Source organism: Nesterenkonia sp. AN1, assembly GCF_000582475.1.
Classification (GTDB): domain Bacteria; phylum Actinomycetota; class Actinomycetes; order Actinomycetales; family Micrococcaceae; genus Nesterenkonia; species Nesterenkonia aurantiaca.
This window is the reverse complement of the sequence record NZ_JEMO01000006.1, coordinates 1-325,127: the sequence shown is the minus strand read 5'-3', so window position 1 is coordinate 325,127 and position 325,127 is coordinate 1. Positions and strand designations below refer to the sequence as shown.

286 protein-coding genes, 5 tRNA genes, 12 pseudogenes and 5 riboswitches are annotated in these 325,127 nt (G+C 67.9%); of the genes and pseudogenes, 184 read left to right on the top strand and 119 right to left on the bottom strand.

Going from position 1 to position 325,127, the window contains the following annotated elements; genetic code table 11:
* Nucleotides 1–119: 119 nt before the first annotated feature.
* The 6 genes from panC (at nt 120) to BG28_RS05330 (ending at nt 8,271) form a co-directional block, all read left to right on the top strand.
* Entirely contained in the window at nt 120–1,061 is a 942-nt protein-coding gene (gene panC / locus BG28_RS05355) for a pantoate--beta-alanine ligase (RefSeq protein WP_084479464.1), read from the top strand.
* A 9-nt stretch (nt 1,062–1,070) separates the two neighbouring features.
* Nucleotides 1,071–3,071 carry a M13 family metallopeptidase gene (locus tag BG28_RS05350; RefSeq protein ID WP_084479463.1) on the top strand — a complete coding sequence of 667 codons (2,001 nt, stop codon included), beginning with the start codon at nt 1,071–1,073 and terminating at the stop codon, nt 3,069–3,071.
* Nucleotides 3,072–3,189: 118 nt separating this feature from the next.
* The gene (gene lysS / locus BG28_RS05345; protein ID WP_036474616.1) at nt 3,190–4,719 is read left to right on the top strand and encodes a lysine--tRNA ligase; all 1,530 of its coding nucleotides are present in this window, start codon (nt 3,190–3,192) and stop codon (nt 4,717–4,719) included.
* A 79-nt stretch (nt 4,720–4,798) separates the two neighbouring features.
* Entirely contained in the window at nt 4,799–4,987 is a 189-nt protein-coding gene (locus tag BG28_RS05340) for a hypothetical protein (RefSeq protein WP_036474615.1), read from the top strand.
* A 251-nt stretch (nt 4,988–5,238) separates the two neighbouring features.
* Entirely contained in the window at nt 5,239–5,541 is a 303-nt protein-coding gene (locus BG28_RS05335) for an Lsr2 family protein (protein WP_036474614.1), read from the top strand.
* Nucleotides 5,542–5,754: 213 nt separating this feature from the next.
* Nucleotides 5,755–8,271, top strand: a complete 2,517-nt coding sequence (locus BG28_RS05330; RefSeq protein ID WP_036474613.1) for an ATP-dependent Clp protease ATP-binding subunit — start codon at nt 5,755–5,757, stop codon at nt 8,269–8,271.
* A gap of 82 nt (nt 8,272–8,353) precedes the next feature.
* On the opposite strand, the gene BG28_RS05325 is transcribed toward BG28_RS05330, so the two are convergent.
* Nucleotides 8,354–8,812, bottom strand: a complete 459-nt coding sequence (locus tag BG28_RS05325; RefSeq protein ID WP_036474612.1) for a DUF3817 domain-containing protein — start codon at nt 8,810–8,812, stop codon at nt 8,354–8,356.
* Between the two features lie 99 nt (nt 8,813–8,911).
* On the opposite strand from BG28_RS05325, the gene radA reads away from it, so the two are divergent.
* The gene (radA, locus tag BG28_RS05320) at nt 8,912–10,336 is read left to right on the top strand and encodes a DNA repair protein RadA (RefSeq protein ID WP_036474611.1); all 1,425 of its coding nucleotides are present in this window, start codon (nt 8,912–8,914) and stop codon (nt 10,334–10,336) included.
* Here the strand turns inward: radA and BG28_RS05315 are convergent.
* The 3 genes from BG28_RS05315 to arsB form a co-directional block, all read right to left on the bottom strand.
* Nucleotides 10,286–11,389 carry an A/G-specific adenine glycosylase gene (locus BG28_RS05315; RefSeq protein WP_084479474.1) on the bottom strand — a complete coding sequence of 368 codons (1,104 nt, stop codon included), beginning with the start codon at nt 11,387–11,389 and terminating at the stop codon, nt 10,286–10,288. The genes radA and BG28_RS05315 overlap by 51 nt on opposite strands.
* A gap of 107 nt (nt 11,390–11,496) precedes the next feature.
* Nucleotides 11,497–11,907: an arsenate reductase ArsC gene (locus BG28_RS05310; protein ID WP_036474609.1), complete on the bottom strand. Its 411-nt coding sequence runs from the start codon at nt 11,905–11,907 to the stop codon at nt 11,497–11,499.
* Nucleotides 11,908–11,948: 41 nt separating this feature from the next.
* On the bottom strand, nt 11,949–13,076 hold the full coding sequence (gene arsB, locus BG28_RS05305) for an ACR3 family arsenite efflux transporter (RefSeq protein WP_036474608.1): 1,128 nt from the start codon (nt 13,074–13,076) through the stop codon (nt 11,949–11,951).
* Nucleotides 13,077–13,252: 176 nt separating this feature from the next.
* On the opposite strand from arsB, the gene BG28_RS05300 reads away from it, so the two are divergent.
* From BG28_RS05300 to BG28_RS05285, 4 genes are all read left to right on the top strand, one after another.
* The gene (locus BG28_RS05300; protein ID WP_051501019.1) at nt 13,253–13,606 is read left to right on the top strand and encodes a helix-turn-helix transcriptional regulator; all 354 of its coding nucleotides are present in this window, start codon (nt 13,253–13,255) and stop codon (nt 13,604–13,606) included.
* Nucleotides 13,606–14,154 carry a low molecular weight phosphatase family protein gene (locus BG28_RS05295; RefSeq protein WP_084479462.1) on the top strand — a complete coding sequence of 183 codons (549 nt, stop codon included), beginning with the start codon at nt 13,606–13,608 and terminating at the stop codon, nt 14,152–14,154. Before BG28_RS05300 ends, BG28_RS05295 begins: the two co-directional genes overlap by 1 nt.
* Before the next feature lie 35 nt (nt 14,155–14,189).
* Nucleotides 14,190–14,888 (top strand): hypothetical protein, encoded by a 699-nt coding sequence (locus tag BG28_RS05290; protein ID WP_036474607.1) that lies wholly within the window; start codon nt 14,190–14,192, stop codon nt 14,886–14,888.
* 66 nt (nt 14,889–14,954) lie between these two features.
* Nucleotides 14,955–15,461 carry an amino-acid N-acetyltransferase gene (locus tag BG28_RS05285; RefSeq protein WP_036474606.1) on the top strand — a complete coding sequence of 169 codons (507 nt, stop codon included), beginning with the start codon at nt 14,955–14,957 and terminating at the stop codon, nt 15,459–15,461.
* Between the two features lie 26 nt (nt 15,462–15,487).
* On the opposite strand, the gene BG28_RS05280 is transcribed toward BG28_RS05285, so the two are convergent.
* The gene (locus BG28_RS05280; protein ID WP_235180979.1) at nt 15,488–16,633 is read right to left on the bottom strand and encodes an aromatic acid exporter family protein; all 1,146 of its coding nucleotides are present in this window, start codon (nt 16,631–16,633) and stop codon (nt 15,488–15,490) included.
* 272 nt (nt 16,634–16,905) lie between these two features.
* On the opposite strand from BG28_RS05280, the gene pstS reads away from it, so the two are divergent.
* The 4 genes from pstS (at nt 16,906) to pstB (ending at nt 21,135) form a co-directional block, all read left to right on the top strand.
* Nucleotides 16,906–18,027, top strand: coding sequence for a phosphate ABC transporter substrate-binding protein PstS (pstS, locus tag BG28_RS05275; protein ID WP_036474605.1), 1,122 nt, complete (start codon nt 16,906–16,908; stop codon nt 18,025–18,027).
* A 131-nt stretch (nt 18,028–18,158) separates the two neighbouring features.
* Nucleotides 18,159–19,094: a phosphate ABC transporter permease subunit PstC gene (gene pstC, locus BG28_RS05270; protein WP_036474604.1), complete on the top strand. Its 936-nt coding sequence runs from the start codon at nt 18,159–18,161 to the stop codon at nt 19,092–19,094.
* A complete protein-coding gene (gene pstA / locus BG28_RS05265; protein WP_084479461.1) occupies nt 19,094–20,302 on the top strand; it encodes a phosphate ABC transporter permease PstA in 1,209 nt (402 codons plus the stop codon). Before pstC ends, pstA begins: the two co-directional genes overlap by 1 nt.
* A gap of 53 nt (nt 20,303–20,355) precedes the next feature.
* Nucleotides 20,356–21,135 carry a phosphate ABC transporter ATP-binding protein PstB gene (pstB, locus tag BG28_RS05260; RefSeq protein ID WP_036474603.1) on the top strand — a complete coding sequence of 260 codons (780 nt, stop codon included), beginning with the start codon at nt 20,356–20,358 and terminating at the stop codon, nt 21,133–21,135.
* 73 nt (nt 21,136–21,208) lie between these two features.
* Here the strand turns inward: pstB and BG28_RS05255 are convergent, their stop codons facing one another.
* The 3 genes from BG28_RS05255 to BG28_RS05245 all read right to left on the bottom strand — a co-directional run bounded on the left by BG28_RS05255 (nt 21,209) and on the right by BG28_RS05245 (nt 23,285).
* On the bottom strand, nt 21,209–22,219 hold the full coding sequence (locus BG28_RS05255) for an inorganic phosphate transporter (RefSeq protein ID WP_036474699.1): 1,011 nt from the start codon (nt 22,217–22,219) through the stop codon (nt 21,209–21,211).
* A gap of 15 nt (nt 22,220–22,234) precedes the next feature.
* The gene (locus BG28_RS05250) at nt 22,235–22,852 is read right to left on the bottom strand and encodes a DUF47 domain-containing protein (RefSeq protein WP_036474602.1); all 618 of its coding nucleotides are present in this window, start codon (nt 22,850–22,852) and stop codon (nt 22,235–22,237) included.
* 357 nt (nt 22,853–23,209) lie between these two features.
* Nucleotides 23,210–23,285, bottom strand: a tRNA-Lys gene (locus BG28_RS05245).
* 126 nt (nt 23,286–23,411) lie between these two features.
* Here BG28_RS05245 and BG28_RS16155 point away from each other — a divergent pair.
* From BG28_RS16155 to BG28_RS05200, 11 genes are all read left to right on the top strand, one after another.
* A complete protein-coding gene (locus BG28_RS16155) occupies nt 23,412–23,696 on the top strand; it encodes a hypothetical protein (RefSeq protein ID WP_235180978.1) in 285 nt (94 codons plus the stop codon).
* A gap of 17 nt (nt 23,697–23,713) precedes the next feature.
* Nucleotides 23,714–24,097, top strand: a complete 384-nt coding sequence (locus tag BG28_RS16150) for a hypothetical protein (protein WP_235180977.1) — start codon at nt 23,714–23,716, stop codon at nt 24,095–24,097.
* Nucleotides 24,098–24,231: 134 nt separating this feature from the next.
* Entirely contained in the window at nt 24,232–25,440 is a 1,209-nt protein-coding gene (locus BG28_RS14260) for a hypothetical protein (RefSeq protein WP_152539218.1), read from the top strand.
* Between the two features lie 144 nt (nt 25,441–25,584).
* The gene (locus tag BG28_RS05230; protein ID WP_036474697.1) at nt 25,585–26,952 is read left to right on the top strand and encodes an MFS transporter; all 1,368 of its coding nucleotides are present in this window, start codon (nt 25,585–25,587) and stop codon (nt 26,950–26,952) included.
* A 143-nt stretch (nt 26,953–27,095) separates the two neighbouring features.
* Complete coding sequence (locus BG28_RS05225) at nt 27,096–27,890, top strand: BMP family ABC transporter substrate-binding protein (protein ID WP_369797190.1); 795 nt, start codon at nt 27,096–27,098, stop codon at nt 27,888–27,890.
* Nucleotides 27,887–28,180 (top strand): BMP family protein, encoded by a 294-nt coding sequence (locus tag BG28_RS16730; protein WP_369797189.1) that lies wholly within the window; start codon nt 27,887–27,889, stop codon nt 28,178–28,180. Before BG28_RS05225 ends, BG28_RS16730 begins: the two co-directional genes overlap by 4 nt.
* Before the next feature lie 43 nt (nt 28,181–28,223).
* Complete coding sequence (locus tag BG28_RS05220) at nt 28,224–29,813, top strand: ABC transporter ATP-binding protein (RefSeq protein ID WP_036474601.1); 1,590 nt, start codon at nt 28,224–28,226, stop codon at nt 29,811–29,813.
* A gap of 23 nt (nt 29,814–29,836) precedes the next feature.
* Nucleotides 29,837–31,204, top strand: a complete 1,368-nt coding sequence (locus BG28_RS05215) for an ABC transporter permease (protein ID WP_036474600.1) — start codon at nt 29,837–29,839, stop codon at nt 31,202–31,204.
* Nucleotides 31,201–32,502, top strand: a complete 1,302-nt coding sequence (locus BG28_RS05210; protein WP_235180976.1) for an ABC transporter permease — start codon at nt 31,201–31,203, stop codon at nt 32,500–32,502. Before BG28_RS05215 ends, BG28_RS05210 begins: the two co-directional genes overlap by 4 nt.
* Before the next feature lie 99 nt (nt 32,503–32,601).
* The gene (locus tag BG28_RS05205; protein WP_036474599.1) at nt 32,602–33,096 is read left to right on the top strand and encodes a hypothetical protein; all 495 of its coding nucleotides are present in this window, start codon (nt 32,602–32,604) and stop codon (nt 33,094–33,096) included.
* A gap of 145 nt (nt 33,097–33,241) precedes the next feature.
* Nucleotides 33,242–34,099, top strand: coding sequence for an NAD(P)-dependent oxidoreductase (locus tag BG28_RS05200; protein ID WP_036474598.1), 858 nt, complete (start codon nt 33,242–33,244; stop codon nt 34,097–34,099).
* Between the two features lie 219 nt (nt 34,100–34,318).
* Here BG28_RS05200 and BG28_RS16145 read toward each other — a convergent pair whose 3' ends face one another.
* From BG28_RS16145 to BG28_RS05190, 3 genes are read right to left on the bottom strand one after another with little or no spacing between them, the layout of a single operon-like run.
* On the bottom strand, nt 34,319–34,744 hold the full coding sequence (locus BG28_RS16145) for a hypothetical protein (protein ID WP_235180975.1): 426 nt from the start codon (nt 34,742–34,744) through the stop codon (nt 34,319–34,321).
* A gap of 26 nt (nt 34,745–34,770) precedes the next feature.
* Nucleotides 34,771–35,889: a VC_2705 family sodium/solute symporter gene (locus BG28_RS05195; RefSeq protein ID WP_235180974.1), complete on the bottom strand. Its 1,119-nt coding sequence runs from the start codon at nt 35,887–35,889 to the stop codon at nt 34,771–34,773.
* Nucleotides 35,886–36,212 (bottom strand): DUF4212 domain-containing protein, encoded by a 327-nt coding sequence (locus tag BG28_RS05190; protein ID WP_036474597.1) that lies wholly within the window; start codon nt 36,210–36,212, stop codon nt 35,886–35,888. The genes BG28_RS05195 and BG28_RS05190 overlap by 4 nt, the downstream gene beginning before the upstream one ends.
* Nucleotides 36,213–36,494: 282 nt before the next feature.
* On the opposite strand from BG28_RS05190, the gene BG28_RS05185 reads away from it, so the two are divergent.
* From BG28_RS05185 to BG28_RS16140, 7 genes are read left to right on the top strand one after another with little or no spacing between them, the layout of a single operon-like run.
* A complete protein-coding gene (locus BG28_RS05185) occupies nt 36,495–36,977 on the top strand; it encodes a hypothetical protein (RefSeq protein ID WP_051501016.1) in 483 nt (160 codons plus the stop codon).
* A 16-nt stretch (nt 36,978–36,993) separates the two neighbouring features.
* Nucleotides 36,994–37,473 carry a hypothetical protein gene (locus tag BG28_RS05180; protein WP_200869295.1) on the top strand — a complete coding sequence of 160 codons (480 nt, stop codon included), beginning with the start codon at nt 36,994–36,996 and terminating at the stop codon, nt 37,471–37,473.
* Complete coding sequence (locus BG28_RS05175; RefSeq protein ID WP_036474596.1) at nt 37,470–39,155, top strand: cation acetate symporter; 1,686 nt, start codon at nt 37,470–37,472, stop codon at nt 39,153–39,155. Before BG28_RS05180 ends, BG28_RS05175 begins: the two co-directional genes overlap by 4 nt.
* Nucleotides 39,145–39,423 (top strand): hypothetical protein, encoded by a 279-nt coding sequence (locus BG28_RS05170; RefSeq protein WP_036474595.1) that lies wholly within the window; start codon nt 39,145–39,147, stop codon nt 39,421–39,423. Before BG28_RS05175 ends, BG28_RS05170 begins: the two co-directional genes overlap by 11 nt.
* Nucleotides 39,372–40,469, top strand: coding sequence for a histidine kinase (locus BG28_RS05165; RefSeq protein ID WP_051501015.1), 1,098 nt, complete (start codon nt 39,372–39,374; stop codon nt 40,467–40,469). Before BG28_RS05170 ends, BG28_RS05165 begins: the two co-directional genes overlap by 52 nt.
* 42 nt (nt 40,470–40,511) lie before the next feature.
* Complete coding sequence (locus tag BG28_RS05160; RefSeq protein ID WP_235180973.1) at nt 40,512–41,111, top strand: LytTR family DNA-binding domain-containing protein; 600 nt, start codon at nt 40,512–40,514, stop codon at nt 41,109–41,111.
* Nucleotides 41,008–41,301, top strand: coding sequence for a LytR/AlgR family response regulator transcription factor (locus BG28_RS16140; RefSeq protein ID WP_369797188.1), 294 nt, complete (start codon nt 41,008–41,010; stop codon nt 41,299–41,301). Before BG28_RS05160 ends, BG28_RS16140 begins: the two co-directional genes overlap by 104 nt.
* Nucleotides 41,302–41,310: 9 nt before the next feature.
* Here BG28_RS16140 and BG28_RS14255 read toward each other — a convergent pair whose 3' ends face one another.
* Entirely contained in the window at nt 41,311–41,943 is a 633-nt protein-coding gene (locus BG28_RS14255) for a hypothetical protein (protein WP_051501014.1), read from the bottom strand.
* A 234-nt stretch (nt 41,944–42,177) separates the two neighbouring features.
* On the opposite strand from BG28_RS14255, the gene BG28_RS05150 reads away from it, so the two are divergent.
* Nucleotides 42,178–43,008, top strand: a complete 831-nt coding sequence (locus BG28_RS05150) for an aldo/keto reductase (RefSeq protein ID WP_036474594.1) — start codon at nt 42,178–42,180, stop codon at nt 43,006–43,008.
* Nucleotides 43,009–43,168: 160 nt separating this feature from the next.
* On the opposite strand, the gene BG28_RS05145 is transcribed toward BG28_RS05150, so the two are convergent.
* On the bottom strand, nt 43,169–45,268 hold the full coding sequence (locus tag BG28_RS05145) for a BCCT family transporter (RefSeq protein ID WP_084479460.1): 2,100 nt from the start codon (nt 45,266–45,268) through the stop codon (nt 43,169–43,171).
* 1,001 nt (nt 45,269–46,269) lie between these two features.
* On the opposite strand from BG28_RS05145, the gene BG28_RS05140 reads away from it, so the two are divergent.
* The 4 genes from BG28_RS05140 to BG28_RS05125 all read left to right on the top strand — a co-directional run bounded on the left by BG28_RS05140 (nt 46,270) and on the right by BG28_RS05125 (nt 50,504).
* Entirely contained in the window at nt 46,270–47,016 is a 747-nt protein-coding gene (locus BG28_RS05140; RefSeq protein WP_369797194.1) for a hypothetical protein, read from the top strand.
* Nucleotides 47,017–47,058: 42 nt separating this feature from the next.
* Nucleotides 47,059–48,015: a hypothetical protein gene (locus BG28_RS05135; protein WP_133725650.1), complete on the top strand. Its 957-nt coding sequence runs from the start codon at nt 47,059–47,061 to the stop codon at nt 48,013–48,015.
* Nucleotides 48,016–48,202: 187 nt separating this feature from the next.
* Nucleotides 48,203–49,162 carry a glycerophosphodiester phosphodiesterase family protein gene (locus tag BG28_RS05130; protein WP_084479472.1) on the top strand — a complete coding sequence of 320 codons (960 nt, stop codon included), beginning with the start codon at nt 48,203–48,205 and terminating at the stop codon, nt 49,160–49,162.
* A 172-nt stretch (nt 49,163–49,334) separates the two neighbouring features.
* Nucleotides 49,335–50,504: a universal stress protein gene (locus tag BG28_RS05125; protein WP_084479459.1), complete on the top strand. Its 1,170-nt coding sequence runs from the start codon at nt 49,335–49,337 to the stop codon at nt 50,502–50,504.
* A gap of 141 nt (nt 50,505–50,645) precedes the next feature.
* On the opposite strand, the gene BG28_RS15610 is transcribed toward BG28_RS05125, so the two are convergent.
* Both BG28_RS15610 and BG28_RS05115 read right to left on the bottom strand, forming a co-directional pair.
* Nucleotides 50,646–52,283: a C40 family peptidase gene (locus tag BG28_RS15610; RefSeq protein WP_161634798.1), complete on the bottom strand. Its 1,638-nt coding sequence runs from the start codon at nt 52,281–52,283 to the stop codon at nt 50,646–50,648.
* A gap of 668 nt (nt 52,284–52,951) precedes the next feature.
* Nucleotides 52,952–53,317 (bottom strand): metallopeptidase family protein, encoded by a 366-nt coding sequence (locus tag BG28_RS05115; RefSeq protein ID WP_051501012.1) that lies wholly within the window; start codon nt 53,315–53,317, stop codon nt 52,952–52,954.
* A 106-nt stretch (nt 53,318–53,423) separates the two neighbouring features.
* On the opposite strand from BG28_RS05115, the gene BG28_RS05110 reads away from it, so the two are divergent.
* The 3 genes from BG28_RS05110 (at nt 53,424) to BG28_RS05100 (ending at nt 53,829) form a co-directional block, all read left to right on the top strand.
* Nucleotides 53,424–53,496, top strand: a tRNA-Glu gene (locus BG28_RS05110).
* A gap of 125 nt (nt 53,497–53,621) precedes the next feature.
* Nucleotides 53,622–53,695, top strand: a tRNA-Asp gene (locus BG28_RS05105).
* 61 nt (nt 53,696–53,756) lie between these two features.
* Nucleotides 53,757–53,829, top strand: a tRNA-Phe gene (locus BG28_RS05100).
* A gap of 603 nt (nt 53,830–54,432) precedes the next feature.
* Here BG28_RS05100 and BG28_RS05090 read toward each other — a convergent pair.
* From BG28_RS05090 to BG28_RS05080, 3 genes are all read right to left on the bottom strand, one after another.
* The gene (locus BG28_RS05090; RefSeq protein ID WP_036474590.1) at nt 54,433–54,762 is read right to left on the bottom strand and encodes a putative quinol monooxygenase; all 330 of its coding nucleotides are present in this window, start codon (nt 54,760–54,762) and stop codon (nt 54,433–54,435) included.
* Nucleotides 54,763–54,846: 84 nt separating this feature from the next.
* Entirely contained in the window at nt 54,847–55,632 is a 786-nt protein-coding gene (locus tag BG28_RS05085; RefSeq protein ID WP_036474589.1) for an acetoin reductase, read from the bottom strand.
* A gap of 85 nt (nt 55,633–55,717) precedes the next feature.
* Nucleotides 55,718–56,470 (bottom strand): IclR family transcriptional regulator, encoded by a 753-nt coding sequence (locus tag BG28_RS05080; protein WP_036474588.1) that lies wholly within the window; start codon nt 56,468–56,470, stop codon nt 55,718–55,720.
* Between the two features lie 234 nt (nt 56,471–56,704).
* On the opposite strand from BG28_RS05080, the gene BG28_RS05075 reads away from it, so the two are divergent.
* Genes BG28_RS05075 through BG28_RS05065 form a run of 3 tightly spaced genes read left to right on the top strand, consistent with a single transcriptional unit; the run spans nt 56,705 to nt 61,745 of the window.
* Nucleotides 56,705–57,244, top strand: coding sequence for a hypothetical protein (locus BG28_RS05075; protein ID WP_235180971.1), 540 nt, complete (start codon nt 56,705–56,707; stop codon nt 57,242–57,244).
* Nucleotides 57,244–58,854: a GMC family oxidoreductase gene (locus BG28_RS05070; protein ID WP_051501011.1), complete on the top strand. Its 1,611-nt coding sequence runs from the start codon at nt 57,244–57,246 to the stop codon at nt 58,852–58,854. Before BG28_RS05075 ends, BG28_RS05070 begins: the two co-directional genes overlap by 1 nt.
* 2 nt (nt 58,855–58,856) lie before the next feature.
* Complete coding sequence (locus tag BG28_RS05065; RefSeq protein WP_235180970.1) at nt 58,857–61,745, top strand: FAD-binding and (Fe-S)-binding domain-containing protein; 2,889 nt, start codon at nt 58,857–58,859, stop codon at nt 61,743–61,745.
* Nucleotides 61,746–61,996: 251 nt separating this feature from the next.
* On the opposite strand, the gene fdhA is transcribed toward BG28_RS05065, so the two are convergent.
* Entirely contained in the window at nt 61,997–63,214 is a 1,218-nt protein-coding gene (gene fdhA / locus BG28_RS05060; protein WP_036474586.1) for a formaldehyde dehydrogenase, glutathione-independent, read from the bottom strand.
* 139 nt (nt 63,215–63,353) lie between these two features.
* Here fdhA and BG28_RS05055 point away from each other — a divergent pair, with 139 nt between their 5' ends.
* Nucleotides 63,354–64,607, top strand: coding sequence for a LuxR C-terminal-related transcriptional regulator (locus BG28_RS05055; protein ID WP_051501010.1), 1,254 nt, complete (start codon nt 63,354–63,356; stop codon nt 64,605–64,607).
* Nucleotides 64,608–64,652: 45 nt separating this feature from the next.
* Here BG28_RS05055 and BG28_RS05050 read toward each other — a convergent pair whose 3' ends face one another.
* Nucleotides 64,653–65,588 carry a hypothetical protein gene (locus tag BG28_RS05050; protein ID WP_051501009.1) on the bottom strand — a complete coding sequence of 312 codons (936 nt, stop codon included), beginning with the start codon at nt 65,586–65,588 and terminating at the stop codon, nt 64,653–64,655.
* A gap of 182 nt (nt 65,589–65,770) precedes the next feature.
* Nucleotides 65,771–67,072, bottom strand: a complete 1,302-nt coding sequence (locus BG28_RS05045) for a M1 family metallopeptidase (protein WP_036474585.1) — start codon at nt 67,070–67,072, stop codon at nt 65,771–65,773.
* A 126-nt stretch (nt 67,073–67,198) separates the two neighbouring features.
* On the opposite strand from BG28_RS05045, the gene BG28_RS05040 reads away from it, so the two are divergent.
* On the top strand, nt 67,199–67,861 hold the full coding sequence (locus BG28_RS05040; RefSeq protein WP_036474584.1) for a 4'-phosphopantetheinyl transferase superfamily protein: 663 nt from the start codon (nt 67,199–67,201) through the stop codon (nt 67,859–67,861).
* Between the two features lie 35 nt (nt 67,862–67,896).
* Here BG28_RS05040 and BG28_RS05035 read toward each other — a convergent pair whose 3' ends face one another.
* From BG28_RS05035 to BG28_RS05020, 4 genes are all read right to left on the bottom strand, one after another.
* Entirely contained in the window at nt 67,897–68,100 is a 204-nt protein-coding gene (locus BG28_RS05035; protein WP_036474583.1) for a hypothetical protein, read from the bottom strand.
* Nucleotides 68,101–68,202: 102 nt separating this feature from the next.
* On the bottom strand, nt 68,203–69,429 hold the full coding sequence (locus BG28_RS05030; RefSeq protein ID WP_036474582.1) for a heparan-alpha-glucosaminide N-acetyltransferase domain-containing protein: 1,227 nt from the start codon (nt 69,427–69,429) through the stop codon (nt 68,203–68,205).
* On the bottom strand, nt 69,426–70,430 hold the full coding sequence (gene dapA / locus BG28_RS05025) for a 4-hydroxy-tetrahydrodipicolinate synthase (protein ID WP_084479454.1): 1,005 nt from the start codon (nt 70,428–70,430) through the stop codon (nt 69,426–69,428). The genes BG28_RS05030 and dapA overlap by 4 nt, the downstream gene beginning before the upstream one ends.
* 20 nt (nt 70,431–70,450) lie before the next feature.
* Complete coding sequence (locus BG28_RS05020; RefSeq protein WP_235180969.1) at nt 70,451–74,299, bottom strand: Pls/PosA family non-ribosomal peptide synthetase; 3,849 nt, start codon at nt 74,297–74,299, stop codon at nt 70,451–70,453.
* Nucleotides 74,300–75,101: 802 nt separating this feature from the next.
* Here BG28_RS05020 and BG28_RS05015 point away from each other — a divergent pair.
* From BG28_RS05015 to BG28_RS05005, 3 genes are all read left to right on the top strand, one after another.
* Nucleotides 75,102–75,503, top strand: coding sequence for a sigma-70 family RNA polymerase sigma factor (locus tag BG28_RS05015; RefSeq protein WP_051501008.1), 402 nt, complete (start codon nt 75,102–75,104; stop codon nt 75,501–75,503).
* A 108-nt stretch (nt 75,504–75,611) separates the two neighbouring features.
* The gene (locus tag BG28_RS05010; RefSeq protein ID WP_152539216.1) at nt 75,612–75,890 is read left to right on the top strand and encodes a hypothetical protein; all 279 of its coding nucleotides are present in this window, start codon (nt 75,612–75,614) and stop codon (nt 75,888–75,890) included.
* 153 nt (nt 75,891–76,043) lie between these two features.
* On the top strand, nt 76,044–76,856 hold the full coding sequence (locus BG28_RS05005) for a DUF4282 domain-containing protein (protein ID WP_036474580.1): 813 nt from the start codon (nt 76,044–76,046) through the stop codon (nt 76,854–76,856).
* Nucleotides 76,857–76,955: 99 nt separating this feature from the next.
* Here BG28_RS05005 and BG28_RS05000 read toward each other — a convergent pair whose 3' ends face one another.
* Both BG28_RS05000 and nadE read right to left on the bottom strand, forming a co-directional pair.
* Nucleotides 76,956–77,759: an exodeoxyribonuclease III gene (locus BG28_RS05000; RefSeq protein WP_036474579.1), complete on the bottom strand. Its 804-nt coding sequence runs from the start codon at nt 77,757–77,759 to the stop codon at nt 76,956–76,958.
* 77 nt (nt 77,760–77,836) lie between these two features.
* Nucleotides 77,837–78,664, bottom strand: coding sequence for an ammonia-dependent NAD(+) synthetase (gene nadE, locus BG28_RS04995; protein ID WP_036474578.1), 828 nt, complete (start codon nt 78,662–78,664; stop codon nt 77,837–77,839).
* A gap of 127 nt (nt 78,665–78,791) precedes the next feature.
* Between nadE and BG28_RS04990 the strand changes: the two genes are divergently transcribed.
* The 5 genes from BG28_RS04990 to BG28_RS14250 all read left to right on the top strand — a co-directional run bounded on the left by BG28_RS04990 (nt 78,792) and on the right by BG28_RS14250 (nt 83,492).
* Complete coding sequence (locus tag BG28_RS04990) at nt 78,792–79,499, top strand: potassium channel family protein (protein ID WP_051501006.1); 708 nt, start codon at nt 78,792–78,794, stop codon at nt 79,497–79,499.
* 172 nt (nt 79,500–79,671) lie between these two features.
* Complete coding sequence (locus BG28_RS04985) at nt 79,672–80,508, top strand: potassium channel family protein (protein ID WP_051501005.1); 837 nt, start codon at nt 79,672–79,674, stop codon at nt 80,506–80,508.
* A 5-nt stretch (nt 80,509–80,513) separates the two neighbouring features.
* Nucleotides 80,514–81,125: an orotate phosphoribosyltransferase gene (gene pyrE / locus BG28_RS04980; protein WP_084479452.1), complete on the top strand. Its 612-nt coding sequence runs from the start codon at nt 80,514–80,516 to the stop codon at nt 81,123–81,125.
* A gap of 33 nt (nt 81,126–81,158) precedes the next feature.
* Nucleotides 81,159–82,466, top strand: coding sequence for an MFS transporter (locus BG28_RS04975; protein ID WP_084479451.1), 1,308 nt, complete (start codon nt 81,159–81,161; stop codon nt 82,464–82,466).
* Nucleotides 82,467–82,931: 465 nt separating this feature from the next.
* Nucleotides 82,932–83,492, top strand: coding sequence for an endonuclease domain-containing protein (locus tag BG28_RS14250; protein WP_161634797.1), 561 nt, complete (start codon nt 82,932–82,934; stop codon nt 83,490–83,492).
* 129 nt (nt 83,493–83,621) lie between these two features.
* Here the strand turns inward: BG28_RS14250 and BG28_RS04965 are convergent, their stop codons facing one another.
* Both BG28_RS04965 and BG28_RS04960 read right to left on the bottom strand, forming a co-directional pair.
* On the bottom strand, nt 83,622–84,353 hold the full coding sequence (locus BG28_RS04965) for a response regulator transcription factor (RefSeq protein ID WP_036474576.1): 732 nt from the start codon (nt 84,351–84,353) through the stop codon (nt 83,622–83,624).
* A complete protein-coding gene (locus tag BG28_RS04960) occupies nt 84,350–85,609 on the bottom strand; it encodes a sensor histidine kinase (protein WP_161634796.1) in 1,260 nt (419 codons plus the stop codon). Before BG28_RS04960 ends, BG28_RS04965 begins: the two co-directional genes overlap by 4 nt.
* Before the next feature lie 138 nt (nt 85,610–85,747).
* On the opposite strand from BG28_RS04960, the gene BG28_RS04955 reads away from it, so the two are divergent.
* Complete coding sequence (locus BG28_RS04955) at nt 85,748–86,548, top strand: GAP family protein (protein WP_051501003.1); 801 nt, start codon at nt 85,748–85,750, stop codon at nt 86,546–86,548.
* A gap of 129 nt (nt 86,549–86,677) precedes the next feature.
* On the opposite strand, the gene BG28_RS04950 is transcribed toward BG28_RS04955, so the two are convergent.
* Nucleotides 86,678–87,217, bottom strand: coding sequence for a GNAT family N-acetyltransferase (locus BG28_RS04950; protein ID WP_036474574.1), 540 nt, complete (start codon nt 87,215–87,217; stop codon nt 86,678–86,680).
* Nucleotides 87,218–87,315: 98 nt separating this feature from the next.
* Here BG28_RS04950 and BG28_RS04945 point away from each other — a divergent pair, with 98 nt between their 5' ends.
* Both BG28_RS04945 and BG28_RS04940 read left to right on the top strand, forming a co-directional pair.
* Entirely contained in the window at nt 87,316–87,987 is a 672-nt protein-coding gene (locus BG28_RS04945; RefSeq protein WP_036474573.1) for an O-methyltransferase, read from the top strand.
* Nucleotides 87,988–88,051: 64 nt separating this feature from the next.
* Entirely contained in the window at nt 88,052–88,702 is a 651-nt protein-coding gene (locus BG28_RS04940; RefSeq protein WP_036474572.1) for an RNA methyltransferase, read from the top strand.
* A gap of 54 nt (nt 88,703–88,756) precedes the next feature.
* Here BG28_RS04940 and BG28_RS04935 read toward each other — a convergent pair whose 3' ends face one another.
* Together BG28_RS04935 and BG28_RS04930 are read right to left on the bottom strand one after the other, a co-directional pair.
* Entirely contained in the window at nt 88,757–89,326 is a 570-nt protein-coding gene (locus BG28_RS04935; protein WP_036474571.1) for a YdeI family protein, read from the bottom strand.
* A complete protein-coding gene (locus BG28_RS04930; protein WP_051501002.1) occupies nt 89,310–90,194 on the bottom strand; it encodes a hypothetical protein in 885 nt (294 codons plus the stop codon). The genes BG28_RS04935 and BG28_RS04930 overlap by 17 nt, the downstream gene beginning before the upstream one ends.
* 81 nt (nt 90,195–90,275) lie before the next feature.
* On the opposite strand from BG28_RS04930, the gene BG28_RS04925 reads away from it, so the two are divergent.
* Nucleotides 90,276–90,348 (top strand) — tRNA-Ala (locus tag BG28_RS04925).
* A 354-nt stretch (nt 90,349–90,702) separates the two neighbouring features.
* Here BG28_RS04925 and BG28_RS04920 read toward each other — a convergent pair.
* Together BG28_RS04920 and BG28_RS04915 are read right to left on the bottom strand one after the other, a co-directional pair.
* Entirely contained in the window at nt 90,703–92,238 is a 1,536-nt protein-coding gene (locus BG28_RS04920) for a PTS ascorbate transporter subunit IIC (RefSeq protein ID WP_036474570.1), read from the bottom strand.
* Nucleotides 92,239–92,247: 9 nt separating this feature from the next.
* A complete protein-coding gene (locus tag BG28_RS04915; protein ID WP_036474569.1) occupies nt 92,248–93,036 on the bottom strand; it encodes a PTS sugar transporter subunit IIA in 789 nt (262 codons plus the stop codon).
* 276 nt (nt 93,037–93,312) lie between these two features.
* Here BG28_RS04915 and BG28_RS04905 point away from each other — a divergent pair.
* The 3 genes and pseudogenes from BG28_RS04905 to BG28_RS04895 form a co-directional block, all read left to right on the top strand.
* Nucleotides 93,313–94,359: pseudogene (locus BG28_RS04905) on the top strand (DUF1538 domain-containing protein); the annotation flags it as partial.
* Nucleotides 94,360–94,423: 64 nt separating this feature from the next.
* Nucleotides 94,424–94,816 carry a DUF1538 family protein gene (locus BG28_RS16135; RefSeq protein ID WP_235180983.1) on the top strand — a complete coding sequence of 131 codons (393 nt, stop codon included), beginning with the start codon at nt 94,424–94,426 and terminating at the stop codon, nt 94,814–94,816.
* A gap of 565 nt (nt 94,817–95,381) precedes the next feature.
* A pseudogene (locus BG28_RS04895) lies at nt 95,382–98,827 on the top strand (pyruvate carboxylase).
* A gap of 26 nt (nt 98,828–98,853) precedes the next feature.
* On the opposite strand, the gene BG28_RS14245 reads toward BG28_RS04895, so the two are convergent.
* The 10 genes from BG28_RS14245 to cynS all read right to left on the bottom strand — a co-directional run bounded on the left by BG28_RS14245 (nt 98,854) and on the right by cynS (nt 116,339).
* Nucleotides 98,854–99,612, bottom strand: coding sequence for a 4'-phosphopantetheinyl transferase superfamily protein (locus BG28_RS14245; protein ID WP_051501001.1), 759 nt, complete (start codon nt 99,610–99,612; stop codon nt 98,854–98,856).
* Complete coding sequence (locus tag BG28_RS04885) at nt 99,609–100,406, bottom strand: ABC transporter permease (RefSeq protein WP_036474566.1); 798 nt, start codon at nt 100,404–100,406, stop codon at nt 99,609–99,611. The genes BG28_RS14245 and BG28_RS04885 overlap by 4 nt, the downstream gene beginning before the upstream one ends.
* Complete coding sequence (locus tag BG28_RS04880; protein ID WP_051501000.1) at nt 100,403–101,419, bottom strand: ABC transporter ATP-binding protein; 1,017 nt, start codon at nt 101,417–101,419, stop codon at nt 100,403–100,405. The genes BG28_RS04885 and BG28_RS04880 overlap by 4 nt, the downstream gene beginning before the upstream one ends.
* Complete coding sequence (locus tag BG28_RS04875; protein ID WP_036474565.1) at nt 101,416–101,625, bottom strand: MbtH family protein; 210 nt, start codon at nt 101,623–101,625, stop codon at nt 101,416–101,418. The genes BG28_RS04880 and BG28_RS04875 overlap by 4 nt, the downstream gene beginning before the upstream one ends.
* A 106-nt stretch (nt 101,626–101,731) precedes the next feature.
* Nucleotides 101,732–112,393 carry a non-ribosomal peptide synthetase gene (locus BG28_RS04870; protein ID WP_051500999.1) on the bottom strand — a complete coding sequence of 3,554 codons (10,662 nt, stop codon included), beginning with the start codon at nt 112,391–112,393 and terminating at the stop codon, nt 101,732–101,734.
* A 68-nt stretch (nt 112,394–112,461) separates the two neighbouring features.
* The gene (locus tag BG28_RS04865) at nt 112,462–112,707 is read right to left on the bottom strand and encodes a hypothetical protein (protein ID WP_036474564.1); all 246 of its coding nucleotides are present in this window, start codon (nt 112,705–112,707) and stop codon (nt 112,462–112,464) included.
* Nucleotides 112,708–112,887: 180 nt separating this feature from the next.
* Nucleotides 112,888–113,700 carry an ABC transporter ATP-binding protein gene (locus BG28_RS04860; protein ID WP_051500998.1) on the bottom strand — a complete coding sequence of 271 codons (813 nt, stop codon included), beginning with the start codon at nt 113,698–113,700 and terminating at the stop codon, nt 112,888–112,890.
* A 61-nt stretch (nt 113,701–113,761) separates the two neighbouring features.
* Complete coding sequence (locus BG28_RS04855) at nt 113,762–114,649, bottom strand: ABC transporter permease (protein WP_084479448.1); 888 nt, start codon at nt 114,647–114,649, stop codon at nt 113,762–113,764.
* The gene (locus BG28_RS04850) at nt 114,646–115,884 is read right to left on the bottom strand and encodes an ABC transporter substrate-binding protein (RefSeq protein WP_161634795.1); all 1,239 of its coding nucleotides are present in this window, start codon (nt 115,882–115,884) and stop codon (nt 114,646–114,648) included. Before BG28_RS04850 ends, BG28_RS04855 begins: the two co-directional genes overlap by 4 nt.
* A gap of 2 nt (nt 115,885–115,886) precedes the next feature.
* Entirely contained in the window at nt 115,887–116,339 is a 453-nt protein-coding gene (gene cynS / locus BG28_RS04845; protein ID WP_036474563.1) for a cyanase, read from the bottom strand.
* A 219-nt stretch (nt 116,340–116,558) separates the two neighbouring features.
* Between cynS and BG28_RS04840 the strand changes: the two genes are divergently transcribed.
* From BG28_RS04840 to fbaA, 4 genes are all read left to right on the top strand, one after another.
* The gene (locus tag BG28_RS04840) at nt 116,559–117,317 is read left to right on the top strand and encodes a helix-turn-helix domain-containing protein (RefSeq protein WP_051500996.1); all 759 of its coding nucleotides are present in this window, start codon (nt 116,559–116,561) and stop codon (nt 117,315–117,317) included.
* Nucleotides 117,318–117,550: 233 nt separating this feature from the next.
* Nucleotides 117,551–119,065 (top strand): MMPL family transporter, encoded by a 1,515-nt coding sequence (locus BG28_RS16725; RefSeq protein ID WP_369797187.1) that lies wholly within the window; start codon nt 117,551–117,553, stop codon nt 119,063–119,065.
* Nucleotides 118,984–119,832 (top strand): MMPL family transporter, encoded by an 849-nt coding sequence (locus BG28_RS16720; protein WP_369797186.1) that lies wholly within the window; start codon nt 118,984–118,986, stop codon nt 119,830–119,832. Before BG28_RS16725 ends, BG28_RS16720 begins: the two co-directional genes overlap by 82 nt.
* A gap of 61 nt (nt 119,833–119,893) precedes the next feature.
* A complete protein-coding gene (fbaA, locus tag BG28_RS04830) occupies nt 119,894–120,916 on the top strand; it encodes a class II fructose-bisphosphate aldolase (RefSeq protein ID WP_036474562.1) in 1,023 nt (340 codons plus the stop codon).
* Between the two features lie 139 nt (nt 120,917–121,055).
* On the opposite strand, the gene BG28_RS04825 is transcribed toward fbaA, so the two are convergent.
* Nucleotides 121,056–121,871, bottom strand: a complete 816-nt coding sequence (locus tag BG28_RS04825; protein ID WP_036474561.1) for an SDR family oxidoreductase — start codon at nt 121,869–121,871, stop codon at nt 121,056–121,058.
* Between the two features lie 546 nt (nt 121,872–122,417).
* On the opposite strand from BG28_RS04825, the gene BG28_RS04820 reads away from it, so the two are divergent.
* From BG28_RS04820 to BG28_RS04760, 14 genes and pseudogenes are all read left to right on the top strand, one after another.
* On the top strand, nt 122,418–122,837 hold the full coding sequence (locus BG28_RS04820) for a hypothetical protein (protein WP_036474560.1): 420 nt from the start codon (nt 122,418–122,420) through the stop codon (nt 122,835–122,837).
* 96 nt (nt 122,838–122,933) lie between these two features.
* Nucleotides 122,934–123,755: an HAD family hydrolase gene (locus BG28_RS04815; protein ID WP_036474559.1), complete on the top strand. Its 822-nt coding sequence runs from the start codon at nt 122,934–122,936 to the stop codon at nt 123,753–123,755.
* Nucleotides 123,756–124,033: 278 nt separating this feature from the next.
* A complete protein-coding gene (phnD, locus tag BG28_RS04810) occupies nt 124,034–125,065 on the top strand; it encodes a phosphate/phosphite/phosphonate ABC transporter substrate-binding protein (RefSeq protein ID WP_036474558.1) in 1,032 nt (343 codons plus the stop codon).
* 115 nt (nt 125,066–125,180) lie between these two features.
* Nucleotides 125,181–126,110, top strand: coding sequence for a phosphonate ABC transporter ATP-binding protein (gene phnC, locus BG28_RS04805; protein ID WP_152539214.1), 930 nt, complete (start codon nt 125,181–125,183; stop codon nt 126,108–126,110).
* Nucleotides 126,111–126,113: 3 nt separating this feature from the next.
* Entirely contained in the window at nt 126,114–127,145 is a 1,032-nt protein-coding gene (phnE, locus tag BG28_RS14240) for a phosphonate ABC transporter, permease protein PhnE (RefSeq protein WP_051500995.1), read from the top strand.
* Entirely contained in the window at nt 127,142–128,191 is a 1,050-nt protein-coding gene (gene phnE, locus BG28_RS04795) for a phosphonate ABC transporter, permease protein PhnE (RefSeq protein ID WP_084479446.1), read from the top strand. Before phnE (BG28_RS14240) ends, phnE (BG28_RS04795) begins: the two co-directional genes overlap by 4 nt.
* 93 nt (nt 128,192–128,284) lie before the next feature.
* On the top strand, nt 128,285–128,707 hold the full coding sequence (locus BG28_RS04790) for a DUF3151 domain-containing protein (protein ID WP_036474557.1): 423 nt from the start codon (nt 128,285–128,287) through the stop codon (nt 128,705–128,707).
* A gap of 35 nt (nt 128,708–128,742) precedes the next feature.
* A complete protein-coding gene (locus BG28_RS04785) occupies nt 128,743–129,393 on the top strand; it encodes a thymidine kinase (protein WP_036474556.1) in 651 nt (216 codons plus the stop codon).
* A gap of 107 nt (nt 129,394–129,500) precedes the next feature.
* Nucleotides 129,501–130,789, top strand: a pseudogene (locus BG28_RS04780) (adenylosuccinate synthase).
* Between the two features lie 334 nt (nt 130,790–131,123).
* Nucleotides 131,124–131,636 carry a hypothetical protein gene (locus tag BG28_RS15340; RefSeq protein WP_152539213.1) on the top strand — a complete coding sequence of 171 codons (513 nt, stop codon included), beginning with the start codon at nt 131,124–131,126 and terminating at the stop codon, nt 131,634–131,636.
* The gene (locus tag BG28_RS14235; RefSeq protein WP_152539212.1) at nt 131,605–132,255 is read left to right on the top strand and encodes a helix-turn-helix transcriptional regulator; all 651 of its coding nucleotides are present in this window, start codon (nt 131,605–131,607) and stop codon (nt 132,253–132,255) included. The genes BG28_RS15340 and BG28_RS14235 overlap by 32 nt, the downstream gene beginning before the upstream one ends.
* Nucleotides 132,256–132,516: 261 nt before the next feature.
* The gene (locus BG28_RS04770; RefSeq protein WP_051500993.1) at nt 132,517–133,884 is read left to right on the top strand and encodes a polysaccharide biosynthesis tyrosine autokinase; all 1,368 of its coding nucleotides are present in this window, start codon (nt 132,517–132,519) and stop codon (nt 133,882–133,884) included.
* Nucleotides 133,881–134,534: a low molecular weight phosphatase family protein gene (locus BG28_RS04765; RefSeq protein ID WP_036474555.1), complete on the top strand. Its 654-nt coding sequence runs from the start codon at nt 133,881–133,883 to the stop codon at nt 134,532–134,534. The genes BG28_RS04770 and BG28_RS04765 overlap by 4 nt, the downstream gene beginning before the upstream one ends.
* Nucleotides 134,531–135,826 (top strand): O-antigen ligase, encoded by a 1,296-nt coding sequence (locus BG28_RS04760; RefSeq protein ID WP_036474554.1) that lies wholly within the window; start codon nt 134,531–134,533, stop codon nt 135,824–135,826. Before BG28_RS04765 ends, BG28_RS04760 begins: the two co-directional genes overlap by 4 nt.
* Here BG28_RS04760 and BG28_RS04755 read toward each other — a convergent pair.
* The 4 genes from BG28_RS04755 to BG28_RS04740 are packed head-to-tail and all read right to left on the bottom strand — an operon-like array spanning nt 135,792 to nt 140,250.
* Complete coding sequence (locus BG28_RS04755; RefSeq protein ID WP_084479445.1) at nt 135,792–136,328, bottom strand: CoA-binding protein; 537 nt, start codon at nt 136,326–136,328, stop codon at nt 135,792–135,794. The genes BG28_RS04760 and BG28_RS04755 overlap by 35 nt on opposite strands.
* Nucleotides 136,328–137,623, bottom strand: a complete 1,296-nt coding sequence (locus tag BG28_RS04750) for an O-acetylhomoserine aminocarboxypropyltransferase/cysteine synthase family protein (protein WP_036474553.1) — start codon at nt 137,621–137,623, stop codon at nt 136,328–136,330. Before BG28_RS04750 ends, BG28_RS04755 begins: the two co-directional genes overlap by 1 nt.
* Nucleotides 137,620–139,704 (bottom strand): acetate--CoA ligase, encoded by a 2,085-nt coding sequence (acs, locus tag BG28_RS04745; protein WP_084479444.1) that lies wholly within the window; start codon nt 139,702–139,704, stop codon nt 137,620–137,622. Before acs ends, BG28_RS04750 begins: the two co-directional genes overlap by 4 nt.
* Before the next feature lie 15 nt (nt 139,705–139,719).
* A complete protein-coding gene (locus BG28_RS04740) occupies nt 139,720–140,250 on the bottom strand; it encodes a flavin reductase family protein (protein ID WP_051500992.1) in 531 nt (176 codons plus the stop codon).
* A gap of 8 nt (nt 140,251–140,258) precedes the next feature.
* A riboswitch (SAM riboswitch) is annotated at nt 140,259–140,345 on the bottom strand.
* 176 nt (nt 140,346–140,521) lie between these two features.
* Nucleotides 140,522–140,608: riboswitch (SAM riboswitch) on the top strand.
* A gap of 5 nt (nt 140,609–140,613) precedes the next feature.
* On the opposite strand from BG28_RS04740, the gene BG28_RS15790 reads away from it, so the two are divergent.
* Genes BG28_RS15790 through BG28_RS04730 form a run of 3 tightly spaced genes read left to right on the top strand, consistent with a single transcriptional unit; the run spans nt 140,614 to nt 143,305 of the window.
* Entirely contained in the window at nt 140,614–141,282 is a 669-nt protein-coding gene (locus tag BG28_RS15790; protein ID WP_200869294.1) for an acyl-CoA dehydrogenase family protein, read from the top strand.
* Nucleotides 141,252–141,890: a hypothetical protein gene (locus BG28_RS15785; protein ID WP_200869293.1), complete on the top strand. Its 639-nt coding sequence runs from the start codon at nt 141,252–141,254 to the stop codon at nt 141,888–141,890. Before BG28_RS15790 ends, BG28_RS15785 begins: the two co-directional genes overlap by 31 nt.
* A gap of 11 nt (nt 141,891–141,901) precedes the next feature.
* Entirely contained in the window at nt 141,902–143,305 is a 1,404-nt protein-coding gene (locus BG28_RS04730) for an LLM class flavin-dependent oxidoreductase (RefSeq protein ID WP_036474552.1), read from the top strand.
* 119 nt (nt 143,306–143,424) lie between these two features.
* On the opposite strand, the gene BG28_RS04725 is transcribed toward BG28_RS04730, so the two are convergent.
* The 3 genes from BG28_RS04725 to BG28_RS04715 form a co-directional block, all read right to left on the bottom strand.
* Nucleotides 143,425–144,261, bottom strand: a complete 837-nt coding sequence (locus tag BG28_RS04725) for an ABC transporter permease (protein ID WP_051500991.1) — start codon at nt 144,259–144,261, stop codon at nt 143,425–143,427.
* Nucleotides 144,258–145,334, bottom strand: a complete 1,077-nt coding sequence (locus BG28_RS04720) for an aliphatic sulfonate ABC transporter substrate-binding protein (RefSeq protein WP_051500990.1) — start codon at nt 145,332–145,334, stop codon at nt 144,258–144,260. The genes BG28_RS04725 and BG28_RS04720 overlap by 4 nt, the downstream gene beginning before the upstream one ends.
* Nucleotides 145,335–145,542: 208 nt before the next feature.
* Nucleotides 145,543–146,415: an ABC transporter ATP-binding protein gene (locus BG28_RS04715; protein WP_152539211.1), complete on the bottom strand. Its 873-nt coding sequence runs from the start codon at nt 146,413–146,415 to the stop codon at nt 145,543–145,545.
* 9 nt (nt 146,416–146,424) lie between these two features.
* Nucleotides 146,425–146,537, bottom strand: a riboswitch (SAM riboswitch).
* 121 nt (nt 146,538–146,658) lie between these two features.
* Nucleotides 146,659–146,758: riboswitch (SAM riboswitch) on the top strand.
* Nucleotides 146,759–146,765: 7 nt separating this feature from the next.
* Here BG28_RS04715 and BG28_RS04710 point away from each other — a divergent pair.
* From BG28_RS04710 to BG28_RS04685, 6 genes are all read left to right on the top strand, one after another.
* Nucleotides 146,766–147,662, top strand: coding sequence for a methionine ABC transporter ATP-binding protein (locus BG28_RS04710; RefSeq protein ID WP_084479443.1), 897 nt, complete (start codon nt 146,766–146,768; stop codon nt 147,660–147,662).
* A complete protein-coding gene (locus tag BG28_RS04705; protein WP_084479442.1) occupies nt 147,662–148,330 on the top strand; it encodes a methionine ABC transporter permease in 669 nt (222 codons plus the stop codon). The genes BG28_RS04710 and BG28_RS04705 overlap by 1 nt, the downstream gene beginning before the upstream one ends.
* Before the next feature lie 131 nt (nt 148,331–148,461).
* Complete coding sequence (locus BG28_RS04700) at nt 148,462–149,334, top strand: MetQ/NlpA family ABC transporter substrate-binding protein (RefSeq protein ID WP_051500989.1); 873 nt, start codon at nt 148,462–148,464, stop codon at nt 149,332–149,334.
* The gene (locus tag BG28_RS04695) at nt 149,331–150,221 is read left to right on the top strand and encodes a MetQ/NlpA family ABC transporter substrate-binding protein (RefSeq protein ID WP_084479441.1); all 891 of its coding nucleotides are present in this window, start codon (nt 149,331–149,333) and stop codon (nt 150,219–150,221) included. Before BG28_RS04700 ends, BG28_RS04695 begins: the two co-directional genes overlap by 4 nt.
* 7 nt (nt 150,222–150,228) lie before the next feature.
* Complete coding sequence (locus tag BG28_RS04690; RefSeq protein ID WP_051500988.1) at nt 150,229–151,449, top strand: acyl-CoA dehydrogenase family protein; 1,221 nt, start codon at nt 150,229–150,231, stop codon at nt 151,447–151,449.
* The gene (locus BG28_RS04685; RefSeq protein ID WP_051500987.1) at nt 151,446–152,861 is read left to right on the top strand and encodes an LLM class flavin-dependent oxidoreductase; all 1,416 of its coding nucleotides are present in this window, start codon (nt 151,446–151,448) and stop codon (nt 152,859–152,861) included. Before BG28_RS04690 ends, BG28_RS04685 begins: the two co-directional genes overlap by 4 nt.
* Here BG28_RS04685 and BG28_RS04680 read toward each other — a convergent pair.
* The 7 genes from BG28_RS04680 to BG28_RS04650 form a co-directional block, all read right to left on the bottom strand.
* Nucleotides 152,795–153,688 carry a hypothetical protein gene (locus BG28_RS04680; protein ID WP_036474549.1) on the bottom strand — a complete coding sequence of 298 codons (894 nt, stop codon included), beginning with the start codon at nt 153,686–153,688 and terminating at the stop codon, nt 152,795–152,797. The genes BG28_RS04685 and BG28_RS04680 overlap by 67 nt on opposite strands.
* Nucleotides 153,689–153,775: 87 nt before the next feature.
* A complete protein-coding gene (locus BG28_RS14230; RefSeq protein ID WP_051500986.1) occupies nt 153,776–154,213 on the bottom strand; it encodes a hypothetical protein in 438 nt (145 codons plus the stop codon).
* A 122-nt stretch (nt 154,214–154,335) separates the two neighbouring features.
* Complete coding sequence (gene panD / locus BG28_RS04670) at nt 154,336–154,758, bottom strand: aspartate 1-decarboxylase (protein WP_036474548.1); 423 nt, start codon at nt 154,756–154,758, stop codon at nt 154,336–154,338.
* 46 nt (nt 154,759–154,804) lie between these two features.
* Complete coding sequence (locus BG28_RS04665) at nt 154,805–157,372, bottom strand: HAD-IC family P-type ATPase (protein WP_051500985.1); 2,568 nt, start codon at nt 157,370–157,372, stop codon at nt 154,805–154,807.
* Between the two features lie 23 nt (nt 157,373–157,395).
* Nucleotides 157,396–158,478, bottom strand: a complete 1,083-nt coding sequence (locus tag BG28_RS04660) for a hypothetical protein (protein ID WP_036474547.1) — start codon at nt 158,476–158,478, stop codon at nt 157,396–157,398.
* 41 nt (nt 158,479–158,519) lie between these two features.
* Nucleotides 158,520–159,482 carry an AEC family transporter gene (locus BG28_RS04655; RefSeq protein WP_036474546.1) on the bottom strand — a complete coding sequence of 321 codons (963 nt, stop codon included), beginning with the start codon at nt 159,480–159,482 and terminating at the stop codon, nt 158,520–158,522.
* A gap of 194 nt (nt 159,483–159,676) precedes the next feature.
* The gene (locus BG28_RS04650) at nt 159,677–160,039 is read right to left on the bottom strand and encodes an SseB family protein (RefSeq protein WP_036474544.1); all 363 of its coding nucleotides are present in this window, start codon (nt 160,037–160,039) and stop codon (nt 159,677–159,679) included.
* 99 nt (nt 160,040–160,138) lie between these two features.
* Between BG28_RS04650 and dcd the strand changes: the two genes are divergently transcribed.
* The gene (gene dcd / locus BG28_RS04645) at nt 160,139–160,717 is read left to right on the top strand and encodes a dCTP deaminase (protein ID WP_036474542.1); all 579 of its coding nucleotides are present in this window, start codon (nt 160,139–160,141) and stop codon (nt 160,715–160,717) included.
* A gap of 65 nt (nt 160,718–160,782) precedes the next feature.
* On the opposite strand, the gene BG28_RS04640 is transcribed toward dcd, so the two are convergent.
* Nucleotides 160,783–162,156 carry an MFS transporter gene (locus BG28_RS04640; RefSeq protein WP_051500984.1) on the bottom strand — a complete coding sequence of 458 codons (1,374 nt, stop codon included), beginning with the start codon at nt 162,154–162,156 and terminating at the stop codon, nt 160,783–160,785.
* 115 nt (nt 162,157–162,271) lie between these two features.
* Between BG28_RS04640 and BG28_RS04635 the strand changes: the two are divergent.
* The 6 genes and pseudogenes from BG28_RS04635 to mnhG all read left to right on the top strand — a co-directional run bounded on the left by BG28_RS04635 (nt 162,272) and on the right by mnhG (nt 169,376).
* Nucleotides 162,272–165,345: pseudogene (locus BG28_RS04635) on the top strand (Na+/H+ antiporter subunit A).
* Complete coding sequence (locus tag BG28_RS04630) at nt 165,342–165,977, top strand: Na(+)/H(+) antiporter subunit C (protein WP_036474541.1); 636 nt, start codon at nt 165,342–165,344, stop codon at nt 165,975–165,977. The pseudogene BG28_RS04635 and the gene BG28_RS04630 overlap by 4 nt, the downstream one beginning before the upstream one ends.
* Nucleotides 165,974–167,584, top strand: coding sequence for a Na+/H+ antiporter subunit D (locus BG28_RS04625; protein WP_051500983.1), 1,611 nt, complete (start codon nt 165,974–165,976; stop codon nt 167,582–167,584). Before BG28_RS04630 ends, BG28_RS04625 begins: the two co-directional genes overlap by 4 nt.
* A gap of 115 nt (nt 167,585–167,699) precedes the next feature.
* Nucleotides 167,700–168,416 (top strand): Na+/H+ antiporter subunit E, encoded by a 717-nt coding sequence (locus BG28_RS04620; RefSeq protein ID WP_235180966.1) that lies wholly within the window; start codon nt 167,700–167,702, stop codon nt 168,414–168,416.
* Complete coding sequence (locus BG28_RS15780; protein WP_084479438.1) at nt 168,416–168,997, top strand: monovalent cation/H+ antiporter complex subunit F; 582 nt, start codon at nt 168,416–168,418, stop codon at nt 168,995–168,997. The genes BG28_RS04620 and BG28_RS15780 overlap by 1 nt, the downstream gene beginning before the upstream one ends.
* A complete protein-coding gene (gene mnhG, locus BG28_RS04610; RefSeq protein ID WP_036474540.1) occupies nt 168,990–169,376 on the top strand; it encodes a monovalent cation/H(+) antiporter subunit G in 387 nt (128 codons plus the stop codon). The genes BG28_RS15780 and mnhG overlap by 8 nt, the downstream gene beginning before the upstream one ends.
* Before the next feature lie 160 nt (nt 169,377–169,536).
* On the opposite strand, the gene BG28_RS04605 is transcribed toward mnhG, so the two are convergent.
* Nucleotides 169,537–171,912 (bottom strand): ATP-binding cassette domain-containing protein, encoded by a 2,376-nt coding sequence (locus BG28_RS04605; protein ID WP_235180965.1) that lies wholly within the window; start codon nt 171,910–171,912, stop codon nt 169,537–169,539.
* 105 nt (nt 171,913–172,017) lie between these two features.
* Nucleotides 172,018–172,683: an ECF transporter S component gene (locus tag BG28_RS04600; RefSeq protein ID WP_036474539.1), complete on the bottom strand. Its 666-nt coding sequence runs from the start codon at nt 172,681–172,683 to the stop codon at nt 172,018–172,020.
* A gap of 75 nt (nt 172,684–172,758) precedes the next feature.
* A riboswitch (TPP riboswitch) is annotated at nt 172,759–172,904 on the bottom strand.
* A gap of 66 nt (nt 172,905–172,970) precedes the next feature.
* On the opposite strand from BG28_RS04600, the gene BG28_RS14225 reads away from it, so the two are divergent.
* From BG28_RS14225 to BG28_RS16710, 3 genes are read left to right on the top strand one after another with little or no spacing between them, the layout of a single operon-like run.
* A complete protein-coding gene (locus tag BG28_RS14225; protein ID WP_051500980.1) occupies nt 172,971–173,303 on the top strand; it encodes a DUF4235 domain-containing protein in 333 nt (110 codons plus the stop codon).
* A complete protein-coding gene (locus tag BG28_RS16715) occupies nt 173,243–173,611 on the top strand; it encodes a nitrilase-related carbon-nitrogen hydrolase (protein ID WP_369797185.1) in 369 nt (122 codons plus the stop codon). Before BG28_RS14225 ends, BG28_RS16715 begins: the two co-directional genes overlap by 61 nt.
* Complete coding sequence (locus tag BG28_RS16710) at nt 173,577–174,074, top strand: nitrilase-related carbon-nitrogen hydrolase (protein ID WP_369797193.1); 498 nt, start codon at nt 173,577–173,579, stop codon at nt 174,072–174,074. Before BG28_RS16715 ends, BG28_RS16710 begins: the two co-directional genes overlap by 35 nt.
* A gap of 17 nt (nt 174,075–174,091) precedes the next feature.
* On the opposite strand, the gene BG28_RS04585 is transcribed toward BG28_RS16710, so the two are convergent.
* The gene (locus BG28_RS04585) at nt 174,092–175,048 is read right to left on the bottom strand and encodes an aminodeoxychorismate lyase (RefSeq protein ID WP_036474538.1); all 957 of its coding nucleotides are present in this window, start codon (nt 175,046–175,048) and stop codon (nt 174,092–174,094) included.
* Between the two features lie 90 nt (nt 175,049–175,138).
* On the opposite strand from BG28_RS04585, the gene cls reads away from it, so the two are divergent.
* Together cls and BG28_RS04575 are read left to right on the top strand one after the other, a co-directional pair.
* Complete coding sequence (gene cls / locus BG28_RS04580; RefSeq protein ID WP_133725599.1) at nt 175,139–176,629, top strand: cardiolipin synthase; 1,491 nt, start codon at nt 175,139–175,141, stop codon at nt 176,627–176,629.
* 94 nt (nt 176,630–176,723) lie between these two features.
* Nucleotides 176,724–177,488, top strand: coding sequence for a hypothetical protein (locus BG28_RS04575; protein WP_152539210.1), 765 nt, complete (start codon nt 176,724–176,726; stop codon nt 177,486–177,488).
* Nucleotides 177,489–177,575: 87 nt separating this feature from the next.
* On the opposite strand, the gene BG28_RS04570 is transcribed toward BG28_RS04575, so the two are convergent.
* Complete coding sequence (locus BG28_RS04570) at nt 177,576–179,165, bottom strand: anthranilate synthase component I family protein (protein WP_051500979.1); 1,590 nt, start codon at nt 179,163–179,165, stop codon at nt 177,576–177,578.
* 76 nt (nt 179,166–179,241) lie between these two features.
* Here BG28_RS04570 and BG28_RS15330 point away from each other — a divergent pair, with 76 nt between their 5' ends.
* Together BG28_RS15330 and BG28_RS04560 are read left to right on the top strand one after the other, a co-directional pair.
* Nucleotides 179,242–179,877, top strand: coding sequence for a TetR/AcrR family transcriptional regulator (locus tag BG28_RS15330; RefSeq protein WP_036474536.1), 636 nt, complete (start codon nt 179,242–179,244; stop codon nt 179,875–179,877).
* An 81-nt stretch (nt 179,878–179,958) separates the two neighbouring features.
* Nucleotides 179,959–182,562 carry an MMPL family transporter gene (locus BG28_RS04560; protein WP_036474535.1) on the top strand — a complete coding sequence of 868 codons (2,604 nt, stop codon included), beginning with the start codon at nt 179,959–179,961 and terminating at the stop codon, nt 182,560–182,562.
* A gap of 80 nt (nt 182,563–182,642) precedes the next feature.
* On the opposite strand, the gene BG28_RS04555 is transcribed toward BG28_RS04560, so the two are convergent.
* The 4 genes from BG28_RS04555 to BG28_RS04535 all read right to left on the bottom strand — a co-directional run bounded on the left by BG28_RS04555 (nt 182,643) and on the right by BG28_RS04535 (nt 185,852).
* Entirely contained in the window at nt 182,643–183,458 is an 816-nt protein-coding gene (locus BG28_RS04555; protein ID WP_036474534.1) for an HAD-IIA family hydrolase, read from the bottom strand.
* 885 nt (nt 183,459–184,343) lie between these two features.
* A complete protein-coding gene (locus tag BG28_RS04545) occupies nt 184,344–184,715 on the bottom strand; it encodes a non-heme iron oxygenase ferredoxin subunit (RefSeq protein WP_036474532.1) in 372 nt (123 codons plus the stop codon).
* A gap of 54 nt (nt 184,716–184,769) precedes the next feature.
* Entirely contained in the window at nt 184,770–185,165 is a 396-nt protein-coding gene (locus tag BG28_RS04540; RefSeq protein WP_051500978.1) for an RNA-binding S4 domain-containing protein, read from the bottom strand.
* Between the two features lie 207 nt (nt 185,166–185,372).
* Complete coding sequence (locus BG28_RS04535; protein WP_133725593.1) at nt 185,373–185,852, bottom strand: hypothetical protein; 480 nt, start codon at nt 185,850–185,852, stop codon at nt 185,373–185,375.
* A gap of 775 nt (nt 185,853–186,627) precedes the next feature.
* Between BG28_RS04535 and BG28_RS15605 the strand changes: the two genes are divergently transcribed.
* A complete protein-coding gene (locus tag BG28_RS15605; RefSeq protein ID WP_036474530.1) occupies nt 186,628–190,341 on the top strand; it encodes an SH3 domain-containing protein in 3,714 nt (1,237 codons plus the stop codon).
* Between the two features lie 164 nt (nt 190,342–190,505).
* Here BG28_RS15605 and hisD read toward each other — a convergent pair.
* Nucleotides 190,506–191,812: pseudogene (hisD, locus tag BG28_RS04525) on the bottom strand (histidinol dehydrogenase).
* A gap of 174 nt (nt 191,813–191,986) precedes the next feature.
* On the opposite strand from hisD, the gene BG28_RS04520 reads away from it, so the two are divergent.
* Entirely contained in the window at nt 191,987–193,546 is a 1,560-nt protein-coding gene (locus BG28_RS04520; protein ID WP_161634794.1) for a mechanosensitive ion channel family protein, read from the top strand.
* Nucleotides 193,547–193,633: 87 nt separating this feature from the next.
* On the opposite strand, the gene BG28_RS04515 is transcribed toward BG28_RS04520, so the two are convergent.
* Nucleotides 193,634–194,611: an SDR family oxidoreductase gene (locus BG28_RS04515; protein WP_084479436.1), complete on the bottom strand. Its 978-nt coding sequence runs from the start codon at nt 194,609–194,611 to the stop codon at nt 193,634–193,636.
* Between the two features lie 93 nt (nt 194,612–194,704).
* Here BG28_RS04515 and BG28_RS04510 point away from each other — a divergent pair, with 93 nt between their 5' ends.
* Nucleotides 194,705–195,112: a hypothetical protein gene (locus tag BG28_RS04510; protein WP_133725591.1), complete on the top strand. Its 408-nt coding sequence runs from the start codon at nt 194,705–194,707 to the stop codon at nt 195,110–195,112.
* A 3-nt stretch (nt 195,113–195,115) separates the two neighbouring features.
* Here the strand turns inward: BG28_RS04510 and BG28_RS04505 are convergent, their stop codons facing one another.
* Nucleotides 195,116–195,925, bottom strand: coding sequence for an MBL fold metallo-hydrolase (locus BG28_RS04505; RefSeq protein WP_036474528.1), 810 nt, complete (start codon nt 195,923–195,925; stop codon nt 195,116–195,118).
* Nucleotides 195,926–195,963: 38 nt separating this feature from the next.
* Between BG28_RS04505 and BG28_RS04500 the strand changes: the two genes are divergently transcribed.
* Nucleotides 195,964–197,112, top strand: a complete 1,149-nt coding sequence (locus BG28_RS04500; protein ID WP_036474527.1) for a glutathione S-transferase family protein — start codon at nt 195,964–195,966, stop codon at nt 197,110–197,112.
* Here the strand turns inward: BG28_RS04500 and BG28_RS04495 are convergent.
* Nucleotides 197,103–197,426: an NAD-binding protein gene (locus tag BG28_RS04495; RefSeq protein ID WP_036474525.1), complete on the bottom strand. Its 324-nt coding sequence runs from the start codon at nt 197,424–197,426 to the stop codon at nt 197,103–197,105. The two genes, BG28_RS04500 and BG28_RS04495, sit on opposite strands and share 10 nt — an antisense overlap.
* On the opposite strand from BG28_RS04495, the gene BG28_RS14835 reads away from it, so the two are divergent.
* Both BG28_RS14835 and BG28_RS04485 read left to right on the top strand, forming a co-directional pair.
* Entirely contained in the window at nt 197,425–198,396 is a 972-nt protein-coding gene (locus BG28_RS14835) for an aldolase (protein ID WP_235180964.1), read from the top strand. The two genes, BG28_RS04495 and BG28_RS14835, sit on opposite strands and share 2 nt — an antisense overlap.
* Before the next feature lie 97 nt (nt 198,397–198,493).
* A complete protein-coding gene (locus BG28_RS04485; RefSeq protein ID WP_051500976.1) occupies nt 198,494–199,285 on the top strand; it encodes an SGNH/GDSL hydrolase family protein in 792 nt (263 codons plus the stop codon).
* Between the two features lie 49 nt (nt 199,286–199,334).
* Here BG28_RS04485 and BG28_RS04480 read toward each other — a convergent pair whose 3' ends face one another.
* On the bottom strand, nt 199,335–200,630 hold the full coding sequence (locus BG28_RS04480; protein ID WP_036474523.1) for an aspartate aminotransferase family protein: 1,296 nt from the start codon (nt 200,628–200,630) through the stop codon (nt 199,335–199,337).
* A gap of 181 nt (nt 200,631–200,811) precedes the next feature.
* Between BG28_RS04480 and BG28_RS04475 the strand changes: the two genes are divergently transcribed.
* The 9 genes and pseudogenes from BG28_RS04475 (at nt 200,812) to BG28_RS16485 (ending at nt 211,726) form a co-directional block, all read left to right on the top strand.
* Complete coding sequence (locus BG28_RS04475; protein ID WP_152539207.1) at nt 200,812–202,290, top strand: NAD-dependent succinate-semialdehyde dehydrogenase; 1,479 nt, start codon at nt 200,812–200,814, stop codon at nt 202,288–202,290.
* 179 nt (nt 202,291–202,469) lie between these two features.
* Nucleotides 202,470–204,326 (top strand): molecular chaperone DnaK, encoded by a 1,857-nt coding sequence (dnaK, locus tag BG28_RS04470; RefSeq protein WP_036474522.1) that lies wholly within the window; start codon nt 202,470–202,472, stop codon nt 204,324–204,326.
* A gap of 13 nt (nt 204,327–204,339) precedes the next feature.
* Nucleotides 204,340–205,128, top strand: a complete 789-nt coding sequence (locus tag BG28_RS16115; RefSeq protein WP_036474521.1) for a nucleotide exchange factor GrpE — start codon at nt 204,340–204,342, stop codon at nt 205,126–205,128.
* Between the two features lie 32 nt (nt 205,129–205,160).
* Nucleotides 205,161–206,153 (top strand): DnaJ C-terminal domain-containing protein, encoded by a 993-nt coding sequence (locus tag BG28_RS04460; protein ID WP_036474520.1) that lies wholly within the window; start codon nt 205,161–205,163, stop codon nt 206,151–206,153.
* 44 nt (nt 206,154–206,197) lie between these two features.
* Complete coding sequence (locus BG28_RS04455; protein WP_036474638.1) at nt 206,198–206,632, top strand: heat shock protein transcriptional repressor HspR; 435 nt, start codon at nt 206,198–206,200, stop codon at nt 206,630–206,632.
* 70 nt (nt 206,633–206,702) lie between these two features.
* Nucleotides 206,703–208,646, top strand: coding sequence for a penicillin-binding transpeptidase domain-containing protein (locus BG28_RS04450; protein ID WP_036474519.1), 1,944 nt, complete (start codon nt 206,703–206,705; stop codon nt 208,644–208,646).
* Between the two features lie 2 nt (nt 208,647–208,648).
* Nucleotides 208,649–209,614, top strand: a complete 966-nt coding sequence (trmB, locus tag BG28_RS04445) for a tRNA (guanosine(46)-N7)-methyltransferase TrmB (protein ID WP_235180963.1) — start codon at nt 208,649–208,651, stop codon at nt 209,612–209,614.
* 115 nt (nt 209,615–209,729) lie between these two features.
* A pseudogene (locus tag BG28_RS16490) lies at nt 209,730–210,767 on the top strand (BCCT family transporter); the annotation flags it as partial.
* Between the two features lie 47 nt (nt 210,768–210,814).
* Nucleotides 210,815–211,726, top strand: a complete 912-nt coding sequence (locus BG28_RS16485; protein ID WP_369797192.1) for a BCCT family transporter — start codon at nt 210,815–210,817, stop codon at nt 211,724–211,726.
* On the opposite strand, the gene BG28_RS04435 is transcribed toward BG28_RS16485, so the two are convergent.
* From BG28_RS04435 to BG28_RS04425, 3 genes are all read right to left on the bottom strand, one after another.
* A complete protein-coding gene (locus BG28_RS04435; protein WP_036474518.1) occupies nt 211,708–212,037 on the bottom strand; it encodes a winged helix-turn-helix domain-containing protein in 330 nt (109 codons plus the stop codon). The two genes, BG28_RS16485 and BG28_RS04435, sit on opposite strands and share 19 nt — an antisense overlap.
* Nucleotides 212,038–212,155: 118 nt before the next feature.
* Nucleotides 212,156–213,250 (bottom strand): CPBP family intramembrane glutamic endopeptidase, encoded by a 1,095-nt coding sequence (locus BG28_RS14215; protein WP_051500973.1) that lies wholly within the window; start codon nt 213,248–213,250, stop codon nt 212,156–212,158.
* Between the two features lie 45 nt (nt 213,251–213,295).
* Complete coding sequence (locus BG28_RS04425; protein ID WP_036474516.1) at nt 213,296–214,087, bottom strand: methyltransferase domain-containing protein; 792 nt, start codon at nt 214,085–214,087, stop codon at nt 213,296–213,298.
* Between the two features lie 164 nt (nt 214,088–214,251).
* On the opposite strand from BG28_RS04425, the gene BG28_RS04420 reads away from it, so the two are divergent.
* Complete coding sequence (locus BG28_RS04420) at nt 214,252–215,745, top strand: hypothetical protein (protein ID WP_200869291.1); 1,494 nt, start codon at nt 214,252–214,254, stop codon at nt 215,743–215,745.
* A gap of 19 nt (nt 215,746–215,764) precedes the next feature.
* Here the strand turns inward: BG28_RS04420 and BG28_RS04415 are convergent, their stop codons facing one another.
* Together BG28_RS04415 and BG28_RS04410 are read right to left on the bottom strand one after the other, a co-directional pair.
* Complete coding sequence (locus BG28_RS04415) at nt 215,765–216,727, bottom strand: DMT family transporter (RefSeq protein ID WP_036474515.1); 963 nt, start codon at nt 216,725–216,727, stop codon at nt 215,765–215,767.
* Between the two features lie 8 nt (nt 216,728–216,735).
* Nucleotides 216,736–217,005, bottom strand: coding sequence for a metal-sensitive transcriptional regulator (locus BG28_RS04410; protein WP_200869298.1), 270 nt, complete (start codon nt 217,003–217,005; stop codon nt 216,736–216,738).
* 204 nt (nt 217,006–217,209) lie between these two features.
* Here BG28_RS04410 and BG28_RS04405 point away from each other — a divergent pair, with 204 nt between their 5' ends.
* The 7 genes from BG28_RS04405 to BG28_RS04375 all read left to right on the top strand — a co-directional run bounded on the left by BG28_RS04405 (nt 217,210) and on the right by BG28_RS04375 (nt 224,547).
* Nucleotides 217,210–217,431 carry a heavy-metal-associated domain-containing protein gene (locus BG28_RS04405; RefSeq protein ID WP_036474512.1) on the top strand — a complete coding sequence of 74 codons (222 nt, stop codon included), beginning with the start codon at nt 217,210–217,212 and terminating at the stop codon, nt 217,429–217,431.
* A complete protein-coding gene (locus BG28_RS04400; RefSeq protein WP_036474511.1) occupies nt 217,428–219,821 on the top strand; it encodes a cation-translocating P-type ATPase in 2,394 nt (797 codons plus the stop codon). The genes BG28_RS04405 and BG28_RS04400 overlap by 4 nt, the downstream gene beginning before the upstream one ends.
* A 68-nt stretch (nt 219,822–219,889) precedes the next feature.
* A complete protein-coding gene (locus BG28_RS04395; protein ID WP_036474510.1) occupies nt 219,890–220,759 on the top strand; it encodes a PhzF family phenazine biosynthesis protein in 870 nt (289 codons plus the stop codon).
* A complete protein-coding gene (locus BG28_RS04390; protein ID WP_235180962.1) occupies nt 220,756–221,343 on the top strand; it encodes a GNAT family N-acetyltransferase in 588 nt (195 codons plus the stop codon). Before BG28_RS04395 ends, BG28_RS04390 begins: the two co-directional genes overlap by 4 nt.
* A 98-nt stretch (nt 221,344–221,441) precedes the next feature.
* Nucleotides 221,442–222,983: an HNH endonuclease signature motif containing protein gene (locus BG28_RS04385; RefSeq protein WP_036474509.1), complete on the top strand. Its 1,542-nt coding sequence runs from the start codon at nt 221,442–221,444 to the stop codon at nt 222,981–222,983.
* Between the two features lie 106 nt (nt 222,984–223,089).
* Nucleotides 223,090–223,881: an ABC transporter ATP-binding protein gene (locus BG28_RS04380; RefSeq protein ID WP_036474508.1), complete on the top strand. Its 792-nt coding sequence runs from the start codon at nt 223,090–223,092 to the stop codon at nt 223,879–223,881.
* Nucleotides 223,882–223,989: 108 nt separating this feature from the next.
* Entirely contained in the window at nt 223,990–224,547 is a 558-nt protein-coding gene (locus tag BG28_RS04375) for a dihydrofolate reductase family protein (RefSeq protein WP_036474507.1), read from the top strand.
* A gap of 13 nt (nt 224,548–224,560) precedes the next feature.
* On the opposite strand, the gene BG28_RS16540 is transcribed toward BG28_RS04375, so the two are convergent.
* Complete coding sequence (locus BG28_RS16540; protein WP_051500971.1) at nt 224,561–226,048, bottom strand: GntR family transcriptional regulator; 1,488 nt, start codon at nt 226,046–226,048, stop codon at nt 224,561–224,563.
* Nucleotides 226,049–226,206: 158 nt separating this feature from the next.
* Between BG28_RS16540 and BG28_RS16705 the strand changes: the two are divergent.
* Together BG28_RS16705 and BG28_RS04365 are read left to right on the top strand one after the other, a co-directional pair.
* Nucleotides 226,207–227,046 (top strand): annotated as a pseudogene (locus BG28_RS16705) (proline dehydrogenase family protein); the annotation flags it as partial.
* Between the two features lie 110 nt (nt 227,047–227,156).
* On the top strand, nt 227,157–229,850 hold the full coding sequence (locus BG28_RS04365) for a proline dehydrogenase family protein (RefSeq protein WP_369797184.1): 2,694 nt from the start codon (nt 227,157–227,159) through the stop codon (nt 229,848–229,850).
* Here the strand turns inward: BG28_RS04365 and BG28_RS04360 are convergent.
* On the bottom strand, nt 229,831–231,282 hold the full coding sequence (locus tag BG28_RS04360; RefSeq protein WP_084479431.1) for a M14 family zinc carboxypeptidase: 1,452 nt from the start codon (nt 231,280–231,282) through the stop codon (nt 229,831–229,833). The two genes, BG28_RS04365 and BG28_RS04360, sit on opposite strands and share 20 nt — an antisense overlap.
* A gap of 120 nt (nt 231,283–231,402) precedes the next feature.
* Here BG28_RS04360 and BG28_RS04355 point away from each other — a divergent pair, with 120 nt between their 5' ends.
* The gene (locus BG28_RS04355) at nt 231,403–232,029 is read left to right on the top strand and encodes an FMN-binding negative transcriptional regulator (RefSeq protein WP_235180961.1); all 627 of its coding nucleotides are present in this window, start codon (nt 231,403–231,405) and stop codon (nt 232,027–232,029) included.
* Nucleotides 232,030–232,040: 11 nt separating this feature from the next.
* Entirely contained in the window at nt 232,041–233,693 is a 1,653-nt protein-coding gene (locus BG28_RS04350; protein WP_036474506.1) for an amidohydrolase, read from the top strand.
* Nucleotides 233,694–233,701: 8 nt separating this feature from the next.
* On the opposite strand, the gene BG28_RS04345 is transcribed toward BG28_RS04350, so the two are convergent.
* Together BG28_RS04345 and BG28_RS04340 are read right to left on the bottom strand one after the other, a co-directional pair.
* Complete coding sequence (locus BG28_RS04345; protein WP_036474505.1) at nt 233,702–234,673, bottom strand: iron chelate uptake ABC transporter family permease subunit; 972 nt, start codon at nt 234,671–234,673, stop codon at nt 233,702–233,704.
* Between the two features lie 101 nt (nt 234,674–234,774).
* Nucleotides 234,775–235,800, bottom strand: coding sequence for an iron ABC transporter permease (locus BG28_RS04340; RefSeq protein ID WP_036474504.1), 1,026 nt, complete (start codon nt 235,798–235,800; stop codon nt 234,775–234,777).
* 153 nt (nt 235,801–235,953) lie between these two features.
* On the opposite strand from BG28_RS04340, the gene BG28_RS04335 reads away from it, so the two are divergent.
* The 4 genes from BG28_RS04335 to BG28_RS04320 all read left to right on the top strand — a co-directional run bounded on the left by BG28_RS04335 (nt 235,954) and on the right by BG28_RS04320 (nt 241,979).
* A complete protein-coding gene (locus BG28_RS04335; protein WP_235180960.1) occupies nt 235,954–236,997 on the top strand; it encodes an iron-siderophore ABC transporter substrate-binding protein in 1,044 nt (347 codons plus the stop codon).
* Nucleotides 236,994–237,995, top strand: coding sequence for a siderophore-interacting protein (locus BG28_RS04330; RefSeq protein WP_084479428.1), 1,002 nt, complete (start codon nt 236,994–236,996; stop codon nt 237,993–237,995). The genes BG28_RS04335 and BG28_RS04330 overlap by 4 nt, the downstream gene beginning before the upstream one ends.
* Nucleotides 237,996–238,194: 199 nt before the next feature.
* The gene (gene rlmN / locus BG28_RS04325; protein WP_051501026.1) at nt 238,195–239,466 is read left to right on the top strand and encodes a 23S rRNA (adenine(2503)-C(2))-methyltransferase RlmN; all 1,272 of its coding nucleotides are present in this window, start codon (nt 238,195–238,197) and stop codon (nt 239,464–239,466) included.
* A gap of 71 nt (nt 239,467–239,537) precedes the next feature.
* Nucleotides 239,538–241,979 carry an excinuclease ABC subunit UvrA gene (locus tag BG28_RS04320; RefSeq protein WP_036474502.1) on the top strand — a complete coding sequence of 814 codons (2,442 nt, stop codon included), beginning with the start codon at nt 239,538–239,540 and terminating at the stop codon, nt 241,977–241,979.
* Here BG28_RS04320 and BG28_RS04315 read toward each other — a convergent pair.
* On the bottom strand, nt 241,942–242,745 hold the full coding sequence (locus tag BG28_RS04315) for an ABC transporter permease (RefSeq protein WP_036474501.1): 804 nt from the start codon (nt 242,743–242,745) through the stop codon (nt 241,942–241,944). The two genes, BG28_RS04320 and BG28_RS04315, sit on opposite strands and share 38 nt — an antisense overlap.
* On the bottom strand, nt 242,742–243,563 hold the full coding sequence (gene modA, locus BG28_RS04310; RefSeq protein WP_036474500.1) for a molybdate ABC transporter substrate-binding protein: 822 nt from the start codon (nt 243,561–243,563) through the stop codon (nt 242,742–242,744). Before modA ends, BG28_RS04315 begins: the two co-directional genes overlap by 4 nt.
* A gap of 26 nt (nt 243,564–243,589) precedes the next feature.
* Between modA and BG28_RS04305 the strand changes: the two genes are divergently transcribed.
* Complete coding sequence (locus BG28_RS04305) at nt 243,590–244,798, top strand: pyridoxal phosphate-dependent aminotransferase (protein WP_036474499.1); 1,209 nt, start codon at nt 243,590–243,592, stop codon at nt 244,796–244,798.
* On the opposite strand, the gene BG28_RS04300 is transcribed toward BG28_RS04305, so the two are convergent.
* From BG28_RS04300 to BG28_RS04280, 5 genes are all read right to left on the bottom strand, one after another.
* On the bottom strand, nt 244,785–246,470 hold the full coding sequence (locus BG28_RS04300) for a molybdopterin-dependent oxidoreductase (protein WP_084479426.1): 1,686 nt from the start codon (nt 246,468–246,470) through the stop codon (nt 244,785–244,787). The two genes, BG28_RS04305 and BG28_RS04300, sit on opposite strands and share 14 nt — an antisense overlap.
* A 48-nt stretch (nt 246,471–246,518) precedes the next feature.
* Nucleotides 246,519–247,400, bottom strand: a complete 882-nt coding sequence (locus tag BG28_RS04295; RefSeq protein WP_036474498.1) for an anti-sigma factor — start codon at nt 247,398–247,400, stop codon at nt 246,519–246,521.
* Nucleotides 247,397–248,005: a sigma-70 family RNA polymerase sigma factor gene (locus BG28_RS04290; protein ID WP_036474496.1), complete on the bottom strand. Its 609-nt coding sequence runs from the start codon at nt 248,003–248,005 to the stop codon at nt 247,397–247,399. The genes BG28_RS04295 and BG28_RS04290 overlap by 4 nt, the downstream gene beginning before the upstream one ends.
* Nucleotides 248,006–248,182: 177 nt before the next feature.
* Nucleotides 248,183–248,917, bottom strand: a complete 735-nt coding sequence (locus tag BG28_RS04285) for a fasciclin domain-containing protein (protein ID WP_036474495.1) — start codon at nt 248,915–248,917, stop codon at nt 248,183–248,185.
* Between the two features lie 150 nt (nt 248,918–249,067).
* Complete coding sequence (locus BG28_RS04280) at nt 249,068–250,537, bottom strand: SDR family oxidoreductase (protein WP_036474493.1); 1,470 nt, start codon at nt 250,535–250,537, stop codon at nt 249,068–249,070.
* Between the two features lie 207 nt (nt 250,538–250,744).
* Between BG28_RS04280 and idi the strand changes: the two genes are divergently transcribed.
* Genes idi through BG28_RS04250 form a run of 6 tightly spaced genes read left to right on the top strand, consistent with a single transcriptional unit; the run spans nt 250,745 to nt 255,403 of the window.
* Nucleotides 250,745–251,317, top strand: coding sequence for an isopentenyl-diphosphate Delta-isomerase (gene idi, locus BG28_RS04275; RefSeq protein ID WP_036474492.1), 573 nt, complete (start codon nt 250,745–250,747; stop codon nt 251,315–251,317).
* On the top strand, nt 251,314–252,189 hold the full coding sequence (locus tag BG28_RS04270) for a squalene/phytoene synthase family protein (RefSeq protein ID WP_036474491.1): 876 nt from the start codon (nt 251,314–251,316) through the stop codon (nt 252,187–252,189). Before idi ends, BG28_RS04270 begins: the two co-directional genes overlap by 4 nt.
* Complete coding sequence (gene crtI, locus BG28_RS04265) at nt 252,189–253,838, top strand: phytoene desaturase family protein (protein WP_036474489.1); 1,650 nt, start codon at nt 252,189–252,191, stop codon at nt 253,836–253,838. Before BG28_RS04270 ends, crtI begins: the two co-directional genes overlap by 1 nt.
* Before the next feature lie 6 nt (nt 253,839–253,844).
* Entirely contained in the window at nt 253,845–254,201 is a 357-nt protein-coding gene (locus BG28_RS04260; RefSeq protein WP_036474487.1) for a lycopene cyclase domain-containing protein, read from the top strand.
* Complete coding sequence (locus BG28_RS04255; protein WP_036474486.1) at nt 254,202–254,540, top strand: lycopene cyclase domain-containing protein; 339 nt, start codon at nt 254,202–254,204, stop codon at nt 254,538–254,540.
* Nucleotides 254,537–255,403 (top strand): prenyltransferase, encoded by an 867-nt coding sequence (locus BG28_RS04250; protein WP_036474484.1) that lies wholly within the window; start codon nt 254,537–254,539, stop codon nt 255,401–255,403. Before BG28_RS04255 ends, BG28_RS04250 begins: the two co-directional genes overlap by 4 nt.
* A gap of 65 nt (nt 255,404–255,468) precedes the next feature.
* Here BG28_RS04250 and BG28_RS04245 read toward each other — a convergent pair whose 3' ends face one another.
* The 3 genes from BG28_RS04245 to purB all read right to left on the bottom strand — a co-directional run bounded on the left by BG28_RS04245 (nt 255,469) and on the right by purB (nt 258,086).
* Nucleotides 255,469–255,879 carry a VOC family protein gene (locus BG28_RS04245; protein WP_036474483.1) on the bottom strand — a complete coding sequence of 137 codons (411 nt, stop codon included), beginning with the start codon at nt 255,877–255,879 and terminating at the stop codon, nt 255,469–255,471.
* A 121-nt stretch (nt 255,880–256,000) separates the two neighbouring features.
* Nucleotides 256,001–256,633, bottom strand: coding sequence for a sugar O-acetyltransferase (locus BG28_RS04240; protein ID WP_084479425.1), 633 nt, complete (start codon nt 256,631–256,633; stop codon nt 256,001–256,003).
* Between the two features lie 7 nt (nt 256,634–256,640).
* Entirely contained in the window at nt 256,641–258,086 is a 1,446-nt protein-coding gene (gene purB / locus BG28_RS04235) for an adenylosuccinate lyase (protein WP_051500970.1), read from the bottom strand.
* 194 nt (nt 258,087–258,280) lie between these two features.
* Between purB and BG28_RS15300 the strand changes: the two genes are divergently transcribed.
* The 3 genes from BG28_RS15300 to BG28_RS04220 all read left to right on the top strand — a co-directional run bounded on the left by BG28_RS15300 (nt 258,281) and on the right by BG28_RS04220 (nt 260,322).
* On the top strand, nt 258,281–258,811 hold the full coding sequence (locus BG28_RS15300; RefSeq protein ID WP_036474482.1) for a hypothetical protein: 531 nt from the start codon (nt 258,281–258,283) through the stop codon (nt 258,809–258,811).
* A gap of 3 nt (nt 258,812–258,814) precedes the next feature.
* The gene (locus tag BG28_RS04225; protein WP_161634793.1) at nt 258,815–259,654 is read left to right on the top strand and encodes a hypothetical protein; all 840 of its coding nucleotides are present in this window, start codon (nt 258,815–258,817) and stop codon (nt 259,652–259,654) included.
* Nucleotides 259,655–259,719: 65 nt separating this feature from the next.
* Nucleotides 259,720–260,322 (top strand): hypothetical protein, encoded by a 603-nt coding sequence (locus tag BG28_RS04220; RefSeq protein ID WP_036474480.1) that lies wholly within the window; start codon nt 259,720–259,722, stop codon nt 260,320–260,322.
* Here the strand turns inward: BG28_RS04220 and BG28_RS04215 are convergent.
* Nucleotides 260,278–260,667: a phage holin family protein gene (locus BG28_RS04215; protein WP_036474479.1), complete on the bottom strand. Its 390-nt coding sequence runs from the start codon at nt 260,665–260,667 to the stop codon at nt 260,278–260,280. The genes BG28_RS04220 and BG28_RS04215 overlap by 45 nt on opposite strands.
* A 1-nt stretch (nt 260,668) precedes the next feature.
* Between BG28_RS04215 and hisC the strand changes: the two genes are divergently transcribed.
* From hisC to BG28_RS16695, 5 genes and pseudogenes are all read left to right on the top strand, one after another.
* A complete protein-coding gene (hisC, locus tag BG28_RS04210) occupies nt 260,669–261,775 on the top strand; it encodes a histidinol-phosphate transaminase (protein ID WP_036474478.1) in 1,107 nt (368 codons plus the stop codon).
* Between the two features lie 77 nt (nt 261,776–261,852).
* Nucleotides 261,853–262,989, top strand: a complete 1,137-nt coding sequence (locus BG28_RS04205) for a thiamine pyrophosphate-dependent dehydrogenase E1 component subunit alpha (protein ID WP_235180959.1) — start codon at nt 261,853–261,855, stop codon at nt 262,987–262,989.
* Nucleotides 262,986–263,981 carry an alpha-ketoacid dehydrogenase subunit beta gene (locus tag BG28_RS04200; RefSeq protein ID WP_036474477.1) on the top strand — a complete coding sequence of 332 codons (996 nt, stop codon included), beginning with the start codon at nt 262,986–262,988 and terminating at the stop codon, nt 263,979–263,981. Before BG28_RS04205 ends, BG28_RS04200 begins: the two co-directional genes overlap by 4 nt.
* Nucleotides 263,982–263,983: 2 nt before the next feature.
* Nucleotides 263,984–264,151 (top strand): annotated as a pseudogene (locus BG28_RS16700) (biotin/lipoyl-containing protein); the annotation flags it as partial.
* A 443-nt stretch (nt 264,152–264,594) separates the two neighbouring features.
* The gene (locus BG28_RS16695) at nt 264,595–265,491 is read left to right on the top strand and encodes a dihydrolipoamide acetyltransferase family protein (RefSeq protein WP_051500968.1); all 897 of its coding nucleotides are present in this window, start codon (nt 264,595–264,597) and stop codon (nt 265,489–265,491) included.
* Here the strand turns inward: BG28_RS16695 and BG28_RS14210 are convergent.
* Complete coding sequence (locus tag BG28_RS14210; protein WP_051500967.1) at nt 265,488–266,198, bottom strand: GerMN domain-containing protein; 711 nt, start codon at nt 266,196–266,198, stop codon at nt 265,488–265,490. The genes BG28_RS16695 and BG28_RS14210 overlap by 4 nt on opposite strands.
* 486 nt (nt 266,199–266,684) lie before the next feature.
* Here BG28_RS14210 and BG28_RS04175 point away from each other — a divergent pair, with 486 nt between their 5' ends.
* Nucleotides 266,685–267,530 carry a CoA ester lyase gene (locus BG28_RS04175; RefSeq protein ID WP_036474473.1) on the top strand — a complete coding sequence of 282 codons (846 nt, stop codon included), beginning with the start codon at nt 266,685–266,687 and terminating at the stop codon, nt 267,528–267,530.
* A gap of 90 nt (nt 267,531–267,620) precedes the next feature.
* The gene (locus BG28_RS04170) at nt 267,621–268,736 is read left to right on the top strand and encodes an enoyl-CoA hydratase/isomerase family protein (protein WP_036474472.1); all 1,116 of its coding nucleotides are present in this window, start codon (nt 267,621–267,623) and stop codon (nt 268,734–268,736) included.
* A 32-nt stretch (nt 268,737–268,768) separates the two neighbouring features.
* Here BG28_RS04170 and ald read toward each other — a convergent pair whose 3' ends face one another.
* Nucleotides 268,769–269,881 (bottom strand): alanine dehydrogenase, encoded by a 1,113-nt coding sequence (gene ald, locus BG28_RS04165; protein ID WP_036474471.1) that lies wholly within the window; start codon nt 269,879–269,881, stop codon nt 268,769–268,771.
* Nucleotides 269,882–270,126: 245 nt separating this feature from the next.
* On the opposite strand from ald, the gene BG28_RS04160 reads away from it, so the two are divergent.
* Complete coding sequence (locus BG28_RS04160) at nt 270,127–270,936, top strand: response regulator transcription factor (protein WP_051500966.1); 810 nt, start codon at nt 270,127–270,129, stop codon at nt 270,934–270,936.
* Between the two features lie 55 nt (nt 270,937–270,991).
* Nucleotides 270,992–271,576, top strand: coding sequence for a thioesterase family protein (locus BG28_RS04155; RefSeq protein ID WP_036474470.1), 585 nt, complete (start codon nt 270,992–270,994; stop codon nt 271,574–271,576).
* A gap of 9 nt (nt 271,577–271,585) precedes the next feature.
* Here the strand turns inward: BG28_RS04155 and BG28_RS04150 are convergent, their stop codons facing one another.
* The 3 genes from BG28_RS04150 to BG28_RS04140 form a co-directional block, all read right to left on the bottom strand.
* Nucleotides 271,586–272,785 carry a hypothetical protein gene (locus BG28_RS04150; protein WP_036474469.1) on the bottom strand — a complete coding sequence of 400 codons (1,200 nt, stop codon included), beginning with the start codon at nt 272,783–272,785 and terminating at the stop codon, nt 271,586–271,588.
* A gap of 303 nt (nt 272,786–273,088) precedes the next feature.
* Nucleotides 273,089–274,090, bottom strand: a complete 1,002-nt coding sequence (locus BG28_RS04145; RefSeq protein WP_036474468.1) for an aldo/keto reductase family protein — start codon at nt 274,088–274,090, stop codon at nt 273,089–273,091.
* A 51-nt stretch (nt 274,091–274,141) separates the two neighbouring features.
* Nucleotides 274,142–274,810: a GntR family transcriptional regulator gene (locus BG28_RS04140; RefSeq protein WP_036474467.1), complete on the bottom strand. Its 669-nt coding sequence runs from the start codon at nt 274,808–274,810 to the stop codon at nt 274,142–274,144.
* Nucleotides 274,811–274,951: 141 nt separating this feature from the next.
* On the opposite strand from BG28_RS04140, the gene BG28_RS04135 reads away from it, so the two are divergent.
* Nucleotides 274,952–275,956 (top strand): D-2-hydroxyacid dehydrogenase, encoded by a 1,005-nt coding sequence (locus tag BG28_RS04135; RefSeq protein WP_036474466.1) that lies wholly within the window; start codon nt 274,952–274,954, stop codon nt 275,954–275,956.
* Nucleotides 275,957–276,038: 82 nt separating this feature from the next.
* Nucleotides 276,039–277,493, top strand: coding sequence for an amidase (locus tag BG28_RS04130; protein WP_036474465.1), 1,455 nt, complete (start codon nt 276,039–276,041; stop codon nt 277,491–277,493).
* Here the strand turns inward: BG28_RS04130 and BG28_RS04125 are convergent.
* Nucleotides 277,447–278,394, bottom strand: coding sequence for a DMT family transporter (locus BG28_RS04125; RefSeq protein WP_161634792.1), 948 nt, complete (start codon nt 278,392–278,394; stop codon nt 277,447–277,449). The genes BG28_RS04130 and BG28_RS04125 overlap by 47 nt on opposite strands.
* Before the next feature lie 363 nt (nt 278,395–278,757).
* Between BG28_RS04125 and rpmB the strand changes: the two genes are divergently transcribed.
* From rpmB to BG28_RS04040, 17 genes and pseudogenes are all read left to right on the top strand, one after another.
* On the top strand, nt 278,758–278,994 hold the full coding sequence (rpmB, locus tag BG28_RS04120; protein WP_036474464.1) for a 50S ribosomal protein L28: 237 nt from the start codon (nt 278,758–278,760) through the stop codon (nt 278,992–278,994).
* Nucleotides 278,994–279,161, top strand: coding sequence for a 50S ribosomal protein L33 (gene rpmG / locus BG28_RS04115; protein ID WP_022872124.1), 168 nt, complete (start codon nt 278,994–278,996; stop codon nt 279,159–279,161). Before rpmB ends, rpmG begins: the two co-directional genes overlap by 1 nt.
* A 2-nt stretch (nt 279,162–279,163) precedes the next feature.
* On the top strand, nt 279,164–279,469 hold the full coding sequence (gene rpsN, locus BG28_RS04110; protein ID WP_036474463.1) for a 30S ribosomal protein S14: 306 nt from the start codon (nt 279,164–279,166) through the stop codon (nt 279,467–279,469).
* A 465-nt stretch (nt 279,470–279,934) separates the two neighbouring features.
* Nucleotides 279,935–280,219 (top strand): HU family DNA-binding protein, encoded by a 285-nt coding sequence (locus tag BG28_RS04105; RefSeq protein ID WP_036474622.1) that lies wholly within the window; start codon nt 279,935–279,937, stop codon nt 280,217–280,219.
* A 172-nt stretch (nt 280,220–280,391) separates the two neighbouring features.
* Entirely contained in the window at nt 280,392–280,655 is a 264-nt protein-coding gene (locus tag BG28_RS04100) for a hypothetical protein (protein WP_036474462.1), read from the top strand.
* Nucleotides 280,652–282,796, top strand: coding sequence for a cytochrome c oxidase assembly protein (locus tag BG28_RS04095; protein WP_051500964.1), 2,145 nt, complete (start codon nt 280,652–280,654; stop codon nt 282,794–282,796). Before BG28_RS04100 ends, BG28_RS04095 begins: the two co-directional genes overlap by 4 nt.
* A 23-nt stretch (nt 282,797–282,819) precedes the next feature.
* Nucleotides 282,820–283,662 (top strand): hypothetical protein, encoded by an 843-nt coding sequence (locus BG28_RS04090; protein WP_036474461.1) that lies wholly within the window; start codon nt 282,820–282,822, stop codon nt 283,660–283,662.
* Between the two features lie 27 nt (nt 283,663–283,689).
* A complete protein-coding gene (locus BG28_RS04085) occupies nt 283,690–285,684 on the top strand; it encodes an NHL domain-containing thioredoxin family protein (RefSeq protein WP_036474460.1) in 1,995 nt (664 codons plus the stop codon).
* A 108-nt stretch (nt 285,685–285,792) separates the two neighbouring features.
* The gene (locus tag BG28_RS04080) at nt 285,793–286,263 is read left to right on the top strand and encodes a flavodoxin domain-containing protein (protein ID WP_051500963.1); all 471 of its coding nucleotides are present in this window, start codon (nt 285,793–285,795) and stop codon (nt 286,261–286,263) included.
* A 36-nt stretch (nt 286,264–286,299) separates the two neighbouring features.
* On the top strand, nt 286,300–287,112 hold the full coding sequence (locus BG28_RS04075; RefSeq protein WP_036474459.1) for a methionine ABC transporter ATP-binding protein: 813 nt from the start codon (nt 286,300–286,302) through the stop codon (nt 287,110–287,112).
* The gene (locus tag BG28_RS04070; protein ID WP_036474458.1) at nt 287,109–287,786 is read left to right on the top strand and encodes a methionine ABC transporter permease; all 678 of its coding nucleotides are present in this window, start codon (nt 287,109–287,111) and stop codon (nt 287,784–287,786) included. The genes BG28_RS04075 and BG28_RS04070 overlap by 4 nt, the downstream gene beginning before the upstream one ends.
* 317 nt (nt 287,787–288,103) lie before the next feature.
* Nucleotides 288,104–288,783 (top strand): annotated as a pseudogene (locus BG28_RS04065) (MetQ/NlpA family ABC transporter substrate-binding protein).
* Between the two features lie 134 nt (nt 288,784–288,917).
* Entirely contained in the window at nt 288,918–289,745 is an 828-nt protein-coding gene (locus BG28_RS04060; protein ID WP_036474457.1) for an amino acid ABC transporter substrate-binding protein, read from the top strand.
* Nucleotides 289,746–289,827: 82 nt separating this feature from the next.
* Entirely contained in the window at nt 289,828–290,502 is a 675-nt protein-coding gene (locus BG28_RS04055; protein WP_200869290.1) for an amino acid ABC transporter permease, read from the top strand.
* Nucleotides 290,489–291,280, top strand: coding sequence for an amino acid ABC transporter ATP-binding protein (locus BG28_RS04050; RefSeq protein WP_036474456.1), 792 nt, complete (start codon nt 290,489–290,491; stop codon nt 291,278–291,280). The genes BG28_RS04055 and BG28_RS04050 overlap by 14 nt, the downstream gene beginning before the upstream one ends.
* A 75-nt stretch (nt 291,281–291,355) precedes the next feature.
* On the top strand, nt 291,356–291,709 hold the full coding sequence (locus BG28_RS04045; RefSeq protein ID WP_036474455.1) for a VOC family protein: 354 nt from the start codon (nt 291,356–291,358) through the stop codon (nt 291,707–291,709).
* Between the two features lie 127 nt (nt 291,710–291,836).
* On the top strand, nt 291,837–292,790 hold the full coding sequence (locus BG28_RS04040) for an L-lactate dehydrogenase (RefSeq protein ID WP_036474454.1): 954 nt from the start codon (nt 291,837–291,839) through the stop codon (nt 292,788–292,790).
* A gap of 112 nt (nt 292,791–292,902) precedes the next feature.
* Here BG28_RS04040 and purL read toward each other — a convergent pair whose 3' ends face one another.
* The 3 genes from purL to purS are packed head-to-tail and all read right to left on the bottom strand — an operon-like array spanning nt 292,903 to nt 296,311.
* A complete protein-coding gene (gene purL / locus BG28_RS04035) occupies nt 292,903–295,263 on the bottom strand; it encodes a phosphoribosylformylglycinamidine synthase subunit PurL (RefSeq protein ID WP_152539202.1) in 2,361 nt (786 codons plus the stop codon).
* Nucleotides 295,264–295,274: 11 nt separating this feature from the next.
* On the bottom strand, nt 295,275–296,054 hold the full coding sequence (gene purQ / locus BG28_RS04030) for a phosphoribosylformylglycinamidine synthase subunit PurQ (protein WP_036474453.1): 780 nt from the start codon (nt 296,052–296,054) through the stop codon (nt 295,275–295,277).
* On the bottom strand, nt 296,051–296,311 hold the full coding sequence (purS, locus tag BG28_RS04025) for a phosphoribosylformylglycinamidine synthase subunit PurS (protein WP_036474452.1): 261 nt from the start codon (nt 296,309–296,311) through the stop codon (nt 296,051–296,053). Before purS ends, purQ begins: the two co-directional genes overlap by 4 nt.
* A gap of 358 nt (nt 296,312–296,669) precedes the next feature.
* On the opposite strand from purS, the gene BG28_RS04020 reads away from it, so the two are divergent.
* From BG28_RS04020 to BG28_RS16480, 3 genes and pseudogenes are all read left to right on the top strand, one after another.
* The gene (locus BG28_RS04020; protein WP_051500961.1) at nt 296,670–297,122 is read left to right on the top strand and encodes a YchJ family protein; all 453 of its coding nucleotides are present in this window, start codon (nt 296,670–296,672) and stop codon (nt 297,120–297,122) included.
* A 251-nt stretch (nt 297,123–297,373) separates the two neighbouring features.
* Nucleotides 297,374–297,604: pseudogene (locus BG28_RS16100) on the top strand (NAD(P)-binding domain-containing protein); the annotation flags it as partial.
* Between the two features lie 302 nt (nt 297,605–297,906).
* Nucleotides 297,907–298,035, top strand: a complete 129-nt coding sequence (locus tag BG28_RS16480) for a hypothetical protein (protein ID WP_255342472.1) — start codon at nt 297,907–297,909, stop codon at nt 298,033–298,035.
* A gap of 68 nt (nt 298,036–298,103) precedes the next feature.
* On the opposite strand, the pseudogene BG28_RS04010 reads toward BG28_RS16480, so the two are convergent.
* From BG28_RS04010 to BG28_RS03965, 12 genes and pseudogenes are all read right to left on the bottom strand, one after another.
* A pseudogene (locus tag BG28_RS04010) lies at nt 298,104–299,014 on the bottom strand (3-methyladenine DNA glycosylase).
* Nucleotides 299,015–299,094: 80 nt separating this feature from the next.
* Nucleotides 299,095–299,682 carry a GNAT family N-acetyltransferase gene (locus BG28_RS04005; RefSeq protein ID WP_036474450.1) on the bottom strand — a complete coding sequence of 196 codons (588 nt, stop codon included), beginning with the start codon at nt 299,680–299,682 and terminating at the stop codon, nt 299,095–299,097.
* An 8-nt stretch (nt 299,683–299,690) separates the two neighbouring features.
* Nucleotides 299,691–300,974: an aspartate kinase gene (locus BG28_RS04000; protein ID WP_036474449.1), complete on the bottom strand. Its 1,284-nt coding sequence runs from the start codon at nt 300,972–300,974 to the stop codon at nt 299,691–299,693.
* 61 nt (nt 300,975–301,035) lie between these two features.
* On the bottom strand, nt 301,036–301,830 hold the full coding sequence (ehuA, locus tag BG28_RS03995; RefSeq protein WP_036474448.1) for an ectoine/hydroxyectoine ABC transporter ATP-binding protein EhuA: 795 nt from the start codon (nt 301,828–301,830) through the stop codon (nt 301,036–301,038).
* Entirely contained in the window at nt 301,814–302,512 is a 699-nt protein-coding gene (ehuD, locus tag BG28_RS03990; RefSeq protein WP_051500960.1) for an ectoine/hydroxyectoine ABC transporter permease subunit EhuD, read from the bottom strand. The genes ehuA and ehuD overlap by 17 nt, the downstream gene beginning before the upstream one ends.
* Nucleotides 302,509–303,051: an amino acid ABC transporter permease gene (locus BG28_RS03985; RefSeq protein WP_235180980.1), complete on the bottom strand. Its 543-nt coding sequence runs from the start codon at nt 303,049–303,051 to the stop codon at nt 302,509–302,511. Before BG28_RS03985 ends, ehuD begins: the two co-directional genes overlap by 4 nt.
* Before the next feature lie 313 nt (nt 303,052–303,364).
* Nucleotides 303,365–303,697: a hypothetical protein gene (locus tag BG28_RS16475; protein ID WP_255342468.1), complete on the bottom strand. Its 333-nt coding sequence runs from the start codon at nt 303,695–303,697 to the stop codon at nt 303,365–303,367.
* Nucleotides 303,661–304,248 (bottom strand): transporter substrate-binding domain-containing protein, encoded by a 588-nt coding sequence (locus BG28_RS03980; protein ID WP_255342467.1) that lies wholly within the window; start codon nt 304,246–304,248, stop codon nt 303,661–303,663. The genes BG28_RS16475 and BG28_RS03980 overlap by 37 nt, the downstream gene beginning before the upstream one ends.
* A gap of 349 nt (nt 304,249–304,597) precedes the next feature.
* On the bottom strand, nt 304,598–305,194 hold the full coding sequence (recR, locus tag BG28_RS03975; RefSeq protein WP_036474447.1) for a recombination mediator RecR: 597 nt from the start codon (nt 305,192–305,194) through the stop codon (nt 304,598–304,600).
* A gap of 48 nt (nt 305,195–305,242) precedes the next feature.
* Nucleotides 305,243–305,911 carry a hypothetical protein gene (locus BG28_RS16095; RefSeq protein ID WP_152539201.1) on the bottom strand — a complete coding sequence of 223 codons (669 nt, stop codon included), beginning with the start codon at nt 305,909–305,911 and terminating at the stop codon, nt 305,243–305,245.
* Nucleotides 305,793–308,156, bottom strand: coding sequence for a DNA polymerase III subunit gamma and tau (locus BG28_RS03970; RefSeq protein WP_084479420.1), 2,364 nt, complete (start codon nt 308,154–308,156; stop codon nt 305,793–305,795). Before BG28_RS03970 ends, BG28_RS16095 begins: the two co-directional genes overlap by 119 nt.
* 22 nt (nt 308,157–308,178) lie before the next feature.
* Nucleotides 308,179–309,219 (bottom strand): acyltransferase, encoded by a 1,041-nt coding sequence (locus BG28_RS03965; protein ID WP_036474446.1) that lies wholly within the window; start codon nt 309,217–309,219, stop codon nt 308,179–308,181.
* A gap of 220 nt (nt 309,220–309,439) precedes the next feature.
* Between BG28_RS03965 and BG28_RS03960 the strand changes: the two genes are divergently transcribed.
* The 4 genes from BG28_RS03960 to BG28_RS03945 all read left to right on the top strand — a co-directional run bounded on the left by BG28_RS03960 (nt 309,440) and on the right by BG28_RS03945 (nt 314,006).
* Nucleotides 309,440–310,804 (top strand): MFS transporter, encoded by a 1,365-nt coding sequence (locus BG28_RS03960; protein WP_036474445.1) that lies wholly within the window; start codon nt 309,440–309,442, stop codon nt 310,802–310,804.
* A gap of 178 nt (nt 310,805–310,982) precedes the next feature.
* Entirely contained in the window at nt 310,983–312,041 is a 1,059-nt protein-coding gene (locus BG28_RS03955) for an ABC transporter substrate-binding protein (RefSeq protein ID WP_036474444.1), read from the top strand.
* Nucleotides 312,042–312,262: 221 nt separating this feature from the next.
* Nucleotides 312,263–313,213 (top strand): ABC transporter permease, encoded by a 951-nt coding sequence (locus BG28_RS03950; protein ID WP_036474443.1) that lies wholly within the window; start codon nt 312,263–312,265, stop codon nt 313,211–313,213.
* A 1-nt stretch (nt 313,214) separates the two neighbouring features.
* Nucleotides 313,215–314,006 (top strand): ABC transporter ATP-binding protein, encoded by a 792-nt coding sequence (locus BG28_RS03945; protein WP_036474442.1) that lies wholly within the window; start codon nt 313,215–313,217, stop codon nt 314,004–314,006.
* Between the two features lie 366 nt (nt 314,007–314,372).
* Here BG28_RS03945 and BG28_RS16090 read toward each other — a convergent pair.
* A pseudogene (locus BG28_RS16090) lies at nt 314,373–314,678 on the bottom strand (HD domain-containing protein); the annotation flags it as partial.
* A 128-nt stretch (nt 314,679–314,806) separates the two neighbouring features.
* Between BG28_RS16090 and BG28_RS03935 the strand changes: the two are divergent.
* Genes BG28_RS03935 through BG28_RS03925 form a run of 3 tightly spaced genes read left to right on the top strand, consistent with a single transcriptional unit; the run spans nt 314,807 to nt 317,716 of the window.
* Nucleotides 314,807–316,006 (top strand): acetyl-CoA C-acyltransferase, encoded by a 1,200-nt coding sequence (locus tag BG28_RS03935; RefSeq protein ID WP_200869296.1) that lies wholly within the window; start codon nt 314,807–314,809, stop codon nt 316,004–316,006.
* A 4-nt stretch (nt 316,007–316,010) separates the two neighbouring features.
* The gene (locus tag BG28_RS03930) at nt 316,011–316,838 is read left to right on the top strand and encodes an enoyl-CoA hydratase/isomerase family protein (protein ID WP_036474437.1); all 828 of its coding nucleotides are present in this window, start codon (nt 316,011–316,013) and stop codon (nt 316,836–316,838) included.
* The gene (locus BG28_RS03925) at nt 316,835–317,716 is read left to right on the top strand and encodes a 3-hydroxyacyl-CoA dehydrogenase family protein (protein ID WP_036474435.1); all 882 of its coding nucleotides are present in this window, start codon (nt 316,835–316,837) and stop codon (nt 317,714–317,716) included. The genes BG28_RS03930 and BG28_RS03925 overlap by 4 nt, the downstream gene beginning before the upstream one ends.
* Nucleotides 317,717–317,739: 23 nt before the next feature.
* Here BG28_RS03925 and BG28_RS03920 read toward each other — a convergent pair whose 3' ends face one another.
* On the bottom strand, nt 317,740–318,657 hold the full coding sequence (locus tag BG28_RS03920; RefSeq protein WP_051501020.1) for a sugar-binding transcriptional regulator: 918 nt from the start codon (nt 318,655–318,657) through the stop codon (nt 317,740–317,742).
* Nucleotides 318,658–318,886: 229 nt separating this feature from the next.
* On the opposite strand from BG28_RS03920, the gene BG28_RS03915 reads away from it, so the two are divergent.
* The 3 genes from BG28_RS03915 (at nt 318,887) to glpK (ending at nt 323,106) form a co-directional block, all read left to right on the top strand.
* On the top strand, nt 318,887–320,635 hold the full coding sequence (locus tag BG28_RS03915) for a glycerol-3-phosphate dehydrogenase/oxidase (protein ID WP_133725514.1): 1,749 nt from the start codon (nt 318,887–318,889) through the stop codon (nt 320,633–320,635).
* A 131-nt stretch (nt 320,636–320,766) separates the two neighbouring features.
* Nucleotides 320,767–321,513 carry an MIP/aquaporin family protein gene (locus BG28_RS03910; RefSeq protein WP_036474431.1) on the top strand — a complete coding sequence of 249 codons (747 nt, stop codon included), beginning with the start codon at nt 320,767–320,769 and terminating at the stop codon, nt 321,511–321,513.
* Nucleotides 321,514–321,591: 78 nt separating this feature from the next.
* Nucleotides 321,592–323,106, top strand: coding sequence for a glycerol kinase GlpK (glpK, locus tag BG28_RS03905; protein ID WP_036474429.1), 1,515 nt, complete (start codon nt 321,592–321,594; stop codon nt 323,104–323,106).
* 114 nt (nt 323,107–323,220) lie between these two features.
* Here the strand turns inward: glpK and BG28_RS16470 are convergent, their stop codons facing one another.
* The 3 genes from BG28_RS16470 to BG28_RS03895 form a co-directional block, all read right to left on the bottom strand.
* Complete coding sequence (locus tag BG28_RS16470) at nt 323,221–323,664, bottom strand: DUF1989 domain-containing protein (RefSeq protein ID WP_255342469.1); 444 nt, start codon at nt 323,662–323,664, stop codon at nt 323,221–323,223.
* Nucleotides 323,665–323,669: 5 nt separating this feature from the next.
* Entirely contained in the window at nt 323,670–324,146 is a 477-nt protein-coding gene (locus tag BG28_RS16465) for an urea carboxylase-associated family protein (RefSeq protein ID WP_255342466.1), read from the bottom strand.
* A 176-nt stretch (nt 324,147–324,322) separates the two neighbouring features.
* Nucleotides 324,323–325,127 (bottom strand): dihydrolipoamide acetyltransferase family protein (locus BG28_RS03895; RefSeq protein WP_036474617.1); only part of this gene is annotated, 805 nt, incomplete at its 5' end.

The following is a 325,127-nucleotide window of genomic DNA, read 5'->3' as shown; positions in this document are numbered from 1 at the left end:
TATGGATGGAAATAGCGATGGGACATGGCATAGGGATGCGACAAACGGCCTGAGCCCCGCAAGCGGGGCCAGCGTCCGTCAGGAGATGCGCACTCGGCGCGCGGACCTAGACTGTCCCGGTGACTCCACCGCAGGTCCTGACCACCGTTGCCAGCTTCCGCGCCGCGCTCGCCGAGGCCGTCGCCGCCCACGTCCGTGAACATTCAGGCGCACCCACCGTGGGGCTGATCCCGACCATGGGCGCGCTGCACTCCGGGCATGCCGTCCTCATCGACGCCGCCCGAGAGGCCTCGGACATCGTGATCGCCTCGATCTTCGTGAACCCGCTCCAGTTCGACGACGAGTCCGACTACCTGCACTATCCGCGCACGCCGGAGCTCGACGTCGCGCTGCTCGGTGCCCACGGGGCCGACCTGGTCTTCGTCCCCGACATCGCCGCGATGTACCCCGGTGAGTCCGGCGCCCCCCTGGTGCGGGTCAGTGCCGGGGAGCTGGGAAGGCGCTGGGAGGGGGCCGCGCGGCCCGGACACTTCGACGGGGTGGTCACCGTCGTGGCCAAGCTCTTCAACATCATGGGCCCCCCGGCGCCGGCCAGGCTGCAGGCCTGGTTCGGTGCGAAGGACGCCGAACAGGTCGCCATCATCACCCGGATGACCGAGGACCTGAACCTTCCCGTGGACATCCGCACCGTAGCCACGGTGCGCGATGAGCTCGGACTCGCCCGCTCCAGCCGGAATCAGCGTCTGGACGCTACCGAATACGCCGCCGCGCTCGCCCTGCCCGCCGCGCTCTTCGCGCTGCGCGAGGACGCCGCCTCTGGACGGGCGCTGGGGCTGGCAGATCAGGTCGCGGAGCTCAGCTCGGCGGAGGGCGTGGAGCTGGACTACCTGGTCGTCGTCGACCCCGGCTCGCTTCAGGAGCTTCAGCCCGGCGGCGCGCTGTTGGATCGGCTTGGCATCCTGCGGGGGCCGGCGCTGGCGCTGATCGCCGCCCGGGTCGGCCCGGTGCGGCTGATCGACAACGTCATGCTGACTCCGGGCAGGTCACAGCCCCGGGAGTAGGCTTGAGCCATGACCGACACCGCGAGCAGCAGCCCGAACGCACACGCCTCCTTCCCGTACATCGACCACGACGTGCGCCCGCAGGATGACCTGCAGCGCCATGTCAATGGCGAATGGCTGAAGACCGCCGAGATCCCCGCCGACATGGACGCCTACGGGTCCTTCCATGAGCTGCGCGACAGGGCCGAGGCAGATGTGCGCCAGATCTTGGCGCAGGCCGCAGCCGGGAACCTCGAGGCCGCGGAGCTCGAGGGCGCCGGTGAGGGCATCGCCGCCCGGATCGGGGCCTTCTATACCTCGTTCATGGACGCAGACGCCGCCCAGCGGCGCGGACTGACCCCGATCCAGACGATGCTGGAGAAGCTTGAGGCGGTCAGCACCGTGGAGGATCTCGTCCGGCTCTCCGCCGCCTGGCAGCGCCAGGGGGTGGACGGGATCTTCGTCGCCGGATCCATGCGCGACGCCGGGGACCCCACGCGGATGCTCTGGCACGTGATGCAGTCCGGCCTCGGCCTGCCCGACGAGTCGTACTACCGCGAGGAGAAGCTCTCCGAGATCCTCGCGGCTTACCAGGACCATCTGGCGCGGGTGCTCGAGCTCAGCGGAGTCGACGAGGCCGACGAGGCCGCCGCCGCCGTCGTCGCCCTCGAAGGTGTCATCGCCGCCGAGCACTGGGACAAGGTGACGCTGCGTGATGCGCAGAAGCGCTACAACCTGGTCACCGACGAGGAGGCCGAGACGCTCATGCCGCTGCTGCGCGAGGCGTTCGCCGGCTGGGGCCTGCAGCCGCAGCACACCGAACAGCTCGTGCTTGCTCAGCCCGAGGTGCTCCCCGGGATGCAGGCGGCGCTGACCACCCAGCCGCTGCAGACCTGGAAGCTCTGGCTGCGGGTGCAGCTGCTGCGCTGGGCAGCCCCGCTGCTGCACGAGGAGCTGGTGAACGAGAACTTCGACTTCTACTCCAAGCGGCTCTCCGGGGCCCAGCAGCTCAAGGAGCGCTGGAAGCGCGGGGTCGCGCTGACCAACGCCCACCTGGGCGAGGACGTGGCTCAGATCTATGTGGCCCGGCACTACCCGCCCCAGGCACGCGCCGCGATGGATGAGCTGATCGATGCGCTGATCCAGGCCTACCGCGAGTCGATCAGCGCGCTGAGCTGGATGGGGGAGGAGACCAAGGGTCGCGCGCTGGAGAAGCTCGACGCGTTCAAGCCGATGGTCGGCTTCCCCGAGCGCTGGATCGACTACTCCAGCGTCGAGGTGGACCCCGAGGACGTGGTGGCCAATGTCCGCCGGGCCGCGGCGTTCGAATGGGAGCGTGACATCGCCAAGCTTGACGAGGGACCGGACCCTGACGAGTGGCACATGAATCCTCAGACGGTCAACGCCTATTACTCGCCGCTGGAGAACGTCATCTGCTTCCCGGCCGCGATCCTGCAGCCGCCGTTCTTCTCCGCCGAGCGGGACATGGCGCAGAACTTCGGCGCCATCGGCGCCGTGATCGGACATGAGCTTGGTCATGGCTTCGACGACCAGGGGTCGCGCTACGGCGCCGACGGCTCGCTGAGCAACTGGTGGACCGAGGCTGATCGCAGTGCCTTCGAGGAGCGCACCACGAAGCTCGTCGAGCAGTACAGTGTGCTCACCCCCTCGCAGGCGCCGGAGCACACCGTCAACGGCGAACTCACGCTGGGGGAGAACATCGGTGACCTCGGTGGTCTGGGCATCGCGCATAAGGCCTACCGGGTGTGGCTGCAGGCGCAGGGTGCGCAAGCCACCGAGGTCGAGGGCCTCAGCGCCGACCAGAGGTTCTTCTTCGCCTGGGCACAGGCCTGGCGAAACCTCACCCGTCCCGAGCGAGCGGTCACCTTGATCAGCATCGATCCGCACGCGCCGGCGGAGTTCCGCGCCACCCAGGTGGTCAAGAACCTCGACGCCTTCCACGCCGCGTTCCAGACCCAGCCCGGGGACGGGATGCACCTGCCCCCGCAGGAGCGCGTCACAATCTGGTGACGCGGCGACCTGGTGGCCCGGTGACGCGGCGACCCGGTGACCCGGTGACCCGGCGACCTGGTGGCCCGGCGACGCGGGGCGATCCGGTCGGTGCGCACGGCACGTAGAATGGCGGACTGTGACTGCCCAGAACTCCGCCGCCTCCGGCGCCAATGACCTTGACACCAACGACCAGCGCGCCGTGCGCCTGGACAAGCGCGAGCGCCTGCTCGCCGCCGGGGTCCAGCCGTATCCGGTGACCGTGGAGCGCTCGGCTTCGCTGGCCGAGGTCCGCAAGCGCTTCCCGGACCTGGAGCCCGGGGCTTCCACCGGGGAGACCGTGGCGGTGACCGGACGCGTGATGTTCGTGCGCAACACCGGCAAGCTGTGCTTCGCCACGCTGCAGGAGGGTGGACCCGATGGCAGCGGGGTCCGGCTGCAGGCGATGATCTCCCTGGCAGAGGTGGGGGAGGCTGCGCTCGCGGACTGGAAGGCGCTGGTGGACCTTGGTGACCACGTCCGGGTCAGCGGCGAGGTCATCGCCTCGCGCCGCGGCGAGCTCTCCATCATGGCGAGCTCCTTCGAGATCGCCTCCAAGGCGGTGCGACCGCTTCCGGTGCTGCACGCGGAGCTCAACGAGGAGACCCGGGTGCGTCAGCGCTATGCGGATCTCATCGTCCGGGACGAGGCGCGGCAGATGGTGTTCCGTCGGGCCGCGATCACCCGCTCCATCCGCGACACGCTGCATGATCGCGGCTACGTGGAGGTCGAGACCCCCATGCTGCAGCTGATCCACGGCGGCGCCCAGGCGCGGCCGTTCCAGACGTATCTGAACGCCTTTGACCAGGACATGACGCTGCGTATCGCCACTGAGCTCTACCTCAAGCGCGCCGTGGTCGGCGGCATCGACCGGGTCTTCGAGATCGGCCGGGTCTTCCGGAATGAGGGGGTGGACTCCACGCATTCCCCGGAGTTCACCACGCTGGAGTCCTATGAGGCCTGGGCGGATATGTATGTGATGGCCGAGCGGATGCGCGAGATGATTCTCAATGCCGCAGACGCCGCCGGATCCAGTCGTCAGATCCAGACGGATCAGGGCGTCATCGACCTCGACGGCGAGTGGGCCTGGGTCTCGGTCTACCCCGGTCTCTCCGCGGCGGTGGGAGAAGAGATCACCCCTGCGACCTCCGCCGAGAGGCTGCGCGCCGTCGCCGCGGCACACGAGGTCTCCGTGGACCCGGCCTGGGATGCGCAGAAGCTGGTGATCGAGCTCTTCGGCGAGATCGTCGAGCCCACGCTGATCCAGCCGACCTTCGTCTGCGACTACCCGCCCGCGGCGCAGCCACTGGCCCGCGCCCACCGCGAGAAGCCCGGCGTCATCGAAGCCTGGGACCTGATCATCGGGGGCATGGAGCGCGGAACCGCGTTCTCCGAGCTGGTGGACCCGGTCCTGCAGCGAGAGCGCCTGATGGAGCAGGCCCGAATGGCCGCCGCCGGTGACGACGAGGCCATGCAGCACGACGAGGACTTCCTGCGAGCCCTGGAATATGGTGCGCCGCCCATGGGCGGAATCGGTCTGGGCATCGATCGTCTAGTGATGCTCTTCACGGGAACCGGCATCCGCGAGACGATTCTCTTCCCGCTGCTGAAACCTGAAGCACAGGCTTGAACGTTTTGCCGTCGAAAGACGTAGCATGATTAGCACCGCGAACGACATTTTTTCAACCTGAGTACAAGCAAGGAATGTAATGGAAAACTTCTGGACGTACTTCGAAGTTCTCGCCCCTTCCATCGGCGTCGGGCTGGTCTTCTGGCTTGCCATCCGCGCCATATTCCGGGCCGATCGAAATGAGCGTGCGGCCGAGACTCAGGCCCGCGAAGAGGCCTCTGATCAAGGGTTTAAGCGCGACGAACCGCCTGCTGCGCCACGCAGGTGAACTCCTGGCTCACCGCCGAATTCGTGGCGTGAAGCACAAGGTCATGACTGTCTTCGGTTGAGAAACTGGTTCCCAACGAGAATCATCTTCCGGGTCCATGGAAGCCAAAAACTATCCGGCTTGACCGCCAATTGTATTTCTTGAAATACTTAGCTTCACATAGATCGTTCTTGATCTATCGCAGCGAAAAGCGTCGCAAGAGATGAAGCCCATTGAGTCTCGACGTGTGAGTGAGCAGTGAGGTATATGAGATGGCCCAGAAGGTAGAAGTAGTTCTCGTCGATGATCTTGACGGCAGTGAGGCAAAGGAGACGGTCACGTTCGGACTGGACTCCCGCTTCTATGAGATTGACCTCAGTGAAGAGCATGCGAAAGAGCTGCGCGAGACGCTGAAGAAGTACATCCGCAAGGGCCGGGCCATTGCCCCGCCCTCCCCGCAGAATGAAGCCCGTCAGATTCGTGACTGGGCCGTGAAGAACGGTTATCAGGTCTCCAGCCGAGGTCGCTTGCACCGCGACATCGTGGAGGCCTACCGAAACGCCAAGAAGCGCTGATCCTGCGCACCGCTCGCGGTGCCGCGGAGACGATCGGCCGAGGTCGTCGAGAAGCCCGGACGCAGCATCACGCTGCGTCCGGGCTTCTCTGCTGTCAGACTCGGCGCCGCTGTCGAGGGGCAGAACTTTTCCCTACGGCGAACAGCGGCGACGAGACCGCTCGATGCCCGTAGCCTTGGGAGCAGAGCACCAACGCTAGGAGTGTCTGTGGCTATGTTCGAGAGATTTACTGATCGCGCCAGGCGCGTGGTTGTGCTTGCCCAAGAAGAGGCACGCATGCTGAACCACAACTACATCGGAACCGAGCACATTCTGCTCGGCCTGATCCATGAAGGTGAGGGTGTCGCGGCCAAGGCCCTTGAGTCGCTGGACATCTCCCTCACCGGAGTGCGCGAAAAAGTGCAGGAGAAGATCGGGCCCGGGCAGAATGCGCCGAGCGGCCACATCCCCTTCACCCCGCGCGCGAAAAAGGTCCTGGAGCTCTCGCTGCGCGAGGCGCTGCAGCTGGGCCACAACTACATCGGCACCGAGCACATTCTGCTGGGCCTGATCCGCGAGGGCGAGGGTGTCGCAGCTCAGGTGCTCGTGGAGCTCAACGCTGACCTGAACAAGGTCCGCCAGCAGGTCATCCAGCTGCTCTCCGGCTATTCCGGAGGCGGCCAGGAGAAGGCAGGCGCCGGAGTCGGCCAGGGCGGTGCGAATGAAGGCACCCCGGCCGGATCCGTCGTGCTCGATCAGTTCGGTCGCAACCTCACAGCCGCAGCCCGAGAGGCGCAGCTGGACCCGGTGGTCGGCCGTGACTACGAGCGTGAGCGCGTGATGCAGGTGCTCTCCCGACGCACCAAGAACAACCCGGTGCTGATCGGTGAGCCCGGTGTCGGCAAGACCGCCGTCGTCGAGGGTCTGGCCCAGGCGATCGTCAACGGCGATGTGCCGGAGCTGTTGAAGGACAAGCAGCTCTACACCCTGGACCTCGGGTCCCTGGTGGCCGGTTCCCGCTACCGCGGTGACTTCGAGGAGCGCCTGAAGAAGGTGCTCAAGGAGATCCGCACCCGCGGAGACATCATCCTCTTCATCGACGAGATCCACACCCTGGTCGGCGCAGGTGCGGCCGAGGGTGCGATCGACGCCGCGAACATCCTGAAGCCGCTGCTGGCCCGCGGTGAGCTGCAGACCATCGGTGCGACCACGCTGGATGAGTACCGCAAGCACATCGAGAAGGACGCTGCGCTGGAGCGCCGCTTCCAGCCGATCCAGGTCGCGGAGCCCTCCGTGGAGGTCACCGTGCAGATCCTGCGCGGACTGCGTGACCGCTACGAGGCCCACCACAAGGTCTCCATCACCGAGGAGGCCCTGGAAGCCGCCGCCTCACTGGCCAACCGGTACATCAACGACCGATTCCTCCCGGATAAGGCCATCGACCTGATCGATGAGGCCGGCGCCCGGCTGCGGATCCAGAAGATGACCGCGCCGCCGGAGCTCAAGGAGTTCGACGCCAAGATCGAAGACGTCCGGCGGGAGAAGGAATCCGCCATCGACGCCCAGGACTTCGAGGGCGCCGCCAGCCTGCGCGACAAGGAGCAGAAGCTCGTCGAAGAGCGCCAGGCCAAGGAAGACGCCTGGAAGTCCGGACAGATCGACGAGATCGCCGAGGTCGATGCCGATCTGATCGCGGAAGTCCTCGCGTTCTCCACCGGCATCCCGGTCTTCAAGCTCACCGAGCAGGAGTCGGACCGCCTCCGCCGCATGGAGGAGGAGCTGCACAAGCGGGTCATCGGTCAGGACGAGGCCGTGAAGTCGCTCTCCCGGGCGATCCGCCGCACTCGCGCCGGCCTCAAGGACCCCAACCGGCCCTCCGGTTCGTTCATCTTCGCCGGGCCCACCGGCGTCGGCAAGACCGAGCTGGCCAAGTCTCTGGCCGAGTTCCTCTTCGGCGACGAAGACGCGCTCATCACCTTGGACATGTCGGAGTTCTCCGAGAAGCACACGGTCTCCCGGCTCTTCGGAGCCCCTCCAGGCTATGTGGGCTACGAGGAGGGCGGTCAGCTCACCGAGAAGGTGCGTCGCCGTCCGTTCTCGGTGGTGCTCTTCGACGAGGTCGAGAAGGCCCACTCGGATCTGTTCAACTCGCTGCTGCAGATCCTGGAGGACGGTCGCCTGACCGACTCCCAGGGGCGCGTCGTGGATTTCAAGAACACCGTGATCATCATGACCACCAACCTCGGCACCCGGGACATCTCCAAGGGTGTGATGACCGGCTTCACCTCCAGTGAAGACACCACGACGAACTACGAGCGGATGAAGGCCACGGTCAGCCAGGAGCTGCGCCAGCACTTCCGGCCGGAGTTCCTCAACCGAGTCGATGACACGATCGTGTTCCCGCAGCTGAAGCAGGAGGAGATCGTTCAGATCGTGGATCTGTTCGTGAACCGACTCCGCTCCCGGCTCGCCGAGCAGGCCATGACCCTCGAGGTCACCCAGCCGGCTCGAGTGTTCCTGGCCGAGACCGGCTACGATCCGGCGATGGGTGCCCGGCCGCTGCGCCGCACCATCCAGACCCTGATCGAGGACGAGCTCTCCGAGCGGATCCTCTACGGCGAGATCCCCCACGGTGCCGGCATCTCGATCGGCGTCGAGGGCGAGGGCAAGGAGCGCAAGCTCACCTTCGAGTGGCACGATCCGCAGGATCAGATCGAGGCCGCCGAAACACCCGCCGCCATCGAGGGCTGAGTCCCAGGGTCGGCCAGCGCTGACCCAGATATGAGTGAAGCGCCGTCGGAATCATCCGGCGGCGCTTCACTCATATCTGCCTCTAGCCCCCGGGTGGACCGATGATCAGCAGCACCACGAAGACCAGGACGACGCCGACCGCCAGCCCTCCGCCGAGAAGTTTGGGCCGGTTCAGCAGCACCCGCAGGGCGCGGTCATGCCAGCTCTGATCTCGTGGATGCTCGGTGGCCACGGTGCGCCAGGGCCCGTCGAGCCGTCCGGTGCGCTTGAGCCAGAGATCCACCGGAATCGTGGCATACGGAATCACCGCACTGATCACTGCGATCGAGGTGGGACCGGCACTCCAGCGCTGATTCTTCGCCACGATCACCGCGGTGGCCGCGTAGGCCAGGAACACGAAGCCGTGGATGCCGCCGCCGATGCTCACGGCGATGTCCAGGTCGTTGGTCGCGCGCAGGATCATCCCGCCGATCAGCAGGGTCCAGGAGACCGCCTCGGCGAAGGCCAGCACGCGAAAGAAGGTCTTGGGGGAGCGGAACACGGATCTCCAGAGTCATCGGGGCAGGGGGCTCCGAGCATCGTACGGGTTCATGCTGGGGTGCGCCGGAATATGTCAGGCCCCGGCGGTAACGTAGGGGCTATGGCAACTCGCACCGCGTCACGGAGCACGGGGAAGTCCCGGTCCAAAGGGTCCCCGTCCTTCGAATGCACTGAATGTGGCTGGCAGACGGTCAAGTGGGTCGGCCGCTGTCCGGAGTGCCAGGCCTGGGGCTCTGTGGAGGAGAAGGGCCAGGTCACCGCCAGGACGACGGCGGCCAGTCAGCTCGCTCAGCCCGCCCGGGTGATCCATGAGGTCGACGCCTCCGAGGCGGAGTTCAGACCCACCTCCATCGGCGAGCTCGACCGGGTGCTCGGTGGAGGGCTGGTGCCCGGCGCGGTGATCCTGATGGCCGGCGAGCCCGGTGTCGGGAAGTCCACGCTGCTGCTGCAGGTGGCCTCGGCGGTGGCCCGGGCCCACCCAGACTCCCCGGTGCTGTATCTGACCGGCGAGGAGTCCGCCGCGCAGGTGAAGAAGCGCGCCGAGCGCATCGACGCGATCTCCGAGGGGCTCTATCTCGCCGCCGAATCCGACCTGGGCCAGGCGTTGGGCCAGGTGGAGAAGCTCTCGCCCCAGCTCACGATCATGGACTCGGTGCAGACGTTCTCCTCGGCCGAGATCGACGGTGCCCCCGGAGGGGTCACCCAGATCCGCGAGGTCACCGCCTCGATGATCGAGTCCGCCAAGCGCAAGAACATGACCACCATCCTGGTGGGGCACGTGACCAAGGACGGCAGCATCGCCGGACCCAGGATGCTTGAACACCTGGTGGACGTGGTCTGTCAGTTCGAAGGGGACCGGCACTCCCGGCTGCGGCTGCTGCGCGCGGTGAAGAACCGCTACGGGCCCACCGATGACGTGGGCTGCTTCGATCTCAACGAGGACGGTCTGACCTCGCTCGCAGATCCCAGCGGGCTCTTCGTCTCGGCGATGACCGAACGTGTCCCCGGGACCTGCATCACCATCACCCTCGAGGGTCGAAGGCCACTCACCGCCGAGGTCCAGGCGCTGGTGGCCGAATCACAGGCGTCCCAGCCCCGCCGGGCGGTCTCCGGTCTGGACTCACCCCGGGTCTCGATGCTGCTTGCGGTGCTGCAGCGCCGCGCCAAGCTCACGGCGCTGATGAAGTCCGAGGCCTATGTGGCCACCGTGGGCGGGGTCAAGATCACCGAACCGGCGGCAGATCTCTCCATCGCCCTGGCCGTGGCCTCCGCTGCGCTGGAGAAGCCGCTGCCGAACCGGTTCGTGGCCTTCGGCGAGGTGGGCCTCGCCGGTGAGGTCCGCCCGGTTCCGGGTCTGCGCCAGCGCCTCGAAGAGGCCCAGCGGCTGGGCTTCACCCATGCCATCGTCCCGCGGAAGTCCACCGGCACGGAGAAGGAGGCCACCCCGCAGGGAATGCGGGTCCGCGAGGTCGGTTCACTCACCGAGGCGCTGAGCCTGGTGCTCGACGGCGGCCAGTCCGGCTGACCCGGTACCTGCCGTCTGCCCGGCGGCGGGCCCGCCGGGCCCCTGAGAGGCCGAACCCTGCGCTCCGGGGAGGCTGATCTGCCCGGCATCATCGGCGGCCAGGCCGTCGCGCAGCAGCGAGTCCAGGCAGCGGCTCCGCTGCTCCTGGGAGGCGTCGGGAAGCGGGAGCTCGTCGAGCAGCTCGGTGCGCCCCACGGTTTCTCCGGTGCGCAGCACCGCCATGATCGCCCCACGCACCTGACGGTCCGTGCCCGCCCATCCCTGGCCTCGGGTCTGCTGCTCCTGCGTGGCCGGAGGTGACCCGGCGGCCCGCCATGCGCAGAGGTCCGCCACGGGGCAGGCCTGGCACTGTGGGGCGCGAGCCGTGCAGATCAGCGCCCCCAGCTCCATGGCCGAGGCGTTCCAGGCGCAGGCGGTGGCGCCGTCGTCGGGCTCAGCGGCGGGCATCAGTTCGTGGGCGAGCCGACGCTGCGCCGAAGTGTAGGTCTTGCCTGGCAGCGCGTGCCCGGTGAAGGCACGCGCGTGGACCCGGCGGATATTGGTGTCCACCACCACCTCGGGCTCCAGAAACGCGAAGCAGGCCACCGCGGCGGCGGTGTACTCACCCACGCCCGGCAGTGCGCGCAGCTCGGCGGCGGTGCGGGGCACCTCGCCCTGATGGCGCTCCACCATGGCCTGCGCGGCGGCCTGCAGGCGCAGCGCGCGACGTGGATACCCCAGCCGGTCCCATGCGGTGAGGACCTCTGAGGTCGGTGCCGCGGCGAGATCAGCCGGCTTCGGCCAGCGCTGCATCCAGAGCTCCCAGCGCGGAAGCACCCGCACCACCGGGGTCTGCTGCAGCATGATCTCGCTGACCATGACCCCCCACGGGGTGCAGTCGGGCTCCCGCCAGGGCAGCGGGCGGGCGTTGCCCTCGAACCACTCGATCACTCGCTCGTGGACCAGCGTGGGCTCCGGGGTGAAGCCGATCTCCGGGCAGAGGGATCCCTCGCGAGCGGAGTTCATCGGGCTGGCGAGGGTTGTCCTGGCGGCAGGCTCGGCGGTGGGTCTCATCGCCATGAGTCTAGAGACTCCCGGCAACCGCTGCTCCGGCGATGATGCCGTGCTCTGGCGATCGCTGCGCTGGGGTGCCGTGGCGAACCTGCTGCGACGGCGCCGGTTCAGGCCTGCACGTTCAGGCTGCCGATCAGCTCCTGCACACGGGTGCGGATGTCATCGCGGATCACACGGACGGTCTCGATTCCCTGCCCTGCCGGGTCATCGAGCTGCCAGTCCTCATACCGCTTGCCGGGGTAGAACGGGCAGTCGTCCCCGCAGCCCATGGTGATCACCACGTCCGAGTCTTGGACGGTGACCGGAGACAGCTTGTCCGGAATGTTCTTGGAGATGTCGATGCTGACCTCGGCCATGGCCTCCACCGCCACGGGGTTCACCGAATCCGCGGGCTGAGTGCCCCCGGAGTAGACCTGCACGGTGTCCCCGGCGAGTTCACGCAGGAAACCGGCGGCCATCTGGGAGCGCCCTGCGTTGTGGACGCAGACGAAGAGGACTGTGGGCTTGGAGGTGCTCATGGTGTTCCTTCCGAGGGCTTGCCGAATAGAGGGGGCGAAGGTCAGAGACTGTGAGGGGCGGCTGCGGCGATCGGGCTCTCCTGCTTGGTCGCGATGTTCGAACCGGTGAAGAACCGGCGGGCCCACAGGGCCACGTAGACCAGCGCGACCAGGACCGGAACCTCGATCAGTGGGCCGACCACTCCGGCCAGCGCCTGCCCGCTGGTGGCGCCGAAGGTGGCGATCGAGACGGCGATGGCAAGTTCGAAGTTGTTCCCGGCCGCGGTGAAGGACAGCGTTGTGGTGCGCTCGTAGCCCATCCGCAGCATCCAGCCGATGACCATGGAGGCGGCGAAGATGACCACGAAGTAGACCAGCAGCGGCACCGCGATCCGGACCACGTCCATCGGGCTGCTGAGCACCTGTTCGCCCTGCAACGCGAAGAGCACCACGATGGTGAAGAGCAGGCCATAGAGCGCCCAGGGGCCGATCTTCGGCAGCACCTTGGCCTCGTACCATTCGCGACCGCGGGCTCGTTCGCCCAGGGTCCGGGTGAGGTAGCCCGCCAGCAGCGGGATGCCCAGGAAGACCAGCACCGAGACGGTGATCGCGACGATGGAGAACTCGGCCGAGGTGGTCTCAAGCCCGAGCCAGCTCGGCAGGACCTGCAGGTAGAACCAGCCCAGCACGCCGAACATGAAGACCTGGAACACCGAGTTGATCGCCACAAGCACCGCTGCCGCCTCACGATCACCGCAGGCCAGATCGTTCCAGATCAGCACCATGGCGATGCATCGGGCAAGCCCCACGATGATCAGGCCGGTCCGGTACTCCGGCAGATCGGCCAGGAAGACCCAGGCCAGGACGAACATGAACGCCGGGGCCAAGACCCAGTTGATCAGCAGCGAGGTGATGACCAGCTTCTTGTCCTTCAGCACCCGACCGGTCTCGTTGTACCGCACCTTCGCGAGCACCGGGTACATCATGATCAGCAGACCCACAGCGATGGGCAGTGAGACTCCGGCAACCTCCATGGACTCCATGGCCACACCCACCTGGGGGACGACGGCGCCCAGCGCAAGTCCCAGCCCCATGGCGGCGATGATCCAGACCGGGAGGAAACGATCCAGCACCGAGAGCTTGGCCACCACGGCCGAAGCGTCGGGGACGGATGGGGCAGACTGGCTCACAAGCACTCCTGGGAAGATCGACAAACTTCGATGCCCCGAGTATCGTCAGGAATATCGACGGATGTCAATCCATGAGATGTGCGGGGGAGGATATGCGCAGAAGCCGCCCCTGGACGGAGAATGGATCTCGAGCAGACCAGCTCGAGCAGACCAGGCCGAACCTTGGAGGAGAAGCGATGACCGCCCAGATCGACTGCAAGGTGCCGCAGGATCCGCAGTCGCCGGAAGATCGTGTCGCACTGGACTCCGAGGGCGCCGCCGAGCTCGCCGTGGGATTCAAGGCGCTCGCAGATCCGAATCGCCTCACCCTGCTCACCCTGATCGCCGCCGATGCGGCCGGGGAGGCCTGCGTCTGTGACCTCACCGAGCCGCTCGGCCTGGGTCAGCCCACTGTCTCCCACCACCTGAAGGTGCTGGTCGACGCCGGGTTCCTCACGCGTGAGAAGCGCGGGACCTGGTCCTACTACTCGGTGGTGCCAGGGGCTCTGCAAGACCTCTTCAACTCCCTGACCGATTGGACCACACCCTGATGCCCGAGACCACGACGAACCACTCAGCACCCGAGACCACCCCGGAGAACTCCACCAGCCCCTCCGATCAACCGGTCCGCGGCGCCGAGGAAGAGGTCGCTCCGGTGTCAGAGCCCACCGAGCGTTCCCAGAATCCAGCGGTGCTCTTCGTCTGCGTGAAGAACGGCGGAAAATCGCAGATGGCCGCCGGGCTGATGCGCCAGGACCTTGCAGCGGCAGGACTCGGGGGCGCCGTCGTCGTCTCCTCGGCCGGCACGCAGCCAGGCTCGAAGGTCAATGCGCTCGCTGCAGAGGTGCTCGCGGAGGTCGGTGCCGACATCGCTGGTGAGGCCCCCACGCAGCTGACGCCGGAGGCGATGCGTGAGGCTGGGCACGTCGTCATCCTCGGCGCCGAGGCCGAGGTCGACGCGCTCGAAGGCGTGAAGATCGAGCGCTGGGAGCTCGACGAGCCCAGTGCGCGCGGCATCGAAGGCCGCGAACGGATGGAGCTGGTCCGCGATGACATCCACCTGCGGGTGCGTGAGCTCCGGGAGCGCCTGCTCGGCTGAGAAACAGCGCCAGTCTCCTCCGCTAACCTGGGGCCATGGGTTCCCAGCGAAGGCGGCAGTCTGCCGAGGTCTACAGGCGTCGTCGCATCCTCGTCGGGGTGCTCGCAGTGGTGCTTCTGGTGCTTGCAGGATGGCTCGTCGGCCTTGCGATGGGCGGCGGGCAGGAGTCGCAGGAAGCCGAATCGGGGCCGGACTCCGCAGGTCAAGACGCTGACGCGGGTCCCGACTCGACCGGCTCCGAGCCAGCGGACGAGGATGGCTCGGAGTCCGGCTCCGAAGACTCTGAGGAGGCCGAGGATCCGGACTCCGAGCCCGAACCGTCCCAGGACCAGCCCCCCGAGGACGGGAGCTGCCGCACCGGCGATCTAGAGGTCCGCGCCTCCACGGGCTCGGAGTCCTACGGGCCCGGCTACGCCCCGATGCTGGTGATGGAGGTGGAGAATGCCGCCGACTACGCCTGCGAAGCTGACCTGGGCACCGAAGAGCAGGAGTTCCTGATCGAACATGGCGGGGCCGTCATCTTCTCCACCGCAGAATGCTCCGTCTCCCGCGAGTCGCTTCCCGTGCAGCTCGAGCCCGGTCAGGTGGAACAGGCGCATTTCACCTGGCCCCGCTCGGACTCGGCCGAGGACTGCGCCGAGCCGACCGAGCTGAATCCTGGCAGCTATGAGCTGACGGTGAGCCTCAGCGGCGTCCGCTCGGAGCCGCATGACTTCAGGCTGAACGAAGGCTGATCCCACCAGGTCTGGCGCTTGGCCGGAACCGCACGCCGATGCCGGGTCCGCGCCTAGACTGTCTCGATGGGTTCTTTCATCATCAGACCGGCGCGCACTGCCGACGTCGCCGCAATCATGGGCATGGCTGAACCTCTGGTGGACCAGCGCGTGCTGGTGCCCAAAGAGGCCGTCGCCTATTACGAGGCGATCCAGGAATTCGTCGTGGCCGAGGCCCAGGACGGCAGCCTGATCGGGTTCGGCGCCCTGCACGTGATGTGGAAGGACCTCGCCGAGGTGCGCACCCTGGCCACCGATTCCCGTTGGCGCGGACACGGCGTGGGATCCGGACTGCTCAAGGAGCTCACCACGCGAGCCCACACCCTCGGCGTCAGCCGAGTGTTCTGTCTGACCTTCGAGGTGGAGTTCTTCACCCGGCATGGCTTCGGGATCATGGATGACCAGGCCGCGGTGGACCCGGAGGTGTACACCGAGCTGCTGCGCTCACCCGATGAGGGTGTCGCGGAGTTCCTCGACCTCGCCCGGGTCAAGCCCAACACCTTGGGCAACACCCGGATGATCCTGCAGCTCTGATCTCTGGGGCCTCACAGCCCGGGGCTTCACAGCTCGGGGAGCTGCTCGCGGGCGTCTTCATGGCTGGATCCTGCGGCCTGCAGCATGTCCACCACGAGCGTGCGCAGCAGCAGCACCACGGTCTCGCCCTCCAGCGTCCCGATCCCCAGGGACTTCGGGTGCAGTCGCTGAGCCAGTGCCGAGAGTCCCTCCTGTGCGGTGTTCATCCGGTGGGTGTAGGCCGAGCCGGGCTCCGAGACCGCTTGGGAGAGCAGCAGCGAGCAGTCGGCGAACTCGTCCAGCACCGCCGAGAGGTTCTCCACCGCCTCGTCGCTGAGCGTGGCGTGGTCCACGGTGCTGATGATCCGGCGCGCCACCACCCGCATGCTGCGCACCGAGAGGTCCACCTGGTCCGCGACCTCGGCCATATGCCGGACATAGTGGCGGTGCTTGCGGTAGGCCGGTGAGAAGACGGTCAGCTCCTTGGCTGAGCGCACCGCGTTGCGCAGCTCATCGATCTGTGGCTGCAGGCCGCGGCAACGGATCAGCGAATGCCAGGCCTGGCGTGAATCCGAGTTCCGCACCGCCTCGGCGACGTCGCGCAGCGAGGCGGTCATCGCGTCCACCACGCTCTTGAGCTCAGCTATCGGCTCGCGGCGAGGATCCTTCGGGGTCAGCAGCGTGATCACCATCGCCACCGCGCCGCCGATGATCGCGTCCAGGCTGCGTGTGAACGGGCCGAGCGCGGCAGCCTCCGGGGGTGGGATCAGCACCACCAGCAGGGCCTGAAGCCCCATCTGCATGGCCAACACCGGCCCGGAGTCCAAGAAGCGGGCCAACATGATGGACAGGAACAACACCAGCGTGGCGGTGCCCAGGTTGGAGCCGAGCTGATGCAGCAACAGGTCGCCGATCAGGATGCCCAGCGTGCAGCCCACGCTGACCTCGAGCACCTTGCGCATTCGTGGTTCTTTGGTGAAGCCCAGGGCGATCAGCGCGGCGATGGCGGCGAAGAGCGGATCATCGTGGCCCAGCACCCGCTCTGCGATCGTGTAGGCACCCACTCCGGCCACGGTCATCTGCAGAGCAGGAATCACCGAGCGTCGCATCCTGCGGACCCCGACCCGGAATCGGCGTCGGGTGAAGCGGCGCGCCCGGTCCAGCGGGCGGGGAATGGAGCGCTCGGTCGTCACCCCATGAGTGTAGGCGGCGCACACCCATGGGGATACGAGGTGCCTCACACCTGGCCGTTCTTGGCCATGTCATAGGACACACCGGCACGGCGCGCCAGTTCACCAAGCGTTCACCTTAAGTGAGCGCCACGGTCACCTGTTCAGCGGTCCAGGGTCACCTGTGGTGCCTAGTGTGATGCGAGGTTCGCAGGACGCACCCCTGGTGAACCGCACAGACTCCTTCAAACGGCGCATATCGGCGCCTGATGAAACCTCAGAGAGGCACAGACAACGTGAAGATGAAGAGCTTCGGTCGCGCGGCGGCCATCCTGTCCGTATCAACCCTGGCCCTGGTGGGCTGCGGCGAGTCCAACAACCCGGATGCCGGGGGCAGCGACGCAGAGGGCGGCGAGAACGGCGCGAGCAGCGAGGTCGCGGGCACCCTTGTGGGCGGCGGCGCCTCATCCCAGGAAGCAGCTATGACTGCCTGGACCGACGGCTTCACCTCCGTGGCCCCTGATGCTCAGGTCAACTACGCATCCGTGGGCTCCGGTGGCGGCCGCGACGGCTTCCTCGGCGGTGAGTACGACTTCGCGGGCTCCGACGCTGCGATGAGTGATGAGGAGTGGGAGTCCTCCCAGGAGGTCTGCGGCCCAGAGGGCGCGTTCCACATCCCCTCCTACATCTCCCCGGTGGCGGTGGCATTCAACGTCGAGGGCATCGAGGACACGCTGAACCTCGATGCCGACACGATCGCCGCCATCTTCGCCGGTGAGGTCACCAGCTGGGACGACGAAGCCATCGCCGAGCACAACCCGGACATCGAGCTGCCCGCCACCCCGATCTCGGTGGTGCACCGCGCAGACGACTCCGGAACCACCGAGAACTTCGTGGACTACCTCGCGAACGCCTCGGAGAACTGGGACTACGAGGTCTCCGGCGAATGGCCCAGCGAGATCGCCGCAGAGTCAGCCCAGCAGACCTCCGGCGTCGTCGGCCTGACCTCCGAGACCGACGGGGCGATCACCTACGCCGATGCCTCCCAGATCGGTGACCTCACCACCGTCGCCGTGCAGGTCGGCGAGGAATACGTCGAGTACTCACCCGAGGCCGCCTCCCAGGCCGTGGCCTCCTCCACCCCGGTCGAGGGCCAGGCGTCGAACAACATGGCCTACGAGCTGGACCGCAACACCGAGGAGTCCGGCGCCTACCCGGTGGTCCTGGTGAGCTACCACATCTTCTGCAACGAGTACCCCGACCAGGAGACCGCCGACCTGGCTACCGCCTTCGGTGAGTACGTCATCTCCGAGGACGGCCAGGCCACCGCCGAAGGTGCCGCAGGCAACGCCCCGATCTCCGATGAGCTGCGCGACGGCGCCATGGAGTCGCTCTCGGCGATCACGGTCTCCGAGTGAGCTTGAGCAGTCGCTGCACAACGTGAGTCCCACGGACGTCGGGTGGTCGGGTCGGAGTTCAGACTCTGGCCGCCCGGCGTCCGTGCACGTGTCATCAAGCATCAACCACACAGATCTGAGAGGCAGACCAGGTGACCAGCTCACTGACTCAGTCCGATAAGCGGGGAGTCGCCGGAGACCGCGTCTTCTCCGCGCTGACGCTCTCCGCCGGCGTCCTCATCCTGCTCACCCTGGCCTTCGTGGCACTGTTCCTGACGGTGAACTCACGGGATGCGGTCTACCAGGAGGACCAGGGCGGCTGGATCCTCACGGCGTTCCTCGACTACGCCTATCCGCTGGTGATCGGCACGCTCATCGCCTCCTTCATCGCGCTGATCCTGGCCGCGCCGATTGCTGTCGGTGTTGCGCTCTACATCTCGCACTACGCGCCGCCGCGATTCTCCAAGAGCATCGGGTATGTGATCGATCTGCTCGCCGCGATCCCCTCGGTGGTCTATGGCGCCTGGGGCATGAGCTTCCTCGGCCCGGCGCTGATCCCGGTCTATGGGTGGCTGCACGAGAACCTTGGATTCATTCCGCTCTTCGCCGGCGACCCGTCCCAGACCGGACGCACGATCTTCACCGCCGGCGTCGTGCTGGGTGTCATGATTCTGCCGATCATCACCTCGGTCTGCCGCGAGATCTTCATCCAGACCCCGAAGCTGCATGAAGAGGCGGCGCTCGCGCTGGGCGCGACCCGCTGGGAGATGATCAAGATGTCGGTCTTCCCGTTTGCGCGCGCCGGCATCATCTCCGGCATCATGCTGGGCCTCGGTCGGGCTCTGGGCGAGACCATGGCGGTGGCCCTCGTACTGTCCCCAGGCATGCTCACCGCTTCTCTGATCTCCAGCGGGAACAGCACGATTCCGGCAGAGATCGCTCTGGGCTTCCCCGAAGCTCCGCCGGGCTCGGAACGTCAGGCCCAGCTCATCGCCATCGGCCTCGTCCTGTTCCTGATCACGCTGCTGGTCAATATGACAGCCCGTTGGATCGTCAGCCGCCACAAGGAATTCTCGGGAGCCAACTGATGACACAGACCCCAACTCCGACGCCGGCCTCGGTCCAGGGCCCCTCCGGTGCGCCAGGCCTCAGCGAGCCCACCAGCAACGGGGTGCCGCGGCGCAGCTCCCTGACGCAGAACACGTTGCCGTCCTGGCTGTGGATCGTCATGCTCGGCGGATCCGTCATTCTGGGCGCGGCGCTCTCGGCCCTGCTGGGATTCAATCTGGCCACATTCTTCATCTTCACCGCGGTGATCTACGTGATCAGCAGCTACATCGTCACCCGCACCCGGGTGAACCGCAGACGCGCCACCGACGGCCTCTGGACCAACCTGGTCTACCTCGCCTTCCTCATTGCCCTGATGCCGCTGGTCTCGGTGATCTGGTCGGTGGCCTCGGTCGGCATCCCGGGTCTGATGACGCCGGGCTTCATGGTCTCCGACATGCAGGGAATCACCGGGCTGGTGGACCAGGCGTCCCAGACCGAAGGCGCGCCGGTCCTCGGTGGCATCGCCCATGCCCTGATCGGATCGCTGCTGATCACCTTGGCCGCCACCGCGATCTCGGTGCCGATCGGTCTGCTCACCTCGATCTACCTGGTGGAATACGCCAAGGGTGGGCCGCTGTCCCGGGCTATCACGTTCTTCGTCGACGTGATGACCGGCATCCCCTCCATCGTGGCCGGGCTCTTCGCCGGTGCGGCCATGGCCTGGTTCCTCTCGGTCTTCAGCGGGGTCACGGGCCTGCTCACCACCCAGCGCTCCACCCTCGGGATCACCGCGGCCATCGCGCTCTCGGTGCTGATGGTTCCGGTGGTGGTCCGGACCACCGAGGAGATGCTCCGAGTGGTGCCCAATGAGCTGCGCGAAGCCTCCTACGCCCTGGGCGTGCGCAAATGGCGGACCATCTTGAAGGTGGTCCTGCCCACCGCCATCTCAGGCATCGCCTCAGGGGTCACCCTGGCCATCGCCCGGGTGATCGGCGAGACGGCCCCGATCCTGGTCACCGCCGGGTTCGTGGTCAACACCAACTGGAACCTGTTCCAGGGTTGGATGACCGCGCTGCCGGTCTACATCTTCCGGCAGTTCCAGAACCCGACCTCGCCGAACTTCTCGGACCCCTCGGAGCAGCGCGCCTGGGCGGCGGCACTGGTGCTGATCCTGATCGTGATGGGGTTGAACCTCTTCGCGCGGCTCATCGCCAAGCTCTTTGCCCCCAAGCAGGCCGGACGCTGACCACAGCCTCCGCGGCCCCATCGTCCTTTCCAGAGAAAGTGTGAATATCAGACATGTCTAAGCGAGTAGATGCCATTGATCTCAACGTTTATTACGGTGATTTCCTGGCGGTGGAGGGCATTAACATGAGCATCGATGCCCAAGCGGTGACAGCCTTCATCGGTCCCTCCGGCTGCGGCAAGACCACCTTCCTGCGCTCGCTGAACCGGATGCATGAGGTCCTTCCCGGCGCCCGGGTGAAGGGTCAGCTGCTGCTTGACGGGGAGGACATCTACGATCCCGGGGTGGATCCGGTGACCGTGCGCACCCAGGTAGGCATGGTGTTCCAGCGTCCGAACCCGTTCCCGACCATGACCATCCGAGAGAACGTGCTGGCCGGCTATAAGCTCAACGGCGCCCGGCTCTCGAAGTCGGAGTCCGAGGAGATCGTCGAGACCTCGCTGCGCAGCGCGAATCTGTGGAACGAGGTCAAGGATCGGCTGGACCGCCCGGGCTCAGGCCTCTCCGGCGGCCAGCAGCAGCGGCTGTGCATCGCGAGGACCATCGCGGTGAAGCCCGACGTCATCCTCATGGACGAACCGTGCTCCGCGCTGGACCCGATCTCCACGCTCGCCATCGAGGACCTGATCGGTGAGCTGCAGCAGGACTACACGGTGATCATCGTGACACACAACATGCAGCAGGCGGCACGGGTCTCGCAGAAGACCGCGTTCTTCAACATCGCCGGCACCGGCAAGCCGGGGAAGCTCATCGAATACAGCGACACCACCGCGATCTTCAACACCCCGCAGGAGAAGTCCACCGAGGACTACGTCTCCGGACGCTTCGGCTGAGCACCGGGGAGCCGGCCAGTGGAGGCTGACCCCCGGTCGTGGGCCCGCCCTCGGCTGGGGTTCCTGTCTCGGCTCAGCGCAGCAGCGGACTGAGCGCAAGCGTGAAGACCGCCGTGGCAGTGCCGGCGGCGATCGGGGTCAGCACCCAGTAGCGGCAGATGCGGCGGAACTGCCGCCAGTGCACGGTGGTGAAGCGCTGGTTCGAACCGGCCCCGATCACCGTCGAGGCCGCGGTCAGCGATGTGGACAGCGGGAGCGCGAAGCCGAGCGATCCGATGAACAGCAGCGCCGAGGTGGACGTGGTCGCCACCATTCCGCGCAGCGGATCTATCTCCACCAGGCGGTGACCCAGCGTGTGCCCGATCCGCCAGCCGCCGCTGAGGCAGCCGGCGCCGATCATCAGGGCGAATCCGACGTAGGCGTAGGGCAGCCACATCTGCGCATCATCGACCTCTGCCGCGACCAGGGCGGTGAGCAGCACGAAGGAGAACCGCTGTCCCTGCTGCAGCCCGGTGCCCAGGGAGGTGACGCCCACGCTCACCGCCTGGGTCATCCGTGATGTCGTGTTGACCGCATCCGGATCCTCGCCGCGGGCGAAGCGAACGGCCACGAAGACCAGCAGATATGCGAGCCCGAAGGCGGCCAGCGGAGACAGCAGAAGCGTCAGCGCCGCTCCGGCCCAGGGCATCGCAAGAACTTGTTCGAAGTCGAGATCCGCGACGACGGCGGCGGCCAGCGTGCCGCCGAGGAAGCCAGCCAGCAGGGCGTGAGTGGTCGACGTCGGCATCCCGCGCAGGTAGGTGAAGAGGTTCCAGCCGAACAGCGCCAGGGCGGCGGAGAAGACGACGGCGAGCAGCAGTCGCGGCTCCATCTGCGGGAACTCAAACCAGGTGTAGAGGTAGATTCCCAGCGGCAGGGCCAGCAGCACGCCGAGGGTGTTGAATCCCGCCGCGAGTCTCGTAGCCGCCGGAGGTGTCAGCGCTCTGGTGCGCACCGGGATGGCGATCGCGTTGGGTACGTCGTGGAGTCCAGCGATGAATGCATTGGGAATCAGCGTCAGGCAGATGAGCCCGAGCAGAATCATCTCCACGCGGGTGCCTCAGGACTCGCGCACGATGATGGAACCGGCGGTGACCGCCACAGCTCGCTGGTCGTCGATAGCGGCGAGCAGCGCATCCGCGATCTGCGCCTGCTGCAGCGCGATGTTCGGCTGAAACGCGTTGTCCGTGCTGGTCATCCACGCCCGGTGGGTTCGGTTCGCCTGCTTGGTCAGACGCTGCATCTGGATCCAGTAGTCCTCAAGCAGGTCGAAGTCCTCCAGCCGGGACATCGCGGCCACCGTGAGGTCCAGCTGGCGGCTCAGCGTCTCCAGCTGTTCGGCGCTCTGGCTGGGCAGGCTCAGATGCGGGCGGGCAAGGATCAGGTCCCCGGCGGCGACCACATGCTCCATGGTCCGGTTCAGCTGCTGGGAGAGCGCGTAGATGTCGTGCCGGGGCAGCGGAGTCAGGAAGACGCTGCGTATATGAGTCATCAGGTTGAAGTGCAGGTCCACTGCCCGGCCCTCCAGGCCGAGCAGCTGTTCGCGCAGCACGGCACGTTCCTCGTTCGGGCTGCCCAGCAGCTGTGAGATCAGCTGCACCCCGGCACGCACCTCACGGGCGATGCTCGCCAGAAGGTCTGTGGCCTCAGGCTTGCGCTGGCCTCTGCGTGCGATCATGCGGTGTATTTCCCCAGGTGAACGAGTGTCGAGGTGTCGGCCACGAGTGTATAGCGCCAAGATGAATTCGGCTGAGCGGCCTGGAAAGGTCCGCCGTGAGGGGGATGTCTCCAATGAGCGGGCTCAAGAGCGTTGAGGTGTGCCGGGCCGGGAACGCCTCACGGCGCGGGGCCGCTCGAAGCGGCTCAATAATGGAGCCCGGGGGTTACCGCGGCCCGGCACACCTCCAGTGTGCTCCCTGTCCCTGCATGCGGTCAACTGGGCGGCAGGACCAGCTCTGAATCGGGGCCCTCAAGAGATATACCCAGGTCTGCGCTGAGCGCTGACCTGGGTATATCTGTCTCCAACGGAGGACTATGGTGGGCCCTGCGGGACTCGAACCCGCGACCAGCGGATTAAAAGTCCGATGCTCTACCAACTGAGCTAAAGGCCCCTGTGGAGCCGCTGAAGACCTCCCCTATGGTATCGCCGCCGGGGCCTGCGGCATAATGACGGACACGATGTGGGCTGGCAGTTCAGCGGCTCACAGACCGAAGCGAATCTCTCCAAGGAGGACGCGATGACCAGCCAGCCCCGCCACCGCCGGCCGCGCTACACCGAGCCGGCAACCTTCGATCAGCGAGAAGGCGGCGCGGATCCTGCCATCATCTCCCAGGCGGCCCACGACACCGCCCATGCGCTGGTCTTTCACGGTCGCGATTCCGACGATCCCGAGGTCACCGAGCGTTCATCCGGCTGGCCGAGACCGAAGGCATCGAAGCGATCGCCGAGCTCTGGTCAGATTCCCCGGCGCACTCCTTGGCCGGTGGCCTCTGGAGGATCTACGCGATCCGAGCCGCGGTGAACAAGGACCCGCAGCGGATGAGTGAGTATTACCAGCTGGGCAAGACCGACTCGGCGCCGCACGCGATCGCAGGAGTGGCCGAGCCGCCCACTGCGCAGGAGATGAACCGTCTGGCTGATCTGGTGCTGGCAGGCATGTACCGCGGCGATATCGATTCGGCCTTCGACCGGGCCGGGGCGTTCTGCCGAGTGATCGCCCGCGGCCAGGCGCTCTGGGCGGGGGGGCTCAGAGCGGCACAGTCCCGAATCCGCTCAGCGCCTCACCGAGCGGGCCGACCAGCTGCTGCGCACCGCGGAGGAGCTGGAGAGCGCTGCCAGAGGCTGTCGCGCCGGAACCCTCGACTGATCGGGATTTTTCTCGCGAAAAATGTAAATCTACTGGTGCAGAAACCTGGTTTCTGACTTTTCTAAAGGTATTGTGGAAGTCGCGACGCGCGGGTCCAGCAGATGCAGTGTGTCGCCGACCGGGCCCGGGGGGCTTTGGCGTACGGAACCAGTCACGACCAGCTCTCGCTGGCCGCACCAAGGGGCGCACCATGACAGATCAGCAGCCGAACTCTGGCCGGGAACCAGAGTGGGATCGCTTCACTCCGCCAGGCGGGCATCAGTCGGCCGACGGCCATCCGGGCTACGGCCAGGGCAGCTTCGGCGAATCGGGCTACCCGCAGCCTCCCGGCGGGCACGGATATCCCCAGGGGCCGCAGGGTCCTGGCGGGCCCAGTTACCCCGAGGGCCCCGGGGGCCCGATGTACCCGCAGGGTCCCGGTGGGCCCAGTGGCGGAGGCAAGGGACCCGGCAAGGGCCTGCTGATCGGGCTCATCGTGTCCGGCGTCGTCGTGGTGGGCGTGATCATCGCCCTGGTCATGATGCTCACCGGCGGCGGGTCTGCCGAGGCTGAGGATCAGACCGGTGACGCCGAAGCGGCCAGTGACACCGAAGCCGCCGAGGAGTCCGAGAACTCCGGGAGCGTCGAGACCGACGCCGAGACCCCCTACTCTGCGGTCGAGTCCTACTTCACCGCGCTCGCCGAGGGCGACGCGGAAGCCGCGCGCTCCCTGGTCTATGACGCCGGAGACACCACCTACCTCACCGAGGAGGTGCTCGCTGCCTCACTGGAGCTGGCCCCGATCACCGAGGTGGAGGTGGCCGAGGAGGAGACCACCGAAGACCTCGCGTTCTCTCACCAGGTCCAGGTCAGCTACACCCTCGGCGACGCCGCTGTGACCAAGCGGATCTACACCTACCAGAACAACGACACCGACTCCTGGGAGATCGACGGCGCTGCGACGCTGATGCAGCCAGATCTGGGTGACCTGGAGACCACGGTCAACGGCGAACCCGTGTCCGGCTCCGAGGTCACCGTCTTCCTCGGGCTGATCTACGAGATCGCCATCGATGACGAGAACTTCACCATCGACGGCGACGGCCTGGTCGAGGTGACGGAGAGCTACACCAGTGCCAGCACGCTCGATGTCGGACTCACCGAGGAGGCCACCGAGACCTGGCGCGAGCTGATCCTCAGCGAGGTCGAGGAATGCGTGGCCTCCACAGACCTGGAAGCCGGCTGCGGCCTCGACATGCCCGAAGACGCCTCCGGAGCCACCGTGATCGAAGGCAGCATCTCGCGTGCACTGCCGGCCGAGACCGACCAGGAGCTTCAGCGACTGACCCCGGAGCCCAGCTACTCCACGCCGACCCTGGTCGGTGCCGAGTACTTCAGCGGCCGCGTCGATGTGGAATATTAAGCCGAAGAGGACGGTGTGACCAGCCTCTACGAACTGTACTTCGGGGATCCGGGCACACTCGGGCGCCCCATGGTCGACATGACCGCCGATGAGCTGGAGGTCATCTGGGAGTAATGCTCCCCGGTGCGGGCTTACACTCTCCTCGTGCACCAGAACACTGCGAATCCCTCCACGGCGCTGCCCACCGGTGAATCGGTCCTGCAGGGCCTGCCCTGGCGATGGAACACCCAGGGCCGAATCTTCCTCATCGGTGGGCTGGGATTCATGTTCGATGCCTGGGACGTCTCGCTCAACGGAATCCTGATTCCGCTGCTCTCCGAGGAGTGGGACCTGACCCCCTCGGATGCTGCCTGGATCGGCACCGCCAACCTGATCGGCATGGCGGTGGGTGCCGTCATGTGGGGCACGATCGCTGACCGGATCGGGCGCAAGAAGGCGTTCGCCTGGACGCTGCTGATCTTCTCGCTGTTCACCGTGGCCGGCGCCATGACCGGGAGCCTGGAGTGGTTCGTGCTCTTCCGCTTCCTGGCAGGCGTTGGCCTCGGCGGCTGCATCCCGGTCGATTACGCCCTGGTGGGCGAGTTCACCCCGGCCAAACAACGCGGACGGGTGCTCACCGCCATGGACGGCTGGTGGCCCATCGGTGCGGCCCTGGCCGGCTTCGTCTCGGCCTGGTTGGTGGGGACCTGGGGGGATTGGCGGCTGCCGCTGCTGGCCATGATCCTGCCCGCGCTGCTGGTCTTCGCGGTGCGGCTCTTCGTGCCTGAATCCCCGATGTATCTCATGCGCCAGGGGCAGATGGAAGAGGCGCGCAAGGTCATCGACTCCATGGTGGCCCGCACCGGGGCTCCGGTCCGGGCGTACACCCTGGAGACCACCCAGGCCCCGGCGAAGCTGAGCTTCCGTGCGGTGGGCGAGCAGCTGAGGCTCGTCTGGGCGCATGGCTGGCGGGTCACCACCGTCTCCTGGGTGCTCTTCTTAGCGATCATGACCGTCTATTACATCGCGATCCAGTGGATGCCCACGCTTCTCATCGAGGCGGGGTATGAGCAGGATCAGGCGTTCATCCGCACCGCAGGAATGGCCGCCGTCGGACTCATCGGGGTCGTCATCTCCACGGTGCTGGTGGAGATCACCGGACGCCGGGTGCTGCTGGCGATCTCCGCGCCGCTGGCCACCGCGATGCTGGTGATTCTTGGACTCACCATGCACCTGCCCACGGCGGTGCTGATCCTGCTGCTGGGCTTTGGGATGGTGATCCAGATCGCGATCCCGGTGCTCTACACCTACGTCTCGGAGCTCTACCCCACGGAGCTGCGCGGATCCGGCTTCGGCTGGGCCTCGACCATCTCGCGGATCGGTGCCGGACTGGGCCCGCTGCTCTTCATCGCCTGGATGGAGCCGACCTTCGGTCTGGCCGGAGCCTTCGGGATCTGCCTGATCGGCGTGGTGCTGGCGGTGCTGCTGATGCTCAGGCTCGCTCCCGACACCACCGCCAGACAGCTCGACTGAGCGCGGCTCTTCCGGCTCGAGCCGGTGAACATCACGGAAACTTCCGGGCAATGTTTGAGGTGAAAATGTGACGTACTATTGCCTGCATCACTCGTTTCTCGGCACCCGTAGAGGTGCCGTTCTTGCACCATGAGGAGAGCCCCATGAAGAGGTCCTTCAAGACCCGCGGCACCATCGCCGCGACGGCCGCCGCAGCACTGCTCCTGTCCTCTTGTGGAGAGGCTCCCGAGGAGGACGGCGAGGGCGCCGCCGCCGAAGAGGTCGACTACAAGGCCTGCCTGGTCTCCGATGAGGGTGGCTGGGACGACCGTTCCTTCAACCAGTCCGCCTTCGAAGGCCTGGAGATGGCCATCGACGAGCTCGGCGTCGACTCCGCCGACGCGCAGTCCACCGCCGAGTCCGAATACGGCCCGAACGTGGACACCATGGTCCAGCAGAACTGCGACGTCGTCTTCGGCGTCGGCTTCCTGCTCGAGGAGGGACTGCGGGAGGCTGCCGAGGCGAACCCGGAGACAGACTTCGCGCTGATCGACTCCTACTTCAACTTCGAAGAGGGCGAAGAGCTCGAGAACGCCAAGCCGCTGGTCTTCAACACCGGTGAGGCCGCCTACCTGGCCGGCTACGTGGCGGCCGCGATGAGCGAGACCGGCGTCGTCGGCACCTGGGGCGGCATCCAGATCCCCTCGGTGACGGTCTTCATGGACGGCTACGCCGACGGTGTGGAGCGCTACAACGAGGACAACGACGGCGACGTCGAGCTGGTCGGCTGGGACAAGGAAGGCCAGACCGGGTCCTTCTCCGGTGACTTCAGCGACCAGACCCAGGGCCGCGAGGTCACTGAGCAGCTGCTGAGCCAGGACGCTGACATCATCATGCCTGTTGCCGGCAACGCCGCGTCGGCGCAGGACCCGCCCTGGAGGCGGCCGAGGCCAAGATGATCTGGGTCGACTCCGACGGCTACGAGTCCACCGACTACGGCGACATCGTGCTGACCTCGGTGCTCAAGGAGATCGGTCAGTCGGTCTACGCCACCATCGAGGAGGGCACTCAGGACGGCTTCAGCAACGAGTCCTACGTGGGCACCCTGGAGAACGAGGGTGTCGGCCTGGCACCGTTCCACGACTTCGAGGACGAGGTGCCCTCCGAGGTGACAGAGGCCATCGAGCAGCTGCGCCAGGAGATCATCGATGGCGACACCGCCATCGAGTCCGAGAACGCCCCGTCCTGACCCGATCCTCACCGACGAATAACTGATTGGCGACACCGCAGCGATGAAGCTTGAGCTCAGAGGGGTCACTAAGCGGTTTGGCTCCTTCACTGCCAACGACCGGATCTCCCTCACCGTCGCACCGGGCGAGATCCATGCCCTGCTCGGCGAGAACGGGGCCGGCAAGTCCACGCTGATGAACACCATCTACGGGCTCTACAGCCCCGACGAGGGTGAGATTCTGCTGGATGACAGGGAGGTCAGCTTCAACGGGCCCGGTGACGCAGTGGCCGCCGGGATCGGCATGGTGCACCAGCACTTCATGCTGATCCCGGTGTTCACCGTGACCGAGTCCGTCGCGCTGGGCTACGAGCCCACCCGCGCGGCGGGCATCATGGACATGGCCGTGGCCCGGGCGAAGGTGCTGGAGATCTCCGCGCGCTTCGGCTTCGACGTGGACCCCGATGCGCGCATCGAGGACCTCCCCGTCGGTGCTCAGCAGCGCGTGGAGATCATCAAGGCGCTCTCCCGCGACGCGAAGGTGCTCATCCTCGATGAGCCCACCGCAGTGCTGACTCCGCAGGAGACCGACGAGCTCATCACCATCATGGGCCAGCTGCGCGACTCCGGCACCTCCATCGTCTTCATCACTCACAAGCTGCGCGAGGTCCGCGCGGTGGCAGACCGCATCACCGTGATCCGGCGCGGCGCCGTGGTGGGGGAGACCTCGCCACAGTCCACCGAGACCGAGCTGGCCGGGCTGATGGTCGGCCGTGAGGTCAACCTGACCACCGCGAAGGAGCCGGCCGATCCCGGTGAGGTCAGCTTCGAGGTGCGCGGGCTGACCGTGCTCAGCAGTGCAGACAAGGTCGTCGTGGACGACGTCGATCTCTCCCTGCGGCGCGGCGAGATCCTGGTGATCGCCGGGGTCGACGGCAACGGCCAGAGCGAGCTGGCCCAGACCATCCTCGGGCTCCGAACCCCGGTGGCGGGCAGCATCCTGCTCGACGACCAGGATCTCGCCCCGCTCAGCGTCAAGCAACGCCTGGCCTCAGGACTGGGCTTCGTGCCCGAGGACCGCAGCACCGACGGCGTCATCGGCGCCTTCACCATCACCGAGAACTACGTGCTGGATATGTATGACCGGCCGCCGTACTCCGGGGGCCCCGGCAATGCGGCGCTGCGTCTTCCGGTCATGCGCGAGGCCGCGCAGACCCAGGCCGAACGTTTTGACGTGCGCATGGGCACCGTGGACGACCCGATCTCCACCCTCTCCGGAGGCAACCAGCAGAAGGTCGTGCTGGCCCGTGAGATGAGCCGCGACCTGCGGCTCTTCGTGGCGAGCCAGCCCACCCGCGGCCTCGACGTCGGCTCGATCGAGTTCGTGCACCGTACGATCATCGAGGAGCGTGACAAGGGCACGCCGTGCCTGATCGTCTCCACCGAGCTTGACGAGGCGCTGAACCTTGCCGACCGGATCGCGGTCATGTACCGCGGCAAGGTCGTAGGCATCGTGCCGGCCAGCACCAGCCGCGACGTGCTCGGCCTGATGATGGCCGGGGTGCCTGCCGATGAGGCGCAGGCCCAGGCCGCCACCCACCACACCGTGCTGGCCGAGGCCGATGAGCAGGCCGAAGCAGAGGAGAACCAGTGAGCGCATCAGGGTCCCAGCAGGGGATGACCCCTGCCCCGAAGCCCGAGCAGCAGAGCCCGTGGGCCGAGGCTGAGGGCCGGCTCTCGCGTGCCCTGCGCGAGCTGGGCCAGACCTCCTGGGTGGTCACCGTCCTCGCCGTCGTCGTCGCCCTGGTGGTCGGCGCGGTGCTGATCCTCGCCGCCAACCGCGATGTCCAGGCCAGCCTGAGCTACTTCTTCGCCCAGCCCACTGCCTTCCTGGAGACCTCCTTCCAGGTGCTGCGCGAGGCCTACTCCGCGCTGTTCCGCGGGGCAGTCTTCGACTGGCAGGCCCCCTCGGCGGCTCGGTCGATCCGGCCCCTGACTGAGACCATGGTCTACTCGGTGCCGCTGATCCTCGCGGGGCTCGGCATCGCCATCGGCTTCCGCTCCGGCATGCTGAACATCGGCGGGCAGGGCCAGATCATCCTGGGCGCCACCTCCGCCGGGTTCCTCGGCTACGCGCTGTCGCTGCCCACGGGGCTGCACGTGCTGCTCGCCCTCGCCGGCGGCATCCTCGGCGGTGCCATCTGGGGTGGGATCGCCGGTGTGCTGAAGGCTCGCACCGGGGCCAATGAGGTGATCGTGACGATCATGCTCAACAACATCGCCATCTACCTGCTCGCCTGGCTGCTGCAGCAGCAGTGGTACAAGCAGACCGGCTCCAACCAGCCGCTCTCGAGCTCAGTGGATGAATCCGCCCAGCTCTTCTCGCTGCTGGGCTCGGGCTTCCGGCTCCACGCCGGGTTCCTCATCGCGATCCTGGCCACCATCGGGGTCTGGTGGCTGCTGGAACGCTCCACGCTGGGCTTCGAGTTCCGCGCCATCGGGGAGAACCCCGAGGCGGCGCGCACCGCCGGGATCAACGTGCCCAAGGCCACCGCGCTGGTGCTGGTGATCGCAGGTGGCCTCGCCGGTCTCGGCGGCGCCGCCCACGTGCTGGGCACCGAATATCGACTCGCCGGCGGTGTGGCGGGCACCCTGGGCTTCGATGCCATCACCGTGGCGCTGCTCGGCCGCTCCAAGCCCCTGGGCACCTTCCTGGCCGGTCTGCTGCTGGGCGGGCTGCGCGCCGGCGGCGTGCTGATGCAGGCGCAGACCGGCACCCCGATCGACATCGTGCTGGTCCTGCAGGCAGTGATCGTGCTGATGATCGCCGCACCGCCGCTGGTGCGGGCCATCTTCTTCCTGCCCCACGCCGATGGACGCCCCCGGATCCGCCGACGCAGCGCACGACGCAAGACCGAAGCTTCGGCCGCCACATCCTCGGCCAGGCAGCCCGAGCTGCAGACCGCTTCCACCTCGAAGGCATCGAGCGCCGAACCTCCGAGCGCCGAGTCCCCGAGCACCTCGACACAGGAGCCTGGCAAGTGAGCGAACAGACCGTGAGCACCGCTGCCGTCCAGGCCGACCCGCTCAAGCAGTCGGCTACCGGAGTCCGTCCGATCTCCTGGAAGTACCCGATCACCTACGCGGTGCTGGCCGCGCTCGCGGTGCTCTTCGCGCTGACCATTCCGGCGGGTGCACGGACTCACTTCCGCCTCTCCTCGGGCGGAGACTTCTTCGAGATCCCGCTGGTGGAGCTGCCTTCACGTCCAGCCGGCTGGATCCTCGCGGTGATCCTGGTGGCGCTGGCCGGCCTCGCGATCTGGCAGGCGTCACGTCGCGTGCAGACCCGCCTGTGGCTGCCGCTGCTCTTCGGCGTACTCTTCGTGCTCGCGTTCCTGGTCTGGGCCGGCGCCGACCGAGGTGCCGTCATCCCGCTGGTCACCATGCTCACCGGGGCGCTGGCGCTCTCGGTGCCGCTGATCTTCGGCGCCATGTGCGGACTCGTCGGCGAGCGTTCCGGCGTGATCAACATCGCGATCGAGGCCCAGCTGCTGGCCGGCGCCTTCCTGGCCGCCGTCGCCGCCTCGGTGTTCACCAGCGCCTACATGGGACTGGTCTTCGCCCCGATCGCCGGCGCGCTGGTCGGCGCGCTGCTTGTGTTCTTCTCGGTGAAGTACCAGGTGAACCAGATCATCGTCGGCGTGGTGCTCAACGTGCTGATCATCGGACTGACCGGGTTCCTCTTCTCCACCGCGCTGACCCAGAACCCCGAGCTGTGGAATGCCCGGCAGCAGCTGCCGCGACTGCCGATCCCAGGACTCTCGCAGATCCCGGTCATCGGCCCGGTGCTGTTCAACCAGACCATCCTGGTCTACCTGATGTACCTCATCGTGGGACTGCTCAACTTCTTCCTGTTCCGCTCGCGCTGGGGGCTGCGCACCCGTGCGGTGGGCGAGCACCCCAAGGCCGCGGACACCGTGGGCATCAAGGTCAACCGGATGCGGGTCTACAACGTGATCCTGGGTGGGGCGATCGCCGGTCTCGGCGGCGCGTTCTTCACCATCGGGCAGGGACTCGCCTTCGGCAAGGAGATGTCGGCAGGCGCGGGCTTCATCGCCCTGGCCGCGATGATCCTGGGCCGCTGGCACCCCATCGGAGCCTTGCTGGCCGCGCTGCTGTTCGGCTTCTCCACCTCGCTGGGCAACACGCTGGCCACCATCGGGACACCCGTGCCCTCGGAGGCGCTGCTGATGCTGCCCTATCTGATCACCATCCTCGCGGTGGCAGGCTTCGTGGGGCGGGTCCGGCCCCCTGCGGCCAACGGCACCCCGTATGTGAAATAGCGCAGGTGGTGATCGCTCGTCTTTACCGCAGCCGAGCTTCCGTATAGGCTCTGACCAGCTCAAGCAACGGGCTCTTGATCCACTACTCAAGGGTTGCTTATGGAGCATTTTTCAGATCCGATCGCCCGGCCCTCCGGCGGGCACACCGCGGTTCCCCCGCAGGATTCCCGCATCATGCGCGTCATGGATCTCATGTCGCGCGTCGAGTCAGTCGTCTCCATGACCGCACCGCTGCGCGATGCCGCAGCTCTGGTGCGGGGAATGGATGCGGCCGTGCTGGTCGTGGGGCTCTCGCACCAGCCGATGGGGCTGATCACCGAGGCCGCCCTGAGCGAGGTGGCCGGGAAGCACCCCGAGCAGTGGGAGAAGAAGCGGTGCGCCGCGCTGGTCGGCGCCTCACCCCAGCCGCTGGGCCTGGAGGATCCGATCGAGGCAGTGCTGGCCCGCTACCGCGTCTCCGGAGCGCAGCCGCTGCTGGTGCTCGATCGAGACGAAGCGGTGGGCATCATCTACCCTGACCCGGTCTTCAGCTGGTGCCTGACCCAGCCCTCCGCGGTGTTCGACGCGCTCGGCCTCGGCCGCGACCCCCGCTGATCCACGTTTCATGCTGATCCGCGGCCCCCGCCCTCGCTCCGCCTGACGCCCTCCTGACCTCCCCTCATGTCCTGACCAGCTGCCGCGGTGAATTACTGTGGGCACTGGATTGCATGAGACCCACGACACACCAGAATGAGGCGCCATGAGAATCGCAGTCACAGGATCCACCGGCAAGCTCGGCACAGTCGTGGCGCGGGAGCTCCGATCGGCAGGCCATGAAGTCATCGGCCTCGACGTCGAAGGCGCCCGCGGCCCCGGTTTCGTGAAGCTTGACCTCACCGACTACGGCCAGGTCATCGATGCGCTCGGGGGAGTCGGGGATCAGCACGAGGGCGTGGAGGCGGTCGTGCACCTGGCGGCCGTCCCGGCTCCCGGGATCCGCACCGACGTGGCCACCTTCCACAACAACATCAACGCCACCTTCAACGTCTTCTGGGCCGCAGCCCGGCTCGGGATCGAGCGGATCGTCTACGCCTCTTCCGAGACGGTGCTGGGGCTTCCCTTCGACACCCCGCCGCCGTACATCCCGGTGGACGAGGCGTACCCGGCCCGGCCCGAATCCACCTACTCGCTGGTCAAGCACCTCGAGGAGCAGATGGCCATCGAGCTGGTCCGCTGGAACCCGCAGCTGGCCATCACCGCGCTGCGCTTCTCCAATGTGATGAACCCCGAGGATTACGCAGATTTCCCCGGCTTCGACTCAGACGCGACGCTGCGCAAGTGGAATCTCTGGGGCTACATCGACGCGCGCGACGGCGCTCACGCGATCGAGCGTGCGCTCGAGGTCGCCGGCCCCGGATTCCAGCGCTACATCATCGCCGCCGCAGACACCGTGATGTCCCGACCGAACGCCGAACTCGTCGCCGAGGTCTTCCCCGAGGTTGAGCTGCGCGGGGAGCTCGGCGTCCATGACACGCTGCTCTCCATCGAGAAGGCCCGCCGGGAGCTCGGCTACGCGCCGAAGCACTCCTGGCGCGACGCCTCGGGCACCGCCTCGTAGTCTCAGCAGGCAGGCAGGCAGGCAGGCAGGCTCAGGCGCACAGACAGGCGGCCCTGCGCTCCAGTGATGGAGCGCAGGGCCGCCTGTCTTGTGTGGTCTGCCGCAGCAGGCCGAGTCAAGAACGCACATCCACCTTTCGGGTCTGCGGATACCGGATCTCTTCGACCATCTCCTGCACGTATTCGCTCGGGGGCGCAGTGAGCTTGGAGACCACCACGATCACGATGAAGTTGAGCGCAGCACCGATCGCACCGATGCCTCCGGGGAGACGTTGAAGATATGATCGTTCGCGCCGGTGCCGAAGACCTCCAGCGTGTAGATCATGTAGGTGCCGGTGAACGCGAGACCGGTCAGCATGCCTGCAGTGGCACCCGGTCCGTTGGCCTTCTTCCAGAAGATCCCGAGGATCAGGATCGGGAAGAAGGTCGCCGCAGCGAGTCCGAAGGCGAACGCGACCACCTGGGCCACGAATGCCGGCGGGTTGATGCCGGCCCAGATGGCGAACAGGATCGCAACGCCCATGGCGATGCGTCCGACCATCATCTGCTCCTTCTCCGAAGCGCCGGTCTTCTTGATGACCCGGAAGTACAGGTCGTGGGAAGCGGCCGAGGAGATGACCAGCAGCAGGCCAGCCGCGGTGGACATGGCAGCTGCCATGCCGCCGGCGGCCATCAGCCGACGATCGGAGCGGGAAGCCCGCCGATCTCCGGCGATGCCAGGACCAGGATGTCGTTGTTGACGATCAGGTCAGCCCCGGAGGTGGCGATGTTGGAGACCGTACCGATCGTCTCGACGTCGTCGTTGACGGTCACCAGCCCGGTCGGAGCCCAGGTGTTGATCCAGTCAGGCAGGTTGTCTGGTGCCTGGCCCTGCACGCCCTGGAGCAGGTTCAGCTTGGTGAAGGCGCCCACGGCAGGAGCCGTGAGGTAGAGCAGCGAGATGAAGAACAGCGCCCAGAAGGCCGAGTAGCGCGCACCGCGGACCGTCTTGGTCGTGTAGAAGCGGATGATCACGTGCGGAAGGCCGGCGGTGCCCAGCATCAGCGAGAGCGTCACCAGGAATACGTCGATCTGGCCGCCTGCGCGGCCCGAGAACGCCTCGGTGAACTCGTTGAGTCCGAACTCCACGCTGAGCGAGTCCAGTTCTGCCAGGATCTGCCCGTAGGAGATCTGCGGAACCGGAATACCCGTGGTCTGGTAGGCCACGGCGAAGGCCGGGATCAGGTAGGCGATGATCAGCACGGTGTACTGCGCCACCTGGGTGTAGGTGATGCCCTTCATGCCGCCGAGGACTGCGTAGATGAAGATGACGACGGCGACCAGCACCACGCCCCATTCGATGCTCAGTCCCAGGAAGCGGCTGAAGACGATGCCGCCGCCGGCCATCTGGCCGACCACGTAGGTGAAGGAGACCACGATCGCGGCGACGGCCGCGACGATGCGCACCGACTCCGAATAGCGGTCGCCCACGAACTCGGGCACCGTGAACTTGCCCCATTTGCGGAGGTAGGGAGCCAGCAGCAGTGCAAGCAGCACATAGCCGCCGGTCCAGCCCATCAGGTAGACCGAGCCGTCGGAGCCCAGGAAGGCGATCAGGCCCGCCATGCCGATGAAGCTGGCGGCGCTCATCCAGTCTGCCGCGACCGCGGCGCCGTTGGCGAGGGTCGGCACACCCTGAGAGGCGACGTAGAACTCCTTGGTCTCCTTCACCCGGGAGCGCCACGCGATGATGATGTAGATGCCGAAGGTCAGGATGATGAAGAAGAAGGTCCAGAACTGAGTCTCGTTCACTTGTAACCACCTTCTTCGTTGCGCTCGGAGACGCCGAACTCATCATCGATCTTGTCCATCCAGAGGGCGTAGACCAGGATCAGGACCACGAAGACGTAGATCGATCCCTGCTGGGCGAACCAGAGGCCGAGCGGGAAGCCGAGAATCACGATGTTGTTGAGCGGCTCGATCAGCAGGATGCCGAAGCCGAATGAGACGGTGAACCAGATGACCAGCAGCGTGATCATCAGTCGGAGGTTCTTCTTCCAGTAGCGCTTGCGCCAACTGGTGTCCTCCGTCTCTGGCGGACCGCCGGAGGTTCCCTCATGTGCCACATCGGACATGGGAGGCTCCCTTCCTAGTGCGAGTAGTGCGGGGCGATTCACCCGCGCGGATGCGCAGGGACTGGTCTAAGACAGTCAAAATGTGGCGCGGATCACAAGTCCGGGGACCTCCAGCGGTGTATCTGTGTTTGCCAGCGGCATGAATTCCGCGCTGAACGGAGAATCCGGCGAGAATGACCGCTCGCGGACCAGAATCTGCCGTTCAGCGCGGGAATGCCGCCGCTGGTCAGGTTCTCCGGAGCAGGCTTCGCCTGTGGCGCTGATCACATCTAGGATGGCGACATGACCACCACAGCGGACAAGGGCATCTACGGCGGGATCACTGCGCGCTTGAAGGCTGGCAGCGCCACCGGCTGGGGCGTCTTTCATCCCGGCAGCAAGGCGATGATCCTCGGCGGACTCATGATGATCGTCTCCGCGTTCCTGCCCTGGGTCTACCTTCCCTTCATGGAGCAGGTCACCGGAGAGACTTATGTGCTGCGAGGCACCGACGGTCCCGGCGTGATCACCCTGGCGGTGGGCTTCCTGGCTTTCGCCGGCGCATTCGTGCCGCGCCGGAAGCTGGCGATCGCGCACGCCGCGATCCCCGGGCTCATCGTGGCAGGCATTGTGCTGCTGCAGGCCTGGAACCTCCTGGCCTTCTCGGCGAGCTCCGGCGCCTGGGGCGGACTGCTTCCCGGCATGGGGCTCGTCCTCGCCGGCGGCGGTGCCGTGGTGCTGCTGAAGTCGGCGTGGAGCATGTACCGGACGTGGCTCCCCGCCTGAGGGGATATGGCCAGCGGTGGTGAAACCCTCTTCCGCGGGTTCGACGCCGGAATCATCCCAGCCACAGCCTCGACCGGCCAGCGCACATCTTCCTCACGGCGAGCTCTCTGATCCGGTCTTCCCGGATGACGCCGCCTTCGTCTTTGACAAGGATGTCCGCGACACCCCCGCCGAGGTCGATGCCGCCTTCCGCGCCCAGCGCGGGGTGGCACTGGCCTACTTCCTGGTCTTCCTGGTGCTGGTGGCGGCGTTCCCGGTGTTGACCATGACGCTGCAGTGGTGGACCGAGGCGCGGGTCTTCGGGGAGCTCAGCCCCGGCTTCGTCGCCGCGGCCGGAGGGCTCTACCTGGCGTTCGCCGTCATCGGCATTGCTGCGGCCCGACTCAGCGCCTCGGTGGAGTCACGCATGCTGGGGGGCCAGCAGGGACTCCACGACGAGGACGATGCGTCCGGTCCGGCGCCCGGCGCCACGCTCGGCACGGAGGATCCTCGATGACCTCGACTGCGGTGGTGACGCTTGCCGCAGTGCTGATCGTCGTGCTCGGCGTCTCCTTCATCAGCCGACCTCGGGGCCCCTCCACCGTGGACTTCTACCTCGCGGGCCAGCGGGTCGGGGTCATGACCAATTCCTGGGCGATCTGCGGGGACTACCTCTCGGCCGCCTCCTTCCTCGGGGTGGCAGCAGCCGTCTACGTCTCGGGACTGGACGGCGCCTGGTACGCCGTAGGCTTCGCCGCCGGCTTCGTGCCGGTGCTGCTGCTCATCGCCGCGCCGCTGCGCCGCTTCGGAGAGTTCTCGCTGGCCGACTTTCTCGGCCGCCGGATGGATTCGGGCCCGGTTCGGCTGGCCTCGGTGGGCGTGGTCCAGCTCGTGATCCTCTGCTATCTGGTGCCGCAGTCGGTGGGCGGCGGCATCACCTGGGAGCTGCTGGTCGGGCAGGGCCTGCTGGGACTCTCGCCCTATGCGACCGGGGTGCTGCTCTCCACGGCTGTGGTCGCCGTCGTCGTCGCCTTCGGCGGGATGCGCGGGACCACCTGGAACCAGGCGGTGCAGTTTCTGCTGCTCTTCGCCGCCCTGGTCTGGCTCGCCGTGGTGGTCACCGCGGACGGCTTCCGCTATGGGGAGGCGGTGCAGAGTCTGAGTGAGGCCCCGTTGGCGAATCCCACCCTCGGCGGCGCAGAGGGGCAGGAGTGGACGCTCACCGAGGAGACCAATCACATGCACCCGGGGGAGCCGGCGCTCTTCGGTGAGCCCGGGGCCCGCTACGGGCCGCTGGGTCAGGTGGCGCTGGTGGTCACCCTGGGGCTGGGCACCGCCGGGCTGCCGCATGTGATGAACCGGTACTTCACCTCACCGACCGGCAAGGCCGCGCGCACCACCACCGTCTGGGTGCTGGCGCTGATCGGCGCGTTCTACGCGATGGCGATCATGCTGGGCACCGCCGCCCGGGACATCATCCCCGACGCCGTCGCGGGCCGGCCCTGGCTTCAGGAGCTCACCGTGAACGGGGTGCTGCATACTCCGGAGCACGCGCTGCCGGTGCTCGGTAGGATCTACGGCGAGCAGACCGGGTTGGGTCTGATCGCCGCTGCCGCGCTGATCGCCGCGATGTCCACGGTGGCCGGACTGCTGCTGGCCTCGGCGGCGACCTGGGGCCATGACGTCTACGAGCGCCACATCAACCCGCGCGCCACGCAGCGCCAGGCGGTCTGGGCCGGGAGGATCACCACGCTGCTGGGGGCCGCGCTCGCGGCGGGCCTGGCCATCGCACTGCGTCCCGAGGCCTTCGCCCCGGCGATGCCCTCGCTGGTCGCCACCATGGTGACCTGGGCCTTCGCCGTGGCCGGATCAGCATTGACCCCGGTGCTGGTGCTCGCGATCTGGTGGCACCGCACGACGGCGGCCGGGTCCCTGGCCGGCCTGCTCACCGGGGCGGTCCTCTCGGTGTCCATGTTCATGACCGCCGGGCTGATCGAGACCGACTGGCTGCGCGAGCTGCTCGCCGCCCCGACCCTGGTGGTCGCACCGATCACGGTGGTGGTGGTGGTGCTGGTCTCGCTGCGCACCAGGGCACCCGACGGGGTGCAGGCGCACTGGGTGCGGATGCATGGAACTGCCGCGGACCGCCGCGCGGAGCGCATGGCCCGACTGACCCGAGGAGGCGTGGATGCGCGGTAGCGCGATGTTGGCGGCCGGAGTGACCCTGATCTGGGTGCTGGTCTATCTCGGCACCCAGGTGTTCGCGGACCCGGCTCTGCCGATGCTGCCCACCCTCGGACTCGGACTCGGGCTCACGGTCGCAGCGGTGCTGGGTTATCCCTCGGCGCTGCGCGGGCCACCGGCCGGCGTCGTCAGCGTCCGGTCTCCCCCCGGGAGGTCGAGGTCAGCCGCGGGGTGCGCAACCTCGCCGCGGCGGGGCGCTCCATGCCGCTGCGCGCCGGACTGACCCCGGAGGCCGCCCGGCGGACCTGCGAGCTGCTGCGCCCGATGCTCTCCGGCGACGCGGTCTCGATCACCGACCGGGAGCAGATCCTGGCCTATGTGGGACCTGGTGCCGATCACCATCGTGAGGGGGCCCAGATGCAGACCTCCGCGGCGCCGCGCACCATCGCCAAGGGCAAGACCCAGGTGGTCCGCGACCGCGCCGGGGTGGGCTGCAAGAAGCCCGACTGCGAGGTCACCTCGGCGGTGATCGTGCCGCTGCGCGTGGGTGCCCGGGTGATCGGAACCCTCGGGGTCTACCAGGCAGAGACCGAGATCCCGCCGCGTCAGCTGGTCGAGGACATGGCCTCCATGCTCTCGCTGCACCTGGAGCTCGCCGAGCTCGACCGCGAGAAGCAGCTGGCCACCGACGCGCGGCTCAACGCGCTGCGCGCCCAGATCAACCCGCACTTCCTGTTCAACATCCTCAACACCATCGCCTCGAAGGCCCGCACCCGGCCCGATGAGGCCCGCGAGCTGCTGCTGCGACTCTCCGAGTTCTTCCGCTACGCGGTGCGCCAGGAGGGGCACTATGCGGAGTTCACTCAGGAGTACTACTTCGTGCGCACCTACGTGTCGTTGGAGCAGGCGCGCTTCGGGGACCGGCTCAAGGTCCGCTACGACATCGACCCTCAGGTGCTCACCACCCGGGTGCCGGTGCTGATGATCCAACCTCTGGTGGAGAACGCGGTCAAGCACGGCATCTCGGGCAAGCCTGCTGGCGGGACCGTGCATCTGCGCGCCAGAGTGGATCCGTTGGCCCGCACCACGAGCATCCGGGTCAGCGACGACGGGGTGGGGATGGCTTCTGATGTGCTGGCGCAGATGGCCGACGGTGCCGGTCGCCTCGGGGGAGGGGAGACGGTGCCCGATGATCCCAACCACGCCGGCGTCGGTCTGCAGAACATCACGGAACGGCTGAACTCGCTGTTCGGGGACCGCTACGACCTCTCGATCTCGACGCCGCGCTCCGGGGGCACCGTGGTGGAGCTCCAGATTCCACTGCGGTGATGACGATCACAATGGTCTGGATGTTCCCCCTATACTGAGTGGATGCATCCACGCGCTCTGATCGTGGACGACGAGGCTCCTGCCCGCGAGGAACTCCGGTTCCTGCTCGAGGAGATCGGCGGCGTCCAGGTGGTGGGAGAAGCCACCAATGGTGAAGAGGCGCTCCTGCTGCTGAACTCCCTGGCCTATGACCTGGTCTTCCTCGACATCCGCATGCCCGGGCTCAGCGGGCTTGAGGTCGCGCAGCGGCTGCGCGGCGCCAGCGCTCCCGAAGGGGTGCGGCGGCCTCAGGTCATCTTCACCACCGCCTACCCGGATCATGCCGTGGAGGCCTTCGACCTCGCGGCCGCGGACTACCTGGTCAAGCCGTTCTCCGCCGACCGACTCCAGCGATCCGTGCAGCGGGCGCTCGCCGGCGCCGAGGCCGCATCCTCACCCGTGACCGCCCCCGGCGCCCGCCGTGCCAGGGCCCGCCGCGCCGGCCACGCGCCCGGCGCAGCAGCTGGTGCGGATCCCTGTGCAGAAGGACGGCAGGACGGTGCTCGTGGACGGCGAGGCGATCGTCTATGCGGTGGCGGCGCGCGGCTATGCCTCGCTGAAGCTCACCGACGATCGCGTGCTGGTCTCCTTCTCGCTCAATGAGCTCGAACGTCGACTCCAAGGTCACTTCTTCCGGGTGCACCGCTCGTATCTGGTCAATCTGCGCTACGTCCGGGAACTGGTGCCAGACTTCCGCGGCGCGCTGGTCCTGGTGCTCAATGACCGTCAGCGCAGCCGAGTGGAGGTCTCCCGCCGGCACGCGCCCGAGCTGCGCCGTCGCCTCGGGGTATGAGCGCTGCGGCTAGCTGCGCGGGTGATCCTCGGGGAACGCCTGCGGCATCGGCCTGGTCGGCGCGGTGCCGGACCGCCCACCGGGAGCCGTGCCCGGCTGCGCCGTGGGCGCAGGAGCCTGGTCCAGTCCTCGGGGGCCGCTCTCCGGCGCCTTGCCTCGGTCCTGCTGCCCCTTCGCCGGGGAGCTTCCGGCGGTCGCGGAAGCTCGCGCGACCTCGGGGCGCTTCGCGGATGCCGGGGCAGGCTGCTGCGCCGCCGGCTGACGCCCCCAGGCCTTGATGCAGCCAAGGACCACATAGGCGATGAGCAGGGCCAGGGCAAGCAGTCCATGCAGGATCATGGTCGCGGTCGCGCCGGCCGCCTCCTGGTTGGTCAGCGCCAGCACGAACATCCCGATGCTGTGCACGATGGTCAGTTCCATCAGGCCGGGGTAGGCCCGGGGGCGCCAGGCGACGAGGGCGAAGAGCCCCGCGAAGACGATCAGCCCGAACGCGTGCCAGGCCTCCGCGAGGAACGTCTCGGAGGTGGTGAGCTGGAGCTGAGCCAGTGACCAGCCGGCGAAACCCGCGGCGCCGAGCGCTGAGACGATCAGCAGGGTGCGCCCGGTGGCTCGTCGTCGTGATGCGGTGATCTCTGCGGCCATGATGAATCCTCTGATCTGCACTTGGGGGAACTGCCCCGGGGGCGGTGTGCTCCCATGGTCTCAGCTTAGGCCCGCGCTCAGCGGCTGACCAGTGAGGAGAGCCCTTCGAGAGGCATCTGGTGCAGTGCTCCCGCTGGGATCAATCGCATGGAATGATCCTGACTGTTGCGTGGTTCACACAACACGAGGGCACGGTTGCCCTCAGACACAGACGCAGGATGAGAGAGGTTGCCGATGGCTACTGTTCCCACGATCACACTCAATGATGGAACCGCGATCCCCCAGCTCGGCTTCGGGGTCTGGCAGGTCCCGGCCGACGACGCCGAGAAGGTGGTCGCTGAAGCGCTGAAGGTCGGATACCGGCATATCGACAACGCTGCCGTCTACGGCAACGAAGAAGGCGTGGGACGCGCCATCGCCGCCTCCGGAATCCCCCGCGAGGAGCTCTTCATCACCACCAAGGTCTGGGTGAACGACTTCAAGGCCGGAAACACCAAGCAGGCGCTTCGCACCTCGCTGGAGAAGCTGGGCCTGGACTACGTGGATCTGTACCTGATCCATTGGCCCGCGCCGGCCGACGAGGCCTACCTCGATGCCTGGAAGGCGATGGAGGAGCTGCAGGCCGAAGGGCTGACCCGCAGCATCGGCGTCTCGAACTTCCTGCCCGAGCACCTCGAGCGCGTGGCCGAGGCGGGCACTGTGATTCCAGCGATCAACCAGGTGGAGATCCACCCGGCGCTGCAGCAGCGCGACATCCAGGAGGCCAACGAGCAGCACGGCATCAAGACGCAGGCCTGGAGCCCGCTGGCCCAGGGTGCGGTCTTCGAGGATCAGCCCGTGGTCTCCGCGGCCCAGGCGCACCAGGTGTCCCCCGCGCAGGTCGTGATTCGCTGGCACCTGCAGCGCGGACGCATCCTGTTCCCCAAATCGGTGACTCCGGAGCGTATCGCGTCGAACTTCGACGTCTTCGGCTTCGAGCTCACCGAGGAGGAGCTCACCGCCATCGACGGACTCGAGCGCGACGGTCGGACCGGCCCCAACCCGGGAGAGTTCAACCCCTCCTGAATCGTTGCCGCCGAGCCCTGGGCGAGCGCAGATCCTGGGCCGTGTTGCAGACCCTCGGTGGTGGCACAGAGAAGAGCAGGGCCCCAGTTCAGATCGAACTGGGGCCCTGCTCTGTCTCAGCCCAGCGCCTGCGGGGAGGCGCTCGACCGGCACCCGCAGATCAGCGCCGGGTGTTCTCCTCGGTCCTATCCGGCTTCGGCTCGGTCTCGGCGTTGCCGACGGCCTCCTCGTAGATCTGCTCGGATTCCCACTGCTGACCGGTGGCGGACTGGGTGAACTCCGGGGTCTCGAAGACCTGATCGCCGATCGGGTCCGTGAAGGCGACGTCCTCATCCCAGCCGATGGTCCCCGTCTCGGGGTTGACCACGGTGGAGTGGGACGGGACGTCCTGGATCGCGAACACCATGTCATCGGCGGCGAACGGGGTCGAGATCGCCGACTCCTTGGACGTGTGCTTGTCCAGTCCCGCCAGCGTGGCGGAGGTGCCTCCCAGGAAGCCCTTGAAGGCGGCGCGCTGGCCGGTGAGGATCGAACGCAGGTTCCGGTGCACACCGGGGGTCGAGTCCCCGCCGCCGGAGGCGCTGCGCGCGGTGTCCACCAGGGCAGCCTTGCTCGCCGTGGGCCGGATCCGGACGTAGCGGGGCATCGTGGCGGTCTCGTAGTTGAACATCTTGACCTGTGCGATCACCGCGAGCACCATCACGATCGACATGGGAGCCGCCGCGCTGATGGCAGCAACCTGCAGCACCCGTAGTGACGCATCCGCCGCTTCTCCGCCGCCGGCGGCCAGCAGCACGATGGCGGTGATCGCGATGAAGACGGTCCAGAAGACCCGAGTCAGCTTGGGGGTTTCGGTGCGCCCGCCGTAGGCGAGCACATCGGTGACCAGCGAGCCGGAGTCTCCGGAGGTGACGAAGAAGATCGCGATCACCAGAATGGCCACCACCGCAGTGATCGACGCCAGAGGGAGCTGCTCCAGCAGGGTGAAGGTGGAGCCGACAGTGTCGATCTCGCCGTCTTCGCCCACCATGGCGCCCTCGGTCATCTGGAACCAGATGCCGGAGGAGCCGAAGATGGTGAACCAGATCAGACCCACCAGGGTGGGTGCCAGCAGCACTCCCATCACGAACTGGCGGATGGTCCGGCCTCGGGAGATCCGCGCGATGAACATGCCCACGAAGGGTGCCCAGCTCATCCACCAGCCCCAGTAGTAGATGGTCCAGTCGGCGGACCAGCCGCCATCCTCGCCACCGGCGTAGCTTGCGCCGGTCTCGAACAATAGCTGTGGGAAGGCCATCAGGTATTCACCCAGGTTGCCCACCATCGACTGCAGCAGGAACAGGGTTGGGCCCGCGATCAGGATGAACAGCGCGAGAAGCGCGGCGAGCACCATGTTGAAGTTTGAGAGCCACTTCAGGCCCTTGTTCACTCCGGTGACCACCGAGAAGGTGGCGATCGCCATGATGACCACGACAATCATGGTCAGCAAGATGTTGCTCGTCGGGTCCTCGACCCACCCCATGAAACCGAGTCCTGCCGCGATCTGCTGAGTGCCGATGCCCAGGGAGGTCACGATGCCGAAGACGGTGCCGACGATGGCGATGACGTCGATGACGTGACCGACCCAGGATTCGATGAGCTTGCGTCCGAAGACCGGCTCCAGGAGCCAGCGCACGGAGAGCGGGCGTCCACGGCGGAAGGTCATATAGGCAAGTCCGAGGCCGAAGACGACATAGATCGCCCACGCATGCAGGCCCCAGTGGAACATCGACTGCCCCATGGCGGACCCCATATTGGCAGCCTCTCCGGCCTCGATCATCACACCGTCGGCGTCCACGCCGACAGCTCCGGTGACATCCGGCGGTGCGATGAAGTGCCAGAGCGGCTCGGCCACACCCCAGAAGACGAGTCCGATGCCCATGCCTGCGGCGAAGAGCATGGTGAACCAGGAGCCGAGCGAGAACTCAGGCTTCTCGTCGTCGCGGCCCAGGCGGATGTTGCCGGCCTTGGAGGCTCCGGCCCAGAGGGCGAAGACCACGAAGCCGGTGGCGGTCAGGACGTACCACCAGCCGACGGTCTCCACGATGCCGGAGTTCAGCGTCTCGAAAGCCTCGGCGCCGTTTGACGCTCCCCAGAGGGTGGCGAAGATCAGGCCGGCGACGATGATGAGCACGGCGGGGATGAATACGGGCTTGTTCAGGCCGCGCCAGGCATCAGCCGGCGACCAGTCCCGTAGTCGAGCTTCGGGTTGCGAAGCCATGAAGTCCTCCTCAGTCAGGTGAGAGTGTTCTCTAGTTGTGTGCGAGATGATTCAGCGAGCAGCTTGTCCTTCGTTCCAGACACAGAAAACGACGACGTCGGCTCCGTGGTCGCAGCGGCGGGGTGATTCCCCTGGTCCCGGTGCGGCAGTCAGCAGAGCTCTGCGTCGTCGTCAGAAGTGTCGTGCACTCACAAAGGTGTAGCGTTCGTCTACTATTTACACACTCTATGGTCTTGTAATGCAACTGCTGCGGCCCCAGGAGACCTCCGTCACCGTACGGTTCAGCTCCGCAGTGCGAGCTCATGCATCTCGCCGCTCGACTATTACGCCTTGATAACTGTTTGCCTCAGCAGCGTCCTGGGGTTGGCACGGCCGGGGTGCCCCACTACGGTGTAACCCATGCCCAATGGCCAGCAACGATCTGAGCTGCGGGCCAGAGGATCCTTGCGCAGCGGCCTCGCCGGCTGCCTTGTGACCGGCCTGATGGTGGCAGGATCTTCCGGCGCGCACGCCGCAACTCCCACAGGCGGCCCCAGCAGCAGTGACCCCACCAGCAGCAATGTCGAGAGTGGTGGGAGTGCGAGCAGCGCCCCCTTCTATCCGACCCCGGGACAACCCCTGGCGAGGGCTGAGTCCCTGGAGCCCGCCACGACCGTGGAGAAGACCTCTGGCGATATCCGGGTCGCCACCCTGCATGCCCAGATTCGCGGCGGCTCCTCCGCGGAGGTGCTGGAGGAGCTCGACGGCGGCATGCACCCGCAGGCCCGGGTCTTGGCCGAGACGGTTCAGGTCAACGCTCCCGACGTGCTGGTGCTGACCGGACTCAGCTATGACGAGCAGCAGCAGATCGCGGCGACCGTCAACGAGGAGTACCTCTCTCGCGGTCAGAACGGCCAGTCCGGCATCACGTACCCCCATGTCTACACCGCACCGACCAACTCCGGCATCGAGTCTGGCGCGGATCTCGACGGCGACGGACGGATCGGCGGGCCCGCGACGCGCTGGGCTATGGCCGCTATGCGGGGGAGCGCGGCATGGCTGTGTTTTCCACCCACCCGATCGTCGAGGATGAGGTCCGTACGTTCCAGGACTTCCTCTGGCAGGACATGCCGGAGAACTCGATCCCGGAGGACGAGTTCTCGAAGCTGGAACAGTCGGTGCTTGCGCTGCCCAGCACCAGCCTGTGGGACATTCCGCTCGAGGTTCCCGGCGAGACCGGGCACGTGCATGTCGTGGCCACCGATCTCACCAGCCCCCCAGGCCCCACCAGCCCCGACGTGGCCCGCAGCGAGGACCAGCGTCGAATGGTCGCTGAGTTCATCTCCGGAGCCTCCTGGTACCTCTATGACGACAAGGGCACCTACGGCGGTCTCGAGCCCGGCACCCCGTTCGTGCTCGCCGGAAGCCTCGCCGACGCGAAGGAGCTGCAGACCTGGCCGGGCGATCAGGTTCCGGCGCTCGCCTCGCTGCTCGAGGGAGGCGCCATCCAGGACCCCGGGCCTGAGGCGGTCACGGAAGAGCCCCTGTCGCAGCGCCGCGACGCCGCAGTTGATCCCCAAGCAACCCACGGCCTGGCCGGCGGCGATGCGGTGCGGTCCTCCTATGTGCTGCCCGCGACCGACCTCGATATCGACAGCTCCGGCGTCTTCTGGCCCGCAGAGGGAGAGTTCGGCTTCAATCTGGTGGATCCGGCAGACCCAGACGCTCCGGTCGGCCGGCTCGTCTGGCTGGACATCGCCGGGAGCTGAATTGCTTCCCGACTCCTCGGGGTCACACCTTAGACTGAGGCCATGAAGAAGTCCTCAGCGAATGGGAAACTCATGGGCACTGCGGCTTCCGGCTTCTTCGCCCAGCAGACGGCATCAATGGTCAAGGGTCACGCCTTTGACGATTCCGGCAAGCTGACGCCGCGGGCGGAGACCTGGTTGACCCGGGCCGTGACCGTGCAGCGCCCGCTGGTGCTGGCGAATCTGCGCAGGCTGCGCAAAGCTCACCCCGGCCTCTCCAACCGCCAGCTGGCCGCTGCGCTGGACAAAGACTTCACCCGCGCGATGACCGGCGGTGGTGCCCTGATCGGGGCCACCGCAGCGGTCCCGGCCGTCGGCACGGTCACCTCGCTGGGGCTCTCAGCGGCGGCCACGGGCAGCTTCCTCGAAGCCTGCGCGCTCTACGCCCAGTCGATCGCCGAGCTCTCAGGGATCAGCACCGCAGACCCTGAAAGGGCGAAGTTGCTGGTGATGGGTGTGATGCTCGGCGATCAGGGCCGCAAGCTCCTGGGGGAGCTTTCCCAACAGGCCGGCGGCAAGGGGGCCGGCCCGTTCTCCTCCCTGGTCCCGATGAACATCTCCTCCGGCTCTACTGGAGTCTCGGGACTGGTGGTCAATCAGATCAAGCGCCAGTTCATGCGCCGATTCTTCATCCGTTCCGGCACCTCGATGTTGGCCCGCGCCATACCCTTCGGCATCGGGATGGTCGTCGGCGGCGCCGCGAACCACCGGCTGGCCAGCCAGATCGTGAAGTCCGCCCACAAGACGTTCGGCGAGCTGCCGGAGCAGACACCAGCGGCCCTGACGGCCGATATGGAGCGCGCGCTGGAGCGTGAGCGGCTGCGGACCGAGCGCAAGGCTCGGCGCGGGCGCAAGCGTGAGATCCTCGCCGAGCGCCGGTCCAAGAGCGGCTCGCAGGGCGAGACCTCGGCCGAGGCACTGGAAACCAGCCAACCCACCTCCGACGCGACGCGTCGCTGAGCAGACTCCACCCCCGGGACCGCTTCATGCCATGTTCACTCAGGATTCTCCGGATGTTCCCCCCGATCGTCGCGGCCCGTTGTCCTTCTGGGTCCAGTCTGGAGCCGTGATGACAGACCTCGCGCAGAACCGAGATCCCGCAGGCCCGCTTCGACCGGCTCCTCCGGTCAGCCTGGACGCAGCGCTGATGAGCGCTCCGTCCCCGGCAGACCCGTTCGATGCGCGTGAGCCAGCGGCACTGCGCCGCCGGCGGGCCAAGATCTTCGCGCACCGGGGGGCCTCCGGGCTGTTCCCGGAGCACACCCGAGCGGCGTATCGCCGGGCCATCGAGGAGGGTGCAGACGGCCTGGAGATCGACCTGCACCTGACCGCGGACGGTGAACCGGTCTGCTTCCACGACGCCACGGTGGACCGCACCAGCAACGGCACCGGCTCGGTGGCGGAGCTCAGCCTGGCTCATATGCGCACCCTGGACTTCACCAGCTGGAAGACCCCGAGGCTTCCCGGTGACTATGGCGGGCGCCACCAGCAGCTGATGACACTCGCCGACGTCCTGGAGCTGATGATCGACGCCGGACGCGACCTCGACCTGGCCGTGGAGCTCAAGCACCCGTCTCCTTATGGGGACCGGCTGGAGAACAAGGCGCTGCGCACCTTGCTGCGCTTCGGATGGGACCCAGAGACCTCCGTGATTCCGGCGGGTGAATTCGGCCAGCACGCGGTGACCGTGTCCTTCATGAGCTTCTACCCCGGATCCCTGGTCTACCTCGCGGACATGGTGGCCCCGGACAAGCTCTGCGCCCTGCTCAGCTCGGTCACCGAGGCGCACGTGCAGAAGCGGCTGGAGAAGATGCCCCTGGCGATGGCGGTCCGGCCCGTGGTGGCCGCCGTGATGCGCGGGACCCTCCGCGACTCCGAGGCGTTGGTCTGGAACGGGCGAGCAGGGATCGCCGGGCCCGGTCTCGCCTACGTCAAGGATCACCGCGCCGAGGTCAAGGCCTGGGTGGCTCGTGGCTCTCGACTTCGAGTGTGGACGGTCGATGACTCGCAGGACGCCGGCCAGCTCCTGGAGCTCGGGGTTCAGGAGATCACCACGAACTACCCCGCACGCATGCTGCAGGCGGTCACCCCCGCCGGTCGGGGCTGACCAGCCGCTGCACGAGGCCGTTGCATTGGCCACTGCATTGACCACTGCAGGGGGCTGCTGCCGGAGCTCTGGATGAGCTGAGCCCACACGACGCGGTCCCCCGCGGATGTGCCTGTGGACATGGAGCGATATCATGGGCGCAAGCTGACCACCACGGCCTTCAGGAGCTCCCATGAACCCCGCACCGCACCGTGAAGCCCCCGACAGCGCCTCGCTGGGAAGTGGTCGCGCTGTACCCCCGCCCGCACCAGAATCATCGCCGAGCCCCGCCGGTTCGGCACGGGGAAGGACCCGCGGCGTCGTCGTCGGCGTGGACGGCTCTGAGCAGTCGCTGCGCGCGGCGCACTGGGCCGCGGCAGAGGCGCACCGCCGCCAGCTTCCGCTGACCGTGGTCACTGCCTATTCGATCCCGGCATTCGCCGCCTCCTCGATGGACGGCGGCTACGCGCTGATGGACGACTCTGCGCTGCGCCAGGGCTCAGAGAAGGTCATCGAACAGGCCGCGGAGTTCCTGCGTGACTACCCCGGGGAGGTCCGCTACGAGGTCGAGTCCGGGGACCCAGCCGGAGTGCTGCTGGACTATTCCCACGACGCCGTGGTCCTGGTGGTCGGCAGTCGGGGCAGGGGAGGGTTCCTGGGGCGGCTGCTCGGCTCGGTCTCCTCGGCGCTTCCGGCACACGCGAAGTGCCCCACCGTGTTGGTCCCGCTGAAGTTCTCCTCCAAGGAGTCCAACGCGGTGACCACTGCCACCGGAGCGATCCCGGTTGTGGGCGCATCGCCGCAGCTGGGGAGCGCCGCGTCCCAGCCGGGCGGTGCCGCGCCGGCCTCGATGATCGCCGAGGGTGCCCAACCGATCCGGGCCAAGGATCCTCGTCCGGTGTCCGCCGGGGTGGACGGCTCGGACTTCGGCCGAGTTGCGGCCCTGGTGGCCGCGCGTGAGGCCAGTGAGCGGGGCACCAGCCTGCGGATCGTGTGTGCGCTGCCCCCGGTGGGTGCGACGCTGGTCTGGATCCCGACCAGCATCGACAACGACGCCGCGCTCCAAGAGCTGCGCGAGAAGCTTGATGCGGGTCGAGACTGGCTGCACAGCCACTACCCGGATCTTCAGATCGACACCCAGGTGATCGACGGCACCGCCGTGGACGTGCTGGTCCAGGAGACCCGCGGCGCGCAGCTCACCGTCATCGGGACGCGCGGCCGTGGAGGATTCGCGGGGATGCTGTTGGGATCCACCTCGCAGGGCGTCCTGCACCATGCTGAGGGTCCACTGATGGTGGTGCCGCAGAACGAGGACACGCGGCTTCAGAACCGTCCCGAGTTCGGACCGGTGCTCGGCGACTGACGCCATGCGCGCGAGGCAGACATGAGGAAAGAGGGCTCCCGGTGTCCGACGCCGGGAGCCCTCTTCATCTTCAATCCATCTCTCCGCCCTACCGCGAGCGGGAGATCCAGTGAGAGGTTATTCGGTGGTGCGTGTGCTGGTTCAGATCACTCGACGCACAGTTGACGGTGTCTGGTAGACCGACCGCACGGTGATGCCGCGGGTCGGGTTGGAGGCATCGACCATCTGACCGTTGCCCAGGTAGATGCCCACGTGGCCCGGTGCGCTGGCGCTGCCGAAGAACACCAGGTCTCCGCGGCGCATGTCGCCCGCAGATACTGCCTGTCCCTCGTTGACCTGGCTGAACGTGGTGCGGCTCAGGCTGACGCCGGCCTGGCCGAAGGCCTGCTGGATCAGCGAGGAGCAGTCGAAGGCGTTGGGGCCGTTGGCGCCCAACACGTAGCTGACATCGCCGCGGTTGGCCTGGGCCACGGCCCAGTTGATCGCGATCTCAACGCCGTTGGAGTTGCTGCTGGCCGGGACCACGTTCGAGGACTGCTGCTGGGCCGGTGCCTGGCTCTGCGACTGAGTCTGCGCCGGAGCCTGTGTGCGCTCTGGAGCGGGTGCCGGAGCAGGAGCGGGTGCCGGAGCAGGAGCGGGGGTCGGCGCCCGCGTGGGCTCCGGTTCTGGCGTCGGCTCAGGCTCGGGCTCTGGTTCGACCTGCGCTGCGAGGTAGTCGACGTGCCAGCTCATTTTGTTCCAGGAGGCGTTGCCGTCGGCGTTGGTCAGTGCTCCGTTGCTCAGCACCGCCCGGTAGTAGTCCTGAGCGCCTCCGCTGAAGGAGGACTCCAGCTCAGCTCCCTGGCGCATGAGCGTCTGCATGCCGGTGCTCAGATCGCTGAATGACGCGATCGTGGGCTCCGGAGCAGGCGCCGGCTGTGGCTCCTCGGAAGGTGCGGCTTCCCCGTCCGCACCTTCCGAGGAAGTCTCTTCCGCGGTTGCTTCGGCAGCTGCTGCCTCAGCCGCTGCCTGCTCGGCGGCTGCTTGCTCGGCGGCTGCTTGCTCGGCGGCGGCTGCTTCCGCTGCTTCGGCTGCTGCTGCCTCTTCGACGGCCTCTGCCTCTGCCTCGGCGGCTTCAGCGGCGGCGGCCTCCTCAGCCTCGGCTGCAGCCTCGGCGGCCTCATCAGTGATGCGAGCCTGCTCGGCATCTGCACGAAGCGCGGTGATCCGGTAGCTCAGCTGCTCGTGATCGACCTCGCCGTTTTCGTCGATGAACTCGCTGTTGCCCAGGATCTGCTCGAAGAAGCTCTGCAGATCGCCTTCCCAGCCCTCGAGCTCCATCAGGTTCTCGAGGAGCCCCTGGAGCGTCTCGCCGACCTGTTCGACATCGGTGCGGGTGGTCTCGGTGGCGCGTTCAGCATTCTCGCTTGCTTCGGCAGCGCTGGTGGAGTTCTGGCGAGCCTGTTGGGCCAGGCTCTCGGCCTCAGCGGCCTCCTGCTCTGCGTCGATGGCGTTCTGTTCGGCCTGTTCCTGGAGCCGGGTGTCCGTCGCGGCATCGGCGAGGCTGTCCTCTTCAGTGAGCAGGACCTCCGCGACAGAGGTCTCGGGCTCCTGGTGCTGCTCCACGGCAGCCGCCTGAGTCTCCTCGGCGGCGGCGCGGGCCTCGTCGGCTGCAGCCGAAGCCTCATCGGCGTCGACCTGAGCCTGAACGGCGGCCTGGTGTTCCTCCTGCATGGCGGATTCCAGCTCCAGTGCACGCTGGCTGGCCTGGGAGATGCGGTCCGAGATCTCATCGATCATCTGTTCTGTCGCCTGGGATGAGTCCCGGGCCGTAGAGATCTCTTTGGCAGAAGGGACCGCAGGAAGTTCAGTCAGAGTGACTGAGTCTGCGGAATTCTTATCATTCTGTTCGACGGCATTGGCGGCACGATCGGCCACCAGATCGGGAAGCGTTGTCCCGACCAGCGCTGTCGTCACGACGGCGGCAGTAACTGCGGCCACCGCAAGATTGCGACGGTATTTCACGGTAGATCCTCACTTAGTCCTCACTGGGGAAGCGCCGCAGCCCGTCTCATGGGGCAAGGTTCGAATCGCGGTGCCTCAGCTCTTGGACTCACGTGGCCAGGCGGACCTGAGGAAAGGCGGTTTTAATACCGTCAATCAAAAAGAAGATCGCCCTGCAGTGATAGCCGTGTGATCCAGAGGCCGAAGCGAAACGATGGGAAACGCGATTCGAGCCTTTTGGCGCTACGCCGGTAACGATAGTTGTGGATTTGTCATCTTGGCAACAGGTCGTGTCGTTCCTGTGATCAAGCTGTGAGGGCTACTTCCCTGTCATTCCGGGGCTGCAAAGGCATAAAGGCTTAGGCTCAACCTTCAAGTAGGTTGAAGGTTGAGCCTCCCGGACATTGCAATGAGACTGTGCTAATGGGTTATCGGCATCAGTAAATCCTGCGAATCAGCAGTTTTCATCCCCAGCCGAGGCGATGCAGGGTTTCGTCATCGATGCCAAAGAAGTGCGCCACTTCGTGGACCACCGTGATGGTCACCTGGGTGATCACGTCCTCGCGGGACTCGCACATCGCCAGGATCGACTCCTTATATAGGGTGATGTGATCCGGCATGGACCAACCCTCTCCGCCGCGCTCGGTGAGCGGGACGCCCTCGTAGAGCCCTAGCAGCACCGTGGAAGGGTCCTCCCAGGGCTGGGGCTCGTACCGGTCCTCTACGAAGACCGCCACATTCTCGAGCTGACCGGACAGATCCGCGGGAATGCTGTCCAGCGCCTCTATGGTGGCGGCGTCGAACTCCTCGTCGCTCATGGGAAAGGGCATGGTCCCATCCTAAGGAGACTCACTCCTGGTGCCGGGAGCGCCGCCGGCGGATTTGCTCTGTGAGGTCGCTGGACCTAAACTTTTAGAGGTTCCCATCAGGGATCGGGCCCCCATCGTCTAGCGGCCTAGGACACCGCCCTTTCACGGCGGCGGCACGGGTTCGAATCCCGTTGGGGGTACTCCGGTGAAACGGAGTCTGCGGTGACACGCCGCAGATCGTTGTTCGAAGCTCGCGGAAGCGGGATTTTGTGCAACAGGGGTGAGACTGGTAAAGTTTATCCCTGTGCCAAGCGGCACAAAGCAAGGCCCTGTAGCGCAGTTGGTTAGCGCGCCGCCCTGTCACGGCGGAGGTCGCGGGTTCAAGTCCCGTCAGGGTCGCTTCACTCTCTGTACAGAGAATCTGGTCGGAGAGCGAGTCGTCGCTCAGTTTGGCGATCATGGCTCTGTAGCTCAGTTGGTAGAGCGTTCGACTGAAAATCGAAAGGTCACCGGATCGACGCCGGTCGGAGCCACCTTTACCCGCTAGCGGGAGAGAAAACCCCTGGATTTCCGGGGGTTTTCTTGTGTCTGGAATCAGGTCCGGAAGTGTTTCCAGTCGGGCGTTCCGTATATATTCCGATCAGTCCATCGAGCTGTTCCTCCATGACTCTGGCTGCATCCGTCGCAGCCTTCACCGTGTTGATGAAAGCGTACTGGGGCATGGAAGGGTTCTCGTGGTCCAGATAGTCGGCGATATCGGCGGCGCGGAGAGCCATGCCTTGTCGAGTATCGTCGCGAAGGTACTCCGGGACGTGTGGGTGGAGAGTTTGGGATGGCCCAGAAGGTCACGCTTCCACGATAAGAACGGTGAGGCGTGTGCGGCCCAGGGGGGTCGGCGGTGCATTAGCGTGGGACTCCAGGATCTCCGTGGTCAGGATGCTCAGTGTGGTCACCCACATCCTGTGGTCACCCACATCCTGCCCGGAGGTCTTCGCTGTCTCATGTCTCCACAACGTGTCGAGGAGCTGCATCTGGGCCTCATCGGGCGCGCTCCGCCGCCTATGTGCCCCGCCGCTGGTGCAGCGCCAGAGGCGGGGCGGCACCAGCGGTGAGGTGCGGTGGACCTGGACCGCTGCTCAGCTGACCTGCATCTCGCCCATCTCGTCCCACCCCTCGCCCTCGACCTGCCGGGAGATGATCTTCGGCGTGGAGACCAGGGCCTGGTGCATCGGTGAGCCCGGGGCGGTGACCGCCTGGAAATGTGCAGACTTCACGTGCGGCTCGGCGCCGTCGTCGTCGAACGCTTCGATCAGCACGTACTCGTTGGGGCTCTCCAGGCTGCGGGACCAGTCAAACCACTTGTTCCCCGGTTCAGCGCGGGTGGCCTGGGTGAACTCACGGGTGATCTCGGGCCACTGCTCTGCGTACTCCGGCAGCACGTCAAACTTCACGACGATGAGGATCATGCGTCTCGTCCCTTCTCGTAGGTCGTGTCTCGTGGGTCTTGCCGCCCGGGGTCTGGGTGAGCCCGGGCGGTCGAGCATCAGGTGTCAGGAGAACTGCATCCCGCCGTCCACCAGCATCGTCTGCCCCGTGACGTAGTCGGAATCCTCCGAGGCGAGGAAGGACACCAGGCTGGCTACGTCGTCGGGGACCGAGACCCGCCCCAGCAGGATGTCTCCGGCGTACTTCTTGATCGCCTCGCCCTTCTGCAGTCCCTCCTCCTCCGCCAGCTTCTCGTCGATCAGGTCCCACATCGCGGTGCCCACGATCCCGGGGCCGTAGGCGTTGACCGTGATGCCGTATTTAGCCCATTCCATGGCGGCGGCCTGGGTCATCCCGCGCACCGCCCATTTGCTCGCGGAGTAAGGGGATAGCAGCGCGAAGGGGCGGAACGCCACGATCGAGGCGGCTCCGATGATCTTCCCGCCCGAGCTCTGCTCCTTCATCTGCCGCGCCGCCGCGCGGTAGGAGAGGAACACCCCGGTGACGTTGACGTCCATGACCTTCTGGAAGTCCTCCACGGAGTAGTCGAGCAGCGACTGGACCTGCGCGATGCCGGCATTGGCGACGAACACGTCCAACGAGCCTCCGGCCTCGACCGCCGAGCGGACCAGCGCCTCGGTGGAGGCCTCGTCGGTCACATCGACCTCGGCGGCGCTGGCCTGACCGCCCGCCTGGCGAATGGTCTCGGCGGTCTCCACGGCCCCCTCCTGCATCCCCGGCAGATCAGCGACGACGACGTGGAGCCCGTCCCGTCCGAGTCTCTCCGCGATGCCGCGGCCGATGCCGCGCCCTGCTCCGGTGACGACGGCGACCCTCTGATGTGTGCTCATGAGTGGTTCTCCTCCTGGTTGATGGTGAGCACAGTCTGTGACGCACGGCACAGCCGGAACCAGGTGGCTTCTCGTCCAGTGAGAATCAGCCGGAGCGCATGTACCTGCTGCATCGGCCGGCGTACTCCCGCAGCGCGGACTCTATCTGCGACTCCTTCCCGGCGGCGCTGCGGCTGGGCATGCTGATCGCGATGGCGCCGACGTTGAGGCCGCTGCTGTTGCGCACGGGCACTGCTGCACAGGTGGTCCGGGGCAGAAACTCCTCGTGCTCCCAGGCGATTCCCCGGGTGGAGACGGCTTCCAGGTGTTCGTCGAGCAGGTCCTCGCGGGCGATCGTGTGCGAGGTGAGCACCGGCATCCCGCGCGCCCGGATGTAGGAGCTTCGCTGCTCCTGGGTCATCCCGGAGAGCAGGATCTTCCCGAAGGCGGTGGCGTGGGCTGCCTCGTGGAAGCCGAACCGGAGCGGACGCAGCCGCGGGTGCTTCTCGCAGTCCGAGAGGTAGGTGAGCAGGATGTCCGAGCCTCGGTAGACGGCGAAGTAGGACGCCGTCTGCAGGGTTCGGTGCAGATCGTCGGTGGCCCGCCTGATCGCCGCGGGGGCGACCAGGCGCTGGCGGAAGGAGAGTCCCAGGTCAAAGCACTTCGGACCCAGCTCGAAGCGGCCCTCCTCTTTCAGGTGCACCAGGTACTGCGTGGCCACCAATTCGTGGAGCAGCCGGTACACGCTGGGCAGCGGGATCTCGAGCCGCTCGGCGACGTCGCGGGCAGTGGCGCTTCCGGAGCCGGCGACGGCCTCCAGCACGGCGAAGGTGCGGTGGATGACGGCGATGGCGGGCATGGGCGCTCTTTTCCGGCAGCAGAGGGACCTCGGAGGACGTTCTCGTGGGGTGATAATCCACCTGTCACTCAGTGTTCCAGATCACATAGCGTGGGTGGGCAATCACATCATGACCATGCCCGTCCCGCAGCGTCCGGAGCAAGAGATCCCCGCCGGACCGGGGACAGCTGGCGCAGCCCAAGGAGCGTCCCGATGGTTTTCCCCGCGAAATATCCCTCGCTCAATGCGACAGAGATGACTGAGGAGGCACGGCAGACCCTGATCCGGGTGCTTCGAGTCGCCTTCCCGCATGAGCGCGTGCCCGACGGCCCCTACGAGCGCACCGCGGACACCATCCTCACCGAGGCGCAGAATGAGACCTGGTTCCGGGTGGCGCTCACCCAGGGGCTGCTCTCACTGAACCAGCTGGCCGACGGCGACTTCCGCAGTCTTGACGACGCCGCGGCGCTGCGGGTGCTCCGCCGAGTCGAGGGGACCGAGTTCTTCGGCTTTGTTCGCCGCACCGCCGTGCTGAACCTCTACGACGATGCCGAGGTGTGGACGGAGCTCGGCTACGAGGGGGCCTCCTACGACCAGGGCGGCTATCTCAGCCGCGGGTTCAACGACCTCGACTGGCTGCCGGACCCCCGGGTCGAGTTCCCCGAGGGGGAGACGATGCCGGAGATGGCCCCGGGCGCGGCGAGGACCCCGCGGCCTGCGGCCGCCGGGCCGCGAAGCGACAGCACCAATCAGCCCGGCTCCACCAGCTCAGACATGGAAGAGGTGAAGAAGTGATGCCCACCGTTCCTGAGAACCACACGCCAGGCAGAAGCGTCACGGCACACGAGATCGACCAGGACGAGGAGGCCGTGGTCATCATCGGCTCCGGCGCCGGAGGAGGCACCCTCGCCTACGAGCTCACGGCGCAGGGCATCCCGGTGGTGGTCCTGGAGGCAGGGCCGTATCTGACCCACGACGACTATGTGAATAACGAATGGGAGTCCTTCAACCAGATGGCCTGGCTGGATCCGCGCACCACCTCAGGATCCTGGCGTGTGGCGCGCGACTTCCCCAACCTCCCGGCCTGGATCGTCAAGGCTGTCGGCGGAACCACCACGCACTGGTCCGGGGCGACGCCCCGCTTCAAGGAGCACGAGTTCCGGACCCGCAGCGTGTACGGCAGGGTCGAGGGTGCCAACCTGCTGGACTGGCCGATCGGTCTGGCGGACCTCGCCCCCTACTACGACCGTGCCGAGAAGGCGATGGGGTCCACCCACATGCACGGGCGCCCGCCGCTGCCGGGGAACAACAACTACAAGGTGTTCGCCAACGGCGCCGAGCGCGTGGGCTATAAGTACTACGCCACCGGCCCCTACGCCACCAACGCGGAGGAGTACGACGGCCGTCCGGCGTCGATCCAGGACGGGTTCAACTTCCAGGGCGACAAGAACCGCTCCAAGTGGTCCACCCTGGTGCGCGAGATCCCGCGGGCCGAGAAGACCGGCCTGTTGGACCTGCGCCCGGAGTCTCAGGCCGTGCAGATCACCCACGACGCCCAAGGGCGGGCCGATGCGGTGCTCTACCTGGACAAGGAGGGTAACCTGCACCGCCAGGCGGCGAAGGCGGTGTGCCTGGCGGCGAACTCGATCGAGACCCCCCGGCTGCTGCTGCTCTCCGCCACGCCGACTTTCCCCGAGGGCCTCGCCAACTCCTCCGGGCAGGTGGGTCGGAACTACATGCGCCACCTCACCGGCACGGTCTGGGGCCACTTCGAGCAACCGGTGCGGATGTACCGCGGCGAGACCATGGCCGGAATGATCGGCGACGAGTCGCTCTATGATCCGGATCGTGGCTTCGCCGGCGGCTACTACCTGGAGACGATCTCGCTCGGGCCGGCCTTCATGGCCGCGTTCGTCGAGCCCGGCTCCTGGGGGCCTGACTTCGCGAGGCTGCTCGATGCCTACACGAACTCTGCGGGGATGTGGATCGTCGGAGAGGACATGCCGCAGGAGACCAACCGGGTCACGCTGAACACCACGCTGAAGGATGAGAGCGGCCTCCCGGTGCCCAACGTGCACTACGACGACCACCCCAATGACATCGCCATGCGCGAGCACGGCTATGCCTCCGGGGAGAAGATCTACAACGCGGTGGGCGCGACGTCCACGCACCGGACACCGCCGTACCCCTCCACGCACAACCTCGGCACGGCGCGGATGAGCGCGCGCCCGGAGGACGGTGTGGTCGACGGCTGGGGGCGCTCCCATGACGTGCCGAACCTGTTCATCTCCGACGGCTCGGTGTTCACCAGCGGCGCCGCGGCGAACCCCACGCTGACCATCGTGGCGCTGGCCATCAGGCAGGCGGAGCACATCGCCGCAGAGCTCAAGGCGCAGCGGCTCTGACCGTGGCGGCTGCGATCAGCCCGACGGCGCAGCCCGGCGCCTCCACGCTGGCAGAGACCCCGGCTGGCCTCGTCGAGGCGTTGCGTGGCGTCGTCGGCGAGGTCGGCGTGCGGGCCACCGACCGTCTCGGCTCCGCCCACGACGCCTCGCACTACCTGCTGACGCCGCAGGCCGTGCTCCGGCCGAACTCCGTGCAGGAGATCGTCGGCCTCTTCCGGGAGGCTCAACGGGCCGGCACCCCGGTGACGTTCCGCTCGGGAGGCACCAGCCTCTCCGGACAGGCCGTCACCGAGCACCTGCTGGTCGATGTGCGCCGGCACTTCGGTTCCATCGAGGTGCTCGACGGCGGGGACCGGGTGCGCTGCGGGCCGGGGGCGGTGCTGCGGCAGGTCAACGCGCGGTTGCAGCGTCACGGTCGCAAGCTGGGCCCAGACCCGGCGAGCGAGATCGCCTGCACCATCGGCGGCGTGGTGGCCAACAACTCCTCCGGGATGGCCTGCGGCATCGAGGCGAACACCTACCGGACGCTGGACTCCTCGGTGTTCGTGCTGCCCAGCGGCACCGTGGTGGACACCTCCCGCCCGGAGGCCGACTCGGAGCTGGCCGAGGCCGAACCCGAGCTCCACCGGGGACTCCAGACGCTGCGCGAGGAGCTGCGAGCGGACGAGGAGTCGGTGCAGCGGATCACCCGGCTGTACTCGATCAAGAACACCATGGGCTACGGACTCAATTCGTTCCTGGACCACACAGAGCCGGTGCGCATCCTGGAGCATCTGGTCATCGGCAGCGAGGGGACGCTGGCCTTCCTGGCCGAGGCCACGCTGCGCACCCTGCCGATCCGGCCCCATGTGGCTACCGGGTTGCTGATCTACCCTGACCTGCGCTCGGCCACGGCTAGCCTCCCCGAGCTGGTGGCCGCGAAGCTGGCCACGGTGGAGCTGATGGACGCCACCAGCCTGCGGGTCTCCCAGCGAGATCCGAAGTCGCCCGAGGAGATCCGGGCGCTCGCCGTCGAGGACCACTGCGCGCTGCTGGTGGAGTTCCAGGAGGCCGACGAGCAGGCGCTGCAGGGGCGGCTGCACAGCGCGGCGGCGCTGTGGGAACGGCTCCCGCTGGTAGTCCCGGCGCAGCTGACCACGAACGCCGCGCGCCGCGCCGCGTTCTGGCACACCCGCAAGGGCCTGTTCACCGCCGTGGCCGGCAACCGGCCGCAGGGGACGACGGCGCTGCTCGAGGACATCGCGGTCCCGGTGGAGCGGCTGGGCGAGACCTGCGAGGCGCTGAACCAGCTCTTCGACACCCACGGCTACGCCGATACGGTCATCTTCGGCCACGCCAAGGACGGCAACATCCATTTCATGGTCACCGAGTCCTTCGGGGACGGCTCCATCACCGGGGTGGACCGCTACGCCGCGTTCACCGAGGACATGGTGGAGTGCGTGCTGGCGCGCGGGGGCACCTTGAAGGCGGAGCACGGAACCGGCCGGATCATGGCGCCGTTCGTGCGTCGCCAGGTGGGGGGCCAGCTCTACTCGGTGATGCACCGAGTCAAGGCGCTGGTGGACCCGCACCAGATGCTGAACCCGGGGGTGCTGCTGAGCGAGGATCCGCAGGCGCACCTGAAACACCTCAAGATATCCCCCGAGGTCGAGGAGGAGGTCGATCGGTGCGTGGAATGTGGCTACTGCGAGCCGGTGTGTCCCAGCCGACGGCTGACCACGACCCCGCGGGAGCGGATCGTGCTCAGGAGGGAGATCGCGCGTGCCGAGCAGGCCGGGGATTCCGCGCTGGCGCAGACGCTGCGCGAGGAGTACGAATACGACGCGGTCCAGACCTGCGCCGCGGACGGGATGTGTGAGACCGCCTGCCCGGTGTTCATCAACACCGGGGACCTGGTGCGCCGGCTTCGGGCGGAGACCAGCTCCGCCGCGCAGCAAAAGCTGTGGAAGACGGCGGCCACGCACTGGGGCTTCTCGACCCAGGCCGGCGCGATCGCCCTGACGGCCGCCAGTCTGAGCCCTGCCCTGCTGCCCCGGGCCGGCTCGAACGCCGCGCGGAGCCTCCTCGGCGAGGAGAACGTCCCAGGCTGGACCGTGGACCTGCCGCGCGGGGGTCGACGTCGGCCGGTCCGCCGTGACCCGCAGGCCGAGGTCGTCTGGTTCGCCAGCTGTACCCAGACCATGTTCGGCGCGGCACAGGAGCCGGGTGAGCGGGAGCTCGGCGGCGTGGGGCAGGCGTTCCAGCGGCTCTGCGCGGCCGCCGGGGTGCGTGTGCGCACGCCGGAGACGCTGCCCTCGCTGTGCTGCGGCACGCCATGGAAGTCCAAGGGGATGATGCAGGGCTATGAGCAGATGCGACGCACCGTTGCCGAGGCGCTGTGGGAGGCGACCGAGGGAGGCAGGCTGCCCGTGGTCAGCGATGCCAGCTCCTGCACGGAAGGCCTCGAGGTGCTGATGGCCGATTCTGGGCGGACGGAGCGCCCGATCGAGGTACTGGACGCCATCACTTTCACCTCGGAGAGGATCCTGCCGGCTCTGCGCGAGCAGGGGGCGCTGTTCTCGCCTCCGCTGAGCTCGGTGGCGTTGCACCCGACCTGCTCCTCCACCCGGCTCGGCCTCGACCCCGCGCTGGAGAAGCTGGCTTCCGCCGTGGCGAGGGAGGTTCATGTGCCACAGGCTTGGGACTGCTGCGCCTTCGCCGGAGACCGCGGGATGTTGCACCCGGAGCTGACCGACTCCGCCACGGCGCTCGAGGCGGCCGAGGTGCGGGAATTGCGGGCGGCGGCTCATGCCTCCACGAATCGCACCTGCGAGATCGGGATGACCCGGGCCACGGGTCGGCCCTACCGGCACATCCTTGAGCTGCTGGCTTCTGCGCTCCCGACCCGATGAGGGCCGAGGGGCACCGAGACCCCGACCGGCGGCCGAGGGGTGAGACGAGGTGGGGCGTCCTCAGTTCGTGGGATATGGATCGTGAGGCGGAGTATTCGCGAGGGCTGATTCCCGGGTGAGGCTGACGAAGACGACGGCTTGACAGGCGGTGTCGGGGCCCACCTCCTGATGAAGGCGAGCCCCGTCCTGCTTCGCTGAATCGCAGCTGCCCTGCACCTCGATCATCGAGCGCGGTGGGCCGTGAAGCCGATTCAGTTCTTGATGTAGCCGTTGGGATTGAGCACGAACTTCTTCGCCGCGCCCTTATCGAATTCTGCATAGGCAGCCGGCGCGTCTTCAAGCGCAATCGCCGTGGCGCTGACGGCCTTGGCGATCTGTACCTTGTCCTGCAGAATCGCCTGCATGAGGTGGCGGTTGTACTTCATGACCGGGCACTGTCCGGTGGCGAAGGACAAGGACTTGGCCCAGCCCAGTCCCAGACGGATCGAGAGGGACCCTACCTGGGCGGCCTCATCGATCCCACCCGGGTCTCCGGTGACATAGAGGCCAGGAATGCCGAGTGCGCCACCGGCTTCGGTGAGGTCCATCAGCGAGTTGAGAACGGTTGCCGGGGCCTCCTGCGCTGAATCAGCGCCGTGCCCACGTGCCTCGAAGCCGACCGCATCCACGCCACACTCCACCTCAGGCACCCCGAGGATCTGCTCGATCTGGTCTCGGGGATCGCCCTTGGAGACATCGACGGTTTCGCAGCCGAAGGAACGGGCTTGGGCCAGTCGCTCCTCGTTGAGGTCGCCGACGATCACCGCGCCCGCACCGAGAAGCTGTGCTCCGACCGCGGCGGCGAGTCCGACGGGACCTGCGCCGGCGATGTATACCGTGGATCCTGGTCCGACGCCGGCAGAGTAGGCGCCGTGGAATCCGGTCGGAAAGATGTCCGAGAGCATGGTCAGATCCAGGATCTTCTCGAGCGCCTGATCCCGGTCCGGGAACTTCAGCAGGTTCCAGTCGGCGTAGGGCGTCAGCACGTACTCCGCCTGTCCGCCGACCCAGCCTCCCATGTCCACGTATCCGTAGGCGCTGCCCGGGCGGTCCGGGTTCACGTTGAGACAGATTCCGGTCTTGCGCTCCTTGCAGTTGCGGCATCGCCCGCAGGAGATGTTGAACGGCACCGAGACGATATCGCCGACCTTGATGAACTCAACATCGGAGCCTACTTCGATCACCTCACCGGTGATCTCGTGTCCGAGCACGAGGCCTGCAGGGGCGGTGGTCCGGCCGCGCACCATGTGCTGGTCGGAGCCGCAGATATTCGTGGCGACGGTCCGGAGAATGGCGCCGTGCGGCACCTTGCGGCCGATGTTGGCGGGATTGACGCCTGGTCCATCCCTGAGCTCGAACTCGGGGTAGGGGGTATCCACGACCTCGACCACACCCGGACTCTTATACGCGATTGCACTGTTTGTAGACATTGCTATCCTCTCCTTGGGCCGCGACGGCAAGATTCCGCCACATGTTTAAAGTCTCTATTTGGGTGTGATTCTTCTCAATGACCCTTGTGGCTGGCCGCAGCTCTACCTTCGGGTAGGTCGCGTCAGTAGGATGAGAAATATGGAACGCGTCACACTGCCCGACGGCCAGCTCCACCCGCTCTTCGAGGTTCTCGCTTCACCGCTCGGCCTGATCGTTCGTGGGCTCTCCGATCTGCTGAGCCCACTGGTGGCCCACTCGGCGTTGATCATGCTCACCGCCGATCCCAGCGGCGGGCGCATCCAGTGCTGCGGCGATCCGACCGTCCAGCGCGGGGTTCGAGGACTGGATCTCGATCAGCTCAGGAGCAAGATCGGCGGCGTCGAGGGCGTGCACGGAACCACACTGCGCGTCGGCGATGCCCGGCGCCCCGCGATCCAGGTGGTGGCCCGCAACGGTGCGCTCCTGGTGCTCACCGATCCCGGCCCGGTGGCGGATCTCGACCCGCTGCTGGACATCTGGAACATCGTCGCTCTGCACGTGCAGGAGCGCGCAGATGAAGCCGCCCCCGACTATCTGCGACATGCACGCTCCACCGCAGGGCTGCGCCTGCAGGTGCTGAGCGAGATCAAGGACGAGTACTCCGCGACCCTGGACAGCATCCTCGTTCCGCTCAGGTCGGGGCAGCTGTCCGATGCCTCCGCGCGAGACGCCGCCATCGCGAGGTCCGCCGCGGGCTTGAAGCGACTTCGTGGGATGACCGAGCAGGCACACACCGTGGCGGCAGAGTCGGTGACGCTGGCCTTCGCGCGGCTGAAGGAAGAACTCTGGTCCGCCGCGCGGTCCTGGCACGTTGAACTGGAGTTCATAGAACCTCCTGAGGGTGACCATCTGATCCCTGACGATGTGGCCCGTGGCGCCAGAGCCGTGGTCCACCGGTTCATTCTCAGCCGGATGCAGCGCTCCGAGATCAGCCGTGTGCGCGTGCAGTGGTCCTGCGACGGGACCGACCTGATCGTCAAGGTTCGGGATGATGGTGATGGTGGGACCGCAGATGACGAGACTCTGCTGCAGAGCGTTCAGCAGCGCATCCATGCCCTCCGAGGCCAGCTGGCGGTCAACTCCACGTCGGGATGGGGTGCCGAGCTCTCAGCGGTCCTGCCCCTGGAGCCTCCCTTGGTTCGACCCTCCACGGCCGCCATAGCGGGTCTGCGGCCACGGGAGATGCAGGTGGCGAACCTGCTTGCTTCAGGCAGCCGGAATCGCGCCATCGCTGAAGAGCTGGGTATCAGCGAGAACACGGTGAAGTTCCACATCTCACGGATCCTGCACAAGCTGCAGGCCGGGTCCCGGGCGGAGGCCATCGCCACGCTCCTCACGGAGCAACAGACCTGAGAGTCCCGGAACCGGTTCACCATCTCCGAGCCCCGACCCGGTGGGCTACTGTGTCAGCGCCTCATCCAGGATCCGAGCCTGTTGCAGTGAGAAGTGATCCTCGCCCTCCGGATACTCGGCCATGACCTGCTTGAATCCCTGTTGGCGGTACCAGGCCGAGCCCTCTCGGGTGGCTGTGACTGCGTCGAACGGGGCGTAGGGGACCGAGCCGTCATCCAATGTTCCGGTCACCCAGATCAGGTCCAGGGACAGTCGCTGCTCCGCGCTAGGTTCTTCCACGGCTATCTGTGGAGCTCCTCCGCCCCCGATCATCACGGCGCCACCTGTGACCACCTCAGGAGTCCGGGGAAGCACGCCATAGGTGATCATCTCGGCTCCTCCCGAGTACCCCATCCACCAGACCCGCTCAGGATCGACGGGAAAGGACTGCGTCACGCGTTCGGTCAACAGGTCGTTCAGCCACGGAAGGTTCGTGGAGATGTCCTGCCACCAGGTGACCTCGCCCTGCACATCCGGCGTCAGCGGAGCCAACAACACCATGTTCTGGGACGCGGCGACCGCGGCGAGACAGTTCAACAGACCATCGGGGTTCTCGAACTCAGCGCCGCCGTCCCCGTGGAGCCTCACCACGACCCCGACTGGCTCATCGAAGTCCACGCCCCTGGTGAACAGGTGGTAGCTGCTGGTCGTGTCGCCCGAGGTGAACTCCTGATCAAGCTGGATCGCCTCCGCGGCGCCATCAGGCCCACCGGACTCACCAGGCTCACCGGACTCGTCGGCAACGCCGATGCCGGTCACGCGGTCGGGCTGAGCGCGCGGGTCTGGCGGCAGGATTCCGTGGGCCTCACACCGGGCCGGGGAATTCTCCTCCGTCTCGGTGGCCTCGTCCTCGCCCAGGAGCAGGCTCATGACGAAGAGCCCGAGGACTCCGGCGAGCACGGCCGCCAGCAGTCCGCACAGCAGCACCCAACGCGTGGTCATAGTGGTCATCCTTGCGCCTGCGCCGTGCGTCGGCCCCGATGCTTCTTCGGAGACTCCTGTCGACGGATCTGATCGGGGTCATGCACCGCCCCGGGTGGCCTCTGCCATGAGTCTAGGAGATGCTCGGTCGCGGGGGAGCGAAAAGGCGCCAGGGTCAGCGTGATCAAGGATGGATCTTCCACTCAGCGCAGATCGGGCAGCATCGGCTCGAACAGCCAGCCATGCAGCAGCGACCGCGCGGGCTGCCCGGTGACTCGCTCGGCATGGTCGAGGAAGTCCGCGGTGGTCACGGAGCCATATCGATTCTCCGCCGTCCATGAGCGCAGCACCCGGAAGAACATCTCCTCACCGGAGAACATGCGCAGTGCGTGCAGCGTGAGCGCCCCGCGCAGGTAGATCCGGTCGTCGAACATGTCGGGTCCGCTGGGATCGGCGAGCACGATGTTCTGAGGCAGCGAGGCCAGCCGGTCGTGCGCCGCGCGAGCGTGTGCATCGGCGCCGAGCTGGCCGGAGGCTTCCGACCACAGCCACTCCGCGTAGCTGGCAAAACCTTCATTGAGCCAGATGTCGGTCCAGAGTCGCGGAGTCACGGAGTTGCCGAACCATTGGTGGGCGAGTTCATGGGCGATCAGGCGCTCGGAGTCCCAGCCCGGGCTCAGGTGGTTCGCCCCCAGGATCGACAGCGGTTGAGATTCAAGCGGAATCTCCAGTTCGTCGTCGGTCACCACGACCGTGTAGGCGCTGAAGGGATACTCGCCGAAGTCTCGTTCGAAGACCGTCAACATCGCATGTTGCTTCGCCAGGGCGTCCTGCGCCCGCTGCCACTGGTGCTCCCCGCAGGCCAGCCCCAGGGGCACTCGGGCCGGAGGGTGCGCAGCAGCTGCGATCGGACCGCGCCGGTATGCTCCGATCTGGACCGTCGCGAGGTAGGTCGCCAGCGGTCGGTCGGACTCCCAGGTCCAGGCCGTGCGGCTGCCCTCAGCGGTCACCTGACGCAGCTCTCCGTTGCTGATCGCGGTGTAGTCCGAGTCGAGCACAACCTTGCAGCGGTAGGTGGACTTGTCACTGGGGTGGTCGTTGCAGGGGAACCAGGTGGCTGCCCCATTGGGCTGCCCGGCCACCAGCGCGCCGTCGCTGAGTTCCTCCCAGCCGACGGCGCCCCACGGGCCCTTCCTCGGTCGGGGCTTTCCTCGATAGTCCACGTCGATGATGAGCGCCTGGTCCGTGGCGAAGCGACCCGGGAGCACGAGCTTCGTGCGGGTCTGTTTGTACCGGGTCTGGGTACCGTCGAGGAGCACCTGGCTGACCTTCAGGCCGCACAGATCAAGCTCGATGCTGGAGGTCTCGGTGAGTACGCGCACGTGGAGCCTTGCGTGGCCGGTGAGGCGGTTCGGCCGGACCTCATAGTCGAGATCCAGGTCGTAGTGCTCGACCTTCAGCTCCGCTGAACCTGAGGTCGGAGTGTAGGGGTCTGGCTGGCTCATGGTGAAACACGCGTCCTTCTACAAGATCGAATTTCCAGGCTGCGGCCCCGCCCGCCGCGAAGCGGTGTGAGAATGAGCTGACTCGATGACATGCAGCGCTCAACACGGGTTTCGGGAGGTGGGTCGGTGGAATGGACGTTCGGGGCTGACCGCGATGCGGACTCGGTCGTCCGCGCCCTGGTGGCGCGGACCTACGGCGTGGACCCGCTCCGGGTGGAGCTGCCGCGCCGAGGCGGAGTGCCCGAGGCCAGGATCGACGGACACCGGGTTGAACTCTCCAGGTCCCGCTCGAACGGATACCTCGCAGCGGCCTGTGCCGGCCCCGGGGAAGAGTCTTCCCTGGGGATCGACATCGAGCTGGTCCGACCGTTCCTGGAGTCGGTCACTGAGCCCGTCGAGTTCGCCGAGGTGGTTCTGGCACCCGAGGAGCTGAAGTGGTTCCGTGAGACGAGGGGTGCGGCCAGGGCCCGGCGGCTGGCCTGGCTGCTGCGCGCCTGGGTGCGCAAGGAGGCGGTGCTCAAGTCGCTGCACACCGGGTTCGACACCGGCCGCGGCGGCCTGTCGCCCATTGCGGTGGTGCTGAACGCGCCCTGGGAAGCGCCGGTCTGTCTCAGCCACGACCAGATCACGGTGACCGACCTGCGCACCCTGACCGGAAACGCCGCCCTGACCGGGACCGAAGGTCAGGTCAGGACCGAGGGCCCGGTCGGGGAGAACGCCCGGGACAGCGGTCTGGTGATGCTGGCTCTTGCAGAGAACCCGGGCCCGATCAGTCGTCCTGATCGATGACCCAGCGGGTCGAGGCAGAGTCCGTCCTGGAACGACTAGCCCCGTCGACCCTGCGACCAGGGCCCGGAATCTCCGCGGTTCTCGGAGGTGCCGGAGCCCTCGGTCTTGCCCCGCCAGCGTTCCTTCACATCCTCGGGCAGGTCGTCCCATGGCTCCGCTTCAGACATCATCAGGCCGGCGAGCAGCTTTCTGCGTTCTTCGTACAAGGCTTTGGCCGCGTCGTCGCGATTGCTGCGCACGTACCCCTCCAGCACCTTGGAAGACAAAGGACAGAATGCGCGCACACGTGGCTGCGCCTGGTTCTCGAACGTCAGTCTAGTGGACCGAGAATCACAGGACGCTCAGTGTCTTGATAGCGGTGTCCTCTCTTCCAGGCGGTTGCTGACCCGGTCCCGCACGGTCTTGGTGGCCACGGAGATGCCGTGTTCCAGCGGGCCTGGGCCTTGGAAGTGTCTCCAGACCAGTGCGAACCCGGTGGCCGCCAGCATCTGAATGATGAAGGACACCCATGGCGCATAGGCGAGGATGCCGGTGGCCAACATCAGCAGATGCGCACAGTACAGCGTCAACGTCATGCTGCCGATCGCCGCCAAGGGCTGCACCACGCGTGCGGCCCAGCGCCCCAGCAGCAGCATCGCTCCCAGCACGGCCGTCGCGATGCCCAGCGAATGCAGGACCTCGAACGGCGTCGAGGTATAGGGGGCCAAGACGGTGAGCCACCACCAGGTGGTGCTCGGGAGGTCCGGTGGCGGACCCCAGGTGAGGAATTCCTCGATCTCTACCGCTGACCACGGGGTCGCCGCGAACAGCTGACCGCGGCCGCCCAGCGGGCCCTGCAGCAGCGCCGAGCTCAACCAGACGACGACGGCGACAACGGCACCGGTGATGAACAGTCGGATGGCCGTGGATTTCGCCTGCAGATCGAGGCGTCCGATCGCCATGCCGGCACACACGTAGGCCAGCCACGGGATGACGGGGAAGCTGCCGGTGAACAACACCACGCTGAGGAACGCGATCGGGTCCGTGACCAGTGTGGTGAGGGTCGGATCGTAGCCGTCGAGGGTCGGCAGCGAGTTCTGCGTCAGATGGACCAGCACCGGGCCCAGCACCGCGATCCCGACGGCGACCGCCACCAGCGCCCGGAATGAGAGCCGGAGCAGTGGGATGGCCAGCAGGAACATGGCGCCGTAGTAGACCAGGATGATGGCGGCCGGCGGGTCGGCGTAGGCCAGGAGCAGCCCCAGGACGGCGATCAGCACCGCCCGCACGGCGAGCGCCGCCTTCGCGGCGGTCATCGCGTGGCCCCGCAGCGGGCGTCGCCCGCCCGTCAGGAACGCCAGCGTCACGCCTGCCAGCAGTGCGAAGAGCGTTGCCCCGACCCCGGAGAAGGCAGACCAGATGAAGGTTGGGCCGCCGTTCTGCGTCCAGGACGGAAGAACATGGATGGCCACCATGAAGACCAGCGCGAGACCTCGAGTCGCATCGACCGCGATCAGGCGGCGCTTGGGCTTCTGCCCGGCCGAGGCGGCCGAGGCGAGGGCTGGGGCACCCCGGGTTGTCCCCTTCATGGCAGTCTCAGGCTGAGCACCGGCCGTGCGCCGCCGGACTGGTACACCGTGGCCTCCGCAGAGACCATGGCTCGAGCCGGCATGACTCGGTCCGGGATCCCGGACTCCGCCAGGTCCAGCGAGAGCTGCCGGCTCTCGGCGTCGTCGAGATCCAGCAGCGGCAGGCGCACAGGCCCGCCGGGCAGGCCCTGCATCGCCAACGCAGCCTTGACCGAGGCGGCTGCGGGCGCGCGGAACATGCCCTCATAGATGGCGAGCAGCTGACGGTGGATGCCGGCGGCCTGAACGGTTCTTCCCTGCTGGTGACAGCGTTGCAGGTGGCGCAGCAGGTCGGCGGCGACGTGGCCGACCACAGACACGAACCCGGTTGCTCCGATCGAGAGCAGCGGCAGGTTCAGCATGTCGTCCCCCGAGTAGTAGGTCAGGTCCGTGTGCCGCATGACCCAGGAGCTCGATGCCAGATCGCCCTTGGCGTCCTTGACCGCAACGATCTGCGGGTGCTGCGCGGCCGCAGCGAAGGTCTCCCGGCTGATCGCGACCCCGGTGCGTTTCGGGATGTCGTAGAGCATCACGGGCAATGATGTGCTCTCTGCGACTGCGGTGAAGTGCCGCAGCAGCCCGGCCTGGCTGGGACGGCAGTAATATGGCGCGACCACCAGCAGGCCATCGGCGCCGGCCTCCGCAGCAGCCTGCGCCAGGTCGATGCTGTGCTGGGTGTCGGCCACCCCCACTCCGGCGATCACCGTGGCCCGTCCACCGACCGCGGCGGCCACCGTGCTGACCATCGCCGTCTTCTCCGCGTCGGTGGTGGTGATCGACTCCCCAGTCGTGCCGTTGACGACCAGGCCGTCGTTCCAACCGTCACGGGTGAGCCAGCCGGCAAGGTCCCTGGCGCCATCGAGGTCCAGCTGACCAGACGGGTCGAAGGGCGTCACCATGGCTGTCACCACGGTGCCGAAGGGGGGAGCGAGCCGAAACCTGAAATCGGGTGTCGAATCCATCGGGTCTCCTTCTTCCGTTCTCAACGAAGCGTCCCGGCGGGCGCCAGGGACTCTCGAGTCCCGGCGCTGACCTGAGTCCGCCGGATCGGGTTCCCGTTCCATGTGGTGGACTCCGGGATGGACTCCGAGCGCATCACCAGAGACCCTGCGCCCACACTTGCGTGGGCACCCAGGGAGCTTCCGGGGAGCACGATGCTGTTCGGCCCGAGCGAGGAACCCTCCTCGAAATGGACGCGGTCCAGTCGCATGATGCGGTCGTGGAACAGGTGGGTCTGCAGCACCGTGCCGCGGTTGACCGTGGCCGCCTTGTCGAGCTGGATCAGATCGAACTCGGGCAGCCACCAGGTCTCACACCAGACGCCGCGGCCGATGCGAGCACCCATTCCGCGCAGCCACAGGTTCAACAGCGGGGTGCCCAGGCTCATCCGAATCAGTCCGGGAACAGCAAGCGCCTCGGAGAAGCAGTCGGCGAGCTCGTTGCGCCAGACGAAGGAGCTCCACAGCGGCTTCTGGGTCGCCTTGAACCGACCGATGAGCAGCCACTTGGCCGCCATCGGGATGAGAGCGGCAACTATTCCGCTGGCCAGCAGCACCGGTCCGGAGAACAGCACCGCGACCAGGAGGCCATAGGCGTCGAATATCGTGGAGAGCACGAAGACCGTGATCAGGGCCAGCCAGGCCGTGATGAACATCGGCACGATCCGGCACAGCTCGACGGTGGCGCGGGCGACCTTGAGCCGGCGGCTGGGCTCGTAGGTCAGCGAGGCATCGACGGGTTCAGGGGCCCGCGGCAGCTCGATCGGCGGGTTGCCGAGCCACAGGGAGTTTGACGGCATGCTCTTCGGTGCGCTGGAGAGCACGGCGACCAGCGAGTTCGAAGGCATCCTCTGATCTGGACCGAGGATCGCCGAATTGCCGAGGAACGCCTTCTGCCCGACGCTGCCGCTCTCGAGCCGCAGCCAGCCGTGACGCACATACTTGGAGGAGACCAGCGAATGGTCGGCCAGGAACGCCTTGTCACCGACGCTGGTCAGATGTGGAACTGTTTCAACCGTGGCAGCTTCCACGTCCTTGCCCACATGTGCGCCCAGCAGGCGCAGCCAGAACGGGGTCGCCATGCTGCTGTAGAGCGGGTACATGTTGATCAGAGACTTCGACATCAGCTGCCCGGACATCCAGGCGGCCCAGGCGGGAACGCTGTGCACCGAGTGGGTGCCTCGAGGCATGAGTCGACCCATCAGACGGACGGATCCGGCGAGCAGGCCGAGGTATGTCACCACGGTGATGATCACGAACACGGGTGTCCATGCGGCCAACGTCCACAGCGCAGGCGCCAGGGCCTCGAAGTCGGAGATCAGGTAGAACATGAGGGCTGCGCCGGGCAGCGGTGCCGCCAGCGCCAGGAGTCCCAGCAGGGCGAGCCCGATCGGGTACAGCAGGTCGGTGCCGCGGGAGTGCGGGCTTTCCTGCTGCGTCGATTCCGGCCAGTCTTGTCCTGAGGTGCCGACCCGCTCCAGCGGCGAGCCTGCCCAGTATTCGTTCTTCGGGACCATGCCGGTGACCACGCTGGCGGGGGCGATCTCTGCGTCGTCGCCGATCACGGCGCCGCCCTGCAAGGTCGTCCTGGTGCCCACGCGGGCGTTCTGCCCGATGCGTACGATGCCGATGTGCAAGGTGTCGCCCTCGAGCCAATGCCCGGCGAGGTCCACGTCGCGCTCGATGGACGCCCCCGACTCGATCGCGGCCAGGCCGGTGACCGGCGGAAGCGCGTCCAGGTGCACGTCCTTGCCGACTCCGGCACCCAGGGCGCGCGCGAATGCTGGTGCCATGGGGGTGCCCATGAGCCCGTCCAGCTGGCAGAAGGTCATGATCCGCTCTGCGGCCCAGAGCCGGATGTGTACCAGCCCGCCGCGTGGATAGATGCCTGGCCTGACCTGGAACAGCAGGAGTCGGGAGGAGGCGATCGCTGCCAGTGCTCGCGCTGGCAGGCTGAACAGGACCGCCCAGGCGATGATGGTCGGAACCAGCGGCGGGTTCGGAACCCACGGGGTCTCCCCGATCTGGAACAGCACCAGGCAGACGATGGCGATTCCGGTGACGTAGCGCAGGCCGATGATCCCGTAGAGGCTCGCGATCAGCGGCAGCTGCAGGAAGCCGGTCCATCGCGGCGTGGGACGGGTCGTTCGTTCTACCGCGGATGTCGGATCCAGCTGCCGCAGGTGTGAGGACATCGCCGAAAGCGTGGGGTGGGCGTAGAGGTCAGCGATCGAGACATCCGGGTAGCGCTTGCGCAGCATCGAGACCAGCTGGGCGGCGCTCAGGCTGGAGCCGCCCAAGGTGAAGAAGTCACTCTCTGCGCTCATGGGCACCGGTCCGAGCAGGCTGGTCCACTTCTCGGCCAGCCAGACGAAGTCGGTATGCAGCGTGGCCGCAGCGGCCGCCGCGCTCGGGTCTGCTGGCAGCGGCCAGGGCAGAGCCTTGCGGTCGACCTTGCCGGAGGTCTTCACCGGCAGTTCATCGATCACCGCAAGTGCGGGGACGAGCCGTCCCGGCAGCTGCTCACTGAGTCGGGCGCGGGCCTCGGCCAGGTCGATGACCTGCCCAGCAGCGGGCACCAGGTATCCGGCGAGGATTCCGTTGCCGTCCGGGCTCGTCTGCACGGCACTCGCGCCAGCGGCGACATTCGGCAGGTGGCTCAATGCATCATCGACCTCACCCAGCTCGATTCGCTGGCCGGCAAGCTTGACCTGATCATCCGCTCTGCCCACGAAAACCAGTCCCTCGATCTCGGCCCGCACCAGATCCCCGCTGCGATAGGCGCGCGGCCAACCGAGCGTGGTCATCGGCGCGTACTTCTCGGCGTCCTTCTCCGGGTCCAGATATCGGCCCAGTCCGGCTCCGCCGATCACAAGCTGTCCAACCTCGCCCCAGGGCACCGGCTGATCCTCGGCGTCCACCACTGCCAGCTGCCACCCGCGCAGCGGAAGCCCGATGCGCACCGGAGTAACGCCGTCGACCAGTGCCGCGGTGGAGACGACGGTGGCCTCGGTGGGTCCGTAGGTGTTCCACACCTCCCGGCCGTCGGTGGCCAGGCGTGCCGCGAGCTCGGGTGGGCAGGCCTCTCCACCGAAGATGAGCAGCCGGATGTTGTCCAGGGACTCCGCGGGCCACATCGCGGCCAGCGTCGGCACGGTGGAGATGGCGGTGATTCCGCGCGCAGCCATCCAGGGTCCGAGGTCTTCGCCGGCTCGGACAACGTCGCGGGGCGCAGGCACCAGGCAGGCGCCGTAGCGCCAGGCCAGCCACATCTCTTCGCAGGACGCGTCGAAGCCCACCGACAGTCCGGCAAGCACTCGATCACCTGGCCCAAGCGGTGCATCTACGCAGTAGACCGAGGCCTCGGCGTCCACGAACGCCGCTGCGGACCGGTGCGAGATCGCGACTCCCTTGGGCTTCCCGGTGGAGCCGGAGGTGAAGATGATCCAGGCGTCGTCGTCTCCGGTGGGGCGATGATATTCCCCGTGCGGGGGAGACTCTGGTCGGAGGTGCACGTTCAGACCGGATCCGATCACGGCGCTCACGCTGGCCTCTTCCCAGACCAGGTTGGCGCGCTCTTCCGGTTCGTCGTGATCCACCGGAACGTAGGCCGCACCACGGTTCATCGCTGCCAGGACGGCGATGTAGAGATCATTCGTCCCGGATGGCACGCGGATGCCCACCCGGTCTCCGGTGCCGACGCCGGACTCACGCAGGATCTGCGCCACCGATTCGATGCGGCCCAGCAGGTCCATGTAGGTCAGCGCGACGACGCCGTCGTCGAGCGCGATCGCGTCGGGATAGGTGTCCACCGTGGTGAAGAAGATGTCCAAAAGGGTGCGAGGGGCCGCAACAGCCCCGCCGGAGTAGACAGCGGTCGAAGGAGCGAGGTGTCTCCGATGGTCACTGAGCTTCGGAGTTCCGGCGGGCGCGGTCAGTGCAATGACCTCGTCCGATTTCTCTCCGCGTCGGACTGGGACAGAAGAAGCCTTCGATACAAGCTCCGGGGTCACCGAGGGGAGGGCCTTCGGCGAGCCTTCATATAGAACCATGAATCACCTTTTCGGCGGATAGCGTCAACGCCCCTATCGTTTCCAGGCGCGACCAATGGGTCCCGGTCCGCATGGCGGATCGGTTGTAACAGGGGATACGCGGGGATCTGGAGCGGCGTTCAACGCAGGGCCAAAGAATCTGCGGCACCTGACTCGGGGAGGTCTCTGTCAGAAGACGCGCAGGCGTCCTGCCGAGGAGTTCAGGCCATGGGATGCGTCGACGCGAGAGCGCGCGCATGCCCGGGTGAATACTCAGTTTCAAATGTGATTTTAATCACATCTTGTGGAAGCAAAGTGAGCGGGGCTACTCTACTAGTGGCTCAGCACTTAAGGACCGTCCCCGGTTGAAATCCTTGCACCGGAAGCGATAGGGGACTAGGAAGGTGAGTTCTTATGCCTGTTTCTTCCTCCGTTCAGCACCACACCCCCGTGAAGCTGCTCGCTGGTCACACCCGCCCGCCCAGTCGTTCCGATCTGCGCCGGCCCGTCGTCTGGCGCCGGCCTGCGACGGAGTACTCGGTGAGGTCCACGGCGGAGGAGAAACCTTGCTCACGCCCCACCGGGTCGGGCAGAGGTGTCCCCCATGCGCGCCGATGATGACTCGCCCTTCGAGGTGCAGGGAGCGTTCGCCGAGCATGGTGCTGCGCTCTATTCGTTCGCGCTCAACGCCCTCGGGGACCGCGCCGAGGCCGAGGACTGCGTCCAGGAAGCCTTCATCCGGGCCTGGCGGAGCAGAGATCGGTACAGCACATCACGTGGATCCGTGCGCACCTGGCTGTTCGCCATCACCCGGAATCTGGTCATCGATGCGCTGCGCGCCCGCGCCCGGCGCCCGGCACCCTCGGATCCGGAGAAGATCGCGTGGGCGAGCGAGCCGGTGACAGAGGACCTGCTCATCGTGGAGCGCCTGGTCCTCTACGAGTCCCTGGCGACCCTCACCTACGAGCACCGAGAGGTGATTGCCGCAGTTCAGCTGGACGCGTAGGGTATCAAGAGCTTTCGGAGCGGACCGGGATTCCGGTCGCGACCTTGCGGACGCGAATGTACTACGGGATGAGGTCCCTTCGGACTGCAATGGGAGGTGATGCTCACGATGACGGAAATGCCTTCGCGGCGCGCGGAGCTCATCGCCGGGGCGCTGACGGGCGACCTCAGTGACCACGAGCGGCTCGAGCTTGACCAGGCCCGAGCCGCAGACCCGTCGATCGACGTGGAGCTCGCAGAGCTTCGCTCGGCTGCCGCACGCCTGGACGCGGCGGACATCACCTGGCGCGAGGAGCCGCCGCCTGCGTCTCTTGCAGAGCGCATCCGGGCCGCCACCTCCGAGGCTGCCCCTGACTCCGAGGATGAGGATAGGCGCTCGGCATCCTGACCTCACTGGACCGCCCCTATCCGGATCAACGGCGAGGGTGAGGCCTGGAGATCCGTGCCTGCGCCTGACCTGCGGTCGGAATGCTCGACTGTTCAAGATCGCCTCGTATAGGTTGAGAACGAGGCGGAGCGACCGCACAGCATAGGAGGCGCCATGACTCAGCACCCAGGCCAGAACGAACCTTCTGAGGGCGAGGACCAGAACCCGGGCCAGCGCCCGGGAGAGACCCCTGAAGACGCCGACTCACAGGGTCACCAGCCCACCAGGCCACTGGGCGCCACGCCGAACGAGCCCCGCGTCCCCGGGCGTCCCCCCGGCCAGTCGCCGAACCAGCCGAACAAGCCTGGAACGGGCCCCGGCCAGCCCGACGCGGGCCGCTATGGTCAACCAGCGCCGCCGCAGCAGGCGCCAGGCGCCGGCCCCTCCGGCTACGATCCCTCGGGCTATGGGTATGCACAGCAGCAGGGCGGCTACCCCGGTCCGAACCAACCAGGCCAGCCGAACCAGCCCGGGCAGGGCCCCGGTCGACCCGGTCAGGGTCAGCCCGGCCCGGCCGCTCAGCAGTACCCTGGCCAGTACTCCGGTCAGCCGTACCAGCAGCCATACCCGCAGCCTCAGGGAGCCCCGACGAAGCACCGGTCGCCGGAGGGCAAGAACTTCTTTGCGGCGCTCTTCGACTTCTCGTTCCAGAGCTTCGTGACCGTCAAGTTCGCCAAGTTCATCTACGCGATCCTGATCGCGTTCATCGCACTGGGGTACCTGCTGGTCGTCATCACCGCCTTCACCGACAGCGCCGCCGCGGGCTTGCTCGTGCTTCTGCTGGGCTGGATCCCTGCGGTGATCTATCTGATCCTGATCCGGATCTCGCTGGAGTTCATGATCGCGCTGGTCCGCACCTCGCAGAACACCGCCGGGACCCGGACCGAGATCGAAGCGCTGCGGTCTGAGCTGAAGAACAGCCGCTGAGCCTCCGCGCCTCCTCCGGGCATGACGACGACGGCGCCTGATCCTCCACGTGGAGGACCAGGCGCGTCGTCGTTCAGTGGTTGTTCTGGATCTGCTGAGTCAGCCCAGATCCACCAGCACGGGGGCGTGGTCGGAGGCGCCCTTGCCCTTGCGCTCCTCACGGTCGATCGACGCGGAGCTCACGCGTTCGGTCAGTGCGGGCGAGCCCAGCACGAAGTCGATCCGCATGCCTTCCTTCTTCGGGAAGCGCAGCTTGGTGTAGTCCCAGTAGGTGTAGACCCCGGGGCCGGGGGTGTGGGGCCGGACGACCTCGGTGTAGCCGCTGTCCAGGAAGCCCTGGAACGCCTCGCGCTCGGGCGCTGAGACGTGGGTCAGGCCCTGCTCGCGGAAGAAGTCGATGTCCCAGACGTCCTCGTCCTGCGGGGCGATGTTGAAGTCGCCCATCAGCGCGATCTGAGCCTTGGGGTCCTCGTTCAGCCAGGACTGCGCGTGCTCATTGAGCTGCCGCAGCCAGGCGAGCTTATAGCTCATGTGCTCGTCCTCGAGGGAGCGCCCGTTGGGGACGTAGAGGCTCCAGATGCGCACTCCGCCGCAGGTCGCGGCGATGGCGCGGGCCTCCTGGATGGGGTCCTTGCCACCCTTGCCGAACACCGGCTGGTCTTCGAAGGTCCGTTCCACGTCCTTCATGCCGACTCGGGAGGCTATGGCCACCCCGTTCCACTGGCTCAGCCCGAAGTGCGCGACGTCGTAGCCGTTGGCCTCGAAGAGCTCCCAGGGGAAGTTCTCGTCCTTGCACTTGGTCTCCTGGATCGCCAGGACGTCCACGTCCGATCGATCCAGCCAGGCCTCGACCCGGTCGGCCCGGGCCCGCATCGAGTTCACATTCCATGTCGCAATCCGCATGGGTTCAAAACTACCAGCGGCCTTCGACGACGGCGCGGCGCAGCGTCACCGGCGGCGGTCACCACCGAGGCTGATGTTCAGCCGTGGCGCCACCAGTCGTCCTGGATGGTCACCGGGACGGTTCGCTTGTGTCGGGTGCGCAGGTAGTGCTCTTCCAGGACAGCTGCCTCGCTGTCCGGGATCTCGCGGCCCTCGAGGTAGTCATCGATGTGGTCGTAGCTGATCCCGAGCTCGGTCTCATCGAGCTGGCCGGGCTTGTCATCGAGGAGATCCGCGGTCGGGGCCTTGGACCAGAGCGTCTCGGAGGCGCCGAGGTGGCGCAGCAGCTGCCGGACCTGGCGCTTGTTCAACGTGAACAGCGGCAGCACATCGGCGCCGCCGTCGCCGTACTTGGTGAAGAATCCCGTGATGGATTCGGACCCGTGGTCGGTCCCGATCACCAGCGCGTCGTTCTCCCCGCCGATGGCGTACTGCACGGTCATCCGCAGCCGGGCCTTGACATTGCCGCGGTGGTAATCACGCATCGGCCGGCCCAGAGCCTCGTCGAAGGCGGCGTTGACCCCGGTCACGGCCTTCTCGATATTGAAGGTATGTGTCTGATCGGGGGCGATGAACGCCAGGGCGGCGTCGGCATCGTCGGCGTCGTGCTGGACGCCGTGGGGCAGCCGCACCGCGTGGAACTGGGCCTCGTGGCCCTGCTCGCGCAGCCTCTCCACCGCGAGCTGGCAGAGCCTGCCTGCCAGCGAGGAGTCCACGCCGCCGGAGATGCCCAGCACGAAGCCCTTGGCCCGGGCGGTCTTGGCGTACTCCACCAGGAAATCGACCCGCCGATCGACCTCCGCCGCAGGGTCGATCTCGGGCTTGACGCCCATCTCTTCCACGATGTCTGTCTGAAGATCACGCATGCCCTGATTCTACTCAGGGGCAGATTTCGCTCAGATGACTGAGCGCTATGTGTCCAACTGATCTGACTGCGGCGCCGCTGGATAGGCTGACCGAACACGAGCACCGCCTGCCTGAGGGGCATGGCCTGTGCGAGACGATCCACTTGCCCGCTATGCGCGGTGGGACCGCGCCACCGAACGGCCGATGGCAATCATCGCGCTGCTCTTCCTCGGCGTCTACGCCTATGTGGTGATCGGCAATCTGCGTCTCTCCGGGGTCGACTGGCCGCGGGCCTTCATGACCGGAGTCTGGGTGATCTTCGCCCTGCACTACGTGATCAGTCTGGTGCTGGTGCGAGATCGGGTGCGCTGGTTCTTCACCCACCTGCACGAACTGGCGATGGCGCTGCTGCCGTTTCTGCGACCGCTGCAGCTGCTGCGGCTGGTGAAGCTGCTCTCGGTGCTGCACAAGACCGCCGGCACTGCGCTGCGCGGACAGGTCACGGTATATGTGGCAGGCACCTCCGCGATCCTGGTCCTCATCGCAGCTCTCGGTGTCCTCGATGCCGAACAGAACGCTCAGGGCGCGAACATCACCAGCTTCGGCGACGCCATGTGGTGGGCCTTCGTCACGATCACCACCGTGGGCTACGGGGACTACTACCCGGTCACGGACCTGGGACGCATGATCGCGGTCGGGCTGATGATCGCCGGCATCGCCCTGATCGGCTCCGTCACGGCGACGCTGGCCTCGTGGTTCGTGGAGAAGGTCGCGCAGACCCAGCAGGAGACGCAGGCGGAGGCGGATGCGGGCGGTGCCCAGCCGGATCAGGCGACGCAACCCGCGACCGGCTGAGCGGAGTCCCGGTGGGGCTCGCCTCGGCCCCCGGGTCCACACCACTAGAGGCCAAGACCATTGGCCCGCAACCCTGGAGGTGCAGCTTCTGGTGTGCCAGGCATGGCCCTCGGAATGAGCCGCTGGGTACGCTGGGGCGACACCACCCCGCAGGACCGAGGGGGACGCTCTGATGGCACCAGACGAGGCATCCGCACCGGGGTCCCGCGGAACCCGGACCCGTTCCGAGGTCGACTTCGGGGACCGCTATCGCCGCTGGGAGAAGGCCTCAGAGCTTCCGCTGACGATCGTGGCGCTGGTCTTCCTAGCGGTGTACGCGTATCTCGTGCTGGCCAACACCCGGGCCGCCGAGGTCTCCTGGCCGCGGATCTTCCTGTTCGGGGTCTGGGCGATCTTTGCTCTGCACTACCTGATCAGTCTGATGCTGGTGCGGAATCGAGGGCGGTGGTTCCTGACCCACCTGCACGAGCTGGCGATGGCGGTGCTGCCGTTCCTGCGACCGCTCCTGCTGCTTCGTCTGGTCAAGGTGGTCGCAGTGCTGCACCGCACGGTGGGCTCTGCGCTGCGCGAGCAGGTGTCGATCTACGTGGCTGGCGTCTCGGTGATGCTGGTGCTGGTGGCCTCGTTGGCGGTCCTGGATGCGGAGCAGAACGCCGAGGGGGCGAACATCACCAGCTTCGGGGACGCGATCTGGTGGACCTGTGTCACCATCAGTTCGGTGGGCTACGGCGACTACTATCCGGTCACCGGGCTGGGTCGTCTGCTCGCGATCGGGCTGATGATTGCCGGCATCGCGCTGCTCGGCTCCGTCACCGCGACGATCGCCTCGTGGTTCGTGGAGCGGATCGTTCAGGCGCAGCACCAGGTCGTGGCGCCTCCGGCACCCCCGGCGAGTGGCCGAGGCGGCGGGGCGGGATCTCAGCCTGAGGACGCCGACCCGGATTCGGAGACCGGGCCGGATTCGGGCGTCGACCTGGATTCGGGGACCGACTCGCGGCCGGGTCGATAGCTAGGATGGGAGTCATGACTGAGACTGCCGGAACCCCCCAGCCCACCGCCCCCGCCGCTGAGCATGCCGCTGATCGCCAGCGGCTGCAGGAGCTGATCAGTGAGCTCGCCGTGGTGCGCGGGAAGGTCACGCTGTCCTCGGGCAAGGAGGCCGACTACTACATCGACCTGCGCCGGATCACCTTGCAGCATGAGGCTGCCCCGCTCGTCGGCCGGGTCATCCGGCAGCTCCTGGCGGAGGCCGGCATCGACTACGTCGCCGCCGGCGGGCTGACCATGGGGGCGGACCCGGTCGGGACCGCCGTGATGCATGCTGCGGCGCGGGACGGAGCCGCCACGGATTCCTTCGTGGTGCGCAAGGCACAGAAGTCCCACGGCATGAACCGCCAGGTCGAGGGTCCCAGTGTGGAGGGCCGGAAGGTGGTCGTCCTGGAGGACACCTCGACCACGGGCGGCTCCGCGCTGACAGCTGTAGAGGCCGTGCGGGCTGCCGGCGGGATCGTGCAGGCGGTGGCCGTGATCGTGGACCGCGACACCGGTGCCAAGGAACACATCGAGGCTACGGCCGGGGTGCCCTATCTCTTCGCCTACTCCAAGAACGACCTCGGGCTGGACTGACGCGGGCTGATCCAGGCTGAGGCGGGTTGATTCGTGGTGAGCGAGACCCAGCAGGCTCACCCCTCCAAGCGGATAGTCCTGGTCGGTCTCTGCCTCACCCAGATCATCTCCTGGGGTGTGCTCTTCTATGCGTTCCCGGTGTTGCTTCCGCGCATCGCCGCGGACACCGGCTGGTCGGCCACCGCGTTGACTGCTGCGTTCTCTGCGGCGCTGGTGGTCTCAGGACTGCTCGGGGTGCCGTTGGGACGGGTGTTGGACCGACGCGGACCCCGGCAGATCATGACCATCGGGGCGGCGCTCGCAGTCCTGGGGCTGTTGGGCGTTTCCTTCACACCGTCGTACTGGGTGTTCCTGCTGAGCTGGCTGGTCATCGGTGTGGCGATGTCAGGGACGCTGTACCCGCCGGCCTTCGCGGCGCTGACCCGGTGGTACGGGTCGCGGCGGATCTTCGCTCTGACCATGGTGACCTTGGCCGGGGGCCTGGCAAGCACGGTCTTCGCGCCGGCCACCGAGGCGCTGGCCACGCAGCTGAGCTGGCGCGAGACCTATCTGGTGTTGGCGCTGGTGCTCGGTGTGCTGGTGGTCCCGGTGCACGCGCTGGTGCTTCGCAGGCCATGGCCTGCGCAGCATGCGGGTGAGACGGCCGACCTCATCCTCGGCGCCGAGGCGACCGGCACCGAGGCGACCGGCGCCGCCGTCGACCCGGCCTCCCCGGAGCCTCCGATCCAACCACCCAGGCGGGACTATGCCGCCACGATCATGCACAGCCGGGCCTACATCCTTCTGGTGGTCGGGATGTCGCTGGGCGCGGTGACGATGTACGCCGGGCTGATCAACCTGGTGCCGATGCTTGTTGAGCGCGGGGTGTCCCCGATGGTGGCGGCCTGGGTGCTCGGCCTGGGCGGGCTGGGTCAGGTCATCGGCCGCGTCTTCTACGCGCGGCTGGATCGCGGCACCACCGTGCGGCAGCGCAGCGCGTTGATCTACGCGCTGCTGGCCCTGACCACTGCGGCGCTGGCCTGGAACATCACCGCGGCGGTGCTGCTGGTCGTGATCTCTATGGCGGCCGGCGTCGCCCGTGGGATCGTCACGCTGCTGCAGGCCACCGCGGTCACCGACCGGTGGGGGACCCGTGAGTACGGCCGGCTCTCGGGGGTGCTCAACGGCCCCATGATGCTCGCGGTGGCGGTCGCTCCGTTCTTGGGTGCCATCCTCGCCGAATGGCTGGGCAGCTATGAGGCGATGTTCGGCGTCCTGGCGGGACTGGCAGTGCTTGGACTGGGGTCGATCGTGGCCAGCATCCCTGCGTGTCATCCAGTGGGCGATATGAGGGAAGAATAGGGCCGAAATCGCGGAAGAAGTCCCTCAAATCGCCCACTAGATGATGGCGTGTGGATAACCACAGGTTCATTCGGGGACCTTGGGCACACTGGCCCCGTGCACACACTGCCGAAGGAGCTCACCGGACGGGCCTTCACTGCTGCTGAGGCTCTTCGCGGGGGAGTGCCCCGGGAGCGCCTCCGACGCAAAGACATCGTCGCACTGGGGGCGGGTGTCTACGCGGTCCAGGTGTTAATAGCTCAATGCACTCCACGGGAGACGCTTCAGCTCAAAGCTGCGGCACTCCTTCGGGAGCGCCCAGACTCATGGCTCTCCCACTCGAGTGCGGCCCAGATCCACGGCCTATGGCTCCCGGACCGCCTTCTGACGGATCACCGACTGCACCTTTCCCATGCGCCGGAGCCCGGCCTGTGGACCCGCCGGCAAGGGGTCTGTGGGCACCGCGTCGCGCTTCGTCCGCAGGACGTGACGACGCGCGGGGGCCTCCGGCTCAGTACTCCCGGGAGGACCTGGCTCGACGTCGCCCCACTCTGCAACGTGCGCGAGCTGATCATCCTGGGGGACCAGCTGGTGCGTCCTCCCTATCAACGCTTCGAGGGCCGGAGGGAACCGCACGCAGCCCGCGAGGAGCTCGCGGCCCTCCTTGACCGCTCCCGCGGCGTTCCGGGTCGACGACGCTGCCTCGCCGCCCTGACCTGGGTCCGGGTGGGCGCCGATTCCATTCAAGAGACGCTGCTCCGGCTCGCCCTGATCCGGGCGGGGCTGCCGGAGCCAGAGCTCCAGGTCCCCGCGCAGCCGGGATACCGCTGGTCCCCGCGTGCGGATCTGGGCTACCCGGCCCGGAAGATCGCGATCCAATATGAGGGCGACACCCACTTCACCCCGCAGCAGCAGCGCGCCGACCAGCGACGTGACAACATCTTCCTCGCGGAGGGGTGGCGGGTGCTGCGCTTCAACTCGGAGGACTCCCGGGAGGGATTTCAACGTGCCGTGGCCCAGGTTCGCGCGGCACTCGGTCTCGAGTGACCGCACCCCCTCCCCACCCGCATCCATTGTGCAGTTCGACTGCCGTTTCGGACCCGAACGACGAGAAGACCTGCACAGATTGCACACTCGATGAAGCGGGGCGATCCAGGAGCAAGCGCCACCGGCCTGCTACGCCAGCCCAACCTCGCGCGCCAGAATCGCCGCCTGCATCCGCGAGTTCAGCTGCTGCTTCGAGAGAATATTCGAGACGTGGGTCTTCACGGTGGCCAGGCTGACGAAGAGCTCCTGAGCGATCGCCGCGTTGGAGAGCCCGCGGCCCAACGCGGCCAACACGTCGAGCTCTCGCGGGGTCAGCTGTTCGGAGAGCTCCCCCGAACCGCCGGCAGCCGACGACGGCGCCCCCACCTGCCGGCGCGAAGTGCCCGGCCCGGTGGGGCAGCCCCCCGCACCCGCCTCCGCCAGCACAGCGCCGCCACCCGCGAACTCGCGCAGCAGCTTCCGGGTCACCTCGGGGGCGAGGACCCCGTCACCGGCGGCCACCCGCCGGATCGCATCAATCAGCTGAGCGGGCTCCACGGACTTCAGCAAGAACCCGGCCGCTCCAGCACGGAGCGACCCGAACACCACCTCATCCAGGTCGAAGGTGGTCAACATCAGCACCTGCGTCGAAAATCCTGCCACGATCTTCCGCGTGGCGGCGATCCCGTCGATGCCCGGCATCCGCGCGTCCATGAGCACCACATCGGGCCGCAGCGTGGAGACCTGATTCACAGCACCGGCTCCGTCGGCGGCCTCTCCGATGACCTCGATTCCCTCGGCGGTCTCCAAGAGCAGACGCAGGCCCGCCCGGATGCTGGAATGGTCGTCGGCAAGGAGCACCGTGATGAGGTCCTGGTTCATCTCGACACCTCCTTCATCGGCAACTCGGCCTCGACCACCCACAGCTGCGGACCGCCGGATCGCGCCGAAGACTTCCCGCCCGTCGGGCCAGCGCGCAGCGACCCGCCAATCAGCTGGACCCGTTCACGCATCACCGCCAGACCCACACCGGCCCCAAGGCGCGACGCGCCGTCGTCGTCCTGGTCTGACGCGGGTGCGGCGTCGGAAGGGTGATCCGCCACCGGAGAGGTGACGGTGAGCCGGAGCCGCGCTCGCCCCTGGCGCAGGTTCACCGCGGCCTGGGCGAGGCCGTGCTTCTGCGCATTGGTCAGCGATTCCTGTAGCACCCGTAGCAGCACATGGCGCTGACCTGGAGGTAAGTCTTCGGGTGGGTGGCCCTCCACCCGGAGTTCCATCCCGCGCTCCTGCGCCCGGGTCAGCACGTCACTCCAACTGGTCCCATCGAGCAGCTCCGGTTGGTCCTTCGCCTCGGCGTCCACGGAGGGGCCTTCGCCGCGCAGCAGCAGCACCATCTCTCGCAGCTGCTCCAGCGCCTCCACGCTGATCCGCCGGATGCTGCCCAGCGCACGACGATCCCGCTCGGCGTCAGCCTCAGCATTGAGCACCGCCCCTGAGGTCAGCGCGATCGCCGAGACCTGTGAGGAGACCACGTCGTGAAGCTCGCGCGCCATCCGCTGCCGCTCGGCCTCTACTGCCTCGCGGCGTTTGCTCGCTTGCCGGCGCAGCACGCTTGCGTGCCGCTCAGCCTCCAACTGCGGACGGACGTCAGGCTCCTGCCACAGCGGGTAGCCGCGCCTGACCTCCGAGGCCCACCACAGCGGCATCAGCAGCACCGCCAGTCCGATCAGCGCGATGCTCAACGCGCCCTCCCAGTCGCTCCAGAGTGCCAGGCCGAGCGCCGAAGCGGCAAGGGTGCCCCCGGTCAACGCGTACGCGCAGCCCAGCACCGCGCGCCGGGATCCTCGGATGCCCAGGTTGTACACCAGGTCGGAGAGGCACAGCAGGATCCCGACGTTGATCCCGATGCTCAGATCCAGGAGGGTGATTCCGCCGCCCAATGCCAGCGCCAAGACCGGCCGACGGATCCGGATCAAGAGGGCAAAGGCCATCAGCCCGAGCGGGATGAGGTGCCACCAGGGCTGGGGCGTGACCCCCAGGGCGCTCCACCAAGGCGTCTCGGCCACTCCGGCCCAGCCCACGGCGAGGATCAGCGCCGCGACGCCGAGCGTCAGCAACGACTGCAGGTGTGACCTCACACTCGGCCTCATGCCCATATTCGACCACAGTGCGGCGCGCGCCGCCTCCGACCAAAGATGGAGAACGACGATGCCGCCGCACCGGCCTCGATCCTTTGACCGATGTGCGCGCCGCGCTTCCCAGGAGAGGCTGAGCCCATGATCGAGGAATTCCTGGGAAATGTGGACACCATCGGGGCGCTGCTGGGTGCGCTGGCGGTGTTGGCGCTGCTGGATTCCACGAGCTTCGGGACTCTGCTCATTCCGGTGTGGCTGCTCATGGCCTCGGGCCGGCTGCGGGCGGGACGCGTATTGGTCTATCTTGCGGTGGTGGCCGGGGCTTATGCGGTTGTTGGGTTGATTCTCCTGACCAGCCTGCTGCTCTTCGGGGAGCAGCTCATCGACGGCCTGGTGGCTCTGCAGCAGAGCCCCGTGGTGCTTCTGGGACAGGCTGCGCTGGGTGCCGGTTTGATCGCCTACAGCTTCCGGCTGGATCCGCTCTCCGATGCGGGGAGGGAGCGCAAGCGCCGGCGTGAGGAGGCCCGAGGAACATCGGGGAGGGTGCAACGGTTCCGCGAGCGTGTGGTGGGGGAGGGCACCCAGGGCGGGCTTGCCCCACTGATGGGACTCGGCCTGGCGGCGGTGGGTCTGGAGATCGCGACCCTGCTGCCGTATCTGGCCGGGATCGTTTTGGTCGCCGCCGCGGACCCGGGTGTTCCGGTGGCCCCGGCGATGATCCTGTTCTACTGCGCGGTGATGATCCTGCCGGCGCTGGTGCTGCTCATCGCGCGGGTGTTCGCCCACCGAGCGCTGGAGCGCCCGCTGCGCCGGCTCCAGGGATTCCTCAGCCGGCACGTGAGTGGCACCGTCGCGCTGATCCTGTTCCTGGTGGGGCTGTGGCTCGGGCTCAACGCGCTGGGCGGGCTGGAAAACGCGGGGTGGAACGTGCCGCTGGTGTGAATCGCGGGTTCAGTGACCGTACCCCCTCCCCACCTGCATCCATTGTGCAGTTCGACCGCCGTTTCAGGCTGAACGGCGAAAAGACCTGTACAGATTGCACACTCGATGCGCGGCGGCGTCGGCCCGAGGTCAGCTCCCCAGTGAGCGCTGCATCAGCACCGTGCTCAGCGTCTGCCCGCGTTTGATCCCCACATCCGCCAGGCGCCCCGCCTCGGTGAACCCGAGCTTCACGTGAAGCGCGTAGGACGCGGCAGTGGAGGCGTCGTCGGTGAGCACCGCGATCACTTGGCGGTGCCCGGCGGCCTCGCACTGGGCGAGCAGCTCGGTCAACAGCGCACGCCCGACGCCGCGTCCCTCTGCGCCGGGACGCAGATAGATCGTGTCCTCCACGGTGTGCCGGTAGGCGGACTTCCGCCGCCAGTGTCCGGCATAGGCGAATCCCAGAATGAGCCCATCCTGCTCCGCGAGCAGGAACGGATGCGCCGCCGACCGCTTCTCCTGCAGACTCTGCGCCCATTCCGCCACGCTCATCGGCTCCTCGCTGAACGTGGTCACCGTGTGGTGCGCATAGTGCGCCTGGATCTCGACCACCGCGTCAAGATCGGGCAGCTCGGCGTCGCGGATGCGCACGGAGCGGGCGGGGGAAGCGGGGACGGCAGCGTCAGGCATAGCTGGAGCATAATCCCCGCATCCGCCCCACCCGCATCCGCTCTACCGCGGACACGCCGCCCTGGTCCGCGCCGCCTCCGAGGACCTAGGGTGCTCCCATGGGCACAGCACAGGAAGATTTCGCCGCCGTCGACACCTACCTGATCGACCACCTGGTGCACGAGGACCAGGCGCTCGCGGACACCCGGCGCAGCTCCGCAGAGACCGCGACCCCGGGGATCGACGTCACCCAGAGCATGGGAGCCTTCCTCGGTCTGCTGGTGCAGATCACCGGTGCCAGGAGGGTCCTGGAGTTCGGCACCCTTGCCGGGTATTCCAGCATCTGGATGGCACGAGCCATGGACGACGACGGCGCCGTGGTCACTCTGGACATCGACCCGGCGGCGGCGCAGGTGGCCCGGCGGAACTTCCACGCCGCCGGGGTCGCCGAGCGGGTCCAGGTCCGGGTCGGCCCGGCACTTGAATCGGCGGAGGCGCTGATCCAGGAGCAGGCGGAACCCTTCGACCTGGTGTTCATCGACGCGGACAAGGTCAAGACCCCGCACTACCTCGAGGCCTCCCTGGAGCTGTCACATCCGGGAACCGTGATCGTCATCGACAACGTGGTGCGCTCCGGCGCGGTGCTCGAGCAGGACAGCACCGACCCGGACATCCAAGGCATTCGGGCACTGATGGAGCTGATCCAGGCCGATGAGCGGCTCAGCGCCACCGCGCTGCAGACCGTGGGGCTCAAGGGCTGGGACGGATTCCTGCTGGCGCGGGTGAACTGACTCCGAAGTTCTGGCCAGGGATCACCGAATTTCAGGGTCCAGCCGGTGGGATAGCCTCGAATCCATGGATGAACAGGGGCATGCCGAGGGCGCGGGACGGGCGCCCACCGAACGCGAGATCGGCGTGGGCCCGTGGGAAGGACCCTGGCCGGAAGGCGAGCACTACGACCCGGAGCTGCTGCGCGAGGGTGACCGCCGCAACGTCGTCGACGAGTACCGCTATTGGTCTCATGACGCGATCGTCGCGGACCTCGATTCGCGCCGGCATGACTTCCACGTGGCCATCGAGAACTGGCAGCACGACTTCAACATCGGCACCGTGGTGCGCACCGCCAACGCGTTCCTGGCCAAAGAGGTCCACATCATCGGGCGCCGACGCTGGAACCGCCGCGGCGCCATGGTCACCGACCGCTATCAGCATGTCCGCCACCACCCGACGGTGGATGACTTCGTGGCCTGGGCCGAGTCCGAGGGTCTGCCGGTGCTCGGCGTCGACCTGTTTCCGGACTCCATGCCGATCGAGACCTATGCGCTGCCTGAGCGCTGCGTGCTGGTCTTCGGTCAGGAGGGTCCCGGACTCAGCGAAGAGGTGCGCGAGGCCGCCCAGGACACGCTGTCCATCGCGCAGTTCGGCTCCACCCGGTCCATCAACGCCGGCACCGCAGCGGGGATCGCGATGCACGCGTGGATCCGGCAGCACCGGTTCGCCGGCTGAGCGGCACCTACCGCTGGTCGGCCCAGGCCGCTGAGTGGGCGCAGAGTCGCAGACCTACGGCGTCTCCCCGCGGCTCAGCTGCTCCATGAACTTCTCGATCCGCCGCGCCCGGGTCGCCGGATTCGCAGCGATCATCAGCTGGTGCAGCACGTGATACCTGCCCTGACTGCTCAGCGCCTCGAAGGTCGCCTTCGCGGCGGGGGAGACCTCCAGGGCTGCCGCGAGATCCCCTGGCACCTCGGCTCCGGCCTGACCGGAGTAGGCCCGATCCCAGCGGCCATCGGCCTGGGCCCGCTCGATCTCCGCGAAGCCACGCTCCCGCATCCGACCCGCAGCGATCAGCGCCTCCACGTAGCCGACGTTTCGCTGCGACCAGATCGAGGCCTTCCGCCGCGGGGTGAACCGCTGCAGGAACGTGGACTCGTCGCGCGCCCGGCGCTGCCCGTCGATCCACCCGCTGCACAGCGCCTCCTGCAGTGCCTCGGCGTAGCTCAGCGAGGTCGGTGAGGTAACGCCCTTCTTGGCCATCACCAGCCAGACCCCCTCGGAGCTGTCCTCCTGCTGATCCAGCCAAGCGCGCCAGGCAACGACGTCGGGCAGAGTCAGCTCAGGCGTCCCAGTCACCGCGGCCGGCCCTGGTGCTCTCCGGGGCTGCGGCCCAGCGGCTGAGGAACTCGGCCCCGGCCTCGTCATGGATCGCGCCGGTGGATGAGGTGAGCACCTCGTACTCGGTCTCCGGGATGCCGTCCTCGGGGCGGACGTCCACGTGGCTGACCGGCAGCCCGCGCTCGTGCAGCCAGGTGGCCATGGCGTAGTCGGTGCGGGAGTCTCCCATGGTGAACCAAGTCCTGGCGGTGATCCCGCGGGCCTCGAGCAGGGTCAGCGAGCGCTGCGCGCCGATGTCCTTGCCCACGCCCTCGTGCTCCACATCGGTGGAGATGATGGTCGGGTCGATCCGGACATGCTCCAGCTGGTGCTTGCTCAAAAGGTCAGGGATCGCGGCGTCGAATTCCTTCTGCGCCTCGAGGTAGTCCTTGTTCTCGACCTCGGTGGACTGCTCCACGGAGACCATCGAGCGCTTGGTCTCGTCGAAGAACATGTGCTCGCTGAACCGTTCGGCCACCAGGTCCCGGACGTCATCGAAGAGTGCGGTGGGAAGCGTGAGCTCCTCGTCGATGTGGATCTCGCCGAGGCCCTCGGGGGTGATCTCGGCCCAGACCGCGCCCTTCTCGCTGATCGTGAAGACCGGGGCGTCAGGCAGCAGGCCGGCGGCGCGCATCGGTGGGATCACCTGCTGGGCGATGAAGTCGTCCGAGCGTCCGGTGTTGAAGATGACCGGGATGCCCTGGTTGGCCATGGCGGCGAGGTCCCGGGCGATGGACTCGATGGCGACGGTGCGGCTGACCGGAGAGGCGATGGGCCCATCCACATCCAGCAGCAGTCCGAAGGGCGGGTTGGAGTTGAAGGAGGCGGTCTCAGCAGAAGAAGTCACCTGTCCATTATCCTGTAAGGGCCGACGCCGTGGGTCCGGCTGGCCGGAGAAGTCCGCTCTCCAGGGCGAGCGGCACCCCACGGGGCTATAGCTCAGCTGGTAGAGCGCGTCGTTCGCATCGACGAGGTCAGGGGTTCGACTCCCCTTAGCTCCACCGCGACGGATTCCTCCGCTGCTTGACCGCACCCATGGAGAGTCCGCGCACCAGCTGCTTCTGCGCGAGCCGACCGGCCAGGACCACTGGCAGTGAAGCCAGGACCGAGGCGGCCGAGAGCCGGGTGCGACGTGACGGCCTCGGCGGCGATTGTGGCTTCCTGGGCGCGCTCCGCCGAGAGCGTCGGTGAGAACGGTGAGCAGTGGGACGTGGCGCAGCCAGCCTTCAGCGGGCGCTGCGCCGATGCCCTGGAGACCCTGCGGGCAGAGGGTGCACGGCGTTGTTGCAGCGGATCCTGGCCTAGGTCTGCGGGTGCAGATGATCTGGACCGCGCCGAACCAGCTGCGCGTCGGCTCAGCCCCGCGCAGGTGGGGCTGGGGCTCCCTGGGGCGGTTGGATCTTCGGATACTGACCCTGGGTGTCGGCCACGGGGGCCTCGGTCGAAGACCGTTCGGCCTGCTCGGGTCGATGCGGCGAGGCATCCCAGTTCCGGTCGACGACGCGACGCTGGACCAGGATCGCTGCACCGAGGATCAGCAGTCCCAGAGCCGCGACGACCACTACGCCACCGATCGAACCGACTCCTGCTCCATAGCCGACGAGGATGCCGAACCAGCCGAAGTCGGTGTCTCCGAACGTGGTGTTGGCGCTTCCAAAGTCGCCAAGGACCAGGAGCAGAAGTGCCGGCAGGAACGTGATGAGGAGCCCGTTGACGAAACCGCCTGCTACTGCGCCGCGCCGACCACCGGTGGCGTTGCCGTAGACACCGGCTGCGCCTCCGGTGAAGAAGTGCGGCACCAGCCCCGGCAGGATGAGGGCCAGTCCGAGCGCCGGGTTGAGCCAGAGGGTCAGCGCTGCGAGCCCCACCAGTCCTCCGGTGAAGCTGGAGAGGAACCCGATCAGCACGGCGTTCTGCGCGTAGGGGAAGACGATCGGTGCGTCCAGGGCGGGGATGGCGCCTGGAACGATCTTGGCTGCGATGCCCTGGAACGCGGGGACGATCTCTCCGAGGATGGTGCGGACGCCGAAGAGTATGACTGCTACTGCGATGCCGAACTGCAGTCCCTGGGTCACCGAGAGCATGATGAAGTTGCCGAAGTTCTCGGCCCCACCGTCGAATGCCTCATACGCCGCTTCACCCTCGCGGGCGAAGAAGATCATGGCGACCACCACGTACATGATCACCATGGACAGCGCGGTCGCGACCATGGAGTCTCGCAGGAAGCGCAGGCCTTCGGGCAGTTTCAGGTCTTCCGTGGATCGGCTGGACTTGCCACCGACCAGGCGTCCCACGGTTCCTGCCGCGACGTAGCCGGCGGTGCCGAAATGACCCATGGCAATGCTGTCATCGCCGGTGATCTTGCGGGTGAAGGGCTGTGAAAAGGCAGGAAGCGAGACCATCAGGATGCCCAGCAGCGCGCCACCCAGCCCAACTGTGAGTGGCCCCGAGTAGCCTGCAGTGGCCAGCACGATGGTCAGCAGCGTCGCCATGAACAGGATGTGGTGGCCGGTGAGGAAGACGTAGCTCAGCGGAGTGAAACGCGCCAAGACCAGGCTGATGGCGAATCCAGCGATCATCAGCCATGCCACCTGCGCGCCGTAGGTCTCCTGAGCGATGCCGACGATGGCTTCGTTGGTGGGGATGACGCCCTGGGCGCCGGTCGCTCCCTGGATCATGATCCCCAGCGGATCCAAGGACGCCACGACAAGCCCGGCCCCTGCGCCGATCAGCAGGAAGCCAAGTATCGCCTTCATGGCACCACCGATGATCTGTCCGGTGGATTTCTTGAGCGCGATCAGCCCGACGGCGACGATGATGCCGATCAGGAACGCTGGAACGGAGAGAATCTCGTTGACGAGGAACTCTGGGATTGCGATGAGCCAGTCCATGTCTGCTCCTTAAACGTTGTAGAGCTCACGCAGCGCGCGGTCGAGCTCGTCCTTGCTTGTGAAGTTTTCGATGACTTTGATCGGGATGCCGACGTCGCCCAGGGACTTTGCGATCTCGCCGGAGGTGAGAATGGCCTTCGCCTCCGAGGCCCGCCCGCGAGCGGAGATGGTGTCGGTGGCTTCTACGTTCAGGTGCCGCCCCCATCCCCACGTGTCGAGAACTCCTTCGAGGGTGTTTTTCAGGAACAACGAGGTCCCGAGGCCGTTGCCGCAGACCGTGAGGATCAGGTGCTGTTCATTCCCACCCGAGGACCGGTTCTTGGTGTCTGCGACCGTGGTGGGTGCGCCTTCTCCGCTGAGGATGGCGGAGATGGCGGCGGGGGAAGGAGCGGCGTCCAGTGCGGCACGGGTGTCGTCATCGCCCAGGACGCCACTGAGCTCGGCGAGGGCATTCGTGTGGTCTTTGGAATCTACGGCGGCAAGGGCCACGATCAAGGAGACCGGGTCGTTCTCGCCGCTTCCGAAGTCCACCGGTTCCTTCAGCCGGACCCATGACATGCCGGTGTGGTGCACGGCCTCCGAGGGGCGGGCATGCGCGAAAGCAAAGCCAGGGGCGATCACGATATAGGGGCCGTTCTCGACGACGTTGTCGATCATGGCCTGGGTGTACTCGGCAGAGGCGATGCCTGACTTCTCCAAGAGGCCACCCGCGAGGCGGATCGCGGACTGCCAGTCGGGCGCCTCGGCCTCCAGCACGATCGAGTCCTGGTGGATGAGTTCAGGGAGTGATGAGGTCATGATGATCCGTTCTACTCAGCCCTGCTCGTGGGTCGCAGGGTGCGGGCTTGAAGGCCGTATCCTCGGTGATGAAGGTCACATGCTCATTATTCTACAAAGAGCCGACGCCGCGGGTCCGGTGCACCGCAGAGGTCCGGTTTTGACGGCAAACGGCAGGTCACGGGCGATAGCTCAGCTGGTAGAGCGCCTCGTTCGCATCGACGAGATCAGGGTTCGACTCCATTCAGCCCCACTCTTCGATGTCGAGGTGCAGCTGCTGCACGGGAGGGATCAGATGTGAAGCTGCTGGACGCACTGCGACGGCGATTCGTTCACGCGCTCAGGGCGCTACTGCCGATCCTGCTCGTCGTCGTGCTCTTCCAGGCGGCGGTCTTTCGTCAAGTCCCTGAAGGCGCCGGCTCCATCCTTCTTGGGCTGGTGATCGTCGCGGCGGGGATCGCGCTCTTCCTCGAGGGCCTGGAGCGCAGCGTCTTCCCGGTCGGGAAGTCGATCACCAACAAGCTGGTGAAGACGGCGTCGTTCTGGAAGCTTCTTCCCTTCTGCTTCTTCATCGGGTTCGCGGCGGTCATTGCTGAGCCGGCGTTGATCTCGGTCGCGGACCAGGCGGAGCTGGTCAGCGAGGGTCGGATCAACAGCATGACCCTTCGATTCGTGATCGCGCTGAGCGTGGGGGTGGTGATGGTCCTCGGTGCGCTGCGGGTGTTCCTGGGCTGGGCCCTGCACCGGGTCCTGCTCATCGGCTATTCCGTGGTCATCGCGCTCACGCTGATCTCGCCGGAGGAGGTCGCCAGCCTGGCCTATGACTCGGGCGGGGTGACCACGAACATCGTGACGGTCCCACTCATCGCTGCCATCGGAATCGGCATGGCCGCCTCGATCCGTGGTCGGAGCCGCCTTGGGGACGGCTTCGGTCTGGTGGCGCTGTGCGTCATGGTCCCGATGATCAGTGTCCAGCTCTACGGGATCGCGGTGTATCGGTTCAGTGATGCCGGGTCAGTGGCCGCCACCGATTCAACAGACGAAGCGCTCTGGTGGCTGGAGCTGTTTGTGGGACTGATGACCGTGGTTCGCGACGTGCTTCCGGTGATCGCCGTGGTGCTGTTCTTCCAGTTCGTGGTGCTGCGCAGGCGCCTGGGCAACCCCATCAGGGTCACGGTCGGCTTCGCGATGGTCATCCTCGGGCTCTATGGGTTCATCGTGGGGCTGGAGATCGGACTCCTGCCGATGGGCAGCCAGATGGCGGCGCAGCTCATCGAGACGGACCAGACCCTGCTCATCATCGCCTTCGGTGTCCTGATCGGATTCGCCACAACCATGGCAGAGCCTGCCCTGATGGCCATCAGCGAGGAGGCGCAGGAGATCTCGGAGAAGGCGGCTGAACGCGAACATGCTCAGGATCCTGGTGGCCTGCGGCGTAGCGGTGGGGATCGGAGTCGGCGTGCTGCGGATCCTTACCGGGGGATCCTTCGTGGCGATCATCATCGGGCTGTACCTGCTCGCCCTGTTCCTGCTTCTGCTGGCACCCAAGGACCTGGTTCCGCTGTCCTTCGACCTCGGTGGGGTCACCACCAGCGAGATCACCGTCCCGCTGATCACCGCCCTGGGAATCGGCCTGGCAACTGCCACTCCGGGCAGGGACATGCTTATGGACGGTTTCGGGCTCATCGCGTTCGCCTCGGTCGGTCCGGTGATCGCGGTCCTCGCCTATGCTTGCGTCGTGAGATTCGCCGCCACGGCGCGAGCTCGAGAACCCTCATCGACGTCCCCCAAGGAGACATGATGTCGCACAGAGTCGTCTTTGTCGTGATCCCCGACGATCAGGAGGAGAGGGCGATCTCGCTGGTCGAGGACGCTGGAGCCACCGGGGTCACGGCGCTCTCGGCGCGCGGTGTGGGGGCTCATCCACATAAGACGTTCTTCGGGGTCCGCTTCACGGGCGCGCAGTCGGTGCTCATGATGGTCGTGCCCGAGGAAAAGGTCCAACCCATCACAGACTCCCTGCACGAGGTCCTGTTCAAGCGCGGCGAGTCCCACGGCATCTGCTTCTCGGTCCCGGTGGACCAGGTCTCGATGCCTGTGTCCGACCACGGGCCGTGAGCCGGATGCACCCAAGCAGCCGTTCCATGTCAGATTCCGGGCCTGCCGACCGGTGCGCTCGGTCGCTTCAGGGTTTCCACACCGGGCCGAGGTGGGCGAGGCAAGGTTCCTCGGAGAGGGGCTTGGGGCTTCGAGTCTGGCATCCGTGGGTCACCGTCCCCCTCCTACCCAGACCCACCACCCGGTAGGATCGCTCCAACGCCGCCACAATGAGGTGGCGGCGCCATGAGTTGAGGGAGATTGCACCTATGTTCTCGAAGATCCTGGTCGCCAACCGCGGGGAGATCGCCATCCGGGCGTTCCGCGCCGGCGTCGAACTCGGGGCGCGCACCGTCGCCGTGTACCCCCATGAGGACCGCAACTCCTTCCACCGCCAGAAGGCTGACGAGGCCTACCGGATCGGCGAGGAGGGCCACGCGGTCCGCGCCTACCTGAACATCGAGGAGATCATCCGCGTCGCCAAGGACGCCGGCGTCGACGCCATCTACCCCGGCTACGGATTCCTCTCCGAGAACCCCGATCTGGCCCGCGCCGCCGAGGCGGCCGGGATCACCTTCATCGGCCCGCCCGCTGATGTCCTGGAATCCACCGGTGACAAGGTCAAGGCCCTGCGCGCCGCCAAGAAGGCCGGCGTTCCCGTCCTGCAGAGCTCCGAGCCCTCCAAGGACACCGAGGAGCTGACTCGCGCCGCCGAGGAGATAGGCTTCCCGATCTTCGTCAAGGCCGTCGCCGGCGGCGGCGGTCGCGGGATGCGCCGGGTGGACAAGCGCGAAGACCTCGCCGAATCCCTGCGCTCGGCCATGCACGAGGCCGAGACCGCCTTCGGCAACCCCACGGTGTTCCTGGAACAGGCCGTGCTGCGCCCCCGGCACATCGAGGTCCAGATCCTCGCCGACGGCGAGGGCAACGTGGTCCACCTCTTCGAGCGTGACTGCTCGCTGCAGCGGCGCTACCAGAAGGTCGTGGAGATTGCACCGGCCCCGCATCTGGACGAGGACATCCGCCAGGCGCTGCACCGCGACGCCGTGGCCTTCGCCAAGGCCATGAACTACCGCAACGCCGGCACCGTGGAGTTCCTGGTGGACACTGTCGGTGAGCGTGCTGGCCAGCACGTGTTCATCGAGATGAACCCGCGCATTCAGGTGGAGCATACGGTCACCGAAGAGATCACCGACATCGACCTGGTCTCCGCGCAGATGCGCATCGCTGCAGGCGAGACCCTCGAGGACCTCGACATCAGGCAGGAAGACCTCCGGGTCCGGGGTTCCGCCATGCAGTGCCGGATCACCACCGAGGATCCGGCCAACGAGTTCCGCCCCGACATCGGCACCGTCACCGTCTACCGCTCCGCCGGCGGCTCGGGCATCCGGCTCGACGGCGGCACGGTCTACGCCGGAGCCGAGATCAGCCCGCACTTCGACTCGATGCTGGTCAAGCTCACCGCCCGTGGTCGCAACCACCAGACCGCCATCGCCCGTGCCCGCCGCGCGCTCTCGGAGTTTCGGATCCGCGGGGTCGCCACCAACATCCCGTTCCTGCTCAACGTGCTGGACTCCAAGGAATTCCTCGCCGGAGACGTGGCCACCGACTTCATCGACGCCCACCCGGAGCTGGCCAAGATCAACCGCTCCCAGGACCGAGGCTCGAAGGCGCTGCAGTACCTGGCTGACATCACGGTGAACCAGCCGCACGGTCCCCGCGTGGAGGGCATCGACCCGCGCGACAAGCTCCCGCACTTCCCCGGGGACAAGCGCGACGAGCCCGACCGCAGCCCCTTCGACGGCCCCTCGGACCACCCGAAGCCCGAGGCTGGCGCCAGGTGCTCATCAAAGAGGGCCCCGAAGGCTTCGCCAAGAAGCTCCGGGCACAGACAGCGCTGGCGGTCACCGACACCACCTTCCGCGACGCCCACCAGTCGCTGCTCGCCACCCGGGTGCGCACCCGCGACCTGCTGGCCGCCGCGCCCGCCGTGGCCCATGTGACTCCGGGGCTGTTCTCAGTGGAGGCCTGGGGCGGGGCCACCTACGACGTCGCGCTGCGCTTCCTCACCGAGGACCCCTGGGACCGGCTGCGCCTGCTGCGCGCGGAGCTGCCGAACATTCCGATCCAGATGCTGCTGCGCGGGCGCAACACCGTGGGCTACACCCCCTACCCTTTGGAGGTCACCGACGCCTTCGTGGCTGAGGCCGCCGCCACGGGGGTGGACATCTTCCGGATCTTCGACGCGCTCAATGACGTGAACCAGATCGTCCCGGCCATCGAGGCGGTCCGCAAGACCGGCACCGCCGTGGCCGAGGCTGCCATCTGTTACACCGGGAACCTCTCGGACCCGGACGAGGACCTCTACACCCTGGACTACTACCTCGGTCTGGCCGAGCAGATGGTCGACGCCGGCGCGCACATCCTCGCGATCAAGGACATGGCCGGACTCCTGCGTCCCTCGGCGGCGAAGACGCTGGTCACGGCGCTGCGGGAACGCTTCGACCTGCCGGTGCACCTGCACACCCACGACACCGCCGGGGGCCAGCTGGGGACCCTGCTGGCCGCCGCCGAAGCCGGGGTCGACGCCGTGGACGTCGCCGTGGCCTCGATGGCCGCGACCACCTCCCAGCCGCCGGCCTCCGCCCTGGTCGCGGCACTGGAGCACACCGAACGGGACACCGGCCTGGGGTTGGCGGCCGTGGCCTCCATGGAGCCCTACTGGGAGGCCGTGCGCTCGATCTACCGACCCTTTGAATCCGGGCTGACCAGCCCCACCGGCCGGGTCTACCGGCATGAGATCCCGGGTGGTCAGCTCTCGAACCTGCGCCAGCAGGCCATCGCGCTGGGCCTGGGGGAGCGGTTCGAGAACATCGAGGACATGTACCACGCGGCCGACACCATGCTGGGTCGGCTGGTGAAGGTCACCCCCTCCTCCAAGGTGGTCGGGGACCTCGCGCTGCAGCTGGTCGGCATGGACGTGGACCCGCAGGAGTTCGAGGCCAATCCGCAGAGCTTCGACCTGCCCGATTCGGTGATCCAGTTCCTCGCCGGTCAGCTCGGGGACCCGCCAGGCGGTTGGCCCGAGCCGTTCCGCTCCAAGGCGCTGGAAGGCCGCACGATCAAGCCCCTGGACCAGGAGCTCAGCGAAGAAGACTCCAAAGCCCTGCGATCAGCCGACGCCGCCGAGCGGCGCCGCACGCTGAACCGGCTGCTCTTCCCGGGTCCCACCAAGGACTTCGAGGCGGCCCGGGAGAAGTACGGCGACGTTCAGGTGCTGCATACCCGGGACTTCCTCTACGGGATGCGCACCGGGTACGAACACGTCATCTCTCTGGGCAAGGGCGTGCGGCTGCTGGTCACGCTGCAGACCGTCTCAGACCCTGACCCCAAGGGTGTGCGGACCGTGATGTGCACGCTCAACGGTCAGGCTCGCCAGGTGGGCGCTCGTGATGACTCGGTGGAGGCGACCGTGGCATTGGCGGAGAAGGCCGACACCTCCAAGCCTGGCCACGTCGCCGCGCCCTTCGCCGGAGCGGTCTCGCTCACCGTCGAAGAGGGCGACACCGTGGAAGCCGGGCAGAACGTGGCCACCATCGAGGCGATGAAGATGGAGGCCGGGATCACCAGCCACGTCGCGGGCACCGTGACCCGCGCGGTGATCAGCGGCGTGCGGCAGGTCGACGGCGGAGATCTGATCCTCGTCGTCGAGTAGCCGCCCCACCAGAGGGGTCGCCGACCTCACGCGCCCCAGGAGGTCGTGATGTCGGTGATCCCCTCGGGGGTGCGCACCGCGACCGCCGCGGCGTAGCCGGGCGGCGCGGGAATCAGGCAGCCCCAGAGACCCTTGACCCGAGCGTCCGTGGTCTCGGTGACGGGGGCCCAGCGCAGCCTCGCCGGGCCTGCGTGGCCGTGCCAACGCGTCGTGGCATCCGGGGCGCCGAGCAGCAGCTCCGCCGGGGGATGCACAAGCCCGACACCTGCGGCCTTGAGCACGGCCTCCTTCAGCACCCAGCTCTCGATCAACGATCGAGTTCTCAAACCTGGGCCCAGCCGGTGCAGGGCCTCCCGTTCGGCGCGGTGCAGCGCGTACTCCTCGAACCCGAGGAACAGCCGTTCTGGAATCGCTTCCAGATCCACCCCCACCTGCTGCTCGGGCTTCGCGGCCCCGGCCAGGACGTGACGAGCAGAACTTGAGCTGCTCAGACTCACTCCGCGAAGCTCCGGGCGCCCATGCGGTCCACCGCACTGCTGGCACCGGCGCCGAAGCCCCAGCCGCGCCGACTCCTGCAGAGGGTCCCCGCGGTGGGCGGCGGCGGTCAGCCGCAGCGCCGCCCGAGCGGTGAGTGCCCGCCGCTGGTCCCCCGGATCGTGCTTGGCCGCGGCCGCGGCATGATCCTCCAGCGCTGCGGCCTCACCCAGGTCACCGAGCGCCCCGCCGGTCAGGCAGGGAAGCTGCGCCTCGAGCTCGGCACTGGAGGTCAGCAGGACCGAGATCATCGCCGGCTGATGCGCCGGTACTGGGTCACCGCGATCGGGGCGAAGATGGCGATGATCGTCAGGCAGCACAGCGTGGCGTAGAGCGCGGCGTTCTCCGCCGGCCAGCCTCCGGCCACCTCAAACTGCGCCGGGGCGGTGTTGCCGAATCCCTGCCGGGCAGCGGTGGCGATCGCGGTGACCGGATTCCACTCCGCGATCCCACGCAGCGGACCGGGCAGCGAGTCCGCTGAGACGAAGGCACCGGAGATGAAGCAGACCGGGAACAGCCAGAGCAGCCCGAGGCTCTGCGCCACCTCCACGCTGCGCGCGGTCAGCGCGACGACGGCGCCCACCCAGGCGATGGCGAAGGCGTAGAGCAGCAGCAGCAGGAAGGTCAGGGTGATCGTGAGCGGATCGGTGGTGGCCCGCCACCCGATCGCCAGTCCGCAGAGCACCAGCACCACCGTAGAGATCACACTGGTGATCAGGTCAGACCAGGTGCGGCCCAGCACCACGCCGACCCGCGACATCGGCAGCACCCGGAATCGGTCCACGATCCCCTGGTGCAGATCCTTGGCCAGGTAGACCGCGGTGAAGGAGGAGTTGAACGTGAGCGTCTGTGCGAGCAGCCCGCCGATCAGGAACTCCCGGTAGTCAGCCCCGCCCAGAGCCCCGCCGAAGACGAAGGCCATGATCAGCACGAAGATGATCGGCTGCGCCACACCGGTGACCAGAGCTCCCGGGGTCCGTCGAACATTCGTGAAGTTCCTGCGCGCGATGATTCCGCCATCGCGCACTGCGGTGATCACACTCATGAGCGGACCTCCTCTCGGGTGGCAGCGTTCTCGGGGACCGGGTCCTCGGCCGTCGCCTCAGCAAGGTCCTGCTCAGAGCGGACTCCCGCGGGCTTCTGGGTGATCTGCAGGAAGACGTCGTCGAGCGTGGGCTGCCGCAGCGAGGCTTCGATGACCTCGATTTCGGCCTCGCACAGAGCGGCCAGCGCCGCCCGCAGGCTCTCCTGCCGCCCCGGAGCGGTCGCGCTGAGCCGCAGGGCGGAATCATCGGCGGTGACCTCCAGGCCGACCGAGCTCAGTGCGGCTCGCGCCGCCGGAACGGTGCCGGGGTGTTCGAAGCTCATGTCGAGTCGAGCACCGCCAGCCTGGGCCTTCAGCGTCGCCGGGGTGCCTTCGGCCACGATGCGGCCGCCGTCGATCACTGCGATGGAGTCCGCAAGCTCGTCGGCCTCCTCGAGGTACTGGGTGGTCAGCAGCACGGCGGTGCCGTCGTCGGCGAGCGCCGAGATGGCGTCCCAGGTGTCCCGGCGGCCGCGGGGATCGAGTCCTGTGGTGGGCTCATCGAGGATCACCACCGGGGGGCGGGCGACCAGCGCGCCGGCGAGATCGAGACGACGCCGCATCCCGCCGGAGTACGAGCCGGCACGCTGTCCCTTGGGCACGCCGTCGAGCCGAAAATGCTCCAGCAGCTCATGCGCCCGGGCCTTCGCGGTCTTGCGGCGCATGCCATAGAGCTGACCCACCAGGGTGAGGTTCTCGAGCCCGGTGAGCTTGTCGTCCACGGCGGCGTACTGTCCGGAGACCCCGAGGTTCCTGCGCGCGGCGTCACCCTCGGTGCGCACGCTGTGCCCGGCGATGTACGCGTCACCGCCGTCAGGCTCCAGCAGCGTGGTCAGCACGCGCACCGTCGTCGTCTTGCCGGCACCATTGGGTCCGAGCAGTCCTTGGACGGTGCCCGCCGGGACCTCGAGATCCACTCCGGCCAGGGCTTGGAACTTGCCGAAGCTCTTGGTGATCGACTGCAGTGAGATCAAGACACGGCCAGGTCGCGCTCGAACACGGGGGTGATGTCCTGCCAGTGCTCTTCGACGTAGTCGAGGCAGTCCTGTCGGGCGGCGGCCCCGAAGACCGCCACCCAGCCGCTGGGGACATCGGCGAACTCGGGCCAGAGCGAATGCTGGCCAAGCTCGTTGATGACTACCCGGAACTGCACATCATCTCGGTCAAAAGGGTTGGTCATCGCTGCACTCCTGGGTCGGTTTCTCGTCGCTCGCCGCAGTGGTTCTTGCGGCGTCCTGAGCAGTTCGTAACCGGCCCGTGATCAGATGGTCGTCTTCTGCAATTTTTCACGACCCGCCGGCGACATCGCTCCCGGTGAGCTGCGCAGGCAGCACCGCGGCAAGCGCGCGGACTCCGGCAGGCTCCAGCATGCGCGCGTGCGGAAGGTCCGCACGTTCGACGATGACCTTTCCGGCGACATGCGGCGCCCAGGCGCTGGGCGCAGGGCGGTCCGCCGGGACATCCACCGTGGCCTCCACCAGGTGCAGGTCGCCGCGGTAGACCGGCACTGGGCTGCGATCGAAGAGACCCCCGATGGTGCGGAAGCGTGTGGCGCTACGCCGCATCGTCTCCTCAGGCACCGAGGCCAGCGGACTCCCGGCCTCACCCAGCAGCGCCCGGGCGCGACCCGCGGAGAGCCGATCATCGGCCGGGGCCTGCACGCCTTGGGCGCTGAGGAACGCGCGCCAGAGACTCTGGTCATCGGTGATCCCCGCCGTAGATTCCGCAGCGGGGTAGGCATCGAGCACCGCGAGCGTGCCCACCTCGTGCCCGCGCTCCTGCAGCGCCGCCGCGATGGCATGGGCCAGCCGACCGCCGAAGGACCAGCCCACCAGATGGAACGGGCCCTCGGGCTGTTCGCTGAGGATAACCTCCAGATACTGGCTGATCAGCTCGTGCATCGTGGCCGGCTCGGCGGGGGTCGGTTCATCCGCGGCGATGCCTGGCATCTGCAGACCAAGGATGGGCCGCCGGGTGTCCAGGTGCGTCACCAGCGAGGAGAACGACCAGCTCAGACCGCTGCCCGGATGCACGGCGAAGAGCGGACTGCCTGTTCCGTTCCGGCGCAGCGGAAGCACCGCGCGCAGGCTCTCGGCCACATCGGCCTCGCCGGACTGCACCAGGGCGGCCAGACCTTCCACGGTAGGAGCCTGGAAGATCGCTTGGACCGGGAGGTCCGAGCCCAGAGCGGAGTTGATCGCCGAGATGACGGGCTGGGCGAGGAACGAGTGGCCGCCCAGATCGAAGAACGAGTCCTCGGCCGTCACCTCCGCCGTGCCCAGGACATCCGAGAAGGCGGTCGCCACGGCCTGCTCCGCAGGGTTCTGGGGTGCTCGGCCGGTGCGATCTGCCCCCGATGCCTCAGGCATCGGCAGCGCACGGTCATCGACCTTGCCGTTGGGGGTCAGCGGGATCGCTTCGAGACAGCTGATCGCCGCCGGGACCATGTACCCCGGCAGCGCGGCTCGGAGCCGGCCCATCAGCTCGGCCTGCAGCTCTGAGGTCGGTGCTGCATCGGCCTCGGCATCCGGACCGGAGTCCAGGGTCACCCAGGCCAGCAGCTCGGTGCCGCGCTCCAGGGCACGTGGGCGCACCACGGCCTGGGAGACTTCGGACATTTCGCGCAGCACAGACTCCACCTCGGCGGGCTCCACGCGGTAGCCGCGGATCTTCACCTGGCTGTCCGCCCGTCCCAGGGACCGGATTCGCGGACGCATCCCTTCCCGGCCGCCTTCGACGACGACGAGGTCGCCGGTGCGATACATCCGAGCGCCGGTGGTGGAGAACGGATCGGCGACGAAGCGGCCGGCGGTCTCCGCGGACCTGCCGCGGTAGCCGTCAGCCAGCTGCGCGCCGGCCAGCCAGAGCTCGCCCACCGAACCGTCAGAGACCGGGCGAAGCCGCTCATCGAGCACGTAGGCGATCGAGCCGCAGGTGGGAGCGCCCAGTTCGGGGAGCGGGTCACCTGTGAGGTCCGCGATCAGGGAATCCACTCCCACCTCGGTGGGGCCGTAGAGGTTCCAGGAGGTGGCGGCACTGCGCTCACGCAGCCAGTCCCACAGATCGGGGTCCACCGGTTCACCGCCGAGCAGCAGCACGAAGGGATCCTCGGGACTGCCCGCGTCGAGGTGCTCTGCCAGGTCAGCATGGGCCGTGAGGGCAGTGACGTAGCTCGGCGTGGTCTCCCAGGCGGTGATGCGGTGATCCTGGAAGTACGCCACCAGAGCCTGCGGGTCACGCCGCGTCGTGTCATCGACCAGGTGGACCTCGTGACCCGCGACGAGCCAGAGGACCGGATCCATGGCGGCGTCGAAGCCGACCCCGCTGGTGTGTGCCAGCCGCTTCGGCTGCAGCTGAGCCTGCGGCATCAGCGTCGCGCGGTGGGACACCAGCAGGTGGCCCAGCGCGCGGTGCGGCACCTGTACGCCCTTGGGCACACCGGTGGTTCCTGAGGTGAAGATGAGATACGCCGGCTCCCGGAGCTTCACCGGGGCCGGGAGACAGCCCTGCACAGCAGTGGGGCTCCCGAGTGCGGAGGAGGCTGCCAGGATCGACCCCATTCCATGCAGCGGCTTCAGGCCCAGATCAGCCTGCTCGGCCGCAGCCCGAGCCAGCTGCGCTGAGGTCCGCGTGGGGTCCCCGGCGTCCTCCTCGTCTGCGTGCAGCACCACAGCAGGCGCCGCCGCCGCGAACATTGCGGCCACCCGCGCCTCCGGCAGCGTGGTGTCGATCGGCATCACGACGGCGCCGGCCCGCCAGCTGCCCAGCAGCCCGGCCACAGTGTCCGCCGAACGCGGCAGGCAGAGCGCGACCACGTCTCCCGGTCCGACGCCATGGGCGGCGAGGCCCGCCGCGATCGCTTGGGCCCGCTCGTCGAGCTCGCTGAAGGACAGGGTCGCACCTGTCGCGACCAGGGCCGGCTGGGCCGGCTGGCGGCGCACGGCATCGGCGAAGGCTTCGAGCACCGTGGCCGGTTCTCGTCCCTCCGCACCGGCCTCAGCCGGCCAGGGGGTCAGCGCAGTGGCGGCCCCCGCGAGCTCAGCATCCATGAGCGGCCGCTCTGGCGCCTGTCCGGCCTCTTCGAGGAACCGCATCCACCCTTGGACCAGGGCGTCGGCAGCACGGTGGGAGAACAGCGAGGCGTTGAATTCCAGCACCGCATCCACCGCCGCGTCCTGCCCGCGCCGAGGGCGCAGCGTGAACGAGAGGTCCACCTTGGCGCTGCCTGTGGTGCCGGGGTCCAGCGGGGTCGCCGTCACATTGGGCAGCTCCAGGCTGAGGTCCGTGGGCTGCTCCACCGAGAGCATGGTCTGGAACAGCGGATGGCGTCCGAGCTGGCGCTCCGGGCGGACCTGTTCCACGATCTGCTCGAAGGGCACGTGTTCATCCTCGAGGGCGGTCAGCGTCTGCTGTCGTGCCATCCGCACCGCGGCGGCGAAGCTCAGCGATTCATCGGAGAGGTCCAGGCGCAGCGGCAGCGTGTTCACGAAGAAGCCGATCAGGTTTTCGACATCCGGGTCGGTGCGACCCGCCGAGGGGGACCCGATGACAACGTCCTCACCGGCGCCGATCCGGCGCAGGTAACCGCCGAGACCGGCGAGCCAGCCGTGGAAGCTGCTGGCGGACTGGGCGACGGAGAGGGTGTTGAGCCTTGCGGCGAGTTCCGCCGGGATGGTGAAGCTGAGCATGCCGGCCGGCTGGCTCGCACTCGGTGCACGCTGTCCATCCGTGGGCAGCGCCAGTTCGGTGGGTGCTGCGTCCAGTCGCTGAACCCAGCGCCGCAGTGCAGGGTCTTCCCCGCCGCGACTCCGGATCTGCTCCTGCAGGTCTGCTTCACGGCGGGCCACATCACCGAACTGCACCGCAAGCGGGCGGCGCAGGGCCGTGCCTCCGCAGGCCCGTGCGGTGTAGGAGGCGGCGAGATCGCGCACCAGCGGCGCCAGTGAGGCCCCGTCGGTGGCGATATGGTGCAGGACCAGTTCCAGGCGCCAGGCCCGGGAGTCCTCACCCGCCTCGTGATCACCGATCGCCACCAGGGCGGCGCGCAGCGGCTGTTCCTTGCGCAGGTCGAACCCGGCGGAGGTGTCCATCGGCTGGCTGCCGAGCACCCCCGATCTCGGTTCATGCACCAGCTGCACCGGACGTGACTCGGTGCCCGGTGTGCCCGGCGCAGACTCTGGTGCCGAGCCCTGTGCCGGGAAGCTGGTGCGCAGCACCTCATGCCGGGCCACCAGATCGTCGATCGCCCCGCTCATCGCGGTGGCGTCCAGGTCTCCACGCAGCTCGACGTGAAGCACGACGTTGTACTCGGCAGAGGAGGGATCCAGCTGGTTGAGGAACCACAGCCGGGACTGACCAGCGGTCAGCGGCAGTTCGGCATCGGCGCCCCGGGGATGATTCTTGACCCAGGTCTTCAACGGGGTGTTCAGCGGTGTTGCCGAGGTCGAGGTGGTCGTGCATTCCCGCGGCGGCTCGAGGGCAGGCTCAGCCGTGCGCGCCGCGGCGCGCAGCAGTTTGGCGGGAGTCCCGGCCTCGAAGACCGTCCGCAGCGGAATCGAGATGCCGAGCTGCTGTTCGAGCCTTCCGGCCAGCGAGACCGCGAGCAGCGAGTGCCCGCCGAGCGCGAAGAAGTCGTCGTCGAGCCCGACGTTCAAGGCTCCGAGCACCTCGCCCATGACCTGGCAGACGGCCTGCTCCTGTTCCGTCTCGGGCTGCCTGGCTCCACCGGTGACCTGGGGCTCCGGGAGCGCCGCGACGTCGACCTTGCCGTGGGAGGTCAACGGGATCTCACCGACCCCGATGATCCGGGTAGGGACCATGTACTCCGGCAACAGCCGGGAGGCGGCTGACCGGATGTCCTCGGCGCCCCGCGAGGTGACGAGCCAGGCCGCGAGCTGCGCGGTATCGGCGGCGCCGGGGGTCACGACCCGCACGACGGCGGACCCGACGCCCTCGAGCGCTCCGAGGACCGACTCCACCTCTGCCACCTCGATCCGGTGACCCCGGATCTTCACCTGGTCATCGTCCCGGCGCAGGAACTGCAGGGTGCCGTCCTGCCGGCGGCGCACCACGTCTCCGGTGCGGTACATCCGTCCACCGGCGGTCCAGGGGTCAGCCACGAACGCTGATGCCGTCTCCGCGGGGCGTCCGCGATACCCATGTGCCTCCGAGATGCCGGAGAGGTACAGGTCGCCTTCCACCCCAGGGGGGACCAGGGCCAGCGAGGAGTCCAGCACCCGGGCGGTGAGGTTGGGGATCGGTCGGCCGATATGCGGTTCCAGCCCCGTGATGGGGGTCAGCACCGAGTCCACGGTGAACTCGCTGGGACCATAGAGGTTCCAGCCCTCGAGCCTGGGCGATTCGGCCACGGCTCGCCAGAGCGCCGCGGAGACGGCCTCACCGCCGAGCGCCAGGGTCAGCTTCCGATCCTGCGCCTCGAGAGACTCCAGAAGGCCCAGGGCGAGAAGCTGCTGGGCGTAGGACGGCGTGGTCTCGACCACGTCGATCCCTTCCGAGCTCAAGCCGCTCGGCTCGTGATCTTCGGAGGCGGCGGGAGCCTCTGCTCCGGCGAGCAGCGCGACGACCATCTCCGCGTCCACTCGCTGCTGCTCATCCGGGATCAACAGGGTGGTTCCCGAGACCAGCCAGAGGATCGGGTCCCAGGCCGCGTCGAAGCCCAGCCCGCTCAGGTGCAACATCCTCGGCATCGCCGGCGCACACCTCTCCTGACATGGGCCGATCAGTCGTTCCTGATGGTGGTCCAGGACATTGCGCAACGCCGAATGCGGGACCTGCACGCCCTTCGGGGTGCCGGTGGTCCCCGAGGTGTGCACCAGGTACGCCGCAGCCTCAGGCCCGGGCGCCGATGGCACCTCGGCCCCGGAAAAACGGGAGAGCTCCTCGGGCCGCAGGCGCAGGATCTCCGGGTTGTGCTGGAGCAGAGCCTGGTCCAGCTCAGCGAAATCTGGGCTGTCGAGCAGGATCACGGCTCGGGGTGCCGCACTGGCAGCGATCTGCGCGATCCTGCCGACCGGGTAGCTCACGTCCACCGGAACCGTGATGGCTCCGGCGCGGATGACACCCAGCAGGGCGCTCACCGCCTCGACGCTGCGCGGCAGAGCGAGCAGCACCGGGTCACCGTGTCGAACCCCAGCACGGTGCAGGTTCGCCGCGATGGTCTCCACGCCCTCCAGCAGCTCCGCAAAGGTCATGGCCTGGGTGGAGTCCTGCAGGGCAGCTGAGCCGGTGTGGCGCCGTGAGGTCTGCTCGAGCGCGTCCAGAATCGTGCCGGTGCTCGGAAGCGCCGGCGCGCTGCTGTGCCGCTCGAGCCATTCGCGGGTGTCCTCGTCGACGGCGGTGAGGCCCGAGATGCGCGTCTCCGGGGCCTCGACCATCGTGTGCAGTCCGCGCAGCATCGTGTCCAGGACGCGTTGGGCGCTCGCGGCAGAGAACAGCGCAGCGTCGTAGGCCAGGGCGAGGTGCAGCGGTCCAGCATCACCCTCAGGTGCACTGACATCGAGCATCAGGTCCGTCTTGACCCCGGCGCTGGTCATCTGAGCGGGGACCGTGATCTCCACGCCGTCGAGCTCCACCTTGGCCGGCTCGGTGTTCTGCAGGGTGAGCATCACCTGGAAGATCGGGTGCATCGCGGCGGTGCGGGGAGGGTTCACCGCATCGACCACGGCGTCGAAGGGCAGTTCCTGATGGGCGTAGGCCCGAGTGTTCGACTCCCGCACCCGGTCCAGCACCTCGCCCAGCTCCGGGTCCTGCTGCAGTCGCGTGCGCAGCACGAGCGTGTTGACGAAGAACCCGACCAGCTCATCGAGCGCAGGGTCGCTGCGACCGGCCACCGGAGTGCCCACCACGATGTCCTCGCCGGCGCCGTGCTGCTTCAGCGTCACGGCGAGAGCCGACTGCAGCACCATGAACAGGCTCGCGCTGTGGCCCGCGGCGAGCTGCCGCAGCCGGGTGTGCAGGGCAGGATCGATCGCCGCGTCGAGCTGCCGGACACCGGCGGCGGCGTTCGCCTCCGGCGCGAAGCCTCGTGCTCGGTCCCGGGGCAGGGCGATCTCGGCGGGGGCGCCGTCGAGCTCGCGTCGCCAGAACTCCGCCTGACGGTGCGCCTCACTGCCGGCGTCTGCGGGATCACCAAGGTGTTCGCGCTGCCACAGGCTGAAGTCGCTGTATTCGATCGCGAGCTCACCCAGGTCGGGGCGCTCACCCCTGGCCCGGTCGGCGTAGGCGCGAGAGAGGTCATGGGCGAAGGGCCGCAGCGACCAGCCGTCGGAGGCGATGTGATGCATCACGGCCACCAGGGTGTGCTCCGTGGCGGAGGTGCTCAGCAGCAGGCCGCGCAGCGGGGTTTCCAACGTGATGTCGAACGGGCGCCGGGCTTCCTGGGCCACCACGTGATCGACGCGCTCCGCCGGGACCGAGACCGCGAGAAAACTGGGCCGTGCAGCCTCACCGTCGAGCACGTCCTGCACCGGTTCCCCGTCGCGCAGCGGAAACACCGTGCGCAGCGGCTCATGCTTGGCGGCGACGTCGTAGAACGCGTCACGCAGGGCTTCGGTGTCGACCAGGCCCTTCAGACGCAGGACTACCGGGATGTTGTAGGCGGCGGAGGCGGGTTCCAGCTGGTTGAGGAACCAGAGCCGGCGCTGGGTCAGGGAGACCGGCAGCGTCTCGGGGTGTGCCATCCGGTGCAGCGGGGCGGGCCCGCCCGCCGATTCGCCCTGCTGGAGCCGTTCGGCGAGGCCGGCCACGGTGGGACGCTCGAACACATCCCTTACCGTGACGTGAGACTCGGCCGGGGTGGACAGCACCGAGGCCAGCTGGGTGGCCAGCAGAGAGTGGCCCCCCGCGGCGAAGAAGTCCTCGTCCATTCCGATGCCTTCGACCTCGAGCTGCAGCACCTCTGCGAACGCCTCTGCCACGCGCCGCTGCATGGCGGTGCGGGGACGCTGTGAACTCGCGGCGGCCGTGGCCTGCGGGCTGGGCAGCGCCTTGCGATCGAGTTTTCCGTTCGGGGTCAGCGGGAAGCCGTCCAGGACCATGATGACGCTGGGCACCATATAGTCAGGCAGCGTCGCTCGAAGCTGATCCCGCAGGGCGTGACCGTCCGGAGCGGCGTCGCCGGCGACGTATCCTGCGAGTCGGGCGGCTGGCCCCTGCCCGTGGATCAGTGCCGCCGCCTGGGCGACCCCCGGCTGGCTCCGCAGGGCGGCTTCGATCTCGCTGAGCTCGACCCGGTAGCCGCGGATCTTCACCTGATCGTCCATCCGGCCCAGGAAGCGCAGCGAACCATCGCTGCGACGCCGGACCACGTCCCCGGTGCGGTACATCCGGGATCCATCGGCGGCGAAGGGATCCGCGACGAAGCGGGCGGAGCTCATCCCAGGCTGTCCCACATAGCCGCGGGCCACGTTCGCGCCCGCGAGGTAGAGCTCTCCCACGGCGCGGTGCGGGACGGGCTGGAGCGCGCTGTCCAGGATGTAATGGCGACTGTTGCGCACAGATCCACCGATGTGCGGCTGGGCGTCTGCGGTGATCGGAGCTACCAGGCTGTCCACCGTGGTCTCGGTGGGTCCGTAGAGGTTCACGGCGAGGACTCCGTCCAGCGCGGCCAGACGGTCCCACAGGTCGGGGCCCACTTCTTCACCGCCGACGGCGATCACACTCGGGTGACGCCCTGCGGAGAAGGTGCCGCTGCCGTCGAAGAGTCCGGTGCCCAGCAGCGCCTCGGCGAAGGAGGGCGTGGTCTCGATGGAGTCGATCTCGCGCTCGCTGAGCAGCTGCGCCAAGCGCTGAGGGTCACGGCGGTCCTCGTCGCCGACCATGTGCAGCTCGTGGCCGGCGAAGAGCCACAGCAACGGATCCCATGCCGCGTCGAAGGACAGGCCGGCCGTATGGGCGACCCGGGCCCGCCGACCGAGACGCTGCTCGGTGGGGTCGAAGAGCTCATCCCGGTGCTCCTGGAACAGGTTGCGCAGCGCGAGCCGCTCCACACCCACTCCCTTGGGGCGGCCGGTGCTGCCCGAGGTGAACACCACGTAGGCGAGATCATGCTGGGACACCAGCGGAAGCGTGCTGGGGTCCTCCGTCGCCCGGCGCCAGGACTGTTCGGTATCGGCGTCCACCGCCATGGTGGGCACCTCCCAGTCGGCGCCGGCCGATCTATCCGACTCCGCCTGGGCGCGGCTGGTGAGCAGCAGCGCAGGGGCAGAATCGATGATCATTCCCTTGACCCGGTCGATCGGGTACTCCGGGTCCAGCGGCACGTAGGCGGCCCCCGACTTGAGCACGGCGAGCACCAGCAGCGGGAGGTTGACGCTGCGCTCGATCCGCACGGCCACCAGCTGTCCCGGTCCGGCTCCCCGGTGACGCAGGTGGTGGGCGAGACGTGTGGAATCCGCGTGGAGCGCTCGGAAGTCCAGCGAGCCGTCGTCGGCGACGACGGCGAGCGCCTCGGGGTGTGCTGCGGCCGCGGCGGCGAAGGCCTGCAGCGCGGTCTCCGCGGTGATCGAGCGATCCGGGCCCTGGCCGTGGTTCAGCAGGGTGGCCGTCTCCTGGCCCGCGGTGAGCGGGAGCTGCCCGACGGTGGTGCCCGGCTCCGCGGTCAGCGCCGAGGTGATCAGCGAACGCAGGCGCTCACCGTGCTCGTGCAGGGTCTGAACGGAGTGCAGCGCCGCGTCACCCTCCAGCTGGAGGGTCGGGGTGGCGGCTTGGCTGTCGATCCCGGAGATCACGAAGGAGAGATCGTGCACCGGCCCGGTGGAGAGGATATGCACCTTGCCCGTGGTGCTGCCGAACTTCAGGTCCGCGACCACGGGCAGCAGGTTCACCGATGGCCCCGCCATGCCCGAGGCGCCGGGCAGCGTCTCGACCCGGAAGCGCTGGTGTCGCACCGCGGAGCGGACGGTGTCACCGGCGGATCCGATGACCTCGGCGATCTCGGCATCCGGGGTGATCTCCATCTGCAGCGGGAGGATGTTGGAGAGCATCGACGGCGTCGACTTTGCCACCCGTCCGCGGCGAGCGGTCACGGGCAGTCCCACCGAGACCTGGTCCTGGCCGGTGACTCGGGCGAGATACATGCTGATGATGCCCACGAGGGTCTTCGGAACATCCCGGCCGAGTCCGCGGAGCAGATCCGACTGCGACGGGTCCAGGGGAAGGGTCACCCGGACAACCTGGCGGGCTGGGCCGCTGGGGGTGCCTTCCAGGCCCTCGACCGAGGATTCCCGCTGCATCTGGGCCTGCCAGAACGCCTGGTCCTCGGTGTGCTGATCGGACCTGGTGTAGTCGTGCAGGTCGGTGAGCAGGTCCTGGTGACTGGGGAAGGGGGAGTCCTTCCGGGCCGCGACCTTCGCGAGCACCTTCGCCACGGGCCCGCGCACCAGGCCCTGCGGGATCCGGGCGGTGAGCGCGGAGTAGACGCGCGCGAGGTAGTGCAGCGCGATCACCGCGGAGTAGCCGTCGAGCATGATGTGGTGGACTCGCTGGAACAGCCAGCTGCGGCTCTCGGGAAGCCTGAAGAGCACCGCGGCGCAGAGATCGGGGGAGTCGAGCGTCCGTGCCGTCTCCATCTCCTGGTCGATGCGTCGACGTGCCTCTGCCCGGGCCTGCTCGGGGTCCGAGATTCCGGAGAGGTCCACGACCGTGAGCAGGTCCGCTTCAGGGGCGGGCTTCTCGAGCGTGGCGTAGGGCCCCTTCGCGTCCTCTGAGAAGCGCATGGAGAGTGAATCGATGTCCCGAATCACCTTCGTCCAGGCCAGGCTCATCACCTTGATATCCACAACCCCGTCCAGCTCGAGGTACTGGCCGATCTGATACGTCGCGTTCTCCTGGTCGAGCTGCTGGGCGTACCAGATGCCGCGCTGCGCCGGCGTCAGCTCGAGAGGTGAAGCAGGCGAGGAATCCGATTTCGGCAGCGCGGGGTCGACCATGGGTGATGCTCCTTGAAGACTGGGTGATAGAGGTCTGGCTCTGCGGGTTCGCGGGGCGCGCAGACCGCTTACTGCTGGAACTGGCCGATCTGCAGATCGGTGAGCGTGTCGCCCAGGTTCAGCAGCGGGCCCTCGATCAGCGGGCCGTTGATCAGGGTGAGTCCAGCCGTGGCGTAGTCCAGGAGGGCGCCGTTGCCGGCCATCACAACCAGGGCGGCGAGCGCCAGCAGTCCTGCGGCTGCGAGGGCCTGGAATGAGGTGCGCTGATGGACCGGGACTTCAGCGGCGGCAGCGTGGGCGGTGATGGTGGTCATGACGGGCTCCTCTGAGTTGCGGACTCTGACGGTGGGCCCACTTCACTCGGGAGGGGCTCCGGTCCATGTTCGGAGCGACTCGTACTATGGATGGGATTCTCAAGGCGAGCGAGGACCAAGCCGTCTGGCTTGGAGCTGAGAAGGCGGTGTCCTCGGGGCGGGGCCCCCGTCACATGAGCATCAGTGCCCGGTGAGCGAGTTCAGCAGGAAGCTGCGCAGCTCGTGATATTTCGGGTCCTGCTCCAGGTTCTCCACATCACGCGGCCGGGTAAACGGGACCTTCATGTCGTGGACGATCTGCGCATTCGGTCCGGCCCCCATCACCAGAATCCGGTCGGAGAGCAGCAGCGCCTCGTCCACGTCGTGGGTGACCATGATGCAGGTGCGTTTCTGCTGTTCGCACAGCTCCAACAGCTGAAGCTGCAGTTCGTGCCGGGTGAGCGCATCCAGCGCCCCGAGGGGCTCGTCGAGCAGCATCACCTTGGGCTCCAGCGCGAAGGCCCGGGCGATTCCCACACGTTGCTGCATGCCGCCGGAGAGCTGGGTGGGCCGCCGGTCTGCTGCGTGGGAGAGGTTCACCAGCTGAAGATACTCATCGGCCAGCGACTCGAGCTCCTGCTTGCTGCGCTTCTGGTGCGGATCGGTCTCCAGCGCGAAGAGCACGTTCTGTCGGGCGGACATCCAAGGCAGCAGCACGTGCTGCTGGAAGACGATGCCCAGCTCCCGGCTCGGTGCGGTGATCGGCTGCCCGGCCAGCGAGATCGTGCCTTCATCGACCGACTCCAGGCCGGCGATCATCTTCAGGATGGTGGACTTGCCGCAGCCCGAGGGGCCGATGATCGTGATGAACTCACCCTCCTCGATGTCGACGTCGGTGGTGCCGACGATCCGCTGGAAGCCCTTCTTCCGATCAGGGAATCCCTTGGTGATGCCCTCGAGCTTCACCACCGGTTCGGTGCTGGTGTGCGCTGCAGGAAGAGTCTCGGCGGTCATGTCTGGGTCTCCTGATGGTTCGGGCTTCGTCTCGGGCGTGGGTGTCTCGGGCGTGGGTGTCTCAGGACTTGGGGACCAGGCGCTGCAGCTGGGCGATCGAGCGGTCGAGCAGGAAGCCGACGCCGCCGATGATCACGATGGCCACCACGATGCTGGGAGTGTTCAGCGCGTTCCATTCGTTCCAGACGAAGTGGCCCATCCCGCGGCCGCCGACGATCATCTCGGCGGCGACGATCACCAGCCAGGCCGTGGAGAGCGCGGTGCGCAGACCCGTCACGATGGCGGGCAGCGTGGCCGGAAGCAGGACCTTGAAGACCCGGGTCCTGGTGTCGGTCTCCAGGGATTTCGCCAGATCCAGGAACAGCGGGTTGACCCGGCGGACCCCGTCGATGGTCGAGACCAGGATCGGCCAGAGTGCGGCCATGAAGATCACGAAGATCGCGGTCATCTGGGAATCGCGCAGCAGCGCCAGGCCCAGCGGCAGCCACGCCAGGGGTGAGACCGGGCGCAGGATCTGGATGAACGGGTCCATGCCGTCGTGGATCACCCGGGAGGTTCCCAGCAGCAGGCCCAGCGGGACGGCGATGATCGCGGCCAGGCCGAAGCCCAGGAGCACCCGCTGGATGGAGGCGAGCAGGTGGTAGAAGATGCCCACGTTGTTGGGCCCGTCCAGCAGGAAGGCCGTGCCGAGCATCTCCAACAGCCGGTCCCAGGTGGCCCCGGGGGTGGGGGCGAGGCCGCCGTCGTCGAGACCCACGGTGGCCAGGTGCCAGATCCCGATGAACCCGAGGAAGAAGATCACGAAGAGTCCGGTGGTCTGGATCCGGTCCCGGGTGCGCTGGGCCCTCGCCCGCTGCTGCAGCGCCTCTGGGGCGGTGTTGGTGTGCGGCTGCTGCGCCGCACCGGTGGTGTCGGGGGCTTCTGTGGTCTCAGTGGTCTGGGTGCTCATAGGTTCACCTGTTTCTCGGTCCAGGGCAGCGGATCCGCCGGGTCGAATCTGCGTCCGATGATGGTCTCGGTCTCCCGCGGGGTGGTGTCTGCGCCGAGCGCCTCGAGGATCGGGGTTGCCGCGTCGGGGTCGAGCACCTGGCGGACCGCGGACTGGTAGTCCGCCGCTGTTTCGTAGCCGGCGGTGGGCGCGAGGTCCCAGCGCTGGAGCTGGGTCAGCGCCCAGATCGCATAGGACTCGTGGGGGTAGGGGCGGAAGCCGATGCGGTCTTCAACAGACCGGGTGGTCCCGGTGCCGTCCTCGAACTCGCCGGTGAGCACCGCGGCGATGACCGCGGGGTCCTGGCTGAGGAACGCGCGCCCCGCCATGGTCTCTGCCGCAGTGGCGCGGTTCTCTTCCCTGTCGGTCCAGAGCGCTGAATCTCCGATGGCCCGCAGCAGCGTGGTGTAGGTGTTCGGATACGCGGAGGCGAACTCATCGGCCACGGTGAAGCTGCAGCAGGGGTGCCCGTCCCAGAGGTCCTTGGAGAGCATGTGCAGGTAGCCGGCTCCCAGGGCGACGGCGCGCTGGTTGAACGGGTCCGGGGCGAGGAAGCCATCGATGTCGCCGACGTTGAGCGAGGCGACCATGTCCGAGGGGCGCATCACCTGGATGCCGACGTCGTAGTCCGGGTCCAGCCCACCCAGTGTGAGGTAGTCCCGCAGCAGCAGGTTATGCCCGGAGTAGTCGAAGGGCACCGCGATTCTCAGGCCGCGGAAGTCCTCCGCGCCGCGCACCCGATTCATGTGTTCGGTGCCCAGCGTGATGGCCTGCCCGTTGACATTGGTGATGTAGGGCATCCGAGAATCCCGCTGGCCGGCGGCGAAGTTGTGATGGATGCCCAGCGGCATCGGGCTGAGCATCTGGGTGGCGTCGAGCTCTCCGGCGACATAGGCGATCCACAGCTCACCCCAGCCGGTGTAGCGCTGCAGCGTCACGTTGAGCCCATACTGCTCGAAGATTCCCATGGCGGCGGCGTTGATGATCGGGGAGGAGCAGGTGATCGGCACGAAGCCCAGCGTGACGTCGCGGACTTCGAGGTCCCCGGCAGGCTCCAGGGCCGCGCTGAAATCGATCCCCAGCGGGTTGGTGTTCGGGGCGCCTCCGGTGGGGGTGCACCCGGCGAGCAGGCTCGCTCCGAGCGCCCCGCCGCCGAGGCTGAGCAGGTTGCGCCGGGAGAGGTGACGGTGTCCCACGGTCACCACCGGTAATCGAGGAACTTGCCGTCCAAGGTCACGACGACGCGGTCCCCATCGGGGTGGGCGCGACGCGCGACGTCGAGCTGGAAGTTGATCGCGCTCATGATGCCGTCGCCGAACTCCTCATGGATCAGTTCCTTGATCGTGGGGCCGTAGACCATGAGGGCCTCCTGAAAGCGGTAGATGGTCGGATCCGCCAGCACGTCCTCACTCAGCGGTCCGCGGTAGGGCTGCATCTGCAGGGCCTCCGTGACGGCGTCGTCCAGGCTCAGCAGCTCCTGCACCACGGTGGCCTGGGCTGCGGTCATGGGGTGGCTGCCGAGCAGGGCGGCGGTGCTCCATTCCTTCGCCACCCCCAGCTGTTCGGCGATCTGCGCCCAGGTGATTCCTGCCCGATGGCGGGCCACCCGGATGTGCTCGGCGGCTTCTCTCTTGCTGATGAACGGCTCCACGTGTCTCGTCCTCCTCTTTTCGACGGCGCCGGCCCGGAGTGGCCCCGGCGCGATTCCGAACCTAGGTCGGTGCGGAACCGGCCAACAAGGCGATCTGCGCGGATCATCCGACGATTCGCGCAAACGGCAATGGTTTAACCCGGCTGAAATATTCGGGCCTCTTGAGGGAAACAGTGCGGTCCTAAAATTGTGGAACAACGGTCCTGGCGCCGGAAGGAGATGCTCTTCAAGATGACCTTCGACGGCGAGGGAGTCCTGCGCTCCCTCATTGACGCAGCACCCACTCCGCTCTGGCTGATCGAGCCCGACGGGTCGGTCGCGCTGGTGAATGAGGCCGCGGCCACCGTGCTCGGCTATAGCCAGGGCAGCGAGCTCGTGGGTCGCTGCAGCCACGAGGCGCTGCACCCGCGCCATGCCGACGGGTCTCCCTACCCGCGGGAGGCCTGCCCGATCGTGACCGCCCCTGGAACGGTGAGCCACAGCCACGCCGAGGAGTTCATCGACCGTCGCGGCCGCTCGCTGCGGGTGCGCTGGAGGCTCAGGGCGCTCGGGGATTCCGACCATAGGCTGCTCACCTTCACCCCGCGCCAGTCCTCGGGTTCCGCCGGGGCGCCAGGGTCGCCGGGGGCTCGGCTGGACGCCGAGTCCAGCCGCAGCTTCGCCGAGATCAGGACCTACATCGAGTCTCACTGCCAGGATCCGACGCTGTCCCCAGACCGCCTGGCCGGGCGGGCCGGTGTCTCGCTGCGCACTCTGCAGACCATGTTCGCGCAGGCGAACACCTCACCGGCTCAGGAGATCCGCCGGGCCCGGCTCGAGCGGGGCCACCTGCTTCTGACCCAGGGGACCGGAGTGGCCGAGTCGGCCTTCTCCAGCGGGTTCAACGACGTCGGGACCTTCAGCCGCGCCTACCGCCGCACCTACGGCAGGGCGCCCGCGCAGACCAAGACCATGCCCGGGACTCTGGCGCTCGACTGAGGCCTGGCCTGGAGGCACGCGTCCCTTCAAGGGCTGGACACCCTCACTCGACCGGGTGAGACATCGCGTTTGGTGTCGGCCCGGGCAGTAGAGTTGTCCGGTAAGAAGCCCTCGTTCCCTCAGCACCTTGCATTTGAGGAAGCGGCGGCTCTGATTCAGGCTCAGACCCAGGCTGTTCGCGCAATGGCGCGCGGCGGATCACGCGGTCCGGCGGTAGCGATAGCGAGAATGACGTGACGACGAAGACCGCGACGACGAAGACCCCGGGGCGCAGTCGTCCCCAACCCGGTTGGATCAGGATCCTGATCCCCGCCATTCTGGTGCTGGTGTGGCTCGGGGTGACCGCCGTGGGCGGTCAGACCTTCGGCAAGGTCGGCGAGGTCACCACCAACGACCAGACCACCTTCCTGCCCGCCGACGCAGAGTCCACACGGGCGCTGGAGCTCGGCGAGGGCTTCTCCGACGACGACTCCATCCCCGCCACCTTGATCGGAGAGCCCGCCAGCGGCGAGGTCGATGAACAGGCTCTCGGTGAGCTGGAGGCCCTCGTGGGGCAGATCAACGAGCTCGACGGCGTCGACCGCTCCCTGCCGCCGCAGATCTCCGAAGACGGCGAGGCCTTCCAGGTGCTGGTGCTGATGGAAGAGGCTGCGGTGGAGGACGGCGCGGTCGCAGAGCTGCGCGGTCTGGTGGATGCCGAGCTCTCCGCGCAGGAGTGGACCACTCACGTCACGGGTCCGGCGGCGCTCTCCGATGACTTCGCCAACGCCTTCGCCGGCATCGACGGACTGCTCCTGCTGGTCGCGGTGATCACCGTCTTCGTCATCCTCGTGGTGGTCTACCGCTCGGTGCTGCTGCCCTTCCTGGTGCTGCTCTCCTCCATCGCCGCGCTCTCCAGCGCCATCACCGTGATCTTCCAGCTGGCCAAGATGGAATGGATCACGCTCAACGGCCAGGCTCAGGGGATCCTCTCGATCCTGGTCATCGGCGCCGCCACCGACTACTCGCTGCTCTTGGTGGCCCGCTACCGCGAGGAGCTGCTCGCCCGGGAGAACCGCTTCGACGCGCTCTGGATCGCCTGGCGCCGCTCCACCCCGGCGATCCTGGCCTCCGGCGGCACCGTGGCCGCCGCGCTGCTCTGCCTGCTCTTCTCCGACCTGAACTCCAACCGGGCGCTGGGCCCGGTGGCCAGCACCGGCATCGTCTTCGCGATGCTCGCCACGCTGACCTTCCTGCCCGCGATGCTCGCGCTCTTCGGCCGCCCGGTCTTCTGGCCCAAGGTCCCGCACGCGCCCCGGCCCGCGGTGGAACAGGCTCAGGCCCTGAACCCGGACCTTCAGACCCGTCGCACCAAACACACCTCGCGGCGTCGGACCCTGTGGGCCGTGGTGGCCGAAAAGGTCCGCGCCCGCCCCCGAGTCATCTGGCTGGTGGTGACCGGCCTGCTCCTGGTCGCGTCGGTCGGCGTGCTCGACCTGAAGGCCGAAGGCGTCCCGCAGTCCGAACAGGTGCTGGGCCAGACCGACGCCAAGGACGGCCAGTCGATGCTGCAGGAGCATTTCGACGCCGGCACCGGGGCTCCCGCCAACGTCTTCGTCCCTGCCGAGGAGCTCGCCGAGCGCTCGAGATCGTCGAGGCCAGCGACGGCGTCGGCGAGGTCTACGCGGTGGCCGAGACCGGCGCTCCGGCCCAGGGTCAGCAGGACGCCAACGAGGTGGACGGCTACAACCAGCTCTCGGTCACGCTGACCGACTCCGGAGACTCCCTCGAGGCCGAACGCACCATCAGCGAGCTGCGCGGGGAGCTGGGTGCGCTCGAAGGCGAGGCGCTGGTCGGCGGCACCACCGCCACCCAGCTGGACACCAATGAGACCGCTCAGCGGGACCTGATCACGATCATCCCGATCGTGCTGCTGGTCATCCTGGCGTTCCTGATCGTGCTGCTGCGCTCGGTCACCGCACCGGTGGTCCTGCTGCTCACCACGGTGCTCTCCTACACCGCGGCACTTGGCATCTCTGCCCTGGTGTTCAACTACATCCTCGGATTCCCCGGCGCCGATCCGACGGTGCCGCTGTTCGGCTTCGTCTTCCTCACCGCCCTGGGCGTGGACTACAACATCTTCCTGGCCACCCGGGCCCGGGAGGAGACCGTCCGGCGCGGACCGAAGGAGGGGCTGCTGTACTCGCTGGTGATCACCGGCGGCGTCATCACCAGCGCCGGCATCGTGCTGGCCGCGACCTTCGCCGCCCTGGGCGTGCTGCCGCTGATGTTCATGGTGCAGCTGGCGTTCCTGGTGGCTCTGGGCGTGCTGATCGACACCTTCATCGTGCGCACCCTGCAGGTGCCGGCGATCGGCGTCGACCTCGGTCACCGCTTCTGGTGGCCCTCGAAGATCGGCAGGGGTGACCGCTGGGCCAAGCACGAGGTGACCACGCCCGGTGCTGAGGATTCCGGTCCAGATGAATCCGCAGATATCTCGGAAGATTCCTCGGCTCCGGCCGCTCAACCCCGATAGGATGACGGCAGCGCACCAATGATGTTGCCGTCTTTGACTTATCGCAATAAGGAGCTCACACGTGGCTATCGCAACCCCGGACAAGTACAACCAGATGATCGATTCCGCGAAGGCTGGCGGCTACGCCTACCCCGCGGTGAACGTCACCAGCTCACAGACCCTGAACGCCGCCATCCGCGGCTTCGCCGAGGCCGAGTCTGACGGCATCATCCAGGTATCCACCGGCGGTGCCGCGTACTGGTCCGGCGCCAGCGTCAAGAACATGGTGACCGGCTCGCTGGGCTTCGCCGCCTTCGCCAAGCAGGTCGCCAAGAGCTACGGCGTGAACATCGCGCTGCACACCGACCACTGCCCCAAGGACAAGCTCGACGGCTTCGTGCTGCCGCTGCTGGAAGCCTCCGAGGCTGAGGTCAAGGCCGGGCGCGACCCGATCTTCAACTCCCACATGTGGGACGGCTCCGCGGAGACCCTCGAGGAGAACCTGCGCATCGCCGCCGAGCTGCTGCCCCGCAGCGCGGCCGCCAAGCAGATCCTCGAGGTCGAGATCGGCACCGTCGGTGGTGAAGAGGACGGTGTGGAGAACGAGATCAACGAGAAGCTCTACACCACCATCGAAGACGCTACCGCGACCATCGAGGCTCTCGGCCTGGGTGAGCACGGCCGCTACATGACCGCGCTGACCTTCGGCAACGTCCACGGCGTCTACAAGCCCGGCGGCGTGAAGCTGCGCCCGGAGATCCTCAAGGACATCCAGCAGCAGGCTGCCGCGAAGTACGGCAAGGAAGCGCCCTTCGACCTGGTCTTCCACGGCGGCTCCGGCTCCTCCGAGCAGGAGATCTCCGACGCCGTGTCCTACGGCGTGATCAAGATGAACATCGACACCGACACGCAGTACGCCTTCACCCGCCCGGTGGCCGGCCATATGCTCGCCAACTACGACGGCGTGCTCAAGATCGACGGCGAGGTCGGCAACAAGAAGACCTACGACCCGCGCGTCTGGGGCGCCAAGGCCGAAGAGTCCATGGCCGCCCGCATCGTCGAGGCCTCCCAGCGCCTCGGCTCGGCAGGCAAGTCCATCAAGTAACCCGCACGCCCGGCGTCGCGCGCCGAGCAACGACGACGGCGGCCGCCCCTCCTGAGTGGAGGACGGCCGCCGTCGTCGTGTCTGCCCTCGGGGGAGAAATCGTAGACCTGCGGCGGATGGTTCGCTGGGATTATCCGCCTCAGCGACGAAACCCACCCTCGGTGTTGATGGTCTGCCCGGTGATCCAGGAAGCCTCGTCGGTGCTCAGCCAGGCGATCAGCCGCGCCGGGTCATCAGGCTCGCCGAAGCGGCCCAGCGGGAACATCGAGGCGACATCCTTCCAGAGTTCAGGCCCCAGGTATCCGGTGTCCACCGGGCCCGGGTTCACCGTGTTGACCCGGATGCCCCGGCCGATCAGCTGCTCCGAGAGTGTGGCCGTGATTCCGGCCAGCGCCGCCTTCGCCGCGGCGTAGGCCACCTCGCCGGGCATGGGTCCCAGCCCCTGCCCGGAGGTCAGGAAGATGATGGATCCGGCACCTGCATCGGGATGCTGCCGCAGATAGCCCTGAGCCAGCAGGATCGAGGCTCGAGCGTTCACCGCCCAGTGCCGATCGAGCTGCGTGGCGGTGAGCTCGCCGAGCGCCCCATCCTGGCCGCTGAGCGCCTGATTGCAGACGAGCGCGTCGACCGAGCCCATCGCGGAGACTGCCGCCTGCATCACCTGGTCCGGACCTGTCGGATCGGCCAGGTCAGCATGGACATCCGCGACCTGGGCATCGTCGACGAGGTGGCTGCGGACGCCGTCGAGCACCAGCGAGATGTCGTCGGCGCCCCAGGACTGTTCGCGGTCATGTGGTGCGTAGTGGTGACAGAAGACGCTGGCCCCGTAGGCGGCCATCCGGCAGGCCGTGGCGTAGCCGATTCCGGCCCGCCGGCTCACCCCGGTGATCAGCACGTTTCGTCCCCGCAGAGGGAGTGGATCACGGGAGAGGTCGGTGGCGGGCGTGGGCTGCATGGGGTCATTGCACCACATCAGACTTCCCAGCCGGAGCTGTAGCTGCGCTGCGCGAGCGGCGTCGCGTGGACGTTGATGGTCTTCTCGAGTCGGCTCCGACGCTGGGGGGGTCTGGGCTGCAGGAGGTGGGAGTCACGCGGAGAGCCTCCGCCTTCCCGTCACCCCTGGCCCACCCCACCTGGCAGACTGTCGCATCCCTGTGGCTCCGTCGCATCGCTATTTCCATGGGATCCGGCACCGGGATGGGACAAATTCGCGCGAGGCCCTGGAGCTGCTCCGCCCCAGCGTGATCGGACCAGACCAGCCGTGTCCAGAGGATCTGCACACCGGAGAACGCCATGTATCCGGCGTCGAAGATCGCCAGGCTGGCGTACGCCGCCGACGCACTCGGTCGACAGGCTCGGCCGACGCACTCGGCTGGCACGCCTCGTTGATCTGACAGGAGCGTGGGAATGGCCGCACCCTCGGTAGGGTTGAGCCTTGGGAAATCGTCTTCACCGGCCACCGCATCAGGCGGCCGGGCGTCCACAACAGTCGGAGAACCTCATGAACATGTCGACCATCGCACTGCGCACCGTCCCCGGAGCCTTCATCCTCAACTCCGGAATCGGCAAGCTCGGCCTGGATGCCGACGCCGCCGCCGGCATGCAGGGCATGGCCGCGACCGGCGTGCCCGCGGTCAAGCAGCTCTCTCCCGAGCAGTTCGGCAAGGCCCTGGCCTGGGGAGAGATCGCCCTCGGAGGCGCACTGCTCGCACCCTTCGTCAGCAACCGCGTGGCCGGCCTCGCGCTGGGCACCTTCACCGCCGGCATGCTCAGCATGTACTTCCGCAACGACGGCATGACGGAGTCCGACGGCGTCCGCCCCACCCAGGACGGCACCCCGCTCGCCAAGGACACCTGGCTCGCCGCCATCGCCATCTCGCTGATCAGCTCCGGCAAGAAGGCCGACCGCAAGAAGAAGTAGCCGCCCAGCCCGTACTTGGCTGACCGGCGACGGATTGCGGGGCACGGCTCGCGTGGAACTGAACCTGCACGCTGACCCCCGCAGAAAGCGACGTGCATGACCCGCGAAAAGCTGCTCCTGCTCGATTTCGACGGCACGCTCTGCCTGGGCGACGCCCCGGTGCTCTTCTATGCCGACCGCGTCGACGCCCTGCTGGCCGAACGTGGCCTGAGCAGACACCTCGTGGGGAGCAGCGTCCACGAGATCGTCAGCCGGGCGTTCTCGGCGAACTCGCTGCTGGTGCCGCAGATCCAGTATGACGACGCCGGCACGCCGCTCACCGTGGGCAGCGAGGCCACCCATGAGGACGCCAAGGCACATCCCGTCTCCTGGCCGCTGCAGGACGGCTATCAGCTGGTCCAGCTGCTCGCACGCCAGGCGGGACTCACCGACGCCGACTCCGGGCAGTCTTTCCGGGCGGCACGGAGGGACCTGTTGGCCCATGGGCTGGAGAACACCGACGTGCACGCGCCGTCCGGGGCATCGGAGCTGCTCGCTGAGACCCGACGGCGCGCCGTCGTCGTGCTGGTGACCAACTCGCCGGCTGAGGCTTTCGCGCCCTGGCTGCACGCACTCGGGCTCAGCGAGGCCTTCGACCTGGTCATCAATGATGCCCGCAAGCCCCTCGGCATGCCCGCGGCGCTCGAGAGCGCCCGGGGCGCCGGCGGGGATGCGCAAGCCCGGACAGCCGCAGACCAGGTGCTCTCCGCCGGGGACATCTGGGCCAATGACCTCGAGCATGTGCATGCCCTCGGCGGCGCCACCGTCCTGATCGACCGATTCGGCACCGGCCTCGGCACTCCCGATCATCGGGTAGAGAACTTCGACGCCCTCGCCCAGACCATCGATGCCTGGTCACACAGCACCGCGACGGTCTGACAAGAGGTCCTGCTCAGCGCCGCAGGCCCGCTTCATCATGTAATCTGCGTCACAGGAAAAATGCCACTGTGTTAACAGTGCGTGACAGGTTGACCAACTGGCCTGTTCCAGGTTGGAGGGCGCAGAATGCGCGCCCTAGAGTGAATCGTGGAATCGCACGAGGTCAGCGGCGTGACTCGGCTGACCCTCTGCGTGACTCTCCAGAATTCTCCACCCCTCGGTGCGGTGAGGCGCAGCACCGAGGTCGCCCTGGCACCTTGATGAAGAGGAAATTCCATATGCGTAAGAAGACCCTGTCCACGTTCGCGCTGGCGAGTGTGCTGACCCTGACCATGGCCGGCTGTGTGGCCGATGAGGGCGAGACCGGCGGCGAGGAGGATGCTGAGGCGGGCGACTCCGAGGCGGCGGCGATCACCAGCGTCGATGAGATCGTCATCGCGCTCGTCCCCTCCAACGACGTCGACAACATCGTGGAGAGCGCGGAGCCGCTGGCCGATGCGCTCAGTGACGCACTCGAGGGCTTCCCGGTCCGGGCAGAGGAGACCCAGGACTACCTGGGCGCCATCACCGCGATGCAGACCGGCGATGCTCAGGTCGTCATGTCGGGCCCGGTGGGCATGATCCAGGCCGAGGAACAGGCCGATGCCGTGCCGATCACCCAGTCGATCCGCTACGGCTCCGACGTCTACGTCACCCAGTGGTTCACCAATGACCCTGACACCTACTGCATGGACGAGCCCGTCGACGTCCCTGACGACGAGGGCAACACCATGCTCTTCTGCAACGGCACCGATGAGGCCGAGCCCGGCGCCGTAGGCGAAGAGGCCCTGGAGATGATCGAAGAGGGCACCACGGTCTCCTACGTGGACCAGGGCTCCGCCTCGGGCTACTACTACCCGGCCACCCAGCTCAACGATCTGCTCGGCTTCGCCCCAGGCGAGGGTGACATCGACGAGCAGTTCGCCGGCAGCCACGACAACTCGGTGATCAACGTCTACAACGACAGCGCCACGATCGGCACCTCCTTCGATGACGCTCGCCAGAACGTCGTCGCCGAGAACCCCGATGTGGGCGAAGAGGTCGTCGTCTTCGCCTGGGCCGGACCGATCCCGAATGACGGCATCGTGGTCTCCTCCGAATTCACCGAGGACGAGCAGGCCGTGCTGACCGAGGCCTGGCTCGCGGTCGCCGAGGACGAGGACGGTCTGGCCGCACTCGACGAGGTCTACGAGATCGAGGGGATGGTCGAAGCCGACGAGGAGGCGCTCGACGGCGCTCGCCAGGTCTACAACGACTTCGGCGATGAGTGACCGCTAGCAACCCCTTCTGAGAGGAAACAGTCCTGCTTCGGCCGGCAGCCCGGGTGTGCGGCTCTTACGCTTGAGGCGTGAGCTGCGCACCCGGACCCGGCGAGGACACCAGATCATGATCACCTTCGAGAACATCGACGTCGTCTACCCCAATGGCTTCAAGGGGCTGAGCAACGTCAACCTGCAGATCGACAAGGGCGAGTTCGTGGCCATCGTCGGGCTCTCCGGCGCGGGCAAGTCCACGCTGATCCGCACGGTCAATGGGCTGGTCCCGTTCACCTCGGGCACCCTGAAAGTCGGCGACGAGGTCGTGGACCCGCGCAGCAAGGCCAAGCTGCGCCGGCTGCGCTCCCGGGTGGGCATGATCTTCCAGTCCTTCAACCTGGTCACCCGGGTCTCGGTGCTCAACAACGTGCTGGTGGGACGTTCCGCAGAGACGCCCACCTGGCGTTCGCTGCTCGGCTGGTACCGCGCCGAGGACAAGGAGCTCGCCTTCAAGTCCCTGGAGCGCGTGGGGATCGTGGACAAGGCTTATATGCGCGCCTCCTCGCTCTCCGGCGGCCAGCAGCAGCGCGTGGCCATCGCCCGCGTGCTCGCCCAGGATCCCGAGGTGATCCTCGCCGATGAACCGGTCGCCTCGCTGGATCCGCCCACCGCACACAAGGTGATGCGCGACCTGCGCCGAATCCAGCAGGAGCTGGGCATCACCACCATCGTGAACATGCACCACCTGGACCTGGCACGCAGCTACGCCGACCGGATCATCGGGATGCGCGCCGGCGAGGTGGTCTTCGACGGCCCCGTGGAAGAAGCCACCGATGCGGTCATCGAAGAGGTCTACCAGCGCTCGCTGACCGCTGAGGACATCGTCGCTGGAGACGCCGCCGCCGAGAGCTCTGCCGCTGGAGACGCCGCCGCCGAGAGCTCTGCCGCTGGAGACGCCGCCGCCGAGAGCTCTGCCGCTGGAGACACTGCCGCCGGGGGCTCTGCCGCCGAGGGCGCCGCCACCGAGCGCGCCGTCCCCGCCGCGAAGGTCCAGGACTGACGCGTGACCACCACCGCCGATGAAGCCACTCGTGGCTCCGCCACCCGCGCGGTGACAGCCCGCCCCGAAGCACCAAAGCCCAGCGGGCTGGTCTATCTCGGCCTGGCTGGGCTCGCCGTCCTCGCGTTCATCATCTTCTGGGTCACCCGGGACTCCGGCGAGATCCTGCTGATCCCGCTGGGCTTCGTGACCCTCTGGGCCCCGCTGTACCCGGTGATCGGGCTGGCGGTGATGCTGCTGACGCTGCTGGTCTGCTACCGAGCCCGGGTCGGCACCATGGGCGGCTTCGGCGCGCTGGCCTTCATCACGATGAGCTATTGGGCCGGCTCCACGGTGAACTTCACGCTCTTGGAGATCCCCAGCCGCTGGTCCAACGTGGAGCCCCGGCTCCGTGCGTTCCTGGATCCAAACTGGAGCTACATCTGGACGGTCCGGGACCAGTGGCTGATCACCATCTCGATGGCAGTGGTCGCCACCCTCATCGGCTGCGCCATCGGCCTGGTGCTGGCCATGCTCGCCTCCCCGGTCTCCAGCCCGAACAAGGGCGTCTCGCAGGCGATCAAGGCCGTCAACTCGGTGATCCGCTCCATCCCCGACGTCGGCTGGGCGCTGCTCTTCGTCGCATTCATCGGCGGCACCGCCCACGGGCTGGGCCCGATGGCCGGCGTCCTGGCGCTGCTGATGTTCAACATCGGCATCGTGGCCAAGCTGCTCAGCGAGACCATCGACTCGGTGAACCCCGGCCCGGTGGAGGCCGCCGACGCCGCGGGGGCCAACCTGACCCAGCGCAACCGGCTCGCCATCCTGCCCCAGGTGCTGCCCGGATTCGTGTCCTACGGGCTCTACGTCTTCGAGCTGAACATCCGCGCCTCGGCCGCTCTGGGCATCGTCGGGGTGGGCGGCATCGGCTCGGCCATCATGCTGCAGCTGAACCGCTTCGCCTTCGAGAACGTCGCCGCCATCCTGATCGCTCTGATCGTCGTGGTGCTGCTGGTCGACATGTTCTCCATGTACATCCGGAGGAAGCTGCTGTGAGCACCAGAAAGATCAACGCCGGGCCGGGAAGCGCCTCCCGTCCCGAGTCCAGCCCCGAGTCCAGCCCTGAACCGCGCTTCGCTCCGGATGCGCTGGACCGGCGCCCCGTCCGGCCCTCCAGGCTCGGCTACAACGCCGGAATGCTCGTGGTGGGCATCCTCTTCATCGCCGCGATCTACGGGACCGGCATGGACGTCCGCGCGCTGCTGGACCTGCCGGCCAGCATCATCCAATACGGCCAGCTCATGGCCTCCGGCGTGTTCCAGATCCCGGATGAGACCGTGGCCGGCTACTGGAGCCAGTCCTTCGACGCGATGTTCGAGTCCGTGGCGATCGCCTGGGTCGGCACCATGGTCGGCGCGCTGTTCTCCCTGCCGCTGGGCTTCATGGCGGCGCGCAACATGTCCCCGCTGCCGATCTACGTGGTGGTCCGCTTCGTCCTCTCGGTGATCCGGGCGGTGCCCGAGATCATCTTCGCCATCGCCATCATGCTCCCGCTCTTCGGCTTCGGCTCCGGCGGCGGCGGAGCCCTCGCCGGAGCCATGGCGCTGGGCGTCAGCTCCATCGGCACCCTCTCGAAGCTGATCTCCGAAGCCATCGAAGCGGTGGACGGCGGTCCGCTGGAGTCCTCCCGGGCCTCGGGCAGCAACCACCTGCAGCTGATCCGTTGGGCCGTGCTGCCTCAGGTCATGCCGGAGGTCATCGCGATCTGGCTCTACCGCTTCGAGGTCAACATCCGCGCCTCGGCGATCCTCGGCGTGCTGGGCGCCGGCGGCATCGGCTCGCTGCTCTCCACAGTGTTCGGCGCCCGTGACTGGGACCGGATCGGCATCGTGCTGGTCGTCATCATACTGGTCACCATGGTGGTGGATCAGATCTCCGCGTTCATCCGGCACCGCGTGATCCATGGCGCGAGGATCCGCAACGGTGGGGGAGCGCCCCAGGACGACGACGACGGCGGCGCCCCCACTCCCGGCCCGGTCAGCGGCGCCTCGGTCGAGGATGACCCGGCCCCGAAGTCGACCCGGGCCGCCGCCGGACTCTGACCGGGATCCGCCCTCCGCGCGGGCGCTGCAGCCCCTGCCGGAACCGCCCGGGATGCGAATTCTGCGAGGGATTCTTGGCAGTAGGATGTGCCCATGAGCATCGTTGGTCAAAATTTGATGGAGCCGGAGCCCACGCTGCTTCCGGCAGAGCCCGAAGTCTCCGAATCCCTGGCCACCGGCGAGGAGCCGGTCGACCTCGCGGCCAAGCACCCGGAGTCCTCCTTGGTCTGGGCGCTGCTCGCCGAGGACGCGCTGGATCAGGGCTACACCGTGGAGGGCTACGCCTACGCCCGCGTCGGCTATCACCGCGGCCTCGATACTCTGCGCCGCTCCGGCTGGCGCGGCGCCGGACCCGTGCCGTGGAGCCACGAGCCCAACCGCGGCTTCCTGCGCGCCCTGGGTGCACTGGGCCAGGCAGCCGCCGCGATCGGCGAGACCGCCGAGGTGGAACGCATCACCACGCTGCTGCGCGACTGCGACCCCTCCGCACCCGAGGCCATCAGCCGGCTTCGCTGACCCCTGCGGTGCCCAGCTGAAGGGTTGTTCTGAGAATGGCGAAGCTCTACTTCCGCTACGGCGCGATGAATTCAGGAAAGTCCACCGGGCTGCTGCAGGCCGCGTTCAACTACGAGGAACGCGGCCAGCGGGTGCTGCTGGCAAAGCCCCAGGTCGATACCAAGGGTGAGGATGAGATCGTCTCCCGCCTGGGAGTGACCCGCAATGTCGACTTCCTGATCCCGCCGCAGGCTCCGCTGCGCGAACTGGTGGCCCAGCACGCGGCCGGGACCACGCCGGGGACGCTGCTCGATGACATGGAAGCCGAGTCCGGTGCCTTGAACCGGCAGATCAAGCCGGTGGCCTGCCTGCTGGTGGATGAGGCCCAGTTCCTCACCCCGGCGCAGGTGGAGGACCTGCTCCGCATCGCCGTGCTCGATGACGTCCCGGTCCTCGCCTACGGCATCCGCACGGACTTCCGGACGATGGCCTTCCCCGGCTCCGCCCGTCTGATGGATCTCGCCCACGCGCTCGAGGAGCTCAAGACCATCTGTCGCTGCGGGCGCAAGGCTGTGTTCAACACGCGCCGGGCAGGGGAGGCGATCATCTTCGATGGTGATCAGGTGGCGATCGATGGAACCGACATCTGGTACGAATCCCTCTGTGCCGCCTGCTATCTGGAGGCCTCCGGCGGCCGGCTGGGCTGAGGCGTGTCAGGACCAAACCTGGTGTCGAACGACGTTGGTAGGATCTACAGGGACGCCTTTGCGGTTGCGGGTGCTCCCAGACCAGCTCAGCTCGGGAAAGGACTGCCATGCCAGCCATTGTGATCGTCGGAGCCCAGTGGGGCGACGAAGGTAAGGGCAAAGCCACGGACCTGCTCGGTTCACGAGTCGACTACGTGGTGAAGCCAAATGGCGGCAACAACGCAGGCCACACCGTCGTCGTCGGCGGCGAGAAGTTCGAGCTCAAGCTCCTTCCCGCCGGGATCCTCTCCCCGAACGCCGTGCCGGTGATCGGCAACGGCGTCGTGGTGAACCTTGAGGCGCTCTTCCACGAGATCGACGGCCTCGAAGCGCGCGGCGCGGACACCTCCAAGCTCAAGATCTCGGCGAACGCTCACCTGGTCGCGCCCTATCACCAGACCATGGACAAGGTCACCGAGCGATTCCTGGGCAAGCGCGCCATCGGCACCACCGGCCGCGGCATCGGCCCCACCTACATGGACAAGGTGGCCCGCCTGGGCATCCGAGTCCAAGACATCTTCGATGAATCGATCCTGCGGCAGAAGATCGAGGGGGCGCTGCGGCAGAAGAACGAGCTCCTGGTCAAGCTCTACAACCGCCGGGCCATCGCCGTCGACGAGATCGCCGAGTACTTCCTTGACTTCGCCGAGAGGCTGCGGCCTATGGTCGTGGACACCACGATCCTGCTCAATGACGCGCTGGACCGGGGCGAAGTGGTCCTGATGGAGGGCGGCCAGGCGACCTACCTCGACGTCGACCACGGCACCTACCCGTTCGTGACGTCCTCCAACCCGACGGCGGGCGGCGCCTCCGTCGCTCGGGCATCGGCCCGACCCGGATCAAGCGCTCGATCGGCATCGTCAAGGCCTACACCACACGGGTGGGCGCTGGACCGTTCCCGACCGAGCTCTTCGACGAGTGGGGCGAGTACCTGCAGAAGACCGGCGGGGAGTTCGGCGTCAACACCGGACGTCCGCGGCGCTGCGGCTGGTACGACGCCGTGATGGCGCGCTACGCCGCCCGCATCAACGGCTTCACCGACTTCTTCCTGACCAAGCTCGACGTGCTCACCGGCATCGAAGAGATACCGGTCTGTGTGGCCTATGAGGTCGACGGTGTCCGTCATGACGAGATGCCGATGACCCAGACCGAGTTCCACCACGCCAAGCCGGTCTTCGAGAACTACCCGGGCTGGACCGAAGACATCTCCGGTGCCCGCACGCTGGAGGACCTGCCGGTCAACGCACGGAACTACGTGCTCGCGCTGGAGAAGCTCAGCGGCTGCCGGATCTCTGGCGTAGGTGTCGGCCCCGGCCGCGACCAGGTGATCGCGATCCACGACCTGATCGGAGACTGATCCGCCGGAATCCTAGGGTTCTCCTCTCTGTGTCACCACTAAAATTTTGGTCATCCAGTCTAACGGTAAAAGAAATTTTAGTACTCCCAGTATTTTCCTAGAGTGTCGGATAATTTGGCTTCACTTATTATTTTATCTATTTTTCAAAAGTTGTAGATAAATAAAAATTAGACCTGTAATGTGACTCAAGTTGCTTTCGACAGCTTGAGGAGATTCTGTGAGTGCAGGCAGTCCTCGCGTGGATCGGGCTGAGGAGATCGCCCTGATTCGGAGGGCGGCGAGTCAGGCGGCCCGGCGCCGAGCTCAGGTCGTCTATCTCGAGGGGTTCGCCGGGGTGGGCAAGGGGACCCTGCTTTGCGATGCCTTGACGGGCCACGAGGACTGGCGAGAGATCGTCATAGTCCTGGAGCGGGAGCAGAGCGATGTCTCCGGAGAGCTCCTGCGGCGTCTGGTACTACCTCCGGAAATCGAGCTGAATGGTCAGAGCGTCGACGGATGTGTCGCCGAGGGACTGCAGCGCGCGCAGAGCTTGCGCCGGCCCACCGTGATCACGCTGATCAACACGCAATGGATCGACGCCGAGTCAGCCGAGGCGCTGCTGCGCATCTGCACGTTGCTGCGCGACGCTGCGATTCTGGTGCTGATGTCTGGCCGCCCGTCCGCTCGGCCAGAGGTCAATCGCGGACTCCATCCTGCTGCTGATCCGGGCCGCGCACTACGCGGGTCTCGGTTCACTGATCCCTCCGCTTCAGCGCCTCATCTGGAGGGGAGACTGCCCGGTGAGCATCAAGTTCCAGGACACCGTCATCGACTATATGGAGGCGTTCCAGGCGTGGGAGTCGCATGACCCCACCGAAGCAATGAGGCGGTTCTTGCGTGTCTATGAGTGGCTTGATGCAGCGCCGCCGATCCATTCTGTTCAGCAGGTCTCCGAATGCGGCGGTCACCGTCTGTTTCAGGCCTTCAACTTCCTGGACATGGGCGCATTGATCTCGGCCTATCCACACGAGCTGAAGCGTCACCGCGCCACGGTCATCGACGGCCTGGAGCGCAGCGCCGCCCTGTTCACCAGCGTGGGTTCACCAGGTCTGTTGAAGCTTGCGGTGGAACAGCTCTCCGTCCTGAGGCCGCGTCTCACCTCGACCGCCGCGCGAAGAGGCCCGCTGCGCGTCCAGAAGTCAGCTCCAGTCCAGGCCTCCACTGCGCCGAGAACGGCGATTTCTATGAATACGGTTCGCACCGAGATCGTTGGTGAGGTCGCTGGACCCTTGGAAGGCCTGTCTGCGCGTGAACGCCAGGTCGCGGTGCTCATCGCCGATGGCTGGACCAACCGAGAGATGGCCGAAGATCTGGGGGTCTCGGTGCGAACCGTCGACTTTCATGTGCGCAATGCGCTGACCAAGTTCGACGTCACGTCGAGGCATGAAATCCGACACAGACTCCGCGAGGGCTCCTGCGGGAACTGAAATGCCGCTGGCCTCGAGCGAGCTCCGCTGATTCATCAATCGGGCCTGCGGGGGCCTGGTGATACCTACCAGGTCCACGCGAAAAACCTGCAGATCCTCCTTCGGCACTGGATCGAGGCTGAACAGCAGGCCGTCAGATCCCAGACGGACCTGTCAGCGTCACACTGACCTTGGCGTTTTCTAAGAAACCCTTTTCGATCTGCATTCTGCACCGTAATCTGATTTCAAAGCCGTCATTTCTCTCTAGGAGCAGGTCTTGCAATGGAGCTCCAACAATATGTCCGGGTCCTCAAGCGAGGATGGCTGACCCTGGTCCTCGCGGTGGTGGTGATGGTCGGGGCCGCGGCCGCTCTGCTTGTGCTGCTGCCAGCGACCTATGAGGCAGAGACCCGCATCTACGTCTCGGTGGAGGATGCCGAGGCCTACGACCTCAGCCAGCGGTCGATCTACAGCCAGGAACTCGTGCGCAGCTTCGTCGAGCTCGCCCAGAGCTCAGCCGTGCTCGGTCCCGTGGTGGAGGAGCTGGCGCTGGAGGACACTCCGCGCGAGCTCTCCGAACGGGTCAGCGTGGCCGCACAGACCGGTACGGTGATTCTGGAGGTTACCGTCGCCGATGAGGACCCCGAGCAGGCCGCCGCGATCGCCAGCTCGATGACCGCGGCGCTCGACGACGTGGTCCAGGGCCTCACGACCTCGACGGAGGGCGGCGGAAACGTCACCCTGACCACCGTGGAGGAGCCCTTCGCCCCGGAAGGGCCCAGCTTCCCGCAGCCGATCAGCCTTCTTGGACTGGGTCTGCTGGCCGGCCTCGCCCTGGGAATCGTGATCCTGGCGCTGCGTGAGGTCCTGGACACCCGGGTGCGAAGTGAGGACGACCTCGGCGAGGTCAGCGATCTGGCGCAGCTCGGCGGCGTGCCCTTCGACCACCAGCTTCAGAAGGGTCAGCTCGTCGTGCAGGCCGAGGTGGGGAGCCCCCTGGCCGAGTCCTTCAGCACGCTGGGCACCAACCTGCAGTTCCTCGGCGTAGGACAGTCTGCGCGCAGTTTCGTGATCACCTCCTCGGTCCAGGGGGAGGGAAAGTCCTCGATCGCGGTCAACCTTGCGATCAGCCTGCGCGCCGCCGGTCAGCGGGTACTGCTGGTCGATGCTGACCTGCGCAGGCCCCGGGCCGCCCAGATGCTCGGGCTTGAGGGCGCGGTGGGGCTCACCGATGTGCTCCGCGGACGCGTGGAGCTGCCTGAGGTCATCCAGTACTGGGGACCTGACGGGCTGGAGATGCTCCCGGCCGGGACGGTGCCCCCGAATCCCCTCGAGCTTCTCGGCTCCGAGGCCATGGCGGAGCTGGTCGCGGCACTGCAGCGGGAGTACGAGATCGTGATCTTCGACGCTCCGCCGCTGCTGCCGGTCAGCGATGCCCGCGTGCTCGGAGCCCTGTGCTCCGGACTGCTGATGGTCGTGGGGATGGGCAAGGTGCATAAGCCACAGCTGCAGAAGGCCATCGAGGCGGTGCGCATCGTGGACGTGCCCTTGTTCGGGCTGGTGCCCACGATGCTGCCCACGCAGGACGCCGGTGGCTACGCCGGTGTGATGCCCTCGCGCGTGGCGGAGGCCAAGGTGGATGCGCGATGACCCCGGCCCCTGACACCCCGTTCCGGGTCCTGGTGGTCTGCACCGGAAACGTCTGCCGCTCGCCGCAGACCGCGCAGCTGCTGCAGACCACGATCGATCAGGCCGGAGAGTCCTGGCGTTCCGCGGTGGTGATCACCAGCGCGGGCACCCGGGCACTGGAGGGATCGCCCATGGATGAGCAGGCCGCGGCGCTCACCGTGAGACTCGGGGCCCACGCCACCGACCACACGGCCAGGCAGCTCACCCCCGAGATGGTCGAGGAGGCCGACCTGGTGCTGGCCATGGCCCGCGAGCACCGCAGCGAGGTGGTCCGCGCGTCACCACGGGCATCACGAACGACCTTTCTGCTGACCGAGTTCGCGGACCTGCTCGAAGGTGTCGAGCGGACATCGGCGGATCAGTTCCGACCCCTGCCCGCACCTGGCTCCGGTGCCGGCTCGCCGGCACTGGCGGACCAGCTCCGCCAGGGAGTCCAGCGCGCCGCGGCCCAGCGTGGCATGACGCCGCCCCGGCATCCGGAGACCGTGGACGTGCTCGACCCCTACGGTCATGGGCCGAAGGTCTACCGGGAGTCGGCCGAACAGGTCCGTGAGTCCCTCGCGCGCATCCACGGGTCGGTGCGCAAGCTCGCCCAGGGCGTGCCTTGGTGAGGTCGCTGCGGACCTGGTTCTTCTACCTCTATATCGCCTGCACCCTGGGGGCGAACGCCGTCATCCTCATCCCGTTCGATCCCTCTGGCACCATCGGGGACAACGCGATCTTCTCCGCCAGCTGGATCCTGCTTCACCTGCTCTCCGTGCTGGTCCTGCTGAGCTCCCGAGCCCTGACCCCGGTCCCGGTCGCGATCGCCCTCGGGATAGGCGGGCTCGTGGTGCTCAGCGCCGCCTGGTCGGTCTCGCCCACGGACTCCCTGGTCTATGGGGTCATGGCAGCGGGAAACATCCTCATCGCGTGCTTGCTGGCCGCTGAATACTCGCTGCAGCAGCTCGCGAGGATGTTCCTGAAGGTGCTCAGCGTGCTGGTCCTGGCCGGCATGGCCGGGGCCCTGATGGGTTATGACCAGGTGTTGGGCTTCGACCCTCACGCGCGCTCGAACCTGCTCGGCGGCGACCCGATCCGCGGTTTCTTCCAGCACAACATCATGGCGGGCTTCTATGCGGCCACCGGTGCTGTGCTGGCCATGACGCTGCTGCGCGGCCTCCGCCGAGTGCTGATGCTCGCGGTCTTCATCATCTTCGTGCTCTGGGCCGGCTCGGCGACCGGAGTCCTGCTCGCAGGTGCCGCAGTGATCATCGTGCCGCTGGCTCAGCTGCTGGTGCCCAGGATCCCGCTGGGCGCGCTGCTCGCCGTGCTGGTTCCGGTGGGAGTGGCGGGCGGAGCCGTGCTGAACCAGGTCTGGGTTCCGCTGCTGGAGATGATCGGACGAGATCCGACCCTGACCGGGCGCACCGTGCTCTGGGAATGGGGGGTGCGCGCGATCGGCGAGCGGCCTGTGACCGGCTGGGGGTTCACCGGGTATTTCAACTCAGCGCAGGGCGCCATTCCCAGCCTGTATGTGCCCGAGTTCGAGAACTACGAGATCGCGCATTTCCACAACTCCTATATCCAGACCGCGGTCGACCTCGGGCTGCTGGGGCTGGGGCTGCTGATCCTGGTGCTGGGCTACACCACCGGTGCGGCGTACCTCTTCGCCCGCACCACGGACACCCGCACCGGGGTCGGGCTGCTCATGGTCCTGGTGATCTTCCTGATCGCCTCACCCACAGAGTTCCTGTTCATCAACTACAACCACTTCGGCAGCTTTGCGCTGTTCACGGTGTTCTTCGGGCTGCTGAGGCACCGGAGGGAGCGGGCGCAGCACCAGGAGACAGCGTCTCGAAGTGCCGCGCCCTCGGTGTCTGCCGCACTCAACGGTCGAGGATCTGCCGCTTCGCAGAGATGACCCCGGTGTTGAAGCCGGCCAGGTGGAGGTTGCCGTGGAAGCGACCGTGCTCGATCTTGATGCACCGGTTCTGCACTGCGTTGAGCCCAGCGTCCTGGGCCAGCTGCATGGCCTGCTCAGACTCGATGCCCAGCTGGGCCCAGATCGTCTTGGCGCCGATCTCGGCCGCCTCCTGGGCGATCTGCGGGACGTCGTCTGGGCGGCGGAAGATGTCCACGATGTCGGGCACCTCGGGGAGGTCCTTCAGCGAGGCGTAGACCGGCTGGCCCAGCACCTCCTCGAGCCTGGGGTTCACGAAGTAGACCGTGTAGCTCGAGGAGCTCAACAGGTAGGTCGCCACAAAGTAGCTGGCTCGAGCCGGCTTGTCCGACATGCCCACGATCGCCACCGAGGAGGCGCTGCGCAGCAGCTGGAGTCGGCGTGAGGGCGACGGCGCCTCCCAGCGGCCATGGGGATGCTCGGCCTGGGCCTCGTCGTCGTGCTGCAAGGTCTGTTCGCTCATCACTTGTCTCCTTCGACTGCGGTGTTCAGCGCCTGGTCCAGGTCCCAGATGATGTCATCGACATCCTCGATGCCGACTGAGATCCGGATCAGGTCCTCCGGGATCCCGGCTGCGGCCATCTGCTCCGGGGAGAGCTGCTGGTGGGTGGTGGAGCCCGGGTGCAGGATCAGGGTCCGCACATCACCGACGTTGGCAAGGTGGCTGGCCAGCTGCAGGGACTCGATGAACCGGGCGCCGGTGGCCCGGCCGCCGCGGATGCCGAAGCTGAACACTGAGCCCACACCCTTGGGCAGCATCTCTTTGGCCCGATCGTGGTCGGCGTGGGAAGGCAGCCCGGCGTAGTTGACGTAGTCCACCCGGTCATCGGCCTCGAGCCATTCCGCGACCTTCTGGGCGTTGGCCACGTGCTCATCGATCCGCTGCGGCAGGGTCTCGATGCCCTGGATGAGGTTGAATGCGGCCTGCGGGCCCAGCGAGGGCCCGATGTCGCGCAGCTGCTCGGCACGCAGCTTGGTGAGGAAGCCGTATTCGCCGAAGTTGCCCCACCAGGAGAGCCCGCCGTAGGAGGCCACCGGTTCGGTCATCGCCGGGAAGTTGCCGTTGTCCCAGGGGAACTCGCCGGACTCCACGATCACCCCGCCCAGCGTGGTGCCGTGACCGCCCATGAACTTGGTGACCGAATGGATCACGATGTCCGCGCCGTGCTCGAAGGGCCGGATCAGATACGGGGTGGTCAGCGTGGAGTCCACCACCAGGGGTACGCCGTGCCGATGCGCGACCTCGGAGAGTCCGCGCAGGTCAGCGATGTCTGAGCTGGGGTTCGCGACGACCTCGGTATAGACCACCTTGGTGTTCTCCTGCATCGCGGCCTCGTAGTCCGCCGGCTCCAGCGAGTCCACGAAGGTGGTCTCGATCCCGAAGCGGCGCAGCGTGACGTCGAGCTGGGTGATCGTGCCGCCGTAGAGCTTCGAGCTGGCCACGATGTGGTCCCCGGAGCCGCAGAGTGCGGCGAAGACCAGGAACTCGGCGCTCATCCCGGAGGCGGTGGCCACCGCTCCGATGCCGCCCTCCAGCGAGGCGACGCGTTCCTCCAGCGCCGAGACCGTGGGGTTGCCGATCCGAGAGTAGATGTTGCCGTACTTCTGCAGCGCGAAGAGGTTCGCGGCGTCGTCGGTGTCCTTGAACACGAAGGAGGTGGACTGATGGATGGGCACGGCACGCGATCCGTAGACGGCATCGGGGACGGCCCCGGCGTGCAGGGCGCGGGTGCGGAAGCCGAACTGGCGATCGCTCATGTAGCTACCTCTTCTCTCCTCGGCGCGGTCCCGCGCCGTTGGCAGATCTCTTGGATCCTCGGTACACAGGGTTCATTCTGCAGGCTTGTGGTGTCTCCCAGCCTCTGCCCGTCATGGAGCTGGGTCAGCAGTCGGCGCATGATCTTCCCGGAGCGGGTCTTGGGCACCTCCGGCACCGGGATCACCGTGCGGGGTTTCGCCACCGGGCCGATCACCTCGCCCACATGGCTGCGCAGCGCCGAGAGCAGCTCCCGCTCGGCCTGGCTTCCCTCACCCCCGGCGGCCTGAAGCCGCTGGCGGGCGGCGGTGCTCAGGACGGTGAAGGCGACGGCGGCGTGCCCGGTCATCTCATCGAACACCGGGCAGACCCCGGCCTCGACCACATCGGGGTGCGCGATCAGTGCGGATTCGATCTCGATGGTCGAGAGCCGGTGGCCGGAGATGTTGATGACGTCATCGATGCGGCCCAGGATCCAGATGTCCCCATCCTGATCCTTCCGTGCACCGTCTCCGGCGAGGAACCAGCCCCGATCGGCGTACTTCTCCCAATAGGAGGTGAAGTACCGCTCAGGATCTCCCCAGACGGTCCGGGCCATCGAAGGCCCGGTGTGGGTCAGCACGATGTTGCCCTGGGTGCCGGCGGCCACCGGGTGTCCGGCCTCGTCCACGACGGCGGCGCCCCAGCCCGGCAGCTCGCGGGTCGCGGCCCCCGGCTTGAGCCCAGCGTCCTCCGGGCGCGGGGAGAGCACCGTGGACCCGGATTCGGACTGCCACCAGGTGTCCACCATCGGAAGCGCCGGTCGGCCGGCGTCGTCGGTGGTGTCTCGACCGATCTCACGGCGGATCCAGTGCCAGGCCTCGGGGTTGACGGCCTCGCCCACGGTGCCTGCGAGTCGGACCGAGGAGAGGTCGTACTGCGCCGGGACCCCCTCCGGGAACCAGCCCATCAGGGAGCGCACCAGGGTGGGGGCGGTGTAGTACGTGGTGACGTGATGGCGTTCGATGATCTCGAAGTGGCGGCCCTCGTGCGGGGTGTTGGGGGTGCCCTCGAAGATCACCTGGGTCGCACCAGCGGCCAGCGGCCCGTAGATCTCATAGGTGTGCGCGGTGACCCAGGCCAGGTCGGCGGTGCACCAGTGGACGTCCTTCTCGCGCCGGGCCGGATCGGGGTGGGCGAAGAGCCGCAGGTAGCTGTAGAGCGCACCGGTGAGGTAGCCGCCGGTGGTATGCACCAGACCCTTGGGCCTTCCGGTGGTCCCGGAGGTGTACATGATGAACAGCTCGTTCTCGGCGTCGAAGAACTCCGGGATGTGCTCGGCAGAGGCGGTCTCCACCACGTCATGCCACCAGAGGTCCCGTCCCGGGGTCCATTCCACGACCGAACCGGTGCGCCGGATCACCAGGACGTGCTCGAGGTTGCCGCCGTGCTCGGCCGTGGCCCCGGCGACGGCGGCATCGGCATTGGCCTTCACCGGCACCGCCTTGCCGCGGCGGTATTGACCATCGGTGGTGACCAGCAGCTTCGCACCGGTGTCCTCGACCCGGAACTTCAGCGCCTCCGCGGAGAAGCCGCCGAAGACCAGCGAGTGCACCGCGCCGATCCGGGCGCAGGCCAGGGTGACCACGATGGTCTCGACCAGCACCGGCAGATAGATCACCACGCGATCCCCACGGGTGACCCCCATGGCGCTCAGCGCATTCGCCGCCTGGTTGACCCGCCGGCCCAGCTCGGCGTAGCTGACGTCCGCGCGGTCTCCCGGCTCGCCCTCGAAGTGCAGCGCGATCTTCTCCCCGCGTCCGGCGGCGACATGGCGGTCCACGCAGTTCACCGCGGCGTTGAGCGTTCCGCCCTCGTACCAGCCGATCTTCGGGCCGCGTCGGGTCACCGAGCTCGGCGGGGTCCAGGAATGGGTGGTCTCCCAGGGGGTGGACCAGTCCAGCAGGTTCGCCGCGTCGGACCAGAAGGCCAGACGTTGGTCCTCATCCTGCGGATCCGCCCAGGTGTGCACGGCGGCGGGATGCGCCGGATCTTCCGGGACGCTCGCGTCTGCGGGCACGGTGGAGCGAGGGTGGGTGGTCAAGAAGGGTCCTTCGGGTCAGCTCAACGGGGCCAGGGTCTTGAACTCGTGCTGGTGGAAGACCAGCCCGGCGGCACCCTCGGTGAAGCCCAGGTCCAGGATCTCGAGCACGATGATGTCGTGGTCCCCGGCGCGGACCTGGTCATAGATCCGGGTGCGCAGCCACATCGGCACGCCCTCGAGCAGCAGCGCCGAGCCCTGGAGCTGGTAGTCCACCCCGGTGAAGCGGTTGGCGCGGTCCTTCGAGGCGATCTGCCGGCACAGCCCGTTCTGATCGCGGCCGAGCACCGAGATTCCCAGTTCCCCGCCGCTGCGCTCGAGCTTCGGCCAGGTGGAGGAATTGTGCTGCACCGCCAGGGTGACCAGGGGCGGTTCCAGCGAGACGCCCACTGTGAAGGTGGACGCGATGATCGCCTCGGGGGTCCCGTCGATCTCCGCGCCGACCGCGACGATCCCCTGCGGGAACTGCGCCAGGGCATGGCGCAGCGCAAAGGAGTCCACGCGAGATGCTGCGGTGGGGTTCTCGAGGGTGCGTGCAGGGACAGACATGCGAATCAACTCCATCGGTCCTGGCGTTAGCACCCGGCGTATCCGGGTTGCTGCGGCGTCTCTGAGCCAGATCTCTCAGCCGCTCGGGATGGTTACAGGTCCACGCTACGCGTGGTCCCGCCGACCAGCAAGAATCGCTCGCACTGTGAGACGCCACATGACATTCCGCCGCCAGACGCAGCCCGGCAGTGTGCAGCAGCGGCAGAGTTCAGACGTGCGGCGTCATGTGAACTTGACGAATCAGTCCTTGCGCACTCTATATTTAGCGTCATCACCATCCAGAGCGACCGAGGGATCTGGCCCGCAGACGTCGCAGCAACCCGGGAATGCCGGGTGCTACCGCCAGAATCGATGGAGGAAAGAATGAACATTCAACTGCCTGTGCCCCAGATTCTTCGCGACGCCATCGAGCGCGTGGGGCTCTCCGCGCTCGACCGAGAGCGCAGCCGGGAACTCGCCCGCAGTGAGGTCAGGGAGCTCGTCTCCTGCGGCATCGGACGGCTTCGGGTGCCCGAGTCGGCCGGGGGCCACGGACTGGACTGGGTTCAGACCACCGAGGTCCTTGTGGAGCTCGCAGCCCAGGACAGCAACATCCCGCAGGTGCTGCGCGGCCACTTCGCGGTCCAGGAGGATCTGCTGTGGCGCTCAGGTGCCGCACCAGGTTCTGCGCCCGAGGCCGGGCCCGTCGTGCAGCGCTGGCTCGCGCGGCTGGTGGCGGGAGAGCTGGTCGGCAACGCCTGGACCGAGCCGGGGAAGGGTGGCTTCCACCAGTCCGGCACCGTGGTCAGCGAGACCGCCCACGGGCACGTGGTCAACGGGGTGAAGTACTACACCACGGGTGCGATCTTCGCGGACTGGCTCGACGTCACCGCCCGGGATGCCGCCGGCAATGAGCTTGCGGTACTCGTGCGCCGGGACCAGCCAGGCGTGGAGATCGACGACGACTGGGACGGCTTCGGTCAGCGCACCACCGGATCAGGCACCGCCCGGCTGACCGACGCGTGGTGGAGGAGGCCGAGCTGCGCGGGCTGAGTGACCGCTTCCCGTATCAGACCGCGCTGTACCAGCACTTTCTGCTGATCGTGCTTGCCGGTGTCGCCGAGGCCGCGGCCCGTGACGCGGCCGCGCTGCTGCATGAGCGCTCGCGGACCTTCTCCCACGCCAACACTCGCACCCCGCGCACCGACCCGCAGCTGCTGCAGGCCGTCGGTGAGGTGGATGCGGTGGCGGCGCTGGCGCGTGCGCAGGTCCTCGCCACCGCGGCGAGCCTGGATGCGGCCTTCGCCGAGCGAGGCAGTGCCAGCGATGCCCAGATCGAGGCTGCCAATGCGGTGGAGCTGGCCACCGGACGCGCCCAGGTGGCGCTGCACCGCCCCGTGCTGGAGGCGGTCACCCGGATCTTCGATGTCCTCGGCGCCTCCGGGGTGAGCCAGTCCCGAAGCCTGGACCGGCACTGGCGCAACGCCCGCACCGTCACCAGCCACAACCCCTGGGTCTATAAGGCTCGGATCGCCGGAGACCACCGGGTCAACGGCACCGAGCCGGTGCGGCTGTGGAGCGTCGGCGAACCCGATGCCGCGGGGGAGTCCGCCGCCGCCGATGTGCAGAACCTGATCCAGACCACCGACCCGACGTCCTAGGAGACCAACGAATGACCTTCCCGACCACAGAGTCAGGCACGCGCGAGATCCTCTTCAACGCCTTCGACATGAACTGCGTGGTGCATCAGTCCCCGGGACTGTGGCGCCACCCTGAAGACCGCGCCCGGGACTACAACACCATCGGGTACTGGACCGAGGTGGCGCAGATCCTGGAGCGCGGGCTCTTCGACGGCCTCTTCATCGCCGACGTGCTCGGCCCCTACGACGTCTTCGGCTCGAACCCGGAGGCAGCCCTGCGCTCTGGCGCGCAGATCCCGCTGCAGGATCCGTTCCTGCTGGTCTCAGCGATGGCAGCGGTGACGAAGAACCTGGGCTTCGGCATCACCGCCGGCACCGCCTATGAGCACCCCTACCCGTTCTCCCGGCGACTGGGCACCCTGGATCACCTCACCGGCGGCCGCGTGGGCTGGAACGTGGTCACCGGCTATCTGCCCTCTGCCGCGCAGAACATGGGCCAGGACGATCAGATGGAGCACGATCGCCGCTATGACCACGCCGAGGAGTACCTCGACGTCGTCTACAAGCTGCTCGAAGGCTCCTGGGAGGATGACGCCGTCCTCGCCGACAAGGCCTCCGGGGTCTTCACCGACCCGGCGAAGGTCCACCGGATCGAGCACCACGGGGAGTTCTTCAAGACCCCCGGCATCGGCGTGGTGGAGCCCTCCCCGCAGCGCACCCCGGTGATCTACCAGGCCGGGGCCTCTACCCGCGGTCGCGCCTTCGCCGGCAAGCACGCCGAGGCGGTGTTCATCAACCCACCCACCAAGGAGCTGGCCAAGGCCTCCGTGGCCAAGATCCGCGCGGCGGTGGCCGAGGCCGGACGTGATCCCTACTCGGTGCGGATCTTCGCGATGCAGACCATCGTCACCGGTCCCGACGACGCCGCCGCCCAGGCCAAGTACGAGGACCTCACCCAGTACATCGACGCCGAGGGCGGACTGGTGCTGATGTCAGGCTGGATGGGCATCGACCTGAGCCAGTTCGATCTCGACCAGCCGATCGGTGACGTGAAGTCCAACGCCATCCAGTCCACCGTGGAGACCTTCCAGAAGGCCTCGGGCCGGGAGGACGAGGTCTGGACGGTCCGTCAGCTGGCCGAGTGGGTCGGCGTCGGCGGCTTCGGCCCGGTGATCATCGGCGACGGCCCGAGCGCCGCACAGCAGCTCATCGAATGGCAGGAGGAGACCGATGTGGACGGGTTCAACCTGGCTTATCACATCACTCCGGGCACGTTCATCGACGTGGTCGAGCATGTGGTGCCCGAGCTGCAGAAGCTCGGTCGCTATAAGACCGAATACACCCCGGGCACGCTGCGCAATAAGCTCTTCGGCGCCGGTGACCACCTGCCGCAGGAGCACCACGCCTCGCAGTTCCAGCTCCGCCGCAAGAGCTGACCCGGCCCGCAGCGCGAGACCCGGCTCGTAATGCGAGACCGGGGCCTCTGCGTCCTGCCTCGCCGTCGGTGCAGCGGGCAGAACGCGGAAGCCCCGGTCGGGGGGGAGTGGGGGAGCGGCTAGGCCCAGGTCTTGAGCGCCTTGCGCTCGAGGACCCCGAGCAGGGTGTCGGTGAGCTTGCCCAGCAGCGCCAGCAGCACGATGGCCAGCAGCAGCCGGTCGGTGCGACCGTTGTTCTGCGATTCGGTGAGCAGGAAGCCCAGTCCCTCGGCGGCGGCGAGCAGCTCGGCGGCGACCAGGAACAGCCAGGCCTGGGCCAGGCCCAGACGCAGTCCGGAGAATACGCTGGGCACCACGGCGGGCAGCTGGACGGTGCCCAGCAGTCGAAGTCCGTGGAACCCGAAGGCGCGGCCGGCTTCCACCAGCTGCGCGTCCACGTGTCGCAGCGCGGAGTGGATCGCGGTGAACACCGGGAAGAATGCGCCGATCGCGATCAGGATCACTTTCGAATCCTCACCGATCCCGACCCAGAGCAGCAGCAGCGGCACCCAGGCCAGCGAGGGCACGGCGCGGAAGGCTCCCACGGTGGGATTCAGCAGCTTGTCTGCGATGGCGGAGAGCCCGAGCAGCGAGCCCAGCGCCAGCCCCAGCCCGGCACCGATCCCGAAGCCGATCAGCACCCGCTGCAGCGAGATCCCCATGTGCTCGAAGAGGTCCCCGGACTCGAAGAGCCCGACGCCGGCGCTCAGGACCGCCTGTGGGGCAGGCAGCTGGATGGCGGTGAAGGTGCCGGTGACCTCGGTGACCAGCCACCAGAGTGCCAGCAGCAGCACCGGGACGACGGCGCCGATCAGCAGTCCGCCGCCGGGCAGTCCGCGCCGGGCGCGCCGCTGCGGTGAGCCCCCGGGCCCGTCTGCGGGTGCTGCCGCCGTGGGGGTGTCTAGGGTGCTGCTCACTCGTCCTCCTCCTCGATATCTGCCTCGTCTGCGGCGTTCTCGGTGCCCTCGGCCTCGGTGGCCTCGCGGTTCTCCGCGAAATCGGTGTAGAACAGCGAATCCAGCGCCTCATCCACCGCCTCCTGGCTGTCCACATCGCCGTTCTCCACGAAGAATGGTCCGGCAGCCTCCATGGCGGCATAGACGTCATCGCCTGGCACCGGGTCCACCTCGAAGTTGGTGCGCTCGGTGATGACCGCCTCGGCGATCTCCAGCTCGATCCCGGCATACTCGGCGAGGATCTCGGCGGTGCCCTCGGGGTTCTCGTTCGCCCATTCGCGAGCCTGCTCGTAGACGTTGACCACGATCTGGGCGACGTCGGGGTGGTTCTCCACGAAGTCACCGGTGGCGTTGATCACCGAGTAGGTGTTGAAGTCGACGTTGCGGTAGAGCAGCTGCGCGCCCTCGGCCTCAGCCCCGGCCATGATCGGATCCAGTCCGGCCCAGGCGTCCACGTCGCCGTTCTCCAGCGCCTGCCGGCCGTCAGCATGTTGCAGCGCCTGGACCTCGACGTCGTCCACGCTCAGCCCGGCCTCCTGCAGGGCGCGTGCCATGAAGAAGTAGGGATCGGTCGCCAGGGTGGCCGCGATCGAGGCTCCCTCGAGGTCCTCCACGGACTCGATCTCGGAACCCTCCTGGGTCACCAGCGCGGACCACTCGGGCTGGTTCTCGATCAGGATCGTGTGAGTGTCGGCGCCCACGGCGCGGTTGAGCAGCGCGGCGGAACCGGCGGTGGACCCGACGTGGATGTTGCCCGCCCGCAGGTTCTCGTTCGCGCGGTTCGACCCCTGGGACTGCACCCACTGCACGTCGACGTCGAGCTCCTCGAGCTCTTCCTCCAGCCAGCCGTTCTCCAGGATGATCAGGCTCAACGGGTTGTACGTGGCGAAGTCGATGTTCAGCGTCTCCAGCTGATCATCCTCGCCGCCCTCGCCGCAGCCGGTGGCGAGCAGGGCGAGCGCGGCGGCAGCGGAGATGGCCTTCACGGCGGAGCGCGGAGCGCGTGCGGGGCGTGAAGCTGAGGTGCTGGGCATGGGGAGGGCCTTTCGGGTCTTCAATGATGGACAGCATGTGAGTGTTTTTTGGTCATGAGGGTCACGCAGAAACGGCGCCAAGCTCCTGGCTGGATCTGCAGGGGGAGCGCGGATCGGAATGCACCGGGGTGGATCGGTGCGGCCTGGGCCGGACCAGCGGTGAGGCGTCAGACCTGAGCCCGGCGCATCGGTGCGTGGAGAGTGCCGGTCAGTGGCTGTGTGAGTCCACGCCGAGACCGGAGAAGAGCTCGCCGCGCAGTGCAGCGAGCTCTGCGGAGGCGCGATCTCGTGGCCGCTGCCCGGGCACGCTGAGGAGCCGCGCGATCGTGGCGCCCTCGGCGGGATGTGGTTCTGCCAGGTCCGGCCCCAGGAGCAGCACCCGATCGGCCAGCTGCAGCGCCTCGTCCACGTCGTGGGTGACCAGCAGCACCGTGGTCCCGGTCTGGGCATGCACATCCAGGAGCAGGTCCTGCATCTTCAGCCGGGTGAGCGCGTCCAGGGCGCCGAAGGGCTCATCGAGCAGCAGCACCCCGGGGCGGCGGGCCAGGGCGCGGGCCAGTGAGGCGCGCTGCGCCATGCCCCCGGAGATCTCCCGGGGTCGCAGCGAGGCTCGGTCATGCAGCCCGACCAGCTTCAGGAGCTCATCCACGCGCTCACGGCCCTCGGCCTTGGAGAGGCTGCGCGGCAGCCCCAGGCTGACGTTCTTGTGGATCGAGCGCCAGGGCAGCAGTCGCGGCTCCTGGAATCCGACCGCGGTGCGCTCGTCGTAGCGCTGCACCGGGGAGCCGTTGATCAGGATCTCACCGGTGTTTCCGGTATCCAGGCCGCCGACGGCCCGCAGCAAGGTGGACTTGCCGCAGCCCGAGGAGCCCAGGATTGCGAGCACCTCGCCGGGGGCGACCCGCAGGCTGACATCGCGCAGCACGGTGCGCGAGCCGAATGCCCGGCCGACGCCAGAGAGCTCGACGTCGAGAGAGGTGTAGTCCCGCCGACTCGGCGCTGCCGTCTCGGGCGGGGCGCTCGAGGCTTCGGCAGGTGCTGCTGCGGAGGTGGCGGTCAGGGTGGAGGCAGGCGAAATCATCAGAGGATACTCCCATCGATCCTGGCGGTAGCACCCGGCGAAAAGACACCCTTGCAAAGGTGTCCCTCCCTGGGTTGCTGCGGCGTCGACGAGCCAGATCTCTCGGCCGCTCGGGATGGTACGCGGTTCACCCTACGCCCCGACCAGGAATTCCATCAACGTCAAGTTCATCTGGTGAGATAAAACGCAACACCGAAGCGGACTTGACTTCCACACTATGTTCACGCCTACGGTGAAGACGTTCAACCATCCAGAGCGACTGAGAGATCTGGCTCGAAGACGTCGCAGCAACCCGGAGGGCTTCATCGCCTCCGCCGGGTGCTAACGCCAGGACCGATGGAGCATGCCTCATGATTTCCCTGTCCCATGTCTCGACGACCTTCGCCGCCCGCGGCCGAGAGCCGCTGACCGCGGTCGATGACGTCAGTCTCGAGGTGCCGCGCGGCAAGATCCAAGGGATCATCGGGTTCTCCGGAGCCGGCAAGTCCACCCTGCTGCGCAACATCAATCTGCTGGAGCGTCCCAGCTCCGGACGGGTCAGCGTCGGCGGCACCGAGCTGACCAGCCTCTCCGACGCCGACCTGCGCCGGGCCAGGCACCAGATCGGCATGATCTTTCAGGGATTCAATCTGGTGAACAACCTCAGCGTCGCCCAGAATGTCGAGCTGTCACTGAAGTTCGCCGGGGTCAGGGACCGCCGTGAACGTCTTCGCCGGGTCGCGGAGGCGCTGGAGATCGTGGACATCACGGACAAGGCCTCGGTCTATCCCGCGCAGCTCTCGGGGGGTCAGAAGCAGCGGGTCGCGATCGCCCGGGCGCTGGCCACCAAGCCGGAGGTGCTGCTCTGCGACGAGCCGACCTCCGCCCTGGATCCCTTCACCACCGCCACCGTGCTGCAGTACCTCGCGGATGTGAACCGCGAGTTCGGCATCACCGTGGTGATCGTGACCCACGAGATGGAGGTCATCAAGGCCCTCGCGGACGACGTCGCGGTCATGGAGGACGGGCGCGTGGTCGAGGAGTTCCCCGCGAGCGAACTGCTCCGGGAAGGCTTCGATCCGCGAACCTCCATCGGAAAGTACCTGCTCAGTGACGGCATTCGACTGGACCGCAGCGGCGCGGGTGCAGGTCTGCCAGGTCCCGGTGAGGACGAGCTGGACCAGCATGACCAGCAGATCCCGCAACAGGCCCAGACGCACCGCGCGCAGCACGCCGCGCTGGCCGGGTCGACCGGGGGTGTGCACTGATGAATCTCATCATCGAGCGGCTCCCCGAGATCAACCAGGCCATGCTGGAGACCTTCGCGATGATCGCGGTCGCCATACCGCTCGCGGTCCTGCTGGGCACCCCGCTGGGCATCTGGCTCTTCGTCCACGCCCCCGACGGACTGGCGCCGCGGCCACGCTCCCACGCTCTCGTCTCTGGGGTGGTGAACATGATCCGGTCCTTCCCGTTCCTGATCCTGCTCATCGCGATCATCCCGTTCACGCGATTCGTGGTGGGCACCTCGGTGGGCACCGCCGCGGTGATCGTGCCGCTCACGATCAACGCCATCCCGTACTTCGCCCGCCTGGTGGAGCAGAACATCACCCAGCTGGGCTCCGGGGCGGTGGAGGCCTCCCGGGCGATGGGCGCCACCCGCGCACAGATCATCCGCAACGTGCTCCTGGTCGACGCGAAGCCTGGGCTGATCGGCTCGATCACCATCACCACGGTCAGCTTCATCTCCTATTCGGCGATGTCCGGACTGGTCGGCGGCGGAGGCATCGGAGACCTCGCGATCCGCTACGGGTACTACCGCTACGAGACCCCCACCATGATCGCCGCCATCGTGCTGATGGTGCTCCTGGTGACCCTGGTGCAGTTCACCGGCACCCGGCTCGCCCGGGCCTCAGACCGGCGCATCACCGCCTGACCGGCAGTCGCGCCAGCACGCAGAAGAAGACCGCACCACACCGCCAGGGCGGGCCTGCGACCTCGCGCCCGGCTCCTTCCCGCACACCCTCTGGGCCCCTGCGGCCCAGCCAGAGAAAGCAGCTCAAACCCATGAATCCTCCACGCCCCGCGATCCTCGCCGGAGCAGTCCTCTCCGCCGCCGCCCTGAGCCTGACCGGCTGCGGGCTGGTGGAGGACGATTCCACCATCAGCATCGTGGTCACCGAGTCCGCACCCTTCCAGGAGCCCGCCGAGATCGCCGCCGGGCTGCTCGAGGAGCAGGGCTACGAACTGGACATCACCTATATGACCGATATCGTCCAGCCCAACCAGGTGGTCGATCAGGGCGAGTTCGAGGGCAACTACTTCCAGCACCTGGCGTATCTGAACAACTTCAACCAGTCCAATGACACGGCGGTCCAGCCGCTGTTCTCGGTCTACTACGCCCCGGCCGGCCTGTTCTCGCTGGAGTATGACTCGCTGGAAGAGCTGCCCGACGGAGCCGAGATCAACCTGCCGGTGGACCCTTCCAACAACGGCCGGGCGCTGCAGCTGCTCGCCGATGAGGGCCTGATCGAGATCGACGAGAGCGTCTCGATCATCGACCTGACCCAGAACGACATCACGGAGAATCCTCGGGACTTCCGATTCGTGGAGACCGACCAGCAGTCCGCCGCGCAGGTGCTGCCCGATGTGGACGCCGGCTTCGCGTTCGTCCGGCTGATCGCCGAGGCCGACCTCGACGTGGAGGAGACGGCACTGAGCATCGAGGACGGCCGCGAAGAGGTGCGCACCCCGTTCACCTGCGTGGTCGCCGTCGGACCAGACGGGGTCAGCGATGAACAGGCCCAGGCGCTGCAGGACGCCTTCCAGTCAGAAGAGGTCCAGCAGTGGTTCGAGGACTACCAGGGCGGGGTCATCGACTTCGAGGACTTCATCACCATCGACAACGCCGAACAGATCTGGACGGACTTCAGCGCATGAGCACCTCCAGCGCCCCCACACTCTCCCGGCGTCGAGTATTGAGCGGCTCACTGGGCCTGGCCGCTCTGCTCGGCGTCGGGAGCCTCACCTCCGGCTGCGGGCTCCTCGGCGGAGCCGGCTCCGCGCGCACGCTGCGCCTGGTGGTCACCGAGAACGCACCCTTCCAGGAGCCGACCCAGCTTGCCGAACGCATCCTGGAGGCCGAGGGCTGGGAGTTCGACGCCACCTACGTCACCGACATCATCCAGCCCAACCATGCGGTGAGCAACGGCGAGTACGACGTCAACTTCTTCCAGAACATCAGCTACCTGCGCCAGTTCAACGAGGACAATGACTTAGACATCGAACCGATCTTCTTCATGTTCGAACAGCCCTCGGGCATCTACTCCCAGGGCTACGACTCCCTGGAGGAGATCCCCGAAGGCGCCCAGATCGCACTGCCGGTGGACACCGCGAACAACGGACGCGGGATACGCCTGCTGGCCCGCGGCGGACTGATCGAGATCGACGAGTCCAAGCCGGTCGCCGCGCTGAGCGTCCGCGACATCACCGCCAACCCCAAGAACCTGCAGTTCATCGAGGTGGACCAGCAGTCCGTGGGGCAGATCTACTCCGACGTCGACGCCGTCTTCGGCTTCGCCCGGCTGCTCGCCGAGATCGATGTGCTCCCCGAGGAGGTGCTGATCATGGAATCGGCCGAGGAGGCGCTGCCCTTCGCCCTCGCCGTCTGCGCCCGCCCGGGCTTCCGAGACGAGGAACCCGAGCGCTACCAGGCGCTCAAGGTGCCTACCACTCCGCGGAGGTCCGTGAGTGGTACGGCGAATACCTCGACGGTCTGCTCACCCCGGCCTTCGACCGAGACATCGACGCCGCATGGGAGCAGGTGAACGGATCATGAGTCGCAGCATTCCGACCGAGCTGCTGAGCCGGATCAGGGAAGGTGCCGTGCAGCGGGAGCTGGAACGGACCCTGCCCTTCGAGCAGGTCGGCTGGCTCGACGACGCCGGGTTCGGCGCGCTGCGCGTACCGGTCGAGTTCGGCGGCGAGGAGCTGAGTCTTCAGGAGCTGATCACCGAGGTGATCGCGCTCGCCGAAGCCGATTCCAACATCGCCCACCTCTACCGGGGCCACTTCGGGTTCGTCGAGTCACTGCGCTTCCAGCCGGCGCCGGTGCGTGAGCTCTGGTACGACCGAGTGCGCCAGGGCGCCACGGTGGGAAACGCCTCCACCGAGAAGGGCGGCAACGCGCTGGGCAGCCTCAACACCCGACTCGACCGCGACGAGCACGGCGCCGCGCTGCTCACCGGAGAGAAGTACTACTCCACCGGCACCATCTTCTCCAGCTATACCCGGGTCTCGGCCGCCCAGGCTCTTGAGGGGGAAGGGCGGCGCTTCGCGGTGGTGCCCACCGATGCCCCCGGAGTGACGCTGCTCGATGACTGGGACGGCTTCGGGCAGAAGCTCACCGGCACCGGCACCACGCTGCTGGACTCGGTCGCGGTGGAGGACCTCGCGGTGCTCGCACGCCGGCCCGGGGACCACGAATCGGTCCATGAGGCGGCGTTCTTCCAGCTCTACCTGCTCGCCGTGCAGGTCGGCATCGCCAGGGCCGCGCTGGCAGACGCCACCTCCACCCTGGCCCGGCGCACCCGCACCTTCAACACCTCCACCGCGGGGCAGGCCTTCAGCCAGGACCCGCTGATCCAGCAGGTGGTGGGTCGGATGTCCTCGAAGGCCTTCGTGGCCGAGGCCGCGGTGCTCCAGGCGGCCCGCACGCTGGACCGGGCGCTGAGCGCAGGCCTGCAGGCCGGCACCGGGGACCCCGGATTCGAGGGTGAGCCCCCGCGTGCGATCCACCAGGCGGAGATCGCCGTGGAACAGGCCCAGGTCAGTGTGCCCGAGCTGGTGCTGGCGGTGACCTCGGAGCTCTTCCAGACTGTGGGCGCCTCCGCCACGCTGCGCACCAAGGCGCTGGACCGGCATTGGCGCAACGCGCAGACCATCGCCACCCACAACCCGATCGTCTTTCGTGCCCGCTCGCTGGGCGAGTACGAGATCAACGGCACCGTGCCCCAGGGGCTCAACGCCATCGGCGAGGCCAAGGAGAGCTCATGACCATCCATTTCAACGCCTTCGACATGCTGGTCCCGGTGCACCAGTCCCCAGGCCTGTGGCGCCACCCAGAATCCCGGATCGAGGAGTTCGACACGCTCGAGTACTGGACGGAGCTCGCCCGGACCGTGGAGCGCGCCGGATTCTCCTCGCTGTTCCTGGCTGACATCCCCGGGGTCTATGACGTCTATGGCGGCAGCGCCGAGGCCGCGGCCCGCGGCGGAGTGCAGTTTCCGCTGCTGGACCCTCAGGTGATCGTGCCCGCGCTGGCGGCGGCCACCACGCATCTCGGCTTCGGGCTGACCGCCTCGGTCACCTATGAACCGCCCTACGCGCTGGCCCGACGCTTCGCCACCCTGGATCATCTCACCCGGGGTCGGATCGCGTGGAACATCGTCACCAGCTACCAGGACTCCGCGGCGCGCAATCTCGGACTTGCCGCACAGATCCCGCACGACGAGCGCTATGACCGCGCTGATGAGTACCTCGAGGTGATGTACAAGCTCTTCGAGCATTCCTTCGAGGCGGATGCGGTGCTGGCGGACAAGTCCACCGGGGTCTTCGTGGACCCGGAGAAGGTCCACCCGATCGAGCATCAGGGGGAGTGGTTCAATGTGCCTGGTGAGATGCTCACCCATCCGGGGCCGCAGCGCACGCCGCTGCTCTTCCAGGCGGGCTCCTCGCCTCGGGGTCAGAAGTTCGCGGTGGACCACGGCGAGGCGATCTTCGTGATCAGCTCCTCCCCGCAGCGGCTGGCGACCCAGGTCTCCGGCACCCGGAACGCCCTGCTGGAGGCGGGCAGGGATCCCGAATCTGTCCGGTTCTTCGCCATGGCCACCATCATCGTGGCCGAGACGCAGGAGCTGGCTCAGGCCCGGCTCCGTGAATACCGCGAGTACGTGGACACCGCCTCGGCGCTCGCGCTCTTCGGCGGGTGGACCGGGGTGGATCTCTCGGGGCTGCAGGAGGACGACGTCCTCACCGACGTCACCACCGAGGCGAACCGGTCGGCGCTGGCGATGTTCACCAAGGACCCGACCCGGCGCTGGACCGTGCGCGATGTCGCGGAGTTCGTCTCCATCGGTGGGCGGGGTCCGTTGATCGTCGGGGACCCGGTGCAGGTCGTCGATGAACTGGTCCGGTTCAAGGAGCTCTCCGGGGTGGACGGGTTCAACATCTCAGCGGCTGTGCGTCCCGCGGACTTCGAACGCTTCGAGACCTTCGTGACTCCGGAGCTGCAGCGCCGCGGCCTGCTGCCACAGCGCCCCGAGACCCCGGTGACGCTGCGTGAGACGCTGCTCGAAGCAGGGCCGCACCTGGGCGCGGATCACCCCGCGCGCCGGGCCCATCACCGGGAGGCGCGCAGCAGAATCTCCTCGGCGATCGCGCCGGCGACGTCTCTGGGCTCCCCGTAACCGGGCAGATGCGCGAGGCTGATATCGGCATCGGGCAGCACCGCCACCACGACGGCGCCCTCCGCGGACTCCAGGTCAGGGACCTGGAGATCCACGGCGGCGGCGAAGAGCCCGGGGACTGCCATGACTGCGTCCACCGCAAGCTCGTGCAGCGCATCGGGCAGCGTGGCAGTCACATCGATGGTCAGCCCGCCGGCCGAGATCGCCAGCGAGTCCTGCAGCCGCACGAGCGCGTCTTTGGCGGGCACCGCATCGGGGTCCAGGCCCCGCTGGCGCAGCTTCTCCCGCGCAGCCGGCATCGAAGCCTCAGAGGGGCTGGGCAGCGCGGTGCTTCCCAGCAGCGCATGTCTGCTGCGGGCCTGGGCGTCGGCCTGCAGCAGCTGCTCCAGCGTTGAGCGGCCGTCGCCGAGTACCGTGGCCGGCAGTCGCAGCAAGGAGGCCGATACCCGCTCGCCCACGACGAAGGCACGGATCGTGGACGGCGCTGCGAGCTCCGTGGCCTGCGTCGGCTCCCCAGCCTCGGTCGGCTCTGCGGCCAGCGGCACCTCCTGGAGCTCCAGATGTCGGCGCAGAAGCTGTGGATCCGCGACGATCCGGCGTGCGTGGGCACTGACCAGGGTGGTCACGACCGAGTCCATCCCGCCGACCACCACCCCGCCGAAGACGAAGACCAGGCCGTGCTCACCCACCGGCTTCAAGGTCACTCGCCTGCGCCGCAGGGCTCGCCCCAGGAGCTGGTCATGCCGCGGGGCCTCCGGGTATTCGTTCAGCGAACGGCTGCCCAGAGTCTCGCGGATCAATCGGGTGACGGATTCTTCAGTCGGCATAGGTCTCAGGATATAGGTCGGCCGCGGGCTCCCGCCCTTTTCGAGAGGCGAGTGCCCACGGCCCTCACTGCTTGTCAGTGCCTGGGTTCAGCGCGCGTTGGTCCCGGAGGAGCTGCTCGAGGAGCCGCTCGAGGAGCTGTTGCCGTTGGAGGACTCGCGGGCCTGCTTGTCCGCGGCGTCGGCCTGCTTCTCGACCTTCTCGGCGGCCTGATCCACCAGCTTCTCGGTGTTGGCGCCGGCCTTCTTCACGGCGTCCTCGGCGCGCGCGGCGGCGTCGACTGCCACGTCGGTCACCGGGGCGGCGGCGTCGTCGGCGTGCTTCTTGACCGAGTCGGCCACGGTGGAGACGTACTGCTTGGCGGTCTCTCCGGCCTTGGTCACGGTGTCCTGGACCTTGGGGTCCTTCCAGGTCTCCGCGGCGCTCTTCTTCACGGCGCTGAGGCTCCGCTCGAATTCTGCTTGGCCGCGCTTGCTGCCGATGATGTAGCCGATGGCAATGCCGGCGCCCAGTGTGAACAGTCGCATGGTCAACTCCGTTCTGACGGTGGATGAGTCTCTCGTGTCTTACGAGTCCCTCTAGAACTTAGTCTGCTTTGCAGACCGATGTCACGGCCATGACCCCTGATGGCCCCTGATTTCACCCTGATTCAGCCGACGACGGCGGTGCGCGGGTTCAGCTGGTCCGTCGCGCCGGGCACCGGCTCGGCCGGATCCTGGCCCAGCTCGACGATCCGGTTCTCGCCGTTCACGTGGACCACCTTCGGCTGGTGGGCGGCGAGCTCGGCGGCGTCGAGCATCACATAGGAGATCAGGATGATCAGGTCACCTGGATCCACCAGGTGGGCGGCGGCGCCGTTGATCCCGATGACCCCGGAGCCGCGTGGGCCAGCGATGGCGTAGGTCTCCAGCCGAGCGCCGTTGGTGACGTCGACGATCTGGACCTTCTCACCTTCGACGATCCCGGCGGCCTCGAGCAGATCGGTGTCCACGGTGATGGACCCCACGTAGTGCAGGTCCGCGTGGGTCACGGTGGCGCGGTGGATCTTGCCGCCCAGGACGGTCCTCAGCATGCTCGGCTCGCTTTCGACGAAGGAAGTGTTCTCATCACCTGGTCCATTATCCAGCGTCCGAGCCGAGCGCGGTATTCCCCGGCTCGGCACGGCGCTGGGTCAGCGCGGTGACCGCCCGGCTCCCGACCTCCACGAGCCCGCAGCCCAGCACGCTGGAGATCAGCGCGACCGTCAGCAGCTCTGCCGAGGGCATCGCGAAGAGGTGGTACTGCTGGGAGATCGGGACCAGCAGCACCGCCGCGAGGAGCAGGTACATGCTCCCGATCAGCGCCACCCGGGGCCAGGTCAGCGGGCGCAGCGCCACGTTGAGCACCCAGAGCCCCACCGCGGTCAGGCACAGCGTGGCCGCCGTCTGGATCGCCCCCGCGGGCTCGTGCAGGTACCGGCCGAAGGCGCTGACCGTGACCACGGCGAGCACGATCGCGATCGCCGTCGGCAGTGAGAAGTACAGCGAGCGGCGCAGGAATCCCGGGCGGTAGCGCCGCGGATTGGGCATCAGGGCGAGGAAGAACGCCGGAAACCCGATCATCAGGAAGTCCACGGTCGAGAACTGGCGCGGAAGGAACGGGAACTCCCAGAACAGCAGCCCGTAGATCAGCCCGAGCAGGATCGCATAGGCGGTCTTGGACAGGAACAGATGCGCCACCCGCTCGGTGTTGGCGATGACCTTGCGGCCCTGTTCCAGCACCGAGGGAAGCCGGTCGAAGCGCCCGTCCAGCAGCACCATCCGTGACACGGCCTTGGTGGCCGGTGCGCCGTCGCCCATGGCGATCCCCAGGTCGGCCTTCTTCATGGCCAGGGCGTCGTTGACCCCGTCCCCGGTCATCGCCACCACATGCCCGGCCGCCTTCAGCGCCTCCACCATGGTGCGCTTCTGCTCGGGGGAGACTCGGCCGAACACCGAATGGTGCTCCAACACCTCGCGCAGCGCCGCGGGATCCTCGGTGAGCGTGGAGGCATCCACGGCGTCGCCCTCGATGACCATGCCCACCTCGCGGGCCACCGCGGCCGCGGTCTTGGGGGAGTCCCCGGAGATCACCTTCAGTGCGATGTTCTGTTCGCGGAAATACTCCAGCGTGGCGTGGGCCTCGGGGCGCACGTTCTCCTTGAAGGTCAGCAGCGCCACCGGGACGAGTCCACGCGGCAGCCGCTGCCCGCGGCCCAGCGGCCCGGTGCCGCCGGGAAGGATCGGAGCATCCAGGGGCGCATGGGCCAGCAGCATCGTGCGCAGGCCCCGGCTGGAGAGCTCGTCGGTGCGGCGCAGCAGCGCCTCCGTGTGCACCTGCGGATCTGTGGCCTCCCCGCGCAGTATCTCCGGGGCGCCCAGCACCCAGTGCCCGGCCAGGCCGCCCGCGTCCGCGGCGAAGCTCACCGCGGAGAAGCGCCGAGCCGAGGAGAACTGGACCTGGCTGGCCACCCGGTGCCGGGGCAGCGCGCTGTAGGGTGCGCGCAGCGCGGCCGCGGTGGCGTTCGCGCCCTCATCGGCGCCGAAGAAGGCCAGCACCTGCTCCCACTCCCGGGTCCCCTCCAGGGCGGTGGAGTCCGGGTCGCGGCGGGCGGGGTCCGGCAGTCCCCTAGGGCTCAGCGCGGTGGCCTGGTGGAAGGCGATGGTCCCGTCGGTCAGCGTGCCGGTCTTGTCCAGGCAGACCACGTCGACCCGGGCGAGGATCTCCACGGCCGGCTGCTCCTGCAGCAGGACGTTCTCCCGGGAGAGCTTCACGGCGGCCACGGCGAAGGCGATGGTGGTCATCAGAGCCAGCCCCTGCGGGACCATGGCGGTCACCGAGGACACCGCGGTGACCAGCGCGTCCCGCCACTGGCCCGACTCCCAGGCGGCGCTCCAGCCGCCGAAGGCCTGCATCTGACCGTTGAGCACCACCGCGACGATGGGTATCAGCACCAGCGAGAGCCAGAACGCGATCTTCTCCATCGCGCGGCGCAGCTCAGAGTTGATCTTCTGGTAGCGCTTGGCCTCGGTGGCCAGGCGCACCGCATGGGCCCGTTCCCCGACGGCGGTCACCCGGAACCTGCCGGATCCCGCCACCACGGCGGTCCCGGAGAGGAGCCGGTCATCGCGGCGCTTGGCCACAGCATCGGACTCTCCGGTGAGCATCGACTCGTCCACGTCGAGTCCCTCGGAGCGCAGCACCTCGCCGTCGGCGGGGATCTCGTCGCCGCGGCGCAGCTCGACCACGTCGTCGAGCACGATCTGCTCACGGTGGATCTGCAGGAGCATCCCATCGCGCAGCACCCGCACCTCGTCCTGGTGCAGCAGCGCGATGGCATCGAGCTTGCGCTTTGCGCTGTACTCCTGGAAGAGCCCGATGAAGACGTTGGCCACCGCGGCGACGGCGAAGAGCAGGTCCAGCCAGCGTCCCAGCAGGATGATCGCGAGCGCGCAGAGCCCGATGATCAGATTGAACAGCGTCATCAGATGGGTGCGCAGGATGTCGGTGATTGAACGCGAGGTGGTGCGGGGCTGGACGTTCGCGAGGCCCAGCCGGTTCCGTTCCAGCACCTGGACCGAGCTCAGCCCGGCGGCTTCAAGCGTCTTGGGGTCCACTGCAGACCTCGTCTCCGCGGGGTCGCGGATCGCAGTCTTCTGGGCAGCCACAGGGCCAGAGTCTACCGTTAGGGTCAATCGGAGCCGGAGACCGCGACGATCAGCTCTTCGCCGCTGGCGCCGACCGCGATGTTCAGGCCGAAGTCGACCTGGTGGCTCTCCTCGAGCGCGGCGCCGTCGTGGAAGTGCCGCGAGTCGAAGCTGACGGTGGCCGCCATGTCGGTCTCGGCGGTGTCCCAGCCCTCCTCGTCGAAGTCCAGGGTGAGCTCATCCGGCTCGGGCATGCTCCACCGGATGGACTCGGTCACCACCTGGTTGGGGGTGTTGATGCCCATCGGACATCCAGCGGGCATCAGCACCTGTTGGTCGGCGCAGCCGTCCAGGTAGGCCTGGACCTCTTCGTGGAGCATCGCCTGGGCGGCCTCGGAGGCCTCAAGCCCCAGGGTGATCTGGTGGGGCTCTGCGGCCTCGTCCTGCTCGACGTCTGCACCGCTCTCCTGGACCACCACATAGCGTGAGCTGCCGACCAGCCATTCACTGTCCACGGCGATCTCCACCACGGCCGGGACGTAGCTGCGCAGCGTGGCGGAATCCTCCTCGAGGTTCACCGGCTCGCCGTTCACGGTGATCTGCGCGATGCCGCCGGCGGCGGCGCCGGGCACATCGATCTGCAGCCGACTCATTGAGGCCGTTGTGAGCTCCCAGTCCGGGAAGAAGGCCAGCGTGTTCTGTGGCGCGGCCATCGGCAGCCGGGTCTCGAATGGCTCCCCCTCGACCTCGAACTGCATCACCGCTCGGGTCTGCGCTCCGGAGGTCTCTCCGAACCTGGCGTTCTCGATGCCGGCGGTGCTGCGCGCGAGCGCCTCGCCGTCGAGCAGCACGCTGTCCACGGGGTCGGCCTCTGCGGCGTCGAGCGCCGCGGGATCGAAGAACCCCAGCGCCTCGGATCCACTGCCTCGCGTGATCGAGTCCCAGTATTCCTGCGCGGTGTGGCCCGGGGTGTAGATCTTCTCGCTGACCTGCCAGATCGCCACGCCGCCGACCGCCAGCGCCATGACCAGCGCGGCCGCCCAGGCCACCAGCAGCCCGCGGTGGGAGGGCCGGTGTTCGGCCGCCTCCGGTGGGGGCGGCGGGGCGGAGTGAGGGGCCTGCGACATAGGGATCAGCGTAGCAATGACCGGTCGGTGTGCCGGGCGGTTCAACCCAGGAGCGCCGCGACCAGCACTACGGTGGGGATCGCCGCGATGGTGGTCAGCAGCACCGTGTCGCGGGCGATGACCTCACCGGCCTGATAGCGCACGGCCGTGACCAGGACATTCTGTGCCGTGGGCAGGGCTGCCATGACCACGGCGACCAGCACCTGATGGTCCTCGAGTCCGAAGACGAAGGCCGCGAGCACCCAGGCGAGCAGCGGATGCAGGACCAGTTTCAGGGCGGCGGCGAGGAACACGTCACGACGCCGACCGGTGGCCCGATCCAGCGGCCGGCTGCCCACCAGGGAGAGTCCGAAGGCCAGCAGCATCAGCGGGATCGAGGCGCCGGCGAGCAGCTCGATGGCTTCCTGCACCGGGGCGGGGAAGCGCAGTCCCTGCCAGGAGAAGATCAATCCCAGCCCGGCCCCGATGATCATCGGGTTCACCGCCGACTGCCCGATGCTGCGCACCGCCGAGATCCGCGGCCGCGGCCGCACCTTCGTCGTCCTTCCCTGATCGCGGGTGAGCAGGTCCAGCGCGGTGACGTAGATGGGCGTGTAGATCGCCAGCTGGAACATGATGATCGGTGCGGCGAGCGCGACGTCGCCGAGCACATAGGCCGCGATCGGGAAGCCGAGGTTCGCGCCGTTGACCAGCGAGCCGCTCATCCCGCCGATCATCAGATCGGAGCCCGCGCGCCCCTTGAGCAGCAGGAAGCGTCCGATCAGGATGAACACGACCAGGGTCAGCAGCGCCCCGATGGTCGCGATCACGAACTGCGGGCCCAGCACCTCGCGCAGCGAGGACTCGGAGATGGTGACGAAGAGCAGGCAGGGGGAGGCGACGAAGAACGCGACCCGGCTCATCACCACGCGCGCGTCGGGACCCAGCACCCGGAACCTGCCGATGATCCAGCCGACCCCGATGATCAGCCAGATGATGGTGAAGCCGGAGAGGACCGCGCCCATGTCGCTCCTCCCGGCTCCTGCAGCAGATTCAGCTCATCACTCTAGCCCGGTCCGGGGTGAGCTCGGCGCTGCCGCTCAGCGGAGGTCAGCTCATTGCTGGGCTTCGGCGTCCTCGGCGGGGCTGATGAAGTCGGTGCGGATCCGCTCCACACCTTCCGCGGAGATCTGGAACCCATGCTCCTGGCCGGCGTCGATCATGATGCCGCGCCGGTGATGGACTGCACGATCGCGACCCCGGGGGCCTCCACGGCATGCGGAGCGTGCTCCTTGTAGTCATCCGGGATGTTTTCGGTGGTGCTGAACAGCGCGATCAGCGGGTTGCCCTCGTTGTCCTGCAGCGTGAGCGGGTTCACCGAACCGGTCTCATCGCTGACCTCCTCGGGGCTGAGGAAGAAGACGCTGCTGGTCAGGAAGGCACGGATGATCTCGCCGGCCTCCGCCTTGCCGTCCCGGCCCTGGATCAGGACCTGCTCGAGCGTGACGGCGGTGCCGGCCTGCTCGGCGGTGGTCTCGGCGGCGGGAGTCTGTTCTGGCTGAGTATTGGGTGTCTCGGTCATGCCTCTACGCGATCACGGACGCGCACAGAATGCAATGCGAGCAGGCCCACCTCGTCTCCGATCGTCTCCGACGGCGCGACGCTGGGGTATTTTGGGCAGGTGCTGCTATCTGATCGAGACATCCGAGCCGAGATCGACGCCGAGCGGATCAAGCTGGACCCGCTGGAGCTCTCGATGATCCAACCCTCAAGCGTGGACGTCCGCCTGGAGCGGATGTTCCGGTTGTTCGACAACCACAAATACGCCCACATCGATCCCGCGGCGGACCAGCCGGAGCTGACTCGCCTGGTGGAGGTGGATCCCGAGGAGCCCTTCATCCTGCACCCCGGGGAGTTCGTGCTCGGCGCCACCTACGAGTCGGTCACCCTGCCCGAGGACGTCGCGGCCCGCCTGGAGGGCAAGAGCTCGCTGGGTCGGCTGGGACTGCTGACCCACTCCACCGCCGGGTTCATCGACCCCGGCTTCTCCGGACAGGTCACTCTTGAGCTCTCCAACATGGCCACGCTGCCGATCAAGCTGTGGCCCGGGTCCAAGATCGGCCAGCTCTGCTTCTTCCAGCTGAGCTCTCCCGCCGAGCACGGCTACGGCTCCGGTGCGCACCAGTCTCGCTACCAGGGCCAGCGCGGGCCCACGGCCTCGCGCAGCCACGAGAACTTCCACCGCACGATCATCAGGTAGCCCGCCTGCGGCGCTGAGCCGCCCGGCGCTCAGCCGCCCGCCTGCCGCGCTGAGCCGCCCCGCGCTCAGCCGCCGCCGCGCACCCGGTGCTCACGCATCTTCGCCGGACCGGTGGGATTGTGCACCAGCGTCAGGGTGGCCAGTCCGATGCTCAGGATCACCACCACGCCGAGGATGATCGCCTTATCGCTGCCGCCGGCGCTGAACAGCAGCAGCGCGATCAGCCCCGGGGTCAGGAAGGACACGCTGCGGCCGGCCGTGGCGTAGAGACCGAAGAGCTCCCCGGCGCGGCTCGGCGGAGCCAGCCGGGCCAGGAAGGCCCGCGAGGAGGACTGGGCCGGGCCCACGAAAAGGCAGAGCATCAGCCCGAAGACCCAGAAGGCGCTCGTCGGGGTGATCACGAAGCCGCCGAGGCTGCGCTCCACGTCGAGGAAGTACAGGATGCCGGCGGTGATGATCAGCGCGGTCACACAGGTGGCGATCACCCGGCGCGGACCGACCCGGTCGTCGAACCAGCCTCCGATGAACGCGCCCAACGCAGCCGCCACGTTCCCGGCGATGCCGAAGAGCAGGATGTCGGAGGTGGTGAACCCGAAGACTGTGACGCCGAGAATCGCGCCGTAGGTGAACACCGCAGAGAGCCCGTCGCGGTAGACCGCCGAGGAGACCAGGAACCAGAAGGTGTTCCGGTCCTCGCGCCAGAGCCCCACCACCAGCCCGATCAGCCGGCGGTAGGACTCCAGGATGCTGACCCGGTCCTGCACCACCTCCTGATCGGCGGTCTTCAGCGGCGTCAGCAGCAGCGGCAGCGAGAAGATCAGGAACCAGGCGGCCGCCACCAGCGCCACCGCCCGGACATTGATCATCTCGTCCTCGCCCAGCCCGAACAGGTGCGGTGGCTCCCCGGCGACCAGCCCGAAGTAGACGATGGCCAGGATCGCGATGCCGCCCAGATACCCGGAGCCCCAGCCGATGCCTGAGACCCGGCCCATCCGCGGGGAGTCTGCGATATCGGTGATCATCGAGTTGTAGTTCAGGTTCGCGAACTCGTCGAAGAGCGTCATCGTGGCCATCAGCGTCACCCCCAGGACCAGGTAGGCCTGGTCCGGCTTCACGAAGAAGCAGGCGGCGACCAGCGCGATCACGATCAGCGTGTTGAGGGCGAGCCAGCGACGTCGTCGGCCGCCGTTGTCCGCGCGCTGCCCGATCACCGGCGCGGTGAGCGCGATGATCAGCCCGGCGATGGTGTTCGCGGTGGTCAGATACTGTGTGCCCTGCCCGCCGGGCCCGACCGCGTCAGCGATGTAGGTGCCGAACACGAAGGTGACCATCACCGCGCTCACGGTGGCGTTGCCCCAGCTCCACAGGCTCCAGACCGCGATGAGCCGCTTCTTCAACGGCTCAAGGACGGTGCCCGCCGCGGGCTCAGTGGTGCTCATTGCGGCATAGTAACCCTGGTTTGTTAACATTGAGGGGATTCCCGCCGCAGAACCTGGATCCAGGAACTCGCCGTTGGGCGCGCGAGGCACGGCTGACTGGAGAGGAGCGGGGTACATGATCATTGGGATGCTGGCTGTGCTGTTCGCCCTCAGCATCCTGACCCCCTTCCTGTACCACCGGTTCGGCCGGCGCACCTTCTTCTTCCTCGCCGCAGTCCTGGCGGTGGCGATGGTCGCGATCCTCAGCTACGTGCCCGCGGTGCTGGAGGCCGATCAGGCGGCCGGCATCGGGGAGCCCAACGCGCCACCGGCCGAGGTGATCGAGTGGATCCCGCAGTTCGGCGTGGAGCTCGCGTTCCGTATCGACGCCCTGGCGCTGGCCATGTCGGTGCTGATCCTCGGCGTCGGCGCCTGGTGATGCTCTACTGTGCGCGCTATTTCTCCGCCTCCGAGCGCGCCGCAGGTCCCTTCGCCGCGGAGCTCTTCGCCTTCGCCGCCTCGATGCTGGGCCTGGTGCTCGCCGATGACCTGGTGATGCTCTTCGTGTTCTGGGAGCTCACCACGATCCTGTCCTTCCTGCTGATCGGCTTCTCCGCGCACCGGATCTACGCCCGCCGCTCCGCGATCCAGGCGCTGCTGGTGACCACCTTCGGCGGCCTGGCGATGCTGGTGGGCCTGCTCTGGCTCGGCCAGCTCGCCGGCAGCTACCGGCTCTCCGAGATCCTCGCCGCCGCCCCGGAACTGGTCTCGGACCCGGCCACGGCGACCGCCGTGGACATCGCGGCGGTGTTGGTCCTGCTCGGTGCCCTCTCGAAATCCGCGCTGGTCCCGTTCCACTTCTGGCTTCCGGCCGCGATGGCCGCGCCGACCCCGGTCTCGGCCTATCTGCACGCCGCCGCGATGGTCAAGGCCGGGGTCTACCTGGTGGCCCGGTTCGCTCCGGGCTTCCACGAGACCAGCTTCTGGCTGCCGCTGGTGCTCGGGCTCGGGCTGCTGACCATGCTGGTCGGCGCCTGGCGGGCGCTGCGCCAGACCGATATCAAGCTGGTGCTCGCCTACGGCACGGTCTCCCAGCTGGGCTTCCTGATCATGGTCAACGGGCTGGGCACCGAGGACGCGGCGCTCGCCGGCCTGACGATGTTGCTGGCCCACGGGCTGTTCAAGGCGGCGCTGTTCATGGTCGTCGGGATCATCGACCACCAGTCCGGCACCCGTGACCTGCGCAAGCTCTCCGGGCTGGCGCGCACCCAGCGTCCGCTGTTCATCGTCGCGCTGATCAGCACCGCCTCGATGGCCGGACTGCCACCGCTCTTCGGCTTCGTGGCCAAGGAGGTCGTCTTCGAGTCCTTCTTCGGCTACGCCGAGGCCAGCGGTGAAGGTTCACTGCTGATCTGGGGCTGGCTGGTGCTGGCTGGCGTGGTGCTGGGCTCCGCGCTCACCGTGGCCTACTCTGCCCGGTTCCTCTGGGGTGCCTTCGCCACCAAGCGGGAGGCCTCCGGGACCGCGGTGGCGCCGATCGTGTTCAAGGGCCCGGTGCCTCGGGTCTTCCTGGCCGCACCCATGATCTTGGCGACGATCACGGTGGGGCTGGCGCTGTTCCCCCAGCCGGTTCAGGCGCTGGTGGAACCCTGGGCCACCTTGTTCGCCCCGGTGGTTCCCGAGGTCGAACCGACCTATCTCGCGCTCTGGCACGGGTTGACCCCGGTGCTCGGGCTCTCCGCGCTGACCTGGGTGCTCGGCTACCTGCTCTTCCGAGCCCGGGAGCCCTTCGCTCGCGTGCAGGCCAAGGTGCCACCGGTGCTCGACGCCGAGCGCGGCTACCGGGCCTCGGTCCGCGGGGTCGACATGCTCTCCTCCTGGGTCACCGCGCGGACCCAGCGCGGCGCGCTGGGCTGGTACCTGTTCATCATCCTCGCCGTGGCGACCGTGGTCCCGCTGAGCGTGGTGATCTTCGGCGCCCCCGGAGGCGCCGGGGTGACCGACCGGTGGATGGTGGACTCCTTCATCATCGCCGAACAGCCGCTGCAGGTGGTGCTGGCCCTGATCATCCTGGCCGGCGCCTCCGGTGCGATCTGGGCGCCCAAGCGCTTCATGGCGGTGCTGATGGTCTCACTCTGCGGCTGGGGCATCGCCGGGATCTTCGCGCTGCAGGGCGCCCCCGACCTCGCGCTGACCCTGCTGCTGGTGGAGTCCATCGTGTTGGTGGTCTTCGTCCTGGCGCTGCGCAGCCTCCCGGCGGGGATCTGGACCCAGAGCCCCACCCGATTCAAGTTCGGCCGCGCGGCCCTGGGCATCGGCTTCGGCGTGGTCATGATGGCCGTCGCGGCGATGTCCATGAACTCCCGCTCCGCCGTCCCGGTGTCCATGGAGTATCCATGGATGGCCTATGAGGTCGGTCAGGGCGCGAACATCGTCAACGTCACCCTGGTGGATATCCGGGTCTGGGACACCTTTGGAGAGATCACCGTGCTCGCGGCCGCAGCCACCGGCATCGCCTCACTGATCTTCGTGAAGCGCCGCGACGTGCAGCGCCGAGAGCTGCACGAGGTCCCCAGCGGCACCGTGGGACGGGTGCTATCGGACAAGGCGCTCTCCCCGCGGCAGGTCCGCGAGATCCAGGTCGCCAGGTCATTCGCCACAGTGGCCCGCGAGGCCTGGCTGGTGGCCGGGCGCACCGTCGCTCCGGAGCACCGCAGCATCGTCTTCGAGGTGATCACCCGGCTGATGTTCCACGGCATCATCATGATCTCGCTCTACCTGCTGCTTGCCGGACACAACCTGCCGGGCGGCGGCTTCGCCGGCGGGCTGCTGGCGGGACTTGCCTTCGTGCTGCGCTACCTGGCGGGCGGGCGCTACGAGCTCGAGGCTGCGATCCCGTTCTCCGCCGGCGCCCTGATGGGATGGGGCCTGGCCATCGCCTGCTTCACCGGGCTGGCCCCGATGATCGCCGGCGGGCAGGCCTTCCAGTCCTTCGACTTCTACCTCACCCTGCCGATCTTCGGTGAGCACCACTTCGTCTCCGCGATCCTCTTCGACGTCGGGGTCTACCTGGTGGTCATCGGCCTGATCGTGGACATCCTGCGCAGCCTCGGCTCGGAGATCGACGTGCGCAGCGAACGTGAGGGCCAGCGCGCTTCCACCACCGCCCACGGCATCCACGGTGAGACCTCCGCGGGGGTGGCACGATGACCGTGAACCTGACCCTGCTGGTCCTCATGGGTACGCTCTTCGCCATCGGCATCTACCTGCTGCTGGAGCGTTCGCTGACCCGGGTGCTGCTCGGCATCATCCTGATCTCCAACGGCGTGAACCTGCTGCTGCTGCACACCGCAGGACGCGCCGGCCTCGCCCCGATCTACGATCCCGACATCGGCGCCCAGGAATACCTCGACCCATTGCCGCAGGCGCTGCTGCTCACCGCCATCGTGATCGCCTTCGCACTGGTCAGCTTCATGCTGGCGCTGATCTACCGCTCCTGGGTGCTCGCCCGGCAGGACGAGCTCGCCGATGATGAGGAAGACCGCCGGGTCGCCTCCTACGCGAAGGTCCACGACACCGAGGAGGACGCCGAGCTGGCCACCGAGACCACCGAGTTCGCCGATGACACCGACTCTTCGGGTCCTCAGCTGCTGAACCCGCGCCGCGGCTCAGACGCCGAGGACGTGGCCGGAGCGGTGGAGGAGACGCATCCGGATCATCGCGATGTCACCATCGGAGCCGGGCGTGCCGACGGACCGCCCCACCGGGAGGTCTCCGATGCCGACCCCACCGAGGATCCCGAGGATGGCCCAGACCCGAGTGAAGGAGGCCAGCGCCGATGAACGCCGAGCTGCTCAACTTCACCCCGCTGGCCGTGCTGATCCCGTTCTTCGGGGCCGGCTTCGCTTTCGCGTTCTACCGCAACAAGTCAGCCCAGCGGGCGATCACCATCGGTGCACTCGTGCTCACCGTGATCCTCGAGGTCACGCTGCTCAGCCAGGTCTGGGACGGTGGCGCCCACGCGATCCACCTCGGGGGCTGGCCGGCACCGTTCGGGATCGTGATGGTGATCGACCGGTTCTCGGCGCTGATGCTGCTGGTCTCCTCGATCATCACCCTGTGCGTGCTGCTCTACGCGGTGGGCCAGGGTGCGGCCGAAGAGAAGGACGATTCCGGTCCGGTCTCAATCTTCTATCCCACCTACCTGATCCTGGTCGCCGGGGTCTCCAACGCCTTCCTCGCCGGGGACCTGTTCAACCTCTACGTGGGCTTCGAGATCTTCCTGACCGCCTCCTATGTGCTGCTGACCCTGGGCGGGGGAGAGTCCCGGATCCGGGCGGGCGTCACCTACGTGGTGGTCTCGATCGTCTCCTCGATGCTCTTCCTGATCACGATCGGGATGATCTACGCCGCCACGGGCACGGTGAACCTGGCCGATCTCGCGCTGCGCCTCGCAGATCTTGATCCCAGCACCCAGCTGACCCTGCACGTGATGCTGCTGGTGGCCTTCGGGATCAAGGCGGCGGTCTTCCCGCTGGCCTTCTGGCTGCCGGACTCCTACCCCACGGCGCCGGCGCCGGTCACCGCGGTGTTCGCAGGGCTGCTCACCAAGGTCGGGATCTACGCGATGATCCGCACCGAGACGCTGCTCTTTCCGGGGGAGCGGATCAACACCGCGCTGATGATCGTCGCGGCGCTGACCATGATCGTGGGCATCCTCGGCGCGCTGGCGCAGGCGGACATCAAGCGGATGCTCTCCTTCACCCTGATCAGCCACATCGGCTACCTGGTCTTCGGCCTCGCGCTGAGCTCGATCATCGGCATGGCCGCCACCATCTACTACGTGGCCCACCACATCACCATCCAGACCACCCTGTTCCTGGTCACCGGACTCATCGAACGCAGGTCCGGGACCTCGAACGTGCTGCGCCTGGGCGGTCTGGCGAAGATCTCCCCGGTGCTGGGACTGCTGTTCTTCATCCCCGCGATGAACCTCGCCGGGATTCCGCCGTTCTCCGGATTCGTCGGCAAGCTGGGCATGATGCAGGGCGGCATCGCGGAGAACACCTGGATCACCTGGACCCTGGTGATCGCCTCGGTGCTGACCTCGCTGTTGACCCTGATGGCAGTGGCACGGATCTGGACCCGTGGCTTCTGGCGCAAGCCCGAGGACGCCGATGAGACTCCCGAGCGGCAGCTGATGTCCAAGACCCTGGCCCACTCGCGTGCGGCCAACAAGCGCTACCTGCCGATGTCCATGGTGGCTCCCACCGCGGCGCTGGTCGCGATGTCTCTGGCGTTCAGCGTCTTCGCCGGCCCGCTGATGGACTTCTCCCGGGCCGCCGCGCAGGACATGTACGAGCGCACCCCCTACCTGGAGGCGGTCTTCGGGCCCGAGCGCACCGAGGCGTCCGCGATGAGCTCGAGGAGTTCGCGGCCACCTTCCTGATCGACTATGAGCTCGACGACGACGGCGCGGCCGAGCATGCTCCGGTGGAGACCTCGCTGCAGCCCGACGACGAGGACGCCGAGGTCCTCCCGGAGATCACGGACGGGGATGATCGATGATGAAGAGGCCCAAGACTCCGCTGAAGCTGGAGCTGCCGCTGATCGCCTTCCTGGGCTTCTTCTGGATGGCCATCTGGCAGGACTTCACGCTGGGCACGTTCATCATCGGCGCGGTCTACGCCACAATCATCGTGCGGGTGTTCTATCTGCCGCCGCTGCGCGGCAGCGGACGGCTCAACCCGCTGTGGGGGCTCGTCTTCGCGCTGCGCTTCCTGGTCAAGATGGTCGCCGCCTCCTTCCAGGTCTCCTGGATCGCCGTCGTGGTCGGTCCGAAGGTGCGCAACTCGATCATCTCGATCCAGCTGCGCAGCCATGACGACCTGATCGTCACGCTCACCGGGCATGCGCTCGCGCTCGTGCCGGGCTCCCTGGTCCTCGACGTGGACCGGACGACGGCGACGCTGTACCTCCACACGCTGGACGTCGACTCCGATGACGACGCCGAGAAGATCCGCCAGGATGCGCTGAAGACCGAGGCGCTGATCATCATGACCTGCGGCAACCGCTCCGATGTCGCAGTGGTCAGGGCCGAGAAGCGCCTGGGCCGGATGTCAGGCTTCTCCAAGACCGAGCGCGATGCGCCGTTCACACACCGTGGAGACGGTCCCAGCGAAGCAGCACGGGACGCCGAACGCGCAGCCGGTCGCGTCGATGAAGGCGCCGGCTCGGCCGATTCCGCGGAGCGGGTCACGATCGAGGAGGTGGAGCACTGATGCTGGACATCGCCGTGCAGATCACCCAGGTGCTGCTCGCCGTCGGCGCCATCGGCAGCGTCTACCGGATCTATAAGGGCCCCTCGGTGCTGGACCGGGTGATCAGCCTCGACGTGATGCTGATCATCGTGGCCTCGATGATGATCGTGGAGATGGTGGTCAACGATCACCAGGACTTCATCATGTTCGTGGTGATCACGGCCGTGATCGGGTTCCTCGGCGCCGTGGCCATCGCCCGCTACGTGGTCGTGCGCTCTCCTGAAGAGGTCGCGGGCGAGACCTCGGAGCAAGACCCCTACCCGGGGCCACCGGTGGCCCCGGCGATCCCCCGCGCAGGCTCGGAGAGCGAGCCTGAGGCCCCGCAGGACCCCGTGAGCACCCCGAGGATGCCAGGACTGGAGGTGGAGGAGGGAGAGGACGAGTCCACCTCCTGGTTCTCCGCCCTGGCCCGCTCCGGGTTCACCCCGCGCCGGAATGAGGATCAAACCAAGGGGGCCGCTCCCGCGCCGAGCGCAGGCCCCGAGGCTGACGCCGAGGGTGCGCCTGGTCCGTCCAGACAGCAGGAGGGCCGTGATGATTGAATCTCTCGACGCAGATCTGATCCTCGACGCCGTGGCCTCGGTGCTCCTGGTGATCGGCGGTCTGATGTCCCTGGCCGCCGGCGTCGGCCTGGTCCGGCTGCCCGATCTGCACTCGCGGATGCATGCCGCGACCAAGCCCCAGGTGCTGGGTCTGCTCTCGCTGCTGCTGGCCGCGGCGATCACCTGGCGGTCCTGGGAATGGGTGGCCATCGTGCTGCTCGCCTGGGGCCTGCAGCTGCTCACCGCCCCGGTCAGCGCCCACGTGGTCGGGCGCTCTGGCTACCGGACCAAGCACATGCGCCGCGATCTGCTGACCCACGATGAGCTCGCCAGCGCGGTGGAGCGGATCAGCCGGGACATCCCGCCCTCCCGGGGCTGAGCCGCCAGGTGCTCCCGCGGGGCTGAGCAGCCCGGGGCCCTCCCGGGGCTGAGCCGCCCGTTGCTCCCGCTTTTCCGGGCAGCCGGGGCTGCCGTCGATCAGGTCCAGACGAAGTTCCAGGTCCCGCTCAGGACCGCCGCGGTCACCGCCAGCGCCCCGATCAGGCGCCGCCCAGGATCACCGGCAGGTCTGCCGCGCTGAACCGGGCGGGGCGCGCCCAGCTGCGCGGACCTGCGCCGAACCCACGCGACTCCATGGTCACCGCGAGTCGGGTGGCCATCCGGATCGCCTGGACCAGCAGGCCGAACGCCTGCGAGGCCGTGCCGCGCATCCGCGCCACGACTCCGCCATGCGTGCCCACCCCGCGGGCCCGGCGGGCCTGCCCGATGGTTCTCCAATGCTCCGCCAGCAGACCCAGCAGCCGCATCGCCGCCAGCGCCCCGAGCACGAACCGCGCCGGCAGCCGCAGCTGCTGGGCCAGAGAGTCCGCCAGGTCGGTCGGATCCGTGGTGGAGAACACGATCACCGAGGGCAGCACGATCGCAAACGCCCGGGCGCCCAGCGCGAGCCCCAGCGTGATCGAGCCTTCGCTGATCGTGGTGAATCCCAGGTCCAGGAGCACCCGCCCGGACTCTTCGGCCGCGATCGCGGTGCCCCAGGCGGCCAGCACGGCGCCCGCCGCAAAGGGCCAGATCCGCCGCAGGAAGCCCGCCGGACGGATCCCGGCCAAGGGCAGCAGCGCCAGGGCGGCCAGGATGACGACGCCGGAGCTCACTACATCGATGGTCATCACCAGCGCCGCAGTGATCAGGAAGACCGCGATCAGCTTGGCCAGCGCATTGCGCCGACCCAGCCATGAGAGCGACCGCACGGCGGCGAAGAGCTCCCCGCCCGGCGCCTCGGGCTGCTTCCCGGCCTTTGACGCCCCGGGCTGCTCACCGGTCCCCGGCGCGGCCCGGCCGGTGGCCCCGATCTGGAGCTCCTCGGCCTGGAGCCCGCGCAGGAAGTCCGCGTCGTGGGTGACCGCGAGCACCGTGCCACCGGAGTCCAGATGCTCGCGCAGCAGCGAGATCAGCTCCGCGAAGGTACGCGCATCCTGGCCGAAGGTGGGCTCATCGAGCATCAGCACCTGCGGCCCGGCCGAGAGCACCGTGCCCACCGAGAGGCGGCGCTTCTCCCCGCCCGAGAGCGTGAACGGGTTGGCCTCGGCCAGCTCGGAGAGTCCCAGCCGCTGCAGCAGCCCGGTGACCCGGTCCTGGACCTGCTCTTCGGTGAACAACGGATCAGCGGTGCCGGGAACCTTCGCCTGCTGCGCCCCCAGGGCCAGCTCCTCGCGCACCGTGCTGCGCACGAACTGGTGCTCCGGCTCCTGGAACACCACGCCGATCCGGGCGACCAGGTCTGCGGAGCGCCACTCATGCGGGTCCGCGGCCAGCCCCGCGCCGGCCGCACCACCCTTGAGCTCCGCCGTCGCGGCGAGGCTCCCGGCGTGGGCGGGCAGCAGTCCCGCCAGGGTCAGCAGCAGCGTGGACTTCCCCGCACCGGTTGGCAGCCGGTGATGCCCAGGGTCTGGCCGCGGCGGATCACCAGATCGAGATCCGTGAGCGTCGGCGCGCCGGGCGTGGGCGCTTCGCCAGCCAGCCTTGGGGGAGTGGCGGCCGACGGCGAGGCCCTCGGCCAGCAGCAGCGGCTCGCCCGGCGCCGGCCCAGGCATCCCGCCCCATGCAGACTTCACATCCCGCGCAGGTTCATCCGGCAGCACGGCCTTACCCGGCAGCACGGCCTCACCCGGCCAAGCCGGCAGCTCCTGCAGCGGGTCGCGACCGGGGACCCAGAGTCCCATCGCGCCCAGCTCCTCGCGGAGCGCGGGATCGGTGAAGATCTCCGCCGCGGGGCTGCGTCTGCGGATGCCGCCCCCGGTCTCGAGCACGAGCAGCGTGTCCATCTGCTCCGCCCAGACCTCAAGGCGATGCTCCACCAGGATGATGGTGGCGCCGGTGGCCTCGGCCGCGGCGAGCACCGCGTCGCGGACCTGCCACACGCCTTCGGGGTCCAGGTTCGCGGTGGGTTCATCCAGCAGCAGCAGTCCTGGGCGCATCGCGAGGATCCCGGCGAGGGCCAGCCGCTGCTTCTGTCCTCCCGAGAGCTTTGCGCTCGGATGGTCCAGGCCGAAGCCCTCCAGCCCCACCTCGGTGAGTGCCGCCCGCACCCGTTGCCAGATCTGCTCCCGGGGCACCGCGAGGTTCTCGGCCGCGAAGGCCACGTCGTCGCCGATCCGAGAGAGCACCACCTGAGATTCCGGGTCCTGCTGCATCAGCCCGGCCCGGCCGCGGGTCTGGTCGGGAGCGACGCCGTCGAGCAGCAGCTGCCCGTGGACCTCGGCCTCGTCGTCGTGGAGCACCGCGGCCAGCGCGTGGAGCAGGGTGGACTTCCCCGCCCCGGAGGTCCGGCCAGCAGCACCTTCTCCCCGGCAGCGATCTTCAGGTCCAGGCCCGCGACGGCGGGACGTTCCCGCTCGGCATGGGTCCAGGACCATCCCCGCGCGATGACGGCCACTCCGCCTCCGGGTCGCGTCTGGGTCGACTCACCCCGCGAGAGCCCGGCCTCGCCTGGAGCGTCATCCGCACGCTGACCCGCCGGATCACCCATGTGAGCGGCCGAGACCCAGTCGAGGCTCTCGATGGGCCCGCCGCGAGGCCAGCGGTCCCAGCACCGAGGCCGCCGCGAGCCCGCGGGTGGCGAGCCAGGGGAGCACCCCGGCGATGATCGCCCCGGAGAACGCGAAGCAGGCGATGTGGATGATCGTCTCCGTGGGGGCGTAGGCGTACATCGGCACGATCCAGTGATAGGTGATCCCGCCGGTGAGCCCGGAGGCGGCACCGGCCAGCATCGCGAACTCCAGCGAGAACCGGCGGTAGGCCACCGCCAGGAAGATCAGCTCGGCCCCGAGTCCCTGCATGAAGCCGGAGGAGAGCACGGTGAGCCCCCACTGCGAACCCAGCAGGGCGGACACCGCCGCGGCGACCATCTCGCAATAGATCGCGGCGCCGGGCTTGCGGATGACCAGTGCGCCCAGGACGGCTGGGAAGAGCCACATCCCGTGCACCAGGGTCTCCACCGGAGGGTAGAGGACGAAGAGGTTCCCGACCAGGTGGTAGCTGAGGTTCCAGCCCCAGAAGATGACCCCGGAGGCGACCGCAAGCACCGAGGCGACCACGATGTCGGACACCGACCAGCGCCATGACCGGGCGGGGAAGTGTGTGCCTGTGCCGCGGCCTGCGGGGGCCGCGCGATTGTTGCTGCTCATGATGCTTCTCCCCATGAAGGTGAGTGCGGACCAAGAGCACGCAGGAGGGAGGCTCGAGCCGCAGCTCAAACATCCGAGTGAAGATGCTCGACTTCCTTCGCAGGTCCTAACCTGATCAGGTGCGAGGGTCTGGGCCTTCAGCCCACTCTCAGCGTCCTGCCGGCAGGATACTGGCTGATCAGCCAGATCTCCTGTCGAGGGGCGCTCCCCTGTCGTGTCTCAAATGACGTGCACTACAGTAGCACCAGGACACTGAACCACCCCTGACCACATCTGAGGAGAAAACTGTGGACAAGCTTCTGGACAAGGGCATGGCTCTTGGCATCTCACTGGCCGGCGGCTTCGTCGCCACGAGGATCTTCGACTTCGTGTGGAAGAAGACCACCGGCGACGACGCCCCTCGTGTGGCCAACGACGAGATGACCCTCAAGCGCGCCCTGGCCTTCTCCATCGGCTCTGCCGTCGTCTCCGCCGCCGTGCAGGTGCTCTCACAGCGGGGCGCAAGCTCCACGGTGAAGAAGCTCCGCAGCAAGCTGGAGATCGCGCAGAGGTCTGATCGATGCGCATTGCTGCCGCTCAGATCACCACCGGCCCGGACCCCGATGCCAACCTGGAGCTGATCCGGGAATACACCGCGCGTGCCGCGCAGGCCGGGGCGCGGGTCGTGGTCTTCCCCGAGGCCGCCCAGCGCGCCTTCGGGCACCCGTTGCCGCCCGTGGCCGAACCGGTCACCGGCGCCTGGGCCGAGGCCGTCCGTGGCCTGGCGCGGGAGTTCCAGATCGTGATCGTCGCCGGGATGTTCACCCCCGGGGTTCCCAGCGCTGACGGTCGACCCCGCGTGGTCAACACGCTGATCGCCGTGGGCCCCGCCGGCGCCGGCGGGGGCCGCGGAGATCGACGTCGCCTACGACAAGATCCACCTCTATGACGCCTTCGGCTTCAAGGAGTCCGACGGCGTCCAGCCCGGCCGAAGCCCGGCGCATTTCGTCCTCGACGACATCACCTTCGGGCTGGCCACCTGCTACGACATCCGCTTCCCCAACCTGTTCACCGCCCATGCCCGATCTGGCGCGCAGGTGACCCTGGTGCCGGCCTCCTGGGGTGCGGGGGAGGGGAAGCTGGAGCAGTGGCGGCTGCTCGCCCAGGCCAGGGCGCTGGACTCCACGCAGTACATCCTGGCCTGCGGCCAGGCGGATCCCACCGCCGCCGGAGTGGAGGCGGTGCAGGGAGCGCCCACCGGGATCGGGCATTCGATGATCGTGTCCCCGCTGGGCGTCCCGCTCAGCGAGGCCGGCAGTGCGCCCGAGCTGCTGATCGCCGAGCTGGACCCCGAACTGGTCAGCCGGACCCGGGAGCTGGTCCCGGTGCTGCGCAACGCCCGCCAGCTCTAGCGCCCAGGGCGCGCAGCTCAGTCCAGCGGGTGGTTGACCGGCAGGTCCTGGTCGAGGAAGCTGTTCAGCGCCGCGGTGAGCTCCGGGTTCACGGCGAGCTCATGCTCATCGATCCGGTTCACCGGAGCAGCCAGTCGCACCGAGGACAGCAGCCACAGATGGTCCGCCGCATAGAGGTCCTCCGGGGTCAGCGGCCCGTAGCCGAGCTTCCAGCCGGCCCGCTCGGCCGCGGTGAAGATCGCTCCCTGGGTGGTGCCCGGCAGGATGCCGGTCTCCAGCACCGGGGTGATCAGCGTCGGCGGCTCACCCTCGGCGCCCGCCTTCGCGATCAGCACCGTGGAGGTCGGGCCCTCGAGCACCTGGCCGTCGGAGGTGGTGAAGATGACGTCGTCGTAACCGCCAGCGTCGGCGTGGCGCAACGCCGCCATGTTCACCGCGTAGCTCAGGGTCTTGGCGCCGAGCACCAGCCAGGGCGCCCGTTCGGCGGCGGTGGAGTCGTAGCCGCGGTCGAGCAGCGTCACAGCCAGCGGCTTGCCGCGGTTGGACCGCATGCTCTCAGCCACCGGAGTCAGCATCAGCCAGTAGGTGCCGGCGAAGGCTGGATCCTCGGAGGCCGGTTCGCCCTCCACGCCTCGGGTGGCCACGAGCTTGACCGCGAGCTCCTCGGGCACCCCGCCCCGGGCGCGGTACTCCTCGAGGCCCAGCCCTATGGCGGCCTCCCAGGAGTCCGCCGGGGGGATGCCGATGTCAAGGATGCCGGCGGAGCGGCGCAGTCGGGCCAGGTGTGCGTCGAGCTTTCGCGGCGTGCCGTTCACGGCGAACATCGTCTCGAATATCCCGTCCCCGCGAATGGCACCGAGGTCGGTGATCCGCAGCTGGGGCTGGTGCGGGTCAAAGACCGCACCGGTGGGGTGTTCGGCGTCGATCCGTACGGCGACGGCGGCCACAGAGTCATCACGAAAGTGCTCAGCCATGGCTACAGCCTAGCCCCTGAGTGGGCCGCCAGCGGTGATCGGCAGGGGCAGACCCAGTAGGCTGTCTCAGAACACCTTGGAGGGTATGCGTTGCTGTGGCCATTTAGCGGGTTGGGACTGGACTCCCTGCCGCAGGGGATCCTCCTGGGCATCCTTGTGTTCGAGATCGGCGTCCGGGTGGCCGTGATCGGCATCATCCCCTCCAATCGCCGCCCCAACACGGCGATGGCCTGGCTGCTGGCGATCTTCTTCATCCCGGCGATCGGGCTGCCGCTGTTCCTGCTCTTCGGTCGCAGCAAGCTCTCCTCCCGTCGGCAGGAGCGTCAGCGACGGATGAATGCCGCGCTGCTGCAGGCCACCAGTCAGATGGAGCTCTCGGACCAGCTGCGTGAGCATGAGCAGCTCAGCGCCACCGTGGTGCTCAACCGCAATCTCGGCGCCTTCCCCATCCAGGAGGGGAACCAGCTCACGCTGATCACGGACTATAAGGCGTCCTTCACCTGGCTCGTCGATCAGATCGATGAGGCCCGGGAGTACGTCCATGTGCTCTTCTACATCGTCGGGGACGACCGCGAGTACGCCGGCCCGGTGTTAGACGCCATGGAGCGCGCGGCCGAGCGCGGGGTCAAGGTGCGTTTCCTCTACGACCATCTCGGCACGGCACGGGTCAAGGGCTACCGTCGGCTCAAGCGCAGGCTGCGCGGTTCCAAGATCGAATGGCACCGGGTGCTTCCGATTCGTCCGCTGCGCCGGCGCTTCTCCCGGCTGGATCTGCGCAACCACCGCAAGATCGTGGTGATCGACGGCATCACCGCGCTCACCGGCTCCACGAACCTGATCGAACCGCACTACCAGCGACCCGCCGCCGTCCGCATGGGCCGGCGTTGGGTCGAGCTCAACGTTGTGCTCACCGGCCCCGCGGTGACCGGCCTCGACATCGTCTTCGCCTCCGACTGGTACGCCGAGACCAACGAGAACCTCGGTGAGAAGCTGCTGGTGGACCTGGAGGCCGATGAGGCCGCCTCAGGCGGCTCGCTGGTCCAGGTGGTCCCCTCGGGTCCGGGGTTCCCGGATGAGAACAACCTGCGGCTCTTCAACGACCTGATCTACCAGGCCACGGACCGGATCATCATCTCCACGCCGTACCTGGTCCCCGACGATTCGTTGCTCTATGCGCTCACCAATGCGGCGCACCGTGATGTCGAGGTCCTCGTGCTGGTCTCGAAGAAGGCCGATCAGTTCACCGTCCAGCACGCCCAGCAGTCCTATTACCAGATCCTGCTCGAGGCCGGGGTGCGCATCTTCCGCTACCCGGATCCCGACGTGCTGCACGCGAAGTTCATGATCATCGATGACCACGTCGCGGTCCTGGGGTCCTCAAACATGGACATGCGCTCGTTCTCGCTGAACCTGGAGGTCACGCTGATGATCGTCGACGTGGAGAAGGTCGCCGAGATCGAGGAGGTCTTCACGCGCTATCTCCTGCTCTCCACCGAGCTTGACCTTCAGGAGTGGTCGCGCAGGCCTTGGCACGTGCGCTACCTGGACAACACCTTCCGGCTCACCTCCGGGCTGCAGTAGAGCCCCGGATAGACGAGCATATATACTCTTTGCCCAGGACGCCGGAGCCCTCTCCGGAGCCCCTCCACCCAGCGCCGATCAGACCTGAGGAAACATGAGCGGATTGCGTTCGACGGCTCGCCGAGCAGCGCCTTCCGCGACCCGGACCGCGGGCCTGCTCGGCATGATCGCCGCAGCGACGCTGTCCGCCACGGCCTGTTCCTCGGATTCCGAGGATCTGGGCCAGGCACAGGATGCCGCAGGGCTCAGTGCCGTCTCCGCGGAGAGCGCGGAGACCGCCGGCCAGAGTTCTGCAGATCAGGACGCCGGAGATCCGGAGGGCGGCAGCGCCGAAGAGGCCACCGAGTCGGGGCCCGAGGAGCTGCTCACGCAGCGCGAGATCGCGCAGATCCTGCTCACCGAGTCAGAGCTCCCGTTCACCCCGGACAGCCACTCCACGCTGACCGGACTGGACTTCTTCCAGGACCAGCTCGGCGCGACCGCAGAGGTCTACACCGAGAGCTTCGGTGAGGGCGAGTGCACATCTGCCATGGACCGGATCAACGCGGACCTCATCGGGGACAGCCCGGAGCGCGGCGTGGTCCAGGAGTACCAGCACGAGCTCGCCGATCGCACCGAGAGCCTCTATGTATGGATGCTCGGCCTTGAGGGACGGCCGAATTCAAGTTCCGTCTGGGACCGGGTCGTCGAGGCCTGCACCGGACAGCCGCTTCAGGCAGAGACCGACTCGGTGGACTTCGAGGCTTTCGAGGCCCATGACTTCCGCGGACTCGAGCTGGAGATGGAGTCTACGACGGCGAGTCCATGGTGGAGGTCCTTGGCTTCTCAGCCAGCAAGGACTACGGCAGGCACCTGCTGATGGTCAGCGCCGCGAACATGGATGCCGAGACGTTCGAGGAGATCGTGGAGAGCCAGGCGGAGAAGCTCGCGACCTTCGATCACGAGCTCACCGACTAGCTTCGGGCGCAGAGTCCGGGAACGTCGCGCCGAGGGCCTCCAGCACCCCGCGGGACTTGGTGCGGATCTCCTCCCACTCCTCCGCAGGGTCGGAATCGGCGGTGATGGCCCCGCCCAGACCCAGGTGGAGCCGGCGGGCCCCGGGCGTCCCGGTGAGCACCGCGGTGCGGATCAGCACCGCAAGGTCGGCGGCGCCGTTCGTGCTGAAATACCCCGCCACCCCCGAATAGGGTCCGCGCGCCCCCGTCTCCAGACGCTGCAGGATCTCCATCGTGGAGATCTTCGGGGCTCCGGTCATCGACCCGGGCGGGAAGGCGTCGGCGACGACCCGAGCCCGCGGGACCTCATCCGGAATCTGAGCGCTGACCGTTGAGACCAGCTGGTGCACGCTGGGGTAGGTCTCCACCGCGCAGAGCCGTTCCGTGCGCAGGCTGCCCGGTACGGCGTGGATCGAAAGGTCGTTGCGCACCAGGTCCGCGATCATCACGTTCTCCGCCCGGTCCTTGGGGTGGGTGCGCAGATCCTCGATCATGGCACGGTCCGCTGCGGTGGTGGCCCCGCGAGGTCTGGTGCCCTTGATCGGCTCCGAGCGCACCGTGCCGCCCGCGCTGACGCTGAGGAACCGTTCCGGGGAGGTGGAGAGGATCTCGGTCTCCCCGATGCTCAGGAACGCGGTGAAGGGGGCCCGGTTGCGGGCACGAAGAGCGGCGAAGAGGTCGACGCCGGACGCGTGGCCCGGTGCCAGGGTCCCGGTGACCGCCGTGGTCAGACAGACCTCGTAGCTGTTGCCCGCGGTGATCTCTCGCTTGGCCGCCTGGATCGCCGCTAGATAGGTGCTGCGGGAATCCCTGACCGCGACGTCCTGTACTGCCGCAGTCCCCTGAGGTGCGGCGTCGCCTCCCTCGACCCGCCTCGCGGCGCTCCCCGCCGGCACCGGTCGGGCCAATGCCCGGATCACCTGTTCCTCCCAGTCGGACTCCGTGCTCGGGTCCAGGCACTGGAGCTCCAGCTGTCCCGTGCCATGGTGGATCACCACGGCGTGCGTGGCGCGGAACAGGCTGGCCTCCTGGGTGGGCAGACCGCTCTGCTCCAGCGCCGTGCCGGCCAGGTCCGCGGCGCCAGACTCTCGCTTGAGCTCATAGCCGAGCCATCCGACCCAGCCGAGCGCGAACCGCGGGGTGTCGCGCGGGGGCTGATCCGGATCCCCATCCGCGGCCGCCTGGTCCGCCGGCCGGCTCCAGTTCTCCGCCAGCCAGCTGAAGAACGGCTGCTGGGCCTCGGTGGTCCCCGCGGGCGTGGTGACGCTGGTCTGACCCTTCAGGTGGCTGACCGTGGCCGCCTGCGCGCCGAAGGAGAACGCCAGGATGCTGTGGGCGCTGCGCGCGGGCTGCTCGGTCCGGGCGTGGTCGCTGCTCTCCAGCAGCGCCGCCGGAACGCCGGGAAGCTGGGCGTTGAGGCTCGCGAAGAGCTGCGCGGCGAGGTCCTCGGAGTCACGGGCCTGATGATTCCGGGCCCTTCGCGCGGACTCCGGGACGAGCTCCTCCAGGTCCAGCAGCCGGCTGGTCGACGCAGCCCTCATGGGGTCCCTGGTGCGGCGGTCATGGATCAAGGATGGCACAGGCCGAGGGTCCGCTCGGCGCGCTACGATATCGCCCATGGCATCTGAGGCACAGCGGTCCGACACCGCAGAACCGCGACGGGGACGTCCGCGCAGTGAAGCCTCGCACCAGGCGGTCCTGGACGCCACGACCCGGCTGCTGCGCGTGAGCTCCTACGAGGAGCTCACCGTGGAGGCGATCGCCTCCGAGGCAGGGGTGAGCAAGCAGACCATCTACCGCTGGTGGAAGTCGAAGGCGGCCGTGGTGCTGGAGGTCATGCTCACCGGCAACGCCGAGATCGAGCTGGTGCCCATGCCCTCCACCGGCGATCTTCGCGCGGACTGTCTGACCTGGATTCGCGGCATGCTCGTCGAGGCCTTCCGCGACACCCACGTCGGTATGGCGCGCAGCCTCGTGGTGGCGGGACTCCAGGGTGATCCGGGGACCGAGCGGCTGCTGCAGCAGGCGAGCATGTGGGATCACGGCCTGCTGGCCGAGCGTCTGCGGGAGGCCGAGCGAGCCGGTGAACTTCGAGAGGGCGTCGACATCGCCGCGGCCGCCTCCGCGATCGGGGACCCGTTGATCTTCCGGATGCTCACCGGCTCCGCGCCGAGCCTGAGCTGGTCGGAGAGCCTCGTCGACGTCGTCGTGACCGGGCTGATGCGTCCCGGGGCCGGCAGCTCGATCAACTAGCGGCCATGACCTTGATCACATCAGGGCTTCATAAAGGTCTCGGCTAATTTCGAGACGCGGCGTTCCGTTTATGATCGTGTCATGGCAAAGCTCCTTTATCGCCTCGGCATGCTCTCTGCGCGCCGAGCCAAGACCGTCGTCGCAGCCTGGTTAGCCATGCTCGCCCTCGCCGTCAGCTCCTTCCTCGCCTTCGGCGGACAGCTGACGGATCAGATCACCCTCCCTGACCTTGAGACCACCGCGGTCGCCGACCGTCTGGTCGAGGAGATGCCGGACTCCGGCGGCGGCAACGCTTCGGCGATCCTGCGCACCGACGATGGTGAGCCGTTCACCGCCGAGCAGGAGGAGCAGGTCGCGGAGTTCATCGAGGAGCTCGAGGGCGAGGGCATCGTCAGCAGCGTCACCGACCCCTTCGCCACCGAGGAGCAGATCGCCGAGGCGCGCAGCGAGATCTCCACCGGTGAGTCAGAACTGGAGTCCGGCCGCGAAGAGATCGAGACCAACCGTGAAGAGCTGGAATCCGGCCGCGAGGAGATCGAGTCCGGATTCGCCCAGCTTGACCAGGGGCAGGAGCAGCTCGACCAGGCGATCGCCGACGCTCGGGAGCAGGGCATCTACGAGGCCGCGCAGCCCCAGTTCGAGGCGCAGCAGGCCGAGCTCGATGCCGGCCGCGCCGAGCTCGAAGCCGCGCAGCAGGAGCTCGAGGCCGGCGAGGAGGAGCTAGACGCCGGCGCGGAGGAGCTCAACGAGGCCGCCGAGGAGCTGGAGCGCGGCGAGGCGCTCCTGGAGCTCTCCTCCGGGGCTCAGGTCGTCTCCGAGGACGGCGATGTCGCCGTGCTGATGCTCAACTTCACCGAGCCCATGGAGGGCATCGGCACCGAGGACCTGGCCACCGTCTCCGAGGTCATCACCGACGCGCAGATCGAGGGCGTCGAGGCCCTTCCCGGCGGCGACCTCGACTTCGAGCTCCCGCACCTGTTCTCCGTGGCCGAGCTGATCGGGCTGATGATCGCCGCAGCCGTGCTGCTGATCATGCTCGGCACGCTCATCGGCGCCGGACTGCCGCTGCTCAACGCCCTGATCGGCGTCGGAGTCGGCGTTGCCGGCGCGCTGGCGTTCTCCGGCGTCGTCGACATGATGTCCATGACTCCGATCCTGGGCCTGATGCTGGGACTCGCTGTGGGCATCGACTACTCGCTGTTCATCATCCACCGGCACCGCCGACAGCTGAAGGACGGCATGGCGGTCCACAAGTCGATCGCCCTGGCCACTGGCACGGCGGGCAATGCCGTGGTCTTCGCCGGCGCCACCGTGGTGATCGCGCTGCTGGCGCTCAACGTCACCGGCCTGCCGTTCCTGGCCCTGATGGGCAGCGTCGCAGCCGCCTGTGTGGCCATCGCAGTGCTCATGGCAGTCACCATGACCCCGGCCATGCTCTCCCTGGTGGACCGCAGGATTCTCGGTCGCAAGGAACGTCGTCACATCGGGGAACGGCGCACCAAGGAGATCACCACACCGATGGGCCACGGCAAGGCGATCGGCATCGCCGCCGTCGCACTGATCGGACTCGGGGTGCTCTCCATCCCGACCTTCGACCTGCGCCTGGGCCTGCCCGACGCCAGCTCCAACGCCGAGGACTCAGCCTCCTACCAGGCCTACGCCGCCACCGAGGAGGCCTTCGGTCAGGGCGTGAACGGACCGCTCCTGGTCCTGGCCGACCTGCCCTCCGGCCTCGATGACACCCAGGCGCAGGACTACCAGATCGAGATCGGCACCGCGCTGCTTCAGAACGAGAACATCGCTGCCGCAGTGCCGGCCGCGCTCAATGACGAGAACACGCTCGGCGTCTTCCAGATCATCCCTGAGGAGGGGCCGGCCGCCGAGTCCACCGAGAACCTGGTGCACGAGTTCCGCGAAGGAAACCCGCTGGCCGGAACCGAGGCGGCCGACGTCGAGCTCTCCGTGGCGGGCATGACGGCCGCTCAGATCGACATGTCAGATGTGATCTCCGATGCGCTTCCGCTCTACCTGGCGCTGGTCATCGGGCTCTCGCTGCTGCTGACGATCATGGTGTTCCGCTCGATCCTGCTCCCGGTGATCGCGACGCTCGGCTTCGTCGGGTCCTTCGCCGCCGCCGTGGGCATCGTCGTCGCGGTGTTCCAGTGGGGCTGGTTCAGCGAGATCTTCGGCGTCACGACGCCGGGCCCGGTCCTGACCTTCCTGCCGGTGCTCATGGTGGGCATCCTCTTCGGGCTGGCCATGGACTATCAGCTCTTCACCGCCTCCGGGATGCGTGAGGCCTATGCCCACGGCTCCGCGCCACGGCTCGCCGTGCGCCAGGGCCTCCATGCCGGACGCTCTGTGGTGACCGCCGCGGCGCTGATCATGGCCTCGGTCTTCGCCGGATTCGTCTTCACCGATGACCCGATGATCGCCTCCATGGGGCTGGGGCTCTCTGTGGGCGTGCTGCTGGATGCCTTCGTGGTCCGGCTGATGCTGGTGCCTGCGCTGCTGCACCTGGCCGGGCCTGCCGCCTGGTGGCTGCCGAAGTGGATGGACCGTCTGATCCCGGACGTCGACGTCGAAGGCGCCCAGCTGGAGCGCGAGGTCGCACCCGAGGCTGCCGGCCCCGCCGACGGGCTCCAGCCGCTGGCCAGAGATGCTGAGACGGCGCCCACCCGCTGACCGACCCGCACACACAGCAAGCCCGGCACCTGCCAAAGGCGCCGGGCGTTGCTGTGTGATCCTTCTGTTGGGTGTCGGGGCTACTGCGAGTCCTCGTCCCGATCAAGCGGATCCTCGAGCAGCTCGTAGACGCCGTCGATGATCCGATTCGGTCGGAACGGGAAGTCTGCGATGCTGGCCCGGCTGGAGAGCCCGGTCATCACCAGGATCGTGTGCATCCCGGCCTCCATGCCGGCCACGATGTCGGTGTCCATCCGGTCCCCGATCATCGCGGTCTCCATGGAGTGGGCGCCGAGGTGGTTCAGTGCCGAGCGGAACATCATCGGATTGGGCTTGCCCACCACATAGGGCTTCCTGCCGGTGGCCTTGGTGATCAGCGAGGCGATGGCTCCGGTGGCAGGGATGACGCCTTCCGGGCTCGGGCCGGTGGCATCGGGGTTGGTCAGGATGAACCGGGCGCCGTCATTGATCAGCCGCACGGCCTTCGTGATGGCTTCGAAGCTGTAGTTCCGGGTCTCACCGACGACCACGTAGTCCGGGTTGGTCTCGGTCATGATGAATCCGGCGGCATGGATCGCAGTGGTGAGGCCGGCTTCACCGATGACGTAGCAGCTGCCCTGCGCATTGGACTCCGGATCGATCTGGTTCGCCAGGAACGTGGCCGTGGCCAGCGCGGAGGTCCAGATCCGCTCCTCGGGCACCACCAGTCCGGAGTTGCGCAGCCGGGCGCTGAGGTCCCGGGCGGTGAAGATCGAGTTGTTCGTCAGCACCAGATAGGGCAGATCCTTGCTCCGCCACTGCTCCAGAAGCTCCGCAGCGCCGGGAAGCGCCTCCTGCTCACGGACGAGCACGCCGTCCATATCGGTCAGCCAACATTCGATGTTCTCACCGTTCATGCCTTGATCCTATGTCCTCCCGCCGCGGGCCTGCCAGGGGCCGGCGCTGGGAGCTGGCACACATCGCGCTGCCCGGGCTCGTGGAAGAGGGTCGCGCACTCTTCGTGCAGATCGCCGAACAGCTGGAGTCCTCCGTCCTGGACGGCTCCCTGGCTGAAGGTGAGCGCGCCCCATCCAGCAATGAGCTCGTGTCCTTCCGTCGGATCAATCCGGCCAGGGCTGCGAAGGGTCTTAATCTGCTGGTGGACCGCGGAATCCTGCTCAAACGCCGGGGTCTCGGCATGTTCGTGGCCCCCGCGCCCGGGAGATCCTTCCCGCGTCAGCACCGTGCCCAGTTTGCCGACGGACTACCTCGATCCGATCATCACCGAGGCCCGCACCGTCGGGCTCTTGGTGGACACCATCATCGAGATGCTCCGCTCCAGGGCGTGACCAGCGTCTGGAGCGCTGCGGGAGGGAGGCGCTCATGAGCACCGCCATAGAACTGACCCAGGGGCAGTGCCCACCGCCTGAGCGGTCGCAGACTCCAGGGCATCAAGAAGGGAGCCCCAGATCGGCCAGCGTGAGGGGGACGCTGATGATCGGCCGAGTCCGGGCTCCCGAATCACTCGCACCTTGATGAGGTAGTTCCTACATTAGGAGTTCTCCTTGGGCAGGTGCTTGCGGTTTGCTGGTAAGTCACTGGGAATGTAATTCCTCCGCCCGGCGCGAGAAGAGCCCCGGGTCGGCCAGCGTGAGGGGACGCTTTAAATGGCTGACTCGGGGCTCTGAATCACTCGCACCTTGATGAGGTATTTATAACTGTAGGACCCATTCTTGGCGTTTTCCCGAGCAGTTCCTGGGAGCTTCCTGGGTCTTCAACCGCACTGCGGGTCAGCTCGCCCGCTATTCGCCTGACTCCGTGTCCGGCCGGGGCGTTCCGGGGTGCAGCACCAGCCGGTCTCCCTCGAGGGTGACCTGATGGGTCTTCACCGGGCGCAGCGCCGGCAGCGTCTCTGGGACGCCGGTGCGCAGGCAGAAGGCTGAGGCATGCATCGGGCACTCCAGGGTGTCCTCTTCGACGTAGCCGTCGGAGAGTGAGACCGCCTCATGAGAGCAGGTGTCGTCGAGCGCGTAGAACCCGCCGTCCTCGGCATGGACCACCGCGATGTCGTCATTCCATCCCGAATCCTCGGCGGAGACGCGGAAGACCTGGCCCTCGGGGTACTGGCCGGCGGGGCCGAGATCGATAGGGGGGAGTGCTTCGGTGCTGGACATGTGTTCTGCCTCTCTGGTGACGGATACCTGCGGCCTGCATTGTCTCAGAAGCCCTCACTCCGGCAGCTGGCGGCGGAGCTCTTCGAGCTTCCGACGCTCCCGTTTGGTGGGGCGGCCTGATCCGCGTTCACGGACCGGCAGTCCCACGTCGCGGGGCCTGATCCGCTCAGGCGAGTGGTCGCGGTAGGCCTTCTGGGCCACAGGGGGGCCGACTCGCTTCGACAGGGTGTGGACGACGTCGAGGATCAACTCGTGCCCGGGCCGGCGAATATGGATCCTGGTGCCCGGGGTGATGCGCAGCGAGGCCTTTGCGGGATTGCCGTCGATGGTGATGTGTCCGGCGCGGCAGGCGGTCGTGGCGGCGGAGCGCGTCTTGAACAGTCGGACCGACCAGAGCCATGCGTCGATGCGGACCGGGCCGGTGGGGCCGGTGGGGGCGGTCTCTGACATGGAATCAGTCTAGAGAACTGCTGTCTCGCCTGCGGCGGAGATGCCCCAGCGAATGCGCAGACCCCGCGTCCGGAGTGTGAGGGAACACTGTTCCGATACGCGGGGTCTGCTGAATCACTCGCACCTTCAAGAGGCACTTCCTACAGTAGAGAGGCTTCTTGGGCAGTCGATGGTCGTGACCTGTGAGCTGCCTGGAACTCTTGGGGCTCAGGCGTCGCCGCCTGAAGTCTGGTTGTGATATTCGCCTTCACAGAATTCAACCGTAAACCATCCGTCCACCGGTTCCGCCGCGACCAGGACCGCTTCCTCGTCGAGTGATTCAACATCGGTGTCGACCAGAGCAAGAATGTTTTCAAGCGGCTCCCGCAGTTCTACTGGGACGAGAATATAGTTCTGCTCGACCGCAGAATAGATCTCATCAAGAACCTCTTGATCTTCAACCCCTTCATTCATGTCAGTTTGCAGGCCTTCCATCATTGAACCGATGAACATGCAAGCCTCTTCTTCAGAGAAATAAGCACCTAGTTCCTCAGTTCTCTCGATGTCGATCTCATCGGGATCGGGAAGGTCGCCTCCCGGTCCCTCACCCTGGGGAATCTCGCCAGAATCGCCGTCGTCCGGTGAGGTGTCGGGCTGCTCCTCCGGTTCCGGGGTCGAAGTCTGCTGCGGCTCCTCGGACTCCTCCACGGGGGGTGCCGACTCCGAGCTCGGCTGCGTCGGAGGGCTCGGCTCCTCCTCGGCTGCGCATCCCAACAGTGCGAACGGCGTCATGGAAGCGAGTATCAGCATCCCTCGCACTCTTGTGCGGGCCATCTGGGCGCCCTGCGCGGGGGCGGATTTCGAAGCTGGAGGCGGCGTCATGGGTCCAGTGTGGCACGCGCTGCGCGGCATGAGTCACGAACACATCACAATGGCGTGCCGTGCCGGGCGTCGGCGCGTTCCTGCTCTCCTGGAATGGGATACTTTTCCAGCGAGGGCAGTGCAGCGCCACGCGAGCATCCTGCGGTAGTGATGTTCGCCAGCTGCGCTGCCCTCCAATCATTCCCAGGCGCTCGCGGACGCCTGGACGTCGACTCGAACGCTGCTCTTGCGTCCTCCACCGTGTTCATCAACGTGTCGTGCTCGGTTCGTTTCCATGATCACAGCGTGGTTAAAGTTGAACTTGAAGCTTTTTTAAAAACTCTTGTGGTGGACAACTAATCGTGGGTTACAGTTGTCCCGACTCGGCTTGCTGTACGCGTAGGTTTCCCATCTCTTAGTACGGTTCGCTGCTTCCCCAGTCGCCATATCTGCTTATGAATACTCCGCATGCGCGTGTTTCGCGTGCTGGTCCTCACTCACCCCACAAGGGGGCTCGACGGTCTCCCAGCCGATGAGCGCGAGGGTCCCAGTCGTCGTCGACCGTGAATGCCGGTGTGTGCATGGAGCCGTTCTGTTGTGAACGACTAGTGAGGAAGCACCTGTGCCGAAGAAACTCTCGTCTGCCGTTGTCGGCACCCTGGCCGTAGGCCTGACCATGCCACTGACCGCGAATGCCGCCGCCGCGGACACCGCGCCTATGAATGTGGCCGCGCTGTCCACTGCGGGGGTGGATGCTCCAGCGACCGGTCTCACCGGACTGAGCAGTGTGGACGTCTCTGCCTCGCAGAACGCCACCCAGTTCCGGCTCCCACTGGCCCAGCGGACCTTCAGCTACACCTCCCCGTATGGCTCGCGCTGCATGCCGACCCAGGGTGCCTCTACCTCCCACTTGGGACAGGACCTCGGTGCCGCCGACGGCAGCCCGATCTACTCTGTGGCCGCAGGCACCGTGGTACGCGCCTTCAGTGGCAACCGGTACAACACCGGCTTCGTCGTCGTGCAGCACCAGATCGACGGCAGGACCTTCCACAGCGCCTACCTCCACATGTGGGATGCGCACACCCATGTCCGCGTCGGGCAGACGGTGCAGGCGGGTCAGACCATCTCGCGGGTGGGAAGCTCGGGGCCATCCACCGGGCCGCACCTGCACCTGGAGATCTGGGAGGGTGCCTGGATGCACGGCACCTCGCACAACCCGACGACCTGGCTCGCACAGCGTGGTGTCGACCTGCGCGCATCCGCCTCCACCGTGATGAACATCACCAACCCGTCTGCCTGCAACTACTGGACCGTGAACTCAACTCCGCTGCGCGCCACCGCGAGCAGCACCGGTTCCGTCATCATGCAGCTCGGAGCGGGCGCCACGCTGACCGCAGCCCCGGGTGACACCAGCAACGGCATGGTGCGGGTGAACGCAAACGGTCGTATCGGCTGGGTGGCGCACTCTTCACTGACGCCCTCCCGTCCCGCCGGAGGCGGCACTGTGCCTGCGGCCAACGTCCCCCAGGGCACCTCAATCACGCCTACCCAGTACCGGACCATCGCGGCGCTGAACGGCCGCAGCGGACCCGGTAGCAACTACGCGGTTCTCCAGGGGCTCACCTCGGGCACCACGGTGACCGTCACCGCAACCCACGGCGGTTGGATGAAGTTCAGCCGAAACGGTCAGTCCGTCTGGTCGCACGGCGACTTCCTGTCCCGGGTTTCGACCGCCTCCACCGATTCCTCTAACACCAGTTCCGCGAGCACCGGTGATTTGGCCCATGGGGTCAGTCCCGCAAGTGGCAGCTACAAGGTCAAGGCCGGGGTGAATCTGGTCGCCCGCTCGAATGCCAGCGGTTCGAGTCCCATGGTCAAGGTGCTCAAGCCCGGCACCACGGTCACGCTGACCGGTATGAAGGACACCAAGGTCCGGTTCCATGACGGCACTCAGAACCTCTGGGTGACCGCAGCGCACCTGGAGAGAGTCACTGCTAGCACGAACACTGCCGCGAGCACCGGTGATTTGGCCCATGGGGTCAGTCCCGCAAGTGGCAGCTACAAGGTCAAGGCCGGGGTGAATCTGGTCGCCCGCTCGAATGCCAGCGGTTCGAGTCCCATGGTCAAGGTGCTCAAGCCCGGCACCACGGTCACGCTGACCGGTATGAAGGACACCAAGGTCCGGTTCCATGACGGCACTCAGAACCTCTGGGTGACCGCAGCGCACCTGGAGAGAGTCACTGCTAGCACGACCGGCTCCAGCGGCTCCACCTCAACCGGCTCTTCAAACACCTTCTCCTATGCCTACGGTGTCTCTCCCGCCAGCGGCACCTACACGGTCAAGGCCGGGGTCAACCTCAATGCCCGCACGACTGCCAGCACGACGAGCTCCATCGCCAAGGTGCTCAAGCCCGGCACCACGATCGAGGTGAACGGCGAGAAGGGCTCCGCGGTCCGGTTCCACGATGGCACCCGGAATCTCTGGGTGAGCGTCGCATACCTGGAGAAGGTCTCCACCTCGTCCGACTCCAGCAGCTCCACCTCGACCGAATCCCCCAGCTCAGGCTCCCTGGCCTTCGGTGTCTCTCCCGCAAGTGGCAGCTACACGGTCAAGGCCGGGGTGAACCTCAATGCGCGCACGACTGCCAGCACGACGAGCTCCATCGCCAAGGTGCTCAAGCCCGGCACCACGATCGAGGTGAACGGCGAGAAGGGCTCCGCGGTCCGGTTCCACGACGGCACCCGGAATCTCTGGGTGAGCGTCGCATACCTGGAGAAGGTCTCCACCTCGTCCGACTCCAGCAGCTCCACCTCGACCGAATCCCCCAGCTCCACCTCGTCCGACTCCAGCAGCGCCCCAACTGCGGCTTCCGGCAGCTACACGGTGAAGAGCGGAATCCACCTCAATGCCCGTACCGGCGCGAGTGCGACGAGCTCAAGCGTGAAGGTGCTTTCCCCGGGCACGAAGATCTCCATCACCGGCAAGATGGGCGAGTGGGTCAGCTTCCAGGACGGAACCCGCACACTGTGGGTCCATTCGGACTTCCTGACCCCGGTCTCATCATCGTCTCCGAGCGATTCGACCACCGGGTCATCCTCATCGACGAACACCGAGTCGTCTTCGAACACTTCGGGTTCGAGCACTTCCGCGAGCGGGACCCATCACGTCAAGCCCAACGTCTATCTGAATGCTCGCAGCGGCCCAGGCACCTCACATCAGGTGGTCCTGAACCTGAACCCGCTGCGTCAGTTCGAGATCACCGGGCGCAGCGGCGGCTGGGTGAGCTTCGTCTTCAGCGGGCAGACCGTCTGGGTCGACTCCACCTACATCAACGCCGGTGCCGCCGGCAGCTCCGGGTCCAGCAGCACGGGCTCCAGCAGCACGGGCTCCAGCAGCACGGGCTCCAGCAGCTCAACCCCCACCCTGGCGAACTCGACCAACAGCACGAGCAAGGTCGTCGGAACCGCCACCACCACGGCTCAGGTGAATGTCCGCATGGGTCCGAGCACCGAGAACAGCACGATGTTCTCCGTGCCGACCGGAACCAGGGTCGAGCTGCTCGAGAAGAAGACGACCGGCTGGCAGGAGGTCAAGGTCAACGGTGCCACCGGTTGGATGTCGGCGCAGTTCCTAACCACCTCCGACACCGCCACCTCTGGCTCCGGCTCGACCACCGGCGGCTCCACCACCGGGTCCTCCGGCAGCGGCACCTCCACCTCGGGCTCCGGCTCGACCACCGGCGGCTCCACCACCGGGTCCTCCGGCAGCGGCACCTCCACCGCACCGTCAACCTCGAACATGCACACCAAGAGCTCTAACGGCCCGTACAGCTCGGCCTGGGACAAGCTGGCACAGTGTGAATCCGGTGGGAACTGGAAGATCAACACCGGCAACGGCTTCTACGGCGGCATCCAGTTCAGCCCTGAGTCCTGGAAGGAAGTGGGCGGCTCCGGCTTCCCGCACCAGGCCACCAGAGAGGAACAGATCAAGCGGGCCCACATGCTCTGGAAGAAGCAGGGCTGGAACGCCTGGCCGCACTGCACCTCCCAGCTGGGGCTCAAGGGGGACCCGGGCGGCTACGGGGACGACTACTACAAGGTCCACCCCAGCGCGAAGACCGTCTCCTCGGTCTCGGCCGCAGGGACCTGGACTGCGAGCTACAGCGTGCCGCTGCGCGAAGAGGCCTCCACATCCAGCGACAAGCTCGTGCAGGTCCCGCGCGGCACGGAGCTCAAGCAGCTTCAGCGCGAGGGGTCCTGGCTCAAGGTCCAGTACAAGGTCGGCGGGGACAACTACACCGGCTGGGTCAACACCAGCTACATCTCCCAGGCCTGAGCCTTCGGCTCAGAGCTGGTAGAGAACTCAACACGGCAGCTCGGGGAGCGGCGCCACCAGTGGTGCCGCGTCCCGAGCTACCGTGTTGAGGACCAAGACGCATCAGTACGACGACGGCGGGCTCGACTCCCTCATTCGCGGGAGAGTCGCGTCCGCCGTCGTCGTCAGCGGAACCGGGCCTGGACGGCGTCGCCGTGGGCCGGGAGCCCTTCAGCCTGGGCCAGCGCCGAGACGTGGGCCGCGACCGCGCGCAGACCCTCCCGGTCGTAGTGGATGACCTGCTGGGAGCGCAGGAAGCTGGAGACGTTGAGCCCGGCGGAATACGCGGACGCGCCGCCGGTGGGGAGCACGTGGTTTGAACCCGCGCAGTAATCGCCCAGGGAGACCGGGGTGTGGGCGCCGACGAACACCGCGCCGGCGTTGTGGATCTGATCCACGATCCCGGCATCATCCCGAGTCATCAGCTCCAGGTGCTCCGCGCCGTAGGCGTTGGCGATCTCCACACCCTGCTCCATGGTGTCGACCACCAGCACTGCGGACTGGGTGCCGCTCAGCGCCTGCTTGACCCGGTCCGCATGCCGGGTGTCTCGCGCCTGGCGCTCGACCTCCGTCGCGACGGACTCGGCGAGCGTCATTGAGGGCGTCACCAGGACGGCGGCGGCCAGGGCATCATGTTCCGCCTGGGAGATCAGATCCGCGGCGATCAGCTCCGCTGGCGCGCTGTCATCGGCGAGCACCATGATCTCGGTGGGACCCGCCTCGGAGTCGATGCCCACCACCCCCTGGACCGCGCGCTTGGCCGTGGCCACGAAGATGTTCCCCGGTCCGGTGATCAGCGAGACCGGAGGGCAGACCTGCTGGCCCGCCTGGTCCTTCGCGCCGTAGGCGAACATCGCCACCGCCTGCGCGCCGCCGACGGCGTAGACCTCCTCGATCCCGAGCAGGTGCGCGGCGCCCAGGATGGTCGGGTGCGGCAGCCCGCCGAAGTCTGCCTGCGGCGGTGAGGCGATCGCCAGCGAACTCACCCCGGCCACCTGTGCGGGCACGACGTTCATCACCACCGAGGAGGGGTAGACGGCCTGGCCGCCGGGCACGTACAGGCCCACCCGACGGATCGGGGCCCAACGGTTGATCACGCGGGCGCCGGGCCGGGGGAGACCTCGGAAGCCTCCGGCAGCTGTGCCTCATGCACCGCGCGGGCTCGCAGGATGAGCTCCTCCAGCGCCGCGCGGACCTCAGGCGTGAGCTGCTCGGCCGCCTCGCGGAGCTTCTCCGCGGGCACTCGCAGCGAGGGTGGCCGGACGCCGTCGAACTTCTCCGAATACTCCAGCAGGGCGGAGACGCCGTTGAGTCGCACGTCCTGAAGGATCGGCGCCACGGTCTCGATGGTCGTGGAGATGTCCTGGGAGGCGCGGGGCAGCACCGCGGCGGCGTCGATCGCGCTGCCGCGAAGGTCCTTGAGGGTGAGCATGGTTCTCCTAGGGGGTGAGCTGATCAGGTGCGCGCCCGCTGGATCGAAGGTGAGCACCGCACCATTGTCCCTATTGCAGGGCGCTCGCGCCCACTTCGTGACGTGAGAGCCCACACACCGGACCTCCCGGGGTGTTCCAGTGCTCGTCCAGAGCGGCGTGGCATGATGCTGGCCATGGTCTTTTCCCGGATGGATTTCTCACCGAGCTCACTGGCCTTCGCCGTGCCGCAAACCACTGATCTGGCTCCCGAGCAGGAGGTGGCACCCACCGAGGGGGTCGGTGACATCGTCGAAGAGAGCGTCCCGGAAGGACTCGAGAGCCTGATCGTCGAGCAGGGTCCGTTCTTCGGCATCATCATCGGACTGGTGCTCGCGGTGGTGATCGCTCTGGTGGTCACCGTGATGTCCTCGATGCTGCTCAAGCAGATCTTCCGGCACAACGACGGGGTCAAGCATGCGGTGAACCGGACCCGGACCCCGCTGTTCATCACCCTGGTGCTGATCGGGACCTGGTTCACGCTGAACATCACGCTCAGCGCGGCCGAATGGTTCCTGCCGGTCTCCTTCGTGCTGCTGGTGGCGGTGGTGATCGGTGTCGCCTGGTGGGCGCTGCGGATCGTGCGGATCGCGGAGGCGATGATCTACTCCAAATACATCGGCCACTCCGAGGGGGAGCTGGATGTGGAGGACCGGCGCGGCCGCCGACTGGCCACCCAGGTCTCGCTGATCCGGCGAATCCTCACAGCGGTCATCATCACCCTGGCGGTGGCGGCGATCCTGCTGATGATCCCTCAGGTGCGCGCGCTCGGCGCCGGGCTGCTGGCCTCCGCGGGTGTGGCCTCTGTGGTGGTCGGTCTGGCGATGCAGTCGGTGCTGACCAATGTGTTCGCCGGCATCCAGCTGGCCTTCACCGATTCGATCCGTGCCGGAGACGTCGTCGTGGTGGAGGGCAACTTCGGCACGGTCGAGGACATCACGCTCACCGCGGTGGTGATCAAGTCCTGGGACGAGCGTCGGTTCATCTACCCGTCCAGCTACTTCGTGGCCACTCCCTTCGAGAACTGGACCCGGGTCGGCACCGACATCCTCGGGACCGTGGAGCTCGACGTGGACTGGCGCGTCCCAATGGATCCGCTGCGCGCCCGGCTCAAGCGACTGCTGGACTCCGCCGAGCTCTGGGACGGTCGGGACTACTCGCTGCAGGTCACCGACGCCGTGGGCGGCATGGTCAAGGCGCGCGTCGTGGTCTCCGCGCGGAACTCCGGGGAGCTCTGGGATCTGCGCTGCCTGATCCGCGAGGACCTGGTGAACTACCTGCGCGCCGAGCACCCCTATGCGGTGTTCACCCAGCGGATGCTGCTGACCAACGAGGAGGCGCTGGCGAAGTCCCCGGCCCCGGTGCGCACCGGGCAGGTCGGCGTCGTCGACTCCGGAATGGACTCCCAGCCGGTGACCCAGGCGGGAGAGGGGGCCTCGGTCTTCACCGGCTCGATCGCCGCCGTGCAGCGCAACCGGGAGTTCTCCGGTCCCGGGGCCGAAGCCTACCGCGAGCGGCTCGAACGGCAGGAGGAACGCCAGGACTCACCCGAGCTCGACGAGGACGGCACCGCCTATCCCGAGGACGCCGCGCCCACTCAGGCGGTGCCGCAGCACAAGGCTGAGGCCGCCGAGGAGGAGACCTTCGGTGCCGCCGCCACGCGGCGTCCCGGCGAGGGACCCGCGCGGCCGCGCTGAACGCCCCCGGCACGCTGACCGTCGCCCGAGCTGGGGCCCGGGCGGTGCCGGGCCGTGCCGTGGCGGTGGCACAGCCCCGGCCCGGGGTCACTCCGTCGGAGGCTGGGACTCCCGGGTCGTGCTGCCCTTGGCGGAGTTCTTGGCCTTGGCCGTCTTATAGGCGTTCACGGTCTTGATCGCCTCGGTGGTCGGCTCCGCAGTGCCGTCGCCGGTCCCGTACTCGAGACCTCGCGACGCGCCGACCTTCGCGGTCTCGATCGCTCCGGGGGTCTGCGGCCCGGAGTCGCTGTCCTGTTCCGGGGTTCCCGTGCGCTTGTCCACGGCCCACTGAACCATCGAGTCGGGCATGAAGCGCAGTCCGGCGGTGAGCACCTGGTAGCTGCGCGCCGGCACACAGGTCGAGGCGCCCTGCGCGTTGGCCGTGAGCGCCTGCCGCACCACGTCCTCGGCATCCAGCCACATCCAGCGCTTGACGGCAGTGATCTTGATGCCGGAACGCTGGTGGAACTCGGTGCGCACCAGTCCGGGCACCAGCGCGGTGACGGTCACTCCGCGAGAGCGCAGCTGTGAGTGCAGCCCCTTGGAGAAGTTGATCACCCAGGACTTCGCCGCCGAGTAGGTCCCGGTGGGGGTGTAGCCGGCCACCGAGGCGACGTTGATGATCCGTCCGCCGCGGCGGCGCACCATCGCGCTGGCCGCGGTGTGCGTGAGCTCCATGGTGGTCTGCACATGCAGACGCAGCAGCTTGCGCTCATCCTCGAGATCCGAGTCGATGAACTCAGTGGCCAGCCCGTGCCCGGCGTTGTTCACCAGCAGGTGGACCGGGTTCGTGCGGTCGGCCAGCCGTTCCTGGACGGCTGCGACCCCATCGTCGGTCACCAGATCCGCGACGATGACCGAGGTGTCCACCCCGTATTGGGAAGCCATGGACTCCGCCTGCATCCGCAGGCGCTCTCCATCGCGGGCGACCAGAACGAGGTCGTAGCCCTGTGCAGCCAGCTGGCGCGCAAACGCTGCGCCGAGGCCGGCGGTGGAACCGGTGATGACGGCCGTGTGGTTGCTCATGCTGGCTATCCTAGAGTGCAGAGCCGGGCGGCGCGGTAAGCATTGCGCCTGAAGCGCCGAGACCGGCCTTCACATCACACAACAGGAGGATCATTGCGCTGGAAGAGACGCGCTGCGTGGGGGCAGCGCCCCCTGGCGGCCGATGAATGGGCGGTGCTGCATGCCGAGATCTTCGCTTCCGACCTGATCGCCGTGGACGATGCGGTAGAGGAGCTCACCGGGTTCATGGACCCGTTCCGTGTCGACATTGGAGCGGGCCCGCTGGTGGGAGTCACCGACGGCCAGCTCTCGGTGTCCAAGGCCGAGTTCCACGACGCGGCGGGCCGGCGCGGACTGAAGCTGAGCTTCTACGCCTCCGGTTCCGGGGCAGATCCCGGGGAGGTCGCCTTCGCCCGGTTGAACTCCGCAGGTTCGGCGCTGTTGGACCACCTCAACGCCGAGGGAATCACCGTGGACTCCATCCGCTGGACCGAGTCCGATCACATCAGGCGGCCCTTCTAGCGCTCAGCGTTCGCCCAGGTGCACCAGATGCTGCAGCTGGGCCGCCGCAATCTTGGTGGTGATCCCCGCCGGGAGCCCGCTGCGCTGACCGTAGATCAGCTCTCCCAGCGCCGGCGCGTCCAATGTGGCTCCCTCGTCATCGGCCGTGCGCAGCAGCTCACGGACCTGGTCCAGGCGTTCGAGCCGGTGGGCCAGATAGCGCCGGGCAGCCTCAGCCGCGCTGGGCTGAGCCGGACCGTGCGCCGGAAGCAGCCTGGCCTGGGCGTACTCGCTGAGCCTCTCGAGGCTCTGCAGATAATCGGTGAGCGTGCCGTCCGGGTGATCGAGCATCGTCGTGCCCTCACCCAGAATCGTGTCTCCGGTGAACATCGCCGGTCCATCGTCTTCGGCGTCGCCGGTCAGCCAGAAGCAGACCGAATCCGAGGTGTGGCCCGGGGTGTGCAGCACGCGCAGCCGCAGGCCGCCCAGTTCGATGGTCTCCCCGTCGGACAGCGCGGCGGCCGGCTGCTCGCCACGTCTGAGGCACTGGTCCGGGCTGTGCCCGCGCACCGGCGCTGCGAAGGCCTCACCGAAGCTTGCCGCGGCCCCGGTGTGGTCAGCATGACGATGTGTGACCAGGATCTGGGCGACCCGGCGGGAGCCGACGACGGCGCGCACCTGCGCCAGATGCACCGGGTGATCGGCCGGCCCGGGATCGATGATCACGACCTCCGGGGCCTGATCTCCGCCCAGCACGTAGGTGTTGGTCCCCTGCAGCGTCATCGGAGAGGGGTTGTCGCAGGTGATCCGCTGCACCGGACTGGACTCAGACATGTTCTCAGCCTACCGACGCGCACGCGTAGGCTGAGAATATGGCCCAGAACACGGAAGCTCAGCGCAGCGAACCCCAGAAGACGGCAGGCACCGAGCACTCCACCAAGGGTGCCTATGTGACCGGGGGGGAGTTCACCCGCGACACCAACTACATCGAGGATCGCGTGGTCGCCGACCCGCAGGCGGTCCAGGCCGCGCCGCAGGAGGAGGCCTCATCCATCGGCGATCCTCGCCTGGCGGGGCTCACCGAGGGCGGTCATGCCTGGCCAGTGGAGCCCGGACGCTACCGGCTCGTCGCCGCCCGCGCCTGCCCCTGGGCCCACCGCTCGATCATCATCCGCCGGCTGCTCGGGCTGGAGGACGCCATCTCGCTGGGCACCCCCGGGCCCACGCATGATGCGCGCTCCTGGACCTTCGACCTGGACTCCGGCGGAGTGGACCCGGTGCTGGGCACCGAGCGGCTGCAGGAGAACTACTTCGCCCGCTTCCCGGACTACCCGCGCGGGATCACCGTCCCGGCGCTGGTCGACGTCCCCTCCGGCGGGGTGGTCACGAACAACTACCCGCAGCTGACCTTCGACCTCTCCACCCAGTGGCGCGAGCACCACCGCCCCGGCGCCCCGGACCTGCTCCCGGAGGACACGCTCGAGGAGATGCTCCCGGTGATCAAGCGGATCTTCACCGAGGTCAACAACGGGGTCTACCGGGCAGGATTCGCGGGCTCCCAGAGCGCCTACCAGGACGCCTACGACCGGCTCTTCACCGCGCTGGACTGGCTCGAGGACCGGCTGGCCGGCAGCCGCTACCTGATGGGCGAGCAGATCACCGAGGCCGACGTGCGGCTGTTCACCACCCTGGTCCGCTTCGACCCGGTCTATCACGGGCACTTCAAGTGCAACCGCAACAAGCTCACCGAGATGCCCAACCTCTGGGCCTACGCCCGGGACCTGTTCCAGACCCCCGGCTTCGGGGACACGGTGGACTTCGACCAGATCAAGCGGCACTACTACGAGGTCCACGAGGACCTCAACCCGACCCAGATCACCCCGGTCGGACCCGACCTGGAGAACTGGCTGAGCGAGCACGGCCGTGAGGCCCTCGGCGGAGCACCCTTCGGCACCGGCACCGCTCCGGGCCCGGTGGCGACCTCCGAGCAGCCCGGTGGAGCCAACCCGCTCTACCGCTGATAGGTCCCAATCACCTGGGAGTCGTCCTGGCGCGCCAGACCGGCGTCGGCGGCTTCCAGGTACTTCGCCCGGGCGGCCTCGAGCATCGGCGCCTCGAAGCCGTGGGCGCCGGCGAGGTCGCTCACCAGGCACGCGTCCTTCACGAAAGTTCCCACAGCGCTGGCCACCTGCGCGTCAGGGCCCTCCAGCATCCGCGGACCTCGATCGCTGAGCATGAAGGAGCCGGCCGCCCCTTCGGCCACCGCCTCGAGCGCCTGGGCCGGATCGAGCCCGAGCCTCTGGGCCAGGGCCAGCGCCTCGGTTCCCACGATCATGATCCCGTTCCTCATCGCCACGGTGGTGCGCATCATCCAGGGCTCCGGCACCGTCGCGATCATCACCGCCGCCTCGATCTCGGCGCCTATCCTGGCTCAGGCGCCCGATGTGAACATGGTGCTCGCGGCCCAGGCCGCAGCGCTGGGCTCGCTGTTCTTCGGCTACTTCAACGACAGCTTCTTCTGGGTGGTCAACCGGATGCTGGGCGTGAAGAACGCCAAGCACCAGATGCTGGTCTGGTCCATCCCGACGACCATCGCCTGGGCCACCACCCTGGTCACGCATCCGCTGCGCAGCCCGCGCAGCCTGACCCGACACCCCCGAGGAGAGGACACATCGATAAGAGCACCGGCTGGGAACGAGGACGCGCTGCGCGAGAGCATCGTAGCGCTGGGAGCGAGCCTGTTCCAGCGCGGCTTCTCCGTGGGCAGTGCCGGGAACATCAGCGTCCGGACTCAGGACGGGTTCCTGATGACGCCCACGAACTCCTCGCTGGGACGTCTTGACCCTGATGAGCTCTTAGAGCTGGACGCGCAGTGGGTGCACACCGCCGGGCCCAAGCCGTCCAAGGAGGTGGTGATGCACCAGGCGATGTATCAGGCCCGCCCGCAGGCCGCCGCCGTCGTGCATCTGCACTCCACCTACGTGACCGCGATCAGCTGTCTCGATCGGGCCCAGCCGATCCCGCCACTGACCCCGTATTTCATCATGCGGCTGGGGCGCGAGGTTCCCACCGTGCCCTACTGCAAGCCCGGATCCGCTGCGGTGCTTCAGGACATCCTCGCGACGGGGCGGCGCGGCCCGGCGGTGATTCTGGCGAACCACGGCACGATCGTGGCCGGCAGCTCGCTTCACGACGCGGTCAACGCTGCCGAGGAGCTCGAGGTCTCCGCCCAGCTGGCCTTCCTGCTGGAGGGTCGGGCGACCCGCCCGCTCAACGAGGAGCAGATCCAGGACCTGCTCGGCTGAGCCGGGGCGTCCCTCCGAGTCCGGGTTCAGTCCTGGCCGAGCCACCGGTAGGGTTGCTGCAGAGAGAACGCCAGCCGCATGCGAACGGGAGGGCTCAATGTCCGCATCAGATCAACTCGACGGTCCATTCAAGAAACGCTTCGTCGCCCTGGGGGACTCGTTCAGCGAGGGTGTGGCAGACATCGATCCATCCAGCCCCAACGGGGTGCGCGGCTGGGCCGACCGGGTGGCAGGTCAGCTGATCGCCAATGACTCCTCCTGGGGCTACGCGAACCTCGCGGTGCGCGGCAAGAAGCTCCAGCAGGTCCTTGACGAGCAGCTGGACCCCGCGATCGGGCTCGGCCCCACACTGGTCACCGTCTACGCCGGCGGCAATGACATCCTGCGCCCCACCGTGAACATCGACGCGCTCATGGAGCGCTACCGCTGGGGCGTGGAGAAGCTCATCGGCAGCGGCGCCCGCGTGGTCCTGTTCACCGGCTTTGACTCCGGCCAGGCCCCGCTGTTCAAGGCCACCCGTGGCCGGACCGCCATCTACAACGAGCACGTGCGCAAGATCGCCGCCGACTTCGACCTGGATCTGGTCGACTTCTGGCACATGCGTGCGTTCCAGGACTGGCGCTACTGGGACGAGGACCGGATGCACCTGGGGATCGCTGGGCACATGATGATGGCCAAGGAGGTGCTCAAGGTCCTCGGCGAGAAGGACGAGATCGAGGACCCCGAGGTCGACGACGCACCGCTGGCCTCGCTGCCCGAGCGCTTGATCAGCGAGCTGACCTGGACCAAGGACTACCTCTACCCCTGGCTCAGGCGGCGCGTCACGCGCACCTCCTCGGGCGATGACATGTCCCCGAAGTACCCGCAGCTGACCTCCCGGATCTGGTAGCCGGCGGCCGGCCGAACCCCGCAGGTCCGGCCGGCTGGATCTCACCGGATCACGTGAGGACGGCTGCCACCGCTTCGGACCACAGCGTCAACGCCTGGTCCACCTCCGACTCCGAGACCACCAGCGCCGGGATGAACCGGACCACCTCGCCCCAGGAGCCGCAGATCAGCAGGAGCAGCCCTCGTCGGGCGGCCTCCTGCTGCACAGCGGTCGCGGTGGCTGGATCCGGAGCCCCGTGGGCGTCGCGGAACTCGTTGCCCACCATCAGACCCAGTCCGCGCACCTCGGCGATGCGCGCAGCGTGCGTCCGGGCGTTCGCCGCCACGGCGATCTCGCGCAGGCCCGCGCGCAGTTGTTCTCCGCGCACCGCGCTGTTCTGCACCAGGCCTTCCTGGGCGATCACCTCCAGGGTGGCCACCGCCGCGGCGCAGGCCACCGCATTGGCGCCATAGGTGCCGCCCTGGGAGCCGGGCCAGGCCTTGCCCATCAGCTCCGCCGAGGCCGCGATCCCGGAGATCGGGAAGCCCGAGGCGATGCCCTTGGCGAACATCATGATGTCGGGCAGCCGCGGTGAGCCCTCCGCGACGAAGTGGTCGTGGCCCCAGAACTTGCCGGTGCGCCCGAAGCCGGTCTGGACCTCGTCGATGATCACCAGGATCCCGTGCCGATCGGCGCGCTCGCGCAGGCCCGCGAAGAAGCGCTCATTGCCCGGCACATAGCCGCCCTCGCCGAGCACCGGCTCCACCAGGAACGCGGCGGTGTCCGCCGGATTGGACTGGGTCTGCAGCAGCAGATCCAGCTCCTTGAGCGCGAAGTCGGTGGCCTGCTCCTGATCCCAGCCGTACTCGCGGTAGTGGCTGGGGTTGGGGAACGGGGCGACGACGACGCCGGACATCAGCGGGCTGAACCCCGCGCGGAACTTGGTTCCGGAGGTGGTCATGGACGCCGCTGCCACGGTGCGTCCGTGGAAGCCGCCCTGGAACACTACGATATTGGGCCGCCCGGTGGCCTGTCGCGCCAGGCGCAGCGCCGCCTCGGCGGCCTCGGAGCCGGAGTTGGAGAAGAACACCGAATCCAGTCCCGCCGGCAGCACCTCAGAGAGCCGCTCGGTGAGCGCCAGCAGCGGCTGGTGCATGATCGTGGTGTACTGCCCGTGGATCAGGCTTCCCACCTGCGCCTGAGCGGCCGCGACCACATGCGGGTGGCAGTGGCCGGTGCTGGTCACCCCGATGCCGGCGGTGAAGTCCAGATGCGGCTGGCCCGCCTCGTCATAGAGCCACACGCCCTCGCCGCGGGTCGCCACCACTTGGGTCGCCTGCTTCAGCTGGGGAGACAGCGTCGCCATCGAAATGCACCTTTCGGATTGTTGACAATCTTCTTGTGCTCCAGGTTAGCGGTCATCGCGGCGCAAGGCCAGAATGACGTACGGTCATCGCGCAGGGCCCAGCGACGCCGGCCGCGCAGGCGGCGTAGGCTGGCCCTCGAAGGCCCACGTCACGTCCATCGCACCCTCTCAAGGAGGACCCATGGCAGAGCAGAGCATCACCGCAGAGCGCGAATCCAGTCTGATCGAGGCGACGCCCAAGCGTCTCTACATCAACGGCGAATGGGTGGACGCCCAGGGCGGAGCCACCCTGGAGGTCAACGATCCCTCCACCGGCAGGCTGCTCTGCACCGTGGCCGACGCCTCCGAGCGCGATGGCTGGAACGCGCTGAAGGCCGCCGAGGCCGCGCAGCCCGGACTCGCCGCGATGGCCCCGCGGGAGCGCGCGAACATCCTGATGCGGGCCTTCGAGCTGATGCACGAGCGCAAGGATGACCTCGCGCTGCTGATGACCCTGGAGATGGGTAAGCCGCTGAGCGACGCCTACGGCGAGGTGACCTATGCCGCCGAGTTCTTCCGGCACTTCGCGGAGGAGGCCACCCGGATCAGCGGCAGCTACCAGACCGCACCGGCCGGAGGCGCCCGCTTCCTGGTGGCGAAGCAGCCGGTGGGTCCCACGATCCTGATCACCCCGTGGAACTTCCCGCTGGCCATGGGTGCCCGGAAGCTCGGCCCGGCCATCGCCGCGGGCTGCACCTCGGTGATCAAGCCTGCCGAGCTGACCCCGCTGTCCATGCTCGCGCTCGCGGACATCCTGCACGAGGCAGGCCTCCCCGCAGGCGCCGTCAACGTCCTGGTGACGTCCACCTCGGGCAAGGTGATGGAGCCGCTGATCCGCTCCGGCATCGCGCGCAAGCTCTCCTTCACCGGCTCCACCGGAGTCGGCCGGAAGCTGCTGGAGCAGGCCTCCGAGCGGGTGCTGCGCACCTCCATGGAGCTCGGCGGCAACGCTGGATTCGTGGTCTTCGAGGACGCCGACATCGACGCCGCCGTGGCGGGCGCGCTGCTGGCCAAGATGCGCAACACCGGCGAGGCCTGCACCGCGGCCAACCGGATCTTCGTGCACCGGAGCGTGATCGATGAGTTCGCCGCCAAGCTCTCCGCCGAGATGGAGAAGCTCCCGCTGGGCCGCGGCGTGGAGGACGGGGTGCGCGTCGGACCGCTGGTGGACGCCAAGCAGCTCGAGAAGGTCGACGCCCTGGTCACCGAGGCGGTCGACGGCGGCGCGAAGGTCCTGCTCGGCGGGCAGCCGGTGGACCGCGACGGCTACTTCTATCCGCCCACAGTGCTCACCGATATTCCGGACGGGGCCCGGATGCGCGAGGAGGAGATCTTCGGACCCGTGGCTCCGCTGACTGCCTTCGACACCGAGGAGGAGGTCATCTCCTGGATCAACGCCACCGAGTACGGGCTGGTCAACTACGTCTACACCGAGAACCTGCGCCGCGGCATCCGGGTCGCCGAGGCCGTGGAGTCCGGCATGGTGGGGCTGAACCAGGGTGCGGTCTCCAACCCTGCCGCCCCCTTCGGCGGGATCAAGGAGTCGGGGCTGGGCCGTGAGGGTGGGGACACCGGCATCGAGGAGTTCCTCGAGACCAAGTACATCGGCATCGCCATGTGAGCAGGATCGCGGCGCCAGATCCGGACTTCAGCACCGGCACGGGAATGGAATCGGCGGGGCTGAAGTTGCACCGGGAGTAGAAAGTTGAGTCACCTTCACTCAAGTCAGTTTGACACCACGTCAAGCGAGTACAAGACTTGAGCGCAGTTCACTCAACACCGCTCTCGAAAGGAGACCGCATGTCCCGCTCAGTAGGTATCGACCTCGGAACCACCAACTCGGTCGTCACAGTCCTCGAAGGTGGCGAGCCCACCGTCATCGCCAACGCCGAAGGTGCCCGCACCACGCCCTCGGTCGTCGGCTTCTCCAAGTCCGGCGAGGTCCTGGTCGGTGAGGTGGCACGCCGTCAGGCAGTCTCCAACCCCGACCGCACGATCGCCTCGGTCAAGCGTCACATGGGCACCGACTGGTCCACCGAGATCGACGGCAAGAAGTACACCGCGCAGGAGATCTCCGCGCGCACCCTGATGAAGCTCAAGCACGACGCCGAGTCCTACCTGGGCGAGGACGTCGTCGAAGCCGTCATCACCGTTCCGGCCTACTTCAACGACGCCGAGCGCCAGGCCACCAAGGAGGCCGGCGAGATCGCGGGCCTGAAGGTCTCGCGCATCGTCAACGAGCCCACCGCCGCGGCACTGGCCTACGGCCTGGACAAGGGCAAGGAGGACGAGCTCATCCTGGTCTTCGACCTGGGCGGCGGCACCTTCGACGTCTCCCTGCTCGAGGTCGGCAAGGATGAGGACGACTTCTCCACCATCCAGGTCCGCTCCACCTCCGGTGACAACCGCCTCGGCGGCGACGACTGGGATCAGCGGATCATGGACTGGCTGGTCGCGCAGGTCAAGGCCAAGGAGGGCGTGGACCTCTCCAAGGACAAGATCGCTGTGCCGCGTCTGAAGGAAGAGGCCGAGCGCGCCAAGAAGGAGCTCTCCTCCACCTCCAGCGCCAACATCAACATCCCCTACGCCACCCAGAACGACGGCGTCCCGGTCCACGTCAACGAGACCCTGTCCCGGGCGAAGTTCGAGGACATGACCTCGGATCTGCTGGACCGCACCAAGAAGCCGTTCAACGACGTCATCAAGGAGGCCGGGGTCAAGGTCGCCGAGATCGACCACGTGATCCTCGTCGGCGGCTCCACCCGGATGCCCGCCGTGGCCGACCTGGTCAAGCAGCTCGCCGGAAAGGACGCCAATAAGGGCGTCAACCCTGACGAGGTCGTCGCCGTCGGCGCAGCCCTGCAGGCCGGCGTGCTTGCCGGTGAGCGCAAGGACGTGCTGCTCATCGACGTCACCCCGCTGTCCCTGGGCATCGAGACCAAGGGCGGAGTGATGACCAAGCTGATCGAGCGCAACACGGCCATCCCCTCGAAGCGCTCCGAGGTCTTCTCCACCGCCGAGGACAACCAGCCCTCTGTGGCCGTCCAGGTCTTCCAGGGTGAGCGCGAGTTCACACGGGACAACAAGGCCCTGGGCACCTTCGAGCTGACCGGCATCGCGCCGGCGCCGCGCGGCGTCCCGCAGGTCGAGGTCACCTTCGACATCGACGCCAACGGCATCGTCCACGTCTCCGCGAAGGACAAGGGCACCGGCACCGAGCAGTCGATGACCATCACCGGCGGCACCTCGCTGGAGAAGGAAGACATCGAGCGTATGGTCGCCGACGCCGAAGCCCACGCCGAGGAGGACAAGGTCCGCCGCGAGGCCGCTGAGAAGCGCAACGCCGCCGAGTCCACCGCCTACTCCGTGGACAAGCTGCTCAAGGACAACGGCGACAAGCTGCCCGAGGAGGTCAAGACCGAGGTTCAGGCCGACGTCGACGAGCTCAAGAAGGCACTCGAGGGCGAGGACAACGCCGAAGAGGTCAACGCCGCCTACGAGAAGCTGCAGGCCTCCCAGGTCAAGATCGGCGAGGCGCTCTACGCCCAGGCCCCCGAGGCCGGCGCCGACGGCACCGGCGAGCCCGCGCAGGACGAGGATGAGGACATCGTCGACGCAGAGGTCGTCGACGAAGAGGACGAAGCCGAGAAGAAGTAAGGGGGTCGCACACATGGCAGATCACAAGAACCCTGAGGTTCCCAGCGGCGAAGAGCCTGAAGAGCAGGATCCCGTGCAGGACCCGCTGGCCCAGGCCGAGCAGATCCTGCATGACCTCCCCGTGGAGGACGCCGAGGACGTCGAGACCCTCGGCGCCGAAGGCCAGCGCGAGAACCACGGTGAGGCCGGGGATCCGGTCTCCGCGGAGGAAGGCATCTCCGGCGGGGTCGAGACCGAGCCCGAGGAGCGGATCCAGGCCGCCGACGAGTTCCTTCGTGGCACGGAGGAGGAGTCGATCGCCGATGCCGCGATGGCGATGGATCCCGAGGCCATCCTGGCCGAGGACAGCATCCGTGAGGAGGCTCCCGCCCAGGACGGTCTCCGTGAGGCCGAGCTGCAGGCGGACCTGCAGCGACTCCAGGCGGAGTACATCAACTACCGCCGACGGGTGGAGCGTGACCGGGCCACCGAGCGTGATCGGACGAAGGGTCAGCTCATCACCGAGCTGATGCCGGTCCTGGACGACATCTCCTCGGCCCGCCAGGCCGGAGATCTGCAGGACGGTCCCTTCGCGCATATCGCCACCCGGCTGGAGTCGGTGCTGCAGAGCCAGGGCCTCGAGGTGGTGGGAGAGATCGGCGAAGCCTTCGATCCCAACCAGCACGAGGCCATCATGGCTCAGCCTCATGAGGAGATCCCGGCCGACCACGTGGCCATCGTGCTGCGGGCCGGCTACCGCCACGGGGACCGCCTGCTCCGGGCGGCCCAGGTGATGGTCTCCTCCGGGCCCGAGCACAGCTGACCCCATACAACAGCAGGAAGGAGGGAGGCGCCATGGCCTCACAGGACTGGATCGATAAAGATTTCTATGCCATCCTCGGCGTCTCCCGAGACGCCTCCGAGGAGGACGTCAAAAAGGCGTACCGAAAGCTCGCCCGGAAGCATCATCCCGATAAGAACCCCGGTGATGAAGCCGCCGAGCAGAAGTTCAAGGACGTCGCCGAGGCCCACTCCGTGCTGGCTGACAAAGAGCAGCGCGAACAGTACGACGCCGTGCGCGCCATGGGCTCGGGCGCCCGATTCTCGGGCGGCCCGGGCCCCGGCGGAGGCGGCGGATTCGAAGACCTCTTCGGCAACCTCTTCAACGGCGGTTCCGGGGGGTCCCGCGGCGGCTTCGGCCGCGGCGGAGCCAACGGCCCCGACCTCTCGGACCTCTTCGGAGGTGCCGGCGGGTTCGGCGGCTCCGGTCGCTTCGGCGGCGGCGCCCCGGCCAAGGGCGCCGACCGCACCGCGCGGACCACGATCTCCTTCGGCGGTGCCATCCGTGGCACCACGGTGGGGCTGCGCGAGCCCGACGGCGGGGTCATCGACGTGCGGATCCCCGCAGGGATCCGGACCGGCCAGAAGGTGCGCGTGAAGGGCAAGGGCCAGCGCGGCTCCGGCGGCGCCGGAGACCTCCTGGTCGAGGTCGCGGTGTCCGGGCACAAGTTCTTCGAGCGCGAGGGCGATGACATCCGGATCCACCTGCCGGTCGCCTTCGACGAGGCGGCGCTGGGCACCACCGTGGCGGTCCCGACGGTGCACGGCGAGAAGGTCAACATCAAGATCCCGGCTGGGGTCACCTCCGGGCGCGTGCTGCGGCTCAAGGGCCACGGGGTGCGCCGGAAGGAGAAGGGCCGCGAGGTCGCGGGAGACATGCTGGTCACCGTCGAGGTCCAGGTGCCCAAGGATCTCTCCGATGAGGCGGTGCAGGCTGTGAAGGCCTACGCCGAAGCCACCAAGGGGCTCGATCCCCGGAAAGGCCTCGAGGCGAAGGCGGTGCTGTGATGGTGGATCCCCGGACACCCGACGCGCGGATGCTGGACTCCCGGATGCAGGAGCCCGAGCACCGGCACGCCCCGATGTTCGTGATCTCCGTGGCCGCCGAGCTTGCCGACATGCACCCCCAGACGCTGCGCCAGTATGACCGCATCGGTCTGGTCACTCCGCGGCGGCAGGGCGGGCGCCACCGGCGATATTCGCCCTATAACATCGTCCAGCTGCGCCAGATCCAGCAGCTCTCCCAGGAGGGGGTCTCGCTGGAGGGCATCCGCAGGGTCTTGGATCTGCAGAACCGGGTGGAGGTGCTGGAGGAGACCGTGGAAGCGCTGCGCCAAGAGCTGCGCGAATCCCAGCGCCATTCCACCGAGCCGCGATTCTTCGCCGTGGGTCCGCATGGCGACGTGGTCACCGTGGCCCGCGGTCGCCGCGCCCGGGCCAACACGCAGGCGCTGGTCCTCTGGGAACCCGGCCCGCGCCGTCGCTGACCTGGAGCGACTCGCGCCCACCCCGCGAGTCCTGAGCGCCGTGCGTCCCGCGGCCCGTGATACTGGTCTCATGTCTGTCGTCTCCCGCTCCCGGCTCATCGTTCCGAGCGCGGTGGGAGTCGCGGCGGTGCTGCTGCTCACCAGCTGTGGCGAGGACCCCGCCGAGACCGTGGAGGAGGCCGCCGAAACGCTGGCTGCTGCGGTGGCCGGCGGAGACTTCTCCAGCCTGAGCTTCGCATCCGGTGACCCCGAGACCATGGCCGCGGCGGTCCAGAACCTCCAGGAGCCCTTCGATGACCTCGATCCTCGGGTGACTCCCGGCGAGATCAGCCTTGATGAGCCGCCGGAGGATTCCCCGCGCCCGGTCACCGCCACGGTCCCGCTTCAGCACAGCTGGGAGCTGGCGGAGCTCGGCATCGAGGGTGAGGCCTGGACCTATGAGACCTCTGCGGAGCTGGTCTATGACCAGGAGACCGCGACCTGGGCGCTCGAGGCGGAGCCTGCGATCATCCTGCCCGACTACACCGGCGCCGATTCCATCAGCCTGGTCACCACCGGGGCTGACCGCGGCCGGATCATGGACGACGATGGACGCGCCATGGTCTACAACCGCGACGTCGTCCGGCTGGGCATCGACAAGGCCCAGCTCGCCCAGGACGGAGAGCCCGCGGAGCAGGACACGCTGCGCAGCTCGGCCGAGGCCCTGGCCGAGCTGGTCGAGATCCCGGTGGACCCCTACGTGGAGAGCGTGCTGGGCGGCGGGGACCTGGCCTTCGTGGAGGCCATCACGCTGCGCCGCTCCGAGGACGAGGTCACCGCCACCGACGTCGAAGCCATCCCCGGCGCCGCCGGCATCTATGACCAGATGTCCCTGGCAGACTCCCGCGACTTCGCCCCGCTGCTGCTGGGCCGGGTGGGACCGGTGACCGCCGAGTCGCTGGAGGCCGACCCCAGCCTGAGCGTCGGCGACAGCATCGGCACCTCCGGCATCCAGGCCTCCTACGAGGAGACCCTGCGCGGGACCCCGGGCATGGCGATCCAGCAGGACGGCGAGACGCTCTACGCCGTGGAGCCCGTCGACGGGGGAGACGTGGAGACCACCATGGTGCCGCGGCTGCAGAACCTCGCCCAGGAGATCGTCGACGAGCAGGACACCTCCGGGGCGATCGTCGCCATCCGGCCCTCCGACGGCGGCGTCCTCGCCGCCGCGAGCCACGACCCGGAGGGCGGACAGGTGGAGATCGCCACCCAGTCCACCTACGCTCCCGGCTCCACCTTCAAGGTGGTCTCCGCGCTGGCCATGCTGCGCGGCGGCCTGACCCCGGACACCGAGGTCGAGTGCTCGAACCGGACCACCGTGCATGGCCAGTCCTTCGGCAACTACACCGGCTTCCCCTCCGAGTACCTCGGCGAGATCCCGTTCCGTGATGCCGTGGCGGTCTCCTGCAACACCGTCTTCGCCGACGCCTACGACGACGTGACCTCCGCCGAGGTCCACGAGGCGGCGGTGGACCTCGGCATCACCGAGGAGACGAACCTGGGCGTGCCGGCACGGATGGGTTCGGTCCCGCAGGACTCCGAGCTGAACCTGCACGCCTCCAACCTCTTCGGTCAGGGCGTGGTGGAGTCCTCCACGCTGGGCATGGCCACCGTCACGGCCTCGATCGCCGCGGGTCACACCGTGGCCCCCCACCTGGTGGTGCCCGAGGAGGAGTCGGAGACCCCCGAATCCGGGATCACCGAGGACGAGGCCGAGGACCTGCGCACGCTGATGACCGACACCGTGAACTTCGGCTCGCTGGAGTCGCTGGTGGAGCTGCCCGGTGAGCCCATCTACGCCAAGACCGGCACCGCCGAGGCCGGCGACGGCGAGGACTCCTACGCCCACACCTGGGTCATCGCCATGCAGGGCGACCTCGCCGTGGCGATCTTCCTGGATGAGGGAGAGTTCGGCGGATCCACCAACGGACCGCTGCTCCAGGAGTTCCTCGAGGGGGCCTCCGCTATCCTGTAGCGGTGACTTCCCAGCCCGACATCTCCCAGCCCGAGGCGCCCGAGCCCGAACCCGCCGCCGCTGAACCGGCCCCACCCGAACCCGCCGCCGCTGAACCGGCCCCGACCGACCCGGCCCCGACTGACCCGGAGCGCTCCCGCCGGGCCCTGCCGATGCGCCGGCCGCTCTCCTTCGTCCGGCGCAGCAACCGGCTCAAGCCCAGCTACCAGCGGACCTGGGACGCGGCCCTGGGGGCTGAGCTGCTGGACATCCCGCACGGGGAGCGTGACACCTCCGTGGCTGAGGACTTCCACATCGACTGGGCCGCCGAGTTCGGCCGCAGCGCCCCGATCATCGTGGAGATCGGTTCCGGCTCCGGAGAAGCGGTGGCCCACGCCGCCGCGCAGAATCCGGACACCGACTTTCTGGCCATCGAGGTCTATAAGCCCGGCGCCGCCCAGCTGGTGAGCCGGATCCGTCGGGAGCGGTTGAGCAACGTCCGGGTCGCCGTGGCCAATGCGCCGGAGGTCCTGGACCAGCTCTTCGCCCCTGGCCAGGTCGCCGAGGTCTGGATCTTCTTCCCCGACCCGTGGCACAAGAAGAAGCACAATAAGCGTCGGCTCGTCGACGAGGGGTTCATCGAGCGCGTCGCCCGGGTGCTGCCCGCCGGCGGCGTCTGGCGACTGGCCACCGACTGGTCCGGCTATGCCGTGCAGATGCGCTCCCTGATCGGCGCCTCCACGCAGTTCAAGAACCTCCACGCCCGGGAGCGGGCAGGGGAGGACTCCCCGCTGACCGAGGTCCGACTCCATGATCTGGATGCGATCTCCATGGGCAGGCAGCCGGAGCCGCTGGAGCTTGGCGAAGCACGCGACGAGGAGGGCGGCTGGGCCCCCCGGTTCCACGGACGCACCCAGACCGACTTCGAGACCAAGGCGCTCGCCGTCGGCCGCAAGATCTTCGACCTGAGCTTCATCCGGGAGCCATAGCGCCGGAATCCGGGGACCGGAGGGGACTCTCGCTCAGCTTCACCACGCACTCGCACCTGTACAGATCCCCCGGCCGCTGCGCCGGGGGACCCGCGTAGATTGGGGTACATCACCTATGTCCGAAGAAGAGTCACCTTCGCGCAGCCAGCGCCTGGGCCAGGAGACCCGACGGGTCTCGCGCCAGGCCGGCCAGGCGCTGGGCCAGCTGAACCCGATCTCACGGTCCACCTATCCGCATGACATCCACCCCGCGCTGGTGCCCGGGATCGGCATCGATGAGCAGCGCCGGCGCTACAGCATCGACTGGCTGATCTTCGCGATCACCGGAGTGCTCACCGTGGCCTTCGTGATCTGGGGGGTCACCAGCCCGGAGAGCGTCGGATCCGTCTCCGGGATGGCCTATGAGTGGACCATGAACCATGCGGGATGGCTCTTCAACGCGGTGGCCATCGTGGTGCTGGTCTTCCTGCTGATCCTCGCCGCCACCCGCTACGGCAGGATCCCTCTGGGCAAGGACGGTGAGCAGCCGGAGTTCTCCACCTTCGCCTGGATCTCGATGCTCTTCGCCGCCGGCATCGGCATCGGGGTGCTCTTCTGGGGACCCGCCGAGCCGCTGACCTACTTCCACAACGTCCCTCCGCCGCTGGAGCACGCACCGGAGTCCGACCAGGCGCTGCACAGCGCCATGGCGCAGACCTATTACCACTGGGGGCTTCACGCCTGGGGCATCTATGCCCTGGTCGGCGGCGCGGTGGCCTATGCCGCCTATCGGCGCGGCCGGGTCCCGCTGATGTCGGCGATCTTCGAGAAGCTCTTCGGCAAGAAGCACTCCGAGGGCTTCGCCGGGCAGCTGATCGACATGTTCGCCATCATCGCCACGCTCTTCGGCACCGCCGCGGCGCTGGGCATCGCGGTGCTGCAGATCGGTGAGGGTGTGGTGATCGTCTCCGGCGCCTCGGAGCTGACCAACGCCATGATGATCGGCGTCATCGCCGTGCTCAGCGCCTGCTTCGTGGTCTCCGCCGTCTCCGGCATCTCCCGCGGCATCCGCTACCTCTCCAGCATCAACATCATCCTCACCATCGGGGTCATCGGGCTGTTCTTCTTCGCCGGACCCACGCTCTTCCTGCTCAACATGCTGCCCTCGGCGCTGATGGAGTACCTGGGCACGCTCTTCCAGATGATGGGCCGCTCCGCCTCCTGGGGTCAGGACACGGTCGAGTTCAGTCCACCTGGACGGTCTACTACTGGGCCTGGTGGATCTCCTGGTCACCCTTCGTCGGGATCTTCATCGCCCGAGTCTCCCGCGGCCGCACCATCCGCCAGTTCATCCTCGGCGTCATCCTGGTCCCCTCCTCGTTGCTGTTCCTGGCCTACGGGGTCATGGGCGGGGTCTCGATGTGGCTCTCCCGGGAGGGTCAGGGCAATGTCAGCCCGGACCTGACCGCCCCTGAGGTGCTCTTCGCCGTGGTCGACGCGCTGCCCTTCCTGCAATGGCTGCCGATCGTCATCGTGGTGATCCTCTCGATCTTCTTCATCACCTCCGCTGACTCCGCCTCGGTGGTGATGGGCATCCTGACCACCCGCGGCGACCAGGACCCGAACAAGATCGTGGTGGTCTTCTGGGGCCTGGTCATGGCCGGCGTCGCCACCGTCATGCTGCTGCTCGGCGATGAGACCGCGCTGGAGGGACTGCAGTCGCTGGTCATCATCACCGCGCTGCCCTTCGCTGTGGTGCTGATCCTGATCATGGTCGCCTGGTCGCGCGAGCTGGCCACCGATCCGCATGCGCTGCGCGAGAAGTACGCCACCACCGCGGTGAGCAATGCGGTGCTCGACGGCGTCGCGCGCTACGGCGACGACTTCGCCATCGAGGTGGTCCCCACCCACCCGGGTGAGGGCGCGGGCGCCGAGGTGGACTCCGAGCATGATGACTACACCGAGTGGTACCAGCGCACCGATGAGGACGGAACACCGGTGGGCTATGACTTCGCCACCGGGGAGTGGGCCGACGGCTGGGACCCCGAGGCCGGAGAGATCGGCACCGTGGTCACGGAGCCGCTTCAGGGGCAGACTGCGGAGTCCGGCGAGGGTCAGACCACCAGCCGGTAGCCGCGCTTGACCACGGTCTTGACCATCCTCGGGTCAGGCAGCGCCTGACGCAGCCGCGAGACCCACATCTCCAGGGCATGTTCCGAGCCGCAGTGCGGCAGCACCGCCAACAGGTGCTCCCTGGAGAGTACCGCTCCCTGCGCCTTCATCAGGGCGCGCATCAGTGCGAGCGGCCCCGGGGCCAGCTGGACCGGGGCCGTGTCCGGAGCGGGCAGATGCAGGGTGTCCCCGCTGACCGTGATCTCTCCGGATCGGGTGCGCAGGCGCAGAGCGGAGTCCTCCGCCACCGGCTGCTGTGCCGGATTCACCATCGCCGTTCCTCCCCGTGAGGCCTGAGTGCTGGCAGCTGCTGGGCTGCCTGGACTCAGGCTAGAGGGAGGGCGTTTCTCGGGGTTGTCGGCCGTGTGACGCTGGTGTGTCTGGTGCTTCTCAGCGGCTGGCGCTCTGGGGGTAGGCGCGGCGGGCGAAGATCAAGAGCCCCACCAGCAGCGCCCCGGGCAGGATCCATCCGGTGAACCCCTGCAGGGTGGCCTGGCGCAGGTCCACCATCTCGCCCGCCTCGGCGAACCAGAAGTGCAGGATCGCCGCCGCCGAGATCATCGACTGGGCGAATGCGGCGGGCCAGATCGACCCGGACTGCATCCGCAGCCAGGCCAGCACGCCGCCGATGATGAGCGCGTAGCCCAGCATCAGCGCCAGCGCCTGGAACACCGGGGTCTGGTCATAGAAGAACCCGGCGGCCAGCAGCGGGGCGTACCAGAGTCCGGAGACCACACCGGTGACCACGACGGCGGCGCGCGGGCCCCAGCGCAGCTGCAGCCGCGGGAAGAGGTAGCCGCGCCAGCCCATCTCGATCCCGGCGTGCAGGAACACCCCGAGGACCGAGGCCGAGAAGATGATCCCCACCTCGAGCAGCAGGCCGGTGGCGATGAACTCCGTGGCGTCGCGACCCAGCCGTGAGCTCAGATCCTGCACGAAGAGCGGCATCGAGGGGTCGAACGGATAGACCCCCAGCGCGCCGCCCAGCGGCAGCGCGATGAAGCTGAAGGCGAAGAAGAGCAGCAGTCCGAGCACGGACCAGCCCAGCGGCCTGCGCACCGGACGCAGCGGGGTGATGCCCAGGGCGTCGGTCAGACTCTGCGGCTTGAGCACCTGCCCGGCCTGCACTGAGTGCTCTGCCTGTTCTGGCTGCGCTGAGTGTTCGGGCTGCACTGAGTGTTCTGGCTGCGCTGAGTGTTCTGCCTGCGCCGCCTGCTCGGGCTGGGCCGCGCCTGAGTGGTGGCCGTAGAGCACCGCCGCCGGCTGCCGGCGCTCCAGGACATAGGCGACCACCGCGGCCAGGGCCGGGGTGACCATGAAGAGGTTGTAATACACCCCGAGCTGGGCGGTGCTGCGCTCCTCGGGACTCATCAGCACCAGCGGCAGAGCGATCAGCCAGCCCAGTGTCAGCGCCACCAGCACGAAGGTGCTCAGGATGACCAGGGGAGTGCGCGGCGTCGCCGGGGAGGAGGGAGGAACAGTCACGCGAGAACCCTACCGGCTCAGCCTGGACCGCTTCCTGCGGACCGCTCAGCCGCGCCCGGAGCTGCGCCGGGCGATGAAGAACAGTCGGCGGAACGGCAGGATCGTGCCGATCCTGGTCGCCGGATAGGCCTCACGCAGCGCTGCCTTGTACTCGGCGATGAACTCCTCGCGGACATCGGCAGGGAGTGCCTCGAGGACCGGACGCGCCGCGGCCGCGGAGATCCAGTCGAAGACCGGGTCCTGGCCCTGCAGGACATGGTGGTAGCGGGTCTCCCAGGCCTCGACCTCCCAGCCGGGCAGCGAGACGTCGAGCATGTAGTCGCTCAGCTCGGCGGTGGGCTTGAGCAGCGACTCCGGGTCGATATGCGCCGCGTAGGGACGCTTGGCGGCGAACTCGGCGAGCAGCCGGTGGCTCGGGGCGCCGAAGTTGCCAGGTACCTGCACCGCCAGCGCGCCCTCGGCGGCCACGTTGTCCATGATCGCCGGCAGCAGCTCGCGGTGCTCGGGGATCCACTGCAGTGCGGCGTTGGAGACGATCAGGTCGGCCTTCGCCTCCAGATGGAGGTCCCGGATATCGGCGCGGGCGTAGGAGATCCGATCGTCATCGGTGGCCTCGCCGGCTCGCTGAAGCATCTCCTGCGAGGAGTCGATCCCGGTGATCCAGGCCTTCGGCCACATTCCACGCAGCACCGGCATTCCGTTGCCGGGTCCGCATCCGAGGTCCACGATCCGGTCCGCCCGGGGGGCGCGCACACGCTGGAGCAGGTCGATGAAGGGCTGAGTTCGTTCGGAGGCGTAGGTCAGATACGCCCCCGGGTTCCACTGGGTACTGGGCATGATCTGAGTCTAAATCGGGGTGTTCGAGAACGTCACGGGGTTTGACACATTCCGACACCGGATGGCGTTGATCGTGATGGGTGGTGTACGCCGAGTCACGCTCCCCTTCGGGCTCTAATGCGAACGAGTTGCAATTGCCTTGGGGTTAAATGAGAATGGTTCGCATGATCTCCAAGCATCTCACTCTGCCTTCTGTCTTCATGATCTCCGCCCTCGCCCTGGTCTCCTGCGCCGATGATGCCTCGCCGGGCGCCGCCGATGAAGCCGCCGACGGCGAGGCCACCGCCACCGCTCCAGCCGAGTCCCCGGAGGCGGGCGACGCTGGAGATGAGGCCGGCGACGCTGGAGATGAGGCCGGCGAGGCCGCCGTCGATCCTTCCGAGCGCGAGACCCACGAGGCTGGTGGTCCCAGCCCGCGCCTGGCGGTCACCTATGAGGGTGGCGTCTCGGTGCTCGACGGCGCGACGCTGGAGGTGCTCAGCGAGGACGAGACCGAGGGCTTCGTCCGGGTCAGCCCGGCGGGCGATGGGCGACACTTCTTCCTCACCGAGGGTGAGAGCTTCCGGCTGATCGATGGCGGCACCTGGGGTGAGCCGCACGGGGAGCACGATCACTTCTACACCACCGATCCATACGTCAGTGACATCACCGTGGACGGTCCCGCCCCGGGCCACGTGGTCTCCCACGACGGCCTCGGGACGCTCTTCTTCGACGGCAACGGTGAGATCCACAGCTACGAGCTCTCCGAGCTCGACGTCGAGACCGAGCTTCAGACAGAGGTCACCGAGACCGAGGAGGCGCACCACGGCGTGGCGGCGGTCTTCAGCGATGGCGGTCGCTTCGAGACCCTGGGCAACGAGGATGAGCGCAACGGCGCCCGGCTCTTGGACGCCGACGGCGAGGAGGTGGCGCGCAGCGAGGAATGCCCCGGCGTCCACGGTGAAGCCTCCGGTCCTGACGGGATGATCGCGGTGGGCTGTGAGGACGGCGTGCTGGTCTTCGACGGCACCGAGTTCACCAAGGTCCAGGCTGAGGAGGACTACGCCCGCATCGGCAATCTCGCGCCGGCCCAGGACTCGCCGGTCTTCCTGGGTGACTACAACACCGATTCCGAGGGTGAGGAGCCGATGACTCAGGTGTCCCTGGTGGACACCGCCAGCAGTGAGATCACGATCGTCGACCTCGACGCCGCCTACAACTTCCGCTCCCTGGCCCGCGGGCCGGAGGGAGAGGCGCTGGTGCTCGCCGAGGACGGTCAGCTGCATGTCATCGATCCGGAGACCGGCGAGCACACCGATCACCTGGAGATCATGGAGGAGTGGACCGAGCCCGAGGAGTGGCAGGAGCCGCGCCCGGCGATCCGCGTGGTCGACGACATCGCCTACATCACCGAGCCCGATGCGCAGACCCTGCACATGGTGGATCTCGGCTCGATGGAGATCATCAACTCAGCCGAGCTGGACTTCACTCCGAATGAGATCGCCGCTGTGGACGGCCGCACGGCCGAGGGCGCGGCGGAGCACGAGGGTGACCACGCCGAGGAGGGTCATGACGACGAGGATCACGACCACACTGAAGACGACGAGGATCACGCAGCAGGCGACGAGGATCACGACCAGGCCGACGATGATCACGACCATGAGGATCACGACCACTGATCCGATGAGGGTGGGTGGCTCAGCGCCGCGAACTCGTCCTGTTCCTCTCGGATGAGCCGGCTGGAAGGGTCGGAGGCACCGCGCCTCCGGCCCTTCTGCGTGCCGCCGCGGCGCTCCACCAGGCTCCGCCGATGATCATCGCGCAGCCCACCAGCTGCCAGGCGCTGGGGATGTCGGCGAAGAGCACCGCCGCCAGCGCCACCGCGAAGACTGCCGAGAGCAGCATCAGTGTGCTGGAGGCGGTCTCGGAGATCGCGGTCATGGCGACGTTGAAGCACAGGTAGGTGAGCACCTGCCCGACGAAGGCCAGCGCGAGCATCGGCCCCCAGCCGTCCAGGCCCTGGGGCACCTCGAGCCGGCCCAGTCCGGCGGCGGTCAGCGCGGTGGTGACTCCGGCCGAGAGGCAGACCAGGCTGAGGATCGTGAACGGCGCGGACCTGTGGCGCCGCGGCTCCTTCGGCGCGGTGCGTCGGATGATCGCCAGGTAGAGCGCATATCCGGTGCCCGCCGCGAGTCCTGCCAGCACCCCCGCGAGCTGGACGTTCCCCAGGTCCAGCGCCCCGGCGGTCAGCGCCACCCCGGCGAGCATCAGCGGGATGATCAGCGCCAACTGGCGCATCGGCCGCACGCCCTCCATTGCCCAGGCGATGAGCGGCAGGATCACGACCTGCACATTGATCAGCACGGTCGCGATGCCCGGCCCGATCATATTGATCGAGGTGTTGTAGAAGCTGTAGTCCACGCCCAGGGCCACACCGGCGATCAGCGCACCGATCATCGTGCCCCGTGAGAGGTTCGCCCTGCCCCTCCGACGCAGCAGCTCCCAGGCCGCCAGCGGCAGCAGCATGGGCACCGCGAGCAGGCAGCGCCAGGCCGCGACGCTGAGCGGTTCGCCGTCGATGGCTGAGATCATCGCCGCCGAGGCGGCCATGGCCAGGGTGCCGAGAACCATCAGGGCGACGCCGCGCGCGGGTGTCATCATAGGGCGGGTCAGGATTTCACGAGGCGACGGATGGCGGCGGTGGCCTCCTGCAGCTTCTCCTCGGCCTGATCCCCTCCTGCGGCGACGGCGTCAGCCACGCAGTGCCGCAGATGGTCCTCCAGCAGGGCCATCGCCACATTCTCCAGCGCCGCCGTGGTGGCGCTGATCTGAGTGAGGATGTCGATGCAGTAGGCATCTTCCTCCACCATCCGGTGGATCCCGCGACTCTGCCCCTCGATCCGACGCAGCCGCCCGAGGTAGCGGTCCTTCTGGGTCATGTACCCGTGATGGTGCTCCTGGGCGGGGGTCTCGGTCGAGGCGTCGCCTGAGGTGTCTGCAGGGTTCTCGAGCGCTGAGCTGTCCATGGATCCTCCTCCGGTGGCCAAGGTCACCACTATATGAGCTATGTTCCTCAAATATACCCTTAGGGGGTATATTTGAGAGTATTCCTGCACCGCCTATCAATCCCTCGAGGAGCCATCATGACCCAGACCCGCCGATACAGCGTGGAGGGAATGTCCTGCGGCCACTGTGAGAGCGCGGTACGAGCCGAGGTTGAGCTGCTCCCCGGCGTCTCCGGACTGGAGGTCAGCGCGGAGACCGGGTTGCTGGACCTCACCCTCGCCGAGGGGGCCGGTCTCACCGACGAGGCGGTGCTCGCCGCCGTGGACGAGGCCGGCTACGACGCCGCGCGCCAGTCGTGAGCTCAGCCGACACCGAGCGCATCGAGCTCGAGATCGGTGGAATGACCTGCGCGGCCTGCGCCCAGCGCGTGGAACGCAGGCTCAACAAGCTCGAGGGCGTCACGGCCACCGTCAACTACGCCACCGAGAAGGCGGCGGTCCAGGTCGGTGTCGCTTCCGAGCGCGGCGTCTCTGGTCGTGAGGCCGCCGTCGCGGAGCTGATCAGTACGGTGGAGAAGACCGGATACAGCGCCCAGGAGCCCGTGCCGCTCACCGAGGAGGCCTCCGCCGCGAGCCCCGCGGCGAGGGACCTGGTCGGGCTGCGCCGTCGTCTGCTGATCTCCGCCGGGCTCACCGTGCCCGTGGTGCTGCTGGCCATGGTCCCGGCGCTGCAGTTCCCCTGGTGGAACTGGGTCTCGCTCGCACTGACCCTGCCCGTGGTGCTCTGGGCCGGCTGGCCCTTCCACCGTGCCGCGGCGCTGAATGCCCGCGCCGGCACCGCCACCATGGACACGCTCATCTCACTCGGCACGCTCGCGGCGCTGCTCTGGTCGCTCTACGCCATGCTCTTCGGTGCCGCCGGAGACCCGCAGCTGCGCCACGAGTTCGTGTTCTTCGCCGAGCCGGTCTGGGCCTCCGACGCCGCCCACGCCATGGGTGCCGCCAGCATCTACTTCGAGGTGGCTGCTGCGGTGACGGTGTTCCTGCTGCTGGGCAGGTACTTCGAGAAGCGCTCCAAGTCCCAGGCCGGCCAGGCGCTGCGCTCGCTGCTGAACCTGGGTGCCAAGGAGGTCACGGTGCTGCGCGACGGCGACGAGGTGCTCGTACCGGTGCGCGAGCTCTCGGTGGGAGACGAGTTCATCGTGCGCCCAGGGGAGAAGATCGCCGCAGACGGCACCGTGCTCACCGGCGCATCCGCCGTGGACATGTCGATGCTCACCGGAGAATCGGTGCCGGTGGAGGTCGCCCAGGGCGACAGCGTCACCGGGGCCACGATGAACTCCTCCGGACGGCTGGTGGTCCGCGCCTCGCGGGTCGGATCCGACACCCAGCTGGCCCAGATGGCCCGCCTGGTGGAGGAGGCGCAGTCGGGCAAGGCCCAGGTCCAGCGGTTGGCCGATCGGATATCCGGGATCTTCGTGCCCATCGTGCTGGGCATCGCGCTGCTCACGCTGCTGCTCTGGCTGGCCTTCGGCCCCTCGGCCGAGTCGGCCTTCACCGCCGCCGTGGCCGTGCTGATCATCGCCTGCCCCTGCGCGCTTGGACTGGCCACCCCCACGGCATTGCTGGTCGGCACCGGCCGCGGCGCGCAGCTGGGGATCCTGATCCGAGGCCCCGAGGTGCTCGAGGCCTCGCGCGGGGTTGACACCGTGGTGCTGGACAAGACCGGCACGGTGACCACCGGGGCGATGAAGCTGGCGGCGATGCATTCCGCGCGAGCCTGGGCGGCGTCGGTCTCATCCGAGCGTGACCGCGCGGACGCCGGGCGCGACGGTGACGGTGACGGCGGGCGCGACGGTGAAGGTGACGCCGGGCGCGACGACGACGCCGAGCTGCTCCGCCTCGCCGGAGCGCTTGAATCAGCCTCTGAGCACCCGATCGCGCGCGCCGTGACCAACGCCGCGCGCGAGACGCTGGGGTCGACCTCCGGGAAGCTGCCCGCGGCCAGTGACTTCACGAACCATCAGGGCTTCGGCGTCTCCGGGACGGTCTCGGAGCGCCTCGTGATGGTGGGCCGCCGTGAGCTGCTGCGCCAGCACGGAATCGAGCTCCCCACCGAGGTGGCCGGGCTGCTGGCCCAGGCCGAGTCGCAGGGATCCACCCCGGTGCTGGTCGCGGTGGACGGCAGCTTCGCCGGGGTGCTGATCGTCTCGGATGCGGTCAAGGACACCTCCGCCGAGGCCGTGGCCCGCTTCACCGCCATGGGGCTCTCTGTCGTGCTGCTGACCGGGGACAACGCCGGGGCCGCGCATCGTGTGGCCGCCGAGGTGGGCATCGAAGAGGTCATCGCCGAGGCGCTCCCGCAGGACAAGGTAGAGGCGATCCTCCGGCTCCAGGAGCAGGGCCGAACCGTGGCCATGGTCGGAGACGGCGTCAACGACGCCGCCGCGCTGGCCCAGGCTGACCTGGGCATCGCCATGGGCACCGGCACCGATGTGGCGATCAACGCCGCAGGGATCACGGTCATGCGTGGAGACCTGCGCTCGGTCGCAGACGCCCTGGCGCTCTCGCGCCGGACGCTGCGCGTGATCCGGTCCAACCTGTTCTGGGCCTTCGGCTACAACGTCGCCGCCATTCCACTGGCCGCACTGGGCCTGCTCAACCCGATGCTCGCCGGCGCCGCGATGGTCTTCTCCTCGCTCTCGGTGGTGGGCAACAGCCTGCGGCTGCGCGGATTCAAGGGCGTATAGGCCGACGCTTGGCGGGGTGCATGCGAGGTGCATGCGGGGCGCCGCCGAAGTCTGTCTAAGATGAGCCCATGTTGAAGCCATTTCGCCAGGTCGACGTCTTCGGTGACGGACCATTCATGGGCAACCCTGTCGCAGTGATCGCCGAGGCCGAGGGCCTCACCGACGAGCAGATGCGCACCATCTCACGCTGGACCAATCTCTCCGAGTGCACCTTCCTGCTGCCTGCGACCACCGCCGAGGCGGACTACCGGGTGCGGATCTTCGCGCTGGACAAGGAGCTGCCCTTCGCCGGGCACCCCACCCTCGGCTCCGCCCGCGCCTGGCTGGACCTCGGTCACGAGCCTCGATCCGCCGGCGTCGTCGTCCAGGAATGCGGTGTGGGGCTGGTCCCGGTGCAGATCGGAGACCATACGCTGTCCTTCGGTGCCCCGGGTCTGGTCCGATCGGGGCCGGTCCCGAAGGCCGCCCGCCAGATGCTCACCGAGGCTCTAGGACTCACTGCGGATCAGGTGCTGGACGCGGCCTGGGTGGACAACGGCCCCGGGTGGGTCGCGCTGCTCCTCGAGAGCGCGGAGACCGTGCTGGGTGTCACCCCGGATCTGTCCATGATCACCGATCCGGAGTACCGACACTTCGGCGTGGTGGCGCTGCAGCCTCAGGGTGCGGACACCGCGCTCGAGCTTCGTGCCTTCTTCTCGGATGACACCGGGGCGTTGCGCGAGGATCCGGTCACCGGAAGCCTGAATGCCTCGGTGGCCCAGTGGCTGGAGTACTCGGGCAAGATGTCCCCGCCCTACGTGGCTAGTCAGGGCACCGTGCTGCAGCGCCGCGGCCGGATCCACGTCGAGGGTGACGGTGAGTCGCTGTGGGTCGGCGGCCGGGCCGAGGTCGCGGTGAGCGGAACCATCGAGGTGGGGGAGCCGACGGTGCAGCGGTGAGCGGACCGGAGGCACCGGGCAGTGCGGCGCCGGGGCCCTCGCGCGTGGTGATCCGACGGGCGTGCCCCGAGGATGCGGATCGCATCGCAGCGGTGCACGTGGCCACCTGGAAGGAGACCTACCGTGACCTGCTCCCCGAGGGGTTCTTCACCGAGGGGCATTCTCGCCAGCGCCGCGAGATGTGGGCGCAGATCCTTGGTGAGTCGCGGAACGAGTGGAGCATCCGGTTGGCAGAGTCCGACGGCGAGATCATCGGCTTCGCGATGGCAGGGCCGGCCCAGGAGCAGGCGCAGTCCGCTGCGTCTCCTGCTCGCTCCCTCTATATGGTCTACGTCCTCCGCAGTCACCACGGCACCGGGGCGGGTCAGACGCTGCTGGACGCGACGCTCGGGACGGGGTCTGGGTCGGATTCGGAACTGGGGCCCGGGTCGGATTCGGTGACCGAGCCCGTCGATCTTTGGGTGGCCAAGCAGAATCCGCGGGCCATCGCCTTCTATCTCCGCAATGGGTTCCGCTTCGACGGGGCCGAGAAGCGGGATCCTGGCGCTCCGGCCATCACAGATGCTCGGATGGTACGGCCTTGAAACTGGCCTCATGCAGCCTCTGGACTCCGGTCAAATAGAACCAAATTGGCATGAACTGAACTATTGAGTCTCACCGCATTAGAAGATATATTCGAATCATGCAGGTTGCACTCACTGATCCGAATGCAGAGCCGCTCCGGGAATCCCAGCGGCTGCTGAATCGAGGTCAGGCCGAGCAGCTGCGGCTGCTCGTGGGCTACGTCGAGTCCTTCCTGCGTGACCTCGAAGTGACCGAGCCCGAGCTCATGCGCAGCGCTCGCGGTCGAGCTACCGCCGAATCGGCGGCCATCATGAACGCGGCCGAGGCCCTGGGGGTCAGCGAGGGGCAGGTGTACACCCAGCACCGGCAGGGGTGCTTCGCTCGGCAGCATCTGCCGCGAGTGTGGGGCGCGGTTCGCGCGGGTGATGTGCCCGTCCGTTCCCTGGTCCGGGTGATCTCGGCCGCTGAGCGTCTCGTCTCCCCGGTGCACCGCGAGCGGCTCGACGTCCAGGCCGCCGCCTATGCCGTCGCGCATCGCCCCGCACGGCTGACCGCCTGGTTGAACCGCTTCGTGGCCCGCACGGAGCCTGACCAGCACGTCCACCGCTGTCACCGCAGCCACGCCGAGCGCCGGGTCTGGCTGGAGCACCTGGAGGATGGAGTCAGCATCCTCCACGCGATGCTCCCCACACTCACCGCCGAGGCCATCAAGAACCGGTTGGTGGAGGTGGCCCGCAGCCCGAAACGCGATGTCCCCTATGATCCGTGCGTCGAGAAGCCAGTTCCGGCTGAGCCTGCCGCACTCCGCGCAGAGGTCCACCCAGGCGGATTCAACTGGCTCGGGCTCCCGAGTGAGGGGCCCGATGATGGCTCCGATGCGGGGTGGGAGGCCCCTCAGCTGGTATCCGCCGATGGCCTCGAGAAGGTCGCCGCGGCAGCGACGGCCGAACCCGCTGCGCCGTTGAGCCGCGAAGCGGGGGATCCCCGAACCCAGGCCCAGCGAGAGGCCGATCTCCTCTCGAGCTGGCTGCTCAACGGAGGGACCGATTCCGGCACCGCGATCAACGCCCACGTCGGAATCCTGATCGAGCCCGAGACCCTTCTGATGGACTCGGCTCGCATCACGGACGCCACCGACGCCACCGACGCCACCGACGGTGCGGGTCGGCCCGCGTTGAGCCGCAATCGACGGCACGCCTATCCAGCGGCGATGATTCGGCGGATCATCCTCAGCCCGGAACACCAGATCACCTGGACCCCGGTGCCGCGATCGACCTCGCTGCCAGCTTCACCTCCGGGCGCGATGCCAGCCACTCCGCCGGGAGTGCCGCGCACCCGAGTCAAGCCTTCCGGTCCGCCGGACCCACCCGGCGTCGCGCCGGATCCGCTCCTCCGCGCACTAGAGCCCCTGGTGCGGGTCTACGAGAGCCGATTTGTGCCCCAGCTGCTGCGTCGGGCCATTGAGTTCCGCGATGGCACCTGCCAGGCACCGGGGTGCATGGTCGCAGCGGAGCACTGCGACATCGATCATCAGATCCCTTGGCCGCAGGGGGAAACCACGGCGTCCAATCTGTGGGCGCTGTGTCGGAAGCATCATCGGCTCAAGACCGCCGGATTCCTCGACCTCCCCGCTGATCGGCCACCCTCGGCGAGCCCGTAGGCTGGCCCTGACACGAGCGCCTCGGGGCGCATCATCAGGTGATGGCTCCTGCTCCACGGCCCAGCCCGATGCCCCGGCGCGGGACCCCGCCGCCACGAAGGACCCGATGACCGACGAATACCGGCTTTCCGCCTCCAGCCTGACCTCCGGGTACGAGGAGCGTCAGGTGCTCGAAGACCTGACCATCACGATCCCGGATGGATCGTTCACCGTCATCATGGGCCCCAATGCCTGCGGGAAGTCCACGCTGCTGCGAAGCCTCGCCCGGTTGATCAAGCCCACCGGGGGACAGGTGCTGCTCGACGGCGAATCCATCTTCAACATGCCCACCAAGGAGCTGGCGCGCACCGTGGGCCTGCTCCCGCAGTCCGCGATCGCGCCGGACGGCATCACGGTGTTCGACCTGGTCTCCCGTGGACGGCATCCGCATCAACACATGTTCAAACGCTGGGGCCATGAGGATGAGACGGCCGTGCGCTCCGCGCTGGAGAACACTGGAATGACCCAGCTGGCCAGTCGCGAAGTAGACGCCCTGTCCGGAGGTCAGCGCCAGCGCGCCTGGATCGCGATGGCGCTCGCTCAGGAGACCCCGCTGCTGCTGCTCGACGAGCCGACCACCTATCTCGACATCGCTCACCAGATCGAGATCCTCGAGCTCTGCTCCCGGTTGCAGCGCGAGGGCCGCACCATGGTGGCGGTGCTCCACGACATCAACCAGGTGCTGCGCTACGCCTCGCACATCGTCGCCATGAAGGACGGTCGCATCGCCGCCGAAGGCACCGCGGAGCAGGTCGGCACCGAAGAGACGATCCGCGGCGTCTTCGGCGTGGAATCCCGCGTCATCGAAGACCCGGAGACGGGCAAGCCGCTGATGATCCCCAGGGCGCCGGTGCTCTGAGCCGGCGCCCGGCACTTGAGTCTCTCGATGAGGTCGTGGAGCATTCCGCGCTGCGCCTGGAGCGTGTGAAACTGTTGCGCAGCGGCAGCGGACACTGGGGAGGTCGCAGTGGGGAAACTCATCTACTTCATGCTCGTTTCAGCCGATGGTTACGTCGCCGATGAGGACGGCGACTTCCAGTGGGGTGAGCCCGACGAGGAAGTCATGCGGGCCATCAATGACCAGACCCGGGGGATCGGCACCTACCTCTACGGACGAAAGATCTATGAGCTGATGAGCGTCTGGGAGACGGATCCAGCGCTGGCCGAAGGTTCTCCGCAGGCGGCTGAGTTCGCCAAGATCTGGACCGCCGCCGAGAAGATCGTCTATTCAACGACGCTCACCGAGGTCACCACCAGGCGCACCAGGATCGAGCGCGACTTCGATCCAGCAGAGGTCCAGCGGATCAAGGAGGCCAGCGCCGAGGATCTCACGATCGAGGGTCCCACCCTCGCCGCCCACGCGCTGCGCCATGGTCTTGTCGACGAAGTCCACCTGCTGATCTGCCCCATGGTGCTCGGCGGGGGTCTTCGCATGCTGCCGAAGATGAGGATGGCGCTCACCCTGCGCGGTGAGCGCCGGTTCGGCAACGGTATGGTGCAGCTCAGCTATGCCGTGACGCGCTGAACGCCAGGCGCTCCTAGCGGCTCAGCCGCGCCCACAGCTCCGCGTCGAAGGACTCGGGAGCCAGCGCCGACATATGTCGAACAGCGTTGTCCAGCTTCGCCCGCCAGGCGCGCACCGCGGCCTCGGCGTCTCCGGCCAGCACTGCGCTCAGGATGCGCCGATCATCACTGACGATGCGCTCCACCGCAGGGCTGTAGTCCAGGCGCAGCACGGCGATGAACATCCGCACCCGCAGGGTCAGTGCGTGGAACCCGCGTGCCGACTGGCTCAGCCCGGAGGCCTCCGCCAGCTCCTGCTGGAACTGCAGATCTGTCAGGCCGACGTCGGATCGGGTGCCCTGGGTCGCCGCAGCCTCCACCGCCCCCAGCGCCAGTCTGACCGGCAGCATTCGATGCCGGGGCTGCATGGCGCAGGCCCTGAGCAGCACCATCCCGAGGTGCAGCCGCGCGGCGTAGAGGTCGACCACGTCTGCCCCGGTCACCGCGGGAACCCGGAAGCCACCCTGGTGGAAGTCCAGCAGCCCGTCATCGACCAGGCGGCTCATCGCCGAGCGCACGGCGCTGCGGCTGAGTCTGAGGCGCTCTCCGAGCACGTCGGGGGAAAGTCTGTCGCCCGCGCGGAAGCCCGAATTCGTGATCTCGCGGCGCAGCGCGATGGCGATCTGTTCGGTCACCGAGAGCTCCACCTGGGAGAACCAGCGATTCCGCGGTGATCGCTCCAGCTCGGCGGACAGCGCGTTGTCATCTGGTCCCAAGCCCGGATCTGAGTCAAAAGTGGATCTCTTTTTCGAAGCTTCGCGTCGCCAGTCCGTGCCGTGGAGTCCTCGTCCGGCACGTCGGGCCAGGAGGTCCAGCAGATCCCCGGGGACGGCGTCGGTGGTGGGGGCGCAGCGGGTGAGCAGAGAGGCCGTGCGGTCCATGAATCGCTCCCAGTCCGGGTCGTGGGCGTCCCAACAGGCGCTCAGCGGGTCTGAGCCCTGAAGCGGTGCCACCCCGGAGCTGACCGCGCCGGCCTCCCTGACCCGCCAGTGCGCCGCCTCAGAGGCATGCAGCGCCGCCATCAGGGCCGTGGCCCGACGTTCCGCAATGGTCCGCTGCGCGAGACCGGTGACCGGTCGAGCGGCGAAGCGCACCACGATCTGTGGAAATCTGACCTGCACCTCCGCCACGACCAGCTCGCGTGCCCTGGTCTCGCGCGCCCTGATCCCTCGAGCCTCGAGACCCCCAGCCGGATCGACAGGATCGACAGGATCGACAGGATCGACAGGATCGACAGGATCGACAGGATCGACCGGATCGGCGACCTCTGTGGCCGCTCTGCGGATCCTTCGGCAGCCGCGGCTGACCAGGGTCTGACTCAGCCCGGTGAGCTCAGCGATGCGCCGGGTCGAGAAGTCCGGCGTGCTGACCCTGGCCCCGGCGGTGGCGAGGACGCTGGCCACGATGTCATCAGCCGTGTCCTGGATCCGCGGACGGCCGCGACCGGTGGTCTGCATGATCATCAGTATGGCCTATTTCTGACTCAAGCTGTAACGGATTCGTGCGCCACATCGTGGCTTCCGCGTGTGTGTCGGCACACACTGGAAGACAGCAAACCGAGCACTCCAAGAGCTGAACCCGCATCCCTGCGTGAAATTTCCCTGCGTGAAATGAGGCCCCGATGTCCCCTGTGAACACCGCCGAGCTCACCGATCTCTCCGAGGCTGCGGTCGCCAAGGTCACCCGCTGGCTGCAGCGCGGCCCCGCGGGAACGGCAACCGGAACAGGGGGCGAGAAGCCGGGCAGGCGGAGTCGGCCCAGCAAGAATCATGCCGCCGCGGACAAGTCGGCGCAGCGCCTTTCCGCAGTGCTCTCGCACCCCAACGGGTTGGACTTCACCGTGGGATTCGTCGACCGGGTCATCCGCACCGAAGACACCAAGGCCGCCGCCTCGGCGCTCTCCGAGCTGGGCGGACTCGCCCCGGACACGCTCTCCGCCCTGGACCGGGCGCAGATCCTCGCCGGCAGCGCGCTGGCCAAGACGCTCCCCGACGTCGTCGTGCCCGCGGCAAGGGCGCGGATGCGCGCCATGGTCGGACATATGGTCGTGGATGCCCGGGACAAGCCGTTCGGCAAGGCCGTGGCATCGATCAAGCAGGACGGGCACCGGCTGAACATCAACCTCCTCGGCGAGGCGGTGCTGGGCGAGGCTGAGGCTGACAAGCACCTGCAGGACACCGTGGATCTGCTGCGCCGCGATGACGTCGACTATGTCTCGATCAAGGTCTCCTCCATCGCCTCGCAGATCTCCATGTGGGGATTCGATGCGACCGTGGACTACGTGGTCGCCCGGCTGATCCCGATGTACCAGGAGGCGGCGAAGGCGCCCGCCGGATCGAAGTTCATCAACCTGGACATGGAGGAGTACCGCGACCTCAACCTGACCATCGCGGTCTTCAAGAACCTGCTCTCCCGCCCCGAGCTGAAGCACTATGAGGGCGGCATCGTGCTGCAGGCCTACCTCCCGGACGCGCTCGGCGCGACCCAGGAGCTCGCTGAGTTCGCCACGCCCGCGTCGCGGCCGGCGGAGCCGGGATCAAGATCCGGCTGGTCAAGGGTGCGAACCTGGCTGTGGAGAAGGTCCACGGCGAGATCGCTGGCTGGCCTCAGGTCACCTGTGAGTCCAAGGAGGCCACTGACGCGAACTACAAGCTGGTGCTGCACTGGCTGCTCACCGAAGAGAACATGGCCGGGGTGCGGATCGGCGTGGCCGGGCATAACCTGTTCGACATCGCCTTCGCCCACCTGCTCGGAGCCCAGCGCGGGGTCACCGGGCAGATGGAATTCGAGATGCTCCAGGGCATGGCCACGGAACAGGCGGAAGCGGTGAGCGCCGATGTCGGCCAGCTGCTGCTCTACGTGCCGGCCGTGCGCCCGGCCGAGTTCGATGTGGCCATCTCCTACCTGGTCCGGCGGCTCGAGGAGAACGCTGCCAGCGAGAACTTCATGTCCGGCATCTTCGATCTGTCCGTGGACGAATCCGGCGGCAGCAGCGAGGTCTTCGACCGCGAGGCCCAGCGCTTCCGGGGCTCGCTCGCGCTGCTGGAGGAGATCCTGACCAAGCACGGCCACACCGCGCCCAGCCCGCAGCACACCCAGGACCGGGGCGCCGAAGCGCAGTCGGGTGCCGAAGCGCAGCAGCGAGCCGAAGCGCTCAAGAACGACGACGCCCTCCCGCCCTTCGCCAACGAGCCCGATACCGATCCAGCGCTGCCGGCGAACCAGCGTTGGGCCGCCCAAGCGATCGATCGCGCCTCCGAGCCGGGCTGGTTGGAGGCCCAGTCGCTGCCGGAGAAGATCAGCGGGGACCGGATCGACGAGCTGGTCGCGCAGGCCCGAGCGGCCGCCGAGCCGTGGGCGGCCCGCCCCGCCGTCGAACGCGCTCGCATCCTCTACCGGGCGGCCGATATCCTCGCCGCGCGCCGCGGTCATCTGGTCTCCATCGCCGCCGCCGAGGTGGGCAAGTCCGTGGCGCAGACGGATCCGGAGATCTCCGAGGCGATCGACTTCGCCCGCTACTACGCGCACAGCGCGCTTGAGATCGAGCAGGTCGAGCATGCCCGCTTCCTCCCGGACCGCCTGGTGCTGATCACCCCGCCGTGGAACTTCCCGCTCGCCATCCCGGCCGGCGGCACCTTCGCCGCGCTCGCCGCAGGCGCCGCGGTGATCCACAAGCCCTCGAACCACACCCCGCACTGTTCCATGGCGATCCTGGACGCACTCTGGGACGCCGGCGTGCCGCGGGAAGTGCTGCATGGGGTCTATCCCTTCGAAGGTGCGGACGGCAAGCGGCTGGTCTCCCACGACGGCATCGACCGGGTGATCCTCACCGGGGCCTCCGAGACGGCGGCGATGTTCCGCTCCTGGAAGCCGGCGCTGGCGATCAACGCGGAGACCTCCGGGAAGAACGCCCTGGTCATCACACCCTCGGCGGATCGCGACCTCGCGGTGGCGGACCTGGTCAACTCGGCCTTCGGCCATGCCGGGCAGAAATGTTCCGCCGCCTCGCTGGGGATCCTGGTGGGCAGCGTCTATGACTCCGAGCGGTTCCGTCGTCAGCTGGTCGATGCCGCCTCCTCGATGATCGTGGAATGGCCGAGCAGCCTCGCCGCCACGGTGGGCCCGCTGACCGAGGAGCCCAGCGAGAAGCTGCGCCGCGCACTCACCACCCTGGAGCCCGGTGAGTCCTGGCTGTTGGAGCCCAAGCAGCTCGACGACACCGGTCTGCTCTGGTCCCCGGGGATCAAGGACGGCGTGAAGCCGGGATCCTTCTTCCACCTCACCGAGGTCTTCGGCCCGGTGCTGGGTCTGATGGAGGCCTCGGATCTCGAGGAGGCGATCGGCCTGCAGAACCAGGTCGACTTCGGCCTCACCGGGGGCATCCATTCGCTGGAGCCTGGCGAGGTGGCCACGTGGCTCGACAGGGTTCAAGTAGGAAACGCCTATGTCAATCGAGGCATCACCGGAGCTATCGTCCAGCGTCAGTCCTTCGGTGGCTGGAAGCAGTCCTCGGTGGGCCTGGGCTCCAAGGCCGGTGGCCCCAACTACGTCATGCTCTTCGGTCGCTGGGAAGATGACACCGTGGGGGCCGAGCTACCAGCGGCAGGTCCAGCCGGAGCGGCGCTGGAGCAGACTGTGGACAAATTGATCGAGTCAGCGGTCAGCTCCGGGATCGTGTCCGGAGCGGATCGGGCCTGGCTCGCCGCGGCTGCCGCCGATGACCAGCGCTGGTGGGAGACCGAGTTCGGCAGGCCCACCGACCGCACCGGCCTGGGCGGCGAGGCCAACATCTTCCGCTACCTCGGCGAGGACGTGCTGCTGCGTGTGGGCGTCGATGCCACGGCGGTCCAGGTGCTGCGCGCGCTGATCGCCGCACGGCGTGCCGGGGCTCAGGTGCGCCTCTCCGTCTGCCCCAAGCTGCCGAACGCGACCGCGAAGGCCGTGGAACTGGGGAGCAGGACGCTGCAGCTCACCCTCACCGAGGAGACCACGGGTCAGTTTGCCGAGGCCCTGGCCGCCGGGGACCATGATCGCGGAGTGGGAGTGCGGGTGCGCATGCTGGGGGCCGTGGACTCCGCGCTGCGCACGAAGCTGGCGGGCCGTCCGGAGGTGGCGCTGCTCGCCGACGAGGTCACCGCTTCCGGCCGGGTGGAGCTGCGCTACTGGCTCAAGGAGCAGGCCGTCTCAATGACCCTGCACCGCTTCGGAAACCCGGCGCGGGACTTCCACCGGCTGGCCGAGGAGCTCAAGCGAGCGGTGGACTGAGCCGGGTCCGCAGCGTGTGCGCCGCCAGGGCCAGGACGGCGCCGTACTGCAGCCCGGCGGCGTCCTTGATCGGGATGGGCTCGAGATCCTGCTCCTGCTCGGCAGCCTCGGAGGTCCAGTCCGCGTAGACCGGGGAGAGCTCCTCGGCCAGGCTGGCCGCCCCCGGCGATCCTGCAATGCCCAGTTCGCGCAGTGCGCGCAGGAACATGCCGCCGAAGCGCAGCCTCAGCATATGCAGGACGCCCTGCAGGCCGTGGAGCTCGGCCACCGTCGCCTCGCGCTGACAGGCCGGATCCTCGGCTCGGGCGCGCTGGGACTGCGCGGCCTGGCCCAGCAGTGGAAGGAAGGCTCGGCTGGCGCGCAGCAGCGGAGGCTCGGACTCCGCCGCGAGTCGGTCCAGGAGTTCCAGAAGCAGCTCACCCGAGGCGCTCAGCGCTGCGGCCTGATCCCGCAGGGCAGACGCGTAGGAGGCTCCGCCGGGGCTGATGTCATCGGCGAGCAGATGCTTCCACTGCGGCATCTCGGCCACCATCGAGAGCGTGCCGTGGCGGCTCGCATAGCCGGTGGAGGACTCCCCTGTGGAGCCTTCCGGGAAGGGGTCCAGTCCCAGCGCCTCCACCCAGTCATAGGCCTCCTCGAGACTGCCCATGGCGAAGATCCCGGGGGAGAGGACCTCGAAGTGCGCTGCCTCCGGTTCGCCGCGGTGCAGCGGGACTCCCATGGCCGTGGGGAGCTCGCTGAGCAGCGCATGCAGCGGCTCGACATGGGCGCCTGGGGCGGCACAGAGGGTGTCGGAGAGGTAGTAGTAGGCCCCGCCGGACTCGGCGTTGTGCAGCGGCAGGTAGAAATCGGGCCGGGTCAGATCGATGGCGCGCTGCAGCGCGTGGGTCTCGGGCAGCATCGCGTCGAAGTGCGCCGCCTTGTACCGGAACGGGAAGGTCCACTCCACCTGTTCCGGGCCCGCCGGGCGGTAGAAGTTCTGGAAATACAGCTCGCGGTCCTCAGGGGCGTGGAACCAGCCCTCGTTGAGGCGCATCGAATCCGGATCCGCGCAGGGCAGGAAGTGCCAGCTGCTGGCCAGGCAGCGCCGCAGCCGCACGTCGGTGAGCAGCTGCGTGGCCAGGTGCAGCATGGTCCAGGAGCCGATCGGCTCGTTCGGGTGCACGCCGCCGGCGAGCAGCCCGGAGAGGGCCTCCGCACCGTCACCACCCTCGTCGGCGATCGAGTAGAGCAGGATCGGCTCCCCGGCGCGGGAATGCCCCAGCTGCGTCACGCTCATCTGTTCGGGATGCTGCGCGGCCAGCGCGGCGAAGGCCTCATGCAGCTCATCCACGCTGGGGTAGTGCTGCACCGCGGGCAGGCCTGCCGCCCGTTCCAGGATCTCCGCGCCGGTCAGCGGCTCCAGCGCGGTGAGTCCGCTGGTGTGGCTCACGGCGGTCCTTCCACTTGGTGCGGCCAGGACAGCTCCCTATCCTAGTGGGATGCGGCATAACCCGGACTACGCCCTCGAGGATCTCGAGGCCCTCAAGGACCTGATCAGGCAGCACCCCTGGTGCACCTTCGTGGCGCACACCCCGGCAGGCTCGTCGCCTCGCACTATCCGGTGCTGCTGCAAGAGGAGGCTGAGGGTCAGGCCGAGGGCGACGGCGCGCTGGTGCTGCTCAGCCACGTCGGTCGGCCCGATGAGGCCAAGCTCGGGCTGGGCGGCGGGAGCGCACCAGATGCCGGGGCGACCGAGTCGAGCGAGCTGCTTGCGATCATCCAGGGGCCGCACGGCTACATCTCCCCGAGCTGGTACGGCTACCGCCCCAACGTGCCCACCTGGAACTTCGCCGTGGCACACCTCTACGGGGTGCCCGAGGTGCTCTCGGACGCCGAGAACCTGGACGTGCTGCACCGGCTGGTGGAACACTTCGAGAGCCCGCTGCCGGACCCGCACCTGCTCGACGCCACGGAAGAGAACAGTGAATACGCCCAGCGGATCCTGCGCGGCACCCTCGGCTTCCGACTGCGCGTCACCCGGATCGAGGCCAAGGAGAAGATGAGTCAGGACAAGCCGATGGAATCAGTGCGCAGCATCATCGATGAGCTCCGCGGCACCGGCCCCTACGCCGATCCGGCACTGGCGGATCGGATGGCCCGGGTGAATCGTGCGGCACTGGGTGGAGGCGCCCGATGAATCCTGGATCGATGACGCCCGAATCTCGGCATCCCGCCCCGCTGATCCTGCGCAATGTGCGGCTTCCCGGCGCTGGGAGCAGCGGTTTGCGCGACGTGCACCTGGTGGAGGGACGCGTGGCCGCCATCGCTGCCGCCGGCCAGGACCCTCGGTCCGGCCCCGGCGCCGCGCTGTCCGGTGCTGCACTGTCCGGCAGGGGAGCCGACTCCCTGGACGCGGAGGGCCGCTTCCTGATCCCTGGGCTGTGGGATCACCATGTCCACTTCACCCAGTGGGTGATCGCGCGACGGCGGCTCGACCTCGCCGCGACCACCAGCGCCGCCGAGGTGCTGCAGCTGGTGCGCGGTGCGCTGAGCTCCGATCCGGAGCTCGCGGCGGCAGGTTCGAACTCGGCGGGCTCCGGCGTCGTGGGCTATGGGTTCCGCGACGGGCTCTGGCCCGACCTGCCCTCGCTGAGCAGTCTGGATGAGGCGACCGGGGCGGTGCCGGTGGGGTTGATCAGCGGGGATCTGCACTGCATGTGGCTCAATACCGCGCTGCAGTCCCGACTCGGGGTCTCCACCGACGCCAGCGGGCTGCTGCGCGAGGCCGACTCCTTCGCAGTGATGGACCAGCTCCAGGACCCAGCCGCGCTGACCCCGGAGATCTACCGCCAGACCGCGCAGGCGGCGGCGCAGCGCGGAGTGGTGGGGATCGTGGAGTTCGAGAACGCGGACAACATCTCGGCCTGGCCGCTGCGCACCGCGGCGGGGGTGGACTCGCTGCGCGTGGAGGTCTCGGTCTGGCCCGACCGGCTGCAGTCCGCGCTGCTGGCCGGGATCGCCACCGGGGATGTGCTCGACGAGCGCGGCCTGGTGACCATGGGGCCGCTGAAGGTGATCTCCGACGGGTCGCTGAACACCCGCACCGCCTGGTGCTGGGACCCCTACCCCGAGTTGGACCTGGGGCATCCGCACAGCTGCGGGATGCAGACCGTGCCGATGGATGAGCTCCAGGACGTGATGCGCCAGGCCCGCGATGGCGGGATCGCCGCGGCGATCCATGCGATCGGGGACCGGGCCAACAGTGCGGTGCTCGATGCCTTCGAGGCGCTGGCGATGCCAGGCGTGATCGAGCATGCCCAGCTGCTGCGCTGGGAGGACATCCCTCGCTTCGCCCGACTCGGGCTCACCGCCAGCGTGCAGCCCGAACATGCCATGGATGACCGCGATGTGGCCGACGCCTACTGGGCCGGGCGCACCGATCGGGCCTTCCCGCTGGACGCGCTCACCCGCGCCGCGGTGCCGCTGCGACTGGGCTCCGATGCGCCGGTCGCCGCGCTGGATCCCTGGGTGGCCATCGCCGCGGCGGTCAGCCGCAGTCGCGACGGCCGGGACCCCTGGCATCCCGAGCAGCGCCTGGACCGGGCCACCGCGCTCGCCGCCGCCACCCGCGGCGGCACCGCGCGGGGAGGCCACCAGGTCGGCGCGGGGGATGCGGCGGATCTGGTGCTGCTGGAGACCGATCCGCTCGCCGGCAGCGGCGCCGCCGGCAGTGACCATGGCGGCGGTGACCATGCCGGGGGTGACCGTGCCGGCAGTGACTTCTCCGGCTCCGGGCTGCGCGAGATGGGGGTCTCCGCGACGCTGCTCGGTGGCCGGCTGACCCACGACGGGATCAGCTGATCAGCTGATCAGCTCTTTCGGGCCTGATAGGCCAGCAGCGCCGCCAGGTAGCCGCCGCCGAGCACCACGGTGACCATCCCGACTGGGATCGGCTGGGCCAGCGCCTGTTGCGCGATGATGTCGGATCCGAGCAGCACCAGCGCGCCCATCAGCGCGGAATGCACCAGCGGGATCCCCGGTGAGCGGGCCAGCAGCCGGGCGATCTGGGGGGCGGCCAGTGCGACGAAGGCGATCGGCCCGGTGGCGGCGGTGACCAGTGCCGTGAGCAGCACCCCGATCCCGAGGATCGCGAGTCGGGTCGGCTCCACGCGGACCCCGTGGGAGGCCGCCACGTCGTCGCCGAGCTCCAGCTGGCGCAGCGGCCGGACGGAGATCAGCAGCAGCGGCAGCGCCGCGAGCACGATCGCGACCGCCGGGAGCACGGCGGACCAGCTGGTCAGGCCCAGCGAACCGGCACCCCAGATCGCCGCGCCCATGGCGGTCTCGGTCTGCGCGCGCAGCAGGATCCAGGAGTTCACCGCATGCAGCCCCGCGGTCACCCCGATGCCCACCACGATCAGCCGGAACCCCTGCATGCCATCGCGGTAGGCCAGGAAATACACCAGCAGCGCGGTGCCCAGACCGCCGATCAGCGCGCCCAGCGAGGTGCCGATCAGCCCGTCGGCCACGGTGAACCCGCCGATCCCCACCGTGGCGAGCAGCACCCCGGTGTAGGCGCCGGTGGAGAAGCCGATGATGTCCGGGGAGCCCAGCGGGTTGCGGGTCAGCGTCTGGAACAGCGCGCCCGAGAGCGCCAGTGCGGTTCCGAATATCAGCGCGGCGGTGATCCGTGGCAGCCGCCACTGCAGCACCACGGTGGCGTCGAAGCCGCCGCCACCGGCGAGTGCGGTGAGCACCTCGACCGGGTTCAGCGGGTAGTCGCCCATTCCGAGCGCGGTGACGCTCAGGACCAGGATGCCCAGACACAGTCCGAGGCCCACGAGCCAGGATCGAAGGGCGCGACGGGGACGGCGATGGGGGCGGCGAAGGGCGCGACGGGGGCGGCGATGGGGGCGGCGGGTGAGGGGTTCACGCGTCGCGGTCACAGCTTCAGCGCCTTCCGCCGGCGGATCAGCAGCACCAGCACTGGGGCGCCGATCAGCGCGCTGACCAGCCCGACCGGCATCTCCCCTGGCCAGACGATCAGCCGGGCCGCGATGTCCGCGGTGAGCATCAGGATCGGGCCGAAGATCATCGAGAGCAGCAGCACCCAGCGCTGGTCCGCCCCGGCGAAGAAGCGCGCCGCATGCGGGACCATCAACCCGATGAACGCGATCGGTCCGGCGATCGCCGCGGCACCCCCGGCGAGCACCGTGATCGCCAGGATGCTCAGCACCCGGGTCTTCCACAGCGAGACGCCGAGGGCCGCCGCCAGCTCGTCACCGAGCGCCAGCGTGTTCAGCCCCTTGCCCAGCGGCAGCGCCACGATCAGCGCGAGCAGCACCAGCGGGGCCACGGTCAGCGTGACGTCGAGGCCACGCCCGGCGAGGATCCCGGCCTCCCAGACCTGCAGTGCGCCGAAGGTGCGCGGGTCCGCGACGCGCAGCGCCCCGATGATCCCGGAGAGCACCGCGGACAGCGCCACCCCGGCCAGCACCATCCGCATCGGATCTACCTTGCCGGAGGACATGCCGCCGATCAACGCCACCGCGACCGTGGCGAAGAAGGCTCCGGCCAGGGCGAACCAGATGTACCCCAACGGAGAGGTGATTCCGAAGCCCACGATGGCGATCGCCACGGCGAAGGCCGAGCCGGCGGAGACTCCGAGCAGGCCCGGTTCGGCCAGCGGGTTCCGGGTCAGCGACTGCATCAGCGCTCCCGCCACCGCCAGAGCGGTCCCGACGACGACGGCGGCCAGAGTGCGCGGCAGGCGCAGTCCCAGCACCGCGTGCTGATCGTTGGCGCTGACCTCCCCGCCGCTCAGCGCCGAGAAGACCGTGTCCAGCCCGATGCCGCGGCTGCCGATGCTGATGCTCGCCGCGCACAGCAGCGCCAGGATGACCAGGCCCAGAACCAGGGCGAGAGTGGTGCGCGGAGCGGCGACGCGACCTGGGGCATGCGAGTGCATCCCAGGGCGTCTGAGCGTGCCTGAATCTACGGTCATACCGGGATGAGTCTCGCCTTAGTCGGAAATGGGTACTATCTTGTGTTCTAATTTGATCTATTCTTGATGGGTGGCCACAGGCCACCCTCACATCCTTTCATCACTAGGAGCATCCTCTTGAACGGATCTCGCCAGCTGGCTGGTTCTCACGCGCGGCGCTCAGCCTCGGCCGGCATCGCCCTGGCAGCGACCGCCGCACTGCTTCTCTCCGGCTGTGCGGACTCCTCCGAGCAGGAGGGCGGCACCGAGGAGGGCGGCGGCGAGCCGGCCCAGGGGGCGGCCGGGGCCTACCCCGCGAGCATCGAGACCGAGTTCGGCGAGGTCACCATTGAGCAGGCGCCGGAGCGAGTCGTCGCCCTGGGCTGGGGTGACGCTGAAGTGGCGCTGGATCTCGGCGTCGAACCGGTGGGCGCCTCGGACTGGCTCGGCTTCGAAGACCCGGACGGCATCGGCCCCTGGGTGCAGAACCCCTATACGGAATCCCCGGAGATGCTCGGCACGCTGGAGCTCTCCTATGAGGCGGTGGCCGCGCTGGAACCGGACCTGATCCTGGACGTGCGCAGCTCGGGCGACCAGGAGCGCTATGACCGGCTGAGCTCGATCGCGCCGACGGTGGGAGTGGCCCCCGAGGGCGCGAACTACCTGACCGAGCCCGAGGAGCAGGTGCGCATGATCGCCGCCGCCCTGGGGCAGCCAGAGACCGGCGAGGAGATGCTCACCGAGCAGGAGGATGCCTTCGCGGCTGCCGCGCAGGAGAATCCAGAGTGGGAGGGCCAGTCCGTGACGGTGGCCACCCGGACGGCTGAGGGCTGGGGCGCCTATACCGAGGCCGACGGCCGGGTCGGTTTCCTGGAGGATCTCGGCTTCGAGCAGAACCCCGAGATCGCCGAGCTCGGCGGTGAGGGCGAGTTCAGCGTGAACATCTCTGACGAGCAGCTCGAGCTGCTCGACGCCGACCTGCTCCTCGGGTTCCCGATCTTCATCGAGGAGACCGAGATCACCGAGGACGCCGGCTGGCTGAGCATCCCCGCGGTGCAGGACGGCCGAGACCTGGTGATCACCGGCGACCTGGCCAACGCCTTCTCGCTGGGCACCCCCGAGGCGCAGATCTACGCCTTGGAGGAGCTCGCCCCGGAGATCGAGGGGACTGTGGGGCCATGAGTCTGCGCTCAAGCCGCGCCGCACTGGTGGAGCCCGCAGCCGGGGCCGCCACGCTGAATCCGCAGCGCGCGTATTCCACGGTCGTCGCGGACCTCCAGCGGCTGAGCCCGAACTACCTGCGCTTCACCTTGGAGGCCGAGGAGCTGCGCCACTTCCACACCGGTGGGCTGGACCAGCGGATCAAGCTGCTGCTGCCTCGCGCCGACGGGACGCTGCCCGAGCTGGGGCTCTTCCAGGAGCCGCAGCCGGAGATGATGGCCTGGTACAACACCTGGCGTCAGCTTCCCGAGGCGCAGCGCAATCCGATCAGGACCTACACCGTGCGCAATATCCGCCCCCGGGAGCACCAGATCGACGTGGACTTCGTGGTCCACGGCACCGAGGGCCCGGCCTCCGCCTGGGCGATGCGCGCCGAGATCGGCGATGAGCTGGTCATCATCGGCCCCGACGGTCGCTCCGCCCGAGCCGGCGGCGGCATCGAGTTCAACCCGCACACCGCCCGGGACGTCCTGCTGGCCGGGGACGAGACCGCGGTGCCCGCGATCTGCGCGATCCTGGAGACGCTGCCCGAACGGATCCATGGCGAGGCCTACCTGGAGATACCCACCCGGGCGGATGCCCTTGATGTGGTCAACCGCTCCGGCGTGGAGATCTACTGGTTGCCCCGAGAGGGCGCCCCGCGCGGTGAGCCGCTGACCAGCGCGGTGCAGAACTGGGGCCGGCGTCGCGCCGAGATCTTCGCCCAGCGCCGCTCCTCCTGGCAGCCGACCCGCGGTGAACCGGTGGGTGCGCCCTCCGGCGCAGAGGATCTCGCTGAGCTCGCCGAGGGAGACCTGCTCTGGGAGGTCGGCGACGCCGACGGCTTCCGCGAGTACGCCTGGCTGGCCGGGGAGGCCGGGGTGATCACCGGTCTGCGCCGACATCTGGTCAAGGACATCGGGCTCAGCCGCAAGCAGGTCTCCTTCATGGGCTACTGGAAACAGGGCCGCGCCAGCTGAGCGCACCGGCTGCCAGGTGGACTGCGGAGCGGGCATACCGGAACACCCGCGCCCGTGGGACAATCAATGCGATGTCACCTTCGAAGAACCCACGCCCCGAACCGTCCAGCTCCGCGCCCAAGCAGGGCTCGGCCCGCTCCGGTGCCGGGCGCCCAGAACAGCGGCCGCCGGGGCGCCCGTCGACTCGGCCCGGCCGCAGATCCGGCCCAAGGCCGAGGGCTGGCAGCAGCCCATGGACGCCGAGGGCCGGCCGAAGCTGCAGTTCGCCCAGCCCAAGGTCAAGCAGCCGCCGAAGCACCTGGCGGACATGACCCTGGATGAGCGCACCGCGCGCGCCAAGGAGCTGGGCATCTCCGGCTTCCGCGCCAAGCAGCTCTCGGTGCACTACTTCCGGCACTACACCTCAGACCCGGAGCAGATGACCGATCTGCCCGCGGAGACCCGCGAGCAGCTGGTCGAGGAGTTTCTGCCGCCGCTGCTCACCGAGGTCCGCCGGCTCAAGACCGACGACGGCGCCACGATCAAGTTCCTCTGGCGGCTCTTCGACGGCGCCATGGTCGAGTCGGTGCTGATGCGCTATCGCAGCCGGATCACGCTGTGCATCTCCTCGCAGTGTGGCTGCGGGATGAACTGCCCCTTCTGCGCCACCGGGCAGAACGGGCTGACCCGAAACATGTCCAGCGCCGAGATCGTGGATCAGATCGTCCAGGCCAACCGGGCGATCGCCGCCGGGGAGCTCGACGCCCCCAACGCTGCGGAGATCGCTGATGAGGCGGACCACGCAGCCCTGGGCGAGGAGACCGACTTCGCCGAGTCCGAGGAGTCGGCAGCCGCAGGCAAGGGCGCGTCGTCGTCCTCGGGTGTGGGCCCACAGCGGGTCTCCAACATCGTGTTCATGGGGATGGGCGAGCCGCTGGCGAACTATAAGCGCGTGATGAACGCGGTGCGCCGCATGGTGGACCCCGCCCCGGAGGGCCTCGGGATGAGCGCCCGCGGGATCACCATCTCCACCGTGGGGCTGGTCCCGGCGATCCGGAAGCTCGCCGAGGAGAACCTGCCGATCACCTTCGCGCTGAGCCTGCACGCCCCCGACGATGAGCTGCGCGACGAGCTGATCCCGGTGAACTCGCGCTGGAAGGCCGATGAAGCCATCGACGCCGCGTACTACTACTACAAGACCACCGGTCGGCGGGTCTCCATCGAGTACGCGCTGATCAAGGACATGAACGATCACCAGTGGCGTGCGGAGCTGCTGGCCGAGAAGCTCAACGCCCGGGGCCGCGGCTGGGTGCACGTGAACCCGATCCCGCTGAACCCCACGCCGGGCTCGATCTGGACCTCCTCGGAGCCCGAGGTGATGCGCGCCTTCGTGAACCGGCTCGAGTCCCTCGGGGTGCCGACCACGCTGCGCGACACCCGGGGCAAGGAGATCGACGGCGCCTGCGGCCAGCTCGCCGCCGCGGAAGAGTAGCGGCGGAAGAACGGCGACGGAAGAACAGCCAGAGAAGTCTGAGATCAAGGGACTGAGATCGAGGGACTGAGATGAACGACCCCGCTCGCCACCACGACGTCATCGAGGTCATCGGCGCGCGGGAGAACAACCTCAAGGGCTTCAGCCTGCAGATCCCGAAGCGGGCGCTGACCGTGTTCACCGGGGTCTCCGGCTCGGGGAAGTCCTCGCTGGTCTTCGGCACCATCGCCGCGGAGTCCCAGCGGATGATCAACGAGACCTACAGCGCGTTCCTGCAGGGATTCATGCCGAGCCTGAGTCGGCCCGAGGTCGAGGACCTGCAGGGCCTGACCGCCGCGATCGTGGTGAACCAGGAGCGCCTCGGCGCGAACATCCGCTCCACCGTGGGCACCGTGACCGATGTCTACACGCTGCTGCGGATCCTGTTCAGCCGGATCGGGGAGCCGAAGATCGGATCCCCGCAGGCCTTCTCCTTCAACGTGGCCAGCATCAGCGGAGCCGGCGCGGTGACCTTTGAACGCGGCGGTGAGACCACCAAGGAGCGCCGCGAGTTCAGCATCACCGGCGGCATGTGCCCGCGCTGCGAGGGTCGCGGGCAGATCAACGACATCGACATCGCCCAGCTGATCGACGAGTCGCTCTCGCTGAATGCGGGCGCCATCACCGTGCCCGGGTACAAGGCCGGCGGCTGGTCGGTGAAGTTCTATGCCGAATCCGGATTCTTCGATCCGGACAAGCCGGTGCGCGACTACTCCGAGCAGGAGCGCCACGACCTGCTGCACCGGGAGCCGGAGAAGGTCAAGATGAGCGGGATCAACATGACCTACCAGGGCCTGGTTCCGCAGCTGCGCAAGTCCATGCTCGCCAAGGACCGCGACGCGATGCAGCCGCATATCCGGGCCTTCGTGGACCGCGCGGTCACCTTCGTGAGCTGCCCCGCCTGCGAGGGCACCCGGCTGAGCGAGCTGGCCCGATCGGTGCGCGTAGCGGGCCGCAGCATCGCCGAGGTCTGCGCGATGCAGCTCAGCGACCTTGCCGAATGGCTGCGTGAGCTCCACGTACCAGCGGTCGCTCCGCTGCGCGCCTCGCTGCTGGAGACCGTGGAGCACTTCATCGACATCGGACTGGGCTACCTGAGCCTGGACCGGCCCGCCGGCACGCTCTCCGGCGGCGAGGCGCAGCGGGTGAAGATGATCCGGCACCTGGGTTCGGCGCTGACCGACATCACCTATGTCTTCGACGAGCCGACCATCGGGCTGCACCCGCATGACATCGACCGGATGAACACGATGCTGCTGCGACTCCGCGATAAGGGCAACACCGTGCTGGTGGTCGAGCACAAGCCCGAGACCATCGAGATCGCCGACCATGTGGTGGACCTGGGCCCCCGAGCCGGGGAGGCCGGTGGCGAGCTCTGCTTCGAGGGCACCGTGGCGGGCCTGCGCGGCAGCGACACGCTCACCGGCCGGCACCTGGACTACCGGGCGCAGGTCAAGGACGGGGTCCGCTCGGCCTCCGGGGCGATGGAGATCCGCGGGGCCCGGCGCAACAACCTGCGTGAGGTCGACGTGGACATCCCCACCGGGGTGCTCACCGTGATCACCGGAGTGGCCGGATCGGGCAAGTCCACGCTGATCGAGGGCAGCCTCGCCGGCCGCGAGGGCGTGACCTTCATCGACCAGAGCGGGATCAAGGGCTCCTCCCGCTCGAATCCCGCGACCTACACCGGCCTGCTGGAGCCGATCCGCAAGGCCTTCGCCAAGGCCAACGGGGTCAAGCCGGCGCTGTTCAGCGCGAACTCCGAGGGCGCCTGCCCCACCTGCGGCGGCGCAGGGGTCATCTACACCGAGCTGGGTGTGATGGAGACCGTGGCCAGCCCGTGCGAGGACTGCGAGGGGCGCCGCTTCCGCCGCGAGGTGCTCGAGTACACGCTGGGTGACGGAGACGGAGCCGGAGACGGAGCCGGAGACGGAGACGGAGCCGGAGACGGAGCCGGAGCCGGTGACGGAGCCGGGGGACGCGCGGCGCTGAACATCAGCCAGGTGCTCAACCTCTCGGTGGACCAGGCGGTCGAGTTCTTCTCCGCCGGGGCCGCCCGGCTGCCCGCCGCCACCAAGATCCTCACCCGACTCGCCGACGTCGGACTCGGCTACCTGCGGCTGGGACAGCCGTTGAACACCCTCTCCGGAGGCGAGCGGCAACGGATCAAGCTGGCCACCAAGATGGCCGACCCGGGTGGGGTCTACGTGCTGGACGAGCCCACCACCGGGCTGCACCTGGCCGACGTGGAGAACCTGCTGGGACTGCTCGACCGGCTGGTGGACTCGGGGACCTCGGTGGTGGTGATCGAGCACCACCAGGCGGTGATGGCCCACGCCGACTGGATCATCGACCTGGGCCCGGGCGCGGGCACCGAGGGCGGCCGGGTGGTCTTCACCGGCACCCCGGCGCAGCTGATCGCCCAGGGCCAGACGCTCACCGCAGAGCATCTGGGGCGGTACGTGGCCGGGTGAGACCGATCACGACCACCGCCACCAGGATCAGCAGCACCGAGAGCGCCACGGCCGCATCCGGATCGGTCTCACGCTGCAGGTAGATCTCCAGCGGAAGCGTGCGGGTGACTCCCTGCAGGCTTCCTGCGAAGGCGATCGTCGCGCCGAACTCGCCGAGGGAACGGGCGAAGGCCAGCACCACCCCGGAGGCCAGCCCAGGGAGGATCAGCGGCAGCACGATGCTGCGCAGCAGCTGGGTGGGCCCGGCCCCGTCGACGACGGCGGCCTCCATCACCTCCTTCTGCACCCCGCGCAGCGCCGACTCCACGGCGATCACCATGAACGGCAGCGACACGAAGGTCTGCGCCAGCACCACCGCAGCGGTGGAGAATGCGATCTGCACGCCGAGCAGCTCGAGACTCTCACCGAGCAGTCCCTGCCGGCCGAAGGTGTTCAGCAGCGCGATGCCCCCGATCACCGGGGGAAGCACCAGTGGCAGCAGGATCAGGGTGCGCAGGATCCCGCTGCCGCGGAAGGTGGCGTGGCTGAGCACCAGGGCGAGCGGCACGCCGAGTACGGTGCACAGCAGCGTGGCCGCCACTGCGGTGCGCAGACTCAGCCACAGCGCGGACAGCGCCGCCTCCGAGCTGAGCAGGCTGGGAAGCTCGGCGAGCTCGATCCGGGTCAGCAGAGCGAGGATGGGCAGCAGGATGAACACCGCGGCCGCGGCGGCGGGGATCAGGACCCAGCGCGGCAAGGCTGCCCCGCCGGCTGGTCGCCGGCTCATCCGGAGGCCTCAGGTGCCGGGCTGAACCCGGCCTGCTCCAGCTCCGACTGGCCGGACTCGCTGAGCAGCAGCTCGATGAACTCCCCGGCGAGCTCCGGCTGCTCGGCTTCGGCCAGCACGGCCGCCGGATACCGGTTCGGGAACTCGGCGGCCTCCTCGATGAGGATGGTCTCGACCTCCGCACCGGCGCGCAGCGCATCGGTGGAGTAGACCAGGCCGGCGTCGGCCTCGGCGCTGCGCACCTTGCCCAGCACATCGGTGACCGCCAGCTCCTCGCTGTCCGGAGCCAGGGCCACCCCAGCAGCCTGTGCCACCTGCTGCGCCACCGTGCCGCACGGGACCTGGGGGGCGCAGAGGACCAGCGCGTGTTCCGGGTCGGCGAGATCCGCCAAGGTTCCGATCCGACCGGGATTGCCCGAAGGCACCGCGATGACCAGGGTGTTCGAGGCGATGACCGAGGGGGCCTGCTGGATCAGCGAGGCGTCCTGGGCACGCTCCATGGTCGGCTCGTCGGCCGGGATGAAGACGTCTGCCTCAGCGCCCTGTTCCAGCTGCGAGAGCAGGTCGGCGGAGCCCGCGGAGCTGAGCTGGACCTGGGCGCCGGTCCTCTCGGTGAACTCCTGGACCAGGGGGTCCAGCACCTGCTGCAGCGAGGCGGCCGCGAAGACCCGCAGCGGCTGCCCGGTCTCGGCGTCGGGAGTGTCTGAATCGGAGGCCCTTGAATCCGGGGCGCTTGAATCCGGGGAATTCGCGCAGCCGGAGAGCAGCACCAGCAGCAGCGCGCCGGGGAGCAGTCGGGTCCTGGCTGAGCGGCGCATAGGCAGTGAGTCTATAGGCTGGAGCGATGATGCCCTCGCAGAGATCACAGGTGCCCGGATTCGAGGTGATGAGCATCCTGGCCCGGATCGATGTGATGCGCGCCGCCGGAAAGGATGTCGTCTCGCTGACCGCGGGGGAGCCCGGCTCCGGGGCCCCAGTGGGGGTGAACCAGGCCGCCGCGGCGATCCATGCGGAGAACACGGTGCTCAACTACACCGCTGCGATGGGGATCGCCCCGCTGCGGGAGGCGATCGCCCAGCACTACGCAGACTGGTACGGGGTGACCGTGCCGCCCTCGCGGATCGCGATCACCACCGGGTCCTCCGGAGCCTTCATGCTCAGCTTCCTGGCGGCCTTCGATCCGGGGGACCGGGTCGCGCTGGCCCGTCCCGGCTACCCCGCCTACCGCAACATCCTCACCGCGCTCGGCATCGAGGTGGTGGACCTCGACTGCGGCCCGCATGAGCGCTTCCAGCCGACGATCGCCCAGCTGCAGGCACAGCTCGACGCCGGCGACAGTCTGGCGGGGCTGATCCTGGCCTCCCCGGCGAATCCCACCGGCACCATGGTCGGACGCGGACAGCTGGCTGAGCTCACCGCCTGGTGCGCCGATCACGGGGTCCAGCTGATCAGCGATGAGATCTACCACGGAATCAGCTATGGGGCGGAGAACGTGAGCGCCGCCGAGATGGGCCAGGAGGCCGTGGTGATCTCGTCCTTCTCCAAGTACTGGGGGATGCCCGGTTGGAGACTGGGCTGGATGGTGCTCCCCGATCATCTGGTGGATCCGGTCTCCAGACTCGCCGGCAATGTGGCACTGTGTCCGCCGCACGCCACCCAGCTTGCGGCCGTGCAGGCCTTCACGCCGGCCTCGCTCGACTTCGCCGCCTCCCAGGTCAGCGGGTATGCCGCGGCACGGGAGCGGGTGCTGGGACTGATTCCACAACTGGGCTGGGGCGAGGTGGCCCCGGCCGATGGCGCCTTCTACGTCTACGCCCACCTGGGCGAGCAGCTCCGGCGGTTCAAGGACTCCCCGAGCTACTGCGCGGCGCTGCTGGAGAGCGCCGGCGTCGCCGTCGTGCCGGGCACCGACTTCGATCCTGTGGCGGGACACCACTGGGTCCGGCTCAGCCTGGCCCCGGGGGAGGCGGTGGTCGCGGAGGGGCTGCGCCGGATCCTTGCCTTCCAGGCGGAGCAGGTCGAGCCTGCTGCGCAGCCGATCACTCCACGCTGAACTCGATCCGGTGCTGACCCGTGGCGGCGTTCGGGATCGGGTCCCGGCGTTCATCGGTCTGGGTCTCCCCGGCGGCGTTGATCGCGCGGACCGACACCGAGTGCCGTCCGGATTCGACGTCGGCGAAGGTGTGGCGCCACTGCCGCCAGGTGTCGATGTTGACCTCGTCGGCCAGCTCGACGGACTCCCACTCGCCGTCGTCCAGGCGCAGCTCCACGGCTTCGATGCCCTCGTGCTGGGCCCAGGCGCTGCCGGCGACGACGAGCTCCTCGCCGCTGGAGACCCGGGCCAGCGGGCGGGGCACATCGATGCGGGAGGCGACCAGGATCGGTCCCTCGGCGTCCCAGCCGCGGTCGGTCCAGTAGGCGGTCTCCGCGTCGAAGCGAGTGACCTCCAGCTCGGTGACCCATTTGGTGGCCGAGACGTAGCCGTAGAGGCCTGGGACCACCAGCCGGGCCGGGTAGCCGTGCTGGGCGGGCAGCGGCTCGCCGTTCATGCCCACCGCGAGCAGGCAGGCGCGGTCCTCGTCGGTGAGCACCTCCAGCGGGGTCGACGCCGTCCAGCCGTCGATCGACCGGGAGAGCACCATATCGGCCTCGCCCAGCGGACGAGCCCGGGCAAGCAGCTCGCGGATCGGGTAGCCCAGCCAGGTGGCGTTGCCGAGCAGGTCTCCGCCCACCGGGTTCGAGACGCAGGCCAACGTGATGTGGTGCTCCTCGAGCGGCAGGTCGAGCAGCTCGGTCATGTCGATCGTGACCTCTTCCTCGACCAGGCCGTGGATCCGCAGCGTCCAGTCCTGAGGTGAGAGCTCCGGGACCACCAGCGCGGTGTCGATCCGGTAGAAGTCGCTGTTCGGGGTGATGAACGGAGGCACCCCGTCCACGCCGACGCTGGCGCCGGCTGGGATGGCGGGGGCGCGCACCGCGGGAGTGGGCAGCACCAGGCGTGCCGCCGCCTCTCCGGCGCCCACGCCGAAGGCATTGACCGAGCGTCCGAAGGTGATCGAGCCGGCGGCGACGGCGGTCCCCACGGCAGCCAGGCTCAGGAAGCGACGCCGGGAGTGGGCACGCTCGTCCTCGGTGCTGGGACGGCTCGTGCTGGCGCGCCGGGTCCGCGCCGGGCGGTCCCGGTCCACAGGGTCAGCTTGATCCACACGATCCGCCGCCACCGCCCGGGTGAGGCCGGTGGCGGCGCCGCTGAGCAGCAGCAGGCTCAGGAGGCCGAGCCCGGCGCCGATCAGCGTGGGCACCACGTCCAGCGGGGAGCTCTCGGGCCGCAGCAGCACCACGATCAGCAGGACCAGCGCGACGGCGGAGAACAGGATCGCGCCCAGGCGCAGGCTGCGTCGAGCCAGTGCCCCGATCGCGGCGGCCAGGATCATCCCGACCACGCCCATGCTGAGGTAGAGCACCAGCTTGTTGTTGCTGCCGAAGTAGGAGATCGCGAAGTCTTGCAGCCAGCTGGGGGAGAGCGTGATGATCGTGGAGCCCAGCGAGACCAGCGGTGAGGACGCCGGGCCGAAGAGCTGAGAGATCAGATCTGCCACACCGAGGAAGATCGCGGCGGCGAGGACCCCAGCGATCAGGTGCGGTATCACCTGCCGCCGGCGTGTGGGCGGTCGTGAGTGTCCGCGGCCGGTGGTTCCTGGGGTCTCGTGCACTGTCTCGGTCATGTCCTGAGTTCGGAGCGGAAGCGCCTTTGGATGGTCATCGAGCCCAGGTTATAGATCCGCGAGCACCACTGGGTCGCTGGTCGGCTCCTCGGAGCCTCCCGCAGGCTCCACGGTGACCCCGAAGGTCATGTCCTGGGTCATCGGGAGGTCCGTCAGCAGCTCGGTGCTTGCACCGGTCATCAGGCCGGCGCTGCGCGGGCCCTCCTCATCGATCAGCCACAGCTGCATGGTCTGATCCTCGTCGAGCTCGGGCATATCGTGCGGGGTCAGGTGCAGCATCTGCTCGGAGACCGAGTAGGCCAGATTGAGCTGCCCGCCCACGGTCACCTCGGCTTCGATGAAGGCCAGATCCGAGGCGCTGAGCAGCCGCTCAGCACGTTCGCGCTCGGCCTCGGCCACGGTGAGCGAGTCCTCGATCTGGCTGGTGTCCTGCTGCTGGTTGATCAGCGCACCCGCAAGCACGGCGGAGATCAGCAGCAGCGTGGAGGCGGCCAGGGCGAAGAGCGCGGTGCTCGGACGCCGACGGCGAGCCGGGCTCGCGGTGTCATGGGCCGTGGAGCTGGGGCTCTTGGAGCTGGGGGTCGTGGCGTCAGGGGTCGTGTAGCTGGGGGTCGTGGCGTCGATGGCCTTGGAATCAGGGGTCGAGGCGTGAGCGGTCTCAGCCTGGGCAGCGTCGGCGGTATGAGCCGCCCGCTCCGGAACGGCCTGCTGGTGCTGGCGCGGGATGTTCAGGATCGCCGCGGAGGTCTCGGCGCTGGGGGCGATGGCGTCGTCGGTCTCGGCGAGCAGTCCGAGCGTCTCATGGAAGGACGCGACAGCTTCGGCGAAATCGGGGTCGGCGGCTTCGAGGTCAAGGGCCTCGAGCATCTCGGCGTCTGCCAGCGTCCCGAGGGCAAGGCCAGCTGCCAGGTATTCGCGATCGGCGTTCATCCGGCACCTCCTAGCTGGGCCCTCAGTCTTCGCATGCCGTCTCGTATTCTAGATTTCACGGTTCCGAGTGGGACATCAAGTCGCTGCGCGATCTCGGAGTGTGAAAGCTCTTGGTAGTAGGCCATCGCGATGGCGGTGGCCTGCTCTTCGGGAAGGGTCTGCAGCGCGGTCTGCGCGCGGGCCGCCTCCACCTGAGTGAGGACTGTGTCCTGGACGTCGGGCTCCACCACGTGGGCCTCCTTCACCCCTTGGGTGAAGTCTCTGTTCTGCTGGGCCTGTACCGCTCGGACCCGGTCGATCGCGCGGCGCCGACACATGGTGGTCAACCATGCGCGTCCGGTGCCGACCTGCGCGCGGTAGCTGTGACAGTTGACCCAGACCTCGGTGAAGATCTCTTGGAGAACCTCCTCCGCGAGCGATCTGTTCCGCAGCACTCGCAGCGCGGTGGCCAACAGGATCGAACCCTGCTCCCGGTAGAGCTGCTCGAAGGCGAGCTCATCACCCTGCTGAATCTTCAGCAGCAGAGCACCGCAGGGATCCGCGGAGGCATCCACCGGAGCATGCACGCCCTCGGCGGCAGACCCCAGATTTCCTGTCTCATGCATCCCCACAGGATGCCACACCCCGGAGGGTGATCTCTGCATCCAACGGTTCCGGCCGCTGTGTGACCGCAACCGAGGACGGCGGCGTCCGCACCCCAACAGATGGGTGGGTGCCGAGCGCCGCCGTCTTCGATTCAGGCCTGGTCAGGAACGGTCTTCAACGACCGCTCCCAGCGAGGATCACTCCTCGGCAGCTGCCGGCATCAGGACAGCGTCGACCATGTAGACGGTGGCGTTGGCGGTCATCACGCCGCCGCAGACGAGGCCGGCGTCGTCGAAGGTGAGGTCATCGCCCTCGCCCTCGACGGTCACGGTCGCGCCGTTGACGGTCTCGTGCTCACCGGCGATCTCATCGGGGGACAGCTGGCCGGGGATGACGTGGTAGGTCAGCACCTCGGTGAGCATGTCGGCATCCTCGACCACTGCGTTGAGGTCTTCCTCAGGGATCTCGCCGCGAGCGTCATCGGTGGGAGCGATCACGGTGAACTCGTCACCGTTGAGCGTGTCCACCAGGTCGACATCGGGGTTCAGCTCACCGGAGACTGCTGCGGTCAGCGTGGTCAGCATCGGGTTGTTCGAGGCTGCGGTGGCCACTGGATCCTGGGCCATGCCGCCCACGGAGCCCTCACCCTCGGGGACTTCCTCGGCGTATGCCTCACAGGAGGCGCCGACCAGGTTCGCCGCTGGGTCAGATTCGTCCATGGACTCGTCGTCCATGGGCTCCTCTTCCTCCATCGACTCCTCGTCCATGGGCTCTTCCTCAGTGGCCTCGGCGTCGGTGCCCTCGGTCTCTTCGGTCATCTCCTGGTCGGTCTCTTCTGCCGGCTCCGCGCTGTCGCCGCAGGCGCTGAGGCCGAGCAGGGCCACCATGCCGATGCCGAGCAGGGAAGAGGTTTTACGAATCTCGGTCTTCATGACTGAATCTCCTGTTGGTCGCACGTTGGTCTGGTTCACAGCCACTGATCGTGGTGTCGACCAGGCCATGTACGCAGAGTTCGGAGCGAGATCAGGATCGGATGGTGGAATTGCGAAAAATCTTCTGGACCCCACCGATCCGGTTCGGTCTCAGACGCTCGCCTGCTCGGCCTCGGCGAGGATCCGAGCCGCCATCTTCTTGAAGATGATGGCATGGAAGGGGGTCACGCCCAGCCAGTAGGCGCGACCGGCAAGGCCGCGGGGGAAGAAGATCGCGCGCTGCCGGTAGCGGGAACCGGTTCCCTCCGGCTCCACCACGAACTCCAGCCATGCCTGCCCCGGCACCTTCATCTCGGCGCGCAGGCGCAGCAGCCGGCCGCGTTCCAGATCCTCCACGCGCCACCAGTCCAGGGTGTCGCCCAGCGCGAGCTGACCCCGGCTGCGCCGGCCACGTCCCATGCCCACGCCGCCGACCAGCTTGTCGGCGAGGCCGCGCAGCGCCCAGGCGCGGGAGAGCGAGAAGTATCCGGTCTCCCCGCCGATGCCCTCGATGACCGCGAAGACCGCTTCGGGGGAGGCGGTGGAGATCCGCTCGCGCTCGTCGACCAGCACCGAGCGTCCGGTCCATTCCGGGTCCGAGGGCAGGGACTCCGAGGGCACGTCCAGCGGATGGGCCGCGGCCCAGGTGGTCTCCACCCGATCGGCGGAGATCTTGTCCAGGGCGAGCCGCACCGAGGTCTCGTAGTCGGTGAGTCCTCCCTCGGGCGGGGCGATGATCTCGTCGATGATCTGGTCCTTGACCACGCAGTCGTGCTGCAGCGACTCCACCAGTGGGATCGCCAGGGTGCGCGGGATCGGGGTGACCAGGTTGACCCACTGGGCGGCGAGCCAGGGAGTGAGCACCGGGAGCGCGATCACCCGGGGCTCGTTGAGCTCCGCGGTGCGGGCGTAGATCTTCATCAGCTGCGCGTAGCTGTGCACATCGGGTCCGCCGATGTCGGCCCGGACGCTGGAGCTCAGCTCGATGTCCATCGCGCGGGTCAGGTAGTGCAGCGCGTCGCGCACCGCGATGGGCTGGATCTGGTTGAGCACCCACTTTGGTGCCGGCATGACCGGGAGCACGTCGGTGAGGTGGCGGATCATCTCGAAGCTGGCGGAGCCGGAGCCGATCACCAGCCCGGCCTGCAGGGTCAGGGTCGGCACGCCGCTGGACTCCAGCACCTCGCCGACATGGACCCTGGAGCGCAGGTGGGCGCTGAGCTCACCTTCGGCGGTGTCCGGGTGCAGGCCGGCCAGGTAGACGATATGGTCGACGCCGGCGTTCTTGGCCGCGCTGCCCAGCACCTCGGCGCAGCGTTCGTCGAGCTCCTCGAAGCTGCGGTCCGAGGTCATCGAGTGGACCAGGTAATACGCGGTGTCGGCGCCCTCGCAGAGCTCCCGGGCCGCCTCGGGGTCGGTGAGATCACCTTCGACGACGGTGACCTCGTCTCGCCAGGGAACGTCGCGCAGCGCCTCGGCGCGCCGCGTGAGCACTCGGACCTCGTGTCCTGCGCGGAGCAGCTGGGGCACCAGCCGTCCTCCGATATATCCAGTTGCTCCGGTCACCGCTGCTGTTGCCATCTGGCCCACGTCCTCGCTCGAAGATCTGCGCGGCGTCATCGGCGTGCTGGCCGTGCCGCGGCACGTAGCGGTCAATCTAACATCGTCCTCTGCGCGGACTCTGTGTAAGTCCTCTGCGAGTCAGCTCCTCGTGGGGGTCACGTCTTATCCGCGCTGCGAGTGTGACGGGTCCCGCACACGAGGCGCTTCAGTAGATATGCTCGATCCATGACCTCAGGCTCGTCCTCGACGCAGGAACACGTAGTCCTTCTCTCGGAGGTCGGAGCGCCGGTGGGCTCCGCCCTCAAGGCCACGGTGCACACCTTCGACACCCCGCTGCATCTAGGGTTCTCCTGTTACCTCTTTGACACCTCGGGCCGGCTGCTGCTCACCCGCCGGGCCCTGTCGAAGACCACCTGGCCCGGTGTCTGGACCAACAGCTTCTGCGGACACCCCGGCCCGCAGGAGGAGCTCACCGAGGCGGTCCGCCGCAGGGCCCGCCAGGAGCTCGGCGCGGAGCTGACCGAGATCCGCGCGACGCTGCCGGAGTTCCGGTACCGCGCGGTGGATGCCAGCGGCGTCGTGGAGAACGAGATCTGCCCGGTCTTCACCGCGGTCCTGACCTCGGAGCTTGCCCCGGTGGAGGATGAGGTCAGCCAGTGGCAGTGGGCTGACCTGGACGCGGTCAAGCGCGCCGTGGCGGGTGCGCCCTTCGCGTTCAGCCCCTGGATGGTCGAGCAGCTCGAGGCCATGGCGGCGCTCGGCGGCTCGGAGCAGCGCGGCTGGAGCGCCCCCGCGTGAGCGCACCCACCGACCCGGCAGAGCACTTCACCTCCACCGCGCGCGCCGCGGCAGACCGGGTGATCTCCTCGTACTCCACCTCCTTCGGACTGGCCACCCGGCTGCTGGGCCCGCGCCACCGCAGCCATGTGCGCAGCATCTACGCCCTGGTCCGGGTCGCCGACGAGGTCGTCGACGGCGCCGCCAGCGCGGCCGGACTGGACCCGGCACAGAAGGCCGAGGCGCTCGAGCGCTACGCCGAGGAGACCCGACGCGCGCTGAGCCGTGGCTACAGCACCGACCTGGTGGTCCATGCCTTCGCGCGCACCGCCATCGAGTCCCAGATCGGGTTGGATCTGATCGACCCGTTCTTCGACTCGATGCGCGCCGATCTCGAGCCCGCCGCCTATGGCGCCGCCGAGCACGCGGACTACGTGTACGGCTCCGCCGAGGTGATCGGGCTGATGTGCCTGCAGGTGTTCCTGCGCGAGGAGCGGCGCAGCGCAGCCGAACGCGAGACCCTCATCAGCGGTGCACGCGCGCTGGGCGCGGCGTTCCAGAACATCAACTTCCTGCGCGACCTCGCCGAGGACACCGATGAGCTGGGCCGAGACTATCTGGGCGGCGGCGAGGGACTCACCGAGGAACAATGCCAAGCCTGGGTGGACACTGTGCGCATGCAGCTCGCCGAGGCCCGGGCCGCGATGCCGCTGCTCCCGCGCGACGCGCGCACCGCGGTGCGCAGCGCCTGTGCGCTCTTCGAGGCGCTCTTGGAGAAGATCGCCTCGACCCCGGTGCAGGAGCTCTACCACTCACGGGTCCGGGTCTCCAACGCCTGCAAAGCAGGACTGGCCGCCCGGGCCGCCCTGACCACCCGACTGGAGACCCACTGATGCCACGCACCATAGTGATCGGCGCCGGAGTCGCCGGACTCGCCAGCGCCGCGCTGCTGGCCCGAGAGGGCCATGACGTCCTGGTCCTGGAGAAGGGACCCCGCACCGGCGGCCGCGCCGGGATGCTGGCCGAGGACGGATTCCAGTTCGACACCGGCCCGTCCTGGTACCTGATGCCTTCGGTGTTCGAGCACTTCTATCACCTGATGGGCACGACGGCGGCGGAGCAGCTCACCCTGGTGGACCTGGACCCCGCGTACAGGGTCTACTCCGAGCCTGAACCCGGCCAGGCGCCGCCGGCCCCGGTGGACCTGCCCAAGGGCGCGGACCGGGTGCGGGCGCTCTTCGAGGAGCTGGAGCCCGGCAGCGGTCCGGCCCTGGACAAATACATCGCCTCGGCCAAGCGCACCACCGAGATCGCCGAGCGACGCTTCCTCTACAACCCGTTCAAACGACTGAACAACCTGGCAGTGCCCGAGGTGCTCAAATCCGCTCCGGAGCTGGCCCAGCTGCTGCTGACCTCGCTGGAGCGCTTCGTGCAGCGCCGGTTCAAGCACCCGGTGCTGCGCCAGATCCTGGGCTACCCGGCGGTCTTCCTGGGCACTCGCCCGCAGGACGCGCCGGCGATGTACCACCTGATGAGCGCCCTGGACCTCGACGACGGCGTGCGCTACCCGATGGGTGGATTCTGGGAGGTCCTCGCGAGCTTCCGACGGCTGGCCGAAGGTGCCGGGGCGCAGATCACCACCGGGGCAGAGGTCACCGAGATCCTCACGGAAGCAGACCCTCGATCCGCATCCGGGTCCCGCCTCGGCTCCAGGTTCAAGACCGGCCGGCAGCGCGTGGCCACCGGCGTGCGCTGGCGCGACGCCGCGGGCCGGGTGCACACCGAGCACGCCGATCATGTGGTCTCCGCCGCGGATCTGCACCACACCGAGACCAGGCTGCTCTCCGAGGCGGACCGCAGCTACCCCGAGGGCTGGTGGGAGAAGGTCACTTCCGGTCCCGGCGCGGTCCTGGTGATGCTCGGCGTGCGTGGAGAGCTCCCGGAGCTCGCGCATCACTCGCTGTTCTTCACCCGGGACTGGACCGCGAACTTCGAGTCCATCTTCGGGGCGAACCCCTCCGTCCCGACCCCGGCCTCCTCCTACGTCTGTCGGGCCAGCGCGAGCGAGCCGGGCCTGGCGCCGGAGGGTCACGAGAACCTCTTCGTGCTGATCCCGGTCCCGGCGGATGTCTCCCTGGGAGCCGGTGGCCGCGACGGTGCCGGGGACCCGGCCGTCGAGGCCATCGCGCAGGCCGCCATCGCGCAGATCGGGGGCTGGGCCGGGATCGAGGACTTCGAAGACCGGATCGTGCTGCGCGAGACCATCGGGCCGGCCGACTTCGCGGCCGACTACAACTCCTGGCGGGGTTCGGTGCTCGGCCAGGCCCACACGCTGCGGCAGTCCGCGATGTTCCGCCCGCAGAACGTCTCACCGAAGGTGCGCGGGCTCTACTACGCCGGGGGCACCGTGGCTCCCGGGATCGGTGTACCGATGTGTCTGATCAGCGCGGAGCTGGTGCTCAAGCACATGCGCCGGGACTACAGCGCCGGTCCGCTGAGCCCTGAGTCGATGGGTGCTGGCACGGTCAGGAAGGCGGGCTGAGCGAGCGTGTCTTTCCTGTATCTCGCCGGGCTGCTGCTGGCGGCCTGCTGCATGCTGCTCATCGATCGGCGCTTCCGGCTCTTCTTCTTCGCTGACCCGAAGGTGGCCGCGGCGGTGACCCTGCTCGGCGTCGTCTTCTTCCTGCTCTGGGACGTCGCCGGCATCGGGCTGGGGATCTTCCTGATGGGTGAGAGCCGCTACCTCACCGGCGTCGTGCTCGGACCTGAGATGCCGCTGGAGGAACCGGTGTTCCTGGCGTTTCTGAGCCTGTGCACCATGATCCTCTACACCGGGGCCGCGAAGCTGCTGCGGCACAGGGCCGAGCTTGCCCGTTCGGGCGCACGTGCTGCAGGGGGTTCCTAGATGGCGTACCTCTGGCTGAGCCTGGCCTTCATGGTCCCCGCGGTGCTTGCCGCGGTGCTGCTGCGCGCAAGCATCCATTGGGGTGCGGTGGCGCTGAGCACCGTCGTGCTGCTGAGTCTCACCGCGGTCTTCGACAATGTGATCATCGGGCTGGACATCGTGCGCTACGGCCACGAGCACCTGATGGGCCTCTACCTGGGCCTCGCGCCGCTGGAGGACTTCAGCTATCCGCTGGCCGGGGTGCTGCTGCTGCCTGCCGCCTGGCACCTGCTGCGCCGGCGCCGGCCCACGGAGCCCGGTCGCGGTGCTGAGCCCGTCGCCGAGCGGGTGACTGATTGAGCCTTATCCGTCAGCTTCTGCTCTCCTCGCGTCCCTTCAGCTGGATCAACACCGCTTTTCCCTTCGCCGCCGCGTATCTCTTCGCCGTGCGGGAGATCGACTGGGTGCTCCTGCTCGGCGCACTGTTCTTCCTGGTCCCCTACAACGTGGCGATGTACGGGATCAACGATGTCTTCGACTACGAATCCGACCTGCGCAATCCGCGCAAGGGCGGCATCGAGGGTGCGCTGCTGCATCCCTCGCTGCACGCGCCCGTGCTGTGGATCTCGGTGCTGAGCACGGTGCCGCCGGCGCTGCTGCTGATGCTCGGCGGCGGCCCCGCCACCTGGGTGGCGATGCTGGTGAGCCTGTTCGCAGTCGCCGCCTACTCGGTGAAGGGGCTGCGCTTCAAGGAACGCCCGTTCCTTGACTCGCTGACCTCCAGCACCCACTTCGTCAGCCCCGCCGTGGTCGGGTTCGCGCTGGCCCATGACCGGTTCGGCTTCACTCCCGGGCCCACGGTGATGATCATCCTGGGAGCCTTCTTCCTATGGGGGATGGCCGCCCACGCCTTCGGCGCGGTCCAGGACGTGGTGCCGGACCGTGAGGCCGGGATCTCCTCGGTGGCCACCGCGATCGGGGCCCGCTCCACCGTGCGGATGGCGGTGCTGCTGTGGGCCGCAGCGGGGGCGCTGCTGCTCCTGGGTCACTGGCCCACCCCGCTGGCCGCGCTGCTGGTGATCCCCTACATCGCCATCTCGCTGCCCTGGTTCAACGTGACCGACGAGACCTCCGCCGCGGTGAACTCCTCCTGGCGACGGTTCATCTGGCTGAACTACGGCTGCGGCCTCCTGGCCACCCTGATGCTGTTCTGGATCTGGTGAGGCTGCACGCGGGGAGCTGCGCGCGTTGATTCTGCACCCTGGGGAGCTGCGCGCCGTGACGCCGCTCAGTGCGACGCGTTGACCATCCAGGGGACCCCGAACTTGTCGGTGAGCATCCCGAAGCTGTCGCCCCAGGGTGACTTGGCCAGCGGCTCGGTGATCTGCGCGCCCTCGGAGAGCTTCTCCCACCACTGCACCAGGGTTCTATGCTCGGCGTCGTCGGCTCCGCTGTTGCTCAGCGACACCGTGCCCAGCACGCTGGACATGCCTGGAGGCGCGTCGGCCGCCATCATGTGGATGCCCCGATCGAGAAACAGCGACCCGTGCATGATCAGGTCCTTGGTCTCATCCTCGGCGCCCATGCCCTCGGCGTAGGTCATCATCCCGACCTCGCCGCCGAAGACCGTGTGGTAGTACTCCAGCGCTTGGCGGGCGGTTCCGGGAAACTGCAGGTAGGGGGTCAGGCCGATGGTCATGGTGAGCCTTCCGTGGTCGATCTCAGCGGGACCTCGCCATTCTGACCTGGGATCGAGCGCGGGGGAAGACCTGGGCGCCCGGCGACCGCAGCTCCGCGGCCAGACCGGCTTCCGCGGTGCTTCAGCTCTCGCACTGCCGGATGACCCGCGCGGGGTTGCCCACGGCCACGGAGTTCGCAGGAATATCGCGGGTCACCACGGCGCCTGCTCCGATCACGGCGTTGCGACCGATGGTGACTCCGGGGCAGACGATGACGCCGCCGCCGAGCCACACATTCTCCTCCAGGGTGATCGGCTCCGCTGACTCCCACTTCTGCTGTCGCGGGCCCGGCTCTACCGGGTGGATCGGGGTCAGCAGCTGCACATTGGGCCCCAGCAGGCAGTCGGCTCCGATCCGGATGGGGGCGACGTCAAGAGCCACCAGGCCGGTGTTGATGAAGACCCGGTCGCCGATGGAGATATGCGCCCCGTAGTCCACCGAGAACGGGGCGCGGATCGCCACGTCGTCACCGAGCTCACCGATCAGCTGTGGCAGCAGCGCGGCGGCAGCGTCGTCCTCGCCCTGGGCCGCGGCCTGGTTGTAGCGGTGAGCCAGCCGATGAGCCGCCGAGGCCCGCTCGAGGATCTCCGCATCGGCCCGGTACCAGTGCCCGTCGCGCAGACGCTGATACTGGGTCCGGTGGTCATCGGCGAAGGCCCCGTGATCGAAGGCTTCCTGATCGAAGGCTCCGTCATCAAAAGCTTTGCGGCCCATGGGGCGCCTAGCGGCCGAACTGCTCGGCCAGCGCGGCTGCCAGGCCGGTGTATCCGCCGGGGGTCAGCTGGGCCAGTCGGGCCTCGGCCTCCTTGCTCAGTCCGAGTCCGGTGACGAACTCCTTGAGCTTCTCCGCATCCACCCGGCGGCCGCGGGTCAGCTCCTTGAGCCGCTCGTACGGGTTCTCCATGGATTCCACGCCCGCGATCGCCTCGGCGCGCATCACGGTCTGGATCGCCTCGCCGAGGACCTCCCAGTTCGCGTCGAGATCCGCCGCGATGACCTCGGCGGCGACGTCGAGCTGGTTGAGCCCCTTGCTCATATTGCTCAGCGCCAGCACCGAGTGGCCCATCGCGGTGCCGATGTTGCGCTGGCCGGAGGAGTCGGTGAGATCGCGCTGCCAGCGGGACTCCACCAGGGTGGCGCCCAGCGCGTCGAGCAGCGCGTTGGAGATCTCCAGGTTGGCCTCGGCGTTCTCGAAGCGGATCGGGTTGACCTTGTGCGGCATCGTGGAGGAGCCGGTGGCTCCGGCCACCGGGATCTGCCGGAAGAACCCGATGGAGATGTAGCTCCAGACGTCCACGCAGAGCCCGTGCAGGATCCGGTTGAACCGGGCCATATCGGAGTAGAGCTCGGCCTGGTAGTCGTGGGACTCGATCTGGGTGGTCAGCGGGTTGAAGGTCAGGCCCAGCTTCTCCACGAAGCGCTGCGCCAGCCCGGGCCAGTCGGCCTCGGGGGCAGCGGCCAGGTGCGCGGCGTAGGTGCCGGTGGCGCCGTTGATCTTGCCCAGGAACTCCTGTGACTCGATCCGGCGCAGCTGGCGGCGCAGCCGGTGCACGAAGACCGCGACCTCCTTGCCCAGCGTGGTCGGGGTGGCCGGCTGTCCGTGGGTGCGCGAGAGCATCGGCACCTCGGCGGCGTCCTGGGCCAGCGTCGCCAGCCCCTCCAGGGTGGTGCGAGCCGCGGGCAGCCAGACCTCGGCCACGGCGTCGCGGATCCCCAGCGCATAGGACAGGTTGTTGATGTCCTCACTGGTGCAGGCGAAGTGCACCAGTGGGGTGAGCTCGCTCAGCCCCAGCCCCTCGAGCCGGCGCGCGATGAAGTACTCCACCGCCTTCACGTCATGGTGGGTCTGCGCCTCGATGGCGCCCAGCTCTTCGAGCTGCGCCGTGCCGAATTCGGTGACGATTCCGCGCAGCCCGCTGACCTGCTCCTCGGTGAGCGCGGGGAGCCCGGGAAGCACCTGCTCGGCGCAGAGGTGGATGAACCATTCGACCTCCACATGGATGCGATGCCGGTTCAGCGCCGCCTCGGAGAGGTGATCCACCAGCGGCGCCACGGCGCCGCGGTAGCGGCCGTCCAGGGCGCCCAGTGCGATCTGCGGCTGCGCGTCAGCGAGCCGGACGCGGGTCGGAGAGACGGTGGACGCAGCGGAATCAATGGAATGGGCCATGGCCTCGATTCTTTCATGAGTTTTCCCCAGCACCGGCGAGGACGATGCCGCCCGCCCGGGTACTCCACCCTCTGCGCGAACCGCCGGCGCACCCGGGTGCGGGTGCCTAGATTGATCATCGTCAGCTGGTTCCTGGCCGGTCCAGCACCGGATCACCGCGCAACCGGCCCTGGCAGAACAAGGAGTGAGCACCCATGGTCTTCTCCCGGGCCGCCGCGCAGTTCGATGAGGCCGCGCAGCACTATGAGCAGGCGGCGCTGCGGCTGGACGCCGTGGCGCAGCGGGCCGAGGAGTGTGTGCAGGCGGTCCTGACCGGAGGCGAGGAGGTCCAGTGGCATTCGCCCGCCGGCCAGGCCTTCATCGCCGTGACCTTCCACCACGTTGCGCAATGTCGCAGTCGGCAGTCGAGGATCTTCGAGATCTCGGCCAGCGCCAGGCTCATCGCGGCAGATCTGCGCCAGCAGGCAGATCAGGCGCGGGTGCTGGCGGCGGCGCTGGATACGACGGGGGTCGTGGCGGGGGTGGCTGCAGGGGCGGTGGCAGGGGTTGTTGTGGACGCCGCGGATGCCGCCCTCGCGGGGGTGCCGGCGGTCGGCGGTGAACGTGCAGCCCGGGCTCTGGTGCTCGGCGCGCGAGAGGCCTCGGAGAGCGCCGAGGGCTTTCTGCGGTTCGTGCAGTCCCACGGCGGGCTTCCGCTGGCCCGCCTGGCGGCGGCACAGGGGTGAGCGTTGATGTTCGTCATCACCGAGGATCACTACGGCGAGCCCGCCCCGCGCAGGTACACCGTGCAGGCCCACGGAGGTCCCACCGAGCTGAACCTGGTGCTCGAGAGCCTGCAGGTCGCGGCCGCGAGCCTGAGCCGCGCCGAGGCCCTCACGGAGGAGCAGGGCCGCGCGCTCAGCGGCATCACCACCGAGCTGTTCGGCTCGGTCGCCGGGCTCGCGCTGCATTTCAGGATCCCGCTGCTGGGGGCGCAGCTCGGGATCAGCCTGGCCGAGACCTCGGTGGCGGCCTGGGCCATGGGAGAGACGGCGCGCGCCGTGCGCATCGCGCATGGGCGCTACCGGGAGACCGAGGCGCTGCTGAGACAATCGATGGGCGCCGCCAGACACCTGGGGCAGTATCCGCAGATCCAGCCACACCTGCTGGACCCCCAGGGGGACAAGGCACTCGCCGATGCCTGGGGCCGCACCGCTCTGGTGAACCTGGGTCAGGGGTTCGCGCTGCTGCTGAAGCTGCTCGCCAGGAAGCAGCCGGTGCTGCGGTCCTCCCAGGAGGCCTTGGGACTGGTGCATCAGTCGCTGCTGGAGAAGGCCCGCCGGATCTCGCGCGGGAGCAGGCAGCGGCTGAGCCGGGAGACTCGAGCCCTGGCGGCGACCGAGGTGGACACGCTCGGTGAGCACCTGCAGGCGCAGGCAGAGGTCGCAGAGCTGGGAGACTTCAGCATCTCCTCCCGACCCCAGCCCGGGGCGCCCGCCCGACACCTCATCCACCTCCCAGGCCTGGAGCTTCCCGAGGTCTTCAGGACATCGACCGGGAAGATCTGGCACAGGGGGAGCTGGATCTGAGCGCGGGGCGCGGACTCAACAGCCTGCTGGACGCCGGAACCAATGGTTCGGCACACCTGCAGGAGGTGATCGATCAGGCGCTGCAGGACTCCGGGGCCCAGCCAGGGGACGAGCTGGTCATCACCGGGTACTCCCTGGGTGGGCTGCATGCGCGCAACATCGCCGCCGGCGGCAGGCTGGCCAGCAAATACCGGATCTCGCAGGTCGCCACCGTGGCGGCCCCGGCGCGAGAAGGCCCGACGCTGCCCGGGATCAGGACCACCAGCTTCCAGGACGCCAATGACCCGGTCCCGAAGCTGCTGGGCGCATCGAGCGAGCTCTCGGCGGATCGGGTCCAGATCACCTATGAGCATCAGGACCCGCAGGCCGAACCCCGGGGAGTCTTCGGCGCCAGCCACGACTACGCGCACAACATCGAGGCCATCCGGATCCTCGAGGCCCAGGAGTCACAACACCTGGATGCGGGTCAGCGCGTCCACCTCGCGGAGCTCAACGACTCGCTGCGTGGAGACCACGGGGCCACGGTCTATTCCACCGAATGGGACTCCAAGGGGGTGGACGAGCTCGAGGAGGTCATCGCGGAGCTGGCCGGAGGCCTGGATCAGCTCCCTGCGGGAGGCGGATCAGGTTTCGAGCGGGCGCAGGATGAAACGGTTGAGCAGCGCTGAGACCAGGGCCACCACGATCGACCCCAGCACTGCGCTCCAGAAGAAGTCCTCGACCACGAAGTGCACCGGGGTCCAGGAGGTCAGCCAGGCGGTGAGCACCAGCATGCCCGCATTGATGACCACAGCGAACAGGCCCAGGGTCAGGCAGGTGATCGGCAGTGAGAGCAGCGAGATGATCGGCTTGATGACCACATTGACCAGACCGAAGACGGCTCCCACGAAGAGGAAGGCGAGGATCGTCGCCCCGGTGCCCTGTTCGGCGCCGTCCATGTAGATGCCGGGAACGAGAAAGGCCGCTGCGGCGAGGGCCAGGGCATTCAGAATAATTGCCAGTAGGATTCTCACGATGACTATGTTCTCACGCGCCGGGTCGATCACCCCACGGGAAAGCGTCAGCCTTCTGCCCGCCTATGCCGCAGGCAAGCCGCCGCAGGCGGCCGAAGGACTCACGCCGTATAAGCTCTCTTCCAACGAGAATCCCCTGGGGCCGGTCCCCGAGGTGGCTCAAGCGATGGCCGCAGTGGACACGCTGCACCGCTACCCCCACCCCAACGCCGAGAACCTGCGCGCCGGGCTCGCGAAGCTCCTGGACGTCCCGGTGGAAGACATCGTCGCCGGCACCGGCAGCCTCGGGGCGCTGACCCAGATCATCAACGCCTTCGCCGGATCCAACAGCGACGGCAGCCAGGACGAGGTCATCTACGCCTGGCGCTCCTTTGAGGCCTACCCGATCGTGGTGCGCACCGCCGGCGCGAAGGACGTCACGGTCCCGGTGCTCGAAGACGGGCGACACGACCTCGAGGCGATGCTCGCAGCGATCACCGAGAAGACCAAGGTGCTGATGCTGTGCACCCCGAACAACCCCACCGGCCCGGCGCTGCGGCACCGCGAGGTCGAGGCGTTCCTGGCCAAGGTGCCCGGCGACGTCGTCGTGGTCATCGATGAGGCCTACCAGGAGTTCGTCCGCACCGAGGATCCGCTGGACGCGCTTGCGCTGTACCGGAAGCACCCCAATGTGGCGGTTCTGCGGACCTTCTCGAAGGCGCACGGCCTGGCTGCCCTGCGCGTCGGCTACTCGATCGCCGGCGCGGAGATCACCCGCCACCTGCGGGTGGTCGCGGCACCCTTCAGCGTGTCCACCGTGGCCGAAGTCGCGGCGCTGGCCTCGCTGCAACATCTCGATCAGGTCCTTGAGCGGGTGGACTCCCTGGTCGCCGAGCGCGAACGGGTCACTGCGGCGCTGACCGAGGCCGGCTGGACGATCCCCGAGGCCCAGGGCAACTTCGTCTGGCTTCCGCTGAAGGAGCAGACCACCGCCTTCGCCGAGGCGGCCGGGCTCCAGGCGCTGGCGGTCCGTGGCTTCAACGGTGAGGGTGTGCGGGTCACGATCGGTGAGGTCGAGGCCAATGATCGGTTCATCGAGTTGTGCCGGACCTACAGATTCCCAGCCTGAGTCGAGCTGACACAATAAGCGATGGCCGTCCTGCTCGCAGGGCGTCGATCAGCGGTGCCGTCGGAGAGGATCACACTGTGGAGCCAGAAGAGGTGCAGCCCGTCCAGCTGCTCACCCCGGAGGGGAAGCTCACCGAGAACGAGGTCTACAGCCCGTTCATCGCGGAGCTGAGCGCGGAGAAGCTGCGCGAGCTCTATCGCTATATGGCGATGGAGCGCAGGCTCGACGCCGAGGCCACCTCGCTGCAGCGCCAGGGGCAGCTTGCGCTCTGGGCGCCGGCGCTGGGCCAGGAGGCCGCCCAGGTGGGCACCATCGCGGCGATCAAGTCCTCCGACATGGTGTTCCCCACCTACCGCGAGCACGCCATGGCGCTCTACCGCGGAATCTCCCCCGAGGAGCTGCTGACCATGTTCCGGGCCACCCGGCACACCGGCTGGGACCCGCGCGAGCACAACTTCCACGTCTACACCCTGGTGCTGGCCGCGCAGACCCTGCACGCCGCCGGCTGGGCCATGGGCATCAACCAGGACCTGCGGACGGAGAGCGTGCCCCGGGACCGCGCCGAGGATGAGATCGTCGTGGCCTGCATCGGCGACGGTGCCACCAGCCAGGGCGACGCCCACGAATCCATGGTCTTCGCCGCCTCCTATGAGCTGCCGCTGCTCTACTTCATCCAGAACAACCACTGGGCGATCTCGGTGCCCACCCGCACTCAGTCCCGCGGGCCGCTGGTCAACCGCGCCAAGGGCTACGGGTTCGAAGGCGTGCGGGTCGACGGCAACGATGTGCTCGCCAGCTACGCCGTGGCGGCCAAGCTCTCCGGTGAGATCCGGGCCGGCAACGGGCCCAAGCTCATCGAGTCCGTCACCTACCGGATGGGCGCCCACACCACCGCCGATGACCCCACCAAGTACCGCAGCTCCGAGGAGGAGGAGCTCTGGAAGGGCCGCGACCCGATCCAGCGCTACCGCTCCTGGCTCAGCTCCGCAGGCCACGCTGATGAGGACTTCTTCGCCGAGGTCGACGCCGAGTACAAGGACCTCGCCGCGGACATGCGCAAGTCCGTGCTGGCCATGGAGCCGATCGACCTGGACCGGGTCTTTGACACCGTGTACTCGGAGCCGCACCGCCAGGTGGAGACCGAGAAGGCCTGGCTGAAGGACTACGAAGCAGGATTCGCGGAAGAGCAGACGGAGGCGGGCACCGCAGGATGAGCGCGATCAAAGAGATGGTCATGGCCAAGGCGATCACCGCGGCCCTGCGCGATGAGCTCGCCGCCGACCAGAAGACGCTGCTCATCGGCGAGGACATCGGCGCGCTCGGCGGAGTCTTCCGGGTCACCGAGGGGCTGCAGGCCGAGTTCGGCACCCACCGGGTGATCGACTCCCCGCTGGCGGAGTCCGGCATCGTCGGGACCAGCATCGGCATGGCGATGCGCGGCTACCGGCCGGTGGCCGAGATCCAGTTCGACGGCTTCGTCTTCCCGGCGTTCAACCAGATCACCACCCAGCTGGCCAAGATGCACAACCGCACCGACGGCCGGGTGAAGGTCCCGGTGACGATCCGACTGCCCTACGGCGGGCACATCGGGTCGATCGAGCACCATTCCGAATCCCCCGAGGCGCTCTTCGCGCACACCGCCGGACTGCGCATCCTGGCCCCGTCGAACCCGCAGGACGCCTACTGGATGACCCGCCAGGCGATCGTCAGCGATGACCCGGTGATCATCCTCGAGCCGAAGCGCCGCTACTGGCTCAAGGGGAAGGTCGACCTCCAGAACCCGGCGCCGGACGCGTTCCGCGCCCAGGTCCTCCGCGGGGGCACCGACGCCACCATCGCCACCTACGGCCCGCTGGTTCCGGTGGCGCTGGCCGCCGCCGAGGCCGCCCGTGCCGAGAGCCGCAGCATCGAAGTGGTGGACATTCGCTCGATCAGCCCGCTCGACGACGAGACCATCGCGCGCTCCGCGGCGAAGACCCAGCGGCTCATCGTCGCCCACGAGGCGCCGACCTTCGGCGGAATCGGCGGCGAGATCGCCGCACGGGTCGCCGAACGGGCGCACCACCGGCTGCTGGCCCCGGTGCTGCGCGTGGGCGGATTCCATATGCCGTATCCACCGTCAGCCCAAGAGCACCGGTACCTTCCGGACATCGATCGGATGCTCGAAGCCGTGGACCGCAGCTTCAGCTACCAGAGGAGTGCCTGAGCATGGCTGAGACCTTCAACCTTCCCGACGTCGGCGAGGGCCTGACCGAGGCCGAGGTCGTCACCTGGCGCACCACCGTGGGTGCGACCGTCGAGGTCAACGACATCGTGGTCGAGATCGAGACCGCCAAATCGCTGGTCGAGCTGCCGGTGCCCTTCGCCGGCGTGGTCACTGAGCTGCTTGCCGCAGAGGGCGAGACGCTCGAGGTGGGGGCGCCGCTGATCCGGATCGCCGCCGAGGGCGAAGCGACGCCAGACGCCGGTTCCGCCCCGGAGGCGACTTCCGAGCCCGTGACGCAGGAGCCCGCCGAGCCGCCCGTCGCCGAGGAGAAGCCGGGCCGCTCACGCTCGGGCCGGGCGAAGAAGTCCGCCGCCCAGAAGCGCGAGGGCGCCGATCGAGGCTCCGCCGCCCGGGAGGCCCACGGAGAGCCCTGGCGCCAGAACGAGGCCCTGGTCGGCTCCGGCCCCAAGGCGGACTCCGCCGTGCGCCGCACACGCACCCGGTCCACCGCTCCTGACCTGGTGGACCTGGAGGGCCTCGATATCGCGGCCCCGGCACCCGCCGGCGGCGGCTACACCGACATCGCGACATCGTCGCCAGGGCCAGCCCTCCGGTGCGGGCCCTGGCCAAGCGGCTCGGCGTCGCCGTCTGGGAGCTCGTCGGCTCCGGACGCAACGGGCAGATCACCCGGGACGACGTGGAGCGTCAGGCGAAGCAGAAGCTGGAACAGCGCGCCTCCGGCCAGGTCCCCGCCCCCGGGGCGCCTGCTCCAGCGCGGCGCAAGACCACCCCGGAGGAGGCGGGCCTGCTCTATGACGGGCCCCGCGAGGAGAACATCCAGGTCCGTGGCGTGCGCAAGGCCACTGCGCGCAACGTGACCGCCTCGGCGACCACCGTGCCGCATGTCTCGGTGTTCAAGGAGGTCGATGTCACCCGCACCATGGAGCTGCGCCAGGTGCTGAAGAACGACCCCTCCTACGCAGGGCTCAGCGTGTCCCCGATGCTCTTCGCGGCCAAGGCGATCATCTGGGCGGCGCGACGCAATCCGCAGGTCAACGCCACCTGGCATGACACGCACTACACCTTGCGGAACTACCTGAACCTCGGGGTCGCCGCCGCGACCCCGCGTGGGCTGGTGGTGCCGGTGATCCACGAGGCCCATGCCTTCAACACCCGCGGCCTGGCCGCGGCGCTGACCCAGCTGACCAGCGACGCCCGCGAAGGCCGGACCACTCCGGGGGAGATGCAGGGCGGCACCGTCTCGATCACCAACATCGGCAGCCTGGGGCTGGACAGCGGAACCCCGATCCTCCCCCCGGGCCAGGCCTCGATCGTGGCGCTCGGCGCGGTGCGGAAGAAGCCCTGGGTCGTGGAGGGGCAGATCGTGCCGCGCGATGTCATGGTGATCGGCGGTTCCTTCGATCATCGGCTGATCGACGGCGATCTCGCCGGTCGGTTCATCTCTGACGTCGCCGCGGTCATGGAGCAGCCAGGCCTGCTGATCGACTAGCGGGTGATCTCCACGATCTCCAGGGGCTCCCGGTCCGCCGGAAGCCCGAACAGCTCGGCCAGCGGCTCCGCGTCCACGGTGACCTCGCTGGAGCTGGCCCCGGTCGCGACTCGGGCCGTGGTCTCGATCTGGGTCAGGATCTGCCAGGACTGACATTCCCCCTCGCTGACCGGCTCGCCGCTCAGGGCCACGCGCACCAGATCGCCTTCAACCTCCACCGAGTCCACGCTGAGATCCTCGGAGGCGGCGAGCGGGTTCAGGAACGCCGGTGAGCCGTGGGAGGAGAGCTGGTCATCGATCAGGAACTCCAGGGCCGCCGTCGCGGGGTCCTCGGTGACCATCGGCACGGATCGGACCACCGAGACGGTGTCGTCGCAGCCGAAGGGCGCGGTCCTGGCGATCTCGATCTCCTGCGCCACGGCGCCCTCGGAGGTCTCCTCCACCGGGCTGCCAGGGGCCTGTTCGTCCTCCAGGGTGCCATTCCCGCCCAGTGGAGCCGCCTGAGCCTGCCCGTCGGGGCTCACCATGGCCAGCGGAAGTCGCACCGAATCGTCCCCTTCAATCTCGGGCTGCGGGATCGCGTTGCTCGGCTCCTCCGGCTCCTCCGGACCCGGATCTGGAGAGCCGCAGCCGACGATCAGCATCGCGAGCCCGAGGCAGCCGGCGCTGAGCCGCGCATGTGCATGGCGCCGGGAGGTCAGGGTCATGGCACCAGAATAGGAGCTGCACCCGCGCAGACCGAATCCGCGGCCCTCTGAGGAGCGGCTCGGATGCCATGAACGGGCTGAGCGGCAGCCTGGAGCGGCGGGTCCGGGGCGGCAGGCCCGGGGTCGCATACCCCGGGCCCCTGCGGGTGGAAGGCGCGGTGACGGGGGTCGCCTTCCACCCGCGGTGTGGTTTGAGGAAACCGGGTGCAGACAGGGGTGGCAGTCCTGCACCCAGCCAGCAGTTCCTCCCCACGGGGCGACGTCGGCCAGGTGATTCGGGGGAACCTGAAACCGCGTCCGGAATCGAAGTCCAAGTGATGTATTTCAAACTTGAAGTTCAACCGTTTCAAGTTTGGGGTCCGTTCACGCCGATGTCAACACCTCTGAACCCTGGGGTCCAGAGCTGCTCCCGGGCTGCCGGTGGCCCAGCGGTGACCCATGCCACCCGTCACCAGTCGTCCCGGGCTTCTCCGGTAGGCTGGTGCAATGCCCATCCGGAACCGTCGCGCGGCCGCGCTGCCCGCCAAACTCTCCCGCTCGTGGCTGCTGATCAACGCCTCCAGGGAGCAGGACTTCGCTCCAGGGCTGGCCAGCGAGGCCGACTCGGTGATCTTCGATCTGGAGGCTTCGGTCCCCGATGATGGGAAGGTCGCGGCCCGCGAGGCGGTGCTGCGCGCGCTCAACGGCGGGATGACGGCCTGGGTGCGGGTCAGCCCCACCACCTCCGAGCACTGGGAGGCCGACCTGGCAGCCCTCTCGCGCGCCGAGGGGCTGCGCGGAGTGATGCTGGCCGAGACCGAGCACCCCGAGCAGGTGACCTACACCGCCATGCGCCTGCGTGCCGGCACCCCGGTGATCGCGCTCATCGAGTCCGCCCTCGGGGTGGAGAACGCCACGCAGATCGCCTCGGCCCCGGGCACCTTCCGGCTGGCCTTCGGCACCAATGACTTCCGCAAGGACGTCGGAGTCTCCGCCGATCCCATGGCGCTGGCCTATGCCCGGGCACGCCTGGTGATCGCCTCGCGCGTCGGCGGACTCCCCGGCGCCATCGACGGCCCGACGGCCGCAGATGCCGACCCGGAGCAGACGGGCGAAGCCTGCCAGGTCACCGCCAGCATGGGCATGACCGGCAAGCTCTCGCTCAACCGGGCCCAGGTCGAGCACATCAACACCGGACTGGCGCCCTCGGCGGATGAGCTGAACTGGGCCCGCGAGCTGATCGAGGCTCACGAGGCCGGCGGCTCCATCGGCGACGGCTCCTACCTCCCGCGCCTGGCACGCGCTCAGAAGATCGCCTCCCTGGCGGACTCCTACGGTCTCTGGAACGCCTGATCCGCCCTCTGCGGGTCTGACGCGTGCCGCGAGACTCTCTCTGGGAGCTCTGTTGGGTCAGATGTGCCCTGCCCGTGTAACCTCGCTCACATGGGCAGGGAGACGTATACCGGCGATGTGGCCTTTGAGCTGCGCGGACACCTCGGAATCATCACGCTGAATCGCCCCCGGGCGGTCAATGCGCTGACCCAGCTGATGTGTGAGTCCATGCTCGTACAGCTTCAGGACTGGGCCGAGGATGATCGGGTGCTCCAGGTGCTCATCCGCGGCGCCGGAGATCGCGGGCTCTGCGCCGGCGGGGACGTCGCCAGCCTCTACCAGGAGATGGTCGCGCTGCAGAAGCAGGACGGCGGCGGGATCCTGCCCACAGGCGTCCCCGGATACGCCGCCGAATTCGCCAGTGAGACGTTCCTGGCCAACGAGTATGCGCTCAACCTCGCGATCGCCGAGTATCCCAAGCCCTATATCGCACTGATGGACGGCCTGGTGCTCGGCGGCGGCATCGGAGTCTCCGCCCACGGCTCGCATCGGATCGTCACCGAGCGCACCCGCGCCGGGATGCCCGAGACCACGATCGGGTTCTGTCCGGACGTCGGAGGCACCTGGCTGCTCTCCCGGGCGCCGGGCCAGCTGGGGCTGCACGCAGGGCTCACCGGCTCGCATCTGGACGCCGCCGACGCGATCGCGCTGGGCCTCGCCGACGTCGAGGTCCCGGGTGAGAGGCTGCCGGAGCTGACCCAGGCGCTGAGCGCCGAGCCGGTGGAGGCGGTGCTGCCCCGTTTCACCCGCAGCTCCGCAGCCTCGACGCTGGAGAGTTCGCGCGGCTGGATCGACCAGGCCTACGCCGAACCGAGCGTGGAGGGGGTGCTTCAGCGGCTGGATGAGCTCGCTGTGAGCCATGAGGCCGCGGCGGCCGCCGCGAAGTCGCTGCGGGAGAAGTCTCCGGTCTCGCTGAAGGTCGCGCATCGCGCCATCCGGGACGCCGAGGAGCTCACGCTGCCCGTCGCGCTCCAGGCCGAGTTCACCATCGCGGTGCACATGCTGCGCTCCTCGGACTTCCGCGAGGGCATCCGGGCGCAGATCATCGACAAGGACCGGGCTCCGCGCTGGAGCCCCGCCGAGATCCACGAGGTGGATGCCGAGCTCGTGGAGACCTATTTCACCGCGGTGCCGGGGCACCGGCTCGCCGACCGCCAGAGCCTCTGAGGCGCTTGAGCCGCTGGCGGTCGGGAGGCCGGTCAGGCCAGCACGTCGGCCAGGGCGCGGTGCCGCGCCCCCAGTGCCTCGGCCACCGGGGCGTTGGTGAGGTCCCCGGCGTGCACATTGAGGCCGTTGGCCAGGTGCGGGTCCTCGCGCAGCGCCTGCTTCCAGCCCTTGTCCGCCAGGGCGAAGATGAAGCGCAGCGTGGAGTTCGTCAGCGCAGCGGTGGAGGTGTGCGGCACCGCGCCAGGCATGTTCGCCACGCAGTAGTAGATCTGCTCGCCGATGGTGAAGGTCGGATCAGCGTGGGTGGTGGGACGCGACCCTTCGAAGCAGCCGCCCTGGTCGATGGCGATGTCCACCAGCACCGAGCCCGGACGCATGGCTGCCGCCATCTCACGGGTCACCAGCTTCGGTGCGGTCGCTCCGGGGACCAGCACCGAACCGATCACCAGGTCCGCGGCCGCGACCTCTTCGGTCAGGGTCAGGGTGTTCGAGGCCAGGGTGGTCAGCCCGCGCCCGGAGAGCGCGGAGAGCTCCCGGAGACGTTCGATGTTCAGGTCCAGCACGGTCACGTCGGCGCCCATGCCCAGCGCAGTCAGCGCCGCCTGCTCTCCGGCCTTGCCGCCGCCGATGACCACGACCTTCGCCGGACGCGCGCCGGGAACACCGCCGATCAGGATGCCGGGACCGCCCTGGGAGTGCATCAGGTGATAGGCGCCCACCTGGGGGGCCAGTCGTCCGGCGACCTCGCTCATCGGGGCCAGCAGCGGCAGGCCATGGGTGCCGGTGACGGTCTCGTAGGCGATCGCGGTGACGCCGCGTTCCTGCAGCGCGCGGGCGCAGGCGGGCTCTGCCGCGAGGTGCAGGTAGGTGAAGAGAATCTGTCCCTCGCGCATCCGCGGGAACTCCTCGGCCTGCGGCTCCTTGACCTTGAGGACCATCTCCGCCTGCTCCCAGACCTCATCGGCGCCGCCGATGATCTCGGCGCCAGCGGCGCGGAAGTCATGATCGGTGAAGCCGGAGCCGGTGCCGGCTCCGCTCTCGATCAGCACCCGGTGTCCACGGGCGGTGAGGTCCACCGTGCCGGCCGGGGTCAGGGCCACGCGGAACTCGTTGTTCTTCACTTCGGCGGGGACTCCGATGATCATCTGTTCTCCTCGATAAGTGCCGGATGGGGCGGGTGCGCTGCGGTGAACCGGTGACAGATCAGGGGTGATGTCAGTCACCGAGTCCAGTCTTTCATGAAACCCGCGCCGACTCTGGAGGCCTCAGGGGTCAAGCTGTTGTTGAGTCTGGGGCTTCACCCTAGGCTCAGAGCTTGGCAGTCTGTAGAGTTCCTGGACATCTGCCACGTCCTGAGGAGGCAGTTTGGTTCAGCGATGCGGGAGGTGCGATGGCGGGTGAGTCCAGTTCCGGGCCGCTGCACGGGCTCCCGACGGCGTCGCCGCCCCCAGCGCCGGCCGCGCTGTTGATCTCCTCGCCGGTGCTCATCCTCGGCGGGCCATCCCCGGCGGCCTCAGAGCTGTGTCAGCGGCTGCGTGGGATCGACGTGAAGGTGCTGCTCGCGTCGAGCGCGGAGACTGCCCGGCAGGCGCTGCAGGTCGATGCCCCGGAGCTCTTCGTGATGGACGCGCGCTCCAGCAGGCGGGTCAGCGATGGCGAGAAGGTCCTGGAGGATCTGCGCGCGGGCACCGACCCCTCTGCGGTGCTGCACTGGTTCGACGCCGACGTCGATCTGCAGAGACTGCTCGAGACCGTGCGCCCGCGGGACGACCACATGGCGGGACCCATCTCGGTCGACGAGGCGCTGCGTCGGCTTCACTTCATCACGGCACGGCTCCCGGAACGCGCCGAGGGGGAGCGCCTGCTGGTCGGGGATCTCGAGCTGGACACTGCCGCGCGCACCGTGCGCCGCGGCGGCCGAGACATCGACCTCTCAGACACCGAGTTTCGTCTGCTTCGGCTGCTGATGCGTCATGCCAGGACGGTGCTCCCCAAGGCCGAGATCCTGCAGCAGGTCTGGGAGTACGAATTCGCCGGACAGGCCAACATCGTGGAGCTCTACATCTCCTATGTGCGCAAGAAGATCGAGGCCGACATGCCCCGGATGATCCACACGGTTCGAGGCGCCGGCTACGTGCTGCGCCCCGCCGAGCACGGGCCCTCCGGCCTGACCTCGGCGTCCTCCGCCGGCTCGCCCTGAAGGGCGGGCGGCAGCCGACGTATTACCAGTCGGTAGCTTATGGCAGACTGCTCCTATGCATGTGATCTTCCGCACCCTCCTGGTGCTGCTCCGCGCCCGCCGTCGCCCCTCTATGACTCCCTGGGAATCCTCGGTGCTCACGCTGCGCGCGCTGCCCACCGACGTCGACATCGCGCTGCACATCAACAACGGCCAGTACTTCTCGCTCTTTGACCTGGGTCGATTTGATCTGATGGCTCGCTGCGGACTCTGGGCGCAGATGCGCAGCCGCGGATGGTCCCCGGTGGTCCAGTCCGAGCAGATCACCTTCCGACGCTCGGTCACGTTCATGAAGCGGTTCGAGATCCACACCCGGATGATCGGCTTCGATGAGAAGTGCTTCTACTTCGAGCAGCGAGCAGTGGTCGACGGTGAGATCTACGTGCGGGCCCATGTTGCGGGTCGGCTGCTCTCCAGTGCCGGGCCGGTGTCCAATGCCGATATCCTCGGGGCCATCCGGGAACTCGGTCATGAGGTGCCCGAGGATCTCACGGTGAGCGATGAGCTTCATTCCTGGCGGCGCGATGCGGCACTTCCAGCCGCCCGGAAGCCTGCTCCCAACACCTGGGAGCAGAGTTCCCGCGCCGCGGGGCAGTCCTGAAACAGCTGCTCAGCGGGGCGAGTGTGACCGGCGAGCGGCCAGGATCACCGCAGCGGCACCAGCAAGGATGGCGAAGAGTGCCAGAACGACGGCGGTGAACGCATGCAGAGTGCTCAGTCCGGTCACGGCCAGCTCGGAGTCATCCTCCTGCCCGGAGTTCGCTTCCTGCCCTGAGTCACCGGCCGTCTCGCGGTCTGGGGTCGGCTGCGAGTCCGACGCCGAGGGGGCGGCGCTGGGCAGTCCAGGCTGGGGCAGCGAGTAGTCGGGCATTCCTGGGATCGGGGGGCCGCTGAAGGTCTCCTCGGACTCCGCGGGTGTGCTCGCGGTGCCCGGGGTCTCGGTGGACTCCGGTGTGGCTGAGGTCTCGGGTGTGCCCGGCGCCTCGATGTCCTCAGCTGTGGAGGGCTCTTCAGGCGCGCTCGGCTGGGGCGGGGTCGACTGTGGCAGGCCCTCAGCGCCTTCAGCGCTGGACTGCAGTCCGATGTTGCATCGGTCGGAGACCCGTTCCCCGCTCGGGGTGAGCCCCCGGATCGAGAAGTCATCCTGCGAAGCGCCCGGCGGCAGCGGTGACGGCGCTTGGTAATAGACCACTCCGTCCTCGACCCAGATGGTTGCACCGGTCAGGCTCGTGCCGACCGTGAGGTCGGTCAGCCCGCTGCTCATCTGCAGGCGCAGGGTCTCGGTCTGCCCCGGAGCCGCAAAGGCGGAGCCGCAGCTGAGGTAGGACTCAGCCTGGGTCGGCGCGGGGCTCGGCTGCTCCGGATCGGTGGGGAACGACGGCGGAGCCTCTTGTTCTGTGGGCTCAGGCTCAGGCTCAGGCTCAGGCTCAGGTTCGGGTTCCGGCTCAGGGGTCCCGGGGTCCGTGGGCCCAGGATCAGTGGGCCCGGGGGCTGTGGGGAGCGGCTCGGTGGGTTCAGGCTCGGAGGGCTCGGGGGCTGTGGGGAGCGGCTCCGTGGGCTCGAGCTCCGTGGGCTCGAGCTCGGTGGGCTGCGGCTCCGTGGGTTCCGGATCAGGGATGCCGAGTCCGGTCGGCTCTGGCGCATTCGTGGGGCCCGTCGTCGGGTCCAGCTGCTCTGGCGCATCCGTGGGGCCCGTCGTCGGGTCCAGCTGCTCTGGAGCGGGTGCAGGCGTGGGGGAGGCGGAGGTCTCAGGTGCCTCTTCGCCGGTCGCGACGGCTGCTGTGGATCCTGCCAGGAGCGCGGTGCTCACCAGGGCCGTGCAGCAGAGTGGGCCGACCCACCGTGCTCCTCGTCTCATTCAGATCCGCCCCCGCACCGGTGTGTAGCTGCGCCCATGTTCAGGCGGCTGTCCATGTCTTCAATCCAGCAACCAGTCTACGGTTCGGACTCGCATTTTCATAACGAAACGGTAAAGACTTCCGAATCCTGAGACGCAGGCGGCACCCATGCGGCACCATTCGGTGCGCGGCCGGTGCGCGGCCGGTGCGCGGCCGGTGCGCGGCCGGGCGGGCTGGGTGCCGCCTGCGTCTCGGAGCGTCGAGAGACCCGGGGGTCAGCCGATGCGCGTCTCGGGTGACTTGGTCAGACGGGGATCCTGTTCGGCCAGATCACCGATCACCGCGTCGATGGCATGCATCGCCGCATCGTCGAGACGGACGCCGGCGGCCGCGACGTTGCCGGAGATCTGCTCCGGGCGGGACGCGCCGACCAGCGCCGAGGCGACGTTGGGGTTCTGCAGCACCCATGCCACGGCCAGCTGCGCGAGATCCAGGCCGTGATCTGCGGCGATCGGCTTGAGGTTCTGTACCGCGGTGAGGATCTCGTCACCCATGTACCGCTCGATGAACTTTCCAGCCTCCTGGTCCGAGGCGCGGGAGCCATCCGGAGCGGGCTGATTCGGCAGATACTTCCCGGTCAGGACGCCCTGGGCGATGGGTGACCAGACGATCTGCGAGATGCCGAGCTCCTCGGAGGCCGGGACCACCTCGGGCTCGATCACGCGCCAGAGCATGTTGTACTGCGGCTGGTTGCTGATCAGCTGCACGCCCAGATCCTTGGCCAGCGCGTGTCCCGCACGCAGCTGCTCGGCGTTCCACTCCGAGACCCCGATGTAGAGCGCCTTGCCGGAGCGAACCACATCGGCGAAGGCCTGCATGGTCTCCTCCAGCGGCGTCTCGTAGTCATAGCGGTGCGCCTGATAGAGATCGACGTAGTCGGTGCCCAGCCGGGTCAGGGAACCGTTGATCGATTCCAGGATGTGTTTGCGGGAGAGTCCGGTGTCATTGTGGCCCTTGGGGCCGGTGGGGAAGTAGACCTTGGTGAAGATCTCCAGGGACTCCCGGCGCTGCCCGGCGAGGGCATCGCCGAGGACCTGTTCGGCCACGGTGTTGGCGTAGACGTCAGCGGTGTCGAAGGTCGTGATCCCGGCGTCCAGCGCGGCGTGGACGCACTGGGTGGCCACATCGTTCTCGATCTGCGAGCCATGGGTCAACCAGTTGCCGTAGGTGATCTCTGAGATCTTCAGTCCTGAATGTCCGAGATATCTGAATTCCATCCTCCGACCCTATCTCCGACCGCGGCGCAGGACCATGGGTGTGTGCAGGGCTCAACGGGTCGCTCTGACCAGGCGATCCAGGGCCTCCTGCATGTGCTCCTCGATCTCGCGCACCATCGCGGCGTCATCGCCGGCCGCGATGGCCTCGACGATGCGTGAGTGTTCCGCGACCTGGTCCTCGGGGTCGAAATAGGTCCCCTGCAGCGCCGTCAGGCACATCCTGGTCTCCACCATCAGGGTCTCGTGGACTCGGTGCAGCCGGGGGCTCCCGGCCAGGTTGACCAGCTCCTCGTGGAACGCGAAGTCCGCATCTGCCAGCGCCTGCAGGTCCTCGGCGGCCGCGGCCTCTGCCATCGCCGTCGCCCGGGCACGGAGGCGTTCCAGGCTCTGGGTCACCGTCTCGCCGTGGGCCACCGCGCGTGCCGCGGCGGTCTCGATCGCGGTGCGGGTCAGGTAGAGGTCTCGGATCTCCGCCTCGTCCAGCTCCTTGACGAAGAGTCCGCGATTGAGTTCGCTGCGCACCAGCCCCTCCTGGACCAGGCGCTGCATGGCCTCACGCAGCGGGCCGCGGCTGACGCCGAACTCCGCCGCCAAGCTGACCTCGGAGAGCTGGGTGCCTGCGGGCAGCGTGCCGCGCATGATCCCCTCGCGCAGCTGGCGGGTGATCAGCGCGGAGGTGGACTCTCGGTGGACGGGCTGGAAGCCGGGCGCGGCGCTCATGATATCTCCGGATTGTTGACAATCTTCACGGGTATTCATAGCATAGCCGCACCTGAAGATGATAGGTCAGCAGACCAGAGACGGGCCGAGACCACGGGCCCCACCGGGCCGAGACCACGGGCCAGAAACAGGCAGGTGAGCATGACCGCAGCGAGACCGATCATCACGGTGCTGTGTCCCCGCGCTGAGGCGGAGACCCAGGACCCAGACCAGCTTCAGCGGCCCGAGGGGCTCGAACCGATCGAAGGCCTGGCCGAGGTCAGGTACACCGATGCCGCGGGACTCGGCTCCGCCCTCGAGGGGGCACAGGCGCTGTTCCTCTGGGACTTCTTCTCCCCGGCGGTGCAGCAGGCCTGGCCGCAGGCCGACTCTCTGGAGTGGATCCACGTCGCGGCTGCGGGGGTGGATGCGCTGATGTTTGAGGACCTGTGCCGATCGGAGGTCACTGTGACCAACGCGCAGGGCATCTTCGACCGTCCGATCGCGGAGTACGTGCTGGCCGCGATCTTCGCTCACGCCAAGGACTTCGCGGGAAGTCTGCGTCACCAGCAGAACCGCCGGTGGGTGCACCGCGAGACGCAGCAGGTGCAGGGCACCAGCGCGCTGATCATCGGCACAGGTGCCATCGGGCGCGAGACGGCGCGGCTGCTGCGCGCGGTCGGGATCCTGGTCACCGGCGCCGGGCGCACCGCCCGAGAGCAGGACCCAGACTTCGGGACCGTGGTGGAGAGCGCGGACCTGCCGAGCCACATCGGTGGATTCGACCACATCATCAATGCCGCGCCGCTGACCGCGCAGACCACCGGGCTGATCGGCGAGCAGTCCCTGGCCGCAGTGCGCCCCGGCGCCCACCTGATCAACATCGGTCGCGGGGAATCGGTGGACGAGGCGGCGCTGGTCCGGGCGCTCCAGGACGGGGGCCTCGGGCGTGCCACCCTCGACGTCTTCGCCCAGGAGCCGCTGCCGACGGACTCGCCGCTGTGGACGATGGACTCCGTCACCATCTCCGCTCATATGTCCGGAGACGTGCTCGGCTGGCGCACGGCGCTCGCGGAGCAGTTTGTGCAGAACGCGCGACGCTGGCTCGACGGAGCGGAGCTGAGGAACATCGTGGACACCGCCAAGGGATACGTCCCGCGGCACTGAATCAAGACGCTGAACCGGGATCCACCCATCCATCCTGTTGCACCAGACGAGTCTTCGGACTCCAGAGCTTGAGGAGGGGCGCATGGCGCACCTTGCTGACCTGACCGCCGTCGAGCTTCTCGCGGGATACCGCACCGGCGACTTCACCCCGGTGGACGCCACCGAGGCTGCCCTGGACCGGATCGACGCGCACAACGGCGCGCTCAACGCCTTCGTGCTGGTGGACCGCGAATCTGCCCTGGACTCCGCCCGGGGCTCGGCCCGGCGCTGGGCCTCCGGGGAGACGCGGGGCCCCGGAGACGGGGTGCCCACCTCGATCAAGGACATCTTCCCGACCGTGGGCTGGCCCACGCTGCGCGGCAGCCGGCTGATCGACGAGGCAGGCCCCTGGGACTATGACGCGCCCTGTGTGGCGCGGCTGCGCGAGACCGGCGCGGTGCTGCTGGGCAAGACCACAACCCCGGAGTTCGCCTGGAAGGGCACCACCGATTCGCTGCGCTTCGGCGCGACCACCAATCCCTGGGACCCCGCGCTGACCTCCGGAGGCTCCTCCGGCGGAGCGGCGGCCGCGGTCGGCGCCGGAATGGGCCCCTGGGCGGTGGGGACCGACGGCGGCGGATCGGTGCGGATTCCGGCGGCGTTCACCGGCACCGTGGCGATCAAGGCCACCTACGGCACCGTGCCGATGTACCCGGCAAGCCCCTTCGGGACCCTTGCCCATGCCGGGCCGATGGCGCGCACCGTGACCGACACCGCGCTGCTGCTCGATGTGATCGCCGGATTCGACGCCCGCGACTGGTCCGCGCTGCCCTCACAGACGCGCCCCTTCTCGGCGGAGCTCGCCGACCTCGAGGTCGACGGCGGCTCCCTGGCCGGGGTGCGGATCGGCTACTCGCCGACTCTGGGCTTCGGCTCCAACGATCCCGAGGTCCAGGCACGGGTGGATGAGGCGGTGGCACTGCTGGCCTCGCTCGGCGCCGAGGTGGAGCAGGTCGATCCCAACATCACGGATCCCGTGGAGGCCTTCCACGTGCTCTGGTTCACCGGTGCGGCGAAGGTGCTGGAGGCCTACGGCCCGGGCGCACTGGAACAGGTCGACCCGGGACTGCGCGCCGGGATCCAGCAGTACGCCGACGCCTCGGCGCTGGACTACCTCAGCGCCACCGGGGTGCGCATGGACATGGGTGTGCGGATGGGAGCCTTCCACCAGAAGTACGACCTGCTGGTGACCCCCACCATGCCGATCCCCGCCTTCGATGCAAGCCGCCAGGCCCCGGAGGGCTGGCCCTCGGACCTGTGGACCAGCTGGACCCCCTACACCATCCCGTTCAACATGACCCAGCAGCCCGCTGTCTCGGTGCCCTGCGGGCTCACCGGCGCCGGGCTTCCCGTGGGGCTGCAGATCGTCGCAGCGCGGACCAAGGATCGCTCGGTGCTGCGCGCGGCTCGAGCCTATGAGCTGGCCAGCGGGGAGAAGTTCAGCGCACCGGTCAGCCCGCTCGCGCGGGTCGGCCGGGCCGGCGAAGCTGTGCGATAGCCACACCGGTCAGCGTCACGGCGCCGCCGATGATCCCCAGTAGCGGCGGGATCTCGCCGAGCGTCAGCCAGGACATCACCACGACGACGGCCGGGACCGCCAGCGTGCTGGCGGCCACCTTGCCGGTGGGGAAGTGGTTCATCGCATAGCCCCAGAACCAGAAGCCCAGCGCGGTGGGACCGATCCCCATATAGATCGCGCCCAGGACCACCGGTGTCGAGGTGGTCTGCAGCTCGGCCCAGGTGGCGCCGAGGAAGGGCAGCAGCGCGATCGTGCCCGCGGCGCAGGCCAGCCAGGTGGCGGTCAGCGGATCGGTGTGCCGCAGCGCCAGCTTCTGGATCAGCATTCCGGCGGCATAGAGGAACGCGGCGATCAGCGCGATGCCCAGCCCGGCCAGGGCCAGCTGGCCCGTGGAGCCGGCCACGGTGATCAGTCCGATGCCGCACAGCGAGACCACCATGCCGACGAAGAGCCGAGTGGAGAAGGACTCCTTGAAGAACACCACGGCCCCGACGCCGACCATCAGCGGGGCGAGATTGACCACCATCGCGATGGTTCCGGCGTCGATGTAGTGCCCGGCGAGGTTGAACACCACGGTGTAGAGCGCGAACCAGATCACCCCGAACAGCGCGGTCAGCAGAAGCGCCGCCCGGGTGGGCCGGTGCAGCCTCCCGCGCCGGACCCAGAGCAGCAGGATGCTCAGCGTCGCCGCTCCGGCGAGCAGCCGCAGCAGCGCGAGCGGCCCGGGGGAGAGCTCCCCGGCGGAGAACCGGATCAGAACGAAGGAGGAGGCCCACATGAGCACCGTGGCGATGATGGCCGCCACCGGAAGCACCGAACGGGTGCGGGCGGCGTCCGGGGTCACGCCATGGTCCTGGGTCACGCCCTGATTCGCAGTCACGGCCATGACTGTACCGCCGCTGATCATCCCGGCCGCTCACCCGCTTTGCCGAATGGCCGCGCCCCGGCTAGCATAGACAGTCGCAAGCCGTGCTGCGCTGTGCACATGCGTGTCCTCTTGGAGCGGGGGCTGCATGGGTATCGGCGCCGGAAAGCAGCGCGGCGGTTGTGAAGCCTGGATTCCAGTGCACCACATCAAGCACCACCGTCCGTCCGGCGTTTCGCTGGACGAATGAGAAGACACTTCGGTTGGATCTCACCCAGCCTGGTCCGTCCTCGCAAGTAACGGTGTCATAGCTGGTGGCGGGACCCAGAATCGGGGACCGCCCGTATACATTCACGTACTTACGCAAGAGGAGTGATCATGGCAGCACGTTGCCAGGTGACCGGAGTGGGGCCGCAGTTCGGCAACTCGATCTCCCACTCGCATCGGCGCACCAAGCGCCGGTTCGACCCGAACATCCAGAAGAAGCGCTACTGGGTTCCTTCATTGGGACGCAATGTGACGCTGACCTTGTCCGTCAAGGGCATCAAGACCATCGACGTCCGCGGCATCGACGTTGTCGTTGCCGAGCTGATCGAGAAGGGTGAGAAGCTCTAATGGCCAAGGACAAGGACGTACGTCCCATCATCAAGCTGAAGTCGACGGCAGGCACCGGGTTCACCTACGTGACCCGTAAGAACCGCCGCAACAACCCCGACCGCATCGTGCTCAAGAAGTACGATCCGGTCGTTCGCAAGCACGTCGACTTCCGAGAGGAGCGCTGATCATGGCCAAGAAATCCAAGATCGCAAAGAACGAACAGCGCAAGGTCATCGTTGAGCGCTACGCCGAGAAGCGTCTGCAGCTCAAGAAGACCCTCGTTGATCCCAACGCCTCGGACGAGGACCGTGAGGCAGCTCGCGTGGGTCTGCAGAAGCTTCCCCGCGACGCTTCCCCGATCCGCGTGCGCAACCGCGACTCCATCGATGGTCGCCCTCGCGGCACCTTCCAGAAGTTCGGCATCTCGCGCATCCGCTTCCGCGACATGGCTCACAAGGGTGAGCTTCCCGGCATCACCAAGTCTTCCTGGTGATCAGCCGAGGCTGAAGCGGAATCCTCGCTGACGGGCTGGGTCACTTCCGAGTGACCCACCCCGTCAGTGGTTGTCCAATACACATTCTGCTGTAGATTGGACCCGAAGCTCGAGCGTTCCCACGGTCGAGCTTCACAAAGACCGCCACCCGCGCGGAGGCTGCTGTTCCTCACCCCCTGGAGGAACAGCATCAGCCCTCCCGCGGGTGGTTTTTTGTTCGACGGCCTATTGTTCATATCACCCGTTCAAATGGTCCTCCGGAGGGTTCGCGCAACGGGAAATGCGGCGTTCTGGCCCAGGATCACGCGGTTCCATGCTGGTTCCGCAGTGCCTGCGTGGTAAGTTGCCGTTCTGAAAGCCCCACGCGGCATGACCGCTCCGTCGACGCAGAACATCGCGCCGGCAGCACACACCGTGCAGGTCATGCCGGGGACTGCCACCGAATACGTCCAGGAGGACAAACACATGGCACTGAACCGCAGCGAGCTCGTCGCAGCAGTCGCAGAGAAGTCCGGAAACTCCCAGGCCGCCGTCAACGGCGTGCTGGATTCAGTCTTCGAGGTCTTCACCGAGCAGGTTTCCAAGGGCGAGAAGGTCACCATTCCCGGTTGGCTGGCCGTGGAGCGCACCAAGCGCGCCGCCCGCACCGGACGCAACCCGCAGACCGGTGAGACCATCCAGATCCCGGAGGGCTACTCCGTGAAGCTCTCCGCCGGTTCCAAGCTGAAGGCCGCTGCCACCGGCAAATGAGTCCGATGAGCCGCGGCACCGTGTGACACGGAGCCGTCGCGGCCCAGCTGACGACGTCGCCCTCGCCCCAAGACGCGGGCGAGGGGCGACGTCGTCTGCGCCGGGTCTTCTACGCGGCGTAGAATCGTTTCACGCCCAAGCCCCGAAGGCCTAAGGAAGGTGCAGCCCCGCCATGACAGTCCCACTCGCATTCACCGCGGCCGCACCTGCCGCGCCCGAGCTGCCCGACTGGGCACCGCTGGTCTTCGGCATCGGCAGCCTGCTCCTGCTCGTGCTGGTCATCGTGCTGGCCCGACGCAAGATGCAGGACTCGGCGCGCTGGCAGGAGCAGTCCCAGCAGGGCACTGAGACGGACGGCCCCCGGAAGGCTCCCCGGAAAAACCCCCGGCAGGACCCTCGGCAGGATCCAGACCCACGACGGGACGACGGCGCGTGAGCAGCTCCGCGCCCACGCTCCAGCGCCAGACGCCGGATCGCTTCTGGACCGCTCCGCTGCCACTGACCGCGGCGGCGCTCTGTGCGGGCCTGCTGGCCCTGATCGTCACGGGCGTGCTCAGCGGCGTCAATGACCCCGGTGAACTCTCGGACCCCGGTGCGCTGACCCGGTGGGGGCTGCCTATCGCCCGGTTCGTCCACCACCTCGCCATGGCCACCGCGATCGCCGCGGTCATCCTGGCCGCCGTCGCGGTGCCGCCCCAGGCCGGTCCGCGGCGCCGCAAGAAGCTGCAGGACGACCAGTCTCCCGCCGCGGAACATCCGCTCTTCACCCGGACCCTGCAGATCGCCGGACTGGCCGGCGTGGTCTGGACGGTGGCGGCCGTGGCCGTGCTGGTGCTGAGCTTCTCCTCGCTCTCCGGACTCGAGCTCTCCGCCTCGGACTCCTTCGCCGCCGGATTCTTCGGCTACGTGCAGTCCATCGCCACCGGACAGGCGTGGGCCGCGGTGGTGCTGATCGCCGCCGTCTTCACCACCCTGGTCACCGCCGTGCGCGCACCGGGCGGGCTGTTCTTCATCGCGGTGCTCGGACTCACCTCGATCCTGCCGATGGCGTTGGTCGGGCACTCCGCCTCCGGCGATGACCACTACGCGGCGGTCAACTCGCTGGGGCTGCACCTGCTCGGCGTCGTGATCTGGGTCGGTGGTCTGGTGGTCTTGGCGCTGCTCGGCCCGGCGCTGAGCCCCGACGCCGCGGACCCGCAGCGACCCGGCGCCGGAGGCGACTCCGAGGCGCAGCGCAGGGGTCCGAAGCAGGCGCCCGGCATGACCGAGACGCTGCTCCGGCGCTACTCGGCCCTGGCCGGGCTGGCGCTGCTCACCGTGGCTGCCTCCGGGGTCATCAACGCGAGCCTGCGCATCGAGATGCTGGGGCAGCTCACCTCCACCAGCTATGGCCTGATGATCTCCGCGAAGCTGCTGGCCACCCTGGCCCTTGCGGCCATCGGGTGGATGCACCGGTCCTGGATCATTCCCCGGTTGAGCAGCGGCGCGCGTCCTGCGGGGCTGCTCTTCCAGCTGATCCTGGTGGAGGTCGCGATCATGGCTGCGGTCATCGGGGTCAGCGCGATCCTGGGCCGCACCGCCCCGCCGGTGCCCCAGGACCTTCCCCCGGACGCCACCCCGGCCCGGCTGCTCACCGGCTATGACCTGCCGCCTGAGCCCAGCGGGACTCTCTGGCTGACCCTCTGGCGCCCGGACTGGCTGTGGGTCGCGATCGTCGTCTTCCTGGCCGCCTGGTACGTGCTCGCGATGCTGCGGATGCGCCGGCGCGGGGACTCCTGGTCGCTGCTGCGCGCGGCCAGCTGGCTCTTCGGGCTGCTGGTTCTGCTCTGGGTCACCTCCGGCGGTCCAGCGGTCTACGGGATGGTGCTGTTCTCCGGACACATGATCCAGCACATGACCCTGACCATGGTCGCTCCGATCTTCATGGTGATGGGCTCCCCGGTGACGCTGGCGCTGCGCGCGCTGGATGTGCGCACCGACGGTACCCGCGGCCCGCGCGAATGGATCCTCTGGCTGGTGCACTCCCGCTTCTCCAAGATCGTCACCAACCCGATCGTCGCGGCGGTGAACTTCGCCGGCTCGCTGCTGATCTTCTACTACACCCCGATCTTCGGACTCGTGCTGGAGTTCCACGTGGGTCATGAGCTGATGATCTTCCACTTCCTGGCCACCGGATACATCTTTGCGCTGGTGCTGATCGGGCAGGATCCGCTGCCGGCCCGGCCCGCGCACCCGATGCGGCTGATCATCCTTCTGGCCACCATGGTGTTCCACGCCTTCCTGGCCGTGGCGATGACCAGCTCGGATCAGCTGATCCAGGCCGCCTGGTTCGGAAACATGGGCTATGACTGGGGATTCACCGCGCTGGAGGATCAGCGCAGCGGCGGTGAGCTGATGTGGGCGCTGGGCGAGATCCCGGCGATCCTGATGTCCTTCGTCGCCGGGGTCATCTGGTCCCGTGAGGACAAGCGAGAGACCAAGCGGCTGGACCGCGAGGCTGACCGCACCGGGGATGCGGAGCTCAACGACTACAACGACATGTTTGCTGAGATGGCGGAACGGGACGGACCACGATGACATCATCGAGGCTTCGGCTGCCCGTGACCGGCGCCGGGCTCATCGCGGTGCTTCTGCTGGGCGCCTGCGGGGCAGATCCGCAGGAGGCGGCGCCGGATGACGCCGACCACGCCGGGGTCGGCCAGGGTGAGAGCGACCCGGACGCCGAGGGCGAGGGAGCGGGCGACGGAACCGGCGACGGCGCGGGGGACGCGGGTGCCGCGGATCTGAGTGCCCCGGACCGGCTGATCGGTGCCGCCGCGCAGGGGGCGCAGCGCGCCGCGAGCTTCGGCTTCGCCGAACAGGGATTCGTCTCTGACGAGGTCGCCGCATCCTATCGAGAGCTGCTCGAGGAGAACTCCCTGGCCGGGGAGGACCCGGAGGTGGAGGTGAGTCCCGAGTCCTGCGCGCAGCCGCTGGCGGCGGTCGACTTCTCTCCGCTGCTGCTCGGTGAGGAGAGCGTGCGCGCGGACTACTTCGCCGAGAGCTTCTCCGGGGTCGGATCCATCGAGCTGGCCACGCTGGACGGGGAGGCCGACCGGGAGCGGGTGGCCGAGCATCTGGAGAACGTCGCGGAGCTGCTCGAGTCTTGTCAGGACACCGAGTTCACCCTGGACGGGCTCGACTACGTGCTGCGCATCGAGGAGCCGGACCTGCAGGAGCAGGCAGAGGTCCCTGCCGAGCAGGCGGAGAACACCGTGGCGTACTCCTGGCAGCGCAGCGGCGATGATGGAACAACTCACGCCCAGATCCTGTTCACGCAGGTGGATGATGACATCATCATGGTCTCCTTCACCGGGGGTGAGGCGGCTGGCTCGGCGGAGTTCACCTCCATCGCCGAGGCCATCGCCGCGGAAGCCTCCGCCGCGCTGGAGACCGCAGAATAGCCAGGCACGACTCAAGGGAGATCCCGCATGACGCAGACCGAGACGATTCGCCGTGCCGAGCGGGTGCGCGCCTCCGAGCTCCTGGGACGGGGCTGGCTGAACACCGGCGGCAAGGACGTCTCGCTCCAAGACCTGCGCGGGAAGATCGTCATTCTGGACTTCTGGACCTTCTGCTGCATCAACTGCCTGCATGTGCTCGACGAGCTGCGCCCGCTGGAGCAGCGCTTCAGCGACGTCCTGGTCACCGTGGGCGTGCATTCGCCGAAGTTCGAGCACGAAGCCGATCCCGACGCGCTCGCCGCCGCCGTCGAGCGCTACGAGATCGCCCACCCGGTCCTGGATGATCCGAACCTGGTGACCTGGCAGGCCTACTCAGCCCGCGCCTGGCCGACCCTGGTGGTCATCGACCCGGAGGGCTACATCGCCGCGAACCTCGCCGGCGAGGGCCACGTGGCCGGGCTGACCTCATTGGTCGAGGAGCTGGTCACCGAGCACGAGGCCAAGAGCACGCTGCACCGCGGCGACGGCCCGTATGTGCCGCCCGAGCCGGTCTCGCGCACCCTGCGCTTCCCGGGCAAGGCCATCCCGGTCGCCCGCGACCTGGGCGGATCCCAGGCCGCGCAAGGTCACTTCCTGGTCTCTGACACCGGTCATCACCGGATCGTGGAGCTCGACTCGGACCTGGCGACCGTGGTCCGGTCCTGGGGCGGGGGAGAGGACCTGCAGAAGGGTCATCACGACGGCGACCCGGACTCCGCCCGGTTCAACGAGCCGCAGGGACTGACCGTGCTTCCCGCGGAGCTGGCCCAGCAGGTCGGCTACGACATCGTGGTCGCCGATACGGTCAACCACCGGCTGCGCGGGATCAACGCCGAGACCGGAGAGGTCACCACTCTGGCCGGCAACGGCGTGCAGCGACTGCTCGACGCCGAGCGCGCCCGGACCGGCGCCGTGGAGTCCGGCAGCCTGGGCACCGACCCGCGCCACGTCTCGCTGTCCTCACCCTGGGACGTGCTGTGGTCCGAGACCCTGGGCCTGGTGGTCATCGCCATGGCCGGCACGCATCAGATCTTCACCTTCGACCCGGTCACCGGGGAGCTCTCGATCTTCGCCGGCACCGGGCTCGAGGGCCTGCTCGACGGCCACGCCGATCAGGCCTGGTTCGCCCAGACTTCCGGACTCACCGAGGACGCCGCCGGGGACCTCTGGATCGCCGACTCCGAGACCTCCTCGCTGCGTGTGCTCCGCACCGGCGCGAGCGCCGCAGCGGCCAAGGACGAGGCAGCGGCCCCAGCCGTGGAGACGCTCATCGGCGAGGGGCTCTTCGACTTCGGGTTCCGCGACGGCGCCCCCGAGCAGGCCCGGCTGCAGCACCCTCTCGGGGTGACCGCACTGCCGGACGGCTCGGTGCTGCTGGCCGACACCTATAACGGCGCAATCCGGCGCTACCGCGGCGAGCACCTGGCCGCAGACGGCACCACCGTGGCCGCCAGCGTCTCCACCGTGGCACGCGGACTCAAGGAGCCCTCCGACGTGCTGCTCGACGCCGACGGCACCAGCCTGCTGGTGGTGGAGACCAACGCCCACGAGCTGGTCCGCATCGCGGTGCCCCAGGAGTACCTCACCGTGGATGAGGGCGCCGCGCAGAGCCAGCGCCCGGCCACCGCGGTGGCACCGGGGGAGTTCTCGCTGTCCATCGGCTTCTCCGCTCCCACAGGTCAGAAGCTCGATGACCGTTGGGGTGACCCCACCCAGCTGAAGGTCTCCTCCTCCCCGGAGCATCTGCTGATCGAGGGCGCCGGGAACTCCGAGGGGCTGCGCCGCACGCTGCGGCTGAACCCGGAGGTCACCGAGGGCGTCCTGCACATCACGGCCCGGGCCGCGGCCTGCGATGGTGCACCCGGAGAAGAGATCCCGATGCATGCCGCCTGCCACCTCTATCAGCAGGACTGGGGCATCCCGGTCACGCTCGAGGCCGGCGCGCAGAGCGAGCTGACCCTGGACCTGCGCGGAGTTCGGTGACCGGAGTTCGGTGACCCGGCAGCTCGGTGGCACCGGCGCTCCCACAGCGCCACCGGCGTTGATAGGCTCAGATTAGCACCATAGTTTCTGCGAGAGGGCGGATGAACCATGACCACGATGGTCGTTGTTGCGAGCAAACACGGGTCCACCGCGGAGATCGGCGAGCATATCGCCGCCACGCTGAAGAACCGGGGCGTCTCCGCCCACGTCAAGGACGTCTCCGAGGCCGGGCAGTGGCTCTTCGAGACAGACAACGTGGTCATGGGGCTGCCGGTCTACCGGGACAAGCTCTGGGGGCCCGCGAAGATGTTCCTCGACGCGCATCGCACCGAGCTCGGCGGCAAGCCGCTGTTCCTCTTTGCCTCCGGCGGCGGTCCCAGCCTCAAGCCCGAGCTGGCGGAGACGCTGCGCAGCTACCCGTACCGTGAGGCACCTACTTCCGCGGTGCCATCGACGCCGAGAAGCTCAGCTTCTTCGAGAAGCTGCAGCTCAAGGTGGTCAAGGCGCCGGAGAACGCGGACTACCGTGACTGGCCCGGGATCGAGGACTGGTCCGGCTCGCTCATCGCCTATGGTCTGAGCTGATCCTGTTCCCACCTCCAGTCCCGCTTCACCGATGATCGAATTCGATCAGGTCACCAAGAGCTACACCCAGCGAGGTGCTCGCCGCGGCGGACCGGTCCACGCGCTGCACGAGGTCAGCCTCAGCGTCGGGGAGTCCGAGATCTTCGGCGTGGTCGGGGAGTCCGGGTCGGGCAAGTCCACGCTGCTGCGCATGGTCAACGCGCTGGAGCTGCCCAGCTCCGGGGCCATCACCGTGAACGGGGTCAACCTTGCCGCGCTGCGTCCGCGGGACCGACGTGCCCAGCGCCGGCGGATCGGGATGATCTTCCAGCAGTTCAACCTGTTGGCGAACAAGACCGTCCTCGCCAATGTGGCGCTGCCGCTGAACCTGCACCAAAGGCTCGGGGGGCTGGCAGAGCGAGGTCTCGGCTCACGTGGGCGCCCCGGTGCCGACACCCCCTCGGCGGACCGGGCCCGGGAGATGCTGGACTTCGTGAACATGGGAGCCCAGGCGTCGAAGCATCCGGCCCAACTCAGCGGGGGAGAGAAGCAGCGCGTGGCGATCGCCCGCGCCCTGGTCAATGAGCCGGACATCCTACTCTGTGACGAGCCCACCTCCTCGCTGGACAGCCAGCACACCGACGAGGTCATGGCGACCCTGGTGCGCGTGCGCGCCGAGATGGGCACCTCGATCCTGCTGGTCAGCCACGAGCTCGATGTCATCCGTGGCGCCTGCGACCGGTCCGCGATCCTGGAGTCCGGCCGGCTCACCGGCATCGCCGAGATCGCGCGCCTGCAGGCCCGCGAGTCCTTCGAGAGCTACTCGGAGCGCGCCCGGAAGTACCTCGAGGGGGACCAGGAGTGAATGAGCTGGCCCAGCGCCTCGGGGAGTACCGGGGCGAGATCGTCACCTCGATCGTGGAGACCGGCGCGATGCTGGGCTGGGCGCTGCTCGCCGCGGTGCTGATCGGGCTCCCCATGGGCACCGGGATGTACCTGGCCCGCCGCGGCGGACCGAAGGAGCGCGGCTGGCTCTACAGCGGGCTCAACGGCTTCGTCAACGTGGTCCGTTCGGTGCCGTTCCTGCTCTTCGTGGTGGCGCTGATCCCGTTCACCCGATGGGCGGTGGGCACCTCCTTCGGGACCACCGCCGCCGCGGTCCCGCTCTCCTTCGTCGCCGTGGCGCTCTACGCCCGCTGGGTGGAGCAGACCCTGGTGGACATCCCACGCGACACCGTGGAGCTCGCCGATTCCCTGGGCGCCAACACGTTCCAGCTGGTCACCCGCTTCCTCTACCCCGAGGCGCGCTCCGGGCTGGTGCTCTCGATGACCACGGTGACGATCTCGATGATCTCCTACTCGACCATCATGGGCGTCGTGGGCGGCGGCGGGGTCGGTGACTTCGCGATCCGCTACGGCTACCAGCGCTATGAATACGACATCATGTACGTGACCATCGCGGTGATCGTGGTGCTGGTGATGCTGATCCAGACCTTCGGGACCCGACTCTCCATGGCGCTGGACCACCGGTCACGCTGAGGGAGCACGCTGACACATCTCGCTCAGAGACCACGCTGAGAGATCACGATCGACTCAGGCGCCGCGGGCGCAGGACCGGAGGACCCGGCATAACCTGCGCCCCGGCGTCGTTGAAACCACCGGGCCCGGCATGGGTCCGACCACCCGAACGAGGAGCATCTTGACTTCCGAACTGCAGAACCGTCCAGTCCGCGCGCTCAGCGGGGCCGCCGTCGTCCTTGCGCTCTTCGCCACCGCCGGCTGTGCCTCCGGGGAGAGCGGCGCCGAGGGTGAGGACACGCTGATCCAGGTCGCCTCGCACACCACGCCGATGACCGATGTGGTCGAGCGCCGCGGAGGTCGCGGAGCAGGACGGCTACACCATCGAGCTCGTGGAGGTCAGCGACAACGTCCAGTACAACCGGCTGCTCGCCGACGGTGAGGTCGACGCGAACTTCGCCCAGCACCAGCCCTATATGCAGGCCTATAACGCGGAGCACGACGCCGAGCTCGCGGTCGTCGCGCCGATCTACACGCCCGGGTCGGCTTCTACTCCCGGGACTACGACTCGATGGAGGAGATCCCCGACGGGGCCCAGATCGCGCTGCCCAACGACGAGTCCAATGAGGGCCGCGCGCTGGCGATCCTGGCCGATCAGGGACTGATCACCCTCGCAGAGGGGGTCGGCTTCGAAGGCACCCTCGCCGACGTCGAGGAGAACCCGAAGGACCTCGAGTGGGTCCAGGTGGACCTGCTGAACCTGACCTCGGCCTATGAGGAGGACGGCATCGCTGCGGTCTTCAACTACCCGACATACATCGCCAGCCTCGGACTGACCCCGGAGGACGCCATCGCGGTGGAGGAGAACATCGACGAGCGCTTCGCGATCTCGCTGGTGGCCCGCGAGGGTGATCTGGACTCCGAGAAGATCGAGGCCCTGGAGCGCGCCATGACCAGCGACGAGGTCCGGGACTTCCTCGTCGATGAGCATGACGAGACGCTGATCCCGGCCTTCTGAGGCTGCGCCGGGCGACGTATGGCGTAACAGAGCCCATGGGGCCGTGCCGGGCGAATGATACCGTTTTGTGCCTGTTCATGACTCGACCATTACGCGCCGGCCTTGGCCGACGCTTCACCCTAGGGGCATCACCTATGACCACCCGCCTGCTCTCCACCCTCGCCCTCTCTGCCGCTGCGGCCCTGACGCTGGCCTCCTGCGGCGGTGGCGAGGAGGCGCAGCAGGACGACGCGCCCGCGGAGGAGTCGGCCTCGGGGCTGACCCTGGAAGAGGTGCAGGAGTCTGGCACGCTCACCGTGGGCACCGAGGGCACCTACCGTCCGTTCAGCTTCCACGAGGGCGGCGCCGGCGAGCTGACCGGCTACGACGTCGAGATCGTCACCGCGGTGGCCGAGGAGCTCGGGGTGGAGGCGGAGTTCGAGGAGACCCAGTGGGACGCGATGTTCGCCGGCCTGGAATCGGCGCGCTTCGACGTGATCGCCAACCAGGTCTCGATCACCGAGGACCGCGAGGAGAGCTACCTGTTCTCCGCGCCCTACACCGTGTCCAACGGCGTGATCGTGACCCTGGCAGAGAACGAGGAGATCACCAGCTTCGAGGACCTCGACGGCGCCACCACCGCGCAGTCGCTGACCTCGAACTGGAACGACCTCGCCCGAGAGTCCGGCGCCGAGGTCGAGGCGGTCGAGGGCTGGGCCCAGTCGGTGACCCTGTTGGAGCAGGGCCGGGTGGATGCGACCATCAACGACAAGCTCACCTACCTGGACTACCAGGAGACCGAGGGCAACGAGAACATCAAGATCGCCGCCGAGACCGAGGATCAGTCACAGGCGGCGCTGACCTTCCGGCAGGGCAGCGAATCCCTGGTCGAGGCCGTGGACGAGGCGCTGGCCGCCCTGGCCGAGGACGGCACGCTCACCGAGATCTCCGAGAAGTACTTCGGCGCCGACGTCACCGGATGATCAGCGCCGCAACGGCCCTTGAGGCGATGAACCCTGACGCGATCCTGTCTGACCCGGTGGGACAGGGAGCGGGGCGGTCCTGATGGAACTGCCCGACATCGACTGGCAGCTGGCCATCGACTCGTTCTGGCCGCTGCTGCGCGGGGGCCTGACCGGGACCATCCCGCTGACCCTGGCCAGCTTCACGGTCGGACTGGCGCTGGCCCTGATGCTCGCACTGATGCGGATCAGCGGCAACCGGCTGCTCGCAGGAGTCGCGCGGGCCTATATCTCGGTGATCCGCGGCACCCCGCTGCTGGTGCAGCTGTTCGTGATCTTCTTCGGCCTGCCCTCCATCGGAGTCACCATCGACCCCTGGCCCAGCGCGGTGATCGCGTTCTCGATGAACGTCGGCGGATACGCCGCCGAGGTCATTCGTGCGGCGATCCTCTCGGTGCCCAAGGGCCAGTGGGAGGCCGGATACACCATCGGGATGTCCCGCGGCCAGACCCTGCGGCGGCTGATCCTGCCGCAGGCGGCCCGGGTCTCGGTGCCCCCGCTGTCGAACACCTTCATCTCCCTGGTCAAGGACACCTCGTTGGCCTCGCTGATCCTGGTCACCGAGATGTTCCGGGTGGCCCAGGAGGTGGCCGCGTTCAGCCGGGAGTTCATGCTGCTCTACGTGGAGGCCGCCGTGATCTACTGGGTGTTCTGCCTGGTGCTCTCCACCGTGCAGGACCGCCTGGAGCGCAGATTGGACCGCTATGTCGCCCGTTGATCCCGCACCAGCCGCCACCCTCACCGATCCGCTGCTGCGCGTCTCCGGGTTGAAGAAGTCCTTCGGGGACAACGAGGTGCTGCGCTCCATCGATCTCAGCGTCCAGGCCGGTCAGGTGCTCGCGCTCGTCGGGCCCTCAGGCTCCGGCAAGACCACGGTGCTGCGCTGCCTCAACGGCCTGGAACAGCCCGACGCCGGCACCGTGGAGTTCTCTGAAGGACCCGCTGTGAGCTTCACCGCGAAGACCACCCGACGAGAGAAGGAGTCGCTGCGGACCCGCTCGGCGATGGTCTTCCAGGGCTACAACCTCTTCCCGCACAAGACCGTGCTGCAGAACGTCACCGAGGGCCCGATCCAGGTCCAGAAGCGCCCCAAGGCCGAGGCGATCGCCGAGGCCGAACGACTGCTGGAGCGGGTCGGTCTCGCCGAGAAGCGCGACGACTACCCGCATCAGCTCTCCGGAGGTCAGCAGCAGCGCGTGGGGATCGTGCGCGCGCTGGCCCAGCAGCCCGCGCTGCTGCTCTTCGACGAGCCGACCTCGGCGCTGGACCCCGAGCTGGTCGGCGACGTGCTCACCGTGATCAAGGAGCTCGCCGAGGAGGGCTGGACCATGGTCCTGGTGACCCACGAGCTCGCCTTCGCCCGCGAGGTGGCCGACACCGTGGTCTTCATGGACGGCGGAGTGGTCGTGGAGCAGGGCCCGGCGCAGGACGTGCTGCGCGCGCCGAAGCAGGAGCGCACCCGGGCGTTCGTGCACCGGCTGCTCAACCCGTTCTGAGCGACGCGGCAGCCGACTGAAGCTGGCCAAGGCCGCCTCTTGACCGGGCACCCGGCCCGGCGGAGACTGGCCCCCATGAGGATCACCGCGCAGACCGTCGTCTTCGATGCCGCCGACCTGGAGGCCGAGAGCAGCTTCTGGGCCAGGATGCTGGGCGGCCAGGTGCGCGCCGAAACGGACTGGCACACCGTCGTCGTCGCCGGAGCCGCTCCGGTGGCGGTGCAGAGCGCGCCGGATCACCGGCCCCCGCAGTGGCCCCAGGGGCTGCCCCAGCAGATCCACCTTGACCTCGACGTCGAGGACATCACGTCCGCGCACACCGAGGTCATCGGGCTGGGCGCGGAGGTGCTGCAGATGGCCACCGGAGACCAGCGGTTCAACGTCTACGCCGATCCTGCGGGGCACCCGTTCTGTCTCTGTTGGCACTGACCGACTCTGCTGGCACTGACCGTCTCGGTTGGCACTGACTGTCTCTGCCGGCACTGACCCGGGTCGTGCCGGCCATATTCGATGACGGCCTCTGTTCGGCTTCGCCGCGCTGTGGCAGGCTGATCCCATGAGCCTCATCGAGAACTCCACCCTGGCCATCGTGGGTGCCGGCAGCGTCGGCACCGCCACCGCCTATGCGGCCATGATCCGCGGCTCCGCCCGGCATGTGCGGCTCTATGACATCGACGCCGCCCGGGTCGAGGCCGAGGTCCTCGACCTCGCCCACGGCAGCCAGTTCACCGGTTCCTCGGACATCGACGGCGGCGCGGACCTGAGGCATGTGGAGGGCGCCGACGTCGTGGTGATCACCGCCGGTGCCAAGCAGCACCCCGGGCAGACCCGACTGGACCTGGCCGGCACCAATGTGGAGATCCTGCGCAGCATGCTCCCGAAGCTGCTCGAGCGGGCCCCGGATGCGGTCTACCTTTTGGTCACCAATCCCTGCGATGTGCTCACCGTGGCCGCACAGCAGATCACCGGGCTGCCCAGCAGCCGGGTGTTCTCCTCCGGGACCGTGCTGGACACCGCACGGCTGCGCTGGAAGCTGGCCCAGCGCGCCGGTGTCGCGCAGTCCAGCGTGCACGCCCACATCGTGGGGGAGCACGGGGACACCGAGTTCCCGCTCTGGTCCGCCGCCAGCATCGGGGTGACCCCGCTGCTGGACTGGGAGCGCGACGGGCAGCGGGTGTTCGACGCCGCGGAGCTCGAGACCCTCTCCGATGAGGTGCGCAACGCCGCCTACCAGGTCATCGCGGGCAAGGGCGCGACCAATTACGCGATCGGGCTCTCCGCGGCGCGGATCGTGGAGGCGGTGCTGGGCGACGAGCACGCGATCCTGCCGGTCAGCAGCGTGCTCGAGGGATTCCTCGACATCGGCGGCGTGGCGCTGTCTATCCCCAGCGTGGTCTCCGCCAGCGGGGTGCGCCCGGTGACGACCACCCCGTTCTCCGCGGAGGAGACCGAGGCGCTGCGTGACTCCGCGCGGGCGCTGGCGAAGGTGCAGGCCTCGCTGAGGATCTGAGCCGAGGCGGGACATGGCAAAGTCGAACAGACCGCCCCCGGCGGATGCCTGGGGCGGTCTGTTCGTCCCTGCTCGGGCCAGTCCTGACTGTGCTGCCGCGGCGGCTCCGGAGCTACTTCTCCTGCCGGATCGCCTCGGTGGCCTCGCCCAGCGTGGCGAAGCGTGACGGGATCACCGCGCTCCAGGCCTCTCGCAGCTCGTCCAGGCCCAGCGTGAAGCTGCCGCCCTGATACGGTCCGGCCACCTCGAGGTCCCCGGAGCTGGCATCCACCACGCCGAGGCGCAGCGCGGGGAAGCCCCGTGCCGAGGTCATATCGGTGAAGCGCAGCTCTTCTGAGCGCGGCAGCGCGACCAGGGCGCGGGCCTGGGACTCACTGAAGAGCGCGGTGAAGGGATCCACGCCGTCGCGCTCGCAGATCCCGTCCACCGCCACCCGCGCGCCGACGCCGAAGCGAAGGGCCATCTCGGCCAGTCCGGCGGCGAGCCCGCCCTCGGAGAGGTCGTGGGCGGCGTCGATCATGCCGTCGCGGGAGGCGTTGATCAGGATCTCACCGAGCATCTTCTCAGCCTTCAGGTCCACCTTCGGCGGCAGCCCGCCCAGGTGGTCGCGGCCGCGGGCGAACTCGGAGCCGTCGAGCTCGTCCCCGGTGGTGCCCAGCAGGTAGATCGCCTGGCCGTCGGCCCAGCGCTCGAAGCCCGAGGGGGTGCGCCGGGCGACGTCGTCGAACTTCCCGAGCACGCCCACCACCGGGGTGGGGTGGATGGCCCGGCCCGCGGTCTGGTTGTACAGCGAGACGTTGCCTCCGGTGACCGGGACGCCGAGCTCCTGGCAGCCGTCGGCGAGACCGCGCACGGCCTCGGCGAACTGCCACATGACCTCCGGGTCCTCGGGGGAGCCGAAGTTCAGGCAGTCCGAGACCGCCATCGGGATCGCGCCCGAGGTGGCCACGTTCCGGTAGGACTCGGCCAGCGCCAGCTGCGCCCCGGCGTAGGGATCCAGGTAGGCATACCGGGCGTTGGCGTCGGTGGAGAGCCCGACGCCGAGCCCGGTCTCCTCGTCCACCCGGATCACGCCGGAGTCATCGGGCTGCGAGAGCGCGGTGTTGCCGCCGACGAAGCGATCGAACTGGTCGGTGATCCAGGAGACGTCCGCCATGTTCGGGCTGGTCATCAGGTCCACGACCGCGCCGCCGAGCTCCTGCGCGGTCTCGGGAAGGTTCGCCCCGGCCGCCGAGGAGCGGAAGGTGTCGGCCTGCAGCGCGTCCTGCCACTCGGGGCGGTGGTAGGGCCGCTCATAGACCGGGCCGTCGTGGGCCACGGTGCGCGGGTCCACGTCGACGATGGTCTCGCCGTCCCATTCGATGATCAGCCGGCCGGTGTCGGTGACCTCGCCCAGCCAGGAGTACTCGACCTCCCATTTGGCCATGACGCGCTCGAACTCCGCGGCGTTGGCCGGGGTGACCACGGCCATCATGCGCTCCTGGGACTCCGACATCAGGATCTCGCCCGGGGTCAGCGTGGGGTCGCGCAGCAGCACCTTCGTGAGCTCCACGTGCATCCCGCCCTCGCCGTTGGAGGCCAGCTCGGAGGTGGCGCAGGAGATCCCTGCGGCGCCAAGGTCCTGGATGCCCTCGACCAGCTCGGCGTGGAAGAGCTCGAGGCAGCACTCGATGAGCACCTTCTCGGCGAAGGGGTCCCCGACCTGCACGGCCGGGCGCTTGGAGGGCTTGGAGTCGTCGAAGGACTCGGAGGCGAGCACCGAGGCGCCGCCGATCCCGTCGCCACCGGTGCGCGCACCGAAGAGCACCACCTTGTTGCCCACGCCCGAGGCGTTGGCCAGGCGGATGTCCTCGTGGCGCATCACGCCTACGGCCAGCGCGTTGACCAGCGGGTTGTCCTGGTAGACGGAGTCGAAGACGACCTCGCCGCCGATATTGGGCAGGCCCAGGGAGTTGCCGTAGCCGCCGATGCCCGAGACCACGCCGGGCAGCACTCGCAAGGTGTCAGGGTGGTCGATGTCGCCGAAGCGCAGCGGGTCCATCACCGCGACCGGACGGGCGCCCATGGAGATGATGTCGCGCACGATCCCGCCGACGCCGGTGGCGGCGCCCTGGTAGGGCTCCACGAAGCTGGGGTGGTTGTGCGACTCGATCTTGAAGGTGACGGCCCAGCCGTCGCCGAGGTTCGTCACGCCGGCGTTCTCGCCGATGCCGACCATCAGGTCCTTCTTCATCTCCTCGGTGACCTTCTCGCCGAACTGACGCAGGTGGACCTTGGAGGACTTGTACGAGCAGTGCTCGGACCACATCACCGAATACATGGCCAGCTCGGCCGCCGTCGGTCGCCGACCCAGGATCTTCACGATCCGGTCATATTCGTCGGACTTCAGGCCGAGCGCCGCCCAGGGCAGATCGGTGTCCGGGGTGGTGGAGGCGTGCTCCACGGTGTCGATGTTGAATTCTTTTTCAGTCACGGTCGGCTCGCTCACTGGGCACCTCCGGCAAGAGATGCGATCACGGAGGTGAAGATGGTCAGTCCGTCGGTGCCGCTGCGCATCCCGGTGGCGTCATCGGGACCGTAGCCGGCTTCCACGGCGTGCTCGGGGTGCGGCATGAGGCCCACCACGTTGTGCGTCTCGTTGGTCACGCCGGCGATGCCGTTGCGTGAGCCGTTCGGGTTCTCTCCCACATAGCGGAAGACCACGCGGCCCTCGGCCTCGAGCGCCTCAAGGGTGGCCGGATCAGCGAGGTACTGGCCGTCCTGGTTCTTCAGCGGGACGGCGATCAGCTCGTCCTCGGTGAACTGCGAGGTCCACGGGGTGGAGGTGTTCTCCACGCGCAGCACCTGGTCACGGCAGAGGAACTTCAGGTGATCGTTCTTCACCATGGAGCCGGGCAGCAGGTGGGATTCGGTGAGCATCTGGAAGCCGTTGCAGATCCCCAGCACCGGAAGCCGGGTGCCCGAGGCGGCGGTGGCGGCGGCGATGATCTTGTTCATCATCGGCGCGAAGCGGGCGATGGCGCCGGCGCGCAGGTAGTCCCCGTAGGAGAAGCCGCCGGGAAGCACGATGGCGTCCACGTTCTGCAGCGACTCATCGGCGTGCCAGAGCGGAACGGCAGTCCCGCCGCCGAGGCGGATGGCGCGGGCGGCATCGCGATCGTCGAGGGTGCCGGGGAAGGTGACGACGCCGATGCGGGCCCCACCCAGCGGGTTCGCGGCCGGGGCGGCGTGGAAGTCCCCGATCAGAGGAGTCTCCGTGCTCATGCAGCGTCCTCATCATCGACGCGCACGCTGATCACGTCTTCGATCACCGGGTTCGAGAGCATCTCGGCCGCGGCGGTGCGGGCGCTGGCCAGGATCTGCTCGGTGATTTCACCGTCGACGGTGAGCTCGAAGCGCTTGCCCTGGCGGACGCCGGAGAAGTCGGTGAATCCCAGGTGCGGCAGCGCGGAGGCGATGGCCTTGCCCTGCGGATCAAGAATCTCTGGCTTGGGCATGACCTCGACGATGATGCGCGGCATAGGTTCTCCTGTGCGATGGTGCGGGTGGATGAGCCCGCGGGACCGCTTTCAGGTGCCGTCTCACGCGCCGCGCCTGTCCGGATCAGCACGGCTGGGGACGACGGCGGCACGCTCCGCGAGCTTGCCGGATCAGTCTACCGGGTGCCCGCGGGTGCGGGCGCTTGCGGGCGCAGGGGCGCAAACGGGTGCTTGTGGGCGCGCTTGCGGGCGCTTGCGGGGGCAGCTGCGATCGCTGGGGCGCAAACGGGTTGAATCTTGGAGTATTTCGCCTGTGGAGCACCCGTATTCGCCCCAGGAATGGCCGGGGGAGCCGGGACAGCCCGGGGGAGCCGGGGGAGCCGGGTGAGATGCTGGTGAGATGACACAGGTCCCGCGATCCCAGCCTCCCGCCGCCCAGCCCGACGCTGCGCCGCGCTGCCCCTGTGGATCCGGCGAACGCTACCCCCAGTGCTGTGAACGCCTTCACCTCGGCGCACCCGCCCCCACCGCCGAGGCACTGATGCGTTCCCGCTACACCGCGAACGCGCTGCTCAACAGCGACCCGGGACGCTTCGGCGGATTCCTGCACCGGACCTGGGCCGCCGAGACCCGCCCCGCGCTGAGCGACCTCTACGCGCCGGGTCCTCAATGGACTCGGTTGAGCATCCTGGGAACGACGGCGGGCGGCCCGTTCCACGACGCCGGGACGGTGGAGTTCGTGGCCACCTACTCGGGGGACGGTGATCACGGCGCCAGGGGCAGGTTGCATGAGCTCAGCCGGTTCCGGCGCGAGTCGGGTCAATGGCTCTACGTGGATGGTGATCTGGGCTGAATCCCAGACGATCCTCGGGGTGGGCGTCTACAGCAGGCGAAACGTCGAGGGATCCAGCGGGCGGAGGACCGGGGCATGACCATGACTCGAGCAGCAGTACTGGGAGCCTCTGGGCTGGCCGATTCCCTGGTGATGCAAGGCCTGCACGGAACCGGCGAGCCGCCGGTGGAACAAATCTCTGCGTCCTCACGTTATGGAAGGCGAAATCTTTCAGTTTTTGAAGAATCGGCCACCGTTGGCCGAGGGACGGGATGACTATGACGCAGACGCCACTGACCATCGGAGTGCTCGGTGCAGGCCGGGTCGGCACCGCTGTGGCTCGCCAGGCCGTGCGCGCCGGTCATACCGTGAAGATCGCAACGGCCAAGCCGGCCGCGGACATCGCGCTGCTCACCGAGGTGATCGTCCCCGGCGCCGTCGCGGTGGATCGTGAGGAGCTGCGCGGCGCGGACATCATCGTGCTGGCGGTGCCGCTGCACAAGTACCGCAGCATCGATACCACCGTGCTGCGAGACCAGGTCGTCATCGACACCATGAACTACTGGGCACCGGTGGACGGGTTCATGGACGAGTTCGAGACCGGTGTGAGCACCAGTGAGGTCATCGCGGAGTTCCTCGGTGCTGCCCGGGTGGTCAAGACGCTGAACCACATCGGCTACGGCGATCTCGAGATCGACTCCTATCCCGTCGGAGACCCGCAGCGCCGGGCGCTCGCGGTCGCCGGGGATGATGCAGCGGCCAAGGCCCTGGTCCAGGATTTCGTGGACTCTCTGGCTACGACGCCGTGGACGCCGGACCGCTCGCGGCCGGCCGGGCGTTCGAGAACGGCACCGAGATCTTCAACGGCCGGCACGACGCCGCGCGGATGCAGGATCTGCTCAGCGAATGCGGCCGGGTGCTCGCCAGCGCCTGAGCAGGTCCTTGGTCACGGTCTGATCAGGCGCTCTTGCATCCGCCTGATCAGACCTGGGCCCTCCGGCATCAGAGCGGCGCCTCGAGCTGGTCCAGCACCGCGAGCAGCTTCCCGCGCAGCATCTGCGACTCCTCGGCGAAGCCTTTCTGTGCCCGGGCGTAGGCCGCCCGGCCGGCGGGGGTCTCGATCGGGACCGGCTCGTAGCCCCAGTCGCTCAAATCATAGGGCGAGGCGCGCATATCGAGTCGGCGAATCCGTGAGGCGAGGTCGAAGCACTCCAGCAGCAGGTCGCTGCTGACCGCGGGGATGAGCTTATAGGCCCATTTGTAGAGGTCCATATTGGCGTGCAGACAGCCCGGCTGCTCCATCCGGGTCTGCGATTCGCGGGTCGGCTCCAGCGCATTGAGCGGTCGCGCCGAGGGCGTGTAGAAGCGGTAGGCGTCGAAATGGGTGCAGCGGATGTTCGCCGCCTCCACTACCTCATCGGTCCCGGCGGCACCGAGGCGCAGCGGAACCTGGTCATGGCGCTGGCCGTGTTCCACCGATCTATAGACCATGGCCCACTCGTGCAGACCGAAGCATCCCAGCTGGGCCGGTGTCGCCGCCGTCGTGCTCAACAGGCGCCGGGCGAATCCGATCATCGAGGCCCGGTCCTGGCGGAAGCCTCGACGTCGAGGGTCACTCCCGAAGGCGCGCTGCGGTAATGCTTCCAGCCGGACCGCTCGGTGTCCTGTGCACCCTCGAGCAGGAATCCCACACCGGGGTGCCAGCGCGAGAGCTTGCCGGGGGAGTGGGAGTAGTAGGTGAAGAGGAAGTCCTCCACCGGGTGCTTCGCGCCGGCATGGCGGCGTGCCAGGAAGTCCTCGGTGAGCCGGTCCACTGAGGCCTGGTGCGTGATGGCGCGCTCACGGTGCTCGGGTTCAGGAATCACCGTCAAGCCGTGTGTTGCCTCAAGAGAAGCTGGTGTTTCGGTTACCATCGGGTATATCACTCGTACCAAGTGCGCAGGCGGCAGGGAACCCGTAAAGGGTACACCTGCCGCCTGTGTGCTTGAGTCGCCTATTCCGAGCGGGTCTTCGGCCCGTCCAGCTCCCGGCGCATGATCCAGCGCGGCCGGTGTCCGCTGTGCGCGGTGGTCGGTCCGGCGACCTCGAAGCCATGGGCCGCGAAGAGCTCCGTGGTGCCGACGTAGCCGCTGATCACATCCACTCTTCTGCCCTCCTCGAGCTCCATCGGGTAGCCCTCGAGGACGCTCGCCCCGTGCTCGGCGGCGTGCGCCACGGCGCCGGCGAGCAGATCATGCATCAGCCCTCGCCGTCGGAATCCTGGACGAACCACGAAACAGACCACCGACCAGGGGTCCCGGTCATCGAGGAAGGGGATGGTCCGGGAGTTCATCAGCCGTCGGTAGCTGCTGCGCGGCGCCACCGAGCACCAGCCCGCCGGGGTGTCGTCGACGAAGGCGATCACCCCCGGGCCGGGCTCGGTGCGGCAGAGCTCCTCCATGAAGGCCGGCCGATCCGGATTCGCGACCCGGGAGTCGCGATAGGACATGCACCAGCACCCCCGACCGCCGGGCTTCTTCACCCCGAGGACCTCATAGAAGTCCTCGAAGCGCCCGACGGCGGGGCGCACCTCGGTGCCCATGCTCGGTGCTAGCGGCCGGTTCCGGCGTAGACCGTGGCCTCTTCGTCGGAGTCCAGACCGAAGGCGGTGTGGATCGCGGCGACCGCGCGGTCCAGCAGCTCGACGTCGGTGATCACCGAGACCCGGATCTCGGAGGTCGAGATCAGCCCGATGTTGATGCCGGCATCGCGCAGGGCGGTGAAGAACCGGGCCGAGACGCCAGGGTGGTTGCGCATCCCGCCGCCGATGAGCGAGACCTTGCCGACCTGGGGCACGAAGTCCATGGACTCGAAGCCGATGGTGGCCTGGTGCGCGGTGAGCATCTCCTGGGCGCGTTCGCCGTCCTCACCGGGGAGGGTGAAGGAGATGTTGGTGGTCTTGGTCGCCATCGAGACGTCCTGGACGATCATGTCGATGTTGATCGCTCCCTCGGCGATCAGGTTGAAGATCTCCGCCGCCTTGCCCGGGACGTCGGGGACGCCGGTGATGGTGAGTTTTCCTTCGGATGCGTCGTGGGAGACGCCGGAGATGATCGGCTGTTCCAAGGGTTCGCCTTCCTGAATCTTGACGGTGTCTTTGGGGTCGGGGATGACCCAGGTGCCTTCGAGCTGGCTGAATGAGGAGCGCACGTGGAGCTTCACGCCGAACCGGCGGGCGTACTCCACCGAGCGCAGGTGCAGCACCTTGGTGCCGGCGGCCGCCATCTCCAGCATCTCGTCGCTGGAGATCTCGTCGATCTTGCGGGCGGTCTTGACCACGCGCGGGTCGGCGGTGAAGACCCCGTCGACGTCGGTGTAGATCTCACAGGCGTCGGCGTGCAGCGCCGCGGCCAGGGCGACGGCGGTGGTGTCGGAGCCGCCGCGGCCCATCGTGGTGATGTCTCGGGACTCCCGGCTCATGCCCTGGAACCCTGCGACGATGCCGACGTGGCCGGCGTCGAGGGACTCCTGCACGCGCAGCGGGGAGACCTCGATGATGCGGGCCTTGCCGTGGATGGCGTCGGTGATCATGCCGGCCTGGGAGCCGGTGAAGGACTGGGCGGACTCGCCCAGCTCATGGATCGCCATGGCCAGCAGCGCCATGGACATGCGCTCACCGGAGGAGAGCAGGATGTCCATCTCGCGGGAGGGCGGCGCTGAGGTGAGCTGGCCTGCGAGGTCGAGCAGGTCATCGGTGGTGTCACCCATGGCGGACACGACCACCACGACCTGGTGCCCGGCGCGCTTGGTCTCGACGATCCGCCTCGCCACTCGTTTGATGCTCTCGGCGTCTGCAACGGATGATCCGCCGTACTTCTGAACGATCAGGCTCATGACAGGTTGTCTCACTCCTGGGGTTTGGATACGGGGGAACTCAGGTCAATTCTAGATCGGGTCAGGCGTCGCGCAGCACGGCGCTGAGGAATTGCTTGGTGCGCTCCTGGCTGGGGTCCGAGAAGATCTTCTCCGGGGAACCCTCTTCGATCACGCGGCCGCCGTCGAACATCATCACCTTGTGGGAGACGTCTCGGGCGAAACTCATCTCGTGGGTCACGATCAGCATGGTCACGTTGGTGGTGTCCGCGACCTTGCGCAGGATGTTGAGCACGTCCCCGACGACCTCGGGGTCCAGTGCCGAGGTGACCTCGTCGAGCAGCAGGATCTCCGGGTCCATGGCCAGCGCACGGGCGATGGCCACCCGTTGCTGCTGACCACCGGAGAGGCTCAGCGGGTGCTGGTCGGCCTTGTCCGGCAGGCCCACCTGCTCCAGCAGCGAGTGCGCCTTCGCGGTGGCCTCGGCCTTGGACTGGCCCAGCACGTGGATCGGCGCCTCGACGATGTTCTCCAGCACCGTCATGTTCGGGAACAGGTTGAACTGCTGGAACACCATCCCGATCCGGGTGCGCAGCTTCTTCTGCTCCTTGGGGGAGACGGCGACGCGCTTGCCGTCCTTCTCCCGGTGGGTCAACGGCTCGCCGTCGACGAAGATGTAGCCGCCGGTGAGCTCCTCCAGGGTCATCACCAGGCGCAGGATCGTGGTCTTCCCCGAGCCGGACGGGCCGATCAGGGTCACCCGCTCGCCGCGGCGGACGGAGAAGTTCAGGTCTTTGAGCACGATGTTGTCCCCGAAGCGCTTCTCGACATCGACGAACTCGATGACCGGGACTTCGGGGTCAGTTGGCGTAGGCAAGGCGCTTCTCCAGACGGTTGATCAGCAGTGCAGTGGGGTAGCTGGCGGCGAGGAAGATCAGGCCAGCGATGGTGATCGCCTCGGTGTAGCGGAAGGTCTGGGCTCCGATGGTCTGTGCAACGCGGACCATCTCGGCCACCGAGATCACGAACAGGAACGGGGTGTCCTTGAACATCGAGATCGCATAGTTGCCCAGCGAGGGGATGGTCGAACGCAGCGCCTGCGGGATGACCACGCGCCGCCAGGTCCGCCCGGCGCTCATCGAAAGTGCCTTGGTGGCTTCCCACTGTCCCTTGGGCACCGAGTCGATTCCTGCTCGGTAGACCTCCGACATGTAGGTGGCGTAGTGGATGCCAAAGACGATGAAGCCGATGGTGAGCGGATCCATCCAGGTGAAGCCGTAATAGAGCACCAGCAGCTGGACCACCAGCGGGGTCATCCGGATGAAGTTCGCCGCCCAGCGCAGCACGAAGGCGAAGGGGCGGGGAAGCACGCGCAGCAGGATGGCGATGACCAGCCCCAGCAGGGCCGCGATCACCGTGCCCACGACGGTGACCAAGAGGGTGACCTCTAGGAAGGCCCGCAGGATGTCGGGAAAGATCTCGATCGCGAAATCCCAGTTCCAGACGTTGCCGGTGGGTTCCGGGACCGGATCGGCCGTGAAGGGCACGAGGGGAATCATGAGGCACCTCCTGGCTGGACGCCGGAGGTGGGCACCTTGGGTGCGGGGGAGAGGATCTCTCGCAGGCTCAGCCCCTGGCCCAGTCGGTGTTTGGCGCGGACCTCGAGGAGTCGCATGCCCTGAGTGAGTACCAGGGCGAACGCGAAGTACCCGATGAGCCCGACGAAGGCGTAGGAGAACCACGCGCTGGTGACTCGCCGGAGCTGGTCCAGTTCGAAGTTGAAGTCGTTGAGCCCGACGATGTAGACGATGGCGGAGCCTTTCATCAGGTGCACAAGCAGGTTCGCCAGTGAGGGGATCATCAGCGCCCAGGCCTGCGGGAAGATCACCCGACGGATCTTGTGCGTCCAGGACATCGAGAGTGCCACGGTGGCTTCCCACTGCCCGCTTGCCACGGAGGTCAGCGAGGCACGGACGGCCTCGGCCCCGTAGGCGCCGTAGTTCACGCCCAGCGCGATCACCCCGACGGTGAAGGCGCTCTCCAGGGTCAGCCCAAAGAGCGGAAGCACGTAGTAGACCCAGAACAGCTGCACCAACAGCGAGGTGCCGCGGAAGAACTCGATGATGATTCGGGCCGGGCCTCTGAGCCAAAGATTAGGCTGCCCGCCATCAGGCCCAGGATCACGGCGATGACGAATGCCATGGCCGCTCCGACCAGGGTGAGCTGCACGGTGAGCAGGAATCCGTCCCAGAGTCTGGGGCCGAAGTTTTGCAGCGAATCGAAGTTCTGCTGCTGTTGATCTAACCAGTCCACGGTAGGGGGTGGTTCCTCTCTGCTGGAGGTGATGTCACCGAAGCGGTGGCCGACCCCTTCGCAGGGCCGGCCACCGTGAGATTTCTGAGGTTCTCAGCTCAGTCTTCGATGTCCTGGAGAGCCTCCAGGTCACCATCGCAGAGTGCCTCTGCGGTCAGATCCGCGGGCGGAATCTCAGCCTCGGTGAATCCGTATTCGCTGATGATGTCCAGCAGCTCGCCGCTCTCCTTGAGCTCCGCGAGGTGCTCGTTGTACTCCTCGAGCATCTCCGAACCCTGTGGGAAGACCGTCGAACCGGCGCCGTACTGCATGACGCCATCCATGTCATGGACGAAGCCCTCGGTGACCTCGAAGCCGTCCATCTCACCTGCCATCTCGCTGAGCGAGATCGCGGTCAGGGCGAACACATCGGCACGGCCGCCGGTGACCATGTCCACTCCGTCATCTGCCGTGCTACGCCCTCAGCATCGATGCCCAGTTCGTCCACGTAGGTGGCTTCGACGCCGGAAGACAGGGTGGCGAGGGTGAGGTCTTCGCCGGATTCAACGGCCTCGGCGACGTCGTTGAGATCCTCCACGCCGTAGGGGTTGCCCTCTTCCACCAGGAGTGCGGTGGTGTACATGATCTCGGGCTCAGCGAAGGCAGCTTCTTCACAGCGTTCAGGAAGAATGGACATGCCTGCCGAGACGGCCTCATAGCGATCTGCATTGAGACCCGGGATCAGACTGTCCCAGTCGGTGACCTCAGCTTCGATCGAGTAGCCCATCTGGCCGAAGATCTCCTCGGCCAGGGCGATGGTGGCACCCTCGGGTTCGCCGTCGTCGTTCAGGTAGGAGTAGGGAACCTCGCCTGCGATGGCCACGGTGATGGTCTCTTCGCCGCCACCCTCGGCCTCACCGTTCTCGGCGTCATCGTCGCCGCCGCCACAGGCGGTCAGTGCCAGCAGTGCGGCGGCGCTCGCGGCGCCTGCGCGGACTGCCATGGAAGTCTTTTTCCTCATCAGTGCTTACCTCATCCTCTGGTGTGCGTCTGGTGCGAGTCAGTCCGGCACCGTGCTGAAATCAGCACAGGCCCGCCTGCAGCAACACGCTAGACCGATAAATAGGATTTGGAAACTGATTTCTTGGGGGAGGACAACTCTCGGCGGTCACCAGAGGATCGTGGAATAGCCGGAAGAATCCGTGGCGGTGATCCGCCCACGGGCCGCGCTTCCCAGGCGTGACTAGGACAACAGCCCGAACGAAAACTGATGGAAATACGAGGAGGAAGAAACCTGAGTATTACCTGATCACACTTGCATAACTATCTGGATGCCGGGCGCCGGGAGCAGGTCAGGACATCACCGTGCGGCCCTCGAAGGCCCGGCCGAGGGTGACGTCGTCCGCGTATTCCAGGTCCCCGCCCACCGGGAGTCCCGACGCCAGGCGAGTGAGCTTGATGCCGATGGAACCGAGCATCCGGTAGAGGTACGTCGCCGTGGCCTCTCCCTCGAGGTTCGGGTCGGTGGCCACGATGACCTCGGTGATGGTGTCGTCCGAGAGCCGGCTCAGCAGCTCACGGATGTGCAGCTGGTCGGGACCTACCCCGGCGATCGGATTGATCGAGCCGCCGAGCACGTGGTACTTCCCGCGGAAGGAGCGGGTGCGTTCGATCGCCATGACGTCCTTGGACTCCTCGACCACGCACAACAGGGTGGGATCTCGGCGGGTGTCCTGGCAGATCCGGCAGGTGTTCTCCTCGGAGACGTTGAAGCAGATCGCGCAGAACTTGACCTTCTCCTTGACCGTGGTGATCGCGTCAGCGAGTCGCTTCATGTCCTCGCCGTCGGCCTCGAGGATGTGGAAGGCCACGCGCTGCGCCGACTTGGGACCGATGCCGGGGAGTCGCCCGAGTTCATCGATCAGGTCTTGGACTGCGCCTTCATACACGTTGTGGACGAGCCTTCCTTCAGGGGTGGAGACCTAGTCTAGCGGCGCTCACTCGTTGAGCCGGCGCTCCTCCAGCAGGGTGGCTCCGAGGTGCTTCTCGAAGGCCTTGCGGCCGAAGACGCCGGAGTGTTCCAGCGGGACGTCGTCCTCACTGGCCACGTCCTCGGCCTGAGCCCAGGACGGCGGCGCGCTCTGGTCGTAGTCGCTCGGCGGGCCCGAGTCCCACGCCGGGTCGGGCGGGGGTGCCGGCTGCGAAGGGTGGTCGGCCGGAGGCTCGGAGAGCGGAGCCGGCTGGGAGCCGCCCCCGCCGCGCTGGGCCAGGCGACGACGGATCTCTGCGGCACGGCTCGGCGCGGCACCACCGGCCGGGGCTGCGGCGCCGCTGGCCGGGTTCTGCTGGTTCGCGCCGGGCTGCTGGTCGCGATCCTGCGGGTTTCCGCGCGAAGCTCCCGAGCCCGGGGAACCGGCAGTGCCCGGGGAGCCGGCAGTGCCAGGGGAGCCACCCGGGGCTGCGGCCCCCTCGGCGGGGGCGCTCCAGCGCGGGGCGGTTCCGGCGCGGCGCGCGAATGCTGGGACCGGGGTCTTCTCGGCCAGCGGCTTATAGCTGTCCCCGGCATCGGGGTCCGTCCCGGCGCCGCGCCAGGTGCGCCGCCGCCTCGGGGGAGACCGCGGAGGGTGCAGATGACCGAGATTCTGCCGCCGCCGACTGCTGCTCATCGGTGGCGTCGGGGTCCGTGGGGTCGAGATCGGTGGCATCGGGGTCGCGGGATCCGGCCGAGGTGTCCAGGTCGGCGGCGGTCTCGGATTCGGCGGGATGCTCGGAGGGCTGGTGGGCGGGGTGCTCCGGCGGCGCCTCGGTGAATCCCGGGTCGTAGGGCTCGGGCGGCTCTTCCTGGACCCAGGCCGGGGTGCCGTCCCCGGTCTGCGTCTCCGCTGGAGCGGTCGCCGGGCTCAGCCGGCGGTCAGCTTTTGGGGCGCCACCACCACCCGGCGAGCCTGTGCCTCCGGTGACCAGCTTGAACCGGACCTTCATGCCCAGAACGTGCTCGATGGCGGCGTTCATCGCCTGCTCGCCGTTGCGGTTCGCGAACGTGGTCCGCGCCCCCTCGTTGGCGAAGTTCAGGCTCAGCGCCTGACCGTCGAAGCTGTCCACGCTCACATTGCCCTTGACCAGCATCCACAGCATCCGGGACTGGGACTTCAGCGAATCCACGATGTCGGGCCAGGCCCGGCGCATCATCTCGTCCGTGGACCCGCCGGCTGCGGATGCGGCTGGTGCTGCCTGAGCGGCGGCTGCGGCTGCGGATGCGGCTGGTGCCGCCTGAGCGGCGGGTGCGGCTGCGGATGCGGCTGGTGCCGCAGATGAACCGGAGCCGTCCCGCGGGAGGGCTGGCTGCCGCTCCTCTGGCTTCGGCTTCTCTGGCTGCCGTTCTTGCGGCCGCCCGGTCTGGTTCGGGGGTGCGGCCTCGTTCGGCTGCGCCGCAGGTTCAGGTGCATTCGACTTCGGCTCGGGCTCCGGGGCTGCGGGGCTCGGTTCGGAGGCCGTCACGCTCTGTGCCGGGGCGGCCCACTTCGGGTCGGCCGGGGTCTGCTGCTCGGTGCGCTCTTCCGCACGCCCCAGGTGGACGATGCGCTGGTCACCCGGACCCTCTACTACGGGGCGTTCTTCTTCCTCGGGCGCCGGGCTCGCTGCGGTCGGCGTCGCGCCCGGGCTGTGGCTCGCAGCCTCGCTCGCGGTGCCGCCCGAATCGGTGCCTGCACCCTCGGTCTCGGCGCTGGGCGTGACGCCGGCTCCGGCGGCGAAGTCGAGCCGACGCTCCACGCGTTCGAGCCGAGCGGCCACCGAGGCGTGACCCTGCTCGGCGTGGGGCAGCAGCAGCCGCGCCATCAGCAGCTCGAGGTGCAGCTTCGGTGAGGTGGCGCCGACCATGTCGGTAAGCGCCTGGGCGGAAATGTCCGCCGCGCGGGAGAGCTCTGCGGAGCCGAGCTGGCCGGCCTGAGTCTGCATCGAGCGGATCTGGTCCTCCGGGACCCCGCGCAGGATCGCCCCGGGGTTCTCCGGGACCGATTTCACCACGATCAGATCGCGCAGCCGCTCCAGCAGGTCCTCGACGAAGCGCCGCGGGTCCTGCCCGGACTGGACGACTCGATCCACCACGGAGAAGGCGGTGGCCCCGTCGAGCGCCGCCACGGCCCCCACGACGTCGTCGAGCATGGTGGCGTGGGTGAAGCCGAGCAGCGCCGTCGCCCGGTCATAGTCCAGGGTGCGCTCGGCGGACCCGGCGATCAGCTGGTCCAGCACGGAGAGGGTGTCGCGGACCGAGCCGCCGCCGGCACGGATCACCAGAGGCAGCACGCCCGGAGCCACGGTGACGCCCTCCTGCTCGCAGAGCCGATGCAGGTAGTCCATCAGCGGCTCGGGCGGGACCAGTCGGAACGGATAGTGGTGGGTGCGCGAGCGGATGGTCCCGATGACCTTGTCCGGCTCGGTGGTCGCGAAGATGAACTTGATGTGCTCCGGAGGCTCTTCCACGATCTTCAGCAGCGCGTTGAAGCCTGCGGCGGTGACCATATGGGCCTCATCGATGATGAAGATCTTGTAGCGGTCGCGCACCGGGGCGAAGGTCGCGCGTTCCCGCAGATCACGGGCATCGTCGACGCCGCCATGGCTGGCTGCGTCGATCTCGATCACGTCCAGCGAGCCGGAGCCGCCCGTGGCGAGGTCCACGCAGGAGTCACAGCTTCCGCACGGGGTTCCGGTCGGGCCCTGCGCGCAGTTCAGGCAGCGGGCCAGGATTCGAGCGGAGGTGGTCTTGCCGCAGCCGCGCGGGCCGGAGAAGAGGTAGGCGTGGGAGACCGCGTCCTTGCCCAGGGCAGTCATCAGGGGTGCGGTGACGTGCTCCTGTCCGATCACCTCGGCGAAGGAGTCGGGACGATAACGGCGGTACAGGGCGGTGCTCACAGTCTGAAACCTTATCTGCTTGCTAGGACATGCGCATGCGGTCGGTGCCCTGATCCGTATCGGCCCGGTCACGGGCGGCGAGCCGGGCGGAGACGCGGCGATTGCCCGGGACGACGTAGAGCCACCTGGTCCAGGGCCGCAGCCAGACCACGAGCAGGCTCAGCAGCAGACCGCCCACGGTGCAGGCTGCGACGTGGAGCACCGGGTCCACGCCGATCTCGATGAGTCCACGGTGGATCAGGATGATGATCGGGAAGTGGCAGACGTAGACCACGATGGAGTTGCGCCCGACCCACTGCAGGAAGCTGTTGAACCGGCCGGCAGGCAGTCGCGGTGCCGCCCAGAGGATCACCGCGATGCCGATCACTGCGGTGGGCACGGCGTAGAGGCTGCCCGCGCGGAACTCGCGGCTCTCGAGACCGTGGTGGGCCAGCAGGGCCATCAGCACCGCGAGCGCCGCGATCAGCGGCCACGGGGCCCTCGCCCAGCGCTGCAGGATCCACATGCAGGCGGCGCCGAGGAAGAAGAACGCCCCGTAGTAGAGGGTCCGGGTGACCAGCGCATCGTCCACCTGGGTGAAGTGCCGGGTGATCACCATGATCAGGAACACGACGACGCCGAGCGCGCTCAGCAGTCGTGGCCGGGAGACCAGCGGCTTGAGCAGCATCCCGGTGAGGTAGCAGAGGGTCAGCGCCATCAGGAACCAGAGGTAGTCCCCGCCCAGCCAGTACCGCAGCTCACCGGGCCCGCCGTGATAGATCAGCACGCCGAATCCGAAGAGCCAGAGCGCCAGCGGCCAGACGAGGCTGGCGAACTTCCCCCAGAGGTAGATGACTGAGGACTTCTCGAGCGAGCGCGGCAGCAGGGTCCCGGAGAGGAACATCAGCAGCGGCATCCGGAACGGCTCGAGATAGAGGTTGAGCTGGATCCACTGATCCACCCCGAGCCCGTTGGCCCGCGGAATGTCGGAGCCGTGGAGCACCACGACGAGCAGCACCGCGACGCCGCGCAGCAGATCCATCCACCGCATGCGGGGCGGGGAGTCGGTGCGGGGCTGGGGCATGGGCCTGAGGGCAGTTCTCTCGGGAGGGACTGGGTGCAGATCGCCGTGAAGTGGAGCTGGATTCACTGTAACGGAAGGCGTTCCCACTGATCACCTGACTGACCAACCGTTCGGTCATTAATTCTGATACATTGTCTCCCATGCCCGTGACCTGGGTCACAGGACAGGCGGCAAGAACCACTCGCACGTCACCCCGACGTGTCCAGCCTTGGGAGCAGATATGAGCCAGACCACCTATCTCAGCAGCGAGGGGCACGACCTGACCCGCGAAGAGAAGAAAGTCCTTGCGGGAACCCTCGTCGGCACCACCATCGAGTGGTACGACTTCTTCATCTACGCGCAGGCGGCCGGCTTCGTGCTGGCGGTCCTGTACTTCGAGCCGCTGGGCGAGGACAACGCCGCCCTGGCGCAGATCGTGGCCTGGGCCTCGGTCGGCATCTCCTTCCTCTTCCGCCCGCTCGGCGCGATCCTTGCCGGCATGGTCGGCGATCGCTATGGACGCAAGGTGGTCCTGGTGATCACGCTGATGGGCATGGGTGGAGCCACCGTGCTCATCGGCCTGCTGCCCACCTACGCGAGCTGGGGCGTTCTGGCGCCGGTGCTGCTGATCGTGCTGCGCGTGCTGCAGGGCCTCTCGGCCGGCGGCGAATGGGGTGGCGCGGCACTGCTCGCCGTCGAACACGCCCCCCGGCATAAGCGTGGCCTCTTCGGTGCCTACCCGCAGATCGGTGTGCCGCTGGGCATGCTGCTCGCGACCGGGTTCATGTTCGCGCTCAACGCCATCACCACCGAGGAGCAGTTCCTCGAATGGGGCTGGCGGGTGCCGTTCCTCTTCTCCTTCGTGCTGATCATCGTGGGCTTCCTGATCCGGCTGAAGGTCGACGAGTCCCCGGTCTTCCTGGAGATGAAGGAGCGCAAGAAGGAATCCTCGGCCCCGCTCAAGGAGCTGGTGACCACGCACAAGAAGTACACCTTCCTGGCCGCGCTGATCTTCGCCGCGAACAACGCCGCGGGCTATCTGGTGATCGCCTTCTTCGCCGCCTATGGCGTGAACACGCTGGGCATGGACCGCAACGACACCCTGATCGCCTCGCTGATCGGCGGCGTGGGCTGGTTCATCTTCACGCTCTTCGGCGGTTGGATCTCGGATCGCATCGGACGGGTGAAGACCTTCCAGATCGGCTACGGCATCATCATCGTCTGGGCGATCCCGATGTGGTTCCTGCTCGACACCGCCTCGCTGCCGCTGTTCGCGCTGGCCATCTTCATCCTCACCATCGGGCTCGGGCCCTCCTACGGTCCGCAGTCGGCGCTCTACGCCGAGATGTTCCCGGTCAACATCCGCTTCTCCGGTGTCTCCATCGGCTACGCGCTGGGCTCGATCATCGGCGGCGCCTTCGCGGCCACCATCGCGCAGACGATCCTCAACACCACCGGGCAGTCCTGGCTGATCGGCGTCTACATCGCGATCCTGGCGATCATCTCCTTCATCGCCGTCTCGATGGTGCCGAAGAAGCTCCAGGGCATCAATCTCAACGACGACAGCGAGCGTGAGGAGCTCTCGGTGACCACCGGAGCTCGCTGACCTGCTGACGCGTGGACCTGGAGCAGGATAATCTCTGTTCCACGCTGCGCAGACGCAGGGGCTACTCGCAGCACCACCCGAAGCACCAGCACCAGCACCACCCGAAGCACCTGAATCACGCACAGCACCACACCGGTGAACCCCACCGGTGGATGACGCACCAAGATGAGGAGCAGCTATGCGATCACGCAGCACAACTATGAGGCTCTCTGCGGCTCTCGCCGCCACGGCTCTGATGCTCACCGCCTGCGGCGGCGACACCGAGGGCGAAGACACCGAGGGCGAGGCCGGCGAAGAAGGCGGCAGCTACTCGATCGGCATCACCCAGATCGTCTCCCACCCGTCACTCGACGAGGCCCGCGACGGGTTCAAGGCGGCCTTCGAGGACGCCGGGGTCGAGGTGGAGTGGGACGAGCAGAACGCCCAGGGCGAGCAGGCCACGGCCAGCAACATCGCGGGCACCTTCGCGACCTCGGACCTGGATCTGGTCCATGCCATCGCCACCCCCACCGCGCAGGCCGCGGCCCAGGCAGTCACCGACAAGCCGATCGTGTTCTCGGCGGTCACCGACCCTGAGGAAGCCGGTCTGGTGGACTCCTGGGAGGAGCCCGGCGGCAACATCACCGGAGCCTCGGACCTGAACCCGGTGATGGAGCAGTTCGAGCTGCTCCAGGAGATCGCTCCTGACGCCGAGACCGTGGGCATCGTCTACTCCTCCGGTGAGACCAACTCTGCCGTGCAGGTGGAGCTCGCCCAGGAGGCCGCAGACGAGCTGGGCCTGGAGATCCAGGAGGCGACCATCTCAAACTCCTCCGAGGTCCAGCAGGGCGTGGAGTCCCTCGACGTCGACGCGATCTGGGTCCCGACCGACAACGCCGTCGTCTCGGCCCTGGAGTCCGTGCTGCAGTATGGCCAGCAGAACTCCATCCCGGTGATCGCCTCCGAGGGTGACTCGGTCATCCGCGGCTCGGTGGCCACCTACGGCATCAACTACGGCGACCTTGGCCGTCAGGCCGGGGAGATGGCGCTGCGGGTCCTTCAGGACGGCGAGGACCCGGCGTCCATGCCGGTGGAGACCCAGGAGACCCTGGAGCTGATCGTCAACCCCGAGGCGGCTGAAGCCATGGGCGTCGAGCTGGACCAGGAGCTGCTCGACCGGGCTGACACCGTCGTCGGCGAGGACGTCGAAGCCGAGGATCCCGCTTCGGCCGACGATGCTGAAGAAGAGGAGGAGTGACCCGCACCGGGTGACTCGACTCGATCCCTGACGGCCGCCCCAGGCGGCCATCACGGCCGCCCCAGGCGGCCATCACGGCCGCCCCAGGCGGCTATCACCGCCAGATGACCACCAGGCCGGGCGCCGGGACAGCCGCAGCAGGCTGCACCGGCGCCCGCCGCCTGAGTGGACGTGGACCCGCCGACGACCGATGATCCGGTCGCGACGACAAATGAGGACACATGATCACAGCATTCGAGCTCGGGCTGATCTACGCGATCATGGCCCTGGGCGTGTACCTGACCTTCAGGATTCTTAACTTCCCCGACCTGACCGTGGACGGGTCCTTCACCTCCGGGGCGGCGACGGCGGCCATCCTGATCACCAACGAGGTGGACCCCTTCCTTGCCACCGCTGCGGCCTTCGTGGTCGGCAGCCTCGCCGGGATGATCACCGGCCTGCTCCACACCAAGGGCAACATCAACGGGCTGCTGGCCGGAATCCTGACCATGATCGGGCTCTACTCGATCAACCTGCGGATCATGGACGGGGCGAACGTGCCCCTGCTGGGCCAGGACACCGTGATCTCCATGATGCGTGGCTTCACCGGCGTGGGCTGGACCTCTGTGGCCGTGCTGGCCGCCGTCGCGCTTATCTTCAAGCTGATCATGGACTGGTACCTGCAGACCGACAACGGGCTGGCGCTGCGCGCCACCGGCGACAACGAACAGATGATCAGCTCCTTCGCGGTAAGCACCGATCGGCAGAAGATCATCGGGCTGATGCTCTCCAACGGACTGGTCGGCGTCGCCGGCGCCGTCGTCGCCCAGCACCAGGGCTTCGCCGACATCGGCATGGGCATCGGCCTGATCCTGGTGGGACTTGCCTCGGTGATCGTGGGCCAGGCCATCTTCGGCAGCCGCAGCGTCATCCAGGCCACCCTCGCGGTGATCCTGGGAGCGGTGGTCTACCGCCTGGCGATCCAGCTGGCGCTCAACGTCGGGCTCAACCCGAACGACATGAAGCTGATGTCTGCCGTGCTGGTGGTGGCGGCGCTGCTGCTGCCACAGTGGAAGGGCTTCTCGAAGCTCAGTCTGCGCCGCAAGAGCAGCTCTCCACTGGCCGAAGCGGCTGCACCGCTGACCACCTCGGATGCCCACCTGTCCAAGACCTCCGCCGAGAAGGGAGCCTGACATGTTGAACATCGACTCAGTCTCCAAGACGTTCTTCCCGCACACCGTCAACGAGCGCCGCGCACTGGTGAATGTGAACCTGGAGCTGAAGGAGGGGGACTTCGTCACCGTCATCGGCTCCAACGGCGCGGGCAAATCCACGCTGCTCAACACCGTGGCCGGCCGGATCCACCAGGACACCGGTGTGGTCTCCCTCGACGGCACCGACGTCAGCAGGCTCAAGGAGCACCAGCGGGCGGCCAAGGTCGGCCGGGTCTTCCAGGACCCGATGGCCGGCACCGCGCCGAACCTCAGCATCGAGGAGAACCTCTCCCTGGCCGACCGCCGCGGCCGTCCGCGCGGGCTTTCCCGCGGAGTCACCAAGGCCAAGCGCGATCGTTTCGCCGAGGCGCTGAAACAGCTGGAGCTGGGCCTGGAGGGACGGCTGAAGACCAAGGTCGGGCTGCTCTCGGGGGGTCAGCGCCAGGCGCTGAGCCTGCTCATGGCCACCTACTCGGACCCTCGGGTGCTGCTGCTCGATGAGCACACCGCGGCCCTTGATCCGCAGCGAGCCGAGCTGGTGACCCGGCTGACCCGCAGCGTGGTCGAGGACAAGGGGCTGACCACGCTGATGGTCACGCACAACATGGTCCAGGCGCTCGAGGTCGGCAACCGGCTGATCATGATGCACGAGGGCCGGATCATCCTCGACGTCGGCGCCGAGCAGAAGGTGCAGATGACCCCGCAGGACCTGCTCGCTGAGTTCGGCAAGCTCAAGGGTGCCGTGGTGGACGACAAGACGCTGCTGCAGTAATCCCGCCGCAGTCCGCCCTGGCCCGAGCCGCCGGCTATTCGGGCAGGGTGAGCTGCGGATGACCTCCACGAAGTCCCCGCGCTCGAAGTCGGGCAGGAAGTGCGCAAGCACATCGGCCTTCACATTGCCGAAGGTGGTCTCCGGTCGGTCCTTGAGGCCTTCGGTGAACGCTGCGAGGATCTGGTTCTTGAAGTCCGGCCGCGGGTGAGCCGCGAGGACGGCGGCCCGCTGCGCATCGGTGATCGCGTCATAGCCCAGGCCCAGCACGTCGAGCTCGACCCCGCGGGTCACCAGCGCGACCTCCGGATCCATATGCAGCGGGATCTCCGGGGTGGTGTGCAGCGCGATGCCGTTCCACACCTTCGCCGCCTCCGCCGCGGGGATCCCGTGACCCAGCAGGAACCGGCGGGCCTCATCGGCTGCGTCGATCTCGAAGCGCTGGTCGGTGCGCCGGTAGGTCTCGGTGAGCCCGAGATCGTGGAATATCGCGCCGACGTAGAGCAGCTCCCGGTCCGCGGTGAGGCCCAGCGCCGCGCCGCGCAGCGAGCCGAAGAGGAAGACCCTTCGGGAGTGATGGAAGATCAGCGGGGTGGCCACCTCGCGGAGAAGCTCAGTCGCCTCGCGCGCCAGCGGTGAGTCGGGAATGGTGATGCCTGCAATGATTTCACTCATGAGCCCAGTGTGGACCAGGCCGCGGTCCGACCGGGGGGCCTCGCTGTGATTGACCCCACAGTGCACACGTGGAAGAGTACAGGTGAACGATCGGTCAGTTATTCCTGTGAAAGGCGCACGACGTGGCGATCAGCCCTGTATATCTCGTCTCCGGCACCCGCACTCCCGTCGGCCGCTACGGCGGCGCCCTGTCCTCGGTCCGCCCCGATGACCTCGCCGCCCTGGTGGTGCGCCAGGTGGTCGAGGAATCCGGCATCGACCCGGCCCAGGTCGACGAGGTGATCCTCGGCAACGCCAACGGCGCAGGGGAGGAGAATCGCAACGTCGCCCGAATGGCCTGGCTTCTGGCCGGCTTCCCGGACACCGTCCCGGGCATCACCGTGAACCGGCTGTGCGCCTCCGGGATGAGCGCGATCTCCCAGGCCCAGCACATGATCGCCGCCGGCGCCGCGGACATCGTGGTCGCCGGGGGAGTCGAGTCCATGTCTCGCGCCCCCTGGGTGATGGCCAAGCCCACCACCGGCTTCGGCAAGCCCGGCGAGGTGGTCGACACCTCCATCGGCTGGCGGTTCACCAACCCGAAGTTCCAAGCCATCGAGAAGCGCACCTTCTCCATGCCCGAGACCGCCGAGGAGGTGGCCCGGGTCGAAGGCGTCACCCGAGAAGACGCCGACGCCTTCGCCGTCGAGTCCCAGCGCCGCGCGCTCGCCGCCATCGACGCCGGTCGCCTGGCCCGGGAGATCACCCCGGTCCAGGTCCACGGCCGCAAGGGTGCGATCACCGTGGTGGACACCGACGAAGGTCCGCGCCGCGGAGTCACCGCCGAGTCCCTGGCGGGGCTGCGTCCCGTCGTCGCCGGAGGATCGGTGGTCACCGCGGGCAATGCCTCCTCGCTCAACGACGGCGCCTCCGCGGTGATCGTCGCCTCCGAGGCGGCCGTGGAGAAGTACGGGCTCACCCCGCGGGCCCGCATCGCCGGAGGCGCCAGCGCCGGTCTGGCCCCGGAGATCATGGGCATGGGCCCGGTGCCCGCCACCCAGAAGGCGCTGGCACGCGCCGGCTGGAGCGTCGATGACCTCGGCGCCGTGGAGCTCAACGAGGCCTTCGCCACCCAGTCGCTGGCCAGCATGCGCCGACTCGGCCTGGACCCAGGCATCGTCAACGCCGACGGCGGAGCGATCGCCCTGGGCCACCCGCTGGGCTCCTCCGGCTGCCGGATCGTGCTGACCCTGGCCCGCCGCATGCAGGACGAAGGCGTGGCCCGCGGACTGGCCACCATGTGCGTGGGCGTCGGGCAAGGCTCCGCGCTGCTGCTGGAAAGGGTCTGAGCCCATGAGCGCCCCCGATCCAGTCCTGCTCGACGCCGGGAACTTCACCACGCTGAAGATCACCGAGACCTCCGACCGGCTGCACGCCCAGCTGAACCGGCCCGAGGTGCGCAACGCCATCGACGCCACCATGATCACCGAGCTGCATGCGGTCTGTGCCCACCTGGAGCACCATCCGAAGCTGCTGATCCTCTCCGGCACCGAATCCGGCGGCAGGGGCATCTTCGCCTCCGGCGCCGACATCGGCCAGCTCCGAGACCGAGGACGCGCGGACGCGCTGCGCGGCGTGAACTCCTCCGCCTTCGAACGCCTGGCCAAGCTGCCCATGCCGGTGATCGCCGCCCTCGACGGCTACGCCCTCGGCGGCGGGGCAGAACTGGCCTGGGCCGCTGACTTCCGCCTGGGCACCCCCGAGGTGAAGATCGGCCAGCCCGAGACCGGGCTGGGCATCATCCCGGCCGCCGGGGCGCTCTGGCGGCTGCGTGAACTTGCCGGGGAGGGCATCGCCAAGGAGATCCTGCTCGCCGGGCGGATCCTCGATGCCCAGGAGTCCCTGAACCATGGCCTGCTCAACGCGATCCACCCGGCGGAGGGGCTGCTCGATGCGGCCCACGCGCTCGCGGATCGGATCGCCAAGCAGGACCCGCTGGCGGTCCGGATCAGCAAGCAGGTCTTCTCCATGCCGCGCGAGGCCCACCCGCAGATCGACAACCTCGCCCAGGCGATCCTGTTCGAGTCCGAGGCCAAGTTCGAACGGATGCAGGCCTTCCTGGACCGCCGCGAGGCCAAAGCCGCACAGAGACCAGATCAGCCCTCAGGAGAGAACCGATGAGCACCCCCAGCGCAGCCGCCCAGTCCCTCCCCGCCACCGTCGGCGTGCTCGGCGGCGGCCGGATGGGCGCCGGGATCGCCCACGCCTTCCTGGTGGCCGGAGTCGAAGAGGTCGTCGTCGTAGATGTCTCCCAGGAGGCTGCGCAGACCGCCGCAGCCCGGATCACCAAGGACCTTGAGGCCTCGCTGAGCCGCGGAAAGATCGACGGCGAGCTGAGCCGCTGGACCGACCGGCTCACCGCCACCGCCGAGGTCACCGCGTTCGCGCGCTGCGGGCTGGTGATCGAAGCCGTGCCTGAGGACCTGGACCTGAAGGTCGAGTCGCTGCGCCGTGCCGAGGCCCAGCTCGCACCCGAGGCCTGGCTGGCCACGAACACCTCCTCGCTGTCCATCAGCACGCTCGCCGGGCACCTTCAGCGGCCCGAGCGGTTCTGTGGACTGCACTTCTTCAACCCGGTGCCCGCCTCGAAGCTGGTGGAGGTGGTGCTCGCCGAGCGCACCGGCGAAGAGCTCGCCGCGCTGGCCCCGCGCTGGGTCGAGTCCCTGAGCAAGACGCCGGTGGTGGTCAAGGATGCTCCCGGCTTCGCCTCCTCACGGCTGGGCGTGGCGATCGGGCTCGAGGCCATCCGGATGGTCGAAGAAGGCGTGGCGGACCCTGCCGACATCGACAACGCGATGGTGCTCGGCTACAAGTTCCCGATCGGGCCGCTTGCGCTGACCGACATCGTCGGCCTGGACGTGCGTCTGGGGATCGCGGAATACCTGGAATCCCAGCTGGGGGAGCGCTTCGCCCCGCCGCAGCTGATGCGCGATATGGTGGCCCGCGGCGAGCTGGGGAAGAAGTCCGGCAAGGGCTTCTACGACTACCCCGAGGCCTGAACGGGTCCTGGGGCGGATGCGCCTCAGTCCGAGGAGCCCTGGACCAGCAGGTGTGCTGAGGCCTCATCCAGGATGAGATCGGTGGGCAGACCGGCGGCCAGAGCGCCGCGCAGCCCGCTGATCTTGGTCTCACCCGAGACGACACAGATCCGGCGCGGAACCTGGCGCAGCAGGTCCAGGTTCGGCCCGGTGCTGCGTTGGTTGATCTGCAGGTCGCGGTGGCTGCCGTCGGCGCGGAAGAACATGGTCGCCACGTCCCCGACCACGCTCTTCTCGTGGAGCATCCGCAGATCCGCCTCGTCGAGGTACCCGCCGGAGTAGACGTGGCTGGGGATCCCAGAGTTGGTCGACCCGACGCCGAAGATGGCCATGGTCATGCGTCGCTGGAGCTCCAGGATGCGCAGCACGCTGCGCTCGGCCCACATGGCGGTCTTGGTCTCGGCATGGTCGAAGAAGGCGGGCACCGGAAACTGCTCGACGCGGGCGCCGTAGGCGTAGCCGAACCGACGCAGGATCTCACTGGCGTAGGCGATTCCGGTGGTCTGGGTGTTGCCGGCGCCGTTGAGCTGCACGATGGTGCTGTCATGGGTGCTCTTCCGGGTCAGGTGCTGACTGACCGCGCTGAGCGTGGAGCCCCAGGCGACCCCGATGATCGCGTTGGAGTCGACCAATGGGCCGATGGTGCGCGCCGCCTGGATCGCCACCCGGTCCAGGGCCTCGGAATCGTCTAAGGTGCCGGAGACCGGCACCACGTGGGCCTCCACGCCGAAGCGCCGACGTATCTCGTTCTCCAGAGAGGGTGCCCGGTGTGCCGGATTGTTGACCTGGATCTCGACGAGTCCGGTGTCCCGAGCCAGCGAGAGCAGCCGCGAGACCGTGGAGCGGGAAGTCTGCAGCTCCCTGGCGATCGCGTTCATCGTCAGGTCCTGGAGGTAGTACATCTGTGCCGCGCGCAGGGCATCGCCGCTGCGAGAGCGCGCGGACTCACGGGTGGATGAATGTGCACTGGAACTGGATCTTCCGTCCTTCGGCGAAGCGTTCATGGCCATTCCCCCCGGGTGAGTGTGCACGTCTGTGCATCAGCATTGACTATCTGCCCGAAAGTTTCAAGAGTGGACCCATACGCACGGAGGAACCCGATGCGCACAGCGATGCCCCGAGGAGAATGTGATGTCCGACACAGTAATGACCAACGGTGAGATCCGGACCCCCGCCGAGCGAGCCGAGGTGAGGCAGCTGCGCGAGACGCCACGAGCCTCGGTGCTGATCATCGGCGGCGGCATCAATGGGGTGGGAACGTTCCGCGACCTCGCTCTGCAGGGTGTCGATGTGGCTCTCGTGGAGCGCGGCGACTACTGCCAGGGAGCGTCAGGGGCCTCCTCACACATGATCCACGGCGGCATCCGCTACCTGGAGAACGGCGAGTTCCGACTGGTCCGGGAGTCAGTGGTGGAACGCAACGGGCTGCTGAAGACCGCCCCGCACTACGTGAAGCCGCTGCAGACCACCATTCCGATCTTCACCACCTTCTCCGGGATCCTCGCCGCCCCGCTCCGGTTCATCACGCACCGCCAGCACGGCCAGCCGCGCGAACGCGGCGCGTTCCTGATCAAGGCAGGCCTGACCATGTACGACTGGTTCTCCCGCGACGGCGGCGCGGTTCCGCGGCACCGGTTCGCCGGGCGCCGCACGTCCCTCGCGCAGCTGCCGGACCTGCGCCCCGACGTGCGCTACACGGCCACCTATTTCGACGCCTCGGTGCACAACCCGGAGCGGATGACCTTGGATGTGCTGCGCGACGGGCTCAACGCCAACCCCGAGGTCCGCGCCACGAACTACGTCAGCGCCGTCGGCCGCAGCGGCTCGACCGTGACGCTGCGCGACGAGCTCACCGGTGAGGAGTTCCCGTTCACCGCAGACGTGATCGTCAACGCCACCGGAGCCTGGGTCGACGGGACCAATGAGTCCCTGGGCGAGCCCTCCGCATTCATGGGCGGCACCAAGGGCTCCCACATCGTCCTGGATCACCCGGAGCTGCTGGCGGCCTGCGCCGGCCGTGAGATGTTCTTCGAGAACACCGATGGTCGGATCGTGCTGATCTATCCCATCGAGGATCGGGTCCTTGTGGGGACCACCGACATCGACGTGGACGTCAACGAGCCCGCAGTGTGCACCCCCGAAGAGGTCGACTACTTCATCGATCTGATCGGGCAGGTGTTCCCCAAGATCGAGGTGGAACACGGACACGTGGTCTACAGCTTCTCCGGTGTCAGGCCGCTGCCGCGCCACGATGCGACCCAGCCGGGCTTCGTCTCGCGGGACTACCGCATCGAGAAGCGCGCCGAAGGCTCCGGGGCACAGGCCGTGACCACGCTCAGCCTGGTCGGCGGAAAGTGGACCACCTTCCGGGCACTCTCTGAGCACATGACCGACGAGGTCCTGGAAGTCCTGGGCAAGCGCCGCACGGTCAGCACCACCGGGCTGGCCATCGGCGGCGGAGCAGACTTCCCCAAGACCGCGTCCGCTGAGAAGGCATGGGTCATGGCTCATGCCGGAGACGGCCTCTCCGCAGAACGTGTGGAAGGACTGCTGGTCCGCTACGGCACCCGCGCCGCCGATGTCATCGAGCATCTTCATGCAGGCACTGACCAGGTCCTCGACTCCACCTCGGAGCTGAGTCAGCGAGAACTGGCCTACATGGTGAAGCACGAGCAGATCGGTCACCTGATCGATGTCCTGATCCGTCGCACCTCGCTGGCCTTCCGCGGGAAGGTCACCTCGGAGCTGCTCCGTGAGCTGGGGCAGATGCTCGCCCCGCTGCTGGGCTGGGACGAGGCGACCGTGAGCGCGGAGGTCGAGCATGCCGAGCGAGTGCTGCGTGAGTGGCACAAGGTCGAGCTCAAGGATCTGGTGGCCTAGCCCACCAGGGCTGCGCGGCACCGGGCGTGCCGCGCAGCCGAGTAGAACTCCCGGCACTCGCTGCTGGGGTAGGAGGAGCCGAAGCACCCGGCTGAGGTCCCCAAAGAAATGAAAAACGAAAGGAGCCAAAGATGTCTCTGGAAGCATTCGTCGCCGAGACCTTCGGCACCATGCTGCTGTTGCTGCTCGGCGGTGGCGTCGTCGCCAACGTCGCACTGAGAGGGACCAAGGGCAACAACGGCGGATTCCTGATGGTCAACTTCGGCTGGGGGCTCGGCGTCTTCGCCGGCGTCTACGTCGCTGCGCTCTCCGGGGCGCACCTGAACCCCGCGGTCACCGTGGGTCTGCTGGTCAATGCAGACACTGCAACCCTGGGCCCCGACATCGATAAGACGCTGGTCAATGTGCTGCTCTACTTCGCGGCGCAGATGCTGGGCGCCATGATCGGTGCCGTGCTGTGCTATCTCGCCTATAAGCAGCATTTCGACGCCGAGCCCGATGCCGCGACCAAGCTCGGGGTCTTCTCCACCGGACCGGCGATCCGATCCGCCCCATGGAACCTTCTCACCGAGATCATCGGCACCTTCGTCCTGGTCTTCGTCATCATCGCCTTCGCCGGAACCCCCTCGGGGCTCGGACCGCTGGCGGTCGCGCTGCTGGTCGTCGGCATCGGCGCCTCCCTCGGTGGGCCCACCGGCTACGCCATCAACCCTGCACGTGACCTCGGGCCCAGGATCGTCCACGCACTGCTGCCGATCAAGGGCAAGGGCGGAAGCGACTGGTCCTACGCCTGGGTCCCGGTGGTCGGGCCTCTGATCGGCGGTGCACTGGGTGGCCTGCTGGCCATGCTGATCACGCTCCCCGCCGTCACCGGATAAGGCAGAAGCATCGCGGGCAGCATGGCTGCTGACCGCTGAAGAAATGCACCCGACAGAACACTCAAAGAGGAGAACAGCATGTCGAAATACATCATCGCGATCGACCAGGGAACCACGTCCACCCGCGCCATCGTCTTCGATCACAGCGGAAACATCGTGTCCTCGGGCCAGAAGGAGCACGAACAGATCTTCCCTAAGCCCGGATGGGTCGAGCACGACCCGATGGAGATCTGGACCAACACCAGGGAGGTCATCGGCAATGCTCTCTCGAAGTCCAACCTGACCCGTCACGACATCGCCGCAGTCGGCATCACCAACCAGCGCGAGACCACGGTGGTCTGGGACAAGAACACCGGAGAGCCGGTCTACAACGCGATCGTCTGGCAGGACACTCGCACTCAGCCGATCGTCGATGAGCTGGCCGCCGACGGGGGAGTGGAGCGCTTCAAGAAGAAGGTCGGTCTGCCGCTGGCCACCTATTTCTCGGGCACCAAGGTCAAGTGGATCCTGGACAACGTGGAGGGCGCACGCGCCAAGGCTGAGGCCGGAGACCTGCTCTTCGGCAACACCGACTCCTGGGTGACCTGGCATCTGACCGGCGGCACCGAGGGCGGCGTCCACATCACCGATGTCACCAACGCCTCACGCACCATGTTCATGGACCTCGAGACCCTGTCCTGGGACGACGAGATCCTCGCGGCCTTCGACGTGCCGCGCTCGATGCTCCCCGAGATCAAGTCCTCCTCGGAGGTCTATGGCAAGGTGCACACCGCGCAGCTGCTGCGCGAGACGCCAGTGGCCGGCATCCTCGGAGACCAGCAGGCCGCGACCTTCGGGCAGGCGGCGTTCGAGAAGGGCGGAGCGAAGAACACCTACGGCACCGGCAACTTCCTGATCGTCAACACCGGTGAGGAGATCGTCCGGTCACAGAACGGGCTTTTGACCACCGTCTGCTACAAGCTGGGAGACGCCAAGCCCGTCTACGCGCTGGAAGGCTCCATCGCGGTGACCGGATCGCTGATCCAGTGGCTGCGCGACAACCTCGGCTTCATCAAGTCCGCCCCTGAGGTAGAGACCCTTGCCAAGTCGGTGGAGGACAACGGTGGGGTGTACGTGGTGCCAGCCTTCTCCGGGCTGTTCGCTCCCTACTGGCGGGGCGAGGCCCGCGGCGTCATCGTGGGGCTCACCCGCTTCGTGAACAAGGGCCATATCGCTCGCGCCGCGCTGGAGGCCACGGCCTTCCAGACCCGCGAGGTGCTCGATGCCGCCAACGCCGACGCGGGAGTCGACATGGAGGATCTGCGGGTCGACGGCGGCATGGTCGCCAACGACGCGCTGATGCAGTTCCAGGCCGACATCCTGGGCATCCCCGTGGTCAGGCCGAAGGTCACCGAGACCACCGCACTGGGTGCCGCCTACGCGGCGGGTCTGGCCGTGGGCTTCTGGCGCGACACCGACGAGCTGGCCACGAACTGGTCCGAGGACAAGCGCTGGCTGCCTCAGATGGACACAGCTGAGCGTGACCGCCAGCTGCGCCTCTGGAAGAAGGCCGTGACCCGGACCTTCGACTGGGTGGACGAGGACGTCAAGTAGGCCTCAGGCCAAGGCGCAGCCGCACTCCACGGCCGCCGCAGACGGGCCCGTGCTGATCCTTAGGGATCGGCGCGGGCCCGTCTGCGGTTGGGGCCGGGGCAGCGCGGTGGGATCTCAGAGGCGCTGCGGTGATCGACCGGGATGCGGCGCCGCCACCAGCCCGTGGCGTCCCCGCCTGCCGCGGTACTGCGCCGGCTCCGGGGGTCGCCAGGCATCGAGGACCTCTGGCGCGAGGGAGAAGACCTGCACACCCAGCGGGTGGCAGTGCTCGAGCTGCTCCTCGGTGCTCGCGGCCTCGGGCCCCCACATGTGCACCGAGAGGTCCCCGCCGGGGCAGGTGGAGAGTGCGCACAGCAGATCGGTCTCGGCGAAGAACTCGAAGTAGTCTCCCGGCTGCGTGGGGCAGGTGTCCATGAAGTATTCACGGTTCTCATTCAGGCCCGCGAACTGGAACACGTTGAGCACGTCGTGGACATCGGACTCGGTGAGTCCGTGCCCCATGATCGCGCGAGTGAGGTTTGAATGACAGTGGTAGTCGAAGTCCGCCCCGGCCAGCATCCGATTCACGTAGGGATCACAGCGGGTCCCCAGCAGGTCGTGGATGACCTCGGCGTCGGATGATCAGCCAGCGAGTCCCCGACCACGGTGGCCATCGGGCGCAGATGGGGCAGGGTGGACCAGAAACGGTCGTAGGTGGTCATCGAGGCACGCTGCAGCTGCCGGGTGCGGGCGGCCCAGAATCGTTCCCGGGGATTGTGCAGGTTCCACAGGTTCAGGTCACCGACCTGAGGGCCTTGCACTGCGTTGATCCGCACGATCGAGCCGGCCTTGACCTCCCAGGCGTGGCCGGAGCGGACCGGGATCTCGAACTCCTGGGTCAGGGTGCGCTCCGCGGCGGCCACCGCGTCGTAGAAGCTGCGATCCGAGTCCAGCGGACCGCCGGGCGCCGACTGATACGCCGCGGGCTGATTGTAGGTGCGTGAGGTGCGGACGGAGTGGCCTGGGGCGCCGAGGGCTCCGGTGGGGATCTCTGCGCTCATGCTGTCTCCTTCTCGGGGGAACCAGCCCAGTCTAGAGAAGCGGCCGGGACCGATATGTTGCTCTCGGTCCCGGCCTGTCCTGCTCATCCCTCAATGGTGCAGCCTGTTGGAGCTCTCCAGCTTCTCAAGCTCTGACGCTCTGGAGCTCTGTCGCCTCGCCCTGCGGACCTGTCCCCTCAGAGGTCCGCCAATGCGGAGGACGGGTCCTGAAGACAGGTGGCCACGAAGTTCAGGAACCCGCCGGCGGTGCCGCCGTCGCACACCCGATGATCAAAGGCGATGGTCAGGGTGGCGACCTTGCGCACGGCAAGCTCCCCGTTCACCGCCCAGGCGCGGTCCAGGATCCGCCCGATGCCGAGGATTCCGACCTCGGGGTGGTTGATGATCGGGGTGGCCCCGTCGGAGCCGAAGACCCCATAGTTGTTCACCGTGAAGGTGCCCCCGGTGAGCTCCTTGCCTGAGATCTTGCCCTCGCGGGCCTCGGCGACCAGCCGAGAGATCTCCGCGTGCAGCGCCCGGGCAGAGAGCCGTTCGGCGTGCCGGATCACCGGAACGACCAGACCGGCCGGAGTCTGGGCGGCGAAGCCGAGGTTCACGCCGTCGTAGTGCACGATCTCCTGGGTGCCGGCCGCCGTGTCTTCGAGCCTGGTGGCCAGATCGGGGTAGCGCGAGAGCCCGGCCAGCACGAACCGGCTGAGCAGCGCCAGCAGCGACGGCGCGGCGCTGCCGTCCTTGGCCGCCTGCTCCTTGAGCCGGGAGCGCAGCGCGAGGACCTCGGTCATGTCCACGTCCTGCCAGACCGTGGCCTCCGGGATCTCCCGGCGCGAACGGGTCAGCGTCGTGGCCACCGCCTTGCGCATCCCTGACATGGGGACGCGCTCGCGGACCTCGAGGCCGCCTGGCGCCGGCGCCGCTGCACCGGTCGTGGTTGGGGTGGGCTGTGCGGAGCCCGAGGCGGCAACAGGTGCCGCAGCAGGTGCC

What these genes read in the sequence shown, in the direction of transcription:
- BG28_RS04920 (WP_036474570.1), bottom strand. Translation starts at nt 92,238, where the DNA reads ATGGACTGGCTCATCGCAATCCCAGAGTTCCTCGTCAACGAGATTCTC.
- BG28_RS14245 (WP_051501001.1), bottom strand. Translation starts at nt 99,612, where the DNA reads ATGATCTCGGTCCTGCTGACCTCCAGTGCCGAGCTCGAGGCGCAGCTT.
- dapA (WP_084479454.1), bottom strand. Translation starts at nt 70,430, where the DNA reads ATGGATTCGACACCCGATTTCAGGTTTCGGCTCGCTCCCCCCTTCGGC.
- BG28_RS05295 (WP_084479462.1), top strand. Translation starts at nt 13,606, where the DNA reads ATGCCCGAGACCACGACGAACCACTCAGCACCCGAGACCACCCCGGAG.
- BG28_RS05290 (WP_036474607.1), top strand. Translation starts at nt 14,190, where the DNA reads ATGGGTTCCCAGCGAAGGCGGCAGTCTGCCGAGGTCTACAGGCGTCGT.
- BG28_RS04770 (WP_051500993.1), top strand. Translation starts at nt 132,517, where the DNA reads ATGGAGCTCCAACAATATGTCCGGGTCCTCAAGCGAGGATGGCTGACC.
- BG28_RS04650 (WP_036474544.1), bottom strand. Translation starts at nt 160,039, where the DNA reads ATGACCGAGACACCCAATACTCAGCCAGAACAGACTCCCGCCGCCGAG.
- BG28_RS04040 (WP_036474454.1), top strand. Translation starts at nt 291,837, where the DNA reads ATGAGCCTCATCGAGAACTCCACCCTGGCCATCGTGGGTGCCGGCAGC.
- BG28_RS04940 (WP_036474572.1), top strand. Translation starts at nt 88,052, where the DNA reads ATGGATGAACAGGGGCATGCCGAGGGCGCGGGACGGGCGCCCACCGAA.
- BG28_RS04690 (WP_051500988.1), top strand. Translation starts at nt 150,229, where the DNA reads ATGAGTCGCAGCATTCCGACCGAGCTGCTGAGCCGGATCAGGGAAGGT.
- idi (WP_036474492.1), top strand. Translation starts at nt 250,745, where the DNA reads ATGACCTCAGGCTCGTCCTCGACGCAGGAACACGTAGTCCTTCTCTCG.
- BG28_RS03920 (WP_051501020.1), bottom strand. Translation starts at nt 318,657, where the DNA reads ATGTACTACCTCCAGGACCTGACGATGAACGCGATCGCCAGGGAGCTG.
- BG28_RS04685 (WP_051500987.1), top strand. Translation starts at nt 151,446, where the DNA reads ATGACCATCCATTTCAACGCCTTCGACATGCTGGTCCCGGTGCACCAG.
- pstA (WP_084479461.1), top strand. Translation starts at nt 19,094, where the DNA reads ATGACACAGACCCCAACTCCGACGCCGGCCTCGGTCCAGGGCCCCTCC.
- BG28_RS04305 (WP_036474499.1), top strand. Translation starts at nt 243,590, where the DNA reads ATGATGCCCTCGCAGAGATCACAGGTGCCCGGATTCGAGGTGATGAGC.
- BG28_RS04855 (WP_084479448.1), bottom strand. Translation starts at nt 114,649, where the DNA reads ATGAGCACCCAGACCACTGAGACCACAGAAGCCCCCGACACCACCGGT.
- BG28_RS05070 (WP_051501011.1), top strand. Translation starts at nt 57,244, where the DNA reads ATGCCCACCGTTCCTGAGAACCACACGCCAGGCAGAAGCGTCACGGCA.
- BG28_RS03965 (WP_036474446.1), bottom strand. Translation starts at nt 309,219, where the DNA reads ATGCCCCAGCCCCGCACCGACTCCCCGCCCCGCATGCGGTGGATGGAT.
- BG28_RS05340 (WP_036474615.1), top strand. Translation starts at nt 4,799, where the DNA reads ATGGAAAACTTCTGGACGTACTTCGAAGTTCTCGCCCCTTCCATCGGC.
- BG28_RS05085 (WP_036474589.1), bottom strand. Translation starts at nt 55,632, where the DNA reads ATGAGCACACATCAGAGGGTCGCCGTCGTCACCGGAGCAGGGCGCGGC.
- BG28_RS16715 (WP_369797185.1), top strand. Translation starts at nt 173,243, where the DNA reads ATGCGCATTGCTGCCGCTCAGATCACCACCGGCCCGGACCCCGATGCC.
- BG28_RS04340 (WP_036474504.1), bottom strand. Translation starts at nt 235,800, where the DNA reads ATGCACTCGCATGCCCCAGGTCGCGTCGCCGCTCCGCGCACCACTCTC.
- radA (WP_036474611.1), top strand. Translation starts at nt 8,912, where the DNA reads ATGGCAACTCGCACCGCGTCACGGAGCACGGGGAAGTCCCGGTCCAAA.
- BG28_RS05310 (WP_036474609.1), bottom strand. Translation starts at nt 11,907, where the DNA reads ATGAGCACCTCCAAGCCCACAGTCCTCTTCGTCTGCGTCCACAACGCA.
- glpK (WP_036474429.1), top strand. Translation starts at nt 321,592, where the DNA reads ATGTCGAAATACATCATCGCGATCGACCAGGGAACCACGTCCACCCGC.
- BG28_RS04875 (WP_036474565.1), bottom strand. Translation starts at nt 101,625, where the DNA reads ATGACCAACCCTTTTGACCGAGATGATGTGCAGTTCCGGGTAGTCATC.
- BG28_RS16145 (WP_235180975.1), bottom strand. Translation starts at nt 34,744, where the DNA reads ATGTCCACCGCGGCTGGCCTGCTGCTGGTCATCTCCTCGGCCGCTTCC.
- BG28_RS04660 (WP_036474547.1), bottom strand. Translation starts at nt 158,478, where the DNA reads ATGTCGCAGGCCCCTCACTCCGCCCCGCCGCCCCCACCGGAGGCGGCC.
- BG28_RS04160 (WP_051500966.1), top strand. Translation starts at nt 270,127, where the DNA reads ATGGCGGGTGAGTCCAGTTCCGGGCCGCTGCACGGGCTCCCGACGGCG.
- BG28_RS03950 (WP_036474443.1), top strand. Translation starts at nt 312,263, where the DNA reads ATGATCACAGCATTCGAGCTCGGGCTGATCTACGCGATCATGGCCCTG.
- BG28_RS04790 (WP_036474557.1), top strand. Translation starts at nt 128,285, where the DNA reads ATGAGCATCGTTGGTCAAAATTTGATGGAGCCGGAGCCCACGCTGCTT.
- BG28_RS04280 (WP_036474493.1), bottom strand. Translation starts at nt 250,537, where the DNA reads ATGGCAACAGCAGCGGTGACCGGAGCAACTGGATATATCGGAGGACGG.
- modA (WP_036474500.1), bottom strand. Translation starts at nt 243,563, where the DNA reads ATGCGCCGCTCAGCCAGGACCCGACTGCTCCCCGGCGCGCTGCTGCTG.
- BG28_RS05080 (WP_036474588.1), bottom strand. Translation starts at nt 56,470, where the DNA reads ATGCCCGCCATCGCCGTCATCCACCGCACCTTCGCCGTGCTGGAGGCC.
- BG28_RS16540 (WP_051500971.1), bottom strand. Translation starts at nt 226,048, where the DNA reads ATGATCATGCAGACCACCGGTCGCGGCCGTCCGCGGATCCAGGACACG.
- BG28_RS16095 (WP_152539201.1), bottom strand. Translation starts at nt 305,911, where the DNA reads ATGAGCAGCAGTCGGCGGCGGCAGAATCTCGGTCATCTGCACCCTCCG.
- pyrE (WP_084479452.1), top strand. Translation starts at nt 80,514, where the DNA reads ATGGGAGTCATGACTGAGACTGCCGGAACCCCCCAGCCCACCGCCCCC.
- BG28_RS05055 (WP_051501010.1), top strand. Translation starts at nt 63,354, where the DNA reads ATGGAACGCGTCACACTGCCCGACGGCCAGCTCCACCCGCTCTTCGAG.
- BG28_RS04740 (WP_051500992.1), bottom strand. Translation starts at nt 140,250, where the DNA reads ATGTCTGTCCCTGCACGCACCCTCGAGAACCCCACCGCAGCATCTCGC.
- BG28_RS05150 (WP_036474594.1), top strand. Translation starts at nt 42,178, where the DNA reads ATGGCTACTGTTCCCACGATCACACTCAATGATGGAACCGCGATCCCC.
- BG28_RS04420 (WP_200869291.1), top strand. Translation starts at nt 214,252, where the DNA reads ATGATCTCCAAGCATCTCACTCTGCCTTCTGTCTTCATGATCTCCGCC.
- BG28_RS14835 (WP_235180964.1), top strand. Translation starts at nt 197,425, where the DNA reads ATGATCCCGTTCCTCATCGCCACGGTGGTGCGCATCATCCAGGGCTCC.
- BG28_RS05190 (WP_036474597.1), bottom strand. Translation starts at nt 36,212, where the DNA reads ATGTCCGATGTGGCACATGAGGGAACCTCCGGCGGTCCGCCAGAGACG.
- BG28_RS03925 (WP_036474435.1), top strand. Translation starts at nt 316,835, where the DNA reads ATGAGCACCCCCAGCGCAGCCGCCCAGTCCCTCCCCGCCACCGTCGGC.
- BG28_RS05335 (WP_036474614.1), top strand. Translation starts at nt 5,239, where the DNA reads ATGGCCCAGAAGGTAGAAGTAGTTCTCGTCGATGATCTTGACGGCAGT.
- BG28_RS16470 (WP_255342469.1), bottom strand. Translation starts at nt 323,664, where the DNA reads ATGCTGGCCGGGGCGGACTTCGACTACCACTGTCATTCAAACCTCACT.
- BG28_RS14230 (WP_051500986.1), bottom strand. Translation starts at nt 154,213, where the DNA reads ATGCGACTGTTCACACTGGGCGCCGGCATTGCCATCGGCTACATCATC.
- BG28_RS05330 (WP_036474613.1), top strand. Translation starts at nt 5,755, where the DNA reads ATGTTCGAGAGATTTACTGATCGCGCCAGGCGCGTGGTTGTGCTTGCC.
- BG28_RS04410 (WP_200869298.1), bottom strand. Translation starts at nt 217,005, where the DNA reads ATGACCCAGAAGGACCGCTACCTCGGGCGGCTGCGTCGGATCGAGGGG.
- BG28_RS04050 (WP_036474456.1), top strand. Translation starts at nt 290,489, where the DNA reads ATGTCGCCCGTTGATCCCGCACCAGCCGCCACCCTCACCGATCCGCTG.
- BG28_RS04240 (WP_084479425.1), bottom strand. Translation starts at nt 256,633, where the DNA reads ATGGGCCGCAAAGCTTTTGATGACGGAGCCTTCGATCAGGAAGCCTTC.
- BG28_RS15300 (WP_036474482.1), top strand. Translation starts at nt 258,281, where the DNA reads ATGGTCTTCTCCCGGGCCGCCGCGCAGTTCGATGAGGCCGCGCAGCAC.
- rpmG (WP_022872124.1), top strand. Translation starts at nt 278,994, where the DNA reads ATGGCCAAGGACAAGGACGTACGTCCCATCATCAAGCTGAAGTCGACG.
- BG28_RS04500 (WP_036474527.1), top strand. Translation starts at nt 195,964, where the DNA reads ATGGCCCAGAACACGGAAGCTCAGCGCAGCGAACCCCAGAAGACGGCA.
- BG28_RS04955 (WP_051501003.1), top strand. Translation starts at nt 85,748, where the DNA reads ATGATCGAGGAATTCCTGGGAAATGTGGACACCATCGGGGCGCTGCTG.
- BG28_RS05160 (WP_235180973.1), top strand. Translation starts at nt 40,512, where the DNA reads ATGCATCCACGCGCTCTGATCGTGGACGACGAGGCTCCTGCCCGCGAG.
- BG28_RS04315 (WP_036474501.1), bottom strand. Translation starts at nt 242,745, where the DNA reads ATGAGCCGGCGACCAGCCGGCGGGGCAGCCTTGCCGCGCTGGGTCCTG.
- BG28_RS04700 (WP_051500989.1), top strand. Translation starts at nt 148,462, where the DNA reads ATGAATCCTCCACGCCCCGCGATCCTCGCCGGAGCAGTCCTCTCCGCC.
- BG28_RS05090 (WP_036474590.1), bottom strand. Translation starts at nt 54,762, where the DNA reads ATGATCCTCATCGTCGTGAAGTTTGACGTGCTGCCGGAGTACGCAGAG.
- BG28_RS04005 (WP_036474450.1), bottom strand. Translation starts at nt 299,682, where the DNA reads ATGGGCACCGAGGTGCGCCCCGCCGTCGGGCGCTTCGAGGACTTCTAT.
- BG28_RS04200 (WP_036474477.1), top strand. Translation starts at nt 262,986, where the DNA reads ATGAGCGCGATCAAAGAGATGGTCATGGCCAAGGCGATCACCGCGGCC.
- BG28_RS15790 (WP_200869294.1), top strand. Translation starts at nt 140,614, where the DNA reads ATGAACATTCAACTGCCTGTGCCCCAGATTCTTCGCGACGCCATCGAG.
- BG28_RS15780 (WP_084479438.1), top strand. Translation starts at nt 168,416, where the DNA reads ATGCTGGACATCGCCGTGCAGATCACCCAGGTGCTGCTCGCCGTCGGC.
- BG28_RS04825 (WP_036474561.1), bottom strand. Translation starts at nt 121,871, where the DNA reads ATGCAGCCCACGCCCGCCACCGACCTCTCCCGTGATCCACTCCCTCTG.
- BG28_RS04255 (WP_036474486.1), top strand. Translation starts at nt 254,202, where the DNA reads ATGGCGTACCTCTGGCTGAGCCTGGCCTTCATGGTCCCCGCGGTGCTT.
- BG28_RS05170 (WP_036474595.1), top strand. Translation starts at nt 39,145, where the DNA reads ATGCGCGGTAGCGCGATGTTGGCGGCCGGAGTGACCCTGATCTGGGTG.
- BG28_RS04815 (WP_036474559.1), top strand. Translation starts at nt 122,934, where the DNA reads ATGACCCGCGAAAAGCTGCTCCTGCTCGATTTCGACGGCACGCTCTGC.
- BG28_RS04985 (WP_051501005.1), top strand. Translation starts at nt 79,672, where the DNA reads ATGGCACCAGACGAGGCATCCGCACCGGGGTCCCGCGGAACCCGGACC.
- BG28_RS04720 (WP_051500990.1), bottom strand. Translation starts at nt 145,334, where the DNA reads ATGCCCAGCACCTCAGCTTCACGCCCCGCACGCGCTCCGCGCTCCGCC.
- BG28_RS04495 (WP_036474525.1), bottom strand. Translation starts at nt 197,426, where the DNA reads ATGATCGTGGGAACCGAGGCGCTGGCCCTGGCCCAGAGGCTCGGGCTC.
- BG28_RS04425 (WP_036474516.1), bottom strand. Translation starts at nt 214,087, where the DNA reads ATGCCCAGTACCCAGTGGAACCCGGGGGCGTATCTGACCTACGCCTCC.
- BG28_RS04330 (WP_084479428.1), top strand. Translation starts at nt 236,994, where the DNA reads ATGAGTCTGCGCTCAAGCCGCGCCGCACTGGTGGAGCCCGCAGCCGGG.
- BG28_RS04915 (WP_036474569.1), bottom strand. Translation starts at nt 93,036, where the DNA reads ATGACCTCATCACTCCCTGAACTCATCCACCAGGACTCGATCGTGCTG.
- purQ (WP_036474453.1), bottom strand. Translation starts at nt 296,054, where the DNA reads ATGAGCACGGAGACTCCTCTGATCGGGGACTTCCACGCCGCCCCGGCC.
- BG28_RS04480 (WP_036474523.1), bottom strand. Translation starts at nt 200,630, where the DNA reads ATGGCGACGCTGTCTCCCCAGCTGAAGCAGGCGACCCAAGTGGTGGCG.
- BG28_RS04245 (WP_036474483.1), bottom strand. Translation starts at nt 255,879, where the DNA reads ATGACCATCGGCCTGACCCCCTACCTGCAGTTTCCCGGAACCGCCCGC.
- BG28_RS04540 (WP_051500978.1), bottom strand. Translation starts at nt 185,165, where the DNA reads ATGTCAGAGACCGCCCCCACCGGCCCCACCGGCCCGGTCCGCATCGAC.
- BG28_RS04460 (WP_036474520.1), top strand. Translation starts at nt 205,161, where the DNA reads ATGGCCTCACAGGACTGGATCGATAAAGATTTCTATGCCATCCTCGGC.
- BG28_RS04100 (WP_036474462.1), top strand. Translation starts at nt 280,392, where the DNA reads ATGACAGTCCCACTCGCATTCACCGCGGCCGCACCTGCCGCGCCCGAG.
- BG28_RS04545 (WP_036474532.1), bottom strand. Translation starts at nt 184,715, where the DNA reads ATGTCCAGCACCGAAGCACTCCCCCCTATCGATCTCGGCCCCGCCGGC.
- BG28_RS05115 (WP_051501012.1), bottom strand. Translation starts at nt 53,317, where the DNA reads ATGCCCTTTCCCATGAGCGACGAGGAGTTCGACGCCGCCACCATAGAG.
- BG28_RS05125 (WP_084479459.1), top strand. Translation starts at nt 49,335, where the DNA reads ATGAACCCCGCACCGCACCGTGAAGCCCCCGACAGCGCCTCGCTGGGA.
- BG28_RS04450 (WP_036474519.1), top strand. Translation starts at nt 206,703, where the DNA reads ATGTCTGTCGTCTCCCGCTCCCGGCTCATCGTTCCGAGCGCGGTGGGA.
- BG28_RS05075 (WP_235180971.1), top strand. Translation starts at nt 56,705, where the DNA reads ATGACTGAGGAGGCACGGCAGACCCTGATCCGGGTGCTTCGAGTCGCC.
- BG28_RS04300 (WP_084479426.1), bottom strand. Translation starts at nt 246,470, where the DNA reads ATGACCGAGACAGTGCACGAGACCCCAGGAACCACCGGCCGCGGACAC.
- BG28_RS04135 (WP_036474466.1), top strand. Translation starts at nt 274,952, where the DNA reads ATGACCGCAGCGAGACCGATCATCACGGTGCTGTGTCCCCGCGCTGAG.
- BG28_RS04155 (WP_036474470.1), top strand. Translation starts at nt 270,992, where the DNA reads ATGCATGTGATCTTCCGCACCCTCCTGGTGCTGCTCCGCGCCCGCCGT.
- BG28_RS04625 (WP_051500983.1), top strand. Translation starts at nt 165,974, where the DNA reads ATGAACGCCGAGCTGCTCAACTTCACCCCGCTGGCCGTGCTGATCCCG.
- BG28_RS03945 (WP_036474442.1), top strand. Translation starts at nt 313,215, where the DNA reads ATGTTGAACATCGACTCAGTCTCCAAGACGTTCTTCCCGCACACCGTC.
- ehuD (WP_051500960.1), bottom strand. Translation starts at nt 302,512, where the DNA reads ATGATTCCCCTCGTGCCCTTCACGGCCGATCCGGTCCCGGAACCCACC.
- BG28_RS04145 (WP_036474468.1), bottom strand. Translation starts at nt 274,090, where the DNA reads ATGGAATTCAGATATCTCGGACATTCAGGACTGAAGATCTCAGAGATC.
- BG28_RS04415 (WP_036474515.1), bottom strand. Translation starts at nt 216,727, where the DNA reads ATGATGACACCCGCGCGCGGCGTCGCCCTGATGGTTCTCGGCACCCTG.
- purB (WP_051500970.1), bottom strand. Translation starts at nt 258,086, where the DNA reads ATGGCCCATTCCATTGATTCCGCTGCGTCCACCGTCTCTCCGACCCGC.
- BG28_RS05205 (WP_036474599.1), top strand. Translation starts at nt 32,602, where the DNA reads ATGGAGCATTTTTCAGATCCGATCGCCCGGCCCTCCGGCGGGCACACC.
- BG28_RS05130 (WP_084479472.1), top strand. Translation starts at nt 48,203, where the DNA reads ATGAGCGCTCCGTCCCCGGCAGACCCGTTCGATGCGCGTGAGCCAGCG.
- BG28_RS04020 (WP_051500961.1), top strand. Translation starts at nt 296,670, where the DNA reads ATGACACAGGTCCCGCGATCCCAGCCTCCCGCCGCCCAGCCCGACGCT.
- BG28_RS04075 (WP_036474459.1), top strand. Translation starts at nt 286,300, where the DNA reads ATGATCGAATTCGATCAGGTCACCAAGAGCTACACCCAGCGAGGTGCT.
- BG28_RS16135 (WP_235180983.1), top strand. Translation starts at nt 94,424, where the DNA reads ATGCTCAGGATCCTGGTGGCCTGCGGCGTAGCGGTGGGGATCGGAGTC.
- BG28_RS04755 (WP_084479445.1), bottom strand. Translation starts at nt 136,328, where the DNA reads ATGAGCGAACAGACCTTGCAGCACGACGACGAGGCCCAGGCCGAGCAT.
- BG28_RS04130 (WP_036474465.1), top strand. Translation starts at nt 276,039, where the DNA reads ATGGCGCACCTTGCTGACCTGACCGCCGTCGAGCTTCTCGCGGGATAC.
- BG28_RS14235 (WP_152539212.1), top strand. Translation starts at nt 131,605, where the DNA reads ATGGAGGCGTTCCAGGCGTGGGAGTCGCATGACCCCACCGAAGCAATG.
- BG28_RS04455 (WP_036474638.1), top strand. Translation starts at nt 206,198, where the DNA reads ATGCAGGAGCCCGAGCACCGGCACGCCCCGATGTTCGTGATCTCCGTG.
- BG28_RS05220 (WP_036474601.1), top strand. Translation starts at nt 28,224, where the DNA reads ATGAAGCTTGAGCTCAGAGGGGTCACTAAGCGGTTTGGCTCCTTCACT.
- BG28_RS03960 (WP_036474445.1), top strand. Translation starts at nt 309,440, where the DNA reads ATGAGCCAGACCACCTATCTCAGCAGCGAGGGGCACGACCTGACCCGC.
- BG28_RS04405 (WP_036474512.1), top strand. Translation starts at nt 217,210, where the DNA reads ATGACCCAGACCCGCCGATACAGCGTGGAGGGAATGTCCTGCGGCCAC.
- BG28_RS05045 (WP_036474585.1), bottom strand. Translation starts at nt 67,072, where the DNA reads ATGAGCCAGCCAGACCCCTACACTCCGACCTCAGGTTCAGCGGAGCTG.
- BG28_RS04945 (WP_036474573.1), top strand. Translation starts at nt 87,316, where the DNA reads ATGGGCACAGCACAGGAAGATTTCGCCGCCGTCGACACCTACCTGATC.
- panD (WP_036474548.1), bottom strand. Translation starts at nt 154,758, where the DNA reads ATGCTGAGGACCGTCCTGGGCGGCAAGATCCACCGCGCCACCGTGACC.
- BG28_RS16155 (WP_235180978.1), top strand. Translation starts at nt 23,412, where the DNA reads ATGACCAGCCAGCCCCGCCACCGCCGGCCGCGCTACACCGAGCCGGCA.
- BG28_RS04575 (WP_152539210.1), top strand. Translation starts at nt 176,724, where the DNA reads ATGAGCGGATTGCGTTCGACGGCTCGCCGAGCAGCGCCTTCCGCGACC.
- BG28_RS05015 (WP_051501008.1), top strand. Translation starts at nt 75,102, where the DNA reads ATGCGCGCCGATGATGACTCGCCCTTCGAGGTGCAGGGAGCGTTCGCC.
- BG28_RS04555 (WP_036474534.1), bottom strand. Translation starts at nt 183,458, where the DNA reads ATGAACGGTGAGAACATCGAATGTTGGCTGACCGATATGGACGGCGTG.
- BG28_RS04785 (WP_036474556.1), top strand. Translation starts at nt 128,743, where the DNA reads ATGGCGAAGCTCTACTTCCGCTACGGCGCGATGAATTCAGGAAAGTCC.
- BG28_RS05200 (WP_036474598.1), top strand. Translation starts at nt 33,242, where the DNA reads ATGAGAATCGCAGTCACAGGATCCACCGGCAAGCTCGGCACAGTCGTG.
- BG28_RS04640 (WP_051500984.1), bottom strand. Translation starts at nt 162,156, where the DNA reads ATGAGCACCACTGAGCCCGCGGCGGGCACCGTCCTTGAGCCGTTGAAG.
- BG28_RS04885 (WP_036474566.1), bottom strand. Translation starts at nt 100,406, where the DNA reads ATGAGTGTGATCACCGCAGTGCGCGATGGCGGAATCATCGCGCGCAGG.
- purS (WP_036474452.1), bottom strand. Translation starts at nt 296,311, where the DNA reads ATGCCGCGCATCATCGTCGAGGTCATGCCCAAGCCAGAGATTCTTGAT.
- BG28_RS04485 (WP_051500976.1), top strand. Translation starts at nt 198,494, where the DNA reads ATGTCCGCATCAGATCAACTCGACGGTCCATTCAAGAAACGCTTCGTC.
- BG28_RS04055 (WP_200869290.1), top strand. Translation starts at nt 289,828, where the DNA reads ATGGAACTGCCCGACATCGACTGGCAGCTGGCCATCGACTCGTTCTGG.
- BG28_RS04765 (WP_036474555.1), top strand. Translation starts at nt 133,881, where the DNA reads ATGACCCCGGCCCCTGACACCCCGTTCCGGGTCCTGGTGGTCTGCACC.
- BG28_RS05010 (WP_152539216.1), top strand. Translation starts at nt 75,612, where the DNA reads ATGACGGAAATGCCTTCGCGGCGCGCGGAGCTCATCGCCGGGGCGCTG.
- BG28_RS04965 (WP_036474576.1), bottom strand. Translation starts at nt 84,353, where the DNA reads ATGAACCAGGACCTCATCACGGTGCTCCTTGCCGACGACCATTCCAGC.
- nadE (WP_036474578.1), bottom strand. Translation starts at nt 78,664, where the DNA reads ATGCGTGATCTTCAGACAGACATCGTGGAAGAGATGGGCGTCAAGCCC.
- BG28_RS04860 (WP_051500998.1), bottom strand. Translation starts at nt 113,700, where the DNA reads ATGACCGCCGAGACTCTTCCTGCAGCGCACACCAGCACCGAACCGGTG.
- BG28_RS04000 (WP_036474449.1), bottom strand. Translation starts at nt 300,974, where the DNA reads ATGAGCCTGATCGTTCAGAAGTACGGCGGATCATCCGTTGCAGACGCC.
- BG28_RS04750 (WP_036474553.1), bottom strand. Translation starts at nt 137,623, where the DNA reads ATGAGCGATCGCCAGTTCGGCTTCCGCACCCGCGCCCTGCACGCCGGG.
- BG28_RS03930 (WP_036474437.1), top strand. Translation starts at nt 316,011, where the DNA reads ATGAGCGCCCCCGATCCAGTCCTGCTCGACGCCGGGAACTTCACCACG.
- BG28_RS04170 (WP_036474472.1), top strand. Translation starts at nt 267,621, where the DNA reads ATGGGCAGGGAGACGTATACCGGCGATGTGGCCTTTGAGCTGCGCGGA.
- BG28_RS04515 (WP_084479436.1), bottom strand. Translation starts at nt 194,611, where the DNA reads ATGAGCAACCACACGGCCGTCATCACCGGTTCCACCGCCGGCCTCGGC.
- crtI (WP_036474489.1), top strand. Translation starts at nt 252,189, where the DNA reads ATGCCACGCACCATAGTGATCGGCGCCGGAGTCGCCGGACTCGCCAGC.
- BG28_RS04585 (WP_036474538.1), bottom strand. Translation starts at nt 175,048, where the DNA reads ATGGCTGAGCACTTTCGTGATGACTCTGTGGCCGCCGTCGCCGTACGG.
- BG28_RS04140 (WP_036474467.1), bottom strand. Translation starts at nt 274,810, where the DNA reads ATGAGCGCCGCGCCCGGCTTCCAGCCCGTCCACCGAGAGTCCACCTCC.
- BG28_RS04380 (WP_036474508.1), top strand. Translation starts at nt 223,090, where the DNA reads ATGACCGACGAATACCGGCTTTCCGCCTCCAGCCTGACCTCCGGGTAC.
- BG28_RS04710 (WP_084479443.1), top strand. Translation starts at nt 146,766, where the DNA reads ATGATTTCCCTGTCCCATGTCTCGACGACCTTCGCCGCCCGCGGCCGA.
- BG28_RS04350 (WP_036474506.1), top strand. Translation starts at nt 232,041, where the DNA reads ATGACGCCCGAATCTCGGCATCCCGCCCCGCTGATCCTGCGCAATGTG.
- BG28_RS16150 (WP_235180977.1), top strand. Translation starts at nt 23,714, where the DNA reads ATGAGTGAGTATTACCAGCTGGGCAAGACCGACTCGGCGCCGCACGCG.
- BG28_RS05000 (WP_036474579.1), bottom strand. Translation starts at nt 77,759, where the DNA reads ATGCGGATTGCGACATGGAATGTGAACTCGATGCGGGCCCGGGCCGAC.
- BG28_RS04820 (WP_036474560.1), top strand. Translation starts at nt 122,418, where the DNA reads ATGAACATGTCGACCATCGCACTGCGCACCGTCCCCGGAGCCTTCATC.
- BG28_RS04600 (WP_036474539.1), bottom strand. Translation starts at nt 172,683, where the DNA reads ATGAGCAGCAACAATCGCGCGGCCCCCGCAGGCCGCGGCACAGGCACA.
- BG28_RS04435 (WP_036474518.1), bottom strand. Translation starts at nt 212,037, where the DNA reads ATGGTGAATCCGGCACAGCAGCCGGTGGCGGAGGACTCCGCTCTGCGC.
- mnhG (WP_036474540.1), top strand. Translation starts at nt 168,990, where the DNA reads ATGATTGAATCTCTCGACGCAGATCTGATCCTCGACGCCGTGGCCTCG.
- BG28_RS04655 (WP_036474546.1), bottom strand. Translation starts at nt 159,482, where the DNA reads ATGGGCGCGGTCCTCTCCGGCTTCACCATCATCTGGCTGATCATCGGG.
- BG28_RS05300 (WP_051501019.1), top strand. Translation starts at nt 13,253, where the DNA reads ATGACCGCCCAGATCGACTGCAAGGTGCCGCAGGATCCGCAGTCGCCG.
- BG28_RS05185 (WP_051501016.1), top strand. Translation starts at nt 36,495, where the DNA reads ATGACCACCACAGCGGACAAGGGCATCTACGGCGGGATCACTGCGCGC.
- BG28_RS04840 (WP_051500996.1), top strand. Translation starts at nt 116,559, where the DNA reads ATGCTCTTCAAGATGACCTTCGACGGCGAGGGAGTCCTGCGCTCCCTC.
- BG28_RS05315 (WP_084479474.1), bottom strand. Translation starts at nt 11,389, where the DNA reads ATGAGACCCACCGCCGAGCCTGCCGCCAGGACAACCCTCGCCAGCCCG.
- pstB (WP_036474603.1), top strand. Translation starts at nt 20,356, where the DNA reads ATGTCTAAGCGAGTAGATGCCATTGATCTCAACGTTTATTACGGTGAT.
- dnaK (WP_036474522.1), top strand. Translation starts at nt 202,470, where the DNA reads ATGTCCCGCTCAGTAGGTATCGACCTCGGAACCACCAACTCGGTCGTC.
- BG28_RS05030 (WP_036474582.1), bottom strand. Translation starts at nt 69,429, where the DNA reads ATGAAGGGGACAACCCGGGGTGCCCCAGCCCTCGCCTCGGCCGCCTCG.
- BG28_RS04175 (WP_036474473.1), top strand. Translation starts at nt 266,685, where the DNA reads ATGCCCATCCGGAACCGTCGCGCGGCCGCGCTGCCCGCCAAACTCTCC.
- fdhA (WP_036474586.1), bottom strand. Translation starts at nt 63,214, where the DNA reads ATGTCTACAAACAGTGCAATCGCGTATAAGAGTCCGGGTGTGGTCGAG.
- BG28_RS03955 (WP_036474444.1), top strand. Translation starts at nt 310,983, where the DNA reads ATGCGATCACGCAGCACAACTATGAGGCTCTCTGCGGCTCTCGCCGCC.
- BG28_RS05225 (WP_369797190.1), top strand. Translation starts at nt 27,096, where the DNA reads ATGAAGAGGTCCTTCAAGACCCGCGGCACCATCGCCGCGACGGCCGCC.
- BG28_RS04630 (WP_036474541.1), top strand. Translation starts at nt 165,342, where the DNA reads ATGACCGTGAACCTGACCCTGCTGGTCCTCATGGGTACGCTCTTCGCC.
- BG28_RS04085 (WP_036474460.1), top strand. Translation starts at nt 283,690, where the DNA reads ATGACGCAGACCGAGACGATTCGCCGTGCCGAGCGGGTGCGCGCCTCC.
- BG28_RS04320 (WP_036474502.1), top strand. Translation starts at nt 239,538, where the DNA reads ATGAACGACCCCGCTCGCCACCACGACGTCATCGAGGTCATCGGCGCG.
- BG28_RS05135 (WP_133725650.1), top strand. Translation starts at nt 47,059, where the DNA reads ATGAAGAAGTCCTCAGCGAATGGGAAACTCATGGGCACTGCGGCTTCC.
- BG28_RS05250 (WP_036474602.1), bottom strand. Translation starts at nt 22,852, where the DNA reads ATGATCGCACGCAGAGGCCAGCGCAAGCCTGAGGCCACAGACCTTCTG.
- BG28_RS04570 (WP_051500979.1), bottom strand. Translation starts at nt 179,165, where the DNA reads ATGAGGGCTGCGTCGACCAGCCGGCTGCTGGACCTGGAGGAGCTCGTC.
- BG28_RS03910 (WP_036474431.1), top strand. Translation starts at nt 320,767, where the DNA reads ATGTCTCTGGAAGCATTCGTCGCCGAGACCTTCGGCACCATGCTGCTG.
- BG28_RS04680 (WP_036474549.1), bottom strand. Translation starts at nt 153,688, where the DNA reads ATGCCGACTGAAGAATCCGTCACCCGATTGATCCGCGAGACTCTGGGC.
- BG28_RS04060 (WP_036474457.1), top strand. Translation starts at nt 288,918, where the DNA reads ATGACCACCCGCCTGCTCTCCACCCTCGCCCTCTCTGCCGCTGCGGCC.
- BG28_RS04865 (WP_036474564.1), bottom strand. Translation starts at nt 112,707, where the DNA reads ATGACCACCATCACCGCCCACGCTGCCGCCGCTGAAGTCCCGGTCCAT.
- BG28_RS04045 (WP_036474455.1), top strand. Translation starts at nt 291,356, where the DNA reads ATGAGGATCACCGCGCAGACCGTCGTCTTCGATGCCGCCGACCTGGAG.
- BG28_RS04715 (WP_152539211.1), bottom strand. Translation starts at nt 146,415, where the DNA reads ATGATTTCGCCTGCCTCCACCCTGACCGCCACCTCCGCAGCAGCACCT.
- BG28_RS16465 (WP_255342466.1), bottom strand. Translation starts at nt 324,146, where the DNA reads ATGAGCGCAGAGATCCCCACCGGAGCCCTCGGCGCCCCAGGCCACTCC.
- BG28_RS04705 (WP_084479442.1), top strand. Translation starts at nt 147,662, where the DNA reads ATGAATCTCATCATCGAGCGGCTCCCCGAGATCAACCAGGCCATGCTG.
- BG28_RS16475 (WP_255342468.1), bottom strand. Translation starts at nt 303,697, where the DNA reads ATGGTCACCGGCGGCCGTGCCGATGTGTTCGCCCTGACCGCGATCTCG.
- rpmB (WP_036474464.1), top strand. Translation starts at nt 278,758, where the DNA reads ATGGCAGCACGTTGCCAGGTGACCGGAGTGGGGCCGCAGTTCGGCAAC.
- BG28_RS04695 (WP_084479441.1), top strand. Translation starts at nt 149,331, where the DNA reads ATGAGCACCTCCAGCGCCCCCACACTCTCCCGGCGTCGAGTATTGAGC.
- phnD (WP_036474558.1), top strand. Translation starts at nt 124,034, where the DNA reads ATGCGTAAGAAGACCCTGTCCACGTTCGCGCTGGCGAGTGTGCTGACC.
- ald (WP_036474471.1), bottom strand. Translation starts at nt 269,881, where the DNA reads ATGATCATCGGAGTCCCCGCCGAAGTGAAGAACAACGAGTTCCGCGTG.
- BG28_RS04950 (WP_036474574.1), bottom strand. Translation starts at nt 87,217, where the DNA reads ATGCCTGACGCTGCCGTCCCCGCTTCCCCCGCCCGCTCCGTGCGCATC.
- BG28_RS05285 (WP_036474606.1), top strand. Translation starts at nt 14,955, where the DNA reads ATGGGTTCTTTCATCATCAGACCGGCGCGCACTGCCGACGTCGCCGCA.
- BG28_RS05005 (WP_036474580.1), top strand. Translation starts at nt 76,044, where the DNA reads ATGACTCAGCACCCAGGCCAGAACGAACCTTCTGAGGGCGAGGACCAG.
- BG28_RS04385 (WP_036474509.1), top strand. Translation starts at nt 221,442, where the DNA reads ATGCAGGTTGCACTCACTGATCCGAATGCAGAGCCGCTCCGGGAATCC.
- BG28_RS05050 (WP_051501009.1), bottom strand. Translation starts at nt 65,588, where the DNA reads ATGACCACGCGTTGGGTGCTGCTGTGCGGACTGCTGGCGGCCGTGCTC.
- BG28_RS04870 (WP_051500999.1), bottom strand. Translation starts at nt 112,393, where the DNA reads ATGGTCGACCCCGCGCTGCCGAAATCGGATTCCTCGCCTGCTTCACCT.
- BG28_RS04560 (WP_036474535.1), top strand. Translation starts at nt 179,959, where the DNA reads ATGGCAAAGCTCCTTTATCGCCTCGGCATGCTCTCTGCGCGCCGAGCC.
- BG28_RS04475 (WP_152539207.1), top strand. Translation starts at nt 200,812, where the DNA reads ATGGCAGAGCAGAGCATCACCGCAGAGCGCGAATCCAGTCTGATCGAG.
- BG28_RS14260 (WP_152539218.1), top strand. Translation starts at nt 24,232, where the DNA reads ATGACAGATCAGCAGCCGAACTCTGGCCGGGAACCAGAGTGGGATCGC.
- BG28_RS16115 (WP_036474521.1), top strand. Translation starts at nt 204,340, where the DNA reads ATGGCAGATCACAAGAACCCTGAGGTTCCCAGCGGCGAAGAGCCTGAA.
- BG28_RS04395 (WP_036474510.1), top strand. Translation starts at nt 219,890, where the DNA reads ATGTTGAAGCCATTTCGCCAGGTCGACGTCTTCGGTGACGGACCATTC.
- BG28_RS05145 (WP_084479460.1), bottom strand. Translation starts at nt 45,268, where the DNA reads ATGGCTTCGCAACCCGAAGCTCGACTACGGGACTGGTCGCCGGCTGAT.
- BG28_RS14210 (WP_051500967.1), bottom strand. Translation starts at nt 266,198, where the DNA reads ATGACCCTGACCTCCCGGCGCCATGCACATGCGCGGCTCAGCGCCGGC.
- BG28_RS03980 (WP_255342467.1), bottom strand. Translation starts at nt 304,248, where the DNA reads ATGGCAGTCCGCGCAGGCGCCGCGAGCGCCGCCGCACTGCTGGCACTG.
- BG28_RS15330 (WP_036474536.1), top strand. Translation starts at nt 179,242, where the DNA reads ATGGCATCTGAGGCACAGCGGTCCGACACCGCAGAACCGCGACGGGGA.
- BG28_RS03915 (WP_133725514.1), top strand. Translation starts at nt 318,887, where the DNA reads ATGTCCGACACAGTAATGACCAACGGTGAGATCCGGACCCCCGCCGAG.
- BG28_RS04295 (WP_036474498.1), bottom strand. Translation starts at nt 247,400, where the DNA reads ATGAACGCCGATCGCGAATACCTGGCAGCTGGCCTTGCCCTCGGGACG.
- hisC (WP_036474478.1), top strand. Translation starts at nt 260,669, where the DNA reads ATGACTATGTTCTCACGCGCCGGGTCGATCACCCCACGGGAAAGCGTC.
- BG28_RS04290 (WP_036474496.1), bottom strand. Translation starts at nt 248,005, where the DNA reads ATGCATGAGACAGGAAATCTGGGGTCTGCCGCCGAGGGCGTGCATGCT.
- BG28_RS04080 (WP_051500963.1), top strand. Translation starts at nt 285,793, where the DNA reads ATGACCACGATGGTCGTTGTTGCGAGCAAACACGGGTCCACCGCGGAG.
- BG28_RS15610 (WP_161634798.1), bottom strand. Translation starts at nt 52,283, where the DNA reads ATGATCGATGAGATCTCGGACCGCATCTCCCAGGCCAGCCAGCGTGCA.
- BG28_RS05215 (WP_036474600.1), top strand. Translation starts at nt 29,837, where the DNA reads ATGACCCCTGCCCCGAAGCCCGAGCAGCAGAGCCCGTGGGCCGAGGCT.
- rpsN (WP_036474463.1), top strand. Translation starts at nt 279,164, where the DNA reads ATGGCCAAGAAATCCAAGATCGCAAAGAACGAACAGCGCAAGGTCATC.
- BG28_RS04505 (WP_036474528.1), bottom strand. Translation starts at nt 195,925, where the DNA reads ATGTCTGAGTCCAGTCCGGTGCAGCGGATCACCTGCGACAACCCCTCT.
- phnC (WP_152539214.1), top strand. Translation starts at nt 125,181, where the DNA reads ATGATCACCTTCGAGAACATCGACGTCGTCTACCCCAATGGCTTCAAG.
- BG28_RS04620 (WP_235180966.1), top strand. Translation starts at nt 167,700, where the DNA reads ATGATGAAGAGGCCCAAGACTCCGCTGAAGCTGGAGCTGCCGCTGATC.
- BG28_RS05175 (WP_036474596.1), top strand. Translation starts at nt 37,470, where the DNA reads ATGACCTCGACTGCGGTGGTGACGCTTGCCGCAGTGCTGATCGTCGTG.
- BG28_RS05255 (WP_036474699.1), bottom strand. Translation starts at nt 22,219, where the DNA reads ATGATTCTGCTCGGGCTCATCTGCCTGACGCTGATTCCCAATGCATTC.
- BG28_RS04730 (WP_036474552.1), top strand. Translation starts at nt 141,902, where the DNA reads ATGACCTTCCCGACCACAGAGTCAGGCACGCGCGAGATCCTCTTCAAC.
- BG28_RS04520 (WP_161634794.1), top strand. Translation starts at nt 191,987, where the DNA reads ATGGTCTTTTCCCGGATGGATTTCTCACCGAGCTCACTGGCCTTCGCC.
- BG28_RS04605 (WP_235180965.1), bottom strand. Translation starts at nt 171,912, where the DNA reads ATGGTCCTGGACCCATGCCGAGCGGGAACGTCCCGCCGTCGCGGGCCT.
- BG28_RS04285 (WP_036474495.1), bottom strand. Translation starts at nt 248,917, where the DNA reads ATGAAGACCGAGATTCGTAAAACCTCTTCCCTGCTCGGCATCGGCATG.
- BG28_RS04105 (WP_036474622.1), top strand. Translation starts at nt 279,935, where the DNA reads ATGGCACTGAACCGCAGCGAGCTCGTCGCAGCAGTCGCAGAGAAGTCC.
- BG28_RS05350 (WP_084479463.1), top strand. Translation starts at nt 1,071, where the DNA reads ATGACCGACACCGCGAGCAGCAGCCCGAACGCACACGCCTCCTTCCCG.
- BG28_RS14255 (WP_051501014.1), bottom strand. Translation starts at nt 41,943, where the DNA reads ATGGCCGCAGAGATCACCGCATCACGACGACGAGCCACCGGGCGCACC.
- BG28_RS16730 (WP_369797189.1), top strand. Translation starts at nt 27,887, where the DNA reads ATGATCTGGGTCGACTCCGACGGCTACGAGTCCACCGACTACGGCGAC.